The organism is Geotalea uraniireducens (genome assembly GCF_027943965.1).
Classification (GTDB): domain Bacteria; phylum Desulfobacterota; class Desulfuromonadia; order Geobacterales; family Geobacteraceae; genus Geobacter; species Geobacter uraniireducens.
In genome coordinates, this window is record NZ_AP027151.1 from 2,435,418 (window position 1) to 2,896,790 (window position 461,373).

Sequence of the window (461,373 nt, forward strand, 5' to 3'; positions counted from 1 at the left end):
CCGCCAAGTGGTTCAAGGGGCGTGACGGCAGCTGCGCTCAAGGTAAAGGAATCCACTGCACCCTCTGGGGGAAGTATCAGGGTAATGGTCTGCTTGCCTGCCGGCAGGTCAACCTTACCAGCAACGGCTTCCCGAAGAGAACTGCCGGAATCGACCCGGAAAATCCGGTCGCCCGCCTGCCACTGCTGGCCGTCTCCCCGGGCAACCACATGCAGCGAATATTCACCGGCCCGCGGGAGGAAAATCGTAAAGCGGATCTTTGTCGAACCGGCAAGGCCGCTGAGCCAGCCGGAACCGGTAAAAGGGCCATACAAAGGATAGCTGCGGACAGAAGTATTGTCTCCCCGCGTATCGTAGACATCCTCGGCTTCAAAATGGTACGTCCTGTTTCCACTAAGTACGGTACGATAATCGGCAGGTTTCGGATCGGCAGGAAGTCCAGACTCCAGACCTAGCGTTCTGACCAGTAAAGCGGCCAACTCACCTTCGGTTACCGCAGTGTTCGCCGCCGCGTTTTCGGCCCCCCCACTTCTGGCAAAAACAGTCGTCCAAAGAAAAGCTATCAGTAGTGTCAGGAAAAATCTCCTGCGTAATGTTGACATTGCACTTTCCCCCAAAAAATCTCTTGGCTGTCGGCTCCTTATAACACACCCCCCATCTATTTGCCAATTGCCATTTCCAATGCTATAGTGACTGAAAATAGTACTCTATTGCAATCCTACTTGGCATCCAACCCAGCGCAATCGATCCACTACCCTATGGAGCCCAATTTGAATCCGCCACTGCGTGTGCTTGTCATCGAAGATTCGGAGGATGACTGCTTCCTCCTCGTCCGAGCACTGAAACGTGATTACGAGATTACCCATGAGCGGGTCGACACCGCTGACTCCATGCGGCATGCCTTACTGGAGAAAACATGGGACATCGTTCTGTCCGACTATTTCATGCCGCAGTTCGATGCCGTAAGGGCACTGGCAATCCTCCAGGAAATGGGACTCGATCTCCCGTTCATAATCGTTTCAGGTAAAATTGGCGAACTTGAGGCAGTTAAAGTCATGAAGGCAGGTGCTCATGACTATATCATGAAGAGCGATCTTGCCCGACTGATCCCCGCGATCCGCCGTGAGTTGCGTGAAGCATCCGTGCGTGAGCAGCGCAGAACTGCCGAACGAGAGTTGCGAGAACAGCTCCACTTTCGTCAGGCTCTCATCGATGCCATTCCGGCGCCGATCTTTTTCAAGAATGTTGAAGGGATATTTCTCGGCTGCAACAAAGCCTTCGAAACGTTTTCAGGCCTTTCCCAGGAAGAAGTTGTCGGCAAATCGGTACGCAACTTCGTCCCCTCCCTTCTTGCCGAACGTCTGACAGCTGCCGATGATGAATTGTTCAGTTGCGGGGGGACGAAAATTTACGAAAGCTCCATCGCCTTTTCGGATGGTATCGTCCACGACGTCATCCTTTACATGGCAACCTTCAACGATATGGACGAAAAGCTCGCCGGCCTGATCGGCACCATTGTCGATATCACTGAGCGGAAGCAGGCGGAGGAGAAGCTGCGTTACATGAGCACCCATGATCCGCTCACCGGCCTTTACAATAGGGCCTATTTCCAGGAGGAATTGGAAAGGCTGGAACAAGGTAGGCAGTTTCCCGTCAGCATTGTCGTGGCGGATATCGACCGATTGAAATATGTGAACGACAACCTCGGCCATGCAGCTGGCGACGAATTGATCATCAAGGCTGCCCTCACCCTTAGAGGGGCTTTCCGCGCTGAAGACGTCGTTGCCAGAATCGGCGGCGACGAATTTGCCGTCCTCCTTCCTTCGGCCGGCGCCGAAGTCGTAGAAGAGGCGCTCAGAAGGGTTGCCAACAAGATCGCTTCTCAGACTGCCGACGATCACCGCCCTGTCCTGAAAATGTCCTTTGGCGCAGCAACCGCCGCCAAGGGTGACCGTCTTGAGGAAACGCTCAAGCTTTCCGACAAGAGAATGTACCAAAACAAGTTCATGAAAACCCACCCCTTGGCCAAGGATTAACATCTGCCCTGCCGACATGATCTCTACCCATGGCGTCCCCCAAAGCGATTTTCCTTCGCAAATACAGAGATTCAGCTCAATTATCTCCTGTTTCTGCCGATGATGATAACAATAAGTTCTGGCCTAATTCGTCTTCCGGAAGTCATATGAATAACGAGCACCACACGACACCCGCTGGAATTGCTCCGGCAACACCCACCGATCTCTTTCCGCTCCGCGTGCTGATCATCGACGACTCACCAGCGGACGCTGAACTCATCGTCCGGGAACTCAAAAGCTCATTCCTGCCAACCTTCAGGCGAGTGGATACACCTGAAGCACTACATGAGGCTTTAGCCATAAGCAATTGGGATATAATCATTTCAGATTACGTCATGCCACGTTTTTCCGGCCTCGCGGCCCTCGACCTGCTCAAGAGTCTGCAGCTGGATATTCCGGTTGTCGTTGTATCCGGGAAAATGGGCGAAGAGGTTGCGGTGGAAACCATGCGAGCCGGGGCCAGCGATTACGTGGTCAAAGATCATCTAAGCCGCCTCGTTCCGATCATCCGGCGGGAACTGAAAGAAGCGTCTGCCCGACGCGAACAACAATCCATCGAAAATGCACTGTTACTTGCCGAAACCAAATTCCGTAGTCTGGTCGAACAGTCCCTCTCGGGAATCTTCATCATCCAAGAGAATCATTTTTCCTACATCAACCCCCGCTTTGCGCAAATTTTCGGTTACACCCAGGACGAGATTCTGTCTCTCGATTCAATCCTTGACATCGTAGCGCCGGAAAGCCGACCATTCATCGCCGCAAACCTCGAAAAGCGGCTCCACGGGGAACCTCCGCAGGAACCGTACACCATTGAAGGAATCCGCAAGGACAACAGCACAATCTTTATCGAAGTCCAGGGGACAAAAGCGGAATTCACCGGTAGGCCCGCCATTATCGGCACATTGCTCGACGTGACGTTGCGAAAGCAAACCGAAGAAGATTTGCGCAAACTGTCCCACGCCGTAGAGCAGAGCCCAGTTTCGATCGTGATTACCAAGCAGGATGGTCTGATCGAGTATGTGAATCCCAAATTTTGTCAACTAACCGGCTACACTGCCGCCGAAGCAACCGAATTAAATCTGCACAATCTCAAGTCACAACTGATGCCCGAAGAAGAATATCGGCAGATGTGGGAGACCATCACCGCCGGCAAAGAGTGGCACGGAGAGATACGCAACCGGAAAAAGGATGGCGAGCTGTTCTGGGAACGAGTTTCGATTTCGGCAATCAAAAACGAACATGGGGCCATTACGAACTTCGTTGAAGTAAAGGAAGACATTACCGAGCAACGACGGAGCAAGGAATCCGAGCGCCGCAACTGGAAACTCTCGGAAACGATGGCAACCGCCAGTCTTCGTTTTCTCGAAACCGGCAACATTAACGATATGGCCCAAGTATTGGTTGAACAGTGCGTCTCTCTGACCAATTCGGCACTCGGTTTTCTGTATGACCTGCTGCCATCGGGGGATGCACGGGTCTTGGCCGTTTCGGCCTCATTGCCACATGGTCGAGAAGGATGTAACGTCTACCGGACGATGATTGGCCATTTGGCCAGAGATGGTTTCTATTTGGCTAAACGGGGGGAATGTCCCCTTTTCCGGCGAGCCCTGACCGGTGACACACTGCTGGTAAATAGCAGCGAAGAGTTTGCCTTGTTATTTAACCAAGAAGAGTTCAGTTGCACGCAGGTCTCCTCATTCCTCGGCACCCCGTTGAGGGTCGGAACCAGCATAGTCGGGATGATCGGTCTCGCCAACAAACCGGACGGATTTACTGAACAGGAACGTCGCGAGATCGAAGCCTTTGCCCAAACGGCCGCGCTGGCCCTGTACAGCGCCCGGGCCGAACTTGAGCATAAACAGGCAATGGACCAGCTTCGTCAGGCACAGAAGATGGAAGCAATCGGACAGTTGGCCGGAGGTATCGCTCACGATTTCAACAATCTTCTCACGGTGATTAACGGTTACAGTTCGCTGCTGCTGCACGAGATCCCTCGCGACAGCCAATTCCGGAACGAAATCGAATTCATCCTTCACGCCGGTGAACGGGCAGCCGATCTGACCCAACAGCTCTTGGCTTTCAGCCGCCGGCAGATTCTCGAACCTAAAGTTATTAATATCAATCACCTGGTGCGCAACGTCGAAAAGATGTTAAAGAGACTCATCAGGGAAAACATCGTCCTGCAGACCTGCCTCGCTGAAAAAATCGGGGCGGTCAAGGCCGACCCGACCCAGGTGGAACAGATTATCATCAACCTGCTGGTCAATGCCCGTGATGCCGTGGGAGACGGCGGGATCATCACCATTGAGACCGGTGACGTTTACCTCGATGAGAGCTTTATCCTGGAAAACCGGGGAGCAATTGCCGGACATTACGTGATGCTGGCTGTCCACGACAATGGGGTCGGCATGTCACAGGAAACCAAGCAGAAAATTTTTGAACCATTTTTCACGACGAAAAGCAAAGGGAGCGGCACAGGACTGGGACTTTCGACTGTTTATGGCATAGTTAAACAGAGTAATGGTTATATCCAAGTCACCAGCTCAATCAATGCCGGCTCGTCATTTCGGGTGTTCCTCCCCTGTATTGACGAAGAAAATAGTGACGACGGCGAGCAGAGCACAACGCTACCAAAGGAGGGGTCCGGAACAATCCTGATTGTCGAAGACGAAGAAGGGGTCCTGCTCCTGGCGCTCCATACACTTCGCCGCCAAGGTTACAACGTTCTCCATACCAGCGATCCGATCATTGCAGAGCAACTGTTCGCGCAGCATCACGAGCAGATCGACCTGCTGCTTTCCGACGTCGTCATGCCGGGAAAAAGTGGTCTGCAACTTGGCAAAAATTTCCGGGAAATTCGCCCGGACTTAAAAATACTGTTTATGTCAGGGTATACGGATGATACGATTATGCCGCACAGAGTTGCCGGTGAACCGACAGCCTTTATTTTGAAGCCGTTTACACCTGATTCTCTGGCCGACAAGGTTCGGGAAGTCCTCGAAATGCCCTCATTTCACCAGCCCTGGGAGGAATAACGTGCAAGCGACAATTCTCACCGTAGATGACGAGGAAATGATCAGGGAACTTCTTGTCTCGGCTCTGAGCAGAGAAGGCTTCACCTGTTTCCAGGCAGGCAGTGCCCACGAAGCACGGTCCATTCTTCTCAACAATAAAATTGACCTGGCGTTGCTGGACATTATGATGCCGGGGATTTCCGGTGTTGAGGTTCTAAAGGATATCAAAGGGCTCAGCAGCGATACCGTGGTGCTGATGGTCACGGCAATCAGCGACATGGAAACAGCCATGAAATGCATCCACTTGGGGGCCGATGACTATATCCTCAAACCGTTCGATATTGAACGGGTGTTATTGACGATCCGCAACTCTCTAGAAAAGCAGCATCTTTTGATTGAAAATCGGGAATACCATCTCAATCTGGAGAAAAAGGTCGAAGAACAGACCGGACAAATCCGGGCTGCCATGGAAGATATCAACCTTGCCTATAACCACACCCTTACCGCCCTCGTGAAGGCACTCGACGCGCGGGAGAAGGAGACGGGCTCCCACTCGGAACGGGTAATGAACTATACGACGCTGCTCGCTTCGACCATGGGGATTCACGAATCAGAAGTGGGAATCATGGCACGGGGTGCCCTACTCCACGATATCGGTAAAATCGGCATTTCTGACAATATTCTGCTGAAACCGGCCAAACTGGACGAAGCCGAGTGGGCGGAAATGAAAAAACATCCACAACTTGGTTATGATATTTTATCAGGCATCAAGTTCCTGAAAGGGCCGGCCGAGGTCGTCTATGCCCACCATGAACGGTTCGACGGCCATGGTTACCCAAAGGGGCTGCGAGGCGGCGAAATACCTCTTGGCGCCAGGATTTTTTCCCTTGTCGACACCCTTGATGCCATGACTTCCGATCGTCCTTATCGCAAGGCCTTGCCTTTTACGGCAGTAATTGAAGAAGTGACCCGTTGCCGGGGAAGTCAGTTTGACCCTGAAATCGTCGACGTTTTCCTGACCATTCCCCGAAATCGATGGGAAGAAGCTGGCCGGCGTCTCTTCTCCCGCTGACCGCCACGGCACGCCACGGTTTTACGCCATCTCGCGAGCAAGCCGACTGCGGAGGGTATTTCGGCTGATTCCAAGTAGTTTGGCGGCGTGGACCTGGTTGTTGCCGCTCCGTTCGAGAGCCATACTGATCACCACCCGTTCGAGTTCCCCCTGAAGCGCATCATAGACCTTTCCCGCCATTTTCCGGCAGATGACATCAAAGTCAGGTTCCAAAATTTGCCGGAAATATGCCGCAAGATCCCCCGTAGCGCCACTGTGCTCCACATGCCGGCAGCCATCCCGTTCCGGCATTAACTTGGCGAAGTCTTCAGGGAGCAGTATATCCCCTTGGCAGAGGACTACAGCCGAATTGATGATATTTTTCAACTCGCGGATATTCCCCTCCCAGGGAAGGTCAATCAACTGTTCAAGGGCCTTTGGGGCAATGCCGCGAATCGACTTGCCGTGCAAATGGGAGAACTTGCCGATGAAGAGCTCGACAAGCAGGGGAATATCTTCGATTCGCTCGCGCAGAGGCGGAAGAAAGAATGAAATAACTCGCAAGCGGTAGAAGAGATCAAGACGGAACGACTTGTCTTTGACCGCCTGGACAAGACTCTTGTTCGTAGCGGCAATAACCCGGACATCAACCCTGATGGTTTCATTGCCGCCCACTCGCTCGAATTCCTGATTTTCAAGAACTCGTAACAGCTTACCCTGGTTGGCCAAACTCATTTCCGCAATTTCATCAAGGAAAATCGTCCCCCCGTTACATTGTTCGAACTTGCCGATCCGCCGGGTATGGGCATCGGTAAAGGCGCCTTTTTCATGGCCAAACAACTCACTTTCCAACAGATTTTCCGGGAGTGCCGCGCAATTTACCGCTAGAAATGGTTTGTGATGACGCTCGGAATAGTTGTAAATTGCCCTGGCAAGCAGCTCCTTACCCGTGCCGCTCTCCCCTTGAATCAAAACCGCCGCACTGGAGCCGGCCACCCGCCCAACCATTTTCCAAACTTCAAGCATTTCCGGGGACGCACCGATCATAACGTCGCCTTGGCCGTCTCCAGCCCCGAATGATTCTCTCCCCCCGGCAAAGCGGACCGTTTTCCGGGTCAACAGATTGCATTCGGCGGCTTTGAGCACGACACTTCGAATTTTATGGATATTAAGGGGCCTCGTCTGATAGTCGTACGCCCCCATTTTCATTGCCTCGATGACCTGACGGGTATCCTTGGAACCGGTCACGATAATCACGGACAGCGAGGGATCAACCTCCTTTGCAAGCCTTAAGGCCTCCAGCCCCGTTCCCTCCTGGACATCTAGGTCGATCACCGCCACATTTGGACGATGCTGGGCAATAAACTTCATTGCCTCGGCAATATCGCCAGTCAGACCGAGGTCCGTTTCTTCGGCAGAGAATTCTTTCCGGAACAGTGCAAACAGGTCGGCATCGTTGCCGATAATGAGAAGTTTCATATCCATGACAACTCCGATAGCAATAATTAATAATTTTATCGGTAGATCAGGTGGTTATCTTTAATTATTTCCAGTATAAAATAAAAAGGCCGCCCATAACGGACGGCCTGTACAACAAAATTTCGGGGAAAACTATTCTTCGTCACCATCCTCGTATTCATCGACGCCAAAAGCATCATCATAGCCGAAATCATCAGCCCCTTCGGTGTCATCAAGTTCCTCGGCCAGATACTGTTCGGGAGAACGGTCATCGTCGGCAATCGCCTCGAATTTCGCTAACAGATCTCCCTTTGTACAATATCGGCCATCGCGATGACCGCAGGTATCCTTTGCCCCCTTATCGCAAAGATCGAACAGCTGAATTTCCGAACAGAGTCTTGACTGTTTGATGTTCTCTTCCATGAAAACCTCACTCAATTCCCGTTGGGGATGGTGCTACGCTTCGGCCAGGAACTCCATCGCCTTCTTGACGTCGTTCTTGCAGCCGATATAAACCGGCGCTCGCTGGTCCAGCGAAACCGGTTCGATATCGAGGAGCGGTTGTCGGCCATTGGTGGCTGCACCGCCCGCATGTTCAACCAGGTAAGCCATCGCATTCAGTTCGAAAAGAATGCGCAATTTGCCATTAGGCGAACCATTCAGGGCGGGGTACATGAATATCCCCTTCCCTTTCATCAGCACCTGATTGATATCAGGGACAAACCCGCCGGAATAGCGCAATTTGGCGCCCCGGTCTTCCAAATAGCGAACGAACTTCTCGTCTCCCGCATTATATTTGTTACGCAGACCGCCAGGCGAATAGATGTTACCTTCGGAATTCATGGTGATGTTTTCCCGGGTTAACGTGTACTCCATCAAGTGGTTCATGGTAAATTCATGAACCCCTTTGCCAACCGAGTAAACCAGCGAAACTCTCGGACCGTAGAGAATGTACATGGCGGCAACCTGGTTCCGCCCTTTCTGCAACAGATTGCAGCCTTCGTAGATAGACACGATGGTCCCCACGGCCAGGTTCACGTCGACCAGCGAAGAGCCGTCGAGGGGATCATAGGCAACGGAATAGAGCCCGGCAGCATCGGCTTGGGCCTGGAAAATCTCATCCATCTCCTCGGAGGCGATGTTACAGACGACCCCCGAATGGATCAGGCGTTTTCTCATGATCCGGTCGGAAAGCACATCCAGGGCAAGCTGTTCCTCGCCGTAGAGATTAGATGTACCAGCGACCCCGAGGTCGCCGGTTCGGACGGCATTGATCACATACTTGCTTGCTTCGGCAATCTCACAAATCAAATGGACAAGGTTATCGCCAATCTGCTGTTCGCGCAGATGTCGGCGTAAATCAACCTGGAATTTCGTTTTGCCCGGCTCACTAAAAGGCATCATTTCCTCCTTTGCCAATAAAATACAAAATTTTAACAAGACTAATTGAATCATCATGCCAAATCAAGGGAAAACTCCGGCAAATGCATGGATGAGAGCCGGTCAGCCCTTCACTGTTGCAAAGTTCCCACAAGGCTTTATACTAGAGCGCGAACGCCTATTGGTGGAGGTTACATGCAGACTAACAGCAGACGCACCTTTCTTGGACTCTGCCTGGGGGGGTTGGCGGCAGCAGCAACCGCCCTGACCGCCTATCCGATATTCAACTACCTGGCGCCCCGCAAGCAGACTTCTGGCGAAGGAACCGTCTCCTTCCCGGAATCGGACATCCCTCCCGGCGGCGCAAAATTTTTTGACTTCCGGGGGTCTACCGGCGTCGTGATTAAAAAAACGAATGGGGAACTGGTTGCACTCTCAGCGGTCTGTACCCACCTGGGATGCATCGTCCAATGGGAAAACGTCAAGCAGGACTTTCTCTGCCCGTGCCACGGCGGCCGATATACCCCCGAAGGTATCGTCATTTCCGGACCGCCGCCCCGCCCGTTGCCGAAACTCCCTTTCCACGTCGCTAATGGCACCATCACCGTTGGCTAGGAGATAGCATGGCCATTTTCAAGAAAATCCACACGTGGTTGGAAGTCAGACTCGGTATTGACGACATTGTCGACAAGCGGCTCACCGGCTATCTGTTGCCCCGCAATATCAACGCCTGGTATTCGCTCGGCAGTGTGTTGCTGGTTATTTTCATACTCCAGATGGTTACCGGCGTACTCCTTCTCGTCTATTACGTTCCCGACGCAGACAAGGCATTCAAAAGCGTTTCAATAATCATGAACGAGGTGCCGTTCGGGTGGCTGATCCGGATGTGCCATGCCGTGGGTTCGAACATGATGGTAGCAGTCCTCCTCCTGCATATGCTGTCAACATTGTTTATGGGAAGTTACAAGAGCCCGCGGGAACTCAACTGGCTGACCGGCTTCATTCTCTTCAATCTGGTTCTGGCGACCTCCCTCACCGGGTACCTGCTGCCATGGAGTCAGCTTTCCTTCTGGGCAACCACCGTTGCCTCAAATAGCGCCGGAGCCATTCCCGTCATCGGCCCCTATCTGGTTGAATTTCTGCGCGGAGGCAAACTGGTCGGCCCACCTACTCTGGGACGATTCTTTGCCGTCCACGTCACCTTGCTGCCACTGATCATCGCCTCGTTCGTCGGTCTTCACCTTTTTCTCCTTGAGCGGATTGGCGTTTCCTCCCCCCCCTTTGGCCAACAGGAGACGAAAAGCACCTGGACCGGCGATCGTTTCCGTTATGACCGGCATTCCAACGGCATCCCCTTCTTTCCCAATTATCTTCTCCAAGATGGAACAAGCATCTTGATTTATCTGGCGATCTTTTCGGCGATCGTTTTTATAGACCCCTACCTGTTTTTCCCGACAACGGCCTTCATTCCCGCCGATCCGTACAAGACCCCGGCCCATATCAAACCCGAATGGTATTTCCTGGCTAACTACCAGACATTGAAGGTGTTTCCCAGCGAGGTCATCGGACTGTTGGTCCAAGGAGTGGCAATGACCTTTCTGGCGCTGCTACCGTTCATAGACCGGGGCAAAGAACGCCACCCCCTCAAGAGGCCCGTATTCATGGGCTGTTTTGTTGGTGGGATTCTCCTCTACTTTGCAATGATGATCTGGGGACACTTCTCATGAGAACACCACTGCCGACATCGATTTCTCAGCTGTTCGTCCTCTGTTTCGCACTGCTGGCACTCTCCCTTGCCATCCCCTGTGCTGCCCGTGGGGAAACAGTCTGTCTGCAGTGCCACGGAGCACAGACCGGTAGAGGGGGCATTCCGGTAAAACAATGGCGAAACAGCATCCACGATGAAAACGGCATTTCCTGTAACGACTGTCACGGAGGAGATCCTACCGATGCTGTCAATGCCATGAGCCCCGCCCGGGGATTCCTCGGTGCGCCAAAAGAGACGGCTATTCCTGCCTTCTGCGGCCGCTGCCATATTGGCATCATGAAGGATTATCTCCAAAGTGCCCATGGGAAAGCACTCGGCAAAGGAGGGCCAACCTGCGTTACCTGCCATCACGCCCACGATATCCATAAAGTGACCCTCGACCTGATCAATCAGACAAACTGCAGTCGATGCCACACCTATGAGCGGGCCGCGATCATCAAAAACGCCATGCAGCAGACCGAAGCGAATATCTCTGCCATTGGCAGCACAATCCAAAACCTCAAGGAGCAAGGAGTCGACACCGACCGTTACGAAAAAGGACTGTTTGCCCTGCGAAACAGCTACCACGCGTTATTCCATGAAGTTAACACCGCCAAGGTTCAAGGCGAATCCGGGCGGATCAATCAGGAGCTGGCGAAGATTTCCGGTCAACTGACCCAGATTGACAACGAACATCGCCAACGGCGGATAATTGGCGGCCTTGTTGCCGGGCTTTTTCTTATCGGTGCCCTCTTCGTCCATCTGCTCAAAAAAACCTACGATCAATAAGGAACGAATCTCTCCGTACTGACGAACATATTTGCCTGCAACACGGGAAAGCCCGCCAATGCAGGCCCGACGTTATTATTAGCTTACGTTAATACTTTTTTCTTTACTGATTTCTGTTTTTTGTGTATACATAGAAGCGCTGGTACTTGAAGAAAGGAACGGAGGTGAATTTCACGAGTAAGTGTTGAAGGATATCTCAACTCATTCGTGAGGGATACTTGCGTTGCCCTTACCTCTGAGCATTCCCGCAAAGGAGGGAGAAATGGTAGTACTTGTACGATGTGCGGACGACACGATTACCGTAGCGCTTGAATCAAGCCTGAATCAACTGATTAAAGATGGAGTGGTCAAATCTTTCCTAAGTTCCGGGGAATGGATCGACACCGTTAACCGACAACCGGAATGGAAAAAGCGCTCGGCTTTCCTGCCCGAACCTCGCATTACCGCATTTGTTTCCTGTTTTTAGTCTTTGCATTTCCAACGCTCATTTACATAGCTGATCCAGCAAGGAATAATTTGCCGGCGCTCAATGCAGCAAGGGCGACCACTGTGGGTCGCCCTTTGATTTTTCTGCATGGTCGGTCGGAGCGGCGCGATGCACCGTAGAGCATTTGCCGCTTCCGGCTAGCTCCTGGTCAACTGGCGGTACCTGATCCGGTGCGGCATCTCCGCGGCGGCACCGAGACGCTTTTTCCGATCTTCCTCATACTCGGAATAATTGCCGTCAAACCAGACAACCTGACTATCCCCTTCGAATGCCAAAATATGGGTGGCGATCCGGTCGAGGAACCAGCGGTCGTGGCTGATTACCACGGCACACCCGGCAAAGTTCTCCAGTGCCTCTTCCAGGGCGCGCATCGTGTTGACATCGAGATCGTTGGTCGGTTCGTCCAGGAGGATAACGTTCGCCCCTTCCTTAAGCATTTTGGCCAGATGGACCCGGTTGCGCTCACCACCGGAAAGCATGCCGACTTTTTTCTGCTGGTCGGCCCCGGAAAAATTGAAGCGGGCGACATAGGCACGGGAATTTACCGTTACTTTGCCGAGCATGATTGAATCCTGTCCGCCGGAAATCTCTTCCCAAAGGGTCTTGTCGGCACCCAGGGCGTCGCGGCTCTGGTCGACGTAGGCAAGCTTGACGGTCTCGCCAACCCGGAAGGTCCCTTTGTCAGGCTGTTCTTGGCCGGTGATCAACCGAAACAGGGTGGTTTTACCGGCGCCGTTGGGACCGATAATCCCGACGATGCCACCCGCCGGCAATTTAAAATTCATCCCATCGAACAGCAGCCGTTCGCCATACCCCTTCGCCACACCATCAGCCTCAATAACGATATCGCCGAGCCGCGGCCCGGGCGGGATATAAATTTCCAGATCTTTGGCCCGGCGCTCACTTGCCTCACCGAGAAGCTGTTCATAGGAGGCAATACGTGCCTTGCTCTTGGCGTGTCGCCCCTTTGGTGACATGCGAATCCACTCCAGCTCGCGCTCCAGGGTCTTTTGCCGTTCGCTTTCGCTCTTTTCCTCACGGACCAGGCGATTCTGCTTCTGTTCGAGCCACGAAGAGTAGTTCCCTTTCCAGGGAATACCTTCGCCCCGGTCAAGTTCGAGAATCCACCCGGCAACATTGTCAAGGAAGTAGCGGTCGTGGGTCACGGCAATTACCGTCCCCGGGTAGTTCTGCAGATGGTGCTCCAACCAGGCGATCGTCTCGGCGTCGAGATGGTTGGTCGGTTCGTCCAGCAACAGGATATCGGGTTTCCTGAGCAACAGCCGGCAGAGTGCGACCCGCCGCCGTTCCCCACCGGAAAGAACGTTGACCGGCGTATCGCCTTCGGGACAACGCAACGCGTCCATCGCCATCTCAAGCCGGGAGTCCAGGTCCCAGGCATCGAGATGGTCAAGCTTCTCCTGTACCGCCCCCTGCCGCTCGATCAGTTTGTTCATTTCGTCATCGGACATCGGCTCGGCAAAGCGGGCGTTGATCTCGTTGAATTCGTTGAGCAGGTCGACAGTCTCCTGCACCCCCTCCTCGACGACTTGGCGGACGGTCTTCTGATCATCGAGCAGCGGTTCCTGTTCGAGATAACCAACCGTGTAGCCGGGAGAAAGGACCGCCTGGCCGTTGAACTCCTTGTCGACGCCAGCCATGATCCGCAACAGGGAACTCTTCCCGGAACCGTTCAGGCCGAGCACGCCGATTTTGGCGCCATAAAAATACGATAGCGAAATATCCTTGATGACCGGCTTCTTGTCGTAATACTTACTGACCTTCATCATGGTATAAATGATTTTGTTTCCTTCGTTGCTCATACTCCTCCCCATCTCTTTATCATGATAAGTAGCGTTCTTTTTTAACCTTTTCCCAAAGAGCCTGTCAACAGGACAAAATGCCGGCGAGAGCCCCGCGTCTCAGAAAAAACGACAACGGCCGGACAGGTCACCCCGCCGGCCGCATTCCCTTGCCGTTTCCCCGATCGCACCGTTAGGGGGCTGCTTGGCCATCGCCACACGAGCCACTGACATCCAGCTGTCGCCCTCTTACCCGGTTGCGCCCTTCCCCTTTTGCTTGGTACAGGCAGTGATCCGCCTGGGCCAGCAGGAATTCGGCAACTTCAAGATCTTCCTGTTGATCCGGCGGGGTGAAGCTGGCAACGCCGAAGCTGGCGGTAACTTTCAATTCTTCGCCGCGAACGGTAGTGACCAGAGCGGCGATCTGCTGCCGCAAGCGCTCGGCGGCAACCAGGGCACCGCTCAGATCGGTTTCCGGCAGGACGATGACAAATTCTTCGCCGCCATACCGCGCCTGCCAGTCGATATTTTCCCGGATGCAGCCGCCAATGCAGGCAGCACAGGCGCGGAGCACCATATCGCCGGCATGATGGCCATAGGTGTCATTGACCAGCTTGAAATGATCGATATCCATCAGGATGACCGAGATTCGGTGCTCATAGCGGAATGCCCGCTTGACCTCCTGGGGAAAGCGGTCGTCGAGGTAGCGGCGATTGTAGACGCCGGTCAGCGGATCACGCATCGACAGTCGCTTGATCTCTTCGAGGCTCCCCTTCAGATTCGCCTCCAGTTCCAGAATCCGGCGCGCGGTTTTCAGACGAACCGTCAGTTCGGCCGATTCCACCGGCTTGATCAGATACTCGTCGGCGCCGGCGGCAAGGCCGGCGATGATACTTTCCTTCGAGTCCTGGGCCGTCAGCAGGATGATGTAGGTGTAATGGTCGCGCGGCAACGCGCGAATCTCCCGGCACAGCTGCAAGCCGTCCATCTCCGGCATCACCAGATCGGTAACGACGATCGGGTAATGGCCGCCGGAGAAAGACTCCAGCGCTTGCCGGCCATTCTCCGTGGCCACCACGTCATAACCGATCTCCCGCAGATTGCCTTCCAGTACTTTACGCAGGAAGCCGCTGTCTTCGGCAATCAGGATTGGATAGGGAAAGGTATCGGAACGGTCGTTGTCGGTCGTCATGGGTCGCACTCGCTGATCGTTCGGTCGTCGGGCCGCAGAGGCCACCTAGAGCCGGAAGTCATTCCGTTATATCAGCCGGACAGAGGGTCAGACAAGAAATAACTCCATAAATTCGTCGACCGCCATCGTCTCATACCGCTCCTGGTCGTCGACAATCTCCTTAATCAGGCGGCAGCGATTTGCCGGCAGATGAGCGGCGAGATTGTCGGCAAATTTCCGGTGCAGTAGCGGCAACCCTTCGGTACGGCGGCAACGATGGCCGATCGGATAGGCAACCTCGACCTTCTCGCTGCAGGTACCGTCGGTAAAGGAGACCTGCAGTGCATTGGCAATCGAACGCTTTTCCGGATCGAGATAATCGCGACTGAACTGTTCGTCCTCGACGACGCGCATCTTCTCCCGCAGCCGATCGATCCGCGGATCGGCTGCTGCATCGTCTTGGTAATGATCGGCGGTCAGGGTACCGAAGATCAGGGCAATTGCCACCATATACTGCAGACAGTGGTCGCGATCGGCCGGATTGTAAAGCGGCCCTGTTTTACTGATGATCCTGATTGCCGATTCCTGGGTGGTAATGACGATTTCGGCAATCTCGTCAAGCCGGGATGCTACCTGACCATGCAGGCGCAAGGCGCATTCGACGGCGGTCTGAGCATGGAATTCGGCCGGAAAGGAAATCTTGAACAGGACATTCTCCATGACGTAGGAATCGTACGGCCGCTGGAAACGAAACCGTTCGCCGCCGAAGGTTACGTCGTACAGTCCCCACTGTTTTGCCGAGAGGGCGCTCGGATATCCCTGCTCACCGGCCATGGTCAGCATTGCCAACCTGACCGCGCGACTGGAGGCATCGCCGGCAGCCCACGACTTGCGAGCGCCGGTGTTGGGGGCATGCCGATAGGTCCGGAGACTCTGGCCATCCACCCATACCTGGGAAATAACGGCCATCACTTCGTCTTTACCGCCACCGAGCAGTCTGGTAACGACAGCAGCCGTGGCCAGCTTGACCAGCGCCACATGATCGAGCCCCACGCGGTTGAAAGAGTTTTCCAGCGCCATCCCCCCCTGGATTTCGTGGGCCTTGATCATCGCCGCCAGGAGTTCACGGATCGCCAGGGGCGCTTTTCCGGCAGCCCGGCGCTGGCGACTGAGATAATCGGCAACCGCCAGAATTCCCCCCAGATTGTCGGAGGGATGTCCCCACTCGGCCGCCAGCCAGGTATCGTTGAAGTCCAGCCAGCGGATGAGTATCCCGATATCGAAAGCGGCCTTGACCGGATCGAGCTCGAATCTGGTCCCCGGCACCCGGGCACCGTTCGGCACTACCGTTCCGGGCACCACCGGGCCGAGCAGTTTGGTACATTCCGGATAACGGAACGACAGCATGGCGCAGCCAAGGGAATCCATCAGTACCGCCCGGGCAGTGGCAAAGGCTTCCTCGCTCGTGAGAGGAAAATCGACCACGTAATCGGCGATAGCGGCAATTTCCCGATCGTAGGGAGGACGCAGGTTGTCGTCGACGGTTCGCATGCGGGTCATGGCTTGTCCTTTCCGAACAGCCGGTCAAGCTGCTCCTCGTAAGCATAATACCCGAGAAACCGGTAGAGTTCCGCCCGGCTCTGCATAGAGTCAACCAGAGCCGCCTGGGTGCCATCATGGCGGATGGCCCGGAATACTTGCAAAGCTGCCGCATTCATGGCGCGCCAGGCGGAAAGCGGGTAGAGGATCAAGGCAACACCGGCTGCCGCCAGTTCTTCACGGGAATAGAGCGGCGTCATGCCGAACTCGGTCAGATTGGCCAACACCGGCATACCGACGGCGGCGGTGATCAGACGATACTGGTCGATGTTGGTGACCGCCTCGGCAAAAAGCATCTCCGCACCGGCCTCACGATAGCGACCCGCCCGGTCGATCACCCCCTCGACCCCTTCCCCGGCCATGGCATCGGTACGCGCCATAATGACAAAATTCCGGTCGGTCCGGGCATCGACAGCCGCCTTGATCCGGTCAGCCATCTCCGCAGCGGGGACCAACGCCTTACCGGGACGATGCCCACACCGCTTCGCGGCCACCTGATCCTCGATATGCATGGCGGCGGCCCCTGCCCTGATCAGTTCGCGGACCGTCCGGCCGATCATCAGGGCACCTCCCCAGCCGGTATCGGCGTCAACCAGCAACGGCAGCGAAGACGCACCGACGATTCGCCGCACCTCTTCCAGCACCTCGTTCAGCGTCGTCATCCCCAGATCGGGCAGACCAAGGGAGGCATTCGCCACCCCTGCCCCCGAGAGATAGAGCGCTCGAAAACCGGTCTGTTCGGCCATCATCGCCGCATAGGCGTTGATCACGCCGACAATCTGGAGCGGCCGTTCGCCTGCAAGCGCCCGCCACAGCCCCTTGGTCGGTATATCTCTATCCGTCATCTGTACCTCCCCTGTACTCCCAAGATTCCAGGCAATCGGCAGCAAAGAGTCTACCCCGAGAAACGATGGGAGACAACCCCCGATTGCCGGTAAAGAGGCCATTTGACATCGTCCCAATCTTCGCTAAGGTTTACTCCGTAACGTTAATTACGCCCGGAAAACGGAGGTCGGAAACATGTTTGAAGAAATCGACGTCGACGATGCAATCAAGAAAGCCATTCAAACGGAAAAGAACGCCATGAACTTTTACGAACTGGGCGCCCTGCAGATGAAAGATCCGGATGCGGTCAAATTCTTCCAGCTGCTGGCCCGGGAAGAACGGCAACACGCCGGTCAGTTCTATAAAATATACCAGGGGAGCGACATCGCCGATTTCGACGAACTGATGGATACGCCCCCGGATCACCAGTCGAGCTGGCTTGCCGCACTGGCGAAATCGATCAATTCGGATTTCAACGAGCAGAAAGCCATGGAACTCGCCATGGAGAAAGAACTGAACCTAGAAAAGGCCCTTCGGGAAACCGCCGCCCAGATCAAATCCGCCGAGGTCCGGGCAATTTTCGAACTGAACGCCCAGGAGACTCACAACCACTACGAGCTGATCGAATCGGAGTATGCCCGTATCATGGCGATGGTACACGAATCGGACATGGACATTTATGTCCGCGAATAATTCCTGCTCCGGCATGCCCGAAACGAGAAAAGGGTGCCATTAGGCACCCTTTTCTCGTTTTATTAGTGTTATGAGTCGGAAACAATCAATAGGCGTGCGTATCTTTCACAACATCCTCCTCGACCACCGGAGCTCTGAAAATGCGATACACCCAGATTTTGTAGAGGATGACGATCGGAACGAAGATGAAGGCAACCACTGTCATCAATTTCAGCGTGTAGGGGCTTGACGAAGAGTTGTAAATCGTCAGGCTGAAATTGGGATCAATGCTGGAGGGGATCAGATTTGGGAACAGCCCCACCACCCCGGTGGCCACAACGGTCAGGACCGTTACGCACGACGCGGCAAAAGCCGCCAGCGTACTCCCCTTGGCTGAAAACAGCCGCGTCCCGAGCAGCGCTGCCACCGCCACCAGCGGCACAACGAAGAGCACCGGCGTCGCCAGGTAGTTGTCGAACAGTTTCGTCGCAAACTTGGTGTAGGCGAGGAAGGCGACTGCCACTACCAAAAGGGCCGGCCAGACTTTATCCGCCAGGTTCTTGGCCCGGTTGCTCAGATCACCGACTGTCTTCACCGAGACATAAAGCGCCCCATGGACGACGAACAACAGGACAAACAACACCCCGGTCAGCAAGCCGTAAGGATTGAGCAGCGACAGGAGCGAGCCGTGGTAGCCGGCGGCATCCATCGGCAATCCCTCGAAAATATTACCGAAGGCAACACCGAAGAGCAGTGCCGGCAGGAAGCATGACACCTGAATAGCCACGTCCCAGACTTTTTTCCAGCCGTCGCTATCAATCTTGCCACGGAATTCATAGGAGACACCGCGCACAATCAGCGAAAAGAGCAGCAGGAGCAGCGCGGTATAGAGGTAACTGAACATCAGGGCATAGGTGGTCGGAAACGCAGCGAAGGTTGCGCCACCGGCAGTAACCAGCCAGACCTCATTACCGTCCCAGACCGGACCAATTGTATTGATCAGCACCCGCTTTTCCCCGTCACCCCGACCAAGGATGTTATGGAGCACTCCAGCCCCCAGCACGAAACCGTCGAGCATGAAATAGACCGCCCACAGCACACCCCACAATACGAACCAGATAATCTGCAGTTCCATGTTAACCCCTCCCCGCAACAGGTTTGATAATACCGGAAAGATCGTCGTCGGGCCCCTTCCGGGCATACTTCGCCAGGAGGTAAATATCGACGGCCCCAAGCAGGCCATACAGCAGGGTGAAGCCGGCGAGCGACCCGAGGACCTGTGCGGTATCGATGGACTTCGACACCGCATCGGAGGTTTTCAGCACCCCGTAGACGATCCACGGCTGCCGTCCCAGTTCGGCCACTAGCCAGCCAAGTTGGGTTGCCAGGTAAGGGATGGGGATAGCCAGAACCATGATTTTGAGGAACAGCCGCTGATTTTCCAGATTCTTACGCATCGAGAGGACGACCCCCACCAGTGCGGCCAGAATCATGAACGTTCCCATGCCGACCATCAACCGGAAGCTGAGGAACGTCCCCATGACCGGTGGTCGCAGCTCTTTGGGGAAATCTTTCAACCCTTTGATTTCGGCATTCGGTGTATGAGTAGCCAGGAGACTGACCAGATTAGGGATACAGAGACGCTCGACGGCATTGCATTCATTCTTCTCATCGGGCAGCAGAATCAGGTTCATGCCGGCACCCTTCTGGGTTTCCCAGATCGATTCCATTGCCGCAAACTTGGTCGGCTGGGTTTTGGAAATCTCGACAGCATGGAAATCGCCAGTCAACAGCACCAAGAGTGCGGCAAGCAGGCCGAAGACCGCCCCTGTCCGGAAGGAGGTGGTAAAAAAGTCGATGCGATTCTTGCGGAGAAGATGCCAGGCAGAGATACCCATGACAAAGAATGCGGCCACCATATACCCGGAGAAGACCGTATGAAAGAACTTGATAATCCCATAGGGGTTGGTGATGAGCGCCATGAAATCGACCATCTCCGCCCGGCCGTTGCGCAGGATGTACCCGACAGGCTTCTGCATCCAGCCGTTGGCCAGCAGGATCCAGAGTGCCGACAGATTGGTCGCCAGAGCTACCAGGCAGATGGCAAGAGCGTGCACGCCCTTGGACACCTTGTCCCAGCCGAAGATCCAGAGCCCGATGAACACCGATTCGAGGAAAAACGCCACGGTCGCTTCAATTGCCAGTGGTGCCCCGAAAATATCACCGACGTACTTGGAGTATTCCGCCCAGTTCATTCCGAACTGGAACTCCATGGTAATCCCGGTGACAACCCCGAGGGCAAAGTTGATCAGGAAAAGTTTCCCCCAAAACTTTGTCATCTTGAGGTAGGTCTCGTTCCCGGTGACGACATAGCGTGTCTCCATGAAAGCCACCAGGATGGAGAGGCCCAGGGTCAACGGCACAAAGATGAAATGAAACATCCCCGTCGCCGCAAACTGCAGCCTACTCAGATTCAATACGTCCATTGCTTGCCTCCTCCCGAAATTTCTTGTCTTTGAGCGGTCGATCCCGCGTAAATCCACCTAATACAACGCCTTGCAGCGTAGAAAATTCTTATTAAGCATAACATACAAGACAAATATTGTCCTGTATACAGGCAAAAAAAATTTATCGTTGTCGCTCGGCCAATTCGGCAATCGTCACGTCATCGAGAATTTCTTCAACCTTGCCCTGGATCTGGCGCCACACGCCATGAACGGAACAAAAGCCTTCCCGGTCGCAACTCCCACTGCCAATCAGACAGCGGTTGGGCATAATCGGCCCTTCCACTGCTTCCACTACCTCGCGGAGGGTAATCTTCGCCGCTGGTCGCCCGAGCACGAAACCGCCGCCAGCTCCACGATAGGACTTAACGATGCCAATTTTGGCAAAACTTTGCAGAATTTTGGCAAGAAAGGTTTGCGGCACATCAGTGGCGTCGGCGATCTCGCTAATGAGCGCCACCTTCCCCGACGGGACCTGCGCCAGATAGATGATGCCACGAATTGCATATTCACCCTTGCGGGTCAGTTCCATCATAAAAATACCTTTAGGACCATTTTTATCTCTTTTTAGCTCACGCCAGCGGACATGTCAAGATTTTTATCGCGTCTTTTTTATTCCTACACAAACTAAATTTCTCCGCAGATACACGCTGGTAACATTTTTCTTGACTTGATTACTGCGATTATGCAATTAATGTAATCACAAACATCGCAACTGTTGGATACACGACAATACTAAACCATCCGCGAGGATGGGGCGGAAAGCCTACAGGGTCTCTCTGAGACAGCCGGGTCGCCGAAATATCTTGCTGATATTCCGTCCCGGCTTTTTTTGTATCGCAATGCGCTTGCCACATGAAGCGGAGGCCTGCATCTGGTGACGGAAACCAGTACAGACAGTATGGACAACAGCGCGACAAACACCATCAACACCAAGGAGGCAACCATGAAGAAACGGATTTCGGCGAGCATTGGGCTTGCACTTGCAATGGCAGGGCTCATTCTGGGCGGTTGCGGCGGTGGCGGCTCGTCGAGCGGCACGGGGACAACGGTCTCGTCATCGGCCACGGTAAGCGGAGTTGCAGCTACGGGAGCACCAATGGTTGGCACTATCCACCTCAAAGATGCCGCTGCGGCGGAAAGGAGCACTACCAGCCAGGCGGATGGTTCGTATTCGATCGACGTAACCGGCATGACACCCCCGTATATTCTAATGGCACAAAGCACTACCGGTGGGACGACCACCACCCTCTGCTCGTTTGCCAGCAATGCAGGGACGGCAAATATCAATCCGCTCTCCAACGCTGCCGTAGCCAATGCCGACGGGGGTAACGATCCAGCTGGCATTTTTGCGGCACCTTCCGCGGCAGCAATGCAATCCATCGCCGCCAACCTGCCGACAGCCATCTCGGCCCTGCAGAACCAGCTACAGCCCCTCCTCGCGCTTTATAATGCTACCGCCAACCCGATTACCGCCCCGTATACTGCTAACCATACCGGGATGGATGCCATGTTCGACGCGGTCACCTTCCAGATGGGGGCGGGAAACATCACCATCGTCAACAAACAGTCGCAGGCACCGATTTTTACTTCACCAATGAATAACATTGGCGCCGGAACCTTTACCTCGGCCAATATGCCAATGCAACCCGGCATGGGCCAACCTGGGCCGACCCAGCCCGACGGTACGGCACTTTATGCCAGTTATTGCTCCGGTTGCCACGGCAGCCTCGCCAATTCCGATAAGGCAGGCGCCACAGCGGCCCTGATCCAGACGGGGATTTCCAGCAACATTGGCGGCATGGGTTCACTCTCTTCGTTGACCACGGCCCAAATCCAAGCGATAGCCAATGCGTTGGCCCCGACCCCGACCCCGACCCCGACCCCGACCCCGACTCCGACTCCGACTCCGACTCCGACTCCGACTCCGACTCCGACCCCGACCCCGACTCCGACTCCGACTCCGACTCCGACCCCGACCCCGACCCCGACTCCGACTCCGACCCCTAGCCTGGCCGCCGGGCAGGCAATTTACGACAATGACTGTTCGGGATGTCACCGTCTCGGCACTTACGACACCTCAGGGTCAGCCCCCAACTTGTCGGGCCTTGGCAGTCTGGTTACGACGAAATTCACTCCCGGTGTCGCCGGTCATCACGGCTTCACCCTGAGTGCCACGGACATCGCCAATATTCAGGCATTCCTGAACGCGAACTAGAAACATCGTCCGCTAGCCACAATAAAAGGGCCTGCTCCGGCAGGCCCTTTTATTGTATCCGCCTCCATTCTCCCGCCCGTCAGTTCTTGCGGTCACGGTATTGCTGTTGCATAGAGTCGCGCCATTCGCGGGAGAAATCATCATATGACAGGGCGAAATCGGCAAGCCCCCGCGTCACGGCCTGATCAAACGGCACTCCCTCTCCCAGGTTGGCCAGAATCGCCTTGACCCGGTACCAACCATAATTTGTTACTAGATAGTTGACCACTGCATAGCTCTCTTCATAAGCAAGCCGGATTCTCTGCTCGTCAAGGGCACTGAAGTTCCCTTCCAACGAGCGGAGGGGAATAAATGCCCCGGTTTTGATCGCTTGAGCAAGTTCAATCAACGGCGGATTGGACTCCTGCCTCCCCTGCAGTTCCGCAATACCTTCGTTGAGCCAGGTCGGGCAATTCCCCCTGGTCAATTCGCGGACAACGGCATGAGTGTATTCGTGCCGCAGGGTTGCCCGCAGTTCGGGAGTCAGTTCGGTCGCCCCGCCGATAGGGAGACGGATCTTGCCGTCGTACAGTCCGCCAGACCAGTGAGGAGAGCGGGTCACTTCCCGATAATCTTTCAGGGTATAGAGGATGACCGGCACTCTTGCCTCCGGGTAAAAGTCCAGGTCGGCCCCCACGTCGTTGTAAACTCGTTCAAGGGCATCCAGGATATCAAGCGCCTTCCCGCTTTGGACCTCGGTATCATAGGAGACGATGAAACGGGAGCTGTAACCGCGATCCATTTTCCCTTCCGCCGATTGCTCGCGCCTCATTCGTTCGAGCAATCCGGCAAAACGGGCGTCACCGGGGGCGAGAGCAGCGGCCTTCTCCCAGAAGTCAAGTGCCTGTGCTGTTTCCCCAACATCATAAAAAGTTTTACCGAGGAAATAAAAGACATCGGCGCTATCCCCCCCCAAGGTGCGCGTCGTCTCCAGCTCATAGCGGGCGGCATCGTAGTCCCGGGCAAAAGTCAGGGCGATGCCTCGTAATAGATGAAAGCGGGGGGTGTCGGGAGAAAGTTCGAGTGCTTTACCGAATTGCTCGGCAGCCTGGGGGTACGATTTCTTGTCGAGGAGTTTCTGCCCGAGGAGAGCGTGGGCGGTAGCGAGGTTTTCCTTGAGTGTCCGATCCGAAGAGAAGAGACTGTAGGCCTTTTCGAGCTGTTCGATGGCCTGCTCGTATTCCCCCCGGTCAATCAGTGCGGCCGCATAATCATTGTGCAGCAACGGGTCGGCGGCTCGGGCCGCGCCAAGCCCCACCACCCCGATCATCCACAGAGATAGTAAACAGGCAACGGCAGGAAAAAGCCGAAAGCGCCACCGGCTGGCCGTTTCAACATCAGGCGGCACCGATCCCGACGGCAACGGCAAATTCATCGTGCTCCCCAGAGCGCTGTATCTTCAAATTGCATCCGCAGGCGCTCATCGGGATTCTGCTCGTAGAATTCATCCTCGGCAAAGGAAAGGCGGTAATTTTCCGTGTACTCGAGAAGAATCCGGTACGCTGCGTTGAGCTGGCGAATCGCGCTTCCATCATCATTACCACCCACATCCGGATGATGTTTCCTGACCAGCTCCCGGTGGCGCTTCTTCAATTCCTTCAGGGTGATCCTGTCCGGCAGGCCGAACAGTTCCAGCGCTTGCCGCAGCTCGCGATACCTCATCAGTCCTCCCAGGCCAGACGATGCAACAGAGCCCCGGGCATCGATCTCCGGGCAAAGTCTCGGCAGGTCGCTCGCAAAAAACCGGGTTCAGGCAAGTCTAGACAGTCGCGAAAGCCTTTATGCGCGAAACAATTCCCGCGGTGTCGAGACCGTAAGCGGCATGAAGCTCAGCTTGCTCACCCTGTTCCACAAAACGGTCGGGATAGCCGAGCCGCAAAACGCGCTTCCCCGCAATCCCCTCCTCTTCAAGCAGTTCGAGTACCGCCGAACCGAACCCTCCCTGAACGGCATTCTCCTCAACGGTAACCAGGATGCCGCTCTCCCGTGCCAGTTCGACAATCAGCGTCCGGTCGAGCGGCTTGACGAAGCGCGCATTAACCACCGCCAGGCTGATTCCCTCATTCTCAAGGAGTTCGGCTGCAGCCAGCGACGGTTGAACTCTCGAACCAACTGCCAGGATGGTCCCGTCCCCGCCACGACGCAGGACTTCTCCCCTGCCGATGGCCAAGGGTGAAAACACCTGATCGAGCGAAACGCCGATGCCGTTGCCGCGCGGATAACGGAGCGCGCAAGGTCCGTCGTACATCAGCGCGGTTTTCAGCATATGTTGCAGCTCGTTCTCATCCTTAGGTGCCATCAGTACCAGGTTGGGAAGGCTACGGAGATAGGAGAGATCGAACACCCCATGGTGGGTCGGCCCGTCGCTCCCCACCACCCCGGCCCGGTCAATGGCAAAGGTAACCGGCAGGTTCTGCAGGCAGACATCATGGAAGACCTGATCAAAAGCCCGCTGCAGAAACGATGAATAAACCGCGAATACCGGCCGGTACCCCTCGGCGGCGAGCCCGGCGGCAAACGTTACGCCATGCTGCTCGGCAATACCGACATCGAAAAACCGCTTCGGGAAAGCAGCGGCAAACCCCGCCAGCCCCGTACCGTCCGGCATGGCCGCAGTAATGGCAACCACCCGCTCGTCATCCGCCGCTACCTTTTTCAGGGCCTCGCCGAATACACCGGTATAGGAGGCAGCGCCCCCCTTCCCTTTCAGCACCTTCCCGGAATCGACCTCGAACGGGCCGACGCCATGGAACAGCGAAGGATTTTCTTCAGCCGGCCGGTATCCTTTCCCTTTTTTCGTCAGGACGTGAATCAATACCGCATCATCGAAACGTTTGACCTTCTCGAAGGTTTCCGTGAGCATGGCGATGTCGTGACCATCAATGGGGCCGATATATTCGAAGCCGAACGCCTCGAACAGCATGCCTGGCGTAAAGAGCCCTTTGAGCGATTCCTCGGCCCGCTTGGCAACCTTGAGCACGCGGTTTCCCACGCGATCAAGGCCGCTGAGAAAAGTTTCGACATCCTTTTTCATCTTGTGAACAAATTCACTGGTAATGGTTCGGCTGAGGAAATTAGAGAGAGCCCCGACATTTTCGGCAATCGACATCTCGTTGTCGTTAAGCACCACTACGAGGTCCTTGTTAAGGTGTCCGGCATGGTTCAGACCTTCGTAGGCAATACCGCCGGTCATGGAACCGTCGCCGATCACCGCTATCACCTTGTTGGTCCGGTGGTCGAGATCGCGAGCCACGGCAAAACCGAGCGCTGCCGACACCGACGTCGAGGAATGACCGACATCGAACGCATCATGGGGCGATTCGGCCCGCTTGGGGAAACCGCTGATCCCGTTCAGGGTCCGGAGGGTATGGAACTGATCGCGCCGGCCGGTAAGCAGTTTGTGGGCATAGGCCTGATGTCCTACATCCCAGACGATTTTGTCGTCAGGAGACGAAAAGACCCGGTGCAGCGCCAAGGTCAGCTCCACAACGCCAAGGCTGGGCGCCAGGTGCCCGCCATTCCGGGCGCACGTCGCAATGATCCGCTCGCGCAGCTCGCTCGCCAGTGCAGTCAGTTCTGCCAGGGAAAGCCCTTTCAGATCATCGGGTGAAGCTATGGTGTCAAGCAGAGGTGACATCATGACTCCCTGGCAACGATATACCGGGCAATCTCCCGCAACGGCTCCGCCTCTTCGCCAAACGCGGACAGCGCATCGAGAGCTATCTCAACCAATTCCCGGGCGCGCCGTTTCGACTCAGCGAGGCCCATCACTGCCGGATAGGTCGCTTTCCCCCGGGCCTGATCGCTTCCCGCGTCTTTACCAATCTGCTCGGTCGTCCCCTCGATATCGAGAATGTCATCGGCAATCTGAAATGCCAGGCCAATCGTCTCGCCGAATTTCGTCATGGCGGCAAGGGCAGCGTCATCGGCACCACCGAGAATCGCGCCCGACTTGACCGAGGCTTTAATGAGCGCCCCCGTCTTGTGGGTATGAATATACTGGACCGTAGCCAAGTCGATATCCGATTTCCCTTCGCTCTCCATGTCAACTACCTGACCGCCGACCATGCCACGTGAACCGGCACAAAACGCGATCTCGCGCGTCGCCGGAACCAGACGCTCGGCACCGACACGGGCAACATACTCGGGAGCACCCAGGGCAATAAACGCTTCGGTGAGCAAAGCATCCCCGGCAAGAATGGCGATCGCTTCGCCGAACACCTTATGATTGGTCGGACGGCCCCGCCGGAAATCGTCATCGTCCATTGCCGGCAAATCGTCATGGATCAGCGAATAGGTATGGATCATCTCCATGGCGCAGGCTGCAGGCAGCGCGTCCTCGAGCACGCCCCCGACCGCCTCGCAGGCAGCCAGCATCAAGACCGGTCGCACCCGTTTCCCGCCGGCAAAAACCGAATAGCGCATCGCCCGATGGATAGACGAGGGCAGATCGTTCTCCCCGGGAAGGAGCTTTTCGAGCGCGTTATCTACCAATACACAACGTTCCTTCAAATAGCCTTTCAAATCCATGCCATATCCTTTGCTGGAAAAATTGTAGTCTAGTTGTCCTCTTCGAGGAATGGTTCACGGCTAAACGAGCCGTCCTTTTTCTTGAGCAGCAGTTCGACCTTTTTCTCGGCTTCATCCAGTCGTTTGCTGCAAAATGCCGCCATTTTGACCCCTTCTTCAAAAGCCTTAAGCGATTCGTCGAGGGGAAGTTCGCCCCCTTCAAGTTTTTTGACCAGCTCTTCGAGCTTTTTCAGGGCGGTTTCGAATTTTTCGACGGCCATCGGGAGTACTCCTCGAGAGTTACGAATGAAATGCGCATTATACAGGATGAAGACGCCGAGTCAAGCAGCGTCAATATGGCCGAAGGAGCCACTTCTGGCCGGGGGGGTGGCAGCAATCAGCCCTCGTCCGACTCAACGCGGCAGATAACGCTGCCCCGGTGGAAACGGAGTTCAAGTCGATCGCTTACCGCCAGAATAGAGCTATCTTTTATCACCACCTTGGCCGGGATCGTTGTTGCGATGCTGTAGCCCCGCTCGAGAGTGGATAGCGGCGACAATGACTGCAAACGAGCACCGGCAACCGCCAGCGACTGCCGCCATTGGTCAACCCTCCCCCCGATCCCCGTCAGCAGCCGGCCGTTTAACGTCAGCAGTCGTTCGCGCCCCCGCTCTACCCGCAACGACGGATTGGCCAACTGCAAACGAAGCCCAAGTGCGGCCAGACTAGCGGCTCGGTGATGCGCTGTGGTTCGCAGGGCATGATCAAGGCGCTCCATCAAATCATCGACGCGTTGACCGAGATGGCCGATCAGCATCCCCGGATCACGGAGCGCGTGGCTCAGGGCATCCAGCGCCGCCCCCTGCTCAGCCAGATAGCGCTCCATACCCTGGATCAAACGATGCCGCAAAAACTCCACCCGGGCAGTCAGCTCTTCCTTGCTCTTGATGACCAATTCGGCAGCAGCCGACGGAGTCGGCGCCCGGAGATCGGCAGCGAAATCGGCAATGGTAAAATCGACTTCATGGCCGACAGCTGAAATTACCGGGATTTTCGAACGATATATTGCCCGGGCGACCGCCTCTTCGTTGAAGGCCCACAAATCTTCAAGCGAACCGCCGCCCCGGCCGACGATCATGACGTCGATAGCTCCATAACGGTTGAAGTCGTCGATCGCCGCGGCAATTTCCGCCGCCGCCCCTTCTCCCTGCACCTTAACCGGGCGAAGCAGGACTTCGACATTGGCGAACCGCCGGTTCAATACCTGGAGGATATCATGGATAGCGGCGCCGGTAGCCGAGGTAACAACGCCGATGCGCCGGGGAAGCAGCGGCAGCGATTTCTTATGCCCGTCGGCAAATAATCCTTCTTTGGCCAGAGCCTCCTTCAGCTGGACAAACGCAAGCTGCAGCGCCCCGAGCCCCCGGGGTTCGAGGTAATCGGCCACTAACTGGTATTCGCCCCGTTGATCGTAGACGGTCACCCGGCCGCGAACGATCAGCCCCATACCATCCCGCGGCTTGAACCGGAGTGCCCGCACCGAACCGCGGAACATCACGCAGCGAATCTGGGCGCCGGCATCTTTCAACGTGAAATAGAGATGACCGGAAACAGGCATCGCCACGTTGGAGATTTCCCCTTCGACCCAAACATGTTCGAAATTCTCTTCGAGAACTCCCCGCACCAGTGTGGTAAGCTGGCTGACGGTAAGAATTCGTTTTTCGCCGAATAGATCCACAAGAGCCTCAACAAGAATTCAACACCCTGTTTTTTCAACGTTTCTAACACATAGCGCCACACCTGTCAAACGGGTTGACCGGCCCCCTGGCGACAGTGTAGTATGGCGTCATGCACAGTTACCCCTATGTTATCACCGTCTCCTCCGAAAAGGGAGGGGTTGGCAAAACGACGCTCGCCACCAACCTGGCCATATACCTCAAGGCGCTCGACGAAAATCTTCCGATTACCATTTTTTCCTTCGATAACCACTTCACCGTCGATCGGATGTTCGAGATCAAAGGGCAGTCGCAGCAAGGCACGGTCGCCGACCTGCTGACGGAAACACCGGGAAAGAATCTTGTCCGCATTGGTCAGTATGGCGTCGGCTACATCCCATCGTCAACGGCACTCACCGACCTGAAAGCATCTGTCAAGGGACCGATGGTTCTTGCCCGGTTGCTGGCCCTCTCCCGCATTCCCGGCATTCTGATCATCGATACCCGTCCCGACCTTGACGTTCTGACCCAAAACGCCCTCTTTGCCGCAGACCGGGCGATCATCCCCGTCAAAGATATGCCGAGTCTCGAAAATTGCCGGAACATCTTTGCCCTCTTCGACCAGCGGGGACTTGACCGGAAGAGTCTAGCTCTGATCCCTTGCCTGGTCGATGAGCGGATCAAGTACGATGGGCCATTCAGCGACCAGAAAACCTTGCTTAAGGCCTATGCCATCAACCGTGGCTATCGCTGCTTCGATTGCTATATTTCCAAAAGCCCGAAGGTGGAAAGCCTGAACACCAACCCCGACGGCAAGATTTACCCGATTCTCACCCATGCCAAATGGACCGAGGTCCACGGCCAATTTGCCCAACTGGCTCAAACCCTCATGAAAGAGTACCGCGCCACCTCCGACCTGCGCGCCGCGCTTTTCCACCAATGGCTTGAAGCCGAAGAGGACCGGAAAAAGGAAGAATTTTTCGCCCGATTGTCGGGGCTCAAGACGGAATGCATCCTCTGCCGCCGACCGGTTTCCAACCAGGAACCCGGTCGGGTTTCGTTTTATTTTGAAGTCTCCGATGGCAGCGCTGCCGGTTTTTTCGAAGAGGAATGTTTCTTCAACCTCCTGATGACCAACATTTACAACATTGATGTCTCCCGTGCAGACGATGACCCCACCTTCCACATCATGCGCGACGCCTCTCGTGAATCTGCTTTTGTTTTCAGACCAATTGCCAACGGCACGGATGCGACGGTCGAATTCCATCGCTTCGATCTTGAAGGGATCCATCTATTGAAAAAGAATTATCCATTGCGGGAATACGAGGGAGGGCTCCTCAGGCGGGAAGAGAGCAAACTATACAGGATGGTGGTTGAGACGTTCGGCAGCAAGGCCGGTTCGACGGACAACTTTTTGCTCGTCCATCCGGTCAACGGTCAGCAGCCGGAAGCCATCCTGCGGGAGGAGAATTACCGGGGGCTGACACGCCTGAAACAGCGCATCGCCCGCCAACTCGTTTCATAACCACACGCCATTATCTCCGGTCAGTCAAAGCATTCAGTGCACGAGCCGGGACACCGGCACAAAGGTAACCCCTTCCTCCCGCAAACGAGGCAATTCGGCCGCCAGGGTCTGGATCGTCACCGGGTGGGGATGGCAGATCGCTATGGCACTCCCCCGCTTGCGGGCAATGTCAACGGCCTGACTTAATTGCTTCGAGATGTAATCCGCTTGCTGAATATTGTCGAGGAAAACGTTCCTCGAGGCACTCCGTACTCCCATCTCTTCGGCCAGATCATAACCGATGGAGGCCGGTGACGTCTTACTGTCAATGAAGAACAGGCCCCTGCTCTTCAGGATGTTAAGCACCACCGCCATCTTCTCCCGATTTTCGGTAAAATTGGATCCCATGTGATTGTTGGCGCCAACAGCCTGGGGAAGTGCCTCCAGGTATTTCCCCACCCGCGCCCTGATCTCCTCATCGCTCTGCCCTAAGAGCAACCCGTTTTCCTCAAGGCGCTTGGCAGGATAGCCCTTAGGCTCCATCGGCATGTGAATCAACAGTTCAATCCCGCGCTGCTCGGCTTCGGCAGCGACCTGGCGGTCCTTCGGCAAGCCGGGAATAATTGAAAACGTCAGCGGAACCCCGATATCCGCCAGCGACCTGGCTTCCTGGAGACGCTTTCCCATATCGTCAATGATGATCGCCACCACGCCCCCCCGCCCGGCAGCGGCAGGCAAAGCATGCCGTGAGGGAGGATGAACGACTATCCCCGTGTAGTCTTCGTGTACAATAGGGGGTACACGAGCTTCATCGCGCGGCGGGAGCTTATGGTGCTCCGTAATCGGCGGCGGTATCGTCTTGGCCGGCCCGACTTTTCGAGGACGCTCGGAGGTGAAAAACGCTACGGCAGCAACAATGGCGATAACCACTGCCAAAACGAGCGATCCCGACAGGCGTCTCTGTTTGACCCGACGATTTGATTTGACGCTTTTCCTTGGTTTAGCCACCGGCTCTCTCCCGCATTTCAGGACTGGAAGTAGTGATATACCATATTCCCGAGATCGAAGACATCCGAATCTTACCCAACAAAAAACCCGCCTCCGAGAAGGGGCGGGTTTTCAATCAGTCGTTGTCAGCTGATAACTACTTTGCCTTGTGGCCTTTGCCACTGCCGTGGATAACAAGATAGTTCGCCGTAAAAATAAAATCGTCCAGGTAATCCCGTTTGCCATCCTTATTCAAATCAAATAGCGGACTCTTGTCAGAACCTCTCTGCGCAATAAACTGAATAAATCCGGCCTCGTTTGTCAGGAGCTTTCGATCGTTCGGCTGTTCGATTGGCGGGGCGACGGTCAGCGGGTAATCAACCATATACGCACCGTAGACGACCGTCAAAGATGCATCATGCCGGCCGGCCGCCGGTAACGCTTCGACGACCCAATGCCGGGCGTCCTTTTTCAACGATTTGAGAGTGGCACCTCGCAGCGCGAAATTCGGGGCGTTTTTCTCCCCTTCGGCAAGTGCCACCAAGACCTTGGCTGTCGTCTTGCCATCGGTCAGACAGATTGCTGGCTCTTGACTAATCGCTTCGGAGACAGGTTTTTGGAAAAGCGCCATCAACGCCTGAGGAGTCCGCTCTCCGACAAACGCTTTGAAACGATCGAGGACACTCGCGTACGCTACGTACTTGCCTTCACCATGCTCTTCGGGCGACGCAGAATTGCGCTCCGGTCGGGGCTCGTTAGTCACTGCACCTTCAGCGGCGGGAGATGGCGATTGCGCTGGCTCTTCAGTCAACGCAGGCCCTGGCACTTCCTGCGAGTTCTCTGCCGGCACAGTGGCATTCCCCGGCGCGGCAGCCCCTCCACCTGATGCCGCTGTCCCCGTTTCGACACCGGTGATCGTGGACGTACCATACTCCTGATAACCCGACGATGAAGGGGTTGTGGTACCTGTGGTACTGGTCGCCGCCTCACTGCCAGTAGTGGATGATCCGGTGGAAGAAGAGCTGTCCGTAGTTGTCGCTGACTCCCCCTGTGACCCTTCCGACGTATTGGAAGTACTCGAAGATTCCTCGGGACCATTTGCCGGGACTATCATATATTGCAGGGCAACGGTCGCTTTACTGGTTGTCTTTCGGTCAAACGTAACAAATGCCACCGGGCCACTGCCGGACAAGGCCGTCATTTGAATCATCGCGACAGTGACAGTTCCAGAAGATCGCGTATTTGATTCAAGGAAGGCGCTCCCCGCAAATGAACCTTTTGTTACTTGGGGGTTAGAAAGGACCGCCGCATCATAGGACAACGTGAATTGTACCCCTTGCACATTGGCAAATCCATTTGCATAAACAGTGAATTCAACGGAATTCGCCTGCCCATTTTCAACTAAAGACAGGGAGCCGCTGCTTTGTGCCCGCGCCTCAGGGACAACGAGCCACAGAACCATCAGGGCAGCGGCCCACAAAATAAGCTTCAATTTCATCAGCCTGCCTCCATAGACCGATCAGACAACAAAAACCCACCGGAATAGATTGCCATCTGATCGGAGCGCTTCTAGCCTAAGGTAGAGTGCGAGTCTATTGTACCGTTTGTACGGTAATAATCTATAGAAATTTTGCCAATGTGTTACCATTAGCAAACTTCGGGCGAATAGGGATGAAAAGCCGAAAGGAGAAGAAAACGTCGCAGAACAGTGGGGAGTCCGGGATAGAACCCGCGACAGCCCTGCCTGGCCACGCGAACCAGACAGGGCTTGGGAGCATTAACCGACCTAATAAAACCGATCAGATATTTTGCACGACAGCGGAGACTTTTTTAAGAATAGTGATCGCCTCGACGGCGTCCGAATTTCCTTCCAGATGGTATACCTTTTCCAGTGAAGTAAGCACCGACCGATAAAGCTGCTCCAGTTCGCTCCTTTCAGCACTGATGAAAGAATCGAAAGGCTCCTCGGGAAGGAAATCACCCAAGTAAATATCCTGGGCTGCTTCCAGGTATTTGCGGGCAGCGGCAATCTCACCCCGGGCAAGCATCTTGATGCCGGAAGAGGCATGATACTTGAACTGGCTCGAATCAAGCGAAAAAATATTATAATTGAGCCGTATCGCTTCGCCAAGGCTGAGAACCGGATTTACAGAGCGGGCACCGGAAAATGATTTACGCAACCGGCTAAGAGTGGTCTTGAAGTTCTTCGCCCCGGCAACCATATCGCATCCGGGCCAGATCATCTCAATCAACTTATCGCGATGCACCCACTGATCATAGGAAATGAGCAGGTAGCAGAAAAGGATTCTCGCCTTCTGACTCTCCCAGACAATGGATATTGGGCTCCCCTGATACGAAAGCGACAGGCCGCCAAAGGTTTTGATCAGGACCATCTCTTCCGGGACGCTCAATTGTTCCGACATGTTTTCTTTGCTTTGTGTAGACATATTTATTAACCACTTTTTATTCTAGATTATTCCTCGTTTGTACTACAAATAAATTACGGAGTCAATATAAGACCGCAAACAATCTGAAACTTCAACAAAAAAAGGAGGGCACTACTCTGCCCTCCTCGGAAAATAACCTGTAATCAGGGCGAATTAATCCTTATTTATATTTTTGAGGATTTCCCAACCTTTTAGCAGATCAAGCGCTCGTTGCACCTGGTAATCACCTTTCAGCTGTTCGTCAATCTTGTGTACCGGAGTTTTATCCTTTCCAGCTTGATTCTCCGGTTTGTCCTTGCCTTCATTTTCAAAATGATTTTCCAGATCTTTCTCCCGGATATGCCCTTCCTTCCTGTCGGTCGCCTGAATTTCAGCACGCTCGACAACGATATCCGGGGTAATCCCTTTAGCCTGGATCGATCGACCGCTCGGGGTATAATACAGCGCCGTCGTCAAGCGTAACCCTGATTCATCGGAGAGAGGGATAATCGTTTGGACAGAACCTTTACCGAAGCTCTGCGTCCCCATGATAACCGCACGCTTATGATCCTGCAGCGCTCCGGCGACAATCTCGGAAGCACTGGCACTCCCACTGTTGATCAGAACTACCAGTGGATAATTAGGTTCTGTTCCGCTTGCCCGGGCAGAGAACTGCATCCGTGAGTCCTTCTCTCTTCCTTCAGTATAGACGATCAGGCCGTCGCTGATAAAATGATCGGCAACTTTTACCGCCTGATCGAGAAGCCCGCCGGGATCATTGCGCAGGTCCAGAATAAGCCCTTTCAAACTTCCACCGTTCTCCTGCTTGAGGCTGGCAAGAGCCTTGGAAAGGTCCTCATCGGTCTTCTCCTGGAATTGGGCGATCCGCACGTAGCCGTACCCGTCATCCAGGGTCTTGTACCGCACACTCTTGACCTGGATTATGTCGCGGACAAGGGTGAACTCCTTCGGCTTGTCGAAGCCCTCCCGCATTATGGTAAGGGTCACTTTTGTCCCCTTGGGCCCGCGCATCCGCTTCACAGCATCCATGATCGTCAGGTCCTTGGTGAACTTGTCCTCGATTTTCAGAATCTGGTCACCGGCCTTGATCCCGGCGCGGAATGCCGGGGTGTCCTCGATGGGTGAAATGACCGTCAAAAGGCCATCCTTAATGGTAATCTCGATCCCGAGTCCGCCGAAAGAACCCTTGGTATCGATCCTCATTTCTTTATACATATCGGGAGGCATAAACGAACTATGGGGATCAAGCGAGGCGAGCATCCCATTTATAGCACCATAAATCAGCTTCTTGGTATCGACCTCTTCGACATAACTCTTCTTCACAATGGCCAGTACGTCAGTGAACAGCTCAATGGAATCGTAGTCATTACTCCCTTCAGCAGCGCATTGTTTCTGAACAACAACGCCGCCCAGCATCATCAGGGTCATCAATGATGCTACGAGAAGTGCAATCTTTTTTCCTCTTCCGTTTTTGAACATCATGCCTCCCGCTCTCGCGCTGAAATATTACCTGAACCACGGCGACGGATCAATCGGCCGTCCCTGATAGCGGATCTCGAAATAGAGCATCGGACCCCGGGAAGAATCGACGTCTCCGACACTGGCGATTGTCTCGTTACGGCTGACTTCCGCCCCTACTCCTTTGGCAATCCGTGATGCATGGGCGTAAAGACTAAAAAAACCGCCACCATGATCAATGATCACCATGTTACCATATCCCTTGAAATAGTTGGCAAAAATCACTTTGCCTTCGTACACGGCATGGATCGGCGCCCCAGCCGGAGCAGCAATGGAAATGCCGTTACTGACCGTGTACGAATTAAAGTCCGGATGCTTATGGCGGCCGAAGGTGTCAACGATCTGGCCGCCGGCCGGCATCGCAAGCTTGCCGCGTTGGGCGCCGAACCCCTTGTCGGTTACCAGGGGAAGCTCGGGGAAACGCCCTTTCGGGCGGCCTTTTTCTCCCTTCGGAGTATAACTTCTTCTACTCAGCGCTTCAAGTTTTTCCACCATGACCTGAAGCCGCCGGGCATTAGCCTGCAGCTCGCGCAGAGACGCCAAATAGGACTGTTTATCCTGTCGTACCTGGCTTAGGTACGCCACCTTCCTTTGCTTTTCGGTTTGAATCTCCTGTTTCTTATGCTCAATGCCGGAGGCCAGGACTTCCTTACGTTTTGCCTCACCTTCAAGCTTCCCTTTCAGCTTCGACAATTCCGCAATCTTAAGGTTATAGTCGGCAAAAAGCCGCCGATCGTTATCAATAACCGATCGCATGTAGCGCAGGTTCTCGACCATTTGCGGAAACGATTCGGATGAATAAAACATTCTGACATTGCTAATTTCTCCCGCCTTATAGATAGAAACGAGCCGGTGCTGAATTTCGGTTTTCTTTCGTTCAACCTCACCTTTGGCGATCTCGATGTCTTTGCCGGTCTGGGAAATGTTCTGTTCTACGCGCTGCAGATCACGGCTCAATGATAATAACTGCGACTGTTTTTCGCGCAGCGAACTATCAATCTCCTGAAGTTCGCCGGAAACCTGCTTCTCCACCTTGGTCGTCTTTTTCAGCAGCCGCTTCTTTTCCCGGATCTCCTTTTTGACCCCCTGCAGCTGATCACGTACATCCGCACCCTGCGCAAGCGATGCGGCAAGGAGCATCCCCAGACATCCGACGAACAGCATTTTTTTCATGATTGACTGCCGATAAAATGTTTCAGGGAGAAAATACTCCCCAGAAATCCGAGGGCGATCCCTCCCCCGAAGATGCCAGCGACATACGAAGGCGGCAGGAACGACAAACCCGACACTGCTCCGGAAAAATTGAGGAAATTGTTCGCACTGTGGAGAAATCCGTAATATGAAGCCACCAGAATCAATTGGGACAGCAATGCCCCTATCGCCCCCTGAACAGCCCCTTCAATCAGGAAAGGGGTTTTGATAAAGAGAGAAGTGGCGCCCACTAGCTCCATTACTTCAAGCTCGTCCTTGCGGGCATAAATGGTCAGCTTGATCGTGTTGGAGACAATAAACAACACCGCCAGCAGCAGAAACGCCCCCAATAGTGCCCCGGCGAACCGCACGAAATTCATGAAGGCATTAAAACGGCGCACCCACTCTTCACCATATTGGACTTCATCTATTCCAGGGACTTTTTTCAGCTGGCGCACATAAGCATCCATCGCCACATCTTCGCGCGTCTTGCGCTTCAGGGTAATTTCCAGCGAAGCGGGCAGGACATCGGCCGGCACCCCGTCAAGCAGCGATTCCTGGCCTTTCAGTCGCGAGCGGAACCGCTCCATCGCCTTAACCTTGCTGACATAAGCAACTCCTGCCGTACCGTCGATCGCCTTGATCCTGTTCATCATAACCGATAAATCCTGGGGAAGCGGCTCTTTATCCAGGTATGCAACAACCTGGATCTTGCCGCTCCACTCGTCGGCAGTTGTTTCGAGGTTCACATACACCAGGAGAAATAGCGAAACGATCAATAACGCGAGGGTTATCGTCCCGACGGTCAGGATATTTACAAGAGTATTCTGACGCATGTTTAGGACCGCCCTGCCGACAAAATATGAAAGACGGCCCGCCGCGCCATCGCCGGAAAGTTTCGGCCGCTTTGTCTGTTTATTGCGCGACATTGCTATCCTCCACAAGCTGTCCCCTGTTCAACACCACTACCCTTTTATGGCTGTTCTCAATCACCCGCCGATCATGAGTTGCAACCAAAACGGTCGTTCCTCTAATGTTTGCCTCTTTGAAAATAGACAGGATCTGCTCCTTGTTCTCGTCGTCAAGGTTGCCGGTAGGTTCGTCGGCAAGGAGGATTTTGGGATCGTTCACCAGCGCTCTGGCCAAAGCGACCCGCTGCTGCTCGCCTCCCGAGAGACGTAGCGGGGTGGCGGCAATTTTGTGCTCGAGCCCCATCAGCTTTAGAACATGGTAGACTTTCTTCCCGATATCTTTTTTGCCCCAGCCGAGCACCTCCAGAGTGATGGCAACGTTCTCGAAAACCGTTCTGTTGGGCAGAAGCTTGAAATCCTGAAATACCACTCCAACACTCCGCCTTAACAGCGGAATCTGGGACCGGGTCAGCCGGGCGATATTCTGGCCATCGATCAGAATCTGGCCTCGATTCGGCATTACCGCAGCGTAAACCAGCTTGAGCAGCGTCGATTTCCCTGCTCCAGATGGCCCGGTAACAAAAACAAAGTCCCCTTTGGGGACCTTGAGAGTGATATCATTCAACGCTGCGGAATCGCGCTGATAGGACATGCAGACATTATGAAACTGAATCATCGTCTCCTCGTTGTCTCAAACTAGTTGTGTGTAACGCCGCTCGAACAATGTGCGCCTTACCAATCCCGATAGGGGGTACCATCGGTGGCGATCAGGTCAGACCCGCTCCGGACCCGATAGACATTTCCCAGATCCTTGGTTCCCGATTCTCCTCCCGATGACTGTTCCGGCGGTGGATCGACGAGCCAAGTGTCATTCTTTCTGGTGATCGGGTCGGTGGGAAGAACTTTAGGCAGATAATTCTTGTCAATGAGGTCCTGAAGCGAATCCGGGTACTTGCCCTGATCGGCCCAGTATTGATCGATGGCACTATTCATCGTATGGAGATCTTCCTTCAACACTGCTTCCCGCGCCTTGATCAGGCTGATCCGGTAATTGGGAACGGCGATAGACGCCAGGATGCCGATAATCGTCAAGACGATCATCAGCTCGATCAGCGTAAATCCCTTTCGATTTTTCAGCACCTTCAGCAGCATTCGGTTACCAATCCTTGTACTTCGTCCCGTCGATGGCTGTTCCTTCGCTCAGGGAATAGACATCATAGACATCTTCGCCACCCCACTGGGTGCTTTCCGGATCATCACTATATGAGCGCATTCCCCATTGCGGCTTCTCCCCCGGGAGAGGCGGATTGAACGGATCGGGAGGGATTTTCCGCAAAAATTTCTTCTTATATGAATAAAGCCCGCCGAAATCCTTCCCCTCGACCAGTTCATCAAGTGTTTCCGGATACCCCGACTTGTTCTGGACCGACGGGATTTTTCCCCCTTTAACCGCCTCATCATAACTTTTCTTGTAGTCGTCGATTGCCGTGCGGATCAAGCGTAGATCACGACGCAGCTCAAGCTCTTTGGTCCGTTTTACCGTCATCTGGACTGACGGGACAACAACACTGGCGAGCACGCCAAGAATGGCGACCGTGATAATCAGCTCGATCAGGGTCAGGCCCCGCTGATCTTTCATTGCCGGTCGCACGGAAATTCTTGACAACATACGGCTACTTCACTTCAACGACCGTATTATACGGGATAATCTCGATCGGTCGGCTGGCTTGATTGACAAATTTGACGTTCTGCAGGCCCAAACTCGCCGGCCCCTTGTTCTTGGCAAGGAAGGTTGCCGTCAGTAAAGTACCCGTACCGTCGATCGCTCCTTCAGAGACTGCGGTTCTCGCCATGGTAACAGTGACTCGTCCCGTCCCCTTGTCGGCTTGAGCAGTAAATGTGGTCGGCTTCCCGTCCCGGTTCAGGAAGTTCCCTTCCGTTGCCCCTACGTATTCTACAAAAATTGGGTCATAGAGCAGTACAAAAGTGGCTCGCGCAAGCCCCTTCACATCGGAAGCCTTGATATCAACCTTGAATTGAGACCCGGAATTTACTGCCGAAGGGGCGGTTATATTCAAACTGCCCCGTAGCGGCGCCTGAATTGAAGGAACAGCGGCAACCGCCGCGACGGGAACGGTCGTCCTTGCCGCGGCAGCGGTATTGGTAGCCGCCGGCGGCACCGTCGCGCCGGCAGCTACCGCAGCCGGCGACAGTTTCGCCGCAGGAGCCTGGGATACTGCGGCAGGAGGAGTAACTCCGGGGGTAGCAGGGTTTCCCGCCGCAGGGGCCGGGATTGCGGGGACGGAGCCGGACGATGCGGGATGCGGAATCGCACCAGTAACCGGCGCCGGCTTGGCCGGCACCGCCGGAGGAACTGCCGGGAACTCCGGTTCTTCGACAAAAGATGAGTACGGCTTCGCCGTCGACGGTTCATCTTCCTTCCCGGACCAGAACGAAGCGACATCACTGTCAGGGATAGTCACGGCACGGACGATCCGCGGGGTCACAGCCAGGACCAGTTCGTTTTTGTCATCCGTACCCACGTTGTTCGAAAAAAGCGGTCCCAGCAGCGGAATATCACCCAACAGGAAGATCTTCTGGTTGCTCTTGGACTTGTTATCCTGGATCAGACCACCGATAAGGCTCGTTTCGCCGTCTTTGAGATTCAGGACCGTATCGAGATTTCGGGTGCCGATCGTTACGACGGTGGTTGCCGAATCCGTTCCACCAACCGTTTCCTTGCTGATGATCGAACTCACCTCAAGACTGAGTTTGATCGACACATCGTTATCGATCTGGATCGTCGGCTCGGCATTGAGTTTCACCCCGACATCGACATACTGGACGTTAACGCTGAATCCGCCGGTAGTCCCCGTTGTTGAGGTAGTCGTGATCGGGACCCTGGTGCCGACGGTAAATTTCGCTTTTTCCCGATTCTTGACGCGAATCTTCGGGTTCGCCAAGACTTCGGCATGAGCAACCCGCTTGCTGAAATTGTATGTGGCGCTCGGAACGGTAACAAACCCGTTATAACCGCTCCAATTAAAAACATTGAGTAAATTATTCGCCGTCACCTGGGTAGTAGTAGTCGTAGTTCCGGAGCTGGTAGTCGTGGTCGTCGGGCTGAACGTATCGGAAAAGAACTCGCCGCCAGGGGTACGCGCATTCATGGTCAACGAATAGCTCGACAGACCCAGGCCGAAGTTTTCGGCATTATTCTTCGACACCTCGATAACTTCCAGATCAAGCACGACTTCGGCATCAGGGACATCGTTTGCCTCAATGATCTTCTGTGCCACGTCAATCACGTCCGGCGTATCCCGAATGACAATGGCATTGAGATCCTCGTTCACGTATATCTTGCGAACCTGCAGCATTGTCCGCAACAGGTTGACCGCTTTCTTTGCATCCAGGGTATTCAGGTAGAAGGTTTTGACGATAAGATCCTCGTATTGCTTTGTTTTCTCGGGAGTTTTCGGGAAGATGATAATAGTGCTTTCATTGAGCACCTTTTTCCCAAGCTTGTTCATCCCGGTGAGGATTTCAAGTGCCTGCTGGAAAGTGGCATTTTCCAGGAAAATGGTTACATTCTGGTCTTTGACCGCATCGTCGAAGATGAAATTGATCCCCGATAGTTGGGTCAGGATATAGAAGACATCCTTAATCTTCGCATCCTTGAACTTGAGTGTAATCGGCTTAGTCGATTTGAGGTTCAGTTCGTACCCTTCAAGGCGAGTTTTCCGAGTCTGCAGCAGCCGCTCAAGGGCATCTTTCGCCTCATTGTTGTCAGGATCAATGGCCAGGCCCTTGCGATAAGACTGGAGCGCCTCTCTCAGTTTGTTGCCTTTTTCGAATTCTTGCGCTTCCTTGAAGTAAGTTTGAGCATTACGAATCTTGAGCAGCTTTTCACTCTGCTGGCGGGCACGGTCGAGCGAATTGTCGAGAGCCACCGCCTCCTGATATTCCCGCAGTGCATCATCGTATTGATGCTTATTGAAGTACTCCTCACCCTTGTTGAGGTGGAGCCGGGCAGCCTTCTCACTTACCTTGAGGAGCCGCAAACGGTACTCATAGTTGGTAGGATTGGCGGCAGTCGCCTCCGCATATTTCAATACTGCTTCATCAAACTTCCCATCGGTTTCCAGTTTTTCGCCCTTGTTGAAGGCGGTCAGCCCCGCCCCACAACCGGCAAGCCCTCCCACAAGGAGAGCGACAGCCAAAACTTTCAGTATGATTCGCATGAGAAGACTCCTCACCTATCGCATCTGGACATTCAACGGCTTGTTTTCCACAAGAGGGATGACAATTTCGCTGCCATCGCCAAGCACGCGGATCGAAAGAGCACTGTCCGTCACACTTGTCACTTCGTATTTTCCTTCAATCTTGTCTCCCTGATGAACAAGCAAAATTTGTTTTTCCTTGGTGAGAAAAACCGTTTTCTTGTTATCTTTCTTCAAATAGCCGAGAAAAGTGAACCTGGCCATATCCCGAACCACAGGTGGCGGCTCGATGCTCGCTACAGGCGGGGGAACTATCACCTGACGAGAAGGAAGAGGCGGAGGAGGCACAGGTTTCGGCAACATCGGCGGTGGTGGAGGCACTTTCGATTCATCACGGAAAATCGGCTTGAATATATCTTTGCGAAAACCGGTAAATCCACCCTTCGGACATTCCAACAGATCGAGTCGGACGAATTTATCCTGTGGTACTGCCCCCTTTTCTCCTTTTTGCCGAGCGCTCGTCTTCGTAACAGGCTGAGGATGAACCGCAGTGCCAGCTGGCGCTTTTTCCTGACGCGGCATTCGCCAGAAACTATACCCTATCGACAGTGCCAATACTGCCAGCAGGATGAAAAGAATCAGCCGTTGCCGGTTCATTTCTCCTCCGGACGCAGGTAGGCAGACAATTGCAGCTTCAAGTCAACAGCCTCATCAGTTGTACTTGAGTTGGCAAGAGAGAGCGCATCGATAACAAGCAACGATTTCCGGCACTGGAGATCGGCCAAGAAACTCTTGGTCGCAGCATATTTACCATTAAGGTCCATTGTTACAGCGTAGAGCACCAGATTCTCGTCCGGCACAAGTTGTGGTTTGTACGTGATGTTAGCGATTTTCAGGCCGTTGTCCGCTGCTGCCTCAAAAGTTTCCATCATAACACGGGAAAAATCCCTTTTCAGCGGAATCCGTTCGCGAAATGATTTCAGATCGGCTTCACCCCGCTGGTAAATCGAGGCAATATCATTTTTCCCTCCGGCACTCAAGGCCCTCTTGGCGGCCCATTCGTCAAGCAGGCGGTCCAGCTGCGGCTGCTGGACGATGTGGACATAAAGCGAAACAGCTATATTCAGCACCACCAGCACCAGCACCAGGCCAACAGACTTTTTCCTGGAACCGAGCAGATCGAGAAACTGCTGCTTTGTCATGAGAGATCTACCTTGCAGGTCACCGTAAAGGAAAGCCCCTGTTGTGTGGCACCAACAGAAATCTGCGCCTGGTTCTGCAGAAAAACCGACGAAGCGTAGGGAGCAGCCTCCAGATTCTCCATCAAATTCCGCAGTGCCGAAAAATTACGGGCGAGCCCGGAAAGCTTAAGGGTGCCATCCGCCAGGTTCGGGTCAATCGAAGTGAGGGTTACTCCATCGGGGATAACGGTTTCCACGCGATCGAGCAAAACGAGCCAGTCATAGCCTCTGGCCGCCAGGATACCATTCACAGCCGTGATATGCTTCAGCAACCGTTGGTATTCGGTGGCCGAAACCCCTTTTGCGGAAGCGTCGAAGCGAGCCTGCAGCAACGCGAGGTCTGCTCTGAGCCGTTTCGCACGCCCCGCGTTCCCGCCCAGCACGGCAAAATTATAGGCGGCCAATACCAGCAGAACGCAGACTACGCCAACCGTCGCCAGCGAAAGCTTTCGTTGATCGATAAAGAAACGGGTGGCGAGGTTGATCTTCAGGTCCATCACAAGTTCCTCGTAGCTGCTCCCAAAGCGGCAGCAAGGTCACAGAGGATGTCGTTCTTTCCCAGGGAGGGTTCAGCGCTGGAGACGACCAAATCCGGATGGAGGATTACCGGCTCGATACCGCAGGCCTCACGGAGTACGGTGGCAAAAGTTTCTTCCCGTGCTGGCGACACATGACAGAAGATTTCCTTAAATTCGCACCCTGGATTACGGTCCCGGTAAAATACCAGAGAATTGTTGATCTCCATGAAAATCCGGTTTATGTCGAGATCGACATCGCTGATTTCTTTAGTACGGTAAAAATCAAGAACCCCTTGGGTAAAAATAAGGATGCTCAGCACACCATGATGGAAGGCGATATACAATGGGCTCTCGCTGAGTTCCAACCGGCGGGAAAAAAGCCGATAGAGGTTGAATGTGGAAAAGTCGATCTTGTTCGGTTGAAGACCGGCCTCAAGCAACAAATCCTCGTACTGGGTGACAACGTTTTTTGCCATCAGGGCCACTAATACCGACAACTCGCCATTATCCTTCTGTCGCAACGGTTGGTAATCGAGATGGACATCACTGACATCAAAGGGAAGGCTTTTCTTCAATTTCCAACGAATCATGTCCCGGCCTTCATCCTTACTCTTGAACCGGGTCTCAAAATCAAGAATCATGACACGGCCGGCTGCATCCGGCAGGGAAACAGAGACACGCCCCGTCGAGGAGAGCAGCTTATTGGCTGTCTCCTTCACGATATTTACGAAAGAAGCGGGTTGGAGGACATTCGCTTCTCGATGCAGTACCCGCAAGACTTCGGGCGGGAACGTGGCGCAACTCTGTGCCAGAAGCTTTGGGGCGCGCAGCCGACCACCGACCCGGACCATCTTCACACCGTGCTGGGCAATTTCCATCCCTAATGTATCATGAGAAAATATCATGCTCACCCATTATGCTTCACCAGACTATCACTCGACAAAGGTGACGCGGTTGATCTCCCTGAGGCTGGTTTCCCCAGCATAGACTTTTTCGAGCGCCGATTCACGCAGGAAAATAGTCCCGGCATCGCGGGCGGCCGTTTTCAGTTGGGCCACCGGTGCCCGTGACATGATCAGTTCCCGGACCGTATCATTCAGGTCGAGCAATTCAACAATGGCAGAACGCCCGCGATAACCGGTGCCATTGCACTCCTCGCAACCATGGGCATCGTAGAAAACCACCTCGCGGCATTCGTCAGGATTGATTCCCGACTCGAGCAGATCGGCATCCGAATGCTTTATCGGATATTTACACGTATTACAAAGTTTTCGAACCAATCGTTGTGCCATAACGCAATTCAGGCAGGAAACGAAATTGTACGGGTCAATCCCCATGTGAATAAAACGTCCCAGCACGTCAAAAACGTTGTTGGCATGAACGGTCGTGAACACCAGGTGGCCTGTCAGGGCTGACTGGACAGCTATTTGAGCCGTTTCCGGGTCGCGAATCTCACCAACCATGATCTTGTCCGGGTCATGTCGTAGCACGGACCGGAGTCCCCGGGCAAAAGTGAGTCCCTTCTTTTCGTTGACCGGAATCTGCACAATTCCACGCAACAGATATTCAACCGGGTCCTCGATCGTAATGATCTTTTCTTCACCAGTATGTATTTCTGTCAGGGCAGCATAAAGGGTCGTCGTTTTCCCCGAGCCGGTCGGCCCGGTCACCAGCACCATTCCATACGGCTCGCGGATCTTTTTTCGAAGCCGCCTCATTTCCCGGGGATTCATGCCGAGAGTTTCAAGGGTCAGTCCTTTAAGATCCGAGGCTATGCTTTCTTTGTCGAGGATACGAATAACAGCGTCTTCGCCGAAGGCACTCGGCATGATCGAAACCCGGAAGTCGATGGCCTTGTCGTTAAGCCTCACCTTGAAGCGGCCATCCTGCGGAATTCGTCGTTCAGAGATATCGAGTTCACTCATAACCTTGAGCCGGGAGATAATCGGCGCCTGGAAGTGAATGTCGAGAGGTTCTGTAGCCCGGTAGAGCACACCGTCAATTCGGTATTTGATGATCACCCCCTCAAGGGCGGTTTCGATATGGATGTCACTGGTGCGCCGGCTCAAGGCGTCAAGAATCGTTGAATTAACCAGCTTGATGATCGGGCTGGTATCGGCGGAAATCTTCTCCATGGAGAGAATTTCTTCACCCTTTTCATTCTCCTGCACCAACTGGAGCATGAAGTCTTCCGAGACTTCGCGCAATACCCTGCTGGCCGCCTCCCCTTTTTTGAGGATTCCGGCAATCGCCGATTCCGTGGCCAGTTTGATCGTAAGCGGCCGATCGAGGAGGAGTTCCAGATCATCAAGCTTGATGACATCAGTGGGATCGGAAATCAGGATTACCAGATTGGCACCCTGCTCCTCTAAAGGAACAAATCGGTAGCGATATACCGAATCGGGAGGCAGGGAATTGAGAAGCGACTCATCAAGTTTGATTCCCCGAGCGTCGACATAGTCGATTCCGAACTGTTCGGCAAGGGCAATTGCCAATGCCTCCTCCGTTATCAGCCCCTCTTCCAGGCAAATTTCACCAAAACGCTTGCTTGTCGATTTCAAGCGATCAATGACATAAGGAAGATCGGTCGGATTCAGACTCCCCTGCGTAACCAGAATTTCGCCGATATTTTTCCGTCTGAACGCATGTGCCATCATAACTCTATCCCGCAGCGCTCGTCGCGCACACTTAGTCGGAGGTGGATCAACCGACGGTCCCGGCGATCTTGAAGATCGGCAGATACATGGTGATGATAATTACGCCGACGACCAATCCCATAAAAAGCATAATTGCCGGTTCTATCGCCGTTGTAAGGAGATGAAGCCGGGTATCGATCTCCGCTTCGAAATATTCCGAAATATCGGTCAGCATCTGTTCGAGAGAGCCGGTTGTTTCTCCAACTCCCAGCATACGCAAAGCAAGAGGCGGGAAAGCATGGGTCGATTCCATGGCAACGGAAAGACCGCTGCCCTCTTCCACCCGGACAATCGCTTGGAGGATATTCTTTTCCAGAACTACATTATTGAGAGTGCCGACCGCCATCTTGAGGGCTTCTACGATCGGAATCCCGCTGCCGATGACAGTTGCAAGGGTCCTGGTGAATGCAGCAATGGAAAATTTGGAGAAAACCTCGCCGATAAACGGGAATCTGATTTTGAAGGTGTCTACCCAGTATCTGCCGCTGTAAGTACTGCTCCACCGGTTAAAAGCGATCCCCCCCAAGACAAGAACGGCGATCACAGCCAGAAAATACCGTTTCAACGTGGTTGAAAAGGCAATCAGAATCTGGGTCGGCAACGGCAGTTGCGACCCCGCATCGGCATATACCTGGCTGAAAGTCGGGACGACATAGACCAACAGAAAAGAAATCGCCAGCAAGGCAACTGTAACGAGAATTGCCGGATAGACCAGCGCGGAAAAAAACTTTTTCCGCACCTCCTCAACTCGCTTCAAAAAAGCAATGTATCGTCTGATGGTCAGAGGGAGGTCACCGGTCCGCTCGCCTGCCCGGACTGAAGCAACATAAAGATGGGGAAAGACTCTCGGATACCGCTCAAGGGAATCGGAAAGGGCAATCCCTCCTTTCACATCTTCCCGCACCTCTCGCAGGGTTTCCGCCAAATAGCCGCGATCAGCCTTTTCAAGTATCGTATCCAGTGCCTGGATGATCGGCAGGCCGGCTTTGATGAGTGTCAGGAGTTCCTGATTAAAGGTGAGCAGCCCCTTGTTGTCGATCTTGCGCCGCGCCGTTCCCTGCTCCCATAAAAACTGGAACGGCTTTTTTTTTATCGTAAAAATAAAATAACCCTGCTCCACCAAGCTTGTACGAAGAAGATCAGGGTTGGCAGACTCGATGTCCTTCACGATGATCTTGCCATCTGCCGAGCCAAGCTTACAGGTAAAGAGGGCCATAGAAAATTCTTAGCACAAACGGATGAAAAGTTGAAATAAAAACAGCAAGCAGCCTCTCTGTCGAGAGGGCTCCAGCAACGGTAGCCCCTTGATATGGCAGATGGTTATTTATCGTGGCATGAGTAGCAGAGCGTATCAGAGGGCAGACGGAGAAAGTATTGCTTTTGACGGGGGTCTTTGGCCTCGGCGAGATGAATGTCGTGGCACGTCAGAGCGCATGTTATCACCCCCGCCGCATCAAGAGGGAGGTTCTCCCGGTTCATCGCCGGTTTCTTGCCCACGCCATGGCCAAAGCCGATCCCATGACATTGCCGGCAAACCTCTACCGGCCCCCCTTTCAGTTCGGATTTCTTTATAGTTGCCACATCATTGCGTAACAGATCATCCTTCACCAGGATATGACAACTACCGCAATGATCGGTATCGGCATGGGGGTTAACAGTACCGTTATCCGTTGTCGCAGACAAGGAAACCGTCCCTCTGGAAACGTAAGGACAGAGCGCAAGGAGAACACTGACCGTCATGGCAACAAGAAGCGTGCGAGTCACTTCAACCTCGGAGGTCAATATGATTTGGGGTTGTGATCAACCCCATGACAGGAAAGGTAGCATTCACCGTGAAAGGTCGCTATCCCTTTCTCAACGAATTTGAGCATCCCGGCGGAATTGGGGAAAACCACCGTCTGGTTGAACTTGATGAGATACTTGTTATCGACACTGCCATGGGAATCATGGCACGTATAGCACGAGGTGCCGTTCGCACCAGCTGTCCCCCCGGTCCCTTGAATATGAAGCGAATGGAATTTGAAGCTTTCATTTCCCAAAATACTATCCCTGTTGTGGCAGCGGTAGCATAACGCGTAGGCAAAGGGGCTTTCAGGCTGGTTGTCCCGAGTGGAAAAATTGTCGACCAGAATATGCTCGTTCATCGAACCATGAGGCCCACGGGGAGACGAAGCGCTTTCGCTGCCATGACAGTCATCGCAGGAGATCGTAGACACATCGCTGGCGTTTACCTTTTTCTCCTTGTACGGTTTGAGGAGACTTACCACCGCCGTATTCTTCCCTTCCCCTTCAACTGGGTGGAATGAAGGATTCGTCAGTGCAAATTCAGACCGCTTGTTGGCAAAACGACCCGGAAGATTCGCGCTCTCGGCATGGCATTTAAAGCAAAGGTCATACTCCTTGGTTGCCGATGAGACAACATTGCCAACCCGACGTACTTTAATACCGGCAAACTTGTTCGAATATGTCAGTTGGTGAGGATTGTGGCAGTCAACACAATCGGCATGACGGGGCTGCTGAGAATCTGTTTCAGGAAGAACCTCGTCGGCGCGGTGAACGCCACGCACATCAAAAACCGGATGCCGGTAGGTTTTCTTGAATTCGGCTTCGATATTTTTCAAAGACTTCCCCGCCGGAGCAAATCCTTTCGGCATTGTTCGATATACCTTGGCAAGGCGCGAAGGATCGCCATGGCAAACGATACAGGTATCAGGACCACCACCATTTTTAAAATTGAACGTCAGGTGACAGGTTGAACATCCGGCGGGAATGTTTTGAGGGTCGAGATGAATAGGCGTACTGTTTGTCGGTTGCTGCTGATCATACGTCTCTCCCCGGCTTAACACCGGGCATAAAGCAAACATGACGCCACAAACCATAACTGCAAGTCGACGCATTATCATATTCCTTGTCACGGACCGACGTTGAAATTGTGACACGCCCAACAAACCTCGTCATGGACCTTAGCCGCTGTGAGAGGAGCGGTCAATCCTGTACCGTCGAATACCCAAAACGGTGTGAGCGGAGGATCGTTAATCGTATCCTCGAAGTGCGTCTGGTGGGGGTCATGGCAGGTAGCACACTGCATGCGCCCTTCACGATCCAGTCGGACAACGTTACGCGCCTTGTTGGTACCCGGAGTGGCTGGAGTCTCCTGGGATGGAGCATCACTCGGCATCCAATAGTCATAGCCGCCCCCATTCTCCAAGGTTTTCAAGCGCGCAACAACATCGGCGTTATACTTGAACGAAACGGGATGATGCGCGTTGGTAATCTTATTCCGGTCGAAAACATGGGTTCCTTGCATGGCAGTATCAAGGCTGCCGTTCACCTCAATTTTTCCGCCATAGCTAAGGACATTACCCAGAGCCGTCACACCGTCATGACAACTCAGACAGAGGCGGGATGAGCCGTTTGGTTCATCGGGGTAATCGCTAAGCGATTTAGCTGATGGGTCAATCTGAATCTGCAACGATGACGAGGAATAATGGCCAAAAGGCCCCCCTTGGGGATCAACCCTGTTCCATAAGACGGTTTGGGGGCTGGCGTTATGGGGGGTATGGCAGAAAATACAGATCTGGTTACCGCGCGGATCTGAGGAGTTCGATGCCTTATACGTAATCCCGACACCGTTATTGGTTGACGACAGGTTGTGCTTGTTGCCGGACTCGCTGACTTTAGGTGCAGCGCCGCAATTCATGCCGATGACAAGCAGCACGGTGATGATAACTGCCGCTGCGAGGATTTTTCGAAACATTATGGTTTCCCTACCTTCAGGTACTGGAAAATCTGCAGGCGATGATTGTGGCTGTCGGCAATAAAGATCCGGTCATTGCTATCAATGAAGATGCCGCTTGGTAGATCAAACTCCCCCGGCCCTTTGCCGTTAGCTCCGACGAAAAGGAGCAGCTTGCCGGCTTGATCGAATATCTGGAAATTGGCATGGGTGGAATCGACGACATACACATGGCAGTCACTATCGACGGCAACCCCCTTCGGCCTGGCGAATGAACCGGTTGAATCGCCGACTTCTCCAATCTTCCGCTTGAAATTACCGTCGTGGTCATACACTTTGACGGTAAAGTTCATCGAATCCGTAACATACACATTCCCAGCCCGGTCCACTGCCACATTGGTCGGAAAATTGAGAGGCTCAGCGCTTCCTGCCCGGGGGAAATCCCTTTGGAAGTGGCCGTCTCCGGCAAAAACATACAATTTATGTGCCAGCACATCGACAACGTAAATATCGCCTTGGCCGTCAATGGCAATTCCCGCCGGTCGCAGAAATTTAACAGTCCCATCTCCCAGAGAACGCAAATAACGTCCAGTCGCGGAGAAGACGTAAACCTTGGCATTTACCGAATCACTGACATAAAGGTTGCCGTCCTTGTCGAGAGCAACTCCGACAGGGCTCGCCAAATCTTCCCCGCCGGCCCGATAAATATAGGAAATTTCACGATTAGCCAAATCGTAACGGTGAACAACCCCGGCAGCACTGTCGGCTACATAAACGACCTCCCGGCCATCGGACACAATCCCGTACGGTGCAACAAGGGGTAGATACGCCCGATGTTCACCGGTAACCATACTGAGAAGCCTGCCGACTTTGCCCTGTTCGGGGATAACGGTATCGGGGCCGGCTATTTCGCGGAGAAAGCGGATGCGGGGAGGATTAGGTTGCGGAGGCCAGACAAGATCGAGAGTGGGATCGCGAAACGGCAATGCTTCTCCGCGAAAAAGTGAACAGCCGGATAATGACGCCACCAGCAATAAGGGGACAACACAACGCACCGCACAACGGCACAATTTTTTCATGCCATAACCATCCCGACGATCCAGACGACATAGCCGCCCAGCAGACATACACCCCATCGTATAGCCGACCGTTTGTCGAATACGTTCCGTGAAGGAAATGCTTTCATGATAAATCCGACAGCCGAAACAATCCACCCCCAGAGACCAAGTTGGCAGAGTAAGGCCCACCCTTCATGCAGCACAACCAACCTCCCGTCAATGGAATAACTTTTTCAATAGCGAACCTAGCTTCAATTTCCAGACCATCAAAACGGCTTCCCGAACAATCCGCTTTGACATCTTCGAACTCCCCGAATGGCGATCAATAAATATGATCGGAATTTCTCCAACACGGAACCCCATCTCAACACAACGGAAATTCATCTCGATTTGAAATGAGTAGCCGTCGGAGCGAATTCTGCTCAAATCAATTGATTCGATAACCTGGCGGCGAAAACATTTGAAGCCACTCGTGCAGTCCGCAATTCGCAACCCAGTGATAATCCTAGTGTACACATTCGCAAAGTAACTGAGCATCAGGCGACGCAACGGCCAGTTCACCACGCTGATTCCATTGAGATAGCGGGAACCGATAACCAAATCATAGTCTGACATCATTTCCAGAAAACGGGGGATCGTCGCCGGATCATGGGAGAAATCAGCATCCATCTCGACAATATAATCAGCGCCGTAGTCGATCGCAGCGCGAAAACCATCACAATAGGCGGATCCCAGCCCCATTTTACCGGGGCGACGCAGTATATGAATCCTGCTGTTCTTGCGGGCCAGCGATTCAACAAGTTCACCGGTGCCATCGGGCGAATTATCATCGACAATAAACACCTGCAGATCCGGCGATTGTGCCAAGACTTCCCCGATCAGTCGGGCAATATTGTCGTATTCATTGTAGGTTGGGATAACTGCTACTATTTTCACCAAGAACTCCCATCCAAACAGCTCATTTTATCGCACTATGGAAAGCGGTTTCAAGCCACTGTGTCGTAAATAGGCCAATTTTCTAATGAATGATAGACCATTATTAGCGCAAGCGTCAAGAAAAAGGGCCTCTCTGCTAGAGTTATCGGTAAAAAGAAAGAGGTCATGCAATGCATGACCTCTTTCCAGATGGCGGGGTCGACGGGGCTCGAACCCGCGGCCTCCGGCGTGACAGGCCGGCGTTATAACCATCTTAACTACGACCCCAAAAGCTATTCAATTGAACCGACCGACTCGGGATTGTCCTTCCCGAAAAAAAACGATGGTGGGCGAAGAGGGGATCGAACCCCCGACATCCAGCTTGTAAGGCTGGCGCTCTCCCAGCTGAGCTATTCGCCCTAAAAATGGCGGGGTCGACGGGGCTCGAACCCGCGGCCTCCGGCGTGACAGGCCGGCGTTATAACCATCTTAACTACGACCCCGCAACTTCAAAAACTATCGTCAATTCTGGCAATCCATAACCATCTGTAATTACTCAGCTACATGCTTGATCAGCCAATCACAAGCGGACCAACTATATACCAGACTAACAGTTTCGATGTCAAGAATATTTTTCCACCTAATGGGCGGTAACCGAGCCTTCCCGTGGCTCACCAGATGTGTCAAGCGACGATGGGGGCGTCGGAGCCATCGTGGTGACACTATCGCCGAGAAGTGCCAGAGAAAGAACCTCATCCATATGCTGAACCGGCAGAACCTTCATCCCCGCGTAAACCTCACGAGGGATTTCAGCCAAATCCTTCTCATTATCATGGGGAATCAGTACTTGCTTTACTCCTCCACGGCGAGCTGCAAGCAGCTTTTCCTTAAGTCCTCCGATCGGCAGGACATTGCCACGCAACGTAATCTCTCCAGTCATGGCAATATCGTGACGCACAGCCCGCTCGGTGAGCGCCGAAGTGAGGGCCGTAGCCATCGTAATCCCGGCCGACGGCCCATCCTTCGGGATGGCGCCTTCCGGGACATGGATATGAATATCGAATTTCTGATAGAAATCCTTGTCTAGGCCGAGCAACTGCGCTCGAGAACGTACGTAGGTCATCGCTGCCTGCGCCGATTCCTGCATTACTTCTCCCAGCTTGCCGGTGACCAGCAAGGTGCCTTTACCAGGGACAATCGTCACCTCTATGGTAAGCAGGTCACCGCCTGTTTCAGTCCAGGCCAAGCCGGTCGCCGTCCCCGCATGATCACTCTCTTCGGTAAAACCGAACTTGAAACGATGAGGGCCAAGAAAGTCATTCAAGAGCTTTGGTTGTACGGCAATCTTTTTTTTCTCTCCCTTGACAACCCGGTAGGCGACCTTACGACAGACAGAAGCAATTTCCCGTTCAAGGTTTCTGACACCAGCTTCACGCGTATAATAGCGAATGATCTCCAACAGGGAATTGTCGGTAAAACTCACGTTACTCAGGGTAATACCGTTAAGTTCGATCTGCTTTTTCACGAGATACTGTTTAGCAATCGCCAGTTTTTCGTGCTCGGTATACCCTTCTAGGCGAATAATTTCCAGCCGGTCAAGAAGAGGTCTGGGAATCGAATGGATTGAATTTGCTGTAGCTATAAAGAAAACCCGAGAAAGATCGTATTCAATATCCAGAAAGTGATCAGAAAAATGGGCATTCTGCTCCGGGTCAAGCACCTCGAGCATCGCAGAAGCAGGATCCCCCCGGAAATCGGAACTCATTTTATCAAGCTCGTCCAGAAGAAAAACCGGATTGTTACTTCCCGCCTTTTTCAGATTCTGAATGATCTTCCCCGGCATGGCACCGACATATGTCCGCCGATGCCCGCGGATTTCCGCCTCGTCACGCATCCCCCCGAGCGACATCTTAACAAAATCTCTGCCGGTTGCCGTAGCAATGGAACGAGCCAGCGAGGTTTTTCCCACCCCAGGAGGACCGACCAGGCAAAGGATCGGCCCTTTCAACTTTTTGACCAACGTCTGAACGGCCAAAAATTCGAGAATCCGTTCCTTAACTTTTTCAAGGCCGTAATGATCAGCATCAAGTACTTCTTCAGCTCGACCAATATCTCGATTTTCGCGCGATAACTTCCCCCAAGGCAACGATACCAACCAATCGATGTAATTTCTGACGACCGTGGCCTCGGCCGACGTCGGTGACATCAGCCTGAGCTTCTTCAATTCTGCGGTAACCTTTTGTTTTGCCTCTTTCGAGAGTTTTCCCTTATTTGCCCGTTCTTCGAGTTCCAGAAGCTCCTGCTTGAACTCATCCTTACCACCAAGTTCTTTTTGGATGGCCCTCATCTGCTCGTTGAGGTAATACTCCTTCTGGTTCTTCTCCATCTGTTTCTTAACCCGGGATCGGATCTTGCTTTCCAGCTGGAGAATCTCGACTTCAGCCTCCATGAAAGCCAAAAGGCGCTCCAGCCGCTGGCCGGCATCACGCAAATCCAGCAGGAGCTGGCGGTCAGCAAGCTTCAGATTAAGATGCGGAGTAAGGGTATCGGCCAACCGAGCCGGATCAGTGATACTGGCTAAGGTATTGAGAACATCTTGCGGGACACCCTTGGTCAGCTTGACATAACTCTCAAATGTCATCCGGGCGCTCCGCATCAGCGCCTCAACTTCAACGCCGGCATCCCCCTGATCATCAAACGGATGGACATCAACAACGAAGTAGTCTTGATGTTGCACGTAAGAAATGATCTCGGCGCGTCTTTTCCCTTCTACAAGAACCTTAACAGTTCCATCAGGGAGTTTGAGAAGCTGAATTATCTGAGCAACAGTGCCGACACCGAAGATATCTTCGCGTTTTGGCTCTTCGGTCTTTGCATTCTTCTGCGCAGCAAGAAAAATGAGTCGATTCCCATTCATCGCTGCTTCGAGGGCGGAAATGGACTTTTCCCTGCCAACGAAAAGTGGAACGACCATATGGGGGAAGACAACGATATCCCTTAAAGGTAAAAGAGGGAATCTTTGCAGATCCCCTCTGGCCATGCTGCTATCCTCTTCAATAAAATCCATGTATATCCTTGACTCTATCTAGGCTGATTCAGCCACGTTTTCATAGACAATGATCGGCTTTTCTTTGTTGTAAATTACATCTTCGTTAATGACAACTTCCTTCACCATCGTCTGGGAGGGAATCTCATACATAATATCCAGCATGGAATTCTCTAGGATTGAACGAAGTCCCCGCGCCCCGGTTTTACGTTTCAGCGCTTCCCGGGCAATCGCCACCAGCGACCCGTCGGTAAACTTCAACTTGACATGCTCCATCTCGAACAACTTCTGATACTGTTTCACAAGCGCATTTTTAGGCTCTTTGAGAATCTGTACCATGGCCGCTTCATCCAGTTCATGAAGGGTGGCCAATACGGGGAGCCTACCGATAAATTCCGGAATGAAGCCAAACTTGAGCAGGTCTTCCGGGGTAACTTCCGCCAGCAATTCACCGGCACGCTTCTCGATTTTTTTCTTCACGTCAGCGCCGAAGCCAAGCGTCTTGACACCGATCCGCTGCTGAATCACATTTTCAAGCCCGGCAAAGGCACCACCGCAAACAAAAAGGATATTGGTAGTATCTACCTTCAAAAATTCCTGTTGCGGATGCTTCCTGCCGCCTTTGGGGGGAACGCTGGCGACAGTTCCTTCGATAATCTTCAGCAGTGCTTGCTGAACCCCTTCTCCCGAGACATCTCTTGTGATTGATGGCGAATCGGATTTTCGTGCAATCTTATCGATTTCGTCGATGTAGATGATCCCTTTCTGAGCCCGCTCTACATCGTAGTCTGCTGCCTGAAGCAGATTAAGGATAATATTTTCAACATCCTCACCGACGTAACCCGCTTCAGTCAAATTAGTTGCATCTGCCATGGCAAATGGCACCTTAAGAATCCGTGCCAGAGTCTGGGCCAGCAACGTTTTGCCTGAACCTGTCGGCCCAAGGAGAAGAATATTGCTTTTCTGCATTTCGACATCGCTAGGCTTGCCCATCGATTCAATGCGTTTGTAATGATTGTAAACCGCGACAGCGAGTATCTTTTTTGCCCGATCCTGGCCAATGACGTACTCGTCAAGGACCTCCTTGATTTCCTGCGGTTTCGGCAGTTTCTTGACATCCGGCCCCATTGCCTCTTCGAGTTTTGTCTCCTCGGCAATGATATCGTTACACAACTCGATACACTCGTCGCAAATGTATACTGTCGGGCCGGCAATGAGCTTCTTCACCTCATCCTGGCTCTTTCCGCAGAAGGAGCAGGTCAGGTTATCGCTACTGTCATTTCTTCTACTCAACGAGGACCTCCACTGATCGTCTTGCGCTCGATTATGTCGTCAATGATACCATAGTTCTTCGCCTCTTCACCAGACATAAAATAGTCACGCTCGGTGTCATTTTCCACCTTGGTCAGAGGTTGTCCGGAGCTTTCGGCAAGGATCTCATTGAGCCGTTTCTTCAATTTGAGAATTTCCTGAGCATGGATGTGGATATCCGTGGCTTGGCCTTGGAAACCGCCAATCGGTTGGTGAATCATAATCCGTGAATGAGTCAGGCTAAAACGCTTTCCTTTTTCACCGCCCGCAAGGAGTAGAGCCCCCATTGACGCGGCCTGCCCGACGCAAATGGTCGAAACAGGGGCCTTGATATACCTCATGGTGTCATAAATGGCCAATCCTGACGTCACGACACCGCCGGGAGAATTAATATACAGATGGATATCCTTATCGGGATCTTCTGCCTCCAAAAACAGCAACTGGGCAATAACAAGATTCGCAACGGAATCATCAATGGCGCCACCGAGAAAAACAATGCGATCCTTGAGCAGACGCGAATATATGTCGTAGGAACGTTCCCCTCTGCCAGTCTGTTCAACAACAATCGGTACGAGCATGATTCTCCCCCGTCTCTAAAGTTGGTCCTTAGGCACTTCAGTTACGACAGCATTTTGCAAGAGGTATTCCATCACCTTTTCTTCCGCCAGATGAGCTTCCAAATTTTCCTTGGCAGAACGGTTCTGCTCATAATACTCCTTCATGCGAGCAATATCCTGGCCGCTTTCCTGCGCGATCTCCAGCAGCTTTTTCTCAATATCTGCCTGCTCGACTTTAACGGCCTCTTTTTTGGCCACCGCTTCGAGCAGCAACGAGCCCTTCACTTGGCTTTCCGCAACATCGCGATACTGTACCTTGAATTTATCATCGTCCATTCCCATCATCTCAAGGGTAAGCCGTTGACCGGCAAGCCTGTTCTTGGTGTTGGAAAGCATTAGTTCTAGCTGCTTATCAACAAATGTCGTCGGTACCTCAATTTCATTCTTTTCGATAATCGCCTTTACAATCCTATCCTGAAGGTCGGCCCGAATCCGGCTAAGTTCCTGTTTTTCATACACTTCACCAATCTTTTCCCGCAAATCGGCCAAAGAGGCAAACTCACCGAACTGTGCCGCAAATTCATCATCGAGTTCCGGCAATTCCTTAACCTTAATCTCCCGGACCGTAACATCAAAACGGGCATCTTTCCCGGCAAGATCTTTGTTCCAATAATCTTCAGGAAACGGGACGGTGATCGTCTTCTGCTCGCCGCACTTCATACCAACGATTTGCTCCTCAAACCCCGGAATAAAGCGCCCAGAGCCGATCTCCAGCTGATAACTTTCAGCATTCCCTCCTTCAAAGGGCTTATCGTCGACATACCCGGTGAAATCGATTATTACATATTGGCCCTGTTCAACCTGTGCCCCTTCGCCTGCAGGCACGACCTGGGCCATATTTTCCCTCATTTCGTCGAGACGCTTCTCGACAACTGAATCATCGACAACAAACAACTCCTTTTTCACTTCCAGGCCGAGATAATCCTTCACCTCAATTTCGGGCATAACTTCCACGGTTGCCGAATACTTGAGAGACTCGCCTCGTTTCACATCATCGCTCTCAATGACCGGATGCGATACCGGGAAAATCTTATGATCAGCCAACGCCTTGAAATACGTCTCATCAAAAAGGTTTTTCAGCACATCCCCTTCCATAACCGAACTGTAGTGCTTTTCAATAAATGAGAGGGGAGCTTTCCCTTTTCTAAACCCTTTAATCGCCGACCGCTTCCGGATTTGCTCATAGACCTTATCAATCTCGGATGCTACCCGCTCTGCACTGATTTCGAAGGAAATTTTCTTTTTGACGCTGCTCAGTGTCTCGATGGTACTGGTCATCGTTAACCTCTCTTATGGATTTATTTTGTCTATAGCCCCTGGGGGAATTACGTCGGAAGGCAGTAAAGGAGCAACGGCGGGGTCCCTAAACGATTAAGAATGGTGCGAGAGAGGGGAGTCGAACCCCTACGGTTGCCCGCTGGATCCTAAGTCCAGTGCGTCTGCCAGTTCCGCCACTCTCGCAAAAAACTGCGCCACATACGAATAAGCCCCGTTTATCACGGGGCTTGTCTTAAATGGGGTGGCTAGTGGGATTTGAACCCACGAATGCATGAGTCACAGTCATGTGTGTTAGACCCCTTCACCATAGCCACCATATTATTCTTTTGGCACGCCTGAGAGGATTCGAACCTCTGACCTACGGATTAGAAGTCCGTTGCTCTATCCAGCTGAGCTACAGGCGCAGTTCTGGTCGGGGTGAGAGGATTCGAACCTCCGACCCCCTGCTCCCAAGGCAGGTGCGCTAGCCAGACTGCGCTACACCCCGTCGGAATTTGTATAATTAACACACCCGTGCGTGGCATGCAAGCATTTTATACGATCACGGAGAAAACAAGTACTTTTTCAATTCAGCGAGTGCCTTGCCGCGGTGACTTATCCGGTTTTTAACTTCGCTGGGCAGTTCGGCAAGGGTTTTCCCTTGATCGGCAACATAGAAAAGCGGATCGTAGCCAAACCCCCCGTTACCGTGCGGTTGGTCAAGAATCATCCCAGCAAGCTCTCCCCGGAAAATCAGGCATTCGCCACCGGGAAAACATAGTGCAATTACACAACAGAATGACGCATTTCTCGCAGCTAAAGGAAACCCCGTCAGTTCCGCGAGGAGTTTATCGTTATTCTCTCCGTCCGATGCACCTTCCCGTGCAAAGCGGGCAGAAAAGACCCCAGGGCGCCCGCCCAAGAGAGGAACTATCAAACCCGAATCATCGGCCAGAGAAGGAAGACCGGTAGCTACAACTGCACTTCGGGCTTTTTTGACTGCATTCTCTTCAAATGTCTCCCCGTCCTCAGCAACCTCTGGAAACTCGGCAAAGTCATCGGGAGACAGCAACGTAATCTCCATCCCGGCAAGGAGTTCGGCAATCTCTCGCATTTTCCCCTTATTGCGCGTGGCAATAACAAGATGTGTCATTCTGCAAGAACCTCATTCTGGATGGCAATCAGCTGACGAATCCCGCGCATCGCCATGTTACGCAGCTCATCCATCTGGCTTACCGTAAACGGTTCGAGCTCTGCGGTACCCTGAACTTCAACAAAACGCTCGGAGGATGTCATCACGAAATTCATGTCTACTTCAGCCGACGAATCTTCAAGATAATTAAGATCGAGCAAAACCTCGCCATTCACAATGCCGACACTCACAGCAGCGACAGATTCACGTAGCGGTATCGCTTCGATGGCCCCCTCAGTGACCAGCCCCCGCAAGGCATCGGCCAGAGCTACATAGGCTCCCGTTATTGACGCTGTTCGTGTCCCGCCATCGGCCTGAATGACATCACAATCAACCAAAACGCTTCGCTCTCCCAAGAGCGTCAAATCTGTGACGGCCCGCAGTGATCGACCAATGAGCCTTTGAATTTCATGGGTCCGGCCGCCGATTTTACCCTTGACCGCCTCACGCGGCGAACGTGAATGGGTAGCCCGGGGAAGCATCGAGTATTCTGCGGTTACCCATCCGCTCCCTTTACCCCGAAGAAAAGGCGGGACACTAGCCTCAACTGACGCGGTACAAATTACTTTCGTATCCCCAAACGATACCAACACCGAACCTTCAGCATGCTTAATATAGTTCCGGACAATTTTGATATCCCTGAGACTTGCAGCATCACGTCCATCCGCACGCATAATTCACCTCTCTTGACCAGGATTGGGCGCTATACGTTAAACGATCAAAGCTAGGCTGTCAACTCTCCAGCCGATTAGCGGCGGCGTCTTCCCCAAGAGAGTAGTGTGAGGCATCCAGTGCTACGGGAATCTCCTTTTCAAGGGAAAGCTCGGCGAGCAGCCGATGCAGAAGGTGCTCGGCAACCTCATCGCGTCCCATTGCCAGACAAACCTTGCCACCAGCCATCATGCCGTGGCCGCCGGCAAGTCCGAGACCGGCGACGATGCGCCTGCTGAGCTCTCCCGCATTGATATCGGAGCGATTGGTGCGGAGAGAGAGAATGATTTCGTTGTTATAGCAACCCGAAGCGAATACGACTTCAATCTTCTCCAGCCGGAGAAACAAATCAGCCATTTCGGCAACAATTTCCGGGAATGAAAGTTCACCCAAATCGGTCACCAACAAGCTTGAATAAAGCCTAGTGTTTTCAATGGCACGGTTCAGCGTAAGAAAATACTCTACCGGTAGTTTCGGATAGGTAATCTCATAGAGAAGTCTCTTGTTGGCGAGCGGAAATAACCGGAGATATGCATCCCGATCAGGCTTGTTTGCCTCTCGGCCCAAATCCTGTGTTTCGGACTTGATGGCATAATAGACTGCGGTAGCCAACTTGGTACTGATCGGGACGTCTTGGACAACTAGGTATTCATACAAAATAGTCGCTGTCACCCCATAATCTTCGCGGATATCAACCCAGTGGCACAACGTGCTGGTCTCACGCAAGGGATGATGGTCGATCACGACATCTACCCTGGTTCCAGAGGGGAGCGAATTATTGCCCGTACCGGGCTGAGTATCAAGCATGCACACGACGGAGAAATCCTGGAGATTCAAGATGGTGAGTGGTTTCAACGGTATTTCGAGTTCCTTGGCCATCACGATATTTTCGCTCCTCCCGATCATCCCAGAAAAAGCGATGATTGCCTCCCGGTTGAGCTTCATCACGAAGAGATGCCGTAATGCCATTGCAGAAGCAAGACAATCGGGATCGGGGTTATCATGAACAACTATCAGAATCTTCCCACGCCCTCTTGCCCAAGTTAACAATTCATCAACAAATTTCTTGGTAGTCTGTAGCGAACGTTGTTCAACCATCAATCTCACCAGTAGTCCAGTATTAGCCACCCAGTAGAACTGCCGCTCAGCCTCATGATTCGTATCAGACTTGTGCAGACAAAAAAAGAGGGGAAAGTAGACTTTCCCCTCTTTTTACGACCGCAAACTACTATTAATCAGCCAAGAAACACGTTCTGGTTTCTCGCACGATTCGCAAGGATGGTCGGATCGATTACCTCGCCACAACAGGTGCACTTCCACGCATCGAAGGACCTCACGAAATCGTAGAATTTTTCCGCAAACATCCGGCCTTTGCATTTCGGGCATTTCATAAGGTATCCCCCCATATTTGAAATTCAACAGAAGTGCTTGGGGGATTTCACCATATATGCCAATCTTACTTGACAAAAAGCTCATCATACACAACGCCGCCAGCAACACATAATTGTCTAATAATTGCAAGGTGTTATATAACCGAAAAAATATGGTTTAAGTCGTGACATAGTCGCCGGGCCGATCCCGGGAACCAATCCGAGTTGGCGAAACGAGGTAAAATCGCCAATCTGTTGACGGTACTCCAAAATTGATTGAGCAGTTGCCGGACCAATCCCGGGGAGAGCTTCCCAATCTGCCCTCGACATGCTGGACAGATCCAACGGAATGCCAAGGGTAACACGTTCATGCGCCGACATTCTCTCGCATGAAACATGTGTATATCCGGTATGTTGTACATCGAATATTATAACATCCCCTTCACAAACGCGCTGTAGGCCAACGCTATCGTCGAGGAGAATCAATGAATCGGCAGGGACCGACAATTTCATGACGCTACCAATTGTCGCCGGGACCGAAACTTGGTAAATCCCTGAGAATTCTGGTATTCCGGCGACTTTTACAAGTGCCTTGCCGGGCGTTCGATGTAGAAAAGCCACGGCATCCCTTTTTGCCGGGGACGGTCCGTGGCTTTTATCGTACAACTGGAGCAAGAGCGCCAAGGCGGCAAACGAAGTGAGTGCCAGCCGCTTGGCACGGCCATTCATTTCAAAACGGCCTCACCGTCTTCAGACTTGTGAAGCTTGTATTCAACGCTATCGATAAGGGCCTGATACGAGGCATCAATGATATTTTCTGAAACGCCCACCGTCCCCCAGCGACTCTCCTTGTCGCCTGATTCAATGAGAACTCTGATTGACGATGCGGTTCCCTGGCCAGCTGGTAAGACGCGGACTTTATAGTCCAGCAGCTTTACTTCCTTCAATTTCGGATAGAACTTTTCAAGTGCTTTTCGTAATGCGTTATCGAGCGCATTGACCGGGCCATTTCCTTCAGCGGCAGTATGCTCCACCTTGCCCCCGACTTTGATCATAATGGTAGCCTCTGAAAACGGCTTCTGGTCTTCATGGCGCTTTTCATCGATGACCCGAAAACCGATTACCGAGAAAAATTTGCGGTGGGTGCCGAGTGCCCTTTTCATCAGCAGTTCAAACGATGCCTCCGCCCCTTCGAACTGATACCCCCGATTCTCCATCTCCTTGATGTTGTCAAGGATTTCCAGAGTGACGGGATCCTTACTATCCATATTGATATTGAACTCTTCGGCTTTGGCCAAGATGTTCGACCGACCGGACAGGTCGGAAACCAACACCCGGGTCATATTGCCCACCAGCTCGGGACGCAAGTGTTCGTAGGTTTCGGGATGGCGCTGAATGGCACTGACATGCACGCCCCCCTTGTGGGCAAAGGCCGAATTGCCGACATAGGCCTGATGCTTGTTGGGAGAAAGGTTGGCAAGTTCGTAAACGAAGCGGGACAGGGCCCGCAGTTTCTTCAACTGATCGTCGCTGATGCACTCCAGCCCCATTTTCAGCTTCAAGGCAGGAATGATCGAACAGAGGTTGGCATTACCGCAGCGCTCACCGAAACCGTTGATGGTCCCTTGCACCTGAACGATCCCCTGATCCACCGCATGCAAGGAATTGGCAACGGCGCACTCGGAATCATTATGGGTATGGATGCCGAGCGGCGTCTTGATCTGCTTTCTGACGTCCTTGATGATTTCGACGAGTTCGAATGGCATCGTCCCGCCATTCGTATCGCAGAGAACGATACAGTCGGCCTTTGCCTCTTCCGCCGCCTTGAGGGTCTTGATGGCATACTCGGGATTTGCCTTGTAACCGTCAAAAAAGTGTTCGGCGTCGTAAAATACCTCAGGGACACGCCCCTTCAGATATTCAAGCGAATCGAATATCAGCTCGAGATTCTCCTCAAGAGAAATCCGGAGCGCTTCATGTACATGGAAATCCCATGTTTTACCAAAAATGGTAACGACATCGGGTTCAGCCTGAACGAGAGTTTTGAGGTTATGATCTTTATCGGGAGTAATCTTGGCACGACGTGTCGAACCGAACGCAGCGATCTTCGCCTGGGAAAGCTTCTCTTTTTTGATATCCTTGAAGAAGGCGACATCTTTCGGGTTACTTCCTGGCCACCCACCTTCGATATATTGGATACCGAGTTCGTCGAGACGATGGGCAATGCGCAGCTTGTCTTCTACAAGAAACGAAATATCTTCTGCCTGAGTTCCATCACGGAGGGTGGTGTCGTAGAGTTTTACAAGATTCATCTGATCACCTTTTCAAGTAACGGTTCATTGTCGTGCCTGCTAACGCAAGTAAGGATCATTCGGCCTTGGCCGCCGTACCGGCGAGGCCAAATACATCATGAAGCACCCGCACTGCCAACTCAGTATATTTCGCATCAACCACCACGGAAACCTTGATTTCCGAGGTTGAAATCATCTGAATGTTGATACCTTCCTGTGCCAGCGACTGGAACATTTTGGTCGCGACCCCGGCATGGCTACGCATCCCAACACCGACGACGGAAATTTTGGAAATGTTCTCATCCGCCGTCACATTGCTGGCGTTGATTTCTTTAGCCGCTTCCTTGGTAATATTCAGAGCTTTTTTGAAATCCGCCTTGGTAACGGTAAAGGTGAAGTCGGTAAAACCGTCTTCGCTGACATTCTGAACGATCATATCGACGGAAATATTTGCATCGGAAAGAGGTGACAACAGTTTAGCCGCGATCCCCGGCTTGTCCGGGACATGCATGACGGCAATCTTTGCTTCATTCTTGTCGTAGGCGATCCCCGAAACGAGAACTGCTTCCATATCCTTATCCTCCTTGGTAACCATTGTCCCTTGATTATCATTAAAACTGGAACGGACGTGAATGTCCACATTGTACTTCTTGGCAAACTCGACCGAACGGATCTGCAGAACCTTCGCCCCGAGGCTGGCCAGTTCGAGCATCTCATCATACGAAATCTTGTCGATCTTGCAGGCGTCGCTGCAAATATTGGGGTCGGTCGTATAAACACCGTCGACGTCGGTATAGATCTCGCAAACATCGGCCTTCAAGGCTGCTGCCAAGGCAACGGCCGAAGTATCGGAACCGCCACGGCCAAGGGTTGTGATGCTACCGCCCTTGTCGACCCCCTGAAAGCCAGCAACAATAACAATGGTTCCATCTTTGAGATCGCCGCGAATATTTTCGTCTTCGATCTTTTCAATCCGGGCTTTGCTGTATGAACTGTCAGTAACGATCGGCACCTGCCAGCCGTGATACGATTTGGCCTTATAGCCCATCGCCTTGAGGCACATGGCAAGAAGAGCAATGGAAACCTGCTCGCCCGACGCCACCAAGACGTCGTATTCGCGGTTATCAGGAAACTCGCACACTTCATTGGCCAGCGCGACCAGCTTATTAGTTTCACCCGACATCGCCGAGACAACGACTACCATGTCATTGCCAGCGTCATAGGTCTTGGCAACCCTCTTGGCAACATTGCGGATCCGCTCGATTGTCCCCATTGAGGTGCCGCCATATTTTTGGACCACCAGAGCCATCTACCGTCCCTCCTTTATGCTGTTCTTACAATTCCAAACTGTGCATCAATCGTATACAAACGCCAAACATCGTCCCTTAATATCAGGAATCACCATGGTGGTCAAAACATTTTTTTAATATCGACTCATAGAGAGAACCGAACGGTTGAAACTCGAATCGACGGGCATTCTCGCCGCTTCGACTGATGGTGATATCCAGTCGTAGGGCAGGAAGTGTGTCAGTTATCCGCTCCGCCCACTCAACAAGGCAAACCCCCTGGCCGTAAAAGTATTCCTCAAAACCAAGTTCTACGACGTCGTAATGGTCGTGCAGCCGATAAAGGTCGAAATGATAAAAGGGGAGCCGCCCCTGATACTCATTAACCAAAGTATAGGTCGGGCTGGTGATAGGTTGCGTTCGATCAACGCCAAGACCGGCAGCTACACCACGGGCAAACTGGGTTTTCCCTGCACCGAGATCGCCATACACGGCAATGAAGCTGCCCGGTCCCAACTGTTTCCCCAATTCTTCGCCTAGCTTGACTGTCTCATCAGCGCTTGCAGTGAATCGATTCACCAAGAATCCCGCCTAACCGATCATGGTTCGAATGAGGTCGATCCGCGAGACGATACCAATCAATTTTTCCCCATCAACGACCGGCAAGGTATGAATCTTTTTGTTTGTCATGATATCGGCAACTTCGCTGACCGTTGTATCAGCCGTCACTGATTGGACATCGGCGTTGAAAATATCACCAACCGCCTGACCGGTCATTTTCTGCAGCTCTTTTTCGAATTTTTTCTCGCTCTCAAGGTAGAACACCCAGTCGAAAAGCGAGATTACCGTCGGGATATGGAGGCTCTTGTCCTGTTCGATCAAATCCGATTCGGTGACAATACCGATAAGATTCCCGGCATCGTCGACAACCGGAATGCTGCCGATGCGATGGGCAGTGAACAGCTCGGCAAGCTCGCGAATCGAAGTCTCTCTCTTTACCGTCACGAGGGTGGTTGTCATTATGTCTCGTACTTTAAGCATAAATTGTCTCCTGAAAAGTCAGTTCAAACTGCGAAATGCCACGGGCAAATGTTCCTGAACATCAACGGCGGACATGCCGATCTCTCCCTTTTCGCCGGCTACGAGGTCAGCGGCGTAACCATGGATGAATACCGCCAGCTGGCAGGCGGTAAATGGCTCATAGCCCTGACCAAGCAAGGAGGTGACAATGCCGGTAAGGACGTCCCCCATCCCACCCGAGGCCATTCCCGGGTTGCCACTCCCGTTGATCGACAGCCTACCATCCGGAGCCGCCACGACCGTCCGCGCCCCCTTGAGTATCACATATACCCCATAGCGCACGGAAAAAGCCCGGGCGACGCCGAGCCGGTCTGCCTCGATCTCGGCGATTGAGGCTCCGGTCAGTCGGGCCATCTCTCCCGGATGAGGAGTAAGGACGACCGTCGGCGATTTTTTGTTCGCCAACGCTTCAACCTCCTCGGAAAGAGCGTTGAGCCCATCGGCATCGACGACGAGAGGCGCCGTGACCAGCCTGATCACCTGACGGACAAGTTCGGCCGTGGCGGTATTCCACGACATCCCGGGACCGATGGCAATGCTGTCTTTGCCCTCCCAAGCCCCGACAATGGCCGGCAGCGCAGTGGACCCCAGGAAACCTTGCCCGTCGTCGGGAAGAGGTATCGTCATCGCTTCTGTCGTTTTCACCTCGAGGATGGGATTAAGCACTACCGGTACGGCAAGCGAAACCAGGCCGGAACCGGCACGCACCGCACTGTTGGCAGCCATCGCCGCCGCACCGGTCTTCCCAGTGGAACCGGCAATGATCAGGCAATGGCCAAAGGCGCCTTTGTGGGCGCGACGTTCACGTCTGATGAGCAAACGACTCGCGGTGACGGAATCGACAAAATCGACCCCTTCGGCTGACGAGGAGACTTCCGCAGGGATGCCGATGTCGACAATCTTCAGCGAGCCGCAATATTCACAGCCCGGGTAAACAACATGGCCGATCTTTGCCAACCCGAACGTTACGGTCATAGCAGCCCGTACAGCCACCCCCAGGACTTCTCCAGATCCGGCGGCAATGCCGGAAGGAATGTCCACAGCCACGACCGGCTTGCCGCTTCCGTTGATCAGCGTGATTGCCTCGGCATAAACGGCGCTTACGGGGTTTTTCAAGCCGGTGCCGAGTAGAGAGTCGACAATCACCGTCGCTTCGTCAAGGATCTGCCGATAAGGAAGAAGCCCGCCAGGCGCCGGGGAAAAAATGAGCGATTCCGGATTGAGCCGCTGCAGATTCGTCAGTGCATCGCCACCAATTTCCGCCCTGGCGGCCAACACGATCGTCCGCACCTCCCAGCCACTTTCCCTGAGCAGCCTGGCAATCACGTAGCCGTCGCCGCCATTGTTTCCCTTGCCGGCGACAACAACTGCCCGTGCCGCAGCGGGAAACGCTTCCGTAATAGCAACAGCACAACCACGGCCCGCATTCTCCATGAGCTGGAGCCCGGGGATACCAAATTCATCGATAACCCGGCGGTCCAGCCCCTGCATCGTTTCTCCGGTGACGATTTTCATCTTCGCTCCAAAACCACCATCGCAATGGCATAGTTGCCATCATGGGAAAGTGAAACGAAACTATTTTCCAGACCATTCTCCACGAACAGGCTTTCCGCCCTCCCCTGCAAACGCAGTTCAGGCTTTCCCAGCGCATCGTTGGTTACTTCGACATCATGCCAGCTCAGCCCGTCTCTGAGTCCCAGCCCGCACGCCTTGAGAAACGCCTCCTTGGCGGCAAAACGCAACGCATAATGTTGGGCAGAACGCCGCTTCGCGGCACAGTACTCCCGCTCTGCAACGGTAAACAGGCGCTCGAAGAGCCGCTCGTTCCCCTCTTCGAGGAAGCGCTCAAAACGTGAAATTTCGACGATATCGACGCCAGTACCGAAAATCATGCGCAACCTTACGCATACTTGATGAGATCAACCATATCCCGAACCGCTCGGTCGAGCCCGACGAGCACCGCCCGGGAGATAATGGAATGACCGATGTTGAACTCTTCTATACCGCCCAGTGCTGCGACCTTTTTGATGTTCGCATAATTGAGCCCATGGCCGGCATTGACGCCCAGTCCAAGCTTACGCCCCAGCTTCACGGCATTTTCAATCCGCTCGAGTTCAGCCCGTTCGGTCGGCCAATCGCCGGCTTCGGCAAAACGACCGGTATGGACCTCGATGTAGTCAGCCCGTACTTTGCTCGCGGCCTTAACTTGGTCGGGATCGGGATCAATGAACAGGCTGACGATAATCCCCCCATCCTGCAGCTGTTCAATCTTTTCACCCAGGCCCTGACTGTTGAGACGGACGTCTAGGCCTCCTTCGGTAGTCAGCTCCTGGCGCTTTTCCGGCACCAGGGTACACATGTCCGGTTTCACCGACAGGGCAATGCCCACCATCTCGTCGGTGGCCGCCATCTCCAGATTGAGCTTGGTATTAACCGTCTGGCGCAGCAACTTGAGATCCCGGTCCTGGATATGGCGCCGATCTTCGCGCAGATGGATGGTAATCCCGTCCGCACCGGCACATTCGGCAATAACAGCTGCCGCGACAGGGTCCGGCTCGCTCCCGCCCCGCGCTTGCCGAATCGTTGCAACATGATCAATGTTAACTCCCAGCTTGGCCACCTATTTCCCTCCGATCTGCTTCTCAACTAGGTCGGCAATCTCTTTCGCCCACCCCGTAATCTGATACTTGTCCTGTCCCTCGATCATGATCCGCAGTAGCGGCTCGGTCCCGGAGTAGCGGATCAGGATTCGCCCTTCGTCTTTCAGTTTTCCTTCGATATCTTTGATTAGACGGGCAGGCTCGGGAATCGTCATGATATCTTTCTTCTCGGCTACCCGGACGTTAACCAGGACTTGAGGAAGCGGGATCATCACTTCTGCCAGTTCGGCAAGCGTCTTCCCGGTACGACGCATGATCGCCAGCACCTGGAGCGCCGAAAGAATGCCATCGCCAGTCGTATTATAATCGAGGAACAAAAGATGCCCGGACTGCTCGCCGCCGAGATTGTATCCCCCTTTGCGCATCTCTTCGACGACATAGCGGTCACCGACCGCAGTTTTAATGACCTTTCCCCCTGCCTTTTTGACCGCTATATCAAGGCCCATGTTGCTCATCACCGTGGCAACCAGCGTATTCTTGCGCAGTCGCCGTTGCTTAAGCATATCGATCGCGCAGATTGCCATGATATGATCACCATCGACCTCGTTGCCGAATTCGTCGACAAAAATTACCCGATCAGCATCCCCGTCCAGGGCGATGCCAAGATCGGCCCGGTGCTCCTTCACCGCTTCGCTGATCACTTCGGGGTGAAGCGAACCGCAGCCGGCGTTGATATTCGTCCCGTTCGGCTTGATGCCGTAGGTAATGACTTCCGCACCAAGTTCTTCAAGGACCGCCGGCGCAACTTTGTAGGCAGCGCCATTGGCGCAGTCGAGCACAATCTTCATCCCGGCAAGATCAAGATCCTTGGGAAAGGTATTCTTGAGAAATACCACGTAACGCCCCACCGCGTCATCAATGCGGTAGGCCTTACCAACTTCGGTCGCGATCGGCCGCAACGAGTCAATCTTTTTCGAAAAAATCAGGTCTTCGATTTTCAGCTCCACGTCATCGGGAAGCTTGAAGCCATCCTGAGAGAAGAACTTGATCCCGTTATCCTGAAAAGGATTGTGCGACGCGGAAATCACTACCCCGGCGTCAGCTCGCATCGACGAGGTGATATTGGCGATACCGGGAGTCGGAAGTGGGCCGACCACCAGAACATCGACGCCCATTGAACAGATACCGGCAACCAGGGCATTTTCGAGCATATATCCAGAGAGTCTGGTATCCTTGCCGATAACGATACGGTGGCGACGGCTGCCATTTTTGAAGATATAGGCCGCCGCCCGACCGATCTGCATCGCCAGTTCGGTAGTCATCGGATAGACGTTGGCAACGCCACGAACGCCATCGGTTCCAAACAGTTTTTTCATAGTAACTCCTGCAGGTTTGTCAAACAGGTTACGGAAATTTACGCTTTACAGTCACAGATACGTCAGCCGGGAAAACCCGGCTGACGACAACACCGTCCGGCAGTACGAGTTGTTGAGCAAGATTTGAGAAGGAAGTGGTCCCTGCGCCAACCCCCTTCATATCGAGCGGCATGATAATATTTTCACCACGGAGCTTCAACAGAAGAATTCTCGGCCCGACAAGCGACACAGCGAGAACCGGATGATCGACGATCACGGCACAATCGGTCGGGGCGTTGCGCACCGTGACCGGAATGGTCAGCTCGAGACGCCCCTTCCGTTCTCCGGCGACAGCCAGCCAAAGAGCTACGGCAAAGAGCAGTGCAAGCACCTTGATCCCCCAGTTACGTGCCATTGAGCGAATCAGGTCAACCATTGGGGCTCCAACGACCGTTTGAGTACCTTACGCATCGAACCGGCATCCACCGGCGACGTAATCTTTCCGTCAGCCACAAACGACATCATCCCGGTTTCCTCGGACACAACAAGGACAATGGCGTCAACCAGCTCTGTCAAGCCAATGGCGGCACGATGGCGGGTTCCCAATGACTTGCTGATCGTGGGGTTCTGGCTTAGCGGGAGAAAACAGCCGGCCCTCGTTAACTTGCCACGTTGAATGATGACGGCACCGTCGTGAATAGGTGAGTAGGGAAGAAATATCGAATTCAGAATCTCGCTGGTGATCTTGGCATCGATTTCGGTGCCGATTTCCACGTGGGACATGACCCCCATTTCCCGCTCAATGACAATCAGGGCGCCTATCCTCCGCTCGGCCAGCCCAGTGAGGGCGGTAACGAGTTCGTCAATCACCAGCGACGCCTCTTCATGCTCCTGTCCTGCCGGCCGGTTTCGCTTGCCGAAGGTGATCAAGGCACGACGAAGGTCACTCTGGAACAAGACAACCAGAATGAGAATCAGTGACTTGAAAAGAGCGGAAAGAATCGCATGAAATGCATCGAGGCCTGCCAGCCGGGAAAAGAAAAAGAGCGCTATGCCGCCGGCAATGAACAGAAAGAATCGAAAAGCCAGCCGATCTTTCAGCAGCAGGATTGCCCGGTAAAACAGATAGGCAACAATCGCAATATCGACGAAGTCACGCCATTCGAACAATTGGAGTTGGTCGGTCGCCATAGTCATCACATCTGTAAGGTTGTGCCGGGCAGATCAGCCGGGAGGCTGTTACCGCCATTCTCCAGTCCGAGACTGTGTCACGGCAAATGCCATATCGGCAACGTCCCGCATTGCCTTCACATCGTGGACCCGGAAGATCGTGGCCCCCTTCGCAACGCCGAGCGCAACCGTAGCGGCAGTGCCAAAAAGCCGATCACTACTGTTTCGCTTCAACACCGCCCCGACGAACGATTTGCGCGACGTGCCGATCAGTACCGGCCTGCCAAGGCAGGCAAACTCGTCGAGTCGGTTCAGGATCGCCAGGTTGCCCTCAAGACTTTTGCCAAAACCGAGCCCCGGATCGACAACAATCCGTTCTGCCGGAATCCCCGCTGAACAGGCACACTGCAACGATGTCTTGAGCGCCTCGATCACCTCGCTGATCAGGTCGTCATAAACGGTATTATACTGCATCTCGGGCGGCCGGCCGCGAGTATGCATGACAACAAGGCCGGCGTTGCCAGCCGCCACAACAGCCGCCATTTCCGGATCAAACGTCAACCCACTGATATCATTAATAATTGAGGCTCCGGCCTGGAGGGATTCTCGGGCCACGGCGGCCTTGTATGTATCGATCGACAGGGGAACAGTGACCTGCTCGGCCAATTTAGCAACCACCGGCACGACACGGCGCAACTCTTCGTCTTCGGCAACCGGAGCGGCATCGGGGCGGGTGCTTTCCCCCCCGATATCGATAATGTCAGCCCCTTCGGCTACCATTTCAAGGGCGTGATCCAGGGCACGGTCGAGATCAAAGAATCTGTTCCCGTCAGAGAAGGAATCGGGAGTAACGTTGAGAACCCCCATGATACAGGGGCGAGCAGAGACAGCCATGGTACGCCCGGAAAACGACCAGTGGCCTGAGGAGGTAGTATCGTCGACAAGGAGACGATGTAACTCGGCGGAGAGGGGGGACGGAACAGCCGCTTGCCCTGAAAAATCGGCATCAAGCCAGCCAAGACCGATCTCGGACAGGGCGAGAAGAATCCTCACGCGAGGTGCTGTTGCCAGGAAACATGCCCGACCACCGGCCGCCGACACTCCGGCGCGGAGCAGCCCTTCCCACTCACCAGCAGGCCCCTCGACCAATAACAGCCGGGTAAGCGCCTGGGCTGCAAACTCGCGCAGCTCGGCCGGGATTTCACTACCGGAGAATATGCAACCGTCGCTGGCCCGCAGGGTAGCTGGCGATAGCTCCCTCACCGAAAAATTCATGGAGCTGCGGGCGGTTCTTGAGCATCGGGAGCAGCGGTAGCGACCGTTTCGTTAATGATCCGATCAACTTCATCACCGCTGAGATTTTCCTTCTCGATCAGTTGCGTGGCAAGGTTGTGCAGTACGCCCAGGTTATCCGAAAGCAGAGTGCGGACCCGGCTGTAGCTCTCTTCGATAATCCGGCGCAATTCGGCGTCGATCTCCACGGCGGTGGCTTCGCTGTAATTCTTGTGGGTTGCCATTTCCCGACCGAGAAAAATCTGCTCGTCTTTCTTGCCGAACGTGACGGGTCCCATCTTGTCGCTCATTCCCCATTCGCAGACCATCTTGCGGGCAATTTCGGTGGCCCGCTCGATGTCATTGCCAGCGCCCGTCGTCATCGTGCCAAAGATGATCTCTTCGGCCGCCCGGCCACCCATGAGCACCGCAATGCGGTTCAACAGCGACTCGCGTGAATAGCTGTGCTTGTCCTCAATCGGTAATTGCATGGTAACCCCCAAGGCCCGGCCACGGGGGATAATGGAAACCTTGTGCACCGGGTCGGTGCCGGGAATGAGCTTGGCAACGAGCGTATGGCCCGCTTCGTGATAGGCGGTATTTTTCTTCTCGTCCTCGGATATGACCATGCTCCGGCGCTCGACCCCCATCAGGACTTTGTCCTTGGCATCGTCAATATCACGCATATCGACAACACTCTTATCTTTCCGGGCGGCAAGCAATGCGGCTTCATTAACGACATTCGCCAGATCGGCTCCGGAAAATCCCGGTGTTCCCCGGGCAATCACCGCCAGGTTGACATCGGACGCCAAGGGAATCTTCTTCGTGTGGACCTTGAGGATCATCTCGCGTCCCTTGACGTCGGGTTGGGGCACCACTACCTGGCGGTCGAAACGGCCAGGGCGCAGCAATGCCGGGTCAAGGACATCCGGCCGGTTAGTAGCGGCAATGAGAATCACCCCTTCATTCGACTCAAAGCCATCCATTTCAACAAGGAGTTGGTTGAGCGTCTGTTCCCGTTCATCATGTCCGCCGCCGAGGCCAGCCCCGCGATGACGGCCCACGGCGTCAATCTCGTCGATGAAGATGATGCAGGGGGCATTCTTTTTCCCCTGGACGAACAGATCGCGAACCCGGCTAGCACCGACCCCAACGAACATCTCAACGAAATCCGAGCCGGAAATCGAAAAGAACGGCACGCCGGCCTCGCCGGCGACGGCACGGGCCAAAAGGGTTTTCCCGGTACCCGGAGGGCCGACCAACAGGACACCCTTCGGGATACGCCCTCCCAGTTTGGTGAATTTCTTCGGATCCTTCAGAAATTGGATAATCTCCTCCAACTCCTCTTTCGCCTCGTCAACACCGGCAACGTCCTCGAACGTCACCCGGCCCTGAGCTTCGGTCAGCAGCTTGGCCCGGCTCTTGCCGAAGGCCATGGCTTTGCCGCCCCCGCCCTGCATCTGCCGCATGAAGAATATCCAGACCCCAACAAGGAAGAGCAACGGGAACCAGGAGATGAAGATCGAAAACCATGAAACCTTTTCCTCTTCCGGCTTCGCGGTAACGGTCACTTTCTTTTCGATGAGCTTGTCGGAAAGAGCCGCATCGGAAGGCTTATAGCTGCGGAACTCCTTGCCATCGGTGTATTTCCCAAGGATATCGTTGCCCTGAACAGTTACAGAACTGACTTTTCCCGCATCGACCGCGGTGATGAAATCGCTGTAGCTCAACCTTTCCTGGGTGGTGCGCGGCTTGTTGAAAAGGTTGAAAAGAAGAATCATCATCAAGCTGATTACCAACCAGAGCGCAAGGTTTTTATAGAACTGGTTCAAGACAACCCCCGTGAGGAATGGATGCAGGACTGATCAGGAGCAGGAATGACTCCGCTAGTCACTGCTTGCGTGAGCAAAGTAATTGACTGAAAAAGCTACCATAAGTACTGATGGTTGACAAGTGATTTAAGGTGACTTCGCGGGCTGTCCACAGACCTCGACAGCGACGGCGGCATGAGTGTGAACGCCAACCAGCGCATCGTTGCTCAGCCGGTAACCACAGATCAAGATAAGCTTCCCTTCACTGAAGATCAACGGGATGGCCGACCGGAGGGCAACCGGCACCTTTTCATCGATAAAATAGTCCTTCACTTTCTTGCTTCCCGACATCCCGGACGGCCTGAACCGGTCTCCCGGCCTGACCCCACGGACACACCACGGGAACGGTGCGGCAGCAAGATCAACTATTGCCCGTTGCCTCCCCCCATCTCCAGCCAATGCCACAGACGGGGCAACAGACGCCACCCTGAGCACCCCCCCGCCAGGGAGGGAAAAATCGCCGGGCCCGGCGACAACAAGTTCACCGGGAAAATGGAGGTCCGGCACGTCTACGGAAAACGTCAACCGATCGTATTCCCTGACCACCGCCAACCTCCCGGGAAGAAAAAACAACGCATTCGGTTTCCCGGCAAGCGCAAGTTGGTCAATCTGCTGGATATGACAGGCAGCAACCCGCGTCAGGTCGCCCTTGAGCAAACTGATCGCCCGGCGATACACCCGGTAGCGGAGTCCAACCTTTTCCCGACGCAATCCGCCGAGATCCAGAACGAGCCGGTTCAAATCGTCCCTTTTACTGAGACGCTGAAAAGCGTCTTCCGTAACCGCACAGAGGATCTCCTCATCAGCGGCAAGCAGCCGGGCAGTAGTTGTCAGGCGGCCGACAACACTGGGATTAAGATGCGACAGGTAAGGAATGACCTCGTGCCGGATGCGATTGCGCAAAAACGTCACATCGGCGTTCGAGGCATCGGTTCGGCATCGCAGCCCCGTTGCGCTGAAGTAGGCGGCTATTTCAGCCCGCCGCAACTGCAAAAGCGGCCGAATATAACTCTCTCCCCGTCGAGGATTCATTGCCGCAAGACCTGCTGTGCCGCTCCCTCTCAGCAGCCGCATCAGAACTGTCTCCGCCTGGTCATCCGCATGGTGCCCCAAAGCGACTACCGAGGCCCCGTATCGCGATGCCGCCCGGCCGTAAAAGGCATACCGTGCTTTCCGTGCCCCATCCTCCAGGGACAACCGCTCCCGGCGACAGAGCTCGCGGACGTCAATCGCTTCACTGACCACCGGGACGCCATAGACAGCAGCCAAATCGGCAACGAAGCGCTCGTCACCGGCCGAATCTTCACCGCGCAAACAGTGATTAAGGTGGGCAACGATCAGCCGGAGATTGAACTCGGTAAGCCGGGATAGGACATCGAGCAGCACCACGGAATCCATCCCGCCGGAGACAGCCACCAGCACGGTATCACCGGACTGGAGCAGCCCGTACTCCCGGACAGTATTCCTGACCACGCCTAAAACGTTAGCTTCAGCAGTGAATGGGGCCATAAGCGGAAACCATAAGCCAGTGGCAGTAAACGAAAAAACCCCTCTTGCAGCAAGAGGGGTTAAGGATGGGGTGCAGTCCGTTGAACTGATCCCGCATCACTCTAATATATCGGTGTTTTCAAAATTCAGATTTGCCGACATACCTCCAAAAACACCTCCAATATCGGAAGCTGCCCTCTTCTTCGGAGTTGAATAAGCTATACCACATTATACCGGCAGTAGTCAAAGGCAACGGTTTCTTCCAGTGCCTCTCCAGACTCCGCAGCAAGGCCGACAGAGGGTTATGGCGTTCGCCATTTGCAGTCATCGGTACAAAGTGTGCCGTCAAAAAGTTCACGATTGAGAATGTCAAGGACACGTAGTGAATTCAGCAGGCCACCACAATACTTAGGTTCAAGTGCAATCGTAAGCCCGACTATTCTCTTCAGGAGTGGCCCGAAAAATGGACCGTCTATTGACAGGAATGACTTTATGAAATCGTCCGGCCTTAATATCTCAGAGCCCAAGCGATCCTTCGCAGGATTGTCGACAGCAAAGAAATCAAGGTCAATATCTAGAAATACCGGAATATCGGACGGAAGATTTTGCATGAGTTGGTCAACTTGCTGATAATATTTGACAGTATGCACGTTTCCATATCGATCCTTCAGTTGTTGCTCCTCAAATGATGACAAGAACTCTTCGCGATCCTCCTCGTTATTCATCAAGACATAGACGTCAGAAAAGAGATTAAGGTAAAGTGCCGGCAAAATTTGTCCATCATTCAACCTGCGAAGACGCGTCCAGGCAAATAGACCAAGCTCAGTCCGATTGCTTAGGTGAAGAGTATCCAAATCTTCAACGTCAATCTCACCAGGAACGCCTACATCGTCGTGGGAATCAAGCGTAATTAGAGCCGGAAGTGGTCTATGCTTATCCCTTTCGGACGAGTAGAGCGCCCAGTAATAAAAGGCAAAACGATGTTCATGGACAATGCCCACGGTACAACAAGTACAATCATTTCCAGGTTGTGCTGTAAACTCTGTCTCACATCCTGGGGGTTCGAGCCACCCCTGAATATCGTTGAGCCATTTGACAATGCGTGTGGGGTCCATTTTTCCCGTCTGCAAAAGTAAGTGCTATGTTTATCGAAGTGCCTAATCACATGGATAGATCATACTGGCCTTCGTAGATTACTGTCGTTTGAAAGAGCTTCTCAAATTTCGGCCCTTCATCCTGTGTCCAGGGGACATATATCAGCCCCTTACAATAACTACTCTTTGCAAGCAATCTAACTTGATCAATCGGTGTATAAACGGCCAGCACAGGACCTGAAAACTTATGGCTCGGAGAAACCCTCTTTGTTATCAGGTGAAGGGTAATGCCTTTAAGATCGAGGACATTATCGCGTTGCAAGATTTTAACGGCATCTTCGCCGATCAGGTCACTAATCACACCGTCAAGGTTTCCCTTCATGGGCGTTGCCAATCCAAGCTGTGTGTAACCGTGCTGCTGAGCCAATTCTCCGCATTTCTTGAATCCGGCTTTTAACGCTTCCATATCGGGGCCAATTGATCGTGTATGGTAAAACATTTGAATCCTCCTCCGGATGTAGCCGGAAATTTATGATCCAATCCCCTCCAGCACCTTCCAAACCTTGAAATAATCTTGCCCGCTCTCTCCCAAGGCTTGGGTCCATACTCGTGCATCAGTCTGAGCAAGCTGAGATCGCAATTGTGGCAATGGGAGGTTCCTTGCTGTTCTCAAGGTTTGAGATAATGGTTGCGCCGCTCCTCGAGGAACCCCAAGCAATCGTAATGCAATAGCTTCGTCGGTATTAACTCCGTAGAAAACACGGGCGGGCAGATTGCGAAGCGTCTGTTGGTCAGCTTCGGCCAATTGATCGAACCTGTCTCCAAAAGTCATTGTTTGGAGGGCGGCCAGCCCCCATGAAGCTGTCTGGGTGAGTTTGCCGAATACATTTTTGCAGCAATCTGTCAAAGCCTTAGTTGGCTCAACTGCCCCACCATCGAGTTTTGTCGCAAAATATGCTTGGGCCATATCAGGCAAACTTGCACCATTAACCCAGTCCCTGACCATGCACGCCAGACGGTCTCCATCCGGTCCCCGGCCGCCGGTGGCAGCTTCCAAATTATCACGAAGTTCGGGGACTGCCAGCAAGATTCCCATCAATTTTTGTAGATTCTTACCATCCCTGCCAAAAAGACGATCCGCGTCCCATACTTCTTCGGTGATTCGTTCAGCGGACAACTTGCCCAAGGTAATGCTAACCGTCTCCCATGAAAATCCGGTACTGTCTACAAGTTTTAGCGATTTCCCGGAAATTCTCTCGCCGTAAGCCTGAACACTTGCAACCAAACGGTTTGCCCAGTCGCTTCGAGTGCGGCGCAGGTTCTGGAATCCTAATGTCCCACGCAATACTTGCTCAATCTCGTTGGCAAAGCGTTGCGGATCTCCGATCTGGCGGTAGGTATGCGCCAAGTATTGGAGGAACGCTGACCATTCCGGTAAATGGAAAAGCCGGTGCAACTCTAGCGGAGCACCTGTAGCTATGACCGCCTGGACCATTGCAATCAGTGTCGAATTTAGCGACGTGACCTGCTGACCTACGAATTCGCGTAACTTGGTGGCTTTCTGCTCGTCTGTTGCCGCAAGCGCCACGATGCCGACGCTGCCATGATCGACGCGTCCGGCGCGGCCAGCCAGATTCCAGAAGTCCTCTGGAGGCATGTCTTCTCCATACGGATACTGATGCGCCGCCATGACCACCCCGGAAACCGGGAAGTTCACTCCTTGAGCAATGGTCGTCGTCGATACCAAAACGTTTATCAACTCACGCTCAAACAACCATTCCACCAGCGCCTTGGCTTCGTCTGATAATCCGGAGTGGTGAATTCCAACCCCGAATTCCAGAAGTTCGCAAAGTGCGAAGCCTTCTCCGAACTCTCGCTTCAGATAGCGTTGCACCAGCTGCACATCTTCATTTACCGTCACGGCCCTGTTGGCCGGATGCATGAAATTTTCTGCAAGATTCCACGTGTTGGGAATAGTTCCGGCAAGAACGATAATAGGACCACGTTCTTTCATTACCTGCGCCGTGGCTGCGGCCACCTTACTGGCATTTCCCTTCACCTGCGACCATGACAGACCCAAAGGCCTGTCGGAAGGAAGCGGCAGGTTCTCTGGGATGCTCAAGGTCTGCTTCGTTGTGTGAAGGGTTTCCAATTCCAGCGTAAATTGCCCTCTCCCTGCTCCCTGCCGCGGATGACTCAGCACAATAGCCCGGTCATTCGGCCGCCAATCCACGCCTAGCTCAATATCATTGTTGCTGTCCGGGGCGAGCCAGCGGGCTATTTCCGAGGCATTGGGAATGAACGGCGTCAACAGCAGGAACTGGGCATAACGGCATTCGCGGTTAATCGTCGCCAGGAGCAATTCCAGCTTTATCCCGCGTCCCGGCTGTGCAAGGTTATGTGCTTCGTCAACGACAACCAATGTGAGAGGGCGTCCAATCGTTTCTTCCCAGCCCCCTCTCAGCATAAGATCTAGCTTTTCCGGGGTAGTCACCAGCACACGGAACTGGGTAGCGTCCTGCCTGTCCGTGAGCAGGGTCGCCTCCAGGCCGTCCACCTCAAGGGCCGGGCTGACCTTTTCGACATTGATATCCAGCGAGACGAAATCACGCCGCAGCCGGGTTGCGATCTGGTTCACCAAAGCGCGGGTGGGGGCGAGATAGGCGACCCATCCCTTTTCATGGTCGAACTGGTTAAGGGCCTGCAGGATACGAAATTCGGCGATGAAGGTCTTGCCGCTGGAGGTCGGAAGATTGACCACGACAGCACGATGGCCGGAACCTAGCAAACCAGCCTCACGCAACGTGCGCCGTTGCGGGGGAAGCATCTCGAAGATCGGTTTGCTGGTCTCCCTGGAAACAAGATGATGGACAAACCGTGTGACCCGAGAGTTGACCGCACGGGTGACGGTCCAGATGCAGTTGTCCACCAACTGCTGTGCCGCACGGGCAAGGAGCCTCACCAAGGCATCCAGTTCGACCAGTTCGGCACGACCGCAGGCCGTTAGAGCCCTGTCAAACTGTGCCTCAAGCTGCTGCCGCGCATCGAAGCGTCCGCCGATTTCCCCCTGAGTGGTGAAGATGGCCAGCAATTCGGCAGCCTTGGATAGATGGTAGAGGGCAACCAGTTCCCACGCGGCGGTGCGCGCCATTGACTGCCTGGCATCCAGATATTCGGCCTCATAGTTTGCCTGTTGCTGTCGAAGTGCAACAACCTGGGCCTGCACGGCGTCGAGGTCAGGCCAGCCGTCCTTGCGGATGATCCGTAACCAGACCTCAAGGATCGTTGCCAGGGTACGTTCGCCCCACGAGTCGGAATCCAGCGGCAGAGCTGGCCATGGTGCTTCTTTCAATACGCGGCGGGCATCGACGCCACGCTCACCGATTACCCCCAGACAGGCGAGACGCAAACAGGTCTTTGCCGACTCCAGGGGAGCTTCCGGTCGCGGGAGGACACGTAAAAGCTGGAAAGCTTCAGCGCTCACCTGCCGGAGTGAATCGACCTCACTTTCGTTGTCCAAGAGGTCGATGACGGCTAACTCAAGGGCCTCTGCAACAAAAAGAAGATTGTTGTCGTCTTCCCGCTCTGCGACCAATCCCAACGCAGTATCGAGCAAGCGGCGTGACGCCTCGGTGCGAGCGCGCTGCAACAGATCGGGATTAAGGCTGTCCAGTATCCAGGAAGTCATACCGCACCTCCTTGGACAACTGCCGGCCATTCATCAATAGGGGTAGGAAGGTACCAGGCGTCCAGCTCCACTTCCGTAGGGGCCGACACCTTGGCAGCCAAGTGCTTGGCGCGATTTTTCAGGTCAAGCTCATTCGGTGCCGTATCGCGCATCAGCATGCCGACCAGCTTGATCGCCCGACCGCCGGAGGCCAGATATCTTTTCGCGGCCTTTTCGTACAGAGGCCAGAGATCGGTATCCTTGCACCTCGGATGCAGCCATTTCAGCAGGCAATTGTGTATCGAAATATCCGTGGCAAGATTATCCAGCTGGTGGATCATACCGCTCTTGCCGGTCATCACTTGGGGAGGGCTATTCGCATCGCTCGAAGTCTTCACTTCCCCCAAGACCAACAGTGCTTCTTCTCCATCCTCCATCAAGCCGACAATGTCGGCACCTGGCAGGCTGGCCTTTGGCGTTCGTTTGTCCCGCTCGGTATTCCACGGGAACTTTACCCCCCGTTCTTGCTCAAGAATACACTCAGTAAGGGCCTCGCCGACTTCCCACGGTTCTTTGGCAGGTTCAGAAGCTAGTAGCCGAGTGATCGTGTCAGAAGCCATTTCCGTGGTGGCCAATGCACGCAGATCGGCTTCATACCGAGTATGTTGCTCTTCATCGAACAGACGACTACGAGTTGGCCCGGACAGGAAAGCGTTGAATTCTCCTTGGTCGTCAACGCTCTTGCCGTGCCAGATCACTTGGCCGTCGTTCTTTGAATATGTGGGGTTGTAAGTGAGCAACAGATTTAATTCCCTTATTTTTTTGGCTTCTGCGTCAAAGCAGACCCAGCAGATGTCTTAGCTTTTTTGCTTGAACTACTACTATGCAGTGTTTTAGATGCGGCTGTCGCGGCCACAGATGATGTAACCTTTTCAGGGGCCTTTCTTTGGGAAAGTGCAGAGCCCGCAGCAGATTTGGCAGCCTTGCTTGAACTTTCGTTCCGGAGTACCTTTGACGCTGCCGTTGCTGCACGTTTGCTCGTTACCTCGGATTTTTTCATTGTTTCTTCTCCTCTATTGGTGGTTTAAGCTTTTTTCCTATTTCAACAGGGGATGTATCATTCAAAACGAAATAGGCCATTATGATTAAGAATGCCGCGAATAATAGTGCACTGCAGAAGCCTCCCGCAAGGTTAACAAGAAATTGAGGTCCAAAATTCCCAAGTTTCTTTATCTCTCTAACAACAATTCCTTCTTCAATTTCTTTACGGATATCCTCATTAGCCACCTCAAGGACATCGCCAGAAAATCGCTGAAGTGCGCTTTCAGCTTCACCTTTCGCTCTCAACAAGACACTTTCCGGCTGCTGTTCGTACCAACTTTTTATCTCTTCATTGTTGGGCATTCTTCCGTTGTGGATTTCAAAGTGCTTCATCCACTCAATACGTTGCTCTTCAACCAATGCAAACGCCACAAGCCGGTATAACCAATTTTCGTTGGAATTCTCGACCAGTTCTCGGTAAATATCAGCAGATCCTGAGTATTTAGCCATTTAAACAGACTCCTTATATTCATTCATGTCAATTGGACATTTTCAAAGTTCAAGAATCTCAGAAATCACTCCTCTTGTGCGCCCACGTCTACCAATGCATAAACGTCTACCAATTCTTTCTGGAATGCTCGCATGAGCCATCTCACCGATGCCCAATCGGTAAGGAAGGCTTCAAGCTCCGGGAATTCTATTTGGCGGTCAATCGGATTTAGCCTTGGATTACTTTGATTCTCCCACCAATGGCGGAATTTAACCTGCCACTTTTCCAGAAATGGCCGGAGAACATTTGTCATTGTCTTGTTAACCATGACACCAAGGTGTTCTTGGTTGTTCCCTCCGATTTTACCAACAGGGAATTTTCTCATAATCCCCCGAGCTTCTTGAAAAAACCGGAAAAGTGAATCCAGGCTTTCAATATACAACTCTCCGTTGAAGTCTGTGCAATCTGGATCTATGTGTTTCCCTGTAACAGAGACTCTTGTTGACATCTCAGTGTAAAGCTCCCAAGCACATTGCCGGTCGTCTTCTGTCAAGTCGGCACCTAGTTTTACGATCTTTAAATCAAGCGTAAACGAACCTTTTGAAAGAACTGGCATATAGTCACCCATTCCTCGAACGCATTATTCGATCATTCTTAATCGAGCCCTTTGGCTTCCCATTAGCGATTTCGATGCAGGAACGGAGGTTGTCCACCGTCAATGTTTCCCATGTTGTCCACACAGCATATCCCGAATCAATATTATCCTGGAGCCTGTCCGGTTTATGGCATCCTCCACTGATCGGTTCAGGAGAGTTATTCGGAAGTTTTACTCCGATGAGTCCGTGTTGTTTATCAAGAGTTGCTTTTATCTCCCAGTCTGCATATTTTCTCCAGCGGGTTTGAGGGCCACAAAGCACAATCGTGCATGATGTCCCTGTTATGTAGTTTTCGCGAATCCTTCGCATCACGTAATCTGAGTCATAACTGTCAATGAGTCGGTCGAGAGAATTATCTTGAACAACTTCGTATTGATTAGAAAAGAAACGAGAAAATTCGTTATAGTACCACTGGTCACTATCGTGGTGATAGCTGACAAAAATCTTTCTTTTTATCGGCAAGGTAAGCAGGGTTCCTAAGCCTGAATTTCCGTATAAAAGCGACATAGAATTTCTTCACCTCCACCAACAATCGCTCATCATTATCTCTCAAGAGGCCCTGTAAACCTCCGCCAGAAGTATTCCGCTGCCTGCTGCCCGTCTAGCACCTTTTCCGCGTCCTCACTGGATCGGAACCACATTCCTGATGATTTAAAAAAGAGGCGATAGCCATCGTCTTCAATTGTAAGCCAGTCGTTATAGCTGTTATCGCTGTGTATATCGTGAAAGCTTTCGGAATAACAGATCGAATTCTGCGAGAAAGCTCCACCCATCCAAATCTTACATTGGGAGGCAACATCCCCGTTTCTGTATAGCTTCGCAACAAACTTCAATTCCCCTATCGCGAGAAGATCAGCATCAAGGCCTCCACCAAGTGTTCGAATCCTCTCAATCCCATTCTTAAAGTAGGCCGAGATGAATCCGAATCCCTCTTTCGTAAAGCGATCTTTTTCCAGTTGTGTAAACGTCTTTTTGATCTTTGGGATAGGGATCTTAATTTCTGGAACCGAGGCGCTAATGCCAGTTCCTCCAGCGTCTCCGCTTTTTCTGCCGAGCTTCAACAGTATCATTGGAATGAGGTCATCAATCGTGGTTGCCCTCAGGTCGATATAGCCTACCGTCTCCCTTATGCCGGGAATTTTCGTATCGTCCAGCTTGACTGGCAGGATGTATTCTGCCCGTTCCCTGAAAGCCCGAGCCTGCGCGTTTTGCCTTTCATGGTTTGTCCAGAGCTTTCTCGCGTAATTCTCCGATAGAAGCATGATGCAATAACGTGCATGCTGGGAATACACTTCAGCCAAATACTCGTAAAGGTCTTTTCCCCAAAGATCCGCTTGCTCATATTCGTCGTAAAAAACTCGGACGCCCTCGGCCGTCAATCTGTCGGCAATCGCTGAAGCGACATTACGATCTTCACCAGCAAACGATATTGCAATCTCGTACCTATGCATCGTTGGCCTCCGGTTTATTGATAACGTGGTGCGCGAGAAGAGCATCGCAAATCTGGAAAAGAAGTGTTCCAGGATAATAGCGATTGTGTAAACCTTGAATCTGCTTGTCACCATCAGGCGTAAGGTACGCCCGGCCTTCCCAATCAAAATAATTGGCAACAAGGGTCCTTCTCTCCCTTTCAGGGGAAAGAATCTCGTCACATTTTATTGCGCCAATCATGCTTTCGTTAAAGATTACATAATCGAAATACACCTCAATAATCGCCCCAAGAACTGAAACTTCGAGTTTGTCATCGTTCACGAGTTTGACAATGGCAGAGTATTCATTGTTTTGCAGTGCCTCAGGGAGACGAGCAAGAAAGCCGACGCACATTCCTCTAAATTCAAGGTATGAAGAAATCAGATTTGTAACCCTCAACTTCCTCTGCTGGAAATCAGATATCATCTTTGAATCTCCGCAACGGTTTCTCCACATGATTCTCCCCGCACAGCCTTTCCAGATTCCCCCCCGGCGATGCATATAGTCTCACATGGTTTCGGCGCGTCAATCTTCGAGCGCAGCTTGCACAATCGCATTCCTCTCACTCCTTCGCCACCACAGTGTCGTAGAGTCCGTAGTGGCGAAGTCCCTCGTGGCTCTCGATTCCTGTGTAGCAGAGTGATGCGTCTTCGTAGCGGCGGAACGCAAAGACAGCCTGGTTCATCTGCTCGGTGTTAAATACCTTCAGGCGCACAAGCAGGTGGAAGTCCTTCACAGCCAGGCCTGTGACCGCCAGAAATAACTCAGGTTCGAGCTTGGTGATGACATCCTGGAGGGTGTTTTCGCGGAAGTCCGTCAGGTACATAAACGCGGGTATACGCGTAGCGAATTTGATCAGCTTCTCCTGAACGAGCTTGCGCTTGGACTTGTACTCCTTCTCCTCGTCGGACAGTTGCTTCTTCTCTTTCGCCGTCAGAGAACCGTCCTTAGCCTTGTTCTTGAGTTCCTTGACCTTATCGCTCTTGTTGATGATCGTCTCGATGATGTTATTGCCAAGGGCGCGCCAACCCTCGATGCGCTCCACGGCCGCCATCGCTTCGGGATTGTTCAGGATGCGGCGCAGGGTGTCGTTGTCCACGTTCACCAACACTGCGGACTCCCACTTGCGAGCCAGGAGAGTGGCTGAGGTGCCCGCCATCGCGATATCGAGAATGCCGCCCGCGTCAATCTGCGTCATATTGGCGCCATCGTAGGCGAGCACGGGCAGGAACGACACGAGGTCCTTGACTGCGTGCTCCGGGTTGTGCTCGCTAGGCGACAGCCCGATCCCGTACTCGGACAGTTGCCGCAGCGCGCGGGTGGGTGCGAAGTCGAAAACGAAGCAGACCGGCTTGAGGATCTCTTCTTCGTTCGGGTTGTCGCCGTTGGGGTTCTTGATGGACCACGGAGACTGCACCCGGAACGCGGCCTGAAAGTAGGTCTCTGGCGACTTGAGATTGCGGAGCATCAGGATCGAGGACCACTGCGGCACAGTCACGCCGGTCGTGAGCTTACCGCACGACAGCGTAATCGTCTTGGTCTCGAATCCGCTCCCAATGGCCGAACGCACAGGTGGCAACGCTTCGAGCCCGATGCCTGCAGAAGCACCGGCCGCAACGATGATCTTATAGTTGCGCCAGAACGTGTTGTGCTTCTCCGCCAGCAGGTTCGCCATTGCCTGACAGGCGGCAACGTTCGGCAAGAACCAGAAGGCGTGCTGGAGATACGGCAACAGGCGGACATCCGAGTACGGGAACGGTGGCCGGGTCCCGGTTTTGAGACTCTCCACCGCTTGCGGTATGTAGGAGCCCCGGATTATATCCAGCCACTTCTGCACATCGCTCTTGTGCTTGAACTGCGCGCCAGCACCCGTGCCGGTGGCTGCAAAGAACTCGTTGAGATCGAATTCATCGAACTCTCCACCGCTTGCGATTGCCAGCAGCTCGTCCGGCATCTGATAGGTGAGCAGGCGCAACTGCGGTAGCGCGCCGTAGGGGTTCAAGTTGCCGGGGTTCTTCGCGGCGAACTCCTCCTTGGCGCGCTGCTCGTCGGTATAGGTCCAGTTGAAAATCTGCTCCTCGATAAACTCGCCCGTGGCCAAAGCCTTGAACGGCGTTCCGGAAAGGTAGAGATACGCCTTGGTCGTAATCGGAAGGAACTCGGTCTCCTTTTCCGAAAGCACGCTGAGGTCTTCGTTCATTCCCTCCAGCCCGGCGGCATATTCGAGTTTGGTCTCCTTCCTGGCGACCGAATCTTCCTCACCTTCGAATAACTCTTTTGCGGTCTCTCGCCACGCTCCAAAGTGGTATTCATCGAAGACCACAAGGTCCCAGCTTACTTCATGGAGCCATTCGTTCTTAGACTTGATGTTTCCTGCATCATCACGGCCAAGGAGATCCTGAAAAGATCCGAAGTAGACCACAGGCTTTCGGCGATCGATCCTGGTGGGGTCATTATCTGAGTTGCGGGAGAGATACTGCCAGTTGTCAAAGTCGGCATGAGACTCAAGGTCTGTCTGCCAGGCATCTTCAACCGCGGGCTTGAAGGTCACCACCAGCACCCGTTTGGCCCCGAGCTTCTTTGCCAACTGATAGGTGGTGAAGGTCTTGCCGAAGCGCATCTTGGCGTTCCAGAGGAAGCGCGGCACCGCGTGCATGTCCTCGCTCCAAACCGAGTGGAAATAGGCGTGGGTCTTGCTCACGGCCTCGGCCTGCTCCCGGCGCATCGGGAACGTCTCGTGATGGGTGCCGGTGAGTTTCTGTCCAGTACGGAGTTCGGTCAGTACGGTCTTTACATCAGCAACCGAGCACCGCATCCATTCCAGTTCGGTGTTCGCGAACCCCTTCTTTACGAGGGCGGCGCGCACGTGGTGATCGGAGAAGATGGTGCCATCGTCTCGCGCGGCGGACTCGTCCAGCTCGATCTTGTAGTTCTTGATGGCGGCGGTCTTGACCTGTTCGGTAATGCGCTGCTTCACGTCGCGGGTCGTCTGCCCCACCTTGAGGAGGCCATTGTGTGCCGGGTCGTCAATCGAGTAGGCGTAAATACGCGGTCGGGCAACCGGCTTGGGTGCGAGGATTTCTTCGATGGTCTTAGTCATCCAAGAGACTCCACTGAAGGTCCATCGGGCGGACAACCTTCTCGATAAACTCGATCTCACTGGCTGAGATGCCATATTTTGCGTAGAGGTCTTCATCCGTCCACCGCTTCGTCCACTTCTGGGTTGGCACGAATGTGTAGACTTTGCGTGTTACGTGTTGGGATGGCTTGTGCAGGAGAATCAAGAGGCGCGTCAGCCGACAAGAAAGGTAGGACAAGGCGCTTTCAGCCTCGGTCCGGGTGTCAAACGGACCAATGCAGAGATAGGTCTCCGAAGAGATGGAGCCCGGCTCCCCGACGAATGGGGTGCTGATGATTCGGTGCGGGTAGGTGTCCTTATTGCCGGTCCCCGGCGCGGCGTAGCCTGCGAATAGTTTCCACCTATCGATGAGTTCCGCGCCAGTCGAAATTGTGCTTCTGGCGACATACCCCGTACCGCCGTTCTGATAGACCAGTAAGTCACCGTCGCCCTTGGCAACCTTGCCCTTAAACGTTGTCTCTAGCCCGAACGGTTTTCTGGAGCTAACCAGTTGGTCGAACCGCTTGTTTTCAGGCAGCGACAGGGAGTCGGTTTCTCCACTCTCCACAGCAACGACTTTCTTAAGGATCGACAGCCCTTCGTTGAAGCGGATAAACACGTCCACCCCCTCTTCAAGAAGCGGGCGATTGGCTGTCGAGTCAGGCCAATCCTTGAAATGAGTGGTAACGCTGCACTGTCCGGGATTGTCCCGGTCCCAGAGGAAGTAACAAACGCCGCCCTTGAGTCCTACCCCTGGGAAGACGTCCGACGCGCTGAGATAGTCGTCAATTGAGCGCAGGCGGTTATCGGAGAGCATCGACTCTCTGAACTCATCCAGCCCCTTGCCACCGGCGAACCAACGGGCAGGAATGACCATCGACAGATAACGTGGCTCCAGCGCCTTTGCTTGCTCAACGAATAGCTGGTATATGGGTGCTGCGCTTGTGCCATAACCGCCATCATCCAATTGGTACGGCGGATTGCCGATAATTACGTCGAACTGCATACTGCCTCCAAACATCTCGGCAACCCGAGTTGTAATGTCGTCGGTGTGAATGAATGCATAGGCGTGGGTTTCGAGATCTTCGCCCCGGTCAAGGGTAGTTTGGCTTGCGCCGCAGTAAGTGCACTTACTATCCTTCCATGTATGCTCAGTACGCTCGAACCAAATGTTGCCCTGGTCGTTGGTAAAGGACTTTGCGATGGAATGGTCCCCTTTAGCGTACTTCGAGCAATAGAGACTTCGGCGCGCCAGCAGGCTGGTGAGATGGGTTATGCCGATGCCAAACACCTGCTTGGTCAGGATGTGATCGACACGACCCTCAAGGTTAGGAATCTCTCTCTCCAGGCCTTTGGTGAGACGGCTGGTTATCTCCCGAAGAAAGACCCCCGACTTTGTGAACGGGTCAAGGAACCTCACCGAACTGTCCGCCCAGATGTTGGCACCGTTGTTGTTGGCCGCCCACGCCTCGGCAAGAGTGTCCAGCATTCTGTTGGCGAACTCGGGCGGCGTGAACACCTCATCGTTCGAGAGGTTCGCAATGCACGTCAACACGTCCGGATTCCTCCCATGGAGCGAAAAGCCTGCCTGTCTGGTCATGGGGACTCCTCCAGCACTGAGGATGCGATGTCACTCACCGACATCGGCGGGTAGGTCTTGGTCGGCGCAAATATTTCATGCTTGCCGAGATGTGCGAAGAGCGAACCCTCCTCACTTAGCGCCGACATCTGAGAAAGGGTGTCCAAACGAAAATCTCGACGCTGGAACTTGCCCTTGCCGAGGTAGCCCCACTCGGCGAAAGTGATCGGTTGGTCGTCCGTGGTGCGCATCGTCAACGCGTCGCCGTGAATGAGGTTCTGTGATAGCACGTAGGAAGCGGCTTGATAGAGGTCATCAGCTTCCTTGATATTCAAGTAGTCGGCGAAGACCTCCAGCATGTTCCCTCGACACTCAGAGATGTTATCCGTCAAAAGCTCAATTCCGTATGCGCACATCAGCGCGAGAAGCGCATAGTGCCGCTTTTCGAAGTCGAACTTCCCGAACTTGAGTTCAACCGCAGCGAGCTTGCGCTGAAGAATCCGGACGAGGAAGTTCCCGCTTCCGCAGGCCGGCTCCAAGAAGCGCGAGTCAATGCGCTCGGTCTCACCCTTGACGAGGTCAAGCATGGCATCGACCATCCAGGCGGGCGTGAACACCTCCCCGTGGTCAGTAACACGTTTTTTTGACTTGATAAGGGTCATAGGCAAAATGGAGTAACTACCATGTCAAGCTTCGGACATTCGCCGCAGGGGCATCCTACCTTCCTATCATACACATACGACACAATATGTCGCATCACCCCTTAAGTTTGCCTTGGGTTTTCATTTTCCGACAGAACGCATCGAACTGCGCCCGAGCCAGTTTCGACGGTGAAGACTTCCCATTTTCCCAGCGGTTAATGGAAGCAAAACTCACGCCTAAAGCATGGGCAAGCTCCTCCTGGCTCAATCCAAGTTGCGAACGGACTTCCCTGATTATTTTCTGGAGGTTACGTTGCTCGATGGGCATTGTGCCTTCTTCCTTTTCTTGGCTCTAACTGGACATTAAAATGGGGCTAATAATATAACATCTGACATGGCAGGCGCAAGGTAAAATTGTCGCGGATAGGCTTCATCCGAAAGATAGGTGGTTCCATTATTGGCTACCTTTTGGGTACATCTTCCGGTGCCCTATGACTTGGACAATCCTTTGGACGGCGAAAAGGTCTCCAAAAATGGAACAGATTTGGTTACTTTCGGTAGTAATTGCTTGGAATAAAAGAAAAAGCCTCCTTTGTGGGGAGGCCTTCGAGGGTATCTTGAGTATACGGGAGTTCGCTGTTCTTGTTAATTTTCTTGGACTACCTGGGGTCGCGTCGCTTTAGATTGCCATACGGTCAGCCTGAGCTGCCGTGGCCGATGGTCATTGACCACCGCGAGAAGTCACCTTCCCGATTCGCCCCCTGAATTTACAGCGTGGGACTGTTCGCCGCTGCTACCCTTTGCAACGTGTGCCGGTCTGAGTAGGACCTGAACAGATTTACCATCTAGGTCGGCTCTGTGGGCCAATCCGTGTGTCGATATGACAAAGCGTCACGGTACGCTGCATATGCGCTGAATATTACCTTTCGAGACCTCCAACGTCAATCATTTTCATCCTTTATGTCATTTTCATTCTTTAGACGCTTGATTTGTCGCTGTAATTTCACGATTGCTTTTTTGGCCTTGTCCAGCTCCTGCTCGGTGCTTTCTCCTTTACGGAGTTTTTCTTCACAGATTCGTATCTGCTCATCAGCGGTTGCTCGAGCGGCTCGGTATTCATCAATCTCCTTCCGCAGGGTATTTTGCATATACAACGTATCCTTCTCCAGACTCGCAGCACGTAACAGCTTACCCTCGGCCTCCCCGTCCCGTATAACAGCCTTGGTCATTATCTTGTCAGCTCTATCGATGGCTTCCTGAGAAGCCACGTCGATCGCGAATTTCCGTCTTGCAAATTCACCGACGACATACCCAATCCCAAATCCCAAGACAGTGCCGACCACCACATAGGGCCAAGCAGCCGGAACACCAGACCAATCGATCTTGATGCCCTTTACGACGCGATACCCGATTGTCTTGTCATTTTCCTCCCCCAGGAGAAGATAGCCGGTCTGCGGAATGGGAGCTCCTTTCCCCTTGAACCGGACAATGGCCAGATCTGGCAACACCCACCAGTTCAGCCAGCATAATAGGATAAAAAGCACCATGGCGACCATAATACGGACTATTTTCATCGCAAATATGCCTCCGTGGTTTCCTTGTCGAAGTGCCCGACTTCTTGGGCGACCGTTCCCTTGGCGTCGTCGTAGTTCATGCCGTTTCGCTGCAACTCATCCATCCGCTCCTGGGCGTAGCTGTGGCGCAGACCATGCGCCCCGTTGGAAAAGCCAAGCTCCCGCTGGCTTGCTGCCGAAAAGCTCTGGCTCCAGGCCCGCCCCCCAGCCAGGTCGTAGTGCTGCGAGTAGTTCACTCCCCGGTCAGTCACTTGCCGCGGCTCGGCAAGGCGCGTTGCCTCCAGTTTCGCCGCCAGCTCCTTCGACAGCAGGACCTCCCGCACGAGCCCCCCTTTTCCCTCCACCGTGTAGCGCTCACCATCACGGCCGGCGAAACGCTCTGCACCCCACTCCCGGTGCGTGGAGGCCTGGCGGTCGGTTGCTGGCCGGATCGTCAACAGCTCATGTGCTCTGAGGCCGGCATCGTGGGCGATCCGCGTGGACAGGCTGTTCCGCTCCGACTGGGCAGAGGCGATCCGATCCACCTGTGCGGTTGTGTAGCTCCGAGTGGAAAGATGGGTCTCCCTCTCGCTCTTCACGACTTCGAGCCGCACCCCCAGGTGCATCTGCATCGCCTGGCGGTCGAGATCGAGGGTCTTCTGTGAGACCACTGCGGCCCGGTCGGCAAGGTACTGTTGGGCAATCTCGACGGTCAGGCTGCGGAGATCGCCGAGCCGATGTTCCTGCATGTGCCCGGCAACTCCCTTGAGGGACTCTCCATATCCTCGTGCCGTGCCGACACTGTGGATCTTGCCATCATCCCGGTGGTCGTGTCGCCCCTTGCCCAAGGCAACTTTCTGAGAAACGGCGTGATCGGACTGCGCCTTTGGTGCGCGGAAGCTCGGCATGCATTCCCCCGTTACCTGTCGTTATCAGACTCAGGCGATTGCGGTTCTACTGCGACCGCCTGCGCCTCGTGCAGCTCCGGCAGCTTCTTCAGATACCGGTCGATGGAGCTGCGGTTTACCTTGCAGCGGTGGTTCACCCGCAGCCACTCGGCAAGGTCGGCGCATGACGCGCCTGCCTGTCTCATTGAGACCAGCTCCGCGCGGTACTTGTCGAGGCGGCTCTTGCGGTAGAGCTTGCGCCGTGCTTCAGCGCGGCGGGCGCGAATGCGCTCCACCTCCGCCAGCGGATCAAATGTCTCATCCCTCTTGCTCATTCGGCTGTCCTCCCTGTTTTGTCGCGCCGATCCCGGCAAAGCTGCGCTGGTGCTGTCCCCGCGCTGTGTCCGCGCATGCTGACACAGCGCGGGGACTGAGGGGGCGGTACAAGCACCGGCAGAATTTGCACATGCCGAACAATTGCAAACGCTGCCGCCGGTAATTACTATGGCCCCCTCAGTTTCCGCTCCGCGCGTCAGCGCGGACAACCAGGAACGCCAGCAAGTGCAGGCGTTCCGCGGCCAGGTACTCCGCCTCATGCCGGGACAGGCCGCCATCACATTCCATGATGGCGGTCCGCTCGGCCCATTGCGCCCAGAGGTGCTCGATATGGTGACGGTCATATGCCTCGCAATGCCGGGTGAGCAGCTCCCGCTGCAACGGCAGATTGTCGGAGGTCAGTCCGACAATCGTAGCCACCAGATCGGGGACCACTCCCCGTGTGCGTAATTCCCCGGTTTCGGTCAGCCAGGCTTCCGGTTGGGAAAGTGGTGTCACCTTACCCTGGAGTTTCTCCAGAAGTGCCGGGGGGATCTCGATGATCCGCCCGGCGGGGATGATTCCTCTGGCCGTAGGGAATGGTTCGATGACCAGCGCTCTCAAGACGGCATCTCCAGATCATCTTCGGTTAAAAATAGTACCCCCTCTCCGGGGATTTTATCCGTAACACCGTCACAGACCGCATTGGTGGCGGGTTCAGGTGTGACGGATGGCGTGACGGTTTCCGTTACGGAAAAAATCGGTAACGATTTATCCGTCACAGCTGAAGCCGCATGAATACTGACTTGTGACGGTGTTACGGGTAATTCAGGGAGGGTAGATAAATATCTGGAAAAAGCTTCTCTGAATTGCTCCAGGGTATATCCTTTGGCGGTCTCGATGCCGAGACGAATGGTATGGGAAAGAATGCCGTACTCCCGAAGCCGCTTTGCCACCTGCCGGGGCGAGATGGCCTGGCCCCGATTGAAGGTGGCCCAAGGCTTCTCATCGTCGGCGCACAGGAGCCGGATCAGCTCTGCCGTGGTGATCCGGTCCCGGTCATCTCCGAAAATCTCCCGAATGTCGGCAAGGAGTTCCGTTCCGACCGTCTGCGTTGCACTCTCGCTGCCGGACATCTTCAGCGCTGCCACGGTCCCGAGCTGCAGCCATTCATTGCCGGCTGACAGGGCAATAGCCAGGAGCGGTTCCCAGTTGTCCTGCGCCCGGTCGTTGAGGCTCTGGGGAAGCGGTGGCCGGGCTTGGCGCACCTGATCGCGGCAATCTTCGGCAAAGCGGGCCAGCTTGGACCGCAAGTCGGCAAACAAATTCGGCTCGGCATGGCGGATGCGGTCAATCTCTTCGTGGGGCATTTTGCGCCGCAGTTCCAGAATCACCGCCCGGTCCATCAGGGTATCGGCCACATGACCGATACCGGCAAGGGCCTTGGCGCCCCAGGTGTTAAACTTGGTCGGCGTGAAATTGTCGCCGACGGTGCGGATGACATAGGCGCTCTCGCGAGTATGGCCGCTGTTCAGAAGTCCCCGCAGCTCTTCATTGTCCTTCATGAAGGCGTCGGCCTCATCGATCAGGAGCGTGGGACACCAAGCGTCGATGGTGCGGTACAGCGCTGCCGGTGAGATGCTGCTCGTGGTGATGGCCCGGGCGGACAGACGGCCCAGAAGAAACAGGAGCTGCGACTTGCCGCACCGCTTCTCCGGGGCGGTGATGATCGCCAGGGGCGCAACCGGCACCACGTCAATAAACCAGGTCATGGCAGCCCACAGGGCGACGGCGTGAGCGGTCTCCTTTTCGCAGACGATGAAGCGCCGAACCGTGGCAGCAATATCGGTCAACAACTGCGCCGGGTCCACCTCATCCGGCCACGGTTCCACTTCGACAAAGGGGAGATCGTCAGCAACGGTTCCCTTGCGGGCATCCTTGACGGCGGCATCCAGGGTGGCAGGACGAACACCGAGCACCTTTGCCTCCTGTCGGCGTACCTGGTCGTATTGTAACGGAGTAAGTTTCGACAACCGCTCGATGACGGCTTCAAGCGGGAAATCGGAGGCTTCGTTTTCAGCGGATGAGGTAGGAGGGGCCGCAGCCTCGATACAGCGCTTGACCGCCTCCGGCCCTGCCAGTCGGGCCAGGTCATTGAAGTCGGAATCTGCCACAGTCCTTGTCGCAGGAAAACAGGGGACTACCAGAAGCCCGGACACCGCTTCTGCCGTTTCGATGGCTTTGGTCAAGCCGGGATTTCCTTCGGTGAGATGATCATCATCGGCGCAAATGACCAACACCGTATCCGGATATTGTTGGTGTAATACCTCTGCCACTGGCTTCAGGTTTCCGGCAGTGAAGGCGCAAACCACAGCATGACCGGTGATCTCGTGGAGTGTCGCGCCGGTAGCATAGCCTTCGGCGATCAGAATCCTGCCGGTGGGATTACCGATGAGATGGTAGCAGCCGGAGAGCGCCGTACCGCTTTTGAATCTCTTTGTCCCATCCGGCAGGATGAATTGCAGCCCGTGCAGCTCCCCGGCATGATCCCGAACCGGGATCATGAGCGAGTTCCGCAGTTGCTTGATGCCATGGGGCTTGATTCCTTTTGCCGCCAGGTAGGGGTGCTTTGCGGCAACATCCCGGCCTTTCCCCCAGAGGGTCGCCGATTTCTCCCGGCATTCCTGCCGGATTGCCTGCTCGGACGTGGCGGCCTCTTCCTGTGCCTGTTTCACCCGGAAGAGAAAAGCGGCCTGCTCTACAGGGTTCCGGTCCGACTTGGCCTGCCAGGTCCCGGAAACGCCTGAACGCCAGCAACCGAAAACACCTCCTTCTCCGTCCTCGAACAGTTTGCACCAGCCAGCCCTATTTCCTTTCCGGTCGCTGGTAGCAAACCTGACCAGTTTGCCCGGTATGATCTCGGAAGGGGAAGGGGCGCCGCCGGTGGTCTGCCGGATTGCATTGTGAAAACTCTCAATATCCACGATGCCTCACCTTATTCCGGCTGACCTTCGATCAGTGCCCTTATATCGGAAACTTTCCACGCGGTAATTTTTGGTCCTAATTTTTTGACGGGCTGCGGGTAACGGCCGGATTTGACCCCGGCCCACCAGGTGCTCTTGGATACCGGAATGATAGGGGGAATAGGGGGATCGGCCTTGGGGTCGCCGATAATGGTGGACAGCCGGACAAAGCCGGTTTCCGGTAAGGTGGTGCGCATACGATATTCCTCCATAGGTTTTAGGGTGATGATTGACGACAGTTCGACAAGGGGAAACAATCCTGTCACTGGCAGGTTCCAAAGGAATGAGTGACGCAGGATGGTTGCGGGGTCTACTGTGAGAGTGACTGGATAGTATGAAACGAGGGAATTATCTCCACAGCCGATGGCATGGCGGCTTGGCAGATAAACACGACTCGGTGGGGGCAAAAAAGGGGCGGGATGCATAGTATTGCGAAGTCTCATACGCTGGTCTCTTATCCCGCCATAACGGGCGAAATGATCCTGTATGAGACTTCATAATACTATTTCAGATGAGGTGTCAAGATAAAAACAGTAATAATTTCAACATGATACAGCCGGAAACATTTGGAAACACTTTGAACTTTTCACGTGCGGGATGCATAATTCATTTGGCTGTCCGGTCGGAAATTCTGATGACTTTTGCCCCTGTCTTCAGTCCGTCAAGGTAATCGGCCCATTGCTGCATCATCTTCTTCCGCTCGGCAAGGTGTGATGTGCGGTTGTAGGCGCGGCCCAAGGCATCGCGAACGGCATGCGCAAGTTGATGTTCAATGAAATCGGGACGTATCTGCAATACCTCGTCGATCAGGGTACGCGCCACGGCCCTGAAGCCGTGCCAGGTCATCTCCCCCTGAAATCCCATGCGGTGAATGGCAGCCGTAAGCGCCGCCTCGCTCATGGGCCGGAAATATGAACGCGCTCCGGGGAAAACATACGGACTCCTTCCGGTCAATGGTTGAATGGCCTTGAAAATTTCCATTGCCTGCCGACTCAGGGGAACACAGTGAAAATCTCCCTTACGCTTGATCTTCTCCTTTGTGGAGAGCTTCATCTTTTCAATGGGGATGTTCCACTCTGCCTTATCAAAGTCGATTTCGGACCACTCGGCATGACGCAGCTCACCTGGTCGGACAAAGACGAGGGGAGCAAGTTGCAGTGCGCACTTGACGACAAACGAACCTTTGAAGTCGTCGATTGCCCTCAGCAGTGGAGCCAATTCGTGCGGCTGTGTGAGGGCAGGGAAATGTTTTTCTATCGGCTCCCGTCTCATGATGTCTTTTGGCTTCAGCCCCTCGAAGGGATTCCGTCCTATAAACTCGGAAGCCACGCAGTAGCGAAAAATCATATTGAGGGCGACATACATCCGCCGGGCTGACTCGGGGGCGCGCTCCTCGATCCGGTGGAGTACCGGTTTTATGTCTGAAAGCTTGATTTCGCTGACAGGCATTGCGCCGAGCCAGGGAAAGATATTCTTCTCCAATCTCTCCATGGTGGTCTTTGCATGACTTTCCGCCCATCCCTCAACCTTTCCGGCGTGCCATGCGCGGGCTACCACTTCCAATGATTTTTCGTTACTGGAAATGACAGCGGCCTTCTGTGCCTTCTTGATCTCGCCGGGATCAACACCGTTGGCGAGAAGCTTCTTTGCATCCTCACGGCGTTGCCGTGCCTCGGCAAGGGAAACCTCGGGGTAAGCGCCTAACGCCATGGTCTTGCGCTTGTCACCCAATCGATAATCAAAGCGCCATAGCTTTCCGCTCGTTGGAGTCACGAGCAAGAAGAGCCCGAAGCCATCCATCAGTTTGTATTCTTTGTCTTTGGGTTTGGCGTTTCGGACCTGGGTTTCAGAGAGAGGGGCAATCCGCTTTGGCATGGGCACTTCCTCCTTTTTGGAGTCATGCGGTTTTGGAGTTTGGAGTTATGCCTCCAAGGATGACTCCAAAACTGACGGATTTCAGCATACCAGATTGGATGATATAGGACAATAGATAACAAAAAAGCCCTGATTTCTCAGGGCTTTCTGGTCTTGTCCGGACGATGCCGGACTTTATAATGGTGGCGGTGCAGGGACTTGAACCCCGGACACTACGGATATGAGCCGTATGCTCTAACCAGCTGAGCTACACCGCCGTTTCTGAACTATTAAAAAGCCTCCCTGGTTCCCCAAAGAGGCGTCGTATGTTGGTTGCGGGGAGAGGATTTGAACCTCTGACCTTCGGGTTATGAGCCCGACGAGCTACCAGACTGCTCCACCCCGCGTCAAAGAGATCCCATTAGTATCATAGCAATCAGAGCATGTCAAACTTTTTTTCTATTTAATTTCTCCCGGGATGACGATTGCCCCTTTGCCGAGCACCGTAGCGAGACTCGATGCCGTGCCCTGGTCCATCGTCTTGCCGACCCGAACCCGGAACCACGTCCCTTTTCCGCTGATCTCGGTTTCGACGATATAGGCGGCGTATCCCCTGCCGACAAGGGACTTCCGAATCTCTTCCGCCTCTTTGCGGTCTTTGGACGATGCAACCTGAACGGAGAAGGTACTGCCGGGAGAAGATTTCCGCTGGAGATTTTCTCGACCGGTGTCGGATTTTTCCGCAGACCTGGCGCCTTCACCTTCTACCGGCCGCTGGCTTTCGTTTTTGCGTACATCCCCTGCCCCCCCCTTATCCGCAGCTGATGGAACAGGAGCGGGAGCCGGCGAAGCAGCTTTGCCGGGAGCCCCGCTTCGGGGGACCTCGCTTTTACTGGCATTGATCCCGGTGCCGAGGATCGCTTTCCCCCCCTTGGGCAAGGTCTCGTAAAAGGTTAACGGCGGCTCGCCGGTAAGGGGAGAATTCTTCTGTTCTGCCGGGCCACCCGTTGTTTGTGGCGAAGCGGCTTTCTGCGCCGCTGGATCGACAGGTTTCGCCCCTGCCGGCTGGCCGGCCATCTGAACATCCTGAGGACGGTTTGCATGAAAGATGAAACGATCCACTAAAACGCCGGCGCCAAACGAACAGATTGCAACAACAACAACCGCACTGAGCATCAAGCCTACCGGCTTTGATTTCGGTTTGTTTTTGTTAACCGGCTTTCGTTCACGATAATCGATTACCATGCTTTCCGCTCGCTACATCTTTTCCGGTGCCGCAATTCCGAGCACCGTAAGGCCGTTATGCAGCGTCTGGGCCACACATTTCAAAAGAAAGAGCCGTGCCGCGGTCAGATCCGCATCTTCAGTGATAACCCGGTTCTTGTTGTAGAAGGAGTGGAACGATCCGGCCAGTTCCTGAAGGTAATAGGTGATCCGGTGCGGTTCGAAATTGAGGGCGCTTCCTTCGACCACCTCGGGGTAGGAGGCCAGGGTCTTGACAAGATCAAGCTCTTCCTTTGTCCCGAGCCGCTCAGTCTTGGCAGTGGCATACGTCGGCACGGTAAAGCCCTTCTCGATGGCATTGTCGAAGATGCTGCAGATCCGCGCATGGGCGTACTGGACATAATATACCGGATTATCGCTGCTGTGCTTTTTGGCCAATTCGAGGTCGAAATCGAGCTGACTGTCGGAGCGGCGCATCAGGAAAAAGAAGCGGGCGGCATCGCGGCCGACTTCGTCGACGACTTCTTTGAGGGTAACGAATTCGCCGCTACGAGTCGACATGGCGACCGGTACGCCGTCGCGCAACAGGGCAACGAGTTGCACCAAAACAATTTTCAAGTCGTCGGCGCTCCGGCCGAGGCCCTGAACCACCCCCTTCAGACGGGGGACATACCCGTGGTGATCCGCCCCCCAGACATCGACTACCCAGTCGAAACCGCGCTCGTACTTTTCCCGGTGGTAGGCAATATCCGACGCAAAATAAGTCGTGACGCCATTGCTCCTCACTACCACCCGATCCTTGTCGTCCCCGAAATCGGTCGTCTTGAACCAGAGCGCCTCATCCTGTTCGTAAATCATGCCGCTTTCCTGCAGCGCCGTAATCGCCCCCGTCACCTTGTTCCGGTCGAAAAGCGACTGCTCCGAATACCAGGTATCGAACACAACCCCAAAATCACGCAGATCCTGATCAATGCCCTTGAGGATAATGTCGCCGCCAACCTTGGCGAAATAACGAATCGACTCATCTTCGGGAAGAGCCAGATACTTGTCGCCATGCTTGGTGAGCAGGTCGCGGGCAATTCCCCGGATGTAGTCCCCCTGATAACAGTCCTGCGGGAAATCAACCGCCTCGCCAAGCAATTCGCGATAGCGCAGGAAAATCGACCGGCCAAGAGTGTTCATCTGGTTGCCGGCATCATTAATGTAATACTCCCGCTGCACCGCGAAACCGGCAGCGCCAAGAATGGAAGCAATCGCATCGCCGGTAGCCGCACCTCGGCCATGGCCGATGTGGAGCGGCCCGGTCGGGTTCGCGCTCACGAACTCGACCTGAACCCGCTTCCCTGCCCCGACTGAACTTTTTCCATAATCGTTACCGGCAGTCTCGATCTGCCCAAGACAACCGCACCAGGCGCTATTGGTCAACCGGATATTAATGAACCCCGGGCCGGCCACCTCGATACTGCCGACCAGACCTGCCGGGTCTGCAAGATGCTTGATGATCGCGTCGGCAACGACGCGGGGAGCCTTCTTCTCGGCTTTGGCAAGCACCATGGCGATATTGCAGGCAAAATCCCCATGTTCCGGATTGCCGGGTTGTTCGATCACGATTGCCGGCATCTGACCCGAGCCGAGCGAGCCATCGGCAAAACAGCTTTGCAAACTCTCCGCAATCAACTGACGTACTTTATCGCGCATTGATCCTTCAAGCGGATTCATTCTTCCCCTCACTTTCATCATCCAGATCCTTGACGGAAATATCCCGCGTATAATCGGGACACCGAGCACCGCCATCGGTTACACAGAATTTCTTCGCGCAGGTTGCGCGCCAGGCGCAGACGGCGCAGGATTGTCTCGTTGACCGGTTCATCGTGGTATCTCCTGCTTGACTAAAACCGGGAGCATGCCTCCCGGCATTACCTATTTTTTCCCTGCCGCCGTCGAAACCGGCCGCTGCGTCGTCACCTGGCCGGGTTTGTCCGCAGCCGGGAATTGATAGACTATTTCGTTGGGCCTCACCAAGCCGAAATCTTTCCGGGCAATACTTTCCAAATAGCGCTTATCGGTTTTGAGCGCTTCGATCTCCCTTTTCAGGTTCTCGTTCTGCTGACGGGTCTCATCGACATGCTGCAACATCTGTTCTTTTTCCTGGCTAAGATGGTAGATGCGCAACAATCCCCGCTCACCGAACACGGTAAAGTAGAGAATGAACAGAATACAACCGGCGGGGATCAGATACATCCGCTTCCGCATGCGTCCTCCAAGGCAGCCTAAAGAGCCGATCCGAGGGTGGCAAAGTATTCAATCGTTCGCTGGAGCCCGACGGTCAACGGCACAGCCGGTTCCCAGCCAAGCAGATGTCGGGCCAGAGAAATGTCCGGCTGCCGCTGTTTCGGATCGTCCGCCGGCAGGGGCGCATAGACTATCCTGGACTGCGATCCGGTAAGTGAAACAATCTGCCGGGCAAATTCCAGGATGGAATTTTCTGCTGGGTTACCAAGATTGACCGGACCGGGGCCTTCATCGCACTCCATCATCCGAACCAGGCCGTCAACCAGATCGTCGACGTAACAAAATGAGCGGGTCTGGCTGCCATCGCCGAAAACTGTAATATCCTCACCGCGCAACGCCTGGACGATAAAATTGGAAACCACCCGTCCGTCGTTGACTGCCATCCGCGGCCCGTACGTATTGAAGATCCTGACGATGCGAACATCGACGCCGTTCTGCCGATGATAGTCCATCATCAGGGTTTCGGCAACCCGCTTCCCCTCGTCGTAACAGCTCCGGATACCGATCGGGTTAACATGCCCCCAGTATGATTCGGGCTGCGGGTGAACCTCCGGATCGCCATAGACTTCCGAAGTCGACGCCTGGAGGATCCGGGCCTTGACCCGTTTCGCCAAGCCAAGCATGTTGATGGCACCCATGACGTTCGTCTTGATCGTTTTGACCGGATTGTACTGATAGTGGACCGGAGAAGCCGGACAGGCAAGGTTGTAGATCCGGTCCACTTCCAGCAGGATCGGCTCGGTGATATCGTGACGGATCAGCTCGAAACGTGACCCACCAAGGAAGGAAGCGACATTAGTCTTGCAGCCGGTAAAAAAATTATCCAGACAGAGGACATCGTGGCCATCTTTCAGCAGCCGTTCACAGAGATGGGAGCCGATAAAGCCGGCACCGCCGGTCACCAGGATTCTCACGGACGCTCCTATTTCTCGACAGATCCGGTCGGGGTTCTCCCGAGCGAGAAATATTCGAAGCCAATCTCTTGCATCCGGGCGGGCTTGTATAGATTCCGCCCGTCAAAGATCACCGGCTGGCGGAGAAGAGCGCGAATCCGCTCGAAATCCGGATTACGGTATTCGTTCCACTCGGTAATGATCGCCAGCGCATCGGCCTCGGCAAGGATATCGTACTGATTGCTGCTCGAATAGGTAATCCGGTCGCCGAAAAATTTCCGGGCCTCCCTGACTGCTTCCGGATCATGAGCCCGGACGGTGGCACCCAGCTCAAGCAGCCGTTCAATAATGACAATCGACGGCGCTTCTCGCATGTCGTCGGTACGAGGTTTGAACGAAAGGCCCCAGACAGCGATGGTTTTCCCGGCCAATGGCCGGCTTGCACCGTTGTTGCCGAAGTAGCCGAGGATTTTTTCGGGGAGGAGCCGCTTCTGCCGCTCATTTACCTGTTCCACCGACTTGAGAAGCAGAAAATCGTAGCCGCACTCCTCCGCCGTCTTGATCAGGGCTTTCACGTCCTTGGGGAAGCAGGAGCCGCCATAACCAACCCCCGGAAACAGGAAGTCGTAGCCAATCCGGGAGTCGGAGCCGATCCCTTCACGGACAGCAGAAACGTCGGCATTCATCAGTTCGCAAAGGTTGGCGATCTGGTTCATGAAGGAAATCCGCGTTGCAAGCATCGCGTTCGCCGCGTACTTGGTCATCTCAGCGCTCCGGATGTCCATCACGATCAGTCGGTTGGTCTTGCGCATAAAAGGCGAATACAGTTCCTTCATGATTTCGGCGGTCCGAACGTTGTCCGCACCGATCACCACCCGATCCGGCTTCATGAAGTCGTCAATCGCCGCCCCCTCTTTGAGGAACTCGGGATTGGAAACCACGTCGAACTCCAGAGAAACGCCGCGCCGGTCAAGCTCGCCCTGCACGGCCTGCCGCACCTTGTCCGCGGTACCGACCGGCACCGTTGACTTATCGACAATAATCTTGAATCCTTCCATATGACGCCCGATTTCCCGGGCGACACCAAGGACATGCTTAAGATCGGCCGAACCATCCTCTCCCGGCGGCGTGCCGACCGCGATGAAACTGATCAGCGATTCCTTGACCGCCGCTGCCAGATCGGTAGTAAAAGACAGACGGCCCTCGGCACTGTTACGATGCACCAGTTCCTTCAGCCCCGGCTCATAGATCGGGATCACCCCGTTACGCAGCCCTTCTATTTTCGCTTCGTCCACATCGACGCAGATGACATTGTTGCCACTTTCGGCAAAACAGGTGCCAGCAACAAGCCCGACATACCCCGTACCGATGACACAGATTCTCATTATCTCCTCCTGCCAATGACCAATCGGATTTTTATAGCATGGAAGGAACCGTCAATTCCAGACTTTTTCCGAACCGGAAATACGGTGGGACTGAACCGACGACCGCCGGCAAATTGATATCTTCCGGAGAAATCGTATACTAGAGACAGCTGTCTGAGAGGAGGTTCCCATGAAAACTGTTCTCGCCGTTATGCTGCTGGGCGTGGCATTCTTCGCCGGATGCGCGACGCCGGTCATCAGTGAAAAGACCCGCAGCCTCGTCGATAGCCGGCTAACATTCGCCCAGCTGAAGCAAAATCCCGAGGCGTTTGTCGGCAAATACGTGATGCTCGGCGGCGTCATTGCCGGGGTCAAGAACACCAAGGAAGGCAGCCAGCTGGAAATAATGCAGGTCAAACTGGACGATTCCGGCATGCCAGAGGATGTGTTTCACACCGAGGGACGTTTCCTCGCGCTGTCGCACGACTTTCTCGACGGGATGATTTACAAGCCGGGACGGTTGGTGACGCTTGTCGGCGAAGTGAATGGCAAAAGGGTTCAGCCCCTCGACGAAGTCGACTATACCTACCCGGTACTGGTGATCAAGGAGATTCACATCTGGAAACGTTACGAAAACGAAAGCGGCTATCCCTACCCGGTCCCAGGCCCCTACTACAATTACGATCCCTATTATTACGGTTACTGGCCGGGACCATACTGGTACCGGCCACTCGGTCCCATTTACCGTCGATGGTAACAACACCCAGCCACCGCAAACCAGTTCCCATTCGGTCGCTGCCGATGAGAACGAACCAAAAGGGGCGTCCAATGACGCCCCTTTTTTTATTTACCGGCCCAGCAGGATATCCATCAGGCGGAACCCTTCATCGATGACAACTCCCGTTGCCTTCGCCGATTCCTCGTCGTAGCCGGCAACACTACTCTCTGTTCCCGGTGCTTCTCCACCATAGACGATGAATGGCACGGGAGCGGCTGTATGGGTTTTTAGCCGCAATGGCGTCGGATGGTCGGGAGTGCAAAGGATTCGGTAGGCGGGAAACCGTTTGATCCCCTCAAGGATCGGGCCGACGACGCGGGCGTCAAAATCTTCGATTGCCTGGAGCTTGTGATCAAGATTGCCGGAATGGGACGCCTCATCGGGCGCCTCGATATGCAGATAGACAAAATCATGCGTCTCCAGGGCAGCCAGGGCGGCTGCGACTTTCCCCTCATAGTTGGTATCGAGATAGCCAGTGGCCCCCTCGACCTTGATCACGTCCAGGCCGGCGCAAACCCCGATTCCATTGATCAGGTCGACAGCAGAGATCACCGCGCCGCTGAGTCCGAACCGGCTGTTGAACAACTCCATTTTCGGTGCCTTGCCATGTCCCCAGAGCCAGATGGAATTGGCAGGGACTTTATTGGCGTCGAGCCGCTGCCGGTACTGGGGATGATTATTGAGCACCAGCTGCGACGCATTCATCAGGTAAATCAACCGATCGGCGCCGTCGCCCCGAGGAAGGTACTCCAGGATGCTCTGCCCGGAGATATCGTGGGGAGGGGTTGCCACGATCTCACTCTTGCCGTTGCGCCAGACCAGCAGGTGACGATAACCGACCCCCGGGTAGAACTGGAATTCCTGGTCCCCCAGCTCCCGTTGCAGCGCCTCGATCAGTTCCCTCCCTTCCTCAGTAGAGATGTGGCCGGCGGAATAGTCGTTCATGATCAAGGTCCCGCGGGCCGGCTCAAGATTGACCAAGTTAACGCGGAAGGCAACATCGTTCGGGCTGAGCTCGACCCCCATGCTGGCAGCCTCGAGAGGCGAACGCCCCGTGTAACAGCTGCGGGGATCGTAACCGAACACCGACAGATTGGCGACGTCACTCCCCGGCGGCAACCCCTTCGGAACGGTCCTGGCAAGCCCAAGCTTGCCGCTTCTGGCCATCAGATCCATATGGGGAGTTTTCGCTGCCTGCAACGGGGTCCTATTATCGAGTACTTTCAGTTTTTCATCAGACATGCCGTCGCCAAGCAAAACAATGTACTTCATCGATCAGATCCTTTCATGGCAATTTCGGTAGCTATCCCAATCAGCCGCGCGGATGGAATTCTTCGTGAATTCTCTTCAACCGTTCACGGGTTACATGGGTATAAATCTGGGTCGTCGAAAGATCGGCATGGCCAAGCATTGCCTGGACACTGCGCAAATCGGCGCCGTTTTCGAGCAGATGGGTGGCAAATGAATGTCTGAGCGTATGCGGCGAGATGTTTTTGCCGATCTTCGCTTCGCCGGCTCGTTTTTTGATAATGTTCCAAAACGCCTGCCGCGACATCCGGTCGCCAAGCCTAGTCAGGAAGAGGTACCGGTTATCGCCCTGCCGATCCATTGTCGGCCGCCCAGCCGCCAGATAACGCTCCAAGGCGGCGCAAGCCGATTCGCCCATCGGGACCAGCCGCTCCTTCCCCCCCTTGCCGAAAGTCAGCAGATAACCGGCGCTGATGTTGACATCCCGAACCGTCAAGCCGACCAGTTCCGAAACCCGCAACCCCGTAGCGTAAAGAAGTTCCAGCATCGCCCGGTCGCGGAGCGCGGCGGGACCGTCGCCAGCCGGCGCCGCCAGGAGCAGTTCCACTTCCCGACCGATAAGGACCTGGGGGAGCCGGCGCAAGGTTTTGGGGGCCTCGATCAGACCGGTCGGATTGCCCGTGGCATATCCCTCGATCATCAGAAACTTGTGGAACATCCTGACGGCGGAGAGCGCCCGGGCACGACTGCGAGCCCCAAGGCCATCCCCTTTCAGCTGCGCCAAAAAATCGGCGATATCGGGCGGACGTATCGCATCCGGTTCGCCAACGCCCCGTTTATGGAGAAACGCCAGGTACTTAACGATATCACGGCTGTAAGATTCCAGCGAATTGCGCGCCAGCCCTTTCTCCACCAGCAGATAGCTCAGGAAGAGATCGAGATAGTGGTCCACAACCTATCACTCGACTGCGGCGAGCAGCCGCGTCCGGATCTCGTCCAGCCGATCGGCACTGGAAATCTTGTGGCCGAAAATATCCTTAACATAGAAGACATCGGCAACCTGGTCAACCTTCGTCGAAATCTTGGACACGCCAATATAAAGCCCTAATTCGGTGAGGGTGCTGGTGATCCGGTAAAGCAGGCCGATCGTGTCGTGGGTATAAATATCAATGACCGTGTAATCCGACGAAACATCGTTGTCGATCTCGACCCGGGGAGCAAAGCGAGGTTTGGGTCGGTCGGCGAGGAGACTCGGCCGTTGCCGTTTGGCGACCAGCGCCGCAACTTGCTGCTTGCCGCTCAGCACCTGCCGCAGGTCATCTTCGACCCGTTTCCAGCGGCTCTCGTCGGTGATAACGAATCCCTGGGGCGAATTGACCTGGAGAATGTCGAGCGCCTTACCATTGGCGCTTGTATGAATCTGGGCCCCGAGGATGTTGATGCCGTTGGCCGCCATGACACCGGTGATCATGGAGAAGAGCCCGGGGATGTCGTACGTACAGATGGTATAGGTGGAGTACCCCCCGTCCGGCTCATGGCCAACCCGGACGATAATACTGTCTTGATTGAGTGCCAACAAAATCTTTACATGCTCGGCAATCACCTCGGGAGTATTCGAGAGGAGATGCCGCAGAGTCATGGCCTTCAGTTCGTCTTTGACCGCAGCAGCCGGATACTCTTCGCCGAGGGTCGCCAGCACCTTGCGTTTGACACCCTTCACGCGCTCGCTGCGGGCCTCCAGCTTGAAATCCCCCCGTTCCAGAACGTTGAAAGCCTTCTCGTACAATTCCTGTAGCAGCATAGCCTTCCACTCGGTCCAGACATCGGTACCAACCGCCCTAATGTCGGCATAAGTCAGCAAATAGAGCATTTTCAGGTTTTCGCTCTTCTCCATCTGCCGGGCAAACTGAATGATCATCTTTTCGTCATGAAGGTCACGCCGCTGGGCAATATGGGCAAACAGCAGGTGATGGCGCACCAGAAATTCGAGCCGTTCACTGTCCTCTTTCGACAGCCCCATCCGCCGGGCAATGGTCGGAATCATATCCGCCCCCTTTTCGGCGTGCCCCCCGCCCTCGCCTTTGCCGATATCGTGGAACAGTACCGCCAAGAGCAGCAATTCACGTTTATCGACTTCCCGCCCCAGTTTGGTCAGCAGTGGAAGGTCCTTGGCATACTCTCCCTTGAGCAGCTTGACGATCTCTTCCACGGCAAACAGGGAGTGGATATCGACCGTATAAATGTGATAGAGGTCGTGCTGGACTTTGCAATAGATATGGTCGAATTCGGGAATAAACCGGTTAAGGAACTCCAGATGGTGCATCAGTCTGAGAGTGCCGGCCACATCCTTGTCGGAGCGGAGAATGGCGAAGAACGACTGGTTCACCTCGCGGCTGCGGCGGAACTTGTCGTTCACCAGGTTGAGACTGCGCCGGACGAGCGCCTTGACGCTCAGGCTGAGTGCCACTCCGTGTTTCTGGGCATACTCGAAGATTCTCATCAGCCGTGCCGGCTCTTGCTCAATGACCGATTCGTCAGGAATTGCCAGTTCGCCGCGAATAATGTAGAACCCGTCGCCGATCGGCCGGCGGATAAAATAACCGAGGATTTTAAACGCACCGTCGTCCTTGCGGGCGCAACTCGAAATCAGCGAGGAGGAGATATGCTCGACCTTCGTGGCATGGAGGTAATAATCGCGCATGAATTCTTCGACTGCCAGACTCTTGCCGACATCTGAATATCCGAAAAATTTGGCGAGCTTCCCCTGGGCATCGAATGTCAGCTGGTCATTCTTCCGGCCGGCCAGATAATGCAGTTCGTTTCTGACCCGCCACAGATACGACAAGGCGTCATTGTAACTGGCCAACTCCTCCTCGGTCAGCACTCCCTTGATAACCAGCTCCTTGGCGCTATGGACCTTATACTTGATCTTCGCCACCCAGAGGGCGGTATGCAGGTCCCGTAGCCCCCCTTCGCTTTCCTTGATGTTCGGCTCCAGCAAATAGACCGAAGAGCCGAATTTCTCACGACGCTTCTTCAGCTCCGAAACCTTCTCCTTAATGAAAGAATCGCTGCGCCGGGCCAGAATCTGGGTCAGCATCACCTTGCCAAAGTCCTTGAAGAGAAAGCGACTCCCGCTCAGGACCCGGGCATCGAGCAGCGCCGTTCGCACCGTCAGGTCCGTGGCTGCCATCTCGATGCAGTCCTGAAGCGTCCTGACCGAATATCCCACGTCGAGACGCATATCCCAGAGGAAATAGAGGAGCTTCTGGGCAATATCCTCAACCCGGCCGGCATCCTTGCCGTTATGGAGAAACATCAAGTCGATATCGGAAAAGGGATTCAGCTCCCCGCGCCCATAGCCACCGATGGCCATGAGCGTCAGGTGCTCGCGGCCACGCCCCGGCTGGGCGAGATCGCGGGTTATGCTCCGGAACAACTTCCGGATCAGGGTATCGGTCATGGCGGTAATATCACGGACCACTACCAAGCCACTGGCTCCCGAGCGATGCTTACGCTTGATCTCCTCCCGATAGTGGTTGAGGAAGTGCTTGCAGGCTGCCAGGTAAAGCGGCCGTTTCTCTTCGAAGGACGCGCGGCCGGCATCGCCCGCTTCCTGCGACGTGTCGGGAAAATAACGATCGATATCGAATTCCATAAGACCTCAATTATATCGAAACGAGAAGATCAAGGGACAACGCCCCGCACCGGAAGCATTGCCGTTATTCGAAAAGCTACTTGTTCCTGTCGAGAGACTGGATGTACCCCCTGATCCCTTCGACAATCCCTTCAGCGGTTTTTTCCTGGAAAGCAGGATCCTTGAGCCGGGCTTCCTCGGCTTCATTGCTGATGAAGGCCGACTCGACCAGAATGCTCGGCATGGTGGCACCGACCAGAACGTAAAAAGGCCCCTGCTTTACCCCGAGGTTCTTGACTCCTGAATAGGAGCCGTGCATTTTTTTGTTCAGAGCCCGCTGGACCTCGTCGGCGAGATGGGCTGAATCGTTAAGCTTGTAATTCGCCATCAGGTCGAAAAGAATCGCCTGAAGCAGACTTACTTTTTCCAGCGACGTATTGTTTTCCCGCGCCGCTACCTGGGCAGCCTTCTCCGTCTTGGCCAGATTGAGGTAATACGTCTCGATGCCCGACGCCGCGCGATTGAGCGACGCGTTGGCATGCACCGAAACGAACAGGTCGGCGTTCACTTTATTGGCAATGGCGGTTCGCTCTTCAAGGGGAATGAACACGTCGGTGGAACGGGTCATCACAACATCAAGGCCGAGTTCGTCGCGAAGCTTTTCCGCCAGTTTCAGGCCAATGGCCAGCACCACATCCTTTTCCTTGGTACCGCCAGCGCCGATTGCCCCGGGGTCGTGGCCGCCATGCCCCGGATCGACAACCACCCGCCTGATTTTGCCCGGCTTGAACGGCGCGGCGGGTTTTTCCTGACTTGGCTTGGACTTGATTTCCGGCGCTACCGGTTCCGGGAGACGCTGCGGTGCCGGCTGCAGCACGGGGGTCAGTTTCGTCAACTCAAGCGGACGTTCCCCCTTGACGTCGACAATGATCCGGAAAGGGTCGGACAAGGCAAAGACCTTGTAGTCCTTGATATGTTCAACATCCAGCACCACCCGGACAATATCCGCCTTGAACTGACCGACCCTGGCGGTTTTGAGAAAACCGTCACCGATCGGCAGGTCATGCACGCCAGCGCCGAGACGACTTCCTTCCAGGTCGATGTAAATGCGCGAGGGATAGGCATCGTCACGGTGCTGCTTGATCTGGTTGGCGGCAAACCGGACTTCCCGGTCGACGGTAATTGCCACCCTGCTGTAATCCGGATTCGACCAAGACCGGATCTCGGTAACTGTTCCGAGAACTGAATGAGCTGCGGCACTTTCACGCTCCGCTACCGAACTGTCCGACTGAGCTGCGACGCGGTGTGCCTCTTTGCCGTCAGCAGCTGATTTTGCCTGTTTTTTTCCAGCCCGCGTACTCGCTTTACCACTCTTCTTCACCGCAATTTTATGGTGTTTACCGGCCGTAGTGCCCTCTTCCTTCTCCTTTGCCGAAACAGGATGCGAAAGCAAGAGTGCCGCCACCAACAGAATCACCGCTACTATGAGATGCCGACCGTACTTCATCACTTCAGACCATCCTTTTGAGTTCATCAAGAATGTTCAGTGCTTCAAGGGGTGTCAGTGCTGCAATATTCAAACCAGCAATCCGGCTCCGGAGGAGGTCATCGCCCCGCTCGAACAGCGACAGCTGGGCCGAGGGAGGCGGAGGGCTCCCCTTCTTGCCGCGGGCAATCCGCGGCACACCTTCCTCGGCATACTCACCCTTTTCGAGATTGCGCAGGATCTCCTTCGCCCGCTCGATTACTTCAACCGGCAGGCCAGCAAGCCGCGCGACCTGAATACCGTACGAATGGGATGCTCCTCCCTCGACGATCTTGCGCAGGAAGATCACTTGGTCATTCCACTCTTTTACGGCCACATTGTAATTCTTGATCCGGTTACGGGTTACGGCGAGTTCGGTCAATTCATGGTAATGGGTCGCAAAGAGCGTCTTGGCGGCACATCGCTCGGTATCGTGCAGGTACTCGGCAACGGCCCAGGCAATCGAAACACCGTCAAAGGTCGAGGTGCCGCGACCGATTTCGTCCAGTACCACCAAGCTGCGAGGGGTCGCATTGCGGAGAATGGCGGCAGTCTCCATCATTTCCACCATGAATGTCGATTGACCCCGCGCCAGGTTGTCGGAAGCGCCCACCCGGGTGAAGATCCGGTCAACCACACCGATATGTGCCGCCGTTGCCGGGACGAAGCAGCCCATCTGCGCCATCAGCACGATCAGCGCCACCTGGCGCATATAAGTGGATTTACCGGCCATGTTCGGGCCAGTAATCATGACAATCTGGTTGTCGGCACTATCCAGCAACAGATCATTGGCAACGAAACGCTCCGAAGCGTTGAGTGCCTCAACCACCGGATGTCGGCCCTCATTAATTGTAATCAGCTCGCCGTTATCGATCTCCGGCCGACAATAGCGCCGTTCGTGGGAAACATCCGCCAGCGCCGCCAGCACGTCGAGAGTGGCAAGCCGGTCAGCAGTGCGGGAAATTCGCTCCCCCTGGACGGCCACCCGCTGGCGGATCTCCTGAAACAATGAGTATTCCAGCTCGACTATCCGTTCCTCGGCGCCCAGAACCTTCTCTTCGTACTCCTTGAGCTCGGGGGTGATGAAGCGTTCGGCATTGGCCAAGGTCTGCCGGCGGTGGTAATCCTCGGGGATTGCCGCCAAATTGGTCTTCGTCACCTCGATGTAATAACCGAAAACCTTGTTGTAGCGGATCTTGAGCGATGAGATACCGGTCCGGGCCCGCTCCTTTGCTTCCAGACGGGCGATGAAGCCTTTTCCCTCCCGGCTGATGGCGCGAAGCTCGTCAAGCTCCGCATGGTACCCTTCGGCAATAATGCCCCCCTCGCGGAGGATAAACGGCGGGTCGGCGACAATGCCGGATCGAATCAGTTCAGCCACCTCGGTCAGCGGGTCGATTTCACAATGCAGCTGCCGGAGCAGCTCCGCCTCCGTTGTGGCAAGCAGCTCCAGTAACGAAGGGATTTTCTCAAGCGAAGTCCGCAATGCGACCAGATCTTTCGCATTGGCGCTAGCCAAGCTGATCCGGCCATTCAGCCGCTCCAGATCGTACACCCCATCGAGCTGTTCCCGGAACTCCCTTCGCAAATCGCTTCCTGCTACCAGTTCGGCAATCGCCTCAAGTCGTTCACTTATTTTTTCATTAGATAATAACGGATAATTAATCCACTGCTTAAGCTTTCTCCCCCCCATAGCGGTGACAGTACGATCGAGCAACCCGAGAAGGGAGCCACGGCGTTTGCCATCGGCTAGGGTTGCGGTTAACTCCAGGTTGCGCCGGGTCGCTTCATCGAGCAGCAGATACTCCTGGGTCTGGTAGACCTGCAATTCGCGAATATGGTCGACCCGCCCTTTCTGAGTCTTCAGCAGATAATGAAGAATTGCCGCAACCGCCCGCACGCCATTGCTCCACCCGTCACAGCCGAGCGCTGCGGAGCTGGCAACGCCGAAATGCCCGCAGACGGTACGTTCCGCATACTCGGCATCATAGACCCAGTCGTCGATGCAGGTGATCATTCTGCCGGCGGTCAGATCGGTGCGAGCCCGGCCAATGCCGTTATCGCGGGAAGCGGTCGGCACCAGGATCTCCCGGGGGTTGACGCAGGCAATCTCTCCCCATGCCCCCTCCTCCCCGTCCACCTCGGTAGCCCGAAAATCACCGGTGGAGAGATCGAGATAGGCGACTCCCCAGCGGGGACCGTCTTCACCGTAAACCGCCAGTAGATAGTTATTGTCCTTGGGCGAGAGGCTTTCCGCCTCGACAACCAGCCCCGGCGTTACCACCTTAACCACCTCACGCCGGACGATCCCTTTGCAGCTCTTCGGGTCCTCGACCTGTTCGCAGATGGCGACCTTTTCTCCAGCCTCGATCAACCGGGCAATGTAAGGCGTTGCAGAATGGAAGGGAACCCCGCAGAGCGGTACATCGGCACCGTCGGTTCCCTTGTTGCGGGAGGTGAGCGTAATATCGAGGATACGCGACGCCTTGACGGCGTCGTCGAGAAACATCTCGTAGAAGTCACCCAGGCGGAAAAACAGGATCGCGTCAGGATAATCAGCCTTGATCTCCAGATACTGACGCATCATCGGCGTAAGTTCAGACATGGAAAAACCCTTGCAGCACGTTGATTCAGCGAGGTATCGTAACAGAAAAAAACGCGGAATGTAATCCCCAAACCGGCAAATTACTAACAGAAAAAAAGAAAGGCGATAATAAAAAAGCCGACCTGAAGTCGGCTTGGAGAAAATTTGGAGGCGGCGAGCGGATTTGAACCGCTGAATAAAGGTTTTGCAGACCTCTGCCTTACCACTTGGCTACGCCGCCGCTTGTAGAGCGGGAATGGACTCTGGTTTATACCCGGTTTTCAGCAGTCTGTCAACGGCAAAAATTTCTACCGGACGATCACCCGCATGAACTTCGCTAGGTAGTCGACACCGGACCAGACAGTAATGATCGTGGCGATCCAGAGATAAAACATCCCAACATTATGCATATTGACATAAAAATATGGGTTATCGATACCGAAAAGCCAGTGATAGTCGTAATGGAGAAGCAGACCGAGAATCGCGACGATCTGGAAGATTGTCTTGAACTTGCCAAGATCGCTGGCGGCAATGACGATCCCTTCGGTAGAGGCGATTCCCCGCAGGCCGGTAATGATGATCTCCCGGCCGAGAATCACCAGGACCATCCACGCCTGCACACGGCCGAACGGCAAGATCATGATCAAGGCAGCCATGACGATCAGCTTGTCGGCAATCGGATCGAGAAACTTGCCGAAAATTGTCACAATCCCCATCCGTCGAGCCAAATAACCATCAAGCCAGTCAGTGACCGAGGCCACGGCAAAGACCGCCGCAGCCCAGAAGCCGGCATCGCGCGATGGGGAAAGCAGCAGGACCGCCAGTGCCGGAATGAGCGCTATCCGCAACAGGGTCAGGATATTGGGAATGTTCCAGATAGGGTTTTTCTCGGCAGTCGACATTCTTCACACACCCTTGTTGGTTGATTTGATCCGGAAAACTTAATTGTTCTGGTAAGACTTCTGATAGCTGAGCACCCGGTCGACATAGGTCCGGGTTTCCTGGTAAGGAGGCACACCGCCGTAGCGGGCGACTTTCGCCATGCCGGCATTGTAGGCGGCCAGAGCAAGAGAGACGTCTCCTCTGAAGGTATCGAGCAGAAAACGGAGATAACGCACACCGGCGCGGATATTTTCCCGCGGATCGAAGGAGTTGCCAACCTTCAAGTCGCGGGCGGTCTGCGGCATTAGCTGCATCAGGCCACTGGCCCCTTTCCGCGATACGGCATTGGGATTATACCCCGATTCGGCATGAATGACCGCTTTAACAAGCGATTTATCGACGCCAAATTCCAGAGCACACTGATCGATGATCGGTTCAAACTCGCGCGGATCGCGGATGCAACCGGCAAGCCTGAAGGTGGTGCGAAGCTTCCGGTCGCGTTTGATATCCCGCAGATAGACCTTGAATCGCTTGTCCGTAGGAGCATCGGTAAAATGCACGACCCCATCGCTGTCTTCATAGCGATAGATATCGGCACTGGCTCCGGCACACCAGATCAGGCTTCCGGCTACGGCGAGCAGTATGAGCAGACTGATCTTTCGGGACATGGATACATCCGACAAGGATAAAATCGACGACTGCAGGAAAAACATACAAAATATAGACCAATCGCCAGTGCATTTCAACCTCCATCGCGCCGTTGCCTCGCCAACCGCCCAAAATCCCTTGACAAACAAGGGGCTGGGGAGAATAATCGCCGGATTAAATCCGTTTACATTATCCCCACCCGAGGAGCACGTTCATGAAAATTGAGAGTGATTTTCTCGTCATCGGCAGCGGCATCGCCGGTCTCACCTTTGCACTCCAGGCTGCAGAACACGGCACCGTCGCCATCGTCACCAAACGGGAAGTGACTGAATCTGCCACCAACTATGCCCAAGGCGGCATCGCCACCGTTTTCTCCAAAGAGGACACCTTCGACGCGCATGTTCAGGACACGCTCGTTGCCGGTGCGGGCATCTGCCACGAAGACGTGGTCCGGATGGTGGTCGAAGAAGGACCGCAGATCATCAACAATCTGATCGAGTGGGGTGTCCAGTTCACCCAGAGCGGCAGTTCGTACGACCTCACCCGGGAAGGCGGACACAGCCAGCGCCGTATCCTTCATGCCGACGACGTTACCGGCCGGGAAATCGAGCGGGCACTGGTCGCAGCCGTTCAGGAGAATCCGAACATCAGACTGTTCGAGCACCATATCGCCATCGACCTGATCACTGAGGCAAAAGTGCTTCGCAAACGTCTGAAGCCAAACCGCTGTCTTGGTGCCCATGTTCTCGACATCAATAACAACACCGTAATGACCTTTACCGCCAAGGTAACCCTGCTCGCCACCGGTGGCGCCGGCAAAGTCTACCTGTACACCTGCAATCCGGACGTGGCCACAGGTGACGGTGTCGCCATGGCCTACCGAGCCGGGGCAACGATCGCCAACATGGAATTCATGCAATTCCACCCTACCACCCTCTATCACGCACATGCCAAATCGTTCCTCATCTCAGAGGCGGTTCGCGGCGAAGGCGCTATCCTCCGCCGCCGGGACGGTACCGCCTTCATGGATAAATACCACCAGTTGAAAGACCTGGCACCGAGGGACATCGTTGCCCGGGCCATCGACAACGAGATGAAGACTCATGGTGACGACTGCGTCTACCTGGACATTACCCACAAAGACCCCGACTACGTTCGGAACCGCTTTCCCAATATCTATCAGACCTGCCTGGAATTTGGCCTCGACATGACCAAGGAGCCACTGCCGGTCGTGCCCGCAGCCCACTATCTCTGCGGCGGGGTTGCCGTCGACACGAACGGCCAGACCGACATCAGCCACCTCTACGCCATCGGCGAAGTAGCATTTACCGGCCTGCACGGGGCCAACCGGCTGGCGAGCAACTCCCTGCTGGAGGCCGCCGTCTATGCCGGCAGGGCTTTCAAGCATGCCGTCAGCCAGATCGAAGCGAACTCCTTTACCTTCCCGGAAATCCCCGAATGGGACGCCGGAACGGCGACCGACAGCGATGAGATGGTCGTCGTCTCCCAGAACTGGGATGAGATTCGTCGCTTCATGTGGAATTATGTCGGGATCGTCCGCTCGGACAAACGGCTGGAACGGGCGCTGCACCGGATCAATCTCATTCAGGAAGAGATCGAGGATTACTACTGGAACTTCACCATCACTTCCGATCTCATCGAATTGCGCAACATTGCCACCGTCGCCGAACTGATCGTCAAATGCGCCCAACAGCGCAAGGAATCGCGTGGGCTGCACTGCACCATCGATTACCCGCAGCGCGATGATATCCACTGGAAGAAAGACTCCTTCGTCAGAAAAAATATCTGAGGCGCTCATGACGATCGACGAATTGAGAACTGAAATCGACCGACTCGACAGCGAACTGCTACGGATTTTCAACCAACGCGCCGGTCTGGCCCTGCAGATCGGCGAGATCAAGAAACAGCGAGGGATGGCTGTTTACGATCCCAGACGGGAAAAACTCATCTTCGAGCGGATGAAGAGCGAAAACGGCGGCCCGCTCGACGACGGGGCCATTGTCCGGCTGTTCGAGCGGGTTATCGACGAATCGCGGCGGCTGGAAAGAATCATGACTAATCGGGACAAGCGTGTGAAGGAGTGATCGGCAATGCTCATCATCATGAAGAAAAACGCCGATGAACAGGCGCTCGTGCAGATCAAGGAATACCTGATCAACCGGAATTTCGACATTCACCAGTCGACTGGCGCCAACCGGACGATTATCGGGGTCATCGGCGATACGGATAGCCTCGATCAGGAGAAGCTTGAAAAAATGCCGGGGGTCCATCAGGTGGTACGTATCGCCAAAGAGGAATGACCGGGCGGTCGCCGCCACCAACCAGCAGCCGATTTACCAGACGGCCAGCCCGGCATAGGCGACTACCTGGCTGTTGTCCCCCGTCACATCGCCACTCGTTGCATAACGAATCAATTCGGCCTTGGTTGCCCCGAGGCTTCTCGCGGCAACCAGCATGACGGTCGCCGGGATGACCCCGCACATGGTGATCCCCTGTCGCCGACACACCTGATGTAGCCCCAGCGGATTGAGAGCCAGCATTTCAGCAACCGCCAGCTGGTCCTTCTGCCGTGCCATTGCCGCCGGCTCGTAATGGGTCATATCGGAGCTGGCAACGATCAGCACCTCGTCACCGAAATCGCCGATTGCCCGGGCAATGCCCTCCCCTAACTGCTGACACCGTTCATAATCACCGAAACCGAGGCAGAGCGGTACAATGGTAAGATCGTTACGGAGATACTGGAGAAAGGGGACCTGTACCTCCAGAGAATGCTCGAAGCGATGCGCCGTCGAATCGACCTCGACCAGCGGCAGGTGTTCGCGGAGCAGTCGGGCGAGATGACCACCGACCGGCACGGTGCCGAAAGGAGTAAGCCACTCGCCGTCGGGATAGAGGGCAACGGCAGCACCGAAACCATGATGATTGGGTCCGATGACGATCACGGTTTCCGGCAGCTCGATCGCCCCGTACAGCGCTCCCGCCACCCCTCCCGAGTAAAGATAGCCGGCATGGGGGGCCACTATCCCAATAACCTTCCGCTTCGGCACATCGACCGGCACCAACCGCGCCATCTCGGCCCGGAGCTGCCGGGGATCATCACTGTAGAACTGCCCTGCTACCGCCGGATGACGTATCATCGCCCACCTCCGCTCACGAAAACAGCGGCGTGTTTTCTCTTGCCATTCCCGACATCAACTATAGCATGAAAAGACGAGGGAGTCAGACTGGGGGGGAAACGATACGGCAGGCCTCAGGCGTCGGTATCGTCCGAATTGTTAGCGGCGGACGTCTCGCTCTCCGGCAGCGGCAGCGGCAATTCCTCCTGCTGCTCGAACTTGCTGGTTTCGGAAAGCTCCCTGATCTCTTTCAGACTCGGCAGGCTGCGCAAGTCCTTCAGATCGAACACTTCGAGAAATTCCCGCGTCGTCCCGTAGATGAGTGGCTTGCCGGGGATATCTTTCTTGCCGAGAATCTTGATCAGCTTTTTCTCCAAAAGCGTCTTCAGTACCCCGCCGGAATCGACCCCGCGCAGATACTCAATCTCAGCCCTGGTTACCGGCTGGCGGTAGGCAATAATTGCCAGCGACTCCAGGGCCGACTGGCTAAAGCGGACCGGCCGGACCTTGGTCAAGCGCCGCAGATAATCGGCGTTTTCCGCAACCGTACGGAACTGGTACCCCCCGGCAACCTCAGCCAGCTCAACTCCGCGCCCTTCGCCGCCATAATCCTGCAGGAGCGTATTCAGTGCAGCACGGATATCGTTGCGTTCATGCTCTTCCAGAAGTGAACAGAGCCGGTCAAGGGTCAAGGGACCCTCGGCAACGAACAGCAGGCTCTCGACAATCGACTTGAGCGTCGACATCAGCGTTCTCCTTCTTCGACCGGCGCTTCTGCCTCTTCTATAACGGCCGGTGCGATCCAGATCGAGCCATACCGGTTAGCCTGGATGACTTTGATCGCCTTCAGCTTGCAGAGTTCCAGAACCGCAAGAAATGTGGCAATCAGATAATCGCGGCTGACAGTTTCGGGGAACAGCTCGTCGAACAGCAGCGATTCCTTCCCTTCCAGCATCGAAAGAATCTCGCTGATCCGTTCGGCAATAGTGATCGAATCGGCGCCGACTTCGTGGAAGCTTTCCTGGGAAACACGGTCGAGAATCCGCTGAAATGCTTCAATCAGTTCAAACAGTTCGACCTCCAGGGCATCATCCCCCCCCTCGGCGGCTTCAGCCTCGGAGAACGGCACCTGCCGGGCAAAATGTTCCCGGCCAAGCAGATTACGCCCGGTCAGGGTCAAGGCAGCTTCCTTGTACTGCTGGTATTCCAGCAGCCTTCTCACCAACTCGGCACGCGGATCCTCTTCCTCGTCCTCCCCTCCTTCTTCGTCAACCGGTGTTGGCAGGAGGGTTTTCGACTTGATCTGCAGCAGAGTGGAAGCCATGACGAGAAACTCGCCGGCGACCTCCAGGTTAAGTTCCTTCAAAAGTTTGATGTACTCAAGGTATTGCTTGGTGATGATTGACAGGGGAATGTCGTAAATATCCATCTCATTCTTTTTGATGAGATGGAGCAACAGATCCAAAGGCCCCTCGAACACCTCCAGCTTGACCGTGTAAGGCGCTGCGCCCCCCTCTGGATAAAACGGCAGGTGCTCCTCACCGCTCATAGCCGGATCGCGTCCCTGACCTCGGCGATGGTCCGGCTCGCTTCGGCGGCGGCTTTGGCGCTCCCAGCCGCGAGGATATCCTCCACCAGGCCTGGCTGGGTCGTCAGCTCCTCTCTTTTGGCGCGAAATGGTGCCAGAGTTTCAACCAGATATTCCGCCTGGAGCTTCTTGCACTCTACGCAGCCGATCTCCGCCCCGCGGCAGCCAGCGTAGATTTCCGCCTTTTTATCTTCGGGAATGTAAAGACGGTTCAGGGAGAAGGCAACACAGCGGTCGGGATCGCCCGGATCGCTCCGCCGCACCCGCTGGGTATCGGTCACCATCGACTGCACCTTTTTCCTGGTCTCCTCGGCGCTCTCAGAGAGGAAAATCGCGTTGCCGTAGGACTTGCTCATTTTGCGGCCATCAAGGCCAAGGACCTTCGGAGTTTCGGTAAGGAGCGCCGCCGGTTCCGGAAAAACTTCGCGATAGAGGAAGTTAAAGCGGCGGGCGATCTCCCGGGTGATCTCCAGATGCGGCAACTGATCGTGACCGACAGGCACCTTCGCGGCCTTGTAGAGAATGATATCCGCCGCCATCAGCACCGGGTAACCGAGGAAGCCAAACGTGGAAAGATCTTTCGCCGACAGATTATCCTGCATCTCTTTATAGGTGGGATTGCGTTCCAGCCAGGAAACCGGCGTAATCATCGACAGAATCAGGTTCAACTCCGCGTGCTGCGGCACGAGGCTCTGCTGGAAGATAACACTTCGCTGCGGATCGACCCCGAAAGACAGCCAGTCGAGAACCATCTCCCTGATACTGTCGCGGATCCCGCCGGTATTATCGTACTCGGTCGTCAACGAGTGCCAGTCGGCGGCAAAAAAGAAACATTCATAGTTTTCCTGAAGTTCGCGCCAGTTGGCGAGAACGCCGTGGAAATGGCCGAGATGAAGCTTGCCGGTCGGTCTCATGCCGCTGACAATCCGTTTGTTGCTCATGCTTGCTGCTCCTTTGCTACCCGGGCGGTCGTCCGGATCGGGATTGAAAACGCTACTGCTCTTCGTCCGGTTACTCCCCGAGCTTTAACGCATCAGGAAGAAGGTAACGCGGTGGACGATGCCGCTGTAGGGTCCCGCGAGAAGGCTGATGGAGAGATCAACGACCGGCAGAATAACCCGGTCGAAGATACTGGTGAAAAAGATCAACACAATAATGATAATCATCCCGTAGGGCTCGATCTTTGCCAAGCCCGCCGCCTGGCGGTACGGCAACAAGCCGACTGCCACCCGCCCGCCGTCAAGCGGCGGCAGAGGGATCAGGTTGAAGATTCCCAGCAGCAGATTAATGTAGATCGAAAATGCCAGCATTTCCACCACCGGCTCGAGAAAAAACTGCGTCGGCGGGCCACCAACTCCGCCGGTAACGGCGAAGATTCCCCGCATTGCCAGCGCTGAGAGGATCGCCAGGGTGAAGTTGGTGGTCGGTCCGGCACCGGCCACCCAGATCATGTCCCGTTTCGGATTCCGCAAGTTGTTGAAATTGACCGGTACCGGCTTGGCCCAGCCGATGCCGACCAGAAAGACCATCAGCGTACCGAAGATGTCCAAGTGCTTCAAGGGATTCAGTGTCAGTCGACCCATCGAGCGTGCCGTGTGGTCGCCCAGCCGATCAGCAACAAAGCCATGGGAAACTTCGTGGCAGGTGATCGCCATTAGCGCCGGGACTAGCATGATCGACAATTTGAGAAAAAAATTTTCCATAGATGGCAGTCTCGAATAGCGCGAAATCTCTTGTTTCTAGCAGATACACCAGGGAAAGTCAACGGCAGGCGGGGAGACGGCCGCCGGAAAAAAGAAAAGGCAGGGATCGCTCCCTGCCTTTCCGGCGTACATCGCGGTTTTCGACTTAGATGTCGTAGTAGAGGGCGAACTCGAGCGGTACCGGACGCATCCGGACCGGATTGACTTCGGCCTCCATCTTGTACTCAATCCACTTCTCGATAACGTCGGGGGTGAAGACGTCGCCCTTGAGCAGGAACTCGTGGTCATCCTTGAGGGCTTCGAGAGCCGCGTCGAGGCTCCCCGGAGCGGACGGGATTTCCTTGAGTTCTTCGGGGGAAAGACCGTAGATGTCTTTATCGAGCGGCTGCCCCGGATCGATCTTGTTCTCGATCCCGTCAAGGCCGGCCATCAGCATGGCGGCAAAGGCCAGGTAGCCATTGCAGGACGGATCGGGTGTCCGGTACTCAATCCGCTTGGCCTTCGGATTGGTGGAAAACATCGGGATCCGGATGGAAGCGGAACGGTTACGGCTGGAGTACGCCATGTTCACCGGCGCCTCGAAGCCCGGCACCAGACGCTTGTAAGAGTTGGTGGTCGGGTTGGTGAAGGCGCAGAGAGCTCGGGCGTGCTTGATGATCCCGCCGATGTACCAGAGGGCCATCTGGGACAGCCCGCCGTACTTGTCGCCGGCAAACAGGTTGGTGCCGTCTTTCCAGATCGACTGGTGGCAATGCATCCCGGAACCGTTGTCGCCGTAGAGCGGCTTCGGCATGAAGGTTACGGTCTTGCCGTTGCGGTTGGCAACGTTCTTGATGACGTACTTGAACCACTGGAGGTCGTCAGCCATGGCCACCAGGGAGTTGAAGCGCATGTCGATTTCAGCCTGGCCGCCGGTGGCAACCTCGTGATGCTGACACTCGACGCGAATCCCGACCTTCTGCAGCTCGAGCACCATCTCGTTACGCAGATCGTTCATGGAGTCGGTCGGGGAAACCGGGAAGTACCCTTCCTTGTGGCGCGGCTTGTAACCGAGGTTGGGGAACTCTTCACGGCCGGTATTCCAGGCGCCTTCGACGGAATCGACCATGTAGAAGGACTGGTTCGAGGTCGAGTCGTAACGGACGTCGTCGAAGATGAAGAATTCGGCTTCCGGACCGAAAAAAGCGGTATCGCCGATCCCGGTCGACTTCAGGTACGCCTCGGCCTTGCGGGCGATGTTGCGCGGATCGCGGGAGTAGTCTTCCTTGGTGATCGGATCGAAAATATTGCAGATCAGCGACAGGGTCGGAATGGCGGTAAACGGATCCATCTTCGCCGTCGCCGGATCGGGAAGAATGATCATATCGGAAGCGTGAATCGGCTGCCAGCCACGGATCGAAGAGCCGTCGAAGCCCTGCCCCTCTTCAAAGGTATCCTCACCGAACTCGCTCATCGGCACGGAGAAATGCTGCCAGATGCCGACAAAATCCATGAATTTGAAATCGACCATCAGTGCGCCGTTTTCTTTGGCAAAGCTCACTACTTCTTGTGGTGTCATGTACCAATCTCCTTTCGAAATACCCCTAAATTAATTGACGCTACAGAGCGTCTTCACCGCGCTCGCCGGTCCTGATGCGGACGACCTCTTCGACCGGAGTCACGAAAATCTTGCCGTCACCGATGCGACCAGTCTTTGCTGCCTGTTCGATCGTCTCCACCACCTTGCCGACGATATCGTCCCCGACAATGATCTCCATCTTGATCTTGGGAATGAAATCCACGACATACTCCGCGCCACGATACAGCTCGGTGTGCCCCTTCTGGCGCCCGAACCCCTTGACTTCGGCAACCGTAATCCCCTGGATACCGATTTCGTTGAGCGCTTCTTTTACTTCATCCAGCTTGAACGGCTTGATAATCGCTTCGACTTTTTTCAAGGCCATCACCCCCCTGTGGGTTTTGATCTAAAGATCAGAATTATAAGTTTGTCATTGCCAAAAAGCAAGGCATAACAATGCATCGGGACTGCAGATTGAACTGTCGGAAGCAAATTGCCTGCCCAAATTTTTCATCCTGGATATTCTAATAAAATCGATTTGTTGCAAAACAAGAAATCAGCTACTCGCTCAACCGTCCGATTGCTGGCCTAAAATTTAAGCACCCAATCCAACCGACTGCACAAAAAATACGCACCACCCAACTACAAACTGATTCTATCCGGTAACGGCACAATCGAGCAACGCCGCCAGGGTCGCAACCCGGGGAAGAGGCACTCCGGCTGCCTGGCCGGCGTCGAGCGGGCGATAAAATATGGCGCTCATTTCCAGCGGGCGCCCCTCCTGACGATCGATCAGCATCGATGGCCGATACGGCCCCATCCCGTCACTGAAAGAGATCATCTGATCGGCAAAGGTTTCCGGGATCGGCGAGAGCAACGGTTGGGCATTGGCGGCGGTAATTACCTCGACCATCATTTCCCGGATGATCGGGCGGCTTCGCTGGTTGGCGAGCAGAGCATCCACGGGCTGCAGGGTCAAGGCGCAGCTCCCATTGAAAGGAATGTTCCAGACCAGTTTCTCCCACCGCGCCCGCCGAAGATCGGGAACCGCCACGCATTCCACGCCGGCATTGCTGAAAAGCGCGGCAACTCGCTCCGCGGCCGCCTGCCGCTCCGGCAGGAATGTCCCCACCTGGATCCGCCCCGCTCCCAGGTGATGCACAACGCCCGGCTCCCCCCTGTTGGAGCAGAGGAACGCTACCCCGCCGAGCACCCGCTCCGGGCCAAAGAGCGCGGCAAGGGCCTCCTCGTTGCCGAGACCGTTCTGCAGCGTCAGCACCTGCGTCCCGCCACCGACAAGGGGCCCGATCAGTTCGGCAAAGCGGTCATTGGCAAACGCCTTGAGACCAACGACCACCAGGTCGACGATGCCGATCTCTGCCGGAGAGCGGAAACCGGCAACCGATTCCAGGTGAAAGTCGCCCCCGCACGAATAGACGGTCAGCCCGCGGGCCGTGATCGCCTCGTAATCACGTCGGAGGAGAAACCGCACGTCGTTCCCCCCCCGTTGGAGCATCGCCCCGTAATAGAGTCCGAGTGCCCCGGCTCCCACCACTGCAATCCGCATTGAATACCTCCGTTAAACTTGTCAGCACATCTGCCGAAAGGTATAGTAACATCGCCATGAAACGAACAGGTCATCGCATATTCCGCCGGGCAGCGCTCCGGGCCCTGGTGACAGCCAGCGTCTGCTGGCTATTCACACCGGTCCCGGCATTGCGGGCGGACATTTACCGCTACGTGAACAGCGCCGGGGTCGAATGCTACACCGACGCACCGGTCACGAGGAATGCCACCCTGGTCGTCAAGGAAAAAAGTCCACCACACATCTCCCGTCATCACCGCGGCAAGCAGATCGCCGCCTTGCCCCGCCCATCCTCTCTGACCTCGCCCCCCCCCACCGGCAGCGGGCTCCTGCCGGTCTATGGCCGGATCACCTCACCGGTCGGCCTTCGCCACGATCCGATCGACGGTACGTTGCGCGAGCACAATGGCGTCGACATCGCCACCCCCCAGGGGACGCCGGTCAGACCGGTCGCCCCGGGAACCGTCATCTTTTCCGGCTCCCGCCACGGCTATGGGATAACTGTCGAGGTCGAGCATGACGACGGCACCATTACCCTCTATGCGCATAATTCGGCAACTCTCGTTACCGTCGGCGAGCGGGTCGACCACGGCACCACCCTCGCCCTCTCCGGCTCGACCGGCCGTTCTACCGGGCCCCACGTCCACTTCGAAGCCTGGAAGGATGGCGTTAACGTAACAGCAAACTACCTCGCCGGTAGCAGTGCCGAACAGGTGCGTAACGCCACGCCACGCTCCCTGCCCGAACCAATCCGCCGGATCGTCGAGCCCGACGGCTCGATCCTCCTGACCAACCTCCCCCGCCAGTAATACCGGGTGGCCCGTTTCCCGGGCAGCGCTCAGTGCTCGCCGGAACGCTTCGTCCGCCGGGTCGGCACCGCCAGCCAGGGATCATCGGGCCAGGGATGCTTGGGATAACGCCCTTTCATCTCCTTCTTCACTTCACGGTAGGCCCCATCCCAAAATCCCCGCAGGTCGGCAGTTACCTGGAGCGGCCGCCCCGCCGGCGACAGCAGATGGACAACGACCGGCACCCGCCCCCAGGCAACGCTCGGCGTTTCGGCCAACCCGAACATTTCCTGGAGCTTGACTGCCAAGGTCGGCCCGGCTCCCCCACCATATTCCAGCGGGATTCGTGAGCCGCTCGGCACCGTCAGGTGGGTCGGCGCCCCCTCGTCGAGACGCCGGAGCTGCTCCCAGGAAAGGAGCGCCTGGACGGCAGGCAGGGGGTCGATCGCCGCCACGTCGGCAGAGCTGCGCGCCTTGCCGAGATAGGGGCCAAGCCACTCTGCCAGGGTCGCGATAAGCCGGGCGGCGGAGAAATCAGGCCAGCCGTCGTCAGGGCAGAGGTCGGCAAGGAAACGGACCCGCTCCACGAATTGACGGGCCCGGGTCGTCCAGTTCAGGAAATCGAGCCCCTGCTGCCGGGCGAGTCCGTCGAGCAAGGCGGCCCTAAGTTCGTCGTCCGTGGCCCGGCACGGCCTGCTTCTCAGCACCAGCGAGCCGTACCGTTCCTCTTCCCGGACAACGACTTTTCGCTCCCGCTCATCCCAGGCCACTTCCCGCCGCCGGACCAACTCCCCGGCGAACTCCCGCCGAAAGAGCGTTTCCGGCAGGGCGCTCGCCTGCCTGATCAGGTCCTCCCCGCCTACTCCACGCTCCAGAACGTAGGCCACGAGCAGTGGCTCATCATGGACGGCACTCTGCTCGCCGAGCCGGGCACCCCGGCCGCCGGCGAGCAGATAACGACGCGTCCCCTGCTCCCGGCAAAGGGCGACACGGTCGGGATAGGCCTGGGCCAGCAGCACACTCACGTCGGCAGCGGCCGGCAGCCCCGACGGCGCGGACGAGTTGACGCCAAGCAGCCGGCGGAGCTGGGTCGCCGTCCGATCGACGATCCGGCAGCCATGGCCGTCAATTCCGGGCATGCCGCGGTCGCCGCGTCGCCATGATTGAAGGGCTTCCAGGCGGGCCAGCAGGTCGCTTTCGTGGCGCACCGCCATCTCGGCCGCCGAAAAACGAAGGATATCCCGTTCGCTCAGCAGGGCCGCAATGTCGCAGGCCAGCCACTCCTCCCCCCGCCGGCCGGCAGCCAGCAGAAGATGGGCCAACCGGGGATGGACCGGCAGGACGCTCATCGCCCGACCGGCAGCGGTGATCCGGCCTTCGGTATCGAGAGCGCCCAGCGTGCGCAAGAGCTGCCGCCCCTCCTCCAAAGCCGCGGCAGGCGGCTGATCAACCCAGGCGAGAGCTGCGGCGTCCGTGACACCCCATGCTGCCAGTTCGAGGGCCAGCGACGCCAGGTCCGAGCGGCAGATTTCCGGCGGATCATAGGGGATCAGGGTCTGCTGCACCGGCTCACTCCAAAGGCGATAACAGCTTCCGGGGCCAAGCCGCCCGGCCCTGCCGGTCCGCTGGACGGCCGACGCCGCGGAGATCCGTTCGGTGACTAAACGATTGAGCCCCGTCGCCGGATCGAAACGGAGCCGGCGCCCGTAACCGCCATCCACCACCACCCGTACGCCTTCGATCGTTAGACTGGTTTCGGCGATATTCGTCGCCAGCACCACCTTGCGCTCTGCCGCCGGAGCGATGGCCCGCTCCTGGGCGGCGAACGGCAAATCACCGTACAGCGGAACCACCAGCAGCGGGCCGCGCTTACCGCCCCCCGCTGCCAACAGGCGCTGGCAGTGGCGAATTTCCCCGGCACCGGGGAGAAACGCCAGGATATCACCGTCGGTCTCGCCGTAAGCCCGCAGCACGGCGCGGGCGACGGATTCCGCCAGCTGTTCCCGGGGCGGCGGCGCGAGATAATGGGTCACCACGGGGAAACTGCGCCCTTCACTGACCAGTATCGGAGCATCGAGCAACCGGGCAACCGGCTCGGCGGCAAGGGTTGCCGACATGACCAGAATCCGCAGGTCGTCCCGTACGCTGCGCTGCACATCGCGACAGAGCGCCAGGGCCAGGTCGGCATGGATGCTCCGCTCGTGGAACTCGTCGAAGATCACTACTCCGACATCTTCCAGGAACGGGTCGGCCTGGAGCCGGCGGGTGAGAATCCCCTCGGTAACCACCTCAATCCTGGTACGAGCCGAAACCGTCCGCTCGAAACGGATCGCATAACCGACCGTCGCCCCGACCTCCTCACCGAGCGTGGCGGCCATCCAGCGGGCGGCATTGCTGGCCGCCAGCCGTCGCGGCTCGAGCATGACGATCTTCTTGCCGGCGAGCCACGGCGCCGATAGGAGTGCCAGCGGCCCCCGGGTCGTCTTGCCGGCTCCTGGTGGAGCCTGGAGGACCACTGACCGCTGTTCGTTCAGCAGGGAAAGTAACCGGGGGATAACCTCATCGACAGGAAGGCGATTCATTGAACGGAATTAAACAAGCGGCAGCAGTGTTTCCAAGGAAAGCGCGGCAAGGGAATCGACAATCTTGACCGCGCCGGTCAGCACGGTGGCCGGATAGCTGTTGGTGACCGCCAGCACCGGGATGCCGGCGCCGGCGGCGGAAGCGATCCCGGCAGGGGTGTCCTCGATCGCCAGGCAGGTGGCGGGACTGATCCCCCGTTCGGGATAGGTGGCGGCAAGCCGCTCCACCGCCAGGGAATAGCTGGCAGGGTCGGGCTTGCTGGCAGCAACTTCGTCGGCGGTAACCAGTACCGTAAATGCCCGGTCGAGTCCGAGGCCTTGCAGGATCGGCAAAATGTCGCAACGGAGGGCACCGCTGCAGAGCGCCACGGGTAATGAGTCACTGAGGGTGCGAATCAGTTCCACCACCCCCGGATACGGATCGACGGCGCCGCTCAATGCCTGGAACGCCGCCGCCTTTGCCGCGATCAACCGTTCGAGCATCCCGGCGTCGAGCGACCGCCCGGCGACCCGGAACGCCTCGCGAAAGGCGTCGCGATCATCGAACCCCATGTAGATCGCCACATAATCGTCCCAGGAATAGCCGAGCCCCAGCGGTTCGAGCACTTGTTGGAATGCGCGGTAGTGGAGCGGTTCGGTATCGACGATGATACCGTCGAAATCAAAGATCACTGCGGACAGCATGTTCCCCCCAGCTCAGAATTTGCCGACCAGCGCCAGCGAGGCAGCATCGGCCGAAACCGCCGGCACCAGGGCGTAACGCCCCCCGCCAGCATGGTAGCGGGTCACCACCCGGCCGCTCAGTTCGCCGATGGCGGCCCCGAGAAGCACGTCACTCGCCCAGTGTTTGTCCTCGTACATGCGGGAGAAGCCGACGAAGGTCGCCGCCGCGTACGACAGCAGGCTCACCCCGACATTTTCCGAAGTGGCGCTGATCACCGAGGCCATAGCGAAGGAGCTGGCGGTATGCATCGACGGGAGCGAATCGTAGTCGGATTTGAACTGGAACGGCCGGAAACTCCCCTTGCTGCTGCCGGTCAGAGGCCGCGCCCGGCCGACCGCCTCCTTGAGCACGAAGCTGGCCGCATCGGCCAACACTGCCGCCTCGCCCATCATCAGGCCGGTATCCCGCCAGCGGGGCGAGTCGGCGAGGAGTCCGCCGCCCCAGACCGCACCGGCGACCCCCAGATGAAGGAACGGGTTACCGAGCAGGCTGCCGGCGTCGGCCGCCTTGTCGAGAGTTTTCCCCCGACTATTTTGGAGCTTGGTCCGGATATCGTTGTCGAAAACGTAGGTGAGCCCCACCGCCCCGACCACCGCCAGGGTACCGAGGACGGCGCCATTCTCAACCCGGAAGGGAGTTTTAACCAGCTCAGCCCCCTCGTCGGCCAAGGTGACCGTTTCATTCCGAACGAAACCGATCGCCCCGTCATCGGCGGCAAACACGGGAAGCGGCAGAAGGCCGCTGAACACGGTGATAATGAGCAGGACCGACAGTAGCCGCATAGCAGGAACTCCCCAGGTAATGGTATTACTCGTAGCGGCGGCCAAACAACCGGCCGGCCGCGGCAACCAGCGTCGCACCGACCGCGTTGGCCACGGCATCGGTGACATCGGCGGTCCGGGAGGTCGTCAGGGCACCTTGGGCAACCTCCATCAATGCCCCGAACAGGATGGCGCACAGCGCCGCCCAGAACCAGCGCGACCGCCGCCAACGCACCGTCGAGGCCAGCCGCATCCCGAGGAAAAATGTCATCACCGCATAGGCGGAGGCATGCTGAAGCTTGTCCCAGGAAAGCCAGCCGGTCTTCGGCACAGGCGGATTGGGGATCAGCGAGAACACCAGCACCGTACCGGCCCAGGTCACTACCAGCGCCGCCCAGAGTGGCGGAGCAAACCGTCGCCAACGAAACGGGTAAGCCATCAGAGACCCGCGGCAATGACTACCCCGGCGGTCAGGGCGATCTGTGACAGGATGGTGGTAACATCCTTGAAATTTCTCAACCAGGCGGTCTGTTCGAGCTGCTGGGGAACGACCAGCGTATCACCCGGGTCAAGCCGGGTGGCCATGAAACCGCCGAAGGTCCAATGGCGGCTCTCGTCGTCCCAGCGGATACCGAAAGACGATTGCTGCTTGCTGAAAACAGAGCCATCCGCCTTGATCACATACATGCTGTCCTGCTCCGCATCCTGAGTAGCCCCGCCAGCCCTCTTGAGATAGTAGGCTACATCCTTGTCGGGCAGATGGATGAATGAAGTGGGATTGTAGACCGACCCCATAACGTTGACCACACTCGGGGTCTGGGGCACCTCCAGGGTATCGCCACCCATCAGCTCGAGATCGTATGGACTTTTTCTGAATTCATCAAGCTGGGTCAGGTGAATCACCACTCGTCCCTGGGCCTTTGAGGCCTTCAGCTTGTCGAGAGATTTCTGCAACCCGGCCAGCGCCGCTTTGTTCGCTTCCAGTTCGTCCTTAGACGCCGACAGCGAGGCGAGCTCCGCCTGCTTGCGTTGCAGATCCTGCTCGGTGCGGGCGATTACTTCGTCCATCCGTTTTTGCTGCTCCTCTTGCACCGAGAGCCGGGAAAACCTGGCCCCCCTCAGATAGGCCTTGTCGGTAAAACCGCCGGCCCGGGCAATCACCGAACTGAGCCGTTCCCCCTTGGTAATCGAATAAACGCCGGGGAACCGAACCTCCCCCTTGAGGGTGACAAACCGGTCGGTGGCATCGAGCCAGTTTTCGACACCCCGGACAATCAGGGCGTCATTGGGCATCAACACCGGATTGTTGGCGGGATCGCCGGCCAGCGTCTTCTCCAGGTCGATCTCCAGATGGTGGGCCTCGGCGCCATTCTTGTCGACCACGATCCGGGTCAGTTCCGCCCGGGTCAGCAGAGCGTTCCGCTTCAGACTCCCGGCAGCGGTGATCAGGTCGCGCACCGTCATCTGCGGATAGTAGTCATAGACACCAGGACTGACCACATAGCCACTGATGGAAACGGTCGGCTGCTCGGTCATCTCGCTCCGGGCAAAGACCCGGATCGTGTCCTGTTCCTGAAGCGGCAGGTTTTCCCGCTCATCACCCTGCAGCGCCTTGCCGAGGTTGAAGGAAAGAATTTCCTTGTGATAGTCGGGAAGAGCCAGTCGGGTGATCTCCGCCGCCCCCAGGTACGAGTCGGGAAGCAGTGCCCCGTAGCCGGGGAGCAGATCGCTGACCCGCATCCCCTTCCGGAACTGGTAGCTCCCGGGCCGCACAACATTGCCGGCAAGGGTGACAACATCGCGCATCGCATCGTATACCGGGAAGACAGTTACCATGTCCCGATCCTGGACATTGACCGCAGCCAGTTCTTTCTGGAGATCCTTCCCCTTTGGCTCGTAATCCAGAACGATCCTGGTACTGTTTCCCTCGATCCGCTCCAGCTGGATTCGACCCGCATCGCCGGCGGCAGTGATCCCGCCGGCCATCGCCAATAATTCGCTGAGCGAGGTGTTCCCATGCAGTTCATAAATGGCCGGCCGTTTCACCTCACCGGCCACCGCTGCCACCGGCCCGATCACCGGGACAAAGATCGTGTCACCGTTCTCCAGGCGCAGGTCGCGGCTTCGGTCACCGGAGAGGAACATGTCGTAGAGGTCAATCACCTGGGCCGGCTTGCCGTTCCGGGATACCTTGATCGTCCGCAGGCTGCCGTTTTTCGACGGTCCGCCCGCCGCTGCCAGGGCGTTGATTACCGTTGCCAGGGAACTGACATAGTAAGTGCCGGGGACTTCAACCTCGCCGACAACGAAAACTTGGATGGTTCGCAGGCTGCCGAGCGTTACGTTGAGCTGAAAGCCTTTGTAGTAGGTGGCAAAGGCACGGTTGATGATATCCTTCGCCTGGGTATAGCTGAGGCCCCAGACCTTGACGGCCCCAACCTTGGGGATGTTGATTTCGCCATTCCGATCCACGGTTAGGTCGTAACGGGCCTGGAGACTTCCCCAGACGTCAATGCGTACCGAGTCGCCGGGGCCAAGCACATAGTCGGCCCCCACCGGCAGATTGTCGCTGGCCGCCTGATTGGCCAGGCTGTTCTTAAAGAAGTCATAGCCGAACTGTTTGAGCGAGCGGTCGACCGGCGTCGGTTTGATCGTGTCAAGGAGTGTCGGGGTCGTCTGGGAAAAAGACCGTTCCAGGGGCGAAGCAAGATCTTCGGTCGCCAGTGGCATCGCCTGGGTTTCGGCCGAAGAGACCAGCAACTGCTGATCGGGATTGCCCCCCTGGACCTTGATGAAATAGAGCTGGTTATTGCTCAGGCCGCGTAGGGTATAGGAGTTGACCGTGCCGACATTGAGCTGCCGGGTATAGGTGTTTGACTCCGTGCCATACTGGATGACAAAGCGGAATGGCGTCGTATTGTCAGGCTTCTGTCGCGCGCCGACGACGGCCCAGGAGAGCGTAATCAGACCATCGCCAGGTTGCGCCTGGAGGATGATCTTCTGTTCGGGAGCTTTAAACTCCTGGCCGGGCTGTTGCCCCAGGCCGAGCGCCTTGAGTTTGTCCTGCATATTGAGCCCGCTAGGGAGAAGCCCTTCGCCAGCCTTCATACCGGGTAGTAGATTCATCGTCCCCGGATAGTTCATCCCGGAAGAAGTCAGGTCGGTCCCTTGCGGCATAAGAGCAGTACTGTTTCCAGTGGCAAAACCTGACGTCGTTTGATCAGCACTAAAACCTGCATTACCGGTATTGGAAGCTCCCTGGTTGTCGAATGTGCCAGCCGAGGCCAACGCTCCCAGGAAAAGCAGGCAGTAAACGGTGGTCATCATTCTCAAAACGATCTTCATCTTCAACCTCAACATTACTTGGATCCGGGCCCGACCTGACCGTGGCCAGCCAGCCCTTGTCTTATTAATAACGATAACGCAGATCGAATCTCACCAGCTGATTACTCCGGTTGACACCCTCGACCAAGTTGAGATTGTTAATCCGCTCCCAACCGTACATAATCTCTGCATCAATATCACCATAAACCGGTAAATCCCAGAAAAATCTCGCCCCGTTCCGGTATTCCGTCTTCTGTGGCGCAATCTTACCAACCTTCCCCCGATCGCCGTGGATGTATTCAAGGGCCACGCTATTGCGCACCGAAAACCAGTGGGAATAGCGGACGAAAAATTCCTGGGCGCCGCCCCCCTGGGAATGACCGGGACTCATCCCATCGTAGGTATAGCCATCAGGAAATTTACCGTCAGAATACAGCAACTGATGCCCCCAGAAATACTCGAAACGGAGATCGTCCTGGCCTGACGCCGTCAGTCGCGGGATATAAAAGCCGGCAAGATAGCTCTCGACAAAAGGCCAGAACAGGGCTGAATCCTCCCCGACGTACTCGCCGTAAAGCTCTGAGTCGCGCAGCCACGGGAGCTTGAACCGGAGATCGATCCCAGCGATGGTATTACTTTTGTTGGTATAGCCGCCGCCAAAAATGAGATCTTGAATACTGGTGCTGCCAGAAAATCCCGGCCCGCCTTCCTGGCGAACGAAATTCGCGCCGATCTCGAACCACGGCTTCGGTTTCAGCGCCAGTTTGATGCCGACAAAATAAGGTCGACGGAGATTGGCACCAGTACCAGTTTCATTGAAACGGGAAAAAATTGCCGCATACTTGAAGTCACCCAGATATTTTTTTACCCAGGCCACATCCAGCGGCTCCGGGCTGGAAAGCTTAATCAGATCAAAGTTTTTCGCATTGTCCGTCAGCGTAAGCGCGCCGCGGTACCCCGGGCCGAACCAATTGGCATCACGGCCAGCCTCAAGCTCCAAGCCCCCGCTGCCGATCTTTACATACCCTTTCTGGAGGGCCAGTCGCTTCATCCCGGGAGTGGCAAGCAGGAGCGGCTCAACCAGGAGTGAGACTTTATCTTTGACGAACCCCTCCATATCCCAACGGAATTCGCCGTTGTTCCCACGGCCGTAATTAACCCCTTCGTTGTTCTCCTGCAGCGGGGTTCCCTCGGAACCGCTTTTATGAACAATAGCAGGACTTTGTGGCCGCAGATTGCCACCGATGAAGCCAAAAGCGGACTGGTTGGCGGGGTCGTAGACATCACGGGTATAATCCCGCGGTACCCCATCGAGGTAAACATAGCGTAACCGGGCAGAAGCAAGTGGATTAGCATCAAACCAGGGGGCTCGTTCCGGCGCCGCCCTCAAGTTTGCCTCACGCGGGATCAGTTCTCGCAGGCGGGCAATCAACTGTCCAGCAAAAGCTGCACCGCCCCCCTCCAGTCGCGGCAGGTTCATTTCCGCTTCCGTAAGCAAACGGGCGGCCTCCGCTTTGGCATAAGGGCGGATTCCTTTGACCTCTGACGTAATCAGGCCAAATCCGGCGAGTTTATCGAGATATTGGTAGACAGGACTATCGAGAGGAATATTGTTGGAAGCAAGGCCCCAGCTCGTACCAGCAAAACCGAACAGCAGCAGGGCCGCTAGCACAAGATACGAACAGGACCTCATCATGTTCAGCACGCTCCCCGGCCGTAGAAGACTACTAAAATTGTCTTAAAGATCAGTTTGATATCGAGCCAGATACTCCACTGGTCGATATAGCGCAAATCCAGACGAACAATTTCATCGAATTCGTTGATCTGGTTCCGCCCGCTTACCTGCCAGAGACCGGTTATCCCAGGCTTCATCGAAATGCGTCGCCGATGCCAGTTTTCATATTCCGCCACCTCAGCAGGCGTCGGCGGCCGGGTACCGACCAGACTCATCTCCCCCATCAGCACGTTCCAGAACTGGGGGAGCTCATCCAGACTCGTCTTGCGCAAGAACGCCCCCACCCGCGTCACCCGGGGGTCATTCTTGATCTTGAAAATTGCCCCCTGCATCTCGTTGAGATGCATCAGTTCTTGTTTTCGTTCTTCGGCATCGACGTACATCGAACGGAATTTCCAACAGGTGAAAACCCGCCCGTTCATCCCAACCCGCTCCTGCCCAAACAAGAGTGGTCCCGGCGATTCCAGCTTGATTGCCAACGCAATGAAAGGAGTGAACAGGCCGGTAATCAACAATCCGACCGCGGCACCGGCTAAATCAAGGCAACGCTTCAAAAAAAGCTGGCCGGCATCGAAAGGACGGCTGTAAAAGGTGATCATCGGTATGGTATTATGAAACAGGCTCAACTCCCGGCGCGAACCGTCGGCAATAAAAGAGTCGAGCACCATTCGGACATTGATCCCCATTTCCCCCATATCCTTGAGATGTGTTTCTATTATCCCTTCAGAGCGGTGAGGAAGGCAGAATACTACATCGTCGACGAAGTGGGACTTACACACCGTGCAAAGGTCGTCAAGTCCCCCAAGGACGTCATATTTGGGGCTGTCATCTTGCGGCCGCTCTTCGAGGCAGGTAATAAAACCGACAATCTTCAGCCCCCAGTCGGCATGACGCTCAACAACCTCCGCAAAATCAATTCCCTTTCGACCGGTACCAACGATCAATAGATTCCGGGTGTTGTACCCCCGCCGGCGCATCGCGCCCAACAACAGCTTGATTCCAACCTTCTCTCCAGTGATGAGTAAAAAGGAAACGATAAGAAAGTACGAGAAGAAACGGCGTCTAAAATCTTGTGGTTGGGCGAGGAACAGAAGCGACGAAGTTAGCATGCCGCCGAAAATTTGAACCTGGAGGAGCTTGGACAAGATCTGGCCAAAGGTCAGCGTCCGAAGGGAGTCGTACATACTAAAACGGGTCAACAGGAACAGCCATACCGGAACAATGATCAGTAGCGCCCACAGGTAGTGCCAGACAGAAGGAAGCGTCGTCTCCAATGCTCGCAAATAGTAAGCAAAGGCGAAGGCAACTACCAGAGCGCATAAATCAAGAGTTACCGCTATTTTTTTAAACAGCCGTGCTTGCTGCTTGAGCATACAAAAAACCAATTAAAAACAATTCTAATAAAAAATAATCTTAGCTATCGATTTTGCAAATAACAGGAGATACAGTCTAACGTAAAATACCAAATAAATCTAGGATACTGAAATGCATAGCGTTTAAAGAGCTTCGGCTCATCAAATATCCGATAAAGCCAACGAAGATGCAACTTATCCATCCAGCAGGGATAATAATCTAACGACTTCGCTGATTGGTGAAAAAATCCGCCACAAGTAAAGCCAATTCCTCTCCAACCAATACGCCATAAATCATAAAGAAACTGCTCTTGCGCAGGAGTTCCCATACCGACAACGACAATATCTGGGGACATCACATAAATGTCGTTTAAAGCCTCGGACCTATCGTTTTGATCGTAAAAAAAGCCGTTGCGAAAACCACAAATATTCAGATTAGAATACATATGGGAAATATTACTCACTGCCTCGATAATATATCTATCTTCCGTACCTATCAAATAAACCGATTTACCTTGCTGCTCCGCTGATTCAAAAACAACGCGTGCCAACGAAGTCATATCAAAACTTTGACGTTCGCATTTATATAAAAGGAATAGACGCAAAAAAACAACTAATGCGATCCCGTCAGGATAAATATTGAACTTATTAAATAACTCTGGTGATTTACGTGCAATCAAATACGAATATGGGTTTAAAAACGTGTTAAGCCTCGGAAGCTTAAAATTTCTATCAAAGGAATGTCTAAAGGTAATCATTGCAATTATATCACTGTCCAACAATATCATTAAAACGTTTAGCAACGCAAATTTGCGACACGCTAAATATTGCTCTAACAAAAGGGATTAATTCCATCAAAGAAAATAATTTACGTAAAATTGGAGTTACACATTTAACTAATTTCGGCTGGTGGCCTGAGATGTTTTCAAATGTTTGAACTATAAAATTTGTGTCAATAACAGTAAAACTGTTACAGTTCAACAAATTAATTAACTGATGTGGCCAGAAATTTCTTGCTTCATAATCAAACAACTTCGTACCAATAAATAACGGTAAGTAAGGAATTCCTGGAAAAGCATGAGGGATTTTAATTCCAAGTAGTTTCAATCTAACCTCATGTGTTTCAAATGGGTAAAAACGGTTCGGTGAAAAAACGACTAAAACGCCGTCCTGTTTCAACACACGATTTATTTCTGCAAGAGAAGCCTCAATATTCGGAACATGCTCTAATACTTCATTCAGCAAAACGACATCAAAATTGTTATCAGGGAACGGAAGAACACTAATGTCCCCACATAAAATTCTTGAAGCATACTCAGGATTAGCCTTCCTGAATATATTCACTTTATTATCAAAATATTCAACCCCCCAAGCGTCAACTCCTAACCCAAGTAAGCTAACTAAATATTGTCCACTACCACACCCAGCATCCAATACTCTAGCATTTGGCAAAGTAATATATTTAGTCAGAATAGACAATCGCTTATGAAGGTTAAGAGTAGCTCCAGTATCTCCACCGCTAGGACAAATATCTTTATATGACTTCTTATTATGTTGAGAATTCATAGGCACCCATCTTGATTCAATTTTATCACGATAAACTAACCGCTTATTGTATTAACTTGTGATTTTTTTGTATAATTCAAAAAAGCACCTATTGTCATAAAAATTGGAATCATTACTTGATAAAAATATGTTGGATTTGAAAACTGTAAACTTGTTTGCATACTAACTATCAAAACAAATGTTAAAAAAAACAGCCTCTTGTCAAAATTATTGACACATCGTTGGTATGATTTTACAAGAAAAATATAATAACCAACAAAATATAACAACATCCCAACAATACCAGTTTCAGTAAATAACCATAATATCTCAAAGTGTGGGCCTACACCAACAAATCCGGTCATTTTTTCAAACCATAAGGAAAAGTCACCTAGGCCCAATCCGGTAAAAATATCAACAAAACGAAACTGTGACCAAACTGTGTCCAATATCAATAGTCTAAATATAGTCGATGAATCAGATTGCAACTCATTTGAATTAAATATAAATCTGTGACTTAAATCAGACAATCGAAAAATATAAAAAGCGGCCAAAATAAATATCGTAACAACGATAAACATGCCAATAGATTTACGCCTAGTTCTTGACACTGTCAGCAAATATATTAACACAAAAACAACAAATACAATTAATATAAACCTAGTTTTTGTTAGCAGTATTGTCACAAAAGCTAGAAAAGCAATTAAAATAGTTCTAGCAAGCTTATTATAATTAAAGAAAATGCAACCCACTGCTGTTACATATATTGCACTTGCCAAACCAGGAGCACTACCTACTGATCCAACAACTCGCATAGCAGAATTAATATTCATACTACGGCCAGTTAATAAATCAACAAGTGCCGAAAGGGCATATATTACAAATGTCAATATAAAATATTTATTTAACAAATATACTGATTCTTTGATATTATAAAACAAGACCACTATTGTCCCATAAATAAACCAACGTACCCCTGTTGGGGTATATGCAATATAAGGGTTTTTTATAATCGATACTATTAAACCAAATATAACAAAAATGAATATTGGTACAATCAATTTTGGAATAGCAATTCTTCTAATTAACAACAATCTAAATAATAATAATGTCAATATTACCAATATCACTATAAACCTGAAAACACTATCTACAGATTGCCCATCGTCATTTACGCTAACAAAAAAATAACCTGGCAGTGCTACAACAATAGCAAATATAATAATAAAAATATGGTCTGTTCTAGATATAATACTTTTCACAATAGTTATTGACCGGTTAAATCATAAAATAACCTTCAAGAATCTTATCGACCACAACATTTACTCCGTCAGTATTTTCATATGAATGCATAACTACATCTCTGTCTGGTGTAATCAGCCCCAATATACTAATGTCGTTTGACTTTATGTAATAGTCGTCATCACTAAAAATGGAGTTTCGAGCAAGGTCAATATTCTTAGTATATATCAATACAGGCAAATTTAACTGTTTAGCTTCATACGCAACAGTTGAGACAGATGTGACAACCACTGTAGCCCATGATAAATCATCAAGAAGTAAATTTTCTTTAAAACTCAAATTAACATTTGGCGGGTAAGCAAATTTCAAATATTCATCTTGTGACTCTCGTGGATGGACTCGTATTCTAAAATTTACATCTGGGTGGTTATACGCATATTCACTCAGATCAACAATATCCATCCATTGCTTTTTAGCTAGATCTACTTCACCATGCCAGATAAAAGCGCTTGTTATGTATAACACATTAAATCCACTATGTTCTCTACATTGGCAGTACTCTGAAACTAACGATCGAATCCTCGGAAGGATTATAGTTTGAATTTCTTTATTAACCTGGGCTGTTAAAACTTTTTTAACATAATCATCCATAACATAAATTTGATCAACTGAAGAATGCCCAACGTGTGAAGGTAAAAGCCAATCAACATTAAGTAATTCACCTAAAACAAATAAATATTTTTTTAAATACCTTGATATAGATTTAATAGAGAATGAAAATTGCCATGGGAACAATAACCCATCCAAAAGCAATATAGAAAAACCATTTTGACATTTTACTCTTCTCAACAGAATTCTTTGAATAGCGCCATCATTCCCCATGACAAGCACTTTAATGTTCTTTCCTAACGCCGCAATAAATTTATAGTTATATATTAACCACAACATCCTCCTTATCTTGCCAGACAAATAAAAATTAATAGGATGCTTAATGGGCAATCCTATTACATCAACATTGCTTACATTGTTGCAAACTGACTGACCAGTTACCGAATCTAAAGATATATATTTGATTATGTCGCGTGGTACACCTTTTAAAATTAAATCATCAATTATCGCCTGAAAATTTCGTAGGTGAGTCTCATTTTGCACTACAAAAACAATATAACCATTTTTAAATAACATACACAACAAACCCCAACATAAAATCTTATTAGATTGCAAACAGTTAACAAGCTAATTATATTCAACATTTCCAGCTTTGCGCCTTAAAATCTGACCTTTCAAATTACCATTAAAAGAATTATCAACAAGGACCGCGGTGCCATTTTCAACGCTAACCCCATAATTCATATTATTAGTAATAGTAGTAGATCTAACCACCACGTAAGCATCATAAACATTAATACCATTCCCCCCACAATTTGCGGCAATACAATTTTCTATGTTAACATTTGTTGCGTTTGCTGAAATATTATAGCAATGCGATCCTGCCTTATAAACAGCAGAATTATTCAATACGATTCCTGATGACCCATTAACTATAGAAATACCATATTGCTTAGCATTGTAAGAATTTAAATTCTTCGCTAGCACATTAGTTGCGGGTGCATTTGGGTGCCCAAAATTAATCCCATGGAAATATCTGTTATTTTTTACTGTTACATCATCCAATTGTGAATCCTTACAATCAAATGACACTCCTGATGCACCAGCGTTTTCTGAATAAAGTCTATGCGCGATATTATTTTTACCTGAGAATTGGAACCCACTCCAACTGTCATTACCACCAATTGCTTTCAAATTTATCATATATGAGTCATCACAATTTTTTAACCAAAAACATTCCCTACCATAATCCGTGCCAGAAGAGTCATGGATGGAAATATTCCTGGAATTTTCAACTAATATTAGAGCTCCGGTATATTTTGCTGAAATATTTATTGGAAAATAGTTGCCTACTACATTCTTCACTGCAAACTCTGTATTTGTACAGTTATTGAAATGTACAAGCATATGCCTTGTATCATTTCCATATTGCTGTAACTTATTCCCGCTTAATGTCCCCTCCCCAACAATCTTAATATTATTGTTACCATTGATAGGATCTGAATTCTTTAAAATAACTGATCCAGAAACAGAATTCCTAGGCAGTTGTAATACACCATCAATAACAAGCTCTCTATCGTTAGGAATAGAGATATTTATACCATCGTAAACTTTGTTTTTCCTCCATCTAGTCCTGTAAAATGAATTAACAGCCCTTTGATTGGCACTATTATCATCACCCCACCATTCAGGATAGTCTTCGGAAATAGAATTATTCCCAAAAATTACTTGCCCTTCCCCATAAAATATATGTTTAATAGGTGCTAAAAATTTCCCAAGAATTATAAATTTACTTTGCTTAGAACATGTAAAAGAACCATCTTTTGCAACTTCAACAATTCTATCTACTGGTATAGTAACATTATCAATATCAATTTTGGTATTAATAACTATTATTTTATTCTTTTTGGATTCGTTCATTAATGCATCTTTTAAACTTTGTAAACTATTTACAGATACTTTTTCTAATTGGTAATCATCAGCTAAGCACAACGTTATCGAATAAAAAGATATGCTTAAAATCACCAATACAATTGCTATTTTATTTATGATAATTTCAATCATTACATAACTCCTTATAAACATTGTTACGATTTAGAAAACTCAAAATTGCGATCTTTAACAAGCAAAGACAACACATGCCAATTAATACCGATATTGCCATGCCATTCGCACCATATTGAGGAGTTAACCACATAGAAAATGCTATAAATATTAATACTGATATAATACTCACAATTGCAATTGATCGATCTGCTTTACGTGAATATAATGCATAGTGTGGAACCATACTAATACTGTATATACCAACTGCAATTATAAGAACCCAGAGTATTGTTATATGCTCGGAATATACTTCCCTTCCTATATAATTAAGAATAGGCTGTATAATTGAAAATAATCCCACAATAAATAGAATAAATAAAACAACAATACCAACTGCCAAATTTTTTAAATGATGTTTATATTCATCTAATCTATCGGTACGGTATGCTGACACTATAAGAGGATAGTGCCTGGATATTACACCAGCATCAGCAAATGATTGGAGTGCATTAGCTATGCTCATAAAAAAACTATAAATTCCAACAACAGCTTTTCCTGAAAATAAATCCAGGAAATAACGATCGAATGTAAACAAACCACGCAATGCTAACGTACCAAGTAAAAATTGTATAGCCACTTTAAAACCCCGCCTAATCCATGACCAATCAATATGATTACCTATTTGGGACCTTCCAACCACATTAATAACTCCCCAAAAACCTAATACAATACTAAGAGCAACACCAATCGACCATCCAATCCAGATAGCAGTTAGTCCTTGGGTTTCGTGCTTGAATTTGAAAAGTGTCACCACTACATATACCCAAGCACCTCCGCGAAAAAACAGAGTTACATTAGCTAATGTAACCCTTGAACATATAACTAACAATCTACATAACTCTTGCGATATATGCTCAAGGCTCAAAACCAAATAAAACCATCCAGCGATATGCCAAGGAAGCAATCCTGTCAAGAACACTAACAATAAAAACGGCAACATAACAAGATACACACTTCCGTAAAAAGCAAATTGGTTTAGAATGAGTTTACCCCATAAATCTTTACGAATAGACAGCATTTCGCGTTGTGCATAAGTATAAAAGTCTAGACCCAACAAATAGTGTGAATAACTGACTGTAGCTGTAAATAAACCGTAAATTCCAATATCGATAGGATCTAGCACCTTAGCAAGATATACTAACAAAAAGAACTTGCTAACTAAAGTTAGCCCTCTAAGTATTATATTAACCATGCTTTCGCAAATACATTTTCTGTCAAACCTATTCATATATTATCACTTAAAAAATATTTTAATGTTACACAACTTAATATTGCAACCAAACATTTACGTTCGTACCAATAGGGATGTTTGATTACCAATTTTCAAAACAGATCAAAAGAAACGGGAGTTCCCCGCTGAATGTCTTTCTGCACTGACTTACCAAGTAAAATATAAATAAATTTTGGCGGCAAACCATATCCTGGCCTGATGGCCCGAACATTATCACGAGTAAACTCCTCACCAGCCTTCATATCCTTTATAACATACAGAGAACGCCTATAAGCAAGTGACGGTTTCTCCCCCTCGGTCGGTCCGTAACTGATTCCCCCCAGCGCCTGCCAGGCACGCTCCGTCTCCACCACCAGCGACTGCAGTTCTTCCGGCTCCAGCGAGAAGGCCGCGTCCACCCCACCGTCGGCCCGGCGAAGGGTGAAGTGCTTTTCGATCACCGTGGCCCCCAGGGCGACGGCGGCGACCGCCACTCCCGTCCCCATGGTGTGGTCGGAGAGCCCGGCTTCGCAGCCGAACAGCTCGCGCAGGTGGGGGATGGTACGAATATTGGTGTTGGCCGGCGTTGCCGGGTAGGTGCTGGTGCACTTGAGCAGAATAAGCCCCGGGCAGCCGGCTTCCCGGGCGACGCGGACCGTTTCGTCCAGTTCGGCCACCGTCGCCATGCCGGTCGAGATGATCATCGGCTTGCCGGTGGCCGCCACCTTGCGGATCAGCGGCAGATCGGTGTTCTCGAAGGAGGCGATCTTGTAGCACGGCACATTGAGCGTTTCGAGGAACTCGACTGCCGTTTCGTCGAAGGGGGTACTGAAGCAGATGAGTCCCCGCTCCCGGCAGCGGGCGAAGATCGGCGCGTGCCATTCCCAGGGGGTGTGGGCTTCCTGGTAGAGTTTGTAGAGCGAGGTCCCCTGCCAGAGGCTGTTCGGATCGCCGATGTGGAATGCCCCTTCGTCAAGGTCGATGGTCATGGTGTCGGCGGTGTAGGTCTGCAGTTTCAGCGCATGGGCACCTGCCGCGGCGGCCGCATCGACAATCGCCAGGGCCCGGTCGAGGGACTGGTTGTGGTTGCCTGACATCTCGGCGATGACGAATGGTGGCTGGTCGGCGCCGATGATCCGGTTGCCGATGACGGTTTGTTGCTTCATGGGGTACCTTCTTCCGGGGCGAAGGGGGTGAAGTGTCGTTTGTGCGCTTCCCACTGGTCGTTGAACAGGGAGAAGGAGATGATGTCGTGATACTCGCCGTCTTTCAGCACCTGGCGAACGAAACATCCCTCCTGGACGAAGCCGAGCCGGCGGTGGAAGGCGATGCTCGCCTCGTTGAAGGCGAACGCTTCGCCGATCACCTTGCGCAGGCCGAGTTCGCTGAAGATGTAGTCGAGGCCGAGGTAGCCCATGGCGGTGCCGCTGCCGCGGGGGGCATCGGTTTCGCCGAGGTAGAATCCCCAGTAGCAGGTGCCGTTGCGCCGGTCGATTCGGACAGCGTTGACAACCCCGAGCGGCCGGCCGTCGACGGCGAAGAGCAGGGTCCGGGCCGTGTCGGATTCCTGCAACCGGGCAAACCAAGCCCGATGCTCCTCCCAGCTGATCAGGTGGTCGCTGTACATGTTGAGGCGAATCCGTTCGGAGTTGCGCCATTCGAGGAGTCTCGCCAGATCATCTTCGGTAACGGGCCGCAGGGTGCAGCGGTTACGTTCCAGCATGGTTCTCTCCTTACTTGCAGAGGGCCGCTACCAGCGGGTTGTCCCGCCGGGCGGCGTCGCCCATCAGCGCCAGGGCCCGGCGGCCCATCTCGCGGACCGCGGCAGGATTGCGGACGGCCCAGGCCAGCTCCGTCGCCAGTCGGTCGCCGGTTACCTCGTTATGCCAGCCCAGGTTGTGGAGGGCGCCGTATGCGGCCACCGCCTCGACTACCGCCAGCTGATTCCGGGCGAGGATGGTGGCGGCGGCGGGCAGGCCGAGGAAGCAACGTTCCCAGGTGGCTGTGCCGCCGGCGCCGAAGGCGAAGTCGGCTGCGGCCATCAGCCGGGCGATGTCGGGAGTCTGGCAATGGTAGGTGACTCCCGGCAGGCGGGCGCAGCGCTCTTCGATCTCCTGCCGTTGCCGGTTGGCCGCGCCAACGACGACGTCGGCCCGGATTTCCCCTGCTGTGCGGTCGGCCAGGGCGGCGAGCGCCTTGGCGGTTTCACCGGTATCGTCGGCACCGCCGAAAAAGATGAACAGCCGCCGGATGGTGCCGTCCCGTTCGGCCAGCGCTTGGCGGGCAGTATAAAATTCCTCGCGGAGCAGGGCGAAGCGGGGACCGAGGAACAGCCGACACTGTGCGGGAACCAGCCCGGCGTAGCGGTTGGCGCCGTCGCGGTAGTAATTCTGGTCCAGGAGGAGGTCGCAGTCGTGGCGCCGGTCGGCCAGGTCGTCGATGACCATGATCCGTCCGACCAGGGGCCGGAGCTGTGTTTCCCAGTCCTCGTCGAGCCCGTAGTGATCGACGATCAGCCAGTCGGGACGGAGCTCCCGCAGATGTGCCGCCGTTTCCCCGGCGTCGCGACCAGGGGGGACGCCGAGCCAGGATTCCGGTGCCCCGGCGGAGCCCGGCGTTGCCTCCGGCGGCGGGAGCATGATCGCCCGATAGCCGTGCTGGGCGATCACTTCGCCGAGTTGCCCCGACAGCTCCCGGCAGAGGAAAGAGATCGTTGCTCCCTGCCGGGCCAACTGGTTGGCCAGGGTCAGACAGCGCATGACATGACCGCTGCCGATCCTGAGCGAGGCGTCGCAGCGTATGACGACCGATGGCCTGCCGTTACTGCTCATTACGCTCCCCTTAGCCGCAGAGGGCCCGGTACATCCGTTCGGCGGTTTCCCAGTCCTCGGGGGTATCGATGTCCTGGACCAGGTGGCGCGGGATTTGTACCGGCACGGCATCGGCGGAGAACAGCCGGCGCTCCGCCAGGTACTTGCCGGTGTCGACCCAGTAGAACTGGCCGGCGTCGTGGTACGCTTCGCCGAGGTCCTGGGAGCGCTTCTCCCGGTTTTCGGGCCAGATCATCTCCAGCCGGCCAAGGTCGTTGAGCTTGAGCGCCCGGAAGATGCACGCGGGAAAGGTGGCGACGGAGAATGCCGAGGTGGCTTGGTGGTGGCAGAGCAGTTCGAACCCCTGGCGGAGATATTCGCTCCGGACGAAGGGGGCGGTGGCATAGATGCAGCAGCAGTAATCGGGCCGGCGAGCATGCTCCTCCAACCACTGCAGCCCGTGAAGCAGGACGGCGTCGGTGCCGGCGAAGTCGTCGGCTAGCTCGGCGGGGCGGATAAACGGCACTTCGGCGCCGTGACCGCGGGCCACGTCGGCAATCTCCCGGTCGTCGGTTGAGACGATGACCCGCTCGAACAGACCGGATTCGAGGGCCGCCTCGATGGAATAGGCGATCATCGGCTTGCCGGCGAACGGCTTGATGTTCTTGCGCGGGATCCGCTTGCTCCCCCCCCGGGCCGGGATAATCGCCACGTTCATCGGCAACACTCCCGCAGCGCAGCAATGACCCGCTCCTGGTCCGCCTCGGCGAGGCCGGCATAAAGCGGCAGGGTGATCGCTTCGCGGTAGTAGCGCTCCGCTGCGGGAAAGTCGCCGTCGCGGAAGCCGAGCGCCCGGTAATAGGGCTGAGTATGGACCGGGATGTAGTGCAGGTTGACCAGTATCCCCCGCCGGCGCAGTTCCTCGAAGATTTCCCGCCGGCTGGCGGCCAGTCGTTCGAGCCGGAGGCGGATGACGTAGAGGTGGAAGGCGGAATGGCCATCCGGATGCTGCCAGGGGAGGTCGAGCGGCAGGTCGCGGAGCGTTTCGTCGTAGCGGGCCGCCAATCGGTGCCGCCGGGCGACGAATTCGTCGAGCCGCGTCAGCTGGCTCAGCCCGAGGGCCGCCTGGATGTCGGTGATCCGGTAGTTGAAGCCGAGTTCGATCTGCTGATAATACCACGGGCCGTCGGCCTCGCCGGTCATCAGCGCCGGGTCGCGGGTGATGCCGTGGCTGCGGAGCCGGCTCAGCCGGGCGTGCAGCTCGGGGCTGTTGGTAAGGACCATTCCCCCTTCGCCGGTGGTGATGATCTTGACCGGATGAAAACTGAAGACCGTCATGGCGGAGTAGCGGCAGTTGCCGATCTTCTCCTGCCGGTAGCTCCCCCCCACCGCGTGGGAGGCGTCCTCGATGATCGTGAAGCCGTACCGCTCCGCCAGCCGGGCAATCTCCGCCAACTCGCACGGCTGGCCGGCAAAGTGGACCGGGATCACCACCTTCGGCAATCGACCGTCCCGGGCGGCCTGCGCGAGCTTCTCCGCCAGCCGGGAGACGCTCATGTTGTAGGTGCGCGGATCGATGTCGACGAAGTCGACGGCGGCGCCGCAATAACGGCCGCAGTTAGCCGAGGCGACAAAGGTGTTGGGTGTGGTCCAGAGAAGATCGCCGGGACCGAGTCCCGCCGCGAGACAGGCGATGTGCAGGGCCGAGGTGGCACTGTTGACCGCCACCGCGTGGGCGGCACCGCAGTAGCCGGCCACCGCCTGCTCGAAGCGTTCTACCGTCGGCCCCTGGGTCAGCCAGTCGGAACGAAGCACTTCCACCACCGCTTCGATGTCGGCGGCGCTGATCTCCTGCCGGCCGTAGGGGATGGGCTTCATACTAAAAACCATCGCAGGTAAAAAGAGGATCAACGTGGAGGGTGATCAACTTGCGAATCGCCTCGACCGACAACCATTGATTGTTAGTACCGCTATTATATGCAAATCCTGGAGAACAGAACTGCCCATCGAATGCCTTAGCAAATCCATTAACATCCCAGAGCTTCATCGAGGGGAGGATTACAAAATAATCCTTGAATTCAATCGTATTTATAGCGTCAGTCTCTGTTACCATCTCCTCGTGCAATTTCTCACCAGGCCTAATTCCAACAACTTTATGCGGGCAATTGGGTGCAATCGCCCGGGCAACGTCAGTAATTCGATAGCTTGGAATTTTAGGCACATAAATCTCCCCGCCCCACTGAATCTGCAAAGCACGCAGCACCATTTCAACCCCCTCATCCAGCGAGATATTGAAACGGGTCATCCGCTCATCAGTAATTGGGAGCACCCCTTCTTGACGTTTCTTGAGGAAAAACGGGATAACACTCCCCCGACTTCCCATGACATTGCCATATCTCACCACCGACAGTTTAAGATCCCGGTGCCCTTTCATGTTATTAGCTGCAACAAACAACTTATCTGAACAAAGCTTGGTGGCTCCGTAGAGATTGATCGGTGCCGCGGCCTTGTCAGTACTGAGTGCAACTACCTGCTTGACATGACTTGACATACAGGCATCAATTACATTTTGGGCACCCATCACATTGGTTTTAATACATTCCATTGGATTGTATTCAGCTGCCGGAACCTGCTTAAGAGCAGCAGCATGAACGACAACATCAATTCCCTCCATTGCACGCATCAAACGAGCTTGATCACGGACATCACCAATGAAATAACGCAATTGAGGATACGCCAGAGAAGAAAACTGCTGGGACATTTCGAACTGTTTGAGTTCATCACGAGAATAAATAACCAATCTGGTTATCTCAGGGTATGATGTAAGAACAGTTTCTACGAATTTCTTGCCAAACGAGCCAGTACCGCCGGTAACAAGTATGGCTTTATTTTTTAACATATTAACCAGAACCTCTTATAAATAATCTGCTTATCTTCAATAAATCTCTTTAAAAAACTACAATATATCATTAAAGCCTATGCTTTAAATCTGATTTAACATTTTTAGTCAACAACACTGAACCAAATAGTTGTGCCTTAACTCTGGTCCAGCGTTCAATATCATTAGATTGCATATTAGCAAAACAGTTTCGCATTACTATATAAAGTATCGCACTAATCCCACCCAAAAAAGTAGCTGACATAATAATTATGAGTCGTTTAGGTTTTGTTTTTTTATCAGGAACTCGCGCATGTTGAATCACCTGAATGCTAGTTACATCTTTTGCCTCTGAAAGTTTTGTCATCTCATACTGTTTTGTAAGCAATTCGACTAAAGCTTCTTGGATTTTAAATTCCCTCATGAGACGGATGTATTGTTCTTTTAATTCAGGAACTGCTCCAACCCCAGGAATGGCTCCACCAGCCCTACTGCCTTCTAAGCGATCAAGTTGTGACTTAAGGTTTGCTATTGATGTCTTGGTGCTTATCACTTCATCACTTGAATCCGTAAATTGGCGTCTAAGAACGGCTAATTGCATTTCCTGACTAACCAGTTGCGCCTTAATTTGAGCAATTCCCTCAATAGTTGCTGCTGCTTGATCAGAAACCGAAACCATCTTATATTTGGATTGAAAATCCTTAACGGCATCTTCAGCTTTCGACAAGTCTCCTTTTGACTTCACCAAGCGCTGTTCAAGATAATTTTTATTCTCACTTGCACCGGTAACGTTAAGTTGAACAGTCAGCTTTTCTAGCTCTTCGACATAGGCATTCGCCATATTTGCTGCACGCTGTGGGTCTTCATCCTCAACCGTAATAGAGATAATTCCATCCTTCTTTCCTGCTGATATATCAACATTTTTATCAAGTGATTTATATGTATCAAAGCGGTATCTATCATCGTATACCTTCATAAGATTAAAGCGATCTATGATAGCATCTGAAACAGCGTTGCTGTTAAGAATGCTAACGTAGGTATCGGCAGAATTTCCTGCTCCTAACAAATCATTTGCTAAGTTAGCCATTCCACTGCCTCCCATCTGCCCTACCATCAATCCAAGCATTCCAGGATCTTGCTGGGGAGGAAGAATCATTGCTGTAGAACTATAAATTTTAGGGAGAGAAAAACTCACGACGACAGAAAGTAAAAATGCTATCCCAGTAGTATAAATTATGACTTTTTTACGCGCAGCTATAATTTCTAAATATTCAAGAATGTCCAGGGTTTCAGACGGGTCTGAGAAACCATGATTAGTTTCTGTGCTTTGCTGCTGAGTCATTTAGTACTCCAAGGATATACGATAATTATAGAACGAATTGTCTGAACTCTTGCACGATCTAGCATTAATTAACTTCAATGTAGGAGGAAAATCATAGGTCTCCAGGAGGATGTAAAAACCCGGCTTACACTGACCGCACTGCGTAATATTGATTCAACCGGCATTACTAGTTACTGATAAACAACAAAAAAATGCTAAAGGGTTAATAGCTAACCCTTTAGCATTCTGATATCAAATCTGGTTATATATTAAAAGAGTGCTTTCCAAGCATAATTATCAGTTGCGTCTTTAGCACAGACTTCCAAGGCATCTGCAACCCCTGTAGCAGACCGGGTAAACCATATTGTACCGCGGACAGTCGAATCACAAGTAGGCTTGGTCGTCGCCGTATTAAGTTTGATGCCACCATTAACCTCAATTTTTTGAGTAGGGCTGGATGTCCCCACTCCTATGTTCCCTACTGATGTTATTCTGAGACGTTCAACAGCACTATAGCCTGTAGCACCAGTAGTCCCAAAAGAGAGATATGTTGGGGCTGACGAAGTGCTAGCGTTCGCATCTGTTTCAGAATACGCCTGAACCATTGTCAACCACCTATTACTCCCTCCGATATTCGCACCAAACCCAAAATATCCAAGACGGTCATTAGCCCGCGGCAAACCATTATTAACAGATATGTCATTATTTCTCATAAAACTAAACCCGCCGGAGTCCGTTGCAAGATAACCTGTCGCACGTCCCGGGTTAGACACAAACAAAGCACAGGTGCTTGGATCGCCCGTACCAACCAAATGGAACTTATATATTGGGCTACTAATATTTACCCCAATACTTCCTGTGTCCGTAACCACCATTTTATCCGTAGTCCCAGTCGAATCCTTCACAATCAACTTATTCGCCGCCTGAGCCATCACCGGCATCAAACCTGTCAGCGCAACCGTTATTCCGACCAGAACCTTCCGCTTCATCCCACCGTGAAAAGAACGTTTCATACTCTCTCCTTTCGTGCCTTGGATAGTAAACAAATTCAAACTCTGCGTCAATCCTCAATTTATCACGACATTATCCGGTATCAAGGTGCCTGTCGCAATCGTTACTCCACCAGTTACTGTCGTCAACCCGGTAATAGCTGAATACGACGCGTCAAATCCTCCTTTAAGGGTAATGGTCTTATTTCCATTCATCGTCAAGCCGCCTGCGGGAAGGACCATGGCCTTGGCTTCGATGGTGCTGCTACCCGCCGGCGCATTATCGTATGCAGCCTGAATTGTATCATAATAAACTGGCGTAGTCCCGGCGATCCTTAACGGAGGCATGGTGATAAAACTCGCACTCACCGTAGTGCTGATATTCATCGGCACCACACAATCACCAGTCCCGCTACAGCCTCCACCAGACCAGCCGCTGAACACCGAATAGGCATCAGGGACAGCGCTCAAGGTTACCGACGTACCGGCGTTAAACGGCGTGTAACAGTCGGAAGTACAGGTCAGGCTGGCCGCCGGGATTGCCACCGTTCCCCCGCCGGCTCCGGGGAATTTTACGTCCAGCATGTACTGCGTAACGCCCGATGCCGTTTTATAGGTCGGCAGGAGGATAAAATTCGCCGGGGTTATTGATAAGGTGTTCGTATTGACATCAATAAAATCCAAGCCACTATCAAGGACACTGAACCTTGGGTACTGCCCATTGGTCAAACTACTATCGATAGTGTACGAGAACCTGACTACCGGATTACCACTGGTCGTTATACCATTATTGTTGATCCAGGCATAGCCTGCAGGATCTGCCCCGGGATTAAATGCATCGAAGTACCCCGGTGCCGCAGCTTCGTTCAGTGCCGTTGCGCTTTGAAATGTTGTCCCCGCCGTACTGGTAACCAAGCTGAAATTCATTGCCGCAAGCCCCGTGATCGGCGGCGTAAGGACCACATCAACAGTGGCAGAAACGAGGGGATCAACAGCTGCCTTGACCCCACTACAAAAAACCACCGAATCCATCATCAGCAAAGCCGCACACACTATTTCCCTGCAATACCGGAATAGCATCCTTGTTTTCATGCCCGCTCCTTCAATCGCTTGCTGTTAGACTGCGTTACCGGTGCCGCCTGACGACGGCACCGGTTTTGCGACACATTTTTAACAGTTTACAGCAAAACGATCGAAAAAAGCGAGCATCTTCTTGTGGCATTCCAGGCAATAAATCCTTGCCCTTGTTTTTCCTTTGGTCTCAGAGTGTTACCAACTAGTTGCTACACAATTATAACTTTGTTTTTTAGATTACCATATCTTTACCCCCGCGCAAGCAACCTACCGACAAAATTATTGAACAGCAATCTTGTCGATGGTCGCAGAACCGAGGGAAATCGTCAAACCACTGATCGTTGTATAGCCCGTCACAGAATTAATGGACGTATCATACCCACCCGCCAACGTTACCGCGATATCCCGGTTCAAATCGAAAGCAGGAAAGGTTATCGCCTGGGACTTGATTATAGCCCCTGTCACAGCAGCATTATAGGCATCGAGTAGTGTGCCGTAATAGACAGACCCCATCTGGACATTCGGGATTATATCGAAAGTGGCAGTCGCCGTCTGATTGCCGTTAAGTGTTACCGAACAATTGCCCGTACCGGTACAGGCACCGGACCAGCCGGTGAAGAGCGAACCGCTACCGGGAGTGGCAGACAAGGTCAGCGAGGCCCCGGAATCGAAATCGGAGCTGCAGGTACCGCTGGCACAGGAAAACGAGAGCCCGTTGGTAATACTGTTCACCGAACCGCCGCCGGTACCGGCCACGGTGACCGACAACGTATTTTGCAGGGTAAAGGTATCAGCGCTGGTAGCCGTTCCGCCAATGGTCGTAACGGTCACCGGACCAGTGGTCGCCCCTTGGGGAACAGTAACAAGAATCTGTGATTGCGAAGTAACGCTGATGATGCTGGCTGTAACGCCATTGAACTTTACAACGTTATCGGCTGGTGTCGCACCAAAATTGCCACCGAAGATCGTTACCTGGGAGCCGACTTTTGCCTTGGTCGGCGACAATGTCGAAATAGAAGGAGATGGCGGCGGCGAACCGATAATGCCGAGTTCTACCACTGCATCACCGGGGGCGTTAAAACTTGGCGTAGAGAACGACCAGCCACTCTTGGAAGCCGCCAGAGTAACAAAGTCGCCTCCATCGAGGTTAAGCACCCGCAAGATACCACTTGCGTCAGTAGCTGTCCCGGTGAAGCTGCCGGTCGCCGAATTCAGATAGCCGACCGTATAGGGCGACGACGGATGATATGAACTAGAGGCTGTCGCCGTAACACCACTGACCGGCGAAAAATCCAGGCTATTGAGCACCCGGGCGAAAACGGCGGACTTGCCGGAACCAAGCCCCAGTTCGCTGCCGGTATAAAGATAGTAGGGCATACTGCTGTAGTCGAAACTTGCAGTAAACGTATACAGGGTATCGGTATAGACCGGAAGATAACCGCTCTTGGCAATGATTAGCCTGAATGGTGTGTTGTTACCCGGAAGTCCCGTAAGGGTAAAAGTCCCGTCGGCAGCTGAAGTAGTTGTTTCAAGCGGATAATTTTCCATTGTTATGGTGGCTCCGGCGACAGGGGCATTGCCGGAATCTAGCACCTTACCAGTAAAGGAAACGGTAGATCCAATGTAGAAGGGTTGAGAGCTGGTAACTGGCGATTTACCGACTACAGTTACGGTAAGATTCCCGTTTCCAGTATTCGGCACAACGGCAGTCAAAATCGTGCCATCGGGGGACACCGATGAAGCCGTCACCGAAACACTGTTGCCAAACGTCACGCTGTTGTTGGCTGCCACCGGATCGAAATTGATACCGTGAATGGTGACAGTGCCGCCGACATCCGAGGATGCCGGAGAGAACGCGGAGATGGCCGGCTGGCTCGTCGGGGTGAACTGGGTCTGGTACCCACCCATATTGCCGTTGGCGTCAACCACGGAGATTGTCCAGTAATAGGTATTACCGTCAACCAGCGAACTCTGACTGGCAGTATTATCATAGTTATAAACGACGGATGTATTCCCTGACGGGATCTGGCTATCGCTAGAGGGATTCCAATTCAGGTTGGGACCATTCAGGGAAATCTGATAGGAATAGGCTGTCGGCGGCGCGACGGGTGCCGTCCAGGTAAAGGTTGGTTTATCATTGCCGCTGTAAGGGACCAGCCCCACCGGTGAAACAGGAGTGGGATAACTGTCGATGATTGCCGATATCTGCGCGTTGATCGTTTCCTGACTTCCATCGACATAATAGGTCGTGAATGCATAGGTATCACCAACGTTCACCGAACCGCTCGGCGTGAGCCACCAGTTAAATTCGCCCCAATTGGACAGCCCGAGGGTGGTTGCGGAAATCCCGGGGCCGTTAACCGTGACGTTGACCGGCTGCTTCTGCATCCCCTTCAGAATCAGGCTGAGATTCAGCCAGCTGCTTCCCCCCTCCACCACACCATGGTTGGTTGTGATGGCAGCCTGGGCATTCGCCGCGGCAAGCGTGATAGACGACGCCACCTGATTGTTCGTGGTAACGGTAATCGACGGGGCTGCCCGATCGGCATTCGCCTGTTCGATGTCGCCATAATCCAAGACACCGTCATTGTTCATGTCGAGCACCACGTAAATCTGGTAGGTTACACCGGTGGGAACGTTATTGATGGTATAGCTTTGCGAACCGGACGGACTCGGAATAAGGGCAGTACAGAATACCGGGATATTGACCGGCATAACCGCTACCGGGCCACCAGCAGCGGCCCGGTAGCGGTTATGCCGGTCAAATTAACGGTACCGGTCACCGTCACGCCTGAGGTAGTGGTAACCGACGTCCAGCCGGAAGCTGCCGAGGTCACGCCGACAATGGCCTCTACTTTGTACCAATAGGTGGAAAGCCCGCCGGAATGGGCAAAGAAATTGTTATCGCCGGAAGGGATATCCTTTGTACCGATGACCGCTCCGCCGTTCGACGCGCTCCAGGAAACCCGATACTTGTCGGCAATCGGCCGCCCATTGGAATCCTTGGCGCCATCCCACATCACGAAATTGCCGCCATTACCGCGATAAACGATTATTTGCGGCGCCACCGCATTTACCGTCGCCGGAGTGGTCACGGTAATGGATTGGCCGGTGACATCCGACGAACTGACCGAAACCGGAAGCGAACCGGCCGGATCGTTGGCGTGACGAACGCCATTTCCCTGGGTATCGACAAAAGCCTGGAGTGTATAATTCCCGGAGGGTACCCCGGTGATCGTGAAGGACCCGGCCGAGCTGATGCTCACCCCGGGCCCCTGATCGCCCTGCAAGGCGGTAATGTATATACGGCCACTCTTGCCCGTATTGTTGACGACGGTCCCCGAGATGTTAAAGGCCAGTGCAGCCGTTGCCCCGAGCAGGGTAAAGGCTGACGTCAAAAGAATCAATATCCTGCCAAAAATACGACCAGGTAAGACCATTTCTTTTTTCCTCCTCCAATGGCTAATATATGGGAATCACGAAACGTCGCCAAATGATTTCACTGTAAACGATCGAATGTGCCGTTTACGTTAGCAATAATGATTCCAATAATCGGAATATTTTAAACGCCATGTCATAGCGACAAAACAGGGCAAAGACAACCCAGTTCTCGCTGAGAACTGGGTTATTTAACGGGGAATGGCGCTAATTCGCCAGTTCGAGGCGCCACAACAGTAGTTGATGCTCTTCCGTTGCCAACATGGTCTATGACACTAGATCCGCTTTACCATGCCGCGGAGATGGCCTGACGATGAAAAAATCGTTTGGTAAAAAAAACGGCGCCGCTCTCAATGAGCGGCGCCGTTTCGATGGTGATCCCAAGGGGACTTGAACCCCTGTTACCGACGTGAAAGGCCGGTGTCCTAACCACTAGACGATGGGACCAAACTATGTATTTTGCGTTTCTGCACAAAGTCTGAACGACCGAGGTTCCCTTGCACGACGCGTCATACCTGTTTGGCTGGGGTGCAAGGATTCGAACCTTGGAATGACGGAGTCAGAGTCCGTTGCCTTACCGCTTGGCTACACCCCAACAAGAATTGACCTTATAGCAAAAGCACCGCGCGGCGTCAAGCACATTTTTTCAGCCAGTGGCCCAGGCGGCTCCCGCCTCCATGGCCCGAACGTTGGCGGGGATGAACCGGTGATTCCGTTCCGGCAGCGTTTCTCGAAGCGCCGCTTCAAGGGAAGCAAAAGAAACAGCACCGCTTTTCGTAACATAGGCCCCGACCGCCACCATGTTTACCATCCGGGGATCGCCCAACTCAATGGCAATGTCATTCATCGGGATGCCGAGAAATTCGACGTCGTCACGCGACACCCCACCCATCTCCACGAGTGAAGTATTAACGATACACAGCCCGCCCGATTTGACCCGACCGGCAAACTTGTCAAAGGACGCCTGATTGAGAATTACCGCCACCGAAGGCTCACCGACTACCGGCGAACCGACTTCGTCATCGGCGATAACTACCGTGCACATGGCAGCCCCGCCCCGCTTTTCGACACCATAGGAGGGGAAAAAGGAGACATTCTTTCCTTCATTGATTGCGGCATAGCCGAGCAGATTGCCGGCGAGCAACACCCCTTGGCCGCCGAATCCGGCAATGAACAGATCGTAACGCATAAGTGCTCCTTATCGCCTTCCGCCGTCGGCCACGTCTTTGTAGACGCCGAGCGGGAAGTAGTCGATCATCTCCGAGCCGACACGCTCGTTGGCGGTGAGGGCGTCCATCCCCCAGTTGGTGGGACAGGCGGACAGAGCTTCGATAAATGAAAAGCCTTTTCCCTCCACCTGGTATCGGAACGCCTTTTTGATCTGCTTTTTGGCCTCCAACAGATTTTTCGGATTATTGACCGCCACCCGGGCGGAAAAAGCAACCCCTTCGAGCTGGGCCAGCAACTCCGCCATCCTGATCGGCGCGCCGTCCTTGGTCCGGTTTCTACCATAGGGCGAGGTGGAGGTTTTCTGGCCGACCAGGGTGGTCGGCGCCATCTGTCCACCGGTCATGCCGTAGGTAGTGTTATTGACAAAGATGACGGTGAGATCTTCCCCGCGGTTGGCAGCATGAATGATTTCGGAAGTACCAATGGCCGCCAGATCGCCGTCCCCTTGATAGGTAAAGACGAAGGTATCGGGCCGGGCTCGCTTTACGCCGGTGGCAACCGCCGGCGCTCGGCCATGGGGCGCCTCGACGACATCGATATCGAAATAACCGTAGAGAAAGACGGAACAGCCGACGGAGGCGACGCCGATGGTCCGGCCCTGGACGCCGAATTCATCCAGAGCTTCGGCGACGAGTCGGTGAAAGGTGCCGTGATGGCAGCCGGGACAGAAATGCGTCTGAATATCTTTGAGACTGACTGGTCTCTTGAAAACCTGTTGCATGGCAAAACCTCGCATGGGCGATGATTATAGAGCGGGTAAAACCTATCGTCCCGGCACTGGCACCGGATAATGCTTTTCAATCTGCACCAGCAGCTCTTCCGGCGTCGGCAGCGAACCAGCCCCGGGGGGACGGCCGTAAAAGCAGACCTCGGCGTCGCGGGTAACCGACAGCCGGACATCCTCGACCATCTGCCCGGCGTTGAGTTCCACATCAAGCACCTTCTTGCAGTTCTGCGTGGCGACGGCAAATGCTTGAGCAGGGAAAGGAAACAGCGTGATCGGCCGGAGGAGACCGACCTTGAGCCCCTTTTCCCGAGCCGCCATCACCGCGCTTTTGGCGATGCGCGCCGCCGAACCGAAGGCGGTAACGGCTAACTCGGCATCGTCCAGCAAGAACTCTTCCCAGCGGGCTTCCTTCTCCCGCAGTTCGGCATAGCGACCATGGAGCTTCCAGTTATGGGCCTCCAATTCGCCGTCGCCCAGATAGAGAGACTTCACCACCCGCTGCTCGCCGGCCCCTTTTCCTCGCACCGCCCACTCTTTGACCGGCAGCTCCCGCACCGGACGCGTGTTGGGGACAAACGACTCCTTCATCTGGCCGATTACCGAATCGCCGAGGATCATCGCCGGCATCCGGTACAGATCGGCCAGGTCGAAGGCCAGCATGGTCAGGTCGTACATCTCTTGCACCGATGATGGCGCAAGGACGATAATATGGTAGCCGCCGTGACCTCCCCCCTTTACCGCCTGAAAATAATCGGCCTGGGAAGCATCAATCCCCCCCAGCCCCGGTCCCGACCGGCAGATATTGACAATCACTCCCGGCAGTTCGGCACCGGCCATATAGGAAATCCCCTCCTGTTTCAGGGAAATCCCCGGGCTTGACGAGGAGGTCATGGCCCGGACGCCAGTAGCTGCGGCACCAAGCAACATATTGATCGAGGCTACTTCACTCTCCGCCTGCAGAAATTCACCGCCAAGCTTGGGCAATTCACGCGACATGTATTCCGGGATGTCGCTCTGGGGGGTAATGGGATAACCGAAATAGTAACGGCATCCGGCTTCAATCGCCGCCATGGCCAACGCCTCGTTCCCCTTCATAAACAATCGCTTCGTCAAAAGAACCTCCGCTCTGTCAGATAACAATCCGGGGCAACCGGAAGTATCGGCAGATATTCTTACTTGAAAACCGTTATGGCTACATCAGGGCAAATCTCCGCGCAGAGAGCACAGCCGGTACATTGTTCACAGCGGGTGAAACGTGCTGTCACATAACCATGCTTGTTGATGATTTCGCCCATTACTATCAGCTTGCGGGAGCAGGCAAGCGTGCAAAGACCGCATCCTTTACAGCGCAATTCATCTATCTCAATAGTAGCCATGTGCGTTATCCTTTTCACATAATTCTTGCGTATACGGACACAAAACCAAGCTAACAAAATTCAAGTCAGAGAGTCAAACGATAATTGGATTACGAAACAAATGAATTTATCGCTTGATTTTGCAAAATTATCTAGTTAAATATAACCACAGTTACGTTCTGTTTTACTTATTACAGGAGGGAAAAATGGCACCGACCCTATTGGAACTGACGGCAAGCATTGTATCTTCCCACGCAGCAGTGTCAGAGCTTTCTACTGAGGAACTGGTACAGGAGATCCAGAAGATCTACTCTACCCTGCAACAACTCGAAGGAGGCGTTGCCGAAGCGGGACAGGCAGAAGAACAGAAAGCTCCGGCCATGACCTTGAAGAAGGCTTTCCAACCCGATCAGGTCTGTTGCATGATTTGCGGCAAAGGGGGAATGAAGACCCTGACCCGTCACCTGGCCCAGGTACACAACATGAAACCGGGCGAATACCGCAAACAGTTCGGTATCCCGAGCAGCCAGCCCCTGACCGCCAAAAAATTCTCCGAAGCCCGCAAGAAGATGGCCCAAGAGCGAGGCCTCGCCGATAATCTTGCCAAGGCCCGTGCCGTCCGGGCAGCCAAACTCAAAGAGAAAAAGGCCGCTGTTGCCGAGAAACCGGCCAAGGCTCCTCGCAAGAAAAAGGCCTGAGCCACCATCCGACTGACAGATGTTTCTCCGAAGCCGTCCGCACTCCGCGGGCGGCTTCTTTCATTCCGGCAGGCGGCGCATCAGCAATGCCCGGGTCAGCAGCGCAAATTCATCGAGCGTTAACGTTTCGCCCCGTCGCTGCAAGTCAATGCCGCTGTCATCCAGCGCCGCAGCGATCGCCTCGTCGGCAACGCCGAGCGAGGCGCCCTTCAGGCAATTCCAGATCGTCTTCCGCCGCATGGCGAAGGCGCCTTTCACAACGCGCCGAAACAGCCGCTCATCGCCCACGGCAACCCGAGGTTCGGACAAGGGGACAAACGACAGTACTGCCGAATCAACTTTCGGTACCGGATGAAACGAGCCCGGTTTGACGATGAATTCGCGTACAACGTCGAAATACAGCCGGAAGAGCACCGACAAGGCGCCATACTCCTTCCCCCCCGGGGTGGCTGCCAGCCGATCACCCACCTCTTTTTGCAGCATCAGGACCAGTCGGGAAAAAAGCGCACGATGCTCAAGAAAGGCGAACAGGACGGGCGTGGAGATATTGTACGGTAGATTCGCGGCAACTTTCCACTGCTGGCCGACAGTGGGAGCCAGCAAGGTCTGAATATCGACGGCGAGGATGTCCGCCTCGACAATTTCCACGCGAGGATTCCCGGCGAACTTTTCCCGCAGCAGTGGCACCAGCCGGGAATCGAGTTCGACGGCCACCAGCCGCGCGCAGCCCGGCACGAGGAGTTCAGTGAGCGCCCCTTTCCCCGGGCCAACCTCGAGAATCCGGTCGGTGGGGGCAAGCGCGACGCATTCGGCAATGCGGCTCAGAACATTGCGGTCGGTCAGAAAATTCTGGCCAAGCGATTTTTTCGCACGGATCATGAGGCCATCCGGTCAGTGGCTGTCGGCATTATCCCTCCACCGGCCCAGCTTGTCGAGCGGCCAGGATGCCAGGGCATCGAGGGAGAAATCGCCGCGAAGGCCCTGTTCCAGGTAATAGTCAGCCGGCACCGCAATCATGGCCGCATTGTCGCTGCAGAGGAGCGGCGACGGGATCAGCAACTCCACCCCCCGTTGCCGCGCCATTTCCGTCATTGTTCGCCGTAAGACGCTGTTGCAGGCCACCCCACCGGCCACCACCACCCGCTCGATGCCATCCGCTTCGGCTGCCTGGAAGGTCTTTGCCACAAGCACGTCACAGACCGCCCGCTGGAACGAAGCACACAGGTCGTTGATGGTCACGGCCCCTTCGCTCAGGGGGTGTTTCTGCAGATACGTCAAGACCGCCGTCTTCAGGCCGCTGAAACTGAAATTGCAGCTGCCGTCATGAAGGAGCGGCCGGGGAAGTGCCACCGCCAGCTCGTTACCCGTCGCTGCCAACCGGTCGATCTCGATGCCGCCCGGATAGGGGAGCCCGAGCAGCTTGGCCACCTTGTCGAAGGCTTCGCCGGCCGCATCGTCCAGGGTCTGGCCGAGGGGACGGTAGCGGCCGAACCCTTCGACCCGGTAGAGGTGGGTATGCCCTCCCGAAACCGCCAGCGCCAGGAAAGGGAAGGCAACGGGACGTTCCAGGAAGATCGCCGCCAGGTGCCCCTCGATATGATTAATCCCGATCAGCGGCAACCGGCGGGCAAAGGCGATCGCCTTGGCAACCGACACCCCGACCAGCAGCGCCCCCGCCAGTCCCGGCCCCTGGGTAACCGCAATCCCCTCGATCTCGTCAAGGGAGACGGCAGCCGACGCCAGCGCCTCGCCAATCACCAGCGGGATGGCTTCCAGATGTTTCCGGGAGGCGATTTCGGGCACAACTCCGCCGTATTCGGCGTGGACTTTCACCTGGGAAGAGATGACATTGGCAAGGACCTCTCTCCCGTTACGGACCACGGCCGCTGCGGTTTCGTCACATGATGTCTCGATAGCAAGAAGAAGCATTGGGGAACCGGGAATCTGCGTCGGATAGCCCTCTCCACGATCTCCCGCGCAGCAAGATTGTGGAGAGGGCAGCTTGATCATTCTTACGGCTACAGCAGGTTGGCTGCCAGTTCGGCCAGTTCGGAACGCTCACCTTTGGTCATAATCACATGGCCGGCGATCGCCTGCTCCTTGAACCGTTCGACGACGTACGTCAGCCCGTTGCTGGCGGAGTCGACATAGGGGTTATCGATCTGGTAGGGGTCGCCGGTCAGGACGATCTTCGTCCCCTCTCCCGCCCGGGTGATGATCGTCTTGATCTCGTGAGGGGTGAGGTTCTGCGCTTCGTCGACGATCATGTACTGAAGCGGGATCGAGCGACCGCGGATGTAGGTAAGGGGCTCGATATCAAGAATCCCCATGGCCATCAGCTCCTTGTACCCCTTGCTGTGCCGTTTCTCCGCCTCGTGCCCCGACAGTAGCAGCTCGACGTTGTCGAAGATTGGCTGCATCCACGGCATCAGCTTCTCCTCAATGTCCCCGGGAAGGAACCCGAGATCTCGTCCCATGGGGAACACCGGCCGCGAAACCAGCAGTCGGTTGTACTGGTTCTCTTCAGCGGTTTTTTGCAACCCGGCAGCGATGGCAAGCAGCGTCTTCCCCGTCCCGGCCTTGCCGACCAGGGTCACCAGCTTGACGGAATCGTCGAGCAACAGGTCGAAAGCATAAGCCTGTTCCCGATTGCGGGGGAAAATGTTCCAGATCCCCTCCTTGCCGGTCTTCAAAAGCGGCACCACCCGCTTCTGGTCGGCCCGGTATTTGCCCAGGGCGGTATGGGACGGATTGCCCATATCCCGCAGGGTCACGAACTGGTTGGGCCAAAAGCTCTGGTCCGGCAGTTCGACCCACCCCTGGCCGTGGAAGCGATCGACCAGCCCGGCATCGACGTCCAGTTCGGCAAAGCCGGTGTAGAGTTCCTGGATATCGACCTTGTCCGATTCGTAATCTTCCGCCCGAAGGCCCAAAGCATCAGCCTTGATGCGCAGGTTGGTGTCCTTGGTGACGAAGACCACCGGCGTCGACTCATCCTGTTCCTGGACGTGAAGGGCCACCGCGAGAATGCGGTTATCCCCCCGCTCCTCCCGGAGCTCGGGAGGGAGGCGCTTCATGATCCGCTCTTCGTACATGTCGACCCGGAGGATGCCGCCGCCTTCAAGGGTAATGCCGGTCGACAACGAACCGATCTGCCGCATCTCGTCGAGATAGCGCGACACTTGGCGGGCATTGCGGCCAGTTTCGTTCATGTCTTTCTTGAACCGGTCAACCTCCTCGATGACGGTAATCGGAATGATGATGTTGTTTTCCTTGAATTTGTAGATCGCTTGGGGGTCGTACAATAGGACGTTGGTATCGAGCACAAAGTTCTTGATCATGGTTCCTTCTTCCGCATGGTAAAGTAGTGGAGCCGACGTAAAAGGCGGCTATTTTTCGATGACGTGCACCTGCAGGCCGGTGGAAACGGCCAGAATTTTGATATAAACCGGCCGATCGCGATATTTGGCATCGAGCACCACCTCTCCTTCACGGTTCAGGGCCGCCAGGACGCTCTCGGGCGATTCCTTGATCGTATAGAAGTTGTAGATGCCAGTATTGTACAACTCATCCTTGGTTACCGGCCGCTCGGGAGGGAGAGAGCAACCGGCACAGGCTACCGCGGCCAGGCAAAGTATCCCGATGATCCGCTTTTTCATTGCACACTCCTCCATCGCTCCCGCTCCGGCGGGACCGAATCGGTAAATTATTCCCGTCAGACGAGCATATTCCCACCGTCAGCTGCTCCGGGCAATCTGCGCCAGCGCCGCCAGCAAAGCATCGACATCATGGTCGGCATTGAAATAGCCGGGGCTGATCCGGATTGTCCCCCCGGGATAGGTCCCGATGGTTCGATGGGCATCCGGCGCACAATGGAGACCTACCCGGACGGAGATATCGAAGTCGTTATCCAGGCGGAAGCCGACGGTTTGGGGATCGATCCCCGCCACCGTGATACTGACAACGCCGCCGCGAGGTTCATCACCAGCCGGCCCGTGCACGGTAACGGCCGGGATTTCCGCCAGCCCGGCCAGCAGCCGGGAAACCAGCAGTTGTTCCCGATCCCGAATCTGTCCAACACCGATTTTCCGGACAAATTCTACGCCGGCCTTGAGTCCGGCAATCCCGGGCGTATTGAGAGTGCCGCTCTCGAATCGCTCGGGCATCGCCGCCGGTTGGTCGAGCTCCGACGAGAAGCTCCCCGTGCCGCCAACCATCAGCGGCGTCAACTCCACCCCTTCGGCCAGGTAAAGCACCCCGGTCCCCTGTGGACCGAGCAATCCTTTATGGCCTGGCGCCGCCAGGAGATCGATCCCCAGCGCGGGAGCATCGATCGGTATCATCCCGGCACTCTGGGCGGCATCAACCAAAAGGAGCGCCCCGGCGCGGCGGGCGATGGCCGCGATTTCACCGATCGGCTGGATGGCGCCGGTAACGTTGGAGCAATGGGCCAAGGCAACCAAGCGGGTTTTCGGCCGAAGGGCGGCCGCCACCTGCGCCGCGGTGACAAAGCCGTGCCGATCGGCCTCGACCCGGGTAACCGCCACCCCTTGCCGGCCGAGCAGATGGAGCGGCCGGGCCAGGGAATTATGCTCCACCGTGGTAGTGATCACGTGATCGCCGGGCCGCAGCAGGCCAAACAACGCCAGATTGAGCGATTCAGTGGCGCTGTGGGTGAAGACGACGCGGGACGAATCGGCAATGCCGAACAGCGCCGCGACCTCCTCCCGGGCCTCGAAAACCAGCCGGGTCGCTGCCATCCCCCGTCGATAGCCGCCACGCCCCGGACCGACGCCAATCTCGCGCAACGCCAGATCAACCGCATTGTAAACGCTGTCGGGTTTCGGGAATGAGGTAGCTGCATTGTCCAGGTAGATCGACATGAGGGGAAAACCTAGCATGGCACTAGCTATTTGGCAACGGAATTCATGGCCGGCAACTCCGGTTTGGCGGCAAGGGGAGGATCGGCAACCACCGGGCCGCGGCCGGCATCCATCCGCTGATCGAAGATGCGGCTGCCGACCTTGCCGTCAGCGGCTTCCCACCAGTTGGCGATTGCCCGGAATTCCTCGGGACCGTCGTTATAGATATCGTAGCGCTCGTTGCCGGAAAAGACGTTTCCCCAGGCAATACCCTTACCGTCCGCCACCCGGAGGCCGACCGCATTCCCCGTCAGGAGATTGCCGGTCAGCCGGACCCGCGAGCGGACCAGCATCACGCCATTGCGACGGTTGCCGGCAATGCGCCCGCCGGTAACCATCCCCTGGCAATCGGTCAACACGAGGCCATCACCGTTCTGCTCAACCGTACATTCCGCCAGGTTGAGCCGCGAGCCATCGGCAACGATGCCGGTTTCCCGGTTGGCGACGATCGTCAGCCCCTCCAATTGCAACGAGCTCTCCGTCGCCGCTATTCCCTTCCCGTTGCTTCGAATCCGGACCTGCCGCACGATAGCCTCGCTGTCATGCAGTTCGAGCCCGCGAGCCGACGCCGAGACGCTTCCTCCCTCCATCGTGACCAGACAATCCTGGAAGCGACAGCCGGAGCCGCAGGAGGCGAAGTCGCTCCGCATCACGGTAACGGTGGAAAATGCCGCATCGATGCCAGCGCTTGCCCCTTCGATCTGACAGTATTCAAGACTGTTGTTTTTTCCGCTGCCGAGGAGAACGATGCCGCGCCATTCGCCGGCCTGCGGATCGGGGAAGACAGAAGTAAAGCGCACCGGCGCCTCCGCAGTACCGCGCGCCACCAGTCTGCCCTCGACAAGCAACAACGGGCCGGCAGCTGCTCCCGCGACGGTCCGCCGGAAACGGATCACCGTTCCCGGTTCGATCGTCAGCGTTGTCTGCGGGGCGATGGTTACCGCACCTTCCACCTGCACCTCGCCACGCCAGGTCGTGTCTTCGGTAAGAAGGACGTTACGATACTGCGCTGTCGACGATGGGACGATAGCAGCGGGCGCCAGGCGGGTAATCCCCGGCAAGGGAACGGCGGGATGCGCTGACGGCACCGGCGCCGCGGCCGGCAGAGAAGAAACACTTGCAGGGGTCACGGCCGGCTTTCCACCTTCCGGCAACGCCGGTCTGTTCTCGTGCCGAGCTTCCTTGACCGCCGCTGGCGCAGTGGCGGCGGCCTGATCGCGGCCGAACAGACCGTTCAAATCAACACAGCCGTTAAGTGAAAGCGCGACAAGAGAAATTCCAAGCAACATCGGCACCGACTTCACGCGGGTTCCTCCCGATAATAGATCCGGTTTTTACCGAACTCCTTGGCCCGGTACAACAGGTCGTCCACCTGCTTCAGCAAATCGCCACGCGTTTCGCCATCCCGGGGATAGGTGGCAACGCCGACGCTGACGGTCACGCCATGCGTTGCGACGTTGTCCAGAACGCTGCCGCTCCGTTCTTCGACGAGCCGGCGCAGTCGTTCGGCAACCTGCAGGGCCATGGCGAAATCGGTTTCCGGCAAGAGCACGATAAACTCTTCCCCGCCGTAGCGGAAGGCGAGATCCGCCCCCCGCAACGCCTCGCCCAGAAAATCGCCCATGGCGGCAAGCACCCGGTCACCGTTGGGATGGCCGTAAGTGTCGTTGAACTTCTTGAAGTCGTCGACATCGAGCATGATGAGGGAAAGGAGCTTGCCGTAGCGCTTGGCGCGATTCAACTCGCGATTGAAGGCCTGCTGGAAATAGCGGTGGTTGTACAGACCGGTCAGGGCATCGGTTATCGCCATGATCTGGGTTTTCATGTGCAGCTGGGCATTATCGATAGCCATGGCGGCAAACGAAGCGAGCACCGACAGGAGCTTCAGCTTGTTCGGGTCGAAATGCCGGGGGACAAAATCGTCGAGATAGAGGATACCGACTGTGCGCTGCTGAATCTTGAGCGGAATGCAGATCAGCGAGCGGATCCCCTCCGCCAGGGCGATCGGATTTCTGAAGAAGCCGGTTTTGGCGGTGTCATCGATGAATAGGATCTCGCCGCCGGTAATGGCGTGCTCGTTGAGCCCAGCCGGTTTGACCTCCCACCGCTCGTTCTTGACGAACTCGGCGGTCAGCCCCTCATGGGCATGGAGGGTCAGTTCGTTCCGGAGATTATCGTAAAGAGCGATACTTCCTGCCGGGGTCCCGGCGAAACGCATGGCACTGCTCAGAATCGCCTGGAGCACCGTATCGAGATCAAGGGTGGAGACGACGGCCCGGGCGACCTCGATCAGGTCCTTTAACGCAACAACTTCGGCTTCAAGAGTCTCTTTGGCACATTCAGGACAACGCTCCATCGCTCACCTCGCCGTTTGCGCAAAGTATGATTTTTTATCACAAACAGATCGGTTTGTAAATTCCGCTCTACCCTGCCGGCGGTCGTTTCGCGCGCTCAGTCCGCCATACTTTTGTCTAATCAGGCTGTTACGCTATTATTTTTTAATCCTTGACAGACCATAGATATTGTGGTTATTTTCCCAAGCAAGCACAACATATATGGGCAAACCCTGTTTTGTTATTTCGCTGCGCCAAGGAGAGACAACGATGCCAGAGACGAAAATGACTGAAATCCCCGGACTTTCGAAAAATGCCCGCACGGTTCTCGAAAAGCGTTATCTGAAACGGGACAGCGATGGCAAGGTCCTCGAAACCCCGGTCGACATGTTCCAGCGGGTCGCCAGGGCCATTGCCGACGCCGACCGCAAATTCGACAAAAAGGCCGACACCAAGGCCCGTGCCGATCAGTTCTTCCGGATCATGACCTCCTTCGAATTCCTCCCCAATTCACCGACCCTGATGAATGCCGGGCGCGAGTTGGGCCAGCTCTCCGCTTGCTTCGTCCTGCCGGTCGGCGACGCCATGGAAGATATCTTCGACGCCGTCAAATACACCGCCCTGATCCACAAGTCCGGGGGCGGCACCGGCTTCTCCTTCTCGCGCCTCCGGCCCGCCAACGATGTGGTCATGTCTACCAAAGGGATTTCGAGCGGCCCGATCTCTTTCATGCGGGTCTTCGACGCCGCCACCGAAACCATCAAGCAGGGGGGGACCCGCCGCGGTGCCAACATGGGGATCCTGCGGGTCGATCATCCGGACATCATGGATTTCATCATGTGCAAGGATGATCAGAAGCAGCTGAACAACTTCAACATCTCCGTCGGACTGACCGAAGCCTTCATGGAGGCGGTAGAGCGCGACCAGGAGTACAACCTGATCAATCCCCGCGACGGGCAGCCGTGCGGCACCCTGAACGCCCGGAAGGTGTTCAGCCGGATCGTCAAGCAGGCCTGGAAAAACGGCGAGCCGGGGATCATCTTCCTCGACCGGCTCAACAAGGACAACCCGACCCCGAAGATCGGCATGATCGAATCGACCAACCCCTGCGGCGAGCAGCCGCTCCTTCCCTACGAATCGTGCAATCTGGGCTCGATCAACCTGGGGAAAATGGTCAAGGACGGCGAGGTCAACTGGAGTCGGCTGAAGGAGGTCGTCCAGCTGGCGGTCCATTTCCTCGACAACGTCATCGAAGTCAATAACTACCCGCTCCCCCAAATCGACGAGATGACCCGCAGCAACCGCAAGATCGGCCTGGGGGTCATGGGGTGGGCGGACATGCTGATCCTCCTCGGCATCCCCTACAACTCGGTCGAGGCGATCCGGCTCGGCGAAAAGGTAATGCACTTCATCAACGAAGAGGGCAGGATTTACTCCCGGCAGTTGGCCGCTTCCCGGGGCACCTTCCCCAATTTCGCCGGTTCCGTCTACGATCGGCCGGGCGAAGGACCGATCCGTAACGCCACGGTCACCACCATCGCCCCCACCGGCACCATCTCGATCATCGCCAATGCCTCCTCGGGAGTCGAACCGCTGTTCGCCGTCTCCTTCGTCCGCCAGGTGCTCGACAAGAACATTCTGGTCGAGGTCAATCCGATCTTCGAAGAGATCGCCAAAGAGGGGGGCTTCTATTCCGATGAACTGATGCAGCGGATCGCCGAGCACGGTACCGTCCAGGATATCCATGAAATCCCCGAGGAAGTGCGCCGGGCCTTCGTCACCGCCCACGACATCACGCCGGAAGTGCATATCGAGATGCAGGCCGCCTTCCAGAAATACACCGACAACGCGGTCTCGAAGACGGTCAACTTCCCCAACAGCGCCACCATTGAGGATGTGGAGAAGGTCTACCGCCTTGCTTACCAGCTCGGCTGCAAAGGGGTTACCATCTACCGCGACGGCTCCCGCGACGAGCAAGTTCTCTCCACCGGCAAGAAGGAAGAGCCGGAAAAGGCCGCCCATGCCGAAGAGAAACGCTCCATCAAGCGGGAACGTCCCCGGGCGCTCAAGGGGTGGACCTACCAGATGCAGACCGGCTGCGGTCCCCTCTATGTCACCATCAACGAAGACCGGGCCGGTCTTTTCGAACTCTTCACCACCATGGGGAAAGCCGGCGGCTGCGCCGCCTCCCAGAGCGAAGCGATCGGCAGGATGGTTTCGCTGGCGTGGCGGAGCGGCGTCCAAGCACGCCAGGTAATCAAGCAGCTCCTCGGCATCTCCTGCCACTGCCCGGCCGGCTTCGGCGAAAGCAAGGTCCTTTCCTGTGCCGATGCCGTGGCCAAGGCGATCCAGGCCCATATGCAGGCTGCCGGCTACGATACCGGCCTGGAACTGCAGGCGCCGGAACGGGGGGCCTGCCCCGAGTGCGGCGGTATCGTCGAGCACGAAGGTGGTTGCATGGTCTGCCGGGTCTGCGGCTACAGCGAATGCGCCTGAGCTGACTCTGCTCCTGAAAACACGAAAGGCCTGCCGGATTGGCAGGCCTTTCGTGTTTTCTCTTCTCTGACGGGGCAATGCCCCGACAGTTACAACTCGTCCCCCCGGGTATCTTCCAGTACCACCGCCAGTTCGGCACATTCGAGATCGCTCAGGCCGACGACGGCCAGTTCGGGAAGGGTCGTCAGCGGTACCGCCGGCTCACTACTCAGGCTCAACCCTGCCTCGCGGCAGGCGGCATTGACCAAGCGGACGATTGCCAGAACCTGGTTGTCGGGGGCACAGGACGCAAGGTGGTGGTCGGCGGCCACGCTACAATAGAGCTCCGGCAGCGACCAGTGCCGGAGAATTCGGGCGCCCTGTTCGGCATGGAGTTCGGCGAAGATCTCCAGCATCATCTCCCCTTCCAGCGCCACCGTGGCGACACCGTTTTTCGTCAGACGCTCTACTGCCTTCAGCAGATAAAGCTTTCCCACGTCATGAAGCAGCCCGGACATGTAGGCCTGTTCGGTAAGATGACGCATCCCGGCGTGTTCGGCAACCCAGCGGCAACCGACGGCGCAGGCGTGGCTGTGATGCCAGAGATCGGTCATGAACCGGTCCAACACCGGGTTATCGGAGGCATGGAGAGAAGCCTGGGAAACCGCCAGAGCGAGGTTCGATACCTGCTGCGCGCCGAGCCGGACCACGGCGTCCTTGATCGTCTCGACCCGGGCCCGCCCCCCGTAATAGCTCGAATTGGCCATTTTCAGGATCTGCGTGGCGAGTGAGGGGTCGTCGTTGATGAGCCTGATAACCTCCTCGATGGTAAAGTTTTCTTCGGCAAGCATCTCTTGCAGCTTCATCGCCACGGGATGGAAAACCAGCAGTTCAGCAGGCTGGTTGGACAATAAGCGTTTGATGGTCAGCGACAGGGCCATGGATCAACTCCTCAACGGCAACACTCGATTTGGCGGCAGCACCCGAAAAGCCCGCCGGCCATAAAGATATTTATATATTCCATGAAGTCATTTGGTGCAAACGAAATCTGCCGGCCGACGACAAGAAGGTCTACTGCCCCCCCTCGTCCTCTCCCAGGACAGCCGGCCGAAGTTCCACGAGCGTCGCCCCCCAGCCGCCGGCGTCTTCTCCCGCAAGCCGGTAGGAAGCAACCAGCGGCAACCGCGCCAGAACGGCATGGACGGTGGCCCGCAGCGTCCCGGTCCCCTTGCCATGGATGATCCGGACGGACAGGATGCCCCTCTTCCGGCACTCGGCCAGGTAGGTGGGCACCAGGTCGCGAACCTCACGCGGGATAAACATGTGCAAATCCAGGATGCCGTCGATCGGCACCACTACCGGCTTGTCTTCCATGGGAACTCCTTCGGGCGCCACTGGCGAATGCGCGCCCTGACGCCAATCCTACCGCATCTCCCGAAGTGTGGTACACTTTTTCTTTATTATCGTCTCTCTTTGGCCGATAACGGATAGATGAAGTCATTTTTCTTTCAGGAGGAAACAATGCACGGAAAAAGCTGGCTCACCCTGTTCGCCCTCGCCATCCTGCTCATTGCCACCGGTCGGGCAGTGGCGCAGGAAGCCCCCCTGCCGAAACCCGACGTACTGACCGAGGAGGCGATCTTCACCCCCAATAAACTCTCCAGCTATGACAACATCGTCATCAAGGATTTCACCACCGACGGCGCCGAATACTCGCGGGTCGACGATGAGGAAAAAACCAAGATCGACGCGATGAAACCACTGCTCGTCTCGACGATCGCCGAAAGCTTGGCAATGCAGCTGAAGGAACGCAAACTGTTCAAACAGGTAGCCAGGAACCAGGGCCTTCCGGGGAAAACAGTCGTTCTCGAAGGGGCGATCACCGAATTCAACGCCGGCAGCCGGGCTCTGAAATTCTTTGTCGGTTTCGGCGCCGGCAAGGCGTACCTGAAAGTGAAGGGGCGGCTGATCGACGGGCAGAGCGGCAAGGAACTGGCAACCTTCGAGGATCGTGAAACCGGCTACCGCGGTGCCATGGGGATGGAAAGCTACGAGGACCTTTTCCCCCACCAGGCGAAAAGTATCGGCGAAAACATCGCCAACTTCATCGAAAAACTCTATTGATTACCCGCCATCTATGATAAGCCAGAGGGGAGCACTTCACCGTGCTCCCATTTTTTTGCGAGGGAACCGATGACGACCGACATTACCCGCCTGCTCTGGAACACCACTGCACTGTATACCGCTCCAACCGCCCCGGAACTGGCGGACGACCTGACCGCCGGGGCCCGTGAGGCGGGCGCCTTCCGCGAAAAGTACCAGGGGAAGGTCACCCTGCTCGACGACGCCGGGCTCACGGCGGCGCTCACGGCCTACGAGCGGCTCAACGAACTGCTGCTCAAACCCCAACTGTATGCCCATCTCCTGTTCGCCGCCGATGCCGAGGACGACGACAACAAGAGACTATCACAGCGGACCGCCGAATTCGGCAACCGAATGAGCCGCGAACTGCTCTTTTTCGACCTGGAGATCATGGATATCCCCGACGAGCGCTATGCGAAGCTGGCAGCCACTCCGGAGCTCGCTCCCTACCGTCACTACCTGGACAGTGTCCGGCGCTTTCGCCGCCACACCCTGAAGGAGCGGGAAGAGCAGCTGCTCAAGCTGAAGAACCTGACCGGTGCCGAGGCGTTCTCCCGGCTGTTCGACGAGCTCACCTCCTCATTACGCTACCGGATGGAACTGGAGGGAGAAGAGCGGGAATTCACCGGCGAAGAGCTGCTGGGACTGCTCCATCATGCTGACGGCACGGTACGGGAGCAGGCCTTCTCCACCTTCCTGCGGCGCCACGAAGAAGAAGGGATCGTTCTTGCCACCATCTTCAACACCATCGCCCTCGACCATGGCCAGGAACTGGAGCTCCGCGCCTACCACCACCCGATGGAGCCGACCAACCTTGGCAACGAGCTCCCCGAAGAGGTCGTCAACCGGCTGATGGAAGTATCCGAAGCCAATTACGGCCTGGCCCGCGACTATTTCCGGCTCAAGGCGCAGCTGCTCGGCCTGCCGAAGCTGAAAAACACCGACATCTACGCGCCGGTCGGCGAAACCGGCCGGCGCTTCACCTTTGACGAAGCCCGGGAACTGGTTCTCGCGGCGTACGGCGAATTCAATCCTGACTTCCGCTCGATCGTCGCCGCCTTCTTCGCCGAGCGGCGGATCGACGTCCTCCCCCGTCCCGGCAAATCGGGGGGGGCCTTCTGCATGGGGATGACTCCGCACCTCCCCCCGTACGTGCTGCTCAACTTCACCGGCAACCTGCGGGACGTCGCCACACTGGCCCACGAACTGGGGCATGGTCTCCACTTCGTCCTCGCCCAGCGGCAGACCATGCTCAACTACCATGCGCCGCTCCCCCTGGCCGAGACAGCTTCAGTCTTCGGCGAGATGCTCCTCACCCGTTTCCTGCTGAACCGCGAACCGGAGCACCGGACAAAGATCGCCCTTCTCTGCGCCAAGATCGAGGATATCATCGCCACGACCTTCCGTCAGAACGTGCTCACCCGTTTCGAAGAGCGGCTGCACCTGGAACGGCAGGCAGGGCTGGTCACCGCCGGCCGGCTCGGCGACCTCTGGTGGGAGGAAAACGGTAAACTGTACGGCGACGCGGTGGAAATGATCGAACCGTACCGCTGGGGATGGAGCTACATCTCCCACTTCATCCACGCCCGGTTCTACTGCTATTCGTACACCTTCGCCGAACTGCTCGTCCTCTCCCTTTACCAGAAGTACCTGGACGAGGGAGCGGCCTTCATACCCACCTATATCGACCTGCTTGCCAGCGGCGGCTCCCGATCACCGGCCGACACGGTCCGTCCTGCCGGCATCGACCTGGCCGATCCCCACTTCTGGCAGAAGGGGTATGATTTCCTTGCAGAGTTGATTGTCGAACTGAAGGAGCTGGTCGGAAACGCCTGAGGATATAGTCAAGAGCGACTCACCAGATTCTGACGAAAAAAAAGGCCGCCCGATACTGTCGGGCGGCCTTTCCCACGTGAAGGAGATAGCTTCAGAACTGGCAGCCGACCTCGCCGAACGGTCCGCCGAAATTCGTATCGGCTTGGACGTCGCTCTGGTCGATTTTCAGCTTTTCGTACCGGTAGCCGGCAGCTGCAAAAAGATGGTTGAAAAAGATCACTTTGCCGCGGGCAATCAGGTCGAAATAACGGTTTTTGCCATAGGCAACGCCCCGGGCCTCCCCCTCGGCAGCCAGCCATGAGAGAGGCTTGACCTGGACAGCGGCATAGGCCATCGGCACCGGCACGATCAACGATTTCGATTCGGCGGTCGTCCCCTGGACGATCTCCGCTTTCAGATTGACAAGCCGCGCATTGACGCCGAGGTCGACATTCAATATGCCGGCCGTAGCGCTCTTCAGGAACGGCACCCCCCAGTACAGTCCCAGGTCGTAATGATCGAGGCGCAGCTTCGAGGTAAAAGGAACGTTGCCGGAAAAAGTGGTGCCGCCGAAATCGAAGGTCCCGCTCTTTTCTCCCTGCTCCTTAAACTCCATCGGCGTCGCCATCAGATAAAGATTGGGGAGAAAGAACGGCGTCTCCACCTTGATCCGCCCCATCAGGCGAGTTTCACTGCCATACTTCAATTCGTTCTTAAGGTCGAGACTGGTCCCCTGATAGGCAATATCTCCCCGCGGCGACTGGTTCCAGACCCCGACGGCCGCCTCGATCCCCATCGCCCGGGCAGAAGCTGCCGTCGCCAGAAGCAGCACCATGCTCCCGATCAATGTTCTCATTCCCATCCGTTCCTCCCTCAAGATTCAGAATCGTGCCGCACGGGATCGGCCCGCGCAGGCAATCCCTTTTCCTATCGACCGGCGGCGGCAAAGCTTGAGAACTTTCCGCTCGCTGCCGCTCCGGCACAAAAAAGCCGCCGCGACTTACACCGCGGCGGCTTTTTTGTGCTGCTCAATTGTCACGAAAACGGTTAGTAGCGATAATGCTCCGGCTTGTACGGGCCTTCTTTGGGCACGCCGATATACGCCGCCTGCTGATCAGTCAGTTCGGTGAGCATTGCCCCCAGTTTGGAAAGCTGGAGCCGGGCCACCTTTTCATCCAGGTGTTTGGGGAGGATGTAGACCCCGACCGGATACTCCCCGGGATTGCAGAAGAGTTCGATCTGGGCGAGCACCTGGTTGGCGAAGGAGGAGGACATCACGTAGGAGGGGTGCCCCGTTGCGCATCCCAGGTTGACCAACCGTCCCTCGGCCAGCAGAATGATCCGTTTGCCGTCGGGGAAGATAATATGATCGACCTGCGGTTTGATGTTCTCCCACTGGTACTGGCGCAGGGAGGCAACCTCGATCTCGTTGTCGAAATGGCCGATGTTGCAGACGATCGAGTTGTTTTTCATCCGCTTCATGTGCTCATGGGTAATGACGTTGATATTGCCGGTGGTGGTGACAAAAATATCCGCCTTGTCGCTGGCGTACTCCATGGTCACGACCTTGTACCCTTCCATGGCTGCCTGCAGGGCGCAGATCGGATCAATCTCGGTGACCCAGACCTGGGCCTGCAGCCCGCGCAGCGCCTGGGCGCTCCCCTTGCCGACCTCGCCGTAACCGCAGACCACCGCCACCTTGCCGGCCACCATCACGTCGGTGGCCCGCTTGATACCGTCGACCAGCGATTCGCGGCAACCGTAAACGTTGTCGAACTTGGACTTGGTGACCGAATCGTTGACGTTGATCGCCGGGAATTTCAGCCGCCCTTCCTTGTGCATCTGATAGAGACGGTGAACACCGGTGGTAGTCTCCTCGGTGACGCCGCGGATGTTTTCCGCCAGCTTAGTGTACCAACCGGGCTTAGTCGCCAACCGCTTCCTGATGGCAGCGAAGAGATACTCTTCCTCTTCGCAGGTCGGATTGGCCACGACGGTTGAATCCTTTTCCGCCGCGCTCCCGAGGTGCACCAGCAGCGTCGCATCGCCGCCATCGTCGAGGATCATGTTCGGCGTACCGCCGTCATTCCATTCGAAAATCCGGTGGGTGAACTCCCAGTACTCTTCCAGCGACTCACCCTTGTAGGCAAAGACCGGAATGCCGCTGGCCGCGATCGCGGCAGCCGCATGGTCCTGGGTGGAGAAAATGTTGCACGATGCCCAGCGGACCTCGGCACCGAGAGCGGCCAAGGTTTCGATCAATACCGCCGTCTGGATGGTCATATGGAGCGACCCGGCGATACGGGCCCCCTTGAGCGGCCGCGCAGCCGCGTACTCTTCGCGAATCGCCATCAGCCCCGGCATTTCTGTCTCGGCGATGGTCATCTCTTTCCGTCCCCAGCCGGCCAGCGCAATGTCGCTTACCACGTAATCCCCGGCCGCCGTTGCGGCACCCGGATTTACCGTTGAAACCATTGTTTATCCTCCGTTGCTCTGCAGATTGACTGTTTTATATATCATGTCCGTCAGTGACGGTCAAAAGAGAATCGGCCCCGACACAAAAAAGCCCTCCGGCAGCATGCCGGAGGGCGGTTACAGCGGAGATTGACTGATTAATAATACACACCACAGCCGATGAAGACCGAGTCGTCAACCTTTTTGATAAACGAGGACTTGCGCTGCATGACGTGCGTTTTCGGATTTGGCCACTTGTAATTGTACCAGCCGCCGCCTTTCTGGGCGGTTTCGATCAGGCCGATGGTCACGAGCCGGACATTCTCATTCTTGGACTGAAGCTGATTCTTGCCGATCAGCGACGGGTCGGCGCCATGGGCAAGAAAGACCCCGTTAAAGCCAACGGCAAAGATATAGAGATCGCCCTTGACGAACGGCCCTTTCGGATTGCTGAACTCGACGAAGGCCTTCTCTTTGCCATGGGCCTTGACGTAGGCAATTGCCTTTTCCACCAGTGCCTTTGCTTCGGCTTTCGTCCCCTTTCCGTCCGACGCGGCCATCGCCGCCGACGTCATCATCAACAAGAGCCCTGCAACCACGATCGACACGAATCTTTTCATAGCCCCCCCTTACCCGAACGCGAAATAAATGACAGACTTTCGTCCCAAGCAAATGCCGGTTACGGAAGAGAATAACATCATCGCGGTAAAATACCAGCAACGTGCAGCATTATCGGTCGTTATGCCGCCTCCTCGCCAACCTGTTGTTCGGCAAAAAGCTCGTCGAAGACCTCCCGAACCGTGGTGATCCGTTCAGCCCTCCAGGCATTGGAGCCACAAAATACCAGTCCCGATTCGACATCGCCCCGTTGCGCTCGATCAAGGGCACTGACAATACAAAACCGTTCCCCGGTTTCTTTGTACGAGCACTTCTTCAGACAGCCATTGTTGCACATTGTCCCCTGCAACTGGTCGTGGAGAACAATCTGCTCCTGATTGCTGATGATCGCCCGGCCCGGCAGTCCGGCCGGACTCATGATCAGGCCGATATCCTCCTTACGACAGCGAAGATAGGCTTCCTTATAGGTGTCATCCGCATCACACTCAACCGTCGGGACAAAGCGGCTGGCCATCTGAACTCCGTCAGCCCCCTCCGCCAGCGCATGGTGAAGATCTTCCCGGCTCCAGATGCCACCGGCGGCAATCACCGGCATCTGCCGGCCGTATTCGGCCAGGAAAAATTCCTTGACGGCACGTACCGTCCCATACTGGTCGTAGCTGCCGGTGCCAATGTTCTCCAGCTTCTCTCCCAGATGGCCGCCGGCAGTATCGGGATCTTCCACGACCACGGCATCGGGGAGCCGGGCGAAACCTTTTTCCCATTTTTTGGCGATCAGTTGGGCGGCCCGGATCGACGAGACGATCGGCACCAGGGCAACATCGGGAGCGTGAGCGGTCAGTTCGGGGAGCGAGAGCGGCAAGCCGGCACCACAGACGATGACTTTGGCGCCACCCTCGATAGCCGCCCGGACCAGCTCTTCGTAATCGGTAAGGGCCACCATGATATTGACGCCAATAACCCCCGCGGGAGCCAGGGTATAGGCTTTGCGTAACTCCTCCCGCAGAGCGGCCGGATTGGACTGGAGGAAGTTGTCGCCGGTAAAGAGCCCGCTGTTCAGGGAAATCCCCGCCGCGGCCACCAGCCCGACGCCACCGCAGGCAGCCACACTGCCAGCCAGCCGCCACCCCGAGATGCGTACCCCCATCCCGCCCTGAATGAGCGGATACTGTACTTCATGTTTACCGATCTTCAACGGTCCGATCATTTCGATCCCCTTGCCAGAGTGGATATCGTCCCAGTAAAGATAGCAGAAAGGCGAACATGGCCGGTGTAATAGTTATGTAAAAGGAAACCGCTTGCAAACTCGCCGGGGGGGTGTTACATCAAAGCCATGAGATGGCTCAAGAGACTGTTCACTCCGCTCTACGCCCTGATCGGCATCCAGGTTGTCTGGGGGCTTTTGGTCTTTTTCTGGATCTACTGGTTTGTCGGCCGGCACAAGGAGTTTCGCGCCCTGGCGGAGCGTTACCGCCCGGAACTGCTCGGCCGCGGCTTCGACTGGGTGGTCCTGGTCGAAGGGCTGATCCTGCTGGTGATCATTCTGGCCGGCGTTTACGTGATCTTCCTTTTCTGGCGCCGCCAGTCGACCCTCTACCGGGAGCAGAAAGAGTTCATCTCCCAGGTCACCCACGAACTGAAATCACCCCTCGCCTCCATCAAGCTCCATCTGGAAACCATCAGGCTGCGCAAGCCGCCGCCCGAAAAACTGGAGCGCTTTCTCGACACCATGCTGGAAGACATCGAGCGGCTCGATAACCTGATCAGCAATTTTCTGATGGCGGCCAAGATCGAGCAGCGCCGGCGTGCTCCCCAGTATCCGGTGATCGATTTTTCAGCTTTCCTCACCCGCTATCTGGAGCAGCAGCGGAGTAAACTTCCCGAGGGAGGGAGCATCGGTCTCGACATCCAGGAAGGATTGCGGGCGGCGATCGACACGGACGGGATGGAAACCGCTCTGCGCAACCTGTTCGAGAACGCCATCCTCTATAGCCCCACCTCCCCGGAAATCCAGGTCGTGCTGCGGCGCAAAGGGCGGTATGGACTGTTGACCTTCAGCGATAACGGCAAGGGGATCGAAGCGGATGAGCTGAAGAAAATCTTCAAAATGTTCTACCGGGTGCGGCGCCAGGGGGAAAATATCCGCGGCACCGGCCTCGGGCTGTACATCGTGAAGACGGTCATCAGGGAACACGGGGGGACCATCACCGCAACCAGTGGCGGAATCGGCAAGGGGACCAGCTTTCACCTGGCCATCCCGCTGGTCGATTGAGAGGACGGCCATGGCGGAAGAGCAACCGCATATCCTGCTCGTCGAAGACGAAATGCATCTCGCCCGGGGGATTTGCTTCAACCTGGAGCAGGAGGGGTATCGGGTCAGCCACGTCGAGAGCGGCGAGGAAGCGCTCGAACGGCTGGCTATCGACCGCTTTGCCCTGCTGATCATTGACGTCATGCTGCCGGGTATCGACGGCTTCACGGTCTGTGAAAGGGTCCGCACCATGGATGCCAGGGTGCCGATCCTCATTCTCACTGCCCGGGCCGATGAAGGCGACCGGGTCATCGGGCTACAGAGCGGTGCCGACGATTACCTGACCAAGCCCTTCAGTCTCAGCGAATTCCTGCTCCGGGTCGGTGGCATGCTCCGCCGCTCTTCCTGGTATCGTCCCGAACCCATCGAAGAGGGATACCGTTTTGGCGACAACGAGATATTCCTGCTTTCGTACCACGCCCGGACCGCCCAGGGCGAGATCGACCTGACCGAACTCGAAGTCAAGATGCTCGCCCTCTTCTTCCAGCGCGAGGGGCAGGCAATCACGCGGAAAGATATCCTCGAAAACGTCTGGGGATATACCTCCGACACCGAAACGAGGACCCTCGACAATTTTATTGTGCGCCTCCGCAAGTATTTCGAGCCCAATCCGGCGCAACCGGTCTATTTTCAGACGGTCCGCGGCGTCGGCTACCGCTTCACCCGCGGGGGAGCTGACAAAGTACCGTCCTAAACCGCCACCCCTCCTGAAAGTAAAACGGGCCAGGGAACACCTCCCCCGGCCCGTCGCACGGCATGTACCGTCAATTATCCTGATCGCCAGCGGCCTACAGCCCCGCCTTCTGACGAATAATCTCCGCCTTGTCGGTCCGCTCCCAGGTAAATTCCGGCAGCTCCCGGCCAAAATGGCCGTAAGCGGCAGTCTTGCGATAGATCGGCCGGAGCAGGTCGAGCTGCTCGATAATCGCCCGGGGACGAAGATCGAAGACCTCACGGACGATCTCGGCAATCCGCTTGGACGGGATTTTGCCGGTACCCGACGTATCGACCATCACCGACACCGGTTCGGCAACCCCGATGGCATAGGCGACCTGGACTTCGCACTTGCTGCAGAGGCCGGCGGCCACCAGGTTCTTTGCCACGTAACGGCCCATATAGGCAGCCGATCGGTCGACCTTGGACGGGTCCTTGCCGGAGAAAGCCCCACCACCATGGGCGCCGTGCCCACCGTAGCTGTCGACGATAATTTTTCGGCCGGTAAGGCCGCAGTCGCCCATCGGGCCGCCGATGACGAAGCGGCCGGTCGGGTTGATCAGGAAGCGGGTTTTGTCATCCATCAGCTGCGCCGGAATGATCTTTTTGACCACCTCCTCGATAATCCCCTCCTTGATGGTTTCATGGGAGACTTCGGGGGTGTGCTGCGAGGAGATGACCACCGTATCGACCCGTACCGGCTTGTCATCCACATACTGGATCGAAACCTGCGACTTGGAGTCGGGACGGAGGAAGTTGAGTACGCCGTTTTTCCGCACTTCAGCCAGCCGCTGGGTAAGCTGATGGGCATACATGATGGTCATCGGCATCAACGCAGGGGTTTCATCGCAGGCATAACCAAACATCAATCCCTGATCGCCGGCGCCCTGCTCCTTGAACATCCCCTCTCCTTCGGTGACCCCTTGGGAGATATCCGGGGACTGCTTGTCAATCGAAACGAGGACGGCGCAGGTCTCCCAGTCAAACCCCATAGCGGAGTCGTTATAACCGATATCCTTGATGGTTTCGCGAACCACCTTCGGGTAGTCGACAACGGCGCTGGTGGTGATTTCACCGGCAATCACCGCCATCCCGGTCGTCACGAGGGTTTCACAGGCGACCCGGGCACGGGGGTCCTGGGAGATAATCGCATCGAGAATCGCATCCGATACCTGGTCGGCAACCTTGTCCGGATGCCCTTCGGAAACGGATTCCGACGTGAAAATGTAATCTTTCATTTCCATCGTACGTTATTCCTCCTCACGCATTTTTACGCTTTTTCTGGCTCAAAGAAGAGGAATTGTACGGGCGGCCAGCCCGTTTTGTCAAGGGAGAAAGGGACGGAAGGGGCGAAAAAATCAGTCGAAACTCTCCGAAAAACGGGCGGCAATTTCCGCCTTGAGGAACTGCTCGACTTCAGCCACCGTGGAAAACGTCAGGAGAGTGGCGATGAGACGCTCGGCGTCAGTCTTGGCGGCGCGGCGCAGGATCTTCTTGACCCGGGGAATGGACGCAGCGTTCATGGACAGTTCGTCGAAACCGAGCCCGAGGAGCACCGGCAAGTACGCCGGCTCGCCGGCCATCTCCCCGCACATGCAGGCGCGGATCCCGGCGTTATGTGCCGCGTCGACAACCGACCGCAGCGACCGGAGCACCGCGGGATGAAGGGGCTGGAACAGGTGGGCCAGATGCTCGTTGGTGCGGTCGATGGCCAGAGTGTACTGGATGAGGTCATTGGTCCCGATACTGAAGAAATCAACCTCCTTGGCTAGCAGGTCGGCAATGACCACCGCCGACGGGATCTCGATCATGATGCCGATCTCGATAGCCTCGTCGAAAGGGATTTCTGCGCGGCGCAGTTCGTCCTTGGCCTCTGCCAGCAACACCTTGACCAGGCGAATCTCTTCGATCCCGGAAATCATCGGGAAAAAGATGCGGACTGTGCCAAGGGCACTGGCCCGCAGGATCGCCCGCAACTGGGTCTTGAAAAGCTCCGGCCGGCGCAGCGACAGGCGGATGGCCCGCAATCCGAGGGCCGGGTTCATCTCATCTTCGAGATGCAGATCGGCGGCAATTTTGTCACCGCCGATATCGAGCGTCCGAATGGTCACCGGAAGGGGAGCCAGCGAAGCAACCATGGCGGCATAGGCACGAAACTGCTCATCCTCGTCGGCTCCGCCGGCGCGATTCAGAAACAGCATTTCCGTGCGGTAAAGGCCGACGCCTTGCCCGCCATGTTCCTTGAGCGAGGGGACTTCTTCGGGAAACTCCAGGTTGCCCAGCAGGGCGATCCGATAACCGTCGGTCGTCTCGGCAGGAAGATCTTTCAGTTTTCTGAGTTCCTGCTCGATATATTCGTAATGTTGCTTGCGGCGTAGATAGTCACGGAACGTCTCCTGGTCGGGATTGATCACTACCGTGCCATCGGTACCGTCGATGAGGACCGGCAATCCATCGAGGTCCTCGCCGGTCAGGTCTTCCAAGCCAACGACAGCCGGGATTTCCAGGGCCCTGGCCAGGATGGCGCTATGACTAGTCCGGCCGCCGAGATCGGTAATGAAGCCGACGACCTTGCTCTTGTCAATCTGCAGGACATCAGTAGGGGACAGATCGTGGGCGACAATAACCACCTTCTTTTCGTCGATGGCACTGATCGGTTCGTGGCGTTTGCCGACCATATTCCGCAGGATCCGCTCAATGACCGTCTCTACGTCGACGACCCGCTCACGCAGATACTCATCTTCTATGCTGGCAAAAAAATCTTTGAATTTAAGCAGGTTTCTTTTGAGTGCAGCTTCGGCGTTAATCCGTTCCACCCCGATCAGGTCAACAGTCCCCTGGACAAGCATGGAATCTTCGAGAATCAACAGGTGGGTATCAATGACGTAGAGATGTTCATGGCCCTTGGTAGCGGCAATCTGCTCCTTAAGCGCTTCGAGATCGTGCCGGGCCTTGGCAAGTGCCGCTCTGAACCGCTCGATTTCCACCGGCACCTGCTCAGGGGAGATGGCACTCTCCACTACCGCAACACGACTCCGATCAGTCAGCCGGACCGTGCCGATGGCAATGCCGGGTGAAGCCCCTATCCCCGAGAGAGATATCTTGTCATTCCTCGCCAAAGCCATTGGTTATGATTTCTTCCAGGGCGGCCATCGCCTCAGTTTCGTCCTCACCGTCGACCTTGACCGTGATGACAGTCCCCATCGCCGCTGCCAGCATCATGATCCCCATGATGCTTTTACCGTTAACTTCAACGCCTTCGCGGGCGATCTTGATCTCGGAACCGAATCTGCTGGTGGTTTTCACCAGTAATGCCGAAGCTCGTGCATGGAGCCCCAGCTTGTTGACGATGGTAAATTCCCGAACGAGCATTATGCCACTTCCCCTTGTTACCTGAGATAATCTCCAGCTACTGCAATTGCTTCACGGCCGCACTCTTTGAGCGATTTGGCGAGTTCTGTCACGTTCCCCTCTCCTCTCTCGGCCGCAAACTTGATTACCATCGGCAGGTTAACGCCGGTCAACACCTCGATACGGTCGCTTTCGAGCAGCGAAAGGCTCATATTGGACGGGGTACCGCCAAACATGTCGGTCATAATGACCGCCCCCCCCTCGGCCACCCGGCTGACGGCCGCCGCAATCTCCTCCATGATCGAATCGGCCTGATCGCTGGAACTGATTCCGACAGCCTCGGCATGATCGATCGGGCCGACAATCATCTCGGCAGCCCGCAGCAGTTCGCCGGCAATATTCGCATGGGTCACAAGCACTAAACCAACCATAATCTTTATCCTTTTTCCATATCACGGTGGGTGATTTTAACCGTTACACCTTGTGCGGCAAACGATTCGCGCAGCTCCTCGACCAGGGCGACCGACCGGTGACGACCACCGGTGCAGCCGATGGCGATCGTCAGATACGATTTTCCCTCCCGCTCGTAAGCCGGGACTAGGAATGCCAACAGCTCCTTGAATTTCTCCAGGAACTTGCTGGTAGCCTCCTGCCGCAGCACAAAATTCCGTACCCGGGCATCGATCCCCGGTAAAGAACGCAGATCCGGCACGAAGTAGGGATTCGGCAGAAAGCGAACATCCATCACCAGATCCGACTCAAGAGGTATCCCGAAACGATAACCGAACGATTGGAGATGAATCGTCATTCGCCGCGGGCCACTGCCGTCCATCACCCGCATCTGCACCAATTCCTTGAGTTGATGGACATTCAACTCCGACGTATCGATCACCTGGGTGGCCAGGCGCCGCAAGCCGGCAAGCTGTTCGCGCTCGAACCGGATTCCTTCCGGCACCGACCCGCTTTCCAAGGCGGGATGGCGGCGGCGAGTCTCTGAAAAACGCCGAATCAGAACCTCATCGGTTGCATCGAAGTAGATGATTTCGATGGAGTGGCCGGATTCGCCGATCTCCTGGAAGACTTTTTCGTACCCTTTGCTAAAATCCCGGCCGCGGATATCCATCACCAGCGCAACGCCCGGCACGCCTTCACCGGTCTTCTGCACCAGATCGATAATTGTCGGGAACAGCAATACAGGCAGGTTGTCGACGCAGAAGTAGCCCTCATCTTCCAGAACCCGCACCGCCGTTGATTTACCGGAGCCGGAAAGACCGGTGATGATCAGAACGCGCATCGGCTATTCAACCTCGTCCCCGAGCGGGCGCACATCCATTCGTGCCAGCAGCTTTTCGTGGAATTCCCGGGCAGAATGATACCCCATGCCTTTCAGCAGATGATTTCGCGCCGCCACTTCGATAATCGAGGTGAGGTTGCGTCCGGGGCGAACCGGGATTTTCAGGTAGGGAAGTTCAAGGTCGAGGATCGTGTACACTTCGTCATCAAGGCCAAGACGATCATACTCCTGCTCGGCATCCCACTCCACCAGCTCGATCACCATCTCGATAATCTTCTTTTCGCGAATCGAGGAAACCCCGAAGAGGTTCTTGATATTGATGATGCCAAGCCCGCGAACTTCGATATGGTACTGGATCGCCTCGGCAGCCTGCCCCACTAGGGCGGCCGGCATCTTCTTCTTCACATAGACGACATCATCGGCAACGAGACGATGTCCACGGATGACCAGGTCGAGAGCGCACTCGCTCTTGCCGATTCCGCTTTTCCCCACGAGCAGCACCCCAACCCCCAGAACGTCAACCAGAACGCCATGGATATGCGTTGTCGGCAACAGCCGTTCCTCGAGGAACTTGGTGATCAGGGAGATAAATGTCGACGACTGGTGGGGTGAAACGAGTAACGGTATGCCTGCCTTTTCCGCCTCACGCTTGAGGATGTCGGGAGGCTCCAGCCCCTTGGTGACAATAAAACAGGAAATGGGAAACTGGCAGAGCTTGACAACGTTCTGCTCCGTCTGAGATGCAGGAATCGCCCGAAGATAGGATATCTCGGTATTCCCGAGCACCTGCACCCGGTCTGGGTGGAGATGTTCGGTATAGCCGGTCAAGGCGAGGCCGGGCTTCTGAATCCGGGAGCTGAAAACACGATGCCCGATTCCGGCGGCTCCGGCAAGCAGCGTAAGTTCGAGGCCATACTCCGTATCCTTGAGGAGATCTTCAATTGACAGGCTGATGGTGTTCAAGACGGACATCCTCACCACGGGTATGGAGATTGCGGGGCCGCGCCGCCCGGCGGCGGCGCGGCGGCGGATTTATTTGCGGGTCGGCTCGATCAGCCCGTAATTGCCATCCTTACGACGATAAACAACGTTGATCGCTTCGGTGGATGAATCGGTGAACACGAGGAAATCCTTATGCAAGAGATCCATCTGCATAACGGCCTCTTCCACCGACATCGGCTTGATCGAGATGGTTTTGCTCGGGATAATGACCGGAGCAATCTGTTGCTCGATGCTTTCGGCGGTAACGATGCTCTTCTGAACCTCGATGGAACGGGTATCCGTCGACGGTTTGTGATCTTTGAGCCGCTCCTTGTAACGGCGGAGCTGGCGCTCAATCTTGTCAATCACCGCATCGAGCGCCGCATACATATCATTGGTTTCTTCGGCGGCCTTGATGGTAATTCCCTTGGCGGTAAGGGTAACTTCTGCCATATGACGAATTTTCTCGACGGTCAGAAAAACCTGAGCGGCAATCGGCTCATCAATATATTTCTTTACCCTCTCCAGTTTCTCGGCGGCATAGCTCTTCAGCGCGTCACTCTGTTCCATATGCCTGAATGTTGTTGCGATCTGCATAACTTCCTCCTTACGGTAAATATGTACCGGGGGCAGTACTCTTCTTCTTCAAGTTAAATCACGAAAAAGCGATCCTTCAACCCGACACATCACAATTAACTGTCCGGCGATTAAAAATGTCGTTTACGCTCGGATGACGAGCCGATCCGCAGCATCTCGCGGTACTTGGTCACCGTCCGCCGGGCGATATTGATGTTGTGCGCTGAGAGCAGTTCGGCAATCCGCTGGTCGCTGTAAGGCTTGCGGGGGTCTTCGGCCTCGACGATCTCCTTGATCTTGTTCTTGACGCTTTCGGAGGCGATAAAATCGCCTTCGGTTGTCGAGATCCCGCTGTTAAAGAAATACTTCATTTCGAACAGCCCTTGGGGGGTCTGCATGTACTTGTTCGTTGTCACGCGGCTGATCGTCGACTCATGCATGCCGATATCCTCGGCAACGTCACGGAGGACAAGCGGCCGGAGATACTCGATGCCGCGATCAAGAAATTCGCGCTGGAATTTGACGATGCTCTTGGCAACCTTGTAGATCGTCCGCTGCCGCTGATGGATGCTCTTGATGAGCCACATCGCGGAGCGCACCTTATCATTGATATACTCTTCCGCCTTCGCATCTATCTGCCCGCCACTCTTCAGGTCGCTCGCATAGAACGGGCTCAGCCGGAGGTTGGGAAGTCCTTCATCATTCAACACGACGACATAATCGTCGGCAATTTTGTAGACGAAAATATCGGGGGAAATATAATGCACTTCTTCGGAGCCGTAAAGACGACCGGGTTTTGGATCGAGCCCGGCAATAACCTTGGCGGCAACGAGCACATCGTTGATCTCGACACCCAGCGCCTTGGCAATCTGGCGATATTTACGGGTTTCCATATCCTGCAGATGGTTGCTGACGATCCCTTCGACGACACTCCCTGTCATCCCGAGCTGCTCGATCTGGATCAACAGGCACTCTTTCAGATCCCGGGCACCCACCCCCATCGGGTCGAATTCCTGGATTTTCTTCAACGCCGCTTCGGCAATCGCCCCGTCAATACCGCAGGCAAGCGCCAGTTCATCGACTGACGCCCGCAGATAACCGTCCTCATCAATGTTGCCGATGATTTCGGTGCCGATCCGGAGTTCTTCCTCCGTAATTCTGGTCAGGTTAAGCTGCCACAGCAGGTGATCGGTCAGCGTACCTTTCCGGGTGAGGATGTTTTCGTACGACGGCCGTTCGTCGTCGTCGTAATACTGTTCGCCCGCGGTGAAATTGTAGCCTTCGAGATAACTGTCCCAATCGGTGTCGCGAAGCGTCTCCTCGCCGGCCTTCACCTCATGAAATTCCTTATCGTCGCTGACCGGCGGCTCTTCCTTTTCGGCGGCTTCAAGTTGATCCTGTTCCTTGGGCTCTTCAACCTCCAGAGTCTCCTCAAGAACAGGATTCTCCTCCATTTCCTGGCGCACGAGATCCTGAAGTTCGAGCCGGGAAAGCTGAAGAAGCTTTATCGCCTGCTGCAACTGGGGAGTCATCACCAGCTGCTGGGTCATTTTCATCTGTTGGCGCATTTCGATGGCCATGGCAGAATTACCCTCAAAAGCTAAAAGTCGTTACAGAATCCCACGTGGTCAGATCGCCGAGGGAGTCGAAAAGGATGCTCCCTCGCACTACAACCGGAACTTCTCCCCAAGATATATCTCACGCGCTGTCTTGCTCTCGGCTATCGTCGCCGGGTCGCCGAATTCGATGACCGTCCCCGAGTTCATAATATAGGCGCTGTCGCAAACGCCCAAAGTTTCCCGAACATTATGGTCCGAGATCAAGATGCCGATCCCCCGCTCTTTGAGTTCGGTTATGATGCCCTGAATGTCGAGCACCGCTATCGGATCGATCCCGGCGAAAGGTTCGTCAAGCAAAATAAACGACGGGTTGGTGGCCAGCGCCCTGGCGATCTCCACTCGCCGTCGCTCCCCACCGGAAAGGGCATATCCTCTGCTTCGGGCAATATGGGTAATCTTGAATTCGCCCAAAAGCTCCGCAACCCGCTCTCGTCGCTCAACGGGGGCCAGATCCATGGTTTCCAGCACGGCCAGGAGGTTTTCCTCAACGGTCAGCTTTCGGAACACCGACGGCTCCTGGGGCAGATAGCTGATGCCGAGCCGGGCTCGCTGGTACATCGGCAGCCCCGTAATCTCTTCGGTGCCGAGGAAAACGTGTCCGGCATCGGGTCGACAAAGGCCCACTACCATGTAGAACGTAGTGGTTTTGCCAGCCCCGTTGGGCCCCAGCAGACCAACGACTTCACCGGCGGCAACCCGGAGATCGACACCGTTTACCACGATGCGCTTGCCGAACCCCTTTTTGAGCCCCTGCGCCCGGAGAACAATATCATCAGCGCTTTTTCCCGTCATCCTTCCCTTTTTCCTTTGGATGGATGACGGCCTCTACCCGTGCATCGGCACCACCGGTCACCACACTTTTCTGCTCGTTGACGTAGTACGTTATGACCTTGCCGGAAACGGCATTCTCTCCCTGAAAGACCTTGGGTTCACCGGTGAGAACAATTTTCTGTTCTTTGTTCAGATAAACCCCCTCGCGCGCGGTTGCCAGGCGGTCGCCCTGAACTACCCGCACATTTCCGGAGGCTTCAACCTTTTCGACCTCGCCACCTTTGGCGAGATAATAAACCGTCAGGCGGTCGGCGTAAATGGTCAGATCTCCCTGCCGCGCCGTCACGTTACCAGAGAAGGTCGCAGTCCTGCTTTTGCTGTCGGTGGCCAGTTCGTTCGACTTGATCGTTATCGGTTGCCCACCACGGTCGCCGGACAACGGCTGGGCGGCAAAGACCTCACCGCCAAGCAGCGACAGCAGCAAAACGACAAAAAACACCCGTCTCATATTACCCTTTTTTACCGGTAGTGACGATTGCCTGGACATCCCTGAGAACTTTGACATTTTTCGTTCGCACGGCTAGCTCCATACCGATCCCCTCGACGGTCAAGCGACCATCGGTATAGCGCACCCGATCCTGTGAAGTGACCAGGGCGCGGGAGGCATCGTAAAATACCCGGGACGTGGTAAATTCCATTCCTGAATCACTGCGTGCAAACACATTCCCGGACAGGGTCACGTTCTTCGTCTCGTTCTGATACTCGGCATGATCGGCAGTCAGGGTGATAGTGCCGTTCCTGCCGGTATCGGGAAGTACAAAGCGGACCGCCATCAACAGAGTCACATTTTTCGCTTTGTCAAATTCGCCTTTGTCGGCAAAAAGCTCCCACTTTTTGACCCCATCCTTCACTTCAGAATAGTGGATATTATTAAGTGAAAGTTCGATGTTCCGTGGGAGCACCGGCAATCGCGTGTCTTGTGGCATAGTCTGGGTGAGTTTCAGCACCAAGGATACCGCAAGATAGAGAATTGCCAGAATTATGATTGTGGCAAGAACATGCCTGATTTTATTGATCTTTGCCATATTTGCCGGGGGCAGTATACCATCTCACCCCACCCCTGTAAAGGGGATTATGCGGCCAACACGACAAATTGGCATGGAGATTGAAAAGTTAATTCGTCGACCTGAGCCAGGAAGGAGTCGATTCGGGGACATCTTTATCGGCAGCATCCAGCAAACCGCTGTAAATGTCATCGAACTGGGTAGCAAGCTCTTTGAAGGCCCTGAGCACCTCGGGATCAAAATGTCCCGGCAGTGTCCTGCCATCGCCGCTGACAATAATCTTGTACGCCGTCTCATGGTCAAAGGAGGGTTTATAGGCTCTCCGGCTCCGCAACGCGTCATACTGATCAGCCAGCATGACGATCCTCCCCTCGACAGGGATATCCGTCCCCCGCAGCCCGTTAGGGTACCCCGAGCCATCCCATCGTTCATGATGGTTGAGAGCTATCGACTCGGCCATCCGGAGCATTGCGTAAGCGGACCCCTGCAGGATTTTCGCCCCGATCACCGTATGCTTGCGAATCGTCGCGAATTCAAGATCATTAAGCGGCCCCGGTTTAAACAGAATCGAGTCGGGAATGCCGATCTTGCCGATATCATGCATGGCGCTGGCGAGCGTGATATTCTCGACGAACCCATCGGGCATTCCCAAGAAGTGGGCGATCCGGTTCGCATACATGCCGATGCGCGAAATATGGGCGCCGGTTTCCTCGTCGCGCAGTTCCGCAGCTGCCGTCAAACGTTTCACCACTTCCGTGCTCATCTCGGTGAGCATGCGGAGGGTATCCGCCAGCTCCTGTGTTCTCTGCTTGACGGTCTCTTCTAGCTCTGCCTTGTAGTTCTTTTCGATCTGAAGAAGCCGCTTGTAGTTGATCCCTTTCTCAATGGCGTGAAACAGGTAAAGCGGATCGTAAGGCTTGATAATAAAATCAAAGGCACCCTTTTTGATTGCCTCGACCGCCACGGAAAATTCCGCATACCCCGTCAAGAGGATTACCGGCACCTCCCGGTCATGGCGATGGACGGCTTCCAGCAACTCAATCCCCGTCATCTGGGGCATGTTGATATCGGTCAGGACGAGATCGCCGCCGCTCTTGGCAAAATAGGCGACCGCATCGCCACCCCGGAGAAAGGCCCGGACCGAGTACCCGAAATTCATCAGGAGCGACGAGAGACTCTCCAGCACATAGGGATCGTCATCCACCACAACAAGATTACCGCTTGTCTTGTTCATCATAAGCACACCTACCTTGTACCTTTTTGGCTGCCTGAGGAGACGAGATGCGGGAGAGACGCTCAAACACGCACAATAATATCAACAAGTTAGACATCGGCACAAGCATTATCTGCGTACTAACCTGAGAGCAACACCGGCAAGCACGCTTTGTAACGGCACAACTACCGGCACTCCACCAGCGCGGAAGCAGGCAATCGTGCCTGCCACGAGCGGCGCCCGGCCACCTGGCGGTGGCTGCACCTAGTATCTTTTCGACCAAGGGGAGGATGGCTTTAGGAAAATGACAGCCGGATCAAGCAACTGCCCCGGGGAGGGAGGCGGAGAGCAAAAGGGGTGTTGGCCTAACGGAAGTAACGGGCGGTAATTTCGTCCCAGCGCCCCTGCTCCTTAAGGAGGAGGTCGCAGACTTCCCGGACTGCTCCCCAGCCACCGCGGTTCTTGGCTACGAAATGAACGTGAGGGAGGACATCGGGAACGGCATCGGCCGGAGCAGCGGCAACTCCCACCCGGCGCAGGAGCGGCAGATCAATGATGTCGTCGCCCATATACGCCACTTGGGAATCGCTGAGTCCCGTCTGGGTAAGAATCGCCTGGTAAGGGGTCAATTTATCGAGGGACTTTTGATAAACGAGGGAAATGCCGAGTTCGGCAGCCCGATTTGTAACGACCTGGGACTCACGACCGGAAATGATGCCGACCTCGATGCCGGCGCGCTGCACCATCTTGATTCCGTGACCGTCCTTAACGTTGAAAAACTTGCTCTCGATGCCATTGGAATCAAAAATGATCCGGCCGTCGGTCATGACACCATCGACATCGAGGAGGAGTAACCTGATATTCCGGAGACGTTCCCGCATCACGCAATACCCGCCTTGAGCAGATCATGAAGATGGATGATGCCGACCGGCTGCTCACCGCCTGCATCGCCAAAGACAAAAAGTGAAGTTATCGAGTGCTGTTCCATCATCTGCAGGGCCTTGGCAGCCAGTTCTCCGGCATTGATCCGCTTGGGATTGGGCGACATCAGTTCCCTGGCGGGAAGGTTAAGGACATTCAGCCCTTTGCCGAGGGCCCGGCGCAGGTCGCCGTCAGTAATGACTCCGGCCAACGCACCGTCCGCAGCCGTTACCCCGGTAACCCCAAGCCCCTTCGCGGTTATCTCGAACAGGGCGTCACTCATCGGCGTTGCCGCATCAACCAGGGGGATGGCCGTGCCGGTGTGCATCAGGTCCTCCACCCGAAGGATGAGCCGCTTGCCGAGTGCACCACCCGGATGGAACAGGGCGAAGTCCTCGGCCCGGAATCCCCGTTCGATGAGCAGCGCCACAGCGAGGGCGTCCCCCATGGCGAGGGTTGCCGTTGTCGACGCCGTGGGGGCGAGGCCCAGAGGGCAGGCTTCGTCCTTGACCGAGATATCGAGGAATACGTCGCCGGCCTTTGCCAGGGTGGAAGATCGGTTGCCGGACATCGCGACGAGCGATGCCCCGAGGCGCTTGATGATCGGCAGAATGCGCACCACCTCTTCGGTCTCGCCGCTGTTGGAGATGGCAATGACCACATCTCCTTTCATGATCATCCCGAGATCGCCATGGATTCCTTCCGCCGGGTGGAGAAAGAAAGCGGGAGTGCCGGTCGATGCCATGGTCGAGGCGATTTTTTGTCCGATCAGTCCCGACTTTCCCATGCCGGTGACCACCACCCGCCCCTTGGTGGAAAGGATCAACCGGACCGCCTTTTCGAAATCGCCATCGATGGCATCGGCCAGGGTCAGGAGCGCTTCTGCTTCGATACGTATAACTTTGCGTGCTTCCTCAAGAATCATGACACATCCACTTTATCAAATGAATTTGCTGCACGCCCATCGCGGGCAACCGTCTCACCGCGCCGACAATGCGGCGTACCCGGCAAACTACCGCGGGGGCAATTGCATGACGGACATTCACCGGTCGGTTCGCGGCGCCGGTCCCTTAACGATGGCATCGATTGCCTTGAGCTTTTTCAAAAGGATCGGCAGATCATCGAGGCGCACTGAATTCGGCCCGTCGCAGAGGGCCTTTTCCGGATCTTCGTGGACCTCCATGAAAATTCCATCGACACCGGTGGCAACCGCCGCCCGGCCGAGATATTCGACGAACTCGCGCTGTCCGCCGGACGAGCCCCCCTGTCCACCCGGCAACTGCACGCTGTGCGTGGCATCGAAGACTACCGGATAACCGAAGCGACGCATGATCGGCAGGCTCCGCATGTCGGAAACGAGGTTGTTGTAGCCAAACGAGACCCCACGCTCCGTCAGGATGATCTTGTCGTGGCCGGTGGCCACCACCTTGCCGACGACGTTTTCCATATCCCAGGGAGCAAGGAACTGCCCCTTCTTGATGTTGACGACCTTGCCACTCCGGGCGGCTTCGACGATCAGATCGGTCTGCCGGCAGAGGAAAGCAGGGATCTGGAGGATGTCGAGCACCTCGGCCGCCGGCTGGACCTGCTCGATGGAGTGGATGTCGGAAAGAACCGGTATGCCGAGCGACTCCTTGACCTTTTTGAGGATCTGCAACCCTTCCTTCATGCCGGGCCCGCGAAATGCGGTGAGCGATGTCCGGTTTGCCTTATCGTACGAGGCTTTGAAGATCAGTGAGATGGAAAGGCCGTTACACAGCGTCATCAACCGTTCGGCGCACCGCAAGGTCGCCGCTTCGCTTTCGATCACGCAGGGGCCGGCAATCAGCACCAGGGGTCGATCACCGCCAATCTTCACACTTCCGAGCGAAATTTCCTTCGTCATAATTGTTTCCCTCCCGCCTCCAGGCGGAACTGACCGTGCAGAGCGAACTTCCGGATCTATCCCCGCCGCTTCCGCTGCTCAAGCGCTGCCGTGACAAACGCCTTGAAGAGCGGATGCGGGCTGAGCGGCTTCGATTTGAATTCGGGATGGAACTGGCAACCCAGGAACCAGGGATGATCGGCAACCTCGACAATCTCTACCAGATCACCCTCCCGATAAAGGCCGGAGATGACCAGCCCCTTCCCTGCCAGGAGTTCCCGATAGGCATTGTTGAATTCATAACGATGGCGGTGTCGTTCCGAAATATCGAGCGCCCCGTACGCTTTCTGGGCAAAGGTTCCCTTGGTCAAATTACAGGGGTACGCCCCGAGACGCATGGTCCCCCCCTTGCGGCTGATCCCCTTCTGCTCTTCCATGAGATGAATGACCGGATTGGTGCAATCCGGCCTGAATTCGCTCGAAAATGCCTCGGCAAGCCCGCAGACATTCCTGGCATATTCGACCACCGCCATTTGCATGCCGAGACAGATACCGAAAAACGGGATCTTCTGCGTTCGGGCATATTCGATAGCCTTGATCTTCCCTTCGGTTCCCCGTTCACCGAACCCGCCCGGGACGAGAACCGCATCCACATCGTCGAAAACGCCATCAAGTCCTTCGCTTTCAAGCTTTTCCGAATCGAGATACTGCAGAATCACCCGGCAGTTGTTGGCAATCCCGCCATGGGTCAGAGCCTCCGCCAGCGATTTGTATGACTCGGTAAGGTTGACGTATTTGCCGACGATGGCAATCCGCACATCGCCGTTTTCCGGGTGGCGCAGCTTTTCGACCACACTCTGCCAATGGACCAGATCCGGAGCCTTGGTCCAGATATTGAGTTTCTCGACGACCTGTTCGTCAAGTCCCTCCCGGTGCAATGCAAGGGGCACGGCGTAGATATGCTCGGCATCCGTCGAAGTAATGACGGCCTTTTCCTCCACGTTACAGAAAAGGGCGATCTTGGCCTTCATCTCGGTCGGCAGATCGCATTCGCAGCGGCAAATCAGAATATCGGGCTGAATCCCGATTTCGCGCAACTCCTTGACCGAATGCTGGGTCGGCTTGGTCTTGATCTCGCCGGCAGTTTTGATGTACGGCACAAGGGTAACATGGATATAGAGGACGTTCCCTGCCCCCCGGTCCGCCTTGAACTGGCGGATCGCCTCCAGAAACGGCAGCGATTCGATATCGCCGACCGTCCCGCCGACTTCAACGATGGCAACGTCGGCACCCTTGGCGTTCTCCAGGATCTTGTGCTTGATTTCATCGGTGATGTGGGGAATCACCTGAACGGTCCCGCCGAGATAATCTCCCCGCCGCTCTTTCTCGATGACCGAAAAGTAAACCTGGCCGGTAGTGAAATTGCTCCGCTTGGAAAGTTTTGCCGTGGTGTAACGTTCATAGTGACCTAGGTCGAGGTCCGTCTCGGCGCCATCGTCGGTCACGAACACCTCGCCGTGCTGAAAAGGCGACATAGTACCGGGATCGACATTGATGTACGGGTCGAGCTTCTGCATGGTAACCCGCAGCCCGCGCGCCTCGAGAAGCGCGCCGAGCGATGCCGAGGCAAGACCTTTGCCGATGGACGACACCACGCCACCGGTCACAAAAATGAACTTGGTTTTCATGTTGGATACTCCTGGTTGACTCAGACAAATAGCTGGTGAATGAAGAACGGCTGCCAGTATCTCAACGTTCCGAGACGGGCCGTGTCAGATTCTCGATAACTTTTTCCAGATCGCTCGGGGTATCGACACCGATTGATTCGGCGGCAGTTTCGACGACCCTGATCCGATAACCATTTTCCAGAGCGCGCAACTGCTCGAGCTTCTCCGCCAGCTCAAGGGGGGTCGGCGCCATGCGGGCATATTCGAGGAGAAAGTCCCGGCGATAGACATACAGTCCCACATGTTTGAAGCAGAGCAGCTTTCCGGAGATAAACGCCTCGTCTTTCAGATCGTTCCATTTGTCCCTGAAATTGGGCAGAGGCGACCGGGAGAAATAGAGTGCATATCCTTCCCGATCGGTCACGACCTTGACCACGTTGGGGCTGAGAAAATCATGAAGAGTCTTGATCCTGCTCTTCAATGTGCCCATAAGGATACTGTCCCGCTCGGCAAGTGGCGCAATCGCCTCGTCGATCATCCGCGGATCGATGAGCGGCTCATCTCCCTGCACATTGACGATCAGTTCGGCATCAATGCGCGACGCTACCTCCGCCAGCCGGTCTGTCCCGGTCTCATGGTCCGCGGCGGTCATCTCCACGCAACCGCCAAACGAACGGACGGCTTCGGCAATCCGCTCGTCATCAGTCGCGACGATCACGTTGGAAACCAGCGAAGCCCGGGCGGTCCGTTCATAGACATGCTGCACCATCGGCTTACCCATGATGTCGGCAAGTGCCTTACCCGGAAAACGTGTCGAGGCAAAGCGGGCTGGAATAATAGCAGTAATTTTCATATTACTCTCTGGTCTGGCGGCATCAGCACCATAAAAGTACAGCGCCGCCCAGCACGAAAAACGCCCCGCACGCGGTCGCCCGTAGCAATGCTGTCGACAAGGTTGTACATGATTGAGAAGAATGATTTACTGCAGAACGTGTCCCTTTGTGGTGGGACGTACTACGCTACCGCAAAGGCTTGACCGTGTCAAGGAGTGAAATGCATTGCCGGCGGGGAGCCGCTCTGCTAGATTAGTGCCAGTTCGCACTCTCCGGATGGGACACTATCCGTTTCCGGGCGACAACCAGATTAACCGGCAAGCTCCTGGAGATGACTTCTGATGACCACCACAACCATCGGCCTGATCGCCGCAATGGCCGAAGAGATAGCACCGCTTTTGAAAGCGGCCGAGCGGGTCGAAAAAGTGTCGGTCGGTCGCTTCACCACCTACCGGGTTCAACTCGGCGACTCGACCGTCTGGCTTGTCCAGTCGGGGATGGGAGAGCACCATGCCGCCGCCGCCATGGAACAGTTGCTTGCCACCGCGACACCATCCGTCATTATCTCCTTCGGCTTTGGGGGGGCGGTTCTAAAGGGATTGCACGTCGGCGACATCGTCATCGGCGTTTCGAGCTGGCGTTACAGTCAGTCGGGCTTCCAACTGCAGCCCGGAGGGGCGCACCCCTGTAACGAGGCGGTGATCGCCGCCCTTGCAAGCGAAGGCACCGGACGACTTACCGTCGGCGAGATCATCACTTCAACACAAATACTCGTCAAGAATAACCTGGCGGGAAAACTGCCGGGCGGCATGTCTGCCCCGGTCCTCGACATGGAAACCGCCGCCCTGGCAGAACTGGCACACCGTCACGGTCTGCCGTTGATTGCGCTGCGGGCGATCAGCGACGACGCCGGCGAAGAGCTAGGTTTCTCACTGCAGGAGTTTACCGACGAAGAACTGAATATCCGGCCGGGCAAAGTACTCGCCACCATCATCCGCAAGCCGCGGATCATCCCCCAGCTGATCAGACTGGCCCGCAACAGCAAACTGGCCGGGAAGAAACTGGCCCTCGCGGTTAGGGAAACCGTTCTCTATCTCGACTCACAAGACCCGCAGGGGGGAAATCACCCCTTGCGCAAGGCAGGGGAATAGGGATAATCCCGCAGATGCTCCGCCAACTCCTCCTTACGGTAGCGGTTGGTCCGGCGGGCGATGGTAACGACCGCCATAACCAAAGGCAGCACGTAAATGAAGATTCCGGTCATCGCCATGAGCTTTTCGCCAATCACCACCGTCACCGTCAGATTGAACACGATCACCGAAACATATAACAGGGGACCGTAAAGGGCGCGAAACGGCAGCGCCGCCACGCCGGCCGGCTTATCCGCTTTCACGGGACGGGCCGCCAGCCGTTGCAGAACGAAGATCATCACCATACTTACCAGCCACCACCCAAGATAGTTCGACAACGGCACCCCGAAATGCACTCCCACCTCGCGATAGCCGTAAATCTGGCCGAGAAACCAGCGCCGGCCTTGCAAAGCGACCGGATCAACGATGATATCGAGAAACACCTGAAAGAGCGATCCTAGCAGCAACACCGCCACAGATTGACGGATCGAGCGGGTTTCCAGGGTGACCAGGTCCCAGCGCCACGCTTTGACGGGAGACACGAACAACAGCGCAGTAGTGTAGCTGCAGTAGGCGAGAAAGACATAGGAAAGTGAATCAAAGAAAGGGACACCGGCGATCCAGAGTTCCCGCATGCTGGTGGTGTCGATGTAATAATACCAGCCGTAGGGGATGCCGGTATTGATCGAGCAGACCTCCGAGGTAAAGGAGATCAGATACCCGAAGAGAGTGAAGAGACATGTCCTTCGCCACCCAAGATGGGGAACCGCCGCCACGAGGTAGGCGACGAAAAAGGCGAACACATAGGGTCGCATCGTCAGCGTCCCTACGGCAATACGGGCGAAATCCTCCATTATCGCGTGCTCCCTCCTTAAACAGGGAGCGCGAAGGCCGTTACCGGCAACTTCGCGCTCCAGGATAATAAATGCGGGAGCTAGCAGCAATCCCGCGCACGTCAAGCCGGGTCAGAAGAGAGTGCCGATCACGCTCCCCAAAACCGAGATCGGGCCACTGTCCGACAGACCATCCGCCGCTTTTTCCACCTTCTTCATCGCCGCGGTGGTATCCCGATACAATTTGTCGTCGTTCACCAGTTTCCCGAGAGTTCCCTGCCCGTCATTAATCTTCTGGGCGACCTCCTTGAGATTTTTCGAAGCGTCCCGCATCTCTACGTACAGGCTGTCATCATTGACGAGTTTTCCGACACTCCCTTCGCCGCGATTGATCTTGCCGGCGATCTCCTTGAAATCCTTGGCGCCGTCGTTGATGCTCGCCATCGCCCCCTTGGCATCACGATAGAAAGCGTCGTCATTGATTAGTTTCCCGAGCGTCCCCTCGCCTTTTTCAAGCTTGGTCGAGATATTACGCAGGCTGGCGGTCAACTGGTTGGTATTGTTATACAATGACTTGTCATTCAGCAGCAGGGCCAGCGAACCATCACCATGGTCCATTTTGGCAGTGATACTGTTCATATTGAGAATGGCACCGTGCAAACCGGCCCGGTTCTCGTCGAGGATGGTGGAAATTTTCGTCAGTACTTCGTGCTGGTTGGTATTCAGATCATTAATCAACGATTTGGCATCCTTGGCGAGATCGCTGACATTATCGACAATGACGTCAATATTGGCGATTTCCCTGCTCCGCACCTCACTGTTCGGCGGGAGAGCCGTCGCCGTCGGCGAGCCGAAGGAAATCCCGAGGAACTGGCCACCAAGGAGATTTGTCAACCGGATGGTCGCCACCGAATCGGTCTTGATGGTCGTTCCCGGCTTGACATCAAAATCGACCCGCACCCGGCTGTCATCGATACCGATACCGGTTATCTTGCCGACCTCAACCCCCGCCAAACGCACCGGATCACCGATTTTCAGCCCTGTCGTGCTCTTTAGATACGTCTTGTAGGGAATATTCTTTTCGAAAGGATTCCATCGCTCACCCAGTTCCAGCATGATCCCGAGGAGCACGAACCCGATCACAAAGAAGAAACCTACCTTCTTTTCCGTTGAAAATGCCATTCCATCGCCTCCTGTCACCACTGCGGAGCCCGAAGGACCGCAGCGGCAAAGCCATCTGCAATGCCTCTCAATCTCCTCCCGTCAGAGGAGGATGCGAGTCAGAAAATAGTCCGCCACCAGAATCAGCATGAACGAAAGCACGACAGCTCTAGTGGTCGATTGGGCAATCCCCCGGGCACCGCCCGACGTCTTGAATCCGGTATAACAGGCAACCAGCGCGATGATTGCGCCGAACACCGTTGATTTGAACAGTCCGGCGCCGACTTCGTTCAGTTTCAGCGCCGTCTTCATACTATCGTAATACGTCGAATATGAAATAAAAATCTTTGGATGGAGATGGCTGATCAGGGCACCACCGATGATACCGACGACATCGGCATAGACAACGAGGGCCGGCACACAGATGAGACAAGCAATAAGCCGCGGCATGGCTAGATAGCGTACCGGGTTGATGTCGAGAGTCCGCAAGGCGTCAATTTCCTCGTAGACGGTCATGACGCCGATTTCGGCGGCCATGGCGGAACCGACCCGGCCCGCGACAAGAAAACTGGTCATCACCGGCCCTAACTCCCGGACCATCGATAACCCGACAATTCCACCAATGATCGTCTGGGTGCCGTATTTCTGGAGCTCACCACCCGTCTGCAGCGCCAGAACCATCCCGACGAAAAAGGCCATCACCGATGCAATCGGCAGCGTTTCATAGCCAATGATCGCCATCTGGGTGAAGATGCTCTGGATGTTTCGCGGCGCCTCGCGAAACGAATAGAGTGTCTGGCCCAGAAGAACCAACATCTCGCCGACAATCTCATGAAAGGAAATGACCTTTTTCCCGATCTTCTCAAAGGCACCCATTTATGGTTCGCCTCCTGTTTCAGTGGCAACCGGAGCAGCAGTTCCGGCAGCCTTCTGCCAACTAATGCCGAAGGGGAGCCAGAGGAAACTCAAAGTGGCCTTGCCGTGAACTACCCGGTACCGGACGAGTCCCTTCAGCAACCGGACGTCGGTTTCGTCAGCCTCGGAACGATAGGCAAGGAGCGGGAAGAATTCATAGGCAAGGTCATGCCCCCGCCGCTCGTGCCAGTAGAGATTCCACAGGAAAGAGACGGCCGAATCACCCGCATCGTTCCACCGCTGGACGTATATCCGCCACAACGGCGACCAGCTCTGTTCAATCCCTGGCCGGGACACGATCGGTTCCAACGGCGCCAGGAAAGCAAAATTCTTGATGCCGTGCTCATCGCGGTCAAAAGTAAACAGCGGCCACAAAGCCATCTGCCGACGTTCTTTTCCATCTACCGGCCATTGCTCTCGCTTATCAGTAAAGAGGAAGTACAAAATCCGGTCGTTTTTTTCGACAAAACTAGCCGAGGTAATTTCGTCGTGCCGGTAGAGGGGCCAGAGATACCAGTACTTCAGCGTTTCCTTCCCCCGCTCCTCATCGTAAAAGGGGAGAATGCGATTGACTGTCCTCTCACCCCGCGCCGTCATGATGAACGGCCAGAGATAGTAGGTTTCATCCACTTTATTCCGGCGGTCGTTGGCATAACCGAAGAACGGCCAGAGATAATACCGGTTCGTCAATTCCGGAGAATCGGTAGCGGCATAAAAAGGCAACACCATCAGCTTTCTGGTCGGATTGTCGGTATCAAGTCCCCGCTCTTCCTGCATGAAAATCGGCCACAACGCGAAACGGCGGCGATAGACTCCATCCTTTTCCGCCTGGCCATAGAGGGGCCAGCACTGAAAGCCCCACTCATGATCACCGGAAATCAGCGAAAAAATTGGATACAGGTAGTTACGGGTAGTGGTCCCTTTGTTGACAGTCCGTCCATAAAGGGGAAACAAGACATAATGATATTCATCACGCCAGAAACGCTCGTAAATGTCACCATATATCGGAAAAACCGATGTGTACGGCCCGTATTTCTTCGAAACACCGCTGATATAAAACGGGAACAGCATCGTCGATTTTTCGGCCGCCGGCCCTTCATCCCGACGGTAGATGTTCGCCTGGTACAGTTTCAGCACCTGCAGCGTAGTTACAGCTGGAGAACTTTCCGAGGAGGCGATCGGATAGAGGTAATCGGTCGTCGACGAATCGCTTTGACGATCGGCTTCACGGTATACGAGCGGCCGAACCGCCACGGTCCGTTCGTCACCCTGCTGCTGAACCTTGATTAGCGGCCCAAGTAGCGACAGGTTGCTGAAATGTTCTCGAGGACTCGTTCGGTAATCAACCAGCGGCCAGAACGTAAAAACAGTGCCTTTCTCAGCTGGCTGCTCCTCGGCACGGAGCGGAGAGACCGTCAGCAGCGTGATAATTACGGTTACGATGAATACGGATCGCTGCAACATTCGGGAGCCTTGCGTGTCAAAAAAATGTAAGAACATTTAATAACCACATGAACCGCCTGGGAGTCAACAAAAAAGGGGTGGGAAACCGCCCCCTAAAGACAACGGGGGTCTGCACAAAAAAGCGCAGGCCCCCGTCGGGTGCAGCAGCCGGCAACATGCCACTCAATACTTTTGATCCGCGTAATCGACCCACCCCCCCGCGAGGACCAGCGCCTTGTCGAAGGGAGAAACATCAAAAGCAAACTGCTCTTCCTGCCCCCCGCCCCGCACTGTTATCTGCTGCCGCTCTATATCGATGGCAATGATGGTATCGGGAAAGGCGGCGTACTTCATCAGCGTGTCAATCTGCTCTGCAGGCAGCTCGATGGCGGCCATCCCGCAATTGAACATGTTCTGGCGGAAAATGCGGGCAAACGACTCGGCGATGACAGCGGTAATGTCATTGACCTCGAATACCCAGGGGGCATGTTCGCGAGAAGAACCGCAGCCGAAGTTCCCCCGGGAAACAATAACCCGGGCAGTCAGGGTCTTCTCACCCTTCGGATCAAATCCCGGCAACTTGAGATCTTCCAGGATGTACGGTTTCAGATCTTCCTTGGTAATTTCGGTCAGATATTTGGCCGGAATTATTTCATCGGTATTGATATCTGAGCGGTCGAGACAAAGAATGGGTCCGCCGAAAGATTTCATCGTCAACTCCTCGTGTAAAGATGGTAAAGCGGCGTCTGCGGCCGCTTGCTACTGGATCACAGATATTTGCGCGGATCGGCGATCACACCCTCAAGGGCAGTGGCAGCGCTTGTTGCCGGCGACATCAGGTGAACCATCCCCCCTTTGCCCATTCGGCCCATGAAATTGCGGTTTGTCGTCGAAGCGCACACCTCTCCCTCCGCCAAAACCCCGTTGCTCATCCCGAGGCAAGCGCCGCAGGTGGGGTTCGTGACGCAGAAACCGGCTTCCATGAAAATATCGATAATTCCCTCTGCCAGGGCATCACGGTAAATCTTCGGCGTGGCAGGAGAAAGGATGCCGCGGACATTCGGAGCAATCTTATTCCCTTTGAGGATGTTGGCGGCCACCCGCAGATCTTCGAGCCTGCCGTTGGTGCACGAGCCGAGATATACCTGGTCGACCGGAGTACCGGCCAGTTCCCGGGCCGACTTGACCTGATCGGGTTTATAGCCGAAGGTGACAATCGGCTCCAGTGCCGACAGATCAAAGTCGAAGACCTGCTCGTAACAGGCATCATCATCGGAGCACCAGCGGTGGAAATCAGCCAGCGCCGCCTCTTTGGCAGGATACTGATCACTGATGAACGGCCAGAGGAACTCGACTGTTACCATGTCGGGCATGCAAATTCCGGAAGTCCCTCCAGCTTCAATGGCCATATTGCACAAGGTCATCCGCGATTCCATGGTCATTGCCTCAACGACCGGCCCCCGGAACTCAATAACCCGATCCGTAGCCCCGTTGACGCCCAATTGCCCGATCACATAGAGAATGACATCTTTAGCGAAAACCCCGGCCGGAAGAGAACCGTTCAGATTAACGCGAATGGTTTTCGGCTCACGGAAGGCACATACCCCCTTGAGGATGCCGACCTCCAGGTCGGTCGTCCCCACGCCGGCGGCAAAGGCACCGAAAGCACCGTGGGTACAGGTATGGGAATCGCCCATGATCACCGTGTAACCGGGCCGGATAAACCCTTTTTCCGGAAACAGTGCATGACAGACCCCATTCTGCCCCACATCAAAAAAATCTTTGATATTGTGGCGGCGCGCCCAGTCACGCAGCATCTTCGCCTGGGTAGCAGTCTTGGTGTCTTTGCTTGGGGTAACGTGATCGATCACCGCCTTGATCTTCGACGGATCAAAGACACGATCCTTGCCACGGGCCATCAAGTCAGCAATGGCGATCGGCGTGGTAATTTCATGGCACATTACCACATCAAGCTTCAGCACCTTCGTCCCGGGAAACGGTTCATCGACCAGATGACTGGCAAAAATTTTCTCTGCTGTGGTCTTACCCATATCGACTACCCTCATAGTGAGATTGATGTTTTGTCACTGTAATCAAACCATTGCGACAAATCAATTTAATTATTGTTCGACGGGGTTTAACAATTGCGCCACCTTCAGCGCTAATGCTATAATGCGCAAATTTTTTATCGAGGAGAGGAGCATTATCTGCCCATGAATCTCAGCTTTTCCCGCACCAACGGCGAAGCGGACCGGCTGATCGACACACTGATCGGCTTGGTAGGGACCGTTCACCACCCGGAATTGATCAGAGAAATGATCATCTCTGCGCTCAAGTCCGGCCAGGAGTGCAGCTACCTTGCCGACCTGAAGCTTCTCAACAATACTATGAAGGAAATGCGATACACGACCAATGTCTTCGCCCAGTATCGTCAAAAGCGCAAGGTAACCATTTTTGGATCTGCCCGCACCGAAACCGACGAACCCATATATCAGAAATGCGTTCGCTTCAGCAAAAGGCTTGCTGACCTGGGATACATGATTATCACCGGTGGTGGTCCGGGGATCATGCAAGCCGGCAACGAAGGAGCGGGAAGTGAAAACTCGTTTGCCGTCAACATTCGGCTCCCTTTTGAACAGAAACCGAACCCGGTAATGCTGCAAAATCCGCGACTAATCAATTATAAATATTTCTTCAATCGCAAGGTCGCTTTCGTCAAGGAAGCATATGCCATCGCCGTTTTTCCCGGCGGCTTCGGCACCCTCGACGAAGCGATGGAAGTCTTCACCCTGATCCAGACCGGCAAAACGTCCCCCAAGCCACTAGTACTGATCGACGACGATGATGGCTACTGGGATCACTGGTTTGATTTCGTAACCTCCTGCATCCTCGGCAAAGGTTTTATCTCGGCAGAAGATTTCTCCATTTTCACGATAACCCGCGACGAGGACGAGGCAGTTCGCACAATTACGGAATTCTACCGCAACTACCACTCGCTCCGTTTTTCTCATGAACGTTTAATCATCCGACTCAACAAGGAACTGACTGACGAGCAGATCCTTGAGTTGGAAAGCGAGTTTCCAGAGATGCTGCATCCCGAGACTCACATAGTCCGTTGTCCGCCATTACCAGAGGAAGCAGACGAGCCTGACCTGCTCCAGCTGCCGCGCATCTGTCTGCAGTTCGACCACAAACACTATGGCTTACTGATTGCGTTCATCCGAAAACTGAACACGTTTTAAAAGCAAAAACTCCTTGACAGCTTAATTACTCAATGTTAACGTGATAACTGCAGCAAGTTTCGGAAGCTTTACGCAGCAAATGAAAACTGGACAAAGCCGCACAAGCGCTCCACGGTTTTCCTGCCTCAAGACTCCGGAAACTTAAGCCGCATCACACGAAGTTCCGGCTTGGCTCCGGAGGCACCCAAAGGAGGTAGGAAAATGGCACAAGGGAAAGTAAAGTGGTTTAACGATGCCAAGGGCTTTGGTTTCATCGAGCAGGAGAACGGCGAAGATGTCTTCGTTCACTTCTCCGCCATCCAGTCGGAAGGGTTCAAAACCCTTGCCGAAGGTGAAGCAGTAACGTTCGATGTGGTCACCGGCCCCAAAGGGCTGCAGGCCGCCAACGTCAGAAAGATTTAATTGGCTTTTCAGCGATTCCGCTAAAAATGAAAACCCGCTGGGAAATCCCAGCGGGTTTTTTCATCCCCGTTTTCCGCCCCACCCCCCTTTACAAGCTCTCGTGGAGACGCTCGCTCTTGAAATGAAGGCGATTCAGGGCATTGATATATGCCTTGGCTGACGCCTCAATGATGTCAGTCGAAGAGCCACGGCCGACAACCGTCTGATCTCCTTCACTCACCCGGACGGTGACCTCACCCTGGGCGTCCGTCCCGCCAGTAATCGACCCGACATTGTATTGCATCAGCCGAGCCTTTGATTTACTCAGCTTCTTGATCGCCTTAAGGGTCGCATCGACAGGGCCGTCGCCAAGCTCGGCGGTCCTCACCGAGGTGCCGTCAATCTCCATCTGGACGGTAGCGGTCGCCACGGCAAAGGAACCGCAGGTTACCGTAATATGGCTTAGTTTGAATTTTTCGGCCGAGCGCATCACTTCATCGGCGACAATGGCGTCGAGGTCTTCGTCATACACTTCTTTTTTCAGATCGGCCAGCGCCTTGAACCGTTCGAAAGCCTTGTTCAGGTCATCGTCGGAAAATTCATAGCCAAGTTCGGTCAGCCGCTTCTTGAACGCATGACGGCCCGAATGTTTACCAAGCACGAGGATATTCGTCTTCAGGCCGATTGATTCGGGAGTCATGATTTCGTAAGTGGATTTTTCCATCAAGACACCGTGCTGATGGATTCCCGACTCGTGGGCAAAGGCATTTGCCCCGACAATTGCCTTGTTCGGCTGGACACTTATCCCGGTGATCGTTGACAGGAGCCGGCTGGCCGGCACAATCTGCTCGGTAGCGACATTGGTTCTAAATGGCAGAATGTCGTGCCGGGTCCTGATTGCCATGACGAACTCCTCCAGCGAACAGTTTCCTGCCCGCTCGCCGATCCCGTTGATCGTGCACTCGACCTGGCCAGCGCCGGCCTGAATGGCAGCAATCGAGTTGGCCACCGACAGCCCCAGGTCGTTATGGCAATGGACGGATATTACCGCCTTCTCGATATTGGGCACATTCTGCTTCAAATGGCTGATGATATTGAAATACTCGAAGGGGATCGTGTACCCCACCGTATCAGGGATATTAACCGTTGTCGCCCCGGCATCGATAACGGCCTCTACCACCTCCGCCAGGAATTTGAGGTTCGTACGGACCGCATCCTCACACGAAAATTCGACATTGGGGGTGTACGAACTGGCGCGACGAACGGCCTTTACGGCGGCCTCCAACACTTTTGCCGGGGACATCTTCAACTTGTGTTTCATATGAATGTCAGATGTGGCGATAAAGGTATGAATCCGCCCCTTCTCACCCGCATACTTGAGCGCTTCCCATGCCCGATCGATATCCTTGTCGTTGGCCCGGCAAAGGCCCGCAATTTCAGGCCCCTTGATCGACTGAGCAACCCTTTTGACCGCTTCGAAGTCCCCTTCCGACGCGATCGGAAAGCCAGCCTCAATAACGTCGACGTTGAGTTTTTGCAACTGCTTGGCTACCCGCAGTTTTTCGTCGATATTCATGCTGTTGCCCGGCGATTGTTCGCCATCACGAAGTGTTGTATCGAAAACCTTGATTGTTCGCAATTCTGCCATAGTTGACCTCCTTCTCGTGTCAATTGCCATCACCCACCGACGCTACTGCAGGTCACGCCAGCCGGCGACTGGGGAATAAAAAAAGCCTCCACCCGAACAAGGGGCGAAGGCTTATCTCCGCGGTACCACCCTTTTTCATCCGCCGAAGCGGACCTCTTTATCCCTTTACGCGGGCGACGTCTCTAGCTAACAGGCAGCAGCACCGTTCACCAGAGCAGCTCCGAGGCGAGTTCATCCTTCCTTATACCGGTTCGCACCACCCACCGGCTCTCTGAGAATAAGGATCGGGACTACTACTCCTCTTCACAGCCTTTGACATTTGTTTGATGATAAATAGATAACTGAGGGCTGTCAAGAAAATATCTTTTTCATTTCAACATTTTCCAAGCCTTCAAACAATTTTTGCCATAACCAAAGCAGCGGACGCTTGCTAGCGACGGTCAACGGTCCTCGCGATGATGCTTATTGTGGATCATCTTTTCAAGGCGCCGCCGTCGCGGCCATGTCATGACGAAACCAACGATCCCCGAGGCAATATAACAAAGGAAAATGATGAACAACATCTTGACCGGTTCTGCTGCGATAACAATCAGCAACAGGACGGCAAGTACGAGAAATGCAAAAGGCTGCCGTTTGATCAGTTCGGGATCCTTGAAAGAATAATAGCGAAAATTCGATACCATGAGAAAAGCAAGCAGGTAGATCAAGACCAGGATCGCAACCTTTTTGTAAGAGCTGGGCCAGCCGAAATGATAGAAAAGCAAGACTGTTGCCGACACCATGCTGGCTGCCGCAGGAATAGGCAGCCCGACAAAACGCTTGTTCTCAACAGTATTGACCTGAACGTTGAACCGCGCCAAACGCAAAGCCCCGCAGACTACGAACAGAAAGGCCGCAAGCCAGCCCAGCCGACCGAACGGCTGCAGTGCCCATTTGTACATAAGCAGGCCCGGGGCGACGCCAAAAGAGACCAAGTCGGCCAACGAATCGTATTCGACCCCGAACTTGCTCGACGTACCGGTAAGACGTGCCACCTTCCCGTCCAGACCATCGAAAATGGAAGAGGCCAGAATCCACAATGCCGCCGACTTGAAATCACCGTTCATCGTGGCAACCATGCCGTAGAACCCGGCAAAGAGGCTGCCCGTCGTGAACAGGTTGGGAAGGATGTAAATTCCTTTCCGCATGCTTTCCGTCATGTCGATCTTTTCACCGTTCATGGCAACAGCCCCAAAATGGTCTCGCCGGCAATCGTTTTATCGCCCATTTTCACTTGGACGGCAACCTCACGGGGGAGGTAAACATCAAGGCGTGAGCCGAAACGAATCAGGCCGTAGCGCTTTCCTCTGACAAGACGGTCGCCTTTCGTCACATAGCAGACGATCCGCCGCGCAATCAGACCGGCGACCTGAACGACGACGATTCTTGTCCCCCTGTCGTTTCTGACGATCAGACCACTCTGCTCATTCTCAAAAGAGGCCCGCTGATCGCGCACATCAAGAAATTTTCCCTTCACATAGAAGGAATCCTCAACCGTGCCCGTCATTGGTACCCGGTTAATGTGGACGTTGAAGACCGACATAAAAATGCTGATCTTGGTCATCTCTTCGCCAAGGTGTTCCTCTCGGGCCGGCCCCAGGTAAATCACGACCCCGTCCGCCGGAGCAATAATTGCCCGGTCATCGGCCGGGGCATTCCGCACCGGGTTCCGGAAGAAGAAGGCGACAAACCCTGTCAAAATGAGCGAAACGAGGGCAAAGATCCAGCAAAAAGGGATTGCTCCGGCGAGAAGCACCAGCACTACGGTTACAAGCCCGGTTCCGGCAAGAAAGGGAATTCCTTCCACCGCAATAGGCGACTTCTCATTACGCATCAGGCAACCTCATTCGATATAATTCCTGCCGAAAGGCTTCGGCAGGGCAAACTATAAAGAGGCCGGAGCCGGCGACGACAAAAGAGCGCTCCGAATCCGGCCTCACCTACTGTTCAGAACGGGGGATCAGTTCTTCGTCTTGTCAACGATTTTCGAAGCACCAATCCACGACATCATGGAACGAAGCCGGGCACCGACCTCTTCGATCTGATGCTCCGCCCCTTTCCGGCGCAGGGCGTTGAAAACCGGTTTGTTGGCTTTGTTCTCCAACATCCACTCCTTGGCGAACTCGCCATCCTGAATCTCGGAGAGAATTTTCTTCATTTCTGCCTTGGTCGCGTCGGTCACCACCCGCGGGCCGCGGGTCAGGTCACCGTACTCGGCGGTATTCGAGATGGAATACCGCATGTTGGCAATACCACCTTCATAGATCAGATCGACAATGAGCTTGGTTTCGTGAAGACACTCGAAGTAGGCCATTTCCGGCGCATACCCGGCTTCGACGAGCGTTTCGAAACCGGCCTGGATCAGGGCAGCAATACCACCGCAAAGCACGGCCTGCTCACCGAAAAGATCGGTTTCCGTCTCTTCCTTGAAGGAAGTTTCAATGACGCCGGCGCGACCACCGCCATTCGCCGAAGCATAAGCGAGGGCAACGTCTTTCGAATTGCCGGCAGGATCGTGATGAACGGCGATCAGGCTCGGCACCCCGCCCCCCTTGGTGTATTCGTGGCGAACCAGGTGGCCCGGGCCTTTCGGGGCGATCATGATGACATTGACATCGGGACGAGGAACGATCTGCCCGAAATGAATGTTGAACCCGTGGCTGAAAGCAAGATAGGCACCCTGTTTCAGGTAAGGGCCGATCTCCTCGCGATAGACGTCACCCTGGATTTCGTCGGGGAGGAGAATCATCACCACGTCGGCAATCTTGACCGCCTCGATGGTCGGCAACACCGTAAGACCGGCGTTGGTCGCCTTGCTGACCGAAGTCGAGTCGGGGCGAAGACCAACCACCACGTCAATCCCCGAATCCTTCAGATTATTGGCATGGGCATGACCCTGGGAACCATAGCCGATAATGGCGACCTTCTTCCCTTTGAGTACGCCCAGATTACAGTCCTTGTCGTAATAAATCTTCATTACCTTCCTCCTGACTTTATAGTTTGCAACCTGCACCCGGTAACGCGGGCAACAGCATCAATCCTACCCCTTCCAACCCTTGGCCCCGCGGCCGATGGCAACCGGCCCCGTTCTGACCAACTCCTTCAGGCCGAGCGGCCGCAGCAGTTCGAGGATCGCATCGATCTTCGAAGGGGAACCGGTCGCTTCGATCGTGTATGATTTGGGAGTTACATCGATAATCTTGGCCCGGAAAATATCGGCGATCCTCAGGACTTCGGCACGATGTGCCTCTTCGGCAGTGACCTTCACCAAGGCCATCTCCCGTTCGATCGCGCTGCCGTCGGTAAAATCAATGACTTTGATAATATCGATCAACTTGTTGAGTTGCTTGCTGATCTGTTCGAGGATCTGCTCATCGCCGCGGGTCACGATCGTCATGCGGGATATTGTCTCATCGTTGGTCGGGGCCACTGATAACGAGTCAATATTGAAGCCGCGGCCGGAAAAAAGACCGGCGACACGGGACAGCACCCCAAACTCATTTTCCACCAGGACGGTGATCGTATGTCTCATTAAGGAAACCTCCGGAGGCTTCGTATATTATCTGGCGCAGCGCTGCATAGATCACTGCGGCTAAGAGTCGGTCCGACGTATCAGGCGTTCAGCACCATTTCATTCAACGATGCGCCGGCGGGCACCATCGGCAACACCTTCTCCTCCCGGGCAATCTTGAATTCCATGATCACCGGCCCCGGCGTAGCAAAGGCCTTTTTGATCGTCTCTTCCACTTCATCGGGCTTCGTTGCCTGAAATCCCTTCGCGCCGAAGGCTTCGGCCAGTTTGATAAAATCGATGGGAAGTTCGAGGCAGGTCTGGGAGTACCGTTTGTCGAAGAACAACTCCTGCCACTGCCGAACCATCCCGAGGAAGTTATTGTTGAGGATGCAAATCTTGACCGGGAGCCGATTCTGGACCAATGTCGCCAATTCCTGCATGTTCATCTGGAAACCGCCATCGCCGCAGATAGTGATAACCTGACGGTCGGGAAAGGCTGCCTGCGCCCCCATGGCAGCGGGCAAGCCGAAGCCCATGGTGCCAAGACCTCCCGAAGAGAGCAGCGTCCTCGGCTTGGTGAAGGTGAAGAATTGAGCGGTCCACATCTGGTGCTGACCGACGTCAGTGGCAATTATGGCATCTTTATCACTCAGTTCGCGGAGTTTCTGGATGACGAACTGGGGCTTGATGATCGACGAGGTCTGCTTGTAACCGATGGGATGCTTCTCTTTCCAGGCCGCAATCTCCGCATGCCACGGTTTCAACCCGGCCCGATACTCTTCGATCTTGCTCCCATGCTCTTCAACCGCTTTGAGCATCTTACTCAGCACGTCTTTCAGCTGGCCAACGATCGGCAGGTCGACCCGCACATTCTTACGAATGGAAGTTGGGTCAACATCTATATGGATAATCTTGGCATGCGGGGCAAAGGTGGCAATTTTCCCCGTTACCCGGTCATCGAAGCGGGCACCTGCCGCTATCAGCAGGTCACAATTGGTGACTGCCATATTTGCGAAATAGGTACCATGCATCCCCAACAGCTTGAGTGAAAGCGGGTCATCTTCCGGGAACGCGCCAAGCCCCATCAGCGTCGTCGTAACCGGGATGCCCATCTGGCGGGCCAAAGCACAGAGATCCTCGGAGACATCGGCGGAAATCACTCCCCCCCCGACATACAGCACCGGCCTCCGTGAGGCAAACAGCATGGCGACAGCCTTTTCAATCTGCCGCGGGTGCCCCTCGACGGTCGGCTTATAGCTGCGCAGTTCGATGCTATCGGGGTAGTGGAAAGTGTCGGTAGCAATCTGCACATCTTTGGGGAGGTCAACCAAAACCGGGCCCGGCCGGCCGGATCGGGCGATATAGAAGGCCTTTTTCACGATAGTCGGAATATCCTTCACATCCTTGACCAGGAAATTGTGCTTGGTGCAGGGACGGGTGATCCCGACGATATCCACTTCCTGGAATGCATCGTTGCCGATCAGCCCCGTTGGCACCTGGCCGGTAATCACGACCAGCGGAATTGAATCCATGTAGGCAGTGGCAATACCCGTGACGGTATTGGTGGCACCCGGCCCGGAAGTAGCGATGGCAACGCCTACCCGTCCCGTTGCCCGCGCATAGCCGTCGGCAGCGTGAACCCCGGCCTGTTCGTGACGAGGCAGAATGTGCCGGATTTCCCTGAAATTGAACAACTCGTCATACAGATTAATGACGGTACCACCGGGATAGCCAAATACGGTATCCACCCCTTCAAGCTTGAGGCATTCAAGGAGGATGCGCGCTCCTGTCATCTTCATAAAAAACCTCCCTCGGGAGAAATCTAGGAAAGAACTTAGTCGGCGGTCGTGACGGCTCCGGTATAAGCCGAGGTAACAACCTTGGCGTACCGGGCGAGCCACCCCGTCTTGATTTTCGGCTCGGGAGGACTCCAGCGCTTTTTCCGCTCGAGGAGCACAGCGTCATCGACTAGAAGCTCGAGTCGCCGGGACGGAATATCCAGCAGAATTCTATCGCCCTCTTCGACCAGAGCGATGGGCCCCCCTTCCGCTGCCTCGGGAGAAACATGGCCTATGCAGGGGCCTCGCGTCCCCCCGGAGAAACGACCATCGGTAACGAGCGCCACGGAATCGCCGAGTCCCAGCCCCATGAGGGTGGCCGTCGGAGCCAGCATTTCTCGCATGCCGGGGCCCCCTTTCGGCCCTTCATAGCGAATAACTACCACGTCGCCGGCGACGATTTTCCCCCCCATCAGGGCACTCATCGCCGTCTCTTCAGAATCGAAACAGCGGGCGTTCCCTTCGAATTTCATCATGGCCTGTGAGACACCGGACTGTTTGACAACCGCACCTTTCGGCGCCAGATTGCCGAAAAGGACCGCGATGCCCCCTTCTTTTTTAACCGGGTCGGTCAGGGGATGGATGACCCGGTCATCCACCCTTTCGACCGTCGAAATGAGCTCTTTCGTCGACAGGCCCAGCACCGTCGGACTGTCCTTGATCAAACCGTCAAGCTGCTTCAACACCCCGAGGACCCCACCAGCAGCGTCGAGGTCTTCCATAAAATACTCGCCGGCCGGGTTCATGGACGCAAGCTGCGGCGTCTCCTTTGCCAGCAGATCAAAGGTTTCGAGCGGCAGTTCGACCCCGGCTTCGCGGGCGATAGCCAACAGATGCAGAACCGTATTCGATGAACCACCGAGAGCCAGGTCAACCCGGATCGCGTTTTCAAATGCATCTCGGGTGAGGATTTGTCGCGGCGTAACGTTATTCTTTACCAGATCCACGATCCGCTCGCCCGAGGCAAAAGCGATCCGCCTTTTCAGGGCCGACACGGCCAAGGCAGTACCACAACGTGGCAGACTCATCCCAAGAGTTTCCGTCAGGATAGCCATCGTGTTAGCGGTGAAGAGCCCCTGGCAAGACCCCATTCCGGGGCAGGCATTATCTTCGCAAACCTTCAGCTCTTTATCATCAATGACCCCAGCCTTGTAACGGGCCATCGCCTCAAATGTATCGGTAACAAAGGAGAAGCGCCGGCCGGCATCGCCGCGGCCGGCCATCATGGGGCCTGCCGTCACGACGATGGCGGGAATGTCAAGCCGGGCCGCCGCCATCAGCATCCCGGGAGTAATCTTATCGCAGTTGGTCAGGAGCACCAATCCATCGAGCCGATGCGCCTCAGCGACCGATTCGACCATGTCGGCGATCAATTCCCGTGTCGGCAGGGAATAATGCATCCCCTTATGCCCCATCGCAATACCGTCACACACGCCGGGAATACCGAAGAAAAACGCGTAACCGCCGCCGGAATGGACCCCTTTTTCGATAAAACGCTCAAGATCTCGCATCCCGACGTGGCCGGGGATCAGATCGGTAAAACTGGTCGCGACCCCGATAAAGGGCTTTTCCAGTGCACTGTCGGGAACCCCCGTCCCCTTGATCAGAGCCCGGTGGGGAGTTCTTTCCAGTCCTTTCTTGATTGTATCGCTCCGCATAATAAACCTCGCCATCCAGATTAGCCCTGAGTCCATCCGGGCATGTTCGGTCAAAATCGCCGGGAACATGCCGACAAAGGTAAAGTGTGAAAATAATACATTCAGTCAGAGCTGTCAACTTCTATAAAATGGCGTTATAGCGTTTCGCTCCGCTGCTTTGCCAGTTCGGCCTCGGACGGGCGGATGTAGGCGGGATTGAGTAACGGCAAGGGGATCGAGTTTCCGGCGCGGAGCTCTTCGAGTGCCAGAACGCCTCCGGCAGAGGCACGTGGCTGGTGGCAACAGTCCGGCGCAAAAATTGCCCGCTGGCCCAACATCGCCTCGATCAGTTCACGATAACGAAGCGCCCCCTCGCCGAGAAAGATCGTCGGCTCGGAAATCTGCGCCAAAAACCGCTCGGGGGGAGCGACGGTATCGGGAACAAGCGATTGCGGCAACGGATTGCATCGGTAAATGCCGGCATAGACCTCATTTTTCCGGGCATCGTACATCGGGCAGACCGGGAGGGTCGACAGGGGAAGATTCATGGCGAGGAGTGCCAGCGAGGAAAAACCAGCTACCGGTGTGCCGGTGGCAAGTGCCAGTCCTTTCACCGTCGCAACGCCGATGCGAACGCCGGTGAATGAACCGGGACCAAGTGCCACACCAAAGCAGTCCAGATCCTTCAGGGACAAACCCGAGTCGGTCAAGACCAACTCTGTCGCCGCCAGCAAACGTTCCGACAGTGTCCGTTGGCATTCGACGAGATATTCGGCCCGGGTTCGGCCCGCAACGCTGAGCGCAACACTGCAGGTTGCAGTCGAAGTGTCGACCGTCAGTACGTTCACGTTATCCTTGTCCCACGATATAACGGACGATGTCGTTGTAAAATGCCAGTACCATCAGTCCCAGCAACAGGGCGAGACCGACCTGCTGGGCAATTTCCCGGGCCCTCATGCTAACCGGCCGGCGAAAGACGAGTTCCCAGAAATTGAACACGAGATGACCGCCGTCGAGAATCGGAATCGGCAGGAGGTTCAAAACTCCCAGGTTGATACTTAGCAGCGCCATGAACGCAAGGAAGCTGACTACACCCGCCTCTGCCTGCTGACCGGCCATCTTCGCAATCATTATCGGTCCACCGATGGTGTTGAGAGGAACGGCGCGTTCAACGATCTTTACCAGCGAAACAACTGTCAGCTCGATAAAATTCCAGGTCTGCCCGCTCCCCTTGAGCAGAGCGTCGACCGGTCCGAACCGGTCAATAACGGTATCGCCTGCGGCAACGATTCCGATCACCGGCGAAGTTACAGTTTCGCCGAAGATATTCTTGCCGGTTCGGCTTTCCGGGACGACGCGAAACGTTTTGACCTGCTCCCCGCGCTTCACCTCGATTTCCAGCGGGGCACCCTTACTTTCGGCGATAACAGCCGCCATGTCATCCCATCGGGAAACCTTTTTACCGTTAATCGACAGGATCTGGTCGTTCGTGGCAATTCCGGCGCGGGCCGCCGGCTTGTCCTTTACCACTTCGCCGATCCTGGTCGTTGTTGCCGGCACCCCGATCATGAATATCACGATAAAGACCAGCCAGGCGAAGACAAGATTGAAGCACGGACCGGCAGCAACGATGGCAATCCGCTTCAAGGGAGGTTTCCCGGCAAAAGAGCGGGCCTTTTCTTCCTCGCTCAACTCCGCCTCGCCCTCCTCGCCTCCTTCACCGACCATTTTCACATAGCCGCCAAGAGGGAACGCGGAAATCAGATATTCTGTTTCGCCTATCTTCTTGCCGACGACCTTCGGGCCGAAGCCGAGAGAAAACTTTTCGACCCCGACCCCGGCCAGCTTGGCAAAGATGAAATGGCCCAGTTCGTGGACAAAGATTAGAATACCGAGGACAACAATGGCGGAAACTACACTGAGCATGGTACCCCTTTCGGACAGCCGGGAAAACCGCCGGACTAGGAAAGCCCCATCACTTCGCGCCCCTTGGCCCGTGCCCACAGATCGACCGACAGCACGTCTTCGATTGTGGTAAAAGCACGAGGCTCATGGGCATCCATGGTTTTTTCGATGTAGGATGATATCTCGGTGAAACCAATTTTTCCCTTGAGGAATGCTTCGACGGCCACTTCATTGGCAGCATTCATCACCGCCGGCATGCTTTCGCCGGCGGCAAGCGCCCGATAAGCCAGCTGCAACGCAGGGAAGCGCCGGTAGTCGGGCTGGTGGAATGTCAGTCCCGAAAGAGCCGTCAGATCGAGTGGCTTGACACCGGTGGCAACCCGTTCGGGATAGGTCAGGGCGTAGGCAATGGGTGCCTTCATATCTGGGACGCCAAGCTGGGCCATAACGCAACCGTCGGCATATTCAACCATCGAATGGATGATGCTCTGGGGATGGATATTGACAGCGATCTGTTCTGCAGGCACATCGAAAAGCCAGCGGGCTTCAATAACCTCAAGTCCCTTATTCATCATGGTTGCCGAATCAATGGTAATTTTCTGCCCCATACTCCAGTTTGGATGATTCAGAGCATCGGCCACCGAAACATGCGCCAGCTCTTCCAGAGGACGATTCAGAAACGGTCCGCCCGAAGCAGTCAGGATGATCCGCTTGACATCTTTGCGACTCTGTCCCTCCAGTGATTGGAAAACCGCGCTATGCTCGCTGTCAACCGGATACAGCTCGACCCCGTGCTGCTTGACCAGCTCCACTACCAGACGACCGGCAGTGACTAGGGTCTCCTTGTTTGCCAGAGCAATATCCTTACCGGCACGGATTGCCGCAACCGTAGGGACGAGGCCGGCCGCCCCAACAATCGCGGCAACCACCATCTCCGTCTCTGCGGCAGTGGCGGCGGCAATCATCCCTTCGACACCGTAATGAATCTCCGGTTTTGGGCCCTCAAGCATCCGCTCGAGCTTTTGGGCCAGGTCGTCCGTCAGCACGCTCACGATGCGCGGCTGAAATAGCGCCACCTGCCGACAAAGCAAATCGAGATTATTTCCAGCGGTAAGCGCAACTACCTGAAAACGGTCGCGATGGGCGGCGACAATTTCAAGCGTACTTACCCCGATTGAACCGGTGGATCCGAGAATAGTTAATTTTTTTGTCATCAGCAAACCCTACCCCAAACGTTCAGTAACGACGAAAAGCGCATAATAGTAGATGACCGGCGCGGCAAACAGAATGCTGTCGAGACGGTCGAGAATTCCGCCGTGGCCGGGAACGATCACCCCGGAATCCTTCACACCAAAGCTTCTCTTCAGCAGCGACTCGAACAGGTCTCCAACCTGACCGAAAGCCCCGGCAACCAGAGCCGTCACGATGCAATCGACAATGGCAAGCTGCGGGAAAAAGGTGGCCCTGGCAATCAAGGTGCCGGCAAGACTTCCCAGCAGACCGCCGATTGCCCCTTCGACGCTCTTATTGGGGCTGACGATCGGATAGAGCTTCCGCTTCCCCAGATTGGAGCCGGTATAGAAGGCGGCAGTATCGCCGGACATAACAATAATGAGGAGCAGGAAAATCCATTTGACGCCATCCGGCAAACCATGGAGCCACACCAGATGAACCAGCAGTATTGGTACGTACAGTATACCCATTACCAAAAGCGCTGCTTCGGCGGCTGAGGCCTTAATGTCGCGGATGCTGAACAGAATGCGGATACCAAAGAGCAGCAGGAACGCAGTAAGGAAAAATGTGACGGGCGACAGGCGATCGGGAGGCAGTGACACCCAATGGGGAAATCCCGGACCGGCGAGGATAAGGGGGATCATGGCACCGAACAGTGCCGCCATAACCCCATCAATCTTTCGGTCCGGCAGAGCCATCCGATAAAACTCGCCAAGACCGAGCAGACAGAGAAGCGCGACGAAGCAGACGAACAGGAAATGACTCCCCTTCAGAATAAGGAGAATCAGCAACGGCAGGGCAATTGCTCCGGTGATGACTCTTTTAATTGTCAGCTCCTCTTATTGACTTGATCGCTGGTCCGCCCGAAACGGCGCTCACGCGCCTGGTAGACCTTCAAGGCCTTATGCAATTCCGCGGCAGTAAACTCCGGCCAGTTTGCATCAGAAAAGTAAAGCTCCGTATAAGCCAACTGCCAGAGGAGAAAATTGCTGATTCTCATCTCGCCGCTGGTCCTGATGAGAAAATCGGGATCCGGCATATCTCCGGTAAAAAGATACGAAGAGAATAGGTTCTCATCGAGGCGGTCAGCCGCCACGGTTCCGGCAGCGATATCCCCGGCCAATCGTGCCGCCGCCCTGACGATCTCCTGCCGGGAGCCATAGGATAGCGCCAGGGTCAGCACCATGCCATCATTGCCCGCCGTACGGTCGATAGCCTGCTGCACGGCGGCGTTGACATCAGGGGGAAGCTCATCCCGGTCGCCAATAACGTTGAACCTGATATTGTCGGCAATCATCCGAGTGGTTTCGAATGAAATGTATTTCTTCAACAATGACATGAGCGCCTTGACTTCCGTCTTCGGCCTCAGCCAGTTTTCCGCGGAAAAGGCAAACAGCGTCAGATATTTGATTCCAAGTCGGGAACACTCCTCGACAATGACCCTTACCGTCTCTACGCCCTTTTGATGCCCGATAATCCGCTTGAGCATCCGCTCCTGTGCCCAGCGGCCATTGCCATCCATGATAATGGCCAGATGCTGTGGCAACTTGTCAGTTTTGAGCCCGTGCATAAAATCCCTAAAAACAAAAAATCCCCTTTAATTGAGGGGTTAAAGGGGATTAAACCATAAAACCATGGTACACGCAAGAAAAAAAGGGGTTTCGGTTATCCGCCCTTATCGTCGGACGCCGTTAAACCTCCATTACCTCTTTTTCCTTGTGCGCCAGAACGTCATCGACTTTCGCCACAAAACTGTTGGTGACGTCCTGAACGTCTTTTTCACCCCGTTTCAATTCGTCTTCGGAAATCTGCTTGTCCTTCTCGAGTTTCTTAAGCTCGTCAATCGCATCGCGGCGAATATTGCGAAGGGCAATTTTGGCATCTTCCGCAAGCTTTTTGAGCATTTTGACGATCTCTTTCCGCCGCTCCTCGGTCAACGGGGGGATGCTGATCCGGATCGTCTTCCCGTCGTTGGCCGGAGTAAACCCGAGATTGGCGTTCATGATCGCTTTCTCGATGACCGGGATCAATTTTGCTTCCCAGGGCTGGATAATAATCGTCCGCGGCTCCGGCACCGAGAGGGTCGCAACCTGGTTGAGCGGCGAGGGGTTGCCGTAATACTCGACCTTGACTTCATCAAGGAGACCGGTGCTCGCCCTGCCGGTGCGGACCTTCTGGTACTCCTTGCGAAGCGACTCTATCGATTTATCCATATGATTCTTCATATTGGCGATGACGTCTTTGGTCATGTCACTCTCCTTTCACGATGGTCCCGATCTCCTCGCCACACACGACCTTCTTGATATTTCCGTAGGTGGTAACGTCAAAAACGATGATCGGCAGGTTATTGTCCATACAAAGGGAGGTTGCGGTGGCATCCATGACCTGGAGCCCTTTTTTCAGCACCTCAAGGTAAGTCAGGCGCGGATACTTCGAGGCATTGGGGTCTTTCATCGGGTCGGCCGAATAGACCCCATCAACTTTCGTCCCCTTGAGTATGACATCGGCCCCAATTTCCATCGCCCGGAGACTTGCCGCCGTATCAGTCGTAAAATACGGATTGCCGGTACCAGCACCGAAAATCACAATACGACTTTTCTCGAGATGGCGGATCGCCCGCCGGCGGATGTACGGCTCAGCCACTTCCTGCATGGCAATTGCCGACTGGACACGGGTATCAACGCCGATTTTCTCAAGAGCATCCTGCATGGCGAGGGAGTTGATCATGGTGGCCAGCATCCCCATGTAATCGGCGCTGGCACGGTCCATCCCCTTTGAAGACGCCGCAAGCCCCCGGAAGATATTGCCGCCGCCGATAACCAGAGCCAGCTCTGCGCCGGTCTCGGTTACCTCCTTGATTTCCGCGGCAATTGCCTTGATCGTCTGCGGATCGATCCCATACCCCTGATCACCCGCAAGCGCCTCTCCCGACAATTTCAGCAACACACGTTTGTAGTACGGGATTCCCATGGTATGTTCGCCCCTGGAACCGATGGCAGTTTGCCCCGGTCACATGAAAAAGGCCGGCCATGCTCCATGACCGGCCAAGACTGACTAGAGCCCTGCTGCTGCAGCAACCTCGGCAGCAAAGTCCGTTTCCTTTTTCGCCAAGCCCTCGCCCAGCGCATACCGGACAAACCGGCGAACGGAGATATTCTCGCCGATCGCAGCAATCGTCTCGTTCAGGTACTGCTGGACAGACTTGTCGGAGTCCTTGACGTACTGCTGCTCCAGCAGGCAGATATCAGCAAAGAACTTATTAACCTGGCCTTCGATGATCTTCTCGATGATATTGTCGGGCTTGCCGGACTCTTTCGCCTTGGCCCGATAGATATCTTTCTCCCGCTCAATGACGTCGGCCGGAACTTCCTCACGTCTGACATAAAGCGGAGATGCTGCAGCGATATGCATCGCAATATCTTTCACAAATGCCTGGAAATTTTCGTTCCTGGCCACGAAATCGGTTTCGCAATTGACTTCGATCAGCACGCCAATCTTGCCGCCGGCATGGATATAAGAACCGACCATCCCTTCCGAGGCGATTCTCCCGGCTTTTTTGGAAGCAGCGGCAAGCCCCTTCTTCCGCAGATAGTCAATGGCTTTTTCCTGGTCGCCACCGGTTTCGGTCAAGGCTTTCTTGCAATCCATCAGGCCGGCGCCGGTGACTTTACGCAACTCGTTTACCTGTGCAGCTGTAATGCTCACTGTATCCTCCCGGACATGGCCGGCGCATCAACTAGTTGCGCCGAACATGCTGTTCTGAATTTTTATTGGATTTGCGATACGGAAAACTATGCCTCTACTTCTTCGGTTTCGGCGACCGGGGCTTCGGCGGCTACTACCGCCTCTTCGCCCTCGCTTTCGGTCTGTAACTCGGTTTCACGGACCTGTAGCCCCTCGTTAACAGCCTCAGCCATCTTGGAGGTCAACAGCCGAATTGCCCGAATGGCATCATCGTTCCCCGGGATTACGTAGTCAATCGGGTCGGGATCGCAGTTCGTGTCAACGACGGCAACAACCGGAATGCCAAGCTTCTTCGCCTCGTTCACCGCAATCGTTTCATTTTTCGGATCAATTACGAACAGGGCGCCGGGCAATTTGCTCATCCCTTTGATGCCGCCGAGGGTTTTCTCCAGTTTCTGCCGCTCTTTTTCAAGCTGGAGCGCTTCCTTCTTGGTGTAGGCATCGATGGAGCCATCGGCGATCATAGCGTCAAGGCGCTTCAGCCGGTCGATGCTCTGCTTGACCGTGGCAAAGTTCGTCAGCATGCCGCCGAGCCAGCGCTGATTGACGTAATACATACCACAACGCTGCGCCTCTTCACCGATGGCATCCTGGGCCTGCTTCTTGGTCCCGACAAAAAGCATCGTTTCCCCGGCCTGGGCATTTTCGCGGACGAAGTTGTACGCATTCTTGAACAACCGCACCGTTTTCTGCAGGTCGATAATATAAATGCCGTTCCGGGCGCCAAAGATAAACGGCTTCATTTTCGGGTTCCACCGCTTGGTCTGGTGACCGAAGTGTACCCCTGCTTCCAACAGTTCTTTCATGGTAATGTTCGACATACTCTAATCTCCTTTTGGTTTTTCCTCCGCTCCCCCGAAAGCCGGAATCCGCGGGTGCAGACACCACCGGCCGGGCAGGAAGCGTGCGAATTAGAAACAGCCTGTCCATATATCACAGCTGCTGGTTCTTGGCAAGGGCAAAGTGATTCCGCTCCCCTTCATTTATTTACACGCCCTCCGCCTTCGTGTATCATGTCCCTTCCATGTCCAGAATCATCTTCAGGTACATCTTCAAAGAAACAGCCGTCCCCTTTTTTCTCGGGATGGCGATATTCACCTTTGTCCTCCTGATGGGCCGCTTACTTAAATTGGCAGAGCTCGTTTTTGCCAAAGGGGTGCCCATTTTAGACGTCGGCAAGCTGATTTTCTTCATGCTCCCCTCGTTTCTAGTTATCACAATCCCCATGGCTTTTCTCCTCGCGGTCCTCCTCGCCTTCGGCAGGCTGTCGGCAGACAGCGAGATCATCGCCTTGAAGGCAGGCGGAGTCGGTACCGCGGCGATGATGCCACCGGTGTTGACCTTTGCCGCCTTAGCCTATCTGGCAACCACCTTTATTTCCGTTTACGCCCTCCCCTGGGGGAATACCTCGTTCAAAGAGTTCCTCTACGAAGTAATTGAGACCAGGGCCGCCATGAGCATCAACGAGAAGGTCTTCAACGACGATTTCCCGGGGCTGGTAATTTATGTCGATAACTATAACCAGCGGACCCACGAGATCACCGGAATATTGATCCACGACGAACGAAATCCCGAAGAGCCATCAACCATTTTCGCCTCCTCAGGCAAACTGATCACGATCCCCGAGGAACGGACCGTTCGCCTCCATCTGGAGAACGGCAGCATCCATCGGAGTCAGGGCGGCAACATCTACCGGCTCATCGAATTTTCCAGTTACGATCTTCTCGTGACCCTGCAGCAACAGAAAAAAGACTATCGCAACGAGCTTGACCTAACGCTCTCAGAGCTCCTGGCGCACCTCCACAAGCCCGGCGAAGATCCAAAATTCCGCCGCGACGTACTGATCGAGCTCAATAAACGTTTTGCCCTCCCCTTTGCCTGCTTTGTTTTCGCGGTGATCGGCGTACCGCTTGGAATCCAGAATCAGCGATCGGGTAAGGCAGGCGGCTTCTCCGCCGCACTGCTGCTGCTCATGCTTTACTACATCCTGATGTCGGCCGGGAGGACCATCGGCGAAAAAGGGATCGTTCATCCGGCTGTCGGCGCATGGCTCCCCAACGGCTTGTTCATCGCGTTCGGCCTATATCTGCTCCACAAGGCCGCCACCGAACAGCCGATCCCTCTCGTCCAGACGGTCAGCGACCTGCTCCACTGGGCCAAAACGCATCTGGGCAGACAGAGGAGAGATTCTTGAACATTTTGACCCGCTACATCACCGCTGCCTATCTCAAGATATTCACGCTCTGTCTTGCGTCGTTCGTCGTGATCTATCTGGTGATCGACTTTCTGGAAAAGATCGGCAGATTCCTCCGTTATCAACCCCAGTGGCTCCATATCGTCGAGTTTTTTCTCTACAAAATTCCGGAAATCGTCACCCAGGTCGTGCCGCTTGCCGTACTCATGGCGACATTACTCACGCTTGGCATGTTATCGCGCAACAGCGAGATCATTGCCATGCGCGGCTGCGGCATCGGACTCGGCAGAATCAGCATGCCAATCATTGTCATCGCCTGTGTGATCAGCCTGCTGACAATCGTATCGAATGAACTGATACTCCCTGAAACATACCAACAGATGCGCTATATCGAAGAAGTCCTGATCAGGAAGAAAAGCGCCAATACGTTCTTCCGGCAGAACAATATCTGGCATCGCGACAACAACGTGATTCTGATGGCTCGAGCCTTCGACCCGACCCACCAACTCCTCAAAGGGATAACCCTCTGGTATTTTTCCAGTGGGATGAAGCCAATCGAACGCATCGACAGCAACCAAGGCGACTGGGACGGCAAGCAGTGGATTCTCCGCAACGTCACCATCAGAAAGCTTGGCCCCACCGCCATTGCAACGGCCAGCAAAACTTCACGGATGCCGGTTACACTGAACCTCCAGCTCGACGATTTGAAGGTGGTAGACAAGTATGCGGACAACATGGGTTTCTTCAAACTGCGAGACTACATTGACAAACTGAGAAAGGGCGGTTACGAAACCACCCGCTATGAAGCGCAGATGCATGCCAAGATTTCATTACCGTTCGCCTCATTGATCATGGCTTTTCTCGGCATCCCCTTTGCCCTGCGCAGCGGCAGATCCAGCGGCATCGCCCTGGGGATCGGAGCCAGCATCGGGATCGGATTTGCATATTTTATTACCAACTCAATTATTGTATCCTTTGGGCAGACGGGAGTTCTTCCCCCTGTCGTTTCTGCATGGGCCGCCAATCTGATCTTTGCGCTGTCCGGCATCTGGCTGGCGATGACACTCGATCGTTGACGCACACCCTGACGGCGGAATAACCGTTTGTCAGAAGCCGCACTCCTCGTGTCAATTATATCCGGAGACTGGGGGCACCGATGAAAACCATCATCCTTATGTCGTTGTTGGCCTTGGCGATCGCCCTGCCGGTAGGTGCGGCCCCAACGAACGGCGCCGGCAAGCAAATGAAACCCCTCAAAAAAACCATTGAAAAGCCGCCGGCAACGGAGCCGCTCAACATCCTGAGCATCATTCCGGCCCAAGGCGAACCGAATATCACCGTAACCCTGTCGGGCACCGGCTTCACAGGGAAAACGGCCGCGTTCCTCGGCACCAACGAAATTCCGACCACGGTCCAGGGAAACGAAGTGCTCACATTTGTCATCCCGAAACTCGCCCCAGGACTCTATGCCCTGTTTCTCAAACGGGAAGACGGCACCGTCAGCAGAACCTACAACTTTTCGATCTTCGCCCCCAAGCCGTTTATCGATGGCGTTTCCCCCGATACTGTCGACATCTGCTCCGCGACCGGCGAGCGGGCAATCACCATCAGTGGCCGAAACTTCCAGCCAGGTTGCCAGGTCCTCTTCAATGGAGCCGTCGTAAAGAGCAGCTACAACTCTGAGGAATCGATTTCGTTTTCCGTTCCGCCGGCCCCGGGCGGATTGCACAAGGTCCAGGTCAAAAACCCTGACGAATCAATTACCACTCCGGTAACGCTAGCCATCACCGCCACTCCGGAAATATCCAGTGTCAGCATCGGTGAAAGTTCGGTCAACTATTACAAACTGATTATCGACGGCAAGAATTTTCAGCCAGGATCGACCATCGCGGTCGATGAGAGGTACTTTCAGGCCGGGCTCAACGCAGGGGCCGCCAAACGTCTGACAGCCGGAAACCCGAGTACGGGAGAACGGGAGATGCTCATGTATGTCAGTTGTTCGGAACTGGTTTACCAACGTTACCCGGCCGACCCCACCGACAAGGATCTCCGCCTCCAGGTAATAAACCCCAATGGGGAAGCCAGTTCCGTCGTCCAGGTTACTGCGCCATAAATGGGAAAGGCTGCCGGTCGTTAGCGCCCCTTGTCCGTTTTAGGTCGGTGCCGGATATCCTGCTGAAGCAGCTCCCCCAAAGCAGCATCATAATACTCTTTTTTGCAATCAACGCCGGTGATGGACCCCGTTTTCAGCAACCTGAACAGCCGGCAGCCACCAAAGCAGATCGGCAAATAGGCGCATTCCAGACACTCGTCATTCTTCCAGGAATCCAGGCAATGTGATTCCCTGCACTCCTGCACGCCCGACCAGAGATCACCGACGGCAAATCCATCCATACCGACGAAAGCAGGACATTTGTAAAAACTCCCGTCATAGTTGATTACCAATTCCTCGGACGACCCGATCATACAGGCGTGCGGCTCCATTTTCGGGGTGGCAAACCCACGCTTGAGAATCTCTTCCCGCAAAAAGAGGCTGGCTTCGACAAGCCATGGCTCGGACAGAGAAATACACCCCTGATTAAAATCAGGAGGTAAACGGTCATCGACAACCTTGTTCACCGGGTCGAATTTCACCAGCGAAATCCGGTCCGGGGTAAGCCCTTCTTCGATGAGATTATCGAGCAGGCGGGGAAACTCCCGATACGTTTCCTGCGTATAGTTGCCGCCGATCTGGACCGGGATGAGATCGCAGACGTCTTTAAGGTTGCCGAGAATAAGGTCGAAACTCCCTTTACCGGAGCGGAAGGGACGAAAGCGGTCATGGACTTCGCGGGGGCCATCGATAGTTACTTTGGCACCGCTCAAACCGAGCGGACGGAGCAATTCCACAGTCTCCCGGCTGAGCAGCGTGCCATTGGTAATCAAGGTAAAACCGAAACGCCGCTGCACGGCTGCAGCAGCGGAGCCTAGACGTGTCGAGATGGATTCGATCAGCCTTGTCCCGAGAAGCGGCTCGCCACCATGAAAATGGATGTTTAAATCCATGCCACGCGCGAGGTGCTTCTGTTCGAGAAAAGTCACCAGCCGATCGGCGGTTTCGGCCGCCATGTACCGTTTGCCCTTCAGGGACCCTTCATAACAATAGGTGCAGGCCAGATTACAGTCGAGATTGAGGATCACCACCGCGCTGAAGGTCTGGCGATGCCGGTCGGCCTCCTCCAGCACGGTCAGCATTTCCGCCTTTTCTTCGGCAGGATCGGCAGTCAGAAAGCCAAGCTTGCGGAGCGTTTCGCGATCAGCCTCAGCAAGAGACCCGTCCTCAATTGCCTGGAGCACCGCTTCCTTCACGAGAATCGAAGCGCCGCGCCGCGTGGCATACAACAGCAAATATCCCGGCTTGTCCGGATAAGGATAAATTTTGACGTAAGGAGACAGTTTCATGACGATAGATAAAAAAAGGGGAGAAACTTCTCCCCTTCACGACTGGTTTTCCCAGTTGCCCAAAACTACCAGGTCGGAAGCAAAAAGCTGACAGCACCCATACAGCAATAAGCAGGATAATGGGGTTTTTCGTTATCAGCATCAAGAATCACAATAACTTCATCCCCACTCACCGCCATTTGACTTTCTTGATTCATCATGCACCTCCATCCTGTATTAATAAACCGCTTACACAAAGATATTGAAATCATTCGGCAACGTCAACAACAAAGACGGTATGGCTCACAACAAGATCGAAAATCAACTTCAAAATGCAACTCGCAGCCCCCCTTCGAACCAGCGACGGGCATTCTGAAAATTTTTATCAAGATACTGGGAGCCATTGAACAGGTTATGGGCAGTAAAAAAGAAATCTGCCGCAACGCTACTATTTTCAAAGATTTTTTTTGCACAGGTCAGATCCCAGATAATGGTCGAATAATCACCGCCTGAGTCTTGGGCTGCGTTCCACCAGATGTAATGACCGCGTAACGTTCCTTTCAACGTTTTGCGATCGTCATAGTCTACCCCAAAATCGATCGTGTACCTGGCAATCCCTTGCAGGATTTCATCGGTACCTCGATCCCGGGCATCGACAAACGAAAAGCCACCGAGAACCGAAGTATTAAACACGGGTACCGATTTAATTTCCGCTTCGACACCCTGGAAACGCTGTTTGTCCTTATTGACAGCAACAAAATTACCATTCGGCAAGCTTTCAGTGTTCAACCCATTTGACACATCATGCCGAAACACGGTCGATTTAAGCCAAAAGGCATTGAGCGCCGTTGTTTCAAAACCAACTGCATATGACCAAACCTTTTCCACCCCCAACCCGGGGTTGGGAACAAGAAATGAACCACCGGCATAAGTGGCAGAAAGAGGTGGAATACTAAAACCACGGGCAACATAAGCCCGAAGGATGGTTTTATCATAAAGGGTATAAGTGGCACCAATGCTGGGGCTGATGAAATCCCCATTGGTACTGGTCCAGTCGTAGCGCAGGCCAGGAGTCAGTGAAAAATTGCCAACGACAATGGTATCGTTGGCAAACACAGCCCATTTTTCCAACCGCTGCCTGCCTCCGGAGATACTGTCAGCCTTAAGGACCCCGTTGTCGTAATCAGCGCCAATCACAAGCTGATGGATACCATCGCGCACCGTCATCTTGGCGCTGCCACCGACAGATCCATCTTTAAAAGAATCAGACTGTTCAACGCCACTCTTTAAAGCCAGTTGCGCCTGATCGAAACGCCGCTCTGCACCGCGAATCGACATATCGAGATCAACTTTGTCAGATAATGCATTATTCAATGAGAACGTGTAAAAAAGATTTCTAGTCTCATCGCGCAACAAGGCGTCGTAGGTGGGGACGACTCCCTCATCACGACTCCCCTTGCCGTAACCGAGGGTAAAGAGCAATCGTAGTTCATCGGTCGGCTCAAAACTCAACTTAGTGTAGAAATCGCCCCGGTCCACTGCCATGCCCGACCGCAGGCCATCGGAGGTCAACCCGCCGGCGTAAAGATAGTACCCCAAGCCGCCTACCGTACCGGAAAGGTCCGTGCGAAAATCGCCAGTGGTCCGTTCACCGATGGAGGCCGAAGCGGTTCCACCGAACCGGCGATTCTCGTCGGGAGACTTGGTGATAATGTTGATCACCCCTCCAAGCGACGACCCCCAGGTGGACGAGGCTGGCCCCTTGATGATCTCGATCCGCTCGATCTGCTGCACTGGAATCCCGCCGAGATCGGCCACACTCGAACTGAGATAGTTTTGGGCAACTCCGTCGATCAGCACCAGGGCATGGCGGGGGCTCGACCCCTGGATCGAGACATTGTCGACACTGGCAAAGCCGCCGCGCACATCCACCTGGATTCCTGGGACGAAGCGGAGCACGTCAGCCAGGGTGTGAGCGTTGATCGCCTGGATTTCCTTGGCGGTGATTACGGTAATGTTTTCCGCTACCTGCGAGATCGGCTTGGGATCGCGGGAAGGAGTAACCACGAGATCCTTGTCTTCATAGAACATTTCGAGGATTTTCAAATCATCTTCCGATTGCGCCTGCGCCAGACTGATCCATGGCCCCATTCCGGCAACGAGTCCCCCGAGGACGATCCCGATGCCTATCAGCCATCTTCGCGTAACACTTCCCGGAAAAATCACTAAGCCACCCCTTGCAGAAGAAAATTTCCCCGTTCAGTCTCCTACATCGCCCTTAAGCAAACAAGCTTGCCGCACTTTCATGCAAAATCAGTTCCAATATCCCCAGACATATCAAAGCGTTACGCCACTCAACCGCCCCAGCTAGAGGTATATCAATTAACCCGCAGACATTGCTAGATTTTTTTAACGTACTATGATAAAGAGAAAAGCGGTTTGCACCTTGGAAGACACCGGGATTTACAAAATTCTGACAATTGCTGACACTCAATATGGCAATATCGCTATTGTTTTCTCAGCTCTTCGACCAATATCGGTAAGTTTTGCCCAAGAGTAGCACGGATATCGACCGGCATCACCAGGGAAAGTCAGCGGAACGAATTTTTGGGAGTTTATCGACATCCACCTGTTCCCGGTTCTTTCACGCCACGCGGTTCTCCTGTTTGCTTCATCAAACGGTTCCCCCAACGCCTTTGATCACAAGCTAACAGAATCACTACGGTTTGTCTATACTGGTCTGTAAATGCACCGATTGTTTCTCGCCATAATCCTGCTGATTATGCCATTCGCCTCCCCTGCGAACGCCGTACAACGGGTTCTCGTTCTCCAGGGAGTCAGGGTAACGCCTTATGATGAGGCATATCGGGGCATCAGGAGTTCTCTGAACGGCGTCAGCCTGAAAAAGCTGGTACTTTCCGACCTCGAAGGGATCGATGTTGCCAAGATGGTCCGGGACGAAAGACCAGACGTCATTCTGGCGATCGGCACGGAAGCGCTGGTCAAGCTAAGGCGGATCAAAGATACTCCCATTGTCTACCTGATGGTTCTGGACCAGCATAACGGCCTGACAAGCGGCAATAACATGACGGGAATCGGCATGGTTATTCCTCCCGAGCGTCAGCTGGCAGCGCTGGAAAGTACCGTTCCCAGAATCAAGCGAATCGGCCTTCTCTACAATCCCGCCCATACCGGCGCCATTGCCAGAAGAGCGGTAGCGGCAGCCCGGGGGCTCGGCATCGAACTCCTTATCCATGAAGTCCGGAATTCCCGCGAAGTTCTCCCTCTCCTGAAAAGTATGAAAGGTGAAATCGACGCCTTCTGGATGCTCCCGGACATTACGGTCGTTACCCCCGAGACCGTCGAATTTCTCTTGCTCTTTTCTCTCAACAACAGAATTCCCGTACTGACATTTTCCGATAAATACGCCGAAATGGGTGCCCTGATGGCACTGGACATCGACCCGATCGATTTGGGCAGACAGGCTGCCGAAATCGCAAAAAAGGTACTTGCCGGTACTCCCGTTGATACTATCCCCCACTCCGAACCGCGCAGTGCCGTGCTGACGGTCAATCTGAAGATCGCCCGCAAACTGGGTATTCCCCTTCGCGAGGAAGCCCTGAGCCGCGCCAAGCTCATCCGATAGGGACAGGAATGACCATCGTATCCACCTTAAAAACCCAACGAAACAGCTTCGGCCTCAGGTTCTTCCTGTTTTTTACAGTTTTCATCGTTATCATTTCTATCTCCTTTACGGCTCTGTTCTTTCAGCAGCAGCGAAAAGCCCTGAAAGAAAACATTGCCGGAGAGGGAATGCTCCTCACGAAACTGCTGGCGCACAATGTCCGACTCGGAGTATTTGCCGAAGACGAGGAACTGCTAAAGGATGCCGTGGAAGGCATTCTCCAACACGAAGGCGTTCTTTTTGTCTCCGTATTCACCACCGAAGGGAAGCCCCTGCGCGAACAAACCAACCTCGACTTCAAGAACGATCGGCAATACCACTTCCCGACATGGCAAAGCCGCCTGCCAGAGATTAAAAAGTCGACAGCCCCGCGGGTATTCGAAGGACGGAATATTTTCGAATTCTGGGCTCCGGTTTTTTCTAGCATCTCCTATCCGTCCGCCGAATCACTGTTTTTCATCCGCAACCAGCCGGAAACCCAGAAAATCATCGGTTATGTGCGGATCATCGTCGACAAGGAACCGCTCAACAAAAAACTCGATTCGCTGCTCATGATCAGCGTCGGCATGGCCCTAGCTTTTCTGCTCCTCAGCACGTTCATCTCCTATTTCATTGTCCGGCGGATCACCCGACCGCTCAACCGGCTTACCGAAGGGATTCAGTCACTTGAATCCGGGAACTCTTTTGAGCCGGTAACCGTTGAAACCCACGATGAGATTGGCCGGCTTGCCCAGGCATTCAATCATATGGCGGAAACGATCAAAAAGCGTGAAGCGGAAAAGGAGCACCTTGCCGAAGAGCTTCGCCATGCCCAGAAAATGGAGGCTATCGGCACGCTGGCCGGTGGAGTTGCCCACGACTTCAACAATATCCTCACCGCCATCGTCGGTTTCGGGACGCTTCTGCAACGCAGTTTGAAGCAGGATAATCCCTATCAGGTGTACGTCGACCAGATACTCAATGCTGCCGATCGGGCGACCAATCTGGTGAAACGCCTCCTGGCCTTCGGCAGGAAGCAGGTCATCAATCCCCGGCCAACCGATCTGAACGAGATCATCAAAAGCATTGAAAAACTGCTGGCCCGGCTGATCAGCGAAGATATCGACTTCGAAATCAATCTGCACGACGCGCCACTCATCTGCCATGTCGACTCCGGGCAGATCGACCAAATTCTCATGAATCTGGTCACCAACGCCCGCGATGCGATGCCCGACGGCGGAACGCTAAGTATCAGAACGGGCCGTATCGTCCTCGACGAAAGTTATTTTGGTCAGGTGGAACGGAGCAAGCCGGGAAACTATGCAACCATCACTGTTGCAGATACCGGCATGGGGATGGACGAGGAGACGAAAGAGCGGGTATTCGATCCATTCTTCACCACCAAGGAAGTCGGCAAGGGGACCGGACTCGGCCTATCGATGGTCTACGGAATCATCAAGCAGCACGACGGGTTTGTCACCGTCGATTCCAAACACGGTACAGGGACCATATTCACCATCTGCCTCCCGCTCGTCGCCGGCGAAACAAGTAATGATCAACAGGACATCAAGGTTGTGGGACGGGGCAACCGGGAAACCATCTTGCTTGCCGAGGACGACAAAGCGGTCAGGAAACTGACCAAGCACGTGTTGGAACGCAACGGGTACACCGTCATCGAATCCGTCGACGGCGCCGACGCCGTCAGCCTGTTTCAACAGAACTCCTCGGTCATCGACTTGGTGCTCCTCGATGTGGTAATGCCGAAAAAGAATGGTCAACTGGCTTGTGAAGAAATGAAGAAGCTCCGCCCAGCGGTCAAGGCTTTATTCATCAGCGGTTATACCCAGGACATCATCAGCAAGAAGGGTGTATTGAAAGAAGGGATAAAATTCATTTCCAAACCAATCAAGCCGGATGAATTACTGGCCAAGGTTCAGGAAACTCTCCGCGAAAAATGACCCTATAGTATGAAAAAAGCCCGCCAAAGCGGGCTTTTTTGGGTAACTGCACTGAAGCGCTTTGCTACTTGTCATCAAGCAGCGTCACTTTCCCATCGTCCAGATCGTACTTGGCAGTGACGATCTTCAATTTCCCCTCCGCCGCCAGTTGTTTCAACACCGACGACCGTTTGGTGATGTTCTTTGCCACCAGCTTCGCATTGATGTCCACCGCGGCTTCAATGAGTTCCGCTTTCGATTTCCCCTTATTTTCCTTTTTCGCCAGTCTTACTGCCGGTGCAATCGCCTTGACGATCTTGCCGATGTTCCCCTCGGGCTTCCCTTTGGCATCGACTGTGGCCGTAACCGCACCGCAACGCTCATGGCCGAGGACCATCACCAACGGCGTACCAATATGCTCCGCTGCATATTCGATGCTGCCGAGGACGATCGGGTCAGGGACATTACCGGCAACCCGGATTACAAAAATTTCACCGAGCGTCTGGTCGAAGATAACCTCCGGCGGCACCCGCGAATCGGAGCAGGAGAGGATGATTGCGTAAGGCTTCTGGCCGTTGGCCAGACCGGCCCTTGTTGCGGCATTGCTCTCCCGGCAGTTCACCATCTGTCCGTCAAGGTATCGCTTGTTGCCATCAAGCAGCTTCTGCAGTGCCTCCTCGGCCGTAACGCCTACGCCCCCCCCGGAAGCGAAGGCGACCGCCGCAGAAACGGCAACCGCCGCCCCGATTACCAGTTTTGCGATTCTTTTCCCCAGATTGTTCATGCTCAAGACCTCCCATTTTTATTTGGGAGTTCTAATTAGCATTTTTACATATTCATGTCAACCGGTCAGGATCATAAAATCTCGTCAACTTAGCAGCCGCCCCCCATGGGGCGCTTGCCGCGCAACGATGAAAACCACTCATTAATCATGCCGGAAGCACAACCAACGCCGGCATCCACCGTGAGGACAGCAACAGGGCAATTGACAGCGCAGGCGCCACACTCCATACATTTATCGATGAGTTGGATCGCCGCCTTGCCTTCCGTCAGGATGAATACCTGATGAGGACAAACCGTCAGACAGGTGCCGCAACCGATGCAGATATCCTTGTCCAGCCGCAGGGTCGACACGTTGGCCAGATAATCGAAACCGTTCATGGCCGCCCCCCCGAATTGGCCAGCAATGAGGCCGCCCAACAGCCGATGCCGATGACCAGGGCGACCGCCATTGCCGGCATCGAGCGGCGCATTTCCTTTTTGACGCCCGAACGTGAGGTAAAAGGGGTGCTGCCGGTAAAATTGAGGGCAAGAAAGGCGGTGATGGCCGGAACGATCAGAAAGAGCGCCACGAGATCGAGCCGGGTCAATCCGCCGCGGCTTAGCCAGGAGCACCCCCCCGCCCACAACAGCCCTGCCACCGCGCCTTTGCCGGCAAAGCTCCGTCCGGGGAGCAGCGGCAATGCCAACGGTACCACGACCGTCCCGCACAGCACGGTCCCGGCGGCAACGGCAGCGAACGGCAGCAGCGCCGCCGGAGCAAAAGTCCCTTTCGCCAGCCCGGAGACAGCAACCAGCAGCAGGGTCAACGGCACGGCCCACCGGCTGGCGGCCACCAGTTCAATCGGCGTCAGTACCAGTCGCTCATACCAGGAAAAGGAGAGTTCACGCATCACCGGCGTAGCTTCCATCCCCCGATCGAGAAAAAGCGGCAAATCGGCAGCCCGCGCAGTAGCATAACGGACCTGAAAGCCGCTGAAGCGCTTGACCAGATGGGCAGCCACCCCGGGAGCTCCGAGCAGCGGCAACAACAGCAGGCGGTGATTCACCACCTCGTGGAGCCGGGCAGCCTGAACCCGCCTGATGACCTCTTCGGTACCGAACGACCCTTTCCCGGCCGCACACCAGACATTGATGCCAAAGGTTTCGAGTACCAGCAGCCAGACGCTTCTGCCGGCAAGCGCCCGGCGAACCAGATCGTAGCTCATCTTGTAGTTGGCCGTTACCACGACGGGGGAATCGGCATCGGGAGCGCCGATGGCGTAAAGTCCGGGAGGTACGAGGTACGAGAATCGGCCGATCCCCCACCGCGCTTTCCATGCCCCGACACGATCGGCAATCGACAGCCGGGAAGAGATTACCGGGACCTTGCCGGTCGGCGTATCGAGCCAGCCAAGAAAACCGGGGACATGTTCGTCGATGGTCCCGCTGACCGCGGGAGTTTTTGGGCCTCAGCAGGGTTCTTTGGTGGCACCACGCTCCACTGGCGAGTTACCACCCTGTTTTTCCTGACAATTTTCCATAATCAGCGTCCTTATTCGTTCCACATTCTCTTAGGGCGACGCCGCCAGGCCGATCCGGCCGGCAAGATCATCGACGAACTGCCGGGCCGCCCTGCCGGATCGGTTGCCTTTGAGCAATGCCCACTGCAACGCTTCCTTGCGCAGTTCCTCGGGGGCCACACTCAAGGCGAATTTTTCTACGTAGCGATCGACAATCGTCAGATAGGTTGCCTGATCGAAGGGATAAAAGCTCAGATTGAGACCGAAACGGTCGGCAAGGGAAAGTTTCTCGGAGACGGCTTCCTCGGGATGAATTTCTCCCCCCAGATTGTCGTTCATCGGCTCGGGCATCAGGTGGCGACGATTTGATGTCGCATAGAAGAGGATGTTTGCCGGACGCTCCTCGATCCCTCCTTCCAACAGCACCTTGAGTTCCCGGTACCCCCCCTCCCCCTCGGCAAAGGTAAGATCGTCACAGAAGAGGATAAAACGAAGTGGAATCGGCCGCAGCGCGGCGATGATGGCCGGTAGCGTCAGAAGGTCGCTGCGCAGAACTTCCACCAGCCGGAGCCCCCGCGCGGCAAAACGGCCCAGAACGCCTTTGACGCTGGTCGATTTCCCGGTTCCCCGCTCCCCCCAAAGCAACACGTTATTAGCCGGGTGACCGGCAACGAACTGGGCAGTGTTCCGGACCAGTTCGTCCCGGACATAATCGATGCCGACCAAGTCGGACAAATCGGGGAGATGGGGATGCTCTATCGGCAGGAACCGCCCTCCGTCCCCGGCCCGTCGCCAGCGAAATGCCAGATGACCATGGAAGAACTCTGCCGGAGGAGGCGGCGACGGCAGGTGGTCATCAAGCATCAGATCGACGCGGTCGAGCAGCAGAGCAAATCTGTCGGCAAGAGTTTGCCAGCGATCATTCATTGTCCAACTCCTTCTTCGGTTAAAGCCGGGATTTGATACGTCGGAATTCCAGGTTGTCAATTGCCGGATACTGGCGAGGCGGCAGTTTGGCGATCTCGGCGTCGACCCGCCGGATTCGTTCCGCGGTCAGAGGGTGCGAAGAAAAGAAACTGGCCAGCGCATTCGGATTCCGTTCGCCGATGGCTGCCAGCTTCTGAAAGAACGTTTCCATCCCCAGGGGATTATAGCCGGCCCGGCTCATGGTTTCGACCCCCAGGTAATCAGCCTGGTTCTCGAACTCCCGGCTGTAGGACATCATCCCGGCCTGCCCGAACAGTTGGGCAGCAAGCTGGGCAAGCAGGTTGGGGTTGTCACCGAGTACAAGGGAGAGAACCAACGAGTAACCGTACTGTTGGGTGAGTTGCCTGGTCCCGTGGCGGGCTACCGAATGGCTGATTTCATGGGCCATGACCGCGGCCAGCTCGGTTTCGCTATCCGCTGCCTTGAGCAACCCGGTGTTCACGTAGACGCGGCCGCCGGGGATGGCGAACGCATTGACACTGTCATCTTTCACAACCTTGAAGACATAGTCGAAATTGACTTCACGGGCGCCGCCGAGCAGCCGGCGACCAACCCGATCGACGTAGCGGGTGACTTCCGGGTCGTTGACCACCTGATGCTGTTTCTCGATCTCCACGGCAAAGTTGTTGCCCAGTTCCCGTTCCTGGTCGAGGGTGATCAGATTGAAGCCGTGAATATCGGTCATTGACACGGCACAGCCGGCCAAGAAAACGGTCAGCAGTGACACTAGCACAAAAGCGATCCGCATCCTCAGTCTCCTGCCAAATCAGATATCCTTGAGCGAGCAGTCGCGTTCCCAGGCCAGATAGCCATCCTGCTCGATCTCCCAGAAGGTGGCGATCCGCCGCTCGTAATAGGCCAGGTTCGCGCACTCGCCGGCAATTGCCGCCAGGAACGAGGGAGCGATCAGACCGCGGCTCGCCAGGAAACCGTAAAACGACGATACTCCCCGAAGATGGCCGGCCAGTTCCTCAAGGGAAGGCTCCAGGGTGTTGGCGATGTACCAGTTGCCGGCGAACTGCCGGACAATTCCCGACTGTTCGTCGAACAGGTTGCGGTGTTTGAAGCCGACCAGGAAATCGCGCACGAAGTAATCGGCGCCGTTGGCAAGGGCCGTAGCATCGCCGGGTGTCAACCCTTCGGCCAGCAGCGAGTCGTAATAACGACGCAACAGCTTCTGGCAGAGCCGGTCTGCCCGGATTTCATCGTCAACGGACGTGGCGTTGAACTCCTCTTTGTTGACGACCAGTTCATCCGGCCGGTCGCCAACAGTGGTCACTGACTGTGACATGGCTGCATTCACCTCAAAAGGAATTAGCGGCGCAAGCGAGGATCGAGTGCGTCCCGGATCCCCTCCCCCACCAGATTATAAGCTAGAACGGTAATCAGAATGGCCAGCCCCGGAAAGAGCGACAGCCACCAGGCGAACTCCAGATAATCTTTGCCGGACGTCAGCATATTTCCCCAGCTCGGCGTCGGCGGCTGAACGCCGATGCCGAGGAATGACAGGGCCGATTCGGTCAGGATCGCCCCCGCGACGCCGAGCGAGGCTGAAACCAGCACCGGCGAAAGGGCATTGGGGAGGATATGGTGGAAGAGAATCCGCCAGTCGGACGCCCCCAGGGCGCGTGCCGCCAGGACAAAATCACGTTCCCGCAACGAAAGAACTTCGGCCCGGACGAGCCGTGCCACCCCCATCCAACCGGTCAGACCGATGATCGCCATAATATACCAGATCGACGGTTCGAGCATGGCAATGACCGCCAGTATCAGGAAAAACGTCGGGAAACAGAGCATGATATCGACGAAGCGCATGAGCACGCTATCGACAAAGCCGCCGTAATAACCGGAGATCAACCCCAGCAACGTGCCAATAGCCACGGCAATCCCGACCGACACGAAACCGACCTTGAGCGAAATCCGCGCTCCGTAGATAACCCGGGTAAAAACGTCGCGGCCCAATCCGTCGGTCCCGAACCAGTGGGCCGACGATGGCGGGAGCAACACGTGGTAGGCATCGATGGCATCGGGATCCCAGGGCGTTATATAGGGCGCCAGCAGCGACACGACGAACAGCAGCAACACCACCAGCACGCCGGCCACGGCAAACCGGTTGCGGGAAAACCGCCCGCAGAACTCAAAAAAGAGCCGGTTTCTGCCGGACGCCATCACCCCTCCTGTCCGTGTCTGATTCGCGGATCTGCCAGGGCATAGCTGATATCCGCCAGCAGATTGCCGATCAGGGTGAGAAACGCGCCGATTACCAGGATTCCCATAACGAGCGGGTAGTCGCGGGCCATCACCCCCTGGTAAAAGAGCTGCCCCATCCCCGGGATGGCGAAGATAGTCTCGAAAATGACGCTGCCGCCAATCAGCCCCGGCAGCGAGAAACCGAGGAGGGTAATGACCGGCAAGAGCGCATTGCGCAAGGCATGCCGATAGATCACCGTCCGCTCCGCCAGACCCTTGGCCCGGGCGGTAGTGATGTAATCCTGGCGGATCACCTCCAGCATATTCGAGCGCATGTAGCGCGACAGCCCGGCGAGACTGCCGAAGGTGGCAACCGATACCGGCAGCAGGAGGTGTTTTGCCAGGTCAAGATACCGGGCCAGCGCCGGTAGCCTGTCGCTCCCCAGGGAATGAAGACCGGAAATCGGCAGCCACCCCAGTTTGACTCCGAAAAAATACATCAGCAGCAAGGCCAGCCAGAAGGTCGGCACGGCAAAACCAAGGAAGACAAACAGGGTGATGCCCTTGTCGTAGAGCGAATCACGGTGGGTCGCGGCGAAAACGCCAATCGGGATCGCCAGTCCGAACTCCAAGACGAGCGCAATCAGATTGAGGCCCAGGGTAACCGGAATCCGCTCCTTGATCTTATCCAGCACCGGCCGGTTGTCTGGCGCGAATGACCGGCCGAAATCGAGGCGGGCGACCCGACCGAGCCAGGTGAGGTACTGGACATGCAGCGGTTTGTCGAGACCGTAATACTCCCGAAGCCGCTGCCGGGTTTCGGCGGTGATCTTCGGGCTCATGGCGGTCTGGGCCTGTACCGGCTCTCCCGGCGCCAGGCGGATGACCGCAAAGGTGATCAGCGTAATGCCGAGCAGTAGCGGAATCATCATGATCAGTCGTTTCAGGAGGTAGTTGAGCATTAGTTGACCTGCTCCTCCTTGGGGACATACCATTTGATAAAATTGTAGCCGATGCCGGCCGGGGCCGGAACGATGCCGCGGAACCGGGCGTTGACCACCGGCAAGGCGTCGGGAACGTAGAGAAAGGTATAGGGCTGCTCGTCGGCAAAGATTTCCTGGATGCGGTAGTAGCAGCGCTTGCGCTTCTCGATGTCGAAGGTGCGACGGCCCGCTTCGATCAGCCGGTCGACCTCACTGTTTTTGTAACCGATGAAATTCAGCTCCTTCGGGCCGGTTTTGCTCGAATCCCAGACGTCGAACAGGTCGGGGTCTGGTGGAATGGTCCAGCCCATCAGCAGGGCGTCGAAATTCCGCTTGTCGATGAAATTGGTCAACAGCGATGCCCATTCCAGCACCCGGATCTTTACCTCGATGCCGATCTTGGCCAGCCGGCGCTGGATAATCTGCGCAGCCTTCAGCCGCTGCTCGTTCCCTTGGTTGGTCAGGATGGTGAACTGGAACGGCTGGCCGTTTTTGCGGAGAGTGCCGTCCCCCCCCGTCTGCCAGCCGGCTTCGGCCAACAGTGCCTTGGCCCGGGCGGGATTGTAGTCGAAGTCCCTGATCGCGGGGTCGTAGGCCCAGGTCCCCGGCTTATAGGGTCCTTTCGCCACTTGGCCGAGCCCGAGCAACACGCCGTGGACGATTTCGTCCTTGCTGATGGCACTGGTCAGCGCCTGGCGGACCCGCTTGTCGGCAAACAAGGGATTTCTCAGGTTATAGCCGAGATAGGTATAGGCGGAAGCCGGATAACGGTATTTATTGAAGCGACGGACAAACTCCGCCGTATCGGTCTGCCGGGCGTACTGCACCGGCGTCAGATCCATCATGTCGATCCCCCCCGCTTTGAGCTCCATGTACATGGTCGAGCTGTCGGGAATGATCCGGTAGATATAGCGGTCGATGTACGGCCGGCCTTCAAAGCAGTCATGGAACGATTCCAGGACGATCTTCTGACCGGCAACCCATTCCTTGAAGCGATAAGGACCGGTACCGATCGGATGGCGGGCCAGTTCGCTCTTGGTGATATCCTTACCTTCCAAAAGGTGGGCCGGCAGGATATTCATCCCCCACGAGGCGAGGGCCGGGGCGAACGGCTTGGCATACGTGACGCGGAACGTATAGCGATCGGGAGCCGTGGCGGTTTTTACCTGCTTGAAGTCTTCGGCGTAAGCGGTAGGAGTTTTCGGATCGATGGTCACCCGGTAGGTATAGAGCACATCGTGCGAGGTGAACTCGACGCCGTCGTGCCATTTGACCCCTTGGCGGAGATGGAAGGTGATGGCCAGTCCGTCGGGCGAGACGTCCCACGATTTTGCCAGATCCCCGACCAGTTGAAGATTCTTGTCGTACTTGACCAAGCCATTGTAGATATTGCCCGCCACGTCGAGCGAGGCGGTATCGGAAGCAAGCAGCGGCAGCAGGGTGGATGGCTCGCCGATACTGCCGACAATCAGGGCGTCGCCGTATGCCGGCACTCCCGGTCCTCGGTGGACGGCCTCGACAGCCCTATTCCCGCCCTTGCAGGAGACGACCAGCAGCAAGACCAGAAGACAGCCGACCAGCCGCATTGTCATTTGTCAGGGATCTCCGCCTTTGCCTTCCGCATTTTCTCCTGAATATCTTTGCGCTCAGGCTCCGCCGCCACGATTTTTTTGTACAGTTCCACCGCTTTCCTGAATTCCCGGATGGCGACATAGGCGTCGGCCAGATGTTCGGTAATGGTCAGGTCATCGTTGGCAAGCTTCAACGAACGCTCCAGCACCGGGACCGCTTCGTCGTAGCGTTTCATTTTGTAGTAAATCCAGCCGAGGCTGTCGAGAATGAAGCCGTCGCCAGGCTTGAGCTGCACCGCTTTTTTCAGGTACTGAAGCGCCTCGTCGAGCTTGATCCCCATTTCCGCATAGGTATAGCCGAGATAATTGAGGGCCTGTGCATCGTCGGGAGCCAGTTCGATAACCTTTTTCATTCGGGCTATCGACTCGTCCCGGTTGCCCATTTTATCGTAGAGCGTTCCGAGGCGGAACTGGAGGCGGGGCTCCTTGGGGAATTCGGGCTCGATCCCCAGCAACAGCGTCACGCCATCCGTGTACTTGCCCATCGATTCATAAAGCCCGGCCAGATAAAGGTACAAATCGAGCTGCTTCGGCTGGGACGCGATCGCCTGCTTCAGGACTTCGACCCCTTTATCCCCTTCGCCCATATCCTTGTAGATGAAGGCGATATGCCCGACCGCCTCGAGATAGTTGAAGGCGGTGACGGGAATCTTGCCGAATTCCTCAATCGCCCGGGGATAATCCTCCTTGTCCTCATAGGCACTCGCCAGATAAAATCTGACCTGGTGAGCAGCCGGCTCCTTGTCGAGAATCTCCCTGAAGGTCGCAATCGCCTCGTCGTAACGTTCCAATTCGAGATAGATCAGGCCGATTTTCCGGAAGGTTTCCAGGCCGCCGACCCCCTTGGCCTTCATATCCAGCAACAGGGGAAGGGCATCCTCCAAACGCTGCTGCTGCAGGTAGAGCTGGACCAGATGCTGAGTTACGTTGAGGTTGAAAGGATTTACCGCCAAAAGTTCCTTGTAGGTATCGATGGCATCGTCGACCAAGCCGAGGCTTTCCTGGGTCACCCCCATCTCGATCAGCGCCTGCTCGAAGTCGGGCTTCAGACCGATGGCCTTCCGATAATAGCTGATCGCCTCACGGCCAAGTTTCATCTGTTCATAGGTCTTGCCGAGGTAGTAATAGCCAAGAGCCGAATCGGGCCGGATCTTGATCAGTGCCTTGAGGGTGTCAACCGCCTGCTCGTAATCGAAAAGCTTCACATACGAGACTGCCAAATGCAGATAGGCGTCTTCCTTGTCGGGAGCGAGCTCGATCGCCTTCTTCAAGTGGGGCACGGCGTCCTTGTCCCGTTTCATCCCGGCCAGGATGGTGCCGGCAATGATCTGCGCTTGGCGATAGTTCGGATCGAGATCGATGGCTGTTTCACACGCCTTCAGGGCATCGTCCAACCGATTCATCTTCAGGTAGATTTCAGCGGCCGCTGTATGGAGGAAAGCCGAATCAGGGTCCGCTTCAATCGCTCCATTGAGAAGCGTCAAAGCGCCGTCCAGATCACCATCCAGCAGGCGGAGCCGGGACAGCGAATAAATGTAAAGCGCTCGCGAACCGGCAATATCGACGGTCGGCTTAAACGTCGGCTCCGCGGTATGAGGGCGGATTCCCGCACCGCTTGTAGCGCACCCGGAAAGAAAAGAAACGGCAAGGACAAGTGCAGCGACAATTGATCTTTTCATGCGTTACCTATCGAGATAGTGGATCGGGAAGAAAAACCAAGGCTCGGAGTCTCCGGCGGACAGTTGCCAACTCACGGAAAATCAACTCCGGGACAGATTGGGGGTTTGTTGCTCCGTTTATCATCCAAAATGGCGGAGCCAGGCAAAAGCCCCGGCTAACCATCTAAGAAAGCTAACACAATTCCTTATACCCGTCAAATAATTATCTGTACCGGGAAACCTTGCGCAACGTACTGTTTATGATACTGTTTCAGATATTCCCCCGGGACGGAAACGGTATGGAACAGCGAGTCATACGGGCACTTCTCAAACCGGCCGCATATCCGGAAACTACCGGTTCCGTGGAGCTCGTCCAAACCCACATTTCCTACATTTTTCTCACCGACACCCACGCATACAAGGTGAAAAAACCGGTCGACTTCGGTTTCCTGAACTTCACAACCCTGGACCGTCGGCGCTTCTATTGTGACGAAGAGATCCGACTCAACCGCCGACTCGCCCCCGACATGTATCTGGATGTGGTGGAAATCCGCGAAACCAATGACGGTGCAGCATTTTTCGGTAGCGGCAGGGTAATCGATTACGCGGTAAAAATGAAACGACTTCCCGCCGGCCGCATGCTCGACCAGCTCCTCGATCAGGGTGGAGTTTCGGCACAGGACGTCCGAAACATTGCCGGGACGGTCGCCAGATTCCATCAGCACGCCGAACGAAGCGCCGAAATCAATGCCGGCGGCACGCTTGCCGCCATTCGGTTCAACTGGGAGGAAAATTTTCAGCAGACCGAGGAGTTCCAGGATATCACGTTGCGGCGACAGGACTTCCGTTGCATCCGTGACTGGGTTATCGGTTTTACCGAACTGCATGCCCCCCTCTTCGAGCAGCGGATCGCTGACGGCTTCATCCGCGACGGCGATGGCGATCTGCACACCGAAAATATCTGTCTCGGGGAAACCGGAGAGATCTGGATTTTCGACTGCATCGAATTCAATCCCCGCTTTCGCTACGGCGACACGGCAGCCGACATCGCCTTCCTGCTGATGGACTTCGACTACCACGGCCGTCCGAAACTAGGCACGGTTTTCCTCGACACCTACATTGCCGCAACCGGCGATACCTCTATCACCCAGCTCCTCGATTTCTACAAAATTTACCGGTCCTTCATTCGCGGCAAGGTGGAAAGCCTGCGGTTTAAAGACGGTCAACTCGACGAAGAGGCGCGGCAGCGAGCCCAGTTGAACGCCATGCACCATTTTCGCCTCTGTCGGGGCTATATTGCCAGACGGCAGTTGCCGCTTTCATTGATCCTGACCTGCGGGCTGACCGGGACCGGCAAGAGCAGCGTAGCCCGCAGGCTGGCTTTCGAGTTGGGACTGGAAATAATCAGCTCCGATGTGTTAAGAAAGAAACTGGTCGGCATCGCACCTTCCACCCCATGCCCGGCCGGTTACAATGAGGGAATCTACGGCCGGGAAATCACCGGTCGGACCTACGACGAACTGTTGCTGACCGCCGAAGAAGCACTGACCGCCGGGCAGAGCGTTATCGTCGACGCAACAATGTGGCAGCGAGCCGTCCGCCACCGCTTCAGCGATCTGGCATACCGCCATGGGACGGCGCTCCGCATTCTCCATATCCAGTGCCCGGAGGAACTGGTCAGGAAACGACTCGAAGCCAGGATAGCCGACCCCGACGAACCATCGGACGGAAGGTGGGAGATCTATCTTCGCCAGCGCGAAGATTTCGAACCGCCCACGGCAGATGAGGGGGATATCATCGCAATCGACACGTCAGCTACGGCGGATGAAAACATTGACGCGGTCCTGACCGCCATGGGGATAGCATCGTGTGGCAGAGATTGAAGAACGGCCTGCTCAAACGGGTTCGCTACAGAGAAACGTGGGTGATCAGTTTCATCCTCGGAATCATCTTCATGAACTACCCGTTCGTCCAGCTTTTCAACAAACCGCTCCGACTGTTCGATATCCCGCTGTTGTTTCTCTATTTTCAGGTCGGCTGGGCCGTAGCAATTTTCGTGATCTACCTGTTCAGCAAGGCAATCGACGCTCCCGATGACCGGGACAGCGAAGGAGATCACCATTGATTCTCAGCATTGAACTGGTGGTAGGGGTATCACTTCTCTACATCGTTCTGCTCTTCACGGTGGCCTATTATGCTGACAAGAAACGGGAGGAGGGGAAAAGTATCATCGCCAACCCTCTCGTTTATGCGCTCTCTATCGCTGTTTACCACACCTCCTGGACCTTTTACGGCAGCGTCGGCAAGGCAGCGACAACCGGTATCGATTTCCTGCTCGTCTATCTCGGCCCCACCCTGGTCGCCTTTTCCTGGTGGTTTCTCCTGCGCAAGATCGTCAGGATCAGCAAAGAGAACAACGTCACCTCGATCGCCGACTTCATCAGTTCCCGCTACGGCAAATCACAATGGCTCGGCGCCATCATCACGGTCATCGCCATCCTCGGGATCATGCCCTATATCGCCTTGCAGCTCAAGGCGGTTTCGACGACTTTCGATATCCTTTGCGGCTATCCCTACGTCCAGGTGCCGCTGCTGCACAAGAACTACCCGCTCTCGCTCCACACGAATTTTTTCGCCGCCATCATTCTCAGCACCTTCAGCATCATCTTCGGCGCCCGCACCCTTGTCTCTTCCGAACGCCACGAAGGGCTGGTCGCCGCCATCGCCATCGAATCGGTCGTCAAGCTGGTGGCTTTCCTGGCGGTCGGCATGTTCGTCACCTATGGTCTGTTCGATGGCTTCGGCGACATTTTTTCCCGGATCGACTCCCAAGGGAAGCATCTGGAGCATCTGACCACCCTCGGGGTAACGGGGGCGACCTCCTACCCCCAGTGGTTCACCACGTTCTACCTCTCGATGGGTGCAATCCTGCTATTGCCGAGACAGTTCCACATCATGGTGATCGAAAACTCCGCCGAAGAGCATATCAAAAAAGCCATGTGGCTGTTCCCGGCCTACATGTTCCTGATCAACCTCTTCGTCATGCCGATCGCTCTCGGCGGAATCCTCCAGACCGGCGACATTCTCGGTGCCGACTTCTTTGTCCTCACCCTCCCCCTCAAGGCCGGCCACTCCTGGCTGGCACTCCTGACGTTCCTCGGTGGGTTTTCCGCCTCAGCAGGGATGGTAATGGTCGAATCGGTGGCCATTTCCACCATGTTTCTCAATCACCTGTTGATGCCTATCGTCGTCAAGCTCCCTTCCCGCCCCTGGTTTCCGGCCATGCTGATCAACCTGAAGCGGCTCTGCATCTTCGTGGTAATCTTTCTCGGCTACATCTATCAGACTCTGGTCGGCGAAACCTTCATGCTGGTCAACATGGGGCTGATCTCTTTCGCCGCGGCCGCCCAGTTCGGTCCCGCCCTGCTCGGTGGACTCTACTGGCGCCGGGGGAACAAAACCGGAGCCATTGCCGGCATCGTCCTCGGCTTCATTCTCTGGTTCTACACCCTGCTCCTCCCCTCAATCATCATGTCCGGCAAGCTGCCGACCGATCTCATGGACAAGGGGCTGTTCGGCCTGGAATTCCTCAAGCCGACCGCCCTGTTCTACCTCACCGGCTTTGACATCTGGACCCACTCGCTATTCTGGAGCATGCTGTTCAACGTGGGGGCCTACCTGGCATTTTCCATCCTCTTCCCCCAGGGCGACCGGGAGCGTGAACAGGTACGGAAGTTCGTCGACGTGTTCACAACCAAGAAGAACGGTGTCCCGTGGGAAACCAAGCGAATGTCTAAACCGGTAACGATCGTCCAGTTCGTTAACCTGATGTCGAAATTCATCGGTGAACGGCAGGCGCACGACGCCATCGCCGAATACCTGGGCAACCGGGAGATCAACGAACAGGGAGGGGTATCCGAGTTCGAACTCCCCAAGCTCAAGCGCTTTACGGAGAAGACTCTCGCCGGAGCTGTCGGCGCCGCCGCCGCCGGCGCCATCGTCGAAAGCTACCTTTCCGATCTCGGCTCCCGGATGGAGCCGGTCTACGATATCTTCAGCACCGTCCAGGCATCACTGGCGGAAAGCCGCGAAGCCCTCTACGTCCGGCTCCGGGCATCCGAACTGATGAACCGCACCCTCGACCTCCAGATCATCATGGACGACCTGCTCAACCTGCTGCTTCAGGAATTCAACCTGGACCTGGCAGTAGTTCGACTCATTGACGAGAATGGCGTGTTGCGGATCAGAAGTTACAGCGGCAAGGGAATAGCTGGAATTACCGGCAAGAACTGGGAACCGGAAAGCGAAACCTATATCGGCGAAGCATTCATGGCCAACCGGGTGCAGTTCATAAACGACACCCAATACATCACCAAGCCGTATACCCGGGAACTGATGCAGCAGGAGGGGATCAAATCGTTCGCCCATATCCCCATCGCCCGCAAGGGCGAACCCCCCTTCGGCATGCTGTCGGTCTTTTCCAAAACAATCGTCGGTCTGTTCAACGAGCCGTTTCTCAATCTGCTCGAAAGCCTGGCCGGCCAATTGGCCCAGGCCGTCAAAATAGTTAGGGAAATGGAGGAAAAGGGGCGGGAGCGCGAAGAAAAGGAACGGGCGCTGTTGGAAAATGCCCGGGTGGTAAAGGAGATGGAGATTGCCAAGCAGATCCAGCTGTCACTGCTCCCCTCGGCGCCGCCGGTTCTCCCCGGAATAACCCTTGCCGGGCGCTGTAAGCCGGCTACCCATGTCGGGGGCGACTATTACGACTTCTTTCGTCATGGCGGCAGCTGCATCGACATGGTAATTGCCGACGTATCCGGGCACAGTGTCGGCGCAGCACTGATCATGGCCGAAACCCGGAGTGTCCTGCGGGCTCAGGCCCGTTCAGACAAGAGTACGGCCGACATCCTCGCCAATCTCAACGAACTCCTGCTCGACGACCTGAATAACGCCGAGCTGTTCATCTCCATGTTCTACATCAGATACGACGGGATGAGCCAGTCGATCTCATACGCCAACGCTGGTCACAATCCGCCACTTATTTTCCGGCGGGGGCATCCCGCCTGCATCGAACTCGACGCCGAGGGGCTGATCCTCGGTATCAAGCGCGAAGTACAATTCGAAGAGAAATTGATTGCCCTGGAAAAAGGCGATCTGGTCCTTCTTTACACTGACGGCATCACCGAAGCGCAAGCGCCCGATGGCGAATTCTTCGGCACCGGCAGACTGTGCGACCTTCTCGATACTGCCAGTTCACTATCGGTCGACGAAATCGTTGAAACCATCTTGAATGCCATTGAAGCATTCACCGGTACCGCCACCCTGAACGACGACGTTTCAATGGTCGTTTTCAAGGTCCATGACGACGGAACAGGACTCATGAAAGTACAAGCGAAGCAGACCACTTTAGTGTAAGATATCTCATGCTGGAAGAGGATGCAGTCCGCGTTCTTCTCCGGCAGACCCCGACACGGAAGGAGAAACCATGAACCTGAACGTTGAGCAGAAAAACGACATCATGATCATTTTTGTCAAAGAGGAGCGACTCGATGCGCACAATTCCAACGATCTGAAAACAAAGATGCAGGAGCTTTTCGAGAATGGCAACAAGCATCTGCTGGTAGATATGAACGATGTCCGTTTCATCGACAGCTCCGGCCTCGGCGCCCTCGTTTCCGGATTCAAGAACGCCATTTCGCACCAGGGGAGCCTGAAACTAACCAGCCTGCAGCCGCAGGTCAGGTCGATGTTCGAATTGACCCGGCTGCACCGGGTGTTCGAGATATTCGGGTCAACGGCGGAAGCACTGGAAAACTTCTAGGGAAGCGAGGGGGGCAATGGACAAGAATGAAATCGAGGTAGATATCAAGGTTCCCAATCAGACCCGCTACCTGAGCCTCATCGGCAGGATCGGCGAAGATCTCGCCAAAGAACTCGACCGCTATGACGGCGACCGGGAAACGCTGGCCTACCACATCAACCTGGTGCTTACGGAAGCGATGGTCAACGCCATCAAACATGCGAATGCCGGAGACCCGGACAAGATGGTCCACGTCTACATCAATCTCTCGGAACATGAGTTGGTGATCAGAGTCTACGACGATGGGCAGGGGTTCGACATCAGCACCATCCCTCCTCCCGACTTCGACAAGCTCGAAGATCGCGGGCGGGGGATATTCATCATCAAGTCGTTGATGGATAGCGTCAGATACGACAAGATCAATGGCGGCAACGTTCTGGAAATGTGCAAAACCTTCCGCTGTCCCTCGTAAAAGGACCGCGCAAGATTTCACTGCCGCATCATTTTTTGCGCATCGACACCAGGGCAACCATCAACGCCCCGAACAGAAACATCGGAAAACTGAGCAGTTGCCCCATGGAAAAGGGGCCGAACACCAGACCAAGTTGCGGGTCGGGCTCGCGAAAGAACTCGACGAAAAAGCGAAACAGGCCGTAACCTGAAACAAAAGCCCAGAAAACCACCCCGGTCGAGCGCGGTTTGCGTTGGAGCAGCCAGAGCAGGGAGAAGAGGACGGGGCCTTCGAGCACAGCCTCATACAGCTGTGAAGGATGCCGGGGAACCCCTCCGCCGCCGGGGAATATCATTCCCCACGGGAGATCGGTCGGCCGGCCGAACAGCTCACCGTTGATAAAATTACCGAGCCGCCCCAGGCCCAACCCGATCGGCCCGGCTGGTGCACAGAGATCGGCCAGGGTAAAGAAGCCGATCTTCTTCCGCCGCGCAATATACAATCCCGCCAGGATAACCCCGATCAGCCCCCCGTGAAACGACATCCCCCCTTCCCAAACGGCAAAAACTTTCAACGGATGGGAAACATAATAGGAAAAATTGTAAAACAGCACATAACCGAGACGCCCACCCAGAATGACGCCGAGGGCGAGACTGAAAATCAGGTCGGCGACGTCATCGGTACTTAGGGGAAGCTGCTTCCGCTTGACACCCCGCAAAACGAGAAAATAGGCGCAAATAAATCCAACGATATACATCAGGCCGTACCAGCGGAATTCAAGCGGCCCCAGACGGAGAAAAACCGGATCGATTTTTGGAAACTGCATGGTGCTCCTCACGGGACAAAAGTGTTCCTACGGTAGCAACAAATCGGTCAAGTGTCAATCAAGGGAGACCGCCCGACAGCACGCTCCATCACGCCAAACCGCACGATTGACAAAACAATTCCGACGGACTATAAAGGGTGGTATTCCTCGTTAGGAAGAGGCGTTGGTACAAACAAAGGCTACTGCCCAGAAACGTCGAAAGACGCCAATGTGGTAGAACAGGTCTGGCCGGCTTAAGGCTTTACCCAAGGTAGCTGGTGCGGCGAGCAGCCAAACGGCGGCATTCGCCTGAACCTACGTTGTACCCTGCCGAAACTCAACCAGGGGGAAAGCTGCGACCTTGTCCGCAAGGCCCTTTCTCCGCAAAGGGCCTTTTTTCGTGGAGGAGCCGGCATGAGTGCGACAGCTCTCGTCAACGAGCTATATCTCAGCGAAGTTCTCGACCGGACCGTCATCAACGACCAGGGCCACGAAGTCGGGCGGCTCTGGGACATGATCATGATCCCGGGGGAAGTCTTTCCCGAAGTGTCTCACCTGCTGGTAAAGGACCGGAAACAGCTCTATTCGATCCCCTGGCAGGGGATTACCCTCTTCACGCCCTTCGTCATCTCGGCTTCCGCCCCGCTTGGTGAGATCATCAAGGGCAAATATACGCCGAGCGAAGCAGATATTCTCGTCAAACGCGACATTCTCGACAAACAGATCGTCGACGTTGATGGTGCCAAGGTGGTGCGCGTCAACGACCTGAAACTGGGAAACCGGAAAGACCTTCTCTGCATCTTCACTGTCGATATCGGCTTTCGTGGCCTGCTGCGTCGGCTCGGCCACGAGCGGCTCTGGGAGCAGGCAGCGCGGTTGCTGCGTAAAGAAATCCGCCACCAGGAGATCAGCTGGGAGTACGTCCAGCCGCTGGAAACGAACGCTTCTCGACTGACACTCACCATGGCCCGGGACCAGATGGCGGACATGCATCCGGCGGATATCGCCAGCATCATTTCCCAACTATCACACACCCATATCCAGACGGTCCTGACCTCGCTCGACACCGAAACCGCCGGGGAAGCGATCCACGAACTGGAACCCGAACTCCGCTCCCGGGTCATGAGCCAGCTCGACAGCGAGCAGGCTTCGGACATCCTGGAGGAAATGGCCCCGGACGAGGCGGCAGACGTGCTTGGCGATCTCCCGGAAGAAAAAGCGAAAGAACTCCTCGAACTGATGGATGAGGAGGAAGCCGAGGACATTCAGGAACTTCTAGAACACGAAGAAGACTCCGCCGGCGGGTTGATGAACAGCGAGTACATCGCCATCGGCGAAGCACTGACCGTCGATGAAGCGCTGGCGGAAATCAGACGGCTGGCTCCTGAAACGGAAACGGTCTACTATGCCTACGTCATTGACCGCGAAGAACGGCTGCAAGGGGTCGTCAGCCTCAAGGAACTGCTGCTCAATGAAGGAAACATGCCGATCGCCGAGATTATGACCACCAACCTGAAAACCGTCGACGTCGAGGCAACCCCGGAAGATATCCTCGAAATAGTCGCCAAATACAACTTGGTCGCCGTGCCGGTCCTTGATGAGGAAGAGAAAATGGCCGGGATTGTCACCGTCGACGACATCCTGGAACTCTTTCTGCCCTTTGCCCTGCGCCGCCGGCGTTATCACCACTGAGAGTTACGAACCGCCATGTTCACCGGCATCAGCATTTTCAGACTCTTCAAACCAATCCGTAAGGTCAACCTGCGGAATATCCTCATGTTCATGGCCATTCTCGGGCCGGGGATCATCACCGCCAATGTCGACAACGACGCCGGCGGCATTACCACCTATTCACTGGCCGGCGCCCATTACGGCTATTCGCTGCTCTGGCTGATGCTGCCGACCACCGTGGCACTGGTGGTTATCCAGGAAATGTGCGCCCGCATGGGGGCGGTCACCGGCAAGGGGCTCTCCGACCTCATTCGGGAATCATTCGGCGTTAAAGTGACCTTTTACGTCATGATTGCCCTGTTTCTCACCAACATGGGCAACTCGGTATCCGAATTTGCCGGGATCGCTGCCAGTCTGGAAATCTTTGGCATCAGCAAATATCTCTCCGTTCCGGTCAGCGCCCTGCTCGTCTGGCTGCTCATCGTCAAAGGCTCGTACAAGGTCGTGGAAAAGGTATTCCTCGTCGCCTGCATGGTTTACATCGCCTATCCCATTGCCGCTTTCATGGCCACCCCTCACTGGAACACGATCCTCACGGCAACGATCACTCCCTCATTTAAAGCCGACAGCGGCTACCTGATCACCATGATTGGGGTGGTCGGGACAACAATTGCCCCCTGGATGCAGTTCTATCAACAATCGGCCGTTGTTGAAAAAGGGATTACCATCGACCAGTACAGCTTTTCCCGCCTCGATGTAGTCGTCGGCTGCATTATGGCAATCGTCGTGGCATTCTTCATTGTCGTAGCCTGCGCGGCAACGATCTTCAGCCAGGGGCTCCAGATCGAAACGGCCGCCGACGCTGCCCTTGCCCTCAAACCGCTGGTCGGAAAGCATGCCTCCGCCCTGTTCGCCTTCGGACTGTTCAATGCATCGCTCTTTGCCGCCTGCATCCTGCCACTTTCCACAGCCTACTATATCTGCGAAGGGATGGGCTGGGAATCGGGAATCGACAAGGATTTTCGCCGGGCACCCCAGTTCTTCTGGCTCTTCACCGTCATCATCATCAGTAGCGCGCTGATTATCCTCTTCCCCAATGCCCCGCTCATTACGATCATGTTTGTCTCCCAAGTGGTCAATGGCGCGGTGCTCCCCTTCGTCCTGGTGTTCATGCTCTTCCTGATTAATGACCGCCGCCTGATGGGACCCTACACCAATGGCCCGACCTTCAATATAGTCGCCTGGCTGACCGTTATCATCATGATCGTTCTTACCGCTATCATGACGATTGACATGATGGTCCCAGGCATCTTCGGCAGGATGTTCGGCAGCTAATTGATCGCCGCCCGGGATGCCATCAATCACCACGAAAAAATTTTTCACCGGCCGTTGACAACCTTTCCGGCAGCTGTAGAATTTCAGCAAAAGATGAGTGTTCTTTGAGAATTGCTCTGGGAATCAGGTACTGGCCGGTTGAGGGACCTGGCGGATAATTTTACGACAACCCTTCTCGAGCCCGGACGCTGTGAGCTAACCGTTATCAATAAACGGAAGCCTGATGCGATCTCTCGAAGGATGATTGGACAAAAGGTCAGAGGTCCAGCGGTAATACGGTTTCCTGGAGCAACCTTATAATTGACGTACAGGGAATGTCGCACAGTGCGTACAGTCATTCCGTCAGGCGCGTCACAACCGCCGCAAAAAGGGGGACTTCAAAGTGATTGATCGTCCGTCCGGTCGCCAAAGAGCGGACGACACGGCAACACGGCACTTCCCACCGACGGAACTGCAAAAGCATCCCGCTGTACGTCAATTACCACAGAAAAAGCCCGGAGATTTACTCTTCCGGGCTTTTTCCTTTCACAGACCAAACCAAGGTTAATCGTTACTTCCACACCTCAGGCGGCACGCCGGCACGCCGCGCAGTCTCTTCCAGAGCAGCCAGTTTTTCTTTCAAGGAGGCAACTTTTTCATCGAGTCGTTTCATCCCCAGCTGGAGGCCGAGGTATTCCGCCCGGCTCAGATTGTCTGGATTAGCCAGTCTGGCTTTACGATCGGATATTTCATCTTCATAGGACTTGATCTCGGCCCGAATTTTTTCGAATTCCGTCCGCCAGGTATCCTCGTCTTTGCCGCCGTACAGTTCTTTCTTCTTTTCGACCGCTTGCTTGGAGGCCGCCGGACTATTTCCGACCGGTTCAGCCACCGCCGGTTTTTTCTCCTCAGCTTTTCCTTCGCCGGATGTTTCAATCACCTCAGGAGCCACTGTGCCCTGATCGGGAATGACCTTCACCCTTTTCCGGTACTTTGCGGGAATTTTGCTGAAATCCTCGGTAAAATTCACCGTCCCCCGCTCGTCAACCCAACGATAGATATCGGCAAACGCCGGCACGGCAATCAACAGTACGAGTAATGCAATCAAATAACGAATCATGATGTCCCCCGTAACAGATGGTAGATCCCGCCCGAAAACACCCTGTTATCCAGGCGGCCAGCCGAGATGGCGGCCGGCCAGCAGATGAAAATGAATGTGAAATACCGACTGTCCTGCATCGGCATTGGTATTCTGTACTAAACGGAAGCCGCTCTCGGCCACCCCCCGCTGCCGGGCAATGGCCGCCGCTGCCCGGAAAACCCGGCCGACCAGCGCATCGTCACCACTCTCGAGGTCAAGGGCGTTGACGATATGTTTGCGTGGAATGAGCAGCAGATGGACCGGTGCTACCGGATTGATATCCTCGATGGCAACGAGGTCTTCGTTCTCGTAGACTTTTTTTGCCGGAATAGTGCCATCGACAATTTTACAAAAGATGCAACTGTCCATCCTGCTTTCCTTTCTGGTCAAGTCTGATTTTGTGCCATTGGTCGGCCCCCCGGAGGCGCAGGTACCGCTCGTCATGGACGAAAAGAATCACCTGGTGTTCACGGGAGCCGAGACTGAGTGCCGTCAGGGCGGCAGTTTTCCGCTCGTCATCGAAATTTACCAGAGGGTCGTCGAGAAGAAAAGGCAATTTTCGCCCCCGGGAAAGGATCGACCCGAGAGCCAGCCGCGCAGCAAGATACCCCTGATCCCGCACGCCGCAGCTGTAATGTTCTACCGGCCGTCCCCCTCCATCCGCACCGATGGTCAGGTTGAACCGGTCGTCAAGGGCCGCGTCCCGATACCTGCCGGCGGTAAGATTGTACAGCTTGCCGTTGATTTCCCCATTCAGCCGGGCCAGATAGGTGGCCCGATACTCGTCGAGGGTCTCCCGCAATACTTCCACGGCCAGTTGCAGGGCACCGATCCGGCGGACCAGGCGCACCTCCCGATTCTTGAGTTCTTCCCCTTCGTCCTCGATAGCTTCAAGGTCGATCCGTTTCTGGGCAAGGATCGCCAGCTGCTGTTCCTGAAGCTGACATGACCGCTCCTGCTCGCGGACCTCCCCCTCCAAACGGCGCATCTTCTCTTCGGCCGCAACGAACTCCTCGTGGCTGATGACCGGGAACCCTTTCCCCGCCACTTCTGCCGCCGTGGCCCGGACTATGGCCAGCTCCCGGGCCACTTCGCCAATCCGGCCCAACGCCTCTTCATGAGTCGGGAGGACCGCCAGGGCACCCGTCACCGAGGCAAGCTCGCTCCTGGCCGCGGCGACGTGCGCCAAGGCGGCAAGAAGTTCACGGGCATTGTCAGGGGCCGCCACACCAGCGCGGGCCGATAGTTCGGCGGCAACGTGCGCCACCGTGGTCCGCAGTCGCCCGACCTCCGTCGCCAAGCCATCAGCATGCCCCTGGCGGCGCAAAGCGGCCGCTTCCAGCCGGCGCCGGTCTCGTCCCGCTCTCAATCCGTAACCCACCGTCAGCACGAGGGCTGTTATCGCCAGCGCATAGCCGGCGGCAGGCAGGAGAAACCAGCCCATGATCGCGCCAAGCCAGCAGCCGAGCAGGACCAGCAGGAACGGGGTAACCAGCCGCGGCGCCGCCGGTGCCGGACCGAGCGCTGCCAGTGCCTCCTCGGCCCGGTCGAGGCGCTCGACGTCGGCCAGATACGCCTCAACGGTCCGGACATCATCATCGGTCAGCTCACTTGCCGGGCCGAGTGCCGCAAGACGGGCGACAATGGCCTCTTTACGCGCCAAAAGCGTCTCAAGCTTCGTCCGTTCCGTCTCCAGCCGGTCATATCCCCTTTTCAGCTGCTCTTCCTGCGCCGTCGCTTCGAGATAGATCTTCACCCGCTGCAGGTACTTCGCCCCTTTGTCCAGATCGGCCCGGCCGGCGGCAACAGCGGAGCGGAGTTCGCCCACGGCCGATTCCAGCGTGGCAATTTCCGCCAAGACCCGGCTCCCCTCACGCCAGGCAGTCGCCAATTCGGCAATCCGCGTCCGGACCAGTTCCAGCTCCCGATCCTTCGCCCGCCCCCCCGGGCGGCGAGTCAACTCGTAAAGCTCCTTTTCCAGGCTGTCGACCACCGCATCGTAATCCAGCTCCGCATAGCCGGAGAGAAGCTGTTTGATCCTGGTGGCAAGGCCATGGTCTTCCTCGATTTTCAGATCCTGCTGGCCGACATGGATCGAATTGCGAAAGATATCTCCCTCGGCAAACCCCCAGATTTCTTCGATCTTGGCCAGATACTCCTCACGTTCGCTGCTGCGGCCGGCCGGCGAAACCTTCCCCTCGAACCGCCAGAGCGCTTCTCCGTCCCGACGCTCCACCGCCCGGACCCGGTCAGTCAGGAAGTCACGCCAGATAGTCATCTCCCGGCCGTCGTAGACGAAGCTGACCTGAGCCTCGCACCGCTCGCCGCCGTCCCAGGGGACGTACCGCTCTTTATCCCGCCGGATGCCGAAGATGGTCCCGGCAATGGCCGCCAGAATTGTCGACTTGCCGGCTTCGTTCCGGCCGTAGACCAGGTTCATCCCCGGCTGGAAAACTAAGTCCGCCCCGCGGAACCGGCCGAATGCCGGCAGATGCAGGCCGCTGATCCAGAGCATCAGGCGCCCCCCCCACGACCGAAACGGCCGATGACCAGTTTCAGCGCCTCGCGGCAGAGCTCGCGCTCGACGGCGGAATCGGCCCGCTCGAACCGTTCGTGCACCTTGCGGATGAACAGGCCGCGGATCGAATCTTCCCGCTCCAGTCGCTTCACCTGGCTGCTGTCGTAAAGATCGGTTTCATCGAGCAGTTCCAGCCAGGCAAACCGCCCCTGCAATCGCCCGGCAAGATTGGCAAGATCGAGCGGCTCTTCCACTGCCCCGGTGAGATGGATCCGGGCAATAAGGTCCGGAAACGAAAGCCGGGCCAATTCACTTTCCAGCGCTGCCAGCTCGGCAAAGAGCGAAGCGTCGACGGTCAGTTCCTGCAGAACGCGGCTCTGCACTTCCACCCGCTCGGCAACCGCCTGTCCCTCCCCAACTTCAACCACAAGCACATGGCGCGGCCCGTTTTCGCCAAACTTCTTCCCTTCGGGCGATCCGGAATAACAGGCGATCGTCCGACCTTCCACTTCCAGACAGGCGCAATTGTGATAATGGCCGAGGGCCAGGTAGTCAAGCCCCAGGCCAGTCAGGTCGGCAAGCGAAAAAGGGATATCCTTTTTCCGCAGGTCCCATTCCGGATTGCCGGTCAGGGAACCATGAAGAAGCCCGACATGAATGCCACCCCCCTCCCGCCGCCGTAGCGACGCCAAAGCTGCCGCGGAACGGTCGGAGCGGAAAGCAAAGCCGTAGAACCAGACCGGCACCCCCCTGATTTCGAGCCGTACCGGCGCCGAAACCTCCGCCTCCGCCAGCAGGGTAACGCCGGGGAAGGTAAAGCGGGAATAGACATTCTCGGCGAAGACCACATTGTCATGGGTCCCGGGAATGAGAACAATCCGGATGCCGCGCCCCTCAAGCCGGGAGAAGCCTTCCTGTACCCGGCCGACGGTTTCGGCGTCCGGATTGTAACTGTCGAACAGGTCGCCGGCGATCAGCAGACAGTCCACTTCTCGCTTGATCGCCAGATTGACGATCCGGTCGAACGTCCGCAGGAAATCGAGGCGCCGGTCGCGCGCCAGTTCGCCGAAGTTGCGCAGCGGCGACCCGAGATGGAGATCGGCAGTATGGAGGAAGCGGATACTCATGACGACGGTTGACAGTTCCTTTCGAATTTACGGAACCGGGGCGCCGGCGAGCGGCACATCGGCCGGCTTGCGGAGGCAGATCAGAAACTCCCGGTTCCCTTTCGGGCCGAGGATCGGTGACTCGGTCACCCCCAGCACCGTCAGACCGAGACTTCCCGCCAGATGCGTAATCGCGGCGATCACCTCGCGATGTTTGCTTTCGTCGCGCACCACCCCCCCCTTCCCCACTTCCCCCTTCCCCACCTCGAACTGCGGTTTGATCAGGGCGACGATCAGACCGCCGGGGCGCACCAGTTGCAGCGTCGGCGGCAGCACCTTGTCGAGGGAGATGAAGGAGGCGTCGATCACCGCCAACTCGGGCAGTTCGCCCAGCGTACCCGGGTCGAGGTAGCGGATATTGGTCTTTTCCAGGTTGACGACCCGTGGGTCCTGGCGCAGCTTCCAGGCCAACTGGCCATAGCCCACATCAACGGCAAAGACCTTGCGGGCTCCCCGTTGCAGCAGGCAATCGGTAAAGCCTCCCGTGGAGGCGCCGACATCGATCGCTACCATCCCGGCCGGGTCGAGGGCAAACTCGTCCAGCGCCCGTGCCAGTTTCAGGCCGCCACGACTGACATAGGGGATATCTTCCCCCTTCAGCCGGATTTCGGCGGTAACGGCAACCGGCATCCCGGCCTTGTCCGCCAGGTGATCGTCAACCACTACCTGGCCGGCCATGATCAGCGCCCGGGCCCGTTCACGCGACTGGGCAAGGCCGCGGTCGACCAGTAACTTATCAAGCCGTTCGCGCCCTTTCGATGGAGGTGAAGAAGGTTGGTTCATAGAAACTTATTCGTAAGAAGGTCCATCTTCAGCGGCTAGGGGAAGCTCTTCGGCAGGGAGGGAATGGCCCATCTTTCGGGCAGCCTTCCGCTGCCGATTGAGGACCCGCACAATTTCGACGAGGAGCGGGAGATCTGCGGGATCGAGCAGACGCAGTTCTTTCTGCAGCTCTTCCTCCTTACCGCTGGATGCCGGGCGGAGAGAGCTGGTCGCGGCTGCGGCTGGGGGGAAAAAAGAACCGACCGGCACGGCGAGCGCATCCCCAAGGGCAATGAGAATCTTGAGCGACGGCAACTGCTCGCCGCGTTCGATCTTCCCGATGTACGTATAATCAAGACCGCCGCTCACCCGGGCAGCCAGCTCCTTCTGGGTAAGTCCGCGTTCGGTTCTCAACTTTTTCAATGCACGTCCGACATCGCTTTGCAACCGCCCCCCCTGTGACCTGCCGCTTTTTGCCGATAGTACGCCATTTTGCTGCCTGGCTGGTAGTTTGATATACCCTCTTTCCCACGTAACTGTCAACGTGATTTGAAATATGCCCTGCTGGCATATTTTCTTTTGACAATGATAATTATTTATCCTATCGTCTAAACGATTGCAGTGAGGCTCTTGTGGATAAACTCAGAATTATCAAAGGTCTGAACAAGATCAGCCACAGGCTGTCGGATAACGAACTCAGACTGTACCTGCTAATGCTTGCCGCAGCAGCCGACGACTACTGCGGCACAATTCTGCACAGCATCATTGGCGAATCCGTTCCGTTTTTCATCGTTCCGGGACACCTTGCAGCGGCCTGTAGCCGACTGCAGGACCTGGGCCTCATCGAGACCAACCTGCTGCAACAGGGGAACTGGATCACCTACCGGATACTCGTGCCGACTCCGACAGCACCCGAAGCGAGCGCGCCGACTGACCAGGATACGATTTCAGGAGAAAATCCATGACCACAGAACACGCAACAGTCAACCGCATCGATACGGAGGGGAAAAGCACCGCCATCCTCGTAGTCGACGACGAACCCGACATCCTCTTTTTTGTAGTCCATGCGCTTCAATGCATGGGGATGACCGTCGCCTGCGCCGGGAATGGCGAGCAGGCCCTGTCATTGCTTGCAACACGCCCTTTTGCCGTCATGCTCACCGACCTCAACATGCCGGGGATGAACGGACTCGAACTGGCCCGTCAAGCCCGCGGTCTCCAGCCACTATTGACGATTATCCTGGGCACCGGCCACCTCTCGCGGGGGATACACGAACAAGCGGCACAGGCCGGAATCAGTGAAGTCATCGGCAAACCATTCGAAATTGAAACCATCTTTCGGCTCATCTGCAAGGCATTGGCATGATGGCAATCAGATTCACCAGACGGTGATCAAAACGGTATGGAATGTTCCGCACCACAAATGAGGCCGATCTGCTGGATAGATACAATTTCCGGGACCGCCGAAAAAAACCTTGCAATCGATACGCATCAGTGCTATCTATTCAAGACCCGATGCCGAAGTGGTGGAATTGGTAGACACGCTAGATTCAGGTTCTAGTGGGGGTTCCCCCGTGCTGGTTCGAGTCCAGTCTTCGGCACCACAAAAACAAGGGGTTAGCAGCTGCGGCGGCTAACCCCTTTCCGTTTTGTCCAAACTAATTCGAACCATTTATCCGAACAGCAAAATCTCGCCGTCAATCAACTGGAACTGCTGATAAGTCCCGCAGTTATAGCAAATAGTGTTTCATCGATCAGCCACGGCAAACGCGCCACAGCCACATCGGCGGAACCAGCGCATCACGGGGATGCATCCTTAGCGATAAAGCCCTTTCATGGAATGAAAGACGGCACTCAAGCGCCACGCCGCCAAGCGAAAAGCGATGCGGGAGAGCAGAATAACCGCCACCGAGCGCCCTTACGCGTTACGTCCAGCTTCACGGCATCTGCGGAGTTGTTTTGTGACTACGGAACAAGAGCTTCTTGATTTTGACAGAACACACCTCTGGCACCCCTACACTTCAGCCACTAAAGCCCTGAAGTGCTATCCGGTGGCAATGGCCGAGGGAATCTACCTTGAATTACTGGACGGGCGGCGCCTGATTGACGGCATGTCGAGTTGGTGGTCTGCCATTCACGGTTACAACAACCCGGCGATCAATGCGGCCATGACCGCCCAGATCAATCGCATGTCCCACGTTATGTTCGGCGGGCTGACTCACCGCCCGGCCATTGACTTGGCGCGCCTGCTGATCAAGATCGTGCCGGCCGGCCTGGAGCATGTCTTTTTCAGCGATTCCGGGTCGGTGGCCGTAGAAGTTGCCATGAAGATGGCACTTCAGTACTGGCATTCTCGCTCGTGCACCACTAAACACATGTTTGTCACCATTCGCAACGGGTATCACGGCGACACCTGGCATGCGATGTCCGTTTCCGACCCCGACACGGGCATGCACGCCATTTTCAACAAGAACCTTGCAAAGCAGTACTTTTTGCCCGCACCACGTTCCGGCTTCCACGAGGCGTTTGACGAGACGGAAATCAGCGAGGTCGAGGCGTTTCTGCAGCAAAACCACGGCAACATCGCGGCGTTCATCCTCGAACCGATTGTCCAGGGCGCTGGCGGCATGCGCTTTTACCATCCCGACTACCTGAAACATATACGCAGGCTCTGCACAAAATACGACATCCTGCTCATCGCCGATGAGATCGCGACCGGCTTTGGCCGAAGCGGGAAGCTTTTTGCATGCGAACACGCCGGCATCTCTCCGGACATCATCTGCGTGGGAAAAGCACTCACAGGGGGGTATCTCACCCTCGCCGCCACGTTATGCACCAAAGACGTGGCCTATACCATTTCAAACGGTTTTCCCGGTGTATTCATGCACGGCCCCACCTTCATGGCTAACCCTCTGGCATGTGCCACGGCATTGGCAAGCTGCGAACTTCTTCTGAACAGTCCGTGGCAAGAGAGCGTCCTAGGTATCGAGAAAACCTTGAAGGAGAGACTGCTGCCGCTGCAAAGCGTCGAGTCGGTGGCGGAAGTCCGGGTGCTGGGAGCTATCGGCGTGGTGGAAATGAAGGAGCCGGTGGATATGGAGCAAATCCAGCAACGCTTTGTCGACCAGGGAATCTGGTTGCGACCGTTCGGCAAACTGGTTTATACCATGCCGCCGTTCGTCATCTCGCCCGATGAGCTGAATACGCTCTGCAACGGGATATGTAACGTTATCTGCCCCTAATTGTCCCTAATAACCATCTTGTTCGCGGGTACCAATGTGTTAACCGAGCGAAACAGAAAATTGCCGTACACCGCCCCAAATACGCCACACCATAAATCTCATCAACTGCCCATCCGGGTATCCTGGTGCGAGCTTTTCACTCACCACCAGTGTTGCCAGCACGACTGGCGATCTCCTTAGCTTGACCAGCTGCAGCATCACCGTACTCATTGATCGAGCGCCTTGGCGGAATATATTCAGGTTGACGAAGCGGTCCGGAGAGTGTATGAGTATATAATCATACGATATGAGGCAAGCCATGAGCGATCACGCAATCTATCGAGCAGAGATTCTTAAGGCGCTGGCCCAGCCAACCAGACTCAAGATAATCGATTTCCTGCGGCACGGCGAACGGTGCGTCTGCGAAATCTTTCCCGCCATCGGCGAAGAACAATCCAACACCTCCCGTCATCTCAATCTGATGCAGGCAAGCGGCATCCTCAGCCGCCGCAAGGATGGCCTGAAGATCTACTATGGAATAAAGCACCCCGAGGTCCTCGAGATCGTTGCCCTGACCGAACGGATTCTGGCCCAGGAGATTACGGGACGGCAGCGACTGCTCAAGGTTGGATGAGCGGCGGCACATCGAATCGCAGGCGGAGTTGTCCGCCCGATCCCATGACTGAACAATCACGTAATCATGGAGTAGTTCATGCTGAAAGATTTCGCCGATTATCTGACATTCAATCTATTTCGTCTCACCCCAGGCAGCAGGTCGGGAGAAGCGCTCGACTTCTTTATCTATGATACGATCAAGATTTTCCTGCTGCTGGTCACGATCATTTTCGTCGTGGCCGTCATCCGCGCCTCGTTCCCGCCGGAAAGAACCAAACGCATCCTCTCCCACCGCCGCGAATATCTTGGCAACGGGCTCGCAGCGCTGTTGGGAATCGTCACCCCTTTCTGTTCATGTTCGGCCGTACCGCTTTTTATCGGCTTCGTTGAATCCGGCGTGCCGCTGGGTGTTACCTTTTCCTTTCTCATCTCGTCACCGATGGTCAACGAGGTCGCCCTGATCATGCTTTGGGGGCTTTTTGGCTGGCGCATTGCCTTGATATACATCGGCACGGGGCTCCTGGTTGCCATTATCGCGGGGATTGCTATCGGCCGGCTGAAGATGGAGCGGTACGTCCAGGATTACGTCTGGGAAATGCAGGTGGGTAACGGGGAAATCGGCAACCAGACTTTCCGGGAGAAACTCGTCTACGCGCGGACATACACCGGCGAACTGCTGCGAAAAATCTGGCCCTATGTGGTGATCGGCGTCGGCATCGGCGGATTCATCCATGGTTACGCCCCTGCCGACTTTCTTCTGCAGTATGCCGGCCGCACCAATCCACTTGCCGTGCCGCTGGCGGTACTGATCGGCGTCCCGCTTTACGCGAATGCCGCCGGAGTGATCCCGATCGTTCATGCGTTGATGGAAAAAGGGATGGCGGTCGGTACCGTCCTCGCTTTCATGATGGCAGTGACCGCCCTCTCCTTTCCGGAGGCAGTGATTCTCAAGAATGTCCTCAAGACGCGCCTCCTGGTAACATTTTTCGCCATTGTCGCTGCCGCAATCGTCATGGTCGGCTATCTGTTCAACGCCATACTGTAACCCTACCAGCTCCCGGCGCAAGGAGGGAAACGATGAACGCAATGAAGAAAACAGGAGTTCTTGCCGCTCTTTTCTGCACCGTCGTCCTGGCTGCAACGGCTTTCGGCGCGCCCTGGCAAAACTGGCGGGGGAGCGGCGGCTGGGGCGCAAATGGCGCCTACCAGCGACTTTACAACCCCACTACAGTGGAAACTATTACCGGTATTGTGGAGGCCGTAGACAAAGTGACGCCGATGCGGGGGATGAATTATGGCGTCCACCTGGTAGTCAAGGCGGGAGATCAGGATGTTTCGGTTCATCTCGGCCCTGGCTGGTACATCGAGCGGCTCGACACGAAAATTGTCAAAGGGGATCAGGTGGAAATCAAGGGCTCGCGAATAATGGTCAAAGGGAAACCGGTGCTCATTGCCGCAGAGGTCAAAAAAGGAGAGTCGACCCTGAAACTTCGGGACGACAATGGAGTTCCCGTTTGGGCGGGTTGGCGACGATAGCAGGCGCGCGGGCAGCCCAGACCGCGCCGGGAGTGGCTGCCCGCGTACCAATATTCTCCAAGCCGGCAGACCGCCGGCGATACGCAGCATCTTGAACGTCCATCCGGCTGCCGGATGGAATACAACTATCCGACAAGGAGAACAGCGATGAAAATCGAAGTATTGGGGACCGGCTGCGCCAAATGCAAAACTCTCTATGACAACGTCCGGCAAGCGGTCGAAGAGAGCGGGATAAGCGCCGAGGTGGTGAAGGTGGAAGATATTCCTTCGATCATGAAATTCGGGGTAATGAGCACCCCCGCACTGGCGATCGACGGGCAGGTAAAATTCTCCGGTCGGGTCGCCACTGTCGCCGAGCTTGTCGGGATTCTTGGGCGATGATAGTACAGCGCTCACTTTTCCATCAGAAAGGACGATCCATGAGATCAGTGATCACCGCGCTCGCCGCCCTGCTGCTTACCACCGGCATCGCCCGGGCCGAACTTCCTGCCGCTTCGGCAGCGACCGTTCGCCAGGCGCTCAGCTCCGGCAAACCGGCCGTTATCGATCTGGGGGCCCGAACCTGTATTCCCTGCCGAAAGATGGCGCCAATTCTGGAGTCTCTAGCGAAGATGTACCGGGGACGGGCCAATATCCTGTTCATCGATGTCCACGAGGATCAGGAGGCAGCCCGGAACTTCCGGGTCCAGATGATCCCGACCCAGATATTCTTCGATTCACGGGGAAAAGAGGTGAAGCGGCACATCGGCTATCTGGAGCAACGTGAAATCGTGCAGGAACTGCAGCAATTGGGGGTCCGGTGACGCTTCTCGACAACATCGAACAGCTTGTCGCGGCATATCCGCTGCTTGCCTTCGGTGCCGTCTTTCTTGCCGGCGTCCTCTCATCGGCATCACCCTGCGTGTTGGTAACCGTCCCGCTGGTCATCGGTTTTGTCGGCGGTTATGCCGGCAGCGACCGGTTCAAGGCATTTCGCTATACCTGCGCCTTCGTCCTCGGCATCGCCCTGACCTTTACCGCCTTTGGCGCTGCGGCAGGGCTGCTCGGCACCATGTTCGGCACGCTGGGCGGCTGGTGGTATGGAGCCGCCGGCCTTGTCGCCATTGTTATGGGAATGCAGCTATTCGGGCTTTTCGAGCTTCGTTTGCCGATCCGGCGGGACTTTCGACCGAAGCAGGGGGGGCTGTTTGGTGCACTGCTACTCGGGCTTTTTTTCGGCGCCGTTTCTTCTCCCTGCGCCACCCCGGCGCTGGTGGTCATTCTCACTGTCGTCGCCGTCAAGGGTGAAGTTCTGTACGGCATCGGCCTGCTCTTCGCTTACGCTGTCGGCCATTGCCTGCTCCTGCTGCTGGCCGGGACCGCCACCGGTTTCGTCGAGTCGTTCGTAGCAGCGCGAAGGGCCCGGCAAGTCTCCGTCTGGTCGAAAAAAATCGCCGGCGTACTCATCGCCCTGGCAGGCGGCTATCTGGTCTGGGCCGCCTTCTGAACGAAAGGGCATCCAGCCGGCTAGTAGCGCACTACCGCCCCTTCGGGGTGGTCGGAGACGATCCAGTGATCGATCAACTCGTGACTGGAGGAAATCTGCGTCCCGAGTTGCCGGGCGCGGTATTCTTCCTCCGCGGTGACTGAAAAAAGGCAAAGTCCGTATCCGTCGTAGCAGTTCACAAACATGGTTCAACCTCCTTCAAAGACTGTTTGTTGACTGGCTGCCAAGCATTCGGTGACCTCACCCTCCTCCCTGCAAATCGCTTGCCACTATTTTAATGAGAAGCACAAATACCGGCCAAGATCGTGCAGGAAGCCACTCCACCGGCCTTCACTCCTCGATGACCGTGCAGCTTGTTGCCGGACGCTGCCGCAAAACCGGTAGCCGCCGCTCGAAAAAAGGGCAGAATGTCCCTCCCTTTCAACCGGGTCATTCTGCCCCATGTCAACGTCTGACCGGCCGGACCGGCCGGCCGCGCCCGTCCCCGCATGGCCGGACGAGCTCCGCCACTTCGGCGCCGGTCAGCAACCGAAACTCCCCCGGCTTGAGTTCTCCCAGCTTGAGAGCGCCGTACCGAATCCGCCGCAGCCGGACTACCGTCAGCCCCACCGCCTCGCACATCCGCCGCACCTGCCGGTAGCGTCCTTCGTGGATGGTAATCGACAGCCAGGTATTATTGTCGCTCTCCCGCTGGGAACGTACCTGGGCGGGGGCGGTCGGGCCGTCGTCGAGTTCGAGCCCGCCGGAAAGCCGCTGAAGCTGTTCGGGGTTCACCCGCCCCCGGACCCGGACCAGGTATTCCTTGTCGACTTCATGACGCGGGTGAGCCAGTCGGTTGGCCCACTCGCCATCGTTGGTCAACAGCAGCAGCCCTTCGGTATTGTAGTCGAGCCGGCCGACCGGAAACACCCGTGCCCCGACCCCCTTGAGGAGGTCGGTGACGATCGGCCGCCCCCCCGGATCCTTGAGGGTAGTGACATAACCGACCGGCTTGTTGAGCAGGATATAGTAACGGGTGCCGCCGACCGACACCGGCTTGCCGTCCAGGGTGATCCGGTCCTTGGCCGGATCGGCCTTGCTCCCCAGCTCGGTGACCACTTCCCCGTTGACCGCTACCCGCCCGGCACTGATCAGCCGCTCCGCTTCACGGCGCGACGCGACCCCCCCTTGGGAGAGAATTTTCTGCAATCGCTCTTCCATATCACCTCGAAAAAGAAGAAGGGCTAACAACCTTGAGGGACGAAATCCGCCCGGCCCGGCCGTTAGCCCTTCCCGATGCAATTCCCGCCGCTACTCGGCAAAGCGGGACATGGCGCGAAACTTGTTGTAGCGCTCCTCGACCAGCTGTTCCACCGGCAGCGCCCGCAACTCCTTGAGATGCCGGGACAGCGCCTCATGCAGCGACGCGGCCATCGCCTCGTGGTTGCGATGGGCGCCGCCGAGCGGCTCCTTGACGATGTCGTCGATGACGTTCAGTTCCTTGAGGTCCGGGGCGGTGAGCTTCAGCGCTTCGGCCGCCTGCTCCCCCTTGGTGCCGTCCGACCAGAGAATGGCCGCACATCCTTCGGGCGAGATAACCGCATAGATCGAATACTCGAGCATCAAGATCCGGTCGCCTACGGCAATGGCCAGCGCCCCGCCGGACCCCCCTTCGCCGGTGATAACGACGATGATCGGCACGGTCAGGCGGGCCATCTCCCGCAGGTTGCGAGCGATCGCTTCGGCCTGGCCCCGCTCTTCGGCACCAATGCCGGGGTAAGCACCGGGAGTATCGACGAAGGTGATGATCGGCAGCCGGAACCGCTCAGCCATCTCCATCAGCCGCAGCGCCTTACGGTACCCTTCCGGGTTGGGCATGCCGAAATTGCGGTAAACCTTTTCCTTGGTGTCCCGCCCCTTCTGGTGGCCGATGACCATCACCGGCTCGCCGTCGAGCTTGGCCAGGCCGCCGACGATGGCATGGTCATCGCCGAACTGACGGTCGCCGTGCAGCTCGGTGAATTCGGTAAAGATCAGCTTCAGATAGTCCAAGGTGAAGGGACGGTTGATGTGGCGGGCCACCTGGGTCATCTGCCAGCGGGAGAGATTGGCGAAGACCACTTCCCGCATCTGGTCCACCTTCTCTTCCAGCTTGGCGACCTCGGTGCTCAACGCTTCATTGTCGCCGGCGATGGCGGCCAGTTCCTGGATCTTCTTCTCCAGCTCCTCCACCGGTTTTTCAAAATCGAGAGAGTAGTGTGCAGCCATGTATCAAAGCTCCTTGTGCGAAAATTTCACTCCAGGTTGAGGTGCAGAACGGCGGACGGCGGACAGGGCTGCGAGACGGTACCGACGCTGCGCACTATTCGAACGAAACGGCATGATAGCCGAACAGATTTTTGACTTCCTGCGACAGTTCCTCGCTGGCGGCCACCCGGTAGGAGTCGGGCAGCGCGATGGTCGCCCGGCACTGGCTCGGGATATTAATGGTCAGCACCGGCCGGCAACTGCCGGGATGGCGGCCGATGATCTCCCGCAGGGTCAGCAGCTGCGACCGTTCGAGGCCGGTCCCGGAAAGGGCGAAGATCACCCGCTTGGTTTCCCGGGCGCAAACCTCCCGGAGCGGCACGACGTCGTTCGCCATGATCTTGATGCTCTTTTCCCCTCTGTCGAGGGTGCCGCTGACCAGCAGCGGATCGTCGGACTTGAGGAATTCGACGACCCGGGCATAGACGTCGGCAAAGACCACCACCTCCACGGAACCGACCAGGTCCTCCAGGGTGGCGAAGGCCATCCGGTCCCCTTTTTTGGTCATGATCTCCTTGAGACCGGCAACCACCCCGCAGAGCCTGATCTCGGCCTTGTCGGACAGCTCGTCCAGCGACGCCGTATCGGTGGAGGCAAAGCGCTTGATCTCCGACTCGTAGCGCCCGAGCGGATGGCCGGTAATAAAGAAGCCGAGCGCCTCCTTCTCCAGGTTGAGCAGCAGCTTGTCATCCCATTCGGGGATCTCGGGGAGCTGGTGCCCTCCCCTGCCGTTGCCGTTGCTCCGAACGATCTCCTCGGTGCCGAACAGCGACACCTGCGCGCTCTCCTTCTCCTGCTGTATCTTCTGGCCGATCGCCATGGCGTCCTCAAGGGCCGCCATCAGCTGGGCCCGCCGGCCGCCAGTGGAATCGAAGGCGCCGCACTTGATCAGCGACTCGACCACCCGTTTGTTGACCTTGCGCAGATCGACCCGCTCGCAGAAGTCGAACATCTCCTTGAACGGTCCGTCGCCGCGGGCCTCGATGATCGCCTCGATGGCCGATTCGCCGACATTCTTGACCGCCCCGAGACCGAAGCGGATCGAGTTGCCGAGGACCCGGAACGACAGGTCGGAGGCATTGATGTCGGGCGGCAGGACCTCGATCCCCATCTCCCGGCAGTCGGCGATGTTCTTGACCACCTTGTCGCTGTTCCCCATGTCCTCGGTGAGGAGTGCCGCCAGGAACTCCACCGGATAGTGGGCCTTCAGGTAGGCGGTCTGGTAGGCGACCAGGGCGTAGGCGGCCGAATGGGACTTGTTGAAGCCGTACTCGGCAAACTTGGCCATCAGGTCGAAGATCGCTCCGGCCTTCTGCAGGTCGATCCGGTTCTTTTCGGCGCCGGCCATGAAGATGTCGCGCTGCTTGGCCATCTCCGCCGGATCCTTTTTCCCCATGGCGCGGCGGAGCAGGTCGGCGCCGCCGAGGGAGTAGCCGGCCAGGGTCCGGGCGATCTGCATGACCTGTTCCTGGTAGACGATGACCCCGTAGGTATCCTTGAGGATCGGCTCCAGCTGTGGCAGGTCGTAGACCACCTTTTTCCGGCCGTGCTTGCGGTCGATGAAGTCGTCGACCATCCCGGAGCCGAGCGGCCCCGGCCGGTAGAGGGCGCAGACGGCGATGATATCCTCAAAGCAGGAGGGCTTGAGCTTGGTGAGCAGTTCCTTCATCCCCGACGATTCGAGCTGGAAGACCCCGGTGGTGTTCCCCGCCTGGAGCAGCTTGTAGCTCTCCTCGTCGTCGTCGCGCAGGGCGGCGATGTCGAAGTTCGGGTCTTTGCCGACGCGGATCAGCCGGACGGCGTTGTGAATGACGGTCAGGTTCTTCAGCCCGAGGAAGTCGAACTTGACCAGGCCGATCTTCTCGACGTACTTCATCGAGTACTGGGTAGTGAGCGAGCCGCTCTTCTGGTCCTTGTAGACCGGACAGAACTCTTCGAGCACGTCGGGGGCCACCACCACCCCGGCGGCATGGGTGGAGGCGTGGCGCGCCAGGCCTTCGAGACAGATGGCGATGTCGAGCAGCTCCTTGACCCGCGGCTCGGCGTTAGCCAGCTCCGTCAGCTTCGGTTCCTGCTGAAGGGCCTTTTCCAGGGAGATGCCGAGCACCTCCGGCACCAGTTTGGCGATCTTGTCGACGTCGCCGTAGGCCATATCGAGCGCCCGACCGACGTCGCGGATCACCGCCCGGGCCGACATGGTCCCGAAAGTGATGATCTGGCAGACCTTGTCGCGGCCGTAGCGCTCGGTGACATACTGGATCACCTCCTCGCGCCGGTCCTGGCAGAAGTCGACGTCGATATCGGGCATCGAGATCCGTTCCGGGTTGAGGAAGCGTTCGAAGAGGAGGTTGTAGGGGAGCGGATCGAGGTCGGTGATCCGGATGGCGTAGGCGACCAGCGAACCGGCCGCCGAACCGCGGCCCGGCCCGACCGGGATGCCGTGGTCCTTGGCCCAGTTGATGAAGTCGGCGACGATCAGGAAGTAACCGGGGAACCCCATCTGCTTGATGCAGTCGAGCTCGATCCGCAACCGGGCGAAGTACGCCTGCTCCTGCTCCGGAGTCAGATCGGGATTCTTGGCGCGGATGGCGATGAGCCGCGACTGCAGCCCCTGATGGGCCTCGGCTTCCAGGACCTCGTCGAGGGTCTTCCCCTCGGGCGGCTCGTGGCGGGGGAAGTGGTAGGTCTTCAGGTCGAGTTCGAGGTTGCACCGCTCGGCGATCTCCAGGGTGTTGGTGATCGCCTCGGGGGCGTAATGGAAAGCGGCGGCCATCTCCGCCGGGCTCTTGAAGTAGAACTCGTCGGCGGAAAAGCGCATCCGGTTCGGATCGTTCATCGTCTTGCCGGTCTGGATGCAGAGCAGTACCTCGTGGGCCCGGGCATCCTCCCGGTTCAGATAGTGGCAGTCGTTGGTGGCGACCAGCGGCAGCCCCAGTTCCCGCGCCACCGTCAGCAGCCCCTGGTTGGCCTTGTCCTGTTCCGGCAGGGTATTTTCCTGGAGCTCGAGATAGTACCGGCCGGGGAAGGTTTCAGCGTACCAGCGGGCGACCGCCAGCGCCTCCTCCATCTTTCCGCGCTCGCAGAGATAGGCCACTTCCCCCTTGAGACAGGCGGAAAGACAGATCAGCCCCTCGGCATATTCGGCGAGGATCTCCTTGTCGATCCGCGGCCGCCGGTAGAAACCGTCCTTGTAGCCGGCCGAGACGAGCCGGGAGAGGTTCTTGTAGCCGGTCAGGTTTTCGCAGAGGAGGATCAGGTGGTAGCTGGAGGTACCGTCGTGGGTAGAGGGCGGATTCTTGTCGAAACGGGAACCGGGGGCAACGTAGACCTCGGAGCCGATGATCGGCTTGATTCCCTTGTCACGGCACTTGAGATAGAATTCGAGGGCGCCGAACATGCAGCCGTGGTCGGTGATCGCCACCGCCGGCATCTCATAATCCTTGGCCTTCTTGATCAGATCGCCGAGGCGGATGGCACCGTCCAGCAGCGAGTACTGCGTATGGAGATGGAGATGGACAAAGCTCATGGCGTACAATCCGTTCGAATATTCCGGGAAAGGGGGACGGTTACAGCGGCAGACCCTGACAAAGAAGGGAGCTCCCGGCCCGGCAACTCCCTTTTATTTTCGCTAAAAAATTTTATGAATTATGCCACGAAAGCAGTAAAGCTGTCAACAATCCGCGCCACGCTCCCCCGCTTCGGCGGGCCGGCACTTGAACGGCCGCCGTTGCCCATTATAATCAGAAGGGATGACGTTTCGCCCCGGTAAAGCCCACGTAAAAAATTACTGGCAAGGAGGCAGGCGATGGACGGCAAGAGCAATGAGATCCTGAAAGAAATCGGCGCGGCCCTGGAGCGGGAGCCGCGAATCAATCTCCACCGCAATCCGCTCCGGCTGACCCTCGACGAAGGAATCCTGACCATGGAGGGCGAGGTGGCGGAGATCGCGGCGAAAAAGCTGGCCCTGGAGCTGGCGGCAGCGGTGCCGGGGGTGGCCGGGATCGCCGACCGGCTGCGCATCCCGCCCGCCGAGGCGATGGAGGATGGGGAGATTCGCGACCATATCGGCGATGCCTTCATCCAGGAACCGGCCTTTGCCGACTACGCCGTTCGAGCCTGGATCTTCGGCCGGCTGGCAGCAATACGGGAACCGCCGCGGCCGCCGGCCGGCGACCTTGAAGTGGAGGTGGCCGACGGCGTAGTCACCCTCAACGGCCGGGTCGGCAGCATCTCCCACAAGCGGTTGGCCGGAGTGCTCGCCTGGTGGGTGCCGGGGAGCCGCGACGTCGTCAACGGCCTGGAGGTCTCGCCGCCGGAAGAAGACACCGACGACGAAGTGATCGACGCCGTGCGGCTCGTCCTGGAAAAGGACCCCTTCGTCAACGCCGCCCAGATCCGGGTGAGCTGCCGCAACCGGATCGTCACCCTGGACGGGGCGGTGCCATACCCCCGGGAGCTGGAGATGGCCGAAGCGGACAGCTGGTATGTCTTCGGCGTCGACCGGGTCATCAACCGGCTGGAGGTCAGCGCATAAACGATGAAAAAGAGCCGCCAGTCCACCAGTCAGACGAATCCCGACCCGAGCCGGCCGGGCCGAAAGCGGTCGGCAAAGGCCGGAATGCCCCCCGGCACCCTGGTCCACATCGGCGAACGGAGCGACCGGGAGATCAAGATCTCGGTCATCGACTACGGTCCCACCAGCTATGAAGAAAAAGAGATCGCCGCCCTCAATGAATGCTTCTATTTCATGGACGCCACAACCAGCAGCTGGATCGACATGGCCGGGCTCCACGAGATCGAACTGGTCCGCAAACTCGGCGACTGCCAGGGGATTCACCCACTGGTCCTGGAAGATATCCTCAACACCGAGCAGCGGCCGAAAGCCGAGGATTTCGGCGACTACCTCTTCATCGTCCTGAAGATGCTCCGTCTCGGAGAGAACGCCGAGATCGCCACCGAGCAGGTCAGCCTGATTCTCGGCAAGAACTTCGTCATTTCGTTCCGCGAAGGACTCGCCGCCGACCCCTTCGCGCCGATCCGCGAGCGGTTGCGGGACGGGAAGGGACGTATCCGGGCCCTGGGGGCGGACTATCTGGTCTACTCGCTGATCGACGCCATCGTCGACAACTATTTCGTGGTGCTGGAAACCCTCGGCGAGCAGATCGACGACCTGGAGGCGGAGGTTGTCGCCAATCCGGGGCGGGGGACCCAACAACAGATCCACCGGCTCAAACGGAGCATGATCTTCCTCCGCAAGGCGGTCTGGCCGCTCCGGGAGGTGATCGGCAGCCTGGAGCGCCACGACTCCCGTCTCATTCGCCCGGCCACCGTCGTCTATTTCCGGGACGTCTACGACCATACCGTCCAGGTCATCGACACCATCGAAACCTTCCGCGACATGCTCTCCGGGATGCTCGACGTCTACCTCTCCAGTATCAGCAACCGGACCAACGAAGTCATGAAAGTGCTGACCGTCATCGCGACGATCTTCATGCCGCTGACCTTCATTGCCGGGCTCTACGGGATGAACTTCAAGTACATGCCGGAGCTGGACTGGCGCTGGGCCTACCCGGCAGTGCTGATCCTGATGGCGCTGATCAGTGTCGGCATGCTGATCTATTTCAAACGGAAGAAATGGCTCTGAGCCCCGTACACGTCCCCCTTGCCAGGAGAAAATGGTTCATGATACCTTCAGAAGAGGACCGCGCCCCGGCGAACCACCCGCGGCGCGGAAGATACCCTGTCAAGGAAAGCACATGACCAGCCACGGTTTTCTCATCGACACCCACGCCCACATCGACGGCCTCGAATTCGCCGCCGATTTCGACCAAATGCTCGCCCGGGCCGCGGCAGCCGGCCTCTCCCAGATCGTCACCGTCGGCGCCGACCTTGAATCGAGCCGCGCCGCCGTCGAGCTGGCCGGACGTCACGAACATATCTACGCCGCCGTCGGCATCCACCCCCACGACGCCGCCCGGGTCACCGACCGTTGCTACGACGTGATCCGCGAACTGGCCACGGTCAATCCGAAGGTCGTGGCGATCGGCGAGATCGGCCTCGATTTCTACCGCGACCGCGCCCCCCGCGACCTCCAGGAAGAGGTCTTCCGCCGCTTTATCCGCCTGGCCCGGGAAGTGGCGCTGCCGATCATCGTCCATGACCGGGACGCCCACGAACGGGTGATGACGATCCTCCGCGAAGAAGGGGCAGCCGAAGTCGGCGGAGTGCTCCACTGCTTTTCCGGCGACCTGGCCATGGCACGGGAGTGCGTCGAACTCGGCTTCTACCTCTCCGTCCCCGGCACCGTCACCTACCCCTCCAACGAACAGTTGCGGGAAGTGGTGCGGGGGATCAGAACCGAACACCTGCTGGTGGAAACCGACTGCCCTTACCTGTCGCCGGTTCCCCACCGGGGGAAGCGGAACGAGCCGGCCTACGTCCGCCTTACCGCCGCTAAGGTAGCGGAGTTGAAAGGACTGTCGGTGGAAGACGTGGGGCGGATCACCTCGCTCAACGCCCGGCGACTGTTCGGCATCGATACCGGCGGCGAAGCGACCCGGATCGCCTACCGGATCAGAAACTCCCTCTACCTGAACATCACCAACCGCTGTTCGAACCGCTGCTCGTTCTGCGCGAAATTCAGCGATTTCACCGTCAAGGGGCACAACCTCCGCCTGGAGCATGAACCATCCGCCGCCGAAGTGCTGGCGGCGATCGGCGATCCGGGACCGATCGACGAAGTGGTCTTTTGCGGCTACGGCGAACCGATGCTCCGTCTCGATCTGATCAAGGAGGTTGCGGGTGTGCTGAAACAGCGCGGCTACCGGATTCGGATCAATACCGACGGTCAGGCGAACCTGGTCTATGACCGCAACGTCCTCCCGGAACTGACCGGACTGATCGACTGCATTTCGGTCAGCCTCAACACCCCCAACGCCGCCAGCTATGCCGAGCTTTGCCACACCCCCTTCGGCATTGCCGGCTTTGCTGGCGTTTGCAATTTCCTCACCGAAGCGAAAAAGTGCATCCCCCAGGTGATTGCCACCGCCGTTACCGTCCCCGGCATCGATATCGCGGCGGTTCGGCGCGTTGCCGAATCGCTCGGCGTCGAATTCCGCGAACGGGAATACGCCGAAGTCGGCTAACCGGCCTGCCGCGCCCCGGCAGCCGGTTCGGCCGCCGGGGCGCTATCCCGTGCGCGCTCACCGTCTCCCCCCCCCACAGAACCGCCCGCCATCACATTTTTACCAGCAATAAATAAACAATTCCACCAACACTTTGCCGCCCAGTAATTTCAAGGTATTAAAATCACAAACCTTAGTTTTGCATTTATGCGACCGGTTATCAAACTTGCGAAATATTTTCGCAAGACATTATTTATATTTAATTTTTACAAGCAAAACCAGGCCAAATCGTCATTTATTTTCGCTAAATTTATAACCTGTTTTTGCATAACTGCAAATAACAGCTCAACTGCGGCTTAACAAATTTACCGGTTCCATGCCTTTATATATTTGTTTTTGTTGCGTTTATAAAATTTTAAACCATTTTTATAACACTGGTATGCAAGTTGCTCTTTCCTCAACAAACACCATCAATACATGAGGCAACTTTCATCAGGAGGTGCAATAATGACGGAATCGACCAAGAACAGAGGGTGGCAAGTCGCCCTTGCCGGTACCGGGATCAACCTGGCACTCGGCGTCCTCTACGCCTGGAGCATCTTCAAGGGGGCCATCAAGACCTCCATTGCCAAGGGTGGGCCCGGCGCATTCAACTGGGATCTCTCGTCGGTTAACGACCCCTATGCCGTCTGCTGCCTGGTTTTTGCCTTCGCAATGATCCTGGCCGGCAAATGCCAGGACAAGATCGGTCCGGCCCGCACCGCCCTGATCGGCGGCGTCCTCGTCGGTGCCGGCTTCGTCATCATTTCCCAGAGCACCAGCTATGCCGCCTGGGTACTCGGCTTCGGCGTCCTCGCCGGCGCCGGCTTCGGCTTCGGTTATTCGGCAGCCACCCCACCGGCCCTCAAGTGGTTCCCCTCCTCCAAAACCGGACTCATTGCCGGGATCGTCGTGGCCGGGTTCGGGCTCGCCCCGGTCTACATCGCGCCGCTCTCCACCTACCTGCTCGGGACCGTCGGGATCGGCACGGCAATGCTGATCCTGGCCACGGCCTTCGCGGTGGTGGTCTGCGGCCTGTCGTTCCTGCTCGTCAACCCGCCTGCCGGCTACGTTCCCGCCGAGACGGCGGCAGCCGCTACGACCGCCAAAGCCGCTCCGGCCAAGCCGGCGGTCAACGCCACGGCCAGCGAGATGCTCCGTTCGGGCAAATTCTACATCCTCTGGATCACCTACTTCATCGGCGCCGGCGCCGGGCTGATGGTGATCGGCAGCGTTGCCGGGATCGCCAAGAAAAGCATGGGAGCAATGGCCTTCCTGGCCGTGGCGATCATGGCCCTCGGCAACGCCGGCGGCCGGGTAGTGGCCGGAATCCTCTCCGACAAGATCGGCCGGACGGCCACCCTGATGATCATGTTCATCTTCCAGGCCTGCCTGATGTTCGCCGCCATTGGCATTGTCGGCGCCGGCGAACCAAACGCCGTCCTGGTGGTCCTCCTGGCGACCTTCATCGGCTTCAACTACGGCGCCAACCTCTCCCTCTTCCCATCCTTCAGCAAGGATTACTGGGGGCTCAAGAACTACGGGCTCAATTACGGCATCCTCTTCACCGCCTGGGGCGTCGGTGGCTTCGTCATGGGCCGCGCCTCCGAAATGCTCAACAACCAGACCGGCAGTTTCCGGGCCTCGTTCCTCCTGGCCGGCGGCATGCTGATCGCCGGTGCGGTGATGACCCTGGCGCTCCGCCCGGCCCGCAAGTCGGCACCGGCCACCGAAGTTACCGGCGAAGCCGCCCCTCAGGGTCTCTTCCTGGCCAGCTTCATCCGCGGCTGGGCCGATCTGCTCGGCTTTACCCCCACCACCTCCCGGAGCGCCGGTCGCTAACCACGGCCAGCTCTCCCTGTTCGCAACCGGAAAGCCCCGCCAAGCGGGGCTTTTTTTCGTCCGCCACATCCTCATTAAAAGATTGCCCCACCGGGGAAAAGCCGCTATAATTCCCTGTCATCCCGGCACGTTCCCTGACGCGACAACGGTCCGCCCGGCGCGGCGGTACCGCAAACAGGAACTTTCATGTCCGAGAAATCCCGCTGGCTCACACTTCTCTGCCTGGCGCAGCTCTTCATCATGCTGGTGTTCATCAACTATTCGGCCGTCCTGCCGCTCTTGAAGGCCGAATGGGGGATGAACAACACCATGGCCGGCTCGATCTTTTCCGTCTACCAGCTCGGCTACATCGCCTCCGGGGTGATTCTCTCCGCCCTGACCGACCGCCTCAACACCAAGCATATCTTCCTCATCGCCGCCCTCTGGTCCGGCACCGCCAATCTTCTCTTCGCCCTGTTCGCCCACGACTACCTGTCGGCACTGGTGCTGCGTGCCCTGACCGGCATCGGCATGGGGGGGACCTACATGCCGGGATTGAAGCTGGTGGCGGAAAAATTCGCCCCGGAAGAGCGGGGCCGCGCCGTCGGCATCTACGTCGGAGCGCTGGTGCTCGGCGCCTCGCTGTCGCTGGCCGTCACCGGCGCCGTGGCGACGGTGGCCGGTTGGCGTCAGGCGATCATCGTATGCTCCTTCGGCGTCTACGTCGGAGCTGCCATTGCCTGGCCGGTTTTCCGCGGCTATCGGCCGCCGCAGCACCACCGCTCGGACCAGAGCTTCCAGAAGGAGATCGTCCACAACAAACCGGCGCTGTTGATGATCCTCGGCTACGGCTGTCACATGTGGGAGATGTACGGGATGCGCAGCTGGCTGGCCCCCTTTTTCACCGCCTCCCTGGTCAGTCACGGCGTGGCCCGGGGGATCGCCACCGGCTGGGCTGCCACCGCCGCCGCCGGCATCATCGGTGTCGGTGCCTTCGCCACCGCCATTACCGGCACCGTTTCCGACCGGCTCGGCAGGACCCGGACCATCGCCTTCGTCATGCTCGGCAGTGCCCTCCTCTCCTTCACCTTCGGCTGGCTGGTCAACCTGCCGCCGCTGCTGGCAGTAGCGGTCGGCCTCGCCTACGGCTATCTGATCGTCGCCGAATCGCCGGTCTTTTCTACCGGGCTGACCGAACTGGTTGCCCCGGGCTACCTGGGAGCGGCAATGGGCCTCCAGTCATTGGTCGGCTACTCCCTCGGCATGATCTCGCCGACGGTCTTCGGCTGGGCACTTGACCTCTGCCGTGGCTGGGAGCCACTGCCCGGGATTTCCGGCGAATGGGGGATCGCTTTTGCCACCGCCGGACTGGGCGCCCTGATGGGGCCGGTGTTCATGCTACTGCTCCGTCGCTGCCCGGAAAGCGGCCGGATGGCCGGGGGACGCCAATGAAACAGTTCCCGCTGTTCCGTAAGATTCTCCTCGCCATGCTGGTCCTCTCGCTGGTGCCGCTCTTGGTCTCTTCGCTGATCCTGGCGCTCAACCTGCGCGGCGTGCGGGGCGAACTGGTCGAGCGGAGCAACGCTGCGGCCGACCTGCGAGCGTCGGAAAGCCTGCGTCTCCAGGCAGAGCAGGTGGCCGACTCGATCAGCGCCTTCCTCGGCCAATGCGAGGCCGACCTGTTGCTCTGTGCCGCACTCCCCCGCACCCCCGCCGTATTGACCGCCTTCTACGACAGCCGCCGCGGCGAGGTCTGGCACCGTGCCGGCAGCGCCGCCGCCCCCCGGGAGGTTCGGGAACTGCTCCCCTGCTACAGCGCCTTGGCCATCGTCGACCGAAACGGCCGGGAGACCTTTGCGATTCGGGAAGGAAGGGTCGTCGCGCCGGCGGAATTGCGCAACGTCGCCACCCCGGCCGGCACCGAATATCGGCGCGAGGAGTACTTCAAGAAAACCCGCCGGCTGGCCCGCGGGGAAATCTACGTTTCCCACCTTACCGGCTATCACCTGAGTCGAAACGAGCAGCTGGCCGGCGCCCCCGACCCGGAATCGGCCTACGGCGGCCAGGAATACCGGGGAGTGATCCGTTTTGCCACCCCGCTCTTCGACCGGCGCGGCACGTTTGCCGGTATCGTCGTGCTCTCCCTCGACCACCGGCAGCTGATGGAATTCACCCAGCACATCAATCCGGGGCAGAACCGGGCCACCGTCTTCCCTTCTTACAAGAGCGGCAACTACGCCTTCCTGTTCGACGACGAAGGCTGGATCATCACCCATCCGAAATACTGGGACATCCGGGGGGTCGACCGGGCCGGACGGTTGGTTCCCCCCTACACCAGCCATTCGTCGCCCGACGACATCTCCGCCGGACGAATCCCCTTCAATCTGGATGATGCCGGGTTCATTCACCCGAACTACCCGCGGGTGGCCGAACTGGTCCGGGAGGGCAAATCGGGTTTTGTCGACATCACCAATGTCGGCGGGGCGAAAAAAATCATGGCGTTCGCGCCGATCCGCTACCATACCGGCGACTATCGCCGGTATGGCATCTTCGGCGGCGTGACCATCGGCTTCCAGGTCGACCAGTTCCACGAATCGGCCCGGACCGGCGCCGGGCTGATCAACCGGCAGCTGCGGGACCACTTGCGGCTCTCGGCGGTGATCGTTGCCGCCACCTCGCTGCTGGTGGCAATCTGCGCCTGGTTTCTCTCCCGGGGGATCACCCGTCCCCTCGCCCAGTTGACCGACGGCGTCCGGCGTCTGGCTGCCGGCGATACCGGCAGCCGGGTCGAAATCAGCGGTCGGGATGAAGTCGGCGAGCTTGCCATATCGTTCAACCGAATGGCGGAAGAGCTGGAACAACGCAAGAACAGCCTGCTCAGGACCCTCGACGAGTTGGAGCTCTCCCGCCGCTCGATCCTCGACGAACGCAACTTCAAGGAAAGCATCCTCGAAAGCATCTCCAGCGCCATCATGACCGTCTCGCCGAATGGTCAGCTCACCTCGGTCAACGGCACAGGCCGGGCCATTCTCGGCGAGGGGGCGACCCCCGGCGTCGACTGCCGGCAGCTTTTCGCCCCGTGGGGCGCCCTGGCGAGGAGACTCGACGAGGTGCTGACGGAACGGCGGGGATACGGCCGGACGCCGCTGACGGTGGAACGGTACGACCAGCTGCGCCACTTCGAAATCGGCTTCTTCCCGATCGGGAGCGGCGGGAGCGGCGGAACCACCGTCACCATGCGCGACGAGACGGAAAGGGAGCGGTTCCGCGAAGAGATGGCCCGGCTCGACCGGCTCGCCTCCCTCGGTAAACTGGCCGCCGGAATCGCCCATGAGGTGCGGAATCCCCTCACCGGCGTCGCGCTGCTCCTCGACGACCTCCACGACAGCCCGGGACTCGACCCGGAAAACCAGGCCATGATGAGTAAGGCGCTTCAGGAACTCGAACGGGTCGAACGGCTGGTTGCCGCCCTGCTCAATTACTCATCCCCTCCCAAGGCCTGTTTCCGGACCGGCGATCTCAACCGGGTGATCCAGGACACGCTGCTTCTGCTGCGCCGGGAAGGGGAGCGGCAACGGGTGACGATGACTTTCACGGCGGGCGAACTGCCGCCATTCCGCTTCGACGTGGAGAAGATCAAGCAGGCGCTGCTGAACCTGGTGAAGAATGCCCTGGAAGCGGTACCGAACGGCGGCAACGTCGAAATTTGCACCGCCACCGCCGGCACGGCGGTTACCGTTACTATTGCCGACAACGGTCCCGGCATCGCCGAGGCGGACCTGCCGCTGATTTTCGAGCCGTTCTTCACCTGCAAGGGGACCGGCACCGGCCTGGGGCTCTCCATCACCCAGCAGGTAGTCGAAGAGCATCACGGCCGGGTCACCGTCGCAAGCAGCCGGGAAACGGGGACCGTTTTCACCATCAGCCTGCCGGCCGAGGCCTGACCGGTTGGCGCCCCCGCCGCACGGTCACAGCGAAAATTGTCGTCCCAGTGGAAAGGATTGATCTTCGGCGCCGGCAGCGGTAAGCTTTCCCGAAACCGGCCCGACCATGAAAGGAGTCTCTATGACACGCCACCCCTTGGGGAAATTAGCCATCCTACTCTGTTTCTTGGCGTTGCTGACCAACGCCGGCTGCGCTGCCTATTCGAGCCAGATAGCCATGCTTTATGACCCGGTCACCTTCACCAAAAAGGGTTCGGGCGACCTGTACCTCGTCACCTCGGCCGCCAACCCCGCCACCGACGCCACCGCCATCAGGTGGGTCATCGGCAGTGTCACCAACCGCGACGGGGTAAAAATCGACGACCTCCTCAGTACCATGCCTCCCGCCGGCATGGTCCAGGACGCCCTGTCCCAGGAGCTGCGGCGCGCCGGCTACAATATTATTTCAACGACCACCCCGCCCCAGGCACCGGGCAAAATGCTCGACGTGGTTCAGGTGCAGCTGACCCTCAACCAGCTGTCGAGCCTGACCGATGTCGAGGCGAAATGCCGGCTGGCCATCGGTATCAACGTCTGGAAAAAAGGGGCCATGGTCAAAAAGCTCCACTACGAGTCGAAGACCACCGATTACGCCATCAAGGACCGGGAACTGCTGGCCGGCTCGCTTCTCCGCTCGACCATGCAGGAAGTGATGACCCAGGCCGTCCCGGAGATCGTCAATATCCTCGAACAGTGACGGCTTGACATTTCGCACCGGAACCGCGACTATCCGGGAAGACGGGCACCGTCGTCGGGCCAGCCGGCGGTGTCCGTACCGCACTCCCGGTCAGAAGCATCAACCAGCGCCGGCCACGCCGGCCCCAACGGATAGCTATGTATTGTGAACATTTCGGCTTCAGCGAACCGCCGTTCGCCCTGACCCCGAACCCCGGCTTCCTCTTTCTCAGCACCCATCACCAAGAGGCGTTCGCCCATCTCCTCTACGGCATCGACAACCACGCCGGCTTCATCGAGCTGTCGGGCGAAGTGGGGACAGGGAAGACGACGGTCATTCGCACCTTCCTCAGCCAGCTCGATCCCGACACCTACCGGACCGCGCTGATCTTCAACCCGACCATCTCTCCCCTCGGCCTGCTGCAGGGAATCAGCCGGGAATTCGGCCTTCCCGGGACAAGCAGTGAAAAAGGGGACCTGCTCGACGAGCTGAACCGCTTTCTCCTCGATGAAAACCGGGCCGGCCACACCGTAGTGCTGGTAATCGACGAGGCCCAGAACCTTTCTGCCGAGGTGCTGGAGCAGATCAGGCTCATTTCCAACCTGGAAACCGATCGGGACAAGCTGATCCAGATCGTGCTGGTGGGGCAGCCGGAGCTGCGGCTGCTGCTGGCCCGCGACGAATTGCGCCAGCTCAACCAGCGGATCACCGTCCGCTATCACCTGGAACCGATGGAGCTGGAAGATACCGGCGAATATATCCGCCACCGGATCAGGATCGCCGCCGGCGGCCGTGAGCCGGTACATTTTTCCCCGGCCGCCGTCAAGCGGATCTATCGTTACTCCGGCGGCCTCCCCCGGCTGATCAATGGAGTCTGCGACCGAGGGCTGCTGCTCGCCTACACCCGGGAAGCCCGGCACGTCACCCCGGCGATGGTCCGACTGGCCATTGCCGATCTGCGCAAGGACGAGGCCCGGCCAGCCTTCCGGTTTCGCTACGCCGTCCTGGCCGGCACCATCCTCGTGGCCGCCGCAGCCGCCGGCGCCCTCGTACGGGAGAAGCGCGGCAACTCGGTTCCTCCCCCGGCCCGGAGCGAAGCGGCCCCGCCGCCCGCCACCGCCGTCGCCCCCTTCAGTCTTCCGACCGCAATCAGAGAATTGGCTGCCGTTCCGGAACGGGACAACCTCCTTACGGCGGTCAATGCGCTGCTGGCGACCTGGCAGGCACCGCCGCTCGCTTCGCCGGGCAAAGGTCGGCTCGACCCACAGGGGCTCGTTCAGCAGCGGGGGTTGGCGGTTAGCGAGTTCACCGGCACTCTCGACAGCTTGGCCCGGCTCGACGCGCCGGCACTCCTCCAGATTCCCCTTCCCGCCGGCAACCGCCGTTTCGTTGCCCTGACCGGGCTGGTCGATGGCCGGGCTACAGTGACCCCGGCGATTGCCGGCCGCACCACTCTGACCGCCAAGGAGCTGCAGTTACTCTGGAACGGCCGTGCTCTGCTGCTCTGGAAAAACTTCCTCACCATCCCCACCCGGCTGAAGCAGGGAAGCCGGGACAAGGGAGTCAAACCGCTGCAGGAGCTGTTGCGGGGTGCCGGGGCCTACCAAGGGCGAACCAGCGGGGTGTATGACAAAACCACCCAGGAGGCGATCCGAAGATTCCAGCAGACGGAAGGGCTTGCTCCCGACGGGCGGGCCGGTGAACGGACCCTGTTGCTCCTCTATCGGCGGGGAGGTGGCTTCTTCCCCCCCGGATTGGCCCACAGCGCCGGCAGTAACGGGAAGAACGGGCAGCTGACGCCGGCAACGATCACCACCAAGGAGCAACAGGGATGAGCCTGATTCTCGACGCATTGCGCAAAATGGAGCAGGAACGGAAAGCCCGCCAGGGAGGGACTCTCGATATCCGCCCCGAAGTGCTCGGCCACCGGCGGAGTGCCGCACCGGCGAAACGGCGGGCACTCCCCCTGCTCGGCGGCGGCCTGCTGCTGGCTGTCGGCCTCGGCCTTTTCCTCTGGAAGGGCGGGAAGCAGCCGACCCCACCGGCTGACCTCGTCGCCCGCAATGACAATCAGTCGGCCACCCGCCCGGCCATCACCGTCCCACAGCCGGTAGCGGCTCCAGTCGCTCCCGTCATGCCGGCCCCCCAACCACCGGCGGCAATGCCTGCCCCGGCGCCGACAGCGGAACCCGCACCGGCGGTGGCCGCCGCCCCTCTCCCGCCGCCTCGTCCCGCGCCCCAGCCGGTACAGCGCCATGCCAATGACAACGCCCCGGCCGTTGCCGGAGGGGACGGCATCTCGGTCTCCGGCATCGCCTGGCAGGACGAGCGGAGCCTCCGCCGGGCGGTCGTCAACGGGGCACTGCTCGGTGAAGGCGCCGAGGTCGCCGGCGCCCGGATCGTCGAAATCGGCGAGCGACGGGTCAAATTCTCCCGCGGCGGCCAAACATTCAGCGTCACCCTGTCCTCCCCCTTCCCGGCACGATGACAACCGTCTCCTCACCACTTCGCCCAAGCGGCGCGGTGGTGGGGTGACCTTCCCGCCAGCGTCCCTCCATCCAACCAAACAGCTGCAGCACGGCATGTCCCGTCTCACCACTCGATAAAAAAAATATCCTCATGAACGAAAAAGGTTACTACATATAGTAACCTTTCGTGTTTACAAGCAGTTACCCCCCAAAAGACGCTTTCATGTTGTAGGTTTGTGTGCTATGAAAAAATAAGGATGTCGGTAAAACATACCGGCGCCTGAGACGGAGCGCGCATGGCATTACTCATTTCATCACCGGTCGTTGCCAATACCGCCAGCAGTGCGGCAAAGCGGGTCGAGGAGCTCATCGGCAAGGTCAACAGTCAGGCCGCCCAGGTGAGCATCTCCCGGATGCTCAGTCCCGCTGGCTGGAGCAAACCGGGCCACGTCCCCGAATTCGACGAATATTCCGTGGTCCTGCGCGGGACGCTGCGCGTCCGGCTCCTTGACGAGGAGGTTGATGTTACCGTCGGCCAGGCAATCATCGTCCAAGCCGGTGAATGGGTCCAGTACAGCACCCCGCTCCCCGGCGGGGCCGATTATCTTGCTGTCTGCCTCCCCCCCTTCACGGCCGACACCGTTCTCCAGCCGTATAACAACCGGCCCGACCCGGCTCACTACTGACACCGTGCATAAAAACCACTGATCGGCAACACGCCGTCCGCCCCGCAATCCTCCCGGTGACGCCTCCGCGCCGGGCAAACACCGTGCTCTTGTGATACAGTTCAGAAACGAACGACGCATGCGGGAGGGGGTAACCGATGAACCGATGGAAAAGCCTGCTGGCGATGGTTGTCCTTGCCTGGGCGGTGCCGGTCCTGGCGGTACCGACCGGCATCACCGTCCGGGTGAAGAGCAAAGATGCCAAATTCATCGGCACGACGATGGGCGGGGCGTTGATCACCATTCGCAACGCCGGGACCGGTGAACTGCTGGCCAAGGGGGTCACCAGCGGAACGACCGGCAACACCGACCGGCTGATGCGCCACCCGGTCACCCGGGGAGCAGTGCTCTCCGATACCGCCGCGGCGCGGTTCAGCACCACCATCGACATCACCGAGCCGACCCTGGTGGAGATCAAGGCTGTCGGCCCGCTCGCCCGGACGCACGCCGCCGCGGCGGCGTCGGTCACCCAATGGCTGCTGCCGGGCAAGGATCTCAACAGCGGCGACGGCGTGCTCCTGGAACTCCCGGGGCTGGTCCTCGACATCCTGACGCCGGCGGTCCATACGACCCTGGCGGCGGAAGAGCTGCCTACCACGGTGGAACTCCGGGCTAACCTGGTGATGATGTGCGGTTGCCCGGTAACGAAGGGTGGGCTCTGGGATGCCGGCAGGTTTGAGGTCCGGGCGATAGTCAAACGGAACGGCGCGCCACTTGGCGAATTTCCGCTCGCCTACGCCGGCGAACCGGACAAATTCTCCGGCACCCTCCCCCTGAAAGATTCGGGGATATACGACATCACCGTCTACGCGTTCGATCCGGCCACCGGCAACACCGGCGTCGACCGGACGACCGTGGTGGTTGAGCCGTAGCCCGGCCGGCACAGCTTAACGCTTGACCTCTTTGTAAAAAATTAGTAAACACCAAACAATAGACGAAACCGCCAGACGGCTCCCCCTGACAAAGCCGATTTTCATCCTGTCGGTCAAAACGAGGTAATCATGATTACAAGGCTGTTGCCGCTGTTGTTCATCACTCTGACCATTGCCGGCTGCGGCGACTTCGAGTGGTTCCCCGACGGCACCAAACCGAACGACTTCAGCTTTGCCGCCAAGAGCGGCGTCAACCGGCGCACACCGATCGTCTCGAACAGCATTACCGTCAGCGGCAACTCTTACGCCGCGCCGATCAGCATCAGCAACGGCGAATACTCGCTCGACAACGGCCCCTATACGAGCGCCAGCGGCAAAGTCAATGCCGGGCAGACCGTCACGGTCCGCCACATCTCGGCCATCCCCTACGGCACCACCACCACGACGACCCTGACCATCGGCGGCGTCAGTTCGACCTTCTCCAGCGTGACAATGAGCGCTCCCGCCGTCTTCAGCAACATCTCGTCGTTCACCTTCGCCCCCAAGCTCGACGTCGACGTCAGCACCACCGTCACCTCCGACAGCATTACCATCAGGGGGAACAGCGCGGCTACGTCGATCAGCGTGACAAATGGCGAATACTCGCTCGACGGCGGCACCTTCACCAGCGCCAGCGGCCTGATCAACCCCGGGCAGACCGTTGCCCTCCGCCACACTTCGGCCACCGGCTACCACGCCCTGGTTACCACCACCCTCACCGTCGGCCCGAGCAGCGCCCCTGCCAGCGGGACCTTCACCAGCATGACCAAAGCGCAGTCGGGCAGCTCCGGCGGCTTCAACAATTACTCCACCGTCAGCCCGATTACCACCGATGCCACCGGACAGATCACCGTTGACTCACTCACCGGAACCGTCAACAACCGGACCTCGACGGCAGTCAGTTTTTCGATCGACTACGCGGTGACCAGCACCAGTGCGAGCAACAAATTCATCGGCATTACCGTCGCCGGGGTAAACAGCCTGAATCAGCGAATCTTTTCGGGACTGATCGATACGACCGCGTACGCCCTCGCCACCACCAGCGGCTCGCAATCGTTCGGCTCGGCGCTGACACCCACCCAATACGACAGCATTACCAGCTGGGTGGCGACAAAGATCGTGATCTATTGACGGGATCCCGGCGCAACGCGCCGGATGACGGCCAGCACGGGAAATGGCAGCCGGTGGGAAAAGGAACGTGCTTCAGCCGGCCGGTTGCGCCGCGAGCCGGCTTTTCAGGTAATCGGTCATCGCCTTGTCGACTTCAAGGATATGCTGTTTGAGCCAATCGATCAGCATCTGGTTGATATGAAGGACCAGGTCGGTAGTGATCCCCCGGGCATCGATGTCGCGCTTGACATAGTCGAGGTGGCGGAGAAAATCGTCGTGCTGGAAGCGATGATAACGGTACTCGGGATGGTCGTACTCCCGCATTAACTCCTCCTCGGCGGCGAAATGAATATCGACGTAGCTGTTCAGAAATTTCAGCATCCTGACGGCTTCCTCCCGGCAGCTCCCGTTGACGCACGCGTCCAGCAGCATTTCCAGCCTTTTAAACAGTTCCGCGTGCTGTTTGTCGATCATTTCGATCCCAAGTGCCAGATATTCCGTACCCATGTTCGCCTCCCGGACCTGCTCCCGTAATCCCTCTGTTGCCCGATGGTCCCCTGCCCCGTACCTTGTTATCTCTATCGGCGCAAAGCTGAGTTTCTTCAGTAAGAAGATGGCGAGGCGACCGTCGGCGACCGGAATTGTAATCCTCCGGGGAACGATTACACTTGAGGGTGTCGAGGCGACATTGCCGCAGTACGAGGAGGAGCCATGCACGAGTTGGCCGTCCTGCGCGACACCATGATCGAAGAGCAGCTGAAGTGGCGGGGCATCCGCGACCCGGCAGTGCTGGCGGCAATGCGGGAAATCCCCCGCGAGGAATTCGTCCCTCCGGAACTGGCGACCATCGCCTATGCGGACCGGCCATTGCCGATCGGCGAAGAGCAGACCATCTCCCAGCCGTACATCGTCGCCTACATGACCGAGGCTCTGGAGCTGACCGCCGGCGACCGGGTACTCGAAATAGGCACCGGCTCGGGATACGCTGCCGCCGTGCTCAGCCGGATCGCCGGGCAGGTCTATACTATCGAGCGGCTGGCGGAACTAGCCCGGACTGCCCGCAACCGGCTCGAACGGCTCGGCTATCGCAACATCGTCGTTCATCTCGGCGACGGGACCCTCGGCTGGCCCGACCATGCCCCCTACGAGGCGATCGTCGTCACCGCCGGGGCACCGGATATCCCCCGGCCGCTCCTTGAGCAGCTTGCCGAAGGGGGAAGACTGGTCATTCCCGTCGGACCCCATCCAAGTTTCCAGACCCTGGTCCGAATTCGCCGGCTGGGAACGGACGAATACCGACGCGAGGAGCTCCTCGACGTCAGATTCGTCCCGCTGATCGGCAGCGCCGGCTGGGAGTTCCCCTGACCGACGGCAAACCCCAGCCGCTCACAGCGGTGAGACGAAGCTGCCGAACTCCGGCTTGTCGCTCTCCCCTCTGAATGCCGGTGGTGCCTCAACCAGCCAGTAGACATAGGTGAAATGGACCCGCGCCGCGGTCGTTCCGGCGGGAAGGGGCACCACCAACTGGAACGGTTCGCTTTTCCCGGGCGGCAGATAGGTGGGGAAGTCGGAGAAGCTCCCCCGGGCGACGATCGTCCCTCCCTGATCGAGCAGCCGGGCAGTCAGCTCCAGGAACCGCAGGTAATAGTCGCGCCGGTTGGTTACCGTTCCGCTCAAACGCACGCCCTCGGCCGTCCGTTCGGCCCGCCAGTCGACCGCCAGATCGAAATAGCGGAAATGATGGGGGGCAAAGGCCGGGTTGGTGTCGAGTTCTTTCCGGTACACAGTGCAGGCGGTGGTGGTCAGCAGGAACAGGGCGGCGAAAATCAGCCATCGGACCATGGGTATATCCTCCGGCACGGAAATGGGTGAGCTGTAACTGAGTATACCATCAATCGACCGGCAGGGGCGGGAGGCAACGGCGGGGAAAATGGGCCGCGCCGCGCACCGATCGCGCCCGCCGGACGATTCATGATAGAATGGACGTACCCAGAGGTTGCCAGGTGCAGCGAAACGGGTAACGCCGGTCAGCTACCTGCTGCGCCATCCCGGCAAGGAAAAGGAGGTGTTCAACATGGCACGGTTCTACGATCCAAAGGACGAAACCGATCTGGCAAGAGTTGAGAGTATCCTCAAAGGGGGGGGCGATCGAATACTTTCTGCGCGAAGGAGGGATCAATCCGCCGGGGAAAGAGATTCATGTCGCCGAAGAGGATATTCCCCGGGCCGAGGAACTGCTCCGCTGCGCTGCGGCGAGACGATGACCTTCCGCCGGCTTCACCCAACACCCCAGTAAAGGAGCACCGATGAACGGACCGACCCGCGATGAAGCATGGCACCTCCTCACCAGTTACGTAACGAGCGACAACCTTCGACGGCATGCCCTGGCCGTTGAGGCAGTGATGCGCCACCTGGCGAAAAAACGTGGCGAAGACCAGGAACTCTGGGGAGTGATCGGCCTGGTCCACGATATCGACTACGAACAGCATCCGGACGAGCATTGCGGGCATGCCCCGGAAATCCTCCGCCAGGCAGGATGGCCGGAAGCGCATATCCGGGCGGTAGTTTCCCACGGCTGGGGAATTTGCAGCGACGTAGAGCCGCAATCGGCGTTGGAAAAGGCCCTCTATGCCATCGACGAACTGACCGGTCTGGTCGCCGCCGCGGCCTTGGTGCGGCCGTCGAAGAGCGTCCTCGACCTGCCGGTGAAGAGCGTGACCAAGAAGTGGAAGGACAAGGTATTCGCCGCAGGTGTCGACCGGTCGATCATCGAACGGGGAGCGGCAATGCTCGGTGTTGAACTGAACGACTTGATTGCCGACACCATCGACGGGATGCGAACGGCAGCCGCTGACATCGGCCTGGAAGGCACCCCGACGGGTTAGCGGGGCGAGACAGTCACCAGCTCAATGTCGGGGAGATTATCGTACAGCTCGCGGACATCGCGGTAGCGGCGCAGGGCGGCCACCACGCAGGGGAGCGGCGCGGGCCAGATTTCCGGCAGATCGCCCTCCGGCCAGTCGCCGATTGCGAAGGCAAGCCGTTCAACCGGCGGAGTGAAGCCGGCGTCAATCCCCTCCTTGTTCCCCCGGGCATCGATCCGGTACCAGCCATGCTTCGGCAGGTAGACGGCATTCAAGCCGTGGAGGCAATACGGCGGGCCGCTCCCCCCGAGACTCAACCGCTGATAGCAGAAACCGGCCGGCAACCGGTTCGCCCGCAAGAGCGCCGCGAGAAGATGACTTTTGGCATAGCAGTAGCCGGTCCGGTGGCGCAGCACCTCGGAGGAACTGCAGGTAACGGGATTGAGCTGGTAATCCCAGCTATGGCGAATGCTGTCCCGCACCCAGGTGAAGCAGCGCTCCGCCACCGCGGCCGGCGAAGGGGCATTGGTGGCAAGCTCCGCCGCCAGAGCCAGGATTTCCGGATGCTGCCAGTCGATGATTTCACTTACTGCCAGATACTGCTCCACGCACCCCCCCTTTTTTTCTATTACCTACTTACCTATCCACCTAATTACAGACATACCAATACAACCATAAAACGGGCGCCAGGGCAAGCGATGGGATGTGCCCGACCCCGCTCCATCAATGGGCCGGGCCGGCCCTCTTCCCTTTTACCCGTTTGAAAAAGAAGACCGTCCCGGCACAGACGAGACAGATCAGCGCCAGCATTCGGAAATTGTCGACGAAAGCCCACAGAGTGGACTGCCGCTGCAGCTCGCCGTAGATGACTCCCTGAGCCTGACGGGCCGCATCAGCCTGATCGGCATGGCCGGCAAGATAACGTTGCAGCGCCTGGCTGCGAAGACCGAAGGCGAGATCGCCGGGGGTCAGATGGGCAACCATATTGGCTTGGTGAGTCTGGGCGTCCCGGGTCAGCATGGTGGTAACTGCGGAAATACCGACACTGCCGCCGACGTTACGCATCAGATTGAAGATGCCGCTGGCGTTGCCGATCTCCATCTGGGGAAGCGTCCCCATCGCTACGGCAGAGAGGGGAACGAAGATCATCGCCAACCCCACTCCGGTCAGAATACTCGGCCAGATCAGGTTGCGCATGGCGATCTCCAGGTTGATGGCACCGAACCACCAGAGGGAGAAAGCGACAATGATAAAGCCGACGCCGATCAGCTTGCGGAAGTCGACCTTGCCGGTAAGGAAACCGACCACCGGCATGGTCAGCAGGGCGCCGAGGCCACGTGGCCCGACCACCATGCCGCTCTGCAGCGCCGAATACCCCATCAAGGTCTGGAGAAAGATCGGCAGCAGGGTAATGGCGCTGTAGAGGGCCACCCCGACCATGGTGATCAAGACGATCCCCATGGCAAAATTCCGGTCCTGAAGCACCCGGAGATTGACGATCGGCTCCGCCACCAGCAACTCGCGGACGATAAAGACGATCAGCGAGACGAGGCTGATGACAGCGAACCAGCGGATCCAGTCGGCGGCAAACCAGTCGTCCTGCTGCCCCCGGTCGAGGATGATCTGCAGGGTAGCCAGCGCCACCGCCATCAAGCCGAAGCCAATCCCGTCGATCCGCCCTGGCCGGGCCGCCCGGATATAAGGAGGATCCTCGATGAAGGCCCGAATCATCATCGCGGCCAGGATCCCCACCGGGACATTGATATAGAAGGCCCATCGCCAAGAGTAATTGTCCGTCAGCCAGCCGCCGAGGGTCGGGCCGAGAATCGGCGCGACCACCACGCCGAGGGCGAAGGCCGCCATGGCCATTCCCCGTTGCTCCGGCGGGAAGCTTTCCAGAAGGATCGCCTGGGAAATCGGTTGCAGCGCCCCGCCACCGACCCCCTGGATGACCCGGGCGAGGATCAGAATCCCCATCGAGGTAGCAAGACCGCAGAGGAGCGACGAAGTGGTAAAAAGCACTATGCAGCCGATGAGGAAGCGCTTGCGGCCGAGATACTTGGCAAGCCAGCCGCTGGCCGGCAGAATGATGGCATTGGAGACCAGATAGCTGGTCAGGGTCCAGGTGGCCTCGTCGGTGGTCGCGGAGAGACTGCCGGCGATATGGGGAAGCGCCACCGAGACAATGGTGGTGTCGAGCACCTCCATGAAGGTGGCCAGCATCACTGCAGCGGCAATGATCCAGGGGTTGACGCTCGGCCGCCACTCCTCGCCGACACTGTTCATATCAGCCGCACCTCCGTACCCGCTCGCCAACGCGCCCCGGCGCCTGTTTTGCTCAAAGCTGCCGGATATGCCGGCCGGTCGCGATCGCCCCGGCGAGCAACGGCAGCGCGAAAGCGGCAAGGTGAAGCAGCCAGCGGGAAAAATCGGCATCGTGGGCTCCCGCCGTCGGGCAAATCACCGCCACCAGCAGATAGACGACGCTCGCCAGCAGGAACGCCCAGCCGCCAAACCTGTTCGCTCGATACCAGACCCGCCGATCGGCCAACGTTCTCGCCGTTCTGATGCCGTACCAGCGGTTCGGCGGAACCATCCCACCGATCAGGGGGATCGCCGCCACCGCGATCAAGAGCGCCGGCAAAGAGAATGGTTGCGTGGTCATGTGATCACCCCTCCAGGGGAGATATTCCCGTCGGGTTTCGCGTACGGACGTCGCCCGCGGCGCATATTCTTCATCGTGACGCCCGGCAGCACCCTTGACAACCGCCGGTTTTCACTTACACTTTCAGTGGCCTGCGGCTGGTGACGTCGGCGTGACGCGTTGTCCGCGCAAGCGGGTGCCGCGTTGTGCGACGCGTGTTAGCCGCGGGCCAACTCCTCCAGTTGTTCTCTCACCGGCCCATCCAAGTGGGCCTTCTGCCAGTTCACCGCCCGGCTCAGGCTTTTCAGGGCCCGGGCATCGAACTTCGCCCCGAGGAAATAGGCGTCACTGACGTTGGCCTGTTCGAACCGGGCGCCGGTAAGATCGGCTCCTTCCAGGTGCGCCGCCTGCAACTTCGCCTGCTGGAACTCGGCCCCCCGCAATTCCGCTCCCTTCAGGTCCGCCGCCACCAGGTTGCATTCGTGGAGATAGGCATCGTTCAGGTGAGCATGCTGCAACCGCGCTTCGTTGAGGTTGGCGCGCGACAGGCGCGCTTTTTCCAGGTTGACCTCGTACCCCCGTACCCGAAACAGCACCGCCCCGCTCAGATTCGCCAGTCGCAGTTGGGTGAACCCCAGATCGGCGCCGGTCAGATCCAGGTCCGCCAGATCGGCCTGGTTGAGGGTAGCCCGGGCAAAGTCCGGCACGAACGGCTCAGCCGCCTCCGTCGTCCGGGCGAGCTTCTGTCGCACCGCCTTCTCGAAGGCGGCGACGATCAGCTGGTTGACCGCCTCGCTGTGGGCGATCTTCAGGTTGGCCAGCAGCACGGCGAAGATCTGTTCATGCAGCCGCCGATATTCGGGCTCCAGAAAGGTGACGATGGAGACAGCGGCGCCCGCCTGGATGGCCTCGCGTTCGGCGCCGAGATCGGCCAGGATTGAAGCGAATTTCCGGTCGATCTCCTGCTGCTCTTCCCGTCCCCGCTGCTCACGGTCCCGCTCCCGCTGCTCCCGATCCAGCTCCCGCTGCCGGCGGTTCTCGGTCTGCTGCTTGCGAATGGTGACAAAGACTCCCAACAGCGCCACCACCGCGGTCATGAAAGCGGCGTTGGCCGAGAGCTTCGTCCAGGGGCTCCTGAGGCTGTCGTTCTGCAGTTTGAGGTTGGCCACCTCCTGGGCGAGCTTCTCGGTCTCCAGCGCCTCGTTGCCCTTTCCCGCCGGCACCGCAGTCGTCGCTGCGGCGCGCGCCACTGCCGGCGCAGCAAGGGCCGCGGTCCCCACCAGGATAATGACCAGCAACCGGCAGCAAACGCTCTTCATCGGCATGCTCCTCGTGCGCCGCAACGGTAGTCAGCCCTTTGCCTGCCGACGTTTGGCGGCCAGCCAGGCGCGAAGCGCGGCAAGATCGAGACAGTTGAGGATATCCCCTTTTTCGAGCCACCCCCGTCGGGCCACGGCCACCCCGTAATCGAGGGTCTCGAACTGGCTCAGGACATGGACGTCGGTATTGATCGCCAGCATCACCCCGGCGTCTTTCGCCCGCCGGGCCCAGACGTCGGCAAGATCGAGCCGGAGCGGATAGGCGTTGATCTCCAGCGCGGTCCCGGTTTCCCGCGCCACCCGCACCACCTCCGCGAGATCGATCTCGTAGGGGTCCCGCTCGTCGAGCAACCGGCCGGTGGGATGGGCGATGATATCGACGTAGGGGTTGCGCATGGCGGCGCAAACCCGGCCGGTCAGCTGCTCCCGCGACTGGCGGAAGCCCGAATGGATCGAGGCGATGACGAGGTCGAGCTCCGCCAGGACCTCGTCCGGGAAATCGAGGCTGCCGTCGCCGCGGATATCCATCTCGGTGCCGTGGAGGATGGTGAAGCCGGTCAGCCGCCCGTTCAGCGCCGCCACCTCCTGCCGCTGCTCGCGCAGGCGCTCCGGCGTGAGGCCGTTCGCCACCCCCAGCCCCCGGGAGTGATCGGTGAGCGCCAGATAGGAGAGGCCGCGGGCCCGGGCGGCGGCGACCAGTTCGTCGAGGGAGTGGGCGCCGTCGCTCCAGCGGGAGTGGGCATGGAGCTCGCCGCGGATGTCGGCGGTGGTGACCAGCTGCGGCAGCTGCCCCGCCAGGGCCGCTTCCACCTCCCCACCATCCTCGCGCAGCTCCGGCGGGACGAACGGGAGTTCCAGCAGCCGGTAGACGTCCTCTTCCGCCGCGCCGCCGAGCCGCTCGCCGCCCGGTTCGCGGAAGATGCCGTACTCGTTGATCTTCAGCCCCCGGCGCACCGCCAGGTCGCGCAGGCGGATGTTGTGCCCCTTGCTGCCGGTGAGGTAGGCCAGCGCCGCCCCGAACGATTCCCCCGCGACCACCCGCAGGTCGACGTTGATGCCGTCGCGGATGGTGACGCTGGAGCGGGTCGGGCCGTGCATCACCACATCCGTCACCAGCGGGAGCCGGACGAAGGCCTCCATCAGCCGTTCCGGCTCCGCCGTCGTCGCAACGAGATCGATATCCTTCACCGTCTCCCGCCGCCGGCGGATGCTGCCGGCCAGTTCAAGCCGCTCGATCGGGGCCTGCTTTTGCAATGCCGCCATCAGCTCCCGGGCCAGCGGCAGTACCAGCCCGAGCGGCCGCCGCTCCCGTCCCCGCCGTACCGTAGCGATCCCCTTGAGGATGTTTTCCACCGTCTTGGCCCTGATGCCGGGGATCCCGAGCAGTTTCCCGTCGTTGGCAGCCCGCTCCAGCCCGTCGAGATCGGTCACCCCCGCCTGATCGTAGAGGAGCTTCACCGTCTTGGGCCCGAGCCCGGGGATGGCGAGGATATCCAGCAGCCCCGGCGGCAGCGCCTCCTGCAGCTTCTCGTGGGCATGAACGCTGCCGGTGGCACAGTATTCCTCGATCTTGGCGGCCAGTTCCTCGCCGATGCCGGGGATTTCCCGCAGTTCGGCGTCGGAAAGGGTCTCCACGCTCTGGGCCAGTCCTTCCAGGTTCAGGGCGGCCCGCCGGTAGGCCCTGATCTTGAAGGGGTTATCCCCCTTGATTTCCAGAATGTCGCCCATCTCGGTAAAGATGCGGGCAAGTTCGAAATTCTTCACGGCGTGCCGCCTTGGTCGCCCTGGTGGCCGGGGCCGCCGCAGGGTGGTATTTCGCTATGGTGAGTATACCGCGTCTCCCGGCGATTGCGACCGGACGGGGGGTGCCGTGAGGCGTGAGAGGTGAGGAGCAAAGGCACGATCGGTAGCCACGGCAGACCGGAGGGGCGAAAAATGTTTCGCCCTTTGCAGGGAAATCCCGCCGGCACCCCCCTCCAAACATCCCCTTGTCAGGGGAGGCTTTCCTGCCCGCTGGCAAGGCAACCGGCAGGGTCACGTGAAAAATCGCTTGCGGTATTAGAGCATTCAGTCTAGTTTAGAGTAAATACTCTAATTGCTCGGGAGGGAACCGTCATGCGTGTACTCCTCATCCAACCACCCAGCCACGACCCTTTTGCCGATCAGTTCTTTCTCTTCGAACCGCTGGCCCTGGAGTACCTGGGCGCCGGCCTGCGGCTGGACGGCCACGAGGTGGAACTCCTCGACGCCCGGCTGGAGCCGGACATCGCCGCCGCCTGCCGCCGTTTCCAGCCCGACCTGGTGGGGCTGACCGGCTACACCAGCCACCTCACCATCGTCAAGGGGATCGCCGCCCGCCTGAAAAACGACCGGCCCGAGCTGTTCGTGGTCGTCGGCGGGCACCACGCCACGGTCCGGCCGACCGACTTCAACGACCCGGCCATCGATGCAGTGGTGATCGGCGAAGGGGTCTTCACCCTCCGCGAGATCGCCCGGGCGGTGACCGCCGGCACGCCGCTTCTGGCGATCCCCGGGCTCGCTCTCCCCGACCCCGCCGGGATGCGGTTCAGCGAGCCGCGACCCTACACCGATCTCAACGACCTGCCGGTCCCCGACCGCACCCTGACCGCTCGCCACCGCAGCCGCTATTTCAGCGAGTGGTTCAAGCCGCTCGCCTCGGTGCGCACCTCGCTCGGCTGTACCGCCCGCTGCACCTTCTGCGCGCTCTGGTCGATCACCGGCGGCAAATACCTCCGCCGGGCACCGGAAGCGGTGGTCGAGGAGCTGAAGACGATTGCCGAGCCGAACGTCTTTTTCTGCGACGACGAGTCGATGTGCGATGTGAAGCGGATGGACCGGCTGGCCGGGTTGATCGAGGCGGCGGGCATCAAGAAGAACTACTTCCTCTACGGCCGGGTCGATACCATCGTCCGGCACCCGGAACTGTTCGCCCGCTGGGCGAAGATCGGCCTCGCCCAGGTGTTCGTCGGCATGGAGGATTACTCGGACGAGCGGCTCCGGGCAATGAACAAGGAGATTACCATCGCCCAGCAGGCCCGGGCGGTACAGATCCTCGACGAACTCGGGATCATGATGTACGCCTCCTACATGGTCGACCCGGCTTACAGCGCCGCGGATTTCCGCAACCTGCTCGCCCACGTCCGGCGCATGAAGCACACCTACGCCACCTTCACCGTCATGACCCCCCTCCCCGGCACCCGGCTCCACGCCGAGCGCGAGGCGGAGCTGTTGAGCCGCAAGCCGGAGCTCTACGACATGATCCACGCCCTGCTCCCCACCACCCTGCCGCTGCCGGTCTTTTACGACGAACTGGCGAAACTCTGGGCCAAGGCCGTGCCGTTCCACCGGGTCATCCCGACCCTGGCCCGCTTCGGCCCGTGGGGAATGCTGCAACGACTCCGGATGCTCGGCCCGGCGCTTTCAAGGATTCGCACGGCCCATCAGCATTACGACTAGCGGCACGAGACCCACCCCTCCCCCCGGAAGCTAGCCGAAACCGCCGGTCACGGCCGGACCATCGCCGGTGGCCGGACGTCGCCACGCCCACCAGACGGCCGCCAGACGGCCGCCCCGGCGGCCGTTTCCCCGCCTCAGTCAAATAGACTTGACACTATGTCAAATAAACTGTACAGTGCCAGCATTCAACCGTCGGAGAGAGCAGATGGCCAAAGAGCGCCCCCAACTCACCATTGTCAACCGCCTGCATGTCCTGCGGGCCGAGCGGCGACTGACCCAGGAACAGCTTGCCCGGGAGGTCGGCGTTACCCGCGCCACCGTTGTGGCCATCGAAGGAGGCGGCTACAACCCCTCGCTGGAACTGGCTTTCCGGATTGCCCGCTTTTTCGAAACGGACATCAACGCGATCTTTTCGATCAAGGAGGAGCAACAATGAACAGAATCGATGCCATCCTGGTAAAAGTCTTCCTCTACGGCCTGCCGGCTGTGGTGGTCTTCGCCGTATTTTCGTACGCCTACAACACGGGCGGCCTCGACCGGACCGCCGGGGTGGTGTCGGTCCTCAACAACACGGCCGGCCTCGTCTATGCGTCATGGATGCTGCTGTCCATCGCGCTGAGCATCCGGCTGCTGACGTCCGGCGCCGTGCGGGAGCGGATACTCGCCCGGCTCGCCTTCATCCGCGAGCGCGACGAGCGGGAGACCGTCCTGACCGGAAAGGCAACCAAGACCGCCTACCTGACCTCCCTGGCGATCCTCATTTTTCTCTTGTGCCTCTCCTGCTTCCAGGTCTCGATCTACCGCGTGCCGCCGGAGAAAGCGGTCAACGGCAAAACCGGCGTCGTCTCCCTCGGCATCAGCTGCAACCTGCTGGATCGCCCCAACCGGGCCGGCAGCGCCGACAAGACCCTGCGGCAACGGGACATCTTCACCTACGACGGACTGCCCGTCTCCAGCACGGCGGTCATCCTCGGCCTGATCGTCTGGCAGATCTGTTCTTACAATGTCACGGTCCGCCGGCTGATCCGGACGCCCTAAAGCCACCGGGCGGGCGCGGCCGCGCCAGTCGCCGACAAACGTGACGGGCACGGTGCCGAAGAAATGATACGGGGAAAAAACAGGGATCAAACGAGGTGGGCAGCAGTCAGGCGCACAAACGTGCGCCGGGATCGGCAAAGATCCCGGCCTAGGCGCCCCGCTCCGCCGGCAGCCGCTGCGCCAGCCAGCCGACCCCGCCACAGAGCGCCATGGTGACGATCATCGGCAGCGCCGTGCCGCCGGCCAGCAGATCGACCAGCACCCCCGCCGTGGCGCCGAGGGCATACTGGATCGTGCCGAGCAGCGCCGAAGCGCTCCCCGCCGCCTGATCGAAGGGGGCCAGGGCCAGGGCGGTGACGTTCGGGTAGAGCAGCCCGGTCATGCTGAGGCAGACGAAGATCAGCACCACCTGGGCCGGAAAGCCGCCGACGCCGCTCAATACCGATCCCGTCAGCAGCAGTGCCGCCACCACGTTGACGGTGAACGCCCCGTGGAGGATCCGCTGGGCGCTGAAACGGCGGAGCAGCCGGCGGTTGACCTGCGAGGCGCCGATCAGCCCGCAGGCGTTGGCGCCGAAGAAGAGGCCGAACTGCTGGGGGGTGACCCCGTGCAGCTCGATGAAGAAGAACGGTGCCCCCGAGATGTAGGCGAAGTTGATCCCGGCGACGCAGCCGAGGGCGACGGCATAGCGCCGGTAACGCCGGTGGCGGAGCAGCCGGCCGTAAATGGCGGTCATCTCGGCGAAGCCGCGCCGGCTGCGCCGCTCCGCCGGCAGCGACTCGGGCAGCCCGAGCGCCGCAGCAATGATCGAGGCAACGCCGAAGACGCCGAGAAAGCCGAAAATCCCCCGCCAGCCGGTGACCAACAGCAGTTGCCCGCCGAAGATCGGCGCCAGGATCGGCGCCGCCCCCATCACCAGCATCAACAGCGAAAACATCCGTGCCGCCTCGGCGGTATCGTAGAGATCGCGGACCACCGCCCGGGAGATCACCATCCCGGCCCCGCCCCCCACCGCCATCACCACCCGCCAGAACAACAGCCCCCCACCCGTATGGACGGTGGCGCAACCGATCGTCGAGGCGACATAGAGCGCCAGCCCCCAGAGGAGCGGCCGGCGCCGTCCCCACCGGTCGGCCAGCGGCCCGTAGAACAGCTGCCCCGCCGCCGAGCCGAACAGGAAGGCGGAGACGGAGAGCTGCACCGTGCCGAGCGGCACCCGGAGGTCCCCGGCGATCTGCGGAAAGGCCGGGAGATACATGTCGATCGACATCGAACTGAAGGCGGTCAAGGCGCCGAGGATCAGCACCATGCGGGCCAGCTGGCCGCGGGTCATTTCGGCCGGCTGAATGGCCGGCGCGGTTGTGGTCATCTCCATAAGAACACGTTACTCCCGATCGCCGGATAGGTGTTGTCTATCACTATCCGGGTAAAAACACTATAAACGAGCGCAGGCCTTCCGCACCCCACCCATAACCCGCCCCGTTACCCCTTCCCATCAAGGGAGGGGAGAGAACATGCGGCGGCAGATGATACAATTCAGGGAACCCTTACTGCTGCAGATTGCGATAGGCGCGGCGCAGCACCTCGCGGCAGATCTCCAGCTGCGCCGGCTCGATCCCCTGCTGCGCCACGGTAAGAATCTCCTGGACCAGCCCCGTCGCCTCGGCCATCAGCGCTTTTCCCTGTTCGGAGAGAAAGATCAACCGTTCCCGGGCGTCGTCCGGCCCTTGCTGCCGAACGATCAGGCCAAGCTCTTCCAGCCCGGCGGCCAGGCGTGCCATGGTCGTCTTGTCCCGCGAGGTCTTCTCGGCGAGAACGCCCTGCGGAAGGCCGTCATGTGCCCACAGCTGGACGAGGAAGGCATACTGATCGGCGGTGATCGGAAAATCGTGTTGCGCGAAAGCGGCACTGATCCGTCGCAGGAGTAGCCGGGAGAAGCGGCTCGTCAGGTGACCGAGTGATTGTTCGAGGTTGTAGCCGGAGGATGAGCGCATAACTAGTTGTACAATACAACTATATTGTCGGCGAGTCAACTACGATGAAGCGCAAACCACCGTCATGAACGCACCGCGAGATAACGCCGTCAGTCGCCGCCGGCCGGCGCCGGGGCGCCACCGTTGGCGATGATCGCCGCCCGGGCGTTCAGCAGCGCATCGACAACCCGCGGGAGACGGTCGCGGAGGAAAAAGATGCCGTAAAGGCCGCTCTGCCGGTCGATCCAGGGATAGGTGCCGAAGGCGCCGGGGCTCGATACCAGGGTGCACCGACCGGCAGGGTCCCACTGCTCGCACCAGTTGCCAAGCGCATACTGCATGCCGGGGCGCACGCCCCGCGGCAGGTAAGCCAGCGGCTTGCCGAGAGTCTGGACGGTCTCCAGCGCATCTACCGCCGCTGGCGACAGGATGCGCCGGCCGGCGAAGCTCCCGCCCTGGGCGAGCATGGTCAGAAAGCGCAGGTAATCGTCCGCCGTCGTCACCGCGCCACCTTGCAGCAGCGGATTGAGGGTCTCGGCCGGCGTAACGCCGTGGTTCGGCAGGTGTTCCCAAGAGGTCTGCGTCATCCCGAGCGGCCGGGCGAGCCGCTCGGCGAACAGCTCCGCCCAGCGCTTGCCGGTGACCGCCTCGACCAGAGCCCCAGCCACCTGGAAGCCGGGGCCGCCGTATCTGAAGACCTGGCCGGGCGGGTCTTCCAGCGGCCGCGCCGCTATTTCCGCCGCCGACTGGGCCAGGGTCATCCGCGGGTCCTGTCTGATGTCGAACCGCGATTGCAGGCTGCCGGTCCCGGCTGTCTGGGCCAGCAGTTCGCGGACGGTGATCTGGCCGGCCGGGCCGCGGAACTCGGGCAGGATGTTCCCGATCGGCCCGTCCAGCGTCAGCTTCCCTTCGTCGACGACGGTCATCACCAGCGCCGCCGTCAGCCACTTGGAAGCGGAGGCGACGGGATACCGGGTTGCCGGGCCGATATCCCCCACGTCGATCCGGTACATTTGCCGGCCGTCCCGCATAACGATTGCCGTCACCCCCGGCACACCCATCCCGACGATGCGTTCCAGCTCGGCACGCACCGCGGCGGGCACCGCTTCCCCGCCGCTGACGACCGCCGTGCGGGACGCCTCCTTCGCCCGGGCAGCCTGAAGCTGGTGCCGCACAAGGCGCAGGCACCCCGAAAGGAGAGCCGCCGCCACGAGAAGCACCACCAAGTAGCCGTAACGCCGGACAACAACCGACCTCCAACCGGTATCCATGAAAGCCCCTCCGTTCCGCTAGAACCGCGCCGTCTCGCGGCCGCTCACCCGACGCGCGGTCTCCTTCGCCTGCGCCAGCTCGTCGCGGGAAACGGCACCGTCATGATTGGCATCGAGAGCGGCAAAACGCTTGGTCATCACCGCCTGCCATTCACCGCCATCGAGCGAGCCGTTCCGGTCGCTATCGGCCGCCGTGAACAGCTGGTCGGCCGACTGCTGCCACATTCTCCGCGCCGCTGCAAACTCCTGACGGGAAATGGCGCCATCACGGTTGGCATCGAGGGCAGCGAACCGCTTGGTCATCAGGGCATGCCACTCGGCCCCGCTGATCAGGCCGTCGTGATCGGCATCGGCCCGGGCAAAGAGCAGCTCGGCCGGCCGTTGCCAGGCCAGTGCCGGCACTGCCGACAGCCCCGGGATAAGCAGCAGGAGGGCAATCACCACCCGCCCCACCGGCCCGGGTTCACGCCGGCGGGAGAACCACCGCCTCCCGAACGGGGTCATTGGGCGCCCCCGCTCGTGGTGACCTCTTTCGTCCAGGTTTTAGTTACCGGGTCCCACTGCCCCTGGACGTTGCGAGTGGCCGAATTCCCCTCCCGGCCGGTAACGGTCGTGCTGCGGTTATAGCCGTTGTCCGTCCGGCTCGTCGTCGAGCTGCGGCTGGCGTTCTGGCCGCCGGCACCGGTAGCGGTCACGTTTTTCGTCCAGGTTTTGCTCGCCGGGTTCCATTGGCCCTGGGCGTTACGGCTGGCGGTATTTCCCCGGGGGCCGGCATAGGTGGTATCCCGGGTGTAACCGCCGCTGTTCGCGCTGCCGGCGATAGTTCGGGAAGATGTCCTGCCGCCGGCAAACGTCCGGTTCACCTTGCGCTGCCAGGCCATCGACTCCGGCGGAAGCGCCAGGAACGCCAGCGCCAGCAGTGCCACCGACGCATTACGGAAAGAACGGGGGGAGTAGCTTGTCTGTCTCATGGTCGTGCTCCTTTGAATGGTGATTTCCCCATCGGTCGGCCGAACCGGCCGCCTCGTTCTCCTTAATCGCCGGCCGGCGGCGAAAGGTTACACCGGCAGACAAAAAAATTTCAGCGCCCCGTTGTGTTGTCGCGGACGCTCCAGCGCGCCGTCAGCTTTTCATAGAGTGCGTCGAGCTTCGCCCCCTGCGCCGGGGACAGATCGGCCTTCATCCGCGCCATCCCGGCGGCGATGATCCGGCTCGTCTCGGGCCGGTTGCGTCGCCGCAGCTCCTGGAGCTGGGCCTGGGTTTCGCGGACGATTTGGCCGACCTCGGCCTGCTGCGCCCCGGACAATTCCAGCTCGCGGGTCAGTTTCTTCATCACCAGCCTGGTCATGGCCGGCGGCCCCTCCTCGACGATTGACTGGACCGCGTGTCGCACGTAAAGACCGGTGCCGGCCGCGCCGACGCCGACGCCGGCAAGAAACACCAGGGAGATACCGCACCAAAGCCGCCATTTCTTCATTGTGCCACCTCAGGAACGTAGTAACCGTTTCGCCGCCGGGTCGCCACCACTACAGCGGGACGATCAGCGATGCGGCAATCCCCGCCGGATCGTCGAGGAAGAGCCTTGCCGCCAGCCGCTCGGGGGTAATCCCCCGGCTCAGGGCATACACCGACAGGATAAGGGCAAACGTACCGGCAGCGGCGGCAAAGCGCCAGACCGCCCGCTGAACGAACGCCGGCCATTCCGCCTCTCCCCCGGGCAAGGCCTCGCGGCGCAGCCGGGCCATCACCCGCCCCTCCCAGCCGCCGCCCGGGCTGATCGCCGGCCGCGCCCGATGCGCCGCCACCAGCGTCTCTTCAATCATCGTGATCCGTTCCTTGTCTTGTGCCATCGTCATCCCCCTTCCTCCAGCATCGCCACGATCCGTCGCCGCATTTTCTCCCGCGACCGATGGGCCCGCACCTTTACGGATATCACACTCCAGCCGAGCAGCGCCGCCGCTTCCTTCACCGGCAGTCCCTCCAGATGCACCAGGGTGAGGACCATCCGATCCTCGGCGGAGAGCCCGGCCAGCGCCCACTGCAGCACCTCCCTGGCCTCCCGGCGCATTTCCGCGCCGGCGAACGCACCACGCGCCCGGTCGGCCAGCACCCCGTCCACCCAGGCAAGGTGGTCCTCGGTGAGCGCACTCATCGGCACTTCCCGATTCCGGTACCGTTCCCGCCAGTAGTCATAGCAGCGATGAACCGCAATGCCGGCCAGCCATTTCTTGAACGAGGTCCGGACGTCGAAGCCGGCCAGCGACCGGTAGGCGTCGACAAACACCTCGTGCGCCAGGTCCTCCACCGCCTCGGGCGGAACGTTGCCGGAGACGATCTTGAAGACGTAGCCGCGGTACCTTGCGAGGAGCAGCGCGAAATCGTCCGGCCGACCGGCGAGAATACCGCTGATTATTTCATGGTCTCCGGTTTCGTCACCGACCACGTCAACGCTCCGCATCTGGAATAGCCGGTGCCGCGGCCGGTCTGCCGGCGGCACCGTCATAGAGTATATATCGCAGCAGCGGGGAAAAGGTTACAGGGTGATGAATAAATTGTTGGAAGTGAGCAGAGCGGCGGGGAAAGAGCATGAAAGAGCAGGGAAAGACGCTCCTCCCGGCATTGTTGTCTCGACAGGCTTGGCGTGGGAGCCGCCTATTTCATTCCCGGCATCGCCGCCGGCGGCGAGGTATTGAGCATGATCTGGAATGCCTCTTTCTTCGAGAACCCCTGTTTGAGCAGCGCAGTGTAGAGATTCTTCTTGAAAGCGGCCAGTTTCGCCGCGGTTTCCGGCTTTTCGGCGCTTTTCAGCTGGGCGTCGATCATCGCCTCCGTCATCTTCCCCATCATCGGCACCATCGCCCCGAGCGACATCTCCATCAGCTGCTGCATCTCCTCGGGCGACGGCTGCTTGCTCTCCTCCGCCGGCTCGGCGGCAAGGCTGGTCGCGGCCATTGTCAAAAAAAGCACGGTTACGAGGAATTTTTTCATCCGGTGGTCTCCTTGAGGTGGTAGTGATCTGCCCTACCCTCATAGCACACAACACCGCCGCCCGGAAAGTGCTATTGTCAGCGGGCTCCGGCGGTTTCCCTAAAAGTTACTACATATAGTAACTTTTTAAAAATACGTGCGAAATTTTGACAATTTTCTTTGTCTGCGGCGGAATATTTGGTAATGGATAGTTAAAGGCAGCTTAGTGAGGCTGGGGTGATGATCGGTGATCGCACTTCGGGATCGGACACGAAGGGGTAATCGCCGGGAGCCACCGCCGGTAGAGGCCGCTGCCGGGTTTCTCGTTGCAGTCAGTCGCAGGCAATGAAACCGGCCTCCTTAGGCAGGTCGGATGGGCTGGAGGCAAATAGCATCCTGACCGGGCACTTTGGTTGGGACGATATTGGCAAGTTTATCGGCAGCACTGCACTGGGGGAGAATGGCCAAAATCCATCGTTCGCACGCTCCGGCGTGGGAACACAGCCTTGAACGCTCTGCGTTTTTCAATGCCGCATGATGGAGCCGCCGTGTCGCGAGACCGCGCCGAGGCGAAGGCGGCTGGTAGCCGTTGGAATCCTGAAAAGAAACTCTGGTACGTCAGTTGCGGCAATGTCATTGGGACAGCGCTGGAAAAGTATATAGATATAGATGGTTTTGATAAGTGGCAAAAAACCAGTTTCCATATAAATGTATATAGCTACGCACCATATAGATGTAGATGGATCTATATACATCCATAAAGTTCTATATACATGTAGACAGAACACACTAACCGGTGATTTACGAGTTATACAAATAAAGGAGAAGCTAAATAAATGACTGCAAGAGAAGAACATCCAGTTTGGGGTGTATATGACTTGTATCGGACTGCAAAACTGAATGTTAAGTATTACACCTGCAAGCTCAGCAGAGTCGAATCTGCAAATTTCTATATGGAGGTTGTTTTACTGATTACCGCTCCATCTTCAGCAATTGCTGGACTGTGGTTTTGGGAAACACCTATGGGACAGCAGATGTGGAAGTATTTAGGAATTGCCTCTGCAATTATTGCCGTTATAAAACCTGCCCTGTCTTTAACAAAAAAAATCAAGAAATATGAAGAAGTACTGTCGGGTTACAAAGGCCTTGAACATGATTTGTTTGAGATCAAGGAATTGATCGCACAGAAGCAGAAATATGACAAAGAAATGCAAAATGACTTAAAAAAAGCGATTAAAAGGAAAGGCATTTTAGTAAATAAAGAACCAGGAGAGAAGATTGATAAAAAGCTTATAGCCTGCTGTCAAAGGGAGGTAGATACCGAGTTACCAGCAGAAAAATTTTATATTCCGGAGGATTGAAATGAAACGTGATTCAGACAAACCAAGACAGCCTTCCCAGCCTACTCCCAAGCCGACACCAACCCCACGACCGACACCACCAGCTTCTACGCCTGGGAAAGAGATAAAAAAGGATTCGCCGTCACCGCAGCACCGTGTTGATCCCATTGAGCCTTGGAAACGGTGATAGTATAACCATCGGCACGACCGGCCCTTGAAACCCGGGCCGGTCAGCCTCTGCCCCGTTGGCCGGAAGAAATGAAGAACTAGGATAAGTGAGATGGTTTAGAGATATGCCAAGCGATCATTACGTTTCACAGACATATTTGAGAAGTTTCACCGATAGCAATGGTGATATATTCCCATATTACAAAAGCGGAAATGTCATTGTAGGTAAAACTAAAAAGACTAAATCGGTATGCTGTGAAATTAACGGCGACACAAACGAATATTTCGACAATGTCAGGATATTGGATGACTATCTGAGAATATTTGAAAATGTTTGGAATAAGAATATTGAAAGCTTGGAAAAAGGCATAATTGATATCCAAATCAAATTTGAACTAGCAGGTTACATATCATATCTCAAGAATTGTAATCCTACAGCAAAACGATTAGGCCAAAGGTCGATATCTGGCATATTAAAACCTGTTGCTGACAATATGCTTCGACGCGAACAAGGCAAAATAAAAGATTACAGTGAATTAGATTTGGCTGATATTAAGAGGTGTCTGGAAACGTGGGGGCTGAAGGTTGAAGTTGATAAAATGTTCTCTCACGCGATAGGCATTGAAATTCTTACCGACATGGCGACGAATCTATGCCGATATCCTTGGCTTATTATGCGAAATGAAACAGATATTCCCTTTATTACCAGCGACAATCCTGCTGTGATGTATTTCCATAACGACAATGTTCAATTCGGCGAGACTGTTGTCCCGCTAACACCACGTCTAGCCATTCTAATTTCTCCTACTGACGGACAGACCGATGTTGAATTGGACGATGTTCTAAAGGCAGGGAACCCTCATGATCGATTCGGGCTTGTTAAACCTAAATATGTTAAGGAGTTCAACAAGCTTATTATCAAATGTGCTGAAAAAACAGTGCTGCATAGTTGCAGGGTGGAATGGTTGGAAAAGCTAGTCAACAAATATCGTAATTGGCAAATGGAAACGCTGACAGATACCCTTGTGACTTCAAAAGAAGTTTGTGTCATTAACCGACCTCGGCCGGTTGAGATAAGCAAAAAGCTGAAGAAAAGCTGAAGGGTCAGAAGAAAAGCTGAAGAAGAAAAGCTGAAGGGTCAGGTCTACATTCTACACGAAGCTACGAAAAAAGCTGAAGGGTCAGGTCTACATTCTACACGAAGCTACAGTTAGTCGACTCTGTCAAAGTCCCAGGAGAGAGCGATGGCACGGCCATTACGAATCGAGTACCCTGGAGCTTATTACCATGTAACGTCGCGTGGGAATGAGCGGAAGGATATATTCAAAAGCCGGAGGGATCGGGAGAAGTTTCTTGACTATCTGTCATCGGCGACGGAGCGATACGGAGCGGCAGTTCATGCATATTGCCTGATGAGCAACCATTATCACCTGTTACTGGAGACGCCGGAGGGAAACCTCTCCGAGATCATGCGGCATATCAACGGGGCATACACGACCTACTTTAATATCAAGAGAAAGAGATCAGGGCATCTGTTTCAGGGGAGATACAAGGCGATACTTATCGAGGCCGATGAATACTTGGTGGAGCTTTCGCGCTACATACACTTGAATCCCGTGAAGGCCGGAATGGTTGAAAAGCCAGAGCAACACAAGTGGTCCAGCTATCAGGGCTTCACAGGACAATGCAAAGCGCCGGAATGGCTTAAGACAGGCTTTATTTGGGGCTGTTTCGCAACGAAAGAGGCGGTCGCGCAGAAAAAGTACCGGGGCTTTGTCGAAGATATGAGTGGCAAAGAATACGAAAGCCCGCTCACAGGGACAATCGGCTCATCAATATTGGGAAGCCCTGGCTTTGTGGACGAAATTTCGTCGACACACTTAAAGGGGAAGAAAGATACGAATATTCCGGCGCTCAGGCAATTTATCAGCAGGCCGACACCGGAAGAAATACTTGTCGCGGCAAAAGCCGGATTTGCCGATAACGAGAAACTGGCGCGTCAAGTAGGCATCCACCTATGTCATAAATTTAGTGGGTTGAAGCTCAGGGAAATAGGAGATTTGTTCGATGTGCGAGATACGGCAATTAGTGAAGCGAACAGAAGGATTGTCCGGAAATTGGCGGCGGACGGAGAGTTGAGGAAAAAGGTTGAAAGGATAAAGAGTAGACTGGATAAAGTGTAGAATGTAGACCTGACCCTTGAGATGACCTTAGAATGTAGACCTGACCCTTGAGATGACCTATTGCCAACCCTTAGACGCGGACGGCTGACGCCGCCGGTCAAGGCCGCGCCCGTTATACGGATAAAAAAATGACCAACAAAAACTCTCAACCAAAATGGAATGACCCAATTACCCTCGCTACAATCGTAATCGCTGCTGCAACAGTGATTAATGTTGGCGCTGCACTTTGGGTGAGCATCAAAACAAGTGAGTACACTGAAATCACTAAAAACATCTATAACGCGTCAAATCGCCCCTATATTGGTATTGAATCATTTGAAGTTAACAAAGATGACAACAAACACATATTAATAAATGTACACTACAAGAACTTCGGGACTGTCCCTGCCAGCAATGTTAAAGTTAATTACGACATGCTATTAGATGGCAATCCTGGCAATCACTCCAATATTGAACTTGATGACAGTAAATCTAATTTATTTCCTCAATCCATACATAACATTCGGTTGAAAACTGGCTCTTATTATGACGATATTATAAGTGGTAAACATAAACTTGATGTTGTTATTGATATCAAATACCGAGGAGCCACAAAAGACATCTATGAAGTAAATGAAAGATGGAGATATGATCCTAATCACAATCATTTTCATCATGTAGACGCTTCGACCAAGTAATATATGAATATGCCAAAGGTGCAAGAAGTATCGTTGCGGCGACACAGATTACAGTCAGTTATCTGCGAACCCGTTAAATAATGAAGATTTGCTGTGGAAGCAAATAAAAGGGCAATGTTCAACATGCGCCAAGACCGGCCTAAAACCGCCGGTCAGGCTTATGACGTTATGCGAGAATATATATGAAGAGGCAAAGATGAAAATCACAACGAGATCGAGAACAATCCTGCTTGTGATTGCTGTTGTTCTGAGCCCAATAGTTGGTGTCTTATCAAATTATATTTGGTATTTCTTCCACGCAGTAATCCTTGGATGGGGCGACAGTTGCCCTGACTGGTACTTCAAAATTCAAGATAAAGTCCAAAATGGAATCTTCATTGCCTCCGCTGTCGGCACCGTAGTAGGGCTTCAGTACTGGTATAGCATCAAGAACAGACAGAGAGAAAAAGAGGGCGCATAACCAGAGCCTTTGACGCCGACCGGGACTAAGAAACGCCCCGGTGCGGGTCAAGGCCCACCCCGTTGTGCAGGAAATAAAATGAGAACTATCACAATAGAGGACCTGACAGCCGTTTCCTATCTTGATACCAAGAACCTTGGCAATCGAACCGTCAACTTGATGCCGCTTTGGGATGGCGAACGTTGGCACTTATGGCTGCCAACACCAAATGGATTGATAAACACAATGCCAATTGATGCACTTCAGATAGATTATGTTGCAAGGCAGCCAGCACGTGAATCTGACCTTTTCATCCCTTTTGTGGATCTAATGTGGCAACGAGCCAGCTGGCCAGAGATCTGCCCCTTAATATCTGCTATCTGTGATGATTTTCACAATATGGGAACTTCTTTAGCAAAATTAAGGCTGTTTTTCGATTCTCGGCACGGAGTTGATAGCGGATTTACGTCGAATTTTGCCGTAACGGAGGTTGAATATCTAATAATACTGGCAAGAACAATATTTGATCTCTTACAGGAAACCATTTCTCGAATGTGGTCGAAGTACGTTCAACTTACTGACGTAGAGGCAGAGAGTCGCCGACGTGGACGTAGCATTCCAGAAACGTTCTCAAAGTTGGTTCTAAAGGAAAAGAAATTTTTGAAGACAGCATCTGAAATTGAACTTCAATATGGCATTCCACATGTGATAGCTGTCCAATATGAAAGAAGTGCTGGATTTTTTGCTGAGCTAAGAAACATCCGTGATCGTATAGTACATGGTGGCAGTGGGATGATAACAATCTTCGACACTGATAAGGGGTTTTGTGTTTCGCCAAATGACGAACCCTTTAGCAAATTTGGTGGTTGGAATGACTCTCACAAGTACAATGAGAATATCGTTTCAATACTTCCTTGGATAGCAAGCATAGTAGTTAACACTATAGAATCGTGTAATAATCTCATGTCAGCTTTTGCTTCTACTATTATGTTTCCCCCTGAGGTAGCACCAGGATATCGCGTTTTCGTCAGAGGACCAGCAACTAAGCACTTGTATGAAGTCCTTGAAATCTTCAACGGCAGAAGCCCATGGTGGGAGGCTACGTCGAGAGAAGAGACTGAAATGCAAGGCACTGAGCCTTCACAAAAGTAAGGAATAGACTTAGGATTCAAAGCACAACAAGCGGCGACAGCGGTCTCCGCTGACACTCCGCCGCTGGCGCCTTTAGACGTCTATAATCTATACACGGATTGAGAGCTATCTCGGTTATCTTAATCAAGCAGCACCGTTAGCTTTCAATCCACGCGCTTCGGGGAAAGTATTCATTGGACATGGGCGGTCTCCCCTATGGCGCGAGTTAAAGGACTTCCTATCCGACAGGCTTGGTCTCGCCTGGGATGAATTTAATAGAGAAGCAGTGGCCGGATTTACAACTTTTGAAAGACTGTCTCAAATGCTTGCTGAAGCTAAATTCGCTTTTCTAATCATGACTGCTGAGGATGAACACATGGATCAGGCGCTTCACGCACGTGAGAATGTGGTTCATGAAGTTGGTCTATTTCAAGGAAGCCTGGGACCGAAAAGAGCCATTATTCTCCTCGAAGATGGCTGCTCAGAGTTTTCAAACATTATAGGTCTTTCGCAAATAAGGTTCCCGAGAGGTCACATTTCTGCTGCATTCGAGAAAATTCGAAGGGTACTAGAGCGAGAAGGCATCATCGAATAATTAGTAAATTGCCAACTAGCGGCACGACCAGCCTGCCCGAAAAGACTGGGCTAACTGGTCAGCCTTATGACGTTGAGCCATAGGAGAAATCATGAAAATCTTAAATAGACTGATTTTATTTTTATCATGCACACTAATTCTTACCGGATGTGCAGCTATGTTTGTTCCTGAGACAAAAGATCCTTACAAAAAACTAGCTTGGGCGAAAGAACTAGTTAACAATCAGGATCGCCCTCTGCCGGCTGAAAGACTGATTAGGGAGGCGATTACTATTTTTGAAACAGAAAATAACCCCGTTGGGATAGCTGATGCCTATACGGAATATGCAGAGTTCTTCAAATATCCAGGCTCACCAAAGTGGGAGCCACTTTATCGACGTGATGGGTTCCTTGATAAAACAGCTACATATGACAACAGATATGAAAAGACGATGGAGTATTATGGGAAGGCCAAAGAAATCTATCTTAAGAACAATCGGCATGACCGCCTGACGGATGTTTCACTTAATATTGGCACGATGTTGCATTTTCTAAAGAAGGATGAGCTAGCTTGCCAAGCGTTCAGCGATTCGCTTGAGAATTATCATAGCTACACGGCAGAAAATCCAAATTCAAAAGCCGAGATACCACAAGGTTTCAGCAGCTATGACGACTTCATTGGCAACCGTAAGAAAGTTTCTAACTGCAAGTAGGCTCAACACTCGGCGGCACTCAGTCGGCATGGATAAATCCCCACGCCGCTGGTGCGCCTCATTGCCGTTATGCGAGGAAATATGATCAGAAAAATAATTATCGCAATTCCGGCATTAATCCTTCTGATGACAGGGTGTACTGCAAATTACTACGTAACACCAGATGAATTTGCAAACCAGATCGCGGAGAAGCAATATATGACGGAAAACCCGACCGGTTTTTATGTTGTTTCACCGCTCGCATCTCTATTTTTCAATCATAAGTATGGCGCAAATAATATAGGGAAAATATTATGTCGAGATAAGGATGGAAACCTTTTATATCTGTATCCAGATCGCAATACCCAGTTAGAGCTAACGTCAAAGTCCACAAAAGACGTAATTAAAATGTATTTTGACACGGTATTTTTCGACGGCAACAAGTTGGTTGGCTTACGTTCACGCTTAGTCCCCGGTATGACAAGAGAAATAGCTTTAGCTGATATTGAAAAAATAGAAATTTACTCAGAATTTCCGCGAACTGAAAAGTTTGACTCGAAATAATTTCTATCGTTCCCACACTGGATCATGGGAACTATGGATGAATAAGAATAATACTCTGAAACCCGGCACCATTGAAAGGAAACACATGCCCCCAAAGATTCAGGGAAAGTTCTTGTTGTTGTGCATTGGGCTGTTACTTCTGGTCTGCAATGGCTGCGGTTCGCAAGCGGATCAATCGAGTGGGGATGAATGGCTGCTGGCACCTGAGTGGGTCACCTATCAAGGTAACGCCAGCCACACCGGTTATGTTGCCGTTACACTGGATTCCACAATATTTCGCGAGGCTTGGGTAGCAACCGTTTGGAGCGGCACTCCGCTCAACCCGGTGACCGCGGGTGACGGCAAGGTGTTCGTCTCGACCAATTCCTATTTCGGTAAACAACTCCTCGCGGTACTGGATGCAAATACCGGAGACATCAAGTGGTCGTACGACTTTGGTGCGATCCACTCGGTGAACCCTCCTGCCTACAGTAACGGCCGGGTCTATGTAACAACCGGCGGGCAGTCTGACTCTTTTGTGTGGTGTTTCAGCGCCGATTCAGGAGACCCGTTGTTCCGCAGTGTCTACGGCAACCAATGGTCTCACTATTTTGCCCCGACCATTGTGAATGACGCGCTCTATATGGCGGGTGGCTATTACGACGGCGCTTATCGATTCAATGCAATCAACGGGGATCAGATCTGGTCCGCTTCGCTCAACCAGTACGATCAGTGGACTCCGGCGGTTCGTGACGGCCTGGTGTATGCTTATACCGGCAGCTATAGTCCTAAGGTCAGCGTACTGAAAGCCGCTGACGGATCGGTGGCCTATGAAATCCCCGATCCAAACTTCACCTGGAACGGCTGGAGCATGAATAGTGCGCCGGTCCTCGGTTCCCAGAACGATCTGTTGGCCACCCAGAACAACCGGCTGATTTCATTCGACCTGCAAGGACGGGTCATCAGGTGGGAGCGGACCGGAACCTACACGGGGAATGTAACGACGGACAACGGGGTTTTATACGTTATCAACAACAGCCAAATTGAGGCCCGGGCGGAAAATGACGGCTCGCTGCTGTGGATGTGGATCGCTCCGGACGGCGTTCCAACCGGGAACAGCATCGTCACGAAAAATCTTCTCTTCGTCAGTACGGATGCAACGACCTATGCCGTAGACCTGCGTACACACGACCAGGTATGGTCATATCCCAAAGGCGGACAGCTTGCGCTCAGCAAACAAGGCCTTTTGCTCATATCCGGCCAGGATGGGACAGTTGCGGCTATCGCCGTGAAACCTTGAGAAATACAGCATAACCATGGGGCAGATGCTTCTGCGAGGGAGAATGTTCCAACTCTCGCGTGGACCCGGGCGCGATGAATCTGCGCCGGTCACGCTCATACCCGTTGGTTATTCCTCCTGAAGGTTACGAAATCACCCTCCAGCTTCTCAGCCGGGGTTTCCCGGCTGGAAGCTAGTTGAAATGACGCACGGCCGTGGCGATATTTTTCGAATGTGTCGGATGAACATGTACCGTGTTCCCGATCTGCCCCACGGTCAGACGGTTTTCCACTGCCAATGCCATTTCATGGATCATTTCCGTCGCCGCCTCGCCGATAATGATCGCCCCGCTTACAACATTGGAATCCTTCTCGACGAACAGCTTGACGAATGCGGGTTCGACCTTGTCCACCACGGAACGGCCATTTGGCACTATGGGCATCGTGAATGCCCCGATGCCGGCGGTTGTTTCGTTCACGCCTACCGCTGCAACCTCCGGAGAACAGAAAGCAACGCGCGGAACGGCGGATTCTTCCAGGGGGAGGCTGTTTGACGATTGCATATTATGAGCGAGCACGGCGGCTTCCTTTTCAGCCGCATGGGCCAGCATCAAGCCCCCGATAGAGTCGCCCACCGCGTAGATATGAGGGACATTTGTCTGCATAAAAGCGTTTACGCTGATAGCTCCCCCTTCAGTCTTCACCCCTGCTGCTGCCAGATTCAGGCCGTTAATGTTCGGCCGGCGCCCTATCCCGACCAGGACCTTGTCGACCGTATCGGTTTCATTGCTGTTGCTGTATTCAACGTTAACCTTGCCGTTTCCAACAGCTAACTTCTTGATCGCGGTCCCGGTTTTAACCCTGATGCCCTGCGCCGCAAACGACTCTTCAAGCTTTTGCCCGGCCTCCCGGTCTTCCCGTGGCAACAAGGATTCTTGAGCTTCCGCCAGGATAACCTCGCTGCCGAACGTATGGTACAGGGTGGCAAACTCGCAGCCGATCGCCCCGCCGCCGATAATCAGCAGCTTTTCCGGAAGCGCCTTGTTCTGCAATATCTGGTCGCTCGACAGGATGTACTCGCCGTCGAAGGGCGCAAAGGGAAGTTCGACGGGGTGCGAACCGGTGGCAATGACGATCTGCTCGCCGACGATCAGCTCGGTGCCGCCATCCGCTTTAGTGACGCGTACTTCGTGGGGCGACCCGAATGCCCCTCTACCGCGGAATACGGAAATTTCAGCCCCGTCAATCATCCCCTGCACCGCAGCGCGGAGTTTGTCGAGGTCTTCGTCGGTCACCGCACGAAGCCGGCTCAAATCAACCGGAGGGAGCGAGAAATCCAGACCGTATCTGGCGCCCTGCTTGGCGTAGCGGTAGGCCGTGGCAGCCTTCAGCAGAGATTTGGTCGGCATGCACCCCCGATTCAGACAGACACCGCCAAGGCTGTCCTGCTCATCCTGAATCAGCGCCACCGTTTTCCCCTGTTGTCTCATCAAAAAAGCGGTATTCATGCCGCCGGGGCCGCCCCCGATAACCACAATGTCATAGTTCTTCATGCTATTTCTCCTCTGGTGATGTGTCCGGATTCTTCAAAGCACGTATGGCGTTGTCGATGAGTTGGTGCAGTGTTTCCTGCTCTTTCGCGGACATTCCCGAAGTCATCCGGGCGATCACTTCATCCCGCTTTTCCTGGAGTGCGGCAACGGACGGCCGTGTTTGTTCGGTCAGGTAAATGCGGGCTTGGCGCTTGTCCTGATCGCATGCTGTTCGGGTGATAAGGCCGTCCCTTTCCATGCGCCGCAAAGTATTCGCCATGGTGGGTTGTTCCACTTGAATTTTTTCACAAAGCTCGGTTTGCGTCTGGCCTCCCTGCTCCCCCAGGCAGCAGAGCACGGGAAGCTGCCCCTGCGTCACGCTATATGGTTTCATTTTTTCGTTTAATTCGACGATCAGCAGCCTGGCCAGATATTGCAGCTTGTAGCACAAGTCTTTATCTACTTTGGTTTCCATGGGTCACCCCCAATTAGATAGCGCGCTATGCAAAATACATAGCGGGCTATCTAACGTCAAGCAAATATTTTCAAATGCCCCACGCCACGGGCAGCCCCCCGCAAACCGCGGAATCCGCGCCACCACCTCACCCCGGCTGCGCATTCGAGCGCCTCAAGCCGGTTTACGCCGGTCAACCGTAGATTAGACACCTCAGGAAAGAAGACTCTTCGCTGCTATCGGATTCACATGTGATGTGGAAGGCAGTATAATCGGTTCAACAGCGAGGCATCCACCGCCCATCGAACCACCCCGCCATACCGGGGAGAGCAGGAACGTAATGAAGGAGAACATCAAGATACTGGCTGCCATGAGACCGTTTGCGCGCTTCACCCGCATCTCCCTGCGCGATCTGGTCGTGACCGTCCTGCCGGTCCTGCTGGTGACCGCCATCGGGATTGGCGCCGCCTACTGGCTCATGCGCCCGGCGCCGCCGAACACCCTCACCATCACCGCCGGCCCGACCGGAAGCACCTTTCAGCTCTACGCCAAGAAGTACCAGAAAGTCCTGGCGCAGAAGGGGATCAAGCTGAAGATCCTCCCCTCCAACGGCTCGCTGGAGAACCTGGACCGGCTGCTCGATCCCGCCGCCAAGGTCGACGTCGGCTTCGTCCAGGGGGGACTGGCCAAGGGAAGGCAGGTCGACCGGCTGTTCTCCCTCGGCAGCGTCTTTCACGAACCGCTGGCGCTGTTCTATCGCTCGGCCAAACCGCTCACCCTGATTTCGCAACTGGCGGGCAAGCGCCTGGCAATCGGCCCGGAAGGGAGCGGCACCCGGGCCGTGGCCCTGGAACTGCTCAAGGCGAACGGCATCGGCCCCGACAATGCCACGCTGCTCGACCTGAGCGGCGAGGCCGCTGCCTGGGGGCTGGTCGACGGCACGGTCGATGCCGCGTTTCTGATGGGGGATTCGGCAACCCCCGGCGACATGCGGAGCCTCATCTGGACACCCGGGGTCCACCTCTACGATTTTGTCCAGGCGGAGGCCTACTCGCGGCGTTACCCCTATCTGAACCAGTTGGTCATTCCGATGGGGGCGCTGGATTTCGGCCAGAATATCCCCGGGGCCGACGTCCACCTGCTGGCGCCGACGGTTGAACTGGTGGCCCGCGACACCCTCCACCCCGCCCTTTCCGACCTCTTGATCGAGGCGGCCAAAGAGGTCCACGGCCGCGCCACCCTGCTGCAGAGCGCCGGCGAGTTTCCCGCGCCGGTGGAGCACGAGTACCGTCTCAGCGACGACGCCAAACGGTACTACACCTCCGGCAAGAAGTTTCTCTACCGCTCTCTCCCCTTCTGGCTGGCAACCCTCGTGGATCGGTTCCTCGTGCTGTTCGTCCCGGTCGTCGTGCTGTTCATCCCGGGCCTGAAGCTGGTCCCGGCGCTCTACAGCTGGCGAATCCGCTCCCGCATCTACCGCTGGTACGGGCTGTTGATCTCGATCGAACGGACGCTCCTCGCGCAGCAGTCGGCCGAAGAGCGGACGGAAACCCTCCGCCGGCTTGACGAGATCGAAGCCGGGGTCAACGGGATGAAGATCCCGCTGGCCTACGCCGATCAGTTCTATGTGCTCCGCGATCACATCCGTTTCGTCCGCGAGCGCTATGCAAAGGAGAGCGCGGCAGGTTGATGCTCGTCCCCCGGCACACTGCGGCTCGATCATGATGGCCGTCAGTGCCCGACAGCACCTTCACGTGCCCGGAACGGGGCAAGGTGCCTGTCGCGAACCGCTTCCTGGACCGTTTTGAGACCAGCTCTCTGCCTGGCGTAGACAGCCAGCGCCCAGACGGGGAAAAACAGGCTATAGCCATAATAACGCAGGTAAAACACCCGCGGAAAGCCGGTGCCGGTGAAATGTTTCTCGTCCCAGCCGTCATGGTATGCCTCCGTGAGATAGCGAATCCCCCCGCCGACCGCGCCGTGGGCCCACTGGCCCGCCGCCATCAGCGCCAGAAGCGCCCAGGCGGTCTGGGAAGCGGTGCTGGCCCCGCTGCCCGCCAGCGACGCATCGTTGTAACTGGCACACGTTTCGCCCCAGCCCCCATCGCTGTTCTGGCATGAAACCAGCCACTGCACGGCCTTTGCGACATAGGGGCTCCGCATATCCTCCCCGGCTTGCTGCAACCCGGAAAGAACCGACCAAGTGCCATAGATGTAGTTCACGCCCCAGCGCCCGAACCAGCCGCCGAACGGCTCCTGCTCCTTTTTCAGGAATTCGATCCCCCTGGCGATCGGAGTATAATCCGGGCCATAACCGAGCATCCCGAGCATTTCTATGCACCTGCCGGTCACGTCGGCCGTGCTGGGATCGAGCAGCGCCCCATGGTCGGCAAACGGGATGTCGTTGAGATAGAGATGATTGTTGTCGACATCGAAAGCCCCCCAGCCGCCGTCGGAGCTTTGCATCGCCAGTACCCACTCCACCGCCGTGGCGATCTTACCGGCGTATTCCGGCCGCTCGAGCGCTCCGGCACGAAAGAGGCTCATCAGCACCTTTGACGTATCGTCGACGTCAGGGTAGAGCGAGTTTTCGTACTGAAAGGCCCACCCCCCGCACGCCACGGCGGGACGCTTGTCGGCCCAATCGCCCGGGGTGGTGATTTGGCGGCTGAAAAGCCATGCCATGGTCTTGTCGGGCGAATACCGTCCGGCAGCAGCGGTTCCCGCCTCGGACAAGGCAGTGAGGCTCAGGCAGGTATCCCAGACGGGAGAGTTGCAGGGCTGACAGAAGGTGAAGTCCCGCTTTTCGGCCGATTCATGCCGTGAACCCGGCTGCAGTTCAGGCGCGGCGGAAGACCTGTCGAGCGAGAAACAGCCACTGTCGTCGCCCCGAGAGAACGGCGCGCCGTCCTGCAGCCTTTTGTGGACGAGCAGGTTGTCGATTGCCATCAGGCCGCGGCGATAGTCGGGGTCGCCCTCGTCGTACCCCAGCGCCTTGAGAGCCATGACCGCATTGGCCATGGCCGGATAGATGGCGCCGATGCCGCCGTCGCCCTGCATCCTGCTTCTCGTCCATTGCTCCGCCTCAGCCAGGGCGCGGTTTCTGATCCGGTCGGGCACCAGCCGGATGGTCCTCTTGAGGAGCCTATCCACGACGATGAAGGCATTCTTGCGCCAGCTGTCGTGCCGAAAGCGGTCCAGGTGGCCCAGCATATCCGGCGGCGTCGTAAAGAGTTCGGCAATCCCCTCGTCATGGCGCAAGCGACAAACAGGCTGCTTATGGTACAGGATCAGCAACGGCACAATGACCGTGCGGGACCAATAGGAAACCTTGCCGAGGTGGATGAAGAACCACCTGGGCACCAACATCAGTTCAACCGGCATGGCCGGTGGGGTATGCCACGGCACCTGGCCGAAAAGTGCCAGGGTGATCCTGGTGAAGATATTGGCCTTTGCCGCCCCGCCAAGCGCCAGAATCAGCAGCCGGGCCCTGACCATGTAAGGGGCCCTCTTGTCGTGACCCAACAGCTTCAGGGCAAAGTACGCCTTGACACTCGCGCTGATGTCCGTATCGCCATCGACGGCGTACAGAGGCCAGCCGCCATCGGGGAGCTGCCGTTCCAGCAGGTATGTGGCAATGTTCGCGGCGAGCGTCGGGTCGGGTTCGCGGCCGATGAAGCGCAGTAACATCACGTATTCCGCGGGGATGGTGACATCTGCCTCCAGGTCGAATACCCAGTGTCCGTCCTCCCGCTGCCGGGAGGCGAGCAGGGCGGCCGCGTTTTTCAACACGGCGGCCAGGTACGGAATATCGGCCTTGTTCGTGGCCTTGTTCGCGGCGAAATGCGCATTTCCGCCATCGATTACTCTCAATACAGGGTTGGATGACTTTTCCATAACCTATCCAATAACAATAGTAATTTAAATTAACATCGTTAAGCTGTTAGGCAAAAAAACTCAGGGGCGCAGCCCCCTGAAGAACGCATCCAGGAAAATTTCCGCCATCACCTCCGGATCCGGCATCGGAAAATCTTTGGTAAAGATGATGCTGGAGATCAGGCCGTGGGTCGCGCTCCAGAGTACAATTGAAAGCGTAGCGCTATCGGCGGAGCGAAATGCGCCGTCTGTGATGCAATCATCAATCACCTCGCAGACGATTCTCCAGCTCCGAAGCGCCATGGTGTCGCGGCTGGCGAACTCCTCGGGTTTGCCGTAGAGCTGCGGGTTGGAGAAGAAAACCACCTTGTACAGTTCGGGGTTGGCCAGACTGTCGCGGATGTAGCACAGCATGATTTCCCGCAGGGTCTGTTCCGGCGAAATCCCCTGCTTGCGGATTTCCGCGTAGTGCTGATTCAACGAGGCATAGAGGTTTTCGCAGATATGGAAGAGCAGATCGTCCTTGTCGCGGAAGTAAAGGTAGATGGCCGTCGGGGAGTGGTCAATCGACGCCGCAAGCTTGCGCATCGAAAAATTGGCGTACCCCTCCCGGGCGAAGAGGGTCAGCGCCGCAGCCAGGATCTCCGCCTTGAACTCTTCTTTATGTTTTTGCCGCCGCTCTTTGACGCCCACACTTAACACCGTTAACTTTAGTGTTCAACTCTTAGCACAGCAGTCCGCCGGTTTCAACCTCTTTCCGCTCCCAGTCCTCGGGGGAATATAAACGTGCCCGAGAGGCAACGGTGGCCCAGATTACGAAACAGTGCCCGCGGCTCGTCCCCGAAGATAAAAAAATGGCGCCCCGGCCAATCCGGGGCGCCATCGGCGCAAACAACTACCAGCTAATACCGCTGTCAGGCCGCTGCCGAATCCGCATTCGCCAGGTCGACCAGCTCGGCGGCCCCGAACAGCCGGTCAATGTCCAGAATCATCAGGAACGAGTCGCCGTGGCGCCCCATTCCCTTCATGAAGGAGGTATCGAGACTCGTTCCGATCTTCGGGGCCGGCTCCATACTCTCGGGCGCCAGCTCGAACACCTCCTGGACCGAGTCGGTCAGCATTCCCAGCACGAGCGTGCCGTCATCGGTGTCCACCTCGACGACGATAATACAGGTACTGACGGATCGCGTCGTTTCGGTCATGCCGAACTTGAGCCGGAGATCGATCACCGGTACGACGCTGCCGCGCAGGTTGATCACCCCGCGCATGAAATCGGGCGTTTGCGGAACGCGGGTGATGGTGGTCCACTCCAGAATTTCCCGTACCTTGCTGACTTCCACGGCGAAGATTTCCTCCGCCAGGGCGAATGTCAGGTACGGACGGATCTCTGTTATCCCGGCAACGGTCATGGCGGCCTCCTAGTAGGTGTCGAATTCTTCGTCCAGCTGATCGCTGCCCATGTTCAGGTTAACGCCGCCGACCGCCGCAGCCTTCTTCGGCGCTTCCGGGTGATAGCCGTTGGCATGATTGTGACTCAGCAGGGGCAGATCGGACTTTTTCTTGCCGCCGGAGCGGCGGACGCCGCCAGCCGCCCGACTTGCCGCCGTCCGCTCGTCGATCCTGAAGAACGAGATGGTATCCTGCAGCTGCTCCGCCTGGCTCGCCAGCTCCTCGGAGGTCGAGGCCATCTCTTCGCTGGAGCTGGCATTCTGCTGAATCACCTGGTCGAGCTGCTGGATCGCCTTGTTGATCTGTTCCGCACCCGTATCCTGCTCCCGGCAGGCCGCGCTGATTTCCTGGACAAGCTCGGCGGTCCGCTGGATGTCGGGAACAATCCTCGCCAGCATCTCCCCGGCCTTCTCCGCCACCTGGACGCTGGAGGCGGACAGGTCGCTGATCTCGCCGGCCGCTTTCTGGCTCCGTTCGGCCAGCTTCCTGACCTCGGCGGCAACCACCGCGAATCCCTTGCCGTGTTCGCCGGCCCGGGCCGCCTCGATGGCGGCATTGAGGGCCAGCAGGTTCGTCTGGCGGGCGATCTCCTCGATGATCGAAATCTTGGAGGCGATCTCCTTCATGGCCTCGACGGTCTCGGTCACCGCAGCGCCGCCATCCTTGGCATCCACGGCACTCTTCAGGGCGATCTTCTCGGTCTGGGCTGCGTTATCGGCATTTTGCCGGATGTTGGAGCTCATCTGTTCCATGCTGCTCGACGCCTCTTCCGCCGCTGCCGCCTGCTCGGCGGCCCCCTGGCTCATCTCCTCGGAACTGGCGGAAATCTGCTGGCTGCCGGCGGCGACGTTGTCGGCGGCCCCCTTGACGTCGGCGACCACTTCGGAGAGCTTCTTGACCATGGCGGACAAGGCCTTCATCAGGTCGTCCTTGGCGGAGCGCTCGGTGAGCGTCACGGTCAGGTCGCCGCCGGCAACCTGTTGCGCCGCCTTGACAATGCTGTTGGTCGCCTCGATGAGCGTATTGAGGTTCTGCGTGATCAGGTTGTACTGCCCCTTGGACACCTTGGTAATGGCCGGCGGCATATCCCCCTTGCTGATCCGGTCCACGTAATCGGCAGTGAGCATGAGCGGATCGACGATATTGGTCACGGTATCGTTGACCCCTTGCACCAGTGTCTGCCAGCCGCCCGAGAACAGGGCGGCGTTGGCCCGCTGGTCGAGTTCGCCGTCGGCCGCCGCCTTGATGAGGATCTCCAACTGCTCCCGGAAACTCTGCAGCTTCGCCACCATGTTCTGCATCGCCGCCAATAGTTGGCCGGTCTCGTCCTTGCTGCACGCTTCAATGGTAACCGACATGTCCCCTTCGGCAAGCTTGTTCGCCACCTCCACCGCTTCGCGCAGCGGCCGGCTGATGATCCGGGAGAGGATAATCCCCAGCCCGATCGCGATGGCCATACCGATGACCAGAATGATGCCGGTCAGCGTCACCGCTTGCTTGGCGGCGGCGGTATTGTCATCCGACTTCTTGCTCGCCAGGTCGATTTTGAGGTCCGCCAATTTCTGGATCGCGTCGGACACGGCCCGGGCAGTTCCCGCCACCGCCTCGCTCTGCATGTAGCTCACCGCCTCGCTTTTCTTCCCGGCGATAGCCAGGGCGACGATCCGGTCGAGATCGGGATCGAACTTGGCCAGCTGGGCCTTGATCTCCACATAGGCTTTTTTGGTCTCTTCGGATTTGAGGGACTTTTCGATCTGCGGCAGGTTGTCATCGATACCCTTTTTGATCTCCTTGATCTTGGCGGCGAATTTCGCCCTGTTCTCCGCGTTGTCCTCCAGAGCGATATCGCGGTAATTGACCCTGATGCGCTGGAACGCCACCGCCGTCTCGAGGATCGGCCCCATCGGCTTGGTGTTCAGTTCGTACATGGCGGTATCGGCCTCTTCGATCGCCTTGATCTTAACGATCCCGATTGCGCCGATGATCCCGGCGACGATGGCGACCAGAATGAATCCCGTCAAAAGCTTCGCGGAAATCTTCATGTCAAAGTACCATTGCATAACATACCTCCTCAGGTAGTGACCGCGCATCAGGCGCGGTTCGGTAGGGCAGCCCCCTACCCAGTCTTGGCAAACCACGACAATTCAACAAACCTATAAGTCGTATCGGCCGGGCCGAAACCGGTTACATCAGGATTTCCGCACAGTGTTGTTCGTAATTCCCGGTAATACATAACGGGATTAAGGAGCAGGAAAGGTGGTGGGAAAGGGGCTACATGGAGGCAAGGCCCTCGCGGAGGGCATATTTGATCAGTTCGGCCACACTGCGCAGGTTAAGCTTCTTCATTATTCTGGCGCGCCGGGCTTCAACGGTTCTGACACTCACGCCGAGGGAAAACGATATTTCCTTGCAGCTCTCCCCCGCCGCGATCAGCCCCAGCAGCTGCCGCTCTTTCGCACCGAGCACCGGTGCTCCCGCAGCAGCCTCCTCGGCAAGCCGCCAGAAGTACTGTTTGACGAGAATGTGGGGAATCCGCTGTCCAAAATAAATTTCACCCTCGGCAGCGACCCTGATGGCCTGGCCCAGTTCGCTGGGGGTCGCCAGCTTCTTGAGCAGATAGCCGGATGCCCCGGCCTTGAGCATCTCGACCACGTAGGTCGTTTCCTGGCGCATCGAGAACCCGAGCACCATGACGTCCGGGAGTTCGCGCTTGATGATCCTGGTGGCGTCGATACCGCTCATTTCGGGCATCATTACCTCCATCAGCACCACATGGGGCCGGTCCCGGCGGGCCAATTCCAGCGCCTCGCGGCCGGTTGCCGCATCACCCACCACCGTGATGAGGGAATCTTGTTCCAGGAGCGAACGCACACTCTCCCGGAAGAGCCGGTAGTCGTCAGCAAGAAGGACTCTCAGTGTCATGGTTTCCCCACTTCGCGCGATGACGGGAATTTCCCGCGGGATAGCCCCCTCTGCCCCCCCGCAAGGGGATCGCTCCCCTGTGTCGGGCGCATTGAGCTGGTTGGGCGCTTTCCCGTTGATATCATGGCAGTTTTTCGCGCTCAGTTGTAGCAGCTTTTCAAGCAATCCGCAATTCTGCAGGTGGGTGGATACCGGCCGGCACAGAGGGGGGAGAGGCGACAAACGGCAGATTTCGTCCCGGGGGTCATCAAAACGTCGCCAGGAAAGCGGAAAACGGGAGCCCGACAAGGGTGAGGGCGCTACGGGGAAAATGCCAGCCCGCCGGGGACGGGACAAAAAAACCGGGAGCGGCAACCGCTCCCGGCGTCACTTCCGGGCGCGCCGGAAGGGGGAAAACCGTTCGGACGAGCCGGACGGGAGACTAGCAGGGGTGGACCGTGGCCGTGCCAACGATCCGCGGCCGCGAATACTTCTGCTTCTTCATGGGGCACTCACCTCCTTTTCGTTGTTGCCGATAATGGACAATCGGTGCTGCGGCGATTCGAGGGGCGGCGCCGGCAGTTACGGCTGCGGCGGCCCCCCCTTCCCTTTCATTCCTCCCGGCCCTTTCTTCCCCGGCGTCGGCCGGGTGAACGGCGCGGCGTTGATATCGATCCCGCCGGTCACCGCGCCGGCCTTGACCTCGACCGGTTTCGGCGTGGCGCCGCCGTAACTTCCCATCAACATCCCCGTCGTCGGCACGCCGCCGCCGTAAATGTCGCGGACCCGCAGGTAGTAGGTGCCGCCGTCGCCAACCCGGAGGAGGTAGGTGCCATCCTTGCCGGTCCGGTCGGAAACATAGAGCGGCCGGCCGATCATCGTCGGCGTGACGAAGGCAAAGACCAGCGCCCCCGCCATTGGCGTCCCGTCAGCGGCGAGAACCTTGCCGGCAATGCCGGTGATTGCCGTTTTTTTGATCGTCGTCTGGCGGAAGACCGTTACCCCGGTCAGGACTCCGGCATCGTGCCGCTCGCCCGGCATGATCGTGTAAGGCCGCGGCGCCCCCTGCGCATCGCGGCTGGTGAAGAACAGATCGCCGTCGCGGGGCGGGCCGATTTCGTGCCCCTGCTGCCGCTTGATCGCCCCGACGAAATAGGTCCCCGGCAGGAGTTGGACCGCGAAACGCCCCTCGCCGTCCAGTTGGGCCAGGTCGTCGGGCACCCGCCAGTAGCGCTCGGGTGCCGGCGGCGGGCCGACGGCGGCACTGAAGAAGTAAACGGTGCCATTGGCCAGCGGCTGGCCGTCGGGAGCGACGATCTGCCCCGCCAGGGTCCCGGCGGGAATGGCCGCGGCCGCCAGGCCGCCGGTCAGCAGCGTCAGCAGTGTCAGCAGCAGCGACGGGATCATCATCCGTAGCCTCATCTTCATTCTCCTTTCCGCACCCCGGCATCGGGTACCGGCCGGGACTTCCCGAGAAGTCTACCGTATTCTGGCCGGATGGCACAAAAAAAATCGGCAGTGTCGCCGGCGGCGAAGCGGTTGGCGTGACGGCCGGCTGCCCGGTGAAGGCGCCCGCTTCGGCAACGGTGGTCAAGAAACTCGTTATCGTTCAGCGCCATTTCCGGCCGGTCGAACCGGTGCCGGCCATTGTGCGCACCACCTCGCCCCGAGCGGGAATTTCCTTCTTGACATCCGGCCGCCCTTCCCTATACTCCATAAAAATCAGCTTGTTCGATGTTCCCGGAAGGGACACTATTTCACTATGGGAGGGATGTCGTATGTGCTTTATCCATGAACGCGCCACCGTCGCCGGCGCTGCCCGGAAAGCGGCTATCGTCCTGGCGCTCTGCTTCGTTGCCGCCGGCTGCTCCAAGAAAGAGGCGCCCGAGGCTCCGGCGCAACCGCAGGGCCAGATGGGGCAGATGATGCCGCAAGGCGCCATGGGGCAGATGTCCGACCAGCAGAAGCTCGCCATGGGCGGGGCGATTTTTGCCAAAAAGTGCGCACCGTGCCACGGCGCCGATGGCGTCGGCGGCACCGCCGGGCCATCGCTGCAGAAGGCGGAGTTCAAATACGGCCGGACTGCCGAAGCTGTCGCCACGACCATCCGCAACGGCCGTCCCGGCGGCATGCCGGCCTTCGGCAAGGATTTCAAGGATATCGAGATCAACACCCTGGCCTCCTACGTGCTCAGCCTGAAGAAGTAGCTCCGCCGGAAGAGAACCGCTGGCGACGGAACGAGCCCCTTGCCCCGCAGCACCACCGGGACGAGGGGTTCTTTTTTCTTTACCCGTAACCGGGGCAATGGTAGCATCACCGCCAGCAGGTCACTCTCTTCCCAGCACGGGCCAAAGGCCCGACAACAAAACGATGCTCTTTCGCTGCGCCATCAAATATACCGCTTTGCTGCTGCTCGCCCTCTACCTCCTGCATCCGGCCGGCGGACTCGCCGTTGCCGACTGTGGCACCCCCGTCCTCTGCCTGAGCGCAACCGACGGCAAGGAGGCCTCGGCTTCCTCGACAGCCGACCAGCGGGATCCTGCCTCGGCGGACGACACCACCGACGGCTGCTGCTGCGATCTCGACTGTCCCTGCGATGCGGCGGCGCCCCTGCCGGCAGCGTTAATCCCGCAGTACACCCCGACCCTGGCCAGACTGGCGGTCGCCGAGCCGTTCCGGGCGCCGCCGCAAGTCTACCTCGGCAAGTTCATCCCCCCTCAGAACCGCTCCTGAATTAACCGCGCGGGATTGGTGCGTCCGCCACCCGTCGGCGTTGCCGCCGGTGGTGCCGGATCGGCGTACGCAGCCGCCAACCCGCCCTGGCTCCCCTTTTCCGACAATTCAGGAGGATTACCATGACTATGCCTTGCCAGGCCCGTGGTTTCGCCACGGCACTCCGGGACGGTCTCAGTTCCCTGCGCCTGACGCTGTTTTTACTCTTTGCCCTCGCCCTGACCTCGATCATCGGCACGGTCGTCCAGCAGAACCTGGCGCCGGCCGAATACCAGCAGCGTTACGGAACCGGCACCAGCAAGCTGTTCAACGCCCTCGACCTCTTCGACATGTATCATTCCTGGTGGTTCCTGTTGCTGTTGGTGCTGTTGGCCGCCAACCTGTTCGCCTGTTCATGCAAGCGGTTCCCGGCCGTCTGGCGGCACCTGCGCCGGCCGACCGTGCTTATGGACGAAACACTTGAACGAAGCCTGCCCTGCCGAGAGGAATTCCCGACCACCGTCGCCCCGGAGCAGGCCGCCGAACGGGCGGCAGCATTGCTCTTGGCCGAATTCGCCCCTCCGCTCCGTACCGCCACCGCCGACGGCATCCAGCTCTTCGCCCAGAAGACTCCGGCCGGCCGGCTCGGCGCCTACCTGGTCCACCTCAGCATCATCGTCATCTTCGGCGGAGCGATTATCGGCTCGCTCTTCGGCTTCAAGGCCTACGTCTCGATCAACGAAGGCGCCAGCGCCACCACCGCCGTCAGCCGGGCGGGGAAGCCGATCGAGCTCGGCTTTGCCGTCCGTTGCGACGATTTCGGTGTTTCATTCTACGACACCGGTGCACCCCGGGAATTCAAGAGCCTCTTGACGATTCTCGAAAACGGCCGGCCGGTCCCGGGCTACGAACGGGTACCGGTCATCGTCAACAAACCGCTGACCTACAAAGGAATCACTTTCTACCAGTCGAGCTACGGTCAGGCCGACGGCGGCATCTACCGCTTCACCGTCCGGCAACGGAGCGGCGGCACCCCCATTCCGCTGACCCTCCGGCAGGGGGAATCGGCCCGGCTCCCCGACGGGGGAAGCATGCACCTGCTCGAAGCGACCGACGAGGTGAGCCGCTTCATCCCCGCGGTTTCCGGGCCGGCAGCCCGGATCGAGGTCCATCCGCTCCGCGGCGAGAGCAGCGCGTTCATCGTCTTTGCCAACTATCCCGGTTTCGATGAACAGCGCGGCGCGCCGCTGATCTTTACCTACGCCGGGGCCGACGCGACGATGTTCACCGGTCTCCAGGTAGCCAAGGACCCGGGCGTCTGGGTCGTCTGGAGCGGTTGCCTGCTGATGGTGGCCGGCTGCTACCTCGCCTTTTTCGTTTCGCACCGGCGCATCTGGGTCCGGATCACCCCCGGCCGGGTAATCGTCGCCGGCGGCGCCAGCAAAAACCAGCCCGCCTTCGAGCGCCGTTTCGCCGAGCTGGCCGCCCGGCTGCGCCAGACCATCGCCAGGGAGGATCAGTAAAATGACCAGTTCGCTGCTATTCAACGTGACAACTTTTGTCTATCTGCTCGCCATGCTCTGCTTCTTTGCCTACCTGGCCAGCCGCAACGGGAGGGTGGGACTGGCCGGCAGCCTGACGGCCCTGGCCGGCCTGCTCATCCAGAGTGCCGCCATCGTCCTGCGCTGGAAGGAATCGTACGATCTCGGCCGCGGCCACGCCCCCCTCTCCAACCTCTACGAATCGGTGGTGTTCTTCTCCTGGAGCATTGTCCTGATTTTCCTGCTGCTGGATGTCCGCTACCGTTACCGGGTAATCGGCGCTTTCGTCATCCCTTTCGCCCTGTTCGGCATGGCCTGGGCCCAACTCGGCCTCGACAGCGGGATCGAACCGCTGGTCCCGGCCCTGCAGAGCAACTGGCTCCTCTACCACGTCATCACCTGTTTCATCGGCTACGCCGCCTTTGCCGTCGCCTGCGGCATTTCCATCATGTACCTCCTGCAGAGCGGCAAGGAGCAGGCGGACCGGCCGGCCCAAAGCGGCGGCATCGCCGCCCTGTTCCCACCGGCGCGCGTTCTCGACGACCTCAACTACCGGGCAATCGTCATCGGCTTTCCGCTTCTCACCCTCGGCATCATCACCGGCGCCGCCTGGGCCAATTACGCCTGGGGGACCTACTGGAGCTGGGACCCGAAGGAAACCTGGTCGTTGATCGTCTGGTTCATCTATGCCGCCTTTCTCCATGCCCGGTTTACCAGGGGATGGATCGGCCGGCGGGCGGCCTGGCTCTCCATCGCCGGCTTCGCCGCCACCATCTTCTGCTACCTGGGAGTCAACCTGCTCCTGTCGGGATTACACAGCTACGGCGGCTAAAGTTGGAATTTTTTCACCACATCAACCATGGAGGAACAATCTATGCATTGTCCGGTATGCAAGGTAGCGCTGCTGATGACGGAACGTTTCGGCGTCGAGATCGACTATTGCCCCCAGTGCCGGGGAATCTGGCTCGATCGCGGCGAATTGGACAAGATCGTCGCCCGGGTGGAGCCCCCCCCGACCAAGGCGACAGCAGCCGAATGGCCGGCACCGTCCGGCCACCAGGGGCACCATGCCGGCCATCATGACGGAGGACGGCACGATAACCATGATAGCCGGCGGCACTTCGAGGCCAAGCCACACCGGAAACGGTCGATGCTGGCTCAACTGTTCGATTTCGACTGAATGTTGACAAACCGGGTCCCCGCCGAGAATTTCCGCGGGGATCAAGACTGACAAGGGAAGGGATTATGAACAACAACGACGGCTGTTCCCGGCGAACGGCAGAGAAGAAGCGGCGCGGGCATGCCCGGGAACTCCTCCCGAACGTTATTTCGCTCCGGATAAGCGACGAGGAGAAAACGGTTCTGGAGACGCTCGGCAACAAGATGGAGAAGAGCACCTCCGAGCTGATGCGCGAAGCGATGCTCCGCTGGCTGAGCAGACAGCGGGGAAAGGGAAGCGACCCGGCCGCCGGCTAGCGCACCGGCGCCGAAAACGGCAACGGGGCCCCGAATGGGGCCCCGTTCTTTGCCGTGGGGCGTGCCGCGCCGGCGGCCGAAGCCGGCAAGGCGTGGTGGGAAGCCGGGCCGGTTACCGTTCGCGATAGCTGATCGAGTAACGGAAACTCTGCGGCGCATAGAAATCGAGCGCCTTCCCCCCCACTTCCGCATACGGATAGCCGAAGGTATTGAGCGGCGGTCCGGCCTGGGGCGGATTGAGAACGATATCGCGTCCCGTCGCCAGCTTGATCCGGTACGGATCGATCCCCCCCCAGAAATAGGCCCGCAGCTCCTTGACCTTCGGTGACTCCGGTGCCAGTTTCTCCACCAGTATCGCCTTCCGGACATCGGCAGGGTCGGCCGGCACCCAGCCGTAGCCGGGGACGAAAAACTCCGCCCAGCAATGCTGCCAGGTGGTGATGTCCTCGGTCGGCTTCCGGCCGAGACGGATGCCGAAAACCTCCCGCGCCGGCACCCCGGCCGCCCGGCAGAGGGCGACGAACACCGAAGAGATGTCGGTGCACTTGCCGCCCGGCTTCCGGAGCAGCGCGCAGACATCACCCTTGCCGCAGCCGACGGTAGCCGGATCGCGGTACATGTTCTCGCAGGCCCAGTCGTAGATGGCCCGGGCCTTGGCAAGAACCGTTGTCTTTCCGCCGGTAATGGAATCGGCCAGTTTCTTCACTTCGCCGGTCACCGGCCCGAGGCTGGTCGGCGCCAGGTAGCGGCGGTAATCGGCCGGATCCCAAGCCGTTTCCCGGGCCGGGAAATCGCGGCGCAGCACCTCCCGACGCTCGGCGGAAAAAGAAAAGGTCAGTTTGCGGCTGACCGCCGCCTTATCCCAGCGGGCATAGAGGATCGGGTTGCCGTCGGTCCGGTCGGTGTAGACCCCGGCCTCGGCATAATCACCGGCAATCCTGATCGCGCCGATCGTCTGGTCCTGGTCGGAAACCGGATAGGGAAGCCAGAGCCGCACCTCCTGCCCCTGCTCTTGCCCCGACAGGTCGACGGCGACCGTCACCGTCCCGCTACGGCTGTTTCCCCAGGCCGTCGCGGCACCAAGGACCAGTGCCAGCAAACCAAACAACACTACCGCTTTTCGCATCCGAACTCCTTCAACAGTCAAGATAATTCACTTTACGCCGGTTTCGCCCGGCTACAGCCCGATCACCAGCCCGGCGCCCAAAAGCCCTTCGGCGGTGGTGAACATGTTGGTCACCGTCCCGGCCCGGAGCAATTCCTTCCGCTGGAAGAAATCGAGGCAGACCCCGCAAGAGAGGACCTCCACCCCCCGGTTGCCGAGCTTCTCCAGCGCCTCCAGCACTTCCGATCCTTCGGTGGTAAGCATCACCCCCCGGTTGAGGAAAAACATCCGGTCGGGAAGCTCTGCCAGATCGAGCAGGGTGATGATGAAATTCTTCATCAGCAACCGCCCCAGTTCCTCCGGGCCGTCGCCCAGCCGGTCGGAGGCGATCAGCATCGCCCGTTTCCCGGCCCGTTCCGGCACCGGTACCGGCGACACCGCGGGCGCGCCCGCCGGCGTGATGGTCAGGGCGAAACCGCCGTCGATCGGCGTTTCGCTTACCGAGAACCCCCGGTTGACGGCAAAGCGGTTAACGTTTTCCCGCGGCGCCCCCGGGTCGACCAGCACCTGCAACGGCTCGCCCCCCGCCTCTTCCAGCCCCCGCTTGGTGGTCACCACCGGAGCCGGGCAGGCCATGTTCCTGCAGTCGATGATTTTCATACCGTCACTCCTTCGCCGGTCTGGCTTGTCAATTCTGCGCCGGCCCGCAACGCTTCGTCCCTGGCCAGGAACGCCGCGCCGACCGCGCCGGTAAATTCCGCATGTTCCCGGATCAGCAGCCGCCGCCCCAGGTTCTTTTCAATCATCGCCGCCAAGGTGGAATTCCGGGCGCAGCCGCCGGCAAAGACGATTTCCTCCGTCAGCGGCAGCCGGGCGGCCAGCGCCGTCACCCGGTCCGCCACCGAGCGGAGAACGGCAGCGGCGATCGCTTCCCGCGGCACCCCCCGGGCAACCAGCGACACCACTTCCGACTCGGCAAAGACCGCACACATGCTGCTCAGCTTGACCTCGTCAGCCGCCGCGGCCGCCCGGGCGGCGAACTCGTCGAGCGACCAGCCGAGACTCGCGGCCATCACCTCGATGAACTTGCCGGTCCCCGCCGCACAACGGTCGTTCATCTCGAACTTCCGCACCCGCCCCGTCTCGTCGAGGGAAATCACCTTGGTATCCTGACCGCCAATGTCGAGCACCGTCCGGCAGCCGGGAAAATGGTGTGCCGCACCGCGGGCAAAGGCCTTGATCTCCGTGACGGTCAGGACGTCGTCGGCCAGTTCGAGGAGCTGCCGCCCGTACCCGGTGGCCATCACCCGGTCCGCCGGCAGATCGGCCATCAGCTCGCGGCACCGGGCCAGCGGGTCGAAGCTGTTCTCCCCGCCGGTATAGCCGACCAGGGCCCCGTCCACCACCAGCGCCAGTTTGATGTGGCGCGAACCGATATCGACGCCGAGGAACCTCACCGGAGCATCTCGATGAACGCCTCGAGGCGGGTCTTCAGCTGGCCGAAATCCTCCATGCTGTAATCGGTTTCGATGCGCAGGAAAGGCACCCCGGCCAGGCTCGTTTCCACCTTGTAGGCTTCCACCAGGTAGGGAGTGCAGAACTGGAGGGCGTAATGGATGATCCCGTCGGCCCGGAGCCGCTCGCAGAGCGCGGCGATGTTGCCGGGCCGTTCGTCGTTCGGGGTAAAGCAGGCACAGTCGATGGTCAGTGAGCGTTCGGCGATCTTCATCAGCCCCTCTTCGACGGTAACGAAATCCTCGTCCGCCAGGTCGCGGAAGTTCCGCTCGCCGATGCACGACTCCTCACCGACCACCACCCCACCGCTCCCCTCGACAATGGCATGGACCTTCCAGTTGGGAATGGCCATCGGCGAACCGGAGACGAGCAGCCGGGGCGCGCCTTTGGCCGTCACCCCCACCCCCGCGGCGACCCGTTCTTCCAGCTCGTCGCAAAGTTCGTTGGTCTTGGCAGTAAAACGGACCGGATCGTCGTAGAACGATACCTGGTTGACGAGCAGGGCATCGAGACCGGAGAGCGGCGCCGGATCGGCCTCCCGCAGCCTGCTCAGCCGCTGCAGCGCCCGCCGCTTGGCGTTGACCACCGCTACCCCGTGCCGAAGCCCCTCCAGGGTCAACGGCGCGCCGGTCAACTTTTCCATCGTTTCCCGGAAGCGCGCCACTTCGCCGAGCCAGAGCCGTTTCCCCGCCGGCCCCTTCATGTGCGGCAGCTCCATGACATGGACCTTGCCGGTTAGCTCGTCGAAGATCTCGTAAGCCTTCTTCTTGCCATCGCAGGTGGTTTCACCGACGATCAGATCGGTCAGTTCGACGTAGGGACAGAGACCGGCCAGCTTGAACCCCATGAAGGCCTTGATCAGGGCACAGCTGTTCCGCGGGATGAAGCGCTCCGCCTCGGCGGTGCCGACCTCGGCGCCGGCACAGAGGCCGATGCAGATCCCGTCGGCCGCCAGCACCACCTCTTCGGGGACGTAGACGCAGAAACCGCCGACAACTTTCCGCCCCGCCCGCTTCGCCTCGTAAATCTCCTTGATCCGCAGGCCGTGGACCTCGGAGATGACAAAATCAAAATAGGCCATCCCCCGCGGCCGGTTGGCCTGGGCAAGGTAGATGCCGCGGTAGGCGTCGGACAGGACGCCGAGCAGTCCGGCATGGTTGTCGAGATCAAGCCCCAGCTCCTGCCAGAGCGGGGTGTAGTCGTTACTGGACATGAACCCTCCTTGGTTGCAGCGGCACCAGCCGTCCGCTCAATGAACAGTTACCGGGGAACCGTCGCCGACCATGCCGCCGATCAGCGTCAGCAGCTCGGCCAGGGTGGTCGGCTTGCGGTACGCCCCGACCGCCCCGGCAGCCAGCGCCTCGCGCTGCACATCGTCGGTAAGCTGTGCGCTGACCAGGGCGACCGGCAGAGCGGGGCAGCGGAGACGCAAAGCCCGGATGAATTCGATGCCGTTCATCGCCGGCATCTGGTAATCGGTCAACACCGCCGCATACTTTTCGCACTCCACCAGCTGCAGCGCCGCATCGCCGCTCGGACAACAGCGGGCGACAATGCCCTGCCGTTTCAGCAGATACCCCACCAGCTCCAGCTGCACGTTGTCGTCATCGACCACCAGCACCCGGCACACCCCCTCCTCGCCCTGCTCTCGCTCCACGCACATAGCCATCCTCCTGATGGTACCGCCGCTCCTCCGGCTGTCGCCCCGGGTAGCGGAGTACGGTCAACCGACCGCCAAGATCACCACTGATGAGCATTAGCCAATTGACTTTCCGCTGTCAAATTGATTATTTTAATATTTTGAATTCCAATCATCGTTTTTTTCCATTTGGGAGGCCCATGAACCTGAAACAACTGGAAGTCTTCCTGGCAGTCGCCGAAAGCGGCAGTTTCTCCCGCGGCGCCGAAGCTACTTTTATCACCCAGTCGACGGTCAGCCAGCATATCGCCGCCCTGGAGAGCGAACTCGGCATCCGGCTCCTCGACCGGACCAGCCGGGGCGCCCTCCTTACCGAGGGGGGCAAGGTCCTGCTCGACCATGCCCGGCGGGTGGTCGCCGGCACCCACGAGATCGAGCAGGCAATCAAACGGTTCAAGGGGCTCGACGAAGTGATCCTGCGGGTCGGGGCCAGCAATATTCCCGGCGACTACATGGTCCCGGCGGCACTTCCCCAGTTCCTCGACCGCTATCCGGCGGTGCGCCTCACCCTGTTCCAGGGCGACAGTCGCGACATCCTCGACAAGGTGAGCGGTGAAGTGGTGGAAATCGGTATCGTCGGCAGCCGGTTCGACGAAGAAGGAATCTCCTTTGCACCGCTGGGCCGGGACGAAATCAAGGTAGTGGCCGGCAGCGCCCACCCGTTGGCCGGCCGGGCGGACCTCACCCTCGGCATGCTGTTGCAGCAACGGTTCATCATGCGGGAAGCCGGCTCCGGCACCGCCAAAACGGTCCGCGAGGCCCTGGCCGCCGCCGGTTTCTCCGCCGACCGGCTCGACATCCGTGCCGCTCTCGGCAGCAACGAGGCGGTCAAGGCCGCCGTCGGCGGCAACCTGGGGCTTTCGTTCATCTCCGAAGTTTCGATCCGCCGGGAGCTGCAGCGGGGCGAACTGGTAGAACTGCCGGTCGCCGGACTGACGATCTCCCGGACCTTCTACCTGGTGACCCGCAGCGGCCGCGAACTGTCGCCGGCCGCCCTGGCCTTCGTCGAGCTGATGCGGGAAATCTACGGCTAGGCCCTGGCAGCCGACGACCTATCGGTCCCACGTCATAGTAACTGAGTCAGTTTTTGATTTTTATCAGGATGCATCCATGTGCCATCTATCCCGCCACAGTGCAGTGAATGGGTATGGCAAATCTGGAAGGAGCAGCGGGAATCAGAGCGGGATCTATTGGATGAAAATTAAAACGAGGCCGTGATCCTCTCCGGGCTGCTTCAACGATCCGAACCGGCTGAGCCGACCAGCAGCAGACATGGACCGGGCGTTTGCCTGGTCACGCAGTGCGCCCAGCGCATTCGGCAATGGAATGACGTGATGCCGTCTCACTTCCGGCAGCCCGACACAGGTAGTCCAGCCAGGATCGAAAGGTCGTGATGTATGCCGTCAGCCCTTTCAGATTGTGATCAGCTCATAGCGGCCATTGCCCATGCTAAGCTCTTTCATATAGGACAATTGCCGTAACCCCTTGCGTGATTCAATGCGCTCCCGAAGGTCGTGCAACTCCCCTTCGGGCAGTTTATAGACCAGGTCGATGGAGGCCTGTTCAACGGCCAGCAAATCGGTGGAAGCAAGGATGCCCAGATCATGCGCCCTGACCGGCGCCGCACTGGTACCGGCGCAGTCGCAGTCCACGGACATGTTGCGCAGCACATTGATGTAGACAATCCGCTTGCCGAAGTGATCCACAGTGGCTTTTGCCGACTCCACCATGTTTTCCTGGAAAGGTTCGCCCTTGAGCCAGAGGTCGTAATGAACGTTGTCAGGGGCACCATGGACCATCTTCTTGCCGATGGTCCCGTCGGCACAGCCGATGGCGATATTTTTCAGCGAACCGCCGAAACCGCCCATGGCGTGCCCTTTAAAATGGGTCAACACCACTAACGAATCATAATTCAGCAAGTGTTTGCCCACCGACATCTCCTTGAAGCGCTTTCCTCCTTTGACGGGGATCATCACCGCCCCATCCTCATCCATGATATCTACCGGACAGAAGTTCCAACCGTTGATCCTGATGGTTTCGCGATGATCTGCCGTAGTAAACCGTTTCCCTTTATACAAGGTATTCGTCTCAACGATAGTGCTGTTGGGAATCTGCTGCTGCAGTGCCTTGACCATCTCCCGCGGCAGGATATTGGGTCCATGGGGTTCACCGGTGTGCAGTTTGATGCCAACCTTGCCTGTTATGTTTTGTTTGATTCTGGAATAGATTTTCAACAGTCCGGCAGCGCTGATATCTTTTGTAAAAAAAACAGGGGAATGAGCCTGCTCGGCGGCAAAAACACTCCCAAGGCCCAAACCATTGCTCATGGCAACAGTTCCCAGGACCAGAGCTCCGGACTGCAGGAAGTTTCGACGTGAAATTCCTTTCGCCATATTCGGCCTCCTTAATAATCGAATGCTGTAGCTGGGCAGAAGTGCCTTGACTTTATGCAATTACAACCGACTAATCTTCTGCCGCACTTTATTTTAGTAGCGGGGCGGAAAAGCCGGTAGCCTGATTCTGGCTATTTCTTGCCCGATCGTCCCAAAATGGCCTCTGGCACGCAAAAAACACCCCGACTGTTCCATTCACAGTCCAGACCGGCAACCGTCAGCAATCCGGCCCCGCTCTCAAAAAGAACAAAAGCAGGCATCTCCAGTGCCATCCCCCCAGCATATTTCTGTCTACCGAAATACCTCGTTATTTTTCCTGTTCGAGTCCCGACTTTTCGTATAGGTTATCATTACGGATCCGGAACCATCCGGCAAGCAGAGCCAATCAAAACGGCAAGTTACGGTTACAGAAACTATGGAAACGATCCTGATCGTCGACGACGAGGCGTTCATCAGGGAGAACACCGAGCGGATCCTCGGTGCCGGCGGGTACCAGGTGCTGGCGGCGGCAGGCGGCGCGGCGGCCCTGGAGCTGCTCGCCGACCACGAGGTCGACTTGGTGCTGCTCGACCTCAACCTGGGGAACGAAGACGGTCTCGAACTCCTCAAGACCCTCAAGCGGGAAGACCCGGAGCTGCTGGTAATCGTCATCACCGGCTACGGTTCGGTGGAGAGCGCCGTCGCCGCCCTCAAGCTCGGCGCCTACCATTACATGAAGAAGCCGTTCAAGGCCGATGCCCTGCGGGTGATCGTCAAGCTGGCCCTGCAGACCCAGACCCTCAAGCGGGAAGTCCGCAACCTGCGCCGGGGCGATCTGGCGCTGTTCGAAACGGTGCCGATGGTCGGCGCCAGCCGGGCATTGCGGGAGATCACCGACCAGGTAAGGGAAGTGGCCCGGTTCCCGGCCTCGACGGTGCTCATTTCCGGCGAATCGGGCACCGGCAAGGAGTTGGTCGCCCGGGCGATCCACCATCTCTCCGAACGGCGGGAAGCCCCCTTCGTCGCCATCAACTGCGCCTCGATGCCCGAGGCGCTGCTGGAATCGGAGCTCTTCGGCCACGAGAAGGGTGCCTTTACCGACGCCCGCCAGCGCAAACCGGGACTGTTCGAGGAGGCCAACCGGGGAACCATTTTTCTCGACGAGATCGGCGAAATGGCGATCGCCAGCCAGGCCAAGCTATTGCGGGTGCTGGAAGAACGGGCAATCCGCCGCGTCGGGGGTACCCGTTCCATCGCCATCGATGTCCGGGTGGTTGCCGCCAGTAACCGGGATCTGCAGGAGGCGATCGGCGCCGGGAGGTTCCGCGAAGACCTCTTCTACCGGCTCAACGTCTTCCCGATCCGCATCCCGCCGCTCCGCGACCGGCGGGAAGATATCCCGCTGCTCGCCACCTTCTACCTGGAACGCTACAGCCGCTCTTTCTCCCGCAACTTCCAGGGGATCTCGCCCGAGGCGCTGGCCCGGCTGACGGAATACCGCTGGCCCGGCAACATCCGCGAACTGAAGAACGTCATCGAGCGGATCTGCATCATGCACGACGGACCGCTCCTGACCGCCGCCCAACTCCCCGTCGAGATCGCCGGCAGCGGCGCTGCCCCCGCCGACGGACCGCCCGACCTCTCCCTCGGTCTGGCGGCGGCCCTCGACCGTTTCGAACGGCAGCTGATCGATACCGCCCTCGCCCGCTGCGACAACAATGTGGTCAGGGCCGCCCGGCTTCTCGGCATCCCCCGCAGCACCCTCCGCTACAAAATGGCCAGATTCGGCCGCTAGTCCCACCACCCGCCGGCTCTTCCCGGAAAGGAGCCACCTCCCCCGGCTGGCCAGCACAGGATTGTTCTCAAGGATATCCGGATTTTACCGATATGGTTGGAGAGTCAGTCTCGTTTCGTTTTCCCCGGCCAAGTGCCGTTTACCATGGAGAACCGCCGGTCGTGAAGATCGTCAAGAGTGCGTGGACCAATCCGATTTTCCTTACCAGCCTGATCGTCACCGGGGCAATTATTGTCGCGACCAGCTTTTTCCTGGACCAGGCCGCTACCGAAGCCGAACACCAGATTCGCATCGAGCAGGAAGAGCGGCTGAAGACGTTCTGGGAACTCCTCCGCAACAAGGGCACCGATTTCCGGATCGCCGACGGCAAACTGCTGGCCGGCAGCTACCTCATCAACGGCAACTGCGATCTGCCGGACAAAATCGAGGAAATCTTCGGCGGTACCGCGACAATCTTCATGGGAGATACCCGCGTCGCCACCAACGTCCTCAAGGCGGATGGCCGGCGGGCGCTCGGCACCAGGCTGCAGGGGCAGGTCTACGACGTTATCTTCCGGGAGCACCGGGCGTATCGCGGCGAGGCAACGATCCTCGGCATCCCCTATTTCACCGCCTACGACCCGATCAGGAACAACCGGGACGAAATCATCGGTGTTCTCTATGTCGGGATAAAAAAGAGCGATTTCCTCGCCGGCTACCAGCAGCGCCGCACCCGTATCATTGCCGGGGCGGTGGCCGTCAACCTGCTCTTCATTCTGCTCAACTTTCTGCTGCTCCACGAACGGGCCCGGGCAACGGCCACTCTCCGGGAGAGCGAGGCAAAGTATCGCACCCTCTTCGAGGCGTCCCCCGAGGGACTCCTGCTTTTCACCGACGCCATCCTCGACTGCAACGAGCAGGCCTGCCGCATGTTCGGCTGCAGCAGGGGGGAATTGCTCGGCATGACCGTGGCAGAGCTCTCGCCGCTGGAACAGCCGGACGGCCAGCCGTCGGCGGTGGCCATCCGGGAGCGGCTCGACGTCGCCCGTGCCGGCACGCCCCAGCGTTTCACCTGGCTGCACCGGCGGTGCAACGGCGAGCCGTTCATCGCCGATGTCTCCCTGAACGCCGTCACCCTCAAGGGGAACTCCATTGTCCAGGGGACGATCCGGGACGTCACCGAACAGCGACGGATGGAAACGGTGCTCCGGGAGAGCGAAGCCCGATTGCGGGCGGCCGTCGAAAACCTCCCGTTCGAATTCTGGGCAGTCGACGCCGAAGGGCGGGTCATCGTCCAGAACCGGCACTCCATCCGCCGCTGGGGAAGACAGCTCGGCCAACGGCCGGAAGATGCCGGGATGGCGGCGGAAGACCTCCGGGAATGGCTCTATTTCAAGGAACGGGCCTTCGCCGGTACGGTAATCCGCAAGGAAACGACCTCCGCCAACTCCGGCAACCAGCGGTGGTACGAAACCATCGCCGCGCCGATCTACGCCGACGACGCCAGCTGTGCCGGCATCCTCGGCATCCATATCGACATTACCGAGCGGAAAGAGACCGCGGCGGCACTGGAACGGCTCGGCGCCCGCTACCGGCTGACGCTCGAGGCGGCCGGCGAAGGGATCTACGGCATCGACCGGGAAGGCCGGATCACCTTCGCCAACCCGGCGGCGGCCCAGATGCTCGGCTACGAGATGGCGGAGCTGGCCGGGATCGACAGTCATGTTGCCTTCCATTACCGCCGGGCTGACGGCAGCCGCTATCCCGTCGAAGAATGCCCCGTCCACCAGGCGATCCTGGCCGGCCGGCGCTGCCACGTCAGCGAGGATCTGTTCTGGCGGAAGGACGGCTCGGCCTTCTCCGTCGACTACTTCAGTACGCCGATCAGGGAGCGGGGAGAAATCGTCGGAGCGGTGGTGGTCTTTTCCGACATCACCGAGCGCAAACGGGCGGAGGATGCGCTCCGGCAACATGCCGTCTTCCTCCAGGAACTGATCGACACCATCCCGAACCCGGTCTACTACAAGAACCGCGACGGCCTTTACCTGGGGTGCAACCGGGCCTTCGAGACCTTTTTCGGCCGGCCCCGTGAACAGATCATCGGCAAGACCAGTTACGAGCTCGCCCCCAAGGCATTGGCCGATTACTACTACGAGATGGATGCCGCCCTCTACCGGACGTCCGGGCACGAGACCTACGAAACCGAAGTGATCGATACCGACGGCAACAGCCGTAACGTCATCTTCAACAAGGCAATCTTCCGTGAGCAGGACGGCTCGGTCGGCGGGCTGGTCGGAGTGATGATCGACGTTACCGAGCAGCGGCGGACCGAACAGGCGTTGCGGCTCACCCAGTTTTCCGTCGACCATGCCTCCGGGAACATGTTCTGGGTCGACGAAACGGGGCGGATCGTTTCGGTCAATGCCACCGCCTGCAACACCCTCGGCTATTCCCGCGCCGAACTGCTGACCATGACCGTCGGCGACCTCGACGAGCGTTACCCGCGCGAACGATTCGCCGAACTGTGGCGCGAGCGCTGGCAGCAGATCAAGGAAAACGGCGGGATCAACTTCGAAACGACCCACCGGACCAGCAGCGGCGCCCGGCTCCCCATGGACGTCGTCGCCCACTTCCTGGCATACCAGGGGCGGGAGTTCATCTTCTCCTTCGCCCGGGACATCAGCCGGCGAAAGCAGGCGGAAGCGGCACTGCTGGAAAGCGAGGAGCGCTTCCACCAGCTCTTCGCCCAGAATGAGGACGCCATCGTCTTCCTGGCGCTGGACAGCTTCGACATCATCGACGCCAACCCGGCGGCAATCAGCATGACCGGCTTTTCCCGCGACGAGCTGTTCAACCTCGGCCCCTGGTCGTTCCTGGCGTCGGAAGAGTACCAGCGGTTCATCGGCGAAATACCGCAGAGCGGCGACCAGCGGCTCTTCCAGGTCGATCGGGCAACCGTCTGCACCAAGGGAGGGGAAAAGCGCGCCGTTTCGATCCGCGGCAAGATTATCCGGCTGCGGGACAACGAAGTGGTCTACTGCTCGTTCCGCGACATCTCCGAACGGCTGCGCATCGAGGAAGATATCCGCGAAACCCAGGCGAAGCTGATCCACGCCAACAAGATGACCTCACTGGGGATGCTGGTTTCCGGCATTGCCCACGAAATCAACAACCCGAACAATTTCATTTCGTTCAACGCCGGCATCCTGGCCGACGCCTGGAAAGATGCCGCCGTTATTCTCAACGACTACTCCGCCGAGCATGGCGACTTTACCCTGAACGGCCTGCCGTTCAGCGAGGTCAGGACCCTGGCGCCCCGGCTCTTTGCCGGCCTCGGCGAAGGGTCGCGGCGGATCGGCGAAATCGTCAAGAACCTCAAGGAATTCGCCCGCAACGACACCGCGACCCTCACCGCCCACTTCGACGTCAACCGGACGGTCCAGACGGCGGTGGCGATGCTCGGCCATATCATTCACCGCTTTACCGACCATTTCACGGTGGAACTGGCGTCGGCGCTGCCGCCGGCCCGGGGGAAAGCCCAACAGATCGAACAGGTGGTGATCAACCTGCTGACGAACGCTCTGCAGGCGCTCCCCGACAAGTCACGGTCGGTAAGCGCCACGACGGCCTACGACGCTTTCACCGGCCGCCTCGTGGTAACGATCAGCGACGAAGGCCGCGGCATGACCAGGGAGGTCCTGGACAAGATCACCGAGCCGTTCTTCAGCACCCGACTGGAGAGTGGCGGGACCGGCCTCGGCCTGTCGATCTCCGCCAGCATCATCAAGGAACATCACGGCTCGCTGGAATTCGAATCGACCCCCGGCCAGGGGACGACCGCCATCATCCGCCTGCCGGCCAGCGGCGAGCCGGAAGGCGAGCCGGTCAGGACGCCGGCGAATGCATCTCCTCCCCCCTGACACGGGGGACCGAGGGGGAGTGTTCGCCCACGCCCCGGCTCGCGAATTAGTTGTAGGGGCGAAAATTTTTCCGCCCCTGGCTGCATTGAGTCAACCCGATGGAGGTTTCGCCCGTATGAACAGCCGTCCCCTACTCGCCTTCCCGATCCTGCTCGTCGACGACGAAGAGGAGATTCTCTTCAGCACCAGCCTGATCTTCCGCACCGCCGGCTTCAGCCGTGTCCTGACCTGCAACGACAGCCGCCAGGTGCCGGAGATCCTGGCCAAAGAAGAGGTAGCGCTGATCATCCTCGATCTCTATATGCCCCACGTCTCCGGCTACGAGTTGCTCAAGGAACTGGCCGGCACCCACCCCCAGATCCCGGTGATCGTCATGACCGCCGCCAACGACATCGAGATGGCGGTAGACTGCATCAAGGCAGGAGCCTTCGACTATTTCGTCAAGCCGGTGGAGCGGAGCCGGCTTTTGACCGGCGCCCACCGCGCCCTCGAACTGCATCAGCTGCGCAGCCAGGTTTCGTCCCTCAGCGAGCATCTGCTGACCGACCGGCTGCAGCATGAAGAGGAATTTGCCGCCATCATCACCCGCAGTCCCCGGATGCGGGCGGTCTTCCACTACCTGGAGGCGGTGGCGGTCACCGACCAGCCGCTGCTGATCAACGGCGAAACCGGGGTCGGCAAGGAACTGGTCGCCAACACCTTCCACCGCTTGAGCGGCCGCCCCGGCCCGTTCGTCGCGGTAAATGCCGCCGGGCTCGACGACCTGATGTTCTCCGACACCCTGTTCGGCCACACCAAGGGGGCCTATACCGGCGCCGACACCCCGCGGGAAGGGTTGATCGCCAAAGCGGCCGACGGCACCCTCTTCCTCGACGAGCTCGGCGACCTGCAGCCGTCGTCACAACTGAAACTGCTCCGGCTGCTCCAGGAGCAGGAGTATTACCCGCTCGGCTCGGACAGCCCCCGCCGGACCAACGCCCGGATCGTCGTCGCTACCAACCGCGATCTGAAGGCGATGATCGGCGACGGCAGCTTCCGCAAGGACCTCTTCTATCGGCTCACCACCCACCAGGTAACGATCCCGCCGCTCCGCGAACGGCGCGACGATTTACCGCTCCTCCTGGATCATTTCCTCGACGAGGCGGCGGCCGCTTACAAGAAAGCGAAACCTACCCCGCCGCCCGAACTTTGCGCCTACCTCGCCTCCTACGACTTCCCCGGCAATCTCCGCGAATTGCGGGCGATGATCTTCGACGCCATGGCCCGGCACGGCAAGGGGGTCCTCTCCATGACCAGTTTCCGTGCCGCAATCGGCAGCGGCCGCACCGCGGCGGAATGTGAACCGCTCGCCTTCCTCGGCGCCCTCGCCGCTGAAACCGCGCCGGCAGGCCGGATGCCAACCCTGAAGGAAGCGGAAGAGCTGCTCGTCGCTCACGCCCTCCGCCTTGCCAACGGCAACCAGGGGATCGCCGCCTCCTACCTCGGCATCAGCCGTCAGGCGCTCAACAAGCGGCTTTGCCGGAGTCCGCAGCCCGAATAGATTCCCCCCCGCGCCATCGTGTAAATGCCTGCGACAAGCGTTGCAGCAGCAACCTATGCTGCACCCGCCAACCGTCCGTAACAACAGACCTTTTCTCGCTCCCGGCCGATTCCGGCAACTTCCGTCGCAGGGGTCCCCGGAAGCCCCCCAGATAACTAACTGTAATTACTGATAATTTTTCCGCCACTCCTTGGCATTGCCGCTGCAATGGTATCCCCAGAGCAGCGCATCAACACCGTTTCAGGGAGGAGCTACCATGTCAGCAGCAACAACCGCCACGATAGCAATCACCCTCGACGGCGACTGGTCGATGACCGGAGTCGCAACCCAGCTGCAACCGCTGGCCGAACACCTGGCGGCCCTGTCGCACCATGTGCCCGGCGGGCGGCCGGGCCCGAGCGGCCAGCCACTGATCAGCCTGGCCGGGATCGACGCCATCGACGCCTGCGGCCTGCAACTGCTGACCGTGTTCATCCGCCACCTCCGGCAGCTCGGTTTTGCCCCGACCCTGACCGACGTCGATCGCGACTTCCGTCTCACCGTGCAAACCCTCGGGTTTGCCCACGAGCTGGAACAGATCATCCACAGTGAACAAGGACAAGCGTGATGAGCGCCCCCGACCCTAATGCCACTACCGATATCAGCCGGTTCAACGCCGTCTTCTTCGACGAGTGCGCTGAACATCTGGCCGAACTCGAACAGATCCTCCTGGCCCTGGATATCGCCAATCCGGGCGACGAGGAACTGAACGCCCTCTTCCGGGCGGCCCACTCGATCAAGGGGGGCGCCGGGATCTTCGGCTTTTCCGACATGACGGTGGTCACCCACGAGTTGGAATCGCTCCTCGACCTGATCCGCACCCACGAGCTGGCGCTGACCGGTCCGATGGTCGATCTCTTCCTCCGGTCGGGCGATGCCATCGGCATGCAGCTGGCCGGCCATCGCGACGGCAGCGCGGTGGATCTGGCGCTGATCGACGACATCTGCGCCCAGCTTCGCCAGTGCTGCGACCGCCAGCCCGCCGCCCCGGCAGTCGAGACGTCGGCTCCCGTACCGGAGCCGACGCCGGTACCGGCTCCGGACAACCAGCGCCGCCTGGAGATCGACTTTCTGCCGGAAGACGACCTCTTTCGCCGCGGGGTACGAATCGAGAACCTGATCGCCGAACTGGCGGAACTGGGCGAACTGGCCAGCCGCTACGAAATTGCTGAAGCCGACTTGGCAACCATCGACCCCGAAAGCTGCCTGGGCCACTGGCATTTCACCCTCGATACCGCCGCCCCCGAGGAAGAGATCCGCGACATCTTCGAATTCGTCGCCGATCGCGAGCAGCTGCGGATCGCCGACGCATCGCCGGCAGAGCGGCAGGAAACGGCGCCATCCCCCGGCGTCATCCCCGGAGAAGAACCGGCAGCGCTCCTCGGCCGCCGGGCCAGCGACCGGAACGAAACAGCCCCCGGCGCCTTCGGCCGGCGCGGGCCGGAAGCCGAATCGTCGATCCGGGTCGGGGTCGGCAAGGTCGATCAGCTGATCAACCAGGTAGGCGAACTGGTCATTACCCAGGCGATGCTTGCCCAGATGGCCGGCCAGCTCGATCCGGTCCTCTTCGAAAACCTCCACCGCGGGCTGTTGCAACTGGAACGCAACACCCGCGACCTGCAGCAGAGCGTCATGTCGATCCGCCTGGTGCCGATCGGCATCGTCTTCAGCCGCTTTCCCCGGCTGGTCCGGGATCTGGCGACCAAGCTCGGCAAGCAGGTGGAACTCCGGACCGAGGGGGAGACCACCGAACTGGACAAGGGGTTGATCGAGAAGATTACCGACCCCCTCACCCACCTGGTGCGCAATTGCCTCGACCACGCCCTCGAGCTGCCGGAAGTCCGCCGCGCCGCCGGCAAGGACCCGGTCGGCACCGTCACCCTGCGGGCCGCCCAGATCGGCGGCCGGATCGTCATCGACGTCATCGACGACGGCGCCGGCCTCAACCGGGACAAAATCCTCAAAAAGGCCGCTGAACGCGGCATTCCGGCCAGCGAGGCAATGGCCGACGAGGAGGTCTGGCAACTGATCTTCGCTCCCGGCTTCTCCACCGCCGAGGTGATTACCGACATCTCCGGCCGCGGCGTCGGGATGGACGTGGTACAGAGAAACGTCCAGGCGCTCGGTGGCCGGATCCAGCTCAGCTCCGAGCCGGGACGCGGGACGCGGGTCACCATCAGCCTGCCGCTCACCCTGGCGATCCTCGACGGCCTTTCCGTCGCCGTCGGCGCAGAGAAATTCATCATCCCGCTCAACTCGATCATCGAGTCGCTGCAGCCGCAGGCCGAAGAGGTCAAGACGGTCAACGGCCGGCGGGTGGTGCTGGTCCGCGGCGAATACATCCCGCTGCTGCCGCTTCACCAGCTGTTCAACCTGGAAGCGACGGTGACCGAGCCGGAACGGGGAATCGTGGTCCTGATCGATGTCCAGGGGGAAAAGGCGGCGGTCCTGGTCGACGCCCTTTTAGACGAGCACCAGGTGGTAATCAAGAGCCTGGAGGAAAACTACCGGAAAGTCGCGGGGACCGCTGGCGCAACGATCCTGGGGGACGGCAAGGTCGCCCTGATCCTCGACGTCGGCGCCCTGCTCGAAATGTGGAAAGACTAGTGGCTCTGGCAAACAGGAACAGGAGGAGGGAACGATGACCATACGTGCGGAACAGGAAACGGGAGAGCGGGGAGTGGGGCCGGCACCGCGGGAATACCTCACCTTTACCCTCGGCAACGAGGAGTACGGCATGGATATTCTCAAGGTCCAGGAGATCCGCGGCTACGATGCCGTCACCCGGATCGCCAACGCCCCGGAATTCCTCAAAGGGGTGATCAACCTGCGGGGAGTGATCGTCCCGATCGTCGACATGCGGATCAAGTTCAACCTTGGCACCCCGACCTACGACGAGTTCACGGTGGTGATCATCATGAACGTGCTGGGACGGGTGGTCGGCATGGTGGTTGACGGCGTGTCGGACGTGGTCACCCTCGCTGCGGAGCAGATCAGGCCCGCCCCGGAACTGGGCGCCGGCCTCGACACCCGCTACATCACCGGGCTCGGCACCCAGAACGGCCAGATGCTGATCCTGGTCGACATCGAGCAACTGATGGGCAGCGACGAAATGCAGCTGATCGACAGCGCGGCATAATTCATACTCCAGGGAAAGGCGGTATCGGACATGAAACTTACCAAATTCAAGGACTGGGCAATTCTCACCAAGATCCTCAGTATCTCCATCACCACCATCGTCGTACTGGCAGCGGGCATCATGCTCTACCTGCTGCCGATGATCGAAAAGAAGCTGATGCACGAAAAGGAAGTAACCGTGGAAGACGCGGTCGGGGTTGTCAGCACCCTGATCGACGGCTACCAGGCCAAGGTGAAGAGCGGCGAACTGCCCCTGGCCGAGGCCCAGAAACGGGCCATCGACAACATCCGTGCTCTCCGCTACGAAGGGAACGAGTACTTCTTCATCACCACCCCCGAACCGGTCATGATCATGCATCCGATCAAACCGGAACTGGACGGCAAGAAGGTCGACGATATCAAGGATCCGAACGGCAAGCAGATCTTCGTCGAATTCGCCAAGGTAGCCAAGGATAAGGAGAAGGGACTGGTCGACTACCTTTGGCCCAAGCCCGGCTCCACGGTGCCGGTGGAAAAAATCTCCTACGTCTCCTACAACCGGGACTGGAATTGGGTAGTCGGCAGCGGCATCTACGTCGATGACGTCAAGGCCCAGATCAACCAGATGAAGTGGCAGATCATCATCGCTACCGCGATCTTCGCCGCCCTGATCTTCGTCTTCGCCTGGCTGGTGGCCCGCCGGATCAAGTCCGCCCTCAACGAGGCGATCGTCGCCTCCGAACATATCGCCGCCGGCGACCTGACCTGCACGATCAATGTCGCCAGCAGCGACGAAACCGGTCAGCTGCTCCAGGCGCTGAAAGAGATGAACGACGGGCTGGTGCAGATCGTCAGCGAAGTGCGGGTCGGTGCCGACTCGATCGCCACCGCCACCGAGCAGATCTCCGCCGGCAACGCCGACCTCTCGCAACGGACCGAGGAACAGGCGTCGGCCCTCGAAGAGACCGCCTCCAGCATGGAAGAGCTGACCTCCACCGTCAAGCAGAACGCCGACAACGCCCAGCAGGCCAACCAGCTGGCCGTAACCGCCAGCGACGTGGCGGTGAAGGGGGGCGAGGTGATTTCCCGCGTCGTCAACACCATGGGGGCAATCACCACCAGTTCGCGGAAGATCTCCGACATCATCGGCGTCATCGACGGCATCGCCTTCCAGACCAACATCCTCGCCCTCAACGCCGCGGTCGAAGCGGCCCGGGCCGGCGAGCAGGGGCGCGGCTTCGCGGTCGTCGCCGGCGAAGTGCGCAACCTCGCCCAGCGGAGCGCCGCCGCCGCCAAGGAGATCAAGGCGCTGATCGAAGATTCGGTAACCAAGGTCGAGGACGGCAGCCGGCTGGTTGAAGAGGCCGGCCAGACCACCCAGGAGATCGTTACCAGCATCAAGCGGGTCGCCGACATCATGGCCGAGATCTCTGCCGCCTCCGCCGAACAGTCGAGCGGCATCGAACAGGTCAATACCGCCATCACCCAGATGGACGACGTTACCCAGCAGAACGCCGCCCTGGTGGAAGAAGCGGCCGCCGCCGCCGAATCGTTGGAAGAGCAGGCGCGGACCATGGTTCATACTGTCAGCCGCTTCAAGCTGAACGACCAGGGAAGCTCGCCGCGCCGGACCGAACGGAAAGAGCAGAAGAGCGCCGCCAGACCGGCGGCCATCGCCAAGGCGGTAAAACCGGCCGCTACAGCCAAGCCCGCCCTCGGCTACAGCAAAGGAACGGCGCCGGAAGCCGCGGAAGCCCCCTTGGCCAAGGCGGTAGGCGCCGATGACGACTGGCAGGAATTCTAGGCAGGGCGAACGATGAGCGCGATGCCGGAGTTGACCATGATCACGGAACGGAACAGCAGACGCCCGTCAAACAGCGAAGAGATCCGCCAATTTCACTTCACGGCGGCCGACTTCGCCCGTGTCCGCGACCTGATCTACCACGCCGCCGGCATCTCGCTCAGCCCGGCCAAACAGGATCTGGTCTATAGCCGCCTGGCCCGTCGCCTGCGGGCCAGGCAGCTGACCAGCTTCAACGACTACCTGGCGATCCTCGAATCGGGAGAGCCGGAGGAATGGGAGGCGTTCATCAACGCCCTGACCACCAACCTGACCTCCTTCTTTCGCGAACCGCACCATTTCCCGATTCTCGCGGAGCAACTGCAGAAACAGCAGGCCGGCCGGCGACAGCTCGCCGTCTGGAGCTGTGCCGCCTCCAGCGGCGAAGAACCCTACTCCATCGCCATCACCGCCGCCGAGCATTTTGGCACCCTGAACCCGCCGGTCCGGATCCTGGCGACCGACATCGACACCGCGGTGCTGGAGCGGGCCCGCCGGGGGGTCTATCGCCTCGACCAGGTGCACAAGATCCCGCCGCCGCAGCTCAAACGCTACTTCATGCGCGGCACCGGCACCAATGCCGGACTGGTCAAGGTCCGGCCGGAGCTGCAGAAACTGATCACCTTCCAACAGTTCAACCTGCTGGAGCCGGCCTGGCAGCTGAAGGAACGGTTCGACGCCATCTTCTGCCGCAACGTGATGATCTACTTCGACAAACGGACTCAGTACGAGATCCTCCGCAAGTTCCGGCCGATTCTCCAGTCGGGCGGACTCTTCTTCGCCGGCCACTCGGAGAGCTTCCATCACGCCACCGATCTGTTCCGGCTCTGTGGCAAGACGGTCTACGCCCCGGTCGGCAGGGAGGCATAATATGGAAACGGGCCACGCCTGCGCCGGGAAAAGCTATTTCGACCGGATTTTCAATACCGCCGCGATCAAGATCCTGCCGGGCGAGTATCACGCCACCGCCGCCGACACCCTGCTGGTCACCACCCTCGGCTCCTGTGTCTCGGTCTGCATCCGCGACCGGATCAACGGCATCGGCGGGATGAACCACTTCATGCTGCCGGAAGGCGAGCAGCCGCCACGGGAGGGGCAAGCCGGCCTGGCCCGCTACGGCAGCCACGCCATGAAAATGCTCATCGAGCAGGTCCTGCGGCTCGGCGGCCGGCGGCCTTACCTGGAGGCAAAAATCTTCGGCGCCGGCAAAGTGATCCGCGACATGACCGACGTCGGCCGGCGCAACGCCGATTTCGCCCTCGCCTTCCTGGAGCGGCAGGGGATCCGGGTTGCCGCGATCGACGTCGGCGACAGCTACCCCCGCAAAATCTATTACACCCCGGCTACCGGCAAGGTGTTCGTCCGTCGCCTGCGAACGACGGAAGCAGAGCTGTCGCCGGCAACACCGGCGGCAGCCGCGAGGTAAGACCATGGCGATCAAAGTTCTCATTGTCGACGATTCGGCCCTGATCCGCAGCCTGCTCACCGAGATCATCAACAGCCAGCCGGACCTGGAAGTGGTCGGGACTGCCCCCGACCCGCTGGTGGCGCGCGAAAAGATCAAGGCGCTCAATCCCGACGTCCTGACCCTTGACGTCGAGATGCCGCGGATGGACGGGCTGGTCTTCCTGGAAAAGCTGATGCGCCTCCGGCCGATGCCGGTGGTGATGGTCTCCTCGCTGACCGAGAAGAGCTCCTACGTCACCCTTCATGCCCTGGAACTCGGCGCCATCGACTATGTCACCAAACCGAAGATCGACATTCAACACGGCATTCAGGAGTATGCCCGGGAAATCGCCGACAAGATCCGGATCGCCGCCCGGGCGCGACTCCGCAAGCCCCCCGCCACCGTCCACCTCTCGGTCGAGCGGAAAAACACCGCCGACGCGATCCTGCCCGCCCGGACGGGGAGTTTCGCCACCACCGAAAAGATCATCGCCATCGGCGCCTCCACCGGCGGCACCGAAGCGCTGAAGGAGTTTCTGGTCGGCATGCCGGCCGACGGCCCGGCGATCATGATCACCCAGCACATGCCCGAAGCCTTCACCCGCACCTTCGCCAAACGGCTCAACGGCCTCTGCCGAATCGCCGTCAAGGAGGCCGAGCCGGGCGAACGGCTCCTCCCCGGTCACGCCTACATCGCCCCCGGCAACCGACACCTGCTCCTCACCCGCAACGGCGCCAACTACGTCGCCGAGATCAACGACGGCCCGCCGGTCAGCCGGCACCGGCCATCGGTCGACGTACTGTTCCGTTCCGTCGCCAACTGCGCCGGCAAGAACGCCGTCGGCATCATCATGACCGGCATGGGAGACGACGGAGCTTCGGGGATGCTGGAGATGTACGAGCGGGGAGCCTTTACAATGGCCCAGGATGAGCAGAGCTGCGTGGTGTTCGGGATGCCGAAAGAGGCAATTGCCAAAGGAGGGGTATCGGAAATAGTGCCGCTGGCGGAGATGAGCCGACGGCTGCTCGCCGTGCTGCTCGCCCAAGGAGGGAAAGCGTTCCGGGTCTGACCGTTAGCGCTTCCGGAGCAGCAGCTCGGCGGAGCTGACCGGCGCAGCGGGGAACCGGCGAACACGCCGCTGGCGGTAAAGCCCTGCCAGCAGCGCCATCGACTAGCGGAGCAGTTTCAGCAGATAGAGAAACGTTCCCCCGACCGACAGTGGCGAAGCGATCGCCATGATCCGGTTGACCGTCAGCGAGAAGCCGATCCGGGCCGGGTAATTAGCCGCGTCGGTCGTCCCGCCGAGGAAGCTGACGATATCGCGCCACTCGTTATCCCACTGGTAGACCTGGAGATAGAGGGCCGACCCCTTCCAGAGAAAAATGCAGAAGAAGACGAAACCGAAGGCGATGAAGCCGCGGGAGATCGGCGAATCCTTGATCTGCACGTAAATCTTGCGGATCATCAGGATGTTGACCAGCGACAGGAACACCCAGTTGGTATTGTCGATCATCTTGATATTGCGCAGCACCGTATCTTCCGGCTTGGGGTTAACCAGGATGAATGCCGCCGAAGCAGCGACCGCCAGCACAGTTATCAGGTAGACCATCCGCTTGCTGCCGCCGATCTCCAGGGTTCGGGCGAAGAAGAAATACTCGCGAAAACCGAAGGTCAGGACGATGATCGCGATAGTGCTGATGATGTAATGGATGGCGGCCAGTTTGTGATACATGGCGTAGGGATTGAGCAGGTAGGCCTGGCTAAAGAAGATCAGGAAAAAGCCGGTCGAGATACTCGTCCAGACCCGGGCATTGCCGATACTGAAATAGAGACTGGCCACCGCGGCGAACAACCAGAACCCGACCTGGATGATCGTCATCACCGTTATGTCATTCAAAAACTCCACGCGACCCTCCGGAGAAAAAGATTTTCATATCCATCCGCCCAGCGGGGCATGCCCCGGTCGACAATAGTACAAAACATATACCAATAATTAAATAATAATGGAAGCATCTCGTGCAGCGGGGCAACCCGGCGACACGAAACGGCAATCGCCGCCGCGCCCGGCCCCCGCCCCCTCACCCGGCAGGGGCGGCAGGTGGGGAAACCGCCGGGGATGGCGGGATTTAGCTGCACAAGGCGGCATTTCCACCCGATGCATCACCGCGCTTGTGGGGAAAATGCCGGATAACCGCAGAGGACGCAGCGGGACGCGGGGATCGTCCCTTGAGGGGAATGCGTGGAGGGGCAGGCCTCGCACCGGACTGCAGCCGGCAATCCTCCCGTTGGGAAAGAGGCCAGGGAAATTGCGAGCCGCCGTTGGCGGTTCCTTCAGAACACGCCCAGATTACCGCTTACAATTCACCGTTGCGGTGCTATGCTGACGGCTCAGGCAGCCCGCCGTCGGAACAGCTTCCGACGCCTTCGGGACTCCCGTTGATGAGCGCCCGCTGGGGCCGCATCCCCAGCGGCGGGCTGCCTGTGCATCATCAAGAATTTGATATTTTAGCCATTCGGTGCTCTTTACCACCGGAAAACATCAGCTGGAAGAGTGGAAAGTCTGCTCCCGCCGGGGGCGCCGACAACGGCGTCAGGACCGATGGAGGAAACGGAGCCTTCCCCAGCTGATTTCGACGCCTTGCCAGACACCTCTCACCTTGGGCAATCAGAACCCTCTGGTCATGTGTCTGGCAAGGCTTTTTTCTTCTTCGCACCCTCGTCGCTGCGCCTGCGGGGAACACGCCTTGCACCACAGTGGGCCAGGGGAGCGTTCTTCCTGGAACCAAGGCTCGGCGTCAGTGCCGTTGAGACATCCCGGAACGGTATCCATCAACCGGCCCGGCCACATATTTGACTTTCCCCTCCTCCGATGGTACGTGTGAATAGTGTGGAGAATTGCCATCGGTCGTTATGGACGTATGCGCGACGCCTTCTCCGGAAGTAGCACGTGGCGCCGATGGCGTTCTCCGCATCATCTTGAACTTGATCCTGCTCAACGCGAAGCGTATCGGAAGGTACGCCACCACCCTGATTGATAGTCCTTTCGGAATTCTCATCCGGAACCGGCTTGGGAACCGCGCGTTGGGCTCTTTTGTTTTTTGACCTCCAGTTGCAGGCGAAGAAGACCGGCAACGTATTGCATCCCTCCCCTGACGGGCGGGCGCTACCCTTCTGGGTGCAGCGGGTTCGTTCCTTTATTTTGCTGTTTCAATCCTCGCCCACCCTGACGGGCGGGCGCTACCCGGTCATTACGTCAATAAATACGACGACGACGTGTTTCAATCCTCGCCCACCCTGACGGGCGGGCGCTACACGCTCATCCAAGATCAACGACCACCGTGGCAATGTTTCAATCCTCGCCCACCCTGACGGGCGGGCGCTACCCAGACCTCATACACCCAGGCTTGGCCCGAAGTGTTTCAATCCTCGCCCACCCTGACGGGCGGGCGCTACCGTGCATGGCATCGGAAAGCGGCTGGTGCGGAGAGTTTCAATCCTCGCCCACCCTGACGGGCGGGCGCTACGGTCATGTTTTCGCATTTTACGTTGCAAAATGTCAGTTTCAATCCTCGCCCACCCTGACGGGCGGGCGCTACGAGCCGTCAAAGGTCACCGCAGGCAAGACAAATATGTTTCAATCCTCGCCCACCCTGACGGGCGGGCGCTACTTGATGCTTTCGTCGGTGGCGCCGGCAGGGATAATGTTTCAATCCTCGCCCACCCTGACGGGCGGGCGCTACGTATCATAGATAGTTTTGCAATGGGACAATAATATGTTTCAATCCTCGCCCACCCTGACGGGCGGGCGCTACGCCCCCTGGTCGATCTGGACCCCGCCGGTCACCGTTTCAATCCTCGCCCACCCTGACGGGCGGGCGCTACGATTATATTGGTGGACATTGTAACCAGCATACATTATGTTTCAATCCTCGCCCACCCTGACGGGCGGGCGCTACCTGCGGCTTGCTGACCCTGAGGTATGGTGCCATGCTGTTTCAATCCTCGCCCACCCTGACGGGCGGGCGCTACACAAGTGGGGGCGATTATGCTCCCGCCACTTCTGGTTTCAATCCTCGCCCACCCTGACGGGCGGGCGCTACTTGGATTTTTTTGCTGTACTTTTGCGCTCATGCTGAGTTTCAATCCTCGCCCACCCTGACGGGCGGGCGCTACCGGCGTCGCCATTTTTGCAAGCCACGCCAGCACTGGTTTCAATCCTCGCCCACCCTGACGGGCGGGCGCTACGGTCCCCCTTATCGGGGCAACAGTTTCAGCAGGTTACGTCTTGCTTTCCGCGACCCACCACAAAGCGCCTGAGCAGGGCTGTTCCGCTCTTGGCTCCTCTCTCATTGATAGAATAAAATCACAGCATTGATCCTTTCGCGAATCCCCTGGGTGATACGCGATCGCACCCTGTTCGCGGCTCAGACAATTAGCGGCTCGTCATCAAAGAAGATGGTCCGGGTAAGCCCGTATGTTTCGACATGGTCCACCCTCGGCTCAGTCAACCGGTAAAGTCTCAAATTGTCTTCATCCTTCTTGATCTCTTTCAAGAGCTTGCGGCGCAGCTCCTCGAACTTCATCTCGTTAACCTGGCATTCGAACACCGACTTCTGCACCCGCTGCCCGTAGTTTTTGCATACTTGAGCGACGCGCCGCAGCCGCCTCCTGCCCGGTTTCGTCTCGGTGCAGACATCATACGCGACAATGATCCACATATCCCCTCTCCTATGAATAAAGGACCGGCGTGTAGTGCTCCAGGTCGCCCCGCAAGTGCCGGGCCAGAAGCCGGGACTGCACGTGGGGGAGGAGCCCGAAGGGAACTTTCTGGTCGAGGATCGGATGATGAAACTCATCCTGCTTCCGCTTCTGGTAGGCCATGATGACCTCCTTCCTCCCCGCATCATCAAGATAGGTCGCCCCGCCTGGCCGTACTTCGAAATGTTTTTCCGTGATCTGTTTCCGGTTGATGAGGGTGAGCGCCAGCCGGTCTGCCAGTACCGAGCGGAACTCCTCCATGATATCCAGTCCGAGGGACGGTCGTCCCGGCCGCAGGGCATGGAGAAACCCGAACTGCGAATCGAGCCCCACCCCCTCGACCGCACTGATGCAGTCGTTGAGCAGTAGCGTGTAGAGGAATGAAAGCAGCGCATTCATCGGATCGAGGGGAGGACGGCGGTTGCGGCCGTTCATCCTGAATGTCGGGCGATCCTCTTCCTTCACCATCCGGTCGAACACCTGGAAGTAAGCATTGGCGGCTTCCCCCTCCAACCCGCGTACATGGTCGATATCCGTCACATCCTTCAGATGGAAGAGCGCGTCGGCCAGGATGTCTCCCGCCTTGCGCAGGGCGGTGCTTTCATCGGCATTGCCGGTCTCCCGTGCCCCACGCATCAAAATCTGCCGGGCATTCTTAACCTTCCCAGCGACCATGTTTCGGGCGATCAGAGCCGACCGCTCCCGGTCCCGCACCGCCTCGTACTGGACCTGTCGGAGCAGCACGTTGCCACTGGTCTTGCCGACGACACGACACTTGAATTTGCCGTTGCGGTCGAGGATCACCACAGCCCGGCCATCCTCTGCGCAACGGGCCATGATAAAAGGGCTCATCATGACGTTCCCCAGGGTGACGATGGCCCCCAGGTGGTGGAGCGGAACCTGCATCTGGACCGTACCGCTCACCTCCACCTTGACTGTTTCATGATCGAGGCAGACATAGGCACCCTGGGTCATGACGTAGAGCGTGTTGAGAAGTTGTTTCATGGCTTGTTCCCCTTCAGTCGCCTGCGGCTTTCCGGCCCGGCTTCAACCAGTGATAATTCATCACGACTTCACGTCCCACTCAAATTGCACATATTGCTTCGGTGACTAAACACATACACAGCAGGGTCGGCGCTTGCTCCGCCCGATCGGGGCGCGGCAAGCAGCCCCCCTACAGCAGGATTGGATATTCAGTCACCGTCAAACAGCTCCCGCGCCGCCTTCCGGCTCCTGCCCTTTTCGGCGACTACGGCGGGAAGGCAGGATTCCTTCAATGAACAAAGGGCACAGCGCTTGTCGTTCACAGGGGGCGGGATGCTGGATTGCCCAAGCAGCGCGCGGACACCTTCGGACGCCCTTTCAACCTGCTCCCTCATTGCGGGAGTAAAAACGACTTCCCGGCGCTCCCGCGAACCATGCCAGAAGAGAGCGCCCTTCTCCACGGCCACCATGAACATCTCTTCGAGGCAGATTGCCTGGGCACAGAGTTGCAGCGTTTCGTGATGACCCGACCGGTGTTTGCCCGATTTGTACTCCACCGGATAAGGGGTTTCTTCGTGAAATTCCACCAGATCGGCTTTGCCAGTCAGGTTCAGGCGCCTCGACCATATGGGTAGCGCCCGCTCGTAGCGGACCCCTGCCACATCGTGACCGGACACCTCGTCCACACGCTCGTGGATATCGCGGCCGCGCATTGTGTAGAGATTTTCATCCCAGACCTGCTCAATGTGGATGAGGGCGCACTGGCGCGGGCAGTAGCTGTAATGCTCCAAAGCGGAAATCATGATGGGATCGGTGGAATCCATGGTTTTTCCTCTAGGGCAATTCGTAAATTGCCCCTACATGTGGTTCTCTTCGTCATTGGCCCAGTTCAGGGGATTGCAACGGATGTATTCCCTGATGCCGGCAAGTTCCTCTTCATCCCGGATAACGCGTTCGTAATAATTCCTCTGCCAGACGGGAACGCCGGAATTCCTGCGCATAATGTTAATTTGTTTCGCGGTATTCATCTTGAAATATCCGATGAGTTTCGGAATCAACATGGTTCTGCGTTGTTGATCTAGGGGCAATTCATGAATTGCCCCTACGGTTTCAATTGCACGATCTTCGTGTATCACAATAATTCCGTGGACATGGTTCGGCATGACGATACATTCATCCGTCGTCACGTTGGGAAATCGTTCCGCCAAGGCACGCCATGTCCCTGCCACCATCCGCCCCGCGTCGTTCAAATGCATGACCCCATCGGCGACCGTACCGAACAGGTGTTCCCGCCCCTGGACACACATAGTCACAAAATACGCGCCTCCCGAAGAATAATCATATTCCCGCAGGCGGATGGAACGACGATGGTGAATATCAGGATTGTAGGTCATACCCATCCATGTCCGTGGCCCAAGGGGCGAACCTCGTGTTCGCCCTTGTTATCGACATTGCGTAGGGGGCGCCGCTTGCCGCGCCCCGATTGTTGGCAATGCGTCCGTTGGCGCGTAGGAGCAATTCATGAATTGCCCCTACATCAAATGCCATCAATTATTTCAGGTGCCAGCCCATCCAGCTCGTTGAACGTGATTAACGCCTGCAAATCATCAGTGTCAGCGACATTCAAACTTCTATGTACCTTGGCAGAAGAGCACTGACCACTCGCACAATTGTGTTCCCACCAAATCACCTTGAGAACCTCCATACTTCCCTCGGGGCGGGCCGATGATGCATCGTTTTCGAACAACCTCGGCAGAACCGCCTTTATAGCTGCCGCATCTTCATCGCTGAACCCAGTTTTGACTGCCAGTTGCGGATTCATGCTACCGAAGAAGGTGTAAATGCCGCGATCAACGCGGTGCTTCATTCCCATGGTGTCGGAGCCGCGCTTTGTTCCATCACCTTCACTACTGACACTCTTGGTAATCTGGGTACTGGTCAGGCTGACAGGCGATACGCTGAATGCTGATTGAACGCTAACAGGACCGCGAATACCGATTGAAACCCCCTTATCGTCTCCACCTTCGTCACCCTTTGCTTTCTTGCCACCCGCTGCCTTGAAAGCGAAAAGCTGTCCGAACGCCCGAACATCGAACCAGGTTTCGCACGCCTTCTTGGCAATTTCCTCTGGGGCCTTAATGCCCGCGAGAATTTCATCAGCCCGTGATTTCAGGCTGGGATGCTTGTCGTTCTTGTTGTCATCTGACTGGACAAATATCGGTTTACCTACCTCCATCAGCCGATTACGAATCTTGCGCTTGATGCAGACATCGGAAACCTCGCCGTTGCCCTCATAGATGGTGCGGGGACGATTGCCGTTAAGGGGATCACCGTTCGGATTTGCGTTGACGACCTTAAAAACAACCGCGAAGTCGATTTTCTTGGAAAGACTCATATTCGTTCTCCTTTATGTGGGGGTGTTTTTCAGTTCTCTGAATTTTCAGGTTCATCGGTTGCATCGTGTGTATCTGGTTCAGCAATTGGCTTCAACGCAGCCCGCTGGCAGTGATAGCCCAAAAGGAATTCACCACTCAACCGCTTGTCGGAGGAAAAATCATCCCTCGCAAAGAGGTCGCAGACAGCATCGATTTCCTTTTGAACGGCATTGAGAAAACCATGTCGCTTGCCATTCAATCTGACCTTGTAGGGCGTCAAGCCAGTTTCCAATACACGCCATGTGGAGTAAGGACGATCAGCAAAACGCTGCATCAGCTTTTCTGCGCTTGTCGAGCGTTTCTCACCCCCCACGTAGAGCGCCCGTTCCTCCAGGTGCTCGGCCAAAGCGAGCAGACGACCGTAGAGATAGTCCCTGCTTCTCAGTTCTCGATCCAATGCCATCGGATAACTCCTTTCCTTATGGTGATATCTGAACAATGCGCATGCTATTCCAAGGGCTTTTTCCCAGCCCCAGTATTCGATGCCGTTCCTGTTACAGGCCCGTCTTACACAGGACTCGACGAGATCACGAGGGATTAACGCCCCATCGACGATGCAGGGAAGCAGCCGTTCAATGGTTGTTCTTCTGAGTTTTTCATCAATGTACATTTTCCCTTCACGCCAAGTTCCAAAGGCTGTTTCCGCTATGTCCCGAGGAGCAGGCGCGCCAAAGAAGACTCTGTCTTTCCCAAAATACTGCTGCCAACAACAACCCGTATGCCATGTCTCGATGCGTTCAAGGAACTCAGATCCGGTCAACTCCCGGTAATAACTGATCGCCATGCGCCCAGGCGTAGCTGAATCAAGGCCGAGAACAACAACATCATCGTTCGCTTTCAATTTTGCAGCATATCCGGCAATCCTCTTCGACAGAGCAACCCCCACTTCCTGAGCGGTATAGCCAGCCTTCGGAGGCACTGGTACCTGCTCTCCACCGAACAGAAAGGAGAACGTGTCGGCCTGCGGGTCGGGAACGTCGACGCCGGACACGGCCCAGGCAACCACGGCCTGTTCACCGTCGCGTCTCCCTTGGCGAGCAATGAGCCAGCGCAACGCACTGTGGGCTTTCTGGGTGACATCAATTCCTATACCGCATGCCTCAGCATCGCTTGTAAAGCGGCCAAGAAAGGTGAATCCCTCTGTGTCATTTGATGAAATCAGCTTTGCGCCATCACCTGGGTAGCGGATGTTTTTCGGATGGTTTGAGGCAACATTCATTGTATTTCCCGTCACCATGCAGAGATCAAACCTGCTTTGACAAGTTGCGTAGTAACGTCCCCAAGATTCACGCAATTCACAATCTTTCCATAGCTCCGCGGGATTATCTCCAGAAATTTCAACGGAAAACCGCACGAACGCCTCAAATTGCCCTTTTTTATTCGCCTGCTTGATAACCTTGAAAATCGGCGGAGCCTCCGTCGATTCGGTCCATTCCTCGGCAAGCATTCCGTTACTGCCAATAATCAAGACCTTCTTATCAATAAGGTCTTTTATCAGTCGCCCCTCCTTCAGGTAGGTAAGAACGGATTGCAGTTTGCGGTTTTGTGAAGCTTCAACCCATACCTGTAATGCCTGTATATATGGATCGAAACCCGATTCATTTTTTTTCTTGTTGGGATTTCCTCCATATTTCAGGTAGTCACCGGCAACATATTGCAGCGTGTCAAAGAGGGCATGCGGGGCAATCTTTGCTCCAGCACGACCGGCAGAGGCCTCTGTCGCTGGAATGATTGTCGGCGCATCATCCTTCATGACTACAGATGCATCAAGGAAGTTGCCATGACCACCTAGCACCACATGAAGCTGTGCATTCTGGGTGCTATGAAACAACGGTAACAGGGGAACAGCATCGTTTGGGTCGGCAACATTGTCCGGATTGTTCTCATACGTCTGATAAAGCTTCTCAATCCAGCTCATCTAACAGCCCCTCCTCTTGCAGCCCCTTTGAACTGGGCGGATTGGGGATCATCTCTCGCACGAACTTGCGGACGGTACACTCTTCAGGCTTAGGAAAAGTCACCACCCCATCCTGCATGACCGGCCGCCAGAAACGACTATGTAACTCCCTGATTCCGGTTTCATCCGGATAATCAAATCCGTGAAACATGAGCCCGTATTCCAAATCACCATAGCCGTCATAGTCACCCTTGCCTTCACCGAACGTACATGGCTCCACATATCCCTGACATTCACGCGTACCGAGGAAAATATCCTGACGCCCCCCCTTTTCAACCATCCTTTTTGCAACGTGCCAATGCTTACCTTCATCACGGTCATCTGCCAGATCACCGCGATGGAGGTTCCACTCGAAATGGGCCTGGACCTGATACTCCACGTCGGCAAGATAGGTATAGACTGCCAGGGAGTTGCCGCCACTGATGACCAGCGGCTTCATACTCTTCGACTGGGTGCGGATGCGCCGCACGACTCGCACTTTATCGATGCCCCAGACAAACGTCGGCTTCCAGTAGATGGATTTGGCAATCCCTTTAAGCGCCTCGTAGGTGGGGATATGATACGAACATTTCTCCCCGCCAATTTTGGTCAGTGGATCGGTAAAGAGAGCAAAACGCCCTGTCACCTTGAAGTCAATCCGACTCCTCATGCACACCTCCTCATATGATTAGTGCCTTGATTTCAGCAACTTCATCCGTACTTGCCCCAAAGTTCTCACTATAATGGCGCTCGTCGAGATAATAGACGCCACTCCCCTCCCATACCTCGTTCAGCCGCCGTTTCTCCTTTAATCTCATCATTTCGTGCGGGAACAGGTTGACGGAATATCTCTGTGCCTCTTTGAGCAAACGCCCCTTCTCTTCGTAACCGGCACACAATAACTCGACGATTAATTGTTTTCCCTCGGCGTACGGCACAATCACCCCGTCGGCGGGAGAGTCGATGGCCTTGAATGCCTTGGCAGCACTCATGAACGATTGGCGCAGGAAAAGTGGCGGGGGAGTATTGTTTTCGTTTTTGTATATCTCCACCGAGCCTGAATTGATTGAAAGCAGGTTCAACAGCTCATCATTCCGCGCCATCTCCTTGACGTCCCTGCCGGACACCGGGAAAGCCATTTCATGGGCGCGTTGAAAGAAGTAATAGTGATAGAAGCGTTCCATCGCTTTCGGGCTTTGCAAATCATGGTCGAAGGCTGCCGAATTCTCCTGGAACTCGCGCAACAAACGCTTCGTGACATCTTGCGCCAATCTGATTTCAGGGAGTCTCTCCAGCCCCTCGTTTGCCGCATTTACGATCAAGACCCTGCCAGCCTCCCGAAAACCGTTGCGGTTGCAGCGTCCGGCTGCCTGGGTAATGGAGTCGAGTCCGGCCAAGTAACGGATTACAGTACCGAAATCCACATCCACCCCAGCCTCAATCAGTTGGGTGCTGATGCAGATGACAGGTGAAGGATTCATCGGGTCGAGACAAGTCTTAACCCTATCAAGAACCGCTGTCCGGTGGGCAGGGCACATACTCGTGCTGAGGTGGTAGACATGCTCCGTCCTGCCCCGAATGCGTCGATAAAGCTCCCGCGCCTGAGCCTTCTTGTTGACAATAATCAACACACTGCCCGATGCTTCAAGCTCCTCCAGCGCCGTTTCCGCCACTTCGTCTTCCGTCCAGCCCTCATCTTTACATCGGTTTTCAATATTTACGCGATGCAGACCCCTGAAAAGTCCTCCAACGTCGCTCATCATCTGTGCATTATTGGAAAGCCGCGCCGCCCCCTTATTTTGTTCAACCCTGTCCAGTAGCGGCTGTGTAGCCGTACAAAAAACGGCGGTCGAGCCGCACTGGCTAACCAGAAAATTGATGGCGTTGTTAAAAAGGTGAACGGTGCGAATCGGCATGGTCTGAATCTCGTCGAAGATAATAACGGCATTGGCAAGCTGATGAAGCCGACGCACGCCACGGGTGCCGGCGGCGAAAAGGGTTTCCAGAAACTGCACGGCAGTGGTGTAGATGATGGGTGCATCCCAGTTCTCGGCCAGAAGCTTGCTCTCGTTGGTATCCTGTTCAGGGGTGAGGTTGGAATGGTGTTCAAGCACGACCTGCCTACCGCCCTCCTCAAGGGGGGTAAAAACTGACCGGGCGACACGAGCATTCTGGTCAATGATCGAGGTGTAAGGAACCACGTAGATGATGCGATCCATCTGGTGCTTGGCCGCATGATGGAGTCCGAAACGGAGACTGGCGAGGGTCTTGCCGCCGCCGGTTGGAACGGTCAGCTGGTAAAGCCCCTTTCCCCTCGCTGCAAACTCCAGGCACGATCTGGAAATATCGGCCCTCACCTCGTCAATCCGGTTTTTCGCCGTAAACCCTGAAAGATGAATTTCGAGCAGATCAATCAGCGGTTGCCAAGGCTGCTTAGTGGGCGGCTCGCGTTCGGCAGAATTCAGACGATCCGCATCAATGAGCGTGCTGAAGAGAAAGCGAACCAGAAACCCCAGCATGAACTGCCCGACTTCCAGCGACTGAACACCTTGCCTGAGCAGCTCAAGCCGGCAACGCATTTCTTCCTCGATTTGAGGCGAAGCCAACAATTTATGGGCATTGTTCCGCACCTGTTCTTCCAGACTCCTCGCAACCTCTTCACAATGTGTCTTCTCATCTGGCTTATTCATCCTTTTGCTGAACACATCGGTGCCCTCCGGCGCAATACAGTCGATCAGACCGGAATGGTGTGACGCAATGCAAAGCGACATCATGTCAGTCGCTATCTGCCCAAATTGAGAGTCCCTCTTCCCATTTTTAAGAAGATATTGAGCTCCTGCTGTCGAATGGTCAATCTTGCCTTGCATGGCGCGAGACTCGACATAGTCGTCATCGTCCGGCTCGATAGCTCCGGCTGAAGATTTAATATATGACTGAAACTCATTTGAATACTTTCCAAAGTCGTGAAGAAAGCCCATTAACTCGCCGAAAGTTGGTAGTCCGATCTTTTCTGCAAATGCTGATGCAAGTGCAGAAGTTCCCCAAAGGTGTTCTGAAAGCGGTCGCGGTGTACCGTCTTTTTCCCGATAACGTGCAATGAATTCAGTTCTATAACCATCCATCGGAATATTTCCTCCTGACAATGCAACAGACATAACCGCCATCCGATTGAAGCAAAACGTATGGGCCCACCCCAACGGTCAGCACCGTCTCAACATCCGGGCGGCCACGGGGGGCCGCCCCTACGTTCAAACTTGAAGGCATCGCGAAAAGGATCATAGTTCATCCTGACGTCGCCCCCACGTCTGCAGAAAATACCCCCACCTCGCGACACAATAAGTCGCTTTAATTTATGCTAGATAATTTCTCTCCTTATCTCAAGCACCATGCCAACCAAGCAAATCGCGTCATTTCGGTACGTTACGCAGCAAGCCACTTCCTGGCTCGGCGTCGAAGCGTAAATATTATTTACGCTCTGCCGCAACCAGTCGAAATCAGGGGATTTCCAAAACGTAAAATATTTTTACGATACCTTTGCGGATTCAGACAGGACAAGGCTTTACGGCAGCGTAAAAATTCTTTACGGCTTGTTTGAACAGAAGAAGTGCCGGGGAAGGTGCTCGGAGGGAGAGATGTGCTCAGTGCTCGGAGGGAGAGATGCACTCAGTGCTCAGCGGGCGGGGGCCGGTCATCGCCTCCCACACCCGCGCGGTAAGCCGGGCATCATCCAGCGCCCGGTGAAGCCGGCCCACCTGCAGACCACCGAGGAGATGCCGGGCGACGGTTTCCAGCCGGTGATCGGCAAGGTGCGACAGCCGCTGCCGGGCCATCATTAGCGTGCAGACGGCGGAGTTGTCGAGCCCCAGCCCCAGCCGCCCGAATTCGTGCCGCAGAAATACCAGATCGAAGCGGGCGTTGTGAGCCACGAGGGTCCCCCCGCCAATGAACTCCCGCAACGCCGGATAGATCTCTTCCGGCCGCGGCTGCCCGCGCAACATCTCATCGGTGATGCCGTGGATACGGCTGACATGGTGGGGAATGGGCCGACCGGGAGCGACCAGGGAAACGAATTCGCCGACGACTTCGCCCGCCTCGAGCGCCACCGCGCCGACTTCGATGACCCGGTCGCCCCGAGCGGGGGAAAGGCCGGTAGTTTCGACGTCGATGGCGACAAAACGCTCCATCCCGCCGCCCCCTCAGATGATCCCGTGCAGCGGCCCGCCCGGTGCAGCGAGGGCGTCGACCCGCCGTTCCACCGCCGGATCGTCCTCCAGCGGCGGAGCGTGGTGGGGCTTGCGCCGGGCGTCGATCACCAGGGAGCCTTCGCATCCCCAGTGCTTGCAGCGGCTGGCGGCGCCGATGCCGTAGATGTCGGCGGCCGGATCGGAGCGGGTAAAGACGACCCAGAGGAAGTTGTCGAGGGTCCGGGCGACGAAGTCGCTGTCGTCGACGATGACCACCAGCGGCAGGCGGTTGAGCGGATCGTCGCTGCCGTAGAAAGCACTGAACCGTTCCAGGTCGGGGTCCGGAGCGGTGAAGGAGCCGCTGCAGGCCGGCCCCTGGACGGCCAGGACCCCGGGGAGGCAGAGCCGGGGGGCGGTGAAACCGTCGGGGAGGCGGAGCCCGGCCGGAAGTTCGGCCGGCAGGTCGCGGCGTTTGTCGCCGGCAGCGGCGATCACTACCTTCGAGCCCTGGTTGAGGCCGCTCCCGGAGTAGTCGAGGGTGTCGATGGTGGTGCGGGTTTGGAAGTGGAGGTCCCGCCGCCAGTCGACCCGTTCGAGGATATGGCGGAAAAAGGCGGCGATGTCGTGGATGTCGGGCGGGTTGTCCTCGTGGGGGCAGATCAGCAGGTACTTGGCGAGCGACAGCTGGCCGTTGCCGAGAATGGCGTTGGCGATGGTGAGCAGTTCCCGCGGCTGCCGCCCGGCTTCGTAGGGGACGTACCGTTCGGAACCGATCGCCAGGAGCAGCGGATGGACCCCGGCAGCGTCGACGGCGTGGACCGCCTTTACCCCCGGCAGCACTTCCGGGATCAGGGCGCCGGTCAGCTCGTGGATGAAGGCACCGAAGGTGGTGTCTTCCTGGGGCGGCCGGCCAACAGTGGTGAAGGGCCAGATGGCGCCAGGGCGATGGTAGACCTGCTCCACCCGGAGGACCGGGAAGTCGTGGGCGAGGCTGTAGTAGCCGAGGTGGTCGCCGAACGGCCCCTCCGGCAGCGTTTTTGTCGGATCGATCACCCCGCTGATGCAGAAGTCGGCCTCGGCCGGCATCGGCAGCTGGCCGGGGGGCGCCACCATCTCCAGCCGTCGGCCGCCGAGCAGCCCGGCGAAGGAGAGTTCCGGCAGCCCTTCCGGCAGCGGCATCACCGCGGCGACGGTCAGGGCGGGAGGGCCGCCGACGAAAATATTGACCCGGAAGGGGACACCGCGGGCGATGGCCTCGGCATGCTGGACGCCGATCCCCCGGTGAATCTGGTAATGGATGCCGACCTCTTCGTTGAGGCGGTACCGGTTGCCGGCCAGCTGGACCCGGTACATCCCCAGGTTGGAGTGGCGAAAGCCGGGGCGGGACGGGCTTTCGGAGTAGACCTGCGGCAGGGTGACGAACGGGCCGCCGTCCCGGGGCCAAGAGGTGAGTTGGGGGAGCCGGTCGATAGTGGCCCGGTGGGCAAGGATCGGCCCGCGGTTGACCGTGCGGGGAAGCAGGTGCAGCGCCGCCCGCGGGGCGCCGGCGAAATCGAGGGGATGCTTCAGCAGCGACGCCGGATTGATCTTCAGTTCCACCAGGCGGCGGATGCCGTCGAGGGTGTCGCGAAAGATGTACGTGGTCCGGGCCATGGTGCCGAACAGGTTGCCGAGCAGCGGAAAACCGCTCCCCTTCACCCGGGTGAAGAGCAGCGCCGGGCCGCCCGCCCGGTAGACCCGCCGCTGGATCGCCCCCACCTCCAGGTAGGGATCGGTCTCGACGTCGATCCGTACCAGCTCTCTCCGTTGTTCCAGATCAGCGATGCACTCCTGCAGATTGCGATATCCCATGGCTGGTCGCCGGCCTCCTTGTCGCTCGATACTGCACCGAACTTTAATGGGCCGGGCGGAGCAAGTCAACCGCTTATCCGGCCGCGCCACCGGAACCGCCCCCCGATGGCGAAAATCCGCCACCAAATACTGGCCGTTTTTCGCCATTCCGGGGCCCGTGCCCACCACCTGCCGCAACGGATCGTGCAATTCCGCCACGTTACGTTGCGGAACCGGCTGGCACCATAGTTGCTTCAGAATATAACAGCATCTCACCACTGAAGCGGCCGTATTATTGGGCAATTTCAACCAACAATCAGCACAGTGCATGCGTAGCAATCGAGTATCGGGATGGTATTATAAAATGGTGTCAACATCTCAGCGCAAAGGAGGCAGTACCATGATCAAAAAACTCGTCTCATGTGCCCTGGCGGCCGCCCTGGCCCTTCCGTCCCTGGCCCCGGCAGCCACCACCGTCAAGATCGGGGTGATCAACTCGATGACCGGCCCCGAAGCCCCGATCGGCGAGAACCTGACCAACGGTATCAAGCTGGCGCAGGAAGATCTGAAGAAGAAGGGGATCACCGCCGACCTGATCTGGGAAGACGACACCGGCAAGCCGCAGATCGCCATGAGCGCCATGGAAAAGCTCGCCACCCGCGACAACGTCACCGGCGTGGTCGGCCCCTACACCTCCGCCTGTTCCAACGCCGTCGCCAAGCTGGCCGAAAAGTACAAGGTCCCCCAGCTGATCCCGGCTGCTGCCAAGGAAGAGATTACCCGCCAGGGATTCAAATGGGTCTACCGACTCAATGCCCCGGCCGACCAGTACGCCTCGTCGCTGATCGATGCCGCCACCTCGCTCGGCAAGCCGAAGACCATCGCCTTTATCTATGAGAACACCGATTTCGGCACCTCGACGGTCAAGACCGCCAAGGAGTACGTAGCCAAGAAAGGGCTGCGGGTCGTGGCCGACGAGCCGTATTCGAAGGGCTCTCCCGACTACCGCTCGACCCTGACCAAGATCAAGGCTCTCAACCCCGACCTGGTGTTCATGGTTTCCTATGTGGCCGATGCGATCCTCTTGATGCGCCAGGCCCGCGAGATCGGCCTCCAGCCCCAGGCGTTCCTCGGCGGTGGCGCCGGCTTCACCACCGTCCAGTTTGCCAAGGAGCGGGAAATTTCCAACTACGTCCTCTCCTGCACCCAGTGGACCGACGACGTGAACTGGCCGGGGGCAAAGGAGTTCGGCAAACGCTACAAGGCAAAGTTCGGCAAAGAGCCGACCTACCACGCCGCCTGCGCCTACGAAGCAATGATGATCATGGCCGAAACGGCCGCCAAGGCCAAAGGGGATCGGGAAAAGACCCGTGCCGATCTCAAGTCCGGCAAATGGAACGGGATCATGGGCGAAGTGAAGTTTACCGAGTATGACGGCTTCACCAACCAGAACCGTCACCAAATGCTTGTTCAGCAGCTGCAAGGCGGGAAGTACGAAACGGTCTTCCCCAAGCAGTTCGCGACCAGAAAGGCCGTTTATCCCTTCCCGCGCTGGCGGTAACGGAGACGGGCGTCGGGGGGGCGGCGAGCGCCGTTCGTCCCCCGGCGCCCGCCGGTAGTGTTCATTACCCGGAGCTTCTATGACCATTTTTCTGCAATCGCTCATCAGCGGTACCCTGATCGGCGGGGTCTACGCCCTGGTCGGGATCGGCCTGACGATCATCTTCGGGGTGATGCGGGTCATCAACTTTGCCCACGGCGACATCCTGATGATCGGCATGTACCTGACCTACAACCTCTTTACCCTGTTCAAGATCGATCCGTTCGTCTCGATCGTCATCACCATTCCGGTGATGTTTTTGTTTGGCGGCCTGCTGCAGAAGGTCCTGATCAACCGGGTGCTCGGAGCGCTCCCCCAGAACCAGATCCTGCTCACCATCGGCCTCGGATTGATCCTGAGCAACACGGTGATGCTGATCTATACCTCGGACTACAAGATTCTCAGCACCTCCTACTCGTCGGACAGCTTCAAGATCCTCCAGTCGGTGATCAATCCGGACAAGTATGAGGCGCTCTACAACAAGGGGAATGCCCTCTACGCCAAGGCGCTCAAGGAGAGCGACGGCGAGGCGGCCGCCCGGCTCGCCAAGGCCGAAACCAGGTACGCCGCCGCCCTCAAGGTGAAGCAGGGGCAGTACCGGGCGATCAACAACTGGGGGACCGCCCTGGCAGCCGAGGCCCGGCTCGCCAAAGGCGAAGCCGCCGATCGCCTCTACGCCCGGGCCGACGAAAAGTTTGCCGCCGCGGCCGCCCTGGAACCCGGCGATTTCGAGATCGCCTACAACCGGGGAGTGACCTTCGCCAGCCAGGCGGCAACAAAAAGCGGTGCCGCGGCCGACGCCCTCTTCGCCAAGGCGGAGGAGGCGTTCAAGGCCGCCGAAGAGCTCCGCCCCGACAGTTTCGATCTGCTCAACGGCTGGGCAGCGGTTCTGACCGCCAGGGCAGCGCGGGCGAGCGGCGCCGAGGCGGACAAGCTCTATGCCGCCGCCTTCGAGAAGTATATCGCCGCCCAAGAGAATCGGCCCACCGAGGAGAATGCCACAGCGCCGGAGATCGACGCCGACACGGAAAATGCCCGACCACTCGCCGAGAAACGGCAGATCCTGACCAAGGCCTACGGCGCCTTTACGCCCCCCTTCCGCGTCAAACCGGACAAGCGGGACGCCGGGATCTCCGTCTCCACGCCGCTCGCCATCTCCTTCGTCATCACGGTGGTGATCACCGCCCTGCTCTACTGGTTCCTGATGAAGACCGACATCGGCCAGGCGATCCGCGCCACCGCCCAGGACCGGGAGGCAGCGCAACTGATGGGGATCAACGTCAAACGGATGTCGATCATCGCCTTCGGCCTCGGCTCGGCACTGGCCGGCACCGCCGGGGCACTGGTCTCGCCGACCTACTACATTTTCCCCCAGATTGGCAGCACCTTTACCCTGAAGGCCTTCGTCATCACCGTCCTCGGCGGGATGGGAAGCATCGTCGGGGCGACCGTCGGCGGAGTAATCATCGGCATCGCCGAATCGCTCGGCGCCGTGTACATTTCTTCCGGATGGAAAGATGTGGTCGTCTACGTGATCTTCCTGCTGGTGCTCCTGTTCAAGCCGTCGGGCCTGATGGGCAAATCACGCATGTAGCGGAGCCGATTCCCTATGAACTATCTGAAAAACCTGATAACCGAGACCACCGGAGCCTCAGCGGTCGGGACGATCATCACCATCGTCATCGTCGCCGGGCTCTGCCTCTTCCCGCAGTGGGTTTCCAGCCCTTATGCCCTGCACATGATGATCCTCTTTTTCCTCAGCACCATCATGGGCGAGAGCTGGAACATCCTCGGCGGCTATACCGGCCAGTATTCGGTCGGCCATGCCGCCTACTTCGGCGTCGGCGCCTATACGACGATGATGCTGATGCAGTACCGGCAGATTCCCCCCTGGATCGGCATGTGGGCCGGCATTGGCGTGGTAGTGGTGGTAGCGCTGGTCATCGGCAGCATCTGCTTCCGCCTGCGGGGTCCCTACTTCGTTCTTGCTTCCATCGCCGTGGCGGAGATCATCCGCCTGGCAGCGATGAATCTCAAGGAGCTGACCAACGGCGCCGAAGGGATCCTGGCCACGGAGATTCCCCCCTTCACCATCGGCGGCCGGGTAATCACCGATTTCCTCAGCAAGGTCCCCTTCTACTACATCGGCCTTGGCTTCGCCATTATCACCATCATCATCACCTGGCTGGTCCAGCGGTCGAAACTCGGTTACTACTTCCAGGCGATCCGCGAGGACCAGGACGCCGCCCACTCGCTCGGCATCAACCTGACCCTCTACAAGAACATCGCCCTGGTGATCTCCGCCGCCCTCACCTCGCTGGCCGGCAGCTTCTACGCCGTCTACATCGGCTTCATCGATCCGCCGACGGTGCTGGCCCTCGATATCTCGGTGCAGATCGTCCTGATCTGTATCATCGGCGGGATCGGCACCATCTACGGCCCGGCGGTCGGTTCGCTGGTACTGGTGCCGCTGTCGGAGGCACTGCGCAGCAACCTGATCGCCCAGGCGATCTTCAAGACCGGCCTGGTCAGCGAAGACTCGCGGGTCGGCACCTTCCTCCAGGAGAATCTGGCCCATGCCCACGCCTTGATTTACGGCATCCTGGTGGTAGTGGTCATCCTCTTCATGCCCGACGGCGTGCTCGGCTTCGTGAAGAAACTGACCCGAAAAAAACAGAACATGTCGGGGCGGGCCGTGGAGGCGGATCCGTAGGGGCGGGTCCGAGACCCGCCCTCGCCCTCTATCGGCATACGCAATGACGGGCGGGTCCGAAACCCGCCCCGGACGAAACAAGAGGAATCACCGATGGCAATCCTGGAAATCAAACACGTCAGCAAATTCTTCGGCGGGCTGGCCGCCAACTCCGACGTCTCCTTCACCATGGCGGAGGGGATGATCATGGGATTGATCGGGCCGAACGGCGCCGGCAAGACCACCCTTTTCAACTGCATTACCGGTTACTATCCGCCGTCACGCGGCGAAGTACTCTTCAAGGGGCGAAAGATGAACGGCCTGCAGCCGGACAAGGTCTGCAAGCTCGGTATGGCCCGCACCTGGCAGAAAGTCCGCCCCCTAGCCAAGATGACCGTCCTCGACAACGTGATGGTCGGCGCCCTCTGCCGGACCAACTCGCTCAAGGCTGCCCGGGAGATCGCCCAGGAACAGCTGCAGGTGGTGCGGCTGAAACAGAAGGCCGGTTTCCTCGCCGGCGGGCTGCCGATCGGCGAACGGAAAAAGCTGGAAGTGGCCCGGGTACTGGCCACCAAGCCGGAACTGCTGCTCCTTGACGAGGTGATGGGGGGGCTTAACCCGGCTGAAAGCGAGGAGATCATCCAGTTGATCCTCGACATCAAACGGCAGGGGATCACCCAGATGGTGATCGAGCACGACATGAAGGCGATCATGCGCATTTCCGACCGGATCGTCGTACTCAATTCCGGCGAAAAACTGGCCGAGGGGAGCCCGGAGGAGATCGTCAACAACCAGGCGGTAGTCGATGCCTATCTGGGGAGCGAACATTAACGGGGTTCGGCGGGGCGGCTCAGGGAGGATTATGCTCACGATCGAGAAGCTCAACTTCAGTTACGGCGACCTGCAGGTCCTCTGGAACATCAACCTGGAAGTCAAAGAGGGTGAAATCGTCACCGTTGTCGGCGCCAACGGCGCCGGCAAGTCGACTACCTTGAAGAACATCTCCCGGCTGGTGAAGCCGAACGCGGGGACCATCACCTTCGACGGCGTCGATCTGACCAAGCTCGAACCGCACCAGGTGGTGGAACGGGGGATCGTCCAGGTACCGGAAGGGCGGAAGATTTTCCCGGAGATGACGGTCCTGGAAAACCTGCGGATGGGCTCCTATATCGCCTCGGCCCGCAAGGACCGGGACGCCAACGTCAACCGGGTCTTCGAGCTTTTCCCGCGGCTCAAGGAACGGGAGAAACAACTGGGGGGGACCATGTCCGGCGGCGAACAGCAGATGCTGGCCATCGCCCGGGGACTGATGGCCAACCCGAAACTGCTCCTCCTCGATGAACCGTCACTTGGCCTCGCGCCGCTGCTGGTCAAGTTCATCTTCGAGATCATTACCGAGATCAACAAACAAGGGGTCACCATCCTGCTGGTGGAGCAGAACGTCTATCAGTCGCTGCGGATCGCCCACCGGGCCTTCGTCCTCGAAACGGGGCGAGTCGTGCTGAGCGGCAGCGGCGAGTCGCTCTTGAACAACGAGCATGTGAAAAAGGCCTTCCTGGGGATGTAACCGGGGCCGGCCGGATCGCCGGACACCGCCGCAACAAAGGAGAGAACGATGATCTACGTCGAGCGCTGGATGACCAGAAACCCGATTACCATCGGCAATGATGCGACGATTATCGAAGCGATTCACCTGATGAAAGAGAAAAACATCCGTCGGCTGCCGGTGATGGACGGAGAGCGGATCGCCGGAATCCTCACCGAAAAGATGGTCACCGAATTCAAGCCGAGCAAGGCTACCTCCCTCGACACCTGGGAGCTCCATTACCTGCTCTCGAAGACCCCGGTTACCGAGGCGATGAACCCGAAGCCATACAAGGTAACCCCCGCCACCCCGCTGACCGAAGCGGCCCAGCTTCTCCACGACCGGAAACTGAACGGCGTCCTGGTGGTTGACGAAGGCGACCGGCTGGTCGGCATTCTCACCGTGACCAACGCCCTGGAAGCGCTCATCGCCATCTGCAGGGACCTGCAGGAAAATCACCGTTGACCGGCTCCGGCTCCGGGGGCCGCCGGGGCCGGTATGCTGTGCAGCGTTTGAACATGCGCAACCATTTCTCTCCGTTGCAGTCGGCCGGAATCATTTCCGATTCCCCGTTCTCCCTGCTTCAACTGTGCAATCCCTGAACAGCCACCAAGTACCCCACTCCTCGATCGCAACACCTATTAGACAATAATTTCGGCTAGTTGCAACATCTGACCAGCTGCACGGATCATGGCATTGGAGTTGAAATAAAGGACGCAGAACAGCAACTCCGCATGCGGAAGGACGCCGCCATGGCCAGCGCCGAGACCGTCGCAAAAATACTCATCCACGTCGTTATTGCCGGGCTCGCGCTGCTGCCGGCAGTGGCAACAGCCGCCCCGCCGGACAGCGGCAACAGCGCCAGCCCCCCGGTGCGTCCCACCTGCGAGTTCGTCATGTCGCTCAACAAGCCATTCAAGCGGATCCAGTTCATGTTCCACATCTCCCGGATTCGCAAAATGAACCGGGAAGACGCCGCCGACCCGGCCCAGATGTACGGCTCGATCATCAAGGTTTCCCTCAACGATTCGAGCGATGCGGAAATCGACGACCTCTCGGTCCAGTGCCTGAGCTGCCATGACGGCGTCTATGCCACCGGCCGGTTGATCAGGCTGAAAAACAACATCGATCGGGAGCCCGGCAGCATCGACCGGGTCCATGGCGGGCACCCCATCGGCATGGATTACTTGAAATTGGCGGGACGTCATCCCGGACTCCGCCGCCCGGATACTCTTCCTCCCGAAGTTGTCCTCGTCCAGGGGAAAGTCGGCTGTCTCTCCTGCCACAACCCGCTCAACCAGGAGCGGCCGCACTTGGCGGCAACCATCGCCAACAGCAGCCTCTGCCTCACCTGCCACATCAAATAGCTTGATCGCCGGGCACAAAAAAGGGGGATGCCACCGGCATCCCCCTTTTTGCAGCATAACTTTCTGCTGCCTACTTATCGAGAAATTCCCGCCCGAAGGGGGACATCTGCCGCAGCCGTTCAATCACCGGCGGCAATTCCCGGATGATCGCCTCGATATCACTGTCGTCATTGAAGCGTGACAGCGAAAAGCGGACCGAGCCGTGGGCGCAGGTGAAGGGGACTCCCATCGCCCGGAGGACATGGGAAGGCTCCAGGGAGCCGGAAGTACAGGCGCTCCCCGACGAGGCGCAAATCCCTTTTTCGGAAAGGAGCATCAGGATTGCCTCCCCTTCGACAAACTCGAAGGCGATCGAGAGGGTGTTGGGAAGGCGCTCCGCCTGCCCGCCATTGATCCGGGCATGGGGAATGAGGGCCAGCAGCTCCTTCTCCAGCCGGTCGCGCATCGCCTTCACCCGGCCATTCTCGTCGGCCATGTGCAGCGCCGCTAGTTCACAGGCTTTCCCCAGGGCGATAATGGCGGCGGTATTCTCGGTACCGGCCCGCCGGCTCCGTTCCTGATGCCCACCGACCAGAAACGGCCGGAACGGCACCCCTTTACGGAGATAGAGGACCCCGATCCCTTTCGGCGCATGGAGTTTATGGCCGGAGAGCGACAGCATGTCCACGGTCGACGTCGCCATGTCGAGGGGGATTTTCCCCACCGCCTGGACGGCGTCGGTGTGGAAGAACGCCCCTTTTCCCTTCTCCTTGACGATCTTGCCAATCTCTTCGATAGGAAAGACCACCCCGGTCTCGTTGTTGGCATACATCACCGAAACGATGGCGGTATCCTGGTCGATCGCGCCCCGCAGTTCATCCAGATCGAGGCGGCCTTCGCCATCGACGTTCAATTCGGTCACCCGGTAACCGCGTTTGCCGAGATTGCGGCAGAGTGTGAGGACTGCCGGATGCTCGACCCGGGTAGTAATAATGTGCCGCCGCTCCGGGTAGACTTCGAGAGCCGAGCGAATCGCGGCATTGTCGCTCTCGGTGCCGCAGGCGGTAAAGACGATCTCCTCCGGCGAGGCGCCGAGCAGCTGTGCCACCCGATTGCGCGCTTCATCAACCTTTTTCTGCACCTGGCCGCCGAAAAAATGCATCGAACTCGGATTGCCGTACAACTCGCAGAAGTAAGGGCGCATCTCCTCGAAAACCGCTTCGTCCACCTTGGTGGTGGCGTTATTGTCGGCGTAGATCTCTTTCATCCCTCCACCTCCACGACGACAATGTCATCGGCAACCAGTTCCCGCAATTTGGCCTCGACAAACTTGGCGGTGTTTCCCGAAGCGGAGCAGCCGGCACATGCCTTGCGAAAGGCAATCTGCACCTCGCTTCCGGAAATATCCACCAACTCCAGGTCGCCGCCGTCGGCCCACAGCAGCGGCCGGATCTCCTTCTCCAGGGTCTCCTGAATCAGCTGCATTTTGCGCAGATTGGTCAGCTTCTCAGGCTTTTTCGGTGTTTCCTTCGCCTCGGTCCCGAGCACTTCGGCAATCAGCTCCTTGATCCGCGGCAGACAGCCGCCGCAGGCACCGCCGGCCTTGGTGAAATGGGTCACCTGCTCGGCAGTGGTCAGCTTGTTGGCGGCAATGACCTTTTTCAGGAAGACATCGGTCAGGCCGAAGCATTTGCAGACAACATCCCCTTCCAGTTCCTCATGGTCGTGGTTATGGGTCGGTACCGGCCCGCCACGGTACTTGGCAATGGCGACCTCTAGCGCCTCCTGCCCCATGACCGAGCAGTGCATCTTCTCCTCCGGCAGACCGCCGAGGTAATCGGCAATCTCCTGGTTGGAAACCGCCAAGGCCTCGTCCAGGGTCCTGCCCTTGATGATATCGGTCAGCGCCGATGAAGAAGCAATGGCACTAGCACAGCCGAAGGTTTGGAACTTGGCGTCGATGATTCGATTCTTGTCCTCATCCAGTTTGATATACAGTTTAAGGGCATCGCCACAGGCCAGACTCCCTACCTCGCCAACTGCATCCGCATCCTTTATCTCCCCAACGTTATGCGGATTCAGGAAATGATCCCGAACCTTATCCGTGTAATCCCACATGGAACCCTCCTTATCGTTAATGCTCTACCGGTTTAATACTATAGCAAATTTGTCAGGTATTCAACAACGAGTTCTTGCCGGCAATAAAAAAAGAATGGCGCGGGCCGCTGAACGCGACCGAAGCGCCAATGCTTTCGGGACAGAGAAAAGATGAGAACGGGAGCAGCAGGATAACGCTTCACCGGCAGATGCGACCGACGCGACGCACCTGGACTGCGTCTTACGCTGCAAACGTCGAAAAGGTTAATATAACGGCTTGAGTGAGTCAAGCGAAACGGGCCGGCGACGGGGATTTTTCCTGTTGACATTTTTCTTTTGGAATTGCTACATTCAAAAGCAGACGGTTACGGAACAAACAATAGATTTAGGAGGAAAAAGGATGCAGTGTCAAACGGTACTTCCCGGTACCGAGTGTACCTTCTGGGGAAAGCAGGGTTGCATATTCACCGGCGGATCATGCCAGGTTGTGGTAGAGAACTGTGAAGGGTGTGAGCGAATCGTTGACGGGACCATCGGCAAGGTCTGCAGCGCGTATCCGGCACCCGACAAGAAATGGACGGGCGGGATCTGCAATTTTGCAACGCACGTGAAAGTGGAGATCAAGGGCGAAGACCTCAAGATCAACCCCCTCAAGGCATCCAAGAAAGCCTCGGGCGGGAAGAAAAAGTAGCCCGCAACAGAAGCAGCAGACACCGAAGGGAGGACAAAGTCCTCCCTTTTTTGTTGTCGATAGCCCATCATCAGGTGTTCGTTCCCGGAGGGAAACCATGGCCTACGACCGACTTACCTGTCCCCGTTGCGGGGAAACCGTCAAAGCTTACCGCAACCCTGTTCCAACCGTCGACATCATCATTGAAACGGCTGGCGGGATCGTCCTGATCGAGCGGAAAAACGAACCACTTGGCTGGGCACTGCCGGGAGGGTTTGTCGACTATGGCGAGACGCTGGAAACGGCGGCAATTCGGGAAGCCCGCGAAGAGACCTCCCTGGAAATTCGTAATCTGCGGCTGCTCGGCTGTTATTCCGATCCGGCACGGGATCTTCGCCAGCATACCATCTCAACTGTTTTCATCGCCACTGCCGATGGCCTGCCGCAGGCGGCTGACGACGCAGCGGCTGTCGCCGTGATCCCCCTGGATCAACTGCCGGTCGAACTCTGTTTCGACCACCGGAAAATTCTGGACGATTACCTGCTAACCATCGGCCGTTTCCCGGCCGATCGGCCATGAATCGGCTCCGCACCTTTCACGAAGGAAAGCAGCGACTTCACCCGCCGGCATTGGCGTACTGACGAGAAACCCTTGTACTTCGTCGCAGTTGTTTTCACTCAGGAAATTCAACTGGCCCTCAGTTTCGACCCCCTCGGCAATAACCTTCAGGTTCAGGCTGTTCCCCATAGCAATGATCGCCGTCGTAATAGCGGCATCGGCCGAATTGACCTCAACGTCCCGGACAAATGACTTGTCGATCTTGAGAGTATTGATCGAAAAGCGCTTGAGATGGGCGAGCGAGGAATAGCCGGTACCGAAATCGTCGATTGAGATATGGATGCCGAGGTCTTTCAGCTCATTGAGAACCGAGACGGCAAAATCGGGGTTCTGCATGATGACGCTTTCGGTAATTTCCAGCTCCAGCAGTTCAGCTTCCAACCCCGACTCTTCCAGAATACCGCGGATCATTTCCAGCAGATTGCGCTGCTGGAACTGATATCCAGAAAGGTTTACCGCCACCCGCATTCGCGGCAGCCCCTGTTTCTGCCACTCCTTGTTCTGGATGCAGGCAGCCCGAAGCACCCACTCTCCGATCGGAATGATCAACCCTGTCTCTTCTGCCAGCGGAATGAACTCGGCCGGCGAAACGAGTCCCAGCGTCGGATGTGCCCAGCGGAGCAGCGCTTCCATAGCGGTAATCTGCTTCGAGACAATGTCGACCTTGGGCTGGTAATAAATGCGGAACTCGTGCTGGTCGAGCGCCTTGCGCAGGCTGGTCTCCAGGAGCAGCCGCTTGTCGGCATTGGCATCCATCTGCGGGGTGTAGAACTGGAAGTTGTTTCTCCCCTCCCCTTTCGCGTAGTACATGGCGATATCGGCTTTTTTCACGAGAGTATCGATGTTCTCGCCGTCAGACGGGTAGAGGGCGATTCCAATGCTGGTGGTAATAAACAACTCATAGGTATCGATATTGAACGGAACGGAGAGTGAGTGAAGAATCTTCTGCGCGACCCGTTTAACGTCGTCGATGTTGTCAATATTGACCAGGATCACCGTAAACTCATCGCCACCGATCCGCGCAACGGTATCCACTTCGCGCACGCAACCGGCAATCCGCTGGGCAACTTTCTGCAGCAGCTTGTCGCCCACCGGATGGCCAAGAGTATCATTGATGATTTTGAAGCGATCAAGGTCGAGGAAGAGGATCGCGAGTTGATGACGGTAGCGGTTGGCCAGGGCCTTGGCCTGCTGCAATCGGTCGAGAAAGAGGATGCGATTGGGCAGTTCGGTGAGGATATCGTGATGGGCAAGCCGATAGAGTTGCTCCTCGGCCTGTTTCCGCTCGGTAATATCGCGGCAGATTCCCCAGATCACCTGGGAATTGCCGTCATCAAAGCCACAGGTCAGGTTACCTTCGACGACGACTTCCCGGCCGTTCTTCGCGACCAGCACCGATTCGAGGGGACTGAGGGTATCCCCGGCCAGAACGCGGGCGATCTCAATACTGCACTGTTCTCGGCAATCGGGACGAATGATATCGAAGAAAGAGATGGTACCTGTCTCCTCCAGCGTATAGCCGAGGGTCTTCTGCCATGCATCGTTAACGTAGAGGAACCGGCCTTCCGCGTTGACAGTGAGAATCAGGTCGTTGGCAGTATCGAGAAAATTAACCAGCCGCTCCTCACTCTCCTTGACGGCAGAGGATTCGCGGCGCAGGGCGCCGACGAAATAGGAGCCGATGAACGAAACCGCGGCATTCAACAGGGTTACCCACAGCCAGATGAGCAGCAGATAGAGACCGTCGCGGTGAATGGCAGAATCGACGAACGGCATCCGCACATTGGGAACCAGTTGCAGTTTCTCAGCTGTCAGCAAGGCGCCGTAAAGCAGCCCACCGCAGACACCGACCAGCCAGACGTCACGTTTGTGTTCGCTGAGAAAGGCAGCTTCGATAGTGATGATCAGATAGACGGGCCAGAACCAGCTCGACGCTCCGCCACTCAAGTGGATGAGCACCGTCACCAGCACCAGATCGAGGAGGATCTGGAGCAGATTGACGAGCCGATAGCAGCAGCAGAGTCGACGATGATAGGTGTGAAGCAGAAAGTTGTAACCGATGACCGAGGCCACCGTACCAAACAGGAAGAAGGTCTGTGACCGGGACAAAAAGAGACCGAACCGGCTGAAATAATAAGAACTTCCGGCAAAGAGGCAATATGCGGCGATCAGAGCGAGCAGGAACCAGCGGGTCTTCACCACCAGCGAGATTCGCGCCTGAAGTTCCTCATGCTGTTCATAATCGGCGGTCTTGAGGCCATCCCGGACCTGCCACAACCGCTTGGAAAGGGCATTAAACCAGTTCGAATTCACCATAGGGCCCTGAGTCATAGTAAAAGTTACAGCAAATCACATGCCACACTGCCACCATACAGGCTGATCTCGGGAGCTGTCGCCACCAGGCCAAGTTCCGCGGCAAAACGGTAAAACGATTTCAGGCCATCCAGATGTGCCGCGGTCAGGTCGTAAGAAATCGTCTGCCAGTAATCGACGAGCACATCTTGCTGACACCACGAGCGTTCCGGTGACTCGGCCGCAATCTCGGGATACGAGTCATAGGCGATCCTTTGGGCGCTAATCAGCTCGGCGCTCAATTGACGTACTGCTTCCGGCCGTTCCCGAACCGTTGCCCGCCGAATCAGCCAGAGGGCAAAAACGAACGGCAGACCCGTGAAATGCCGCCATAGCTCGCCGAGGTCATAGACCAGCAGATCGGTGGTGGTCAGGGATTCTTTCAGGGCGTTATCGCCGATCAGGAGGAGAGCCGGAAAGGCTTCCAATGCTGGCTGCAGAGCGAGATCGGTTCTTTCGAAACGGTTGGTAAAGCCATGGAATTTGCCGAGGATAATCTTCAGCAGGTTAACCGAAGTGTCAGATTCGGTGGTCATGCCGATGGTCGCGCCGCTGAGTTCCGTTAGCGGTACCCTCGAGAAGAGCAGCACACTCTTCACCGCACCGATGGCGCTGATCGACAGCTCCGGCAGAATGAGGTAGCGGTCGGGGTACTTCGCATATTCAATCGACGATGAAGGAGAAACGTCAATGTCTCCGGAAGCAAGCAGTTTGTTGAGGGCTGCGGGTACGCCCCGGACAAAACGATAGCCGGAGCAGGTGAAATGGCGGTGCAATACCGTGAAAATGGGCGTACAATTGGCATACTCGATCTGGCCGATGGTAATAGTCATGGCAACTCCAGAAATCGCGGGGCCAAGGCCGACCGGTCACTTCCCCGGAAATTGAAGGCAAAACAAAGGCGAGACTACCGTCCCGCCTTCTTCTTTCTTAGCCGCCACAGGGCGGAGTCACTCTTCTTCTTCTGTTTCGGTTACGCTTTCGGCGTAATCGTCTGCCGACATCAACGACTTGAGTTCTTCGGGGTCGCGAAGGGCGACGACAGCTATCCAGCCACCGTCGTAAGGATCGTCATTCATGATCTCAGGAGAAGATTCGAGTTCTTCGTTAACTTCGAGAACCTCGCCGCTCAAGGGTGCATACAATTCGGCCAACGCTTTTCGCGCCTCCACCGAGCCGAATGAATCATCCTGCTCCAGTTCGTCACCGACCGATGGCAACTCGACCGCACTGATCAGACCGAGACTTTCCTGAGCGTAGTCGGTAATCCCGACCACCGCTCGTTCCCCCTCGACCCGTACCCAGACATGCTCTTTGCTGTACTTGAGTTCTTCAGGAAAATCCATGGCCTACTCCAAAACGATCCTTTCCAGAAAACCGGTATCGATATCTCCCTCGATGAAATCCTTGTTTGCCATGATCCGCTTGTGAAAAGGAATCGTCGTCTTGATACCGCCGATGATGTACTCGTCGAGAGCGCGAGCCATCCGTTTGATAGCGTCTTCACGGGTTTCGGCATGAACGATCAGCTTGGCGATCAGCGAATCATAGTGGGGAACGACCATATATTGGTCATAGACGAACGAATCGATCCGCACTCCCAGGCCACCGGGGGTGTGATAACCGTCAATCCGCCCCGGTGAAGGGGTGAATTTGACCGGGTCTTCAGCATTGATCCGACATTCGATAGCATGACCCTGAATCTTGATATCGCTCTGTTTGTAGCGGAGCTTCAAACCGGCGGCGGAACGGATCTGCTCGCGCACGATGTCGATGCCGGTCACCATCTCCGTAACCGGGTGCTCCACCTGGACGCGGGTGTTCATCTCCATAAAGTAGAAGTTGCCGGTTTTGTCGACCAGAAACTCGATAGTGCCGACGCTGTTGTACCCCACCGCCTTGGCGGCCCTGACGGCGGCCTCGCCCATCGCCTTGCGCAACGCCGGAGTACTGACCGGCGACGGCGCCTCTTCGATGATCTTCTGGTGACGGCGCTGAATCGAGCAGTCACGTTCGCCGAGATGAATGACATTGCCGTGTTTGTCAGCCATAATCTGAATTTCGACGTGACGGGGACACTCACAATATTTCTCGATGTAGACTTCAGGATTGCCGAATCCGGCCTGCGCTTCCGCCCGGGCCGTAGCAAAGGCGTTGGGCAGGGTTGCCGGCGAATGGACGATTTTCATCCCTCGACCGCCGCCGCCGGCCGTAGCCTTGATGATCACCGGGTAGCCGATCTCCTTGGCTATCCGGATTGCATCATTGACGTCGTTGACCCCCTCCTTGGTACCGGGAAGGATCGGCACGTCTTCTTTGATCACCGCTTGGCGCGCACTGATCTTATCCCCCATGATCCGCATACTCTCCGACGACGGGCCAATGAAGGTAATCCCGCAGTTTTCGCAGATTTCGGCAAAAGCGGCATTTTCCGACAGAAAGCCATAGCCGGGATGGATCGCCTCGGCATCGGTCAGTTCGGCGGCACTGATAATGGCGTTGATATTGAGATAGCTTTGCAGGCTCGGCGCCGGCCCGATACAGACGCTTTCGTCGGCCAGCTTGACGTGGAGGGACTCCTTGTCGGCCAGGGAATAGACTGCCACGGTCTTGATTCCGAGTTCCTTGCAGGCCCGGATAACCCGAAGGGCAATCTCTCCGCGGTTGGCAATGAGAACTTTATGAAACATTGAACTCTCCGTAGTATTGATTGAACGGCATAGATGGGAGCGGATAGCCGCGGCAAAAAAGCCGCGAGCCTCCGGCAACGGGCTCCAGACCGATTAGAGCGGCTCCACCACGAAGAGCGGTTCGCCGAATTCGACCGGCTGGGCGTTTTCCTTGCAAATCTCAACGATCTTACAGCGGAACTCCGCTTCGATCTCATTCATCAGCTTCATCGCCTCGACGATGCACAAGACCTGCCCCTTTTCGACGGTCTGGCCAACCTCGACGTACGGCGCCGCATCGGGAGCCGGCGCCCGATAAAAGGTCCCGACGATCGGCGAAACGATCTCTTTCCCTTTAGCAGGAGGGGCCGGTGCCGGAGCCTCGGCAGCCGGGGCCGCCGGCGCGACCTGCGGCATGATCTGGGGAGGGATGGCAAGGGTCGGCGCAGGTTGATAATTAACCACCGCCGCCGCATTGCCCCGCTTGATACGGACCTTCTCCTCGGCCGCCTCAAGTTCGAATTCGGTGATATCCGTTTCGGTTACCATCTTTATCAACGATTTAAGATCCTTAATATCCATACATTTCTCCTTTAGTGGTCGTTCCGAGACATCGCCCCGGCAAAATGGGCCGCGCCCATATTACACTATTAACAGGTCCTTGGGAACCTTCGTCAGCAAACGATAACCGTCGGCTGTCACTACCACAGTATCCTCAATCCTCACACCACCCCAGCCGGGGATATAGATCCCGGGTTCAATGGTGAAGACCATCCCCTGTTCGGCAATGCCCTCGCTGCGCGGAGAAACAACTGGCTTTTCGTGGACCTCCAGGCCGACGCCATGGCCGAGCCCGTGACCGAAATAGTCGCCATATCCCCGTTCAGCAATAGTATCCCGAGCGAGTTGGTCAAGCAGCCGCAGTTCGACTCCCGGCCGCACCGCCGCCAGAGCCCGATCATGAGCTTCCTTGACCAGTGCATATATCTCACGCTGCCGATTGTCGGGCTCGCCAACTGCCACCGTTACTGTTTCATCCGAATGGTAACCGTTGAAAACCGTGCCGTAATCGATGGTCACCAGTTCCCCGGTCGCCACGATTTTCCCGCTCGCCCGACCGTGAGGAAGCGCCCCCCGTTCACCTGATGCTACAATAAAATCGAAGGACTTTTCGTCCCCGCCGGCCCGGCGCATGGCAAATTCGAGTTCCCGCGCAAAATCGCACTCGCTGACTCCCGGCGCCAGATATGTCAGGGAGGCGAGCAGGGCCTCGGAAGCAATCCGGGCGGCATCGGCGAGCAGATCGAGTTCAGCAGCCGACTTGACAACCCTGAGCAGCGACAATTCTTCCCCGATCGGCACAAAATCGATGCCCGGCAGCTTGCCAACCAGGGAATGCAGTGTTGCCACGGTCAAGTGCTCTGATTCGAAACCGACCCGCCGGAAGCCCCGTTCGCTTAGCAATTCGACCACGCCATCGAGTTTCACTCGATATTGCCGCGTCTGGCAAGCGCCTACCTCCAGGGCTGCCTGGGTCGTGTAGCGGGAATCAGTAAGGAAGCAGCACTGGTCCGCGTCGACTACGACGACGCCATCACTGCCGGTAAATCCCGAGAGGTATCGGACATTACTCATGTTAAAAAACACGATGGCGTCGACATCGTGTTTTTTCGCAAAATCACGGGCTTTAGTGAGATTGGTTTGTAGCATACCTCAGTCCTTCGTGACAATCCCTTTTTTAATATGGGTAAAAAGCGCCCGCAACCCCAACAGGTAGCTGTCAGGGCCAAACCCGGCAATCTGGCCGACGGCAACCGGCGCGATAAAACTATGGTGACGGAACTCCTCCCGGCAATGGATATTCGAGAGGTGCACCTCGACGGCCGGCAGCCCGACGGCAGCGATTGCGTCGCGGAGGGCCACGCTGGTATGGGTATAGGCGGCAGGATTGATCAGGATCCCGTCGCAGCAGCCGAGAGCACCGTGAATCGCTTCAACCAATGCCCCTTCGCCGTTGGCCTGTACAAAGGTAACGTCACAGCCGAGCTCCTGTGCAAGGACACTGATCGCGGCATTGATTTCATCCAGAGTCGCGACGCCGTAGATCCCCGGTTCCCGTTTGCCAAGCATGTTCAGATTTGGCCCGTGAACGACCAGAATTTTCATGAAATCGCCACTCCTTGTCCCCAGGGTTGAGCCGCGAATTACGCTAAAAGCTCGCCGATCGCCGGCGCTTCGCGCATCAACAGGTAACGACCCTTACCGAAGTTGCCGTCCGCAGCCAAGGCAAGAATCAGGAATAGATCGTCATTGATTGCCCGGATGATTACCCGTGACATTGCGGTGTTGACTGACAGCTCCTGCAGTTCACCGGTCTTGAGGACCTCGACGGCACTACCGACTTCTTTCATGATTGTGGCGTACTCGACGGCCATGAGCCGCAGATCAAGGGTGCCACTATCGGTCAGATACTCATCAATAGGGATGCCATCGTACCCCATAACGGTCGCGCCAAGCCCCCCCTCGACCGTCTCCACGATCGCCTTTAATGTTTCTCTGAGCGACATTGCCGAATCCTCCCGATAGTGTCAAGCCATCCGTCAAGCACGGCAACGACGTCCCCCGGCGGATTTCCCAAGGGAGACGGAGCTGCCGGTGCCGTATCATCAACAATGAGATCGGGCACCGCGGCTGAAGCCGTTGCGCATTCCCCGGCAAACGACAATCCACCCACCCCGGCAAGCCGCCGGTCGAGTTCAGCGATCCGCGCCTTGATCCCTTCGTTGGTCGGGTCGGTGCCAAGCATTTCGGTGTAGATAGTCCGTGCCTTGTCCAGAAAGCCTTGGGCAACATAGAGCTCGGCAACCGTCGAGGTAACGAAGGGGATTTCCTCTTTGACCGCCGTTGCCGGTTCCTCAGCCATTTCCGGTACAGCAACCGTCAGTGGTGGTGCTGCGAAATCGATCTCGGCACCCTCTGCCCCGGGCATCTCATCTTCGTCAATTTCGTCAGCCAAATCCTCGATGATCTCCACTTCTTCGAGCAGGGATTCATCGTCGAACTCCCAACTGCCATTTTCGGCGGGGACATCCTCACCGGGAAAGAGATCGTTCCCCAGTCCGGAAAACCGCTCCGTCGACCGGCATAACGCTTCATAGGCAACCTTGCTTTCCAGATCGTCTGGATTGAGTGCCAGGATGGTTTCCAGACTTTTGCCGGCAAGGGCGGATTCTCCGGCATCAATATAAAGCTGGCTTAACAGCTTCTGGGCAAGCAGGTTGTCCGGCGTTACCCTAACAACTTTCTCCAATGCCGCCCGGCTTTCTTCTTTGTCCCCTTTTTCGAAACAGGCACGACCCAGGGACATGAAACCACCTACATACTCGGGATGAATATCGATCCCCTTGCGGGCCGTATTGATAGCATCGTCGAGTAAGCCAACCTTGCGGTAGAGTTCGGCCAGGGGGGCAAAGCAGTATGAAGAGGGATCCTTGGCCAGCATGTCTTCGTAACGCTTGATGTCGGTCCAGAACGATTCGGCCTCGTTAGCCATGATCACCCCCGGATACCGCAGATTTCGAGCAACTCCGTCAAATCCTGCAACGTGGCAATGGAAAAACCGCCAATCCCTTCGTTCAAGACAAAATGCAGCCCTTCATCGCGCGATTTCTTGTCGCGGAGTAAGGCAGCAGCATACTCGCCGGCCGGGAAGACCGGTAAAACAGTGGGCAAGCCAAACGCTTGCAACAACTTTTCGATCCGGACGGTATCGGCCGGAGAAGCGATCGTACGGGCAGCGGCAATCCGGGCCGCCTGGACCATACCGATCGCCACCGCTTCGCCATGAAGGTAGGTAGAGTAGCCGGTCAGCGTCTCCACTGCATGGCCGAGCGTGTGTCCATAGTTGAGCACCGCCCGCAGCCCTGCCTCGCGTTCGTCGCGTTCTACAACCGACGCCTTCAGGGCACAGGAGCGCATAATCACTTCAGTGAGACAGGATGTTTCGCGGGCACGGAGAGCAGACTCCGCTGTTTCAAGGTATTCAAACAGGTTCCGATCGAGCACGACCCCGTACTTGATCACTTCAGCCATTCCGCCGAGATATTCCCGCTCGGGGAGGGTCGAGAGCGTTTCAACGTCGATCACCACGGCCCGCGGTTGATAGAAGGCACCGATCAGATTCTTCCCTAGCGGATGATTGATCCCGGTTTTGCCGCCGACGCTGCTGTCCACCTGGGCAAGCAAGGTGGTCGGGACTTGGATGAACGGGACGCCGCGCAGAAAGGTGGCCGCAGCAAATCCGGCCATATCTCCGACAACTCCGCCGCCGAGAGCGACGATGAAAGCGTCGCGGGTCAACCCGGCTTCGAGCAGGCCGTCATATATCAGGCTGAGAGTAGCACCGTTTTTGTACTCCTCACCGTCCGGAATTTCAATTCTGTAGGGAGTAAAACCGGCCGTGGCAAGAGCGGTGGCAACCCGGTCACTATAAAGCGGGCCAACGGTGGTATTAGTGATAATCGCAGCGTTACGGCCAAGCCGCAGCCCACGGCAGACTACACCAAGGCTGCCAAGCGTCCCCGCCCCTACCGTAATCGTATAGCTCCGCTCTCCGAGATTGACCCTTAATTCGCTACCCGGCACTCATCTCCCCTCGATAAAACGCAGAATTTCAGCGACCACATCTTCCACTGTTTTCCCAGTGGTGTCAATCCTCAAGTCCGCGTCAGCATAAAATGGCTCGCGCTCGGCAAGCATTGCCGCCACCGCTTCCGGCGACCTGTTGCGGTGAAAAAGCGGCCGTTCGCATTCACCGCGCAAACGATCCAGAATAGCGTCGGTCGACGCGGTCAGATTGATCACTACCCCCGCCTCGTGAAGCAGGCGCCTGTTAATCGCGGCAATAACCGCTCCTCCGCCCGTCGAAACTACAAAGCCAACAGAATTGGCCAAGGCGCGAATCCGGTCGGTTTCGAGTGATCGGAAATGCTCCTCGCCATAACGGGAAAAAATTTCATTAATGGTCAGCCCGGTTTCAGCGACTATCTGCGCATCGAGATCGCAATAACGAAAAACAAGCCTCTCGGCAAGGATTTTCCCAACGGTGCTCTTGCCGGTACCCATGAAACCGGTGAGAATGAGGTTCCGCATCAGAATGCCCGCAGATATTCGCGATAACCATCGTAATTCCGCTGGATCTCTGCTAGGGAATCACCGCCAAATTTCTCCAGAAAGGCAGCGGCAATCTCGATCGCCACCACCGCTTCGGCCACAACTGCCGCAGCAGGGACCGCACAGACATCAGACCGTTCCACGGTGGCCTCGAACGGCTCCTTGGTCTGCATATCCACCGATTTGAGCGGCCGGTAAAGAGTAGGAATCGGCTTCATCGCCGCCCGGACAACGATCTCTTCGCCATTGGAAATCCCCCCCTCAAGACCTCCGGCATTATTAGTCTTACGGAAAAAGCCGGACGCTTCGCCTTGGCCCAGTCGGATCGAGTCGTAATAAATTTCGTCGTGCACCTGCGAGCCTGGTCGCCTAGCCGCGTCAAAGCCGAGACCAAACTCGACCCCCTTTATTGCTTGAATACTCATCAACCCCATGGCCAACCGGGCATCAAGCTTGCGGTCCCACTGGACATGGCTACCAAGTCCGACGGGAGCCCCCGTCACAATGATCTCCACCACTCCACCAACGGTATCCCCGGAATCTTTCGCCTGATCGATCAGCGCTTTCATCCGCGGTTCCACCGCAGCATCGTAGGTAAACAGTTCAGAACCGGCAGCCTGTTCCCTGAGACGGGCCAAGGGGAGTTCCGGGCGCTCCGCCCGAATACTTCCCAGCTCCGCAACGAATCCGGATACTGTAATGTCAAATGCGGCAAGCAGTGCCTTGGCCACTGCCCCAACGGCCACCCGAACGGCGGTTTCACGGGCGCTGGACCGTTCCAGGATATTCCGCACGTCGCGATGATTGTACTTCATCGCTCCCGCCAAGTCAGCATGCCCCGGCCGGGACCGGGTAACCCTGATCTTGTCGTCCCGATGACGCGCATCAGGAGACATCCGTTCCTCCCAGTTGCTCCAGTCCTTGTTGCGCACGCAAAGAGTGATCGGCGAGCCGATGCTTTCGCCCCAGCGGACCCCGGATAGAATCTGCACAGTATCCTTTTCGATCAACATCCGCCCACCACGGCCGTAACCACACTGGCGACGGGCTAAGTCGACATTGATAGTCTCCTCTGAAATTTTCAAACCGGACGGCATCCCCTCAATGATCGCTGTCAGTTGCGGTCCATGCGATTCACCGGCGGTAAGGTAACGAAACATTGCTGATCCTTTTCAAAAAAGTCGGGCAGACAAACTGTCTGCCCTGATTGGCAACCCTGTGAAGTTGTTTAATGAACTACCCGATCATGGCGCAAGGAACCAGACAACCGAATTCATCGAGGTAGATACCGGTTCGTTCGTCAGCGTCTCGTATCCTTCAAAAGTTATATCAAGCTGATACTTCAACAATTTTCCGGAGTAGAGCGAAGGATTCGCAGCGACAATCGGTAAAAGTTCGTCAATTTCAACCCAACTAAATACCGGGTAATTGTCTATTTTCCCCGTGCTCCCGCCGGGAACCAGCAAAGAGATCGGATTGACCACCGGGACGGTGGTAAATAGCGGCGAATAACGCTCGCGGGTCCCCGATGAATACGTTTCAAAGGGAAGAGGAGTGTAGCGTAGCGTCTGCTTGGTTATGTTAACGTCGGAAGGAGTGATCCCAGTGTAAGTATTTGAGGCTACAGTAAACGACAGCGTCCCCACCGATGAATAGGTCGCGAAAGCCGCCGACGACGTACCATTAGTGATAGAGGCTGTCAGATAGGTTGTTGCCCCCCCGCCACTCCCACCGCTACTGCCGCAGGCAGTCAAGACGAAAAGGCCCAATAAGATCGCGAATCGAAAAACGAGACTACGCATTTCATCCCTCCTTGATTAACTTACGATTTTCGGCGTAATAAAGATCAGCAATTCTGTTTTTGTCTTTGTTTTGGTGTTTGACTTGAACAACCAGCCAAGCAATGGAATATCCATCAGGAACGGCACCCCCTGATCCTCGTCGGTGTCGCTATCCACATAAATGCCGCCAATCACCGTAGTCTCGCTGTTCTTGACCAGCAGTTCGGTGGTCGCTTCCTTTTTGTTAATCGGCGGCGGGCTCCCCGTCCCTGCCGAGTTATTCGTCGCCTTGATTTTCATCGAAATACTGCCATCGGAAGTAATATGGGGGGTCACTTCGAGCGTAAGGGCAGCCTCAACGAACTCGGTTTTGGTCCCCTCTGCCGAGGTTGTTTGATAGGGGATCGACTGCCCCTGCGAAATCTTGGCGGATTTATTATTGAGAGTCACTACTTTCGGCGTCGAGATGATCTTGATCAGGCCAGCAACTGCCGCAGCGGAAAGACGCATGTCGACATTGATGTTACTGGCAAGCGAGCCGAACGAAATACCAACCGCCCCTCCCGAACTGTCGGCAGCCTGAAACCCGGAAGACGCCGGGGTATTGACCACTACGCCACCGAAACCGGCATCGAGGCCGTTAATGTTCGCAAAGGATGCGGCCCCATCCTTGTAGTGAATTCCCCACTGGACCCCCAGGTCGCGAGTGAACGTCGAGGTTGCCTCGACAATTCGTGCCTCGATCAACACCTGGCGTTCCGGGATATCGAGGTTTTTGAGCAGGAATTTCATCTCCTTGATCGCCGGTTCGATATCCTTGACGATTACCCGGTTGGTTCGCGCATCCTGGGTAATGGTGCCGCGTTCACTTTTGAGCGCGTTGAACTGGGAAGCAACGTCGCTCACCGAGGCAAAGTTGATGTCGAACACCTCTGTTTTCAGCGGCATCGCCTTTTCCTCGGCTTTGTGCAGTGCCTGTTGCTCGTCGGCGAGAGTCTGAATCTTGGCTCTCGGGCGAATCTGGACAATATTGCCTTCGCGCTGCATTCCGAGGCCCTTGTTTTCCAAGATGACATCAAGCGCCTGATCCCACGGGACATTAACCAGCTTGAGACTGATAGTGCCGGTAACATCGTCGCCGACTATGAAATTCAGATTGCTGACCTCGGCAATGAGTTGAAAAATTTTCCGAATGTCGGCATCAGAAAATTCAAGGGTTACCCGCCGGCCAGTATAAACCTTTCCACCAGCTGTCGGCGTGGCAATAGCCATCAATGCAGCATCGGGAGACATATCCCGTGCAACTGTCGGCGGCGTTTTTTTTGCGCCCTTGTCAGACACAGCGGCCCCCGCTGCAACATGCTCTTTAGCAGGCGACAGATTCTTCACGTCCAGGTAGACATTGCCCCCCTCTTGCTTGAGCTCATAAGGAACGTCGTTCCGGAGCTTGACCTGCACCTTCACGTCATGCCGGCCTTGTACCTTTACCTGGTACGGCGTCACCCGCTCAATCGATCCAGCAAATGCGCTGGTATCAAGATAGCGCTGCCATTTGCGGGGGAGGAGGCAATTCTTGATGGTAAATGTCAGGCCATCGGCAGTCTTCACCGCCTTATCGAGATCGCACCCTTCGGTAATCGCAATAACTAGGCGCGAGGTATCTGCCAGCTCCTTGAAATCAATCGACTCTACCGAGGGAACGACCACTGGCTGCAGTTTCTTCTTCTCGACGTGAGCCGCAGGCTCTGCCACTTTCACCGGCGCGGCCTTGACAGACGCCGTGGTGACCGCGATAGCCTCTTCACCCTTTCCAGACGTACCGGCGTTGCTGGCAGGAACAACTTTCAGGCCGGAAGCAAACCGGTCAATGGCAAAAGCAGGGAGTCTTCCTTCCGCCGCATCCAGCACAATGCGAACCTTGTCGGGATAGGCCCCGATTCGTGCTGTCCCGACATTCAAGCTGTTGACAGGAACAACGCGAGATTCGAATCCCGATTTCACGGCAAAAAGATCAATCACGAACCGATCCGGTTTTGTCAGGCTAAAAGATTTGTAATCGGCTACCGGCCCAGAGGTGATTATGTCAATCGAATCCTTGGCAGCAACAATCGACGAAACGACAACAGGCCCTTTAGCGACTGGCTCCTCGTTGACAGTGGTATCTACAGGTTTCTCCGCTTTGGCCGAGGCAGCCGGCGCTTCAGTCGCAGAAGAATTGGATGACGTTGTTTCAACGACGGGAACCGTATTTTTTGCTTTGTCGACCGCAGCATTCTGAGTCGAGGTTTCGGCGGGCTTTTCTGCTGCCGGCACAGAAGACACCGCAACCGGCGCTTGCGCATCCCCGGCTTCTCGGGAAAGAATAGAAAGGCGCAGCACCCCCTTGTCCTGCGGATCGGCAGTAGCCGTAACCTCAGCATCGCGGGCCAGGTACACTTCAACTCGTGTCATGGCGGCTGCGCCTTCGCCATAATGTGCCGTCACGATCCGCTTGATGATCCCCTTGTTAATCTCCTGCGGAGAAACAACCGAACCGACATCCACCTGGGCGAGATCGACGACCGCCTTCGGAGGAGCGTCGGTCTTGTAGAAGGTATAGACAAGAGGCTTGTTCGCGGCAATGACGACCTGAGTGGTAGCACCATCGCCGACAACACTGACCTCCCGCAGGACGCTCCCCTGCACCTGCCCGGGCAACTGATCGCTTTTCATTGACGAATTGGCTCCGGCGCAGCCGCAGAATATCGTCACAAGCGATGCCAGGGCGAGTTTCCTGAATAATTTCATCTGGATTCTCATCAGGGATCTCCTTACTGTTTCTTCGTCAGAGAAAGCTTGACCAGCCTTTTCTTAGTCTTGCCGGCGTCATCTTTGAACTTTTCAGAAATTTCGATAAACGACGGGCCGATCTTGGTGATTACGCCGTTATTCGAACCGATATTCATGCCAACCGTAACCACGTAACCTTTCCCTGCCGGGTCAACAACCAGCGCCTTGTTTTCTCGCAAGCCGGCAATGATGCCGGTAACCCGGAACTGCCCGACAGCGTAGCTCAGTATCGGTAACAGGCTTGCCGGCCGGGATTTGGCCACGGAACCTTTTTCCACCTTTGCCTGGAGATAAGGGCGGAATGGATCTTTGCGGTTAGCAAAAACGAGGCGGGCCGAAACGCCAGGAGACAATGCAGCAGAACTGAGCTGCTTCTGCACCGGCGGCACCGATGGATTTGCTTTCGCCTTATGAACCGGCGGTGGTGGCTGGGATGCCTGCTCGCCCTTTTGGCATCCCGGCAGCGCTAGCAGCAAAGCCACCATGGCAATGAGTAACGGTACGCTATTTCTTTTTCTTATCATCCGAAGTCTCTTTCTTATCGATAAAGCGGAAGGTGGTTGCCAGGCAGTTTACCCGAACAGTTGTTCTTCCTCCAGTCGACTTGATATCAGCGAATGAGACGTTGGCAATATTCACGATCCGGGGCAATGCACCAACATCATTAAAAAAATTAGCAACACTGTAAAACGAGCCGGAAATCGAAATATCTACAGGAACCTCAGCATAAAACTCTTTTGGGACCTCGGGTTTCGGCCGGAAGAGCAGAAAATCGAGCCCGGAATTCTTTCCGGCGTCGGTTATTGCAGTAAGAAGCGAGGGAATCTCTTTCTGGTTGGGCAATTCGGTCAGCGCACTTTCAAGATCTTTTTGCAGCTGCTGGTATTCACGCTTGAGTTTCGGCAGGTTGTTGGCAATCCGGGTTTTGTCCTGCACTTCACTGCGCAGGCCTTCCAGCCGCCCCTGCAAGTCGGCGAGCTCTTTCTGCTTGGGAAGGAAGAGCCCCCAGTAAAGTGCTATCCCCTCAAAAGCAAGGATGGCAATGAAGAGGGCCATCTTTTGTCGATTCGGCAGCTTAAGAAGTTTCTCGATTTGTGGATCCATGGAGAGTCCTTGACTTGGCGTCACTTTTTGGCGACAGGCGGTTCTTCTTTTTTGAACGATTTGAGCACGCAGGTAATTTCAAACCGCTTGGCCTTGACACCGTTGAGTTCCGTCTGTTCGGAAACAACCAATTCAATATTGACATAGTCCGGTGAATTCTGCAGATTGCGCATAAAGTCCGCAATCAGCGTTTCATCGAGAGCTACCCCGCCGATACTGACATTAGGACCGTTCTCGCTGTATTTTGTCAGCCAGAGCTTCTCGGGCGTGGCATCGCTCAGAGTGGCCAGCCGTCGTACCGGGCCGGTCTTTTCCTTACGCAACTGGGCAAGTACGTCGAGCTTTTTGGTTACCGCTTCTTTCAGCTTCTTGATGTTTTCCAGCTCGCCGATCTTCGTCTTCAACTGCCGCAGGTCATTTTCTGCGGTGTCGATTTCACTCTTGACTGACTTGATCCGCGCCTGGGCATAGCCATAAAGCCCCAGTCCCGCCACCAATACAACAGCCACAGAGACGACCAGCAACGCCAGTTGTTGTTTGGCGGTTTCCTTTTTCTTCGACGTCCGAACCGGTAGAAGGTTGATCCTTACCATTTATCCCCTACCCTCCTTGTGGCCAGCCCCAAGGCAACGGTAACGAGCGGCGCGATTTCCTGCAGGTATCCCAGATCGAATTCTTTCTCGTTGTAAACTATTTTCTGCAATGGATTGAGCATCTCAACCGGCACGCCAAGTTTATTGTGCACCGCTTCGGCAAGCATTTGCGTCTTGGCGGCACCACCACTCAAATATACTTTACTGATTTTCCCGTCCCCGGCTGTCGTATTGTAGAAGTCCAGCGAGCGACGAATTTCAATGGCCAGAGTTTCATCAATCCGCGAGAGGATATCCCGCAACTTCGTCTTATCCGCACATTCGCCGCTAATTTTGGCTGCCTCGGCGTCTTCACTGCTCAAAGCGAATTGTTTCTGGATTTCTTCGGTGAAAAGATTCCCTCCCATCTGAACATCACGGGTGAAGAGCGATACCCCCCCCTTGACAACATTGAGGTTCAGAATGCTCGCGCCAATGTTAATCAGGGCCACGACCTCGTCAGGAGCCGAATCATAATTCTGCTCATAGATATTCTGCACCGCGAACGAATCGACATCGACAACGACCAGCTTCAGGCCGCTTTCGGCAAAGACGTTCACATAGTCGTTGATGATGTCCTTCTTGCTCGCCACCAGCAGAACGTTCATTCGGGACGGGTCTTCTTCATCAGGATCAAGAATCTGGAAGTCGATATTCACATCATTAATATCAAACGGGATATACTGCTCGGCTTCCCACTGAATCTGATCTTCTAGTTCTTCAGAAGGCATCGCCGGCAACTTGATCTTGCGGATGATCACCGTGTTACCGGAAATCGAACAGGCAACCTCTTTTATTTTAATGTTGAGGCTGGCAAAAAGACTCTTGATTGCGTCGACAACAGCTGAACTATCCATCAACGTATTGTCGACAATCGCTTCAGGTGGGAGCGGAACAATGCCAATATTCGCCAAGTAGAAGGAGCCTTTTTGCTCTCTTAGCTGTACCAGTTTCACGGAGCTGGAACCGATATCGACCCCGACGAGTTCTCTTTTCTTGGATAAAAACATAGTCTGTCCCAATGATAAGATGGTTAATCGAGAAACACCGCGTCTTTTTCCGATAAAGAAAAACCAAGAGCCAGCAATATCTTTCTCTTGGTTTCCATTCTACACTCTTCGCCACGCTCGATTCGATCGATAGTCGCCGGAGAAACGCCGGCAAGCCGCGCCAGCTCCGACTTGCTCATGAGCCGTTCTTCACGAATCTTCCGGACATTGTTTCGATATTTCATCGCATTATCCCGCAGAAAAATATGTTTTCCAGCGAAATGTACTAAAATTGAAATGAATGTCAAGAAATTAGTTAAATTTGAACTAAATTGAAATATCTGAAAAGAATTATGTAACGATACCGGATCATCTGAGTGATCAAACCGAGAGAATCCGAATATATATGCGGCTTCGCAAACCATATAAGTCACCTGGGCTGCGCAGTCAGTACCAATGAGAGACAACAAAAAAGCCGGGGCCGTCTCATATTGGTCATATGATATTTCGGCAACCCGGCTGTCTCGGAGAGACCCTGTAGGCTTTCCGCCCCACCCTCGCGGATGGTTGAGTATTATCGATATCAGCAGCTATGTGGATGTGAGGGTAAAACTCTCGTCGGTAAGCAATGCCATTTTTCAGTGTTTGCCCGACGTTCTTTCCCTTGTATGCAAACGAAGTTCCACTTTGGCAATTCGTGACAAATTGCAATAAAATTAAATTATTACAGCTACAGGTCATACTTATGCAAAGGACGACCAGTCAAGGGAATGACAATATTCTGCCAAAAAACCATTTAGGTAACAAATTTTGTAATGGGTACCGTAGCATCCCAGGGATTTATCGACAGGAGCCCCAGAGGACGAAGCAAAATAACACTGAGTTGCTAGCGAATCATTACCAGTCCACTCTGAGAAACTTCAACGCTGAATCTCGTTGTTGACGAATTGTCTTTAATACGAATCGCGGCGGTAGTGGCAGAATTGGGAATGGTCGCAGTTCCGTTGGGATTGAACACGATATTGAGGCTTGAAGCGGAGCTGCAATTGAGGAACACGCCCGCAGGCAAGGCGCTCCACGGTTGGACAACCCGATCAAACAGCGCACTGGTCGAAGCGCTCTTTCTGGTTATTCGGTATTGATTGGTTGCATTGTCGAATTCGGTCTCATGCTGGATATTGTACGTGACTGCCCCGCTCCGGGTGCTCCTTAGTGCGGCAAGAACCGATTGGGCAGCCTCGCGGTAGAGGGCATTCTGTTGCCACTGGATCAGGTTCGGAACGGCAAGAGCAAAAACCACCGCCATGATGGCAATGGCCGTCAGCAGTTCCGCAAGAGTGAACCCACGCTGCGCAAGTTTGGCTTGAACGTCATCCTGCCTGGTACGCTGCATATCACTTCCTCTCAAGGGATGTTGACCGTGATTGTGTAGATTTGGCTCTGCCTGCTCCCGTTACTGTCAAGGGCCACCACTTCAACAGTGTGAGCCCCGGCGTCGCGGCTGCCAATTGCCCAGGAAATCCTGCCGGTACCAGGGTTGACGGTCATTCCTGCCGGCGCCTGCGCCAACGAATAGGTCAACGGATCGCCATCGGGATCCCGGGCGACGGCATTATAAACGTACATTGTTCCCTGGAATCCGTTCGGCGGGGTACTGACAAAATAAGGCTGACTGTTGGGGACAATAAAATCCGGTACCACAAATGGCCGCCCCGGTCCGTCTGTGTCATTCGGCGTGATGGTCAGCGAGATCCGGTCCCCCCTGACGAATCGATCCCCGCGCAGAAGGGGCGTATCGTCGGCCAGCGTCGTGCCATTAATTTGCCACCGATAGCTGTACCACAGATAATCGCCGTCAGCATCGCTCCCTGAAGGGGTTACGACAAGATCGGTCCCGTGGCGGACAATTTCCGGCGTCCAACTGACCGAACTGATTTCCGGTGGGCTATTGCCAATAACGACCTCGGCCCGCCCCTCTTTCCCTCCTGCCGAGACAATCACCGCCAGGGTATCTCCCTTGTGAAAATCCTTACCGGTCAGAGTTGCCCCGCTTTCATCCAGCGCGGCGCCGTTTTTTTCCCAACTGAACCGGGGAGAACCGGGGCCACAATAGACCGCCTGCAGTGTTGAAGCAATCGTCGGCGCTTCCGGGACGAGCCGCACCTGCAGATCCCCGCTCATCCGCTCAGATGAACCGGCACCCCGAGCCACCGCTCCTGGACGGCGCGAGTTATCGGCGCTGGAACAGCCGAAAAAAACCAGCAGAACCAGACATCCCGCAACATAACACCATCGTTTACTTAATCTGCTCATAATTTCCGCCAGCCGGTAACCGGCCCAGCCATTCACCTATTTCTGCCGCCAATAGAGCGGGACGATACCGCCGTATTTCTTCACGTCCACCTGAGCAATATTGCCGCCGGTGCCAACGATCCCCTTAACCTCGCCGCCAGAATTGACAATAAGAACCACCCCGGAAGGTATCCCCTGGCCAAGCGTCATGACCCGATCGCTCCGGAGCAGCACACCGTTGGATGAATTGCTGCCATTCATGAAGGCACGTACGTTTGTTGTCGAAGCCGTATCGTTGCTCTTGTCGTAATTCTGCACCGCCTCCCCGGTCTGGTAGTTCAATGCATAGAGCAGGCTGCTGCCGAGGTTGGCCGGCTGACAAGGGTCGACGGTTGACGTCGTACTTGGGGAAAATGTTGTGAAATAAATGACCTTGTTGAAGAGCGTCGGCGAAGCAAGGACTTTCTCCCCGGTGTTCTGGTTCAGCTTGATATACCAGCCGTAGTTGCTCGTTGCGCTCAGGGCGTCAAGCGTGTTTTTTACCGTAGCGGCATCTGCTGTCGGTGACTGGAGATCGTCCGTGGTCACGTCAACCAAGTCACTTTCCGATTTGGCGCTGGTTTGCCCCTTGTCGCGTACGGCATAGAGCCGGTCGACGACATTGAGGTTCAATGGATGTTCCCGATCCCCAGTACCAAACAGGATCAGTGCATCCCTGCCGGCAGAGGACGAAGTGAAAGTGCTCTCCAAGCTGACCGCTGGCTTATAAAACGCCTTACGCCCCACCGTCCCGTCGGCGCCAGAATTGGCACTGAAAATCTTGTAGCCCCGCCAACTGCTCACGGTCGAGGAACCGACGTTAAACCGCCAGAGGTTTCCACCCAGGTCAACGGCATACAGGCGATCCGTATAGCCGTTCGCATCCGTGTCCACGTTGGCAATTTCGCCGGGGAAGGAGAACGTCATACCAGTACTGTAGTTAGCCGGCGCGCTGGCCTGCTGGGCAGCGGTCCCGTATTCACAGCTCCAGATCTTGGTTGGGGTACTGACAACGGTTGGAACGCCGGCATTGTTCAAGCTGGCAATCTTCACGGCATAAATCGCCCCTCCCCGGGGGGTGAGCGGCACACTCCCATCGTCACTGGTATACGCCCCACCACCGTTATTGGCGACAGTGACCGTGCCGGTCCCGTTGTACGTCTGGGTGGCACCATACCGGGAGTCTTCATTCAGGTTGTCGTACCCGCCGCCGATGAACGCCACAATATCCTTCTCGCTACCGATTTTCATCTTGGTGATGCGCGGCTCACTGAAACTTTCGCCGAGGTTCCCGAAGTTGGTATCCGCCCCGGAAATGCTCCAAAGGTATCGCGGACTAAGGGGATTACTCACGTCCAAAGCATAGTAGTAGCCGGTGGCTGGCAAGGTATTGGTGCCACCGCCGCGGCGGAGGCCGAAGAGCAGGATTACCTTGTCGCCGTCACCGGTTTCGATCGACCCATTGCCGTTCTTATCATAGATGTACACCACGGGCGACGAATCGACGAAGTAGGTATGGGTCTGGCCCGGAATCTCCTTGAGATTGGGTAGCACAGCAGGAGGAATGAAGGCCCACGCCTCGCTGCCGTCACAATCCTTGATGGCGTGCAGCATGCCGTCGTTGTCGCCGACAAAGATCATCGTTTGGTTGTAGCTCCAATTCGACTCAGTTGAAGAAGAAACCGTATAGCTCTTGAAATTGACAACCAGCGGCTTGGCATGGAGGACATCACCGAAAACCCAGGCTCGCTTCTCGGTGGTATTGCTGTTCAGGTTCTCATCATAGGCATCGTAACCGGTGATGAAGTTGATCAGCTTGTCCTTCGTAGCACTATCGGCCACATTGAGAGTCGTAGCAGTGATGTTCGTATTCCCCGTCGAAAAGGCATTGCTCGCATCGGTCAGGTCGGTGTTTGTGCTGACATAGGTATAGATTTTCCGCGGATTGGCACCGAAATCCCGGCTCTCCAGGACGGAACCAGCCCCCCCTTCGTCAACCTGGCCACCGTCGGCAATGGAATTCCAGTACGAGACGGAGCTTGCCTTGAAGGTCCCGTTCACCGCCCCCGTCGGCAGCGTAACTCCGCTATTGTCATCTGTGCGGTCGCCATCGAGGTCAACATAATTGGCAATCACCCCGGCCTGGTCAATCAGGTTGCTATTACTGTCGAGGCCGTATTTCTTCAGATTACCGGCCCAGTAGGTCTGGTTCACCGGTTTGAAGAACCCCATGTAAACCCGGCTGGCGTTATAAGTCTTGTTTTCCGGACTGACCGGCACCACCGGCGCCACGAAGGAGGTATCGACCGAGAAGATTTGCGACATTACCTGGGTCAGGGCCGCGGCCAACTGGGTCTGGTTGCCGGCCAGGAAGGCCTGACCGTGACCGTGGCTGCTGTCGGTAGCCCGGTTCAGCAGATCCACTGCCGTCGCATCCGAGCCGACATCGCCGAAACCGATGGCATAGGTGGTGACATTCTGTTTGCCGTCATAACCAGTGGAGAGATCGTTATCATAGAGATACTTGGCCACATCATCCAGGATGTGGTCGAGATTGTTAGGTTCCTGCCCGTCGCCATCGCAGTCGCCGCTCGAACAGATGGTTTTCAGAACCGAGCTGTCATCGGCATTGGCCATCCCGTCGGTGACAACAATGACATAGTTTTTCTGGCAACTCGATTCGATCGGCGACGTATACTTCCCGCTTGTGACACCGACCGTACTGCCGAAGGCAGGGGCCCCGCCGGTAAAATAGCGCATCGCCTCGAACAACGATTCGCCGAGCGGGGTATTGCCATTGGCGGCAAGGTTGTCAACGACCGAGGTCAAAGCCTGACGATTGGTGGTCGTGCCGCTGAAGATATCGTCCATGTTCTTGACGGTGGTCACATACGAACTAGATAACCCTGACGGTAAGGCGCTGATGAATTCGGCCCCCTGACCGCTACCGGAGACGTAATGGTAGCGCATCAGGCCAAACTTCACCCCGGTGGTGCTGGTAACGAGGTTCTTGATGACCTCCTTGGCGATGTCGATCTTGGGGCGCATCGAATTGTTCGGCCCGAGCAGCCAGTTTATATAGTTGCCAATGTAGTATGTTCCCGACCCCCTATTACTGCAAGCGCCGCTGGTGGTGAGTTTCCTGCCGCTGTATTCGCCGGTGGTCTGGAGGAGCGACTGGGGATTAACACCGCTACACGTGGTAGTAACGTTTGTGACGCTCACGCCCAGGGAGGTATAGGTAGAATTGCTATACTGGTAAACCGTATTGGTACTGCACGCCTGGGGTGACCAGTAGTTACCGCACGCATTGACCGCAGGATAGGTCGTACTCGGATCGTAGGTAGTGGACGGGACCGAGTCGGCCATACTGCCGGAAGTATCGATAATGATCAGCACGTTCGGCTGGATGGCAGCCGTCGCGCCGCCGTAAATGGATGTATCGCCGCCATACTGGTCGGGCGCCGCCGCCACCGGCATTGCCGCCACTGGCAAGATTGCCGCCAGCACCCCGATCATCACTAACCACCGTTTCATAAGTAACCTCCGCCGTCGGGAAGGATCAGTCTTCGGCCGTCAAATTGTCTGCTCACCATGCACATTCTCACTGTGCAGAACTGCTCAAGAAGTTTAAATAGTTACCCAAAGCCCAAGAGGATGGCTCTGCCAGGGGGCCACATGCCCCCGAGGGCTGCAGATGTCCTTGCCACCTGCCAGTTCTGCTGAAGCTGTTATAGGCATCGTTACAGCTAACAGTGCTCAGATTGCCGTTCAGCCCCCGCAGCCATTGGGCGGAGTTGCGATTGCGATAGTAGAGGAGTTTGCTGCCCCACGGCCCGGGATAGGTCTTGGCCGGGTTGTATCCGGCAGGCGCTTCAGCGGCATTTACAGCAGCAGTCGTTACCGACAATTCAAACGCCACTCCTACCACCAGGATTATCGCGACCAGCACTGAGATCATGAGCGGCTGATTCTTCTTCATGAGCATTCCTCCCGACTCTTTCCTCTGCGGAAATCCGCAGTTCAATAATCTTTCGCCTTCGGCACGATCCGGGCCATACCAGACTCCAGGCTTGCCTGGGCGTTATTCGGGCCAGACCCGGTGGCGCTGATCGTGTACAGATTGGACTGGAACTCCGTTGCGTCATATCCAGAGGGGGGCGGACTTGCCCCGGTATATTTGACTACTACTTTGGCCATCTTGCCGTTGACCGTCACCGAACTGCTATAAGTATCCTGGACCCCGGGGTTGATCGCCTTGTAGATATCACTATTGGTTTCGGCATATTGCAATGCCGCCTCGGTGACGTAGAACGCCTGTTCGTTGTTTCGGGCATTTCCGGCAATCTGCACGTCGGTGGTTGTAGTGGAGAGCAGCGATGCCCCCAGGATTCCCAGGATGACCAGCATCAACAACACAATAACCAGCGTTATCCCCCGCTCGTTATCCAACACCCCCTCAATTTCCCGGAGACATTTCTGGTGAAAGCCCTGCATCTATTGCCTCCTGTTGCGCATATTGACGATTGTCGTCAACTGACGGGTACTGGATGTATCGGTCGGTGACACCTTTTTTGTCGTCTGGCCAGTCAGAGTGACCTTGATCGCCCGGAGATCGTCTTTGATCTGGTCGTCAGAGGGAGTGTTCGTCTCCGTATTGTCATCCATGATGTACGAGAAATGCAGCCCGGTAATGTAACGGGCTACTAACTGAGTAGCCCCGCCGGCAGTACGCTTTAAGCACTTAATCGGGTCTTCCGAACCGTCGCACCCCTCGACCACATAAGAGATCGACTCCGGGTAGTTCGCCCCCAAGACTTTTACGATCAGATCGCCAGCTTTGAAATCGACATCCGCCGGGAAATCGGGCGACCGGGCAAGGGTAACGCTCGGCGTCCCGCTGCTTGTCGTATAGATGGTGAATATCGACGTCGTCGCCGTATCATTCTGGTTGTCGGCAAGGATCGGTTGGATAAAAGATGCGGTAGAGGTCCGGATGATCCGCACCGTATCATTCTTATGGAACCAGCTGAGCGAGTCTGCGGAATCGACGGAAATTGGCCCGAGGGTGGGACCGGCAACCGTCGCGATGTCTTTCGTAATCTGCATGGTATTGGTTGCCAATGACGATGCCGAATAGAGTGTCACTTGGCTTGAATAATGACCAAGCGTCGACACATACGGCTGTGTTGCGCTTTTGGTGACAAGAAAACCGGTCATCCGGATATCCTTGATCAGGGAATCCATGCCGATCACCAGGTTTTGCTGTAGTTCCATCACATCCTGTTGCTTGTAGGCGGCCCGCTGATGTGCCAGATAGAGCGAATAAACCGCCCCCATGATCACACCAAAAATAGCCACGACAACGAGCATTTCGACAAGCGTAAAGCCCTTTTCTCTTTTGGACAGTCTATTCATCAGTTTACCCTCTTGTAGGAGGTCATGGAGACGACGCCACCCGAGCCGCCGCTGATGCTGGCAGTGATCTGCGAAACACCACTACTCGGGGTATTTATCTGCACCGAATATGTTGCCGTATAGGTAGCCGACTGGATCGTGGTTTGACTTTGCGTGCTCGATCCGGGGAGGGTATGGGGAGTATAAAAATTGTAGTTCTGGTTGAGTGCAGTTGTAATGAGCACCGAATCCGACGTCGAGCGGGAAGTGATATCCTCCAGCACCTCCCGGGCAAGGCCGGTTTTTGTCGCAATACCGTTGGCAATCATGTCGGAGCGCATCGATACACTGATCATGCTGACGACCGCGAACACGCCGATAACCATGAGCGTCACCGAAACCAGTAACTCGACCAGGGTGAACCCCCGCTGATTCATCCCGCCTCCCGGCATTTTCATCGCCACGCCCCCACTTTCCACTAGATCAGCACAACCCGGATTATCTCTCAGCAATACCAGCAACTAACATGCCATGCCGACAAACCATCTTTGCCAACGTATAACTTACTGATTTTACGTACGCCCACTTGCACGAACCGGGGCCAAAAATGACAGGGGCTATGCAATATTTGCATAGCCCCTGTCGAAGCACGCCCCCAGCCCGCTTACATCTTCACCCATCGTTTACCGGACCAGCGCCAAGTGGAATAACTGAAATCTATCGAGTTGACCACCAACGCCATTGCCCCGCCGGATGCCGACTGAACATATATCGTACCACCATTGCCGGTAAGCCGCGTGTTGCAGACCATGACGTTTTCCGGAGTTGCGAAGCTGATGCCATCCTCCGGATCGGCACGACCGGGCTGATACGGGCCGTGGCCACCGGTGCCGAATTTGAGGCCGCCCCCCTTGGTCGACAGAAAAAGGGCGCGGACAACCGGATCGTCGGCGGTGTTCCACTCACCATCCGGCCCCCGCCCTGAGACAAGTGTCACTTTCCCCACCGGAGGATTGAAGCAGAGCGCATAGTCCGCCTCTTCCAATCCTCGCTGCTTCCCTTCCTTGATCATCTGGCCGATCTCCCAGACGGCAGCCTTGAGACAAACATCACCATACAGAGAGCTAAAGGCGGGAATTGCCACAGCAACGACGATAGCGATGATCGCCAGCGCGACAAGCAGTTCGAAGAGGGTAAATCCCCGAGCGCCACGTTTCTCCATCCCTGGAGAAGCGTGGCGAAGGACCACACCGCACATTCGCGTCACCTCCATGTGACAACCAAAAAGGGGCTCCGCAAGTATTGCACAGCCCCTCTTCATTTACAACCGGCAAATTAGTAATCTCTTATTTTATTCCAGACCGAACTCCTTGATTTTATAAAGCAGCGAGCGATGACTGATCTCCAGGAGCCGGGCAGCATGGGTCCGGTTGCCGCCGGTAATTTCCAGGGCTCGACGAATAAACTCCCTTTCGAGTTCTTCCTCGGCCTTTTTGATGGAGAGAGAATCTCCACCGAGCGCACGATCGGACTCTGCCAGCTTCCTGACTGGCCCGGGGAGGACCTCCGGGGCAAGCCCCCCTTCTTCGGCAAGAAGCAGCCCACGCTCGATGCAATTCTCCAGTTCACGGACATTGCCTGGCCAGGAATAAGCCAGGAGCAGCTGCATCGCCTCGGGAGAAACCGCCACCGCCGCTCCCGGTTTGCCGAATTCCTTGCCGTATTTTTCCAGGAAATGGGCAACGAGCAGGGGGATATCCTCCTGTCGTTCCCGGAGCGGCGGCAAGGTGATACTGACCACGTTAAGGCGGAAATAGAGATCTTCGCGAAAATTTCCCGCCGCAACCTCCGCATCGAGCCGTTTGGCTGTTGCGGAAATAATCCGCACATCAACTTTGATCTGCTTTGCCCCCCCAAGGCGGCGCAGCTCGCCCTCCTGGAGCACTCGCAGCAACTTGACCTGGAGAGAGAGCGGCATGTCACCGATTTCGTCGAGGAAGAGGGTACCTCCGTCGGCCTCCTCGAACAGCCCCCGCCGGTCGGCAGCGGCATCGGTAAAGGCGCCGCGGACATGGCCGAACAGTTCCGATTCGAGGAGATTCTCCGGGATCGCCCCGCAATTGAGTGCTACAAAGGGGCCGTCCCGCCGACTGCCATGATAATGAATGGCTCGCGCCACCAGTTCCTTGCCCGTTCCCGACTCGCCAAGCAGCAACACCGGCGTCCTGACGTCACAGACCTTCCTGACCAGCGCAAAGATATCCTTCATTCGTTCGTTGCGGGAAATGATATTGGCAAACGAGTATTCCCGGGCCACCTCTTCCCGCAACCGCCTGTTTTCTGCCTTCAGCCGCTCCCGTTCTTCCGCCTTCTTCAGGACCAGCAGGATCTCATCGTTTTTGAACGGCTTGGCGACATAGTCGTAGGCCCCTTCCTTCATACAGGCGATCGCCGTATCGACAGTGCCATAGGCTGACATCATGATGATCGTGGCCGTCACTCCGGCCGCCTGGGCCTGGCGCAGGAAACCGAGTCCGTCCAGCACCGGCATCCGGATATCGCAGAGAATGAAATCATACGGCTGCTGTCGGGCAAGGGTAACGCCTGCTGCCCCGTCCGTAGCTACATCTACCGCGTAATTGTGTTTGCCGAGCATTACCCGGAGCATATGGCGGAGATTTTCCTCGTCGTCGATTACCAGCACCCGGGATATCCGTTCCGTCCCTGTCACTCTTCCTCCTTGCTGATACGCACCGGCAGCAAGACGATAAAGCGCGTTCCCCGGCCGACAACGCTGTCGACGGTAATTCTTCCACCGAAAGAATCAATGATGCGGGCAGAAATGGCCAGCCCGAGTCCCGTTCCCTTCCCGGGCTCCTTGGTGGTGAAAAACGGATCGAAAATCTTGCCGAGATGGGCCGCATCGATGCCGCTCCCCGTATCGGCAATCTCGACCCAAACGCAGGGGGCCGCTTCACCATTACCGGCAAACGAGTGCCGAAACGCGCCGCCGAAGTCGCCCGTACGCCGCCCGCGCACGGCCGGTGACACTTCCCCGGCAGGTAATAGCGCTGGCTGCAAAGCGAAAGTACCGTCGGCAGTCCGGATATCCAGCCGCCCACCACCGGGCATCGCATCCCGTGCATTGATCAGCAGGTTGATCAGCACCTGTTGCAATTGATGCGGGTCAGCCTGCAGTGGTGGCAACTCGGGGTCGATGGCCAGGGCGAGTTTGATCCCCTTGAACGCTCCCTGGCGATCGAGCATTTCGACGGTAGCAGCAACCAGAGTATTGACGTCGCATTCCTCCACCACGCCGTCAGCCGGCCGGGCATAATTCAGAAGATCGCTGACGATCCGGTCGATCCGCTCCGCGTCCTGTTCAATCCGGCGAACGTAGTCGGCCTTTTCGGCATCGGCTGCCAACTCGTCGCCCAGCAGCCCGGCATAGCCCATGATGGCCGCGAGCGGAGTACCGATTTCATGGGCTGTCCCCGCCGCCAGCAAGCCGATCGACGCCATCTTTTCAGAGTGAATCGCCTCTTCGCGGGCCTCATGCAACTGCCGATTGGCCTGTTCCAGCGAATGAACGTAGCGCTGGACCTCTTCCTGCTTGGTCCGGAGCGTATCGACCATCCGGTTGAACGATTCGGCCAGATTGGCAACCTCCCGCCCCCCCGGCACCGTAGCATGGCTGGAAAAATCACCGGAACTGATCCGCTCGGTGGCGCCCAGCAACCTCCGGATCGGGACGACAATAAACCGGGAGAGCAGGAACGAGCCGACGGCCAGGAGCAAGAGAAAATCGAGGGCAAAATAAGCGAGAAGAAGATGGCGCGACTGCGCCATCAGCCGCCGTTCTCCTTTCAGCGAAAGCATCAGCCGCACTGCGCCGGCGACCTGACCGTTAACGAGCACCGGTGCGGAGCGGCAGAGGACCTCTCCCCCCGCGGGAAGCCAGGAGAATTCCGCACCGGTCTGCAGGGTTTCGAGCAGGCGCCGGTCAACCGCCCCTTGCTGCCCGAGAGCATAGCGTGTCAGCCGATCACGGTCGATCACCGTCAGGCCGATAAATTCGTCTTCACGGGCCAGCCGTTGTGCCAGGATACCGGCGGCGGACTCGCCGATCTTATCGAGCGACGGCGGCATAAGGGCAACAAACGAACCGAGGAGAATCCGCGCCCGTTCGTTTTTTTGCTGTAGCAGGTCTTTTTCGGCAGTCTTGAACGAAATGAGACTAAGCAGAATCCAGGTGAGGATCAAAAGGAAAGACAACGACGACAGGATGAGGAAGCTGAGACTGAATCTGAACTGCTTCACCGGAGGCCTCCCTCCTTAACGGAAACCGATGTTCAGATACCAATGAATGAGCTGCCTGCCGTAAAAAATGTACAGGATCGCACCGAACGCCAGGAACGGCCCGAACGGAATCGCCAGCTTGCCGTCCTTTTTCTGGGCCAACATCAGGGTGACGCCAATGATCGATCCGACCAGCGAACCGGCAAAGATGATGAACGGCACCGCCCGCCAGCCGAGAAACGCTCCCATCATCGCCAGCAGCTTGATATCGCCGCCCCCCATTCCTTCTTTTTTGGTAAGAAGCTGATAGAGATAAGCCACCGCCAAGAGGCTCCCGCCGCCAAGGAGAATCCCGATCAGGGAATTTAGCCAGCCGAGCCACGGCAGGAAAAACGAGGCGGCAAAGCCGACGACAATCCCTGGCAGACTGATAACATCGGGAATTAGTTGATGGTCGAGGTCGATAAAGGTAATCGCCACCAGTGCCGAGCAGAAGACCAGCAGGACGAAAAAAGTGGCGGTTGGGCCGAATTTGAGGAACAGGGCTAGGGCGAGCAGCCCATTCAGCAGCTCCACCAATGGATAGCGGAACGAAATCGCCGCCTTGCAGGCACGGCACTTGCCGCGCAGCAACAGGAAGCTGAGCAGCGGAATATTGTCCCACGGGCGGATCTTCGTGCCGCAGGCCGGGCAGCGTGAGGCAGGAAAAACGATTGATTCGCCGAGAGGGAGCCGATGGATACAGACGTTGAGAAACGAGCCGATCACCGCCCCGAGCAGAAATGCAAAAACTGTCAACAGTATCCAGTACGACATGGCTCTCCCGAACGCAAAACGGCTTCAACACCAACGGCAAAAATTGAGGCACGACTCCGCAGCCCGGCCAAACATTGGCACAACCTGGTCGGCGGGCATCGGCCGGCTGAACAGATAGCCCTGCATATACCGACACTTGAGGGAGCGCAATACCTCAAGCTGATCGACGGTCTCCACCCCTTCGGCAACGACTTTGAGATTCAAGCCATGGGCCATCGAGATCACCGCGCTGGTGATCGCCTCGTCATCCGGATTGGAGGCGATATCCCGAATGAACGACCGATCGATCTTCAGCGTGTGAACCGGAAACTTCTTCAGGTAGTAGAGCGACGAATAGCCGATGCCGAAATCATCGATAGCGATCTGGACCCCCAGCCGCTCCAGATAACGGAATATTTCAACGGTAGCCTCATCCCCGGCCATCAGGACACTCTCGGTTATCTCCAGCACCAGCCAGTGAGGATCGAGCCGCGAGTCCCGAAGCGCCGCCTCGACCATTGCCACGGTCTTTCCCGGCTGGAGTTGCCGCGGTGAAAGGTTAACCGCTATCTGCATGGGCGGATAGCCGATATCCTGCCATTCCTTGTTTTGCCGGCAGGCAGTCCGAAGTACCCATTCGCCGAGTGGCACGATCAGTCCCGTCTCCTCCGCCAATGGGATAAAACGGGCCGGCGGAACGACCCCCAGAGTGGGATGCTGCCAACGCACCAGTGCCTCCATACAGGAGATCTGGCCATGCTCCACGTTCACTTTCGGCTGATAATGCAGAACGAATTCTTCCCGCTCGATCGCCTTGCGAAGGCTGTTTTCAAGGGACAGCCGTTCAACCGCCTTGGTATTCATCTCCGGCGTGTACAGCTGATAGTTGTTCCGGCCATGCTCTTTCGCCCGGTACATGGCAAAGTCGGCATTTTTGATCAACTCTTCGGCATTGCGGCCGTCATAAGGAAAGATGCTAATGCCGATGCTGGTGGTTATAAACAGTTCATGGCCGCTAATTTGAAAAGATTTTTTGAAGCTCTCGATAATCTTTTGAGCGACCTTTACCGCATCTTTCACATCGGTAACGGCAGAGAGATTGATAATGAACTCGTCTCCGCCCTGGCGGGCAACCGTATCGCCGTCACGCCGGCAACATTCCTTGAGCCGCTTGGTCACCGCCATCAGCAACTGATCGCCCAGGGCATGTCCCAACGTATCATTGATCAGCTTGAACCGGTCGAGGTCAAGGAACATGACGGCCAGCAGACGCTTGTGGCGACGGGCAAGAGCCAAGGACTGGCGAAGACGGTCGTTGAACAGCCGCCGGTTGGGCAACCCGGTCAAGGCATCGTAATAAGCCATCTGCCGGATGGTCTTTTCCGCTTCTTTCCGTGCCGTTATATCCCGCAGCGATTCGATGATGCCGCTGATGGAGCCGTCCGGCCCGACCAGTGGAGACGCCATGATCTCCACCACCCGGTGCTCGCCGTCTCTCGTCCGGTGATGGAGAGTCGAGAGCATCGTTTCACCCGAATTGCGAACTTCCTCAAGCGGACAGGGGGTCCCCTCTTCCATCACGCACGGCACATCGAGGCCGCGCACAACGTTATAGCAGTACGCCCCCTTTGCGTCACCGTCAAGCTGGAAAAAATTCTTTGCCGCCCGATTGGTCATTATCACCCGCCGATCGGGGCCGATCACCACCAGCGGCTCGGCAACACCACTCACGACCGAATGGAGAAAGGCATTTGCCTCTTCCAGCTTCAGTTCCGCCCGGGACCGTTCGGTGACTTCGTCTTCCAGCGCCATCGCCTGCTGCCGGAGGTCTTTCATCAGGCTTGAGGTCCGCAAGACCATTGATGCGGAATGGGCGTACTGCTGCAGGATCTGCTCGTCGATCTGGTCAAAGGGGTAACCGATCCGAAATGCCGACAGGCAGCCGGTTACTCGCCCCTCTTCGAGCAAGGGAACCAGCAGAGCGGTGTCCATCTCCATGATCTGGAAAAGCTCAAAACTCCCCCGGGACAACATCGAGAGATGATCGGCGCGTAGCGGCGTGCCGCAGGCGGCAAGCGAAGAGAACAAGTTCCCTCGCTTGAGCGGTGTCGTGACCCCCTGCATCATCTGGTGCCACGAACCGGACGCCCCCCGGTAGGTAATACTCCCCCCCGGCAGATCGATGGTGGTAAACGCCGCCGTCTCCGCCCGGACAATGTCGCAGGCACCATCGCAGAGCGCCGTGTGGAGCGCCTCTTCATCGCCAACGGTCAAAAGGCGGCGAATCCAGAGATCGAGTTTGACAAGACCGTCGTTGTACCGTTTCAAATGTGCCATAACACTCCCGCCCAGGCCGGAACGCTCAAAGCTGTAACCAACCTGATACCAGAAACACAAAAAAGTGACAAGAAAAACTAACGGTCTCTAATGCAAAACCCTTTCCCATGACATGTATCCAGCCTAAAAAAAACGCCGTTGGCCAAAAGGACCAACGGCGTTCACACGGACTATTTCAGATTTCGTATTTTTTCCAGGCTCGCCTGGAGCAGCTGCTTCTTCTGGGCAATCTCGTCGAGTTTTTCCCGCTCCTTGGCGACGACTTCGGCTGGCGCCCGCTCCACGAATGATGGATTCTGCAGTTTTTTCGCCAGGAACTCTTCGTCCTTCTCCAGTTTGCCGATCTCCTTGAGCAGGCGTTTCTCTTCCTCTTCCACATTTACCAAGCCCTTCAACGGCACGGCAATCTCCACATCACCGGCCACCTGGACCGCCGCGTCCGCCGGTCGTTCCAGCCCTTTGCCGATGGCGAGGTCCGAAACCCGTGCCAAGCTCATGATGTAGACTTCGTTGTTTTTCAGCAGATGCAGGCTGTCATCGCTACCGCAGCTGAGCATGACGGCTATCTCCCGCGACGGCGGCACGTCCATCTCGCCGCGGATGTTCCGGATTCCCCGGATCACCTCCATTACCAGCTCCATTTCGGCCGCGCCGGCAGCATAGTCCCAAGCCGGATTCGGTTTCGGCCAAGGCGCGGTCATGATGCTCGGTGTCGGCCGCTCGCCCGGCAGGGCCTGCCAGATTTCCTCGGTGATGAACGGCATGAACGGATGGAGCAGCCGCAGCAGGTGCTCAAGCACCAGCCAAAGCACGTAGCGGGATGTCAGGCGGCGTTGCTCGTCTCCCCGGTAGAGGTCGTCCTTGATCAGCTCGATATACCAGTCGCAGAATTCGCTCCAGGTAAAACGATACAGCGAGCCGGCCGCATCGTTGTAACGATACGCTTCGAGAGCTTCCTGGACATCGGTCGCCGCAGCGTTCAGCCGGTAGAGAATCCACCGGTCGGCATTGGAGAACGTCAGGGTCGTCGGATCGACCGCGGCAGGATCGAAGCCTTCCAGGTTCATCAGCGCAAACCGGGAGGCATTCCAGATTTTGTTGGCGAAATTGCGATAGCCGGCAATCCGTTCCTCGGCCAATTTAATATCGCGACCCTGGGCGGCAAACGCTGCCAGGGTGAAACGGAAGGCGTCGGTACCATACTGGTCGATGACGGTCAGCGGATCGATGACGTTCCCCTTGGACTTGCTCATCTTCTGCCCCTGGGCATCGCGGACCAGCGCATGGATGTAAACGTCACGGAACGGTACGTCGTCCATGAAGTGGAGTCCCATCATCATCATCCGGGCAACCCAGAAAAAGAGGATATCGAAACCGGTCACCAGACAGGACGTCGGGTAGAAGGACGCCAGCTCCGGCGTCCGGTCGGGCCATCCCATGGTGGAAAACGGCCAGAGCGCCGAAGAGAACCAGGTATCGAGGACATCGGTTTCCTGGCGGATCTCGTCGCTGCCGCACTTCGCACAGCAGGTCGGGTCGACCTTGGCGACGGTGGTTTCACCGCAGTGGTCGCAGTACCAGGCCGGAATCCGGTGTCCCCACCAGATCTGTCGCGAAATGCACCAGTCGCGAATATTCTCCAGCCAGTCGTAGTAGGTGTTTTCCCACTGCTGGGGAACGATGCGCGTTTTTCCCTCTTTGACCGCCGCCAGGGCCCGCTCGGCCAGCGGCCCGACCTTCACGTACCACTGGAGAGAAAGGTACGGTTCCACGATAGTCTTGCAGCGGTAGCAGCCGCCAACCGCCAGGGCGTGATCGTCGATTTTCTCCAGCAGCCCGGCGGCCTCCAGATCCTCGACGATCTTCTTCCGGGCGACAAAACGCTCCAGCCCTTCGTACTGCTGGCCGGCGGCATTGATCACCCCCGACTCGTCGAAAATGTTGATCAGGTCGAGATTGTGCCGGCGACCGACCTCGAAGTCGTTGAAATCGTGGGCCGGGGTGATTTTTACCACCCCGGTGCCGAATTCCATATCCACATACTCGTCGGCAATGATCGGGATCTCGCGGTTCACCAACGGCAGGAGCACCTTTTTGCCGACCAGCTCTCGATAGCGGTCGTCGGCCGGGTTGACTGCCACCGCGGTATCGCCGAGCATGGTTTCCGGCCGGGTGGTTGCCAGGACCAGGAAGCGATCGGCACCGACCACCGGATAGCGGAGGTGCCACAGGTGGCCGGCTTTTTCCTCGTGCTCCACCTCGATGTCGGAAAGGGCGGTATGGCAGCGGGGGCACCAGTTGATCAGCCGGTTGTCCCGGTAGATCAGCCCCTCTTCGTAAAGGCGGACAAAGACCTCGCGGACCGCCCGGGAGAGCCCTTCGTCCATGGTGAACCGTTCCCGCTCCCAGTCGCAGGAGGCGCCGAGCCGTTTCAGCTGGCCAATGATCTGGCCGCCCGATTCGCCCTTCCACTTCCAGACCCGTTCAATGAAGGCGCTTCGCCCCAGTTCGTGCCGACTCTGCCCCTCGGCGGCCATCTGCCGTTCGACTACGTTCTGGGTGGCGATCCCGGCATGGTCGGTCCCCGGCATCCAGAGGACGTTGTAACCGCTCATCCGCTTCCAGCGGCAGAGGATATCCTGCAGGGTGTTATTGAGAGCATGCCCCATGTGCAGGGCGCCTGTAACGTTGGGAGGAGGGATGACAATGCTGAAGGAGGGCTTGACGCTGGTCGACTCGGCATGGAATCGCCCCTCCGTCTCCCAAGATCGATACCATTTTTCCTCAACGGCCTTCGGTTCATACACCTTTGCCAGTTCTTTGTCAGACATCTGCTCAAGCTCCGAATCAAAAATTAAAATGGGGACCGAAATCCCCATATCGTGCACGCCGCGTTCAGTACAACGGGCCGGACCTACTCGGTTCCCGCCTTGATGCGGCGGATTTCTTCCTTGATCAGCGTTTCGGCCAGATCGGGAACGACCTCCCAGGCAATCCGCTCGATTATCTCCCGGGAAATCTTCGCTATGGCCGCCGCCAGCTGCGCCTCGGTAATGGTCAGGGTTCCCCCATCTGAAGCCGCTGCCACAGGGGCATCCGGCTCGGGAGAGACAGCTACCGGCGCTTCGAACTCATCGGCAGGAGGCACGCCGAAATCCGCACCCGGCATTTCGGCAGCAAATGCCGCCGTCGACGCCGCCAGGTCTTCGGCCAAGTCGCCCTCCTCGGGCTGTTCGACCATACCAACGGCAAACGCCCCTGTGAAAGCGGCCGGTTCCCCAGCGGAAACAGTTAATGATTCCTCCTCCGCAACGGCGAAAGCCGGAGGTTCTTCTTCGGTAAAGACAAAGTCGGTCGCCGGCAGGCCAAATTCTTCAGTAGTGACCGCCGCCGCGGGCGAGGGCTCTAGCTCGACCGCAGCAGACTGCTCGAGGGCAAAGGGGGCCGCTTCGACTACCTCCTCCCCCTCATCTGCCGTGACAATCTCCCCGACGACTTCTTCTTCAAGTTCGAAGGCTCCCCACAGGTCATCGGCAGGAGCGGCTTCCTCAACAGCAAAAAACGATCCCTCGCTCTGGGCAGCAGCATCAGCGGAGGCGAACGCCTCTGCCTCGCCGAACGTCACTGCCGGAGCCGGCTCCTCAGCCGCGGCAAGCGGTTCGATCGACTCAAAGGAAAACGCCCCGGCATCCATCGTCTGCTCGACCGGCGACTGGCTGGCGCGAATTGCCGCCAGCGCGGCAAGTTCCTTGATTTTTTCGATCAGCTGCTGCGATTCGAATGGTTTGGAAATGAAATCATCGGCCCCACAGCTGCGGGCCTTTTCTTCATCGAAGGGCTCAAACGCCCCGGTCATCAGCAGGATGGGAACGGTCGCCAGGAGAGGATCGCTGCGGACGGCCTCGCAGACTTCATAGCCTGTCTTCCCCGGCATCAGCGCGTCGACCAGCATCACCTCGGGCCGGATTTCACGGGCTTTCTCCAGGGCGGCATCTCCGTTATCGACGACGGTCAGCTCATACTCTTCGTCATTGGCGAAGATGATCCCCACTACCTTCTGAATCGTGATGCTGTCGTCGGCAAGGAGAAGCTTGGTGCCCATGAATCCCTCCTTCGGCGGGATCGTCGGAAATGGCTGCCCGGACGGTCCGAAAAACGCTGTTAATAGGCGGATAATCACGGAAAAACTAGCACAACGGGCCTAGGGTGTCAAGTGATTTACCGGAACGACGCGGGTTCGCGGGGACCGGCCGCAAGGTGCTGCCCCCCCTCCGGCACGAGTTCGTCGGCAACAAGAGTGGAGAGTTCACTCCGTAGCTTGTTGAAGGCATGGGTATGCCGATAATCGAGACGGACGGAGAGAAAAATGACGTAGGTGCCGCTTTGTGGGTCGATCCAGATCGATCCCCCCGAATAACCGGTATGGCCAAACGAATACTCTGAAAAACCGCTGCCACGTGGCGATGAATACGGCGAAGCCATGTCCCAGCCGAGCCCACGCGCCACCTTCCCTCCCCGCGAGAAGTACGGAACCGTCATCTGGTCGACGGTCCGTTCCGCCAAGACCCTTTGCCCATCCAGCGATCCGCCGTTAAGCAGCATCCGGCAAAAACGCGCCAGGTCGCCGGCAGTGCTGAACAACCCCGCATGGCCGGCAACGCCACCCAATTGAGCGGCAACAGGGTCCTGAACCCGGCCGACGAGCGGCCGTCCGGCCTGATCGAGGGTGGCCGCGCACCGACCGTACAACCGGACATCGGGATTAAAGGCGGTTTGATCCATGCCAAGGGGGGCGTAGAATGCCGCTGCCGTGAAGCGGTCGAGAGTCATCCCGGAAACCCGATGAACCAGTTCGGCCAGCAGAATGAAATTGATGTCGGCATAACGGAACCGGTAGCCCGGCTCCCCCTTCAGTTTCTGGCAGGCGGCATTATCTATGGCACTCTGAAGCGGATGGGCCGCCGACAAGGATGTGTCGTCAAGGCCCGAGGTATGAGTCAACAGGTTGACAACCAGGACATCATCCTTACCTTGGCCGACAAACTCGGGAAACCATTTACTCAAGGGATCGACAAGGCTGAGCCGCCCCTCCTCGGCCAGCTTCATAACGGCCGGAGTGGTAGCGACGACCTTGGTCAACGACGCCAGGTCAAAAATGGTATCGACGGTTACGGGAAGGGCCTCGGGAAGTGAAGATTCCTTACCGAAGGCGGTTTCGTACAGCACGTCGCGGCGATTGCCGACAAGCACGACCCCGCCGGCAATCAGGCCGTCGGCCATCGCCCGGGCCATCAGCCGGGAAATCGCCTCATTGCCGCTATCGCTGGCGAGGGAGGCACTATCCCCGGTTACGGCGACCAGCGATATCAGCAAGACGACAGCAATTGCCAGGAGTTTCTTGATCAACATTAACCCACCACAATTCAACGGGAAAGATACGGCGAGGAGCCACTTGGAGGAAAACAGCAAGAAACGGGCCGGAGATTAACGCGGCAGAACGGGAAAGAATCTAATGTCCGGGTTACGCCCGGACTCCTTTTGACAACCGGCAGAAATCCGGCGCAGAAAAGCTAATTTATCTTGAACTCAACGCGTTTCAGCACCCGGCCGATATCGTCCACCGCCTCGACCCGCCACTCACCGACCGACTGGCGATCGATCGGCTTCTTGCTCCAGGTCCGCCATTTAGTCCCTTTGACCGACAATTCCTGTTCGCTTACCAGTTCGCCATTCTTGAACCAGCGATGTTTGATCGTCGTATCGGTCCCGGAGGGATTGACGAGCCTGGTAAAACAGTACAGCGCCTTGACCGATGTGGAAGAGATCCGCTTAACCGAATCAATCGGATTGTTCCGACTGATTTTCGTGGTTACCGCCATCTCGGTAATCTTGAGCGACCCGTCTGCAGCCATCGCCGCACCGGTCAGGAACAGCAGAAGAACTGCTCCGGCCAGAACTGCTGAGAGATGAGCAAACGATTTCATGGCGCCTCCGTGGGATTTGGCATGGGCCGGCAGGCCGGGCCTGCCGGCCGGATGGTTCGTCAGGTGCGGTAATCGGCGTTGATCTTCACGTAATCGTAAGAAAGATCTGAAGTATATACCGTCGAGCGGCCGTTCCCCAGATGGAGATCGACCGTGACGGCAAACTCTTTCTTCCGCAACACTTCGGTTCCTCTTGCCTCCGCATCGCCGCCGGCAAAAACCCCACCCTTAACCATTTGCACATCGTCGAAAAAGAGTTCGGTCCGCTCGGGATCGACGTCGGCACCGGAATAACCGACCGCGGCAAAAATCCGCCCCCAGTTCGCGTCCTGGCCGAAAAAAGCGGTTTTCACCAGGAGCGAATTGGCCACCGTCAGCGCCGCCCGTTTCGCCTCGCTGTTGTCCCGCGCCCCTTTGACGGTGATCTCGACGAACTTGGTCGCCCCTTCGCCATCGCGGACGATCTGCTGTGCCAACGCCAGCAGCACCTCGTTCAGCAACCGGCTGAACTCCGCCGCCGCTGCGCTCGCCCCGGTCAGTGGGACATTCCCCGCGGCGCCGTTGGCCATGATCAGCGCCGTATCGTTGGTCGACATATCCCCGTCGACCGAAATTGCGTTAAAGGAAGAGTCGATCCCTTCGGCGAAGACGTGCCGAAGCCAAGCGGGGTCCACAGCGGCGTCGGTCACAAGGAACGCCAGCATGGTCGCCATGTTCGGCATGATCATCCCCGCGCCTTTGGCAACCCCGGCGATGGTATAGGGGACGCCGTCGATGCTGCCGCTCCGCTGCTCTAGTTTGGGATAGGTATCGGTCGTCATGATGGCGCGCGCCACATCGTCGAGCGTGCCGCCGGCCAGCCCGGCAACCAGCGGAGGGACCCCGCTCCTGAGCCGCGCCATCGGCAACGGCACCCCGATCACGCCGGTGGAGGCAACCAGCACCGCCTCTTCTTCAATGCCGAGTTCGGCGGCCACGAGGCCCGTCGTTTCCCGGGCGTCGGCCATTCCCTGCCCGCCGGTGCAGGCATTGGCATTGCCGCTGTTGACCACCACCGCACGGCACGAGCCGCCCCTCGTCCGCTCCATATCGAGCAGAACCGGCGCCGCCTTGACCTTGTTCGCCGTATAGACGGCGGCTACCGCCGCCGGCACCTCGGAAACGATCAAGGCGAAATCGAGCCGACCCGGCTTTTTTATTGCCGCCTCCACGGCGGCGAATTTAAACCCTTTGATGTTCATGACGACCTCAACCTTCCGTTCGCACTCTAACATGGCTGGATCCCACGTGGGCGAAGAGCGAGCGGCGGAGCATACTCCCGTATGCGGGCAGCCCCGCGACGAGGGCAACAACGCGGATGGGTATTTCCCCGCGTCAGCCTATTTGCCGCAGCACTTCTTGTACTTTTTCCCGCTGCCGCACGGGCACGGATCATTCCGTCCCGCCGTCTTCTTGCTCTTGGCCGGCTGCGCGGCAGCCTCTTCACTGGCCAGGTTGAAGACCAGCCGCTGCTGCTTCTGTTGGCGCTTCAGCTCTTCCTCTTCGATCCGATCCATATCCTGATCCTGGGCGATCTGCACCCAGAAGATCTTCTGGACCGTTTCCTCGGCGATCCGCGCCATCAGCCCCATGAACAAATCGAAGGCCTCTTTCTTGTACTGCTGCTTCGGATCCTGCTGGCCGTAGCCGCGCAGGCCAATCCCCTCCTTCAGGTGATCGATGGAAAGGAGGTGGTCTTTCCACTGGGTATCGATAGTCTGCAGCATCATCACCTTGATCAGGTGATCCATCAATTCTTCACCAAACTCCGCCAGTTTGGCCTCGAACATCTGATGGACATTCTCCTTCAAGAGCGTCCGGAAGCTTTCCGGACTGAGCCGGTCGAGGGTCTGGGCCGGTACGTCAAGCTGGATGGCAAAAAGCTTGTACACCGCCTCGCCAATCCCTTGCCAGTCCCATTCGGCGGCCGGCACTTTTTCGATGGCGTACGCTACAGCCAGGTCCTCGATGGCATCGTCCAGCATCTGCAGGAAATTGCCCCGAATATCCTCGCCGGCGAGGATTTCGCGGCGCTGGGTGTAGATCACCTCGCGCTGCTTGTTCATCACGTCGTCGTACTCGATCAGATGCTTGCGGATATCGAAGTTGTGGGCCTCGACCTTTTTCTGGGCATTCTCGATCGCCTTGGTGATCATGCCGTGAGTGATCGCCTCCCCCTCCTCGATCTTGAGCAGATCCATAATCTTGGCGACCCGGTCCGAACCGAAAATCCGCAGCAGGTCATCCTGGAGCGACAGGTAGAAACGGGAAGAGCCGGGGTCGCCCTGCCGGCCGGACCGGCCACGGAGCTGGTTGTCGATCCGCCGCGATTCGTGGCGTTCAGTGCCGAGGATGTGCAAGCCGCCGAGAGCAACAACTTCGTCATGTTCGGTGGCGCACTCTTCGCGATACTTGGCCAGCACCCGCTCGTACTCTTCCTCCGCCACCTCCGCATCCGGATTGGCACGGCGCCACTGCTTGGCCAGCCCCTCCGGGTTGCCGCCGAGCAGAATATCGGTACCGCGGCCGGCCATGTTGGTGGCGATGGTCACCATCCCCTTCCGGCCCGCCTGGGCGACGATCTCTGCTTCACGCTCGTGCTGCTTGGCGTTCAGGACGTTATGGGGCACCCCCTGCCGCTTGAGCAGCTCCGCCAGGACTTCGGACTTCTCGATGGAGATGGTGCCAACCAGCACTGGTTGGCCCTTGGTATGGCAATCCTTGATCTCTTCGATCACCGCCTTGAACTTCTCCTGCTCCGTCTTGTAGATGACATCGGGGAAGTCGGGACGGAGCAACGGCCGGTTGGTCGGAATGACCACCACGTCGAGCTTGTAGATCTTGTCGAACTCTTCCGCTTCGGTGTCGGCAGTACCGGTCATCCCGGACAGTTTTTCATACATCCGGAAGTAGTTCTGGAAGGTGATGGTGGCCAGGGTCTGGTTCTCGTTCTCGATATCAACCCCTTCCTTAGCCTCGATCGCCTGGTGCAGGCCGTCCGACCAGCGGCGGCCCGGCATGAGGCGGCCGGTAAACTCGTCGACGATCAGCACTTCCCCTTCCTTCACCACGTAGTCGACATCCCGCTTGAACAGCGCATGGGCCCGCAACGCCTGATTGACGTGATGAAGGGTATCCATGTTGACCGGGTCGTAGAGGTTGTCGAGCTTGAGCAGCTTCTCGACCTTCAAGACCCCTTCTTCAGTGAGGGTCGCCGTCCGCGCCTTCTCGTCGACCGTATAGTCACCAGTATAGACCTTGCGCTTCCCGGAGAGGGTATTGGCCTCCTCCTCCTTCATTTCCCCCTTCACAAGATGCGGGATGACCCGGTCGATCACGTAGTACTTGTCGGTGGAATCCTCAGTCGGCCCGGAAATGATCAGCGGCGTCCGCGCCTCGTCGATCAGGATCGAGTCGACCTCGTCGACGATGGCGTAATTGAAGTCCCGCTGGACATAGTCGTCGAGGGAGAACTTCATGTTGTCGCGCAGGTAGTCGAAGCCGAACTCGTTATTGGTGCCGTAGGTGATGTCGGCGTTATAGGCCTCCCGCCGCTCCTCGTCGTCGAGACCGTGAACGATTACGCCGACGGTCAGGCCGAGGAAGTTGTAAATCCGCCCCATCCACTCGGAGTCGCGCTTGGCGAGATAGTCGTTGACCGTAACGACGTGGACCCCTTTGCCGGTCAGGGCATTCAGGTAGGCCGGCAGGGTCGCCACCAGCGTTTTCCCTTCGCCGGTCTTCATCTCGGCGATTTTCCCCTGATGGAGCACCATCCCGCCGATCAACTGGACGTCGAAGTGGCGCATGTTGTGCACCCGCTTCCCCGCCTCGCGGCAGACGGCAAACGCTTCGGGGAGGAGTGAATCGAGACTCTCGCCTTTCTGGTAGCGTTCCTTGAACTCGACAGTCTTATTCTGCAACTGATCGTCGGACAGTTGGGCGATCTGCTGCTCCAGGCCGTTGATCTTCTGCACGATCGGCCAGAGGCGTTTCAGCTCGCGCTCGTTCTTGCTCCCGACGATCTTCTTGATAATGTTCCCAATCATTAAAACATTCTCCTGACTCGGGGTGGATTGGCACAAAGCAACAGGTGAGACTACCATAACAGGCTAAATTGCTCAACAGAATTACGCCCCGCACGGCGCCGGACAACGCAACGATTCAGTGACGCAATTGCCCGGTAAAAAAGCGATTCATGCTCCGGTTGGTTAGAAGCGCCGGTTGTCGAACATCCGGCGGGTCTTCCGTTCCGACCGGGGAAGTTCCCCGTAAGGGAGGACTTCAACCTCGCAGGTGACCATCAGGTTCCGCTTGATGGCCAACACAATGCTCTTTCCCAGCTGTTCGTCGCGGGAAGGCGAGACATCCTCGCCCCGCTCGACCCGCACCGTCATATGGTCGCGACCGTCGCTGCGATGGTCGAGCACCACCTGGAACTCGCTGCCGAACCCCTCCAGCTGGCTGAGCACCTCGTCGATCTGGCCGGGATAGATGTTGACGCCGCGGAAAATCACCACATCGTCGGAGCGGCCGAGAATCCGGTCGTGCCGAGGAAGCCCGCAGCCACAGGGGCAATCCCCCGGCAACAGGCGGGTCAAGTCCCGTGAACGGTAACGGATCAGCGGCGCCCCTTCCTTGCGCAGGGTGGTGAAAACCATCTCCCCCACTTCTCCCGGCGCCACCGGCTGCAGGGTATCGGGATCGATGATCTCCAGGATGAAATAGTCGGCCCAGTAATGAATAGCGCCATTGCAGCCGCAGGAGAGACCGGCCCCCGGACCGTAGACCTCGGTCAGGCCGGTGATGTCATGCACCGATTCGGCGCCGAGCAGGTCGCGAATCTTGGCCAGCATCGCTTCACTCGAACGCTCGGCGCCGAGGATCACCTTGCGGACGGCGATCCGGTCCCGGAGACCGCGGCGCTGCACCTCCTCGGCCAACAGCAACCCCATCGAGGCAGTGCAACAGACTACCGTCGACTGGAGGTCGACGAGAAAGGTAGTCTGGAGATCGAGATTGCCCGGCCCCACCGGCACCGCCATGGCGCCGTACCGTTCGCAGCCGAGTTGGAAGCCGGCGCCGGCGGTCCAGAGCCCATAGCCGACACAGATCTGCACCCGGTCCTCCCGGGTCACCCCCGCCAATTCGTAGCAGCGGCAGAACATTTCCGCCCAGTCATCAAGGTCCTTCCGGGTGTAACAAAGGATCTTCCGTTTGCCGGTAGTGCCGGACGACGAGTGAATCCGGACCAGCTCCGCCTCGGGAGCGGCCTGCAACGGGAAGGGATAACCTGCTTGCAGGTCGTCGGCGGTAATAAAGGGAAGCCGTTGCAGATCGGCCAGCGAGTGAATCTCGCCCGGCGTCACCCCGGCCTTGCCGAGATGTTCCCGGTAAAAGGGGGAATTGTTCCAGGCATGAGCGACGGTCCACTGCAATCCGGCGAGCTGCAGGCGCTCCAGTTCGGCAGGAGAGCTAAAGGATGCGGGAAAGCGGCTGAGCATGGCGTGACGCCTCCGAGATAATTTTTTCCGCTGGCGGTGGGGTAACGTCGAGCCGGGAGCGAGCGGGAAGCGGCTAGGCGGCGCCCCGTTCAATCCCCAGGCGGAGCGCCTTCAGCGACTCCGCCAAGAGCACGCCCTTGGCCGCCAGGCGATGTTCGATGGTGGCAACGAGCTCGTCGAGCGAGCAGAAAAGCGCCGCTGCCGGTGCCAACCGGGCCACGGCGAAGCCGAGGAGCAAAAGATTAAGCGCCTGGGGATTGCCGAGTTCCAGGGCCAGGCGATCGGCGTCGAGGGAATGGAGCGTCTCCCCCGTCCACTCGGGCGCCCGGGGAGCATTCACTACCACCCACCCGGCCGGGCGAAGAAAATGACGATGCAACGGGAGGTTTTCCGCCTTCAGGGCCAACAGCCCGTCGGCACAGCCGGGGCGAACCAGTGGGCTGGCAAAGTCGCCGACCTTGAGGTGGGAGATTACCACCCCGCCTCGTTGGGCCATGCCGTGGGTTTCGGAGGTCATCACCGCCAGCCCCTTGCGGATGGCGGTTTCCGCCAGGAGGCGGGTGACGAAGAGAATCCCCTGCCCGCCAACGCCGCTGATGATCAACTGCTGGTTAGCCATCACAATCCTCGATTTCGTTCCGTTCTCGCCGTTCAAGGGATTTCTTCGATCGCCAGCCGGGGACAGACCGCGGTACAGACGCCACAATCACTGCAGGTCAGCGTATCGATCACCACCCGCTGCCGCTGTTCGTCATAGACCAGCGCCGGGCACTCGAACTGCTCGATGCAGTACCGGCAGCCGTTGCAGGCATCGCTGACGGTCACCGCGCGTGGTGTCGGCCGTGCCCCCCGGTAACTCCGATCGACCACACACGGCTGGCGGGCGATCACCACCGCCACCCCGTCGGTCCGGGCAAAGGCGACCGCCTCCTTCATCAGGGCGATGAAGGCCGGCAGATCGCCGGGCTGGCCGACCCGGCAGAATTTCACCCCGCAGGCCGCCACCAGCGCCTCCATGTCGACGGCGGCCGTCGGCACCCCACCGGCACCGCAACCCGACGCCGGCGTCGGCTGGTTACCGGTCATGGCAGTAGTCGAATTATCGAGAATCACCAGCACGAAGCGGGCATCCTGGACCACGGCATCGATCAGCGGCGGAATGCCGGCATGAAAAAAGGTCGAATCGCCGACGGTGGCAACAATGTCCGGCAGCTCGCCGGACAGCCGGTAGGCATGGTAAAAGCCGGCCGCCTGACTCACCGCCGCTCCCATGCAGAGTACCGTATCGACCCCCCCGAGGTTGAGGCCAAGGGTATAGCAGCCGATGTCGGAAGGATAGATTCCCCGCGGCGCCGCCCGCTTGATGGCATAGAAGCTTGCCCGGTGCGGACAGCCGGGGCAGAGAGTAGGACGTCGTCCCCCGCCAGCGGGAGCCGTGACCGACAGCTCGCCCGGCACGGCGGCAAAATCGGCAATCAGCCGTGCAACCGTTTCCGGCAGCAACTCACCCACCTCCGGAACGAACCCCGAGCGCTTTCCCCGCACCCGACCACGATCGGCCAGCTGCATCTCGATAACCCCGACTGTCTCTTCGAGGACCAAGAGCTCGTCGTACGCAGCCAACACCTGCTCGATGAACGCGGTGTGGAGGGGGTAGGGTTGCACGACCTGCCAGAGCGGCAGCACCTCCCACAGCCCGAGGTCCTGCATGATCTCGCGGGCATGGGCGGCGGCAACGCCGGCGGCAATCACCGCCCGCCGTCCGCCACTCCCCGGATTGAGCAACTGCGGCGCCGTCGGCTCCCAGGCGGCGATTTTCCGCAGCTTCTCCTCCAGCGCCAGATGGAGCCGGTAGCGGTGTACCGGCGTCGCCGCCCAGCGCTGCGGATCCTTGACGAAGTCGGCCCGCCGCACGGCAGGATGGACCGCACCGGGGAGGATGTCCTGATTGGCGTGACAGACCCGGGTTGTCGGCCGGAGCATCACCGGCACCTCGAATGCCTCGGAAAGTTCCAGCCCGAGACCGGTCAGCCGCCGGGCATGCTCCGGCGAGTCGGGATCGAGGACCGGCACCTTGGCGGCCATTGCCGTCAGGCGACTGTCCTGCTCGGTCTGTGAGGAATGGGGGCCGGGATCGTCGGCACTGATCACCAGGAAGCCCCCTTTCACGCCGAGGTAAGCGGCGCTCATCAGCGGATCGGAGGCGACATTGAGCCCCACCTGCTTCATGGCGGTGGCAGCCCGCAGACCGGCCTGACTGGCCGCATAGGCAATCTCCAGGGCAACCTTTTCGTTCACCGCCCACTCGACATGCATCGGCAGCTGATAGCGGGCCTGCCACTGGGCGACACCGCTCAGGATTTCCGATGCCGGCGTCCCGGGATACGAGGCGACCACGCTGCAGCCGTTCTCTACCAAGCCGTGGGCCATGGCATCATTGCCAAGCAGTAACATCCGTTCGCTCACCCTCTGCTCCTCCACCGCCGGACAGTGCAAAATCAAGCGATTGTCCGCACTGGCTGCCGATTTGTCAACCGAAAAACCTGCCGGCAGCTTGCGATCTCGGCCGTCACTCCTCTGTTATTCAACCGTTGCCAGGCTTGTCAAAGTCGTCGATTCGTAACGGCAATAACCCTGCCGATGCCGGCTGCTCCGGAAAGTTCCCGCCCGGGAAACGGAAAAAATGATTCAAGTTTTCGGCCAAACGGGCGATTTACTTAAGGGCGAGAACACTTCATGAAAGCGGGTGGGTAATGACTGGAATCAGTTTTGAAGAAATCATGTTCACCATCATGTCGGCAACGCAGGATACCTTCAACAATTATCTGGGGGTGGAGATTTTTGCCGGCAAAGTGGAGCGGAAGGTCGATCCGGTCGACTCCGATGTCGTCGGGATCGTCGGAGTGGCAGGCGATCGCGTCGGCTACATCCTCCTGGCTGCCGACAGCGTCGCCGCGGTGACCATCGCCAAGGAACTGCTGATGCTCGATGAACCGGACGAAGAATCGATCCGGGATGCCATCGGCGAACTGACCAATAACATCGCCGGCGTGTTCAAGACCAAGTATCACGAACAGTACGGCAGCGTCGCCCTCGGCCTGCCGCTGATCGTCTCGGGGATGCTGCGCACCGTCGCCGACACCGGGCAGGCCAAGGAAGAAGGGAGCAGCATGAACGTCCAGTGCAAAGGGGTGACGATCCCCTTCAAATCGCTGGACGGGAGGATCGCCCTCCGGGTAATGGTCTACATGTAGCCGCCCGACCGTCCGCCATGCTCAGCAGTTGGCGGACGGGGCGCCTATTCGCCGCTGACGTCGAGAGCGGCGATCCGGAGCGACGGAGCACCAAGGGCCCCGAAAAAGCGGAGGTCGTCCCCCACCATTTCCACCGAACGGAACAGTTCGAGGATATTGCCGGCAATAGCGATCCCCTTGACCGGCACCGTCACCTTCCCCTTTTCAATCAGGAAACCGGCCGCCCCGACGGAAAAGTCGCCGGAGATCGGGTTGGCGGTATGCATCCCCATCACGTCGGTCAGCAGAATTCCCCGCTCGATCCCTTCGAACAGCCCGGCAAGGGGGGTACCCCCCTTCTCGATGAAGAAATTGGACACACCCATGTGAGGCGGCGACTTGATCCCGCCCCGCACCGCGCTGCCGGTTGAGGGAACGCCGGCTTTGCACCCCCGCAGGGTATCGTAAAGAAAACCGGCAAGCCGCCCATCCTCCGCTAGAACGGTACGCCGCTTCGGCACCCCCTCCGCATCGAAGGGGGCGGTGCCGGCGCCGTCCGGCAAAGTACCGTCATCGACGATCCGGAGCAGCGGCGCAAAGAGCAGTTCCCCCTGCTTCCCCGCCAGCAGCGACTTCCCCTTCTGGACATTCTCGGCAAGAAACGCCGGCGCCAGCACTTCCAGAATCTCCGTGGCCACGTAATTGTCGAGCACCGCCGGGCAGCGCATGGTCGGAATGGTGGTCGCCCCGAGCAGGCCTAGCGCCTTGGCAGCGGCACGGCGGGCGATATTCTCCACGGTCAGGTCAGCAAAACGGGTGGCAAAATCGAAGTCCCACCCCATCTGGGACTGGCCGTTCTCTTCGGCGATGGCGGAAACGCTGGCGGAAACCGATGTCCCGCGATAGCAACCGTCGACCCCACGGGAATTGACGATCCGCATCATCACCGTCGACTCGCTGAAGGCACTCTTCCGCACCTTGGTAATCCGCGGATCGACGTCGAGGACCAACCGCTCCAATAAGAGTGCCCGTTCAACCTTCTCTTCCTCGGCGACCGCCGCCAACCGGTCGTCGAACAGTTCCGGCATCTCCCGGTACGAAGCCGGTTCGGCAAAGGCATGGCAGTTGTCAGGGGTCTGGGTCGCCGCCCCGACCAGAGCGTTCTCCACCATTCGCTCGAGATCGGCGTCGACCAGGCTGGTCGAAAACGAAAACCCCATCCCCCCGGCTTTCAGCACCCGGACGCTGACGCCGGTCGGCGCCGAACACTTGAAGGTGTCCACTTTCTGCTCTTTCGCCTCGACGGTCAGATTGCGCGACGCCGCGGCGGTTATTTCCCAACCGTCCAGCGGGCGGGAAACAAGGAGCGATTTCACCTGTTCGACGATGGTATCTACGTTCATGGTATCCTCGGATGGTTGGTGTGGGCTGGAAACGGAAGGCGGCGGCAGCGAACGCGGAATCGGCGGCGGTCGGAGAGGCGCGCGGGGTCCCGCTGGCGCGGGAAAGGCGGTTACAGGTCGAGGATCATGGCGATCTCGTCGCAGTCGGGAAATTTCACGCACTTCATGCAGTCGCCCCAGACTTTGTGGGGGAGTTCAGCCTTGTCAACGATCCGCATCCCGAATTTACCGAAAAAATTAGGTTTGTAGGTGAGACAGAATACCCGCTTCAGCCCGAGACTGCGGGCTTCGTCGATACAGGCCTGTACCACTGTGGTGCCGATCCCTTTCCGGCCGGCATCTTCCGCTACCGCCACCGAACGGATCTCCGCCAGGTCTTCCCACATGATATGCAGCGCCGAGACGCCGATCAGGCAGCCGTCCTCCTCAACGACATAGAAGTCGCGGATCGACTCGTAGAGTTCGGAAAGCGAGCGGGAAAGCATGTCGCCGCGGGTGGCAAAATGGGAGAGGAGCTTCTGGATATTTTTCACATCGCCGATCTGTGCCTTGCGGAGCATGCGTTTATTGTTCTCCTTTGCCGCTGGTTAGGGGGGAGGCCGGTTGTTTGCGGCGTTCAAACACGTAGGTACTCTCACGGGACCGTTTGGCGATCTTTTTCAGCTCCGCCGCCACCTCTGCCACCTTGGCGTAATGGTCGATCTGCGGAGAGTCGGTCGAGATGATCGCCACCGCCACCCCCATCAGCGGGATCTTCTCTTCATTCCCTTTCCGGTCGTGAGCGACAAAAAAGCCGTTGCGCTTCTCATCTTCGTCGAACAGCTCGGAGACGACGGCGCCAAAATTGGTAATGATCCGTTGCGCAACGCCCTCGGCCTGGCTTTCGGGGACGATGAACACGAAATCGTCGCCGCCGATATGGCCGGCAAAGCCGTCGCCGGTTTCGATCACCGCATTGGAGATGATCCGAGCCAGCATCCGCAAGACTTCGTCGCCATGAGCGAAACCGTAGACATCATTGTACTGCTTGAAATGGTTGATATCCAGGTAACAGACTGCCAGATTCTTGCCGATGGCCGCTTCGATCGCCCGCTGAATCGAAGCGTTGCCCGGCAATTTGGTCAGCGGGTTATTATCGAACACATGCCGCAGCCGGCTGAGCGACAGGTTGATGCGGGTAAAAAGCTCGCGATAATTGAGCGGCAGCGAGACGAAGTCGTTGAGCGGGTACTCCAGCCAGTCGAAGGACTCGGCGTCCGGCTCGCTCATCATGCCGATCACCGGAATGGTGCTGAAGAAAAAATCGTCCTTCAAGTCCCGGACGATGGTCAGGGTAGCTTCATCCTGCAGCGTCAGGTCGATCAGCACGACATCGGGAGGATCGGAGTAAAGCGTCCCCATGACGCTGGCCTCGTTATTCAGGGTCACCACCTGATGTCCCTGACTCTGCAGGCGCAGAATCAGGTTCCCGTCCAATCCTCCCGCACCGGAAATCACGATAATTCGTAAATCATTCCCCATCGACGGCCTGTATCTCCAGACTGAAATTTTTCGTTTCGATCAGTTTGTCTTCCAGTTCTTCGACAATCGCTTCGAGATCACTTTCGGTCATATTCAACCGTTCCCAGGCAACCGGCTGAATTCGCGGCACATATTCTTCACCGCTGAAGCCAAACCCGCTCGCCTTGACTAGCACATCGGCCAGGTGGACCACGGCGGTTTTCAGCTGGTGATTGGTTGCCTTGGCCACATCGTGGTGGCACCCCACCGGTTCGATGAGCTTGTCCGGCAAAAACCAGCTCCGCACCAGCCACTCCCCGACTTCGGCATGGTCGGTTTCGAGAACCCGTCGTTCGGCGTCCAGCATCGACAACCCTTCGGCGGCCATCAGACGGGAGATTGCCGAATGGTCGTCCGGACATTTCTCCTTGATGATCACCTTACCGATATCGTGCAGAAGCGCCGCCGTAGAAATCTCCTCGATCTCCGGCAGCTTCAGGTAACGGGCAATGATATTGGCGGCTACCCCGGCACCGAGCGAGTGCTCCCAGAGGCCGACAATACTTTTCTCCATAATCTCGAAGATGGACGAACTGAGTGCCAGGCTCTTGATGACGTTCACACCGAGAAGGATGAGTGCGTTGGAAATGGTCGAAACCCGATAGAAGCCGTAGGATGGCGAATTGACCAGTCGCAGTACCCGGGCGCAGAGAATCTGGTCGGCGGAAACGAGTTGTGCCATTTCCTGAATGGTCGATTTGCGGTTTTCCGAAAGAGTCTGCAGCCTGTTGATAACACCGGGGATCGTGGGGAGCGAGTTGGTATCCTTGATGATTTCCTGAATCTGCTCGCGCTTACCGTCCACGCGTCCCTCCCATGGAGCGAATCAGTAATGCCTCGTACATCCCTTTCAATTTACGCATCAACGGCACATTGTCAACCTTGCGGAAACGATGATCGAGTTCGGCGAGCAGATTTTCGAGGTTATTCTCCCCTTCGGCAGCCAGGGGATTGCCTTCCACCGTTATCGATTTAATGCCGAGGTTCTTCAGCCGTTCGATGAGGCCGGAAGTGAGCACCGTTCCTCTACCGCAGATCGTAGGCCCTTGCGGACTTTCGACCCGGCGGACATCCCGGGCCAGGACCATATCCGGTTCGGCGGAGGCAATTGGTATTGACTGCATCTGTCGTTCACCTCATTTCAATCTATATCCAACATATTATACTACCAATCGACGGCCTTCGGCAATCATCTCCCGCGCATGTTCGAGAGTCGTTTCAGTAATGGAGACGCCGCCGAGCATTCTGGCCATTTCCGTTACCCGCGCCTCGCCGGTCAGCGGGGTAACGGTAGTGGCAGTGCGTCCGTCGATTAACCGTTTTTCCACCTTGTAATGGTAATCGGCACAGGCAGCCACCTGGGGCAGATGCGTGATGCAGAGCGCCTGCTGGCGCCGGCCGACCCGTTTCAGCTTTTCCCCCACCAAGGCCGACGTAGCCCCGCCGATGCCGGTATCCACCTCGTCGAAGATCAGCGTCGGCACATCGCTTTCCGGATGGATCTGCTTGAGGGCAAGCATCAGCCGGGAGAGCTCGCCGCCGGAGGCGATCTTCGCCAGCGACTTCGGCGCTTCTCCCGGATTGGGCGAAAAGAGGAATTCGATCCGTTCGAGCCCGGTGGCCCGGGGCTCGGCAAACCCTTCGAAAGCCACCTCGAACGCGGCATGCTTCATCGCCAGCTGATGGACTTCCCGCTCCATCGCCTTCCTGAAGGCGGCCGCCGCCTCATGCCGCTTTTGCGACAATTCCCCTCCGAGCGTCAGCACCTCGTCCCGAAGCTGCTCAAGCCGCCGATCGAGCTCACCCCGGGTCTGCTGCCGGTTCAGCAACGCGGCCAGTTCGCTCGCCGCCGCAGCGCCGAAGGCGATGATCTCTTCAACGGTCGGGGCATATTTCTTTTTCAGCCGTTGCAGCAAATCAAGCCGTTCTTCCACCGCCGCCAGGCGAGCCGGATCAACGTCGACCCGCGATGCATAATCCCGCAGAGTCAGCGCCGCATCTTCAAGCTGGGCGGCTGCCGCCGTCAACCCTTCGTGAACTGCCGCAAGGGTTGGATCGACGCTCAGCAGGTCGGCGACTTTCCCCCGAACGGCCGCCAGCGAAGCGAGTATCGCCCCGTCGCCGCCATAGAGAGCATCGTACCCCTCCTGGCTGTTCCGCAGCAGGCGCTCGCCATGCAGCAGCAATTGCCGCTCCTGCAGCAGGTGCTCTTCCTCGCCCGGCGTCAGCCCGGCGGCGCCGATCTCGTCGACTTGGAACGAGAGCAGGTCGATCTGGTGCGCCGCCGCCCGTTCCCCTTCCTCCAGGGCCTTGATTCGGGCAGTGGTGGCACGGTACTCGTCGAAAGCGCTCCCATATGTGGTCCGCAACGCCTCGATGCCGGCAAAACCGTCTAGAAGCAGCAGGTGGTTCTCGGTGCGCAAGAGCGTCTGCGACTCATGCTGACCGTAAATGTTCACCAGTTCCCGGCTCAGCTCTGCCAGGATCGAAAGGGTCGACAGCCCGCCGCCGATAAAGACCCGATTCCGCCCCGACCGGGAAACGATCCGCTTGACCAGCAGTTCATCGTCGCAATCGACCCCCAGCGCCTCAAGCCGCCGCAGCACCGGAGAATCGGCGGCAAGCGTGAATACCGCCTCGACCACCGCCTCGTCCGCGCCGGTCCGGATCAGTTCGGCGGAGGCCCGCCCCCCAAGGAGAAGATTCACGGCATCGATGATGATCGATTTCCCTGCGCCGGTTTCGCCGGTCAGGACGGTCAGCCCGGGCTGGAACGACACCTGGAGGGTATCGATAATGGCAAGGTTCCTGATGGAAAGGTCAGCAAGCATAGCGCGGTTCGCGAAAAACTGCGGGACGGCGGACTGGCCACCCATCCCCGTTTCCGGCGTTATCGTTCTCCCCATTTCAGTTTGGTCCGCAACACCTCGAAGTAATCCTTGCTGGCCGACATCACCAACCGGGTGCGGTGTTCCGCCCGCTGGACGCGGATCAGATCGCCGCACTTCAGCTCCATTCCCACCTGGCCGTCGAGAGTCAGGAAGACATCCTCGTGCTTGGAGTTGATCCGGACGGCGATCTCCGCCGAGGCCTCCAGAACGATCGGCCGGTTGGTCAGGGTATGGGGGCAGATCGGCGTGATGGCGACACATTCAAGGGCGGGATGAACAATCGGCCCGTTGGCCGACAGTGAGTAGCCGGTGGAACCGGTCGGACTGGAGATGATCAGGCCATCGGCCTTGTAGGTGGTCAGGTAACGGTCGTTGACCAGCGTCTCCATATCGATGATCCGCGCCAGCGCCCCCTTGTTGATCACCACGTCGTTCAGGACCCGGTGCGAGAGGACAGCTTCGTCGCCCCGCTCCACCGTTGCCCGGAGCATCATCCGCTCGGAAGTACGAAAATTTCCCGACAGGCAGGCGGTCAGTGACGGATACAGCTCATCGAGGGTGATTTCAGTCAGGAAGCCGAGGCTCCCCAGATTGACGCCAAGGATCGGGATCTCCCGCGCGCCGATCAGCCGGGCCGCCGAGATGAGCGTACCGTCGCCCCCCAGCACTACCGCCATATCGGCCATGACGGGGATATCTTCGGCAACGACCCCCGGTGCCCCGTGCAGATGCCGCGCCAGATGGGCTTCAACCAGCGGTGTCAGCCCCCGTTCTTCGAGCCAGGCGACCAGTTCCCCGGCCACTCCCTGGCAGCGGGGATCGTGAACCTTGGCGAAGATGGCGATTTTTTTCATCGTGCGGGCCTTGGTGTTGTGATATATGTATGGAATTTACTAACATATATCAGGGGGCATGTCCATTGGAAATTCCCCCGTTTAGCACCCTAACGTCCCGACTGCAGGGCACTATTGGTTAATAAGCCCCCATTAAATCAAGGTGATCTATGAATGACGAGCTCCTCAACGCGACTGCGGAATCTGCCGAACTCGACATGATGATGCTCATCATCAAGTCCTTCCTTGAGCATCTTGAGTATACGCTTGGCAAGGATAAATACTCGGCGACCCGCCATGACCTGTTCAATGCCCTGGCCTACGCGGTACGCGACCGGATGGTGGAACGCTGGCTCGATACGCAGCAGGCCTATTACAACGACGACCCGAAGCGGGTCTACTATCTTTCCATGGAATTTCTGATGGGACGAACGCTGGAAAACAGCCTCGTCAACCTGGGGTTGCTCGACAATTTCCGGGAGGCGATGAATTCCCTCGGCTACGACCTTGACGACATCATGAACCAGGAACAGGACGCCGGCCTCGGCAACGGGGGGCTCGGCCGGCTGGCCGCCTGCTTCCTCGATTCCATGGCCACCATGGGGATTCCGGCATACGGCTACGGCATCCGCTACGAATATGGCATTTTCCGCCAGAACATCGTCGACGGGGCTCAGGTGGAGATTCCCGACAACTGGCTCCGCTACCGGAACCCATGGGAAATGGACCGGCAGGAGCATCTGCACGTCATCAAATTCAACGGCCGGGTAGTCGAGCGAAAGGACGGCGAGGCGAACAGCATCTTCGACTGGATCGATACCGACGACGTCATGGCGATGGCCTACGACACGCCGATTCCCGGCTACGGCACCAACACCGTCAACACGATGCGGCTCTGGACCGCCAAATCGACCCGTGAATTCGACCTCACCTTCTTTAATGAAGGAAACTACATTCGCGCCGTCGAAAAGAAAATGATGACGGAAAATATCTCCAAGGTCCTCTATCCCGCCGACCACGTCCCGGAGGGGAAGGAACTCCGTTTCAAGCAGGAATATTTTCTCGCCTCGGCAACCCTTCACGACGTCATCTACCGTTTCCGGAAAATGCACGACGATCTGCGGCTACTTCCCGACAAGGTCGCCATCCAGCTAAACGACACCCATCCGGCCCTGGCGATTCCGGAAATGATGCGACTTTTGCTCGATCATTTCCGCCTCGACTGGCAAACGGCCTGGGATATCACCACTAGGACCTTCGCCTATACCAATCACACGATTCTTCCCGAGGCGCTGGAAAAATGGCCGATCTGGTTCTTCGAACAGATCCTCCCCCGCCACCTGCAGCTCATTTACGAGATCAACGACCGTTTTCTGGCCGAAGTCCGCAGTCGTTTCCCCGGCGATATCGGCAAGCTGGAGCGGATGTCGCTCATCGAAGAGCACTGGGAACGCAAGGTGCGGATGGCCAACCTGGCCATCGTCGGCAGCCACTCGGTCAACGGCGTGGCCGCCCTGCATACGGAAATCCTCAAAGAGAGCGTTTTCCGCGACTTCTACGAAATGTACCCGGAACGGTTCAACAACAAGACCAACGGCATCACCCAGCGCCGCTGGCTCAAAGGTGCCAATCCGGGGCAGGCAGCGCTCATCGGCAAGGCCATCGGCGAGGGCTGGGTCACCGACCTTTATCAGCTGCAGCAGCTCCGCCCCCTCATCGACGATCCCGCCTTTGTTGCCGAATGGCGGGAAGTCAAGCGGCAGAACAAACAGCGGCTGGCCGAGTACATCCGCAAGCACAATTGCATCGAGGTCAACATCGACTCGATGTTCGACTGCCAGGTAAAGCGGATTCACGAATACAAGCGGCAGTTGCTGAACATCCTCCACGTCATTACACTCTACAACCGGATCAAGGAAAATCCGGCGGTGGACCAGGTGCCGCGCACGATAATCTTCAGCGGCAAGGCCGCTCCCGCTTATTATCTCGCCAAGCTGATCGTCCGGCTGATCAACGCCGTCGGCGAGACGGTCAACGGCGATCCGGCGGTCGGCGACCGGTTGAAGGTGGTCTTTCTCGCCAATTACGGAGTCTCGCTGGCGGAGAAGATCTTCCCTGCCGCCGACCTGTCGGAGCAGATTTCCACTGCCGGCACCGAAGCGTCGGGAACCGGCAACATGAAATTCGCCCTCAACGGCGCCCTGACCATCGGCACCCTCGACGGCGCCAATATCGAGATCATGGAAGAAGTGGGACGGGAGAACATCTTCATCTTCGGCATGAACGCCGGGGAAGTCGAGGAGCTGCGCCGCAAGGGGTACGTACCCCGCGACTATTACAACCGCAATGCCGAGCTGAAAAAAGGACTGAACATGATCGCCGAAGGGACTTTCTCGCCGACCAACCGGGAGCTGTTCCGCCCCATCGTCGACACCCTGCTCAACCAGGGAGACTATTACATGCTCCTCGCGGACTACGCCTCTTACATCGCCTGCCAGGAGGAAGTGAGCGCCCTTTACCTGAACCAGGACGAATGGGCGCGCCGGGCGATCCTCAACTGCGCCGGGATAGGCAAATTCTCCAGCGACCGGACCATTGCCGACTACGCCCGGGAAATCTGGGGGGTTGAGCGGATGGAAATCCATCCGGTGCTGGAATACCGGCAGAGTGCCGCCGCGGAATAGCCCCGCCAGGAAACCGATTCATGGATCTTTTCGACACGACTGCCGCCAGTGAAACCCTCAAGGATGCCCCACTCGCCGAACGGATGCGCCCCCGCACCCTCGACGAGTACGTCGGCCAGGAGCACCTGCTCGGTGAAGGGAAGCTGCTGCGCCGGCTGATCGAGTCGGACACCCTGACCTCCCTCATTTTCTGGGGGCCGCCCGGCTCCGGCAAGACCACCCTCGCCCGGGTAATCGCCAACGCGACCAAGTCCCACTTCATTTTTTTCTCGGCCATCCTCTCCGGGGTTAAGGAGATTCGGGAACTGGTCAAGGAAGCGGAAGAGGCGCGCAAGTACCACGGGAAAAACACCATCCTGTTCGTCGACGAGATCCACCGCTTCAACAAAACCCAGCAGGACGCCTTTCTGCCCTATGTGGAGCGGGGAACCTTCACCATCATCGGCGCCACGACCGAGAACCCTTCTTTCGAAGTTATCGCGCCGCTGCTCTCCCGCTGCAAGGTGCTGGTTCTCTCCCCGCTGGCCGACGACGACGTGGAAAAGATCCTCCGCCATGCCCTCGCCGACCGGGAGCGGGGGCTGGGCGAGCGGGAACTGAGGGCCGACGACGAGGCAATTGCCTACATTGCCGAGCAGGCGGGGGGGGATGGCCGGGTTGCCCTCAACACCCTGGAGACCGCGGTCCGCTTGGCCCAAAACGGGATCATCGACCTGGAGACGGTCCGCGAGGCGGTCCAGAAAAAACCGCTCCTCTACGACAAGGGGGGAGAAGAACACTACAACGTCATCTCGGCCTTCATCAAATCGATGCGCGGCAGCGATCCGGATGGGGCGCTCTACTGGCTGGCGCGGATGATCGAGGCGGGCGAAGACCCGCTGTTCATCCTCCGGCGGATGGTAATCCTGGCCAGCGAAGACATCGGTAACGCCGATCCCCGGGCACTACAGGTCGCCATTGCCGCGCTGCAGGGGTTCCAACTGGTAGGCATGCCGGAAGGGCGGATCATCATGGGGCAGGCGGTTACCTATCTCGCCACTGCCCCCAAGTCGAACGCGTCGTACGTCGGCATCGACGCCGCCCTGGCGGAGGTACGGAAAAGCGGAGCGCTCCCGGTACCGCTCCACATTCGCAATGCGCCGACCAAGCTGATGAAGGAGCTGGGCTATCACCAGGGCTACAAGTATGCCCACGATTACCAGGAAGGCTTCGCCGTGCAGGATTACCTGCCGGAGCGGTTGCAGGGAAAGCGGTTCTACGAACCGACCGGGCGGGGCTACGAGAAGACGATCAAGGAACGGCTCGACTGGCTGCGCGCCAGGGAAGAGGCGGAACAATAGGTATCAGCATTCCTCGGGCTCCCCTGGACCCGGTGTCGGAAAGGAAGAGACCATGAAGAAGATCGGGATTCTTACCAGCGGCGGTGACTGTTCCGGCATGAACGCCACCATCCGGGCGGCGGTCCGGACCGCGCTCCGCCTGAACCTCGAAGTCGTCGGTTTCCGCAAGGGCTACGCGGGGCTGATGAAGGGCGACTGTATCCAGCTCGACAGTCGGGCGGTCTCCAATATCCTTCACCGGGGGGGGACCTTCCTCCAGTCGGCCCGTTCCGCCGAGTTCCGCACGACAGAGGGGCAAGAGCAGGCGGTAGCGGCTCTCCGCGCCATGGGGGTCGACGGGCTGGTGATTCTCGGCGGCGACGGCTCCCTCTGCGGGGCGCTCGCCCTCCATCGGCTCGGCTATCCGGTCATCGGCATCCCGGCCAGCATCGACAACGATATCCCCTATACCGACATGGCCCTCGGCGTCGACACGGCGCTGAACAACATCATCTACGCCGTCGACTGCATAAAGGACACCGCCAGTTCCCACGCCCGCGCCTTCGTCATCGAGGTGATGGGACGCAATTCCGGCTACCTGGCCAGCGTCGCCGCCATCGCCACCGGTGCCGAATACGCGCTGGTGCCGGAGCGGGAATTCGATCTGGCCGAAATCTGCCAGCAACTGCGCTGCCGTTACGAAGAGGGCCGGGACAACGCGATCATCATCCTCGCCGAGGGGGCCGGCCACGCCCAGGAGGTCGCCCATAGCATCAAGGATGCCATCGGCTTCGAAACCCGGGTGACCGTCCTCGGTCACTACCAGCGGGGCGGCGCGCCGACGGTCTTCGACCGGCTGCTGGCGAGCCGGTTCGGCAAGAAGGCCGTTGAACTGCTTATCTCCGGACAGCAGGGGATGATGGTCGGCCTCTCCTGCAACGCCATCCTCGCCACCCCCCTGGAAGATGTCATCAGGGGGGAAAAGCGCCCACAGGACGAAGTGCTGCGACTGGCGGAAGTCCTCGGTATTTGATGGCGGGCCGCTAGCTCCGGTTGCACCGCTCGATGGCGGCGGCCAGTTCCTCGTCCGACAAGTCGGGAAGGACGAAGACCCCGGCCTCGTCCCGTTCGGCCACCGTAATGCCGGGGTATTTCTCTTCCAGTAGCTTTAACTCCCGGGACTGGCGCCGTACCGTCCGGAGGAGCCGGCGATTCTCCTCCTCCAGGGCGTGTTTCTCGAAAGCGGCGCGCAACGCCAGCTGCAGTTCGAGGCTATCCCACGGCTTGGTGAAGAAGCGGTAAATCTCCCCCCGGTTGACCGCGTTGATCGTCGCTTCGAGGCTGGCATGGCCGGTCAGCATCAGCCGCACCGTCTCCGGATATCGTTGCCGCACCTCGGCCAGAAATTCGGCTCCTCCCATGCCGGGCATCCGTTCGTCGGAAATAACCACCGCCGGCCGGTGCTGCTCCATGACCGCCAGCCCTTCCTCGCCATTGCCGGCCGTAAAAATCTCGAACGGCTCGTCAACGAGCGTCCGTTGCAATGCCGCGATGATCTGCGGCTCGTCGTCCACCAGCAAAAGTTTCCGGTTCATATCTCCTCCGTCAGCGCGATACAGTCGTCGGCCGGTTTCGTCCCGCAGAACGGGCAGACCAGCCAGTCACTCTCCAGCGGCATCCGGCACTGCTGGCAGACGTCGTGACGGACGTCGCCGCAGTGGGGGCAGAAGAGGAACTTGGCGTCGATAATCCGATTACAGCCGAGGCACTGGCGCTCGTAACCGATCTGCGGACCGATCACCCGCACCAGCTCCTCCAAGGTCGTCTCCCCCCGCCGGACCTTTTCCATCCCGTCCTCGATCAGGGTCCGCATCCCGGTCGCCCGGGCCATCTGCAACAGTTCCGACTCTTTGTAGTTGCTGCTGATGAAATGACGGAAATCGTCGTTCATGACGAAAATCTCGAACACCCCGGTCCGACCGAGGTAGCCGGTCTGGTTGCACTTGTCGCACCCTTTCCCCACATAGATTTCATGGCCGAGGTATCCCGGCGGGATACGGAGCAGGGTGGTCAGCTCCACATCGGGGGGGACGGCGGTGCGGCAATGGTCGCAGACGCGGCGGACCAACCGCTGGGCGATGATCCCTTCGAGAGCCGAGGCGATGATGTACGGCTTGATCCCCATATCCATCAGCCGGGTGATCGAGGCCACCGAGTTGTTGGTATGGAGGGTCGTCAACACCATGTGACCGGTCAGCGACGCCTTGAAGGCCACATCGGCGGTATCGAAGTCCCGGACCTCCCCGACCAGGATCACGTCCGGGTCCTGGCGAAGGGTGGCACGGAGCACCTGGGAGAAGGTCAGGCCGATCTTGTCCCGCACCGACACCTGGTTCGCCTCTTCGACGAAATATTCGACCGGTTCCTCGATGGTTTCGAAGTTTTTGCTGCTCTGCAGCATGGTCGACAGCAGAGAGTAGAGCATGGTGGTCTTGCCGCTGCCGGTCGGGCCGGTGGCGATGATCACCCCCTGGGGCTTGCGGCTGATGGCACCGATCTTCTTCAGATCGTCGGGAAGCACCCCCAGTTCTTCGAGACGCTTGACCGCCCCGCTCTTGTCGAGGATGCGCAATACCATCTTTTCGCCGTTGATGGTCGGCAGCGACGAGACCCGCAGGTCGACGATCCGCGTCCCCGACTTGACCGTAATCCGCCCGTCCTGGGGACGGCGCCGCTCGGCGATGTCCATCTTGGAGAGAATCTTGATCCGCGACACCACTGCGGCGTGGAGATCGGGAGGAATCCGCAACTTGGTATGCAGCATGCCGTCGATCCGGTAACGGATGATCGTGTACTTGGTCTTCGGCTCAACATGGATGTCGCTCGCCTTGTAGCGGATCGCCTCGGAAATGATCGCGTTGACGATGCGGATGATCGGCGGCACCTTTGACGAGCCGATCAGTTCGTCGACGCTGACCTCCTTCTCATCCTCTTCGAGAACGATGTCGATCTCGTCCAGCGGTTCGAGCTCGCCCAGTTCGTCGAGCCCGTCACCACCCGCCGGTCCTTCGCTGTAACAACGCCGAAGCTGAGCGGCGATCTCCGAGCCGGCGGCCAAAAGCGGCACCACTTTCAGCCCGGTGACCATGGCGATGTTGTCGCAGAGGAGGATATCCGACGGATCGGCCATGGCGATGGTCAGCTGCCCCCCCTCAAGGCGGACCGGAATCAGCCGGCTCCGCTCGCAAAGGTCACGGGGAAGCGAGCGGACGGCAGCCGCCGAGATCGCCGCCTCCCGCAGATCGATCGGCTCGATGTGGAGATTTGCCTGCAACGCCTTGAGGATTTGCGCTTCCGTCGCCAGGCCGAGCCGCACCAGGACGTCGCCGAAGAACTCGTCGGGTTGCAGGCTGTCGTTCGCCCGTTCCAGGTCGGCGCCGCTGATGACCCCCTCGTTGACGAGGATGTTCCCCATCAGTCCGCGACTCTTGTCGAACAGGCCGGCGTAGTTTTTGATCTTCAGCTGTTGCCGACGGGCAACCTCCTTCAGCTTGCGGTTCTCCCGCAACAGCACGTACTGCTGGAGGGCCAGGCTGACCGTCAGCCGCAGATCCTCATCGTTCCACGGCTTGGTGATGAATTTGTAGACCGCCCCGTCCTTCACCGCGCCCATGATCGACTGGACGTCGGCATAACCGGTCAGCATGATCCGGATCGTCTCCGGCCAGCGGGTGCGCACTTCCTTGAGGAATTCGGCGCCCGTCATCCCCGGCATCCGGTGGTCGGAAATGACCAGGTGGACCGGTTGCCGCTCCATGATTTCCAGGGCCTTGTCGGCGGCGGTGGCGGTCAGGATCTCGTAGTTCTCTTCGAGGAAGATCCGCCGCAGCGCCTTCAGCACCCCTTCCTCGTCATCGACGAACAGAAGGGTAAAGCCGCCGCCCGTCTCATCGGGCTCGGTATCGACTACGTCGTCGCCGGCGATATTCATGCCGTCGCTGCGCCCCACCGCCTTGAACAGTTCCGCATATCGTGACATGGTCAACTCCTCCGGAGCGGCAGCGTCATGACGAAGCAGGCACCGCCGTCCGGCGGCGAGAGCAGCTCGACGCTTCCCCCCAGTTCATTGCTGATATCGTAAACCACCGCCAGCCCCATGCCGGTCCCCTTCCCGACCTCCTTGGTGGTGAAAAACGGCTCGAAGATCCGCCCCCTGATCGGCTCGGGGACCCCGGGGCCGTTGTCGGCAATCCGCACCGTGATGGCGTGGTCGTCGCCGGCGGTGGCGACGGTCAGCCGCAGCCCCTCCCGGCGGGCCTCGCAGGCGTTGCGGATGATGTTCAGCAAAGCCTGGCAGAGCAGCGCCGGCGCACAGAGGAACGGCGGCAGTGGCCGGTATTCCCGAACGATCTCGGTCCCCGGCGGGATTTCGTGGATCAGGACGTTCAGCGTCCGGTCGAGTTCCTCGTTGACGTCGACCGTCATGATTTCCGCATCGTCGACATGGGAAAAGCCTTTCAGATCGCTGACGATGGTCTTCACCCGCTCGGCACCGCCAAGGCTCTGCCGCAGCAACTCATCGAGATCCCCCATGATGAAATCGAGGCGCAAATCCTGCCACTTGCGGCGGAAACGGGCCAGTTCCTCCTCGTCCCGCGCCAACAGCAGGCGGGAGAATTCGAGCATCTCCCGCAGCCGGTCGGCATACTTGGTGAGACTGTGGAGATTGCTGGTGATAAAGCCGAGCGGGTTGTTGATTTCATGGGCAACGCCGGCGGCCAGTTGGCCGACCGAGGCCATCTTCTCCCGCTGCAGCAGCTTGGCATAGGTCTGGCGCAGCTCTTCCGTCCGTTCCCGAACCTTCACCTCCAGGCTGGCCGCCAGCTCCCGGTAGCGGGCCTCGGAGGCCGCCAGTTCCCGGTTGATCGCCACCAGCTCTTCATAGGACTGGTTAACCACCACCGTATGCATCTCGGTGGTCAACATCCGCTTCAGACTGGCATTCACCAGGATCTGCAGGGCTTCAGCCAAAAGGTCGGCAACCGTCCGCAGGTACGCCTCCCGTCCGGCCCCCCCCAGCAGCACTAGTGAGCCGACCGGCTCGCCCTCGAGGAGCAGCGGCCGCCGCTCGACGAGCACCCCGCCCCCTGCCGCCGGAAGTTTCGCCAAGCCCGTATCGCCGAACCAGAGCACCTCGCCGGCATCGTCGATCAAGAGCGCCCCGCTTGCCCCGCCCCGCACGGCGCTGGTCAACAGCGGCATCACCTCGTTGCCGGCAACGACATCGACGAGCCGCTTTTCGGCCCCGACCACATAGCTGATCGAATGCTGGCTCACCTGCTCCCCCTTACGTTTCCGGCTGATCGACCCGGTTGACCAGCCGTTGCACGAAGGTCGCCCGATCAAGGCCATGATCTTCCCGCAGCCGGTGTTTCAGATCGATATGGTCGTAGATCAGCCCCGCCACTTCGCGAAACGTCTCCACTACCCCCCACCCCTGGAGCGCCGAGGCAAGCACGACCGGAATGCCGGTCGGTCCCCAGATGCGGGAGATCTCGGTCTCCGAGATGATCTCTTTCAGATCACGCTTGTTGAACTGCACGACCAGCGGCAGCTGCTCGATGTCGATCCCGACCAGCGCCAGGTTCTTTTCGAGATTCGCGAAACTTTCGCCGTTGTTGGCCCCTTCCGCGTACTGCGAATCGGCGACGAACACGACGCCGTCGGCCCGCTGCAGAACCGCTTTCCGGGTGGCGTCGTGGCGGACCTGCCCCGGCACGGTATACACCTTGACCTTGATCTTCAGCCCGCTCGGCGCCACCAGGAAAAACGGCAGCAGGTCGAAAAAAATCGTCCGGTCGTCGGTAGTATCGAGCATCATCAATTCACCCCGCCCCTCCCGGGCAAGGAGGTCGTGGAGACGGAGCAGATTGGTGGTCTTGCCCGACAGCGCCGGCCCGTAATAGACCAGCTTCAGAACCATCCGCTGCTGTGATTCATCGTACTCGATCACGTTGTTCCCTCCGGCTGCCGTTACGTGGTGCCGTCCCCGGCACCGGTCCGCCACCTTCAGCCATGCTGTTCATCCTCAGCCGCGAGAGAATCGGGGATCACGCCGTTCGTCCGCAGCACACCGAGGAAGATCGTCACCAGTTGCGGATCGAGGGCGCTCCCGGCCATCGAGGAAAAAATCTCTACCGCCTTGCGCATCGGGAAGGCCCGGCGATAGGGGCGGTCGGTCGTCAAGGCGTCGAATACATCGGCAGCAGCAACGATCCGGGCCTCCAGCGGAATCTGCTCGCCGGCCAATCCGTGGGGATAGCCGTCGCCATCGTACCGTTCGTGGTGGGAAAGGACGATGTTCAGGATGGTCGGCGACAGATGGGCCTGCTGGACGACTTCCGCCCCCCAGTCCGGATGCTTCTTCAGCGTCTCGAAATCGCTGGCGTTGACGGGGCCGCCGAAATTGAGGATTGCATCGGGAACGCCGATCTTGCCGCAATCGTGCAGCCAGCTGCCGAAACGGATATCCTTGACGGTCCGCTGCGGCAGGTGCAACGCTTCGGCGAGCATCAGCGCGTAAGCGGCGACCCGCCCGCAGTGCCCCTTGGTGTAGGGGTCCTTCAGTTCGATCGTCTGGGCCAGCGACCGGAGGATCGTCTCGTCTTCCTCCCGCAACGCCTTGATGGTTCGGTAGCGTTGCAAGGATTGCCTGACTGTTTCGACGAACTCGTCATTGTCCCAGGGTTTGACAACGAAGCGGTAAACCTCGCCCCGGTTGATCGCCGCCAGAGCGGTGGGAAGATCGGCATAGGCGGTCATCAGGATTTTCACCGCATACGGTGAGACATATTTCAGATCCGCCAGGAAATCGAGCCCCCGCTTGCCCGGCATCAGATTGTCGGAAACGACGACCGCAATCTCTTCCTGTGCGATGATCTCCAGGGCCTGGTCGGCATTCCCGGCAAAGCTGAGCGCAATGTCGTTGTCGACGAACAACCTTTCAATCGAACTGAGAATGGATGCTTCATCATCGACGAACAGAACTTTTTCCATTAGCGCCCCTCTCCACGAATCAGGACCACTACGGTCCCCTGTTGGCCCTCTTCATCAAGTGCCGCGATCCGCACCTGGAGCGGCATCCCCCGCAACACCAGTTCCCGCCCCTGCTCCCCGTCGCCGGCCGGCTTGATCAGATCGAGAAAGGCGGCGGGAAGCGCCCCGTCAGCCTGGGAGCCGACCAGTTGGCCGAGTTCGCAACCGAGCAGGTCCGCACACTCCTGGTTGCACTGCGCGACGACCCCCTCGGGATCGATCCCGAGCACTGCTACCGGGAGGGCATCGAGAATGTTCTGGGCCCGGCTGAGCACCCGATTCTGCAGCATCAGTACCCGGGTCCGTTCGAGCACCTTCTCTTCGAGAATCTGATTGATGCGGGCAAGTTCGTCGTTTTTCCGGGTCAACTCGGCCAGCAGCTGAACATTGTGCTGGTGGAGGAAATAGCGCTCGATGGCATTGACGATGGTCACCCGTACTTCGTCTTCGTTCCACGGCTTCGGAATAAATTTGTAAATCTGCCCGTCGTTGATCGCCGACACAATGGCAGCCGTATCGGCATAGCCCGACAGGACGATCCGGATCGTATCGGGCCACTGCTTGCAGACTTCCCGCAGGAAATCGACGCCGTTCATGATCGGCATCCGGTAATCGGAGATCACGATATGGATCGGCTGGACTTTCTCCAGGGTTGCCAATCCCTCCTCGGCCGACGAACAGGTCAGGATTTCGTAGTCGTCGTCCATGAACATCCTTTCCAGAGCCCGCAGGACGTTCACCTCGTCGTCGACGCAAAGAATTTTCACTCGCTCTTCCATCGCCTTCTCCCTTCCTCCCGCCGGTTCAGCTCGGCCGGCTATCCGACGTAATCATCGGCAGGCGGACCGTAAAGGTTGTCCCCACCCCCACCTCGCTCGCCACCGACAAATCACCGCCATGCTTCTTGACGATATCGTAACTGATCGACAAGCCGAGGCCGGTTCCTTTGCCAACCTCCTTGGTGGTAAAGAACGGCTCGAAAATCCGGGACAGGTTCTCGACCGGGATCCCGGCCCCCGTATCCGCGATCGACACAAACAGCGATTTTTCGTCGGTCCAGGTCCGGACGGCGATCTCCCCCTGTTTGTCGATGGCATGGGCGGCATTGACCAGCAGGTTCATGAATACCTGGTTGAGCTGCTGGGGGTAGCACTTGATCAGCGGGATGTCGCCGTAATCCTTGTTAAGAGTCGCCTTGTACTTGATTTCGTTCCAGACGATATTGATCGTGCTGTCCAGACATTCGTGAACGCTCGCCATTTTACATTCCGCCTCATCCACCCGGGAAAAACTCTTCAGGTCCTGAACGATCTTGCGCACCCGGTCGGCACCGTCGAGGGATTCGGCGATCAGGCTACCGATATCGTCCAGCACGTAATCGATCTTCAGCTGTTTCCTCCCGGCCGCGATCTCAGCAATGACGGCTTGATCGCCGCTGGCGGCAAGCATCTCCTCCAGCGTTTTGATAAAGGTGGCAAGCTTATCCTGGTACTTGCCAAGGGTACCAAGATTGCTGGTGATAAAGCCGATCGGGTTGTTGATCTCGTGGGCCACGCCGGCGGCAAGCTGACCGATCGACGCCATCTTCTCTTTCTGCAGCATCTGGGCATGGGCCGATTTCAACTCACCGTAGGCCTCCTCCAGGGCCGCCGAAACTCGCTTGATTTCCGTAGTGTCATGGAGGGTAATCACCCCGCCGCCCGTGCCGGTCTCACCTTCGCCATACGTGTAATGGGCGAGGAAAAACCAGCGGTCGCTCGGCCGGTGATAATATTCACGCCCTCGTCCCGACATCGCGCCCTCTTCCATCTCCGGTGTCAGGAGCAGTTCCTGCCACGAGGTGCCGACAATCTCCTGGTTACCTTTCCCGGTAAGCTCCAGGACCGCCTTGTTGCAGCGGCGAATCTTCCCCTGCCGGTCGATCAGCAGCACCAGGTCGGCCATGCAGTTGAGGGTCTCTTCCCATTCGTTCTTCGCTTTTTCGACCTGTTTGAACAGGCTGCTCAACTGCTCGTGCTTGACTACCAGTTCGGCCTTGCTCTTCAGCAGAGCGCGCTCGGCCTCCTTGCGGGCAGTGATGTCCTCTTTTACGGCCAGGTAGTGGGTAATCTGCCCCTCGCTGTCGTAAATCGGCGCAATGGTGGCAAACTCCCAGAAAAATTCCCCGTTTTTCCTTTTATTGTGCAGTTCACCCCGCCACTCGCCGCCGCTCGTAATGGTTTCCCAGAGCTGCCGGTACTTATCCGCCTGGGTGTCTCCCGATTTGAGGATACGGGGGTTCTGGCCAATTGCCTCGTGCAGCCCGTAGCCGGTCACCTGGACGAATTTCTGGTTGACGTATTCGATCGTCCCCTCTGTATCGGTAATAACGATCGAACTGGCACTCTGCTCGACCGCCCGCATCAATTTCCGCAGTTCATCCTCGGCCTTGCGGCGCTCGGAAATATCGAAGCAGACGCCGATGTAGCCGGCAAACTGGCCGGTCAGGTCGTGGAACGGCCGACCGTTGTCGACAAGCCAGCGGTATTCGCCCGAAGCGTGGCAGAGGCGGTACTCAATGACAAACGGCTCTTGGGCGTTAAATGCCTGCCGATAGCTGATCAGACAATGGTCGCGATCATCGGGATGGACGTTTTGGAGCCATCCCTCGCCAAGCTCCTGCTCCAATGTCCGGCCGGTAAAATCGAGCCAGGTCCGGTTGAAATAGTTGCAGAGGCCGTTCACGCCGGCCCGCCAGATCGGCGCCGGAAACTCCTCGAAGAGTGTTAGGTAAAAATCCCGCAGCTTGGCAACGTTCTCTTCGGCAATTTTACGCTGAGTAATATCCTGCAACGTTTCGACAACGGCGATCATTGTCCCGTCGGCAAGGCGGACCGGCGCCGCATCGAAAGAGATGTAACGGGCTTTGCCGCCGAGGTGGGTGTACCAGCCCTCCGCCTGCAGCCCTTCGCGTGTCATGGTGGAGGGGGCGATCGAATGGAAATAGGCCGCGGCAGTATCGCGATCGCCGCTGAGTACCACATCGGCCAGGGTAGGCCGTTCCCGATCGTAAAATCCCTGCCACTGCCGCGACGTACCGATAACCTGCGGTGCCGGCAGTCCGGTCAATTCCTCGCAGGCCCGGTTCCAGATGATAACCCGGTGCTGGGCATCGATGACAAACATCGGCACGGCCGCATTCTGAATCAGGCTTTCGGCAAAATCCCGCTGGGCCCGCACTACTTCCTCCATCACCTTCCGTTCGGTAATGTCCTGGAAGCTGCTTCGGATTCCGCGCGGCGCGCCGTCCGGCGTCATCACCCGGTGACAGTTGTGGGTAAGCCAGCGGACCGTTCCCGACTTGGTCACAATCCGGAGATCGAGCGGATCATGCCAGCTTTCGGAAGGCGGACTTGCCAGATGGTTCGTCCAGACATCACGTTCGTCGGGATGGACCAGCTCATTGAATAGCCCGGGACGGGCATAGAATTCCCGGTCTTCATAACCGGTCAGCTGCAGACAGTTGGAAGATATAAAGCGGATGACCCCGGCTTCGTCATGCCAGACCGCCAATTCGCTCGTAAACTGGGCCACGATCCGGTATTTCTCCTGCTTCTGCCGCAAATCGGCGCTCTTCCGATCGATTTCCGCGAGCATCGCATTGAAGGCCTGTGCCAAATCGCCGATCTCGTCTCTACCCGGCCGGGCAATAAAGCGTTCAGCACCCCGTTTGCCGCCAACCGTCCGGACATGGGCGGTAAGTCCCAGGAGAGGGGCGGTCAGGAATTTCATCAGCAGCCAGACGATCGCCGTCGACAACACCAGGGCAACCACAAGGAAGGCAAAAATGCGCCCCCGGGCTTTAACCAGCGGCGCATACGCTTCGGCGAGGGGATAATGGCAGGCAAGTATCCAATCCACCGCTTTCAGGTGGACAAAGGAAGAGATGCCGCGCACGCTCTTGGAATTGAGATTCTCCAGCGAGCCGTCGAAGCCCGCCAGCGCTTGGTCGATGCCGGCATTACGGCCCGGCGGCACGTAGTCGAGGATGCGTGATTTCTCTTTATGCACCGCAAGGTGGCGCTTCGCAGTTATGGCATAAACATAGCCGCTCGTGCCGATGCGCAGGCTGGCAATGGCCCCGAGGAACGTATCGTTGAGGAGGTTGTGCCGGCCAACCAGCAGCCCGACGATCCTGCCGCGGACGTCATGAATCGGCACTACAAAGGCAATGGCGGGATGATGGCCAGCACAGCCGGCCTCATAAGGATCGGAAATCAGGGCTTGGTCGTTTTGCAGCGCCTGCCGGAAAACCGGATGTTTTACGAACTCGTCTGCCCGATGTCCGTCCAGGCAGCTGGTCCCTCCCAGAGATGCTCCCGTTGCCGACAGGACATACATCCCGTCGTCGAAAAACATCCGCGCCTCGCTCTCTTCGTCGAGAAAACGGCGCAGCTGCTTGGGCTGGCCGAGATCGGCCAGCGGAACCCTCTGGGCGATATGGGTCAATTGCTCCCTGGCCACGGAGAGCTTCTCGTCGATTTGCCCTGCCAAAGAGGTGATTAACAGCATCTGGTCGCGAGCAATCGAAGTTTTATAGGCAGCAGCCGAATCCCGATACGCCACCCAGGCCATGGTCGACATCAGCGCCAGCACCAGTAGCGATACGGCAACCGTCATGGTCAATTTCAAACTACCGCAGATCATTTTTACCCCCGTCCTACTGGCTCGGGCAACGATCGAAACCAAGGAGCGCCTGCGACAACAGAAACGGCCCGACAGGCGGATACTCGTTAAGCCCTACCGAAACAACATGGCGATTCGGTATACGCTCCTTATCGGCATCAAAAACAAAACATTAAATTGGAAAATTCAAAAAGATTGAACGGTTAGCACATATATAAACCACAGCGGGCCACGCGGAAATCCGGATTGACCGGCGCAGCATCAATGGTTACGCGCTGTTCGGCAGACAGTGAAGGTCGAGGCGGAGGGGATTGTTTGAAGGGGAGGAGACAATGCTCTCGATAAACAAAGCGACTGCGGGAAAATTTTTCAGGAAAAGCGGCCGGGAAAGAGCGATAAGGCGGATAACGGAGAAGGGCTTCAGCTCAGCAGAGAAACGATCTCACGGTGATCGTAAATCGAGCGGCACGCCGGATACTCGGCCCGGTACGCCACGAACGGAACCCCGGCCGCGGCCGCGGCAGCCCGATCGACCTCGGAATCGCCGACAAACAGCGCCTCTTCCGGAGTGAGGGAAAAGTGTTCCAGCACCTTGTGCAGCGGCTCGGGATGGGGCTTCGGGTTCCGCACCCGGGCGGCGGTCATCACGCAACCGAAATAATCCTTCAGCCCGAACGTCTCCAGGACCAGTTCCATCGACGTCGAACGATTGGTGCAGACCGCCAGCGACACCCGTGATCGCAGCTGTTCGAGCGTCTCGCGGAAACCGGCTTCCATCCGCATCAGGGGAACCAGTTCGCGGTAGTCGATCGTTCCGGCAAGGCGAATCGCCTCTTCGCGCCGGGGATCGCCGGCAAAGAGATATTCCATCACGTCGCGGTTCGAATAGGTGTGCAGAATCCGCATCGTCTCGGTATCACCGCGATCGAGCGCCAGGCCGAAATTCTCCAGGACTTTTGCGTAAAAGGCCAGGTTGGCCTCGAAGGAGTCGAACATCACCCCGTCACAGTCGTAAATTACCGCCTTGACCTGCACATGCACCTCATTTTTCCCGGCATCTAGCACTCTTCGCCGTCACCGGTCCGCTGCTGACGCTGCAGATATTCCTCCCATTCAAGGGGGAGCAGATACTTCTTCCGGTTGTTGCATTCCTTGCAGGCGGGAACCACGTTGCCACGGCTGCTCTTACCGCCACGAACAATCGGCACCAGGTGATCCATGGTCAGCTCGTCAGGAGCGAAGGTCCCGCCACAGTAATGGCAGATCCCCCGGGCAAGCCGGCTCTTCCACCACTGGCTCCGGCGCAGTTCCCGGGCCTTTTCTTTCTCCCGCCTGATCTCCTGTTCGGAAACCTCAACAATGAAATAGTCCATCATCTCTTCCCGCTGTTCGGGAGGCTACCGCCCGCCAGTGCGGAACGTGGCAATGGCCTGGCGCGCCAGGGCATCGCACCGCTCGTTCTCCGCATGACCGTTGTGCCCGCGGACCCATACCCACTCGATCGCATGAATCCCCGCCAACTCCCGGAGCCGTTCCCACAGATCACGATTCAAAACCGGCTCTTTCTTGCTATTGACCCATCCCTTGCGCACCCACCCGGCCAGCCATTCGGTCATCCCCTTCACCAGGTATTGCGAATCGGTGGTAATGACCACCTGACAGGGACGGGTCAGCGATTCCAGGGCGGTAATGGCCGCCAGAAGTTCCATGCGGTTGTTGGTAGTATCCCCGTCAGCCCCCGAAAGCTCCCGCTCGGTGTTCCCGTAGCGGAGAATCGCCCCAAAACCGCCGGCACCCGGATTACCACTGCAGGCACCGTCGCAGAATATTTCAACCTTTTTCGACATAGGCCCCTTCCGCCCGGAGCAGGTCGGCAATCGACCCCATCACCCGTTCCACAATCAACTGGTGGGTCTCCTTGCAGTCTTCACGCTGATAGAGGTCGGTAAAATCGAGCGGCTTGCCGAAAACTACCAGTGCCTGCTGGCCCACCCCGGGGAATTTCCAGTGATTGAGGCCGATCAGCGCCGTCGGCACCACCACCGGCCGGGTATCGAAAATGATCTTTCCAACCCCCCGATTACCGGTACCGAGCACCCCATCCTTGTGCCTGGTCCCCTCGGGAAAGAGCATCACCTTATCGGTACCGAGCAGTTCATTGATCTGCCTGCCGGCCCGCACGTCCCGGCCGCGCTTGACCGGAAACGCCCCCCACGACGAATAGAGCCATCCCTGGAACCGTTTCTGAAACAGCTCTTCCTTGGCGGGAGCCCAGAGCATTTGCAGAGGGAACGAGTGCATTATCGCCCAAGGGATAAAGATCGTCTCGTAAGCGGAAATGTGGTTGGATGCAATGAGCACCCCACCCGAGCGGGGGATGTTTTCCTCCCCCTTGACCCGAAACCGGTTGATTCCGGAAGCGTAAATTCCGATCACATGGGCGGAAAAAGTCGCCCAAAGACGGCGGAGCAACGATGCTTTCAAGGAAACCTCTTAATGAATTTGATGAGGACAGTTATATCACTAATCGTTCTGGAGAGGCAACCGGGAATGGGACACCACACATACCGGCACAGCGTTTAAAACTGCGGCGAGTTACGATCGCATCAGGATCACCGGGCATCCTCGACCATAAGGCAACGGACACGGCGTGGACTCGACAACGGCAGCTGCCTGCCGAAGCGATCCTGGCCCAGAAGGCTTCACAGCCTCCGTTGTTCAGGAGCCGTCACCGGCAGGCGCCAAGAACAACAAAAGGGCGGGGAGAGTTGCCCTCCCCCCGCCCTACAGCAATACTATCACCCACAGGCCCGGGTGGCTATCGTCCCCTCCCCGGCAGGTCGTCGACTTATTGGAGAAACAGCTGCGCTCCTCGGGTGGCAATCGCCTGGACTACAGCTGCATGGTGATTTTCGCCACCGGCTGATAAACCGGTCGAAATCGCCGCGTGGCCACGACTGACCCTGACGACAAAATATTGCGTTGTTGCAAGCCCGGAAGAGTCGCTAACGCGGAGGATAACCTGGTAAAGGCCGGTCTGGTCATGTTTCGGCACCCAGGTAATCAGCCCCGTTTCGCTGTCGATCACCATCCCTGCTGGCTTTTTAAGTAACGAAAACGATAGCGGTTCGTCGTCGGAACTGGCAGCCGTAACCGCGTAAGAATAAGCGGTCTCAACAGTTGCCATGGCAACCGGCATAGAGGTAATGACCGGTGGCTTTCTCCTGTCCAGCACGGTGATCGAAAAAGACTGCAGCGCCGATAATCCCGCAGCATTCGTCACCCGAACCACGACCGGATAATCGCCTGTTTTGTTCGGCCGCCAGCTTATCAGGCCGCTCAAGGAATTGATTTTCATCCCATCAGGTTTGCTATCGAGAGAATAGCGCAATGAGGCGCCACTGGGATCGGTTGCGTCAACATTGTAAGAATAGACCTTCTTGACGGTCGCGACTGACGGCGGAGTGGAGGTAATTTGTGGCGGCAGATTCACCGAGGAGCTGGTAATGCTGATGGTAAAGCTTTGTTCGGTAACGGCCGTCCCGTCGCCGACACTGACGGTGACCGCCGCCGTTCCCGCCTGCGCCGCCGTCGGCGTCCAGCTGAGCACGCCGCCGTTCATTGTCATCCCGCTCGGTCCGCTGACCAGCGCGTAGCTCAGAGGATCGCCGTCGGCATCGCTGGCCGCCGGAGCGTAGCTGTAGACTTTCCCTTCAGTGGCACTGCTCGGCGGGGTGCTAGTGAAGACCGGCGCCCGGTTGGTGTTGCTGACACTCCAGCTGAAGCTGGCGGTCCCTTTCGCACCACTCGGATCGCTGACGGTGATGGTCACGGTGTACGGACTCGCCGCGGCGGCGTTATAACCGATGGTACCGCTGATCACTCCGCTGGTGGCGTTGATGCTCAGACCTTCCGGCAGACCGCTGGCGCTGTAGCTGACGGTGTCGCCATCAGGATCGCTCCCTTGGATTGCCAGGCTGACCGTGGCTCCCTCGGCACCCGCCTGGTTGGCTGGAGCAGTGACGCTCGGCGCCCGGTTGACATTGCTGACACTCCAGCTGAAGCTGGCGGTCCCTTTCGCACCACTCGGATCGCTGACGGTGATGGTCACGGTGTACGGACTCGCCGCGGCGGCGTTATAACCGATGGTACCGCTGATCACTCCGCTGGTGGCGTTGATGCTCAGGCCTTCCGGCAGACCGCTGGCGCTGTAGCTGACGGTGTCGCCATCAGGATCGCTCCCTTGGATTGCCAGGCTGACCGTAGCTCCTTCGGCACCCGCCTGATTGGCCGGAGCAGTGACGCTCGGCGCTCGGTTGACGTCGGTCACGACCAGGGTGTAGCTCTGGTCGGTCGCAGCACCACGGCTGTCGGTGGCCCGCACGGTTACCGGATAGCTGCCGGCCTGACTGTAGCTCGGCGTCCACTCGACGGTCGCCCCATTGAGTGCCATGCCGCTCGGGCCGGATACCAGGCTGTAGCTGATGCTGTCGCCATCACTGTCGCTCGCAACGACGACGTAGCGGTAAGCAACATCTTCGACGGCCATGGTCAGCGGGGTGCTGGTAAAGGTCGGAGCATTGTTCTTACTGACACTGATGGTGAAGCTTTGTTCGGTAACGGCCGTCCCGTCGCCGACACTGACGGTGACCGCCGCCGTTCCCGCCTGCGCCGCCGTCGGCGTCCAGCTGAGCACGCCGCCGTTCATTGTCATCCCGCTCGGTCCGCTGACCAGCGCGTAGCTCAGAGGATCGCCGTCGGCATCGCTGGCCGCCGGAGCGTAGCTGTAGACTTTCCCTTCAGTGGCACTGCTCGGCGGGGTGCTGGTGAAGACCGGCGCCCGGTTGGTGTTGCTGACACTCCAGCTGAAGCTGGCGGTCCCTTTCGCACCACTCGGATCGCTGACGGTGATGGTCACGGTGTACGGACTCGCCGCGGCGGCGTTATAACCGATGGTACCGCTGATCACTCCGCTGGTGGCGTTGATGCTCAGACCTTCCGGCAGACCGCTGGCGCTGTAGCTGACGGTGTCGCCATCAGGATCGCTCCCTTGGATTGCCAGGCTGACCGTGGCTCCCTCGGCACCCGCCTGGTTGGCTGGAGCAGTGACGCTCGGCGCCCGGTTGACATTGCTGACACTCCAGCTGAAGCTGGCGGTCCCTTTCGCACCACTCGGATCGCTGACGGTGATGGTCACGGTGTACGGACTCGCCGCGGCGGCGTTATAACCGATGGTACCGCTGATCACTCCGCTGGTGGCGTTGATGCTCAGACCTTCCGGCAGACCGCTGGCGCTGTAGCTGACGGTGTCGCCATCAGGATCGCTCCCTTGGATTGCCAGGCTGACCGTGGCTCCCTCGGCACCCGCCTGGTTGGCTGGAGCAGTGACGCTCGGCGCCCGGTTGACATTGCTGACACTCCAGCTGAAGCTGGCGGTCCCTTTCGCACCACTCGGATCGCTGACGGTGATGGTCACGGTGTACGGACTCGCCGCGGCGGCGTTATAACCGATGGTACCGCTGATCACTCCGCTGGTGGCGTTGATGCTCAGACCTTCCGGCAGACCGCTGGCGCTGTAGCTGACGGTGTCGCCATCAGGATCGCTCCCTTGGATTGCCAGGCTGACCGTAGCTCCTTCGGCCCCCGCCTGATTGGCCGGAGCAGTGACGCTCGGCGCCCGGTTGACGTCGGTCACGACCAGGGTGTAGCTCTGGTCGGTCGCAGCACCACGGCTGTCGGTGGCCCGCACGGTTACCGGATAGCTGCCGGCCTGACTGTAGCTCGGCGTCCACTCGACGGTCGCCCCATTGAGTGCCATGCCGCTCGGGCCGGATACCAGGCTGTAGCTGATGCTGTCGCCATCACTGTCGCTCGCAACGACGACGTAGCGGTAAGCAACATCTTCGACGGCCATGGTCAGCGGGGTGCTGGTAAAGGTCGGAGCATTGTTCTTACTGACACTGATGGTGAAGCTTTGTTCGGTAACGGCCGTCCCGTCGCCGACACTGACGGTGACCGCCGCCGTTCCCGCCTGCGCCGCCGTCGGCGTCCAGCTGAGCACGCCGCCGTTCATTGTCATCCCGCTCGGTCCGCTGACCAGCGCGTAGCTCAGAGGATCGCCGTCGGCATCGCTGGCCGCCGGAGCGTAGCTGTAGACTTTCCCTTCAGTGGCACTGCTCGGCGGGGTGCTGGTGAAGACCGGCGCCCGGTTGGTGTTGCTGACACTCCAGCTGAAGCTGGCGGTCCCTTTCGCACCACTCGGATCGCTGACGGTGATGGTCACGGTGTACGGACTCGCCGCGGCGGCGTTATAACCGATGGTACCGCTGATCACTCCGCTGGTGGCGTTGATGCTCAGACCTTCCGGCAGACCGCTGGCGCTGTAGCTGACGGTGTCGCCATCAGGATCGCTCCCTTGGATTGCCAGGCTGACCGTGGCTCCCTCGGCACCCGCCTGGTTGGCTGGAGCAGTGACGCTCGGCGCCCGGTTGACATTGCTGACACTCCAGCTGAAGCTGGCGGTCCCTTTCGCACCACTCGGATCGCTGACGGTGATGGTCACGGTGTACGGACTCGCCGCGGCGGCGTTATAACCGATGGTACCGCTGATCACTCCGCTGGTGGCGTTGATGCTCAGACCTTCCGGCAGACCGCTGGCGCTGTAGCTGACGGTGTCGCCATCAGGATCGCTCCCTTGGATTGCCAGGCTGACCGTGGCTCCCTCGGCACCCGCCTGGTTGGCTGGAGCAGTGACGCTCGGCGCCCGGTTGACATTGCTGACACTCCAGCTGAAGCTGGCGGTCCCTTTCGCACCACTCGGATCGCTGACGGTGATGGTCACGGTGTACGGACTCGCCGCGGCGGCGTTATAACCGATGGTACCGCTGATCACTCCGCTGGTGGCGTTGATGCTCAGACCTTCCGGCAGACCGCTGGCGCTGTAGCTGACGGTGTCGCCATCAGGATCGCTCCCTTGGATTGCCAGGCTGACCGTGGCTCCTTCGGCACCCGCCTGATTGGCCGGAGCAGTGACGCTCGGCGTCCGGTTGACATTGCTGACACTCCAGCTGAAGCTGGCGGTCCCTTTCGCACCACTCGGATCGCTGACGGTGATGGTCACGGTGTACGGACTCGCCGCGGCGGCGTTATAACCGATGGTACCGCTGATCACTCCGCTGGTGGCGTTGATGCTCAGGCCTTCCGGCAGACCGCTGGCGCTGTAGCTGACGGTGTCGCCATCAGGATCGCTCCCTTGGATTGCCAGGCTGACCGTGGCTCCTTCGGCACCCGCCTGATTGGCCGGAGCAGTGACGCTCGGCGTCCGGTTGACATTGCTGACACTCCAGCTGAAGCTGGCGGTCCCTTTCGCACCACTCGGATCGCTGACGGTGATGGTCACGGTGTACGGACTCGCCGCGGCGGCGTTATAACCGATGGTACCGCTGATCACTCCGCTGGTGGCGTTGATGCTCAGACCTTCCGGCAGACCGCTGGCGCTGTAGCTGACGGTGTCGCCATCAGGATCGCTCCCTTGGATTGCCAGGCTGACCGTGGCTCCTTCGGCACCCGCCTGATTGGCCGGAGCAGTGACGCTCGGCGTCCGGTTGACATCGGCAATGATCAGAGTATATGACTGCGTTGCCGAAAATCCGGCGGGATCACTGACCTTGGCGGTAACCGTATAGCTACCCGCATCGCTGTATGTGGGAGACCAAGAAACCACCCCTGACGAGTTGATCGTCATTCCTGCAGGAGCCGCCGTCAGCGCATAGGAAAGAAGATCGCCATCGGGATCGCTGGCCTCCACGGGATAGCGGTAGGCCGCGCCTTCGACCCCGACGGTAACAGGGGAAGAAGTAATCGTCGGCGCCCGGTTCGGAACGACGACCTCCACCGTGAACGTTTGACTGGCACTCAATGCTCCGTCGCTCACGGCGATGGTCACTGTGTTGCTGCCTGCCTGGGAAACCGTCGGCGTCCAGGCCAGGTTACCAAGGGAATCGATCTCCATGCCGGCCGGGGCCGCGGATAAACCGAAGGTTAACGAATCGCCGTTCGGATCGCTGGCCACAACGTGATACGTATAGGCAACGCCGGCAGTGGCCGACATCACGGGTGTCGAACTGATCGTGGGTGGCTCATTGACTTTGCTGTCGGTGACCGTAACGGTAAAGCTCTGTGTCGCGGTGGCAAACTTCATATCCATGACTGTTACAACCAGATCATAACTACTCGGGGTCGAACTGCCGGGAGTCCAGCTGATAAGGCCGGTAGTACGATCAATGGTGATCCCCGGCGGAACCGTTTTGCCGGTAGGAGCGCTGAGGAGGTAATAAAAGGTATCGCCATCGGGGTCATTGGCGACAACCTGATACGAATAGAGCTGTCCGACCACCGCCGCAGTGGCCGGGGTCGACGAAATCACCGGCGCACGATTCGGCACCGAGACGGCAAGTGAATATGTTTGGCTTGTCGACAGAGCTCCGTCGCTCACGCTGAGGGTGACCGGAAAAGTCCCCCCTTGTTCCATTGCCGGTGTCCAGGTGATGAGCCCGCCGGTCGAGATCGACATTCCCGTGGGAGCATTATCGAGCGCATACTGCAGCACCGTGCCGGCATCGGGATCGCTTGCCGTCACCTGATACTGGTAGACGGTTCCGGCAACAGCTGTCGTGCCGGGCTTTGAGTTAATCGTCGGCGGATGATTGCACAGCAGGCTGACATCCTGGACTACCCGGGGATAGGTTTCATCACTGAGAATCGTTGTCTTGTTGGCGGTGTTGCTGGCGGTGATGTCGGCAGTTGAATTGAAGAGAACCGTTGCCTGTACCGTCTGCTGGGGCAGTCCGGCACCGGCAAGCGGGAGGTTCCAGACGATTGCACTTGAGGCCGGATCGTAAGAACCACCGTCAGTGGCCGAGACAAATCCCAGGCCCGCCGGTACCGTGTCGGTAATGACCAGATTGTGCAAGTCAACCGAATTCACCGTATTATCATATACGTACGTATAGGTCACCGGCTGGCCGTAACCAACACATTCTCCGCCGTGGCTCTTTGCCAAGACGAGCGGCTTCGACGGATAGACGTTGTCAACGATGTCAAAGGAGACCGAGCCATTGGCCGCAAGTGCCAAATCCCACTGGAATGCATACTGAATGTCGGCATTTGTCGTAAACGGCCCGGAGAAATTGTCAAGATCGTAAGGCGTGCTGCCATTGGCCAGCGTCCCGACAAACTGGTTCATATCGATGCTATGCCGGCTCGGCGGCATGGTGAATTCTTCCACCACGGTATAGCCTTTGCCGTTGGTGTCGCTGGCGCTGTTGAATCCGGCCTGATAGGCCCGGTTGTTGGTGATCACCGCGTTGTCGTAACTGAACGGCAGGCTCAGATCATAATCGGCATAGGCAAAGAAGTGGAAGTCAAGCGGGGCGCCGGTCAGGTTCGTGATCTTGACCGAACGGGTCAATTTGGACCGTTTGCTGCCGGCCTGATAACCGGTAAGCTTATACGTCAGCTCGATCCGATAGGTACCATCAAGAGCAGTGTAGCTCAGCGGGAGGACAGCTGGATCGGCAAGAGCAGTCGGCCTGTTTATGGTGAACGTACCGTCGGGATCTTCGTTCGAGATTACCGGCAGTTCCGGACCACTATTGCCGACCCGGCAATAGAACATCAGCTGGGAGACATATTCCTTGCCGTCGACCAGCCAAGAATAGAGACCATAGGTGGAGGCATCCTCAACGCTGGCCGACGAATTGAGACTTCCGGTACCAAGAGCCCAGTCGGCGGCAGCGGCGTGCCTTCCGCTACCAAGCACCACCATGGCGATCACGAACAACAAACTCCCCACCCTGCCCAACTTCACAAAATAACTCATGCTTCGCCACCTGTCTCCTTTTGCGTGGGCTGGGTTTGTCGGCACCCGTGCCCGAACTCCGCCGCGCAAAGCGCCGACCCGGCGCTGTCCCGATTAATTGAGATTAACGATTATCCGTGCTTTTCTCTTCAGTTCCTCAACTTGCTCTTCGATCTTCCGGCGTTGATAGTCTTTCTGTAGATATTGGGCAATAAAGGATTTAACCTGCTCAAAAGGCTTTACCGCCGTCGGCCTTCTCTCAACGACCTGCAGCAGATGGACGCCGTACTCGGTCCGCGCGATCCCGATCTCGCCCGGCTTCAACGCGGCGACGGCGGTATCGAAAGCGGCAGGCATAAACCCTTTCTTGATATAGCCGAGATCCCCGCCATTGCGCGCCGAAGCACAGTGCGAATACTGCCGCGCCAGCTCGGCAAAGTCGGCTCCGCCAATAACCTTCGCGCGGAGTTCCTCGGCCTCTTTTTGCGTTTTGGCGATCTCCTCCGGCGAGGCATCACCGGTAAGTTCGAGCAGGATATGGCGAACCTTGACGGACTCGGGCTCTTTGAACTTATCCAGGTTTTGCGCGTAGAATTTTTTCAGTTCCTCTTCAGGGACCTGCAGGGATGCGATGCCCGTCTGCCGCAGATACTCGTCGACCAAAACATCTCGCCGTGCCGCTTCATATGCCGCCGGGCCGGCGAGTACCGCGCCTTTTACCTGATGATTGGCACTCTTTAAGGCCTGGAGCCGCCGGGCAATCAGTTCATCGACTTCCTTACCGGCGTTCGCCGCTCCCGCCTGCACCAGCAATTCCATGTCGATCAGTTTATCCAGCTCTTGCCGGCGAATGCGTTGGCGAAAATCTTCCGAAACGATGCGAAACCCGCTTTTGCGGTACTTGGCAATCGCCAAATCGACAGCCGATTCCAGTTGTGCAGTAGTGATCGGGCTGTCGTTGACGGTGGCAACGACAGCCTTTTCATCCGCACCGCTGGCAGTGCCCCCCCGAACAATACTGAGCGATGAAACCAGGGTAACTGCCAACAACAACATCAGGCGAGAACACGTCATGAAATTGATGACTCCAAAGATGGGAGAATAATCAGCGGCTGGCCACGACGATATCGGCACTTGTCCCCGGGGAGCCCAAAGGGCAAAAAACCAGCGACAATTCCTCGTCGGTAGTGAACTGATAGGAGACGGACCCGTCTGAATGCCTTTTGAAGCTGAAGGTCATTGCTCGCCGGTGAGCGCCGGTAGCGGTTACCTTTCTGAGCAGCAGGGCCTGAAGCCCGTCATTCTCGACCGTGATCGTGTACGATCCAGCCGGCAGCGGCACTACAACCTCGTCAGCCTTGACCGCCCCCCTGGTTCGGGCAATCGTAAAACTGATACCCTGCGTTGCCAGCACCGCTTTTTCCGCATCGACCAGCCCATAGCCGTAGTAGATATCACGCCCCGTAATACCCAGATCGCGGGCCGTCGCCACGAGACGCGCGCGAATCTCGTCGGCAATCCGACCATCACGGTTGGTATCCCAGACCCCCTTGGAGAAAAGCAGGGCCGCAACGCCTGCAACATGGGGAGCGGCTTGTGATGTGCCGTAGTGCGTGATATAACCGCCGCCAATCGCCGTGGAAAGGATGTTGTGGCCGGGAGCCGCAAGCTCGACCTGAGGGCCGTAACTGGAAAAGGTGCCGATCGTATCGTCCTGATAGGTTGCCGAAACGGCAATCACCGAATCATAGGCCGCCGGGTACAAAACAGTCCCGGGGCTGTAGTTACCGGCAGAGGCAACGATCACTATTCCGGCCTGGTATGCCTTATTGCAGGCCTCTTCCAGGGCGGTCGAACTCTCGGGGCTGCCGATGCTGATATTGATGACATTCATCTTGTTTTCGATCGCCCATTCGATACCGGCAATGATGGTGCTGACGTATCCCCCGCCACCGCCGTCGAGAACCTTGACGGCATACAGGGAAGCACCGGGCGCTACCCCGACCACACCGGTACCGTTGTTGAGGGCAGCGATGATCCCGGCGACATGGGTTCCGTGACTGGTGCCATAGGCATCGTCGAACGGATCGTTGTTGTCGGCGATAAAATTGTACCCGCCCTTGTAATTTGCCGCCAAGTCGGGATGGGTATAGTCGATGCCGGTATCCAGCACCGCCACCTTGACCCCGGCACCGGTTACCCCCATCGCCACCGCCTTGTCGGCACCAATGTGCTGCACTCCCCAGGAAGCCGCGTAGTCGGCCGTTACAACCGGTTCGACAACAGAAACGACCGGATCGCTTTCCACATAGGCGACATCGGGGTCATTCTTCAAGCGGACGATCTCTTCTTCAGAAAGTGTCGCCGATATTGCATTGACGAATTTATGAAGTCTCCTGATGCGCCCGCCGGACCGATGAATCTTATCCCGCTGCTGCGTTTCGGTGACGGTTGCCGCATGGCGGAAACCGACGATGACCCTTTTCTCTGCCGCACCGGCCGAAGAGGCGATGCAGAGTAGCGCCGAAAGAATGACGAGCAGAACACGATTCATGGTGAATCCTTTACCTTCCTGAGCTGATAAAAGCGGAGCACGCTATGAAATGCCCGCAAATGGGACGGGGGAAATTCCCCCGTCCCGTGCTGCGCAACAGTGATGCTTACCGTCTAGTTTTCTTGGTAGCCGCCTGAATCTTCGCGGAAACCGTTCCATAGACGGTTTTTGCCGTAATGACCGTGCCCGAAACGAATGCCGGGCTGGTGGCAATAATTTTGGTGTCACTCCAGAAGACGACCGAAGCCTGGGTCGCACCGGCATAGACACCAACGCCAGAGTTGTAGTCGGCGGCTGGAGCCGGGCCGAAGCCGGTCCCCGTGAGGGTCAGCGTCGAACCAGTGCCGAGCACGGCAGACTTGACCGCCACCTGCGGTGCCACGGTGAGCTTGGCGATATTGCTTTGCTTGTCCTCTTTCATGATCCGCAGCTGGTAGATCCCCTGGGTCAGGACGGGGACATTCACCTTGATTTCGCTCTCGGTTACCGAGAAGGGCTGCAAGGTCAGCGACGTTACGCCATTGGTGATGGAAACGACCGGATTGTAGGTAGTCGTTCCGTCACCGCCGACGTTGGTGAAGCTGGCGCCGACAATGGTCAGCACCGATTCCTTGCCGGCGGTCAGCGTGTAAGCACTCTGGTCGTTAATGGCAGGAACGGTCGCACTGGCCGGCGAACCACCGTTGTTGAACCACGAGCCATGGCAGCCGACACAATCCCAGTTGTTGCCGATATGGCCCCAACCAAGATCTTCCTGACCAGGAACGATGGTGCCGGAGTTGGCCGTGGCCGGCGAATCCTTCTGGATGTTGTGCAAAGACTTCACGCCGTGGCACGCCTCGCACTGCCGGATCGGCGTAGTGGAGGAGAAATCGTGGCACCAGCTGCATTGCTGAATGCCCGTGCCATGATGGGTGTCGGCATTGCTGAAAATCGGTCGAACCGTGTTGGTGTTCGGATCGATGGCGGTAGCATCCGCCTGGTGGCAAGCTTCACAGCCATTGACGATCACCACATCGGTGGTCCCGGTTTTGACGACCTCGCGGCCGTCAGGCAGCGGGGTCACGGACGAAGACTGATAGGTCGGAATGTAATGGCCATCCTTCGGATTGTCGATGAAGCTGCCATGGCAGAACTTGCAATCCTGATCGTTGGCCTGGGTCGTCGTGTGGTGCGGCGACGATGTATGGCAATTGGAGCAGGTCCGGAAGTCCTGGAAGGTAAAGCCGCCGGAGCCGTCAGGAACAAGAACGTGGCAATCGAGGCACTGCTTCCCTTCCGTCGTGATCAGGGCGTGATGCCGTTGCACCAACACCGCGTCACTAACATGGCAACCGAGGCAGTCATCCCGGGTGAGATTGGGGAATTTCGTATCATAAATCCCCAGAAACTGGTTAACCGGCGGCGGCGGGACTGTCGCCCAGTTGACCGCAACTGCTCCGAGTACGAAGGCAGCCGCCAGCGAAATACTCGTCAACATCTTTTTTTTCATACCTTTCCACTCCTTTCATTAAGTTACAACATCCAAGCGAAGTGACTCATGTTCACTAGTCCGGCAGATATCGGAATCTCACCCCCCTTCCTGTTCAGGAGTATCTACCCCTTCCCTTGATCATCGACATTGGATTACCAACGCAGGTTCTCGTCTTACGTGATCGGCCGCCCAAGCGTGATGCCATGCAAACGATTTGGCCTTCTCCTTTTCAGGTATCATGGCCGTTGGATGGGAACTACAGCGCAGTTTGGAGCTACATCGGGAAACGAGAAGGAATTTGTGCAGCCCGAATTTGTTAAATTACGCTAAACTTTTTCGATAATGTAGCTATTGTGTTCATTTTGTCAAGGCAAACATTGCGGCATTTTAACTATAGTTTGCAAATTATCAACATAAAATTCACATATTGATGCACCAATATTTTGACATCGCTCGCACCTACACATAAGTATCACATTGTTTTCGTTACGGTTACCAACCATCAACCAAACCACAACAAAACCGATAAACGATCACCGCTGCGCCAAAAAACCAAACGCACCGCCTTTTTGCTTAGTTTTGTTTAATTATATAAACAATATATTGTTATATTTGCTTCGCCGAATAAAACCATGAAGGCCCGATTTTGCATGACATTTTACAGCCGCCAAGAAAATGATTGATTAATGCGTGTTAACGCAAGATAAGATTAAGCAATTCTTAGGCCAGAAAGGTGGGAAAGAGACACACTGACGCAACAGACAGGAAGTGGTCAACTAAGGATTTCGTCTCTCCAGAGGCCGGCAATAGCCATGGAGCAGGCGGGGCAAGCACCAGCCGCCAGGAGATTGGACTCGACCCGGAAGCCGAAGCGAACAACGAGTGGTTTATGACAACGCGGACAGAAAGTATTCTCACCGCCTTCTCCCGGGACATTTCCTTCATAAACGTAGCGAATCCCGGCATCCAACCCGATCTGTCTAGCTTTGCGCAGCGTATCTATCGGGGTCCGTCGCACGTTCTGCAGCTTGTACGTTGGATAGAACTGGGTAACATGCCACGGAGTATCAGGACCTACCCGCTCAACAATAAATCGTGCGAGATCGCGAAGTTCCTCGGCGGAGTCATTCAGCCCCGGAATCAGGAGGGTAGTCAATTCAATCCAGATCCCATGCTTCTTATATGTAACGATAGAGTCGAGGACTTCCGCCAGCACGGCATGGGCGACATCCCGATAAAACCGCTCAGTAAAGCCTTTCAGATCGATATTGGCGGCATCGAGGTACGGCGCAAGGTACGCCAGCGCTTCAGGAGTTATGTACCCATTGGTGACGAAAATGTTTTTGAGGCCGCGCTCGTGGGCCAATTTTGCGGTATCGTAGGCAAACTCGTAGAAAATGGTCGGCTCCGTATAGGTATAGGAAATTGACCGACATCCGGCAGCAATGGCAGAGTCGACAATCTCGCCGGGAGTCACCTCCGGATCGGCGGCAAGCGAATCAACGGAAATATTCTGCGAGATCTGGTAATTCTGGCAGTGAAGGCAGCGGAAATTGCACCCCCTGGTCGCAATCGAATAGGTACGACTACCGGGGAGAAAATGGAAGAGCGGCTTCTTTTCAACAGGATCGACGTTTTCGGCGACGAGACGGCCGTAGACGAGCGAATAGAGCATGCCACCGCGGTTTTCACGGACCGAGCAAATACCTTTTTTACCCTCCTGGATCAGACAGCGAAAACGGCACAATCCGCAACGGACCTTATCTTCGCCCAGCTTCTCGTAGAAAAGTGCCTCGTGCATCACTCCTCCAAAATTTAGCCTTTTCTCACACTATAGCAGAAATGTCGAAGGCATCAACGACCGCAGCAAGGCCACCGTGTTACGGCAACCATCGACACGGTCATCCAAACCGGGGTTGAAAAATTATGGCAAGATTATTTTTCGAGAAATGTCGACTAGCCCCCTCCAGACGGCCCACCTTCCGCCGTTATCTGGATAATTGTGTTTGATTGGCAACATAGCACGCTATTTCGCTATGTTAGCGCCAACCCAGGCCGCCTGCCGCGCGACATATGATTATCGATTTCAAAATCACGATCCATAAATTTAACACTAGAGAACTACAAACTGTTGTTTTGTTTGATCTTTATATATTTTACCCACTTGCCGTACTTTGTTTACTTGTTTATAGTTAAATAAACAAATCCAAGGAACGGAGGGATCATCATGAAATGCCCATTGTGCAACAACCGACTCGGCATCGAGATTGACATGCATTCGGACGGTTACGCTGATAACCTGCTGGAATGTACGGTGTGTGGGACAATCTGGCTGGAAACGCCGGCGGAAGTCATCTTGTTGAACAACAAGGTTGCCTGACGAAGACGACCCATCCGCCGGGCTTCGGGTTGGAGGATATCACGGCGTCCGAATCCCGGGAAGCCGGGGAGAGTGAACGTCTCGCTAGAGGCATGGTACCTCGGAGGGGAGTGGTTTTGCCCGGCTAGAACATAAATCGGCGCATACTGATATTGAGCAGGATGCCGATGCCGATCATCGACGTGATCATGGACGTCCCGCCATAGGAAAAGAGCGGCAGCGGAACGCCGACCACGGGAAAGATCCCGATGACCATGCCGATATTGATAACGATGTGCCAGAACAGCATTGCCGTGACCCCAACGGCCATCAGGCTGCCGAAACGGTCGTTGCAACGGCGGGCAATGTGCAGGCCCCAGAGAATGATGAGCAGGTACAACACCAGCAGCAGCAGGCAGCCAATGAACCCCCACTCCTCGGCAAATACCGAAAAGGCGAAGTCGGTATGCTGCTCGGGGAGGAAACGAAGTTGGGACTGCGTCCCCCGCATGAACCCCTTGCCCAGCACCCCTCCGGAACCGACGGCAATCTTGCTTTGAATGATGTGGTAGCCGCTTCCCAGGGGGTCCCGCTCCGGATCGAGAAAATCCAGGATCCGATTCTTCTGGTAGTCGCGCAGATAATAGCTCCAACTTATGTAAACCGCCGGAATTGCCGCCAGGACACAGGTCACTAGCGCCGACAGCCGAATACCGAGATAGGCCATCATCGAACCGGCAATCAGAATGACCAGGATCGCCGTGCCGAGGTCTGGTTGTTTCATGATCAGCAGCGCCGGCGCGCCGAGAAACAGCACGGGATAGAGAAGATCCTTGAGGGTCAGTCCGCCGACGGTCGCATAGTTGGTGAAAAAGCGGGCCAGCGTCATGATAGCGACAATCTTCATCGGCTCCGACGGCTGGATGCTGAAGAAGCCAAGATGAAGCCAGCGGGTGGCGCCCATCGAGGTTTTCCCTACCACCAGCACGACCACCAGAAGCAGGCAGAGAATCCCGTAGAGCCAATAGGCCACATCCTCGAACAGGTGATAGTCGAGACTGCACACAACAACAATCAGCAGCAGACCCACCAGGATCCAGTAGAGTTGCTTGATGTAGAACGGGGTGCCGGCCGGGGCGTATGAGGCAGAGGCACTGTATATATTGACCACGCCGAGCGCGCAGGCGGCAAGGACCAGGGCGAGCAGCGTCCAGTCGAAATTGGTTATCAGTCTTCGGTCGATCATTGCCTATTCCTGTCCCTGATTGTTATTGGTCGCCGCGTCCCCGGCCTGCGGCGCCGCGCTGTCCGACTGTTCGCCATCATCGGTGGCGGCAGGCGCCTTTACCGGTTTCCGCAACACGCCCTTTCCCTCGAAGTACGCCCGGAGAATATTGCCGGCGATCGGTGCCGCAGCCGCGCCGCCGTGCTCCCCATGCTCGATAACAACCGCCACCGCAATTTCCGGTTTATCATAGGGAGCAAAGGCGACAAAGAGCGCGTGGTCACGATACTGGTAGGGGATGCTCCCCCGGTTATCGCGCATTTTGACCACCTGTGAGGTTCCGGTCTTGCCGGCGACTTTCACCTCGTAGAGCCTTGCCATCGCCCCCGTTCCGCCCGGTTCGTTGACCACGGCGAACAATCCTTGCTTAACGAGTTCGAAATCGCGTTGGCTGATGCCGGTTCGAGCGATGATTTCCGGCTTGAATTCCTGCAGCACCTTGCCGTCCTGATCAATAATCCTTTTGACCAAGTGAGGACGATAGACCGTGCCGTCATTAGCCACGGTGGCAATCATCGATGCCAGCTGAATCGGGGTCATCAGGACATACCCCTGGCCAATCGCCGCCGGCAGGGTATCGCCCTGATACCACGACCTGCCGTATTTTTTAAGTTTCCATTCCGAAGTGGGGATATTCCCCCCCTTCTCGTTCTCCAGGCCGACCCCCATCGGCGCCCCGAGGTCGAATTTCCTCGCATAGG

420 protein-coding genes, 13 tRNA genes, 1 CRISPR repeat array, 3 riboswitches and 1 other annotated feature (2 of these 438 running past the window's edge) are annotated in these 461,373 nt (G+C 57.1%); of the genes, 108 read left to right on the plus strand and 325 right to left on the minus strand.

The window, feature by feature from the left end:
• Window positions 1-602, minus strand: the 5' portion of a protein-coding gene (locus QMN23_RS11370) for a hypothetical protein (RefSeq protein ID WP_281999423.1). The gene continues 577 nt to the left of window position 1, outside the view; only the first 602 of its 1,179 coding nucleotides appear in the window; the start codon lies at window positions 600-602; the stop codon falls past the left edge of the window.
• Between the two features lie 168 nt (window positions 603-770).
• On the opposite strand from QMN23_RS11370, the gene QMN23_RS11375 reads away from it, so the two are divergent.
• The 3 genes from QMN23_RS11375 (at window position 771) to QMN23_RS11385 (ending at window position 6,161) form a co-directional block, all read left to right on the plus strand.
• Window positions 771-2,036 carry a sensor domain-containing diguanylate cyclase gene (locus QMN23_RS11375; protein WP_281999424.1) on the plus strand — a complete coding sequence of 422 codons (1,266 nt, stop codon included), beginning with the start codon at window positions 771-773 and terminating at the stop codon, window positions 2,034-2,036.
• Window positions 2,037-2,182: 146 nt separating this feature from the next.
• Window positions 2,183-5,110, plus strand: coding sequence for a PAS domain S-box protein (locus tag QMN23_RS11380; protein ID WP_281999425.1), 2,928 nt, complete (start codon window positions 2,183-2,185; stop codon window positions 5,108-5,110).
• A 1-nt stretch (window position 5,111) separates the two neighbouring features.
• A complete protein-coding gene (locus QMN23_RS11385; RefSeq protein ID WP_281999426.1) occupies window positions 5,112-6,161 on the plus strand; it encodes an HD domain-containing phosphohydrolase in 1,050 nt (349 codons plus the stop codon).
• Between the two features lie 21 nt (window positions 6,162-6,182).
• Here QMN23_RS11385 and QMN23_RS11390 read toward each other — a convergent pair whose 3' ends face one another.
• The 3 genes from QMN23_RS11390 to QMN23_RS11400 all read right to left on the minus strand — a co-directional run bounded on the left by QMN23_RS11390 (window position 6,183) and on the right by QMN23_RS11400 (window position 8,999).
• Window positions 6,183-7,625 carry a sigma-54-dependent transcriptional regulator gene (locus QMN23_RS11390; protein ID WP_281999427.1) on the minus strand — a complete coding sequence of 481 codons (1,443 nt, stop codon included), beginning with the start codon at window positions 7,623-7,625 and terminating at the stop codon, window positions 6,183-6,185.
• A 126-nt stretch (window positions 7,626-7,751) separates the two neighbouring features.
• Window positions 7,752-8,021 (minus strand): hypothetical protein, encoded by a 270-nt coding sequence (locus QMN23_RS11395; RefSeq protein WP_281999428.1) that lies wholly within the window; start codon window positions 8,019-8,021, stop codon window positions 7,752-7,754.
• Window positions 8,022-8,054: 33 nt separating this feature from the next.
• Entirely contained in the window at window positions 8,055-8,999 is a 945-nt protein-coding gene (locus tag QMN23_RS11400) for a class 1 fructose-bisphosphatase (protein WP_282003877.1), read from the minus strand.
• A gap of 174 nt (window positions 9,000-9,173) precedes the next feature.
• On the opposite strand from QMN23_RS11400, the gene QMN23_RS11405 reads away from it, so the two are divergent.
• The 4 genes from QMN23_RS11405 to QMN23_RS11420 all read left to right on the plus strand — a co-directional run bounded on the left by QMN23_RS11405 (window position 9,174) and on the right by QMN23_RS11420 (window position 11,980).
• The gene (locus QMN23_RS11405; RefSeq protein WP_281999429.1) at window positions 9,174-9,593 is read left to right on the plus strand and encodes a ubiquinol-cytochrome c reductase iron-sulfur subunit; all 420 of its coding nucleotides are present in this window, start codon (window positions 9,174-9,176) and stop codon (window positions 9,591-9,593) included.
• Window positions 9,594-9,601: 8 nt separating this feature from the next.
• Window positions 9,602-10,705: a cytochrome b gene (locus tag QMN23_RS11410; RefSeq protein WP_281999430.1), complete on the plus strand. Its 1,104-nt coding sequence runs from the start codon at window positions 9,602-9,604 to the stop codon at window positions 10,703-10,705.
• The gene (locus QMN23_RS11415) at window positions 10,702-11,514 is read left to right on the plus strand and encodes a cytochrome c3 family protein (RefSeq protein WP_281999431.1); all 813 of its coding nucleotides are present in this window, start codon (window positions 10,702-10,704) and stop codon (window positions 11,512-11,514) included. Before QMN23_RS11410 ends, QMN23_RS11415 begins: the two co-directional genes overlap by 4 nt.
• Window positions 11,515-11,776: 262 nt before the next feature.
• Window positions 11,777-11,980, plus strand: coding sequence for a GSU3473 family protein (locus tag QMN23_RS11420; protein ID WP_281999432.1), 204 nt, complete (start codon window positions 11,777-11,779; stop codon window positions 11,978-11,980).
• Between the two features lie 158 nt (window positions 11,981-12,138).
• On the opposite strand, the gene ettA is transcribed toward QMN23_RS11420, so the two are convergent.
• From ettA to prpB, 4 genes are all read right to left on the minus strand, one after another.
• Entirely contained in the window at window positions 12,139-13,824 is a 1,686-nt protein-coding gene (ettA, locus tag QMN23_RS11425) for an energy-dependent translational throttle protein EttA (RefSeq protein ID WP_281999433.1), read from the minus strand.
• A 172-nt stretch (window positions 13,825-13,996) separates the two neighbouring features.
• Window positions 13,997-14,995 carry a diguanylate cyclase gene (locus tag QMN23_RS11430; RefSeq protein WP_281999434.1) on the minus strand — a complete coding sequence of 333 codons (999 nt, stop codon included), beginning with the start codon at window positions 14,993-14,995 and terminating at the stop codon, window positions 13,997-13,999.
• Window positions 14,996-15,082: 87 nt separating this feature from the next.
• Window positions 15,083-16,534 carry a bifunctional 2-methylcitrate dehydratase/aconitate hydratase gene (locus QMN23_RS11435; RefSeq protein ID WP_281999435.1) on the minus strand — a complete coding sequence of 484 codons (1,452 nt, stop codon included), beginning with the start codon at window positions 16,532-16,534 and terminating at the stop codon, window positions 15,083-15,085.
• On the minus strand, window positions 16,531-17,418 hold the full coding sequence (prpB, locus tag QMN23_RS11440) for a methylisocitrate lyase (RefSeq protein WP_281999437.1): 888 nt from the start codon (window positions 17,416-17,418) through the stop codon (window positions 16,531-16,533). The genes QMN23_RS11435 and prpB overlap by 4 nt, the downstream gene beginning before the upstream one ends.
• A 175-nt stretch (window positions 17,419-17,593) precedes the next feature.
• Between prpB and QMN23_RS11445 the strand changes: the two genes are divergently transcribed.
• Entirely contained in the window at window positions 17,594-18,091 is a 498-nt protein-coding gene (locus QMN23_RS11445) for a ferritin-like domain-containing protein (protein ID WP_281999439.1), read from the plus strand.
• Between the two features lie 85 nt (window positions 18,092-18,176).
• Here QMN23_RS11445 and cydB read toward each other — a convergent pair whose 3' ends face one another.
• From cydB to QMN23_RS11460, 3 genes are all read right to left on the minus strand, one after another.
• Complete coding sequence (cydB, locus tag QMN23_RS11450; RefSeq protein ID WP_281999440.1) at window positions 18,177-19,205, minus strand: cytochrome d ubiquinol oxidase subunit II; 1,029 nt, start codon at window positions 19,203-19,205, stop codon at window positions 18,177-18,179.
• A 1-nt stretch (window position 19,206) separates the two neighbouring features.
• Window positions 19,207-20,556, minus strand: coding sequence for a cytochrome ubiquinol oxidase subunit I (locus tag QMN23_RS11455; protein ID WP_281999441.1), 1,350 nt, complete (start codon window positions 20,554-20,556; stop codon window positions 19,207-19,209).
• 142 nt (window positions 20,557-20,698) lie between these two features.
• Window positions 20,699-21,109 carry an RrF2 family transcriptional regulator gene (locus QMN23_RS11460; protein WP_281999442.1) on the minus strand — a complete coding sequence of 137 codons (411 nt, stop codon included), beginning with the start codon at window positions 21,107-21,109 and terminating at the stop codon, window positions 20,699-20,701.
• 189 nt (window positions 21,110-21,298) lie between these two features.
• Window positions 21,299-21,375: riboswitch (cyclic di-GMP riboswitch) on the plus strand.
• Between the two features lie 145 nt (window positions 21,376-21,520).
• On the opposite strand from QMN23_RS11460, the gene QMN23_RS11465 reads away from it, so the two are divergent.
• A complete protein-coding gene (locus QMN23_RS11465; RefSeq protein ID WP_281999443.1) occupies window positions 21,521-22,792 on the plus strand; it encodes a c-type cytochrome in 1,272 nt (423 codons plus the stop codon).
• A gap of 79 nt (window positions 22,793-22,871) precedes the next feature.
• Here the strand turns inward: QMN23_RS11465 and QMN23_RS11470 are convergent, their stop codons facing one another.
• The 6 genes from QMN23_RS11470 to xseA all read right to left on the minus strand — a co-directional run bounded on the left by QMN23_RS11470 (window position 22,872) and on the right by xseA (window position 29,078).
• Window positions 22,872-24,206 carry a peptidase MA family metallohydrolase gene (locus tag QMN23_RS11470; protein WP_281999444.1) on the minus strand — a complete coding sequence of 445 codons (1,335 nt, stop codon included), beginning with the start codon at window positions 24,204-24,206 and terminating at the stop codon, window positions 22,872-22,874.
• The gene (locus tag QMN23_RS11475) at window positions 24,203-24,493 is read right to left on the minus strand and encodes a J domain-containing protein (RefSeq protein WP_281999445.1); all 291 of its coding nucleotides are present in this window, start codon (window positions 24,491-24,493) and stop codon (window positions 24,203-24,205) included. Before QMN23_RS11475 ends, QMN23_RS11470 begins: the two co-directional genes overlap by 4 nt.
• A 97-nt stretch (window positions 24,494-24,590) precedes the next feature.
• Entirely contained in the window at window positions 24,591-26,468 is a 1,878-nt protein-coding gene (gene dxs / locus QMN23_RS11480) for a 1-deoxy-D-xylulose-5-phosphate synthase (RefSeq protein WP_282003879.1), read from the minus strand.
• Entirely contained in the window at window positions 26,468-27,361 is an 894-nt protein-coding gene (locus QMN23_RS11485; protein WP_281999446.1) for a polyprenyl synthetase family protein, read from the minus strand. Before QMN23_RS11485 ends, dxs begins: the two co-directional genes overlap by 1 nt.
• Before the next feature lie 29 nt (window positions 27,362-27,390).
• Complete coding sequence (locus QMN23_RS11490) at window positions 27,391-27,621, minus strand: exodeoxyribonuclease VII small subunit (protein WP_281999447.1); 231 nt, start codon at window positions 27,619-27,621, stop codon at window positions 27,391-27,393.
• Window positions 27,622-27,737: 116 nt separating this feature from the next.
• The gene (xseA, locus tag QMN23_RS11495) at window positions 27,738-29,078 is read right to left on the minus strand and encodes an exodeoxyribonuclease VII large subunit (RefSeq protein WP_281999448.1); all 1,341 of its coding nucleotides are present in this window, start codon (window positions 29,076-29,078) and stop codon (window positions 27,738-27,740) included.
• A 110-nt stretch (window positions 29,079-29,188) separates the two neighbouring features.
• On the opposite strand from xseA, the gene QMN23_RS11500 reads away from it, so the two are divergent.
• The gene (locus tag QMN23_RS11500) at window positions 29,189-30,580 is read left to right on the plus strand and encodes a ParA family protein (RefSeq protein WP_281999449.1); all 1,392 of its coding nucleotides are present in this window, start codon (window positions 29,189-29,191) and stop codon (window positions 30,578-30,580) included.
• Window positions 30,581-30,613: 33 nt separating this feature from the next.
• On the opposite strand, the gene QMN23_RS11505 is transcribed toward QMN23_RS11500, so the two are convergent.
• From QMN23_RS11505 to tilS, 49 genes are all read right to left on the minus strand, one after another.
• Window positions 30,614-31,267 carry a divergent polysaccharide deacetylase family protein gene (locus QMN23_RS11505; RefSeq protein WP_281999450.1) on the minus strand — a complete coding sequence of 218 codons (654 nt, stop codon included), beginning with the start codon at window positions 31,265-31,267 and terminating at the stop codon, window positions 30,614-30,616.
• Between the two features lie 436 nt (window positions 31,268-31,703).
• Window positions 31,704-33,044 carry a cohesin domain-containing protein gene (locus QMN23_RS11510; protein WP_281999451.1) on the minus strand — a complete coding sequence of 447 codons (1,341 nt, stop codon included), beginning with the start codon at window positions 33,042-33,044 and terminating at the stop codon, window positions 31,704-31,706.
• Window positions 33,045-33,345: 301 nt separating this feature from the next.
• Window positions 33,346-33,969 carry an AfsR/SARP family transcriptional regulator gene (locus QMN23_RS11515; protein WP_281999452.1) on the minus strand — a complete coding sequence of 208 codons (624 nt, stop codon included), beginning with the start codon at window positions 33,967-33,969 and terminating at the stop codon, window positions 33,346-33,348.
• 177 nt (window positions 33,970-34,146) lie between these two features.
• Window positions 34,147-35,472 carry a S41 family peptidase gene (locus tag QMN23_RS11520; protein ID WP_282003881.1) on the minus strand — a complete coding sequence of 442 codons (1,326 nt, stop codon included), beginning with the start codon at window positions 35,470-35,472 and terminating at the stop codon, window positions 34,147-34,149.
• A gap of 27 nt (window positions 35,473-35,499) precedes the next feature.
• Window positions 35,500-36,684: a murein hydrolase activator EnvC family protein gene (locus QMN23_RS11525; protein WP_432613077.1), complete on the minus strand. Its 1,185-nt coding sequence runs from the start codon at window positions 36,682-36,684 to the stop codon at window positions 35,500-35,502.
• On the minus strand, window positions 36,681-37,631 hold the full coding sequence (gene ftsX / locus QMN23_RS11530; protein WP_281999453.1) for a permease-like cell division protein FtsX: 951 nt from the start codon (window positions 37,629-37,631) through the stop codon (window positions 36,681-36,683). Before ftsX ends, QMN23_RS11525 begins: the two co-directional genes overlap by 4 nt.
• The gene (ftsE, locus tag QMN23_RS11535) at window positions 37,618-38,289 is read right to left on the minus strand and encodes a cell division ATP-binding protein FtsE (protein ID WP_281999454.1); all 672 of its coding nucleotides are present in this window, start codon (window positions 38,287-38,289) and stop codon (window positions 37,618-37,620) included. Before ftsE ends, ftsX begins: the two co-directional genes overlap by 14 nt.
• A 56-nt stretch (window positions 38,290-38,345) precedes the next feature.
• On the minus strand, window positions 38,346-38,765 hold the full coding sequence (locus QMN23_RS11540; protein ID WP_281999455.1) for a type IV pilin protein: 420 nt from the start codon (window positions 38,763-38,765) through the stop codon (window positions 38,346-38,348).
• Between the two features lie 4 nt (window positions 38,766-38,769).
• Complete coding sequence (locus QMN23_RS11545; RefSeq protein ID WP_281999456.1) at window positions 38,770-39,252, minus strand: type II secretion system protein; 483 nt, start codon at window positions 39,250-39,252, stop codon at window positions 38,770-38,772.
• Between the two features lie 34 nt (window positions 39,253-39,286).
• Entirely contained in the window at window positions 39,287-41,854 is a 2,568-nt protein-coding gene (locus tag QMN23_RS11550; protein ID WP_281999457.1) for a secretin N-terminal domain-containing protein, read from the minus strand.
• A 15-nt stretch (window positions 41,855-41,869) separates the two neighbouring features.
• Window positions 41,870-42,490, minus strand: a complete 621-nt coding sequence (locus QMN23_RS11555; protein WP_281999458.1) for a type II secretion system protein PulP — start codon at window positions 42,488-42,490, stop codon at window positions 41,870-41,872.
• Window positions 42,487-43,035, minus strand: a complete 549-nt coding sequence (locus tag QMN23_RS11560) for a type 4a pilus biogenesis protein PilO (protein ID WP_281999459.1) — start codon at window positions 43,033-43,035, stop codon at window positions 42,487-42,489. The genes QMN23_RS11555 and QMN23_RS11560 overlap by 4 nt, the downstream gene beginning before the upstream one ends.
• Window positions 43,032-43,571: a PilN domain-containing protein gene (locus QMN23_RS11565; protein ID WP_281999460.1), complete on the minus strand. Its 540-nt coding sequence runs from the start codon at window positions 43,569-43,571 to the stop codon at window positions 43,032-43,034. The genes QMN23_RS11560 and QMN23_RS11565 overlap by 4 nt, the downstream gene beginning before the upstream one ends.
• Window positions 43,571-44,497 carry a type IV pilus biogenesis protein PilM gene (pilM, locus tag QMN23_RS11570; RefSeq protein WP_281999461.1) on the minus strand — a complete coding sequence of 309 codons (927 nt, stop codon included), beginning with the start codon at window positions 44,495-44,497 and terminating at the stop codon, window positions 43,571-43,573. The genes QMN23_RS11565 and pilM (QMN23_RS11570) overlap by 1 nt, the downstream gene beginning before the upstream one ends.
• Window positions 44,498-44,524: 27 nt before the next feature.
• Window positions 44,525-46,246: a GspE/PulE family protein gene (locus tag QMN23_RS11575; protein ID WP_282003885.1), complete on the minus strand. Its 1,722-nt coding sequence runs from the start codon at window positions 46,244-46,246 to the stop codon at window positions 44,525-44,527.
• A gap of 49 nt (window positions 46,247-46,295) precedes the next feature.
• The gene (locus tag QMN23_RS11580; RefSeq protein ID WP_281999462.1) at window positions 46,296-47,504 is read right to left on the minus strand and encodes a type II secretion system F family protein; all 1,209 of its coding nucleotides are present in this window, start codon (window positions 47,502-47,504) and stop codon (window positions 46,296-46,298) included.
• A 104-nt stretch (window positions 47,505-47,608) separates the two neighbouring features.
• Entirely contained in the window at window positions 47,609-47,971 is a 363-nt protein-coding gene (locus tag QMN23_RS11585; protein ID WP_281999463.1) for a cytochrome C, read from the minus strand.
• Between the two features lie 95 nt (window positions 47,972-48,066).
• The gene (locus tag QMN23_RS11590) at window positions 48,067-49,185 is read right to left on the minus strand and encodes a cytochrome c3 family protein (RefSeq protein ID WP_281999464.1); all 1,119 of its coding nucleotides are present in this window, start codon (window positions 49,183-49,185) and stop codon (window positions 48,067-48,069) included.
• Window positions 49,186-49,199: 14 nt separating this feature from the next.
• Window positions 49,200-50,045 (minus strand): cytochrome C, encoded by an 846-nt coding sequence (locus QMN23_RS11595; protein ID WP_281999465.1) that lies wholly within the window; start codon window positions 50,043-50,045, stop codon window positions 49,200-49,202.
• Window positions 50,045-51,103 (minus strand): 6-bladed beta-propeller, encoded by a 1,059-nt coding sequence (locus tag QMN23_RS11600; protein ID WP_281999466.1) that lies wholly within the window; start codon window positions 51,101-51,103, stop codon window positions 50,045-50,047. Before QMN23_RS11600 ends, QMN23_RS11595 begins: the two co-directional genes overlap by 1 nt.
• A gap of 195 nt (window positions 51,104-51,298) precedes the next feature.
• The gene (locus tag QMN23_RS11605) at window positions 51,299-52,018 is read right to left on the minus strand and encodes a polyprenol monophosphomannose synthase (protein ID WP_281999467.1); all 720 of its coding nucleotides are present in this window, start codon (window positions 52,016-52,018) and stop codon (window positions 51,299-51,301) included.
• A 190-nt stretch (window positions 52,019-52,208) separates the two neighbouring features.
• A tRNA-Asp gene (locus QMN23_RS11610) sits at window positions 52,209-52,285 on the minus strand.
• A gap of 56 nt (window positions 52,286-52,341) precedes the next feature.
• Window positions 52,342-52,417 (minus strand) — tRNA-Val (locus QMN23_RS11615).
• 6 nt (window positions 52,418-52,423) lie between these two features.
• Window positions 52,424-52,500 (minus strand) — tRNA-Asp (locus tag QMN23_RS11620).
• 137 nt (window positions 52,501-52,637) lie between these two features.
• Window positions 52,638-55,064, minus strand: coding sequence for an endopeptidase La (lon, locus tag QMN23_RS11625; protein WP_281999468.1), 2,427 nt, complete (start codon window positions 55,062-55,064; stop codon window positions 52,638-52,640).
• A gap of 18 nt (window positions 55,065-55,082) precedes the next feature.
• On the minus strand, window positions 55,083-56,336 hold the full coding sequence (clpX, locus tag QMN23_RS11630; RefSeq protein ID WP_281999469.1) for an ATP-dependent Clp protease ATP-binding subunit ClpX: 1,254 nt from the start codon (window positions 56,334-56,336) through the stop codon (window positions 55,083-55,085).
• Complete coding sequence (gene clpP, locus QMN23_RS11635; RefSeq protein WP_281999470.1) at window positions 56,333-56,932, minus strand: ATP-dependent Clp endopeptidase proteolytic subunit ClpP; 600 nt, start codon at window positions 56,930-56,932, stop codon at window positions 56,333-56,335. The genes clpX and clpP overlap by 4 nt, the downstream gene beginning before the upstream one ends.
• Window positions 56,933-56,947: 15 nt before the next feature.
• Window positions 56,948-58,249, minus strand: coding sequence for a trigger factor (tig, locus tag QMN23_RS11640; RefSeq protein WP_281999471.1), 1,302 nt, complete (start codon window positions 58,247-58,249; stop codon window positions 56,948-56,950).
• Between the two features lie 100 nt (window positions 58,250-58,349).
• A tRNA-Leu gene (locus QMN23_RS11645) sits at window positions 58,350-58,432 on the minus strand.
• A 54-nt stretch (window positions 58,433-58,486) separates the two neighbouring features.
• Window positions 58,487-58,563 (minus strand) — tRNA-His (locus tag QMN23_RS11650).
• 13 nt (window positions 58,564-58,576) lie between these two features.
• A tRNA-Arg gene (locus tag QMN23_RS11655) sits at window positions 58,577-58,653 on the minus strand.
• 5 nt (window positions 58,654-58,658) lie between these two features.
• Window positions 58,659-58,736 (minus strand) — tRNA-Pro (locus tag QMN23_RS11660).
• Window positions 58,737-58,790: 54 nt separating this feature from the next.
• Window positions 58,791-59,381, minus strand: coding sequence for an XTP/dITP diphosphatase (locus tag QMN23_RS11665; RefSeq protein WP_281999472.1), 591 nt, complete (start codon window positions 59,379-59,381; stop codon window positions 58,791-58,793).
• The gene (rph, locus tag QMN23_RS11670) at window positions 59,378-60,094 is read right to left on the minus strand and encodes a ribonuclease PH (protein ID WP_281999473.1); all 717 of its coding nucleotides are present in this window, start codon (window positions 60,092-60,094) and stop codon (window positions 59,378-59,380) included. Before rph ends, QMN23_RS11665 begins: the two co-directional genes overlap by 4 nt.
• A gap of 58 nt (window positions 60,095-60,152) precedes the next feature.
• A complete protein-coding gene (locus tag QMN23_RS11675) occupies window positions 60,153-61,229 on the minus strand; it encodes a DHH family phosphoesterase (RefSeq protein ID WP_281999474.1) in 1,077 nt (358 codons plus the stop codon).
• Between the two features lie 410 nt (window positions 61,230-61,639).
• A complete protein-coding gene (locus tag QMN23_RS11680; protein ID WP_281999475.1) occupies window positions 61,640-62,230 on the minus strand; it encodes a ComEA family DNA-binding protein in 591 nt (196 codons plus the stop codon).
• Complete coding sequence (gene cimA / locus QMN23_RS11685) at window positions 62,227-63,813, minus strand: citramalate synthase (protein ID WP_281999476.1); 1,587 nt, start codon at window positions 63,811-63,813, stop codon at window positions 62,227-62,229. The genes QMN23_RS11680 and cimA overlap by 4 nt, the downstream gene beginning before the upstream one ends.
• 55 nt (window positions 63,814-63,868) lie before the next feature.
• Window positions 63,869-65,101 carry an aspartate kinase gene (locus tag QMN23_RS11690; RefSeq protein ID WP_281999477.1) on the minus strand — a complete coding sequence of 411 codons (1,233 nt, stop codon included), beginning with the start codon at window positions 65,099-65,101 and terminating at the stop codon, window positions 63,869-63,871.
• 82 nt (window positions 65,102-65,183) lie between these two features.
• Window positions 65,184-65,657, minus strand: coding sequence for a tRNA (adenosine(37)-N6)-threonylcarbamoyltransferase complex ATPase subunit type 1 TsaE (tsaE, locus tag QMN23_RS11695; RefSeq protein ID WP_281999478.1), 474 nt, complete (start codon window positions 65,655-65,657; stop codon window positions 65,184-65,186).
• Between the two features lie 12 nt (window positions 65,658-65,669).
• On the minus strand, window positions 65,670-66,119 hold the full coding sequence (locus QMN23_RS11700; protein WP_281999479.1) for a CBS domain-containing protein: 450 nt from the start codon (window positions 66,117-66,119) through the stop codon (window positions 65,670-65,672).
• Between the two features lie 18 nt (window positions 66,120-66,137).
• A complete protein-coding gene (locus QMN23_RS11705) occupies window positions 66,138-67,673 on the minus strand; it encodes an NAD(P)H-hydrate dehydratase (protein WP_281999480.1) in 1,536 nt (511 codons plus the stop codon).
• Window positions 67,670-68,050 carry a holo-[acyl-carrier-protein] synthase gene (locus tag QMN23_RS11710; RefSeq protein WP_281999481.1) on the minus strand — a complete coding sequence of 127 codons (381 nt, stop codon included), beginning with the start codon at window positions 68,048-68,050 and terminating at the stop codon, window positions 67,670-67,672. The genes QMN23_RS11705 and QMN23_RS11710 overlap by 4 nt, the downstream gene beginning before the upstream one ends.
• An 8-nt stretch (window positions 68,051-68,058) precedes the next feature.
• A complete protein-coding gene (locus QMN23_RS11715) occupies window positions 68,059-68,778 on the minus strand; it encodes a pyridoxine 5'-phosphate synthase (protein WP_281999482.1) in 720 nt (239 codons plus the stop codon).
• Window positions 68,779-70,134: a phosphoglucosamine mutase gene (gene glmM, locus QMN23_RS11720; RefSeq protein ID WP_281999483.1), complete on the minus strand. Its 1,356-nt coding sequence runs from the start codon at window positions 70,132-70,134 to the stop codon at window positions 68,779-68,781.
• Between the two features lie 28 nt (window positions 70,135-70,162).
• Complete coding sequence (locus QMN23_RS11725) at window positions 70,163-70,549, minus strand: hypothetical protein (protein ID WP_281999484.1); 387 nt, start codon at window positions 70,547-70,549, stop codon at window positions 70,163-70,165.
• Window positions 70,537-71,304, minus strand: a complete 768-nt coding sequence (cdaA, locus tag QMN23_RS11730) for a diadenylate cyclase CdaA (RefSeq protein WP_281999486.1) — start codon at window positions 71,302-71,304, stop codon at window positions 70,537-70,539. Before cdaA ends, QMN23_RS11725 begins: the two co-directional genes overlap by 13 nt.
• 48 nt (window positions 71,305-71,352) lie before the next feature.
• Window positions 71,353-72,558, minus strand: coding sequence for a dihydropteroate synthase (folP, locus tag QMN23_RS11735; RefSeq protein WP_348835168.1), 1,206 nt, complete (start codon window positions 72,556-72,558; stop codon window positions 71,353-71,355).
• Complete coding sequence (ftsH, locus tag QMN23_RS11740) at window positions 72,555-74,387, minus strand: ATP-dependent zinc metalloprotease FtsH (RefSeq protein WP_281999487.1); 1,833 nt, start codon at window positions 74,385-74,387, stop codon at window positions 72,555-72,557. The genes folP and ftsH overlap by 4 nt, the downstream gene beginning before the upstream one ends.
• 126 nt (window positions 74,388-74,513) lie before the next feature.
• Window positions 74,514-75,899: a tRNA lysidine(34) synthetase TilS gene (gene tilS, locus QMN23_RS11745; protein ID WP_281999488.1), complete on the minus strand. Its 1,386-nt coding sequence runs from the start codon at window positions 75,897-75,899 to the stop codon at window positions 74,514-74,516.
• 55 nt (window positions 75,900-75,954) lie between these two features.
• Here tilS and QMN23_RS11750 point away from each other — a divergent pair, with 55 nt between their 5' ends.
• Window positions 75,955-76,131 (plus strand): hypothetical protein, encoded by a 177-nt coding sequence (locus QMN23_RS11750; protein WP_281999489.1) that lies wholly within the window; start codon window positions 75,955-75,957, stop codon window positions 76,129-76,131.
• An 85-nt stretch (window positions 76,132-76,216) separates the two neighbouring features.
• Here QMN23_RS11750 and QMN23_RS11755 read toward each other — a convergent pair whose 3' ends face one another.
• The 28 genes from QMN23_RS11755 to QMN23_RS11890 form a co-directional block, all read right to left on the minus strand.
• Entirely contained in the window at window positions 76,217-77,029 is an 813-nt protein-coding gene (locus QMN23_RS11755) for a hypothetical protein (RefSeq protein ID WP_281999490.1), read from the minus strand.
• Between the two features lie 46 nt (window positions 77,030-77,075).
• The gene (locus tag QMN23_RS11760; protein WP_281999492.1) at window positions 77,076-77,507 is read right to left on the minus strand and encodes a hypothetical protein; all 432 of its coding nucleotides are present in this window, start codon (window positions 77,505-77,507) and stop codon (window positions 77,076-77,078) included.
• Window positions 77,508-77,537: 30 nt separating this feature from the next.
• Window positions 77,538-80,696, minus strand: a complete 3,159-nt coding sequence (locus tag QMN23_RS11765; RefSeq protein WP_281999493.1) for a DEAD/DEAH box helicase — start codon at window positions 80,694-80,696, stop codon at window positions 77,538-77,540.
• On the minus strand, window positions 80,693-81,475 hold the full coding sequence (locus QMN23_RS11770) for a hypothetical protein (RefSeq protein ID WP_281999494.1): 783 nt from the start codon (window positions 81,473-81,475) through the stop codon (window positions 80,693-80,695). Before QMN23_RS11770 ends, QMN23_RS11765 begins: the two co-directional genes overlap by 4 nt.
• 14 nt (window positions 81,476-81,489) lie before the next feature.
• The gene (locus tag QMN23_RS11775) at window positions 81,490-81,735 is read right to left on the minus strand and encodes a hypothetical protein (RefSeq protein ID WP_281999495.1); all 246 of its coding nucleotides are present in this window, start codon (window positions 81,733-81,735) and stop codon (window positions 81,490-81,492) included.
• Window positions 81,732-82,226, minus strand: a complete 495-nt coding sequence (locus QMN23_RS11780) for a hypothetical protein (RefSeq protein WP_281999496.1) — start codon at window positions 82,224-82,226, stop codon at window positions 81,732-81,734. Before QMN23_RS11780 ends, QMN23_RS11775 begins: the two co-directional genes overlap by 4 nt.
• Window positions 82,227-82,291: 65 nt before the next feature.
• Window positions 82,292-82,834: a hypothetical protein gene (locus QMN23_RS11785; protein ID WP_281999497.1), complete on the minus strand. Its 543-nt coding sequence runs from the start codon at window positions 82,832-82,834 to the stop codon at window positions 82,292-82,294.
• On the minus strand, window positions 82,827-83,369 hold the full coding sequence (locus tag QMN23_RS11790; protein ID WP_281999498.1) for a TIR domain-containing protein: 543 nt from the start codon (window positions 83,367-83,369) through the stop codon (window positions 82,827-82,829). Before QMN23_RS11790 ends, QMN23_RS11785 begins: the two co-directional genes overlap by 8 nt.
• A 35-nt stretch (window positions 83,370-83,404) precedes the next feature.
• Entirely contained in the window at window positions 83,405-84,313 is a 909-nt protein-coding gene (locus QMN23_RS11795) for a toll/interleukin-1 receptor domain-containing protein (RefSeq protein ID WP_281999499.1), read from the minus strand.
• Entirely contained in the window at window positions 84,306-84,788 is a 483-nt protein-coding gene (locus QMN23_RS11800; protein ID WP_281999500.1) for a hypothetical protein, read from the minus strand. The genes QMN23_RS11795 and QMN23_RS11800 overlap by 8 nt, the downstream gene beginning before the upstream one ends.
• Window positions 84,789-84,894: 106 nt before the next feature.
• Window positions 84,895-87,432 (minus strand): DEAD/DEAH box helicase family protein, encoded by a 2,538-nt coding sequence (locus tag QMN23_RS11805; protein ID WP_281999501.1) that lies wholly within the window; start codon window positions 87,430-87,432, stop codon window positions 84,895-84,897.
• Window positions 87,425-89,050: an Eco57I restriction-modification methylase domain-containing protein gene (locus tag QMN23_RS11810; RefSeq protein ID WP_281999502.1), complete on the minus strand. Its 1,626-nt coding sequence runs from the start codon at window positions 89,048-89,050 to the stop codon at window positions 87,425-87,427. Before QMN23_RS11810 ends, QMN23_RS11805 begins: the two co-directional genes overlap by 8 nt.
• Window positions 89,047-89,691: an N-6 DNA methylase gene (locus tag QMN23_RS11815; protein ID WP_281999503.1), complete on the minus strand. Its 645-nt coding sequence runs from the start codon at window positions 89,689-89,691 to the stop codon at window positions 89,047-89,049. The genes QMN23_RS11810 and QMN23_RS11815 overlap by 4 nt, the downstream gene beginning before the upstream one ends.
• Window positions 89,692-89,785: 94 nt before the next feature.
• On the minus strand, window positions 89,786-89,998 hold the full coding sequence (locus tag QMN23_RS11820; protein ID WP_281999505.1) for a helix-turn-helix domain-containing protein: 213 nt from the start codon (window positions 89,996-89,998) through the stop codon (window positions 89,786-89,788).
• Between the two features lie 613 nt (window positions 89,999-90,611).
• Complete coding sequence (locus QMN23_RS11825) at window positions 90,612-91,244, minus strand: hypothetical protein (protein ID WP_281999506.1); 633 nt, start codon at window positions 91,242-91,244, stop codon at window positions 90,612-90,614.
• Window positions 91,241-92,131, minus strand: coding sequence for a site-specific integrase (locus QMN23_RS11830; protein WP_281999507.1), 891 nt, complete (start codon window positions 92,129-92,131; stop codon window positions 91,241-91,243). The genes QMN23_RS11825 and QMN23_RS11830 overlap by 4 nt, the downstream gene beginning before the upstream one ends.
• Before the next feature lie 11 nt (window positions 92,132-92,142).
• Window positions 92,143-92,445, minus strand: a complete 303-nt coding sequence (locus QMN23_RS11835) for a hypothetical protein (RefSeq protein WP_281999508.1) — start codon at window positions 92,443-92,445, stop codon at window positions 92,143-92,145.
• Between the two features lie 178 nt (window positions 92,446-92,623).
• On the minus strand, window positions 92,624-93,049 hold the full coding sequence (locus QMN23_RS11840) for a hypothetical protein (RefSeq protein WP_281999509.1): 426 nt from the start codon (window positions 93,047-93,049) through the stop codon (window positions 92,624-92,626).
• The gene (locus tag QMN23_RS11845) at window positions 93,046-95,409 is read right to left on the minus strand and encodes a DUF3631 domain-containing protein (RefSeq protein WP_281999510.1); all 2,364 of its coding nucleotides are present in this window, start codon (window positions 95,407-95,409) and stop codon (window positions 93,046-93,048) included. The genes QMN23_RS11840 and QMN23_RS11845 overlap by 4 nt, the downstream gene beginning before the upstream one ends.
• An 11-nt stretch (window positions 95,410-95,420) precedes the next feature.
• On the minus strand, window positions 95,421-95,645 hold the full coding sequence (locus tag QMN23_RS11850) for a helix-turn-helix transcriptional regulator (RefSeq protein ID WP_281999511.1): 225 nt from the start codon (window positions 95,643-95,645) through the stop codon (window positions 95,421-95,423).
• Between the two features lie 409 nt (window positions 95,646-96,054).
• Window positions 96,055-97,323 carry a tyrosine-type recombinase/integrase gene (locus tag QMN23_RS11855; protein WP_281999512.1) on the minus strand — a complete coding sequence of 423 codons (1,269 nt, stop codon included), beginning with the start codon at window positions 97,321-97,323 and terminating at the stop codon, window positions 96,055-96,057.
• A 180-nt stretch (window positions 97,324-97,503) separates the two neighbouring features.
• Window positions 97,504-97,580: transfer RNA gene (locus QMN23_RS11860), tRNA-Met, on the minus strand.
• Window positions 97,581-97,632: 52 nt separating this feature from the next.
• Window positions 97,633-97,709, minus strand: a tRNA-Met gene (locus tag QMN23_RS11865).
• Window positions 97,710-97,761: 52 nt separating this feature from the next.
• A complete protein-coding gene (locus QMN23_RS11870) occupies window positions 97,762-98,379 on the minus strand; it encodes an SPOR domain-containing protein (protein WP_281999513.1) in 618 nt (205 codons plus the stop codon).
• A gap of 180 nt (window positions 98,380-98,559) precedes the next feature.
• Window positions 98,560-100,224, minus strand: a complete 1,665-nt coding sequence (gene argS / locus QMN23_RS11875) for an arginine--tRNA ligase (protein ID WP_281999514.1) — start codon at window positions 100,222-100,224, stop codon at window positions 98,560-98,562.
• 222 nt (window positions 100,225-100,446) lie between these two features.
• Window positions 100,447-100,779 (minus strand): FtsB family cell division protein, encoded by a 333-nt coding sequence (locus QMN23_RS11880; RefSeq protein ID WP_281999516.1) that lies wholly within the window; start codon window positions 100,777-100,779, stop codon window positions 100,447-100,449.
• Window positions 100,780-100,796: 17 nt separating this feature from the next.
• Complete coding sequence (locus tag QMN23_RS11885) at window positions 100,797-101,732, minus strand: UDP-glucuronic acid decarboxylase family protein (protein ID WP_281999517.1); 936 nt, start codon at window positions 101,730-101,732, stop codon at window positions 100,797-100,799.
• 8 nt (window positions 101,733-101,740) lie between these two features.
• Window positions 101,741-103,096: a UDP-glucose dehydrogenase family protein gene (locus QMN23_RS11890; RefSeq protein WP_281999519.1), complete on the minus strand. Its 1,356-nt coding sequence runs from the start codon at window positions 103,094-103,096 to the stop codon at window positions 101,741-101,743.
• A 169-nt stretch (window positions 103,097-103,265) separates the two neighbouring features.
• Between QMN23_RS11890 and QMN23_RS11895 the strand changes: the two genes are divergently transcribed.
• Complete coding sequence (locus QMN23_RS11895; protein ID WP_281999520.1) at window positions 103,266-103,832, plus strand: Slp family lipoprotein; 567 nt, start codon at window positions 103,266-103,268, stop codon at window positions 103,830-103,832.
• A 90-nt stretch (window positions 103,833-103,922) separates the two neighbouring features.
• Here the strand turns inward: QMN23_RS11895 and QMN23_RS11900 are convergent, their stop codons facing one another.
• The 8 genes from QMN23_RS11900 to QMN23_RS11935 all read right to left on the minus strand — a co-directional run bounded on the left by QMN23_RS11900 (window position 103,923) and on the right by QMN23_RS11935 (window position 114,397).
• Window positions 103,923-105,125 carry a cofactor-independent phosphoglycerate mutase gene (locus QMN23_RS11900; protein WP_281999521.1) on the minus strand — a complete coding sequence of 401 codons (1,203 nt, stop codon included), beginning with the start codon at window positions 105,123-105,125 and terminating at the stop codon, window positions 103,923-103,925.
• 40 nt (window positions 105,126-105,165) lie between these two features.
• Window positions 105,166-106,053 (minus strand): site-specific tyrosine recombinase XerD, encoded by an 888-nt coding sequence (gene xerD / locus QMN23_RS11905; protein ID WP_281999523.1) that lies wholly within the window; start codon window positions 106,051-106,053, stop codon window positions 105,166-105,168.
• 6 nt (window positions 106,054-106,059) lie between these two features.
• Complete coding sequence (gene glnD / locus QMN23_RS11910; RefSeq protein WP_281999524.1) at window positions 106,060-108,759, minus strand: [protein-PII] uridylyltransferase; 2,700 nt, start codon at window positions 108,757-108,759, stop codon at window positions 106,060-106,062.
• 76 nt (window positions 108,760-108,835) lie between these two features.
• Window positions 108,836-110,245 carry an N-acetylmuramoyl-L-alanine amidase gene (locus QMN23_RS11915; protein WP_281999525.1) on the minus strand — a complete coding sequence of 470 codons (1,410 nt, stop codon included), beginning with the start codon at window positions 110,243-110,245 and terminating at the stop codon, window positions 108,836-108,838.
• A 4-nt stretch (window positions 110,246-110,249) separates the two neighbouring features.
• Complete coding sequence (mutS, locus tag QMN23_RS11920; protein ID WP_281999526.1) at window positions 110,250-112,868, minus strand: DNA mismatch repair protein MutS; 2,619 nt, start codon at window positions 112,866-112,868, stop codon at window positions 110,250-110,252.
• 145 nt (window positions 112,869-113,013) lie between these two features.
• Window positions 113,014-113,088, minus strand: a tRNA-Cys gene (locus QMN23_RS11925).
• A gap of 67 nt (window positions 113,089-113,155) precedes the next feature.
• The gene (gene pgsA, locus QMN23_RS11930) at window positions 113,156-113,749 is read right to left on the minus strand and encodes a CDP-diacylglycerol--glycerol-3-phosphate 3-phosphatidyltransferase (protein ID WP_281999527.1); all 594 of its coding nucleotides are present in this window, start codon (window positions 113,747-113,749) and stop codon (window positions 113,156-113,158) included.
• 39 nt (window positions 113,750-113,788) lie between these two features.
• Window positions 113,789-114,397: a lytic transglycosylase domain-containing protein gene (locus tag QMN23_RS11935; protein WP_281999529.1), complete on the minus strand. Its 609-nt coding sequence runs from the start codon at window positions 114,395-114,397 to the stop codon at window positions 113,789-113,791.
• Between the two features lie 194 nt (window positions 114,398-114,591).
• Between QMN23_RS11935 and nadB the strand changes: the two genes are divergently transcribed.
• The 3 genes from nadB to QMN23_RS11950 are packed head-to-tail and all read left to right on the plus strand — an operon-like array spanning window position 114,592 to window position 116,698.
• Window positions 114,592-116,187, plus strand: coding sequence for an L-aspartate oxidase (gene nadB, locus QMN23_RS11940; protein WP_281999530.1), 1,596 nt, complete (start codon window positions 114,592-114,594; stop codon window positions 116,185-116,187).
• 7 nt (window positions 116,188-116,194) lie between these two features.
• Window positions 116,195-116,482 carry a chorismate mutase gene (locus QMN23_RS11945; RefSeq protein WP_281999532.1) on the plus strand — a complete coding sequence of 96 codons (288 nt, stop codon included), beginning with the start codon at window positions 116,195-116,197 and terminating at the stop codon, window positions 116,480-116,482.
• 6 nt (window positions 116,483-116,488) lie between these two features.
• Complete coding sequence (locus tag QMN23_RS11950; protein WP_281999533.1) at window positions 116,489-116,698, plus strand: hypothetical protein; 210 nt, start codon at window positions 116,489-116,491, stop codon at window positions 116,696-116,698.
• A 33-nt stretch (window positions 116,699-116,731) separates the two neighbouring features.
• Here the strand turns inward: QMN23_RS11950 and amrB are convergent, their stop codons facing one another.
• The 8 genes from amrB to QMN23_RS11990 form a co-directional block, all read right to left on the minus strand.
• The gene (gene amrB, locus QMN23_RS11955) at window positions 116,732-117,535 is read right to left on the minus strand and encodes an AmmeMemoRadiSam system protein B (protein WP_281999534.1); all 804 of its coding nucleotides are present in this window, start codon (window positions 117,533-117,535) and stop codon (window positions 116,732-116,734) included.
• A gap of 113 nt (window positions 117,536-117,648) precedes the next feature.
• A complete protein-coding gene (gene scpB / locus QMN23_RS11960; protein ID WP_281999535.1) occupies window positions 117,649-118,260 on the minus strand; it encodes an SMC-Scp complex subunit ScpB in 612 nt (203 codons plus the stop codon).
• Entirely contained in the window at window positions 118,260-119,063 is an 804-nt protein-coding gene (locus QMN23_RS11965) for a segregation and condensation protein A (RefSeq protein ID WP_281999537.1), read from the minus strand. The genes scpB and QMN23_RS11965 overlap by 1 nt, the downstream gene beginning before the upstream one ends.
• Window positions 119,060-120,043, minus strand: a complete 984-nt coding sequence (trpS, locus tag QMN23_RS11970) for a tryptophan--tRNA ligase (protein ID WP_281999538.1) — start codon at window positions 120,041-120,043, stop codon at window positions 119,060-119,062. Before trpS ends, QMN23_RS11965 begins: the two co-directional genes overlap by 4 nt.
• 84 nt (window positions 120,044-120,127) lie before the next feature.
• Window positions 120,128-120,805 (minus strand): site-2 protease family protein, encoded by a 678-nt coding sequence (locus tag QMN23_RS11975; RefSeq protein WP_281999539.1) that lies wholly within the window; start codon window positions 120,803-120,805, stop codon window positions 120,128-120,130.
• A gap of 145 nt (window positions 120,806-120,950) precedes the next feature.
• Window positions 120,951-122,363, minus strand: a complete 1,413-nt coding sequence (gene glnA / locus QMN23_RS11980; RefSeq protein WP_281999541.1) for a type I glutamate--ammonia ligase — start codon at window positions 122,361-122,363, stop codon at window positions 120,951-120,953.
• A gap of 40 nt (window positions 122,364-122,403) precedes the next feature.
• Window positions 122,404-122,742, minus strand: coding sequence for a P-II family nitrogen regulator (locus QMN23_RS11985; RefSeq protein WP_282003889.1), 339 nt, complete (start codon window positions 122,740-122,742; stop codon window positions 122,404-122,406).
• A gap of 276 nt (window positions 122,743-123,018) precedes the next feature.
• Window positions 123,019-123,930 carry a putative 2-dehydropantoate 2-reductase gene (locus QMN23_RS11990; protein ID WP_281999542.1) on the minus strand — a complete coding sequence of 304 codons (912 nt, stop codon included), beginning with the start codon at window positions 123,928-123,930 and terminating at the stop codon, window positions 123,019-123,021.
• Window positions 123,931-123,986: 56 nt separating this feature from the next.
• Here QMN23_RS11990 and QMN23_RS11995 point away from each other — a divergent pair, with 56 nt between their 5' ends.
• Window positions 123,987-124,757, plus strand: coding sequence for a M23 family metallopeptidase (locus tag QMN23_RS11995; protein WP_281999543.1), 771 nt, complete (start codon window positions 123,987-123,989; stop codon window positions 124,755-124,757).
• 29 nt (window positions 124,758-124,786) lie between these two features.
• Here QMN23_RS11995 and hrpB read toward each other — a convergent pair whose 3' ends face one another.
• From hrpB to QMN23_RS12145, 30 genes are all read right to left on the minus strand, one after another.
• Window positions 124,787-127,318 carry an ATP-dependent helicase HrpB gene (gene hrpB, locus QMN23_RS12000; protein WP_281999544.1) on the minus strand — a complete coding sequence of 844 codons (2,532 nt, stop codon included), beginning with the start codon at window positions 127,316-127,318 and terminating at the stop codon, window positions 124,787-124,789.
• 9 nt (window positions 127,319-127,327) lie between these two features.
• Window positions 127,328-128,002, minus strand: a complete 675-nt coding sequence (locus tag QMN23_RS12005) for an HAD family hydrolase (protein WP_281999545.1) — start codon at window positions 128,000-128,002, stop codon at window positions 127,328-127,330.
• A 12-nt stretch (window positions 128,003-128,014) separates the two neighbouring features.
• A complete protein-coding gene (locus QMN23_RS12010) occupies window positions 128,015-128,824 on the minus strand; it encodes a phosphatase PAP2 family protein (protein WP_281999546.1) in 810 nt (269 codons plus the stop codon).
• Between the two features lie 25 nt (window positions 128,825-128,849).
• Window positions 128,850-129,242 carry a VanZ family protein gene (locus QMN23_RS12015; RefSeq protein ID WP_281999548.1) on the minus strand — a complete coding sequence of 131 codons (393 nt, stop codon included), beginning with the start codon at window positions 129,240-129,242 and terminating at the stop codon, window positions 128,850-128,852.
• The gene (locus tag QMN23_RS12020; protein ID WP_281999549.1) at window positions 129,242-132,148 is read right to left on the minus strand and encodes an SLBB domain-containing protein; all 2,907 of its coding nucleotides are present in this window, start codon (window positions 132,146-132,148) and stop codon (window positions 129,242-129,244) included. The genes QMN23_RS12015 and QMN23_RS12020 overlap by 1 nt, the downstream gene beginning before the upstream one ends.
• Window positions 132,149-132,212: 64 nt before the next feature.
• Window positions 132,213-133,823 (minus strand): capsule assembly Wzi family protein, encoded by a 1,611-nt coding sequence (locus QMN23_RS12025; protein ID WP_281999550.1) that lies wholly within the window; start codon window positions 133,821-133,823, stop codon window positions 132,213-132,215.
• Between the two features lie 2 nt (window positions 133,824-133,825).
• The gene (locus QMN23_RS12030; protein WP_281999551.1) at window positions 133,826-135,235 is read right to left on the minus strand and encodes a sugar transferase; all 1,410 of its coding nucleotides are present in this window, start codon (window positions 135,233-135,235) and stop codon (window positions 133,826-133,828) included.
• Window positions 135,236-135,279: 44 nt separating this feature from the next.
• A complete protein-coding gene (locus QMN23_RS12035; protein ID WP_281999552.1) occupies window positions 135,280-135,993 on the minus strand; it encodes a WecB/TagA/CpsF family glycosyltransferase in 714 nt (237 codons plus the stop codon).
• A complete protein-coding gene (locus tag QMN23_RS12040) occupies window positions 135,983-136,780 on the minus strand; it encodes a class I SAM-dependent methyltransferase (RefSeq protein WP_281999554.1) in 798 nt (265 codons plus the stop codon). Before QMN23_RS12040 ends, QMN23_RS12035 begins: the two co-directional genes overlap by 11 nt.
• A 35-nt stretch (window positions 136,781-136,815) precedes the next feature.
• Window positions 136,816-138,021, minus strand: coding sequence for an O-antigen ligase family protein (locus QMN23_RS12045; RefSeq protein ID WP_281999555.1), 1,206 nt, complete (start codon window positions 138,019-138,021; stop codon window positions 136,816-136,818).
• A gap of 16 nt (window positions 138,022-138,037) precedes the next feature.
• Window positions 138,038-139,186 (minus strand): hypothetical protein, encoded by a 1,149-nt coding sequence (locus tag QMN23_RS12050; protein ID WP_281999556.1) that lies wholly within the window; start codon window positions 139,184-139,186, stop codon window positions 138,038-138,040.
• A gap of 51 nt (window positions 139,187-139,237) precedes the next feature.
• On the minus strand, window positions 139,238-140,674 hold the full coding sequence (locus QMN23_RS12055) for a right-handed parallel beta-helix repeat-containing protein (RefSeq protein WP_281999558.1): 1,437 nt from the start codon (window positions 140,672-140,674) through the stop codon (window positions 139,238-139,240).
• Window positions 140,667-141,944, minus strand: a complete 1,278-nt coding sequence (locus QMN23_RS12060; protein ID WP_281999560.1) for a polysaccharide biosynthesis C-terminal domain-containing protein — start codon at window positions 141,942-141,944, stop codon at window positions 140,667-140,669. Before QMN23_RS12060 ends, QMN23_RS12055 begins: the two co-directional genes overlap by 8 nt.
• Window positions 141,945-142,039: 95 nt before the next feature.
• Window positions 142,040-143,092: a pseudaminic acid synthase gene (gene pseI / locus QMN23_RS12065; RefSeq protein WP_281999561.1), complete on the minus strand. Its 1,053-nt coding sequence runs from the start codon at window positions 143,090-143,092 to the stop codon at window positions 142,040-142,042.
• Complete coding sequence (gene pseH, locus QMN23_RS12070; protein WP_281999563.1) at window positions 143,089-143,649, minus strand: UDP-4-amino-4,6-dideoxy-N-acetyl-beta-L-altrosamine N-acetyltransferase; 561 nt, start codon at window positions 143,647-143,649, stop codon at window positions 143,089-143,091. Before pseH ends, pseI begins: the two co-directional genes overlap by 4 nt.
• Before the next feature lie 10 nt (window positions 143,650-143,659).
• Entirely contained in the window at window positions 143,660-144,757 is a 1,098-nt protein-coding gene (gene pseG, locus QMN23_RS12075) for a UDP-2,4-diacetamido-2,4,6-trideoxy-beta-L-altropyranose hydrolase (protein ID WP_281999564.1), read from the minus strand.
• A gap of 10 nt (window positions 144,758-144,767) precedes the next feature.
• Window positions 144,768-145,454, minus strand: coding sequence for a pseudaminic acid cytidylyltransferase (gene pseF / locus QMN23_RS12080; RefSeq protein WP_281999566.1), 687 nt, complete (start codon window positions 145,452-145,454; stop codon window positions 144,768-144,770).
• Window positions 145,451-146,614, minus strand: a complete 1,164-nt coding sequence (gene pseC, locus QMN23_RS12085; protein ID WP_281999568.1) for a UDP-4-amino-4,6-dideoxy-N-acetyl-beta-L-altrosamine transaminase — start codon at window positions 146,612-146,614, stop codon at window positions 145,451-145,453. Before pseC ends, pseF begins: the two co-directional genes overlap by 4 nt.
• A 1-nt stretch (window position 146,615) precedes the next feature.
• Window positions 146,616-147,635, minus strand: a complete 1,020-nt coding sequence (pseB, locus tag QMN23_RS12090) for a UDP-N-acetylglucosamine 4,6-dehydratase (inverting) (protein WP_281999569.1) — start codon at window positions 147,633-147,635, stop codon at window positions 146,616-146,618.
• Between the two features lie 70 nt (window positions 147,636-147,705).
• Window positions 147,706-148,956, minus strand: coding sequence for a GumC family protein (locus tag QMN23_RS12095; RefSeq protein ID WP_281999570.1), 1,251 nt, complete (start codon window positions 148,954-148,956; stop codon window positions 147,706-147,708).
• Between the two features lie 248 nt (window positions 148,957-149,204).
• A complete protein-coding gene (locus QMN23_RS12100) occupies window positions 149,205-149,948 on the minus strand; it encodes a hypothetical protein (protein ID WP_281999571.1) in 744 nt (247 codons plus the stop codon).
• A gap of 54 nt (window positions 149,949-150,002) precedes the next feature.
• Window positions 150,003-151,016 (minus strand): hypothetical protein, encoded by a 1,014-nt coding sequence (locus QMN23_RS12105; RefSeq protein ID WP_281999572.1) that lies wholly within the window; start codon window positions 151,014-151,016, stop codon window positions 150,003-150,005.
• Window positions 151,017-151,277: 261 nt separating this feature from the next.
• Window positions 151,278-153,713 (minus strand): IPT/TIG domain-containing protein, encoded by a 2,436-nt coding sequence (locus QMN23_RS12110; RefSeq protein WP_281999573.1) that lies wholly within the window; start codon window positions 153,711-153,713, stop codon window positions 151,278-151,280.
• Between the two features lie 5 nt (window positions 153,714-153,718).
• A complete protein-coding gene (locus QMN23_RS12115) occupies window positions 153,719-154,396 on the minus strand; it encodes a hypothetical protein (RefSeq protein WP_281999574.1) in 678 nt (225 codons plus the stop codon).
• A gap of 412 nt (window positions 154,397-154,808) precedes the next feature.
• Window positions 154,809-154,883: transfer RNA gene (locus QMN23_RS12120), tRNA-Glu, on the minus strand.
• A gap of 73 nt (window positions 154,884-154,956) precedes the next feature.
• Window positions 154,957-155,031: transfer RNA gene (locus QMN23_RS12125), tRNA-Gln, on the minus strand.
• 51 nt (window positions 155,032-155,082) lie between these two features.
• Window positions 155,083-155,625 carry a 2-oxoacid:acceptor oxidoreductase family protein gene (locus QMN23_RS12130; protein ID WP_281999575.1) on the minus strand — a complete coding sequence of 181 codons (543 nt, stop codon included), beginning with the start codon at window positions 155,623-155,625 and terminating at the stop codon, window positions 155,083-155,085.
• A 9-nt stretch (window positions 155,626-155,634) separates the two neighbouring features.
• Complete coding sequence (locus QMN23_RS12135) at window positions 155,635-156,387, minus strand: thiamine pyrophosphate-dependent enzyme (RefSeq protein WP_281999577.1); 753 nt, start codon at window positions 156,385-156,387, stop codon at window positions 155,635-155,637.
• 42 nt (window positions 156,388-156,429) lie between these two features.
• Window positions 156,430-157,506: a 3-methyl-2-oxobutanoate dehydrogenase subunit VorB gene (locus tag QMN23_RS12140; protein WP_281999578.1), complete on the minus strand. Its 1,077-nt coding sequence runs from the start codon at window positions 157,504-157,506 to the stop codon at window positions 156,430-156,432.
• Window positions 157,507-157,565: 59 nt separating this feature from the next.
• A complete protein-coding gene (locus QMN23_RS12145) occupies window positions 157,566-157,769 on the minus strand; it encodes a 4Fe-4S dicluster domain-containing protein (protein ID WP_281999579.1) in 204 nt (67 codons plus the stop codon).
• A gap of 185 nt (window positions 157,770-157,954) precedes the next feature.
• On the opposite strand from QMN23_RS12145, the gene QMN23_RS12150 reads away from it, so the two are divergent.
• On the plus strand, window positions 157,955-158,446 hold the full coding sequence (locus tag QMN23_RS12150; protein WP_281999580.1) for a MucR family transcriptional regulator: 492 nt from the start codon (window positions 157,955-157,957) through the stop codon (window positions 158,444-158,446).
• A gap of 60 nt (window positions 158,447-158,506) precedes the next feature.
• Here the strand turns inward: QMN23_RS12150 and rsmA are convergent, their stop codons facing one another.
• The 7 genes from rsmA to QMN23_RS12185 all read right to left on the minus strand — a co-directional run bounded on the left by rsmA (window position 158,507) and on the right by QMN23_RS12185 (window position 165,724).
• Window positions 158,507-159,325, minus strand: a complete 819-nt coding sequence (rsmA, locus tag QMN23_RS12155; protein WP_281999581.1) for a 16S rRNA (adenine(1518)-N(6)/adenine(1519)-N(6))-dimethyltransferase RsmA — start codon at window positions 159,323-159,325, stop codon at window positions 158,507-158,509.
• A gap of 12 nt (window positions 159,326-159,337) precedes the next feature.
• Window positions 159,338-160,375, minus strand: a complete 1,038-nt coding sequence (gene tsaD / locus QMN23_RS12160; RefSeq protein WP_281999583.1) for a tRNA (adenosine(37)-N6)-threonylcarbamoyltransferase complex transferase subunit TsaD — start codon at window positions 160,373-160,375, stop codon at window positions 159,338-159,340.
• 89 nt (window positions 160,376-160,464) lie between these two features.
• Complete coding sequence (locus QMN23_RS12165; RefSeq protein WP_281999584.1) at window positions 160,465-161,787, minus strand: PhoH family protein; 1,323 nt, start codon at window positions 161,785-161,787, stop codon at window positions 160,465-160,467.
• Between the two features lie 48 nt (window positions 161,788-161,835).
• On the minus strand, window positions 161,836-162,105 hold the full coding sequence (locus QMN23_RS12170) for a hypothetical protein (RefSeq protein WP_281999585.1): 270 nt from the start codon (window positions 162,103-162,105) through the stop codon (window positions 161,836-161,838).
• Window positions 162,106-162,183: 78 nt separating this feature from the next.
• Entirely contained in the window at window positions 162,184-163,329 is a 1,146-nt protein-coding gene (locus QMN23_RS12175) for an aminotransferase class V-fold PLP-dependent enzyme (RefSeq protein ID WP_281999587.1), read from the minus strand.
• 26 nt (window positions 163,330-163,355) lie between these two features.
• Entirely contained in the window at window positions 163,356-164,672 is a 1,317-nt protein-coding gene (locus QMN23_RS12180; protein ID WP_281999589.1) for a right-handed parallel beta-helix repeat-containing protein, read from the minus strand.
• Complete coding sequence (locus QMN23_RS12185) at window positions 164,669-165,724, minus strand: GGDEF domain-containing protein (protein ID WP_281999591.1); 1,056 nt, start codon at window positions 165,722-165,724, stop codon at window positions 164,669-164,671. The genes QMN23_RS12180 and QMN23_RS12185 overlap by 4 nt, the downstream gene beginning before the upstream one ends.
• 247 nt (window positions 165,725-165,971) lie before the next feature.
• Between QMN23_RS12185 and QMN23_RS12190 the strand changes: the two genes are divergently transcribed.
• Window positions 165,972-168,197 carry a vitamin B12-dependent ribonucleotide reductase gene (locus QMN23_RS12190; protein ID WP_281999593.1) on the plus strand — a complete coding sequence of 742 codons (2,226 nt, stop codon included), beginning with the start codon at window positions 165,972-165,974 and terminating at the stop codon, window positions 168,195-168,197.
• An 89-nt stretch (window positions 168,198-168,286) separates the two neighbouring features.
• Here the strand turns inward: QMN23_RS12190 and QMN23_RS12195 are convergent, their stop codons facing one another.
• Together QMN23_RS12195 and QMN23_RS12200 are read right to left on the minus strand one after the other, a co-directional pair.
• Window positions 168,287-169,117 (minus strand): HDOD domain-containing protein, encoded by an 831-nt coding sequence (locus tag QMN23_RS12195; RefSeq protein WP_281999595.1) that lies wholly within the window; start codon window positions 169,115-169,117, stop codon window positions 168,287-168,289.
• Window positions 169,118-169,247: 130 nt separating this feature from the next.
• On the minus strand, window positions 169,248-169,550 hold the full coding sequence (locus tag QMN23_RS12200; RefSeq protein WP_281999597.1) for a Smr/MutS family protein: 303 nt from the start codon (window positions 169,548-169,550) through the stop codon (window positions 169,248-169,250).
• A gap of 147 nt (window positions 169,551-169,697) precedes the next feature.
• Between QMN23_RS12200 and QMN23_RS12205 the strand changes: the two genes are divergently transcribed.
• On the plus strand, window positions 169,698-170,300 hold the full coding sequence (locus tag QMN23_RS12205) for a DUF4410 domain-containing protein (protein ID WP_281999598.1): 603 nt from the start codon (window positions 169,698-169,700) through the stop codon (window positions 170,298-170,300).
• 69 nt (window positions 170,301-170,369) lie between these two features.
• Window positions 170,370-172,154 carry a M3 family oligoendopeptidase gene (locus QMN23_RS12210; protein WP_281999599.1) on the plus strand — a complete coding sequence of 595 codons (1,785 nt, stop codon included), beginning with the start codon at window positions 170,370-170,372 and terminating at the stop codon, window positions 172,152-172,154.
• A gap of 91 nt (window positions 172,155-172,245) precedes the next feature.
• On the opposite strand, the gene QMN23_RS12215 is transcribed toward QMN23_RS12210, so the two are convergent.
• From QMN23_RS12215 to QMN23_RS12230, 4 genes are all read right to left on the minus strand, one after another.
• Window positions 172,246-172,989 (minus strand): TIGR04219 family outer membrane beta-barrel protein, encoded by a 744-nt coding sequence (locus QMN23_RS12215; RefSeq protein WP_281999600.1) that lies wholly within the window; start codon window positions 172,987-172,989, stop codon window positions 172,246-172,248.
• Between the two features lie 191 nt (window positions 172,990-173,180).
• A complete protein-coding gene (ahcY, locus tag QMN23_RS12220; protein ID WP_281999602.1) occupies window positions 173,181-174,608 on the minus strand; it encodes an adenosylhomocysteinase in 1,428 nt (475 codons plus the stop codon).
• Window positions 174,609-174,745: 137 nt separating this feature from the next.
• A complete protein-coding gene (locus tag QMN23_RS12225) occupies window positions 174,746-175,207 on the minus strand; it encodes a cache domain-containing protein (RefSeq protein ID WP_281999603.1) in 462 nt (153 codons plus the stop codon).
• Between the two features lie 119 nt (window positions 175,208-175,326).
• Window positions 175,327-176,412, minus strand: a complete 1,086-nt coding sequence (locus QMN23_RS12230; protein WP_281999604.1) for an NAD(P)H-dependent flavin oxidoreductase — start codon at window positions 176,410-176,412, stop codon at window positions 175,327-175,329.
• A 126-nt stretch (window positions 176,413-176,538) separates the two neighbouring features.
• Between QMN23_RS12230 and QMN23_RS12235 the strand changes: the two genes are divergently transcribed.
• Both QMN23_RS12235 and QMN23_RS12240 read left to right on the plus strand, forming a co-directional pair.
• Window positions 176,539-177,477: a sensor histidine kinase gene (locus QMN23_RS12235; RefSeq protein ID WP_281999606.1), complete on the plus strand. Its 939-nt coding sequence runs from the start codon at window positions 176,539-176,541 to the stop codon at window positions 177,475-177,477.
• Between the two features lie 10 nt (window positions 177,478-177,487).
• A complete protein-coding gene (locus QMN23_RS12240; protein WP_281999607.1) occupies window positions 177,488-178,210 on the plus strand; it encodes a response regulator transcription factor in 723 nt (240 codons plus the stop codon).
• A gap of 94 nt (window positions 178,211-178,304) precedes the next feature.
• On the opposite strand, the gene metK is transcribed toward QMN23_RS12240, so the two are convergent.
• From metK to kdsB, 17 genes are all read right to left on the minus strand, one after another.
• Window positions 178,305-179,474: a methionine adenosyltransferase gene (gene metK, locus QMN23_RS12245; protein WP_281999608.1), complete on the minus strand. Its 1,170-nt coding sequence runs from the start codon at window positions 179,472-179,474 to the stop codon at window positions 178,305-178,307.
• A 114-nt stretch (window positions 179,475-179,588) separates the two neighbouring features.
• Entirely contained in the window at window positions 179,589-181,355 is a 1,767-nt protein-coding gene (ptsP, locus tag QMN23_RS12250; protein WP_281999609.1) for a phosphoenolpyruvate--protein phosphotransferase, read from the minus strand.
• Window positions 181,336-181,602: an HPr family phosphocarrier protein gene (locus QMN23_RS12255; RefSeq protein ID WP_281999611.1), complete on the minus strand. Its 267-nt coding sequence runs from the start codon at window positions 181,600-181,602 to the stop codon at window positions 181,336-181,338. The genes ptsP and QMN23_RS12255 overlap by 20 nt, the downstream gene beginning before the upstream one ends.
• A gap of 17 nt (window positions 181,603-181,619) precedes the next feature.
• Window positions 181,620-182,012: a PTS sugar transporter subunit IIA gene (locus tag QMN23_RS12260; RefSeq protein ID WP_281999612.1), complete on the minus strand. Its 393-nt coding sequence runs from the start codon at window positions 182,010-182,012 to the stop codon at window positions 181,620-181,622.
• Between the two features lie 5 nt (window positions 182,013-182,017).
• A complete protein-coding gene (gene rapZ / locus QMN23_RS12265) occupies window positions 182,018-182,875 on the minus strand; it encodes an RNase adapter RapZ (protein WP_281999613.1) in 858 nt (285 codons plus the stop codon).
• Window positions 182,876-182,878: 3 nt separating this feature from the next.
• Window positions 182,879-183,838 (minus strand): HPr(Ser) kinase/phosphatase, encoded by a 960-nt coding sequence (hprK, locus tag QMN23_RS12270; protein WP_281999614.1) that lies wholly within the window; start codon window positions 183,836-183,838, stop codon window positions 182,879-182,881.
• 69 nt (window positions 183,839-183,907) lie between these two features.
• Window positions 183,908-184,453 carry a ribosome hibernation-promoting factor, HPF/YfiA family gene (hpf, locus tag QMN23_RS12275; protein WP_281999615.1) on the minus strand — a complete coding sequence of 182 codons (546 nt, stop codon included), beginning with the start codon at window positions 184,451-184,453 and terminating at the stop codon, window positions 183,908-183,910.
• A gap of 110 nt (window positions 184,454-184,563) precedes the next feature.
• On the minus strand, window positions 184,564-186,012 hold the full coding sequence (gene rpoN, locus QMN23_RS12280) for an RNA polymerase factor sigma-54 (protein WP_281999617.1): 1,449 nt from the start codon (window positions 186,010-186,012) through the stop codon (window positions 184,564-184,566).
• Between the two features lie 87 nt (window positions 186,013-186,099).
• On the minus strand, window positions 186,100-186,843 hold the full coding sequence (gene lptB, locus QMN23_RS12285; protein ID WP_281999618.1) for an LPS export ABC transporter ATP-binding protein: 744 nt from the start codon (window positions 186,841-186,843) through the stop codon (window positions 186,100-186,102).
• Entirely contained in the window at window positions 186,824-187,306 is a 483-nt protein-coding gene (gene lptA, locus QMN23_RS12290; RefSeq protein ID WP_348835180.1) for a lipopolysaccharide transport periplasmic protein LptA, read from the minus strand. Before lptA ends, lptB begins: the two co-directional genes overlap by 20 nt.
• Window positions 187,307-187,331: 25 nt before the next feature.
• Window positions 187,332-187,907 carry an LPS export ABC transporter periplasmic protein LptC gene (lptC, locus tag QMN23_RS12295; RefSeq protein ID WP_281999620.1) on the minus strand — a complete coding sequence of 192 codons (576 nt, stop codon included), beginning with the start codon at window positions 187,905-187,907 and terminating at the stop codon, window positions 187,332-187,334.
• 88 nt (window positions 187,908-187,995) lie between these two features.
• Window positions 187,996-189,123 (minus strand): HD-GYP domain-containing protein, encoded by a 1,128-nt coding sequence (locus QMN23_RS12300; RefSeq protein ID WP_281999621.1) that lies wholly within the window; start codon window positions 189,121-189,123, stop codon window positions 187,996-187,998.
• A 341-nt stretch (window positions 189,124-189,464) separates the two neighbouring features.
• Window positions 189,465-189,980, minus strand: a complete 516-nt coding sequence (locus tag QMN23_RS12305) for a KdsC family phosphatase (protein WP_282003891.1) — start codon at window positions 189,978-189,980, stop codon at window positions 189,465-189,467.
• Window positions 189,980-190,945 (minus strand): KpsF/GutQ family sugar-phosphate isomerase, encoded by a 966-nt coding sequence (locus QMN23_RS12310; protein WP_281999622.1) that lies wholly within the window; start codon window positions 190,943-190,945, stop codon window positions 189,980-189,982. Before QMN23_RS12310 ends, QMN23_RS12305 begins: the two co-directional genes overlap by 1 nt.
• Window positions 190,946-191,062: 117 nt before the next feature.
• Window positions 191,063-191,905: a 3-deoxy-8-phosphooctulonate synthase gene (gene kdsA / locus QMN23_RS12315; protein WP_281999623.1), complete on the minus strand. Its 843-nt coding sequence runs from the start codon at window positions 191,903-191,905 to the stop codon at window positions 191,063-191,065.
• A gap of 56 nt (window positions 191,906-191,961) precedes the next feature.
• Complete coding sequence (locus QMN23_RS12320) at window positions 191,962-193,572, minus strand: CTP synthase (protein ID WP_281999624.1); 1,611 nt, start codon at window positions 193,570-193,572, stop codon at window positions 191,962-191,964.
• A gap of 61 nt (window positions 193,573-193,633) precedes the next feature.
• Window positions 193,634-194,404 carry a 3-deoxy-manno-octulosonate cytidylyltransferase gene (gene kdsB / locus QMN23_RS12325; RefSeq protein ID WP_281999625.1) on the minus strand — a complete coding sequence of 257 codons (771 nt, stop codon included), beginning with the start codon at window positions 194,402-194,404 and terminating at the stop codon, window positions 193,634-193,636.
• Between the two features lie 321 nt (window positions 194,405-194,725).
• Between kdsB and QMN23_RS12330 the strand changes: the two genes are divergently transcribed.
• Complete coding sequence (locus QMN23_RS12330; RefSeq protein WP_281999626.1) at window positions 194,726-195,535, plus strand: phosphorylase; 810 nt, start codon at window positions 194,726-194,728, stop codon at window positions 195,533-195,535.
• Here the strand turns inward: QMN23_RS12330 and QMN23_RS12335 are convergent.
• The 6 genes from QMN23_RS12335 to QMN23_RS12360 all read right to left on the minus strand — a co-directional run bounded on the left by QMN23_RS12335 (window position 195,508) and on the right by QMN23_RS12360 (window position 201,917).
• The gene (locus QMN23_RS12335; RefSeq protein WP_281999627.1) at window positions 195,508-196,368 is read right to left on the minus strand and encodes a carotenoid biosynthesis protein; all 861 of its coding nucleotides are present in this window, start codon (window positions 196,366-196,368) and stop codon (window positions 195,508-195,510) included. The genes QMN23_RS12330 and QMN23_RS12335 overlap by 28 nt on opposite strands.
• 111 nt (window positions 196,369-196,479) lie before the next feature.
• Window positions 196,480-197,529 carry an MlaD family protein gene (locus QMN23_RS12340; RefSeq protein WP_281999628.1) on the minus strand — a complete coding sequence of 350 codons (1,050 nt, stop codon included), beginning with the start codon at window positions 197,527-197,529 and terminating at the stop codon, window positions 196,480-196,482.
• 81 nt (window positions 197,530-197,610) lie between these two features.
• Complete coding sequence (locus QMN23_RS12345) at window positions 197,611-198,384, minus strand: MlaE family ABC transporter permease (protein ID WP_281999629.1); 774 nt, start codon at window positions 198,382-198,384, stop codon at window positions 197,611-197,613.
• Window positions 198,385-199,923 (minus strand): hypothetical protein, encoded by a 1,539-nt coding sequence (locus tag QMN23_RS12350; RefSeq protein ID WP_281999630.1) that lies wholly within the window; start codon window positions 199,921-199,923, stop codon window positions 198,385-198,387.
• A 126-nt stretch (window positions 199,924-200,049) separates the two neighbouring features.
• Window positions 200,050-200,577, minus strand: a complete 528-nt coding sequence (locus QMN23_RS12355; protein WP_281999631.1) for a 3-isopropylmalate dehydratase small subunit — start codon at window positions 200,575-200,577, stop codon at window positions 200,050-200,052.
• Window positions 200,578-200,633: 56 nt separating this feature from the next.
• Window positions 200,634-201,917, minus strand: coding sequence for a 3-isopropylmalate dehydratase large subunit (locus tag QMN23_RS12360; RefSeq protein ID WP_281999632.1), 1,284 nt, complete (start codon window positions 201,915-201,917; stop codon window positions 200,634-200,636).
• A gap of 162 nt (window positions 201,918-202,079) precedes the next feature.
• On the opposite strand from QMN23_RS12360, the gene QMN23_RS12365 reads away from it, so the two are divergent.
• Window positions 202,080-203,108 (plus strand): TIGR00730 family Rossman fold protein, encoded by a 1,029-nt coding sequence (locus tag QMN23_RS12365; RefSeq protein WP_281999633.1) that lies wholly within the window; start codon window positions 202,080-202,082, stop codon window positions 203,106-203,108.
• Window positions 203,109-203,309: 201 nt separating this feature from the next.
• Window positions 203,310-203,510: a cold-shock protein gene (locus QMN23_RS12370; protein WP_281999634.1), complete on the plus strand. Its 201-nt coding sequence runs from the start codon at window positions 203,310-203,312 to the stop codon at window positions 203,508-203,510.
• Between the two features lie 88 nt (window positions 203,511-203,598).
• On the opposite strand, the gene QMN23_RS12375 is transcribed toward QMN23_RS12370, so the two are convergent.
• The 16 genes from QMN23_RS12375 to rpsB form a co-directional block, all read right to left on the minus strand.
• Window positions 203,599-205,137 (minus strand): 2-isopropylmalate synthase, encoded by a 1,539-nt coding sequence (locus tag QMN23_RS12375; protein WP_281999635.1) that lies wholly within the window; start codon window positions 205,135-205,137, stop codon window positions 203,599-203,601.
• 96 nt (window positions 205,138-205,233) lie between these two features.
• Window positions 205,234-205,453: a binding site (T-box leader), on the minus strand.
• Between the two features lie 124 nt (window positions 205,454-205,577).
• Window positions 205,578-206,357: a CDP-diacylglycerol--serine O-phosphatidyltransferase gene (gene pssA, locus QMN23_RS12380; protein ID WP_281999636.1), complete on the minus strand. Its 780-nt coding sequence runs from the start codon at window positions 206,355-206,357 to the stop codon at window positions 205,578-205,580.
• Entirely contained in the window at window positions 206,354-207,010 is a 657-nt protein-coding gene (locus tag QMN23_RS12385) for a phosphatidylserine decarboxylase family protein (protein WP_281999637.1), read from the minus strand. Before QMN23_RS12385 ends, pssA begins: the two co-directional genes overlap by 4 nt.
• 126 nt (window positions 207,011-207,136) lie before the next feature.
• The gene (ilvC, locus tag QMN23_RS12390) at window positions 207,137-208,153 is read right to left on the minus strand and encodes a ketol-acid reductoisomerase (RefSeq protein ID WP_281999638.1); all 1,017 of its coding nucleotides are present in this window, start codon (window positions 208,151-208,153) and stop codon (window positions 207,137-207,139) included.
• A gap of 63 nt (window positions 208,154-208,216) precedes the next feature.
• Window positions 208,217-208,708: an acetolactate synthase small subunit gene (gene ilvN, locus QMN23_RS12395; protein ID WP_281999639.1), complete on the minus strand. Its 492-nt coding sequence runs from the start codon at window positions 208,706-208,708 to the stop codon at window positions 208,217-208,219.
• 80 nt (window positions 208,709-208,788) lie between these two features.
• Window positions 208,789-210,489: a biosynthetic-type acetolactate synthase large subunit gene (gene ilvB / locus QMN23_RS12400; protein WP_281999640.1), complete on the minus strand. Its 1,701-nt coding sequence runs from the start codon at window positions 210,487-210,489 to the stop codon at window positions 208,789-208,791.
• Between the two features lie 35 nt (window positions 210,490-210,524).
• Window positions 210,525-212,186, minus strand: a complete 1,662-nt coding sequence (gene ilvD / locus QMN23_RS12405) for a dihydroxy-acid dehydratase (protein ID WP_281999641.1) — start codon at window positions 212,184-212,186, stop codon at window positions 210,525-210,527.
• Between the two features lie 134 nt (window positions 212,187-212,320).
• The gene (gene tsaB / locus QMN23_RS12410) at window positions 212,321-213,013 is read right to left on the minus strand and encodes a tRNA (adenosine(37)-N6)-threonylcarbamoyltransferase complex dimerization subunit type 1 TsaB (RefSeq protein ID WP_281999642.1); all 693 of its coding nucleotides are present in this window, start codon (window positions 213,011-213,013) and stop codon (window positions 212,321-212,323) included.
• A gap of 1 nt (window position 213,014) precedes the next feature.
• Window positions 213,015-214,091: an RIP metalloprotease RseP gene (gene rseP, locus QMN23_RS12415; RefSeq protein WP_281999643.1), complete on the minus strand. Its 1,077-nt coding sequence runs from the start codon at window positions 214,089-214,091 to the stop codon at window positions 213,015-213,017.
• Window positions 214,092-214,126: 35 nt separating this feature from the next.
• On the minus strand, window positions 214,127-215,284 hold the full coding sequence (locus QMN23_RS12420) for a 1-deoxy-D-xylulose-5-phosphate reductoisomerase (RefSeq protein ID WP_282003893.1): 1,158 nt from the start codon (window positions 215,282-215,284) through the stop codon (window positions 214,127-214,129).
• Window positions 215,285-215,293: 9 nt separating this feature from the next.
• Window positions 215,294-216,091 carry a phosphatidate cytidylyltransferase gene (locus QMN23_RS12425; RefSeq protein ID WP_432613106.1) on the minus strand — a complete coding sequence of 266 codons (798 nt, stop codon included), beginning with the start codon at window positions 216,089-216,091 and terminating at the stop codon, window positions 215,294-215,296.
• Window positions 216,092-216,132: 41 nt separating this feature from the next.
• Entirely contained in the window at window positions 216,133-216,873 is a 741-nt protein-coding gene (locus QMN23_RS12430; protein ID WP_281999644.1) for an isoprenyl transferase, read from the minus strand.
• A 121-nt stretch (window positions 216,874-216,994) separates the two neighbouring features.
• Window positions 216,995-217,552, minus strand: a complete 558-nt coding sequence (frr, locus tag QMN23_RS12435; RefSeq protein WP_281999645.1) for a ribosome recycling factor — start codon at window positions 217,550-217,552, stop codon at window positions 216,995-216,997.
• Between the two features lies 1 nt (window position 217,553).
• The gene (gene pyrH, locus QMN23_RS12440; RefSeq protein WP_281999646.1) at window positions 217,554-218,273 is read right to left on the minus strand and encodes a UMP kinase; all 720 of its coding nucleotides are present in this window, start codon (window positions 218,271-218,273) and stop codon (window positions 217,554-217,556) included.
• A gap of 84 nt (window positions 218,274-218,357) precedes the next feature.
• A complete protein-coding gene (gene tsf, locus QMN23_RS12445; protein ID WP_281999647.1) occupies window positions 218,358-219,008 on the minus strand; it encodes a translation elongation factor Ts in 651 nt (216 codons plus the stop codon).
• Window positions 219,009-219,094: 86 nt separating this feature from the next.
• Window positions 219,095-219,868 carry a 30S ribosomal protein S2 gene (gene rpsB / locus QMN23_RS12450; protein ID WP_281999648.1) on the minus strand — a complete coding sequence of 258 codons (774 nt, stop codon included), beginning with the start codon at window positions 219,866-219,868 and terminating at the stop codon, window positions 219,095-219,097.
• A 203-nt stretch (window positions 219,869-220,071) separates the two neighbouring features.
• Between rpsB and lptF the strand changes: the two genes are divergently transcribed.
• From lptF to QMN23_RS12465, 3 genes are all read left to right on the plus strand, one after another.
• Window positions 220,072-221,241: an LPS export ABC transporter permease LptF gene (gene lptF, locus QMN23_RS12455; RefSeq protein WP_281999649.1), complete on the plus strand. Its 1,170-nt coding sequence runs from the start codon at window positions 220,072-220,074 to the stop codon at window positions 221,239-221,241.
• Window positions 221,238-222,317 (plus strand): LPS export ABC transporter permease LptG, encoded by a 1,080-nt coding sequence (lptG, locus tag QMN23_RS12460; protein ID WP_281999650.1) that lies wholly within the window; start codon window positions 221,238-221,240, stop codon window positions 222,315-222,317. Before lptF ends, lptG begins: the two co-directional genes overlap by 4 nt.
• An 80-nt stretch (window positions 222,318-222,397) precedes the next feature.
• Entirely contained in the window at window positions 222,398-223,354 is a 957-nt protein-coding gene (locus QMN23_RS12465; RefSeq protein ID WP_281999651.1) for an IPT/TIG domain-containing protein, read from the plus strand.
• A 20-nt stretch (window positions 223,355-223,374) separates the two neighbouring features.
• Here the strand turns inward: QMN23_RS12465 and gptM are convergent, their stop codons facing one another.
• From gptM to QMN23_RS12480, 3 genes are all read right to left on the minus strand, one after another.
• Window positions 223,375-224,682, minus strand: a complete 1,308-nt coding sequence (gene gptM / locus QMN23_RS12470; RefSeq protein WP_281999652.1) for a geopeptide radical SAM maturase — start codon at window positions 224,680-224,682, stop codon at window positions 223,375-223,377.
• Between the two features lie 65 nt (window positions 224,683-224,747).
• Complete coding sequence (locus tag QMN23_RS12475) at window positions 224,748-224,882, minus strand: hypothetical protein (RefSeq protein WP_281999653.1); 135 nt, start codon at window positions 224,880-224,882, stop codon at window positions 224,748-224,750.
• Window positions 224,883-224,988: 106 nt separating this feature from the next.
• Window positions 224,989-226,887 (minus strand): TonB-dependent receptor plug domain-containing protein, encoded by a 1,899-nt coding sequence (locus tag QMN23_RS12480; RefSeq protein ID WP_281999654.1) that lies wholly within the window; start codon window positions 226,885-226,887, stop codon window positions 224,989-224,991.
• A 520-nt stretch (window positions 226,888-227,407) separates the two neighbouring features.
• Here QMN23_RS12480 and QMN23_RS12485 point away from each other — a divergent pair.
• The gene (locus QMN23_RS12485; RefSeq protein WP_281999655.1) at window positions 227,408-228,307 is read left to right on the plus strand and encodes an ABC transporter substrate-binding protein; all 900 of its coding nucleotides are present in this window, start codon (window positions 227,408-227,410) and stop codon (window positions 228,305-228,307) included.
• Between the two features lie 167 nt (window positions 228,308-228,474).
• The gene (locus QMN23_RS12490; RefSeq protein ID WP_281999656.1) at window positions 228,475-230,283 is read left to right on the plus strand and encodes an ATP-binding protein; all 1,809 of its coding nucleotides are present in this window, start codon (window positions 228,475-228,477) and stop codon (window positions 230,281-230,283) included.
• A gap of 64 nt (window positions 230,284-230,347) precedes the next feature.
• Here QMN23_RS12490 and QMN23_RS12495 read toward each other — a convergent pair whose 3' ends face one another.
• The 10 genes from QMN23_RS12495 to QMN23_RS12540 all read right to left on the minus strand — a co-directional run bounded on the left by QMN23_RS12495 (window position 230,348) and on the right by QMN23_RS12540 (window position 240,014).
• Window positions 230,348-231,046 (minus strand): carbonic anhydrase, encoded by a 699-nt coding sequence (locus QMN23_RS12495; protein ID WP_281999657.1) that lies wholly within the window; start codon window positions 231,044-231,046, stop codon window positions 230,348-230,350.
• Window positions 231,047-231,135: 89 nt separating this feature from the next.
• Window positions 231,136-231,423, minus strand: a complete 288-nt coding sequence (gene hgcB, locus QMN23_RS12500; protein WP_281999658.1) for a mercury methylation ferredoxin HgcB — start codon at window positions 231,421-231,423, stop codon at window positions 231,136-231,138.
• Window positions 231,420-232,565 (minus strand): mercury methylation corrinoid protein HgcA, encoded by a 1,146-nt coding sequence (hgcA, locus tag QMN23_RS12505; protein ID WP_281999659.1) that lies wholly within the window; start codon window positions 232,563-232,565, stop codon window positions 231,420-231,422. Before hgcA ends, hgcB begins: the two co-directional genes overlap by 4 nt.
• 30 nt (window positions 232,566-232,595) lie before the next feature.
• The gene (locus tag QMN23_RS12510) at window positions 232,596-233,471 is read right to left on the minus strand and encodes an ATP-binding protein (protein ID WP_281999660.1); all 876 of its coding nucleotides are present in this window, start codon (window positions 233,469-233,471) and stop codon (window positions 232,596-232,598) included.
• 19 nt (window positions 233,472-233,490) lie between these two features.
• Complete coding sequence (locus tag QMN23_RS12515) at window positions 233,491-234,279, minus strand: M48 family metallopeptidase (RefSeq protein ID WP_281999661.1); 789 nt, start codon at window positions 234,277-234,279, stop codon at window positions 233,491-233,493.
• A gap of 18 nt (window positions 234,280-234,297) precedes the next feature.
• Complete coding sequence (locus tag QMN23_RS12520) at window positions 234,298-234,822, minus strand: hypothetical protein (RefSeq protein WP_281999662.1); 525 nt, start codon at window positions 234,820-234,822, stop codon at window positions 234,298-234,300.
• A gap of 23 nt (window positions 234,823-234,845) precedes the next feature.
• The gene (opp4C, locus tag QMN23_RS12525; RefSeq protein ID WP_281999663.1) at window positions 234,846-235,700 is read right to left on the minus strand and encodes an oligopeptide ABC transporter permease; all 855 of its coding nucleotides are present in this window, start codon (window positions 235,698-235,700) and stop codon (window positions 234,846-234,848) included.
• The gene (locus QMN23_RS12530) at window positions 235,700-236,683 is read right to left on the minus strand and encodes an ABC transporter permease (RefSeq protein ID WP_281999664.1); all 984 of its coding nucleotides are present in this window, start codon (window positions 236,681-236,683) and stop codon (window positions 235,700-235,702) included. The genes opp4C and QMN23_RS12530 overlap by 1 nt, the downstream gene beginning before the upstream one ends.
• On the minus strand, window positions 236,683-238,296 hold the full coding sequence (locus tag QMN23_RS12535; protein ID WP_281999665.1) for a peptide-binding protein: 1,614 nt from the start codon (window positions 238,294-238,296) through the stop codon (window positions 236,683-236,685). Before QMN23_RS12535 ends, QMN23_RS12530 begins: the two co-directional genes overlap by 1 nt.
• Window positions 238,293-240,014 carry a tetratricopeptide repeat protein gene (locus QMN23_RS12540; protein ID WP_281999666.1) on the minus strand — a complete coding sequence of 574 codons (1,722 nt, stop codon included), beginning with the start codon at window positions 240,012-240,014 and terminating at the stop codon, window positions 238,293-238,295. Before QMN23_RS12540 ends, QMN23_RS12535 begins: the two co-directional genes overlap by 4 nt.
• Before the next feature lie 278 nt (window positions 240,015-240,292).
• On the opposite strand from QMN23_RS12540, the gene QMN23_RS12545 reads away from it, so the two are divergent.
• The 5 genes from QMN23_RS12545 to QMN23_RS12565 all read left to right on the plus strand — a co-directional run bounded on the left by QMN23_RS12545 (window position 240,293) and on the right by QMN23_RS12565 (window position 246,265).
• Window positions 240,293-241,876: an AAA family ATPase gene (locus QMN23_RS12545; RefSeq protein WP_281999667.1), complete on the plus strand. Its 1,584-nt coding sequence runs from the start codon at window positions 240,293-240,295 to the stop codon at window positions 241,874-241,876.
• The gene (locus QMN23_RS12550) at window positions 241,861-242,118 is read left to right on the plus strand and encodes a hypothetical protein (protein WP_281999668.1); all 258 of its coding nucleotides are present in this window, start codon (window positions 241,861-241,863) and stop codon (window positions 242,116-242,118) included. The genes QMN23_RS12545 and QMN23_RS12550 overlap by 16 nt, the downstream gene beginning before the upstream one ends.
• Complete coding sequence (locus tag QMN23_RS12555; protein ID WP_281999669.1) at window positions 242,115-245,408, plus strand: sodium:solute symporter family transporter; 3,294 nt, start codon at window positions 242,115-242,117, stop codon at window positions 245,406-245,408. The genes QMN23_RS12550 and QMN23_RS12555 overlap by 4 nt, the downstream gene beginning before the upstream one ends.
• 70 nt (window positions 245,409-245,478) lie before the next feature.
• Window positions 245,479-245,814 carry an STAS domain-containing protein gene (locus QMN23_RS12560; RefSeq protein ID WP_281999670.1) on the plus strand — a complete coding sequence of 112 codons (336 nt, stop codon included), beginning with the start codon at window positions 245,479-245,481 and terminating at the stop codon, window positions 245,812-245,814.
• A gap of 16 nt (window positions 245,815-245,830) precedes the next feature.
• Entirely contained in the window at window positions 245,831-246,265 is a 435-nt protein-coding gene (locus QMN23_RS12565) for an ATP-binding protein (protein ID WP_281999671.1), read from the plus strand.
• 28 nt (window positions 246,266-246,293) lie between these two features.
• On the opposite strand, the gene lgt is transcribed toward QMN23_RS12565, so the two are convergent.
• Window positions 246,294-247,070, minus strand: a complete 777-nt coding sequence (lgt, locus tag QMN23_RS12570; RefSeq protein ID WP_281999672.1) for a prolipoprotein diacylglyceryl transferase — start codon at window positions 247,068-247,070, stop codon at window positions 246,294-246,296.
• Window positions 247,071-247,209: 139 nt separating this feature from the next.
• Window positions 247,210-247,404: riboswitch (M-box (ykoK) riboswitch) on the plus strand.
• 59 nt (window positions 247,405-247,463) lie between these two features.
• Here lgt and QMN23_RS12575 point away from each other — a divergent pair.
• Together QMN23_RS12575 and QMN23_RS12580 are read left to right on the plus strand one after the other, a co-directional pair.
• Window positions 247,464-248,741 (plus strand): magnesium transporter, encoded by a 1,278-nt coding sequence (locus tag QMN23_RS12575; RefSeq protein ID WP_281999673.1) that lies wholly within the window; start codon window positions 247,464-247,466, stop codon window positions 248,739-248,741.
• A 15-nt stretch (window positions 248,742-248,756) separates the two neighbouring features.
• Window positions 248,757-250,055 (plus strand): Nramp family divalent metal transporter, encoded by a 1,299-nt coding sequence (locus tag QMN23_RS12580; protein ID WP_281999674.1) that lies wholly within the window; start codon window positions 248,757-248,759, stop codon window positions 250,053-250,055.
• 550 nt (window positions 250,056-250,605) lie between these two features.
• Here QMN23_RS12580 and QMN23_RS12585 read toward each other — a convergent pair.
• The 6 genes from QMN23_RS12585 to QMN23_RS12610 are packed head-to-tail and all read right to left on the minus strand — an operon-like array spanning window position 250,606 to window position 256,044.
• The gene (locus QMN23_RS12585; RefSeq protein WP_281999675.1) at window positions 250,606-251,154 is read right to left on the minus strand and encodes a DUF4124 domain-containing protein; all 549 of its coding nucleotides are present in this window, start codon (window positions 251,152-251,154) and stop codon (window positions 250,606-250,608) included.
• A gap of 45 nt (window positions 251,155-251,199) precedes the next feature.
• Window positions 251,200-251,544 (minus strand): histidine triad nucleotide-binding protein, encoded by a 345-nt coding sequence (locus QMN23_RS12590; RefSeq protein ID WP_281999676.1) that lies wholly within the window; start codon window positions 251,542-251,544, stop codon window positions 251,200-251,202.
• Window positions 251,522-253,690 carry an ATP-binding protein gene (locus tag QMN23_RS12595; RefSeq protein ID WP_281999677.1) on the minus strand — a complete coding sequence of 723 codons (2,169 nt, stop codon included), beginning with the start codon at window positions 253,688-253,690 and terminating at the stop codon, window positions 251,522-251,524. Before QMN23_RS12595 ends, QMN23_RS12590 begins: the two co-directional genes overlap by 23 nt.
• The gene (locus QMN23_RS12600; RefSeq protein ID WP_281999678.1) at window positions 253,690-254,820 is read right to left on the minus strand and encodes a metallophosphoesterase family protein; all 1,131 of its coding nucleotides are present in this window, start codon (window positions 254,818-254,820) and stop codon (window positions 253,690-253,692) included. The genes QMN23_RS12595 and QMN23_RS12600 overlap by 1 nt, the downstream gene beginning before the upstream one ends.
• 27 nt (window positions 254,821-254,847) lie before the next feature.
• Window positions 254,848-255,642 carry a TlyA family RNA methyltransferase gene (locus QMN23_RS12605; protein WP_281999679.1) on the minus strand — a complete coding sequence of 265 codons (795 nt, stop codon included), beginning with the start codon at window positions 255,640-255,642 and terminating at the stop codon, window positions 254,848-254,850.
• Between the two features lie 6 nt (window positions 255,643-255,648).
• Window positions 255,649-256,044, minus strand: coding sequence for a helix-turn-helix domain-containing protein (locus QMN23_RS12610; protein ID WP_281999680.1), 396 nt, complete (start codon window positions 256,042-256,044; stop codon window positions 255,649-255,651).
• Between the two features lie 209 nt (window positions 256,045-256,253).
• On the opposite strand from QMN23_RS12610, the gene QMN23_RS12615 reads away from it, so the two are divergent.
• The 4 genes from QMN23_RS12615 (at window position 256,254) to bioA (ending at window position 258,863) form a co-directional block, all read left to right on the plus strand.
• Complete coding sequence (locus tag QMN23_RS12615; protein ID WP_281999681.1) at window positions 256,254-256,586, plus strand: hypothetical protein; 333 nt, start codon at window positions 256,254-256,256, stop codon at window positions 256,584-256,586.
• The gene (locus QMN23_RS12620; RefSeq protein ID WP_281999682.1) at window positions 256,583-256,987 is read left to right on the plus strand and encodes a response regulator; all 405 of its coding nucleotides are present in this window, start codon (window positions 256,583-256,585) and stop codon (window positions 256,985-256,987) included. Before QMN23_RS12615 ends, QMN23_RS12620 begins: the two co-directional genes overlap by 4 nt.
• Before the next feature lie 151 nt (window positions 256,988-257,138).
• Window positions 257,139-257,225 (plus strand) — tRNA-Leu (locus QMN23_RS12625).
• A 357-nt stretch (window positions 257,226-257,582) separates the two neighbouring features.
• Window positions 257,583-258,863, plus strand: coding sequence for an adenosylmethionine--8-amino-7-oxononanoate transaminase (bioA, locus tag QMN23_RS12630; protein ID WP_281999683.1), 1,281 nt, complete (start codon window positions 257,583-257,585; stop codon window positions 258,861-258,863).
• A gap of 39 nt (window positions 258,864-258,902) precedes the next feature.
• On the opposite strand, the gene QMN23_RS12635 is transcribed toward bioA, so the two are convergent.
• Window positions 258,903-259,073, minus strand: a complete 171-nt coding sequence (locus tag QMN23_RS12635) for a hypothetical protein (protein ID WP_281999684.1) — start codon at window positions 259,071-259,073, stop codon at window positions 258,903-258,905.
• Window positions 259,074-259,161: 88 nt separating this feature from the next.
• On the opposite strand from QMN23_RS12635, the gene QMN23_RS12640 reads away from it, so the two are divergent.
• The 6 genes from QMN23_RS12640 (at window position 259,162) to QMN23_RS12665 (ending at window position 262,479) form a co-directional block, all read left to right on the plus strand.
• Window positions 259,162-259,476: an ArsR/SmtB family transcription factor gene (locus QMN23_RS12640; RefSeq protein WP_281999685.1), complete on the plus strand. Its 315-nt coding sequence runs from the start codon at window positions 259,162-259,164 to the stop codon at window positions 259,474-259,476.
• Window positions 259,477-259,554: 78 nt separating this feature from the next.
• Entirely contained in the window at window positions 259,555-260,502 is a 948-nt protein-coding gene (locus QMN23_RS12645) for a permease (RefSeq protein ID WP_281999686.1), read from the plus strand.
• Window positions 260,503-260,534: 32 nt separating this feature from the next.
• Window positions 260,535-260,993 (plus strand): DNA-binding protein, encoded by a 459-nt coding sequence (locus tag QMN23_RS12650; RefSeq protein WP_281999687.1) that lies wholly within the window; start codon window positions 260,535-260,537, stop codon window positions 260,991-260,993.
• A 147-nt stretch (window positions 260,994-261,140) separates the two neighbouring features.
• The gene (locus QMN23_RS12655) at window positions 261,141-261,374 is read left to right on the plus strand and encodes a thioredoxin family protein (protein WP_281999688.1); all 234 of its coding nucleotides are present in this window, start codon (window positions 261,141-261,143) and stop codon (window positions 261,372-261,374) included.
• A gap of 38 nt (window positions 261,375-261,412) precedes the next feature.
• Complete coding sequence (locus QMN23_RS12660) at window positions 261,413-261,796, plus strand: thioredoxin family protein (RefSeq protein WP_281999689.1); 384 nt, start codon at window positions 261,413-261,415, stop codon at window positions 261,794-261,796.
• A complete protein-coding gene (locus tag QMN23_RS12665) occupies window positions 261,793-262,479 on the plus strand; it encodes a cytochrome c biogenesis CcdA family protein (protein ID WP_281999690.1) in 687 nt (228 codons plus the stop codon). The genes QMN23_RS12660 and QMN23_RS12665 overlap by 4 nt, the downstream gene beginning before the upstream one ends.
• Window positions 262,480-262,499: 20 nt before the next feature.
• Here the strand turns inward: QMN23_RS12665 and QMN23_RS12670 are convergent, their stop codons facing one another.
• The 4 genes from QMN23_RS12670 to dnaE all read right to left on the minus strand — a co-directional run bounded on the left by QMN23_RS12670 (window position 262,500) and on the right by dnaE (window position 268,291).
• Complete coding sequence (locus QMN23_RS12670) at window positions 262,500-262,664, minus strand: hypothetical protein (RefSeq protein WP_281999691.1); 165 nt, start codon at window positions 262,662-262,664, stop codon at window positions 262,500-262,502.
• A 259-nt stretch (window positions 262,665-262,923) separates the two neighbouring features.
• A complete protein-coding gene (locus tag QMN23_RS12675; protein ID WP_281999692.1) occupies window positions 262,924-263,679 on the minus strand; it encodes a pseudouridine synthase in 756 nt (251 codons plus the stop codon).
• 90 nt (window positions 263,680-263,769) lie between these two features.
• Window positions 263,770-264,726 carry an acetyl-CoA carboxylase carboxyltransferase subunit alpha gene (locus QMN23_RS12680; RefSeq protein WP_281999693.1) on the minus strand — a complete coding sequence of 319 codons (957 nt, stop codon included), beginning with the start codon at window positions 264,724-264,726 and terminating at the stop codon, window positions 263,770-263,772.
• Between the two features lie 94 nt (window positions 264,727-264,820).
• The gene (gene dnaE / locus QMN23_RS12685) at window positions 264,821-268,291 is read right to left on the minus strand and encodes a DNA polymerase III subunit alpha (protein ID WP_281999694.1); all 3,471 of its coding nucleotides are present in this window, start codon (window positions 268,289-268,291) and stop codon (window positions 264,821-264,823) included.
• A gap of 279 nt (window positions 268,292-268,570) precedes the next feature.
• On the opposite strand from dnaE, the gene QMN23_RS12690 reads away from it, so the two are divergent.
• The 12 genes from QMN23_RS12690 (at window position 268,571) to QMN23_RS12745 (ending at window position 283,643) form a co-directional block, all read left to right on the plus strand.
• A complete protein-coding gene (locus QMN23_RS12690; RefSeq protein ID WP_281999695.1) occupies window positions 268,571-269,299 on the plus strand; it encodes a BON domain-containing protein in 729 nt (242 codons plus the stop codon).
• Window positions 269,300-269,302: 3 nt separating this feature from the next.
• A complete protein-coding gene (gene corA, locus QMN23_RS12695) occupies window positions 269,303-270,409 on the plus strand; it encodes a magnesium/cobalt transporter CorA (protein WP_281999696.1) in 1,107 nt (368 codons plus the stop codon).
• Between the two features lie 112 nt (window positions 270,410-270,521).
• On the plus strand, window positions 270,522-271,910 hold the full coding sequence (locus QMN23_RS12700) for a TatD family hydrolase (protein ID WP_281999697.1): 1,389 nt from the start codon (window positions 270,522-270,524) through the stop codon (window positions 271,908-271,910).
• 486 nt (window positions 271,911-272,396) lie between these two features.
• A complete protein-coding gene (locus QMN23_RS12705) occupies window positions 272,397-273,770 on the plus strand; it encodes an L-lactate MFS transporter (RefSeq protein WP_281999698.1) in 1,374 nt (457 codons plus the stop codon).
• Between the two features lie 186 nt (window positions 273,771-273,956).
• Complete coding sequence (locus QMN23_RS12710) at window positions 273,957-275,201, plus strand: MFS transporter (RefSeq protein WP_281999699.1); 1,245 nt, start codon at window positions 273,957-273,959, stop codon at window positions 275,199-275,201.
• Entirely contained in the window at window positions 275,198-277,693 is a 2,496-nt protein-coding gene (locus tag QMN23_RS12715; RefSeq protein WP_281999700.1) for a PAS domain-containing sensor histidine kinase, read from the plus strand. Before QMN23_RS12710 ends, QMN23_RS12715 begins: the two co-directional genes overlap by 4 nt.
• A 121-nt stretch (window positions 277,694-277,814) precedes the next feature.
• A complete protein-coding gene (locus tag QMN23_RS12720; protein WP_281999701.1) occupies window positions 277,815-278,429 on the plus strand; it encodes a hypothetical protein in 615 nt (204 codons plus the stop codon).
• Between the two features lie 137 nt (window positions 278,430-278,566).
• The gene (locus QMN23_RS12725; protein WP_281999702.1) at window positions 278,567-280,243 is read left to right on the plus strand and encodes an AAA family ATPase; all 1,677 of its coding nucleotides are present in this window, start codon (window positions 278,567-278,569) and stop codon (window positions 280,241-280,243) included.
• The gene (locus QMN23_RS12730; RefSeq protein WP_281999703.1) at window positions 280,240-280,896 is read left to right on the plus strand and encodes a hypothetical protein; all 657 of its coding nucleotides are present in this window, start codon (window positions 280,240-280,242) and stop codon (window positions 280,894-280,896) included. The genes QMN23_RS12725 and QMN23_RS12730 overlap by 4 nt, the downstream gene beginning before the upstream one ends.
• A 276-nt stretch (window positions 280,897-281,172) precedes the next feature.
• Complete coding sequence (locus QMN23_RS12735) at window positions 281,173-281,562, plus strand: cupin domain-containing protein (protein ID WP_281999704.1); 390 nt, start codon at window positions 281,173-281,175, stop codon at window positions 281,560-281,562.
• A gap of 137 nt (window positions 281,563-281,699) precedes the next feature.
• Window positions 281,700-282,473, plus strand: a complete 774-nt coding sequence (locus QMN23_RS12740) for a hypothetical protein (protein WP_281999705.1) — start codon at window positions 281,700-281,702, stop codon at window positions 282,471-282,473.
• A 129-nt stretch (window positions 282,474-282,602) separates the two neighbouring features.
• Window positions 282,603-283,643 carry a hypothetical protein gene (locus QMN23_RS12745; RefSeq protein ID WP_281999706.1) on the plus strand — a complete coding sequence of 347 codons (1,041 nt, stop codon included), beginning with the start codon at window positions 282,603-282,605 and terminating at the stop codon, window positions 283,641-283,643.
• A gap of 72 nt (window positions 283,644-283,715) precedes the next feature.
• Here QMN23_RS12745 and QMN23_RS12750 read toward each other — a convergent pair whose 3' ends face one another.
• Window positions 283,716-284,129 (minus strand): bacteriohemerythrin, encoded by a 414-nt coding sequence (locus QMN23_RS12750; RefSeq protein ID WP_281999707.1) that lies wholly within the window; start codon window positions 284,127-284,129, stop codon window positions 283,716-283,718.
• A 204-nt stretch (window positions 284,130-284,333) separates the two neighbouring features.
• Between QMN23_RS12750 and QMN23_RS12755 the strand changes: the two genes are divergently transcribed.
• Complete coding sequence (locus tag QMN23_RS12755) at window positions 284,334-284,987, plus strand: protein-L-isoaspartate(D-aspartate) O-methyltransferase (protein WP_281999708.1); 654 nt, start codon at window positions 284,334-284,336, stop codon at window positions 284,985-284,987.
• 21 nt (window positions 284,988-285,008) lie between these two features.
• On the opposite strand, the gene QMN23_RS12760 is transcribed toward QMN23_RS12755, so the two are convergent.
• The gene (locus tag QMN23_RS12760; RefSeq protein ID WP_281999709.1) at window positions 285,009-285,464 is read right to left on the minus strand and encodes an FxLYD domain-containing protein; all 456 of its coding nucleotides are present in this window, start codon (window positions 285,462-285,464) and stop codon (window positions 285,009-285,011) included.
• A gap of 278 nt (window positions 285,465-285,742) precedes the next feature.
• Here QMN23_RS12760 and QMN23_RS12765 point away from each other — a divergent pair, with 278 nt between their 5' ends.
• On the plus strand, window positions 285,743-285,886 hold the full coding sequence (locus tag QMN23_RS12765; RefSeq protein ID WP_348835185.1) for a hypothetical protein: 144 nt from the start codon (window positions 285,743-285,745) through the stop codon (window positions 285,884-285,886).
• 42 nt (window positions 285,887-285,928) lie between these two features.
• A complete protein-coding gene (locus QMN23_RS12770) occupies window positions 285,929-286,507 on the plus strand; it encodes an HDIG domain-containing metalloprotein (protein ID WP_281999710.1) in 579 nt (192 codons plus the stop codon).
• Here the strand turns inward: QMN23_RS12770 and QMN23_RS12775 are convergent.
• The 5 genes from QMN23_RS12775 to polX form a co-directional block, all read right to left on the minus strand.
• Window positions 286,504-287,094, minus strand: a complete 591-nt coding sequence (locus tag QMN23_RS12775) for a transglutaminase-like domain-containing protein (protein WP_281999711.1) — start codon at window positions 287,092-287,094, stop codon at window positions 286,504-286,506. The genes QMN23_RS12770 and QMN23_RS12775 overlap by 4 nt on opposite strands.
• Window positions 287,095-287,209: 115 nt before the next feature.
• Window positions 287,210-288,772, minus strand: a complete 1,563-nt coding sequence (locus QMN23_RS12780; protein ID WP_281999712.1) for a DHA2 family efflux MFS transporter permease subunit — start codon at window positions 288,770-288,772, stop codon at window positions 287,210-287,212.
• A gap of 52 nt (window positions 288,773-288,824) precedes the next feature.
• Complete coding sequence (locus QMN23_RS12785; protein ID WP_281999713.1) at window positions 288,825-289,151, minus strand: SdpI family protein; 327 nt, start codon at window positions 289,149-289,151, stop codon at window positions 288,825-288,827.
• A 197-nt stretch (window positions 289,152-289,348) separates the two neighbouring features.
• Window positions 289,349-290,449 carry a pentapeptide repeat-containing protein gene (locus tag QMN23_RS12790; RefSeq protein WP_281999714.1) on the minus strand — a complete coding sequence of 367 codons (1,101 nt, stop codon included), beginning with the start codon at window positions 290,447-290,449 and terminating at the stop codon, window positions 289,349-289,351.
• A gap of 30 nt (window positions 290,450-290,479) precedes the next feature.
• Entirely contained in the window at window positions 290,480-292,213 is a 1,734-nt protein-coding gene (gene polX / locus QMN23_RS12795) for a DNA polymerase/3'-5' exonuclease PolX (protein WP_281999715.1), read from the minus strand.
• A 351-nt stretch (window positions 292,214-292,564) separates the two neighbouring features.
• On the opposite strand from polX, the gene QMN23_RS12800 reads away from it, so the two are divergent.
• The 3 genes from QMN23_RS12800 (at window position 292,565) to QMN23_RS12810 (ending at window position 294,964) form a co-directional block, all read left to right on the plus strand.
• Entirely contained in the window at window positions 292,565-293,926 is a 1,362-nt protein-coding gene (locus tag QMN23_RS12800; RefSeq protein ID WP_281999716.1) for a B12-binding domain-containing radical SAM protein, read from the plus strand.
• Between the two features lie 205 nt (window positions 293,927-294,131).
• The gene (locus QMN23_RS12805; RefSeq protein WP_281999717.1) at window positions 294,132-294,362 is read left to right on the plus strand and encodes a helix-turn-helix transcriptional regulator; all 231 of its coding nucleotides are present in this window, start codon (window positions 294,132-294,134) and stop codon (window positions 294,360-294,362) included.
• Window positions 294,359-294,964, plus strand: a complete 606-nt coding sequence (locus QMN23_RS12810) for a hypothetical protein (RefSeq protein WP_281999718.1) — start codon at window positions 294,359-294,361, stop codon at window positions 294,962-294,964. Before QMN23_RS12805 ends, QMN23_RS12810 begins: the two co-directional genes overlap by 4 nt.
• 148 nt (window positions 294,965-295,112) lie before the next feature.
• Here the strand turns inward: QMN23_RS12810 and QMN23_RS12815 are convergent, their stop codons facing one another.
• The 9 genes from QMN23_RS12815 to QMN23_RS12855 form a co-directional block, all read right to left on the minus strand.
• Window positions 295,113-296,339 carry a multidrug effflux MFS transporter gene (locus QMN23_RS12815; RefSeq protein ID WP_281999719.1) on the minus strand — a complete coding sequence of 409 codons (1,227 nt, stop codon included), beginning with the start codon at window positions 296,337-296,339 and terminating at the stop codon, window positions 295,113-295,115.
• Between the two features lie 172 nt (window positions 296,340-296,511).
• Entirely contained in the window at window positions 296,512-296,958 is a 447-nt protein-coding gene (locus tag QMN23_RS12820) for a MarR family winged helix-turn-helix transcriptional regulator (RefSeq protein ID WP_281999720.1), read from the minus strand.
• An 89-nt stretch (window positions 296,959-297,047) separates the two neighbouring features.
• Entirely contained in the window at window positions 297,048-298,208 is a 1,161-nt protein-coding gene (locus QMN23_RS12825) for a serine hydrolase domain-containing protein (RefSeq protein ID WP_281999721.1), read from the minus strand.
• An 18-nt stretch (window positions 298,209-298,226) separates the two neighbouring features.
• Entirely contained in the window at window positions 298,227-298,712 is a 486-nt protein-coding gene (locus QMN23_RS12830) for a hypothetical protein (protein ID WP_281999722.1), read from the minus strand.
• Window positions 298,709-299,179 (minus strand): hypothetical protein, encoded by a 471-nt coding sequence (locus tag QMN23_RS12835; protein ID WP_281999723.1) that lies wholly within the window; start codon window positions 299,177-299,179, stop codon window positions 298,709-298,711. Before QMN23_RS12835 ends, QMN23_RS12830 begins: the two co-directional genes overlap by 4 nt.
• Window positions 299,180-299,289: 110 nt before the next feature.
• Window positions 299,290-299,685, minus strand: a complete 396-nt coding sequence (locus QMN23_RS12840; RefSeq protein WP_281999724.1) for a hypothetical protein — start codon at window positions 299,683-299,685, stop codon at window positions 299,290-299,292.
• Window positions 299,686-299,734: 49 nt separating this feature from the next.
• On the minus strand, window positions 299,735-300,064 hold the full coding sequence (locus tag QMN23_RS12845; RefSeq protein WP_281999725.1) for a hypothetical protein: 330 nt from the start codon (window positions 300,062-300,064) through the stop codon (window positions 299,735-299,737).
• On the minus strand, window positions 300,061-300,666 hold the full coding sequence (locus QMN23_RS12850) for an RNA polymerase sigma factor (protein ID WP_281999726.1): 606 nt from the start codon (window positions 300,664-300,666) through the stop codon (window positions 300,061-300,063). Before QMN23_RS12850 ends, QMN23_RS12845 begins: the two co-directional genes overlap by 4 nt.
• Before the next feature lie 194 nt (window positions 300,667-300,860).
• Entirely contained in the window at window positions 300,861-301,196 is a 336-nt protein-coding gene (locus QMN23_RS12855) for a hypothetical protein (RefSeq protein WP_281999727.1), read from the minus strand.
• A 506-nt stretch (window positions 301,197-301,702) separates the two neighbouring features.
• Here QMN23_RS12855 and QMN23_RS19635 point away from each other — a divergent pair.
• From QMN23_RS19635 to QMN23_RS12905, 11 genes are all read left to right on the plus strand, one after another.
• The gene (locus tag QMN23_RS19635) at window positions 301,703-301,936 is read left to right on the plus strand and encodes a DUF5710 domain-containing protein (RefSeq protein WP_348835280.1); all 234 of its coding nucleotides are present in this window, start codon (window positions 301,703-301,705) and stop codon (window positions 301,934-301,936) included.
• Window positions 301,937-302,011: 75 nt separating this feature from the next.
• Window positions 302,012-302,536 carry a hypothetical protein gene (locus QMN23_RS12860; RefSeq protein WP_281999728.1) on the plus strand — a complete coding sequence of 175 codons (525 nt, stop codon included), beginning with the start codon at window positions 302,012-302,014 and terminating at the stop codon, window positions 302,534-302,536.
• Between the two features lie 272 nt (window positions 302,537-302,808).
• The gene (locus QMN23_RS12865; protein WP_281999729.1) at window positions 302,809-303,783 is read left to right on the plus strand and encodes a DUF4238 domain-containing protein; all 975 of its coding nucleotides are present in this window, start codon (window positions 302,809-302,811) and stop codon (window positions 303,781-303,783) included.
• A 144-nt stretch (window positions 303,784-303,927) separates the two neighbouring features.
• The gene (locus tag QMN23_RS12870; RefSeq protein ID WP_281999730.1) at window positions 303,928-304,866 is read left to right on the plus strand and encodes an REP-associated tyrosine transposase; all 939 of its coding nucleotides are present in this window, start codon (window positions 303,928-303,930) and stop codon (window positions 304,864-304,866) included.
• A gap of 128 nt (window positions 304,867-304,994) precedes the next feature.
• Window positions 304,995-305,543, plus strand: coding sequence for a hypothetical protein (locus QMN23_RS12875; protein WP_281999731.1), 549 nt, complete (start codon window positions 304,995-304,997; stop codon window positions 305,541-305,543).
• Between the two features lie 196 nt (window positions 305,544-305,739).
• Entirely contained in the window at window positions 305,740-306,003 is a 264-nt protein-coding gene (locus QMN23_RS12880; RefSeq protein ID WP_281999732.1) for a hypothetical protein, read from the plus strand.
• 78 nt (window positions 306,004-306,081) lie between these two features.
• The gene (locus QMN23_RS12885) at window positions 306,082-307,134 is read left to right on the plus strand and encodes a hypothetical protein (protein ID WP_281999733.1); all 1,053 of its coding nucleotides are present in this window, start codon (window positions 306,082-306,084) and stop codon (window positions 307,132-307,134) included.
• A 172-nt stretch (window positions 307,135-307,306) separates the two neighbouring features.
• A complete protein-coding gene (locus QMN23_RS12890) occupies window positions 307,307-307,708 on the plus strand; it encodes a TIR domain-containing protein (protein WP_282003896.1) in 402 nt (133 codons plus the stop codon).
• 91 nt (window positions 307,709-307,799) lie between these two features.
• Window positions 307,800-308,399, plus strand: a complete 600-nt coding sequence (locus tag QMN23_RS12895; protein WP_281999734.1) for a hypothetical protein — start codon at window positions 307,800-307,802, stop codon at window positions 308,397-308,399.
• A gap of 81 nt (window positions 308,400-308,480) precedes the next feature.
• Complete coding sequence (locus tag QMN23_RS12900; RefSeq protein ID WP_281999735.1) at window positions 308,481-308,942, plus strand: hypothetical protein; 462 nt, start codon at window positions 308,481-308,483, stop codon at window positions 308,940-308,942.
• 37 nt (window positions 308,943-308,979) lie between these two features.
• Window positions 308,980-310,221 carry a PQQ-binding-like beta-propeller repeat protein gene (locus QMN23_RS12905; RefSeq protein WP_281999736.1) on the plus strand — a complete coding sequence of 414 codons (1,242 nt, stop codon included), beginning with the start codon at window positions 308,980-308,982 and terminating at the stop codon, window positions 310,219-310,221.
• Between the two features lie 172 nt (window positions 310,222-310,393).
• Here the strand turns inward: QMN23_RS12905 and lpdA are convergent, their stop codons facing one another.
• Together lpdA and QMN23_RS12915 are read right to left on the minus strand one after the other, a co-directional pair.
• On the minus strand, window positions 310,394-311,752 hold the full coding sequence (gene lpdA / locus QMN23_RS12910) for a dihydrolipoyl dehydrogenase (protein ID WP_281999737.1): 1,359 nt from the start codon (window positions 311,750-311,752) through the stop codon (window positions 310,394-310,396).
• Between the two features lies 1 nt (window position 311,753).
• Window positions 311,754-312,206 carry a MarR family winged helix-turn-helix transcriptional regulator gene (locus QMN23_RS12915; RefSeq protein WP_281999738.1) on the minus strand — a complete coding sequence of 151 codons (453 nt, stop codon included), beginning with the start codon at window positions 312,204-312,206 and terminating at the stop codon, window positions 311,754-311,756.
• Window positions 312,207-312,525: 319 nt separating this feature from the next.
• On the opposite strand from QMN23_RS12915, the gene QMN23_RS12920 reads away from it, so the two are divergent.
• The gene (locus QMN23_RS12920) at window positions 312,526-313,875 is read left to right on the plus strand and encodes a TAXI family TRAP transporter solute-binding subunit (protein WP_281999739.1); all 1,350 of its coding nucleotides are present in this window, start codon (window positions 312,526-312,528) and stop codon (window positions 313,873-313,875) included.
• Window positions 313,876-313,916: 41 nt separating this feature from the next.
• On the opposite strand, the gene QMN23_RS12925 is transcribed toward QMN23_RS12920, so the two are convergent.
• The 6 genes from QMN23_RS12925 to QMN23_RS12950 all read right to left on the minus strand — a co-directional run bounded on the left by QMN23_RS12925 (window position 313,917) and on the right by QMN23_RS12950 (window position 321,833).
• Window positions 313,917-316,082 (minus strand): terpene cyclase/mutase family protein, encoded by a 2,166-nt coding sequence (locus tag QMN23_RS12925; RefSeq protein WP_281999740.1) that lies wholly within the window; start codon window positions 316,080-316,082, stop codon window positions 313,917-313,919.
• A 60-nt stretch (window positions 316,083-316,142) separates the two neighbouring features.
• The gene (locus tag QMN23_RS12930; RefSeq protein ID WP_281999741.1) at window positions 316,143-316,754 is read right to left on the minus strand and encodes a TetR/AcrR family transcriptional regulator; all 612 of its coding nucleotides are present in this window, start codon (window positions 316,752-316,754) and stop codon (window positions 316,143-316,145) included.
• Window positions 316,755-316,975: 221 nt separating this feature from the next.
• Window positions 316,976-317,470: a chemotaxis protein CheW gene (locus tag QMN23_RS12935; RefSeq protein WP_281999742.1), complete on the minus strand. Its 495-nt coding sequence runs from the start codon at window positions 317,468-317,470 to the stop codon at window positions 316,976-316,978.
• Window positions 317,471-317,479: 9 nt separating this feature from the next.
• Window positions 317,480-319,570, minus strand: coding sequence for a methyl-accepting chemotaxis protein (locus QMN23_RS12940; protein WP_281999743.1), 2,091 nt, complete (start codon window positions 319,568-319,570; stop codon window positions 317,480-317,482).
• Window positions 319,571-319,781: 211 nt separating this feature from the next.
• Entirely contained in the window at window positions 319,782-320,432 is a 651-nt protein-coding gene (locus tag QMN23_RS12945) for a response regulator (RefSeq protein WP_281999744.1), read from the minus strand.
• Between the two features lie 561 nt (window positions 320,433-320,993).
• Entirely contained in the window at window positions 320,994-321,833 is an 840-nt protein-coding gene (locus QMN23_RS12950; protein WP_281999745.1) for a carboxypeptidase-like regulatory domain-containing protein, read from the minus strand.
• 356 nt (window positions 321,834-322,189) lie between these two features.
• Between QMN23_RS12950 and QMN23_RS12955 the strand changes: the two genes are divergently transcribed.
• The 6 genes from QMN23_RS12955 (at window position 322,190) to QMN23_RS12980 (ending at window position 326,140) form a co-directional block, all read left to right on the plus strand.
• Entirely contained in the window at window positions 322,190-322,618 is a 429-nt protein-coding gene (locus tag QMN23_RS12955) for a c-type cytochrome (protein ID WP_281999746.1), read from the plus strand.
• 163 nt (window positions 322,619-322,781) lie between these two features.
• Window positions 322,782-323,144: a hypothetical protein gene (locus QMN23_RS12960; RefSeq protein WP_281999747.1), complete on the plus strand. Its 363-nt coding sequence runs from the start codon at window positions 322,782-322,784 to the stop codon at window positions 323,142-323,144.
• Window positions 323,145-323,266: 122 nt separating this feature from the next.
• Window positions 323,267-324,646 (plus strand): cytochrome c biogenesis protein ResB, encoded by a 1,380-nt coding sequence (resB, locus tag QMN23_RS12965; RefSeq protein ID WP_281999748.1) that lies wholly within the window; start codon window positions 323,267-323,269, stop codon window positions 324,644-324,646.
• A 1-nt stretch (window position 324,647) separates the two neighbouring features.
• Window positions 324,648-325,496 carry a c-type cytochrome biogenesis protein CcsB gene (ccsB, locus tag QMN23_RS12970; protein WP_281999749.1) on the plus strand — a complete coding sequence of 283 codons (849 nt, stop codon included), beginning with the start codon at window positions 324,648-324,650 and terminating at the stop codon, window positions 325,494-325,496.
• 42 nt (window positions 325,497-325,538) lie between these two features.
• Window positions 325,539-325,844: a zf-TFIIB domain-containing protein gene (locus tag QMN23_RS12975; RefSeq protein ID WP_281999750.1), complete on the plus strand. Its 306-nt coding sequence runs from the start codon at window positions 325,539-325,541 to the stop codon at window positions 325,842-325,844.
• 65 nt (window positions 325,845-325,909) lie between these two features.
• A complete protein-coding gene (locus QMN23_RS12980; RefSeq protein WP_281999751.1) occupies window positions 325,910-326,140 on the plus strand; it encodes a ribbon-helix-helix protein, CopG family in 231 nt (76 codons plus the stop codon).
• Window positions 326,141-326,252: 112 nt separating this feature from the next.
• Here QMN23_RS12980 and QMN23_RS12985 read toward each other — a convergent pair whose 3' ends face one another.
• From QMN23_RS12985 to QMN23_RS13005, 5 genes are read right to left on the minus strand one after another with little or no spacing between them, the layout of a single operon-like run.
• Window positions 326,253-327,266, minus strand: a complete 1,014-nt coding sequence (locus QMN23_RS12985) for a transglutaminase-like domain-containing protein (RefSeq protein WP_281999752.1) — start codon at window positions 327,264-327,266, stop codon at window positions 326,253-326,255.
• Between the two features lie 51 nt (window positions 327,267-327,317).
• Window positions 327,318-327,905 (minus strand): sulfurtransferase-like selenium metabolism protein YedF, encoded by a 588-nt coding sequence (gene yedF, locus QMN23_RS12990; RefSeq protein WP_281999753.1) that lies wholly within the window; start codon window positions 327,903-327,905, stop codon window positions 327,318-327,320.
• Window positions 327,902-328,702: an acyl-CoA dehydratase activase gene (locus QMN23_RS12995; RefSeq protein WP_281999754.1), complete on the minus strand. Its 801-nt coding sequence runs from the start codon at window positions 328,700-328,702 to the stop codon at window positions 327,902-327,904. Before QMN23_RS12995 ends, yedF begins: the two co-directional genes overlap by 4 nt.
• On the minus strand, window positions 328,699-329,973 hold the full coding sequence (locus QMN23_RS13000; RefSeq protein ID WP_281999755.1) for a double-cubane-cluster-containing anaerobic reductase: 1,275 nt from the start codon (window positions 329,971-329,973) through the stop codon (window positions 328,699-328,701). Before QMN23_RS13000 ends, QMN23_RS12995 begins: the two co-directional genes overlap by 4 nt.
• Window positions 329,974-330,009: 36 nt before the next feature.
• Entirely contained in the window at window positions 330,010-330,423 is a 414-nt protein-coding gene (locus QMN23_RS13005; protein ID WP_281999756.1) for a response regulator, read from the minus strand.
• Window positions 330,424-330,599: 176 nt separating this feature from the next.
• Here QMN23_RS13005 and QMN23_RS13010 point away from each other — a divergent pair, with 176 nt between their 5' ends.
• Window positions 330,600-331,493: a selenium metabolism-associated LysR family transcriptional regulator gene (locus QMN23_RS13010; protein ID WP_281999757.1), complete on the plus strand. Its 894-nt coding sequence runs from the start codon at window positions 330,600-330,602 to the stop codon at window positions 331,491-331,493.
• 378 nt (window positions 331,494-331,871) lie between these two features.
• Here QMN23_RS13010 and QMN23_RS13015 read toward each other — a convergent pair whose 3' ends face one another.
• A complete protein-coding gene (locus QMN23_RS13015; protein ID WP_281999758.1) occupies window positions 331,872-332,852 on the minus strand; it encodes a DUF362 domain-containing protein in 981 nt (326 codons plus the stop codon).
• A 415-nt stretch (window positions 332,853-333,267) separates the two neighbouring features.
• Between QMN23_RS13015 and QMN23_RS13020 the strand changes: the two genes are divergently transcribed.
• From QMN23_RS13020 to QMN23_RS13065, 10 genes are all read left to right on the plus strand, one after another.
• Complete coding sequence (locus tag QMN23_RS13020) at window positions 333,268-334,626, plus strand: sigma-54-dependent transcriptional regulator (RefSeq protein WP_281999759.1); 1,359 nt, start codon at window positions 333,268-333,270, stop codon at window positions 334,624-334,626.
• A gap of 161 nt (window positions 334,627-334,787) precedes the next feature.
• Window positions 334,788-338,525: a PAS domain S-box protein gene (locus QMN23_RS13025; RefSeq protein ID WP_281999760.1), complete on the plus strand. Its 3,738-nt coding sequence runs from the start codon at window positions 334,788-334,790 to the stop codon at window positions 338,523-338,525.
• A 115-nt stretch (window positions 338,526-338,640) separates the two neighbouring features.
• Window positions 338,641-340,065: a sigma-54-dependent transcriptional regulator gene (locus QMN23_RS13030; protein ID WP_281999761.1), complete on the plus strand. Its 1,425-nt coding sequence runs from the start codon at window positions 338,641-338,643 to the stop codon at window positions 340,063-340,065.
• Between the two features lie 256 nt (window positions 340,066-340,321).
• Complete coding sequence (locus QMN23_RS13035) at window positions 340,322-340,672, plus strand: hypothetical protein (RefSeq protein WP_281999762.1); 351 nt, start codon at window positions 340,322-340,324, stop codon at window positions 340,670-340,672.
• On the plus strand, window positions 340,672-342,711 hold the full coding sequence (locus QMN23_RS13040; RefSeq protein WP_281999763.1) for a chemotaxis protein CheW: 2,040 nt from the start codon (window positions 340,672-340,674) through the stop codon (window positions 342,709-342,711). Before QMN23_RS13035 ends, QMN23_RS13040 begins: the two co-directional genes overlap by 1 nt.
• A gap of 34 nt (window positions 342,712-342,745) precedes the next feature.
• Window positions 342,746-343,243 carry a chemotaxis protein CheW gene (locus QMN23_RS13045; RefSeq protein WP_281999764.1) on the plus strand — a complete coding sequence of 166 codons (498 nt, stop codon included), beginning with the start codon at window positions 342,746-342,748 and terminating at the stop codon, window positions 343,241-343,243.
• 30 nt (window positions 343,244-343,273) lie between these two features.
• On the plus strand, window positions 343,274-345,025 hold the full coding sequence (locus QMN23_RS13050; protein WP_281999765.1) for a methyl-accepting chemotaxis protein: 1,752 nt from the start codon (window positions 343,274-343,276) through the stop codon (window positions 345,023-345,025).
• A gap of 36 nt (window positions 345,026-345,061) precedes the next feature.
• Entirely contained in the window at window positions 345,062-345,931 is an 870-nt protein-coding gene (locus QMN23_RS13055) for a CheR family methyltransferase (protein WP_281999766.1), read from the plus strand.
• Between the two features lies 1 nt (window position 345,932).
• Window positions 345,933-346,487, plus strand: a complete 555-nt coding sequence (locus tag QMN23_RS13060) for a chemoreceptor glutamine deamidase CheD (protein ID WP_281999767.1) — start codon at window positions 345,933-345,935, stop codon at window positions 346,485-346,487.
• Window positions 346,488-346,491: 4 nt separating this feature from the next.
• Window positions 346,492-347,577, plus strand: a complete 1,086-nt coding sequence (locus tag QMN23_RS13065; protein WP_281999768.1) for a protein-glutamate methylesterase/protein-glutamine glutaminase — start codon at window positions 346,492-346,494, stop codon at window positions 347,575-347,577.
• Between the two features lie 102 nt (window positions 347,578-347,679).
• On the opposite strand, the gene QMN23_RS13070 is transcribed toward QMN23_RS13065, so the two are convergent.
• The 11 genes from QMN23_RS13070 to QMN23_RS13120 all read right to left on the minus strand — a co-directional run bounded on the left by QMN23_RS13070 (window position 347,680) and on the right by QMN23_RS13120 (window position 362,656).
• On the minus strand, window positions 347,680-348,414 hold the full coding sequence (locus tag QMN23_RS13070; protein WP_281999769.1) for a hypothetical protein: 735 nt from the start codon (window positions 348,412-348,414) through the stop codon (window positions 347,680-347,682).
• Between the two features lie 1,298 nt (window positions 348,415-349,712).
• A CRISPR array of direct repeats spans window positions 349,713-350,753; the repeat unit is 37 nt; unit sequence GTTTCAATCCTCGCCCACCCTGACGGGCGGGCGCTAC.
• A gap of 179 nt (window positions 350,754-350,932) precedes the next feature.
• Complete coding sequence (gene cas2, locus QMN23_RS13075; RefSeq protein WP_281999770.1) at window positions 350,933-351,226, minus strand: CRISPR-associated endonuclease Cas2; 294 nt, start codon at window positions 351,224-351,226, stop codon at window positions 350,933-350,935.
• A gap of 10 nt (window positions 351,227-351,236) precedes the next feature.
• Entirely contained in the window at window positions 351,237-352,271 is a 1,035-nt protein-coding gene (gene cas1c / locus QMN23_RS13080) for a type I-C CRISPR-associated endonuclease Cas1c (protein ID WP_281999771.1), read from the minus strand.
• Window positions 352,272-352,459: 188 nt separating this feature from the next.
• The gene (cas4, locus tag QMN23_RS13085; protein WP_281999772.1) at window positions 352,460-353,074 is read right to left on the minus strand and encodes a CRISPR-associated protein Cas4; all 615 of its coding nucleotides are present in this window, start codon (window positions 353,072-353,074) and stop codon (window positions 352,460-352,462) included.
• A gap of 33 nt (window positions 353,075-353,107) precedes the next feature.
• Window positions 353,108-353,644: a transposase gene (locus tag QMN23_RS13090; protein ID WP_281999773.1), complete on the minus strand. Its 537-nt coding sequence runs from the start codon at window positions 353,642-353,644 to the stop codon at window positions 353,108-353,110.
• 143 nt (window positions 353,645-353,787) lie between these two features.
• Window positions 353,788-354,645 carry a type I-C CRISPR-associated protein Cas7/Csd2 gene (cas7c, locus tag QMN23_RS13095; protein ID WP_281999774.1) on the minus strand — a complete coding sequence of 286 codons (858 nt, stop codon included), beginning with the start codon at window positions 354,643-354,645 and terminating at the stop codon, window positions 353,788-353,790.
• A gap of 29 nt (window positions 354,646-354,674) precedes the next feature.
• Window positions 354,675-356,603 (minus strand): type I-C CRISPR-associated protein Cas8c/Csd1, encoded by a 1,929-nt coding sequence (gene cas8c / locus QMN23_RS13100; RefSeq protein ID WP_281999775.1) that lies wholly within the window; start codon window positions 356,601-356,603, stop codon window positions 354,675-354,677.
• A complete protein-coding gene (gene cas5c, locus QMN23_RS13105) occupies window positions 356,590-357,291 on the minus strand; it encodes a type I-C CRISPR-associated protein Cas5c (protein ID WP_281999776.1) in 702 nt (233 codons plus the stop codon). Before cas5c ends, cas8c begins: the two co-directional genes overlap by 14 nt.
• Window positions 357,292-357,301: 10 nt before the next feature.
• On the minus strand, window positions 357,302-359,743 hold the full coding sequence (gene cas3 / locus QMN23_RS13110; RefSeq protein ID WP_281999777.1) for a CRISPR-associated helicase Cas3': 2,442 nt from the start codon (window positions 359,741-359,743) through the stop codon (window positions 357,302-357,304).
• 516 nt (window positions 359,744-360,259) lie between these two features.
• A complete protein-coding gene (locus QMN23_RS13115) occupies window positions 360,260-360,805 on the minus strand; it encodes a 3'-5' exonuclease (RefSeq protein WP_281999778.1) in 546 nt (181 codons plus the stop codon).
• 12 nt (window positions 360,806-360,817) lie between these two features.
• Entirely contained in the window at window positions 360,818-362,656 is a 1,839-nt protein-coding gene (locus QMN23_RS13120) for a UbiD family decarboxylase (protein WP_281999779.1), read from the minus strand.
• Window positions 362,657-363,035: 379 nt separating this feature from the next.
• On the opposite strand from QMN23_RS13120, the gene QMN23_RS13125 reads away from it, so the two are divergent.
• The 7 genes from QMN23_RS13125 to QMN23_RS13155 all read left to right on the plus strand — a co-directional run bounded on the left by QMN23_RS13125 (window position 363,036) and on the right by QMN23_RS13155 (window position 369,879).
• Entirely contained in the window at window positions 363,036-364,196 is a 1,161-nt protein-coding gene (locus tag QMN23_RS13125; protein ID WP_281999780.1) for an ABC transporter substrate-binding protein, read from the plus strand.
• Window positions 364,197-364,275: 79 nt separating this feature from the next.
• A complete protein-coding gene (locus QMN23_RS19705) occupies window positions 364,276-365,829 on the plus strand; it encodes a branched-chain amino acid ABC transporter permease (protein ID WP_281999781.1) in 1,554 nt (517 codons plus the stop codon).
• Window positions 365,830-365,844: 15 nt separating this feature from the next.
• Window positions 365,845-366,948, plus strand: coding sequence for a branched-chain amino acid ABC transporter permease (locus QMN23_RS13135; protein WP_281999782.1), 1,104 nt, complete (start codon window positions 365,845-365,847; stop codon window positions 366,946-366,948).
• Window positions 366,949-367,041: 93 nt separating this feature from the next.
• Window positions 367,042-367,758, plus strand: coding sequence for an ABC transporter ATP-binding protein (locus tag QMN23_RS13140; protein WP_281999783.1), 717 nt, complete (start codon window positions 367,042-367,044; stop codon window positions 367,756-367,758).
• Window positions 367,759-367,789: 31 nt separating this feature from the next.
• Window positions 367,790-368,494 (plus strand): ABC transporter ATP-binding protein, encoded by a 705-nt coding sequence (locus QMN23_RS13145; protein ID WP_281999784.1) that lies wholly within the window; start codon window positions 367,790-367,792, stop codon window positions 368,492-368,494.
• A 48-nt stretch (window positions 368,495-368,542) separates the two neighbouring features.
• On the plus strand, window positions 368,543-368,977 hold the full coding sequence (locus QMN23_RS13150; protein ID WP_281999785.1) for a CBS domain-containing protein: 435 nt from the start codon (window positions 368,543-368,545) through the stop codon (window positions 368,975-368,977).
• 287 nt (window positions 368,978-369,264) lie between these two features.
• Complete coding sequence (locus QMN23_RS13155; RefSeq protein ID WP_281999786.1) at window positions 369,265-369,879, plus strand: cytochrome c3 family protein; 615 nt, start codon at window positions 369,265-369,267, stop codon at window positions 369,877-369,879.
• 70 nt (window positions 369,880-369,949) lie between these two features.
• Here the strand turns inward: QMN23_RS13155 and nifS are convergent, their stop codons facing one another.
• Window positions 369,950-371,125 (minus strand): cysteine desulfurase NifS, encoded by a 1,176-nt coding sequence (nifS, locus tag QMN23_RS13160; protein ID WP_281999787.1) that lies wholly within the window; start codon window positions 371,123-371,125, stop codon window positions 369,950-369,952.
• The gene (gene nifU, locus QMN23_RS13165) at window positions 371,122-371,976 is read right to left on the minus strand and encodes a Fe-S cluster assembly protein NifU (RefSeq protein ID WP_281999788.1); all 855 of its coding nucleotides are present in this window, start codon (window positions 371,974-371,976) and stop codon (window positions 371,122-371,124) included. Before nifU ends, nifS begins: the two co-directional genes overlap by 4 nt.
• A 379-nt stretch (window positions 371,977-372,355) precedes the next feature.
• On the opposite strand from nifU, the gene QMN23_RS13170 reads away from it, so the two are divergent.
• On the plus strand, window positions 372,356-372,646 hold the full coding sequence (locus QMN23_RS13170) for a PxxKW family cysteine-rich protein (RefSeq protein WP_281999789.1): 291 nt from the start codon (window positions 372,356-372,358) through the stop codon (window positions 372,644-372,646).
• A 97-nt stretch (window positions 372,647-372,743) separates the two neighbouring features.
• Window positions 372,744-373,205 carry an NUDIX hydrolase gene (locus QMN23_RS13175; RefSeq protein ID WP_281999790.1) on the plus strand — a complete coding sequence of 154 codons (462 nt, stop codon included), beginning with the start codon at window positions 372,744-372,746 and terminating at the stop codon, window positions 373,203-373,205.
• On the opposite strand, the gene QMN23_RS13180 is transcribed toward QMN23_RS13175, so the two are convergent.
• The 40 genes from QMN23_RS13180 to QMN23_RS13375 form a co-directional block, all read right to left on the minus strand.
• Window positions 373,170-375,560, minus strand: a complete 2,391-nt coding sequence (locus QMN23_RS13180) for a putative bifunctional diguanylate cyclase/phosphodiesterase (RefSeq protein WP_281999791.1) — start codon at window positions 375,558-375,560, stop codon at window positions 373,170-373,172. The two genes, QMN23_RS13175 and QMN23_RS13180, sit on opposite strands and share 36 nt — an antisense overlap.
• Window positions 375,561-375,583: 23 nt before the next feature.
• A complete protein-coding gene (locus QMN23_RS13185; protein ID WP_281999792.1) occupies window positions 375,584-376,429 on the minus strand; it encodes a menaquinone biosynthetic enzyme MqnA/MqnD family protein in 846 nt (281 codons plus the stop codon).
• Window positions 376,430-376,546: 117 nt separating this feature from the next.
• Window positions 376,547-376,942 (minus strand): glycine cleavage system protein GcvH, encoded by a 396-nt coding sequence (gcvH, locus tag QMN23_RS13190; RefSeq protein WP_281999793.1) that lies wholly within the window; start codon window positions 376,940-376,942, stop codon window positions 376,547-376,549.
• Between the two features lie 3 nt (window positions 376,943-376,945).
• The gene (accC, locus tag QMN23_RS13195) at window positions 376,946-378,286 is read right to left on the minus strand and encodes an acetyl-CoA carboxylase biotin carboxylase subunit (RefSeq protein WP_281999794.1); all 1,341 of its coding nucleotides are present in this window, start codon (window positions 378,284-378,286) and stop codon (window positions 376,946-376,948) included.
• Between the two features lie 93 nt (window positions 378,287-378,379).
• Window positions 378,380-378,847, minus strand: coding sequence for an acetyl-CoA carboxylase biotin carboxyl carrier protein (gene accB, locus QMN23_RS13200; RefSeq protein ID WP_281999795.1), 468 nt, complete (start codon window positions 378,845-378,847; stop codon window positions 378,380-378,382).
• Between the two features lie 60 nt (window positions 378,848-378,907).
• Complete coding sequence (locus tag QMN23_RS13205; protein WP_281999796.1) at window positions 378,908-379,975, minus strand: M24 family metallopeptidase; 1,068 nt, start codon at window positions 379,973-379,975, stop codon at window positions 378,908-378,910.
• Window positions 379,976-379,978: 3 nt separating this feature from the next.
• The gene (aroQ, locus tag QMN23_RS13210) at window positions 379,979-380,431 is read right to left on the minus strand and encodes a type II 3-dehydroquinate dehydratase (RefSeq protein ID WP_281999797.1); all 453 of its coding nucleotides are present in this window, start codon (window positions 380,429-380,431) and stop codon (window positions 379,979-379,981) included.
• A gap of 38 nt (window positions 380,432-380,469) precedes the next feature.
• Window positions 380,470-380,832: a roadblock/LC7 domain-containing protein gene (locus tag QMN23_RS13215; RefSeq protein ID WP_281999798.1), complete on the minus strand. Its 363-nt coding sequence runs from the start codon at window positions 380,830-380,832 to the stop codon at window positions 380,470-380,472.
• The gene (locus QMN23_RS13220) at window positions 380,811-381,818 is read right to left on the minus strand and encodes a tetratricopeptide repeat protein (RefSeq protein WP_281999799.1); all 1,008 of its coding nucleotides are present in this window, start codon (window positions 381,816-381,818) and stop codon (window positions 380,811-380,813) included. Before QMN23_RS13220 ends, QMN23_RS13215 begins: the two co-directional genes overlap by 22 nt.
• A 2-nt stretch (window positions 381,819-381,820) precedes the next feature.
• Window positions 381,821-382,909: a 3-dehydroquinate synthase gene (aroB, locus tag QMN23_RS13225; RefSeq protein ID WP_281999800.1), complete on the minus strand. Its 1,089-nt coding sequence runs from the start codon at window positions 382,907-382,909 to the stop codon at window positions 381,821-381,823.
• Entirely contained in the window at window positions 382,910-383,416 is a 507-nt protein-coding gene (locus QMN23_RS13230; RefSeq protein ID WP_281999801.1) for a shikimate kinase, read from the minus strand.
• Window positions 383,416-384,597: a chorismate synthase gene (aroC, locus tag QMN23_RS13235; protein ID WP_281999802.1), complete on the minus strand. Its 1,182-nt coding sequence runs from the start codon at window positions 384,595-384,597 to the stop codon at window positions 383,416-383,418. The genes QMN23_RS13230 and aroC overlap by 1 nt, the downstream gene beginning before the upstream one ends.
• Before the next feature lie 84 nt (window positions 384,598-384,681).
• Window positions 384,682-385,239, minus strand: coding sequence for a hypothetical protein (locus QMN23_RS13240; protein WP_281999803.1), 558 nt, complete (start codon window positions 385,237-385,239; stop codon window positions 384,682-384,684).
• A gap of 15 nt (window positions 385,240-385,254) precedes the next feature.
• Entirely contained in the window at window positions 385,255-388,017 is a 2,763-nt protein-coding gene (gene pilQ, locus QMN23_RS13245; protein WP_281999804.1) for a type IV pilus secretin PilQ, read from the minus strand.
• A gap of 11 nt (window positions 388,018-388,028) precedes the next feature.
• Window positions 388,029-388,571 carry a pilus assembly protein PilP gene (locus QMN23_RS13250; protein ID WP_281999805.1) on the minus strand — a complete coding sequence of 181 codons (543 nt, stop codon included), beginning with the start codon at window positions 388,569-388,571 and terminating at the stop codon, window positions 388,029-388,031.
• A complete protein-coding gene (locus QMN23_RS13255) occupies window positions 388,552-389,151 on the minus strand; it encodes a type 4a pilus biogenesis protein PilO (protein ID WP_281999806.1) in 600 nt (199 codons plus the stop codon). The genes QMN23_RS13250 and QMN23_RS13255 overlap by 20 nt, the downstream gene beginning before the upstream one ends.
• A 20-nt stretch (window positions 389,152-389,171) precedes the next feature.
• Window positions 389,172-389,744 (minus strand): PilN domain-containing protein, encoded by a 573-nt coding sequence (locus QMN23_RS13260; RefSeq protein WP_281999807.1) that lies wholly within the window; start codon window positions 389,742-389,744, stop codon window positions 389,172-389,174.
• On the minus strand, window positions 389,738-390,793 hold the full coding sequence (gene pilM / locus QMN23_RS13265; RefSeq protein ID WP_281999808.1) for a type IV pilus biogenesis protein PilM: 1,056 nt from the start codon (window positions 390,791-390,793) through the stop codon (window positions 389,738-389,740). Before pilM (QMN23_RS13265) ends, QMN23_RS13260 begins: the two co-directional genes overlap by 7 nt.
• A gap of 23 nt (window positions 390,794-390,816) precedes the next feature.
• Window positions 390,817-391,017 carry a helix-turn-helix transcriptional regulator gene (locus tag QMN23_RS13270; protein ID WP_282003898.1) on the minus strand — a complete coding sequence of 67 codons (201 nt, stop codon included), beginning with the start codon at window positions 391,015-391,017 and terminating at the stop codon, window positions 390,817-390,819.
• A 261-nt stretch (window positions 391,018-391,278) separates the two neighbouring features.
• Window positions 391,279-391,355: riboswitch (cyclic di-GMP riboswitch) on the minus strand.
• 303 nt (window positions 391,356-391,658) lie between these two features.
• Window positions 391,659-392,165, minus strand: coding sequence for a GspH/FimT family pseudopilin (locus tag QMN23_RS13275; RefSeq protein ID WP_281999809.1), 507 nt, complete (start codon window positions 392,163-392,165; stop codon window positions 391,659-391,661).
• A gap of 11 nt (window positions 392,166-392,176) precedes the next feature.
• Entirely contained in the window at window positions 392,177-392,953 is a 777-nt protein-coding gene (locus tag QMN23_RS13280; protein ID WP_281999810.1) for a putative Ig domain-containing protein, read from the minus strand.
• Between the two features lie 168 nt (window positions 392,954-393,121).
• On the minus strand, window positions 393,122-396,640 hold the full coding sequence (locus QMN23_RS13285; RefSeq protein ID WP_281999811.1) for a pilus assembly protein: 3,519 nt from the start codon (window positions 396,638-396,640) through the stop codon (window positions 393,122-393,124).
• Window positions 396,641-396,707: 67 nt separating this feature from the next.
• Complete coding sequence (locus QMN23_RS13290) at window positions 396,708-397,085, minus strand: hypothetical protein (protein WP_281999812.1); 378 nt, start codon at window positions 397,083-397,085, stop codon at window positions 396,708-396,710.
• A 41-nt stretch (window positions 397,086-397,126) separates the two neighbouring features.
• On the minus strand, window positions 397,127-397,600 hold the full coding sequence (locus QMN23_RS13295; protein WP_281999813.1) for a pilus assembly PilX family protein: 474 nt from the start codon (window positions 397,598-397,600) through the stop codon (window positions 397,127-397,129).
• Window positions 397,601-398,521, minus strand: coding sequence for a PilW family protein (locus QMN23_RS13300; protein ID WP_281999814.1), 921 nt, complete (start codon window positions 398,519-398,521; stop codon window positions 397,601-397,603).
• Entirely contained in the window at window positions 398,521-398,958 is a 438-nt protein-coding gene (locus QMN23_RS13305) for a prepilin-type N-terminal cleavage/methylation domain-containing protein (protein ID WP_281999815.1), read from the minus strand. The genes QMN23_RS13300 and QMN23_RS13305 overlap by 1 nt, the downstream gene beginning before the upstream one ends.
• A 206-nt stretch (window positions 398,959-399,164) precedes the next feature.
• Window positions 399,165-399,758 (minus strand): prepilin-type N-terminal cleavage/methylation domain-containing protein, encoded by a 594-nt coding sequence (locus QMN23_RS13310; protein WP_281999816.1) that lies wholly within the window; start codon window positions 399,756-399,758, stop codon window positions 399,165-399,167.
• A 93-nt stretch (window positions 399,759-399,851) separates the two neighbouring features.
• On the minus strand, window positions 399,852-401,168 hold the full coding sequence (locus QMN23_RS13315) for a sigma-54-dependent transcriptional regulator (protein ID WP_432613107.1): 1,317 nt from the start codon (window positions 401,166-401,168) through the stop codon (window positions 399,852-399,854).
• 59 nt (window positions 401,169-401,227) lie between these two features.
• Entirely contained in the window at window positions 401,228-402,820 is a 1,593-nt protein-coding gene (locus QMN23_RS13320) for a sensor histidine kinase (RefSeq protein WP_281999818.1), read from the minus strand.
• A 15-nt stretch (window positions 402,821-402,835) separates the two neighbouring features.
• A complete protein-coding gene (locus QMN23_RS13325; protein WP_281999819.1) occupies window positions 402,836-403,615 on the minus strand; it encodes a prepilin peptidase in 780 nt (259 codons plus the stop codon).
• Between the two features lie 24 nt (window positions 403,616-403,639).
• The gene (locus tag QMN23_RS13330) at window positions 403,640-405,931 is read right to left on the minus strand and encodes a putative bifunctional diguanylate cyclase/phosphodiesterase (RefSeq protein WP_281999820.1); all 2,292 of its coding nucleotides are present in this window, start codon (window positions 405,929-405,931) and stop codon (window positions 403,640-403,642) included.
• A gap of 170 nt (window positions 405,932-406,101) precedes the next feature.
• A complete protein-coding gene (locus QMN23_RS13335) occupies window positions 406,102-408,762 on the minus strand; it encodes a valine--tRNA ligase (RefSeq protein WP_281999821.1) in 2,661 nt (886 codons plus the stop codon).
• 83 nt (window positions 408,763-408,845) lie between these two features.
• On the minus strand, window positions 408,846-410,033 hold the full coding sequence (locus tag QMN23_RS13340; RefSeq protein WP_281999822.1) for a response regulator: 1,188 nt from the start codon (window positions 410,031-410,033) through the stop codon (window positions 408,846-408,848).
• Window positions 410,034-410,149: 116 nt separating this feature from the next.
• Window positions 410,150-411,340 (minus strand): serine hydrolase domain-containing protein, encoded by a 1,191-nt coding sequence (locus QMN23_RS13345; RefSeq protein ID WP_281999823.1) that lies wholly within the window; start codon window positions 411,338-411,340, stop codon window positions 410,150-410,152.
• Between the two features lie 161 nt (window positions 411,341-411,501).
• On the minus strand, window positions 411,502-411,843 hold the full coding sequence (locus QMN23_RS13350) for a DUF2914 domain-containing protein (RefSeq protein ID WP_282003900.1): 342 nt from the start codon (window positions 411,841-411,843) through the stop codon (window positions 411,502-411,504).
• 131 nt (window positions 411,844-411,974) lie between these two features.
• Window positions 411,975-413,156 carry a bifunctional glutamate N-acetyltransferase/amino-acid acetyltransferase ArgJ gene (gene argJ, locus QMN23_RS13355; RefSeq protein WP_282003902.1) on the minus strand — a complete coding sequence of 394 codons (1,182 nt, stop codon included), beginning with the start codon at window positions 413,154-413,156 and terminating at the stop codon, window positions 411,975-411,977.
• A gap of 138 nt (window positions 413,157-413,294) precedes the next feature.
• Entirely contained in the window at window positions 413,295-416,003 is a 2,709-nt protein-coding gene (gene secA, locus QMN23_RS13360; RefSeq protein ID WP_281999824.1) for a preprotein translocase subunit SecA, read from the minus strand.
• Between the two features lie 162 nt (window positions 416,004-416,165).
• Window positions 416,166-417,458, minus strand: coding sequence for a phenylacetate--CoA ligase (locus QMN23_RS13365; protein WP_281999825.1), 1,293 nt, complete (start codon window positions 417,456-417,458; stop codon window positions 416,166-416,168).
• Window positions 417,459-417,531: 73 nt separating this feature from the next.
• Window positions 417,532-418,077 (minus strand): indolepyruvate oxidoreductase subunit beta, encoded by a 546-nt coding sequence (locus tag QMN23_RS13370; protein ID WP_281999826.1) that lies wholly within the window; start codon window positions 418,075-418,077, stop codon window positions 417,532-417,534.
• A 32-nt stretch (window positions 418,078-418,109) separates the two neighbouring features.
• Entirely contained in the window at window positions 418,110-419,924 is a 1,815-nt protein-coding gene (locus QMN23_RS13375; protein ID WP_281999827.1) for a thiamine pyrophosphate-dependent enzyme, read from the minus strand.
• Between the two features lie 287 nt (window positions 419,925-420,211).
• Here QMN23_RS13375 and QMN23_RS13380 point away from each other — a divergent pair, with 287 nt between their 5' ends.
• Complete coding sequence (locus tag QMN23_RS13380) at window positions 420,212-420,712, plus strand: chemotaxis protein CheX (protein ID WP_281999828.1); 501 nt, start codon at window positions 420,212-420,214, stop codon at window positions 420,710-420,712.
• A gap of 44 nt (window positions 420,713-420,756) precedes the next feature.
• Here QMN23_RS13380 and QMN23_RS13385 read toward each other — a convergent pair whose 3' ends face one another.
• The 7 genes from QMN23_RS13385 to QMN23_RS13415 all read right to left on the minus strand — a co-directional run bounded on the left by QMN23_RS13385 (window position 420,757) and on the right by QMN23_RS13415 (window position 427,399).
• Entirely contained in the window at window positions 420,757-422,094 is a 1,338-nt protein-coding gene (locus tag QMN23_RS13385) for a TldD/PmbA family protein (RefSeq protein ID WP_281999829.1), read from the minus strand.
• Window positions 422,095-422,204: 110 nt separating this feature from the next.
• Window positions 422,205-422,654, minus strand: a complete 450-nt coding sequence (locus QMN23_RS13390; RefSeq protein WP_281999830.1) for an N-acetyltransferase — start codon at window positions 422,652-422,654, stop codon at window positions 422,205-422,207.
• Between the two features lie 4 nt (window positions 422,655-422,658).
• On the minus strand, window positions 422,659-423,615 hold the full coding sequence (locus QMN23_RS13395; protein WP_281999831.1) for a GGDEF domain-containing response regulator: 957 nt from the start codon (window positions 423,613-423,615) through the stop codon (window positions 422,659-422,661).
• The gene (locus QMN23_RS13400; RefSeq protein WP_281999832.1) at window positions 423,605-424,459 is read right to left on the minus strand and encodes an HDOD domain-containing protein; all 855 of its coding nucleotides are present in this window, start codon (window positions 424,457-424,459) and stop codon (window positions 423,605-423,607) included. The genes QMN23_RS13395 and QMN23_RS13400 overlap by 11 nt, the downstream gene beginning before the upstream one ends.
• On the minus strand, window positions 424,449-424,778 hold the full coding sequence (locus QMN23_RS13405; protein ID WP_281999833.1) for a hypothetical protein: 330 nt from the start codon (window positions 424,776-424,778) through the stop codon (window positions 424,449-424,451). Before QMN23_RS13405 ends, QMN23_RS13400 begins: the two co-directional genes overlap by 11 nt.
• A gap of 36 nt (window positions 424,779-424,814) precedes the next feature.
• Window positions 424,815-426,485, minus strand: a complete 1,671-nt coding sequence (gene recN / locus QMN23_RS13410) for a DNA repair protein RecN (RefSeq protein ID WP_282003904.1) — start codon at window positions 426,483-426,485, stop codon at window positions 424,815-424,817.
• A gap of 59 nt (window positions 426,486-426,544) precedes the next feature.
• Window positions 426,545-427,399, minus strand: coding sequence for an NAD(+)/NADH kinase (locus QMN23_RS13415; protein ID WP_281999834.1), 855 nt, complete (start codon window positions 427,397-427,399; stop codon window positions 426,545-426,547).
• A gap of 149 nt (window positions 427,400-427,548) precedes the next feature.
• On the opposite strand from QMN23_RS13415, the gene QMN23_RS13420 reads away from it, so the two are divergent.
• The 3 genes from QMN23_RS13420 to pfkA are packed head-to-tail and all read left to right on the plus strand — an operon-like array spanning window position 427,549 to window position 432,414.
• Window positions 427,549-430,062, plus strand: coding sequence for a glycogen/starch/alpha-glucan phosphorylase (locus tag QMN23_RS13420; RefSeq protein ID WP_281999835.1), 2,514 nt, complete (start codon window positions 427,549-427,551; stop codon window positions 430,060-430,062).
• Between the two features lie 20 nt (window positions 430,063-430,082).
• Window positions 430,083-431,402 carry a replication-associated recombination protein A gene (locus tag QMN23_RS13425; protein WP_281999836.1) on the plus strand — a complete coding sequence of 440 codons (1,320 nt, stop codon included), beginning with the start codon at window positions 430,083-430,085 and terminating at the stop codon, window positions 431,400-431,402.
• A gap of 52 nt (window positions 431,403-431,454) precedes the next feature.
• A complete protein-coding gene (pfkA, locus tag QMN23_RS13430) occupies window positions 431,455-432,414 on the plus strand; it encodes a 6-phosphofructokinase (protein ID WP_281999837.1) in 960 nt (319 codons plus the stop codon).
• A 10-nt stretch (window positions 432,415-432,424) separates the two neighbouring features.
• On the opposite strand, the gene QMN23_RS13435 is transcribed toward pfkA, so the two are convergent.
• From QMN23_RS13435 to amrS, 16 genes are all read right to left on the minus strand, one after another.
• Entirely contained in the window at window positions 432,425-432,976 is a 552-nt protein-coding gene (locus QMN23_RS13435) for a response regulator (RefSeq protein WP_281999838.1), read from the minus strand.
• A complete protein-coding gene (locus tag QMN23_RS13440) occupies window positions 432,973-435,420 on the minus strand; it encodes an ATPase, T2SS/T4P/T4SS family (protein ID WP_281999839.1) in 2,448 nt (815 codons plus the stop codon). The genes QMN23_RS13435 and QMN23_RS13440 overlap by 4 nt, the downstream gene beginning before the upstream one ends.
• Before the next feature lie 2 nt (window positions 435,421-435,422).
• Window positions 435,423-436,718 (minus strand): sensor histidine kinase, encoded by a 1,296-nt coding sequence (locus QMN23_RS13445; protein ID WP_281999840.1) that lies wholly within the window; start codon window positions 436,716-436,718, stop codon window positions 435,423-435,425.
• A gap of 10 nt (window positions 436,719-436,728) precedes the next feature.
• Window positions 436,729-437,394, minus strand: coding sequence for a GTP-binding protein (locus QMN23_RS13450; RefSeq protein WP_281999841.1), 666 nt, complete (start codon window positions 437,392-437,394; stop codon window positions 436,729-436,731).
• Window positions 437,395-437,450: 56 nt separating this feature from the next.
• Window positions 437,451-438,437, minus strand: coding sequence for an HD-GYP domain-containing protein (locus tag QMN23_RS13455; protein WP_281999842.1), 987 nt, complete (start codon window positions 438,435-438,437; stop codon window positions 437,451-437,453).
• Window positions 438,437-439,255: an ATP-binding response regulator gene (locus QMN23_RS13460; protein WP_281999843.1), complete on the minus strand. Its 819-nt coding sequence runs from the start codon at window positions 439,253-439,255 to the stop codon at window positions 438,437-438,439. Before QMN23_RS13460 ends, QMN23_RS13455 begins: the two co-directional genes overlap by 1 nt.
• A gap of 25 nt (window positions 439,256-439,280) precedes the next feature.
• Window positions 439,281-443,162: a PAS domain S-box protein gene (locus QMN23_RS13465; protein ID WP_281999844.1), complete on the minus strand. Its 3,882-nt coding sequence runs from the start codon at window positions 443,160-443,162 to the stop codon at window positions 439,281-439,283.
• Between the two features lie 399 nt (window positions 443,163-443,561).
• A complete protein-coding gene (locus QMN23_RS13470) occupies window positions 443,562-444,182 on the minus strand; it encodes an HAD family hydrolase (RefSeq protein WP_281999845.1) in 621 nt (206 codons plus the stop codon).
• A gap of 17 nt (window positions 444,183-444,199) precedes the next feature.
• Window positions 444,200-444,514 carry an HNH endonuclease gene (locus QMN23_RS13475; RefSeq protein WP_282003906.1) on the minus strand — a complete coding sequence of 105 codons (315 nt, stop codon included), beginning with the start codon at window positions 444,512-444,514 and terminating at the stop codon, window positions 444,200-444,202.
• Window positions 444,515-444,538: 24 nt separating this feature from the next.
• Complete coding sequence (gene rnhA / locus QMN23_RS13480; protein ID WP_281999846.1) at window positions 444,539-444,988, minus strand: ribonuclease HI; 450 nt, start codon at window positions 444,986-444,988, stop codon at window positions 444,539-444,541.
• Window positions 444,972-445,625 carry a lysophospholipid acyltransferase family protein gene (locus QMN23_RS13485; RefSeq protein ID WP_281999847.1) on the minus strand — a complete coding sequence of 218 codons (654 nt, stop codon included), beginning with the start codon at window positions 445,623-445,625 and terminating at the stop codon, window positions 444,972-444,974. The genes rnhA and QMN23_RS13485 overlap by 17 nt, the downstream gene beginning before the upstream one ends.
• A 364-nt stretch (window positions 445,626-445,989) precedes the next feature.
• Window positions 445,990-453,021, minus strand: a complete 7,032-nt coding sequence (locus tag QMN23_RS13490; protein ID WP_281999848.1) for a putative Ig domain-containing protein — start codon at window positions 453,019-453,021, stop codon at window positions 445,990-445,992.
• 93 nt (window positions 453,022-453,114) lie between these two features.
• Complete coding sequence (locus QMN23_RS13495; protein WP_281999849.1) at window positions 453,115-454,074, minus strand: peptidylprolyl isomerase; 960 nt, start codon at window positions 454,072-454,074, stop codon at window positions 453,115-453,117.
• Between the two features lie 31 nt (window positions 454,075-454,105).
• Window positions 454,106-455,554, minus strand: coding sequence for a S8 family peptidase (locus QMN23_RS13500; protein WP_281999850.1), 1,449 nt, complete (start codon window positions 455,552-455,554; stop codon window positions 454,106-454,108).
• 106 nt (window positions 455,555-455,660) lie between these two features.
• Window positions 455,661-457,046, minus strand: coding sequence for a cytochrome c3 family protein (locus QMN23_RS13505; protein WP_281999851.1), 1,386 nt, complete (start codon window positions 457,044-457,046; stop codon window positions 455,661-455,663).
• A 754-nt stretch (window positions 457,047-457,800) separates the two neighbouring features.
• Window positions 457,801-458,829 (minus strand): AmmeMemoRadiSam system radical SAM enzyme, encoded by a 1,029-nt coding sequence (gene amrS / locus QMN23_RS13510; protein WP_281999852.1) that lies wholly within the window; start codon window positions 458,827-458,829, stop codon window positions 457,801-457,803.
• A 426-nt stretch (window positions 458,830-459,255) separates the two neighbouring features.
• Between amrS and QMN23_RS13515 the strand changes: the two genes are divergently transcribed.
• On the plus strand, window positions 459,256-459,408 hold the full coding sequence (locus QMN23_RS13515) for a hypothetical protein (RefSeq protein WP_281999853.1): 153 nt from the start codon (window positions 459,256-459,258) through the stop codon (window positions 459,406-459,408).
• Between the two features lie 124 nt (window positions 459,409-459,532).
• Here QMN23_RS13515 and rodA read toward each other — a convergent pair whose 3' ends face one another.
• Both rodA and mrdA read right to left on the minus strand, forming a co-directional pair.
• Window positions 459,533-460,633, minus strand: a complete 1,101-nt coding sequence (gene rodA, locus QMN23_RS13520; protein ID WP_281999854.1) for a rod shape-determining protein RodA — start codon at window positions 460,631-460,633, stop codon at window positions 459,533-459,535.
• A 3-nt stretch (window positions 460,634-460,636) separates the two neighbouring features.
• On the minus strand, window positions 460,637-461,373 hold the 3' portion of the coding sequence (gene mrdA / locus QMN23_RS13525) for a penicillin-binding protein 2 (protein ID WP_281999855.1). 1,186 nt of this gene lie beyond the right edge of the window; 737 of the gene's 1,923 nt are visible here — the last part of the coding sequence; the start codon falls outside the window, past its right edge; it ends in the stop codon at window positions 460,637-460,639.

Bases quoted from the DNA above. Each gene is read 5' to 3' on its own strand.
- QMN23_RS11380 (WP_281999425.1), top strand. From the start codon at position 2,183: ATGAATAACGAGCACCACACGACACCCGCTGGAATTGCTCCGGCAACA.
- QMN23_RS11390 (WP_281999427.1), bottom strand. From the start codon at position 7,625: ATGGATATGAAACTTCTCATTATCGGCAACGATGCCGACCTGTTTGCA.
- QMN23_RS11395 (WP_281999428.1), bottom strand. From the start codon at position 8,021: ATGGAAGAGAACATCAAACAGTCAAGACTCTGTTCGGAAATTCAGCTG.
- QMN23_RS11400 (WP_282003877.1), bottom strand. From the start codon at position 8,999: ATGCCTTTTAGTGAGCCGGGCAAAACGAAATTCCAGGTTGATTTACGC.
- QMN23_RS11405 (WP_281999429.1), top strand. From the start codon at position 9,174: ATGCAGACTAACAGCAGACGCACCTTTCTTGGACTCTGCCTGGGGGGG.
- QMN23_RS11410 (WP_281999430.1), top strand. From the start codon at position 9,602: ATGGCCATTTTCAAGAAAATCCACACGTGGTTGGAAGTCAGACTCGGT.
- QMN23_RS11415 (WP_281999431.1), top strand. From the start codon at position 10,702: ATGAGAACACCACTGCCGACATCGATTTCTCAGCTGTTCGTCCTCTGT.
- QMN23_RS11420 (WP_281999432.1), top strand. From the start codon at position 11,777: ATGGTAGTACTTGTACGATGTGCGGACGACACGATTACCGTAGCGCTT.
- ettA (WP_281999433.1), bottom strand. From the start codon at position 13,824: ATGAGCAACGAAGGAAACAAAATCATTTATACCATGATGAAGGTCAGT.
- QMN23_RS11430 (WP_281999434.1), bottom strand. From the start codon at position 14,995: ATGACGACCGACAACGACCGTTCCGATACCTTTCCCTATCCAATCCTG.
- QMN23_RS11435 (WP_281999435.1), bottom strand. From the start codon at position 16,534: ATGACCCGCATGCGAACCGTCGACGACAACCTGCGTCCTCCCTACGAT.
- prpB (WP_281999437.1), bottom strand. From the start codon at position 17,418: ATGACGGATAGAGATATACCGACCAAGGGGCTGTGGCGGGCGCTTGCA.
- QMN23_RS11445 (WP_281999439.1), top strand. From the start codon at position 17,594: ATGTTTGAAGAAATCGACGTCGACGATGCAATCAAGAAAGCCATTCAA.
- cydB (WP_281999440.1), bottom strand. From the start codon at position 19,205: ATGGAACTGCAGATTATCTGGTTCGTATTGTGGGGTGTGCTGTGGGCG.
- QMN23_RS11455 (WP_281999441.1), bottom strand. From the start codon at position 20,556: ATGGACGTATTGAATCTGAGTAGGCTGCAGTTTGCGGCGACGGGGATG.
- QMN23_RS11460 (WP_281999442.1), bottom strand. From the start codon at position 21,109: ATGATGGAACTGACCCGCAAGGGTGAATATGCAATTCGTGGCATCATC.
- QMN23_RS11465 (WP_281999443.1), top strand. From the start codon at position 21,521: ATGAAGAAACGGATTTCGGCGAGCATTGGGCTTGCACTTGCAATGGCA.
- QMN23_RS11470 (WP_281999444.1), bottom strand. From the start codon at position 24,206: ATGAATTTGCCGTTGCCGTCGGGATCGGTGCCGCCTGATGTTGAAACG.
- QMN23_RS11475 (WP_281999445.1), bottom strand. From the start codon at position 24,493: ATGAGGTATCGCGAGCTGCGGCAAGCGCTGGAACTGTTCGGCCTGCCG.
- dxs (WP_282003879.1), bottom strand. From the start codon at position 26,468: ATGTCACCTCTGCTTGACACCATAGCTTCACCCGATGATCTGAAAGGG.
- QMN23_RS11485 (WP_281999446.1), bottom strand. From the start codon at position 27,361: ATGGATTTGAAAGGCTATTTGAAGGAACGTTGTGTATTGGTAGATAAC.
- QMN23_RS11490 (WP_281999447.1), bottom strand. From the start codon at position 27,621: ATGGCCGTCGAAAAATTCGAAACCGCCCTGAAAAAGCTCGAAGAGCTG.
- QMN23_RS11500 (WP_281999449.1), top strand. From the start codon at position 29,189: ATGCACAGTTACCCCTATGTTATCACCGTCTCCTCCGAAAAGGGAGGG.
- QMN23_RS11510 (WP_281999451.1), bottom strand. From the start codon at position 33,044: ATGAAATTGAAGCTTATTTTGTGGGCCGCTGCCCTGATGGTTCTGTGG.
- QMN23_RS11515 (WP_281999452.1), bottom strand. From the start codon at position 33,969: ATGTCGGAACAATTGAGCGTCCCGGAAGAGATGGTCCTGATCAAAACC.
- QMN23_RS11520 (WP_282003881.1), bottom strand. From the start codon at position 35,472: ATGTTCAAAAACGGAAGAGGAAAAAAGATTGCACTTCTCGTAGCATCA.
- QMN23_RS11525 (WP_432613077.1), bottom strand. From the start codon at position 36,684: ATGAAAAAAATGCTGTTCGTCGGATGTCTGGGGATGCTCCTTGCCGCA.
- ftsX (WP_281999453.1), bottom strand. From the start codon at position 37,631: ATGTCGCGCAATAAACAGACAAAGCGGCCGAAACTTTCCGGCGATGGC.
- ftsE (WP_281999454.1), bottom strand. From the start codon at position 38,289: ATGATTCAGTTTCATAATGTCTGCATGTCCTATCAGCGCGATTCCGCA.
- QMN23_RS11540 (WP_281999455.1), bottom strand. From the start codon at position 38,765: ATGCTGCTGAAGGTGCTGAAAAATCGAAAGGGATTTACGCTGATCGAG.
- QMN23_RS11545 (WP_281999456.1), bottom strand. From the start codon at position 39,252: ATGAAAGATCAGCGGGGCCTGACCCTGATCGAGCTGATTATCACGGTC.
- QMN23_RS11550 (WP_281999457.1), bottom strand. From the start codon at position 41,854: ATGCGAATCATACTGAAAGTTTTGGCTGTCGCTCTCCTTGTGGGAGGG.
- QMN23_RS11555 (WP_281999458.1), bottom strand. From the start codon at position 42,490: ATGAACCGGCAACGGCTGATTCTTTTCATCCTGCTGGCAGTATTGGCA.
- QMN23_RS11560 (WP_281999459.1), bottom strand. From the start codon at position 43,035: ATGACAAAGCAGCAGTTTCTCGATCTGCTCGGTTCCAGGAAAAAGTCT.
- QMN23_RS11565 (WP_281999460.1), bottom strand. From the start codon at position 43,571: ATGGACCTGAAGATCAACCTCGCCACCCGTTTCTTTATCGATCAACGA.
- pilM (WP_281999461.1), bottom strand. From the start codon at position 44,497: ATGATATTTTCTCATGATACATTAGGGATGGAAATTGCCCAGCACGGT.
- QMN23_RS11575 (WP_282003885.1), bottom strand. From the start codon at position 46,246: ATGGCACATGCGTTCAGACGGAAAAATATCGGCGAAATTCTGGTTACG.
- QMN23_RS11580 (WP_281999462.1), bottom strand. From the start codon at position 47,504: ATGGCCCTCTTTACCTGTAAGCTTGGCTCGGCAGATGGCAAGATCATC.
- QMN23_RS11590 (WP_281999464.1), bottom strand. From the start codon at position 49,185: ATGCGTCGACTTGCAGTTATGGTTTGTGGCGTCATGTTTGCTTTATGC.
- QMN23_RS11595 (WP_281999465.1), bottom strand. From the start codon at position 50,045: ATGTTTCGAAAAATCCTCGCAGCGGCAGTTATCATCACCGTGCTGCTT.
- QMN23_RS11600 (WP_281999466.1), bottom strand. From the start codon at position 51,103: ATGAAAAAATTGTGCCGTTGTGCGGTGCGTTGTGTTGTCCCCTTATTG.
- lon (WP_281999468.1), bottom strand. From the start codon at position 55,064: ATGGATTTTATTGAAGAGGATAGCAGCATGGCCAGAGGGGATCTGCAA.
- clpP (WP_281999470.1), bottom strand. From the start codon at position 56,932: ATGCTCGTACCGATTGTTGTTGAACAGACTGGCAGAGGGGAACGTTCC.
- tig (WP_281999471.1), bottom strand. From the start codon at position 58,249: ATGACCAGTACCATCGAGACACTGAGCAGCGTCAAAAAGAAAATTTCC.
- QMN23_RS11665 (WP_281999472.1), bottom strand. From the start codon at position 59,381: ATGACACATCTTGTTATTGCCACGCGCAATAAGGGGAAAATGCGAGAG.
- rph (WP_281999473.1), bottom strand. From the start codon at position 60,094: ATGCGTGCGGATGGACGTGATGCTGCAAGTCTCAGGGATATCAAAATT.
- QMN23_RS11675 (WP_281999474.1), bottom strand. From the start codon at position 61,229: ATGGTTGAACAACGTTCGCTACAGACTACCAAGAAATTTGTTGATGAA.
- QMN23_RS11680 (WP_281999475.1), bottom strand. From the start codon at position 62,230: ATGAATGGCCGTGCCAAGCGGCTGGCACTCACTTCGTTTGCCGCCTTG.
- cimA (WP_281999476.1), bottom strand. From the start codon at position 63,813: ATGAATCTTGTAAAACTCTACGACACCACCCTCCGTGATGGAACTCAG.
- QMN23_RS11690 (WP_281999477.1), bottom strand. From the start codon at position 65,101: ATGGCTCTGGTGGTCCAAAAATATGGCGGCACCTCAATGGGGACAATC.
- QMN23_RS11700 (WP_281999479.1), bottom strand. From the start codon at position 66,119: ATGCTTAAAGTACGAGACATAATGACAACCACCCTCGTGACGGTAAAG.
- QMN23_RS11705 (WP_281999480.1), bottom strand. From the start codon at position 67,673: ATGAAAATCGTCACCGGAGAAACGATGCAGGGGCTGGACCGCCGGGTT.
- QMN23_RS11710 (WP_281999481.1), bottom strand. From the start codon at position 68,050: ATGATTTTCGGTACTGGCGTCGATATCGTCGAAATTTCACGTTTTGAG.
- glmM (WP_281999483.1), bottom strand. From the start codon at position 70,134: ATGAAAAAACTGTTTGGAACCGATGGCGTTCGTGGCGTTGCCAACGTC.
- QMN23_RS11725 (WP_281999484.1), bottom strand. From the start codon at position 70,549: ATGGTTGACCTGATTCGCTCAATGGCACGTAACTGGGGGATCAAGGTG.
- cdaA (WP_281999486.1), bottom strand. From the start codon at position 71,304: ATGGCGACCGACCAACTCCAATTGTTCGAATGGCGTGACTTCGTCGAT.
- folP (WP_348835168.1), bottom strand. From the start codon at position 72,558: ATGAATTTTTCGGTGAGGGAGCTATCGCCAGCTACCCTGCGGGCCAGC.
- QMN23_RS11755 (WP_281999490.1), bottom strand. From the start codon at position 77,029: ATGGACCCCACACGCATTGTCAAATGGCTCAACGATATTCAGGGGTGG.
- QMN23_RS11760 (WP_281999492.1), bottom strand. From the start codon at position 77,507: ATGTTTTACCATACACGATCAATTGGCCCCGATATGGAAGCGTTAAAA.
- QMN23_RS11765 (WP_281999493.1), bottom strand. From the start codon at position 80,696: ATGACTTCCTGGATACTGGACAGCCTTAATCCCGATCTGTTGCAGCGC.
- QMN23_RS11775 (WP_281999495.1), bottom strand. From the start codon at position 81,735: ATGAAAAAATCCGAGGTAACGAGCAAACGTGCAGCAACGGCAGCGTCA.
- QMN23_RS11780 (WP_281999496.1), bottom strand. From the start codon at position 82,226: ATGGCTAAATACTCAGGATCTGCTGATATTTACCGAGAACTGGTCGAG.
- QMN23_RS11785 (WP_281999497.1), bottom strand. From the start codon at position 82,834: ATGGGTGACTATATGCCAGTTCTTTCAAAAGGTTCGTTTACGCTTGAT.
- QMN23_RS11790 (WP_281999498.1), bottom strand. From the start codon at position 83,369: ATGTCGCTTTTATACGGAAATTCAGGCTTAGGAACCCTGCTTACCTTG.
- QMN23_RS11795 (WP_281999499.1), bottom strand. From the start codon at position 84,313: ATGCATAGGTACGAGATTGCAATATCGTTTGCTGGTGAAGATCGTAAT.
- QMN23_RS11800 (WP_281999500.1), bottom strand. From the start codon at position 84,788: ATGTGGAGAAACCGTTGCGGAGATTCAAAGATGATATCTGATTTCCAG.
- QMN23_RS11805 (WP_281999501.1), bottom strand. From the start codon at position 87,432: ATGACTAAGACCATCGAAGAAATCCTCGCACCCAAGCCGGTTGCCCGA.
- QMN23_RS11810 (WP_281999502.1), bottom strand. From the start codon at position 89,050: ATGACCAGACAGGCAGGCTTTTCGCTCCATGGGAGGAATCCGGACGTG.
- QMN23_RS11815 (WP_281999503.1), bottom strand. From the start codon at position 89,691: ATGACCCTTATCAAGTCAAAAAAACGTGTTACTGACCACGGGGAGGTG.
- QMN23_RS11820 (WP_281999505.1), bottom strand. From the start codon at position 89,998: ATGCCCATCGAGCAACGTAACCTCCAGAAAATAATCAGGGAAGTCCGT.
- QMN23_RS11825 (WP_281999506.1), bottom strand. From the start codon at position 91,244: ATGAAAATAGTCCGTATTATGGTCGCCATGGTGCTTTTTATCCTATTA.
- QMN23_RS11830 (WP_281999507.1), bottom strand. From the start codon at position 92,131: ATGCCGAGCTTCCGCGCACCAAAGGCGCAGTCCGATCACGCCGTTTCT.
- QMN23_RS11835 (WP_281999508.1), bottom strand. From the start codon at position 92,445: ATGAGCAAGAGGGATGAGACATTTGATCCGCTGGCGGAGGTGGAGCGC.
- QMN23_RS11850 (WP_281999511.1), bottom strand. From the start codon at position 95,645: ATGCGCACCACCTTACCGGAAACCGGCTTTGTCCGGCTGTCCACCATT.
- QMN23_RS11855 (WP_281999512.1), bottom strand. From the start codon at position 97,323: ATGCCAAAGCGGATTGCCCCTCTCTCTGAAACCCAGGTCCGAAACGCC.
- QMN23_RS11870 (WP_281999513.1), bottom strand. From the start codon at position 98,379: ATGGCCGGCCAGCCGGCAGGGGCGAAACCTGTCGATCCAGCGGCGCAG.
- argS (WP_281999514.1), bottom strand. From the start codon at position 100,224: ATGCGCGATAAAGTACGTCAGTTGATTGCGGAGAGTTTGCAAAGCTGT.
- QMN23_RS11880 (WP_281999516.1), bottom strand. From the start codon at position 100,779: ATGCGGAAGCGGATGTATCTGATCCCCGCCGGTTGTATTCTGTTCATT.
- QMN23_RS11890 (WP_281999519.1), bottom strand. From the start codon at position 103,096: ATGAGAATCTGTGTCATCGGTACGGGGTATGTCGGGCTTGTTGCTGGC.
- QMN23_RS11895 (WP_281999520.1), top strand. From the start codon at position 103,266: ATGAAAACTGTTCTCGCCGTTATGCTGCTGGGCGTGGCATTCTTCGCC.
- QMN23_RS11900 (WP_281999521.1), bottom strand. From the start codon at position 105,125: ATGAAGTACATTGTTTTGCTTGGCGACGGCATGTCTGATGAAAAACTG.
- glnD (WP_281999524.1), bottom strand. From the start codon at position 108,759: ATGGAATTCGATATCGATCGTTATTTTCCCGACACGTCGCAGGAAGCG.
- QMN23_RS11915 (WP_281999525.1), bottom strand. From the start codon at position 110,245: ATGAAGTACGGTCGGCATCTCATAGTAGCGGTGATTCTGTTGGTGGCG.
- mutS (WP_281999526.1), bottom strand. From the start codon at position 112,868: ATGTCTGAACTTACGCCGATGATGCGTCAGTATCTGGAGATCAAGGCT.
- pgsA (WP_281999527.1), bottom strand. From the start codon at position 113,749: ATGTCGACTGCCGAGAAAAACCCTATCTGGAACATTCCCAATATCCTG.
- QMN23_RS11935 (WP_281999529.1), bottom strand. From the start codon at position 114,397: ATGTCCCGAAAGATCAGTCTGCTCATACTGCTCGCCGTAGCCGGAAGC.
- nadB (WP_281999530.1), top strand. From the start codon at position 114,592: ATGAAAATTGAGAGTGATTTTCTCGTCATCGGCAGCGGCATCGCCGGT.
- QMN23_RS11945 (WP_281999532.1), top strand. From the start codon at position 116,195: ATGACGATCGACGAATTGAGAACTGAAATCGACCGACTCGACAGCGAA.
- QMN23_RS11950 (WP_281999533.1), top strand. From the start codon at position 116,489: ATGCTCATCATCATGAAGAAAAACGCCGATGAACAGGCGCTCGTGCAG.
- amrB (WP_281999534.1), bottom strand. From the start codon at position 117,535: ATGATACGTCATCCGGCGGTAGCAGGGCAGTTCTACAGTGATGATCCC.
- scpB (WP_281999535.1), bottom strand. From the start codon at position 118,260: ATGTCGACGCTCAAGTCGATTGTCGAGAGCCTGCTGTTCGTTGCCGAG.
- QMN23_RS11965 (WP_281999537.1), bottom strand. From the start codon at position 119,063: ATGAGCGGTGAGGAGCACCTGCCGTTTTATCCAGAGGGGGGCGCAGCG.
- trpS (WP_281999538.1), bottom strand. From the start codon at position 120,043: ATGAGCAACAAACGGATTGTCAGCGGCATGAGACCGACCGGCAAGCTT.
- QMN23_RS11975 (WP_281999539.1), bottom strand. From the start codon at position 120,805: ATGGAAAATTTTTTTCTCAAATTGTCGATCATGCTAGTCCCGGCGCTA.
- glnA (WP_281999541.1), bottom strand. From the start codon at position 122,363: ATGACACCACAAGAAGTAGTGAGCTTTGCCAAAGAAAACGGCGCACTG.
- QMN23_RS11990 (WP_281999542.1), bottom strand. From the start codon at position 123,930: ATGCGGATTGCAGTGGTGGGAGCCGGGGCACTCGGACTCTATTACGGG.
- QMN23_RS11995 (WP_281999543.1), top strand. From the start codon at position 123,987: ATGAAACGAACAGGTCATCGCATATTCCGCCGGGCAGCGCTCCGGGCC.
- hrpB (WP_281999544.1), bottom strand. From the start codon at position 127,318: ATGAATCGCCTTCCTGTCGATGAGGTTATCCCCCGGTTACTTTCCCTG.
- QMN23_RS12005 (WP_281999545.1), bottom strand. From the start codon at position 128,002: ATGCTGTCCGCAGTGATCTTTGATTTCGACGGTATCATCGTCGATACC.
- QMN23_RS12010 (WP_281999546.1), bottom strand. From the start codon at position 128,824: ATGCGGCTACTGTCGGTCCTGCTCATTATCACCGTGTTCAGCGGCCTT.
- QMN23_RS12015 (WP_281999548.1), bottom strand. From the start codon at position 129,242: ATGGCTTACCCGTTTCGTTGGCGACGGTTTGCTCCGCCACTCTGGGCG.
- QMN23_RS12020 (WP_281999549.1), bottom strand. From the start codon at position 132,148: ATGAAGATCGTTTTGAGAATGATGACCACCGTTTACTGCCTGCTTTTC.
- QMN23_RS12025 (WP_281999550.1), bottom strand. From the start codon at position 133,823: ATGATGAGGTCCTGTTCGTATCTTGTGCTAGCGGCCCTGCTGCTGTTC.
- QMN23_RS12030 (WP_281999551.1), bottom strand. From the start codon at position 135,235: ATGCTCAAGCAGCAAGCACGGCTGTTTAAAAAAATAGCGGTAACTCTT.
- QMN23_RS12040 (WP_281999554.1), bottom strand. From the start codon at position 136,780: ATGAATTCTCAACATAATAAGAAGTCATATAAAGATATTTGTCCTAGC.
- QMN23_RS12050 (WP_281999556.1), bottom strand. From the start codon at position 139,186: ATGTTATTTAAAAATGGTTATATTGTTTTTGTAGTGCAAAATGAGACT.
- QMN23_RS12055 (WP_281999558.1), bottom strand. From the start codon at position 140,674: ATGATTGAAATTATCATAAATAAAATAGCAATTGTATTGGTGATTTTA.
- QMN23_RS12060 (WP_281999560.1), bottom strand. From the start codon at position 141,944: ATGAATAGGTTTGACAGAAAATGTATTTGCGAAAGCATGGTTAATATA.
- pseI (WP_281999561.1), bottom strand. From the start codon at position 143,092: ATGAAGCAACAAACCGTCATCGGCAACCGGATCATCGGCGCCGACCAG.
- pseH (WP_281999563.1), bottom strand. From the start codon at position 143,649: ATGCTGGAACGTAACCGCTGCACCCTGCGGCCCGTTACCGAAGATGAT.
- pseG (WP_281999564.1), bottom strand. From the start codon at position 144,757: ATGAGCAGTAACGGCAGGCCATCGGTCGTCATACGCTGCGACGCCTCG.
- pseF (WP_281999566.1), bottom strand. From the start codon at position 145,454: ATGAACGTGGCGATTATCCCGGCCCGGGGGGGGAGCAAGCGGATCCCG.
- pseC (WP_281999568.1), bottom strand. From the start codon at position 146,614: ATGAAGCCCATCCCCTACGGCCGGCAGGAGATCAGCGCCGCCGACATC.
- pseB (WP_281999569.1), bottom strand. From the start codon at position 147,635: ATGTTAAAAAATAAAGCCATACTTGTTACCGGCGGTACTGGCTCGTTT.
- QMN23_RS12095 (WP_281999570.1), bottom strand. From the start codon at position 148,956: ATGACTCAGCAGCAAAGCACAGAAACTAATCATGGTTTCTCAGACCCG.
- QMN23_RS12100 (WP_281999571.1), bottom strand. From the start codon at position 149,948: ATGAAACGTTCTTTTCACGGTGGGATGAAGCGGAAGGTTCTGGTCGGA.
- QMN23_RS12105 (WP_281999572.1), bottom strand. From the start codon at position 151,016: ATGAAAACAAGGATGCTATTCCGGTATTGCAGGGAAATAGTGTGTGCG.
- QMN23_RS12110 (WP_281999573.1), bottom strand. From the start codon at position 153,713: ATGCCGGTCAATATCCCGGTATTCTGTACTGCCCTTATTCCGAGTCCG.
- QMN23_RS12130 (WP_281999575.1), bottom strand. From the start codon at position 155,625: ATGCGTTACGATCTGTTCATTGCCGGATTCGGCGGCCAAGGGGTGTTG.
- QMN23_RS12135 (WP_281999577.1), bottom strand. From the start codon at position 156,387: ATGCAACAGGTTTTCAAGAGACCAGTCAGTCTCAAAGATATTCAGACG.
- QMN23_RS12145 (WP_281999579.1), bottom strand. From the start codon at position 157,769: ATGGCTACTATTGAGATAGATGAATTGCGCTGTAAAGGATGCGGTCTT.
- QMN23_RS12150 (WP_281999580.1), top strand. From the start codon at position 157,955: ATGGCACCGACCCTATTGGAACTGACGGCAAGCATTGTATCTTCCCAC.
- rsmA (WP_281999581.1), bottom strand. From the start codon at position 159,325: ATGATCCGTGCGAAAAAATCGCTTGGCCAGAATTTTCTGACCGACCGC.
- tsaD (WP_281999583.1), bottom strand. From the start codon at position 160,375: ATGCTTCTTCTTGCTATCGAGACATCATGTGACGAAACCGCAGCGGCC.
- QMN23_RS12165 (WP_281999584.1), bottom strand. From the start codon at position 161,787: ATGATCAAGAACTTTGTGCTCGATACCAACGTCCTATTGTACGACCCC.
- QMN23_RS12170 (WP_281999585.1), bottom strand. From the start codon at position 162,105: ATGAAAAAGCGGATCATCGGGATACTTTGCCTGGCCGCGGTAGCCTGT.
- QMN23_RS12175 (WP_281999587.1), bottom strand. From the start codon at position 163,329: ATGTCGATCTACCTGGACAATGCAGCTACCTCATTCCCGAAACCCGAC.
- QMN23_RS12185 (WP_281999591.1), bottom strand. From the start codon at position 165,724: ATGGAGCGTTGTCCTGAATGTGCCAAAGAGACTCTTGAAGCCGAAGTT.
- QMN23_RS12190 (WP_281999593.1), top strand. From the start codon at position 165,972: ATGCCAGAGACGAAAATGACTGAAATCCCCGGACTTTCGAAAAATGCC.
- QMN23_RS12195 (WP_281999595.1), bottom strand. From the start codon at position 169,117: ATGGCCCTGTCGCTGACCATCAAACGCTTATTGTCCAACCAGCCTGCT.
- QMN23_RS12200 (WP_281999597.1), bottom strand. From the start codon at position 169,550: ATGGAAGACAAGCCGGTAGTGGTGCCGATCGACGGCATCCTGGATTTG.
- QMN23_RS12205 (WP_281999598.1), top strand. From the start codon at position 169,698: ATGCACGGAAAAAGCTGGCTCACCCTGTTCGCCCTCGCCATCCTGCTC.
- QMN23_RS12210 (WP_281999599.1), top strand. From the start codon at position 170,370: ATGACGACCGACATTACCCGCCTGCTCTGGAACACCACTGCACTGTAT.
- QMN23_RS12215 (WP_281999600.1), bottom strand. From the start codon at position 172,989: ATGAGAACATTGATCGGGAGCATGGTGCTGCTTCTGGCGACGGCAGCT.
- ahcY (WP_281999602.1), bottom strand. From the start codon at position 174,608: ATGGTTTCAACGGTAAATCCGGGTGCCGCAACGGCGGCCGGGGATTAC.
- QMN23_RS12225 (WP_281999603.1), bottom strand. From the start codon at position 175,207: ATGAAAAGATTCGTGTCGATCGTGGTTGCAGGGCTCTTGTTGATGATG.
- QMN23_RS12230 (WP_281999604.1), bottom strand. From the start codon at position 176,412: ATGATCGGACCGTTGAAGATCGGTAAACATGAAGTACAGTATCCGCTC.
- QMN23_RS12235 (WP_281999606.1), top strand. From the start codon at position 176,539: ATGAGATGGCTCAAGAGACTGTTCACTCCGCTCTACGCCCTGATCGGC.
- QMN23_RS12240 (WP_281999607.1), top strand. From the start codon at position 177,488: ATGGCGGAAGAGCAACCGCATATCCTGCTCGTCGAAGACGAAATGCAT.
- metK (WP_281999608.1), bottom strand. From the start codon at position 179,474: ATGGAAATGAAAGATTACATTTTCACGTCGGAATCCGTTTCCGAAGGG.
- ptsP (WP_281999609.1), bottom strand. From the start codon at position 181,355: ATGGCTTTGGCGAGGAATGACAAGATATCTCTCTCGGGGATAGGGGCT.
- QMN23_RS12255 (WP_281999611.1), bottom strand. From the start codon at position 181,602: ATGCTCGTTCGGGAATTTACCATCGTCAACAAGCTGGGGCTCCATGCA.
- QMN23_RS12260 (WP_281999612.1), bottom strand. From the start codon at position 182,012: ATGGTTGGTTTAGTGCTTGTGACCCATGCGAATATTGCCGGCGAACTG.
- rapZ (WP_281999613.1), bottom strand. From the start codon at position 182,875: ATGCGCGTTCTGATCATCACCGGTCTTTCCGGCTCCGGTAAATCAACG.
- hpf (WP_281999615.1), bottom strand. From the start codon at position 184,453: ATGCAGATCGCAACAACATTCAGGCATATGGAACAGAGTGACGCGCTG.
- rpoN (WP_281999617.1), bottom strand. From the start codon at position 186,012: ATGGCCATCGAAATGCGCCAACAGATGAAAATGACCCAGCAGCTGGTG.
- lptB (WP_281999618.1), bottom strand. From the start codon at position 186,843: ATGACGGGAAAAAGCGCTGATGATATTGTTCTCCGGGCGCAGGGGCTC.
- lptC (WP_281999620.1), bottom strand. From the start codon at position 187,907: ATGGCAAAGATCAATAAAATCAGGCATGTTCTTGCCACAATCATAATT.
- QMN23_RS12300 (WP_281999621.1), bottom strand. From the start codon at position 189,123: ATGATGAACAAGACAAGCGGTAATCTTGTTGTGGTGGATGACGATCCC.
- QMN23_RS12305 (WP_282003891.1), bottom strand. From the start codon at position 189,980: ATGCGGGAACGTCTCCGGAATATCAGGTTACTCCTCCTCGATGTCGAT.
- QMN23_RS12310 (WP_281999622.1), bottom strand. From the start codon at position 190,945: ATGATTCTTGAGGAAGCACGCAAAGTTATACGTATCGAAGCAGAAGCG.
- kdsA (WP_281999623.1), bottom strand. From the start codon at position 191,905: ATGACGAAGGAAATTTCGCTCGGAAGTGTGAAGATTGGCGGTGATCGA.
- QMN23_RS12320 (WP_281999624.1), bottom strand. From the start codon at position 193,572: ATGAAAACCAAGTTCATTTTTGTGACCGGTGGCGTGGTGTCGTCCATC.
- kdsB (WP_281999625.1), bottom strand. From the start codon at position 194,404: ATGAAAATTACTGCTATTATTCCAGCCCGCTTTGCCTCGACACGTTTT.
- QMN23_RS12330 (WP_281999626.1), top strand. From the start codon at position 194,726: ATGACCACCACAACCATCGGCCTGATCGCCGCAATGGCCGAAGAGATA.
- QMN23_RS12335 (WP_281999627.1), bottom strand. From the start codon at position 196,368: ATGGAGGATTTCGCCCGTATTGCCGTAGGGACGCTGACGATGCGACCC.
- QMN23_RS12340 (WP_281999628.1), bottom strand. From the start codon at position 197,529: ATGGCATTTTCAACGGAAAAGAAGGTAGGTTTCTTCTTTGTGATCGGG.
- QMN23_RS12345 (WP_281999629.1), bottom strand. From the start codon at position 198,384: ATGGGTGCCTTTGAGAAGATCGGGAAAAAGGTCATTTCCTTTCATGAG.
- QMN23_RS12350 (WP_281999630.1), bottom strand. From the start codon at position 199,923: ATGTTCTTACATTTTTTTGACACGCAAGGCTCCCGAATGTTGCAGCGA.
- QMN23_RS12355 (WP_281999631.1), bottom strand. From the start codon at position 200,577: ATGAAATCTTTCGGCGGACCCATTCTTTGTCTCGACCGCTCAGATATC.
- QMN23_RS12360 (WP_281999632.1), bottom strand. From the start codon at position 201,917: ATGGGTAAGACCACAGCAGAGAAAATTTTTGCCAGTCATCTGGTCGAT.
- QMN23_RS12365 (WP_281999633.1), top strand. From the start codon at position 202,080: ATGAATCTCAGCTTTTCCCGCACCAACGGCGAAGCGGACCGGCTGATC.
- QMN23_RS12370 (WP_281999634.1), top strand. From the start codon at position 203,310: ATGGCACAAGGGAAAGTAAAGTGGTTTAACGATGCCAAGGGCTTTGGT.
- QMN23_RS12375 (WP_281999635.1), bottom strand. From the start codon at position 205,137: ATGGCAGAATTGCGAACAATCAAGGTTTTCGATACAACACTTCGTGAT.
- pssA (WP_281999636.1), bottom strand. From the start codon at position 206,357: ATGAACGGTGAAAAGATCGACATGACGGAAAGCATGCGGAAAGGAATT.
- QMN23_RS12385 (WP_281999637.1), bottom strand. From the start codon at position 207,010: ATGCGTAATGAGAAGTCGCCTATTGCGGTGGAAGGAATTCCCTTTCTT.
- ilvC (WP_281999638.1), bottom strand. From the start codon at position 208,153: ATGAAGATTTATTACGACAAGGACTGTAATCTGGGCGTACTCAAAGGG.
- ilvN (WP_281999639.1), bottom strand. From the start codon at position 208,708: ATGAGACATACGATCACCGTCCTGGTGGAAAATGAGTTTGGGGTGCTG.
- ilvB (WP_281999640.1), bottom strand. From the start codon at position 210,489: ATGAAGATGACAGGAGCGCGCATCCTCCTTGAATGCCTCAAGCTTGAA.
- ilvD (WP_281999641.1), bottom strand. From the start codon at position 212,186: ATGCGGAGCGATACAATCAAGAAAGGACTGGAAAGAACTCCCCACCGG.
- rseP (WP_281999643.1), bottom strand. From the start codon at position 214,091: ATGCTCAGTGTAGTTTCCGCCATTGTTGTCCTCGGTATTCTAATCTTT.
- QMN23_RS12420 (WP_282003893.1), bottom strand. From the start codon at position 215,284: ATGACAAAAAAATTAACTATTCTCGGATCCACCGGTTCAATCGGGGTA.
- QMN23_RS12430 (WP_281999644.1), bottom strand. From the start codon at position 216,873: ATGCACGGGCTCAAAACTGACAAGTTGCCACAGCATCTGGCCATTATC.
- frr (WP_281999645.1), bottom strand. From the start codon at position 217,552: ATGACCAAAGACGTCATCGCCAATATGAAGAATCATATGGATAAATCG.
- pyrH (WP_281999646.1), bottom strand. From the start codon at position 218,273: ATGGGAATCCCGTACTACAAACGTGTGTTGCTGAAATTGTCGGGAGAG.
- rpsB (WP_281999648.1), bottom strand. From the start codon at position 219,868: ATGTCGAACATTACCATGAAAGAACTGTTGGAAGCAGGGGTACACTTC.
- lptF (WP_281999649.1), top strand. From the start codon at position 220,072: ATGTCCAGAATCATCTTCAGGTACATCTTCAAAGAAACAGCCGTCCCC.
- QMN23_RS12465 (WP_281999651.1), top strand. From the start codon at position 222,398: ATGAAAACCATCATCCTTATGTCGTTGTTGGCCTTGGCGATCGCCCTG.
- gptM (WP_281999652.1), bottom strand. From the start codon at position 224,682: ATGAAACTGTCTCCTTACGTCAAAATTTATCCTTATCCGGACAAGCCG.
- QMN23_RS12475 (WP_281999653.1), bottom strand. From the start codon at position 224,882: ATGATGAATCAAGAAAGTCAAATGGCGGTGAGTGGGGATGAAGTTATT.
- QMN23_RS12485 (WP_281999655.1), top strand. From the start codon at position 227,408: ATGCACCGATTGTTTCTCGCCATAATCCTGCTGATTATGCCATTCGCC.
- QMN23_RS12490 (WP_281999656.1), top strand. From the start codon at position 228,475: ATGCTCCTCACGAAACTGCTGGCGCACAATGTCCGACTCGGAGTATTT.
- QMN23_RS12495 (WP_281999657.1), bottom strand. From the start codon at position 231,046: ATGAACAATCTGGGGAAAAGAATCGCAAAACTGGTAATCGGGGCGGCG.
- hgcB (WP_281999658.1), bottom strand. From the start codon at position 231,423: ATGAACGGTTTCGATTATCTGGCCAACGTGTCGACCCTGCGGCTGGAC.
- QMN23_RS12510 (WP_281999660.1), bottom strand. From the start codon at position 233,471: ATGAATGATCGCTGGCAAACTCTTGCCGACAGATTTGCTCTGCTGCTC.
- QMN23_RS12515 (WP_281999661.1), bottom strand. From the start codon at position 234,279: ATGCGGATCGCTTTTGTGCTAGTGTCACTGCTGACCGTTTTCTTGGCC.
- QMN23_RS12520 (WP_281999662.1), bottom strand. From the start codon at position 234,822: ATGTCACAGTCAGTGACCACTGTTGGCGACCGGCCGGATGAACTGGTC.
- opp4C (WP_281999663.1), bottom strand. From the start codon at position 235,700: ATGGCGTCCGGCAGAAACCGGCTCTTTTTTGAGTTCTGCGGGCGGTTT.
- QMN23_RS12530 (WP_281999664.1), bottom strand. From the start codon at position 236,683: ATGCTCAACTACCTCCTGAAACGACTGATCATGATGATTCCGCTACTG.
- QMN23_RS12535 (WP_281999665.1), bottom strand. From the start codon at position 238,296: ATGACAATGCGGCTGGTCGGCTGTCTTCTGGTCTTGCTGCTGGTCGTC.
- QMN23_RS12540 (WP_281999666.1), bottom strand. From the start codon at position 240,014: ATGAAAAGATCAATTGTCGCTGCACTTGTCCTTGCCGTTTCTTTTCTT.
- QMN23_RS12545 (WP_281999667.1), top strand. From the start codon at position 240,293: ATGGAACAGCGAGTCATACGGGCACTTCTCAAACCGGCCGCATATCCG.
- QMN23_RS12560 (WP_281999670.1), top strand. From the start codon at position 245,479: ATGAACCTGAACGTTGAGCAGAAAAACGACATCATGATCATTTTTGTC.
- QMN23_RS12565 (WP_281999671.1), top strand. From the start codon at position 245,831: ATGGACAAGAATGAAATCGAGGTAGATATCAAGGTTCCCAATCAGACC.
- lgt (WP_281999672.1), bottom strand. From the start codon at position 247,070: ATGCAGTTTCCAAAAATCGATCCGGTTTTTCTCCGTCTGGGGCCGCTT.
- QMN23_RS12575 (WP_281999673.1), top strand. From the start codon at position 247,464: ATGAGTGCGACAGCTCTCGTCAACGAGCTATATCTCAGCGAAGTTCTC.
- QMN23_RS12580 (WP_281999674.1), top strand. From the start codon at position 248,757: ATGTTCACCGGCATCAGCATTTTCAGACTCTTCAAACCAATCCGTAAG.
- QMN23_RS12585 (WP_281999675.1), bottom strand. From the start codon at position 251,154: ATGATTCGTTATTTGATTGCATTACTCGTACTGTTGATTGCCGTGCCG.
- QMN23_RS12590 (WP_281999676.1), bottom strand. From the start codon at position 251,544: ATGGACAGTTGCATCTTTTGTAAAATTGTCGATGGCACTATTCCGGCA.
- QMN23_RS12595 (WP_281999677.1), bottom strand. From the start codon at position 253,690: ATGCTCTGGATCAGCGGCCTGCATCTGCCGGCATTCGGCCGGTTCCGC.
- QMN23_RS12600 (WP_281999678.1), bottom strand. From the start codon at position 254,820: ATGAGTATCCGCTTCCTCCATACTGCCGATCTCCATCTCGGGTCGCCG.
- QMN23_RS12605 (WP_281999679.1), bottom strand. From the start codon at position 255,642: ATGAACCAACCTTCTTCACCTCCATCGAAAGGGCGCGAACGGCTTGAT.
- QMN23_RS12620 (WP_281999682.1), top strand. From the start codon at position 256,583: ATGACCACAGAACACGCAACAGTCAACCGCATCGATACGGAGGGGAAA.
- QMN23_RS12635 (WP_281999684.1), bottom strand. From the start codon at position 259,073: ATGAGTACGGTGATGCTGCAGCTGGTCAAGCTAAGGAGATCGCCAGTC.
- QMN23_RS12640 (WP_281999685.1), top strand. From the start codon at position 259,162: ATGAGCGATCACGCAATCTATCGAGCAGAGATTCTTAAGGCGCTGGCC.
- QMN23_RS12645 (WP_281999686.1), top strand. From the start codon at position 259,555: ATGCTGAAAGATTTCGCCGATTATCTGACATTCAATCTATTTCGTCTC.
- QMN23_RS12650 (WP_281999687.1), top strand. From the start codon at position 260,535: ATGAACGCAATGAAGAAAACAGGAGTTCTTGCCGCTCTTTTCTGCACC.
- QMN23_RS12655 (WP_281999688.1), top strand. From the start codon at position 261,141: ATGAAAATCGAAGTATTGGGGACCGGCTGCGCCAAATGCAAAACTCTC.
- QMN23_RS12660 (WP_281999689.1), top strand. From the start codon at position 261,413: ATGAGATCAGTGATCACCGCGCTCGCCGCCCTGCTGCTTACCACCGGC.
- QMN23_RS12670 (WP_281999691.1), bottom strand. From the start codon at position 262,664: ATGTTTGTGAACTGCTACGACGGATACGGACTTTGCCTTTTTTCAGTC.
- QMN23_RS12675 (WP_281999692.1), bottom strand. From the start codon at position 263,679: ATGGAAGAGCGATTGCAGAAAATTCTCTCCCAAGGGGGGGTCGCGTCG.
- QMN23_RS12680 (WP_281999693.1), bottom strand. From the start codon at position 264,726: ATGGCTGCACACTACTCTCTCGATTTTGAAAAACCGGTGGAGGAGCTG.
- dnaE (WP_281999694.1), bottom strand. From the start codon at position 268,291: ATGAGCTTTGTCCATCTCCATCTCCATACGCAGTACTCGCTGCTGGAC.
- QMN23_RS12690 (WP_281999695.1), top strand. From the start codon at position 268,571: ATGGACGGCAAGAGCAATGAGATCCTGAAAGAAATCGGCGCGGCCCTG.
- corA (WP_281999696.1), top strand. From the start codon at position 269,303: ATGAAAAAGAGCCGCCAGTCCACCAGTCAGACGAATCCCGACCCGAGC.
- QMN23_RS12700 (WP_281999697.1), top strand. From the start codon at position 270,522: ATGACCAGCCACGGTTTTCTCATCGACACCCACGCCCACATCGACGGC.
- QMN23_RS12705 (WP_281999698.1), top strand. From the start codon at position 272,397: ATGACGGAATCGACCAAGAACAGAGGGTGGCAAGTCGCCCTTGCCGGT.
- QMN23_RS12710 (WP_281999699.1), top strand. From the start codon at position 273,957: ATGTCCGAGAAATCCCGCTGGCTCACACTTCTCTGCCTGGCGCAGCTC.
- QMN23_RS12715 (WP_281999700.1), top strand. From the start codon at position 275,198: ATGAAACAGTTCCCGCTGTTCCGTAAGATTCTCCTCGCCATGCTGGTC.
- QMN23_RS12720 (WP_281999701.1), top strand. From the start codon at position 277,815: ATGACACGCCACCCCTTGGGGAAATTAGCCATCCTACTCTGTTTCTTG.
- QMN23_RS12725 (WP_281999702.1), top strand. From the start codon at position 278,567: ATGTATTGTGAACATTTCGGCTTCAGCGAACCGCCGTTCGCCCTGACC.
- QMN23_RS12730 (WP_281999703.1), top strand. From the start codon at position 280,240: ATGAGCCTGATTCTCGACGCATTGCGCAAAATGGAGCAGGAACGGAAA.
- QMN23_RS12735 (WP_281999704.1), top strand. From the start codon at position 281,173: ATGGCATTACTCATTTCATCACCGGTCGTTGCCAATACCGCCAGCAGT.
- QMN23_RS12740 (WP_281999705.1), top strand. From the start codon at position 281,700: ATGAACCGATGGAAAAGCCTGCTGGCGATGGTTGTCCTTGCCTGGGCG.
- QMN23_RS12745 (WP_281999706.1), top strand. From the start codon at position 282,603: ATGATTACAAGGCTGTTGCCGCTGTTGTTCATCACTCTGACCATTGCC.
- QMN23_RS12750 (WP_281999707.1), bottom strand. From the start codon at position 284,129: ATGGGTACGGAATATCTGGCACTTGGGATCGAAATGATCGACAAACAG.
- QMN23_RS12755 (WP_281999708.1), top strand. From the start codon at position 284,334: ATGCACGAGTTGGCCGTCCTGCGCGACACCATGATCGAAGAGCAGCTG.
- QMN23_RS12760 (WP_281999709.1), bottom strand. From the start codon at position 285,464: ATGGTCCGATGGCTGATTTTCGCCGCCCTGTTCCTGCTGACCACCACC.
- QMN23_RS12770 (WP_281999710.1), top strand. From the start codon at position 285,929: ATGAACGGACCGACCCGCGATGAAGCATGGCACCTCCTCACCAGTTAC.
- QMN23_RS12780 (WP_281999712.1), bottom strand. From the start codon at position 288,772: ATGAACAGTGTCGGCGAGGAGTGGCGGCCGAGCGTCAACCCCTGGATC.
- QMN23_RS12785 (WP_281999713.1), bottom strand. From the start codon at position 289,151: ATGACCACGCAACCATTCTCTTTGCCGGCGCTCTTGATCGCGGTGGCG.
- QMN23_RS12790 (WP_281999714.1), bottom strand. From the start codon at position 290,449: ATGAAGAGCGTTTGCTGCCGGTTGCTGGTCATTATCCTGGTGGGGACC.
- QMN23_RS12800 (WP_281999716.1), top strand. From the start codon at position 292,565: ATGCGTGTACTCCTCATCCAACCACCCAGCCACGACCCTTTTGCCGAT.
- QMN23_RS12805 (WP_281999717.1), top strand. From the start codon at position 294,132: ATGGCCAAAGAGCGCCCCCAACTCACCATTGTCAACCGCCTGCATGTC.
- QMN23_RS12810 (WP_281999718.1), top strand. From the start codon at position 294,359: ATGAACAGAATCGATGCCATCCTGGTAAAAGTCTTCCTCTACGGCCTG.
- QMN23_RS12815 (WP_281999719.1), bottom strand. From the start codon at position 296,339: ATGGAGATGACCACAACCGCGCCGGCCATTCAGCCGGCCGAAATGACC.
- QMN23_RS12820 (WP_281999720.1), bottom strand. From the start codon at position 296,958: ATGCGCTCATCCTCCGGCTACAACCTCGAACAATCACTCGGTCACCTG.
- QMN23_RS12825 (WP_281999721.1), bottom strand. From the start codon at position 298,208: ATGGATACCGGTTGGAGGTCGGTTGTTGTCCGGCGTTACGGCTACTTG.
- QMN23_RS12830 (WP_281999722.1), bottom strand. From the start codon at position 298,712: ATGACCCCGTTCGGGAGGCGGTGGTTCTCCCGCCGGCGTGAACCCGGG.
- QMN23_RS12835 (WP_281999723.1), bottom strand. From the start codon at position 299,179: ATGAGACAGACAAGCTACTCCCCCCGTTCTTTCCGTAATGCGTCGGTG.
- QMN23_RS12840 (WP_281999724.1), bottom strand. From the start codon at position 299,685: ATGAAGAAATGGCGGCTTTGGTGCGGTATCTCCCTGGTGTTTCTTGCC.
- QMN23_RS12845 (WP_281999725.1), bottom strand. From the start codon at position 300,064: ATGACGATGGCACAAGACAAGGAACGGATCACGATGATTGAAGAGACG.
- QMN23_RS12850 (WP_281999726.1), bottom strand. From the start codon at position 300,666: ATGCGGAGCGTTGACGTGGTCGGTGACGAAACCGGAGACCATGAAATA.
- QMN23_RS12855 (WP_281999727.1), bottom strand. From the start codon at position 301,196: ATGAAAAAATTCCTCGTAACCGTGCTTTTTTTGACAATGGCCGCGACC.
- QMN23_RS19635 (WP_348835280.1), top strand. From the start codon at position 301,703: ATGCCGCATGATGGAGCCGCCGTGTCGCGAGACCGCGCCGAGGCGAAG.
- QMN23_RS12860 (WP_281999728.1), top strand. From the start codon at position 302,012: ATGACTGCAAGAGAAGAACATCCAGTTTGGGGTGTATATGACTTGTAT.
- QMN23_RS12865 (WP_281999729.1), top strand. From the start codon at position 302,809: ATGCCAAGCGATCATTACGTTTCACAGACATATTTGAGAAGTTTCACC.
- QMN23_RS12870 (WP_281999730.1), top strand. From the start codon at position 303,928: ATGGCACGGCCATTACGAATCGAGTACCCTGGAGCTTATTACCATGTA.
- QMN23_RS12875 (WP_281999731.1), top strand. From the start codon at position 304,995: ATGACCAACAAAAACTCTCAACCAAAATGGAATGACCCAATTACCCTC.
- QMN23_RS12880 (WP_281999732.1), top strand. From the start codon at position 305,740: ATGAAAATCACAACGAGATCGAGAACAATCCTGCTTGTGATTGCTGTT.
- QMN23_RS12885 (WP_281999733.1), top strand. From the start codon at position 306,082: ATGAGAACTATCACAATAGAGGACCTGACAGCCGTTTCCTATCTTGAT.
- QMN23_RS12895 (WP_281999734.1), top strand. From the start codon at position 307,800: ATGAAAATCTTAAATAGACTGATTTTATTTTTATCATGCACACTAATT.
- QMN23_RS12900 (WP_281999735.1), top strand. From the start codon at position 308,481: ATGATCAGAAAAATAATTATCGCAATTCCGGCATTAATCCTTCTGATG.
- QMN23_RS12905 (WP_281999736.1), top strand. From the start codon at position 308,980: ATGAATAAGAATAATACTCTGAAACCCGGCACCATTGAAAGGAAACAC.
- lpdA (WP_281999737.1), bottom strand. From the start codon at position 311,752: ATGAAGAACTATGACATTGTGGTTATCGGGGGCGGCCCCGGCGGCATG.
- QMN23_RS12915 (WP_281999738.1), bottom strand. From the start codon at position 312,206: ATGGAAACCAAAGTAGATAAAGACTTGTGCTACAAGCTGCAATATCTG.
- QMN23_RS12920 (WP_281999739.1), top strand. From the start codon at position 312,526: ATGAAGGAGAACATCAAGATACTGGCTGCCATGAGACCGTTTGCGCGC.
- QMN23_RS12925 (WP_281999740.1), bottom strand. From the start codon at position 316,082: ATGGAAAAGTCATCCAACCCTGTATTGAGAGTAATCGATGGCGGAAAT.
- QMN23_RS12935 (WP_281999742.1), bottom strand. From the start codon at position 317,470: ATGACCGTTGCCGGGATAACAGAGATCCGTCCGTACCTGACATTCGCC.
- QMN23_RS12940 (WP_281999743.1), bottom strand. From the start codon at position 319,570: ATGCAATGGTACTTTGACATGAAGATTTCCGCGAAGCTTTTGACGGGA.
- QMN23_RS12945 (WP_281999744.1), bottom strand. From the start codon at position 320,432: ATGACACTGAGAGTCCTTCTTGCTGACGACTACCGGCTCTTCCGGGAG.
- QMN23_RS12950 (WP_281999745.1), bottom strand. From the start codon at position 321,833: ATGAGGCTACGGATGATGATCCCGTCGCTGCTGCTGACACTGCTGACG.
- QMN23_RS12955 (WP_281999746.1), top strand. From the start codon at position 322,190: ATGTGCTTTATCCATGAACGCGCCACCGTCGCCGGCGCTGCCCGGAAA.
- QMN23_RS12960 (WP_281999747.1), top strand. From the start codon at position 322,782: ATGCTCTTTCGCTGCGCCATCAAATATACCGCTTTGCTGCTGCTCGCC.
- resB (WP_281999748.1), top strand. From the start codon at position 323,267: ATGACTATGCCTTGCCAGGCCCGTGGTTTCGCCACGGCACTCCGGGAC.
- ccsB (WP_281999749.1), top strand. From the start codon at position 324,648: ATGACCAGTTCGCTGCTATTCAACGTGACAACTTTTGTCTATCTGCTC.
- QMN23_RS12975 (WP_281999750.1), top strand. From the start codon at position 325,539: ATGCATTGTCCGGTATGCAAGGTAGCGCTGCTGATGACGGAACGTTTC.
- QMN23_RS12980 (WP_281999751.1), top strand. From the start codon at position 325,910: ATGAACAACAACGACGGCTGTTCCCGGCGAACGGCAGAGAAGAAGCGG.
- QMN23_RS12985 (WP_281999752.1), bottom strand. From the start codon at position 327,266: ATGCGAAAAGCGGTAGTGTTGTTTGGTTTGCTGGCACTGGTCCTTGGT.
- yedF (WP_281999753.1), bottom strand. From the start codon at position 327,905: ATGAAAATCATCGACTGCAGGAACATGGCCTGCCCGGCTCCGGTGGTG.
- QMN23_RS13000 (WP_281999755.1), bottom strand. From the start codon at position 329,973: ATGTCCAGTAACGACTACACCCCGCTCTGGCAGGAGCTGGGGCTTGAT.
- QMN23_RS13005 (WP_281999756.1), bottom strand. From the start codon at position 330,423: ATGTGCGTGGAGCGAGAGCAGGGCGAGGAGGGGGTGTGCCGGGTGCTG.
- QMN23_RS13010 (WP_281999757.1), top strand. From the start codon at position 330,600: ATGAACCTGAAACAACTGGAAGTCTTCCTGGCAGTCGCCGAAAGCGGC.
- QMN23_RS13015 (WP_281999758.1), bottom strand. From the start codon at position 332,852: ATGGCGAAAGGAATTTCACGTCGAAACTTCCTGCAGTCCGGAGCTCTG.
- QMN23_RS13020 (WP_281999759.1), top strand. From the start codon at position 333,268: ATGGAAACGATCCTGATCGTCGACGACGAGGCGTTCATCAGGGAGAAC.
- QMN23_RS13030 (WP_281999761.1), top strand. From the start codon at position 338,641: ATGAACAGCCGTCCCCTACTCGCCTTCCCGATCCTGCTCGTCGACGAC.
- QMN23_RS13035 (WP_281999762.1), top strand. From the start codon at position 340,322: ATGTCAGCAGCAACAACCGCCACGATAGCAATCACCCTCGACGGCGAC.
- QMN23_RS13040 (WP_281999763.1), top strand. From the start codon at position 340,672: ATGAGCGCCCCCGACCCTAATGCCACTACCGATATCAGCCGGTTCAAC.
- QMN23_RS13045 (WP_281999764.1), top strand. From the start codon at position 342,746: ATGACCATACGTGCGGAACAGGAAACGGGAGAGCGGGGAGTGGGGCCG.
- QMN23_RS13050 (WP_281999765.1), top strand. From the start codon at position 343,274: ATGAAACTTACCAAATTCAAGGACTGGGCAATTCTCACCAAGATCCTC.
- QMN23_RS13055 (WP_281999766.1), top strand. From the start codon at position 345,062: ATGATCACGGAACGGAACAGCAGACGCCCGTCAAACAGCGAAGAGATC.
- QMN23_RS13060 (WP_281999767.1), top strand. From the start codon at position 345,933: ATGGAAACGGGCCACGCCTGCGCCGGGAAAAGCTATTTCGACCGGATT.
- QMN23_RS13065 (WP_281999768.1), top strand. From the start codon at position 346,492: ATGGCGATCAAAGTTCTCATTGTCGACGATTCGGCCCTGATCCGCAGC.
- cas2 (WP_281999770.1), bottom strand. From the start codon at position 351,226: ATGTGGATCATTGTCGCGTATGATGTCTGCACCGAGACGAAACCGGGC.
- cas1c (WP_281999771.1), bottom strand. From the start codon at position 352,271: ATGAAACAACTTCTCAACACGCTCTACGTCATGACCCAGGGTGCCTAT.
- cas4 (WP_281999772.1), bottom strand. From the start codon at position 353,074: ATGGATTCCACCGATCCCATCATGATTTCCGCTTTGGAGCATTACAGC.
- QMN23_RS13090 (WP_281999773.1), bottom strand. From the start codon at position 353,644: ATGACCTACAATCCTGATATTCACCATCGTCGTTCCATCCGCCTGCGG.
- cas7c (WP_281999774.1), bottom strand. From the start codon at position 354,645: ATGAGTCTTTCCAAGAAAATCGACTTCGCGGTTGTTTTTAAGGTCGTC.
- cas8c (WP_281999775.1), bottom strand. From the start codon at position 356,603: ATGAGCTGGATTGAGAAGCTTTATCAGACGTATGAGAACAATCCGGAC.
- cas5c (WP_281999776.1), bottom strand. From the start codon at position 357,291: ATGAGGAGTCGGATTGACTTCAAGGTGACAGGGCGTTTTGCTCTCTTT.
- cas3 (WP_281999777.1), bottom strand. From the start codon at position 359,743: ATGGATGGTTATAGAACTGAATTCATTGCACGTTATCGGGAAAAAGAC.
- QMN23_RS13115 (WP_281999778.1), bottom strand. From the start codon at position 360,805: ATGGAGCGTTTTGTCGCCATCGACGTCGAAACTACCGGCCTTTCCCCC.
- QMN23_RS13120 (WP_281999779.1), bottom strand. From the start codon at position 362,656: ATGGGATATCGCAATCTGCAGGAGTGCATCGCTGATCTGGAACAACGG.
- QMN23_RS13125 (WP_281999780.1), top strand. From the start codon at position 363,036: ATGATCAAAAAACTCGTCTCATGTGCCCTGGCGGCCGCCCTGGCCCTT.
- QMN23_RS19705 (WP_281999781.1), top strand. From the start codon at position 364,276: ATGACCATTTTTCTGCAATCGCTCATCAGCGGTACCCTGATCGGCGGG.
- QMN23_RS13135 (WP_281999782.1), top strand. From the start codon at position 365,845: ATGAACTATCTGAAAAACCTGATAACCGAGACCACCGGAGCCTCAGCG.
- QMN23_RS13140 (WP_281999783.1), top strand. From the start codon at position 367,042: ATGGCAATCCTGGAAATCAAACACGTCAGCAAATTCTTCGGCGGGCTG.
- QMN23_RS13145 (WP_281999784.1), top strand. From the start codon at position 367,790: ATGCTCACGATCGAGAAGCTCAACTTCAGTTACGGCGACCTGCAGGTC.
- QMN23_RS13150 (WP_281999785.1), top strand. From the start codon at position 368,543: ATGATCTACGTCGAGCGCTGGATGACCAGAAACCCGATTACCATCGGC.
- QMN23_RS13155 (WP_281999786.1), top strand. From the start codon at position 369,265: ATGGCCAGCGCCGAGACCGTCGCAAAAATACTCATCCACGTCGTTATT.
- nifS (WP_281999787.1), bottom strand. From the start codon at position 371,125: ATGAAAGAGATCTACGCCGACAATAACGCCACCACCAAGGTGGACGAA.
- nifU (WP_281999788.1), bottom strand. From the start codon at position 371,976: ATGTGGGATTACACGGATAAGGTTCGGGATCATTTCCTGAATCCGCAT.
- QMN23_RS13170 (WP_281999789.1), top strand. From the start codon at position 372,356: ATGCAGTGTCAAACGGTACTTCCCGGTACCGAGTGTACCTTCTGGGGA.
- QMN23_RS13175 (WP_281999790.1), top strand. From the start codon at position 372,744: ATGGCCTACGACCGACTTACCTGTCCCCGTTGCGGGGAAACCGTCAAA.
- QMN23_RS13180 (WP_281999791.1), bottom strand. From the start codon at position 375,560: ATGGTGAATTCGAACTGGTTTAATGCCCTTTCCAAGCGGTTGTGGCAG.
- QMN23_RS13185 (WP_281999792.1), bottom strand. From the start codon at position 376,429: ATGACTATTACCATCGGCCAGATCGAGTATGCCAATTGTACGCCCATT.
- gcvH (WP_281999793.1), bottom strand. From the start codon at position 376,942: ATGGATTTTCCTGAAGAACTCAAGTACAGCAAAGAGCATGTCTGGGTA.
- accC (WP_281999794.1), bottom strand. From the start codon at position 378,286: ATGTTTCATAAAGTTCTCATTGCCAACCGCGGAGAGATTGCCCTTCGG.
- accB (WP_281999795.1), bottom strand. From the start codon at position 378,847: ATGGATATTAAGGATCTTAAATCGTTGATAAAGATGGTAACCGAAACG.
- QMN23_RS13205 (WP_281999796.1), bottom strand. From the start codon at position 379,975: ATGCTACAAACCAATCTCACTAAAGCCCGTGATTTTGCGAAAAAACAC.
- aroQ (WP_281999797.1), bottom strand. From the start codon at position 380,431: ATGAAAATTCTGGTCGTTCACGGGCCAAATCTGAACATGCTTGGCAAA.
- QMN23_RS13215 (WP_281999798.1), bottom strand. From the start codon at position 380,832: ATGTCGCTCAGAGAAACATTAAAGGCGATCGTGGAGACGGTCGAGGGG.
- QMN23_RS13220 (WP_281999799.1), bottom strand. From the start codon at position 381,818: ATGGCTAACGAGGCCGAATCGTTCTGGACCGACATCAAGCGTTACGAA.
- QMN23_RS13230 (WP_281999801.1), bottom strand. From the start codon at position 383,416: ATGCGGAACCTCATTCTCACCGGTTTCATGGGTACCGGCAAGAGCACC.
- aroC (WP_281999802.1), bottom strand. From the start codon at position 384,597: ATGTTTCGTTACCTTACCGCCGGTGAATCGCATGGACCGCAACTGACA.
- QMN23_RS13240 (WP_281999803.1), bottom strand. From the start codon at position 385,239: ATGCGTAGTCTCGTTTTTCGATTCGCGATCTTATTGGGCCTTTTCGTC.
- pilQ (WP_281999804.1), bottom strand. From the start codon at position 388,017: ATGAGAATCCAGATGAAATTATTCAGGAAACTCGCCCTGGCATCGCTT.
- QMN23_RS13250 (WP_281999805.1), bottom strand. From the start codon at position 388,571: ATGATAAGAAAAAGAAATAGCGTACCGTTACTCATTGCCATGGTGGCT.
- QMN23_RS13255 (WP_281999806.1), bottom strand. From the start codon at position 389,151: ATGGATCCACAAATCGAGAAACTTCTTAAGCTGCCGAATCGACAAAAG.
- QMN23_RS13260 (WP_281999807.1), bottom strand. From the start codon at position 389,744: ATGGTAAGGATCAACCTTCTACCGGTTCGGACGTCGAAGAAAAAGGAA.
- pilM (WP_281999808.1), bottom strand. From the start codon at position 390,793: ATGTTTTTATCCAAGAAAAGAGAACTCGTCGGGGTCGATATCGGTTCC.
- QMN23_RS13270 (WP_282003898.1), bottom strand. From the start codon at position 391,017: ATGAAATATCGAAACAATGTCCGGAAGATTCGTGAAGAACGGCTCATG.
- QMN23_RS13275 (WP_281999809.1), bottom strand. From the start codon at position 392,165: ATGCAGCGTACCAGGCAGGATGACGTTCAAGCCAAACTTGCGCAGCGT.
- QMN23_RS13280 (WP_281999810.1), bottom strand. From the start codon at position 392,953: ATGAGCGGGGATCTGCAGGTGCGGCTCGTCCCGGAAGCGCCGACGATT.
- QMN23_RS13285 (WP_281999811.1), bottom strand. From the start codon at position 396,640: ATGAAACGGTGGTTAGTGATGATCGGGGTGCTGGCGGCAATCTTGCCA.
- QMN23_RS13290 (WP_281999812.1), bottom strand. From the start codon at position 397,085: ATGAAGAAGAATCAGCCGCTCATGATCTCAGTGCTGGTCGCGATAATC.
- QMN23_RS13295 (WP_281999813.1), bottom strand. From the start codon at position 397,600: ATGCAGGGCTTTCACCAGAAATGTCTCCGGGAAATTGAGGGGGTGTTG.
- QMN23_RS13300 (WP_281999814.1), bottom strand. From the start codon at position 398,521: ATGAATAGACTGTCCAAAAGAGAAAAGGGCTTTACGCTTGTCGAAATG.
- QMN23_RS13305 (WP_281999815.1), bottom strand. From the start codon at position 398,958: ATGAAAATGCCGGGAGGCGGGATGAATCAGCGGGGGTTCACCCTGGTC.
- QMN23_RS13310 (WP_281999816.1), bottom strand. From the start codon at position 399,758: ATGTGCGGTGTGGTCCTTCGCCACGCTTCTCCAGGGATGGAGAAACGT.
- QMN23_RS13315 (WP_432613107.1), bottom strand. From the start codon at position 401,168: ATGCTCCGGGTAATGCTCGGCAAACACAATTACGCGGTAGATGTAGCT.
- QMN23_RS13325 (WP_281999819.1), bottom strand. From the start codon at position 403,615: ATGTCGTACTGGATACTGTTGACAGTTTTTGCATTTCTGCTCGGGGCG.
- QMN23_RS13330 (WP_281999820.1), bottom strand. From the start codon at position 405,931: ATGGCACATTTGAAACGGTACAACGACGGTCTTGTCAAACTCGATCTC.
- QMN23_RS13335 (WP_281999821.1), bottom strand. From the start codon at position 408,762: ATGTCTGACAAAGAACTGGCAAAGGTGTATGAACCGAAGGCCGTTGAG.
- QMN23_RS13340 (WP_281999822.1), bottom strand. From the start codon at position 410,033: ATGGGCACCAAGCTTCTCCTTGCCGACGACAGCATCACGATTCAGAAG.
- QMN23_RS13345 (WP_281999823.1), bottom strand. From the start codon at position 411,340: ATGTTGATCAAGAAACTCCTGGCAATTGCTGTCGTCTTGCTGATATCG.
- QMN23_RS13350 (WP_282003900.1), bottom strand. From the start codon at position 411,843: ATGGCTGCAGACGGGTCGCTCAAGATTACCGAGATGGCGGTAACCACG.
- argJ (WP_282003902.1), bottom strand. From the start codon at position 413,156: ATGAACATCAAAGGGTTTAAATTCGCCGCCGTGGAGGCGGCAATAAAA.
- secA (WP_281999824.1), bottom strand. From the start codon at position 416,003: ATGATTGGGAACATTATCAAGAAGATCGTCGGGAGCAAGAACGAGCGC.
- QMN23_RS13365 (WP_281999825.1), bottom strand. From the start codon at position 417,458: ATGCTCAGCCGCTTTCCCGCATCCTTTAGCTCTCCTGCCGAACTGGAG.
- QMN23_RS13370 (WP_281999826.1), bottom strand. From the start codon at position 418,077: ATGGCTAACCAGCAGTTGATCATCAGCGGCGTTGGCGGGCAGGGGATT.
- QMN23_RS13380 (WP_281999828.1), top strand. From the start codon at position 420,212: ATGACTGGAATCAGTTTTGAAGAAATCATGTTCACCATCATGTCGGCA.
- QMN23_RS13385 (WP_281999829.1), bottom strand. From the start codon at position 422,094: ATGAACGTAGATACCATCGTCGAACAGGTGAAATCGCTCCTTGTTTCC.
- QMN23_RS13390 (WP_281999830.1), bottom strand. From the start codon at position 422,654: ATGCTCCGCAAGGCACAGATCGGCGATGTGAAAAATATCCAGAAGCTC.
- QMN23_RS13395 (WP_281999831.1), bottom strand. From the start codon at position 423,615: ATGGGGAATGATTTACGAATTATCGTGATTTCCGGTGCGGGAGGATTG.
- QMN23_RS13405 (WP_281999833.1), bottom strand. From the start codon at position 424,778: ATGCAGTCAATACCAATTGCCTCCGCCGAACCGGATATGGTCCTGGCC.
- recN (WP_282003904.1), bottom strand. From the start codon at position 426,485: ATGCTTGCTGACCTTTCCATCAGGAACCTTGCCATTATCGATACCCTC.
- QMN23_RS13415 (WP_281999834.1), bottom strand. From the start codon at position 427,399: ATGAAAAAAATCGCCATCTTCGCCAAGGTTCACGATCCCCGCTGCCAG.
- QMN23_RS13420 (WP_281999835.1), top strand. From the start codon at position 427,549: ATGAATGACGAGCTCCTCAACGCGACTGCGGAATCTGCCGAACTCGAC.
- QMN23_RS13425 (WP_281999836.1), top strand. From the start codon at position 430,083: ATGGATCTTTTCGACACGACTGCCGCCAGTGAAACCCTCAAGGATGCC.
- pfkA (WP_281999837.1), top strand. From the start codon at position 431,455: ATGAAGAAGATCGGGATTCTTACCAGCGGCGGTGACTGTTCCGGCATG.
- QMN23_RS13435 (WP_281999838.1), bottom strand. From the start codon at position 432,976: ATGAACCGGAAACTTTTGCTGGTGGACGACGAGCCGCAGATCATCGCG.
- QMN23_RS13440 (WP_281999839.1), bottom strand. From the start codon at position 435,420: ATGTCACGATATGCGGAACTGTTCAAGGCGGTGGGGCGCAGCGACGGC.
- QMN23_RS13455 (WP_281999842.1), bottom strand. From the start codon at position 438,437: ATGGAAAAAGTTCTGTTCGTCGATGATGAAGCATCCATTCTCAGTTCG.
- QMN23_RS13460 (WP_281999843.1), bottom strand. From the start codon at position 439,255: ATGGAAGAGCGAGTGAAAATTCTTTGCGTCGACGACGAGGTGAACGTC.
- QMN23_RS13465 (WP_281999844.1), bottom strand. From the start codon at position 443,162: ATGATCTGCGGTAGTTTGAAATTGACCATGACGGTTGCCGTATCGCTA.
- QMN23_RS13475 (WP_282003906.1), bottom strand. From the start codon at position 444,514: ATGGACTATTTCATTGTTGAGGTTTCCGAACAGGAGATCAGGCGGGAG.
- rnhA (WP_281999846.1), bottom strand. From the start codon at position 444,988: ATGTCGAAAAAGGTTGAAATATTCTGCGACGGTGCCTGCAGTGGTAAT.
- QMN23_RS13490 (WP_281999848.1), bottom strand. From the start codon at position 453,021: ATGAGTTATTTTGTGAAGTTGGGCAGGGTGGGGAGTTTGTTGTTCGTG.
- QMN23_RS13495 (WP_281999849.1), bottom strand. From the start codon at position 454,074: ATGACGTGTTCTCGCCTGATGTTGTTGTTGGCAGTTACCCTGGTTTCA.
- QMN23_RS13500 (WP_281999850.1), bottom strand. From the start codon at position 455,554: ATGAATCGTGTTCTGCTCGTCATTCTTTCGGCGCTACTCTGCATCGCC.
- QMN23_RS13505 (WP_281999851.1), bottom strand. From the start codon at position 457,046: ATGAAAAAAAAGATGTTGACGAGTATTTCGCTGGCGGCTGCCTTCGTA.
- amrS (WP_281999852.1), bottom strand. From the start codon at position 458,829: ATGCACGAGGCACTTTTCTACGAGAAGCTGGGCGAAGATAAGGTCCGT.
- QMN23_RS13515 (WP_281999853.1), top strand. From the start codon at position 459,256: ATGAAATGCCCATTGTGCAACAACCGACTCGGCATCGAGATTGACATG.
- rodA (WP_281999854.1), bottom strand. From the start codon at position 460,633: ATGATCGACCGAAGACTGATAACCAATTTCGACTGGACGCTGCTCGCC.